This is a genomic window from Lysinibacillus sp. FSL R5-0849, assembly GCF_038595075.1.
GTDB lineage: Bacteria > Bacillota > Bacilli > Bacillales_A > Planococcaceae > Lysinibacillus > Lysinibacillus fusiformis.
The window spans coordinates 4,262,437-4,669,071 of sequence record NZ_CP152004.1 but is presented as its reverse complement, the minus strand read 5'-3'; the positions used below and the strand labels follow the sequence as shown (position 1 = coordinate 4,669,071).

At 37.6% G+C, this 406,635-nt stretch carries 409 protein-coding genes, 6 tRNA genes, 3 rRNA genes, 4 pseudogenes, 2 riboswitches and 4 other annotated features (1 of these 428 only partly in view); of the genes and pseudogenes, 316 read left to right on the top strand and 106 right to left on the bottom strand.

Features of this window, described 5'->3' with window-relative positions; genetic code table 11:
* Positions 1-606 precede the first annotated feature (606 nt).
* From rpmH to MKY80_RS23145, 11 genes are all read left to right on the top strand, one after another.
* A complete protein-coding gene (gene rpmH, locus MKY80_RS23195; RefSeq protein ID WP_004233310.1) occupies positions 607-741 on the top strand; it encodes a 50S ribosomal protein L34 in 135 nt (44 codons plus the stop codon).
* A gap of 100 nt (positions 742-841) precedes the next feature.
* Positions 842-1,186, top strand: coding sequence for a ribonuclease P protein component (rnpA, locus tag MKY80_RS23190; RefSeq protein WP_043990425.1), 345 nt, complete (start codon positions 842-844; stop codon positions 1,184-1,186).
* 354 nt (positions 1,187-1,540) lie between these two features.
* Positions 1,541-2,311, top strand: coding sequence for a membrane protein insertase YidC (gene yidC / locus MKY80_RS23185; RefSeq protein WP_008177983.1), 771 nt, complete (start codon positions 1,541-1,543; stop codon positions 2,309-2,311).
* Positions 2,308-3,111, top strand: coding sequence for an RNA-binding cell elongation regulator Jag/EloR (jag, locus tag MKY80_RS23180; protein ID WP_008177981.1), 804 nt, complete (start codon positions 2,308-2,310; stop codon positions 3,109-3,111). Before yidC ends, jag begins: the two co-directional genes overlap by 4 nt.
* Before the next feature lie 251 nt (positions 3,112-3,362).
* Positions 3,363-4,748 (top strand): tRNA uridine-5-carboxymethylaminomethyl(34) synthesis GTPase MnmE, encoded by a 1,386-nt coding sequence (gene mnmE, locus MKY80_RS23175; RefSeq protein ID WP_008177979.1) that lies wholly within the window; start codon positions 3,363-3,365, stop codon positions 4,746-4,748.
* A 27-nt stretch (positions 4,749-4,775) separates the two neighbouring features.
* Positions 4,776-6,668: a tRNA uridine-5-carboxymethylaminomethyl(34) synthesis enzyme MnmG gene (gene mnmG / locus MKY80_RS23170; protein ID WP_342531395.1), complete on the top strand. Its 1,893-nt coding sequence runs from the start codon at positions 4,776-4,778 to the stop codon at positions 6,666-6,668.
* A 115-nt stretch (positions 6,669-6,783) separates the two neighbouring features.
* Positions 6,784-7,500 carry a 16S rRNA (guanine(527)-N(7))-methyltransferase RsmG gene (gene rsmG / locus MKY80_RS23165; protein ID WP_008177975.1) on the top strand — a complete coding sequence of 239 codons (717 nt, stop codon included), beginning with the start codon at positions 6,784-6,786 and terminating at the stop codon, positions 7,498-7,500.
* Between the two features lie 180 nt (positions 7,501-7,680).
* The gene (noc, locus tag MKY80_RS23160) at positions 7,681-8,580 is read left to right on the top strand and encodes a nucleoid occlusion protein (RefSeq protein ID WP_008177973.1); all 900 of its coding nucleotides are present in this window, start codon (positions 7,681-7,683) and stop codon (positions 8,578-8,580) included.
* A 225-nt stretch (positions 8,581-8,805) separates the two neighbouring features.
* Complete coding sequence (locus MKY80_RS23155) at positions 8,806-9,567, top strand: AAA family ATPase (RefSeq protein WP_008177971.1); 762 nt, start codon at positions 8,806-8,808, stop codon at positions 9,565-9,567.
* The gene (locus MKY80_RS23150; RefSeq protein ID WP_008177969.1) at positions 9,560-10,408 is read left to right on the top strand and encodes a ParB/RepB/Spo0J family partition protein; all 849 of its coding nucleotides are present in this window, start codon (positions 9,560-9,562) and stop codon (positions 10,406-10,408) included. Before MKY80_RS23155 ends, MKY80_RS23150 begins: the two co-directional genes overlap by 8 nt.
* 77 nt (positions 10,409-10,485) lie before the next feature.
* Positions 10,486-11,199, top strand: a complete 714-nt coding sequence (locus MKY80_RS23145; RefSeq protein WP_342531391.1) for a DUF554 domain-containing protein — start codon at positions 10,486-10,488, stop codon at positions 11,197-11,199.
* On the opposite strand, the gene yyaC is transcribed toward MKY80_RS23145, so the two are convergent.
* Positions 11,119-11,751: a spore protease YyaC gene (gene yyaC, locus MKY80_RS23140; RefSeq protein ID WP_036121907.1), complete on the bottom strand. Its 633-nt coding sequence runs from the start codon at positions 11,749-11,751 to the stop codon at positions 11,119-11,121. The genes MKY80_RS23145 and yyaC overlap by 81 nt on opposite strands.
* 91 nt (positions 11,752-11,842) lie before the next feature.
* On the opposite strand from yyaC, the gene MKY80_RS23135 reads away from it, so the two are divergent.
* The 4 genes from MKY80_RS23135 to MKY80_RS23120 all read left to right on the top strand — a co-directional run bounded on the left by MKY80_RS23135 (position 11,843) and on the right by MKY80_RS23120 (position 15,238).
* Positions 11,843-12,715 carry a mechanosensitive ion channel family protein gene (locus tag MKY80_RS23135; RefSeq protein WP_342531388.1) on the top strand — a complete coding sequence of 291 codons (873 nt, stop codon included), beginning with the start codon at positions 11,843-11,845 and terminating at the stop codon, positions 12,713-12,715.
* Between the two features lies 1 nt (position 12,716).
* Positions 12,717-12,917, top strand: a complete 201-nt coding sequence (locus tag MKY80_RS23130) for a DUF951 domain-containing protein (RefSeq protein WP_008177961.1) — start codon at positions 12,717-12,719, stop codon at positions 12,915-12,917.
* Positions 12,918-13,014: 97 nt separating this feature from the next.
* Positions 13,015-14,115 carry a redox-regulated ATPase YchF gene (gene ychF / locus MKY80_RS23125; protein ID WP_008177960.1) on the top strand — a complete coding sequence of 367 codons (1,101 nt, stop codon included), beginning with the start codon at positions 13,015-13,017 and terminating at the stop codon, positions 14,113-14,115.
* Positions 14,116-14,197: 82 nt separating this feature from the next.
* Positions 14,198-15,238, top strand: coding sequence for an acyl-CoA dehydrogenase (locus tag MKY80_RS23120; RefSeq protein WP_089986461.1), 1,041 nt, complete (start codon positions 14,198-14,200; stop codon positions 15,236-15,238).
* Between the two features lie 41 nt (positions 15,239-15,279).
* Here MKY80_RS23120 and MKY80_RS23115 read toward each other — a convergent pair whose 3' ends face one another.
* The gene (locus tag MKY80_RS23115; protein ID WP_008177957.1) at positions 15,280-15,864 is read right to left on the bottom strand and encodes a DUF3267 domain-containing protein; all 585 of its coding nucleotides are present in this window, start codon (positions 15,862-15,864) and stop codon (positions 15,280-15,282) included.
* Between the two features lie 178 nt (positions 15,865-16,042).
* On the opposite strand from MKY80_RS23115, the gene rpsF reads away from it, so the two are divergent.
* From rpsF to MKY80_RS23075, 8 genes are all read left to right on the top strand, one after another.
* Positions 16,043-16,330: a 30S ribosomal protein S6 gene (gene rpsF / locus MKY80_RS23110; protein WP_008177955.1), complete on the top strand. Its 288-nt coding sequence runs from the start codon at positions 16,043-16,045 to the stop codon at positions 16,328-16,330.
* A 47-nt stretch (positions 16,331-16,377) separates the two neighbouring features.
* Complete coding sequence (gene ssb / locus MKY80_RS23105; RefSeq protein ID WP_008177953.1) at positions 16,378-16,947, top strand: single-stranded DNA-binding protein; 570 nt, start codon at positions 16,378-16,380, stop codon at positions 16,945-16,947.
* Positions 16,948-16,985: 38 nt separating this feature from the next.
* Complete coding sequence (gene rpsR / locus MKY80_RS23100; RefSeq protein WP_004233359.1) at positions 16,986-17,222, top strand: 30S ribosomal protein S18; 237 nt, start codon at positions 16,986-16,988, stop codon at positions 17,220-17,222.
* 222 nt (positions 17,223-17,444) lie between these two features.
* Complete coding sequence (locus MKY80_RS23095; protein ID WP_089986460.1) at positions 17,445-18,386, top strand: YybS family protein; 942 nt, start codon at positions 17,445-17,447, stop codon at positions 18,384-18,386.
* A 13-nt stretch (positions 18,387-18,399) separates the two neighbouring features.
* The gene (locus MKY80_RS23090) at positions 18,400-20,370 is read left to right on the top strand and encodes a DHH family phosphoesterase (RefSeq protein ID WP_008177945.1); all 1,971 of its coding nucleotides are present in this window, start codon (positions 18,400-18,402) and stop codon (positions 20,368-20,370) included.
* Complete coding sequence (gene rplI, locus MKY80_RS23085) at positions 20,370-20,816, top strand: 50S ribosomal protein L9 (protein ID WP_008177943.1); 447 nt, start codon at positions 20,370-20,372, stop codon at positions 20,814-20,816. Before MKY80_RS23090 ends, rplI begins: the two co-directional genes overlap by 1 nt.
* A 13-nt stretch (positions 20,817-20,829) precedes the next feature.
* Positions 20,830-22,191 carry a replicative DNA helicase gene (dnaB, locus tag MKY80_RS23080; RefSeq protein WP_008177941.1) on the top strand — a complete coding sequence of 454 codons (1,362 nt, stop codon included), beginning with the start codon at positions 20,830-20,832 and terminating at the stop codon, positions 22,189-22,191.
* Between the two features lie 233 nt (positions 22,192-22,424).
* Positions 22,425-23,714, top strand: a complete 1,290-nt coding sequence (locus MKY80_RS23075) for an adenylosuccinate synthase (protein ID WP_008177939.1) — start codon at positions 22,425-22,427, stop codon at positions 23,712-23,714.
* A 49-nt stretch (positions 23,715-23,763) separates the two neighbouring features.
* Here the strand turns inward: MKY80_RS23075 and MKY80_RS23070 are convergent, their stop codons facing one another.
* Positions 23,764-24,639, bottom strand: coding sequence for a YitT family protein (locus tag MKY80_RS23070; RefSeq protein WP_089986467.1), 876 nt, complete (start codon positions 24,637-24,639; stop codon positions 23,764-23,766).
* A 386-nt stretch (positions 24,640-25,025) separates the two neighbouring features.
* Between MKY80_RS23070 and MKY80_RS23065 the strand changes: the two genes are divergently transcribed.
* The 9 genes from MKY80_RS23065 to rlmH all read left to right on the top strand — a co-directional run bounded on the left by MKY80_RS23065 (position 25,026) and on the right by rlmH (position 34,648).
* The gene (locus tag MKY80_RS23065; protein ID WP_342531386.1) at positions 25,026-26,489 is read left to right on the top strand and encodes a peptidoglycan DD-metalloendopeptidase family protein; all 1,464 of its coding nucleotides are present in this window, start codon (positions 25,026-25,028) and stop codon (positions 26,487-26,489) included.
* 213 nt (positions 26,490-26,702) lie between these two features.
* Entirely contained in the window at positions 26,703-27,416 is a 714-nt protein-coding gene (yycF, locus tag MKY80_RS23060) for a response regulator YycF (RefSeq protein WP_008177934.1), read from the top strand.
* 5 nt (positions 27,417-27,421) lie between these two features.
* On the top strand, positions 27,422-29,287 hold the full coding sequence (walK, locus tag MKY80_RS23055) for a cell wall metabolism sensor histidine kinase WalK (RefSeq protein ID WP_008177932.1): 1,866 nt from the start codon (positions 27,422-27,424) through the stop codon (positions 29,285-29,287).
* Complete coding sequence (gene yycH / locus MKY80_RS23050) at positions 29,284-30,609, top strand: two-component system activity regulator YycH (RefSeq protein ID WP_008177930.1); 1,326 nt, start codon at positions 29,284-29,286, stop codon at positions 30,607-30,609. The genes walK and yycH overlap by 4 nt, the downstream gene beginning before the upstream one ends.
* Complete coding sequence (gene yycI / locus MKY80_RS23045; protein ID WP_008177929.1) at positions 30,596-31,420, top strand: two-component system regulatory protein YycI; 825 nt, start codon at positions 30,596-30,598, stop codon at positions 31,418-31,420. The genes yycH and yycI overlap by 14 nt, the downstream gene beginning before the upstream one ends.
* Complete coding sequence (locus MKY80_RS23040; protein ID WP_008177927.1) at positions 31,420-32,208, top strand: MBL fold metallo-hydrolase; 789 nt, start codon at positions 31,420-31,422, stop codon at positions 32,206-32,208. The genes yycI and MKY80_RS23040 overlap by 1 nt, the downstream gene beginning before the upstream one ends.
* A 165-nt stretch (positions 32,209-32,373) precedes the next feature.
* Positions 32,374-33,672, top strand: a complete 1,299-nt coding sequence (locus MKY80_RS23035; protein WP_008177925.1) for a trypsin-like peptidase domain-containing protein — start codon at positions 32,374-32,376, stop codon at positions 33,670-33,672.
* A gap of 241 nt (positions 33,673-33,913) precedes the next feature.
* Positions 33,914-34,078: a CxxH/CxxC protein gene (locus MKY80_RS23030; protein ID WP_008177923.1), complete on the top strand. Its 165-nt coding sequence runs from the start codon at positions 33,914-33,916 to the stop codon at positions 34,076-34,078.
* Between the two features lie 90 nt (positions 34,079-34,168).
* Positions 34,169-34,648, top strand: coding sequence for a 23S rRNA (pseudouridine(1915)-N(3))-methyltransferase RlmH (rlmH, locus tag MKY80_RS23025; RefSeq protein ID WP_008177921.1), 480 nt, complete (start codon positions 34,169-34,171; stop codon positions 34,646-34,648).
* 193 nt (positions 34,649-34,841) lie between these two features.
* Here rlmH and MKY80_RS23020 read toward each other — a convergent pair whose 3' ends face one another.
* Both MKY80_RS23020 and MKY80_RS23015 read right to left on the bottom strand, forming a co-directional pair.
* The gene (locus tag MKY80_RS23020; RefSeq protein WP_090002669.1) at positions 34,842-35,300 is read right to left on the bottom strand and encodes a staygreen family protein; all 459 of its coding nucleotides are present in this window, start codon (positions 35,298-35,300) and stop codon (positions 34,842-34,844) included.
* 359 nt (positions 35,301-35,659) lie between these two features.
* Positions 35,660-36,580 (bottom strand): 3D domain-containing protein, encoded by a 921-nt coding sequence (locus tag MKY80_RS23015; RefSeq protein WP_107922858.1) that lies wholly within the window; start codon positions 36,578-36,580, stop codon positions 35,660-35,662.
* A 154-nt stretch (positions 36,581-36,734) separates the two neighbouring features.
* On the opposite strand from MKY80_RS23015, the gene MKY80_RS23010 reads away from it, so the two are divergent.
* Positions 36,735-37,439, top strand: a complete 705-nt coding sequence (locus MKY80_RS23010) for a hypothetical protein (RefSeq protein ID WP_342531376.1) — start codon at positions 36,735-36,737, stop codon at positions 37,437-37,439.
* A gap of 272 nt (positions 37,440-37,711) precedes the next feature.
* Here the strand turns inward: MKY80_RS23010 and MKY80_RS23005 are convergent, their stop codons facing one another.
* Positions 37,712-41,653: a S8 family serine peptidase gene (locus MKY80_RS23005; RefSeq protein WP_342531374.1), complete on the bottom strand. Its 3,942-nt coding sequence runs from the start codon at positions 41,651-41,653 to the stop codon at positions 37,712-37,714.
* Positions 41,654-42,066: 413 nt separating this feature from the next.
* Positions 42,067-43,251 (bottom strand): MFS transporter, encoded by a 1,185-nt coding sequence (locus MKY80_RS23000; protein ID WP_342533100.1) that lies wholly within the window; start codon positions 43,249-43,251, stop codon positions 42,067-42,069.
* Between the two features lie 302 nt (positions 43,252-43,553).
* Between MKY80_RS23000 and MKY80_RS22995 the strand changes: the two genes are divergently transcribed.
* On the top strand, positions 43,554-44,366 hold the full coding sequence (locus MKY80_RS22995) for an MBL fold metallo-hydrolase (protein WP_090002678.1): 813 nt from the start codon (positions 43,554-43,556) through the stop codon (positions 44,364-44,366).
* Positions 44,367-44,450: 84 nt separating this feature from the next.
* Here the strand turns inward: MKY80_RS22995 and MKY80_RS22990 are convergent, their stop codons facing one another.
* Positions 44,451-45,428, bottom strand: a complete 978-nt coding sequence (locus MKY80_RS22990; RefSeq protein ID WP_342531372.1) for a tRNA-dihydrouridine synthase — start codon at positions 45,426-45,428, stop codon at positions 44,451-44,453.
* 263 nt (positions 45,429-45,691) lie between these two features.
* On the opposite strand from MKY80_RS22990, the gene MKY80_RS22985 reads away from it, so the two are divergent.
* Both MKY80_RS22985 and MKY80_RS22980 read left to right on the top strand, forming a co-directional pair.
* The gene (locus tag MKY80_RS22985; RefSeq protein WP_342531370.1) at positions 45,692-47,566 is read left to right on the top strand and encodes a leucine-rich repeat domain-containing protein; all 1,875 of its coding nucleotides are present in this window, start codon (positions 45,692-45,694) and stop codon (positions 47,564-47,566) included.
* A 91-nt stretch (positions 47,567-47,657) separates the two neighbouring features.
* Positions 47,658-48,248 carry a hypothetical protein gene (locus tag MKY80_RS22980; protein WP_342531368.1) on the top strand — a complete coding sequence of 197 codons (591 nt, stop codon included), beginning with the start codon at positions 47,658-47,660 and terminating at the stop codon, positions 48,246-48,248.
* 67 nt (positions 48,249-48,315) lie between these two features.
* Here the strand turns inward: MKY80_RS22980 and MKY80_RS22975 are convergent, their stop codons facing one another.
* Both MKY80_RS22975 and MKY80_RS22970 read right to left on the bottom strand, forming a co-directional pair.
* A complete protein-coding gene (locus MKY80_RS22975; protein WP_342533097.1) occupies positions 48,316-49,956 on the bottom strand; it encodes a thiamine pyrophosphate-binding protein in 1,641 nt (546 codons plus the stop codon).
* 33 nt (positions 49,957-49,989) lie between these two features.
* Entirely contained in the window at positions 49,990-52,767 is a 2,778-nt protein-coding gene (locus MKY80_RS22970) for an EAL domain-containing protein (RefSeq protein ID WP_342531366.1), read from the bottom strand.
* Positions 52,768-53,477: 710 nt separating this feature from the next.
* Between MKY80_RS22970 and MKY80_RS22965 the strand changes: the two genes are divergently transcribed.
* Complete coding sequence (locus MKY80_RS22965) at positions 53,478-54,146, top strand: peptidylprolyl isomerase (protein WP_342531364.1); 669 nt, start codon at positions 53,478-53,480, stop codon at positions 54,144-54,146.
* Positions 54,147-54,212: 66 nt separating this feature from the next.
* Here the strand turns inward: MKY80_RS22965 and MKY80_RS22960 are convergent, their stop codons facing one another.
* The gene (locus MKY80_RS22960) at positions 54,213-54,542 is read right to left on the bottom strand and encodes a BRCT domain-containing protein (RefSeq protein ID WP_342531362.1); all 330 of its coding nucleotides are present in this window, start codon (positions 54,540-54,542) and stop codon (positions 54,213-54,215) included.
* Between the two features lie 111 nt (positions 54,543-54,653).
* Between MKY80_RS22960 and MKY80_RS22955 the strand changes: the two genes are divergently transcribed.
* The gene (locus tag MKY80_RS22955) at positions 54,654-56,225 is read left to right on the top strand and encodes a diguanylate cyclase (protein ID WP_090002661.1); all 1,572 of its coding nucleotides are present in this window, start codon (positions 54,654-54,656) and stop codon (positions 56,223-56,225) included.
* A gap of 27 nt (positions 56,226-56,252) precedes the next feature.
* Here MKY80_RS22955 and gnd read toward each other — a convergent pair whose 3' ends face one another.
* The 4 genes from gnd to MKY80_RS22935 are packed head-to-tail and all read right to left on the bottom strand — an operon-like array spanning position 56,253 to position 61,308.
* A complete protein-coding gene (gnd, locus tag MKY80_RS22950) occupies positions 56,253-57,653 on the bottom strand; it encodes a decarboxylating NADP(+)-dependent phosphogluconate dehydrogenase (RefSeq protein WP_089986436.1) in 1,401 nt (466 codons plus the stop codon).
* Between the two features lie 27 nt (positions 57,654-57,680).
* Complete coding sequence (locus tag MKY80_RS22945; RefSeq protein ID WP_089986435.1) at positions 57,681-59,027, bottom strand: GntP family permease; 1,347 nt, start codon at positions 59,025-59,027, stop codon at positions 57,681-57,683.
* A gap of 15 nt (positions 59,028-59,042) precedes the next feature.
* On the bottom strand, positions 59,043-60,584 hold the full coding sequence (gene gntK / locus MKY80_RS22940) for a gluconokinase (protein ID WP_008177888.1): 1,542 nt from the start codon (positions 60,582-60,584) through the stop codon (positions 59,043-59,045).
* On the bottom strand, positions 60,577-61,308 hold the full coding sequence (locus tag MKY80_RS22935; RefSeq protein WP_008177887.1) for a GntR family transcriptional regulator: 732 nt from the start codon (positions 61,306-61,308) through the stop codon (positions 60,577-60,579). Before MKY80_RS22935 ends, gntK begins: the two co-directional genes overlap by 8 nt.
* Positions 61,309-61,552: 244 nt before the next feature.
* On the opposite strand from MKY80_RS22935, the gene MKY80_RS22930 reads away from it, so the two are divergent.
* Complete coding sequence (locus MKY80_RS22930) at positions 61,553-61,762, top strand: hypothetical protein (protein ID WP_036196607.1); 210 nt, start codon at positions 61,553-61,555, stop codon at positions 61,760-61,762.
* Positions 61,763-61,938: 176 nt separating this feature from the next.
* Complete coding sequence (locus MKY80_RS22925; protein WP_089986434.1) at positions 61,939-62,217, top strand: hypothetical protein; 279 nt, start codon at positions 61,939-61,941, stop codon at positions 62,215-62,217.
* Positions 62,218-62,271: 54 nt separating this feature from the next.
* On the opposite strand, the gene MKY80_RS22920 is transcribed toward MKY80_RS22925, so the two are convergent.
* On the bottom strand, positions 62,272-62,763 hold the full coding sequence (locus tag MKY80_RS22920; protein WP_008177884.1) for a hypothetical protein: 492 nt from the start codon (positions 62,761-62,763) through the stop codon (positions 62,272-62,274).
* Between the two features lie 151 nt (positions 62,764-62,914).
* On the opposite strand from MKY80_RS22920, the gene MKY80_RS22915 reads away from it, so the two are divergent.
* The 4 genes from MKY80_RS22915 (at position 62,915) to MKY80_RS22900 (ending at position 67,142) form a co-directional block, all read left to right on the top strand.
* Positions 62,915-63,064 (top strand): hypothetical protein, encoded by a 150-nt coding sequence (locus tag MKY80_RS22915; protein WP_237068916.1) that lies wholly within the window; start codon positions 62,915-62,917, stop codon positions 63,062-63,064.
* 155 nt (positions 63,065-63,219) lie between these two features.
* Positions 63,220-63,993: a nucleotidyltransferase domain-containing protein gene (locus MKY80_RS22910; protein ID WP_342531354.1), complete on the top strand. Its 774-nt coding sequence runs from the start codon at positions 63,220-63,222 to the stop codon at positions 63,991-63,993.
* A 377-nt stretch (positions 63,994-64,370) separates the two neighbouring features.
* Positions 64,371-65,852, top strand: a complete 1,482-nt coding sequence (mqo, locus tag MKY80_RS22905) for a malate dehydrogenase (quinone) (RefSeq protein ID WP_342531353.1) — start codon at positions 64,371-64,373, stop codon at positions 65,850-65,852.
* Positions 65,853-66,065: 213 nt separating this feature from the next.
* Entirely contained in the window at positions 66,066-67,142 is a 1,077-nt protein-coding gene (locus MKY80_RS22900) for an ankyrin repeat domain-containing protein (protein ID WP_342531351.1), read from the top strand.
* Positions 67,143-67,252: 110 nt separating this feature from the next.
* Here the strand turns inward: MKY80_RS22900 and MKY80_RS22895 are convergent, their stop codons facing one another.
* The 8 genes from MKY80_RS22895 to MKY80_RS22860 form a co-directional block, all read right to left on the bottom strand.
* Positions 67,253-67,534, bottom strand: a complete 282-nt coding sequence (locus MKY80_RS22895) for a hypothetical protein (RefSeq protein WP_342531349.1) — start codon at positions 67,532-67,534, stop codon at positions 67,253-67,255.
* A complete protein-coding gene (locus MKY80_RS22890; RefSeq protein WP_089986430.1) occupies positions 67,531-68,190 on the bottom strand; it encodes a hypothetical protein in 660 nt (219 codons plus the stop codon). Before MKY80_RS22890 ends, MKY80_RS22895 begins: the two co-directional genes overlap by 4 nt.
* A gap of 130 nt (positions 68,191-68,320) precedes the next feature.
* Complete coding sequence (locus MKY80_RS22885) at positions 68,321-68,728, bottom strand: MarR family transcriptional regulator (protein ID WP_008177873.1); 408 nt, start codon at positions 68,726-68,728, stop codon at positions 68,321-68,323.
* A gap of 92 nt (positions 68,729-68,820) precedes the next feature.
* Positions 68,821-69,852, bottom strand: coding sequence for an alpha/beta hydrolase (locus MKY80_RS22880; RefSeq protein WP_089986429.1), 1,032 nt, complete (start codon positions 69,850-69,852; stop codon positions 68,821-68,823).
* Positions 69,853-69,872: 20 nt separating this feature from the next.
* The gene (locus MKY80_RS22875) at positions 69,873-70,529 is read right to left on the bottom strand and encodes a hypothetical protein (RefSeq protein WP_008177871.1); all 657 of its coding nucleotides are present in this window, start codon (positions 70,527-70,529) and stop codon (positions 69,873-69,875) included.
* Between the two features lie 2 nt (positions 70,530-70,531).
* On the bottom strand, positions 70,532-70,939 hold the full coding sequence (locus MKY80_RS22870) for a permease prefix domain 1-containing protein (RefSeq protein ID WP_008177870.1): 408 nt from the start codon (positions 70,937-70,939) through the stop codon (positions 70,532-70,534).
* Positions 70,936-71,265 (bottom strand): PadR family transcriptional regulator, encoded by a 330-nt coding sequence (locus MKY80_RS22865; protein ID WP_008177869.1) that lies wholly within the window; start codon positions 71,263-71,265, stop codon positions 70,936-70,938. The genes MKY80_RS22870 and MKY80_RS22865 overlap by 4 nt, the downstream gene beginning before the upstream one ends.
* 150 nt (positions 71,266-71,415) lie before the next feature.
* Positions 71,416-72,606, bottom strand: a complete 1,191-nt coding sequence (locus tag MKY80_RS22860) for a M14 family zinc carboxypeptidase (protein WP_342531344.1) — start codon at positions 72,604-72,606, stop codon at positions 71,416-71,418.
* A 170-nt stretch (positions 72,607-72,776) separates the two neighbouring features.
* Between MKY80_RS22860 and MKY80_RS22855 the strand changes: the two genes are divergently transcribed.
* Positions 72,777-75,524, top strand: a complete 2,748-nt coding sequence (locus MKY80_RS22855; protein WP_107922765.1) for an ATP-binding protein — start codon at positions 72,777-72,779, stop codon at positions 75,522-75,524.
* A gap of 2 nt (positions 75,525-75,526) precedes the next feature.
* Positions 75,527-76,381: a protein-glutamate O-methyltransferase CheR gene (locus tag MKY80_RS22850; protein ID WP_089986426.1), complete on the top strand. Its 855-nt coding sequence runs from the start codon at positions 75,527-75,529 to the stop codon at positions 76,379-76,381.
* 45 nt (positions 76,382-76,426) lie between these two features.
* On the opposite strand, the gene MKY80_RS22845 is transcribed toward MKY80_RS22850, so the two are convergent.
* Together MKY80_RS22845 and MKY80_RS22840 are read right to left on the bottom strand one after the other, a co-directional pair.
* Positions 76,427-77,572 (bottom strand): fused response regulator/phosphatase, encoded by a 1,146-nt coding sequence (locus MKY80_RS22845; RefSeq protein ID WP_008177860.1) that lies wholly within the window; start codon positions 77,570-77,572, stop codon positions 76,427-76,429.
* 126 nt (positions 77,573-77,698) lie between these two features.
* On the bottom strand, positions 77,699-78,742 hold the full coding sequence (locus tag MKY80_RS22840) for a hypothetical protein (protein WP_008177858.1): 1,044 nt from the start codon (positions 78,740-78,742) through the stop codon (positions 77,699-77,701).
* An 80-nt stretch (positions 78,743-78,822) separates the two neighbouring features.
* Here MKY80_RS22840 and MKY80_RS22835 point away from each other — a divergent pair, with 80 nt between their 5' ends.
* Positions 78,823-80,118 carry a GNAT family N-acetyltransferase gene (locus tag MKY80_RS22835; protein WP_237068903.1) on the top strand — a complete coding sequence of 432 codons (1,296 nt, stop codon included), beginning with the start codon at positions 78,823-78,825 and terminating at the stop codon, positions 80,116-80,118.
* A gap of 15 nt (positions 80,119-80,133) precedes the next feature.
* On the opposite strand, the gene psiE is transcribed toward MKY80_RS22835, so the two are convergent.
* Positions 80,134-80,589, bottom strand: coding sequence for a phosphate-starvation-inducible protein PsiE (psiE, locus tag MKY80_RS22830; RefSeq protein WP_008177855.1), 456 nt, complete (start codon positions 80,587-80,589; stop codon positions 80,134-80,136).
* 216 nt (positions 80,590-80,805) lie between these two features.
* Between psiE and MKY80_RS22825 the strand changes: the two genes are divergently transcribed.
* A complete protein-coding gene (locus MKY80_RS22825) occupies positions 80,806-81,030 on the top strand; it encodes a hypothetical protein (RefSeq protein WP_008177853.1) in 225 nt (74 codons plus the stop codon).
* A 57-nt stretch (positions 81,031-81,087) separates the two neighbouring features.
* Here the strand turns inward: MKY80_RS22825 and MKY80_RS22820 are convergent, their stop codons facing one another.
* Together MKY80_RS22820 and guaC are read right to left on the bottom strand one after the other, a co-directional pair.
* Positions 81,088-82,821: a methyl-accepting chemotaxis protein gene (locus MKY80_RS22820; protein WP_008177849.1), complete on the bottom strand. Its 1,734-nt coding sequence runs from the start codon at positions 82,819-82,821 to the stop codon at positions 81,088-81,090.
* 203 nt (positions 82,822-83,024) lie between these two features.
* Entirely contained in the window at positions 83,025-84,008 is a 984-nt protein-coding gene (gene guaC / locus MKY80_RS22815; RefSeq protein ID WP_008177848.1) for a GMP reductase, read from the bottom strand.
* Positions 84,009-84,244: 236 nt separating this feature from the next.
* Between guaC and MKY80_RS22810 the strand changes: the two genes are divergently transcribed.
* Positions 84,245-84,664 carry a VOC family protein gene (locus MKY80_RS22810; RefSeq protein ID WP_025116510.1) on the top strand — a complete coding sequence of 140 codons (420 nt, stop codon included), beginning with the start codon at positions 84,245-84,247 and terminating at the stop codon, positions 84,662-84,664.
* A gap of 44 nt (positions 84,665-84,708) precedes the next feature.
* On the opposite strand, the gene MKY80_RS22805 is transcribed toward MKY80_RS22810, so the two are convergent.
* Both MKY80_RS22805 and MKY80_RS22800 read right to left on the bottom strand, forming a co-directional pair.
* Complete coding sequence (locus MKY80_RS22805) at positions 84,709-86,658, bottom strand: methyl-accepting chemotaxis protein (protein WP_089986425.1); 1,950 nt, start codon at positions 86,656-86,658, stop codon at positions 84,709-84,711.
* Between the two features lie 267 nt (positions 86,659-86,925).
* Positions 86,926-88,875 (bottom strand): methyl-accepting chemotaxis protein, encoded by a 1,950-nt coding sequence (locus MKY80_RS22800; RefSeq protein WP_089986424.1) that lies wholly within the window; start codon positions 88,873-88,875, stop codon positions 86,926-86,928.
* 206 nt (positions 88,876-89,081) lie between these two features.
* Here MKY80_RS22800 and MKY80_RS22795 point away from each other — a divergent pair, with 206 nt between their 5' ends.
* The gene (locus MKY80_RS22795) at positions 89,082-89,456 is read left to right on the top strand and encodes a VOC family protein (RefSeq protein WP_008180639.1); all 375 of its coding nucleotides are present in this window, start codon (positions 89,082-89,084) and stop codon (positions 89,454-89,456) included.
* A gap of 96 nt (positions 89,457-89,552) precedes the next feature.
* Here MKY80_RS22795 and MKY80_RS22790 read toward each other — a convergent pair whose 3' ends face one another.
* On the bottom strand, positions 89,553-90,299 hold the full coding sequence (locus MKY80_RS22790; RefSeq protein ID WP_008180638.1) for a hypothetical protein: 747 nt from the start codon (positions 90,297-90,299) through the stop codon (positions 89,553-89,555).
* A gap of 269 nt (positions 90,300-90,568) precedes the next feature.
* Between MKY80_RS22790 and MKY80_RS22785 the strand changes: the two genes are divergently transcribed.
* The 5 genes from MKY80_RS22785 (at position 90,569) to MKY80_RS22765 (ending at position 94,905) form a co-directional block, all read left to right on the top strand.
* Entirely contained in the window at positions 90,569-91,738 is a 1,170-nt protein-coding gene (locus MKY80_RS22785) for an acyl-CoA dehydrogenase family protein (RefSeq protein ID WP_008180637.1), read from the top strand.
* 28 nt (positions 91,739-91,766) lie between these two features.
* Complete coding sequence (locus MKY80_RS22780; protein ID WP_043990745.1) at positions 91,767-92,630, top strand: transporter substrate-binding domain-containing protein; 864 nt, start codon at positions 91,767-91,769, stop codon at positions 92,628-92,630.
* A gap of 84 nt (positions 92,631-92,714) precedes the next feature.
* Positions 92,715-93,422 carry an amino acid ABC transporter permease gene (locus MKY80_RS22775; protein ID WP_025116503.1) on the top strand — a complete coding sequence of 236 codons (708 nt, stop codon included), beginning with the start codon at positions 92,715-92,717 and terminating at the stop codon, positions 93,420-93,422.
* 12 nt (positions 93,423-93,434) lie between these two features.
* A complete protein-coding gene (locus tag MKY80_RS22770) occupies positions 93,435-94,136 on the top strand; it encodes an amino acid ABC transporter permease (RefSeq protein WP_090002654.1) in 702 nt (233 codons plus the stop codon).
* Positions 94,137-94,149: 13 nt separating this feature from the next.
* Positions 94,150-94,905, top strand: coding sequence for an amino acid ABC transporter ATP-binding protein (locus tag MKY80_RS22765; protein WP_008180632.1), 756 nt, complete (start codon positions 94,150-94,152; stop codon positions 94,903-94,905).
* Between the two features lie 104 nt (positions 94,906-95,009).
* Here the strand turns inward: MKY80_RS22765 and helD are convergent, their stop codons facing one another.
* Positions 95,010-97,313 carry an RNA polymerase recycling motor HelD gene (gene helD / locus MKY80_RS22760; protein WP_089986422.1) on the bottom strand — a complete coding sequence of 768 codons (2,304 nt, stop codon included), beginning with the start codon at positions 97,311-97,313 and terminating at the stop codon, positions 95,010-95,012.
* Between the two features lie 576 nt (positions 97,314-97,889).
* Here helD and MKY80_RS22755 point away from each other — a divergent pair.
* From MKY80_RS22755 to MKY80_RS22740, 4 genes are all read left to right on the top strand, one after another.
* A complete protein-coding gene (locus tag MKY80_RS22755; protein WP_089986421.1) occupies positions 97,890-99,302 on the top strand; it encodes an AbgT family transporter in 1,413 nt (470 codons plus the stop codon).
* 31 nt (positions 99,303-99,333) lie between these two features.
* Entirely contained in the window at positions 99,334-100,503 is a 1,170-nt protein-coding gene (locus MKY80_RS22750) for an amidohydrolase (RefSeq protein ID WP_237068902.1), read from the top strand.
* A gap of 154 nt (positions 100,504-100,657) precedes the next feature.
* Positions 100,658-101,614, top strand: a complete 957-nt coding sequence (locus tag MKY80_RS22745; RefSeq protein WP_089986419.1) for an AAA family ATPase — start codon at positions 100,658-100,660, stop codon at positions 101,612-101,614.
* A 24-nt stretch (positions 101,615-101,638) separates the two neighbouring features.
* A complete protein-coding gene (locus tag MKY80_RS22740; protein ID WP_089986418.1) occupies positions 101,639-102,274 on the top strand; it encodes an RNA ligase family protein in 636 nt (211 codons plus the stop codon).
* A gap of 186 nt (positions 102,275-102,460) precedes the next feature.
* Here MKY80_RS22740 and MKY80_RS22735 read toward each other — a convergent pair whose 3' ends face one another.
* A complete protein-coding gene (locus MKY80_RS22735; protein ID WP_008180626.1) occupies positions 102,461-103,651 on the bottom strand; it encodes a coenzyme F420-0:L-glutamate ligase in 1,191 nt (396 codons plus the stop codon).
* 121 nt (positions 103,652-103,772) lie between these two features.
* On the opposite strand from MKY80_RS22735, the gene MKY80_RS22730 reads away from it, so the two are divergent.
* On the top strand, positions 103,773-104,690 hold the full coding sequence (locus MKY80_RS22730) for a LysR family transcriptional regulator (RefSeq protein WP_008180625.1): 918 nt from the start codon (positions 103,773-103,775) through the stop codon (positions 104,688-104,690).
* Between the two features lie 16 nt (positions 104,691-104,706).
* Here MKY80_RS22730 and MKY80_RS22725 read toward each other — a convergent pair whose 3' ends face one another.
* Positions 104,707-105,588: a LysR family transcriptional regulator gene (locus MKY80_RS22725; protein ID WP_089986417.1), complete on the bottom strand. Its 882-nt coding sequence runs from the start codon at positions 105,586-105,588 to the stop codon at positions 104,707-104,709.
* Between the two features lie 113 nt (positions 105,589-105,701).
* Here MKY80_RS22725 and MKY80_RS22720 point away from each other — a divergent pair, with 113 nt between their 5' ends.
* Positions 105,702-106,724: a YeiH family protein gene (locus MKY80_RS22720; protein WP_107922760.1), complete on the top strand. Its 1,023-nt coding sequence runs from the start codon at positions 105,702-105,704 to the stop codon at positions 106,722-106,724.
* Between the two features lie 145 nt (positions 106,725-106,869).
* Here the strand turns inward: MKY80_RS22720 and MKY80_RS22715 are convergent, their stop codons facing one another.
* Positions 106,870-107,205 carry a heme oxygenase gene (locus MKY80_RS22715; protein ID WP_036121712.1) on the bottom strand — a complete coding sequence of 112 codons (336 nt, stop codon included), beginning with the start codon at positions 107,203-107,205 and terminating at the stop codon, positions 106,870-106,872.
* Positions 107,206-107,421: 216 nt separating this feature from the next.
* Here MKY80_RS22715 and MKY80_RS22710 point away from each other — a divergent pair, with 216 nt between their 5' ends.
* The 12 genes from MKY80_RS22710 to MKY80_RS22655 all read left to right on the top strand — a co-directional run bounded on the left by MKY80_RS22710 (position 107,422) and on the right by MKY80_RS22655 (position 119,290).
* On the top strand, positions 107,422-108,108 hold the full coding sequence (locus tag MKY80_RS22710; RefSeq protein ID WP_090002649.1) for a response regulator transcription factor: 687 nt from the start codon (positions 107,422-107,424) through the stop codon (positions 108,106-108,108).
* Positions 108,092-109,510: a HAMP domain-containing sensor histidine kinase gene (locus tag MKY80_RS22705; protein ID WP_090002648.1), complete on the top strand. Its 1,419-nt coding sequence runs from the start codon at positions 108,092-108,094 to the stop codon at positions 109,508-109,510. Before MKY80_RS22710 ends, MKY80_RS22705 begins: the two co-directional genes overlap by 17 nt.
* A 214-nt stretch (positions 109,511-109,724) precedes the next feature.
* On the top strand, positions 109,725-110,426 hold the full coding sequence (locus MKY80_RS22700; protein WP_089986413.1) for a polyphosphate polymerase domain-containing protein: 702 nt from the start codon (positions 109,725-109,727) through the stop codon (positions 110,424-110,426).
* Between the two features lie 17 nt (positions 110,427-110,443).
* The gene (locus MKY80_RS22695) at positions 110,444-111,127 is read left to right on the top strand and encodes a DUF4956 domain-containing protein (protein WP_031416746.1); all 684 of its coding nucleotides are present in this window, start codon (positions 110,444-110,446) and stop codon (positions 111,125-111,127) included.
* A gap of 72 nt (positions 111,128-111,199) precedes the next feature.
* A complete protein-coding gene (locus MKY80_RS22690; protein ID WP_342531317.1) occupies positions 111,200-112,954 on the top strand; it encodes a CotH kinase family protein in 1,755 nt (584 codons plus the stop codon).
* A gap of 87 nt (positions 112,955-113,041) precedes the next feature.
* Positions 113,042-113,644, top strand: a complete 603-nt coding sequence (locus MKY80_RS22685) for a methyltransferase (protein WP_107922756.1) — start codon at positions 113,042-113,044, stop codon at positions 113,642-113,644.
* Between the two features lie 354 nt (positions 113,645-113,998).
* Positions 113,999-115,219 (top strand): ABC transporter substrate-binding protein, encoded by a 1,221-nt coding sequence (locus tag MKY80_RS22680; protein ID WP_089986410.1) that lies wholly within the window; start codon positions 113,999-114,001, stop codon positions 115,217-115,219.
* 147 nt (positions 115,220-115,366) lie between these two features.
* The gene (locus MKY80_RS22675; RefSeq protein ID WP_012296114.1) at positions 115,367-116,242 is read left to right on the top strand and encodes a branched-chain amino acid ABC transporter permease; all 876 of its coding nucleotides are present in this window, start codon (positions 115,367-115,369) and stop codon (positions 116,240-116,242) included.
* 12 nt (positions 116,243-116,254) lie between these two features.
* The gene (locus MKY80_RS22670; RefSeq protein WP_089986409.1) at positions 116,255-117,190 is read left to right on the top strand and encodes a branched-chain amino acid ABC transporter permease; all 936 of its coding nucleotides are present in this window, start codon (positions 116,255-116,257) and stop codon (positions 117,188-117,190) included.
* Positions 117,190-117,969 (top strand): ABC transporter ATP-binding protein, encoded by a 780-nt coding sequence (locus MKY80_RS22665; protein ID WP_171365832.1) that lies wholly within the window; start codon positions 117,190-117,192, stop codon positions 117,967-117,969. Before MKY80_RS22670 ends, MKY80_RS22665 begins: the two co-directional genes overlap by 1 nt.
* Positions 117,969-118,676, top strand: a complete 708-nt coding sequence (locus tag MKY80_RS22660; protein ID WP_025116481.1) for an ABC transporter ATP-binding protein — start codon at positions 117,969-117,971, stop codon at positions 118,674-118,676. The genes MKY80_RS22665 and MKY80_RS22660 overlap by 1 nt, the downstream gene beginning before the upstream one ends.
* A gap of 116 nt (positions 118,677-118,792) precedes the next feature.
* A complete protein-coding gene (locus MKY80_RS22655; RefSeq protein ID WP_089986408.1) occupies positions 118,793-119,290 on the top strand; it encodes a cupin domain-containing protein in 498 nt (165 codons plus the stop codon).
* A 41-nt stretch (positions 119,291-119,331) separates the two neighbouring features.
* Here MKY80_RS22655 and MKY80_RS22650 read toward each other — a convergent pair whose 3' ends face one another.
* Both MKY80_RS22650 and rluF read right to left on the bottom strand, forming a co-directional pair.
* The gene (locus tag MKY80_RS22650; protein WP_096365621.1) at positions 119,332-120,051 is read right to left on the bottom strand and encodes a hypothetical protein; all 720 of its coding nucleotides are present in this window, start codon (positions 120,049-120,051) and stop codon (positions 119,332-119,334) included.
* 22 nt (positions 120,052-120,073) lie between these two features.
* Positions 120,074-120,775: a 23S rRNA pseudouridine(2604) synthase RluF gene (gene rluF, locus MKY80_RS22645; RefSeq protein WP_036121681.1), complete on the bottom strand. Its 702-nt coding sequence runs from the start codon at positions 120,773-120,775 to the stop codon at positions 120,074-120,076.
* A gap of 238 nt (positions 120,776-121,013) precedes the next feature.
* On the opposite strand from rluF, the gene adh reads away from it, so the two are divergent.
* The 5 genes from adh (at position 121,014) to MKY80_RS22620 (ending at position 126,233) form a co-directional block, all read left to right on the top strand.
* The gene (gene adh / locus MKY80_RS22640) at positions 121,014-122,534 is read left to right on the top strand and encodes an aldehyde dehydrogenase (RefSeq protein ID WP_069483192.1); all 1,521 of its coding nucleotides are present in this window, start codon (positions 121,014-121,016) and stop codon (positions 122,532-122,534) included.
* Positions 122,535-122,555: 21 nt separating this feature from the next.
* On the top strand, positions 122,556-122,915 hold the full coding sequence (locus tag MKY80_RS22635; protein ID WP_036121675.1) for a DUF779 domain-containing protein: 360 nt from the start codon (positions 122,556-122,558) through the stop codon (positions 122,913-122,915).
* Between the two features lie 333 nt (positions 122,916-123,248).
* On the top strand, positions 123,249-124,217 hold the full coding sequence (locus tag MKY80_RS22630) for a DUF4003 family protein (protein ID WP_089986406.1): 969 nt from the start codon (positions 123,249-123,251) through the stop codon (positions 124,215-124,217).
* Positions 124,218-124,257: 40 nt separating this feature from the next.
* Positions 124,258-125,685 carry an aldehyde dehydrogenase family protein gene (locus MKY80_RS22625; RefSeq protein WP_036147902.1) on the top strand — a complete coding sequence of 476 codons (1,428 nt, stop codon included), beginning with the start codon at positions 124,258-124,260 and terminating at the stop codon, positions 125,683-125,685.
* A 68-nt stretch (positions 125,686-125,753) separates the two neighbouring features.
* Positions 125,754-126,233: an acyl-CoA thioesterase gene (locus MKY80_RS22620; RefSeq protein WP_089986405.1), complete on the top strand. Its 480-nt coding sequence runs from the start codon at positions 125,754-125,756 to the stop codon at positions 126,231-126,233.
* A gap of 46 nt (positions 126,234-126,279) precedes the next feature.
* Here MKY80_RS22620 and MKY80_RS22615 read toward each other — a convergent pair whose 3' ends face one another.
* The gene (locus MKY80_RS22615; protein ID WP_090002642.1) at positions 126,280-127,590 is read right to left on the bottom strand and encodes a globin-coupled sensor protein; all 1,311 of its coding nucleotides are present in this window, start codon (positions 127,588-127,590) and stop codon (positions 126,280-126,282) included.
* 281 nt (positions 127,591-127,871) lie between these two features.
* Between MKY80_RS22615 and MKY80_RS22610 the strand changes: the two genes are divergently transcribed.
* Positions 127,872-128,081, top strand: a complete 210-nt coding sequence (locus MKY80_RS22610) for a hypothetical protein (protein WP_008180623.1) — start codon at positions 127,872-127,874, stop codon at positions 128,079-128,081.
* 55 nt (positions 128,082-128,136) lie between these two features.
* Here MKY80_RS22610 and corA read toward each other — a convergent pair whose 3' ends face one another.
* The gene (gene corA, locus MKY80_RS22605) at positions 128,137-129,099 is read right to left on the bottom strand and encodes a magnesium/cobalt transporter CorA (protein WP_025116470.1); all 963 of its coding nucleotides are present in this window, start codon (positions 129,097-129,099) and stop codon (positions 128,137-128,139) included.
* Between the two features lie 35 nt (positions 129,100-129,134).
* Complete coding sequence (locus tag MKY80_RS22600; protein ID WP_089986403.1) at positions 129,135-129,818, bottom strand: class I SAM-dependent methyltransferase; 684 nt, start codon at positions 129,816-129,818, stop codon at positions 129,135-129,137.
* A 125-nt stretch (positions 129,819-129,943) separates the two neighbouring features.
* Between MKY80_RS22600 and MKY80_RS22595 the strand changes: the two genes are divergently transcribed.
* The 72 genes and pseudogenes from MKY80_RS22595 to rpsI all read left to right on the top strand — a co-directional run bounded on the left by MKY80_RS22595 (position 129,944) and on the right by rpsI (position 188,775).
* Positions 129,944-130,249, top strand: coding sequence for a DUF4870 domain-containing protein (locus MKY80_RS22595; RefSeq protein ID WP_008180618.1), 306 nt, complete (start codon positions 129,944-129,946; stop codon positions 130,247-130,249).
* A 263-nt stretch (positions 130,250-130,512) separates the two neighbouring features.
* The gene (locus MKY80_RS22590; protein WP_025116468.1) at positions 130,513-130,983 is read left to right on the top strand and encodes a CtsR family transcriptional regulator; all 471 of its coding nucleotides are present in this window, start codon (positions 130,513-130,515) and stop codon (positions 130,981-130,983) included.
* Positions 130,984-130,996: 13 nt separating this feature from the next.
* Positions 130,997-131,539 (top strand): UvrB/UvrC motif-containing protein, encoded by a 543-nt coding sequence (locus tag MKY80_RS22585; RefSeq protein ID WP_025116467.1) that lies wholly within the window; start codon positions 130,997-130,999, stop codon positions 131,537-131,539.
* The gene (locus tag MKY80_RS22580; protein ID WP_089986402.1) at positions 131,536-132,645 is read left to right on the top strand and encodes a protein arginine kinase; all 1,110 of its coding nucleotides are present in this window, start codon (positions 131,536-131,538) and stop codon (positions 132,643-132,645) included. The genes MKY80_RS22585 and MKY80_RS22580 overlap by 4 nt, the downstream gene beginning before the upstream one ends.
* Positions 132,635-135,079: an ATP-dependent Clp protease ATP-binding subunit gene (locus MKY80_RS22575; protein ID WP_008180611.1), complete on the top strand. Its 2,445-nt coding sequence runs from the start codon at positions 132,635-132,637 to the stop codon at positions 135,077-135,079. The genes MKY80_RS22580 and MKY80_RS22575 overlap by 11 nt, the downstream gene beginning before the upstream one ends.
* A gap of 91 nt (positions 135,080-135,170) precedes the next feature.
* Entirely contained in the window at positions 135,171-136,547 is a 1,377-nt protein-coding gene (gene radA, locus MKY80_RS22570) for a DNA repair protein RadA (RefSeq protein WP_008180607.1), read from the top strand.
* Positions 136,548-136,764: 217 nt separating this feature from the next.
* A complete protein-coding gene (locus tag MKY80_RS22565) occupies positions 136,765-137,850 on the top strand; it encodes a PIN/TRAM domain-containing protein (RefSeq protein WP_008180605.1) in 1,086 nt (361 codons plus the stop codon).
* Positions 137,851-137,861: 11 nt separating this feature from the next.
* The gene (gene ispD, locus MKY80_RS22560) at positions 137,862-138,557 is read left to right on the top strand and encodes a 2-C-methyl-D-erythritol 4-phosphate cytidylyltransferase (protein ID WP_171365827.1); all 696 of its coding nucleotides are present in this window, start codon (positions 137,862-137,864) and stop codon (positions 138,555-138,557) included.
* A gap of 386 nt (positions 138,558-138,943) precedes the next feature.
* On the top strand, positions 138,944-139,420 hold the full coding sequence (ispF, locus tag MKY80_RS22555; protein WP_008180601.1) for a 2-C-methyl-D-erythritol 2,4-cyclodiphosphate synthase: 477 nt from the start codon (positions 138,944-138,946) through the stop codon (positions 139,418-139,420).
* Between the two features lie 88 nt (positions 139,421-139,508).
* Positions 139,509-140,969 (top strand): glutamate--tRNA ligase, encoded by a 1,461-nt coding sequence (gltX, locus tag MKY80_RS22550; protein WP_342531293.1) that lies wholly within the window; start codon positions 139,509-139,511, stop codon positions 140,967-140,969.
* A 50-nt stretch (positions 140,970-141,019) separates the two neighbouring features.
* Positions 141,020-141,239 (top strand) — a binding site (T-box leader).
* Between the two features lie 189 nt (positions 141,240-141,428).
* On the top strand, positions 141,429-142,079 hold the full coding sequence (gene epsC / locus MKY80_RS22545; protein WP_036121638.1) for a serine O-acetyltransferase EpsC: 651 nt from the start codon (positions 141,429-141,431) through the stop codon (positions 142,077-142,079).
* On the top strand, positions 142,076-143,476 hold the full coding sequence (gene cysS / locus MKY80_RS22540) for a cysteine--tRNA ligase (protein ID WP_008181852.1): 1,401 nt from the start codon (positions 142,076-142,078) through the stop codon (positions 143,474-143,476). The genes epsC and cysS overlap by 4 nt, the downstream gene beginning before the upstream one ends.
* A 5-nt stretch (positions 143,477-143,481) precedes the next feature.
* Positions 143,482-143,895, top strand: coding sequence for a Mini-ribonuclease 3 (locus MKY80_RS22535; protein WP_012296087.1), 414 nt, complete (start codon positions 143,482-143,484; stop codon positions 143,893-143,895).
* Between the two features lie 7 nt (positions 143,896-143,902).
* Positions 143,903-144,655, top strand: coding sequence for a 23S rRNA (guanosine(2251)-2'-O)-methyltransferase RlmB (gene rlmB, locus MKY80_RS22530; protein WP_008181856.1), 753 nt, complete (start codon positions 143,903-143,905; stop codon positions 144,653-144,655).
* 2 nt (positions 144,656-144,657) lie between these two features.
* The gene (locus MKY80_RS22525) at positions 144,658-145,170 is read left to right on the top strand and encodes an NYN domain-containing protein (RefSeq protein ID WP_008181857.1); all 513 of its coding nucleotides are present in this window, start codon (positions 144,658-144,660) and stop codon (positions 145,168-145,170) included.
* Positions 145,171-145,238: 68 nt separating this feature from the next.
* The gene (gene sigH, locus MKY80_RS22520; RefSeq protein WP_054610143.1) at positions 145,239-145,886 is read left to right on the top strand and encodes an RNA polymerase sporulation sigma factor SigH; all 648 of its coding nucleotides are present in this window, start codon (positions 145,239-145,241) and stop codon (positions 145,884-145,886) included.
* A gap of 76 nt (positions 145,887-145,962) precedes the next feature.
* The gene (gene rpmG / locus MKY80_RS22515) at positions 145,963-146,109 is read left to right on the top strand and encodes a 50S ribosomal protein L33 (RefSeq protein ID WP_075807303.1); all 147 of its coding nucleotides are present in this window, start codon (positions 145,963-145,965) and stop codon (positions 146,107-146,109) included.
* A gap of 47 nt (positions 146,110-146,156) precedes the next feature.
* Entirely contained in the window at positions 146,157-146,342 is a 186-nt protein-coding gene (gene secE / locus MKY80_RS22510; RefSeq protein ID WP_089986398.1) for a preprotein translocase subunit SecE, read from the top strand.
* A gap of 335 nt (positions 146,343-146,677) precedes the next feature.
* Complete coding sequence (gene nusG / locus MKY80_RS22505; protein ID WP_036121629.1) at positions 146,678-147,211, top strand: transcription termination/antitermination protein NusG; 534 nt, start codon at positions 146,678-146,680, stop codon at positions 147,209-147,211.
* A 230-nt stretch (positions 147,212-147,441) separates the two neighbouring features.
* The gene (rplK, locus tag MKY80_RS22500; RefSeq protein ID WP_004233593.1) at positions 147,442-147,867 is read left to right on the top strand and encodes a 50S ribosomal protein L11; all 426 of its coding nucleotides are present in this window, start codon (positions 147,442-147,444) and stop codon (positions 147,865-147,867) included.
* Between the two features lie 116 nt (positions 147,868-147,983).
* Positions 147,984-148,682, top strand: a complete 699-nt coding sequence (rplA, locus tag MKY80_RS22495) for a 50S ribosomal protein L1 (protein ID WP_089986396.1) — start codon at positions 147,984-147,986, stop codon at positions 148,680-148,682.
* Between the two features lie 56 nt (positions 148,683-148,738).
* Positions 148,739-148,884: a sequence feature (ribosomal protein L10 leader region), on the top strand.
* A gap of 32 nt (positions 148,885-148,916) precedes the next feature.
* Complete coding sequence (rplJ, locus tag MKY80_RS22490; protein WP_036121626.1) at positions 148,917-149,417, top strand: 50S ribosomal protein L10; 501 nt, start codon at positions 148,917-148,919, stop codon at positions 149,415-149,417.
* Between the two features lie 73 nt (positions 149,418-149,490).
* Positions 149,491-149,850 carry a 50S ribosomal protein L7/L12 gene (gene rplL, locus MKY80_RS22485; RefSeq protein WP_008181586.1) on the top strand — a complete coding sequence of 120 codons (360 nt, stop codon included), beginning with the start codon at positions 149,491-149,493 and terminating at the stop codon, positions 149,848-149,850.
* Positions 149,851-149,926: 76 nt separating this feature from the next.
* Positions 149,927-150,529 (top strand): methyltransferase, encoded by a 603-nt coding sequence (locus tag MKY80_RS22480; protein ID WP_025116452.1) that lies wholly within the window; start codon positions 149,927-149,929, stop codon positions 150,527-150,529.
* 242 nt (positions 150,530-150,771) lie between these two features.
* Positions 150,772-154,347 (top strand): DNA-directed RNA polymerase subunit beta, encoded by a 3,576-nt coding sequence (gene rpoB, locus MKY80_RS22475; RefSeq protein WP_008181590.1) that lies wholly within the window; start codon positions 150,772-150,774, stop codon positions 154,345-154,347.
* Positions 154,348-154,549: 202 nt separating this feature from the next.
* Positions 154,550-158,233, top strand: coding sequence for a DNA-directed RNA polymerase subunit beta' (gene rpoC / locus MKY80_RS22470; RefSeq protein WP_008181592.1), 3,684 nt, complete (start codon positions 154,550-154,552; stop codon positions 158,231-158,233).
* Between the two features lie 138 nt (positions 158,234-158,371).
* Positions 158,372-158,620 carry a ribosomal L7Ae/L30e/S12e/Gadd45 family protein gene (locus MKY80_RS22465; protein WP_025116449.1) on the top strand — a complete coding sequence of 83 codons (249 nt, stop codon included), beginning with the start codon at positions 158,372-158,374 and terminating at the stop codon, positions 158,618-158,620.
* A gap of 98 nt (positions 158,621-158,718) precedes the next feature.
* Positions 158,719-159,138, top strand: coding sequence for a 30S ribosomal protein S12 (gene rpsL, locus MKY80_RS22460; protein WP_008181595.1), 420 nt, complete (start codon positions 158,719-158,721; stop codon positions 159,136-159,138).
* Positions 159,139-159,286: 148 nt separating this feature from the next.
* A complete protein-coding gene (gene rpsG, locus MKY80_RS22455; RefSeq protein WP_025116448.1) occupies positions 159,287-159,757 on the top strand; it encodes a 30S ribosomal protein S7 in 471 nt (156 codons plus the stop codon).
* 80 nt (positions 159,758-159,837) lie between these two features.
* The gene (gene fusA / locus MKY80_RS22450) at positions 159,838-161,916 is read left to right on the top strand and encodes an elongation factor G (RefSeq protein ID WP_025116447.1); all 2,079 of its coding nucleotides are present in this window, start codon (positions 159,838-159,840) and stop codon (positions 161,914-161,916) included.
* A gap of 136 nt (positions 161,917-162,052) precedes the next feature.
* The gene (gene tuf, locus MKY80_RS22445; RefSeq protein ID WP_008181778.1) at positions 162,053-163,240 is read left to right on the top strand and encodes an elongation factor Tu; all 1,188 of its coding nucleotides are present in this window, start codon (positions 162,053-162,055) and stop codon (positions 163,238-163,240) included.
* Between the two features lie 157 nt (positions 163,241-163,397).
* A complete protein-coding gene (locus MKY80_RS22440; protein ID WP_008181776.1) occupies positions 163,398-164,087 on the top strand; it encodes a response regulator transcription factor in 690 nt (229 codons plus the stop codon).
* 6 nt (positions 164,088-164,093) lie between these two features.
* On the top strand, positions 164,094-165,110 hold the full coding sequence (locus MKY80_RS22435; RefSeq protein ID WP_089986394.1) for a sensor histidine kinase: 1,017 nt from the start codon (positions 164,094-164,096) through the stop codon (positions 165,108-165,110).
* A gap of 97 nt (positions 165,111-165,207) precedes the next feature.
* Positions 165,208-165,969: an ABC transporter ATP-binding protein gene (locus MKY80_RS22430; protein ID WP_089986393.1), complete on the top strand. Its 762-nt coding sequence runs from the start codon at positions 165,208-165,210 to the stop codon at positions 165,967-165,969.
* Positions 165,959-167,938, top strand: coding sequence for an ABC transporter permease (locus MKY80_RS22425; RefSeq protein ID WP_342531270.1), 1,980 nt, complete (start codon positions 165,959-165,961; stop codon positions 167,936-167,938). Before MKY80_RS22430 ends, MKY80_RS22425 begins: the two co-directional genes overlap by 11 nt.
* A 153-nt stretch (positions 167,939-168,091) precedes the next feature.
* On the top strand, positions 168,092-169,402 hold the full coding sequence (locus MKY80_RS22420; protein WP_036147910.1) for a Na+/H+ antiporter NhaC family protein: 1,311 nt from the start codon (positions 168,092-168,094) through the stop codon (positions 169,400-169,402).
* A gap of 355 nt (positions 169,403-169,757) precedes the next feature.
* Positions 169,758-170,066, top strand: a complete 309-nt coding sequence (rpsJ, locus tag MKY80_RS22415) for a 30S ribosomal protein S10 (RefSeq protein ID WP_004233624.1) — start codon at positions 169,758-169,760, stop codon at positions 170,064-170,066.
* 46 nt (positions 170,067-170,112) lie between these two features.
* Complete coding sequence (gene rplC, locus MKY80_RS22410; RefSeq protein WP_025116441.1) at positions 170,113-170,742, top strand: 50S ribosomal protein L3; 630 nt, start codon at positions 170,113-170,115, stop codon at positions 170,740-170,742.
* A 26-nt stretch (positions 170,743-170,768) separates the two neighbouring features.
* A complete protein-coding gene (gene rplD / locus MKY80_RS22405; RefSeq protein WP_012296062.1) occupies positions 170,769-171,392 on the top strand; it encodes a 50S ribosomal protein L4 in 624 nt (207 codons plus the stop codon).
* Positions 171,392-171,676, top strand: a complete 285-nt coding sequence (rplW, locus tag MKY80_RS22400; protein WP_008181914.1) for a 50S ribosomal protein L23 — start codon at positions 171,392-171,394, stop codon at positions 171,674-171,676. Before rplD ends, rplW begins: the two co-directional genes overlap by 1 nt.
* Positions 171,677-171,724: 48 nt before the next feature.
* The gene (rplB, locus tag MKY80_RS22395; protein ID WP_008181913.1) at positions 171,725-172,555 is read left to right on the top strand and encodes a 50S ribosomal protein L2; all 831 of its coding nucleotides are present in this window, start codon (positions 171,725-171,727) and stop codon (positions 172,553-172,555) included.
* A gap of 60 nt (positions 172,556-172,615) precedes the next feature.
* Entirely contained in the window at positions 172,616-172,894 is a 279-nt protein-coding gene (gene rpsS / locus MKY80_RS22390) for a 30S ribosomal protein S19 (RefSeq protein ID WP_089986390.1), read from the top strand.
* 22 nt (positions 172,895-172,916) lie between these two features.
* Complete coding sequence (gene rplV, locus MKY80_RS22385; RefSeq protein ID WP_004233639.1) at positions 172,917-173,261, top strand: 50S ribosomal protein L22; 345 nt, start codon at positions 172,917-172,919, stop codon at positions 173,259-173,261.
* A 3-nt stretch (positions 173,262-173,264) separates the two neighbouring features.
* A complete protein-coding gene (gene rpsC / locus MKY80_RS22380) occupies positions 173,265-173,918 on the top strand; it encodes a 30S ribosomal protein S3 (protein WP_025116438.1) in 654 nt (217 codons plus the stop codon).
* 1 nt (position 173,919) lies between these two features.
* Complete coding sequence (gene rplP / locus MKY80_RS22375) at positions 173,920-174,354, top strand: 50S ribosomal protein L16 (protein ID WP_025116437.1); 435 nt, start codon at positions 173,920-173,922, stop codon at positions 174,352-174,354.
* Entirely contained in the window at positions 174,344-174,544 is a 201-nt protein-coding gene (gene rpmC / locus MKY80_RS22370; RefSeq protein ID WP_004233646.1) for a 50S ribosomal protein L29, read from the top strand. The genes rplP and rpmC overlap by 11 nt, the downstream gene beginning before the upstream one ends.
* 18 nt (positions 174,545-174,562) lie before the next feature.
* Positions 174,563-174,826, top strand: a complete 264-nt coding sequence (rpsQ, locus tag MKY80_RS22365) for a 30S ribosomal protein S17 (RefSeq protein WP_008181723.1) — start codon at positions 174,563-174,565, stop codon at positions 174,824-174,826.
* Between the two features lie 42 nt (positions 174,827-174,868).
* On the top strand, positions 174,869-175,237 hold the full coding sequence (gene rplN / locus MKY80_RS22360; RefSeq protein WP_004233650.1) for a 50S ribosomal protein L14: 369 nt from the start codon (positions 174,869-174,871) through the stop codon (positions 175,235-175,237).
* 35 nt (positions 175,238-175,272) lie between these two features.
* Positions 175,273-175,581 (top strand): 50S ribosomal protein L24, encoded by a 309-nt coding sequence (rplX, locus tag MKY80_RS22355; RefSeq protein ID WP_004233652.1) that lies wholly within the window; start codon positions 175,273-175,275, stop codon positions 175,579-175,581.
* A 29-nt stretch (positions 175,582-175,610) separates the two neighbouring features.
* Positions 175,611-176,150, top strand: coding sequence for a 50S ribosomal protein L5 (rplE, locus tag MKY80_RS22350; RefSeq protein ID WP_008181719.1), 540 nt, complete (start codon positions 175,611-175,613; stop codon positions 176,148-176,150).
* 21 nt (positions 176,151-176,171) lie between these two features.
* Complete coding sequence (locus MKY80_RS22345; RefSeq protein WP_004233656.1) at positions 176,172-176,357, top strand: type Z 30S ribosomal protein S14; 186 nt, start codon at positions 176,172-176,174, stop codon at positions 176,355-176,357.
* 29 nt (positions 176,358-176,386) lie between these two features.
* A complete protein-coding gene (gene rpsH / locus MKY80_RS22340) occupies positions 176,387-176,785 on the top strand; it encodes a 30S ribosomal protein S8 (protein ID WP_008181717.1) in 399 nt (132 codons plus the stop codon).
* A gap of 30 nt (positions 176,786-176,815) precedes the next feature.
* Positions 176,816-177,355 (top strand): 50S ribosomal protein L6, encoded by a 540-nt coding sequence (gene rplF, locus MKY80_RS22335; RefSeq protein WP_008181715.1) that lies wholly within the window; start codon positions 176,816-176,818, stop codon positions 177,353-177,355.
* Between the two features lie 32 nt (positions 177,356-177,387).
* Positions 177,388-177,747 carry a 50S ribosomal protein L18 gene (gene rplR / locus MKY80_RS22330; RefSeq protein ID WP_008181713.1) on the top strand — a complete coding sequence of 120 codons (360 nt, stop codon included), beginning with the start codon at positions 177,388-177,390 and terminating at the stop codon, positions 177,745-177,747.
* Positions 177,748-177,768: 21 nt separating this feature from the next.
* Complete coding sequence (gene rpsE, locus MKY80_RS22325) at positions 177,769-178,272, top strand: 30S ribosomal protein S5 (protein WP_008181711.1); 504 nt, start codon at positions 177,769-177,771, stop codon at positions 178,270-178,272.
* A 15-nt stretch (positions 178,273-178,287) separates the two neighbouring features.
* A complete protein-coding gene (rpmD, locus tag MKY80_RS22320) occupies positions 178,288-178,470 on the top strand; it encodes a 50S ribosomal protein L30 (RefSeq protein ID WP_004233668.1) in 183 nt (60 codons plus the stop codon).
* Between the two features lie 34 nt (positions 178,471-178,504).
* Positions 178,505-178,945 (top strand): 50S ribosomal protein L15, encoded by a 441-nt coding sequence (gene rplO, locus MKY80_RS22315; protein WP_008181708.1) that lies wholly within the window; start codon positions 178,505-178,507, stop codon positions 178,943-178,945.
* Positions 178,945-180,240 (top strand): preprotein translocase subunit SecY, encoded by a 1,296-nt coding sequence (secY, locus tag MKY80_RS22310; RefSeq protein WP_008181706.1) that lies wholly within the window; start codon positions 178,945-178,947, stop codon positions 180,238-180,240. The genes rplO and secY overlap by 1 nt, the downstream gene beginning before the upstream one ends.
* A gap of 70 nt (positions 180,241-180,310) precedes the next feature.
* Entirely contained in the window at positions 180,311-180,964 is a 654-nt protein-coding gene (locus tag MKY80_RS22305; RefSeq protein WP_008181705.1) for an adenylate kinase, read from the top strand.
* A gap of 249 nt (positions 180,965-181,213) precedes the next feature.
* Positions 181,214-181,291 (top strand): annotated as a pseudogene (locus tag MKY80_RS22300) (type I methionyl aminopeptidase); the annotation flags it as partial.
* Positions 181,292-181,377: 86 nt separating this feature from the next.
* Complete coding sequence (gene infA / locus MKY80_RS22295) at positions 181,378-181,596, top strand: translation initiation factor IF-1 (protein WP_004233690.1); 219 nt, start codon at positions 181,378-181,380, stop codon at positions 181,594-181,596.
* A gap of 37 nt (positions 181,597-181,633) precedes the next feature.
* A complete protein-coding gene (gene rpmJ / locus MKY80_RS22290; protein ID WP_000868344.1) occupies positions 181,634-181,747 on the top strand; it encodes a 50S ribosomal protein L36 in 114 nt (37 codons plus the stop codon).
* 24 nt (positions 181,748-181,771) lie between these two features.
* Positions 181,772-182,137, top strand: coding sequence for a 30S ribosomal protein S13 (gene rpsM / locus MKY80_RS22285; RefSeq protein ID WP_004233729.1), 366 nt, complete (start codon positions 181,772-181,774; stop codon positions 182,135-182,137).
* Positions 182,138-182,162: 25 nt separating this feature from the next.
* On the top strand, positions 182,163-182,552 hold the full coding sequence (gene rpsK, locus MKY80_RS22280; RefSeq protein WP_004233731.1) for a 30S ribosomal protein S11: 390 nt from the start codon (positions 182,163-182,165) through the stop codon (positions 182,550-182,552).
* A gap of 139 nt (positions 182,553-182,691) precedes the next feature.
* Complete coding sequence (locus tag MKY80_RS22275; protein WP_004233733.1) at positions 182,692-183,636, top strand: DNA-directed RNA polymerase subunit alpha; 945 nt, start codon at positions 182,692-182,694, stop codon at positions 183,634-183,636.
* Positions 183,637-183,693: 57 nt separating this feature from the next.
* Positions 183,694-184,074 carry a 50S ribosomal protein L17 gene (gene rplQ, locus MKY80_RS22270; protein ID WP_008181938.1) on the top strand — a complete coding sequence of 127 codons (381 nt, stop codon included), beginning with the start codon at positions 183,694-183,696 and terminating at the stop codon, positions 184,072-184,074.
* A 424-nt stretch (positions 184,075-184,498) separates the two neighbouring features.
* The gene (locus tag MKY80_RS22265; protein WP_089986389.1) at positions 184,499-185,344 is read left to right on the top strand and encodes an energy-coupling factor ABC transporter ATP-binding protein; all 846 of its coding nucleotides are present in this window, start codon (positions 184,499-184,501) and stop codon (positions 185,342-185,344) included.
* The gene (locus MKY80_RS22260; protein ID WP_008181920.1) at positions 185,320-186,192 is read left to right on the top strand and encodes an energy-coupling factor ABC transporter ATP-binding protein; all 873 of its coding nucleotides are present in this window, start codon (positions 185,320-185,322) and stop codon (positions 186,190-186,192) included. The genes MKY80_RS22265 and MKY80_RS22260 overlap by 25 nt, the downstream gene beginning before the upstream one ends.
* On the top strand, positions 186,189-186,986 hold the full coding sequence (locus MKY80_RS22255; protein ID WP_008181921.1) for an energy-coupling factor transporter transmembrane protein EcfT: 798 nt from the start codon (positions 186,189-186,191) through the stop codon (positions 186,984-186,986). Before MKY80_RS22260 ends, MKY80_RS22255 begins: the two co-directional genes overlap by 4 nt.
* Before the next feature lie 13 nt (positions 186,987-186,999).
* Complete coding sequence (gene truA / locus MKY80_RS22250) at positions 187,000-187,740, top strand: tRNA pseudouridine(38-40) synthase TruA (RefSeq protein ID WP_090002638.1); 741 nt, start codon at positions 187,000-187,002, stop codon at positions 187,738-187,740.
* A gap of 179 nt (positions 187,741-187,919) precedes the next feature.
* Positions 187,920-188,357, top strand: coding sequence for a 50S ribosomal protein L13 (rplM, locus tag MKY80_RS22245; RefSeq protein ID WP_004233742.1), 438 nt, complete (start codon positions 187,920-187,922; stop codon positions 188,355-188,357).
* 25 nt (positions 188,358-188,382) lie between these two features.
* Positions 188,383-188,775, top strand: coding sequence for a 30S ribosomal protein S9 (gene rpsI, locus MKY80_RS22240; RefSeq protein WP_004233744.1), 393 nt, complete (start codon positions 188,383-188,385; stop codon positions 188,773-188,775).
* 127 nt (positions 188,776-188,902) lie between these two features.
* Here rpsI and MKY80_RS22235 read toward each other — a convergent pair.
* A pseudogene (locus MKY80_RS22235) lies at positions 188,903-189,288 on the bottom strand (nucleoside deaminase); the annotation flags it as partial.
* A gap of 23 nt (positions 189,289-189,311) precedes the next feature.
* A complete protein-coding gene (locus MKY80_RS22230; RefSeq protein ID WP_089986387.1) occupies positions 189,312-189,902 on the bottom strand; it encodes an ankyrin repeat domain-containing protein in 591 nt (196 codons plus the stop codon).
* A 377-nt stretch (positions 189,903-190,279) separates the two neighbouring features.
* Here MKY80_RS22230 and MKY80_RS22225 point away from each other — a divergent pair, with 377 nt between their 5' ends.
* From MKY80_RS22225 to MKY80_RS22215, 3 genes are all read left to right on the top strand, one after another.
* A complete protein-coding gene (locus MKY80_RS22225; RefSeq protein ID WP_342533094.1) occupies positions 190,280-191,227 on the top strand; it encodes a DUF4822 domain-containing protein in 948 nt (315 codons plus the stop codon).
* A 131-nt stretch (positions 191,228-191,358) separates the two neighbouring features.
* Entirely contained in the window at positions 191,359-192,072 is a 714-nt protein-coding gene (locus MKY80_RS22220; protein ID WP_008175554.1) for an N-acetylmuramoyl-L-alanine amidase, read from the top strand.
* 72 nt (positions 192,073-192,144) lie between these two features.
* On the top strand, positions 192,145-193,200 hold the full coding sequence (locus tag MKY80_RS22215; protein WP_043989963.1) for a P-loop NTPase: 1,056 nt from the start codon (positions 192,145-192,147) through the stop codon (positions 193,198-193,200).
* Between the two features lie 52 nt (positions 193,201-193,252).
* Here MKY80_RS22215 and gerD read toward each other — a convergent pair whose 3' ends face one another.
* Positions 193,253-193,861 carry a spore germination lipoprotein GerD gene (gene gerD, locus MKY80_RS22210; RefSeq protein WP_043989959.1) on the bottom strand — a complete coding sequence of 203 codons (609 nt, stop codon included), beginning with the start codon at positions 193,859-193,861 and terminating at the stop codon, positions 193,253-193,255.
* A 151-nt stretch (positions 193,862-194,012) separates the two neighbouring features.
* On the opposite strand from gerD, the gene MKY80_RS22205 reads away from it, so the two are divergent.
* Complete coding sequence (locus MKY80_RS22205) at positions 194,013-194,687, top strand: KinB-signaling pathway activation protein (RefSeq protein WP_090002636.1); 675 nt, start codon at positions 194,013-194,015, stop codon at positions 194,685-194,687.
* Between the two features lie 42 nt (positions 194,688-194,729).
* Here the strand turns inward: MKY80_RS22205 and MKY80_RS22200 are convergent, their stop codons facing one another.
* On the bottom strand, positions 194,730-195,386 hold the full coding sequence (locus MKY80_RS22200; protein ID WP_090002635.1) for a hypothetical protein: 657 nt from the start codon (positions 195,384-195,386) through the stop codon (positions 194,730-194,732).
* Positions 195,387-195,653: 267 nt separating this feature from the next.
* On the opposite strand from MKY80_RS22200, the gene MKY80_RS22195 reads away from it, so the two are divergent.
* The 3 genes from MKY80_RS22195 to rrf all read left to right on the top strand — a co-directional run bounded on the left by MKY80_RS22195 (position 195,654) and on the right by rrf (position 200,670).
* A 16S ribosomal RNA gene (locus MKY80_RS22195) occupies positions 195,654-197,205 on the top strand.
* A gap of 234 nt (positions 197,206-197,439) precedes the next feature.
* A 23S ribosomal RNA gene (locus MKY80_RS22190) occupies positions 197,440-200,367 on the top strand.
* A gap of 187 nt (positions 200,368-200,554) precedes the next feature.
* Positions 200,555-200,670: ribosomal RNA gene (rrf, locus tag MKY80_RS22185) — 5S ribosomal RNA — on the top strand.
* Together the 16S, 23S and 5S rRNA genes form the textbook arrangement of a ribosomal RNA operon.
* A 110-nt stretch (positions 200,671-200,780) precedes the next feature.
* Here rrf and MKY80_RS22180 read toward each other — a convergent pair.
* Positions 200,781-202,358, bottom strand: a complete 1,578-nt coding sequence (locus tag MKY80_RS22180; protein WP_089987407.1) for an acyl--CoA ligase — start codon at positions 202,356-202,358, stop codon at positions 200,781-200,783.
* Positions 202,359-202,624: 266 nt separating this feature from the next.
* Between MKY80_RS22180 and MKY80_RS22175 the strand changes: the two genes are divergently transcribed.
* From MKY80_RS22175 to MKY80_RS22115, 13 genes are all read left to right on the top strand, one after another.
* Positions 202,625-202,701 (top strand) — tRNA-Asn (locus tag MKY80_RS22175).
* Positions 202,702-202,812: 111 nt separating this feature from the next.
* Positions 202,813-202,887, top strand: a tRNA-Glu gene (locus tag MKY80_RS22170).
* Between the two features lie 72 nt (positions 202,888-202,959).
* A tRNA-Val gene (locus MKY80_RS22165) sits at positions 202,960-203,035 on the top strand.
* Between the two features lie 18 nt (positions 203,036-203,053).
* Positions 203,054-203,137: transfer RNA gene (locus MKY80_RS22160), tRNA-Tyr, on the top strand.
* 14 nt (positions 203,138-203,151) lie between these two features.
* Positions 203,152-203,226 (top strand) — tRNA-Gln (locus MKY80_RS22155).
* Between the two features lie 12 nt (positions 203,227-203,238).
* A tRNA-Lys gene (locus MKY80_RS22150) sits at positions 203,239-203,311 on the top strand.
* Positions 203,312-203,496: 185 nt separating this feature from the next.
* Positions 203,497-204,402, top strand: coding sequence for an arginase (rocF, locus tag MKY80_RS22145; RefSeq protein ID WP_008175543.1), 906 nt, complete (start codon positions 203,497-203,499; stop codon positions 204,400-204,402).
* A 133-nt stretch (positions 204,403-204,535) separates the two neighbouring features.
* Complete coding sequence (sigW, locus tag MKY80_RS22140) at positions 204,536-205,099, top strand: RNA polymerase sigma factor SigW (RefSeq protein ID WP_004225410.1); 564 nt, start codon at positions 204,536-204,538, stop codon at positions 205,097-205,099.
* 13 nt (positions 205,100-205,112) lie between these two features.
* Positions 205,113-205,739: an anti-sigma factor gene (locus MKY80_RS22135; RefSeq protein WP_008175536.1), complete on the top strand. Its 627-nt coding sequence runs from the start codon at positions 205,113-205,115 to the stop codon at positions 205,737-205,739.
* Positions 205,740-205,888: 149 nt separating this feature from the next.
* The gene (cdaA, locus tag MKY80_RS22130; protein ID WP_012296035.1) at positions 205,889-206,725 is read left to right on the top strand and encodes a diadenylate cyclase CdaA; all 837 of its coding nucleotides are present in this window, start codon (positions 205,889-205,891) and stop codon (positions 206,723-206,725) included.
* On the top strand, positions 206,718-207,794 hold the full coding sequence (locus MKY80_RS22125) for a CdaR family protein (protein WP_008175531.1): 1,077 nt from the start codon (positions 206,718-206,720) through the stop codon (positions 207,792-207,794). The genes cdaA and MKY80_RS22125 overlap by 8 nt, the downstream gene beginning before the upstream one ends.
* Before the next feature lie 218 nt (positions 207,795-208,012).
* On the top strand, positions 208,013-209,365 hold the full coding sequence (glmM, locus tag MKY80_RS22120; protein WP_090002165.1) for a phosphoglucosamine mutase: 1,353 nt from the start codon (positions 208,013-208,015) through the stop codon (positions 209,363-209,365).
* Between the two features lie 130 nt (positions 209,366-209,495).
* Positions 209,496-210,011, top strand: a complete 516-nt coding sequence (locus MKY80_RS22115; protein ID WP_089987410.1) for a type 1 glutamine amidotransferase domain-containing protein — start codon at positions 209,496-209,498, stop codon at positions 210,009-210,011.
* On the opposite strand, the gene MKY80_RS22110 is transcribed toward MKY80_RS22115, so the two are convergent.
* Positions 209,997-210,218 (bottom strand): hypothetical protein, encoded by a 222-nt coding sequence (locus MKY80_RS22110; protein WP_090002161.1) that lies wholly within the window; start codon positions 210,216-210,218, stop codon positions 209,997-209,999. The genes MKY80_RS22115 and MKY80_RS22110 overlap by 15 nt on opposite strands.
* 565 nt (positions 210,219-210,783) lie before the next feature.
* On the opposite strand from MKY80_RS22110, the gene glmS reads away from it, so the two are divergent.
* Positions 210,784-212,586 (top strand): glutamine--fructose-6-phosphate transaminase (isomerizing), encoded by a 1,803-nt coding sequence (glmS, locus tag MKY80_RS22105; protein ID WP_090002159.1) that lies wholly within the window; start codon positions 210,784-210,786, stop codon positions 212,584-212,586.
* Positions 212,587-213,017: 431 nt separating this feature from the next.
* On the opposite strand, the gene MKY80_RS22100 is transcribed toward glmS, so the two are convergent.
* From MKY80_RS22100 to MKY80_RS22075, 6 genes are all read right to left on the bottom strand, one after another.
* Positions 213,018-214,064 (bottom strand): NAD(P)/FAD-dependent oxidoreductase, encoded by a 1,047-nt coding sequence (locus MKY80_RS22100; RefSeq protein WP_171365955.1) that lies wholly within the window; start codon positions 214,062-214,064, stop codon positions 213,018-213,020.
* A complete protein-coding gene (locus MKY80_RS22095) occupies positions 214,065-215,042 on the bottom strand; it encodes an ABC transporter substrate-binding protein (protein ID WP_239355451.1) in 978 nt (325 codons plus the stop codon).
* 108 nt (positions 215,043-215,150) lie between these two features.
* The gene (locus MKY80_RS22090; RefSeq protein ID WP_342531257.1) at positions 215,151-216,746 is read right to left on the bottom strand and encodes a helix-turn-helix domain-containing protein; all 1,596 of its coding nucleotides are present in this window, start codon (positions 216,744-216,746) and stop codon (positions 215,151-215,153) included.
* 142 nt (positions 216,747-216,888) lie between these two features.
* Entirely contained in the window at positions 216,889-217,545 is a 657-nt protein-coding gene (locus MKY80_RS22085) for a DJ-1/PfpI family protein (protein ID WP_089985896.1), read from the bottom strand.
* Between the two features lie 127 nt (positions 217,546-217,672).
* Positions 217,673-218,278: a TetR/AcrR family transcriptional regulator gene (locus MKY80_RS22080; protein WP_139150944.1), complete on the bottom strand. Its 606-nt coding sequence runs from the start codon at positions 218,276-218,278 to the stop codon at positions 217,673-217,675.
* Positions 218,279-218,329: 51 nt separating this feature from the next.
* Positions 218,330-218,668, bottom strand: a complete 339-nt coding sequence (locus MKY80_RS22075) for a helix-turn-helix domain-containing protein (RefSeq protein ID WP_008175508.1) — start codon at positions 218,666-218,668, stop codon at positions 218,330-218,332.
* A gap of 325 nt (positions 218,669-218,993) precedes the next feature.
* Here MKY80_RS22075 and MKY80_RS22070 point away from each other — a divergent pair, with 325 nt between their 5' ends.
* The 11 genes and pseudogenes from MKY80_RS22070 to MKY80_RS22020 all read left to right on the top strand — a co-directional run bounded on the left by MKY80_RS22070 (position 218,994) and on the right by MKY80_RS22020 (position 229,189).
* A complete protein-coding gene (locus MKY80_RS22070; RefSeq protein ID WP_008175505.1) occupies positions 218,994-219,707 on the top strand; it encodes an SDR family oxidoreductase in 714 nt (237 codons plus the stop codon).
* Positions 219,708-220,033: 326 nt separating this feature from the next.
* The gene (locus MKY80_RS22065) at positions 220,034-220,726 is read left to right on the top strand and encodes a stalk domain-containing protein (RefSeq protein WP_008175503.1); all 693 of its coding nucleotides are present in this window, start codon (positions 220,034-220,036) and stop codon (positions 220,724-220,726) included.
* Between the two features lie 193 nt (positions 220,727-220,919).
* A complete protein-coding gene (locus MKY80_RS22060; protein ID WP_008175502.1) occupies positions 220,920-222,281 on the top strand; it encodes a TraB/GumN family protein in 1,362 nt (453 codons plus the stop codon).
* Positions 222,282-222,635: 354 nt separating this feature from the next.
* Positions 222,636-223,169, top strand: coding sequence for an RNA polymerase sigma factor (locus MKY80_RS22055; RefSeq protein ID WP_096365653.1), 534 nt, complete (start codon positions 222,636-222,638; stop codon positions 223,167-223,169).
* Entirely contained in the window at positions 223,156-224,793 is a 1,638-nt protein-coding gene (locus MKY80_RS22050; protein ID WP_096365655.1) for a DUF4179 domain-containing protein, read from the top strand. The genes MKY80_RS22055 and MKY80_RS22050 overlap by 14 nt, the downstream gene beginning before the upstream one ends.
* A gap of 164 nt (positions 224,794-224,957) precedes the next feature.
* Positions 224,958-225,239 (top strand): transporter suffix domain-containing protein, encoded by a 282-nt coding sequence (locus MKY80_RS22045; protein ID WP_008175495.1) that lies wholly within the window; start codon positions 224,958-224,960, stop codon positions 225,237-225,239.
* Complete coding sequence (locus MKY80_RS22040) at positions 225,229-225,654, top strand: MarR family transcriptional regulator (RefSeq protein ID WP_008175493.1); 426 nt, start codon at positions 225,229-225,231, stop codon at positions 225,652-225,654. Before MKY80_RS22045 ends, MKY80_RS22040 begins: the two co-directional genes overlap by 11 nt.
* Before the next feature lie 254 nt (positions 225,655-225,908).
* Positions 225,909-227,192 (top strand): annotated as a pseudogene (locus MKY80_RS22035) (histidine--tRNA ligase).
* A 142-nt stretch (positions 227,193-227,334) separates the two neighbouring features.
* Positions 227,335-227,712 (top strand): GntR family transcriptional regulator, encoded by a 378-nt coding sequence (locus MKY80_RS22030; RefSeq protein WP_008175490.1) that lies wholly within the window; start codon positions 227,335-227,337, stop codon positions 227,710-227,712.
* Positions 227,713-228,570: an ABC transporter ATP-binding protein gene (locus MKY80_RS22025; protein ID WP_089985888.1), complete on the top strand. Its 858-nt coding sequence runs from the start codon at positions 227,713-227,715 to the stop codon at positions 228,568-228,570.
* A 4-nt stretch (positions 228,571-228,574) separates the two neighbouring features.
* Positions 228,575-229,189: an ABC-2 transporter permease gene (locus MKY80_RS22020; RefSeq protein ID WP_107922349.1), complete on the top strand. Its 615-nt coding sequence runs from the start codon at positions 228,575-228,577 to the stop codon at positions 229,187-229,189.
* A 46-nt stretch (positions 229,190-229,235) separates the two neighbouring features.
* On the opposite strand, the gene MKY80_RS22015 is transcribed toward MKY80_RS22020, so the two are convergent.
* Entirely contained in the window at positions 229,236-230,849 is a 1,614-nt protein-coding gene (locus tag MKY80_RS22015) for a hypothetical protein (protein WP_096365659.1), read from the bottom strand.
* Positions 230,846-231,628: an ABC transporter ATP-binding protein gene (locus MKY80_RS22010; RefSeq protein WP_008175483.1), complete on the bottom strand. Its 783-nt coding sequence runs from the start codon at positions 231,626-231,628 to the stop codon at positions 230,846-230,848. Before MKY80_RS22010 ends, MKY80_RS22015 begins: the two co-directional genes overlap by 4 nt.
* A 221-nt stretch (positions 231,629-231,849) precedes the next feature.
* Between MKY80_RS22010 and MKY80_RS22005 the strand changes: the two genes are divergently transcribed.
* The 3 genes from MKY80_RS22005 to MKY80_RS21995 all read left to right on the top strand — a co-directional run bounded on the left by MKY80_RS22005 (position 231,850) and on the right by MKY80_RS21995 (position 234,255).
* A complete protein-coding gene (locus tag MKY80_RS22005) occupies positions 231,850-232,434 on the top strand; it encodes an RNA polymerase sigma factor (protein WP_342531242.1) in 585 nt (194 codons plus the stop codon).
* Positions 232,406-233,518 (top strand): DUF4179 domain-containing protein, encoded by a 1,113-nt coding sequence (locus tag MKY80_RS22000; protein ID WP_342531240.1) that lies wholly within the window; start codon positions 232,406-232,408, stop codon positions 233,516-233,518. The genes MKY80_RS22005 and MKY80_RS22000 overlap by 29 nt, the downstream gene beginning before the upstream one ends.
* Positions 233,519-233,646: 128 nt before the next feature.
* Positions 233,647-234,255 (top strand): class I SAM-dependent methyltransferase, encoded by a 609-nt coding sequence (locus MKY80_RS21995; protein WP_342531238.1) that lies wholly within the window; start codon positions 233,647-233,649, stop codon positions 234,253-234,255.
* A gap of 142 nt (positions 234,256-234,397) precedes the next feature.
* Here MKY80_RS21995 and MKY80_RS21990 read toward each other — a convergent pair whose 3' ends face one another.
* The gene (locus MKY80_RS21990) at positions 234,398-235,609 is read right to left on the bottom strand and encodes a Zn-dependent hydrolase (RefSeq protein WP_342531237.1); all 1,212 of its coding nucleotides are present in this window, start codon (positions 235,607-235,609) and stop codon (positions 234,398-234,400) included.
* A gap of 399 nt (positions 235,610-236,008) precedes the next feature.
* On the opposite strand from MKY80_RS21990, the gene MKY80_RS21985 reads away from it, so the two are divergent.
* Together MKY80_RS21985 and MKY80_RS21980 are read left to right on the top strand one after the other, a co-directional pair.
* Positions 236,009-237,478, top strand: a complete 1,470-nt coding sequence (locus MKY80_RS21985) for a PLP-dependent aminotransferase family protein (RefSeq protein WP_175445533.1) — start codon at positions 236,009-236,011, stop codon at positions 237,476-237,478.
* A 4-nt stretch (positions 237,479-237,482) separates the two neighbouring features.
* The gene (locus MKY80_RS21980; protein WP_090002171.1) at positions 237,483-238,388 is read left to right on the top strand and encodes a D-alanine--D-alanine ligase; all 906 of its coding nucleotides are present in this window, start codon (positions 237,483-237,485) and stop codon (positions 238,386-238,388) included.
* Positions 238,389-238,435: 47 nt separating this feature from the next.
* On the opposite strand, the gene MKY80_RS21975 is transcribed toward MKY80_RS21980, so the two are convergent.
* On the bottom strand, positions 238,436-239,275 hold the full coding sequence (locus tag MKY80_RS21975; protein WP_008175465.1) for a YitT family protein: 840 nt from the start codon (positions 239,273-239,275) through the stop codon (positions 238,436-238,438).
* A 545-nt stretch (positions 239,276-239,820) separates the two neighbouring features.
* On the opposite strand from MKY80_RS21975, the pseudogene MKY80_RS21970 reads away from it, so the two are divergent.
* From MKY80_RS21970 to MKY80_RS21940, 7 genes and pseudogenes are all read left to right on the top strand, one after another.
* Positions 239,821-241,269 (top strand): annotated as a pseudogene (locus MKY80_RS21970) (Msr family ABC-F type ribosomal protection protein).
* Between the two features lie 162 nt (positions 241,270-241,431).
* Entirely contained in the window at positions 241,432-241,752 is a 321-nt protein-coding gene (locus MKY80_RS21965) for a hypothetical protein (RefSeq protein ID WP_342531233.1), read from the top strand.
* Between the two features lie 198 nt (positions 241,753-241,950).
* Positions 241,951-242,643, top strand: coding sequence for a response regulator transcription factor (locus MKY80_RS21960; protein WP_342531232.1), 693 nt, complete (start codon positions 241,951-241,953; stop codon positions 242,641-242,643).
* On the top strand, positions 242,636-243,784 hold the full coding sequence (locus MKY80_RS21955; protein ID WP_342531230.1) for an ATP-binding protein: 1,149 nt from the start codon (positions 242,636-242,638) through the stop codon (positions 243,782-243,784). Before MKY80_RS21960 ends, MKY80_RS21955 begins: the two co-directional genes overlap by 8 nt.
* 120 nt (positions 243,785-243,904) lie before the next feature.
* Positions 243,905-244,348 carry an SRPBCC family protein gene (locus tag MKY80_RS21950; protein WP_342531228.1) on the top strand — a complete coding sequence of 148 codons (444 nt, stop codon included), beginning with the start codon at positions 243,905-243,907 and terminating at the stop codon, positions 244,346-244,348.
* 37 nt (positions 244,349-244,385) lie between these two features.
* Positions 244,386-244,598, top strand: a complete 213-nt coding sequence (locus tag MKY80_RS21945) for a hypothetical protein (protein WP_090259212.1) — start codon at positions 244,386-244,388, stop codon at positions 244,596-244,598.
* Positions 244,599-244,806: 208 nt separating this feature from the next.
* A complete protein-coding gene (locus MKY80_RS21940; protein ID WP_090002124.1) occupies positions 244,807-245,925 on the top strand; it encodes a serine hydrolase in 1,119 nt (372 codons plus the stop codon).
* Positions 245,926-245,935: 10 nt separating this feature from the next.
* Here MKY80_RS21940 and MKY80_RS21935 read toward each other — a convergent pair whose 3' ends face one another.
* Complete coding sequence (locus MKY80_RS21935; protein ID WP_089985875.1) at positions 245,936-246,400, bottom strand: SMI1/KNR4 family protein; 465 nt, start codon at positions 246,398-246,400, stop codon at positions 245,936-245,938.
* Positions 246,401-246,526: 126 nt separating this feature from the next.
* On the opposite strand from MKY80_RS21935, the gene MKY80_RS21930 reads away from it, so the two are divergent.
* Complete coding sequence (locus tag MKY80_RS21930; RefSeq protein ID WP_089985874.1) at positions 246,527-247,051, top strand: cupin domain-containing protein; 525 nt, start codon at positions 246,527-246,529, stop codon at positions 247,049-247,051.
* A 106-nt stretch (positions 247,052-247,157) separates the two neighbouring features.
* Positions 247,158-247,580 (top strand): Rrf2 family transcriptional regulator, encoded by a 423-nt coding sequence (locus MKY80_RS21925; protein WP_239355106.1) that lies wholly within the window; start codon positions 247,158-247,160, stop codon positions 247,578-247,580.
* A gap of 54 nt (positions 247,581-247,634) precedes the next feature.
* On the opposite strand, the gene MKY80_RS21920 is transcribed toward MKY80_RS21925, so the two are convergent.
* On the bottom strand, positions 247,635-248,039 hold the full coding sequence (locus tag MKY80_RS21920) for a carboxymuconolactone decarboxylase family protein (protein WP_107922342.1): 405 nt from the start codon (positions 248,037-248,039) through the stop codon (positions 247,635-247,637).
* A gap of 106 nt (positions 248,040-248,145) precedes the next feature.
* Here MKY80_RS21920 and MKY80_RS21915 point away from each other — a divergent pair, with 106 nt between their 5' ends.
* The 5 genes from MKY80_RS21915 to MKY80_RS21895 all read left to right on the top strand — a co-directional run bounded on the left by MKY80_RS21915 (position 248,146) and on the right by MKY80_RS21895 (position 251,205).
* Entirely contained in the window at positions 248,146-248,565 is a 420-nt protein-coding gene (locus MKY80_RS21915; RefSeq protein ID WP_107922341.1) for an Lrp/AsnC family transcriptional regulator, read from the top strand.
* A 14-nt stretch (positions 248,566-248,579) separates the two neighbouring features.
* The gene (locus MKY80_RS21910; RefSeq protein WP_089985870.1) at positions 248,580-249,104 is read left to right on the top strand and encodes a GNAT family protein; all 525 of its coding nucleotides are present in this window, start codon (positions 248,580-248,582) and stop codon (positions 249,102-249,104) included.
* A gap of 10 nt (positions 249,105-249,114) precedes the next feature.
* Positions 249,115-249,459, top strand: a complete 345-nt coding sequence (locus MKY80_RS21905; RefSeq protein ID WP_096365686.1) for a hypothetical protein — start codon at positions 249,115-249,117, stop codon at positions 249,457-249,459.
* Between the two features lie 139 nt (positions 249,460-249,598).
* Positions 249,599-250,192 carry an NADPH-dependent FMN reductase gene (locus MKY80_RS21900; RefSeq protein ID WP_089985868.1) on the top strand — a complete coding sequence of 198 codons (594 nt, stop codon included), beginning with the start codon at positions 249,599-249,601 and terminating at the stop codon, positions 250,190-250,192.
* A 74-nt stretch (positions 250,193-250,266) separates the two neighbouring features.
* Entirely contained in the window at positions 250,267-251,205 is a 939-nt protein-coding gene (locus MKY80_RS21895; protein ID WP_239355107.1) for a ring-cleaving dioxygenase, read from the top strand.
* 75 nt (positions 251,206-251,280) lie between these two features.
* On the opposite strand, the gene MKY80_RS21890 is transcribed toward MKY80_RS21895, so the two are convergent.
* From MKY80_RS21890 to MKY80_RS21880, 3 genes are read right to left on the bottom strand one after another with little or no spacing between them, the layout of a single operon-like run.
* The gene (locus MKY80_RS21890; RefSeq protein WP_107922339.1) at positions 251,281-252,225 is read right to left on the bottom strand and encodes an alpha/beta hydrolase; all 945 of its coding nucleotides are present in this window, start codon (positions 252,223-252,225) and stop codon (positions 251,281-251,283) included.
* 29 nt (positions 252,226-252,254) lie between these two features.
* Entirely contained in the window at positions 252,255-253,328 is a 1,074-nt protein-coding gene (locus MKY80_RS21885) for an LLM class flavin-dependent oxidoreductase (protein ID WP_342531216.1), read from the bottom strand.
* A 20-nt stretch (positions 253,329-253,348) separates the two neighbouring features.
* Positions 253,349-254,566 (bottom strand): MFS transporter, encoded by a 1,218-nt coding sequence (locus MKY80_RS21880; RefSeq protein WP_342531214.1) that lies wholly within the window; start codon positions 254,564-254,566, stop codon positions 253,349-253,351.
* 248 nt (positions 254,567-254,814) lie between these two features.
* Here MKY80_RS21880 and MKY80_RS21875 point away from each other — a divergent pair, with 248 nt between their 5' ends.
* Positions 254,815-255,396, top strand: a complete 582-nt coding sequence (locus MKY80_RS21875; protein WP_008175424.1) for a TetR/AcrR family transcriptional regulator — start codon at positions 254,815-254,817, stop codon at positions 255,394-255,396.
* Between the two features lie 261 nt (positions 255,397-255,657).
* Here the strand turns inward: MKY80_RS21875 and MKY80_RS21870 are convergent, their stop codons facing one another.
* Positions 255,658-256,047 (bottom strand): RidA family protein, encoded by a 390-nt coding sequence (locus MKY80_RS21870; RefSeq protein WP_008175420.1) that lies wholly within the window; start codon positions 256,045-256,047, stop codon positions 255,658-255,660.
* A gap of 435 nt (positions 256,048-256,482) precedes the next feature.
* Between MKY80_RS21870 and MKY80_RS21865 the strand changes: the two genes are divergently transcribed.
* The 3 genes from MKY80_RS21865 (at position 256,483) to MKY80_RS21855 (ending at position 258,843) form a co-directional block, all read left to right on the top strand.
* Complete coding sequence (locus MKY80_RS21865) at positions 256,483-257,535, top strand: AI-2E family transporter (RefSeq protein WP_008175417.1); 1,053 nt, start codon at positions 256,483-256,485, stop codon at positions 257,533-257,535.
* 100 nt (positions 257,536-257,635) lie between these two features.
* Positions 257,636-258,169, top strand: coding sequence for a GNAT family protein (locus MKY80_RS21860; protein ID WP_043989967.1), 534 nt, complete (start codon positions 257,636-257,638; stop codon positions 258,167-258,169).
* A 218-nt stretch (positions 258,170-258,387) separates the two neighbouring features.
* On the top strand, positions 258,388-258,843 hold the full coding sequence (locus tag MKY80_RS21855; RefSeq protein ID WP_090002118.1) for a GNAT family N-acetyltransferase: 456 nt from the start codon (positions 258,388-258,390) through the stop codon (positions 258,841-258,843).
* A 43-nt stretch (positions 258,844-258,886) separates the two neighbouring features.
* On the opposite strand, the gene MKY80_RS21850 is transcribed toward MKY80_RS21855, so the two are convergent.
* Both MKY80_RS21850 and MKY80_RS21845 read right to left on the bottom strand, forming a co-directional pair.
* A complete protein-coding gene (locus MKY80_RS21850) occupies positions 258,887-260,230 on the bottom strand; it encodes an MATE family efflux transporter (protein WP_342531209.1) in 1,344 nt (447 codons plus the stop codon).
* The gene (locus tag MKY80_RS21845; RefSeq protein ID WP_036121436.1) at positions 260,217-260,684 is read right to left on the bottom strand and encodes a GNAT family N-acetyltransferase; all 468 of its coding nucleotides are present in this window, start codon (positions 260,682-260,684) and stop codon (positions 260,217-260,219) included. Before MKY80_RS21845 ends, MKY80_RS21850 begins: the two co-directional genes overlap by 14 nt.
* Before the next feature lie 86 nt (positions 260,685-260,770).
* Between MKY80_RS21845 and MKY80_RS21840 the strand changes: the two genes are divergently transcribed.
* Positions 260,771-261,601 (top strand): MerR family transcriptional regulator, encoded by an 831-nt coding sequence (locus MKY80_RS21840; protein WP_090002114.1) that lies wholly within the window; start codon positions 260,771-260,773, stop codon positions 261,599-261,601.
* Between the two features lie 33 nt (positions 261,602-261,634).
* Here MKY80_RS21840 and MKY80_RS21835 read toward each other — a convergent pair whose 3' ends face one another.
* Both MKY80_RS21835 and MKY80_RS21830 read right to left on the bottom strand, forming a co-directional pair.
* Positions 261,635-263,044 carry a carboxylic ester hydrolase gene (locus MKY80_RS21835; protein ID WP_115648602.1) on the bottom strand — a complete coding sequence of 470 codons (1,410 nt, stop codon included), beginning with the start codon at positions 263,042-263,044 and terminating at the stop codon, positions 261,635-261,637.
* A gap of 113 nt (positions 263,045-263,157) precedes the next feature.
* A complete protein-coding gene (locus MKY80_RS21830) occupies positions 263,158-263,799 on the bottom strand; it encodes a TetR/AcrR family transcriptional regulator (RefSeq protein ID WP_239355110.1) in 642 nt (213 codons plus the stop codon).
* 373 nt (positions 263,800-264,172) lie between these two features.
* On the opposite strand from MKY80_RS21830, the gene MKY80_RS21825 reads away from it, so the two are divergent.
* Together MKY80_RS21825 and MKY80_RS21820 are read left to right on the top strand one after the other, a co-directional pair.
* A complete protein-coding gene (locus tag MKY80_RS21825; protein WP_342531205.1) occupies positions 264,173-265,363 on the top strand; it encodes an SMI1/KNR4 family protein in 1,191 nt (396 codons plus the stop codon).
* 29 nt (positions 265,364-265,392) lie between these two features.
* A complete protein-coding gene (locus MKY80_RS21820) occupies positions 265,393-266,568 on the top strand; it encodes a DUF4272 domain-containing protein (protein WP_089985858.1) in 1,176 nt (391 codons plus the stop codon).
* 43 nt (positions 266,569-266,611) lie between these two features.
* On the opposite strand, the gene MKY80_RS21815 is transcribed toward MKY80_RS21820, so the two are convergent.
* The 3 genes from MKY80_RS21815 to MKY80_RS21805 all read right to left on the bottom strand — a co-directional run bounded on the left by MKY80_RS21815 (position 266,612) and on the right by MKY80_RS21805 (position 269,224).
* Positions 266,612-268,021, bottom strand: coding sequence for an erythromycin esterase family protein (locus MKY80_RS21815; RefSeq protein ID WP_239355112.1), 1,410 nt, complete (start codon positions 268,019-268,021; stop codon positions 266,612-266,614).
* Between the two features lie 143 nt (positions 268,022-268,164).
* The gene (locus tag MKY80_RS21810; RefSeq protein WP_012295965.1) at positions 268,165-268,518 is read right to left on the bottom strand and encodes a hypothetical protein; all 354 of its coding nucleotides are present in this window, start codon (positions 268,516-268,518) and stop codon (positions 268,165-268,167) included.
* Between the two features lie 22 nt (positions 268,519-268,540).
* Complete coding sequence (locus MKY80_RS21805; protein ID WP_036121430.1) at positions 268,541-269,224, bottom strand: DUF2225 domain-containing protein; 684 nt, start codon at positions 269,222-269,224, stop codon at positions 268,541-268,543.
* A gap of 325 nt (positions 269,225-269,549) precedes the next feature.
* On the opposite strand from MKY80_RS21805, the gene MKY80_RS21800 reads away from it, so the two are divergent.
* Both MKY80_RS21800 and MKY80_RS21795 read left to right on the top strand, forming a co-directional pair.
* The gene (locus tag MKY80_RS21800; RefSeq protein ID WP_089985856.1) at positions 269,550-270,323 is read left to right on the top strand and encodes a Cof-type HAD-IIB family hydrolase; all 774 of its coding nucleotides are present in this window, start codon (positions 269,550-269,552) and stop codon (positions 270,321-270,323) included.
* A 73-nt stretch (positions 270,324-270,396) separates the two neighbouring features.
* Positions 270,397-270,993, top strand: coding sequence for a DedA family protein (locus MKY80_RS21795; protein WP_089985855.1), 597 nt, complete (start codon positions 270,397-270,399; stop codon positions 270,991-270,993).
* 29 nt (positions 270,994-271,022) lie between these two features.
* On the opposite strand, the gene MKY80_RS21790 is transcribed toward MKY80_RS21795, so the two are convergent.
* The 5 genes from MKY80_RS21790 to MKY80_RS21770 form a co-directional block, all read right to left on the bottom strand.
* Positions 271,023-271,760, bottom strand: coding sequence for a cyclase family protein (locus MKY80_RS21790; protein WP_089985854.1), 738 nt, complete (start codon positions 271,758-271,760; stop codon positions 271,023-271,025).
* Between the two features lie 88 nt (positions 271,761-271,848).
* Positions 271,849-271,955: riboswitch (SAM riboswitch) on the bottom strand.
* Between the two features lie 98 nt (positions 271,956-272,053).
* On the bottom strand, positions 272,054-272,455 hold the full coding sequence (locus MKY80_RS21785) for a hypothetical protein (protein WP_089985853.1): 402 nt from the start codon (positions 272,453-272,455) through the stop codon (positions 272,054-272,056).
* Positions 272,456-272,604: 149 nt separating this feature from the next.
* Positions 272,605-274,176: a helix-turn-helix domain-containing protein gene (locus tag MKY80_RS21780; protein WP_089985852.1), complete on the bottom strand. Its 1,572-nt coding sequence runs from the start codon at positions 274,174-274,176 to the stop codon at positions 272,605-272,607.
* A 78-nt stretch (positions 274,177-274,254) separates the two neighbouring features.
* Positions 274,255-275,205 carry an ABC transporter substrate-binding protein gene (locus MKY80_RS21775; protein ID WP_089985851.1) on the bottom strand — a complete coding sequence of 317 codons (951 nt, stop codon included), beginning with the start codon at positions 275,203-275,205 and terminating at the stop codon, positions 274,255-274,257.
* 159 nt (positions 275,206-275,364) lie between these two features.
* Positions 275,365-276,549 (bottom strand): MFS transporter, encoded by a 1,185-nt coding sequence (locus MKY80_RS21770; protein ID WP_107922332.1) that lies wholly within the window; start codon positions 276,547-276,549, stop codon positions 275,365-275,367.
* A gap of 110 nt (positions 276,550-276,659) precedes the next feature.
* Here MKY80_RS21770 and MKY80_RS21765 point away from each other — a divergent pair, with 110 nt between their 5' ends.
* On the top strand, positions 276,660-277,043 hold the full coding sequence (locus MKY80_RS21765; protein WP_008175386.1) for a helix-turn-helix domain-containing protein: 384 nt from the start codon (positions 276,660-276,662) through the stop codon (positions 277,041-277,043).
* 55 nt (positions 277,044-277,098) lie between these two features.
* Here the strand turns inward: MKY80_RS21765 and MKY80_RS21760 are convergent, their stop codons facing one another.
* Positions 277,099-277,944, bottom strand: a complete 846-nt coding sequence (locus MKY80_RS21760; RefSeq protein ID WP_089985849.1) for an aldo/keto reductase — start codon at positions 277,942-277,944, stop codon at positions 277,099-277,101.
* A gap of 296 nt (positions 277,945-278,240) precedes the next feature.
* Between MKY80_RS21760 and MKY80_RS21755 the strand changes: the two genes are divergently transcribed.
* The gene (locus MKY80_RS21755) at positions 278,241-278,681 is read left to right on the top strand and encodes a VOC family protein (RefSeq protein WP_008175383.1); all 441 of its coding nucleotides are present in this window, start codon (positions 278,241-278,243) and stop codon (positions 278,679-278,681) included.
* Positions 278,682-278,890: 209 nt separating this feature from the next.
* On the opposite strand, the gene MKY80_RS21750 is transcribed toward MKY80_RS21755, so the two are convergent.
* A complete protein-coding gene (locus MKY80_RS21750; RefSeq protein ID WP_008175380.1) occupies positions 278,891-279,769 on the bottom strand; it encodes a LysR family transcriptional regulator in 879 nt (292 codons plus the stop codon).
* A gap of 156 nt (positions 279,770-279,925) precedes the next feature.
* Between MKY80_RS21750 and MKY80_RS21745 the strand changes: the two genes are divergently transcribed.
* From MKY80_RS21745 to MKY80_RS21705, 9 genes are all read left to right on the top strand, one after another.
* Positions 279,926-280,345, top strand: a complete 420-nt coding sequence (locus MKY80_RS21745; protein ID WP_089985848.1) for an MFS transporter — start codon at positions 279,926-279,928, stop codon at positions 280,343-280,345.
* The gene (locus MKY80_RS21740) at positions 280,332-281,054 is read left to right on the top strand and encodes an ankyrin repeat domain-containing protein (RefSeq protein WP_342531195.1); all 723 of its coding nucleotides are present in this window, start codon (positions 280,332-280,334) and stop codon (positions 281,052-281,054) included. Before MKY80_RS21745 ends, MKY80_RS21740 begins: the two co-directional genes overlap by 14 nt.
* Before the next feature lie 247 nt (positions 281,055-281,301).
* Positions 281,302-281,970: a response regulator transcription factor gene (locus MKY80_RS21735; RefSeq protein WP_089985846.1), complete on the top strand. Its 669-nt coding sequence runs from the start codon at positions 281,302-281,304 to the stop codon at positions 281,968-281,970.
* Positions 281,967-283,349, top strand: a complete 1,383-nt coding sequence (locus MKY80_RS21730; protein WP_342531192.1) for a HAMP domain-containing sensor histidine kinase — start codon at positions 281,967-281,969, stop codon at positions 283,347-283,349. The genes MKY80_RS21735 and MKY80_RS21730 overlap by 4 nt, the downstream gene beginning before the upstream one ends.
* 109 nt (positions 283,350-283,458) lie before the next feature.
* Positions 283,459-284,370 carry an ABC transporter ATP-binding protein gene (locus MKY80_RS21725; RefSeq protein ID WP_008175369.1) on the top strand — a complete coding sequence of 304 codons (912 nt, stop codon included), beginning with the start codon at positions 283,459-283,461 and terminating at the stop codon, positions 284,368-284,370.
* Positions 284,367-285,077 carry an ABC transporter permease gene (locus MKY80_RS21720; RefSeq protein ID WP_107922327.1) on the top strand — a complete coding sequence of 237 codons (711 nt, stop codon included), beginning with the start codon at positions 284,367-284,369 and terminating at the stop codon, positions 285,075-285,077. Before MKY80_RS21725 ends, MKY80_RS21720 begins: the two co-directional genes overlap by 4 nt.
* The gene (locus tag MKY80_RS21715) at positions 285,078-285,815 is read left to right on the top strand and encodes an ABC transporter permease (protein WP_342531189.1); all 738 of its coding nucleotides are present in this window, start codon (positions 285,078-285,080) and stop codon (positions 285,813-285,815) included.
* An 18-nt stretch (positions 285,816-285,833) separates the two neighbouring features.
* Positions 285,834-287,093, top strand: coding sequence for an erythromycin esterase family protein (locus MKY80_RS21710; protein WP_008175364.1), 1,260 nt, complete (start codon positions 285,834-285,836; stop codon positions 287,091-287,093).
* A 131-nt stretch (positions 287,094-287,224) separates the two neighbouring features.
* On the top strand, positions 287,225-287,383 hold the full coding sequence (locus MKY80_RS21705; protein WP_004231699.1) for a DUF1540 domain-containing protein: 159 nt from the start codon (positions 287,225-287,227) through the stop codon (positions 287,381-287,383).
* A gap of 50 nt (positions 287,384-287,433) precedes the next feature.
* Here MKY80_RS21705 and MKY80_RS21700 read toward each other — a convergent pair whose 3' ends face one another.
* Positions 287,434-287,676 (bottom strand): group-specific protein, encoded by a 243-nt coding sequence (locus MKY80_RS21700; protein WP_342531186.1) that lies wholly within the window; start codon positions 287,674-287,676, stop codon positions 287,434-287,436.
* 71 nt (positions 287,677-287,747) lie between these two features.
* Positions 287,748-289,088 carry a PLP-dependent aminotransferase family protein gene (locus MKY80_RS21695; protein WP_342531184.1) on the bottom strand — a complete coding sequence of 447 codons (1,341 nt, stop codon included), beginning with the start codon at positions 289,086-289,088 and terminating at the stop codon, positions 287,748-287,750.
* 118 nt (positions 289,089-289,206) lie between these two features.
* Between MKY80_RS21695 and MKY80_RS21690 the strand changes: the two genes are divergently transcribed.
* Entirely contained in the window at positions 289,207-290,130 is a 924-nt protein-coding gene (locus tag MKY80_RS21690) for a DMT family transporter (protein ID WP_089985841.1), read from the top strand.
* Positions 290,131-290,223: 93 nt separating this feature from the next.
* On the opposite strand, the gene MKY80_RS21685 is transcribed toward MKY80_RS21690, so the two are convergent.
* The 4 genes from MKY80_RS21685 to MKY80_RS21670 form a co-directional block, all read right to left on the bottom strand.
* A complete protein-coding gene (locus tag MKY80_RS21685) occupies positions 290,224-290,868 on the bottom strand; it encodes an SIMPL domain-containing protein (protein ID WP_008175347.1) in 645 nt (214 codons plus the stop codon).
* Positions 290,869-290,921: 53 nt separating this feature from the next.
* Positions 290,922-291,548, bottom strand: a complete 627-nt coding sequence (locus tag MKY80_RS21680; RefSeq protein ID WP_043989941.1) for a DUF2238 domain-containing protein — start codon at positions 291,546-291,548, stop codon at positions 290,922-290,924.
* A gap of 124 nt (positions 291,549-291,672) precedes the next feature.
* Entirely contained in the window at positions 291,673-291,975 is a 303-nt protein-coding gene (locus MKY80_RS21675; protein ID WP_008175342.1) for a DUF1805 domain-containing protein, read from the bottom strand.
* A 150-nt stretch (positions 291,976-292,125) separates the two neighbouring features.
* Positions 292,126-292,248 (bottom strand): hypothetical protein, encoded by a 123-nt coding sequence (locus MKY80_RS21670; protein WP_255250388.1) that lies wholly within the window; start codon positions 292,246-292,248, stop codon positions 292,126-292,128.
* A 259-nt stretch (positions 292,249-292,507) separates the two neighbouring features.
* Between MKY80_RS21670 and MKY80_RS21665 the strand changes: the two genes are divergently transcribed.
* Entirely contained in the window at positions 292,508-293,245 is a 738-nt protein-coding gene (locus MKY80_RS21665) for a polysaccharide deacetylase family protein (protein WP_239355124.1), read from the top strand.
* A 58-nt stretch (positions 293,246-293,303) separates the two neighbouring features.
* Here the strand turns inward: MKY80_RS21665 and MKY80_RS21660 are convergent, their stop codons facing one another.
* Complete coding sequence (locus tag MKY80_RS21660) at positions 293,304-293,555, bottom strand: hypothetical protein (RefSeq protein WP_008175336.1); 252 nt, start codon at positions 293,553-293,555, stop codon at positions 293,304-293,306.
* Positions 293,556-293,660: 105 nt separating this feature from the next.
* On the opposite strand from MKY80_RS21660, the gene MKY80_RS21655 reads away from it, so the two are divergent.
* From MKY80_RS21655 to MKY80_RS21635, 5 genes are all read left to right on the top strand, one after another.
* Complete coding sequence (locus tag MKY80_RS21655; RefSeq protein ID WP_090002086.1) at positions 293,661-294,455, top strand: DUF2268 domain-containing putative Zn-dependent protease; 795 nt, start codon at positions 293,661-293,663, stop codon at positions 294,453-294,455.
* A gap of 20 nt (positions 294,456-294,475) precedes the next feature.
* Positions 294,476-294,988: a DNA-deoxyinosine glycosylase gene (locus MKY80_RS21650; RefSeq protein ID WP_090002084.1), complete on the top strand. Its 513-nt coding sequence runs from the start codon at positions 294,476-294,478 to the stop codon at positions 294,986-294,988.
* 204 nt (positions 294,989-295,192) lie between these two features.
* Entirely contained in the window at positions 295,193-295,555 is a 363-nt protein-coding gene (locus MKY80_RS21645; protein WP_090002083.1) for a hypothetical protein, read from the top strand.
* Positions 295,556-295,916: 361 nt separating this feature from the next.
* A complete protein-coding gene (gene abc-f / locus MKY80_RS21640; RefSeq protein ID WP_342533091.1) occupies positions 295,917-297,545 on the top strand; it encodes an ABC-F type ribosomal protection protein in 1,629 nt (542 codons plus the stop codon).
* A 72-nt stretch (positions 297,546-297,617) separates the two neighbouring features.
* The gene (locus MKY80_RS21635; RefSeq protein ID WP_342531173.1) at positions 297,618-298,379 is read left to right on the top strand and encodes a hypothetical protein; all 762 of its coding nucleotides are present in this window, start codon (positions 297,618-297,620) and stop codon (positions 298,377-298,379) included.
* A gap of 97 nt (positions 298,380-298,476) precedes the next feature.
* Here MKY80_RS21635 and MKY80_RS21630 read toward each other — a convergent pair whose 3' ends face one another.
* The gene (locus MKY80_RS21630) at positions 298,477-298,962 is read right to left on the bottom strand and encodes an SRPBCC family protein (RefSeq protein WP_342531171.1); all 486 of its coding nucleotides are present in this window, start codon (positions 298,960-298,962) and stop codon (positions 298,477-298,479) included.
* A gap of 138 nt (positions 298,963-299,100) precedes the next feature.
* Between MKY80_RS21630 and MKY80_RS21625 the strand changes: the two genes are divergently transcribed.
* On the top strand, positions 299,101-299,469 hold the full coding sequence (locus tag MKY80_RS21625) for a nuclear transport factor 2 family protein (RefSeq protein ID WP_342531169.1): 369 nt from the start codon (positions 299,101-299,103) through the stop codon (positions 299,467-299,469).
* On the opposite strand, the gene MKY80_RS21620 is transcribed toward MKY80_RS21625, so the two are convergent.
* Positions 299,462-300,256: a sulfite exporter TauE/SafE family protein gene (locus tag MKY80_RS21620; protein ID WP_342531167.1), complete on the bottom strand. Its 795-nt coding sequence runs from the start codon at positions 300,254-300,256 to the stop codon at positions 299,462-299,464. The two genes, MKY80_RS21625 and MKY80_RS21620, sit on opposite strands and share 8 nt — an antisense overlap.
* 109 nt (positions 300,257-300,365) lie before the next feature.
* On the opposite strand from MKY80_RS21620, the gene MKY80_RS21615 reads away from it, so the two are divergent.
* The 11 genes from MKY80_RS21615 to MKY80_RS21565 all read left to right on the top strand — a co-directional run bounded on the left by MKY80_RS21615 (position 300,366) and on the right by MKY80_RS21565 (position 309,883).
* A complete protein-coding gene (locus tag MKY80_RS21615) occupies positions 300,366-300,935 on the top strand; it encodes a nucleotidyltransferase family protein (RefSeq protein ID WP_342531166.1) in 570 nt (189 codons plus the stop codon).
* Positions 300,936-300,951: 16 nt separating this feature from the next.
* The gene (locus tag MKY80_RS21610; RefSeq protein WP_342531164.1) at positions 300,952-301,416 is read left to right on the top strand and encodes a DinB family protein; all 465 of its coding nucleotides are present in this window, start codon (positions 300,952-300,954) and stop codon (positions 301,414-301,416) included.
* A 10-nt stretch (positions 301,417-301,426) separates the two neighbouring features.
* The gene (locus tag MKY80_RS21605; RefSeq protein WP_342531162.1) at positions 301,427-302,257 is read left to right on the top strand and encodes an AraC family transcriptional regulator; all 831 of its coding nucleotides are present in this window, start codon (positions 301,427-301,429) and stop codon (positions 302,255-302,257) included.
* A gap of 204 nt (positions 302,258-302,461) precedes the next feature.
* Entirely contained in the window at positions 302,462-303,442 is a 981-nt protein-coding gene (locus MKY80_RS21600) for an ABC transporter substrate-binding protein (protein ID WP_089985831.1), read from the top strand.
* Between the two features lie 104 nt (positions 303,443-303,546).
* Positions 303,547-304,554 carry an iron ABC transporter permease gene (locus tag MKY80_RS21595; protein WP_342531158.1) on the top strand — a complete coding sequence of 336 codons (1,008 nt, stop codon included), beginning with the start codon at positions 303,547-303,549 and terminating at the stop codon, positions 304,552-304,554.
* Between the two features lie 28 nt (positions 304,555-304,582).
* Positions 304,583-305,578, top strand: a complete 996-nt coding sequence (locus tag MKY80_RS21590; protein ID WP_089985914.1) for an iron ABC transporter permease — start codon at positions 304,583-304,585, stop codon at positions 305,576-305,578.
* A 29-nt stretch (positions 305,579-305,607) separates the two neighbouring features.
* Entirely contained in the window at positions 305,608-306,390 is a 783-nt protein-coding gene (locus MKY80_RS21585) for an ABC transporter ATP-binding protein (protein ID WP_115648604.1), read from the top strand.
* A complete protein-coding gene (locus tag MKY80_RS21580; protein WP_089985828.1) occupies positions 306,387-307,157 on the top strand; it encodes an alpha/beta hydrolase-fold protein in 771 nt (256 codons plus the stop codon). Before MKY80_RS21585 ends, MKY80_RS21580 begins: the two co-directional genes overlap by 4 nt.
* A 128-nt stretch (positions 307,158-307,285) precedes the next feature.
* Entirely contained in the window at positions 307,286-308,854 is a 1,569-nt protein-coding gene (locus tag MKY80_RS21575; RefSeq protein WP_089985827.1) for a BCCT family transporter, read from the top strand.
* A gap of 142 nt (positions 308,855-308,996) precedes the next feature.
* On the top strand, positions 308,997-309,125 hold the full coding sequence (locus tag MKY80_RS21570; protein WP_258870082.1) for a hypothetical protein: 129 nt from the start codon (positions 308,997-308,999) through the stop codon (positions 309,123-309,125).
* A 224-nt stretch (positions 309,126-309,349) separates the two neighbouring features.
* Positions 309,350-309,883 (top strand): YfiT family bacillithiol transferase, encoded by a 534-nt coding sequence (locus MKY80_RS21565; RefSeq protein ID WP_342531153.1) that lies wholly within the window; start codon positions 309,350-309,352, stop codon positions 309,881-309,883.
* A 122-nt stretch (positions 309,884-310,005) separates the two neighbouring features.
* Here MKY80_RS21565 and MKY80_RS21560 read toward each other — a convergent pair whose 3' ends face one another.
* Both MKY80_RS21560 and MKY80_RS21555 read right to left on the bottom strand, forming a co-directional pair.
* A complete protein-coding gene (locus MKY80_RS21560; protein ID WP_089985825.1) occupies positions 310,006-310,620 on the bottom strand; it encodes an exosporium glycoprotein BclB-related protein in 615 nt (204 codons plus the stop codon).
* A gap of 170 nt (positions 310,621-310,790) precedes the next feature.
* Entirely contained in the window at positions 310,791-311,975 is a 1,185-nt protein-coding gene (locus MKY80_RS21555) for a hypothetical protein (protein WP_089985824.1), read from the bottom strand.
* 232 nt (positions 311,976-312,207) lie between these two features.
* On the opposite strand from MKY80_RS21555, the gene MKY80_RS21550 reads away from it, so the two are divergent.
* The 4 genes from MKY80_RS21550 to MKY80_RS21535 all read left to right on the top strand — a co-directional run bounded on the left by MKY80_RS21550 (position 312,208) and on the right by MKY80_RS21535 (position 314,513).
* On the top strand, positions 312,208-312,846 hold the full coding sequence (locus MKY80_RS21550) for a hypothetical protein (RefSeq protein ID WP_089985823.1): 639 nt from the start codon (positions 312,208-312,210) through the stop codon (positions 312,844-312,846).
* Positions 312,847-312,932: 86 nt separating this feature from the next.
* Positions 312,933-313,511, top strand: coding sequence for a hypothetical protein (locus tag MKY80_RS21545; protein WP_089985822.1), 579 nt, complete (start codon positions 312,933-312,935; stop codon positions 313,509-313,511).
* Positions 313,498-313,782, top strand: coding sequence for a hypothetical protein (locus MKY80_RS21540; RefSeq protein ID WP_089985821.1), 285 nt, complete (start codon positions 313,498-313,500; stop codon positions 313,780-313,782). The genes MKY80_RS21545 and MKY80_RS21540 overlap by 14 nt, the downstream gene beginning before the upstream one ends.
* A gap of 11 nt (positions 313,783-313,793) precedes the next feature.
* Positions 313,794-314,513, top strand: coding sequence for a hypothetical protein (locus MKY80_RS21535; protein ID WP_089985820.1), 720 nt, complete (start codon positions 313,794-313,796; stop codon positions 314,511-314,513).
* A 116-nt stretch (positions 314,514-314,629) separates the two neighbouring features.
* Here the strand turns inward: MKY80_RS21535 and rpmG (MKY80_RS21530) are convergent, their stop codons facing one another.
* Positions 314,630-314,779 (bottom strand): 50S ribosomal protein L33, encoded by a 150-nt coding sequence (gene rpmG / locus MKY80_RS21530; RefSeq protein ID WP_008175287.1) that lies wholly within the window; start codon positions 314,777-314,779, stop codon positions 314,630-314,632.
* 172 nt (positions 314,780-314,951) lie between these two features.
* Here rpmG (MKY80_RS21530) and MKY80_RS21525 point away from each other — a divergent pair, with 172 nt between their 5' ends.
* Positions 314,952-316,145: a GTP-binding protein gene (locus tag MKY80_RS21525; protein ID WP_342533088.1), complete on the top strand. Its 1,194-nt coding sequence runs from the start codon at positions 314,952-314,954 to the stop codon at positions 316,143-316,145.
* 18 nt (positions 316,146-316,163) lie between these two features.
* On the opposite strand, the gene MKY80_RS21520 is transcribed toward MKY80_RS21525, so the two are convergent.
* Both MKY80_RS21520 and MKY80_RS21515 read right to left on the bottom strand, forming a co-directional pair.
* Complete coding sequence (locus MKY80_RS21520; protein WP_089985818.1) at positions 316,164-316,706, bottom strand: isoprenylcysteine carboxyl methyltransferase family protein; 543 nt, start codon at positions 316,704-316,706, stop codon at positions 316,164-316,166.
* 1 nt (position 316,707) lies between these two features.
* Positions 316,708-317,790, bottom strand: a complete 1,083-nt coding sequence (locus tag MKY80_RS21515; RefSeq protein ID WP_090002067.1) for a 3-oxoacyl-[acyl-carrier-protein] synthase III C-terminal domain-containing protein — start codon at positions 317,788-317,790, stop codon at positions 316,708-316,710.
* Between the two features lie 397 nt (positions 317,791-318,187).
* Here MKY80_RS21515 and rsgA point away from each other — a divergent pair, with 397 nt between their 5' ends.
* The 4 genes from rsgA (at position 318,188) to metG (ending at position 322,431) form a co-directional block, all read left to right on the top strand.
* On the top strand, positions 318,188-319,258 hold the full coding sequence (gene rsgA / locus MKY80_RS21510; RefSeq protein WP_008175282.1) for a ribosome small subunit-dependent GTPase A: 1,071 nt from the start codon (positions 318,188-318,190) through the stop codon (positions 319,256-319,258).
* Between the two features lie 20 nt (positions 319,259-319,278).
* Positions 319,279-319,704: a FosM family fosfomycin resistance protein gene (fosM, locus tag MKY80_RS21505; protein ID WP_089985816.1), complete on the top strand. Its 426-nt coding sequence runs from the start codon at positions 319,279-319,281 to the stop codon at positions 319,702-319,704.
* 15 nt (positions 319,705-319,719) lie between these two features.
* Entirely contained in the window at positions 319,720-320,367 is a 648-nt protein-coding gene (locus MKY80_RS21500; protein ID WP_090002065.1) for an HAD hydrolase-like protein, read from the top strand.
* 111 nt (positions 320,368-320,478) lie between these two features.
* Positions 320,479-320,739: a binding site (T-box leader), on the top strand.
* A 57-nt stretch (positions 320,740-320,796) separates the two neighbouring features.
* Positions 320,797-322,431, top strand: coding sequence for a methionine--tRNA ligase (gene metG, locus MKY80_RS21495; protein ID WP_342531143.1), 1,635 nt, complete (start codon positions 320,797-320,799; stop codon positions 322,429-322,431).
* A gap of 46 nt (positions 322,432-322,477) precedes the next feature.
* Here metG and MKY80_RS21490 read toward each other — a convergent pair whose 3' ends face one another.
* Positions 322,478-324,049 (bottom strand): 2-isopropylmalate synthase, encoded by a 1,572-nt coding sequence (locus tag MKY80_RS21490; protein WP_089985813.1) that lies wholly within the window; start codon positions 324,047-324,049, stop codon positions 322,478-322,480.
* A 92-nt stretch (positions 324,050-324,141) separates the two neighbouring features.
* Positions 324,142-324,380, bottom strand: a binding site (T-box leader).
* Positions 324,381-324,577: 197 nt separating this feature from the next.
* Here MKY80_RS21490 and MKY80_RS21485 point away from each other — a divergent pair.
* The gene (locus MKY80_RS21485) at positions 324,578-325,327 is read left to right on the top strand and encodes an HAD-IIB family hydrolase (protein ID WP_164908746.1); all 750 of its coding nucleotides are present in this window, start codon (positions 324,578-324,580) and stop codon (positions 325,325-325,327) included.
* A 65-nt stretch (positions 325,328-325,392) separates the two neighbouring features.
* Here the strand turns inward: MKY80_RS21485 and MKY80_RS21480 are convergent, their stop codons facing one another.
* Complete coding sequence (locus MKY80_RS21480; RefSeq protein WP_089985811.1) at positions 325,393-327,087, bottom strand: methyl-accepting chemotaxis protein; 1,695 nt, start codon at positions 327,085-327,087, stop codon at positions 325,393-325,395.
* A 311-nt stretch (positions 327,088-327,398) separates the two neighbouring features.
* Here MKY80_RS21480 and MKY80_RS21475 point away from each other — a divergent pair, with 311 nt between their 5' ends.
* The 5 genes from MKY80_RS21475 (at position 327,399) to MKY80_RS21455 (ending at position 330,564) form a co-directional block, all read left to right on the top strand.
* Positions 327,399-327,893, top strand: coding sequence for a DUF1648 domain-containing protein (locus tag MKY80_RS21475; protein WP_008175259.1), 495 nt, complete (start codon positions 327,399-327,401; stop codon positions 327,891-327,893).
* 146 nt (positions 327,894-328,039) lie between these two features.
* The gene (locus MKY80_RS21470; protein ID WP_090002062.1) at positions 328,040-328,510 is read left to right on the top strand and encodes a hypothetical protein; all 471 of its coding nucleotides are present in this window, start codon (positions 328,040-328,042) and stop codon (positions 328,508-328,510) included.
* Between the two features lie 216 nt (positions 328,511-328,726).
* Positions 328,727-329,164 (top strand): DUF1801 domain-containing protein, encoded by a 438-nt coding sequence (locus tag MKY80_RS21465; RefSeq protein WP_342531137.1) that lies wholly within the window; start codon positions 328,727-328,729, stop codon positions 329,162-329,164.
* Positions 329,161-329,538 (top strand): VOC family protein, encoded by a 378-nt coding sequence (locus tag MKY80_RS21460; RefSeq protein ID WP_008175253.1) that lies wholly within the window; start codon positions 329,161-329,163, stop codon positions 329,536-329,538. Before MKY80_RS21465 ends, MKY80_RS21460 begins: the two co-directional genes overlap by 4 nt.
* Positions 329,539-329,583: 45 nt before the next feature.
* Complete coding sequence (locus MKY80_RS21455) at positions 329,584-330,564, top strand: GNAT family N-acetyltransferase (RefSeq protein ID WP_008175251.1); 981 nt, start codon at positions 329,584-329,586, stop codon at positions 330,562-330,564.
* A gap of 50 nt (positions 330,565-330,614) precedes the next feature.
* On the opposite strand, the gene MKY80_RS21450 is transcribed toward MKY80_RS21455, so the two are convergent.
* A complete protein-coding gene (locus tag MKY80_RS21450; RefSeq protein ID WP_008175250.1) occupies positions 330,615-331,052 on the bottom strand; it encodes an Rrf2 family transcriptional regulator in 438 nt (145 codons plus the stop codon).
* Between the two features lie 190 nt (positions 331,053-331,242).
* Between MKY80_RS21450 and hmpA the strand changes: the two genes are divergently transcribed.
* The 11 genes from hmpA (at position 331,243) to MKY80_RS21395 (ending at position 338,898) form a co-directional block, all read left to right on the top strand.
* Positions 331,243-332,409, top strand: coding sequence for an NO-inducible flavohemoprotein (gene hmpA / locus MKY80_RS21445; protein WP_089985807.1), 1,167 nt, complete (start codon positions 331,243-331,245; stop codon positions 332,407-332,409).
* A 182-nt stretch (positions 332,410-332,591) separates the two neighbouring features.
* On the top strand, positions 332,592-332,852 hold the full coding sequence (locus tag MKY80_RS21440; RefSeq protein ID WP_008175248.1) for a metal-sensitive transcriptional regulator: 261 nt from the start codon (positions 332,592-332,594) through the stop codon (positions 332,850-332,852).
* A gap of 42 nt (positions 332,853-332,894) precedes the next feature.
* Positions 332,895-333,236, top strand: a complete 342-nt coding sequence (locus MKY80_RS21435) for a rhodanese-like domain-containing protein (protein ID WP_089985806.1) — start codon at positions 332,895-332,897, stop codon at positions 333,234-333,236.
* A gap of 11 nt (positions 333,237-333,247) precedes the next feature.
* Entirely contained in the window at positions 333,248-333,544 is a 297-nt protein-coding gene (locus MKY80_RS21430; protein WP_008175246.1) for a rhodanese-like domain-containing protein, read from the top strand.
* Between the two features lie 66 nt (positions 333,545-333,610).
* Positions 333,611-334,159, top strand: coding sequence for a sulfurtransferase TusA family protein (locus tag MKY80_RS21425; protein WP_083796477.1), 549 nt, complete (start codon positions 333,611-333,613; stop codon positions 334,157-334,159).
* Positions 334,160-334,174: 15 nt separating this feature from the next.
* Positions 334,175-334,570 carry a DsrE/DsrF/DrsH-like family protein gene (locus tag MKY80_RS21420; protein ID WP_008175244.1) on the top strand — a complete coding sequence of 132 codons (396 nt, stop codon included), beginning with the start codon at positions 334,175-334,177 and terminating at the stop codon, positions 334,568-334,570.
* Positions 334,571-334,654: 84 nt separating this feature from the next.
* A complete protein-coding gene (locus tag MKY80_RS21415; RefSeq protein WP_342531131.1) occupies positions 334,655-335,782 on the top strand; it encodes an MBL fold metallo-hydrolase in 1,128 nt (375 codons plus the stop codon).
* A gap of 145 nt (positions 335,783-335,927) precedes the next feature.
* On the top strand, positions 335,928-336,155 hold the full coding sequence (locus MKY80_RS21410) for a sulfurtransferase TusA family protein (protein ID WP_239355134.1): 228 nt from the start codon (positions 335,928-335,930) through the stop codon (positions 336,153-336,155).
* 68 nt (positions 336,156-336,223) lie between these two features.
* On the top strand, positions 336,224-337,009 hold the full coding sequence (locus MKY80_RS21405; RefSeq protein WP_089985802.1) for a sulfite exporter TauE/SafE family protein: 786 nt from the start codon (positions 336,224-336,226) through the stop codon (positions 337,007-337,009).
* 2 nt (positions 337,010-337,011) lie between these two features.
* A complete protein-coding gene (locus MKY80_RS21400) occupies positions 337,012-337,716 on the top strand; it encodes a DsbA family oxidoreductase (RefSeq protein ID WP_342531129.1) in 705 nt (234 codons plus the stop codon).
* Positions 337,717-337,947: 231 nt separating this feature from the next.
* A complete protein-coding gene (locus MKY80_RS21395; protein ID WP_008175239.1) occupies positions 337,948-338,898 on the top strand; it encodes a c-type cytochrome in 951 nt (316 codons plus the stop codon).
* A 36-nt stretch (positions 338,899-338,934) separates the two neighbouring features.
* Here the strand turns inward: MKY80_RS21395 and MKY80_RS21390 are convergent, their stop codons facing one another.
* Entirely contained in the window at positions 338,935-340,629 is a 1,695-nt protein-coding gene (locus MKY80_RS21390; RefSeq protein WP_342531126.1) for an FAD-dependent oxidoreductase, read from the bottom strand.
* A 248-nt stretch (positions 340,630-340,877) separates the two neighbouring features.
* Here MKY80_RS21390 and MKY80_RS21385 point away from each other — a divergent pair, with 248 nt between their 5' ends.
* On the top strand, positions 340,878-342,866 hold the full coding sequence (locus MKY80_RS21385) for an AarF/UbiB family protein (RefSeq protein WP_090002057.1): 1,989 nt from the start codon (positions 340,878-340,880) through the stop codon (positions 342,864-342,866).
* 349 nt (positions 342,867-343,215) lie between these two features.
* On the top strand, positions 343,216-344,358 hold the full coding sequence (locus MKY80_RS21380; RefSeq protein WP_239355137.1) for a C40 family peptidase: 1,143 nt from the start codon (positions 343,216-343,218) through the stop codon (positions 344,356-344,358).
* 84 nt (positions 344,359-344,442) lie between these two features.
* Here the strand turns inward: MKY80_RS21380 and ytvI are convergent, their stop codons facing one another.
* On the bottom strand, positions 344,443-345,501 hold the full coding sequence (ytvI, locus tag MKY80_RS21375) for a sporulation integral membrane protein YtvI (RefSeq protein WP_089985798.1): 1,059 nt from the start codon (positions 345,499-345,501) through the stop codon (positions 344,443-344,445).
* Between the two features lie 89 nt (positions 345,502-345,590).
* Between ytvI and MKY80_RS21370 the strand changes: the two genes are divergently transcribed.
* The 19 genes from MKY80_RS21370 to MKY80_RS21280 all read left to right on the top strand — a co-directional run bounded on the left by MKY80_RS21370 (position 345,591) and on the right by MKY80_RS21280 (position 365,049).
* On the top strand, positions 345,591-346,142 hold the full coding sequence (locus MKY80_RS21370; RefSeq protein WP_008175231.1) for a hypothetical protein: 552 nt from the start codon (positions 345,591-345,593) through the stop codon (positions 346,140-346,142).
* A gap of 88 nt (positions 346,143-346,230) precedes the next feature.
* Complete coding sequence (locus MKY80_RS21365) at positions 346,231-346,776, top strand: glutathione peroxidase (protein WP_089985797.1); 546 nt, start codon at positions 346,231-346,233, stop codon at positions 346,774-346,776.
* Between the two features lie 102 nt (positions 346,777-346,878).
* Positions 346,879-347,078, top strand: a riboswitch (cobalamin riboswitch).
* Positions 347,079-347,238: 160 nt separating this feature from the next.
* Positions 347,239-347,796, top strand: a complete 558-nt coding sequence (locus tag MKY80_RS21360) for a hypothetical protein (RefSeq protein WP_008175227.1) — start codon at positions 347,239-347,241, stop codon at positions 347,794-347,796.
* Positions 347,780-348,730, top strand: coding sequence for an ABC transporter substrate-binding protein (locus MKY80_RS21355; protein WP_089985795.1), 951 nt, complete (start codon positions 347,780-347,782; stop codon positions 348,728-348,730). The genes MKY80_RS21360 and MKY80_RS21355 overlap by 17 nt, the downstream gene beginning before the upstream one ends.
* A 135-nt stretch (positions 348,731-348,865) precedes the next feature.
* Positions 348,866-349,630, top strand: a complete 765-nt coding sequence (locus tag MKY80_RS21350; RefSeq protein WP_089985794.1) for a tyrosine-protein phosphatase — start codon at positions 348,866-348,868, stop codon at positions 349,628-349,630.
* A 135-nt stretch (positions 349,631-349,765) separates the two neighbouring features.
* On the top strand, positions 349,766-351,133 hold the full coding sequence (locus MKY80_RS21345; protein ID WP_043989914.1) for an MATE family efflux transporter: 1,368 nt from the start codon (positions 349,766-349,768) through the stop codon (positions 351,131-351,133).
* Between the two features lie 2 nt (positions 351,134-351,135).
* Positions 351,136-351,969, top strand: coding sequence for a putative RNA methyltransferase (locus MKY80_RS21340; RefSeq protein WP_089985793.1), 834 nt, complete (start codon positions 351,136-351,138; stop codon positions 351,967-351,969).
* Positions 351,970-352,048: 79 nt separating this feature from the next.
* Entirely contained in the window at positions 352,049-352,651 is a 603-nt protein-coding gene (locus tag MKY80_RS21335) for a 1-acyl-sn-glycerol-3-phosphate acyltransferase (protein ID WP_036121211.1), read from the top strand.
* Positions 352,652-352,712: 61 nt separating this feature from the next.
* On the top strand, positions 352,713-353,174 hold the full coding sequence (locus tag MKY80_RS21330; RefSeq protein WP_008175216.1) for a low molecular weight protein-tyrosine-phosphatase: 462 nt from the start codon (positions 352,713-352,715) through the stop codon (positions 353,172-353,174).
* A gap of 203 nt (positions 353,175-353,377) precedes the next feature.
* Positions 353,378-354,097 carry a YebC/PmpR family DNA-binding transcriptional regulator gene (locus tag MKY80_RS21325; RefSeq protein ID WP_008175214.1) on the top strand — a complete coding sequence of 240 codons (720 nt, stop codon included), beginning with the start codon at positions 353,378-353,380 and terminating at the stop codon, positions 354,095-354,097.
* A 70-nt stretch (positions 354,098-354,167) separates the two neighbouring features.
* A complete protein-coding gene (locus MKY80_RS21320) occupies positions 354,168-355,463 on the top strand; it encodes an arsenic transporter (RefSeq protein ID WP_008175213.1) in 1,296 nt (431 codons plus the stop codon).
* A gap of 76 nt (positions 355,464-355,539) precedes the next feature.
* On the top strand, positions 355,540-357,288 hold the full coding sequence (locus tag MKY80_RS21315) for a methyl-accepting chemotaxis protein (protein ID WP_089985792.1): 1,749 nt from the start codon (positions 355,540-355,542) through the stop codon (positions 357,286-357,288).
* Positions 357,289-357,502: 214 nt separating this feature from the next.
* On the top strand, positions 357,503-359,245 hold the full coding sequence (locus MKY80_RS21310) for a cache domain-containing protein (RefSeq protein WP_342531112.1): 1,743 nt from the start codon (positions 357,503-357,505) through the stop codon (positions 359,243-359,245).
* 77 nt (positions 359,246-359,322) lie between these two features.
* Complete coding sequence (locus tag MKY80_RS21305) at positions 359,323-359,898, top strand: YdcF family protein (protein WP_174804737.1); 576 nt, start codon at positions 359,323-359,325, stop codon at positions 359,896-359,898.
* Positions 359,899-359,975: 77 nt separating this feature from the next.
* The gene (locus tag MKY80_RS21300) at positions 359,976-361,673 is read left to right on the top strand and encodes a M3 family oligoendopeptidase (RefSeq protein ID WP_008175207.1); all 1,698 of its coding nucleotides are present in this window, start codon (positions 359,976-359,978) and stop codon (positions 361,671-361,673) included.
* A 209-nt stretch (positions 361,674-361,882) separates the two neighbouring features.
* A complete protein-coding gene (locus MKY80_RS21295) occupies positions 361,883-362,980 on the top strand; it encodes an AI-2E family transporter (RefSeq protein WP_008175205.1) in 1,098 nt (365 codons plus the stop codon).
* Positions 362,981-362,991: 11 nt separating this feature from the next.
* Complete coding sequence (locus MKY80_RS21290) at positions 362,992-363,615, top strand: NUDIX domain-containing protein (RefSeq protein WP_008175203.1); 624 nt, start codon at positions 362,992-362,994, stop codon at positions 363,613-363,615.
* 130 nt (positions 363,616-363,745) lie between these two features.
* Positions 363,746-364,207: a hypothetical protein gene (locus MKY80_RS21285; RefSeq protein WP_069482882.1), complete on the top strand. Its 462-nt coding sequence runs from the start codon at positions 363,746-363,748 to the stop codon at positions 364,205-364,207.
* A 233-nt stretch (positions 364,208-364,440) separates the two neighbouring features.
* Positions 364,441-365,049, top strand: a complete 609-nt coding sequence (locus tag MKY80_RS21280; RefSeq protein ID WP_008175196.1) for an alpha/beta hydrolase — start codon at positions 364,441-364,443, stop codon at positions 365,047-365,049.
* A 41-nt stretch (positions 365,050-365,090) separates the two neighbouring features.
* On the opposite strand, the gene MKY80_RS21275 is transcribed toward MKY80_RS21280, so the two are convergent.
* The 3 genes from MKY80_RS21275 to MKY80_RS21265 form a co-directional block, all read right to left on the bottom strand.
* Complete coding sequence (locus MKY80_RS21275) at positions 365,091-367,202, bottom strand: MMPL family transporter (RefSeq protein ID WP_342531106.1); 2,112 nt, start codon at positions 367,200-367,202, stop codon at positions 365,091-365,093.
* A gap of 105 nt (positions 367,203-367,307) precedes the next feature.
* Positions 367,308-368,324 (bottom strand): inorganic phosphate transporter, encoded by a 1,017-nt coding sequence (locus tag MKY80_RS21270; protein WP_008175192.1) that lies wholly within the window; start codon positions 368,322-368,324, stop codon positions 367,308-367,310.
* Between the two features lie 21 nt (positions 368,325-368,345).
* Positions 368,346-368,966: a DUF47 domain-containing protein gene (locus MKY80_RS21265; RefSeq protein WP_008175190.1), complete on the bottom strand. Its 621-nt coding sequence runs from the start codon at positions 368,964-368,966 to the stop codon at positions 368,346-368,348.
* A gap of 422 nt (positions 368,967-369,388) precedes the next feature.
* On the opposite strand from MKY80_RS21265, the gene MKY80_RS21260 reads away from it, so the two are divergent.
* Positions 369,389-370,075, top strand: coding sequence for an ABC transporter ATP-binding protein (locus tag MKY80_RS21260; RefSeq protein WP_008175188.1), 687 nt, complete (start codon positions 369,389-369,391; stop codon positions 370,073-370,075).
* 1 nt (position 370,076) lies between these two features.
* The gene (locus MKY80_RS21255) at positions 370,077-371,396 is read left to right on the top strand and encodes an FtsX-like permease family protein (protein ID WP_107922313.1); all 1,320 of its coding nucleotides are present in this window, start codon (positions 370,077-370,079) and stop codon (positions 371,394-371,396) included.
* A 248-nt stretch (positions 371,397-371,644) separates the two neighbouring features.
* Here MKY80_RS21255 and MKY80_RS21250 read toward each other — a convergent pair whose 3' ends face one another.
* A complete protein-coding gene (locus tag MKY80_RS21250; protein WP_342531101.1) occupies positions 371,645-372,805 on the bottom strand; it encodes an SAM-dependent methyltransferase in 1,161 nt (386 codons plus the stop codon).
* Positions 372,806-372,996: 191 nt separating this feature from the next.
* Here MKY80_RS21250 and putP point away from each other — a divergent pair, with 191 nt between their 5' ends.
* From putP to MKY80_RS21190, 12 genes are all read left to right on the top strand, one after another.
* Positions 372,997-374,484 (top strand): sodium/proline symporter PutP, encoded by a 1,488-nt coding sequence (gene putP / locus MKY80_RS21245; protein ID WP_008175184.1) that lies wholly within the window; start codon positions 372,997-372,999, stop codon positions 374,482-374,484.
* Positions 374,485-374,621: 137 nt separating this feature from the next.
* Positions 374,622-375,908, top strand: coding sequence for a GTPase HflX (gene hflX, locus MKY80_RS21240; RefSeq protein WP_342531099.1), 1,287 nt, complete (start codon positions 374,622-374,624; stop codon positions 375,906-375,908).
* Between the two features lie 418 nt (positions 375,909-376,326).
* The gene (locus MKY80_RS21235) at positions 376,327-377,814 is read left to right on the top strand and encodes a peptide MFS transporter (RefSeq protein ID WP_008175182.1); all 1,488 of its coding nucleotides are present in this window, start codon (positions 376,327-376,329) and stop codon (positions 377,812-377,814) included.
* Positions 377,815-378,021: 207 nt separating this feature from the next.
* A complete protein-coding gene (locus tag MKY80_RS21230) occupies positions 378,022-379,167 on the top strand; it encodes a M20 peptidase aminoacylase family protein (RefSeq protein ID WP_036121158.1) in 1,146 nt (381 codons plus the stop codon).
* Positions 379,167-379,991 (top strand): GNAT family N-acetyltransferase, encoded by an 825-nt coding sequence (locus MKY80_RS21225; RefSeq protein WP_008175180.1) that lies wholly within the window; start codon positions 379,167-379,169, stop codon positions 379,989-379,991. Before MKY80_RS21230 ends, MKY80_RS21225 begins: the two co-directional genes overlap by 1 nt.
* Positions 379,992-380,012: 21 nt before the next feature.
* A complete protein-coding gene (gene menC, locus MKY80_RS21220) occupies positions 380,013-381,119 on the top strand; it encodes an o-succinylbenzoate synthase (protein ID WP_043989909.1) in 1,107 nt (368 codons plus the stop codon).
* A 40-nt stretch (positions 381,120-381,159) separates the two neighbouring features.
* Positions 381,160-382,212 carry a hypothetical protein gene (locus MKY80_RS21215; protein ID WP_008175178.1) on the top strand — a complete coding sequence of 351 codons (1,053 nt, stop codon included), beginning with the start codon at positions 381,160-381,162 and terminating at the stop codon, positions 382,210-382,212.
* Positions 382,213-382,497: 285 nt separating this feature from the next.
* Positions 382,498-383,448 (top strand): ABC transporter permease, encoded by a 951-nt coding sequence (locus tag MKY80_RS21210; RefSeq protein ID WP_089985785.1) that lies wholly within the window; start codon positions 382,498-382,500, stop codon positions 383,446-383,448.
* Positions 383,441-384,394 carry an iron chelate uptake ABC transporter family permease subunit gene (locus MKY80_RS21205; protein WP_008175176.1) on the top strand — a complete coding sequence of 318 codons (954 nt, stop codon included), beginning with the start codon at positions 383,441-383,443 and terminating at the stop codon, positions 384,392-384,394. Before MKY80_RS21210 ends, MKY80_RS21205 begins: the two co-directional genes overlap by 8 nt.
* Positions 384,391-385,152, top strand: a complete 762-nt coding sequence (locus MKY80_RS21200) for an ABC transporter ATP-binding protein (protein WP_008175175.1) — start codon at positions 384,391-384,393, stop codon at positions 385,150-385,152. Before MKY80_RS21205 ends, MKY80_RS21200 begins: the two co-directional genes overlap by 4 nt.
* Positions 385,153-385,217: 65 nt before the next feature.
* The gene (locus MKY80_RS21195; RefSeq protein WP_089985784.1) at positions 385,218-386,237 is read left to right on the top strand and encodes a siderophore ABC transporter substrate-binding protein; all 1,020 of its coding nucleotides are present in this window, start codon (positions 385,218-385,220) and stop codon (positions 386,235-386,237) included.
* A 1-nt stretch (position 386,238) separates the two neighbouring features.
* Positions 386,239-386,553: an antibiotic biosynthesis monooxygenase gene (locus tag MKY80_RS21190; protein ID WP_008175171.1), complete on the top strand. Its 315-nt coding sequence runs from the start codon at positions 386,239-386,241 to the stop codon at positions 386,551-386,553.
* 104 nt (positions 386,554-386,657) lie between these two features.
* Here the strand turns inward: MKY80_RS21190 and MKY80_RS21185 are convergent, their stop codons facing one another.
* Positions 386,658-387,197 (bottom strand): hypothetical protein, encoded by a 540-nt coding sequence (locus tag MKY80_RS21185; RefSeq protein ID WP_342531091.1) that lies wholly within the window; start codon positions 387,195-387,197, stop codon positions 386,658-386,660.
* A 338-nt stretch (positions 387,198-387,535) separates the two neighbouring features.
* Here MKY80_RS21185 and MKY80_RS21180 point away from each other — a divergent pair, with 338 nt between their 5' ends.
* From MKY80_RS21180 to zupT, 8 genes are all read left to right on the top strand, one after another.
* Entirely contained in the window at positions 387,536-388,438 is a 903-nt protein-coding gene (locus MKY80_RS21180; RefSeq protein ID WP_089985782.1) for a polyprenyl synthetase family protein, read from the top strand.
* 14 nt (positions 388,439-388,452) lie between these two features.
* A complete protein-coding gene (gene comX, locus MKY80_RS21175) occupies positions 388,453-388,611 on the top strand; it encodes a competence pheromone ComX (protein WP_008175167.1) in 159 nt (52 codons plus the stop codon).
* Between the two features lie 71 nt (positions 388,612-388,682).
* Positions 388,683-390,905 carry an ATP-binding protein gene (locus MKY80_RS21170; protein ID WP_342531089.1) on the top strand — a complete coding sequence of 741 codons (2,223 nt, stop codon included), beginning with the start codon at positions 388,683-388,685 and terminating at the stop codon, positions 390,903-390,905.
* Positions 390,889-391,500 carry a response regulator transcription factor gene (locus MKY80_RS21165; RefSeq protein WP_258955260.1) on the top strand — a complete coding sequence of 204 codons (612 nt, stop codon included), beginning with the start codon at positions 390,889-390,891 and terminating at the stop codon, positions 391,498-391,500. Before MKY80_RS21170 ends, MKY80_RS21165 begins: the two co-directional genes overlap by 17 nt.
* A 413-nt stretch (positions 391,501-391,913) precedes the next feature.
* Positions 391,914-392,813: a hypothetical protein gene (locus MKY80_RS21160; protein WP_008175163.1), complete on the top strand. Its 900-nt coding sequence runs from the start codon at positions 391,914-391,916 to the stop codon at positions 392,811-392,813.
* 26 nt (positions 392,814-392,839) lie between these two features.
* A complete protein-coding gene (locus MKY80_RS21155; RefSeq protein WP_255319030.1) occupies positions 392,840-392,968 on the top strand; it encodes a hypothetical protein in 129 nt (42 codons plus the stop codon).
* A gap of 83 nt (positions 392,969-393,051) precedes the next feature.
* Entirely contained in the window at positions 393,052-393,660 is a 609-nt protein-coding gene (locus MKY80_RS21150) for a phosphatase PAP2 family protein (RefSeq protein ID WP_089985781.1), read from the top strand.
* A gap of 164 nt (positions 393,661-393,824) precedes the next feature.
* Complete coding sequence (gene zupT / locus MKY80_RS21145) at positions 393,825-394,634, top strand: zinc transporter ZupT (protein WP_090002044.1); 810 nt, start codon at positions 393,825-393,827, stop codon at positions 394,632-394,634.
* A 53-nt stretch (positions 394,635-394,687) separates the two neighbouring features.
* Here zupT and MKY80_RS21140 read toward each other — a convergent pair whose 3' ends face one another.
* The 3 genes from MKY80_RS21140 to thrC form a co-directional block, all read right to left on the bottom strand.
* Complete coding sequence (locus MKY80_RS21140; RefSeq protein ID WP_008175158.1) at positions 394,688-395,374, bottom strand: MtnX-like HAD-IB family phosphatase; 687 nt, start codon at positions 395,372-395,374, stop codon at positions 394,688-394,690.
* A gap of 121 nt (positions 395,375-395,495) precedes the next feature.
* Positions 395,496-396,410 carry a homoserine kinase gene (gene thrB / locus MKY80_RS21135; protein WP_008175157.1) on the bottom strand — a complete coding sequence of 305 codons (915 nt, stop codon included), beginning with the start codon at positions 396,408-396,410 and terminating at the stop codon, positions 395,496-395,498.
* Positions 396,407-397,459 (bottom strand): threonine synthase, encoded by a 1,053-nt coding sequence (gene thrC, locus MKY80_RS21130; RefSeq protein ID WP_008175156.1) that lies wholly within the window; start codon positions 397,457-397,459, stop codon positions 396,407-396,409. The genes thrB and thrC overlap by 4 nt, the downstream gene beginning before the upstream one ends.
* 204 nt (positions 397,460-397,663) lie before the next feature.
* On the opposite strand from thrC, the gene MKY80_RS21125 reads away from it, so the two are divergent.
* Together MKY80_RS21125 and MKY80_RS21120 are read left to right on the top strand one after the other, a co-directional pair.
* Positions 397,664-398,893: an MFS transporter gene (locus MKY80_RS21125; protein WP_342531085.1), complete on the top strand. Its 1,230-nt coding sequence runs from the start codon at positions 397,664-397,666 to the stop codon at positions 398,891-398,893.
* Positions 398,894-399,180: 287 nt separating this feature from the next.
* Positions 399,181-400,068, top strand: coding sequence for a MurR/RpiR family transcriptional regulator (locus tag MKY80_RS21120; RefSeq protein WP_258955929.1), 888 nt, complete (start codon positions 399,181-399,183; stop codon positions 400,066-400,068).
* Between the two features lie 103 nt (positions 400,069-400,171).
* Here the strand turns inward: MKY80_RS21120 and MKY80_RS21115 are convergent, their stop codons facing one another.
* Complete coding sequence (locus MKY80_RS21115; protein ID WP_237068839.1) at positions 400,172-400,978, bottom strand: GNAT family N-acetyltransferase; 807 nt, start codon at positions 400,976-400,978, stop codon at positions 400,172-400,174.
* Between the two features lie 396 nt (positions 400,979-401,374).
* On the opposite strand from MKY80_RS21115, the gene MKY80_RS21110 reads away from it, so the two are divergent.
* Positions 401,375-402,301 (top strand): manganese-dependent inorganic pyrophosphatase, encoded by a 927-nt coding sequence (locus MKY80_RS21110; RefSeq protein WP_008177150.1) that lies wholly within the window; start codon positions 401,375-401,377, stop codon positions 402,299-402,301.
* Positions 402,302-402,677: 376 nt separating this feature from the next.
* On the opposite strand, the gene MKY80_RS21105 is transcribed toward MKY80_RS21110, so the two are convergent.
* Positions 402,678-404,057, bottom strand: coding sequence for an FAD-dependent oxidoreductase (locus tag MKY80_RS21105; RefSeq protein WP_239355145.1), 1,380 nt, complete (start codon positions 404,055-404,057; stop codon positions 402,678-402,680).
* Between the two features lie 125 nt (positions 404,058-404,182).
* Here MKY80_RS21105 and MKY80_RS21100 point away from each other — a divergent pair, with 125 nt between their 5' ends.
* From MKY80_RS21100 to MKY80_RS21090, 3 genes are all read left to right on the top strand, one after another.
* The gene (locus tag MKY80_RS21100) at positions 404,183-404,890 is read left to right on the top strand and encodes a DsbA family oxidoreductase (RefSeq protein ID WP_089985777.1); all 708 of its coding nucleotides are present in this window, start codon (positions 404,183-404,185) and stop codon (positions 404,888-404,890) included.
* Between the two features lie 195 nt (positions 404,891-405,085).
* Positions 405,086-405,712: an FMN-dependent NADH-azoreductase gene (locus MKY80_RS21095; protein WP_012295821.1), complete on the top strand. Its 627-nt coding sequence runs from the start codon at positions 405,086-405,088 to the stop codon at positions 405,710-405,712.
* A gap of 304 nt (positions 405,713-406,016) precedes the next feature.
* On the top strand, positions 406,017-406,635 hold the 5' portion of the coding sequence (locus MKY80_RS21090) for a bifunctional 2',3'-cyclic-nucleotide 2'-phosphodiesterase/3'-nucleotidase (protein WP_342531077.1). It continues 1,742 nt past the right edge of the window; the window shows 619 of its 2,361 coding nt (coding positions 1-619); its start codon is at positions 406,017-406,019; the stop codon falls past the right edge of the window.

Sequence of the window (406,635 nt, the reverse complement as noted above, 5' to 3'; positions counted from 1 at the left end):
GCTACTAATCTCCTTTACAGTGTTCAATACATAAAAAAAATTGCATTTATAGAAATGGCAAATACGTTCATTTTACAACTCGTCCACATAATCACAAGTTGTGGATAAAAGTTAACCAAAGGCTGTGATAAAAATTATCCACAGCATATTAACAGTTGTGGATAATTAAAATGTTCATTTCAGTTTTCAACAAAGTGAAGCACAGTAATCGTATCAGAAAAACAAAGCTATTTCAATAGTTTATGAAACTTATCCACATAGCTTGTAGTTATGCACTTTAGAGTTGTCCACAAGCACTGCGTATGTGAAAAAACTGTAGATAAATGTTGTGGATAAAAAAATATGCAAAAAACACTATACACAACTCTGTGCAAAAAAAACAAGTATTCTGTGGATAAATATTTTAAAAAAAAGTTAGTAATATTGTTTTTTTCGGAGTATTGGAATGGTCATTGGGGGAAGATGAAGTAGATTCATTAAGATACATAGAATGACTACCTAAAAGAAATTTGTGAAATACATTGACAAAATAACTAGTTACTTTATATAATATTCGAGTCTGTATGTTGAAAAATTCAACTCATATATCAGGAGGTGTCTATATAAATGAAACGTACTTACCAACCAAAGAAACGTAAACACAGTAAAGTTCACGGTTTCCGCGCACGTATGAGCACGAAAAACGGTCGCAAAGTTCTTGCTGCTCGTCGTCGTAAAGGAAGAAAAGTTTTATCAGCATAAAATAAGTCCACTGAGCCACATCAGTGGTCTTTTTTTTCTTTATTTTTGGTAAACCTAGAAATGAGGATCAAAAGATATTATCTATTAGCAGGTGAAAGAAATGAAAAAACGCCAAAGAGTGAAGAAGAATGATGATTTTCAAAAGGTGTTTAAAAAAGGTAAATCTTTCGCTAATCGTCAGTTTGTTGTTTACTTTTTATCAAAAGAGGAACAAACAGAATTTCGTGTAGGTTTATCGGTTAGTAAAAAGCTTGGGAATGCGGTAAAACGCAACCAAATAAAACGCTATATTCGACATAGTATTCTTGACTTAAAGGATGATCTAAAGACGAATATGGATTATGTTATTATCGCCAGACAACCGGCGGCCACTATGGATTTTCATGAAGTGAAACAAAGTTTGCAACATGTACTAAAAATCGCAAAGGTATTGAAGAAAGTGTAATGTATGCAACCGAGTGGTAAAATGCGCCTGTATTATTAGCTTTAAGAATGAGAGTGAGATTGCATACCATAACCTAGGGAAGTATACGTATAGGGGTATTTTTAACGTTAGATTTCACTTAAAAATATGTTAAATTCGCCACAAAACTCAGGAATAAGTGTATATTGTGAGAATATTTAGTAGAGTGAAACGTTATAGGCATGATAAAATAGCTGATAACTTTATCTTTGTTTAAGCTGAGATAAAGCTGCTGTCAGATGTCACAGATTTTAGGGCAGGAAACTGTCAGTCAGTGAATAAAGAAGATGCATATAGATTTAGAAAAAGTGAATAGTAATTGTAGGGGGAAGAAGGTTGAAAAAACAACATTGGGTAATTTTGTCACTAGTATCAGTAGCTCTACTACTATCTGGTTGTACAGAATTCAATGAACCAATTTCCAAAGACAGCACTGGCTTCTGGAATGAATTCATTGTTTGGCCGTTGGTATCAGCGATAAAATACTTTGCTGAGCTACTTGGCACGTACGCATGGGGGATCATTGCCGTAACGATTATTATTCGTTTAGCAATTTTGCCACTAATGATTAAACAAACAAAGAGTTCTAAAAAGATGCAAGAAATTCAGCCAAAATTGAAGGAACTGCAAAAGAAGTATGCTTCTAAGGATGCTCAGACACAACAACAATATCAGCAAGAAATGATGAAGCTGATGAGTGAATCAGGTGTAAACCCACTTGCAGGGTGTTTACCAGTAATCATTCAAATGCCAATTTTAATTGGTTTCTATCATGCAATTAGCCGTATGAATGCTACATCTACATTTGATTTAGGGAATTTCTTTATCTTCCCTCTAGCGGATCCTGCACCTGCATTAGCAATTACAGCAGGTTTAATGCAATTTATCGTATTACGTACAGGACCAGCAATGGATAATCCTCAAATGAAAATTATGATGTATATTATGCCATTCATGATCATTGCTTTTGGTATGGCCTTACCAGCTGCATTATCACTATATTGGGTAATCGGGAACATTATTTCGATTTTCCAAAACCTGTATATTTATAAGCCTTGGAATAAAGATAAAACACAACCTGCTCAAAATGGAGGGGCTAAAAAGTGAAACAACTTACGCAAATAGGCGCAACAACAAAAGAAGCGATCTCATTGGCGTTACAGAAACTTGGCAAAACCCGTGAACAAGTAGATGTTGAAGTTTTACAAGAAGGTAAAAAAGGATTTTTAGGTTTTGGTGCACGTTCCGCAGAAGTTCGTGTAACTGTAAAGGAAGTTCAGATTCCGGTAATTGAAAGTGAAGAAGCCGAATCGCAAATAACGACTCAATTAGACAAACAATTAGCAGTAGATGATGTTGAAACAATCAGTTCACAAGTTTCTGATCAACCAAATGAAATCGAAGCTGTTCAAAAAGTTGTAAACGAACAAAATGAGGAAGAAGATTCAGCAAACCCAATTGAGGAGGCAAAAGCTTATTTAGTAACGATTGCTGAGCAATTGGATATTGATGATCTTGAAATAACTACGACACGTGAAGGGAAATACGTTTATTTTCAGCTGAAAAGTGAGAAAGCTGCTCTACTTATCGGGAAACGTGGTCAAACATTAAATTCCTTACAGCAATTAACGCAGCTAGTGCTCAATAAAAGCGCTAAGCAGTTCTTAATGGTGAAATTAGATGTGGAAAACTATCGCGAACGTCGACAAGTAGCTTTAGAGTTACTTGCTGATCGAATGGCGGATAAAGCATTACGTTCAAATCAACGTGTGGCATTTGAACCAATGCCGTCATACGAAAGAAAAATAATTCATAATCAATTAGCTAATCGTCTTGATCTTGAGACGTATTCAGAAGGCTCAGAACCTAATCGTTATTTAGTCATTGAGCCTGTCAAAAACAATTAGATTATTTTCAAAAACATACAGACACTATAGTTTTAAAGGTCATTTTATCCCTCGCGATAAAGTGACCTTTTTTTATGAGACAAAGAATAAGTATTTTTGTCGAAATTCAGTCCTATAAAAAAATGGTTGTTATCCACATTTGGAAATGATCCTTACTTTAGATTTTGTTGAAAATATGTTAGTCTAAGGTGTTAGTAAGTATTGGTCGGTTTCGATTATCCACATGTGGATAACGTTAAGGAGGTCATTAAATGGAGTTTGATACAATTGCTGCGATATCCACACCTATGGGTGAAGGTGCCATAGCCATCGTTCGTTTAAGTGGGGACGAAGCAGTGGCGATTGCAGATAAAATATTTAAATCACCAGGTGGAAAAAGTTTAACGACAAAGGATTCGCACACTATTCATTATGGTCATTTAGTGGATCCTAAAACAAAAGAGGTAGTAGAGGAAGTAATGCTATCATTAATGCGTGGTCCAAAAACTTTCACACGCGAGGACGTAGTTGAAATAAATTGTCACGGTGGATTAGTTTCAGTTAATCGTGTTTTACAACTAGCATTAACGAATGGAGCAAGACTAGCAGAGCCAGGTGAATTTACTAAACGTGCGTTTTTAAATGGGCGTATTGATTTATCTCAGGCTGAAGCAGTAATGGATTTGATAAGAGCCAAAACAGACCGAGCAATGAATGTTGCCTTAGGTCAGATGGATGGAAAATTATCAAGACTTATTGGTGACTTGCGCCAAGCTTTACTAGAGACATTAGCGCAAGTAGAGGTTAATATAGATTATCCAGAGTATGATGATGTAGAAGAGATGACTGTACCTGTTTTAGTAGAAAAATGTACATGGGTACGAGATGAAATTATTAAACTTCTTCAAACATCTTCTCAAGGGAAAATATTACGAGAGGGTTTATCGACTGTTATTTTGGGGCGTCCAAATGTAGGGAAATCTTCTCTTTTAAATAGCTTGGTACAGGAAAATAAGGCCATAGTGACAGATATTGCTGGTACTACTCGTGATATTATAGAAGAGTACGTCAATGTACGCGGTGTTCCACTTCGTTTAGTGGATACAGCGGGTATTCGTGAGACAGAAGACATTGTTGAACGAATTGGCGTAGAACGTTCGAGAGAAGCGCTTCGAGGTGCAGACTTAATATTATTTGTATTAAACTATGCAGATGAGTTAACTGCTGAGGACGAGCGTTTATTCGAAACTATTGAGGCGATGGACTACATCGTTATTATCAATAAAACAGATCTACCGCAAAAAATTAATTTAGCGCGTGTCAAAGAGCTAGCAGGTAAACATCGCATTGTAACAACTTCTCTCTTACAGGAGGAGGGTGTTACAGAGCTAGAAGAAGCGATAGCTGCATTGTTCTTTGAAGGGCAACTTGAAGCGGGCGATTTAACATATGTTTCAAATGCAAGACATATTGCACTATTGCATCAAGCACAGGCAACAGTTGAGGATGCAATAGCGGCTGCTCAAGCTGGAGTTCCAGTTGATATGGTACAAATTGATGTCACAAGAACTTGGGAATTACTTGGTGAGATTATAGGTGACACTGTGCAAGAAAGCCTAATCAACCAGCTATTTTCTCAGTTTTGTTTAGGAAAATAACTTTAAGAAAGAAAGGAAGATACGAGCATGCCAACAAAATATGAGGCAGGCACGTTTGATGTGATCGTCATTGGCGCAGGTCATGCAGGTTCAGAAGCTGCACATGCTGCGGCTAAAATGGGTGCTAACACACTGATGTTAACGATCAACTTAGATATGATTGCATTTATGCCATGTAATCCATCCATTGGTGGTCCTGCCAAAGGAATCGTCGTACGTGAAATAGACGCTTTAGGTGGCGTCATGGGGAAAGTTATAGATAAAACACATATTCAAATGCGAATGTTAAATACAGGAAAAGGCCCAGCTGTACGTGCATTACGTGCGCAAGCTGACAAAGTTTTGTATCAACAAGAGATGAAACGCATATTAGAGGAAACCGAAAACTTAACAATCCATCAAGGAATGGTAGAAGAACTTATCATTGAGGATGGAGAAGTAACAGGGGTTATTACACAAATCGGTGCTATTTATCGTGCCAAAACAGTAGTTGTCACAACAGGTACCTTCCTACGCGGTGAAATTATTATTGGGGATATAAAATATTCAAGTGGTCCTAATAACCAACAACCGTCAATTCGCTTAGCTGATAATTTAAAAGAGCTTGGTTTTGACCTTGTTCGATTTAAAACAGGTACACCACCACGTGTTAATAATCGTACAATTGATTATGATAAAACTGAAATTCAACCAGGAGATGAAATTCCTCGTGCATTTAGTTTTGAAACAACGGAATTCATTATGGACCAACTACCTTGCTGGTTAACGTATACAAGCCCTGAAACACATGAAATAATTGAGGCGAATTTACATCTTTCACCGATGTATTCTGGGATGATTAAAGGGACAGGTCCACGCTACTGCCCTTCAATTGAAGATAAAGTAGTACGCTTCAACGATAAGCCGAGACATCAAATTTTCTTAGAGCCAGAAGGACGTAATACACGTGAGGTTTATGTTCAAGGTTTATCAACAAGCCTACCAGAGCATGTTCAAACACGTTTACTAAAATCAATCCCAGGCTTAGAGAACGCAGAAATGATGCGTGCTGGCTATGCCATTGAATATGATTCAATTGTACCTACACAATTGTGGCCAACACTAGAAACAAAGCGCATTAAAGGCTTATATACAGCTGGCCAAATTAATGGTACATCGGGCTATGAGGAAGCGGCTGCCCAAGGATTAATGGCAGGAATGAATGCTGCAGCTAATGTACTTGGTAAAGAGGAATTAATCCTTAGTCGTTCGGATGCCTATATTGGGGTACTCATCGATGATCTTGTGACAAAAGGAACAAACGAGCCTTATCGTTTACTAACATCTCGTGCAGAGTATCGCTTATTGTTACGTCATGATAACGCTGATTTACGATTATTAGAGTTAGCCTATAAAATCGGCATGGTTCCACAAGAACGATATGAAAAATTCGTTGAGAAAAAAGCATTGATTGACAATGAAATTGCACGTCTTCGTGAAATAATTATTAAACCGAATGAAGCTACACAAGCTGTTATTCGTTCTGCTGGAGGTAGTGAATTAAAAGATGGAATTCGGGGCGCTGATTTACTAAAACGCCCAGAAATGCATTATGAGATGATTTCCTCATTAATCCCGGCAGATATTGAATTTACAGAAGAAATAAAAGAGCAAATTGAAATTCAGCTTAAATATGAAGGCTATATCGAAAAGGCATTGCTACAAGTAGAGAAGCTGCATAAAATGGAAAATAAAAAAATCCCTGAAAACATTGATTATGATGCGATTTCTGGTTTAGCGACAGAAGCGCGTCAAAAATTAAAACAAGTTACACCGCTTTCCATTGCACAAGCCTCTCGTATTTCTGGTGTGAACCCAGCAGATATTTCTATTCTGCTTGTTTACATTGAACAAGGTAAAATCGCGAAAATAAGCGGTTAATAAGAACAGTAAAGTGAATAAGGGGCGGGCATACCATTGTGCCCGCTTCCTATTTTTAAAGCAATACTATTGTTAAGATGTACTAGTATGGCTAGATTAATAAAGGAGACTTTACATGAACGAACAACAATTTATTGAGGCACTTAAAAAAAAGGGCATCGAGCTTTCCGAAAAGCAAATTGCTCAATTTAAAAAATACTTTGAATTACTAGTCGAGTGGAATGAAAAGATGAACCTGACTGCTATTACAGATTTAGAAGGTGTTTATTTAAAACATTTCTTTGACTCAATCAGTGCCTCATTTTATTTTGATTTTTCAAAAGTAATAACTGTTTGTGATGTAGGAGCAGGTGCTGGTTTCCCCAGTATCCCAATAAAAATCTGTTTCCCACATTTACATGTCACAATTGTCGACTCCTTAAATAAAAGAATTACATTTTTAAACCATTTAAGTGATGAGTTACAATTAGAAAATATGAATTTTGTGCATGCCCGCGCAGAAGAGTTTGGTCAAAATTTAAAATATCGTGAACAATATGATGTGGTGACAGCACGTGCAGTAGCTCGTTTATCTGTTTTATCGGAGCTATGTGTGCCATTAGCAAAACAAGATGGCTATTTTGTTGCCTTAAAAGCAGCTGCAGGTGCAGAAGAATTAAAAGATGCTAAAAAAGCATTAACAACACTAGGTGTTAAACTGAAAGAAGAATATTCTTTCAAGCTACCTGTGGAAGAAAGTGACCGCACTTTATATATATTTGATAAAATAAAAGGAACACCGAAAAAATACCCGCGTAAGCCAGGTGTACCAAATAAAACACCAATTCAATAATTAGTGTTTCATGTGAAACTTTCTCAAAGTAGAATATATTTTTTCTATTTTGAGCATACATACTAGTTATGGATGGTTCACGCAAAAGTCATCTATGAACTATATACATTTGAGGAAATATAATAAATAATAATAGAATGAGACAGAGCAAGATAGTTACTTAAAGGTGGTGCCACTTGGATGAAAAGTCCTTTTTCACGTTTTTTTGGAGGCGGAAGTAAAACAGAGCCTATTGTGAAAAATGAAGTAGAACAAGCAGAGGCGGTTCAAACAGCAGAAGAAGTCATAAAATTGCCTATTGATGAAATTGTACCTAACCGTTTTCAGCCACGTACTATTTTTGATGATGAAAAAATTGAAGAATTATCAAGAACCATTCATACGCATGGTGTGATTCAGCCAATTGTTGTACGTAAAACATCAGAAAATCAATATGAAATCATTGCCGGTGAGCGTCGTTATCGAGCTATGAAAAAGCTACAATGGACAGAGGTTCCTGCTATTGTACGTAATTTAACCGATAAGGAGACAGCTTCTATTGCGTTAATAGAGAACTTACAGCGTGAGGAATTAACTGCAATTGAAGAAGCGGTAGCCTATCAAAAATTGTTGGAGCTACATGAGCTCACACAAGAAGCTCTTGCCCAAAGACTTGGAAAAGGACAATCCACTGTAGCCAATAAATTACGTTTATTAAGGCTTCCAGATGAAGTGCAACAAGCCATATTACAGCGCAAGATCTCTGAGCGACATGCACGTGCATTAATTGCTATTAAAGATCAACCATTACAACTAGAAATTTTACAACAAACAGTTGATAATGATTGGAATGTTCGCCAGTTAGAGGAACAGATTCAGGTCATCTTGCATCCGGTAACAGACGAGCAGGAGGAGTCGGTACCAAAGAAAGCAAGGCCGAAGCGCAAAGCCATTAGTAAAGATGTCCGTATAGCCTTAAATACTATTAAGCAATCATTAACGATGGTAACGAAAAGTGGTATTACGGTAAATACGGAAGAAGAAGATACAGAAGAATATTATCAAATTACGGTGAAGATACCTAAAAAGAAAAAGGTGTAATAAATTATCTCGGAATAATTTATTAGTAACTTTTCTCTCACTGTAAAAAGGAGATATCTCAGAAAGTTGAATGAGGTGTCTCCTTTTTTGTATATATTCTTAATATTTTATACAACTTCTAACTGTTTTTTTGATAGAATGAAAGTTAGATAGCGGGTTAAATACATTGATTTTACAAATGATTTGTCAAAGTAAACGTTGATAAATGAAAGCAGGTGCTTTTAAATGGGTAGAATTATAGCAATCGCCAATCAAAAGGGTGGCGTAGGAAAAACAACAACTTCAGTCAATTTGAGCGCTTGCCTAGCCTATTTAGGTAAGAAAGTGCTACTTATTGATACTGATCCGCAAGGGAATACAACAAGTGGCCTTGGTATTAATAAAGGAGACATTCAAAGTTGTATTTATGATGTGCTCATTGATGATGAAGATGTTGAAAATGTCATTCAAAAAACAAATGTAGATAATTTATCAATTGTACCAGCCACAATTTCGCTTGCAGGCGCTGAAATTGAATTGGTGTCGACTATTTCAAGGGAAGTACGTTTGAAACATGCATTACAAAATGTAAAAGAAGATTTCGATTATATAATTATTGACTGTCCACCATCTTTAGGACTTTTAACAATTAATGCTTTAACAGCTTCAGATGCATTGATTATTCCAGTACAATGCGAATATTACGCATTGGAAGGTCTAAGCCAATTGCTATCTACTGTTCGTCTTGTACAAAAGCATTTGAACCAACAGTTATATATTGATGGTGTTTTACTAACAATGCTAGATGCAAGAACAAACCTTGGCTTACAAGTTATAGATGAAGTGAAAAAATATTTCCAAGATAAAGTATATAAAACAATAATTCCTCGTAACGTGCGTTTAAGTGAAGCACCTAGTCATGGGCAACCAATCATCACTTATGACGCAAGATCTAGAGGTGCAGAAGTTTATTTGGAGATGGCGAGGGAAGTGATTAAAAATGGCTAAAGGTTTAGGAAAGGGCATTGGTGCACTATTTCCAGGAGAGTCATTAGAACAAAGTGGGCTAGTGGAAGAAATTCAATTAGATTTAATTGTTGCGAACCCATTTCAGCCTCGTAAAATTTTTGATGAAGAAGCTTTACAAGAATTAGCAGATTCGATTAATGAGCATGGCATTTTGCAACCAATTGCTGTACGGAAAAAGGGGCGTAAATTTGAAATCGTTGCAGGGGAACGTCGTTATCGAGCGTGTTTACTAGCAGGTTTAGATGTTATTCCTGTAATCATTAAAGAATTATCAGACGCACAAATGATGGAACTAGCTATTCTAGAGAACCTTCAGCGTGAGGATCTAACAGTCATTGAAGAAGCAGAGGCCTACCAAAGCTTAATGGAAAACTTACATTTAACACAGGAAGAGCTATCAAAGCGTTTAGGAAAAAGTAGACCACATATAGCTAACCATGTTCGTCTCCTTGCTTTACCAGAAGATGTCCGAAATTTTATGAATGATGGGACACTATCTATGGGACAAGGCAGGGCATTACTCGGCTTAAAAAATAAAAGACGAATCTCTGAAGTAGCTATGAAGGTAATGAAGCAAGGTTTAAATGTTCGCCAAGTTGAAATGTTAGTACAATCCTTAAATGAGGAAGTTTCACGTGAAACAATTCCGCCCAAGAAAAAAGATATATTTGTGGCGGCGAAAGAATCTCAATTAAGAGATTATTTTGGAACAAATGTTCAAATTAGAAAGAATAATAATAAAGGGAAAATTGAAATAGAATTTTACTCTGAAGATGATTTAGAGCGCATCTTAGAAATCCTAAATGTACAAGAAGAATAAATGATATTTATATAATTTAATCAGAGCGCCAAGCAAACAGGCGCTCTCTATTTTTTAGAGAGAAGGAAGGCAAAAGGGTGGTAATACTAGGGGCATTGATTAATGCTGTGCTAATTATAGCAGGTGCATTAGTGGGGCGGATTTTCAAAAATATTCCTGAATCTATGAAGTCTACTGTCCTATCCATAATTGGTTTAGCAGTCGCACTATTAGGGATAAAAATGGGATTTGAAAGTGATAATTTTATTATCTTAATCGTAAGTTTAGTGGTGGGTACTGTAGTAGGTGAGTGGTTAGATTTAGATAAGCAAATGAATCGCCTTGGCAAATGGGTAGAGTCATTATTTCGTACAAAACGAAATGATCAAAATCAAATTAGCATTGCAGAAGGGTTTGTCACAGCTTCATTAATCTTTGTTGTTGGCTCCATGGCTGTTATTGGTGCACTTGATAGCGGTCTTCGTAATGATCATAATGTATTGATTACTAAAGGATTAATTGATGGTTTTACATCCATTATTCTAGCATCCACATTAGGTATAGGTGTATTGCTTTCGGCGATACCTGTTTTTATTTATCAAGGATTAATTGCAGTTTTTGCAGGGGTCATTAGTTCTTTTATACCTGATGCTGCGCTACAAATGTATATTACCGAAATGACAGCCGTTGGCGGCGTTATGATTATGGCAATAGGGTTAAATATAGCTGGTTTAACTAAGATCAAGGCTGCTAACTTGCTGCCAGGTATCGTCATTGTTGGTATTATGGTTGCTTTCTTCTACATTTTTTAATGAATAACGGTGGGCGGCCAGTAATAATGCTCTTGAAAGCTTTTCAGCCATAGCATAAGAAATATGAAGCCTTGTATTTTGTAAAACAAGCATTTCCATAAAACCTCCAATATTGACGATTCCTTTAATGGAAATGTCACCGATTGGGGGTAATTCTTTTTTTACAGCCTTCCCAGGAAAAATAGGACCGCTTTGAACGGAAATATGACCGACATTTTGTTCACTACCAAGACAGGCATCAATCGCAATAATGAATGGTTTTGTAGTATGATTGTGTAGCTGTTGAATAGTAGAATCTAGATTTAGAGCATGTAGCGGATCTTCTAAAGAACCGACAATTTCATAGGGGAAGCTAACTGACTTATTTAAAAAGCTACCCGTTAACGGTCCAAGCGTATCACCTGTACAACGGTCGCTGCCAATGCAGCAAAAAATTAGTCGTTCATGATGAAACGGTATATATTCTAAAAATAATGTACTTAATTGCCAAACAGCATTTTTACTTTCGTGATGAAGGGAATAAGGTAGTAACAAATTTGGTATAGTATTCATAAAAAAACTCACTTTCTTTTTATTTTTAGAAGTGCTCAATTTTTATGCAGTATACGCAAATTTTTAGCAAGTTATTCAAGAGGTGGAAACGATGGAATGGAATAAGAAATTAATGGAGAGATACTGGGAAAAGCTCACATCTGACAAACTTTGGGAAGGTGTCATAGATTCTTCTATTGAGATTATGCTAATTTTACTAGTATCCTGGATAGCTGTAAGAATGGGTAAAAAATTGATTAAAAAATTATTTTTAATCCGTATGCGATCCCCATTAAATCATTCAGAGCGACGTCAACGTACGATTTCGAGATTATTACAAAGTGTGATTTCCTATGTTGTTTATTTCTCTGCAATCATTGGCATTCTATCTTCTTTAAATATAAAGGTAGTGGGTCTTTTAGCAGGGGCAGGGATTGTAGGATTAGCTGTCGGTTTTGGTGCCCAAAGTTTAGTGAAGGATGTTATCACGGGCTTCTTTATTATTTTTGAAGATCAGTTTGGTGTAGGGGATTATATAAAAATTAATGGAGCAGAAGGTACAGTTGTAGAAATTGGTTTACGTACTACGAAAATTAATGGGGGGACTGGAGAGCAATTTATCATTCCTAATGGTGCAATTGGTGAGGTCGTCAATTACTCTGTTAACAACTCCAAAATTTTTATAGATTTACAAATGACCGCGGATGCTGACTTTGAAAAAGCTGAGATGGTTATTAATCAATATCTAGAATCATTACCAGAAAAACATAAAGAATTAATAGCGGCACCGGTGTTTTTAGGTGTACAAAATGTCAAAGGTACAGAGGTAACGATCCGTATTGCTGCTGAAACATTACCACAGCAACAATATGGAGTGGCTCGTAGTATACGCCGAGATGTGACAAAGCTTTTTGAGGAGCATCGTATACCAATGGCCCATCCAAAAATGATGTTCTATGACAAAGGTGAGGGGAGAAGTGAGTAAGGTGGAAGAAAAGAAATATGGTTTAAATGATATTGTTGAAATGAAAAAGCAACATCCTTGTGGTACGAATAAATGGAAGATTATTCGTATGGGTGCCGATGTTCGAATTAAATGTGAAGGTTGCCAACATAGCGTAATGATTCCACGTCGAGAATTTGAGAAAAAAATGAAAAAGGTTTTACTTTCTGCTAGTGAGGCATAACTTCAGGCATATTAGACTTTTTGTAAGTGAATCAATATAATAGAAAAGGTTATATGAGAGAAAATTTGAACTGATTATAGAAAGGTTGTGTCCATTCATGGCATTAACAGCTGGAATCGTTGGTTTACCTAACGTTGGAAAATCAACATTATTTAACGCAATTACAAAAGCGGGCGCATTGGCTGCAAACTATCCATTCGCAACGATTGATCCAAATGTCGGTATCGTTGAAGTACCAGACGCACGTTTAGATAAATTAACAGAATTAGTTGTACCTAAAAAAACAGTACCAACAGCATTTGAATTTACAGATATCGCAGGGATTGTAAAAGGTGCTTCCAAAGGTGAAGGTCTAGGGAATAAATTTTTAGCGCATATCCGTGAAGTAGATGCCATTTGCCAAGTTGTACGTTGTTTTGTAGACGAAAATATTACACACGTATCGGGTGCAGTGGATCCAATTGATGATATCGAGGTTATTAACCTAGAGCTAGCACTAGCCGATTTAGAATCAGTAGATAAACGTATCCAACGTGTTAGCAAAATGGCCAAACAAAAAGACAAAGAAGCCATGATTGAAGAGCCAGTACTTTTAAAAATTAAAGAGCAGTTAGAGAACGGTAAACCAGCGCGTGCTGCCGAGCTTTCAGATGATGAACTAAAGGTAATTAAAGGTCTTCATTTGCTAACAATTAAACCAATGCTGTATGTTGCCAATGTTTCAGAAGATGAAGTGGCGGATGCTGACAATAATGAATATGTCAAAAAGGTACGTGAATATGCATCAGCTGAAGGTGCTCAAGTCATTACAATTTGTGCAAAAATCGAGGAAGAAATCTCAGAGCTAGACGATGAGGAAAAGGCTATGTTCTTAGAAGAATTAGGAATTAAAGAGTCTGGTTTAGATCAGCTAATCCGTACTTCTTATGACTTATTAGGCTTAGCTACGTATTTCACTGCTGGTGTACAAGAAGTTCGTGCATGGACGTTCCGTAAAGGGATGAAGGCACCGCAATGTGCAGGGATCATCCATACAGACTTTGAACGAGGCTTCATTCGTGCTGAAACAGTTGCTTATGATGATCTATTAGAGGCAGGTTCTCAAGCAGCGGCTAAGGAAGCTGGTAAGGTACGTCTTGAAGGTAAAGAGTATGAAGTTCAAGATGGCGATATTATGTTATTCCGCTTTAATGTATAAGACGAACAGAGGGCAATCTTAGTGATTGCCTTTTTTCAATTATTGTTTTATCTGAATTTTTAGTGTATGGGAGCGACATCAAATGAACGTAATGGAAATAAAAGAGCGCGGTCTAGAGTTTGAGCAGCTAGAAAGTTTACCCCATGATGTCTTAGAGTTTATGTATGAACAGAAATTGTTCAAATTGTTCACTGCAAATGAACTAGGAGGTCAGAATCTAGATTTAGTAGAGGGAATAAAAGTGTTTCAACAAATAGCTGCCCTCGATGGGAATGTTGGTTGGCTTGTGACAATCGGGACTGGAGGTAATGCATTTATTCCAGCATTTAGCCAAGAAATGTGCGAAAAAATCTTTACCCCTAAAAATGCAGTTATCGCAGGTAGTGGTTATCCAACGGGTGTAGCTGTAAAAGTAGAAGATGGTTATGTAGTAACAGGGCAATGGAAATATTGTAGTGGATCGGACTATGCTACAACCTTTACAATGAATTGTTTGATAGAGCAAGATGGCGTGAAAACAGAAAAAATCATTAGTTGTTGCTTAGACCGTCAAGATGTTGAAGTTTTAAATGATTGGCGCGCAATGGGCTTGAAGGCGACGGCAAGCCATACTATTCGCGTAAACAACGTATGGGTACCTCAGGAGGCTACTTTCCAAATAGGTAAGATCAGAAATAGCTATGGGAATGCTGTACATACCTTTCCATTTACAACCTTTGCAGAGGCTTCCTTTTTAAGCGTTTGTCTAGGGATAACTGAAAATTTTTTAGAAGAAGCATTTATTTTAATCAAGCAACGCAATCATGATGCCCATCGAGCTGAGCGTATGGGAGCATTACAATTTTTACTCATGCAGCAACAAAAGCATTTTAAACAATTTGAAAAGCAGTTCTATACAACCTTGTCGGTATATTGGCAAAAGCATCAGCGAGATGAATCATTGACAGAGGAAGAACTAACACAATTTACACAAATGAGTAAAGAGATTGCTGCTGCTTGTATAGAGATTGCCAATAAATTAATACGTAATCTTGGCATGGATGCTATTACAGAGACTGCCCCAATAAACCGCATTTGGAGAAATTTATATACAGCTGCACAGCATGGCTTTTTAACTCCTTAAGAGTTATGACTAGGCTCTGTTATTTTTACGAATGACAGAGTCTAATTTTCGTATGTATCTTGCCTTGGTGAACGGTCATTTTCTATATAAACATAAAGCTTCGGTAATTTAGGGTCATCTTGCACTAAGGCGTTATTAGGATATTTTCGTAATTCCTTATACATAGCAAAGTCACCTACTGCACCTGCTATTAAAAAGGCTCCTACCAGTATTAAAATGGTATTATTAAAATAAAACCCTGCAATAGTAGGAAGAACGCCAGTCGTCCAAAATGGCAGCAATAATGCCCGTTTCATGGCGTGATTATATAGAGGCTTTGTAGTAGTTGCATAGGCAACACCTAGCTCTAAGTTTATGCCATATTGTAAAGACTTCAAAGGTACTTTGCCAAAGAGCATAAAGCCAAGTAAATGAAAAGCTTCATGCAAAATAATAAAAATTACATACAGAATTACAAACAGTACTGTACCACCAATGATAGCCCAAAAAGAAAAGTGAAAATCTTTAAAGCAAATATATTGAATGGCTATAAATAATATGACAAGACCAACTGTGATCACAATATTGTCGATCATTAATTTTTTTATATTTAATTCAATAACAATAGGTTCTTTATTCGGTAGCACAAAAGTTCTCCTTTCAAGAATTAAACAGGTTACGTTCATTATATAAAATGAATTGTAAGTTTGCGACTTGAAAGAAAAGTACCTATATGTTACAATTCATTGATGTGAGTAATAATTTATTACTTGCTCCTTGCTCCCTTAATATAGGAGAGCCTAGTCCATAAGGAGGTGTAAACAGATGAGAAAATACGAATTAATGTACATCGTACGTCCGAACATTGAAGACGAAGCGAAGAAAGCTCTAGTTGAACGTTTCAACGAAGCTTTAACTTCTAACGGTGCAGAAGTCATCGAATCAAAAGAGTGGGGCAAACGCCGCTTAGCTTATGAAATTCAAGACTTCCGCGAAGGTTACTACCAAATCGTAAAAGTAAACGCTACTTCAGATGCAATCAACGAGTATACACGTCTAGCTAACATCAGCGAAGACATCATTCGTCACATTGCAGTTCGCCAAGAAGCTTAATATTGAATAATTTTTTAACAAAACGCTGAAAAGGAGGTTGCATTCTGATGATAAACCGTGTCGTATTAGTTGGAAGACTAACAAAAGATCCTGAGCTACGTTATACACCAAATGGAATTGCGTCTACAAGATTTACAGTTGCTGTGAATCGTGCATTCTCAAATCAACAAGGTGAACGTGAAGCTGATTTCATTAACTGTGTTGCATGGCGAAAACAGGCTGAAAACCTAGCGAACTTCATGCGAAAAGGAAGTTTAATTGGGGTAGAAGGTCGTATCCAAACAGGCAGTTATGAAGGACAAGACGGTAAGCGAGTATATACAACAGACGTTGTGGCGGATAGCGTACAGTTTTTAGAACCACGTAATGGTAGCGGTGCTCCTGCTCCTCAATACGGTGGTGGACAAACTTACGGTAATAACCAACCGTCATATGGCGGCGGTCAACCACAACAGCAGTTTGGTGGCGCTATGCCAGGACAGGGTTCCTATGGCGGCGATGCTTATCAGCAAAATCAACCACCTATGAATCAGCCAAACTATACACGTGTAGATGAGGATCCATTTGCTAATAGCAAAGGACCGATAGAAGTATCTGAGGATGATCTTCCATTCTAATGCTTCTACAATAAAAAAAGATAAGGAGGAGACACACTATGGCACCACGTCGCGGAGGCCGCAAACGCCGTAAAGTTTGCTACTTCACTTCAAACAATATTACGCACATCGACTACAAAGATGTAGATTTATTAAAAAAATTCATCTCTGAGCGCGGTAAAATTTTACCACGTCGCGTAACTGGCACAAGTGCAAAGTACCAACGTAAATTAACTTCAGCTATTAAAGTATCTCGTATCATGGGATTACTTCCATTCGTAGCAGAAGACAAATAAGATTGATCGTTAAGGAATTGACCTTACATCAATTTTGAATACCAGCATATTACGATATTCGTATCGGGTATGCTGGTTTTTTTTATCGAAAATTGAAGTAGACGTTTTTTAGATAAAATTCATAATAAAGCATATAGTGATCTAAGCGATTTTTGTTCAATACTATGAAAAAATGGTACAATAAAGGGTAGTAAGTTTGACTGAAAAAAAGGAAGGTTTTCAATGCCGAATAATCAAACAAAAGCGCTTGTCCAAGGCTCAATGGTGGTTGCAATTTTTACAGTATTAATGCTGATTTCCGCATATGTACCATTTGTTTTTATAGTAGCTTTAATATTCGCTCCACTACCGATTGCTTGGTATAGTGCAAATTACAAACGTTCCTCATCAATACTCGTAGCAATAGTAGGCTGTATTTTAACTAGTATAGCGAGTGGACTATCGATGCTACCATTTGCCTTTGTTTTGGGGTTACTGGGTGTCGTAATGGGTAACGCTATTTATCAGAAGAAGAGTAAGCTTTATTTATTTATGTCAACGGGGATTGCCAATCTAATCTCGATGGCGCTTGTTTATGTCGCCTATGTAAGATTTGCAGGAATTGACTTCATCAGCATGAGCTTAGAGTTGGCTCGCAAAAATTATGAGCAATCAAATGAATTTGCGAAAAACGTTACAGGGCAAGTGGCGATAAAGCCGGAACAGCTAGAGGCTATGTTTAACACGATCGAGCTGACAATGCCTGCCACAATAACAATATCAGCATTTTTTGCTGCATTTATTATCATAGCGCTAAATTTGCCAGCTTTAAAACGACTTGGCGTGGATGTTCCAAAGTTTGCACCATTCCAAAATATGCGCTTACCACGATCTATTTTATGGTACTACATGATCGTTTTATGCATTAATTTATTTATGCGTCCAGAGGCTGGTTCTACACTAGATATAATCGTATTGAATGTTTCTTATATTTTATGGGTGCTACTCATTCTACAAGGGATATCATTTATCCATTATTTCATTTCTAGAAAAGGGATGCCAAATGGGGTTAAATGGGTTGCTACCGTGTTAGCTATTCCATTATCATCCTTCATGATCTTACTAGGTATCGTTGATTTAGGTTTTGACGTACGTTCACTTGTAAAGGGGAAGACTAAAGAATAAGGGGCTGATTGTAATGGGGACTTTTAGAAAACGACCAATTCGCTATCCGCTTTTTGTTCTTTCCATTTTTGGAATTGTGACGTTCGTACTTCTATGTATTTGGAATATCGGGATAGGTATCGGTTATGGAATAGGTTTTGCTTTACTGATGGTCTACACATGGAAGGTGGAAAAGATTGCTTTTGAAGAAACTGAAAAGCATATAGAATCCATTTCATTCCGTATGAAAAAAGTAGGGGAAGAAGCATTGCTTGAAATGCCAATTGGGATACTGTTGGTGAACGAGCAATATGAAATAGAATGGTCGAATCCATATATGCAAGGAATCTTAAATATGGAATCATTAGTCGGAGAAGGAATTGTTAATATTTCTGATGACATCTACGTACTAATGAAGACTGAAGAAACAAATGAGGCTACAATTACATTACGTGATCGTAAATATCGTGTTTATTATAAAAAAGAGGAACGATTACTATACTTCTTTGATATTACTGAGCAGATTGCTATTGAGAAGCAATACTTTGCAGATCGTACAGTTATCGCTATTTTATTTGTTGATAATTACGATGAAATCACACAGGCCATGGATGACCAACCACGTAGTTTAACAAATACAATGGTTACTTCAATCGTCAATGAATGGGCTGCTGAGCATGGTGTATTTGTAAAAAGAATATCATCAGATCGTTTTTTAGCAGTATTAAATGAATCAATTTTAACAGAGCTTGAAAAGAAAAAATTTGCTATTTTAGATGTTATCCGAGAAAAAACAGCGCAAAAGAATTTATCTTTAACATTAAGTATTGGTGTAGGAGCGGGTTCATCCTCCCTAGTGGAGCTTGGTGAATTGGCACAATCAAGTCTGGATCTCGTATTAGGACGTGGTGGTGACCAAGTTGCCATTAAGCAACCTACAGGAAAGCTAAAATTCTATGGCGGGAAAACTAATCCAGTTGAAAAACGCACACGTGTTAGAGCTCGTGTCATCTCACATGCATTACGTGATTTAATTCAAGATAGTGATCAAGTATTTGTTATGGGACATAAAAGCCCTGATATGGACTCGATTGGTGCATCTGTCGGTGTTCGGAAAATGGCACAAATGAATGATGTGAAGGGCTATGTCATCATAAATTTTGATGAGTTAAATGGTAGCGTTACACGTTTAATGAATGAAATAGAGAGTAAATCAGATTTCTATGAAAACTTCCTAACACCAGAGGAAGCAGCAGGGAAAATGACTGAAAAATCCTTGCTTGTTATTGTGGATACACATAAACCCAATTTAGTTATTGATGCACACCTATTAAAGCTAGCTGAAAAGGTTGTTGTAATCGACCATCATCGACGAAGTGAGGATTTTATTGAAAATCCAACACTTGTTTATATGGAACCGTATGCCTCATCAACTGCTGAGCTGGTAACTGAGTTATTAGAATATCAGCCGAAGCGAGCAAAGATTAATATGCTAGAGGCTACTGCACTACTAGCGGGTATTATTGTCGATACGAAGAGCTTTACACTTCGAACGGGAGCACGTACGTTTGAAGCTGCCTCGTATCTACGGACGAATGGTGCCGATACAGTATTAGTGCAACGTCTTTTAAAAGAAGATGTAGACACCTATATTGAACGATCAAAAATAGTGCAAACGGTTAAATTCGTAAAGCCAGGAATTGCTGTAGCTGTAGGTGAGGAATCGAAAGTGTATGACTCTGTCTTAATTGCACAAACAGCAGATATTTTACTAACTATGAAGGATGTTGGTGCATCCTTTGTTATTGCACATCGGGCAGATGGAAAAATAGGAATTAGTGCCCGATCACTAGGCGAAGTCAATGTCCAGCTTATTATGGAAAGACTTGGCGGTGGTGGTCATTTAACGAACGCCGCCTGCCAAGTAGAAGCCAAAACCATTGATAACGTGAAAACACAATTAGAAGAGGCCATAGAAGAGGTCTTTGAAGGGAGTTCTGACTAATGAAAGTAGTATTTTTAAAAGACGTTAAAGGAAAAGGAAAAAAAGGTGAAATTAAAAACGTAGCAGATGGTTACGCACAAAATTTCTTAATTAAAAATGGCTATGCAGCAGAAGCAAACGCTCAAGCACTTAGTCAATTAGATGGTCAGAAAAAATTAGAAGCAAAAAATGCTGCAGCTGAACTAGCAGAAGCACAAGCGTTAAAGGAAAAAGTAGAAACATTAACAGTTGAGCTAAAAGCAAAGTCTGGTGAAGGCGGTCGTCTATTTGGTTCAGTGTCTACCAAGCAAATTGCTGATGCCCTACAAAAAGTGCATGGCATTAAAATTGATAAACGTAAAATGACTTTAAATGATGGAATTCGTGCACTAGGCTTTACAAATGTTCCTGTAAAACTACATCATGAAGTAACAGCTACATTAAAAGTACATGTAACGGAAGAATAAGGAGCGACGATCCATGAACGAACCGATGATGGACCGCGTTCCACCGCATAACCGGGAGGCGGAGCAATCGGTTATCGGTGCAATTTTCCTTGAGCCACAATCTTTAATCACAGCATCGGAAATTTTATTGGCAGATGATTTTTATTTAAACGCCCACAAGAAGATTTTTGAAACAATGCTGCGGTTAAGCGATCAAGGAAAAGCGATAGATGTTGTTACAGTTACAGAAGAATTATCAGCTAAAAAAGAGATTGAAGACGTTGGCGGGCTATCCTATTTACTAGAGCTCGCCAATGCTGTCCCTACAGCTGCCAACGTCGCTCACTATGCTAAGATCGTTGAGGAAAAGGCACTATTACGTCGCTTAATTCGTGTTGCTACTAAAATTGTTGAGGATGGCTACACACGAGAAGACGAAGTAGAGGCATTACTAGGCGAAGCAGAGAAAAAAATGATGGAGGTTGCCAATAGGAAGAATGCGGGGGACTTTAAGCATGTGAAAGACGTGCTAGTGGAAACCTTCGATAACATTGAGCAGCTTCAATCACAAAAGGGAGATGTAACGGGGATACCGACAGGCTTCCGTGATTTGGATAACATTACTGCTGGCTTCCAACGCAATGATTTAATTATTGTAGCTGCCCGTCCATCCGTAGGGAAAACTGCCTTTGCCTTGAATGTTGCGCAAAGTGTTGCCGTACAGGCACGAGAGAATGTTGCAATCTTCTCTTTAGAGATGGGTGCAGAGCAACTTGTCATGCGTATGCTATGTGCAGAAGGAAATATTGATGCACAAGTTTTACGTACAGGTGCTTTAACTACGGAAGATTGGGGTAAACTAACTATGGCAATGGGGAGTTTATCGAATTCAGGGATCTTTATTGATGATACACCGGGTGTACGTATTAATGAGATTCGTGCAAAATGTCGACGTTTAGCTCAAGAAAATGGGCTTGGAATGATCCTGATTGATTATTTACAGCTTATTCAAGGTAGTGGGAAGCCAGGCGAGAACCGTCAACAAGAGGTATCGGAGATTTCACGATCGCTAAAAGGACTAGCACGTGAATTAAAGGTGCCTGTTATTGCCTTATCGCAGCTATCTCGTGGAGTGGAGCAAAGACAAGATAAACGTCCGATGATGAGTGACTTACGTGAATCGGGAAGTATTGAGCAAGATGCTGATATTGTAGCCTTTTTATACCGTGATGACTATTACGATAAAGAGTCTGAAAGTAAAAATATGATCGAAATTATTATTGCAAAGCAACGTAATGGTCCGACGGGGACAGTTACACTTGCCTTTAAAAAAGAGTTCAATAAATTCATTAATGTGGATTGGTCACAAATGCCACCGCCACCGTCACGTGATTAATCATGTGCGTCATTCAGATAAATTGCCTCTACAAATTAACCTTAGACTGAATTAATCTGAATGTTCGATAATATTCATACCATTCTGTTATTAAACACGAACGTTGAATCAGATTTTTTGATTTTATGTTCGTGTTTTTTACACTTTTTTTATTGACGAGGTGTTTCTATCATTGTTACAATGATTGAGGCTAAAAAATTGAGATACACAGGTATCTAACGGAGGTGCTGATTATGACATCAGTAGTAGTTGTAGGAACACAGTGGGGAGACGAAGGAAAAGGTAAAATTACGGATTTCCTTTCGCAAAAAGCCGATGCAATCGCTCGTTTTGCAGGTGGAGATAATGCAGGACATACCATTAAAATAGATGGTGAAACATATAAACTACATTTAATTCCATCAGGTATCTTCTATAAAGAAAAAACTTCAGTTATTGGCAATGGATTAGTTGTCAATCCAAAATCAATAGTAACAGAACTAAAAGGCTTACAAGAGCGTGGCATTAATACAGATAATTTACGTATTTCTAATCGTGCACATGTTATTCTGCCGTATCATATAAAGCAAGATATTGCGGATGAAGAAAGCCGCGGAGATAATAAAATTGGGACAACTTGTAAAGGGATTGGACCATGCTATCAAGATAAAGTAGCTCGTATTGGTATCCGTATGGCTGATTTACTTGATAAGGATATTTTTGAAGAAAAACTACGTCATAATTTAGCCATTAAAAATAAATTATTCGAGAAATTCTATGAAGTCGAAGGTGTTACTTTCGAAGAGATTTTTGAGGAATACTATGGTTATGGCCAAGAAATCGCAAAATATGTGACAGATACATCTAAAATTTTGAATGATGTACTTGATGAAGGCGGTAAAGTATTATTTGAAGGCGCTCAAGGTATTTTGCTTGATGTCGATCAAGGTACGTATCCATATGTTACATCTTCAAATCCTGTTGCAGGCGGTGTAGCAATTGGTGCTGGTGTTGGTCCTTCACTTGTAACAAGCGTTATTGGAGTATCTAAAGCTTATACATCTCGTGTAGGTGATGGTCCATTCCCTACAGAATTATTTGATGAAGTAGGTCAGCAAATTCGTGAAGTTGGTCGTGAATATGGTACAACAACAGGCCGTCCACGTCGTGTAGGTTGGTTCGATACGGTAGTTGTTCGTCACTCACGTCGCGTAAGTGGTATTACGCATCTAGCACTTAACTCAATTGATGTTTTATCTGGTTTAGAGACAGTAAAAATCTGTACAGCCTATAACTATAAAGGTGAAACAATTACAGAATACCCAGCAAATCTTCATATTATTGAACAATGTGAACCAATCTATGAAGAGCTTCCAGGCTGGTCTGAGGACGTTACAGCATGCCGTACTTTAGAAGAGCTACCTGAAAATGCACGACGCTATGTAGAGCGTGTTAGTGAATTAACAGGTATTCAAATTGCTACTTTCTCAGTTGGTCCTGCTCGTGAGCAAACAAACGTATTAGTAGATGTTTGGGAAGCCTAATAAAATAAATACAATAAAAAGGGCGTGCCATAGATGGTACGCCCTTTTCTTAGTGAATATCCTTCTTCTTGAAACGACCACCTTTTACCTCTGCTATATTACCAATGGCTAAAAATGCATTGTCATCGATATCCGCAACAATGGTTTTCAGCTTCGATTCTTCCAAGCGAGTAATGACAGTAAAGATGACCTTTTTATCATTTCCTGTATAAGCCCCTTCACCATGAAGGAAAGTGACACCACGACCAAGTCGATCCATAATGGTTTGTCCAATTTCATCAATAGCATCACTTATGATATAAACTGATTTTGATTCTTCCAACCCTTGAATTACAATATCAATCATTTTATAAGCAATATAATATGCAATGATGGAGTACATAGCTTGTTCCCAGTTAAATACAAATCCTGCTACTGCAAAAATAATAATGTTGAAGAACATAATTATTTCTCCAACTGAAAAAGGAGTTTTACTATTAAATAAAATTGCCAATATTTCAGTTCCGTCTAAAGAACCGCCATAACGAATGACAATACCGACACCAACTCCTAAAATCATCCCACCAAAAACTGTGGCCAATAATGTATCTTCCGTAAATGGATGTAGGTTATGTAAAGCAAGAGTTGCAGTAGAGAGTACAGTAATACCTAGCCCTGTGGACAGCGCGAAGGTTTTACCAATTTGTTTGTAGCCTAAAAAAATAAAAGGTAAGTTTAAAATGAAGATGAAGATACCAAGGGGTAAATTTAATAAATGAGATGTAATAATGGAAACACCTACGATGCCTCCATCCATAATGTGGTTGGGTACTAAAAATAACTCTAAGCCCAAAGCCATAATGATTGCACCTAACGGCACCATAATAATCCTTAGAAATGTTTTACGCATGTTACTTTTCTGATGCCGCAACATTTTTGCTGCCATATCAGAGGTCTGTGAATCACTCAATTTAATCGCTCCAATCCATAATGTGCCTTCCTTTATATTTTATCGGAATATTAAAAAAGTAAAAAGTATTATGCCTAAATTCACTTGAAAAAAATAATAGAATACTATACCAATGGCTAAGTATATGGTTTTTAATACGGTAAATAACGTTGTTCCATACCCATTTTATGAATAAAAATACAGTATTTATCAACTATATAAAATATATTCTATGTAACAATTAGTAGATAAATAATACATTTACATTACAAAAGAGTGAAATCATTCAAACGCTATTTTCTTTATGATACATTATAAGGGTGCAAAAATTCCTTGTGGGTAAATCATCCTATTACAAGGGAAAGTTGGAAGGGGCTTTATTGATGAATTCGTTTTGGAATAAAAAAGAAGAAAACAATAGATTCACCTACAATTTTTCTTCTTTTAAAAAGGTTTCGATCATGGCAGTTTTAATGACGAGCCTAACGATAAATATGGGTTTTGCTAAAGAACATACGAAAGAAAATTTAAATAAAATATACCATGTCTATGTGGGAAATGATTATATTGGTGCAGTATCTGACGAAAAAGCTATTCAAGAAGTTATTACATCAAAAGAAAAAGAAGCAAGTCAGCAATTCAAAGAGTTATCTATGGATGCTAGCTCATCTGTTAAAATAATCCCAGAACAAGTTTTTACGAATGAAACAAAAGATGCAGAAACATTATCCAAACTTAAGCAATCTTTAGTAGCGAAATCGGATGCTTTTACATTACTAGTAAATCATAAGCCAGTCGTATCATTAAAAAATACGGAAGCCTATGAAAAAACGGTTCAACTGTTGAAGCTACAATATATTTCTCAGCCAGAGTTAGATAAATTAGCGAAAAACCAACAATCTACAATTAATTTACCAGAATTACAAGCAGGCGAATTACGACTTTTAGATATTTCATTTAAACAGGATGTTTCAGGAATATCTCAAAAAGTTACACCAACTCAAATCTTAACACCTGAGCAAGCCGTAAACTATTTAATGACAGGCTACCTTGAACAAGATAGCTATAAAATTCAATCAGGTGATGTATTAGGTTCTGTCGCAAAAAAACATAATTTAACAACGAGTGAGCTGCTAGATTTAAACCCTGATGTAACAGTTGATACTGTTTTACAAGTTGGACAGGAATTGAATGTAACGGTGGCAAAGCCATTTGTAAATCTTGAGGTTAAAAAGAAAAAGAAAGTAGCAGATGTGATTCCATTCAAAAAAGTAGTGGAAGAAGATCCTACTATGTATAAAGGTGAAAAGGTCATCAAGCAAGAAGGCGCTAATGGTAAAAAAGAAACAACATACGCCCTAACGTCTGAAAATGGTAAACAAACAGCAAAAGTTGCATTAGAAGAAAAAGTTACCCAAGAACCAGTGGAACAAATTGAAGTAGTTGGGACAAAGGTAATCTCTTCACGTGGCACAGGTGAATTTTCATGGCCAGCTGTAGGAGGCTATATCTCAAGCGGTATGGGCGAACGTTGGGGCGCCTTCCACCGTGGAATCGACATTGCTCGTCCAAGTAATTATAATATTTTGGCGGCCGATAATGGTGTAGTTAGTGCAGCTGGTACGTCTGGTACTTATGGTAATCGCATTGTAATTAATCACAATAATGGTTATACAACGCTTTATGGACATCTATCTTCTATTAATGTTGAAGTAGGACAAGTAGTGGAAAAGGGCTCTGTTATCGGTATTATGGGTTCTACTGGAAATTCGACAGGCACACATTTACACTTTGAAGTTGAAAAGAACGGTTCATTAGTTAATCCGTTATCATATGTAGGCCGATAAACATTTTGAATAGTAGACAGTCCAAATAGTGGGCTGTCTTTTCTATTATTTCCCGAGAAATACTTGTTGAAATATAGCCCATTTTGTCAAAGTATTTAAAGTGATTGATGAACGATTAATGCAAGGAAACTGAAAGCATGATAGAGTTAAGAGTAGTGAACTTACAAATACAACATGTTTAAGAATAGATAAAAAACGAAAGGGAGAGAATGAATGAACAAAACAATTTTAGTTGTTGATGATGAAAAACCAATCGCAGATATTCTGCAATTTAATTTAATAAAAGAAGGATATAAAGTGATATGTGCGTATGATGGTGATGAGGCACTAAAGAAGGTTGAGGAAGAGCAACCAGATTTAATGCTACTAGATATCATGCTACCAAAGCGCGATGGTATGGAAGTATGTAGAGAGATACGGAAAAAATATGATTTCCCTATTATAATGCTGACGGCTAAAGGCTCTGAGATTGATAAAGTATTAGGCTTAGAAATGGGCGCAGATGATTATGTCACTAAGCCATTCAGTACACGAGAGCTTATTGCTCGTGTAAAGGCAAATATGCGACGTTTACAGGTTGCTGCACCTGCAGCAGAAGAAGCAGAAGAGGAATCAAACGAAATTGTTGTAGGTTCCCTTGTTATCCAGCCAGATGCTTATTTAGTAATGAAGCGTGATGAGGCTATTGAGCTTACTCATCGAGAATTTGAGCTACTACATTATTTAGGTAAACATATTGGACAAGTAATGACACGTGAACATCTTTTACAAACGGTATGGGGCTATGACTACTTTGGAGATGTTCGTACTGTTGACGTAACAATTCGTCGTTTACGTGAAAAAATCGAGGATAATCCTAGTCACCCTGCTTGGATTGTCACAAGACGTGGTGTAGGTTATTATTTACGAAATCCTGAACAGGAGTAATAGGAATGCAGAAAGTGAGCTTCTTTAAATCCATTCATGTCAAACTAGTGCTGATTTATATTTTATTAATATTGCTTGCTTTACAAATTATCGGTATTTATTTTGCCCGCCAGTTAGAACAAAATTTGAAGAGCAACTTCCAAGATTCTATTTTTCAGCGAGTTGACCTGATGCAATATAGTCTTCGTGAGGAAATTTTAAAGGAACGTGACGAAAGCATGCCTAAACTAGAGGAAAGCTTGAAGTCAATCGTTACGGAGTTTTCAACTGGTTTAAGAGACGTTTCCAATGGTGATATTTTAGAAATTCGTGTCATTGATGATAGACAAAGAATACTTGCGACATCTGAGCTCGAGAATCAAAATTTAATAGGACAACGCTCTAACACAGACCTTGTGCGTCGTGCGATATCTGCTGAAACGCTCTTTGATATTATAAAACTCGATAACAAAACGAGGAATCGAGTATGGGTATTAGCGAACCCGATTCGAGCTGGTGCAGGGCCGGATGATGAAATTATAGGCGTTCTATATATTGAAGCGAATATTGAGTCCGTTTTTGAACAAATGAACGAAATTAACCGTATTTTCCTTGGCGGCACAGCTATGTCGTTAGTCTTTACTATCTTTTTAGGTATTCTCGTTGCTCGAACAATTACACAACCAATTGCTGATATGCGAAAGCAAGCTCAAGCGATGGCAAAGGGCAACTATTCTCGCAAAGTAAGGGTATACGGTACAGATGAAATAGGTCAGCTTGCCGTTACCTTTAATCATTTAACCAATCGTTTGCAAGAGGCACAATCCACTACTGATGCGGAGCGGCGAAAGCTAGATTCAGTCCTTAGTAATATGACAGATGGCGTTATTGCGACAGATCGTAAGGGACGTATTATATTAATTAATGACCCTGCGTTGGAGTTACTGCATATTTCAAGGGATATTACACTAGGTCGTCCCATTGCCTCGGTATTGGGGATTGATCAGGAATATAGCTTTGAAGATTTAATTCATATGAGTGATGCTATTAATTTAAATTTCAGTACATCAGATGCACCTTATATATTACGTGCCAATTTCTCGGTTATTCAAAAAGAGACAGGCTTTATTAATGGTCTTATTACTGTATTACACGATATAACAGAGCAGGAAAAGATAGAAATGGATCGTCGCGAGTTTGTATCGAATGTATCCCATGAATTAAGAACGCCATTAACAACTATGCGTAGTTATTTAGAGGCACTAGCGGATGGGGCATGGAAGGATGAAAATATTGCTCCTACATTTTTAAACGTAACGCAAACTGAAACAGAACGTATGATTCGACTAGTCAATGATTTATTGCAATTATCACGAATGGATAGTTCAGACTATGAGTTAAACAAAGATATTGTCTTATTTAATTCATTCTTTAACCGAATTATCGATCGATTTGAAATGTCTAAGTCTGATAAAGTACAGTTTGCACGATTATTCCCTGAAACCTCCTTTTATGTAGAAATTGATACGGATAAGGTGACACAGGTCATTGATAATATCATTTCGAATGCCATCAAATATTCTCCAGATGGCGGAAATATTCGCTTTGGCTTCACAGGGCAAGGTGACATGCTAAAAGTCATGATTTCAGATGATGGCATGGGGATTCCTAAAGAAAATGTAGGCCGCATTTTTGATCGCTTCTATCGTGTCGATCGGGCCCGTGCTCGTTCCATGGGAGGAACAGGCTTGGGGCTTGCTATTGCGCGGGAAATGATTGAAGCGCATGGCGGAAAGATTTGGGCAGAGAGTGAGGAAGGGCAAGGCACGACAATTTTCTTCACATTACCATATGATGCAGATGAATTTGGTGAGGCAGGTGAGTGGGAATGAAATATATAGAGCCAGTTAAATCTGTTGTTTTATTTCTACTTGTCATGCTAAGTGTGATTCTAACTTTTTTGATTTGGACTTACACACCAGATTATAAATATATTGAAAATACGGAGCGGAAGGAAATTTTAATTAAGCCGCAAAAGGAAATGGAGGATATTATTCGTCCATACAAGGCTATTTTCCGTTTTGATGAGGGTTTTACAGGCACAGTATCTAATAATGCCATGAAGAGTTTGATGAAAACATTTAAAGGCTGGAACGTTCTAGATTTAGAGCCTGTTAACAACAATCTTTCGCCAAACTATGTAAATCAAATTATTGGCGCAGACCATCGAATGACGATTTTTTTCACTGGTGAGGTTCCATTTTCATCCTTTAACACCATTTTTCAATTTGCTGATAAAGAGTTACCAGAAACAACCTTCAATCGTATGATTATTGACTGGAGTAATTCAAGCACCAAAGAGTTAATGGTTTATTACATTAGTAGTAATAATCAATCATTATTCCGCTCACATGTAAGCGTGCCAAACATGAACCAATTTATACAGGAAGTCATAGAGCCTGCAAAAAAATATGGCACGTTTAAAGAAATTGAGCGAGAAAATCAGACATCGCTTTATGTAGATAACAATAAAATGGAATCTGTAAAATTTACGTACTATATTGAAGAAATCACACCAGAATTATTTAAAAATGTGTTATTTACAGATCCAAATATAGTGCGACGCAATGTTGAAAGTGCATCTTCTGAAAAATATACAGATGGTATGTCATTAATGACATTAGATACAAATCTAAAATCATTAAACTATGTTTATCCAGCTGCAGAAAGCAGTATTAGAATTGAGCCTTCAAAATTGCTAAAAGATAGCTTTGAATTTATCAACGAGCATGGTGGATATACTGCCGATTTCCGTTATGCTTCAACGAATACAAATAAAAATCAAATGGATTATCAATTATATTTGCAAGGTTTACCTGTCTATAGCAATCATGTCATTACCCGAATGACGACAATTTGGGGAGATAGCCGGATTTTCCATTATAAGCGTCCATACTTCTCATTAGATATGGATATTGAAGCAGAAAAGGAAATCAAAGAATTATCATCGGGAGCAGATATTGCTGAGAGATTAAAAGTTGGGAATAATATTGCCCTAGCAGATATCGATGAAATTGTTTTAGGTTATTATTTAACACAAAATCAAGAACTAAATATATTTACATTTGAACCTTGTTGGTTTGTCATCCGTAATGGATCTTGGATTAAACTAACTCCTGAAGTTTTAGGAGGTGTTAAAAATGGATTGGAATAGAACGAAATCTATTTTTATATTCGTTTTTTTAATTCTAAACATCTTCTTATATTCCCTTTATGTAAATCGCTATAATGAGGCGAAAGATATTGAGGTTCCGGGTGAAAAAACAATTGAAGCTCGTTTAAAAGATGATAATATAACGTATGGCTCCTTACCAAATAATATTGAGTTTGCTTCGTATATGACAGCTCAAGTGCATAAATTCACCACAGATGAATTTAGTAATAGTAACCAACAAATTACATTTAGGGATAATACGAATACTAAAGTTCGTGCTATTTTCTTAAAGCCTGTTAAATTACGGAATGTGAGTGATGATGCAAGCTTTACGGATTTTGCTGTTGCAAACGTAAATGAAGGAGCATCGTATGCCTTATGGAAAGTAGATCGCGAAGAACGAATCGCAATTTTTTTCCAGAAGACTAATAACCGGATGTTCTATTACAATGGTTCATTAAAAATTAAATGGAATACCAATAATGAAGTAACTATGTATGAGCAAACAATGATTGATAATATTGAAGAAATGGAACAACAGGAAACTGTCATTCCTCCCCTTCAAATTATTCAAACTTTATATGCAAAAGGACCGCTCAAGCCAGACTCACGTATTACGCAAATGAAGTTAGGTTACTCAACACTTGTTAAATTGACTCGTACTCAGGTATTAGTGCCAACATGGGAAGTACGAGTGAAATTATCGGATGGAGAAACAGAAGAGTATTTTGTCAATGCAGTAGAAGGCAAAGTCATTGAAATCCAGGAGGACAAGCAAGAGGGCGAAGAAGAAGACTGGGGAGTTGAATAATGCGATTTAGTGTTTTAGCAAGTGGCAGTACAGGGAATTCGATTTATGTAGAGAATGACGATTATGCCTTTATCGTTGATGCTGGTCTTAGTGGGAAAAAGATGGAGCAGCTATTTACAAAAATCGATCGTAATATGAAGAAGCTTAGTGGAATTTTCGTCACACACGAGCATAGTGATCATATAAAAGGGATAGGTGTACTGGCACGAAAATATAATGTACCGATTTATGCGAACGCCAAAACATGGCAGGCAATGGACGGGCTAGTTGGTGATATTCCTGTGGAGCAACGTTTTGAATTTGACATGGATACAGTGAAGCATTTTGGCTCTTTAGCCGTTGAATCTTTTGCTGTTTCACATGATGCAGCAGATCCAATGTTCTACACATTCCATGAGGGTAGTCGCAAGCTTGTTATTATTACAGATACAGGGTATGTCAGTGATCGTATGAAGGGTATTATACGTGGAGCAGATTCTTTCGTTTTTGAAAGTAATCATGATGTTAATATGCTTCAAATGGGACGTTATCCCTGGTCCATTAAACGCCGTATTTTAAGCGATGTAGGACATGTGTCCAATGAGGATGCAGCGATTGCAATGAGTGAGGTTGTATTTGATAAGACGACCAATATCTATCTTTCGCATTTAAGTAAGGATAATAATATGAAAGAGCTGGCGCGCATGAGCGTGTCACAAACCTTACAGTCCTGTGGCATTATGGTTGGTGAGCATGTTCATCTTTTTGATACCGATGCAGAGGAGCCAACAAAATTAGTAACGGTTTAACGACTCGTTATTTAGGTAAAACTTAAAGCTGTTCGACGCATTTTAATAAATGCGTTGGGCAGCTATTTTTATGTCCATTTTATTTGTTTTTCATCTGATTTTAATGTTTGAATCGTAAGATTAGGGTAACAATTAACAAAAGCAGTAAAGGAAAGGATGAGGAACATGAGTTACTTTCAAGATGATGATAAAAACAGTGATTTCCTAAAAAATGATGAAATACCGAAATCACCTCTTCAAGAAAGACTAGAGCGCGAGGAGCAAGAAATGCAGGCCAAGCGTCATAAAAAGAAAGGTGGAGGCGGAGGAAAAGGTGGCTATTTCTTTAGTGGCTTGGTCGGCGTCATTATTGGTGCCTTACTTGTTTGGCTGATGTTGCCTGGTCTGGTTAATCAAATGCCTGGTACAACATCAAGTAATACAGGGAAAAATGATACGACCATTGATCAAGTTGCCACGGAGGTAACGACGGATGTTACAAAAGCAGTTGATAAAGCTTCTCCAGCCGTTGTAGGTATTACTAACATTCAGGAAGTAACAAGCGGAGGATTTTGGAGTCAGCAATCAACAACAACAAAAGAAGCGGGAAGCGGTTCAGGTGTTGTATATAAAATTGAAGGTGACAAAGCCTTTATCGTAACAAATAATCACGTTATTGAAGGGGCTAAACAATTAGAGGTCACAATGCCTGATGGAACAAAAGAGCAAGCCGAACTAGTGGGCCATGATGTTTGGACAGATCTTGCCGTTATTTCAATTAGCTCAAAAAATGTCAAAACAGTAGCGACATTTGGTAACTCCGATGTGTTAAAACAAGGTGAAACAGTTATAGCAATAGGTAATCCACTTGGCTTAGATTTCTATGGCTCTGTGACAACAGGCGTTGTTTCAGGTAAGGATCGTTCTGTACCCGTAGACTTAAACGGTGATGGAACAGAAGACTGGCAGCAAGAAGTATTACAAACGGATGCAGCCATTAATCCAGGGAATAGCGGAGGGGCACTTGTCAATTTAGCTGGAGAGTTAATAGGGATTAACTCCATGAAAATTGCAGAATCCTCAGTGGAAGGTTTAGGATTCTCTATTCCAATTAATTCAGCCATTCCAATTATTGAGGAGCTAGAGAAAAATGGTGAAATGAAACGTCCAACAATGGGAATTTCATTAGCTGACTTAACAGATGTTCCAGCCTTCTACCAACAACAAACATTAAAATTACCAGCTGAGGTGACAACAGGAGTTGTGATTACAGATGTAATGAATAACTCACCAGCATCAAAAGCAGGAGTCCAACAATATGATGTTATTGTGGAAATGGATGGTCAAAAAATAGAAACAGCCATTGATTTACGTAAACATCTATATAATGAGAAAAAAATCGGTGATCAATTAACATTAAAAGTTTATCGCCAAGGTAAATTGGTAGAACTTACACTTACATTAACAAACGGTAATTCATTGTAAAAAGAGTGAATAGCAGTGGGGATTGTAAAATCTCCGCTGCTTTTTTGTGGAGATGGAGAGTCCTTTAATAAAATATTGTGGATAACTAGAAAATTATGAATACTGACTTTATACAATAAACAGTGAGGAAAAGGTACTTCTTCCATACATGCTATTCCTTTGATACAATAGGTTGTGGATAACATACACCGAAATGTGAATAAGTTTGTGGAAATTTCGGAAAATAAGGAGACATCAAAAAATGGAAAAATACAGCTGTGAAAGCCATATAGAACACGCTTTAGACATGTTTGTAGCTGAGCAAAAAGTGTTCCCAATTATGGATAAAATCGAAGAGGAAAAAAAGTTATCCACAAAGTGTAGCTACTGTGAACAGCCAGCAGAATATATTGTATCAAGTAAATAACTTTACACAATATATAGCAATGACGTGTGGATATGTTGATAACTTTTGTGGATAACTTGTTTGTAAATGAATTGTAAAGGTGGATAACGTGTGAATATAACGATTGTATCAGTCGGCAAGTTAAAAGAAAAGTACTTAAAAATGGGGATTGATGAGTACGTAAAACGACTAGGCGGCTATGCAAAAATGGATTTGATTGAGGTACCTGACGAAAAAGCACCCGAACAACTTAGTGATGCTGAAATGGATATTGTGAAGAAAAAAGAGGGAGAACGGATACTAGCCAAAATTAGTGCAGACACGTATGTAATTGCCCTCGCTATCAATGGAAAAATGAAAACCTCTGAACAAATGGCTGCTGATCTTGAATCTCTCATGACCTACGGCAAAAGCAAAATTGCCTTCGTCATCGGCGGCTCCCTAGGCCTACACGAAGACGTCCTAAAAAGAGCCGACGAGCAACAATCCTTCGGCAAAATGACCTTACCGCACCAGCTCATGAAGCTCGTACTCGTAGAGCAGGTTTATCGAAGCTTTAGAATTATGAAGGGTGAACCGTATCATAAGTAAGTGCGGTTTCGAAAAGACCACCTAGAGAGTTGGGATGTCAGCATTTTAGGTGGTTTAATTTTATTTATCATTGTTTTTTGCATTTATGTCCTTTTTCTTGTGTTGGTGGAAGTGGATCTCCTTATCAGTTTCATAATACGAGGTTTAGATACTTTTCCACCTGACATGTTGAAATCAATATAGCAAATTTTCTTCAATGATTGCTATAACTACTGAATGAACCCCAATTCTCTTGCCTAGCAAATTGAGGATAAGTAGATAGAAAGTTAACGATAATATTAGCCCGATCAAGTTTAGGGTATTGATCAAATAATGATCTATCGCCATATCGAATGGCTGTTAGTGCAAGTGGTAACTCACGCCTAAATATTTCATTGCGTTTTGCAGATGCATTTTGATTGTATTCTCCTTGTTCTATATATAAATATAAATAGAAATAAAAGCATTCCCCATTAGTAATCCATTCACCTAAGACCTCATCTCTCATCTTAGTATTCACTTTATCCCAAGCGAACTCATTTCCTATCGTTAAAAATAGATCGCCAGTATCATCTGAGTGAGTAAGTGTGTAACGTCTTGGAATGACAGGTTTCATTGTAGTCATACCATTCCTGAATTGAACGAATAGTTTTTCTGGGTAGAACTTTCCCAAGCTATCAACTCCATTCGTTTTTTTAACAATATGCAGATATAAACCTATTAAATAGTTAAAAGTCATATGTATTAAGTTTTTATAGAGAGGCTTATGTTTTAAGGGAAATGTATTAAACATTTTTTATTTGATGTAATGTATAAAATGAACGAAATATAGACCCTGTAGAACAATACTTCAGGGTCCATTTCTCTAGTGGTTTAATGTTTCAATTAGTTAATTCCATATTTTTACGATTAATCTGTAAGTTAATGGATAACTTATACCCATCTTTCTCATCTTCTGACAATTTAACATTCACTGTGACTTGTGACCCGGTAGCCATATTAATTACACCGTCGTTTATTAGGATGGTTAAGTTAGTCTAATATTGTGACCTTTAATTGTTTTACTCCAAAATTAATGGCATCTTGTTGAGAAGGGAAAAAAACATCAATTCGTTTTCCTTTAATGGCACCACCGGTATCCCCTGCAATTGCTTCACCATAGCCTTCCACATAAACTTTACTACCCAATGGAATTACAGCTGGGTCAACTGAGATGACCTTCGCATTTGGGTTGGCTTTAAGGTTCATTCCAGTAGCGGAAATACCGGAACATCCCTCACATGAAGCCGTATAGGCTGAAGCTTCCACTATAATTTCCTTTGAGGCAGTTTTATTGGCTTCAGGTGCATTCTCCTTTGAAGCGGTAGTACTTGTTGATGAAGCATTTGCTTCAGGTGCACTATCCTTTGAAGCAGTAGTACTTGTTGATGGAGCGGTCGCTTCAGGTGCACTATCCTTTGGAGCTGTATTACTTGTTGATGAAACAGTTTCTTCAGGTTTACTTTCTACTGCAGTTGTATTATTTGTTATTGAAGTTGTTGTTTCCTTTGCTGCATTAGCTGCAGGCTTTATTGGTTTGTCAGTTACAGCCTTACTCGTTTTCGTACCATCGATAATGGATAGATGTAAACCGGGATGAATAAGGTCCGTCTGTAATTGGTTCCATTCTTTAATTTGTGAAACAGAGACTTGATGATCTAGGGCTATGTCCCATAGTGTATCTCCTTGCTTAACGGTATATTGTTGTGCAATGGTAAGGACATCACCAGGGTGAATAAGGTTAGTAGTCATATGATTCAATGTTTTAATATTTTCTACAGAAGTATGGTGTGTACGAGATAAATCCCAAAGAGTATCACCTTTTTGTACGTTAATTGTTGCAGCTTGAGCATTAGCACCTAAAGTTGCCGAAAGCATTGCAACTGGTACAATTGAAATTATTTTTTTAAGCATGTATTAATCCTCCGTGTGCGTTCTTAGTTGTTAATGTAGAATCATCGTAACATAGATTTTTTTGAGAAAAAGAACAAGGAGATGTTAATTTGATTTCGTCCATGGCATTTATATTGCAATAATATTTCTACTATTAAATGAGACGATTTCCGTAATGAAGATAGCTGATTTGTTAAGAGCTAAATGTGATAATGTTTCTACATTAAATAAATTTCGTAAGTGGGGGATAATCATGTCAGTTGTGGATCTGTTAGCTTCTCAACTAGGTCGAAACGATGAAGAGCCAAATATAGAGCTGGCACATAAATTGATTCATGAAGAAAATGATGCGGGTATAGAAGAAATAATTGAAAATTTAACGTGCCAAGATAAAAAAATTCAATACGATTGTATGAAAGTAGCGTACGAAATTGGGCAAGTTAAACCAGAACTAATCAGTAAGTATGTCCTGACTTTTATAGAGTTGCTAAAAAGCCCTAATAATCGTTTGGTCTGGGGCGGGATGATGGCATTGGCAACGATTGCCGAGGTAGCATCAGAAACCATTATGGCTCATCTAGCTATATTAAAAAGTGCGATGAAAGTGGGTTCAGTTATTACAATTGATAAAGGTGTCCTCACTCTTGCGAAGCTAGCAGCTGTCAGTAAAGAAAACAATGATGTGATTTTTCCAATATTACTTCATCACCTTGAGAATTGCAGACCAAAGGAAATTCCTCAGCACTCGGAAAGTACGCTGTTAGCCGTAACAGATGAAAATAAAAATGAATTATTGAAAGTGTTACGAAAAAGAGAAAGATACCTAACAGCACCACAATTAAAAAGAGTCAAAAAGATTTATAAATCATTAGAAGCTTAATAAAAGTAAAAATTTTTCTTTATGTGCCGTACCTTTAATATAAATTTTAGCATCAGTGATGTTATTAGGTATTATTGAGTAATGTTCATAAATAAAAGCCACACTTGGCAGCGTTACGAAGATCCTCATCATATGTAAATGATGTTATTTATGATAGATAAAGAGGTACAGATTTTTTATCAAAAATGGCGAGAATATCAATGACCTTATAACAACAGCCAAAAAGAGAAATTGCACAGAGCAATTTCTCTTTTTGCTTGAATTGAGGTAAATTATGCCTTAAGCATGATAACTTCAGTATTATTTTTATTACCATTACCATTACCATTACCATTGCCGTTACCATTACCATTGCCGTTACCATTACCATTGCCGTTACCATTACCATTGCCATTGCCATTGCCATTGCCATTGCCATTACCATTACCATTGCCGTTACCGTTACCGTTACCGTTGCCATTACCGTTACCGTTGCCATTACCGTTACCATTACCGTTGCCATTACCATTACCATTGCCGTTACCATTACCATTGCCATTGCCATTGCCATTGCCATTGCCATTGCCATTGCCATTGCCATTGCCGTTACCACTGCCATTGTCATTACCTGGCTTTTCAACTAACACATCAAATGTTAGTGTGTGGTTACCATACGTTACCGTAATCGTCGTAGTACCTTGACCTTTTCCTTTTACAACGCCTGCATTGACAGTAGCTATTTTAGTATTTGCTACTTCATAGGTTGCAAGCTTAGTAACATCTTTTTCTGTTGTTTGACCATTAACAGTAGTTACTTCAGTAATCTTCACGGTAACTTCTTTACCGATTCTTGTTTCAACCTGTGCTTGGTCAATTTCTAGTGTTACTTTTGGTTCTACAACAGGTGCTTTAACTGTAACATTTACCGAAACAGTATTTTTACCGTATGAACTAGTAATGGTAGTCGTACCTTCACCTACTGCAGTGACTAATCCATTTACTACTGTTGCAACATTTTCATCTCCAACAGCATACGTAGCTTTTGATGTTACGTCTTCCTCTGTTGCATCACCTTCTGCAGGTGTTGATGTTTCCGTTACCTTAAGCTGTGCAGTTTCCCCAGCTGTAAGGTCTAGCTCAGTTGGATTTACAGAAAGTGTTACTACTGGTTCAACTATTTCTTTTTCATATATTTTTGCTTCCCCAACATTCCCGGCAGCATCCGTAATGACTACAGATACAGCATTAGTTTCCGCTGTTACTGGGAATGTGAAGCTACCATCTTGATTTAATTCAAAAGCAACAGGTGCTTTTACTTGGCCATTTACCGTCGAAATATAGGAAGCTTTTAATTTATCATTTAAATTGTAATGTAAATCATATAAAGCTAATTCTTCATTGTAGTCGATATATTTATCTGTTACTTGTCCTGTAGCGATGCCATCAGCTACTGAACCCGAAATTTCTGGTTTAGTCGTTTTCACAATAATTGGTCCAACATAGTCGGAAATTGCACCTGATGCTGCAAGACCTGTAAAGTCAATTGTATAGAGACCATCTGGAATCGTTGTGGCAGGTTCTGTTCCCCATGGTTTGTACTGCCCACCAATATTCAGTGTGTAAGAGCCTTTACCTAGCGCTGTACCTGCATGGAGATAACCAATGTAGCCGTCTCCGTATTCGCCACCTTCAGGATTCATAATATCCCACAGCTCGATATAGTTAGTTGTTACATCTCCAGTTAATGTGAATGAAAGGACTGCTGAATCTTTCACGCCATCTCCGTTAAAGGATAGGTCTGTTTCTGTAATCTTGTAATCTTTAATTTCCGTTACTGCCTCGCCGCCAAGGTCAGCTGCGAATGGTAATGAAATTTCTGTATCTCCTCCATTGATATAAATATAGCCTAGTATTTCAGAGCCGTTTGGTGCTGTAGCCTGTGAAGCAGTTAATGTAATATTTAACACTTGCTCACCGTTTAAATTAAATGTCGGCTGATCGACTGTAACCGTTGCATCACCAAATGTTTTGGTCACATCAACTGAAACGCTATAATTACCACCGTTTCCTTTCATGTCTTTTACTAGAACTTGTTTCGTTACAGAAATATCCTGGTCCTTCAGTGATTGTGGACCGAAAGTAACTGTACCTTTCAAGTTTTCAGTAATGGCACCCGTTCCATCTAAAATTGCGGTATCAAGTGCATAAGCAAGAATTTCTGGGTGCGCTGCAGCGTACGGATTTACACGCCCCGCACCTTGAGAAAACACATCGTATGTTGTTTTATCTAAAACCTTGGCCGTATTAGAAAGCGCCACTTTTACATCAAACGCATTCCAATTAGGATTGGCTTGTTTAACTAATGCCACAATACCTGCAATATGCGGTGTTGCCATAGAAGTTCCTGTTTTACGGCCATAAGCTTCTGCATAATCCGCATCAGGGAAATCTTTTTTATACATTGGAATTGTTGACATAATATTTGTTCCAGGTGCACTTACATCTGGTTTAATATCAAAGTTTGGAGTAGATGGTCCACGTGAACTTGAAGAGTTTACATCATCCCCCAGTGTCTTTGTGGAAGCAAATTTACTGAAGCTTATTTTGCCTTTTCCGCCTGCTAATGCAGCGCGCATGGCATTGCCATCCGTTTGAGACATATCAAATGTTGGTAGATATTCGAATGCATCACCAAGGAATGTGCCTGAAATGTCCGGTGCATTTGATCCACCTGCAAAGTTATGAATAATGGTTGCGACAGCTCCATTTGCCTTTGCATTCGCAATTTTATCAACGAAGGCGATACTGCCACGAGAAATCAATGCCACTTTACCGTCTACATCAATTCCTTCAAAGTCTTTTACTTCTCCATTTCCTGGAACAGCAACTACATCAAATTCTCCTTGAAGCTGTGTAGCTACATTTTTTCCGAAAGTAGTTCCCATTAATGGAAGCTGTTTAGTTAAATTGTAGTTGCCAATTGTCACTTTCACTTCCCCGTTGTACATGATTTCAGGATTTGTTGTGTTACCAACAGCAATTCCTAGACGAGCGGTTGCAGGCGTCCCCATTGTTCCGCGATTCGGACCAGAGTTCCCTGTTGCAACTACTCCGATTGTTCCAGCTATCATCGCATTATTTATAGCAAATGAACCAGCATCTGTTTCAGTGTTAGCTCCCCCGCCAAGTGAAAGGTTGATAATGTCCATTTTTTCAATGACAGCTGTTTCAATTGCTTTAACAATACCTGAGGTAGCACCACTTCCATATGCCCCAAGAACACGGTAAGCATAAAGGTCTACTTTTGGAGCGATCCCTTTAATGCCGTATTCGTTAGCGCCGATTGCCGCAATTGTTCCAGCAACATGTGTACCGTGAGATGTATAGAACGCGCTTCCTTTTTCATTAAATTCAGGTGTCCCAGCTGGACGCTCTGAAGGCGATGTTTCCGAGGCATCATTATCAGCCCGAGGCTTCGTGTAAGTCGAAGAGTTTGGAATAAAGTTCTTTCCGCCTTTATAAATTCCAGCGAATTCAGGGTGATCTGTATCAATACCCGTATCTAATACAGCTACTTTTATTCCTTGTCCTTCAAGCCCTTCCTTCCAAAGCTCTTCGATGCCAAGAAAAGAATTACTTGTATTCATTTGAGCTTCTAATTGATCTTCCTTTATAAGTTCTGATGATTTCGTCGAATCATCTTCTGATGCGTGAACAATGACATCAGGTTCTATTAATGTAATTCCTTCTACTGTAAGCAGTTTCGGGAGATCGTTTGCTTTCACAGTTGCCGCAAAACCGTTTAAAACAGTATCAAATGTATATCCTTGAGTCATTTGAACCTTTTTAGTAGCTAACTCTTTTTTAACTTGTGCTTGCTGTACTTTTACATTGGAGCGAACTACTTTTGCTTGGGCATTAGAGAATTTTTGGCCTTTGATTTCGCTTATACCTTGCTCTAGTGCAACAGGCTTTTCAGATAAATGAACAATGACTGCAACCTGTTGATTGCCTGATACATTTTGCAAGCTTTCGTGGAGAGTTGGACCATCTTTAGACAAGCTTAGCTGTTCAGCAATAGCCGCCTTTAGTTGGATAATACTTTCACTTTGACTATCCTGCTTGAATGGTTTCGATTCTTCAGCACTAGCACTCGACAATGGAACCAATAAAGAGAGCACCATAACGAAAACTAGAATACTACTTAAAAACTTCATAAACTTAAAATTTTTCAAATCTCATTTCCTCCCCTACCTTTAATTATCACACTTTTCAGTTTAGTGTGATATTTCCAATTTATCACAATTGAACTAATTCGAGAATCGGAATATTTAAATATTCTGAAATATTGATAATTAGTATCATTTTATGAAATATAGATTAAATCTATCTTCCTAGTAATGGAATAAAAAAGGGGAACTTTCGAATGAGAAATACCTATCGGAATTTCCTTAATTAATCCTATCCAAACAGATAAAGTAGGTATAGATGGCTGTAGTAGCTTATAGAAAAAGAGGGAGGCCAATAGGAGGAGTGATTGGGCGGATTATTTTATAGCTTAAAAATAAAAATAACTGGTGATTTTTTTACAAATCGCCAGCTAAAAGTATGTGGTAAACTACTTCATCAGTAAATGTCATTTGATTTTTTATGCAGATTGTTTTTGGTCTAAGTGATGACTAAAAAATGTTAATAGGCTTGCACAGATTGCAACGAGCCCACCTACCCATGTTACATTCATTAAATTCCCTTGATGATAAACAATTCCGCCTAATGCAGATCCAAAGGCAATACCTACGTTACTCGCAACTGGCATAAGAGAAGCGGCCAATCCTTTAGCGCTTGGTTGGAAAATTTCAGCAAGATCAATTAAATATAGCTGAGTAGATGTTGTTAACAGGATTGCCATTAACGACATTAATCCGATGTTGACTAGTCCTAAAATAAAATGATTGGTGGTCCAAAATAAACAAATTAGCACAATTGCCTGCACGAGAAAAACAAAACGAAGGCGACCGATAGCATTGTGATTGGCAATTTTACCAGCGAGAATATTGCTGAATATCGAAATAAACCCATATCCAAAAAGGATAAGACTAATAGAATTATTTGGAGCTCCCATTGCGTTCAAAATAGGAACAAGGTACGTAAAGACCGCGTAAGTTGCACCAAATCCTAGAGCAGGAATGAAAAAGGCCATTAAAATACGTGGCTTGATTATGAGAGAAAACTGATCCCGTATGGAGCTACGTACTTGTCTGAGCCCTTTTGGCAAGACGAAGAAGGATGCCAAAAAAGCAACCCCTCCTAGTAAAGTGGTTAACATGAAAGTGGCATTCCATCCATACGAGTTGGAAATTACAATACCAATTGGTACTCCCACGACATTTGCCAGTGTGAAACCGCCGAAAACGAATGAAATGGCAAGTCCACGTTTGTTACTCGGCATGGTTTCGCTTGCCACAATCATGGCTAGAGAAATTAAAACGCCTGTTACAACCGCTGTCATAATACGAAGTAGCAGCAGCATAATGTAGTTCGTAGAAATGATACACAAAGCATTAAAGACGATGAAAGCTGCTATTAAAAACAACATCCATTTACGCTTTGGAAAGTGACTTGTTGCGGACATCACGAGTGGTGTAGCAACGGCAAATGTAATGGCAAATGCAGAAACGAGTGTGCCTGCTTTTGCATTTGTCATTTGTAGACTTGAAGAAATATCAGTTAAGATTCCGACTATGACAAACTCACTTGTCCCCAACACGAATGTTAATGAAGTAAGTGTGAAAATAAGTAACCAATGTCGCTTGGATAATTGAGTGTGGTGCATAAATACCTCTTTCTTAGATGAATATAAATGTGTCACAGAGTAGATAAACAACCTAAACATCATATCATAAAATATTTTTACAAGAAAAATCTTTCTAGATTGCATGGAATTATTGGATTTCCACTTTCGATAAGGCTACTAATTTTAATAGCTACACCAACTATAGTTAAACATTAATCCTGCTTCCTTACATTTTTATTAAAGGAGGAATTTACTAAGTTTGGTCGAAATTTAACATGAAGAAAGCTTGTTCAAATTCTGCCGTACTAACAACCTTTAAAAAAGGAAAGGGAAGATTCCTGATGATTCAATTCCAAAACCATACTATTACAGTTTTTCAAAGTGCATTATATATGACTACCTCGGCAATCATTCAAACGAATGAAGCAATCATTATGACAGATCCTAATTGGTTGCCTAGCGAAATTCAAGAAATTCAAGATTTTATAAATAACATTCAGGGTGACAAACAACTTTATATTATTTATACCCATAGTGATTTTGACCATATAATTGGTTCAGGAGCGTTTCCAGAGGCCAAGGTAATTGCCTCTAAACGATTTGATGACAATTCGAATAAAGCAGAAAGCATTCAAAAAGTTCATCAATTTGATCAGAAATATTATTTACATAGGAGTTATTCCCCTGTATATCCTACAGTTGATATTGTCGTTTCAGAGGATGGATATACAGTAGAGTTAGATTCGATTACGATGACCTTTTATCAAGCCCCTGGCCATACAGATGATGGTTTATTTACAGTGATAGAGCCATACGGTTTATTCCTTTCGGGCGATTACTTGTCCGATGTTGAATTTCCGTTCATCTTTAGCAGCTATAAGGATTATGTGAATACGATGAATAAGGCTGAAAAAATTTTACATAATCATGCCATAACAACCCATATACCCGGTCACGGAATGACGACCCAAAATCAACAAGAAATTCAAAAAAGAATTGATAGCTCAAGATATTACTTAACTCAGCTTCCACAAGATAAAGGAGAGTTAGAGAATTATTTAAGGAGCGAGTATTCATTTTTTGAGGGAATGAAAAGCATTCATACTGACAATAAAGAGATGATCTGTAAAGAAAGTTTAGAAGAGCATTTGTAGTCTTCTAGAATGCATCGAAATGTATGACAATGCAACCAAAAAGGAGATTGGCTTGCAATAGCCAGTCTCCTTTATTATGAAAGCTTACTTTGTTAATTGGTTTCCAGTAAACGCTGCAAGTAGTTCACGTACTTCATCGGTTGAATGGGCATTTATTAATTGAATTCGTAATTGATTAGCTCCCTTGAAGCCACGCACATATATTTTAAAGAATCGTTGTAATGCTTTAAATGAACGAGTTTCAAATTCCTTAGAATACTGATCATGAAGCTGAAGGTGAAGGGATAGCAAGCTCAGGTATTCCTCTGCACTATGCTCCTTCGGCTCTTGCTCAAAGGCATATGGGTTTGAAAACACGCCTCTCCCAATCATTACTCCATCAATACTGTATTGCTCAGCTAATTTTAAACCTGTTACTCGGTCAGGAATATCTCCGTTGATCGTTAGCAATGTATCAGGAGCTATTTCATCCCGTAGTTTTTTTATATCTGCAATCAATTCCCAATGTGCGGGGACCTTACTCATTTCTTCTCTTGTACGTAGATGAATAGAAAGGTTAGCGATGTTTTGTTTTAAAATATGAGTGAGCCACTCACGCCACTCAGCTACATCTGTAAAGCCAAGTCTTGTTTTTACGCTTACAGGTAAGCCACCAGTTTTAGCGGCTTGGATAATCTCTGATGCTAGTTCAGGATGAAGAATTAAGCCGGCTCCTTTACCACGTTCAGCTACATTATCGACTGGGCAACCCATATTAATATCGATCCCTTTAAAGCCCAGCTCTTTCATGCCGATACTCATTTGACGGAAATGTTCAGGGTTGTCTCCCCAAATATGGGCAACAATCGGCTGTTCATCTTCTGTGAAAGCTAAGCGGTTACGCACGCTATCCATACCGTCTGGATGACAATAGCTTGTCGTATTGGTGAATTCCGTGAAAAATACGTCGGGACGACCTGCCTCACTAATGACATGACGAAATACAACATCTGTCACATCCTCCATAGGTGCTAAAATGAAAAATGGTCGTGGTAAATCAAGCCAGAAATTATTTTGATTCATTGATGAATATCCTCTCTTTCCAAAATACTACCTTGCAAAAAGATAACATATTTCGTTTATTTCTTCACAACTAATTGGCTTAGGCACCTATAAGAAAGTTCGAAGTTGTTCCTCTTTACATTAATGGGGAATGATTATAGGTCTTCACAGCATTTTTATTGTTAATCTAAAGGAGGGATACCATTAGTATTTCTTAGAAATATTGACATTTATTTTTCAGACCACTAAGCTTAATTGGAAATAGACAGGGAGGGGAATTGCCAGTGGAATTTGTTACATTGAAATGTCCTAATTGTAATGGAAACATTGAATTTAAAGAGGGGCATTCATTCAAATGTCCATTTTGTGATACTGAAATAATGTTAAAAGAAAATAAAGTCTACTATGTAGATCAAACGATTAATAATTATTATGGTACAACTGCTCCTCAAACAGCGACACGTCCAAAATCGAATTTAAAAGTACTACTTCTTATTCCGATTGTCTTTCTATGTGTATTTTTTGGATATTTGCTGTTAAGCAACCATCAAAAAGAAGAAGGAAATTATGGAGGGATAGCTGTACGAACAATACCAGAAAGCGAGGTTTTACTACTCTTTTTAAAAGACGTTTTTGAAAAGGGAGATGTAATGCCAAGTGAAGAAGAGATTGCAAGCATCCGTTATTTGGCTGCCTATTTTTCTGAGGATCAATGGCATTTTGATTACAGTCTGGATGATACGTTTACAAATAAGGAAGCAGAAATTGTGACCTATACTATGAAGGATAAGTTATTAAACACACAAAAAATTGAACAAAAGGACTTCGAAGCATTTACTGGATTGACTGTATTGAAGCTGATGAATGATTATGAAATATCGCAAAGTGAAAAAGTAAGCTTTCGACATTTGAAAAACTTGAAAAGCTATACAGGGAGCTTTAATGAATCTTTTAGTAAAATTGCGGAATACTTTAGCGATAAATCTACGGTTTCAGAACTCTCTATCCAAATTCGAAGTAATAATGAGCTTGCTTTATTAGTAGAGTTTCCCAATCTCCAATCACTAGAAATATCTTATTTGACGGAAGAGGTCACAGATTTTCAGCTTCTAAATAAATTGCCGCTAAAATCACTGTCTTTAAAATTTACCAATGATTTTAAATGGCTATCTACTTTAACAAATTTAGAATCATTAACAATCGATAATAGTGATGCGACAGATTTTAGCTCTTTTTATTCATTGAATCAATTACAGGAATTGAAGCTTACTTCGGTAAGAAATTTAAAAGCTCTTGATTTCATACAAAACATGCCTAATCTCCAATCACTTGATCTTGAAAATATGAACATTGCTAATTTAGAAAAATTAAGAAATAAGTCGTCTTTAACAAAGCTACGCTTATCTTCTCCAGGTCAATTGGAATTACTTGATATTGTGAACAGCCTAACGTCACTCACAGAGTTAACGCTAACAGGTTACTATGGCGACATTTCACCGATAGTAGCGCCCCATTTGAAAAAGGCGGAAATAACAGGCTCTTTTATACCGAAGCTAGAGGCACCTAGTTTAAAAGATTTGATTGTGGACATAAGTGGAGCGGATTCGACATTAAATGGTGCACAATTACGGAAATACCCAAAGCTCGAACAACTCACAGCGAAGGAGTATGGAATTTTTACAGAGATTAGTTCTTTAAATGACCTACCCAATTTGCAAACACTACATTTTGACGAGACAGTTTTTGAAGAGGGAACGAGGGAGCTATTCAATCTAAAACATGTAAAAACATTAAAATGTTCTAAATGTAATTTTCAATTTATTAATGAACATCCTTTAACGAACAATGTGCTGTTGCATTTAACTTTAAATGATGTATCGATGCGAGTAGGGAATGGTGATTGGGTGCATGAGGTTGATAAGGTGATGCCTTTCTTTGCTGGTTTTTCAGCTCTACGTTCATTTACTTTACAAGATAGTTCATTACAATCGTTAAGTTTTTTGGAGAATTGGCAACAAATTGAGGTGCTTCACTTGGAAAACAACGCTATTTCAAATATAGAGCCTTTAGTGAATCTACCGAATTTGAAAAAGCTTTATATTTTAGGAAATCCGGTACAAAATCAATCTGCTCTAAACAAGGAAATTATAGTTTATTAAGGTCATGCGTAATTTAAAACATTAGAAATGTGGATTTTTAGGTTATTACAATATGAGAGGCGATAAAATAGCTTTATGGGAGGGCCGAAAGATGAAGAAGGCAGAAATGATGGATCAGCATTTAGAGACGTATGAAGAAAAGATTAGTAGCATGGAGATTTGGCATACTGTAGATTTAATTTATAAAATTAACTTGGATGAGGCTCCTATTGTTAAAAAAGAGATGGAAGGAATGTCTTCATTATCAGGAAGAGAGGCCATAGATTCCTTTCTACAACAATATGAGGGAACTATAACAGGGGCAAAGGCTCGAAGTATTCTAAATGAAATGTTTGGTGTTAATTTGGATGCCATTTCCTCACTAGAGGGAGCAAGGCTAGCTTTATATTCAAAGGGTCAATGGATTGTTCAACATGAAAAGGATTTATTTGTCGTACATACAGGAGCAGGAGATATAGACGTGAAGGTCTATCCTACAAATTATTTCTTAGAACAAACTGGGCTTAAACAATTACCAACTAATTTACAGCAGGAGCTAGCAAGTATCGGATATTACTTCGATGATACAAAGGATAGCTATTATTACTCAAATCCGACGGGTGAAGCTGTTTCAGATGCTTTTAAAGGAAAAACAATAGGTGCGATACTCGGGGTTATTCAACAATCATTTGCACATTTATAAATTAAAAAGGTCATATAGAGGGGTTATTCATCCTATCTATATGACTTTTCATTATTAGTGATAAAATTTACTTTCCAAAAGAGGATAAAAATTTAACTCGATCTCCCATAGGAGGTGTATTATTGTCGGTTAACACTACTTCCAATACAGCCGGACCATTTAAATTCATCAAGTTATGAAGCATATCTTGGTTAAGTTCTTGCAACTCTGTTACTTGGAAGCTTGGTATATCCATCGCTGAAGCCATAGCACTAATATTAATTGGATGTTGTTCAAAGGATGGATGCGTACGCTTAAACTGTAAAGCATGTCCATGGTATACCATCCCTAAACGAGCATTATTCATGACAATAAATAAAATGGGTAGATTATATTCTTTTGCTGTTAAAATCTCCATCCCATGCATGAAAAAGCAACCATCTCCTGTAATACATGCAACAGGACGTTCAGGTTCAGCTAACTTTGAACCAATGGCAGATCCAATTCCACTTCCCATAGCTCCAAAATGGACATTTATATTAAATGTATCATAATCTACTACTTTCATATGATGAATGACATAGGACATAAATTCACCAATATCAATAGCATATCTTGTAGAGGCAGGTAAATATTTTTGAATAGTTAACAATACATTTTTCGTGTTATATTCCCCTGTGTTTGCTTCATAAATCCCTTTATTTTGTGTAACCTCAAACGAAGTTCTTGCTAGACCTTTAGCTCTTAGTTCTTCAATAAGCAATAATAAACTACTATGGATGTCACCTAGAACGGGTAGATCGATTTCATATTTACGGTTGAACACGGATTGATCAAAGTCCAGCTGTATTGAAAAACGATTTTTCGTAAGATTTAAGTTGTAGTTATTCGTAGCTGTCTCACCTAAACTTGAACCGACAATGAATAAAACTTGTCCATCGCCATCAGCTATTAATTGCGAGGCAGCCTCGTGGCCAGCAAAACCGAACACACCAACTAGGAGAGGATGATCCTCTGGAATATACCCTTTAGCTTGTGGTGTTGTGATAATTGGCCAATTTAAAATTTCTGCTAACTCTAATAGTTGTTCAACAGAGTTTCTTACCCCTTGTCCTACCAAAATATAGCCACTTCTTCTTGCTAATAGCTCTTCAGCTACACTTTTAATGGTATCTAATTCAGGAACAATAGCTGTTCCCTTTGGTGGAGCTGGTATTTCTACGTTTGGAACGGTTTCATGTTGAACATCTATTGGTATAGCGATATGTACAGGACCTGGCACGCCAGATAGAGCAATTTCTGATGCTTTTACTATTTCTGTTAGTAAATCCTTCGATTCTTTCACCGTTACGCTATATTTGGTAACTGGTCGGAAGATAGGTTCAGCATCTAACTCTTGAGAGGCATTTAAACCGATCGTGTTAACAGGAACAGCACCGGTTAAAAATAAAACCGGTAAATGCTCCCGCATAGCATTTGCGGCACCTGTTATTAGGTTTGTTCCACCAGGTCCACTACAACCAATACAAACACTTAGATGGTTGGTGTATTTTGCGTAAGCCGCAGCCATATAGGATGCTGCTCCCTCATGTTTTGTGACAATAGGTGTTAATTCACTCATATCATTGAGTTCATCAAAAAATGCATTGACGGAGCCTGCTGGAATACCAAAAATATATTGCACACCACTATTTTTTAAATACTCTAAGACTGTGCGAGCTGCTTTCATCATCATTTCTCCTTTGCATATTTATTTAATAGGCTAACAGAAATATTTTTTCATAATTTCCCCAGCTTTCATAGGCTTACTGAAAAAATATCCTTGCATTAAATGACAATTTTGTTCCAATAAATAGTCTGCTTGCTCCTTTGTTTCGACCCCTTCAGCAATAACCTCCAGTTTCAAATTTTGAGCTAGGGTAATGATTGTATTAGTAATAGCTGCTGCATCATCCGTTAACATTTCTTGTACAAAGGATTTATCAATTTTTAATGTGGAAATCGGTAAATTTTTCAAATAGCCTAAAGATGAATAACCGGTACCGAAATCATCAATAGCTAAATTGACCCCAAGACCATTCAATTGTGTCATTGTCTTTAATGTTACCTCTGTATTTTTTACAATTAGATTTTCTGTGAGCTCTAGCTGTAAATATTCAGGAGACAAATCTGTTTCATATAAGACATTTTCAATAATAGAAAATAAATTATTCTGTTCGAACTGATGGACAGATAAATTCACAGACATACTAATTAAAGGATATCCTTGATTATGCCACTCTTTTAATTGCTTGCATGCTTCCTTAAGAACCCACTCACCGATTGGAACGATTAACCCTGTTTCTTCAGCAAGTGGAATAAACCTATCGGGCGTTATCATGCCATGTTCTCGATGATTCCACCTTAATAAAGCTTCCACACCTTTAATTTTATTTGTTTTATAATTGATTTGTGGCTGATAGAAGATAATCAATTCATCTCGCTCTAAAGCCTTATATAAATCATTTTCAAGTTTGATACTCTCAAAAGTTCTTGTATCCATTCCTTCACTAAAGAAATGGTAGCTAGTGCCGGGCGTCTCCTTTGATTTATACATGGCAGTGTCGGCATTTTTGATTAACGTTTCTGTAGTATCACCGTTTTCAGGAAATAAACTGATACCAATACTTGTTTTAATATATATTTCATTGTCTATTAAATTAAAAGGTTGCGAGAAAGAAGCATTGATACAATTAATAACTTTTAAAATGTCATTCTCACACTTAATATTAGGTAAATAGATTGTAAACTCGTCTCCACCTTGCCTTGATACAGTTGCATCTTCTGGGACGCAAGCACTTAAACGTTTGGCAACACTTTGAAGCAATAAATCACCATAACTATGACCTAGCGAATCATTTACTAACTTGAAACGATCTAAATCCAAGTAAAGCACAGCTAATTTTTCACCATTTACTTTCGCATACTTTAGTCCTTGCGTTAGTCTGTCTATTAAAAGAACTCTATTGGGCAAATCCGTTAAACTATCGAAGTAGGCGTGGTATTTAATTTTCTCTTCTAATTGCTTTCTTTGCGTTATATCTTTAAATGTAATAACTTCGCCTACGACTTTATCCCCTTCTTTTATTAAAGAAGTGACGTATTCAACAGGGAAGTTGGAATGATCTTTTCTGAAAAATACTTCATAGCTGTTAAAATTTGCATTTAAAAAGGGTGAAACAGTCATGTTGTCCTCTGCTTCACAACCACTCATAATAATTTCAACTGATTGTCCAATCAATTCTCTATCTGTTTCATACCCCAGCATGAGCGCACCTGCTGGATTGCAAAATGTAATGTTACGGTCAAGATCCAATCCAAAAATCCCTTCACCTGCCGAGTTGAGAATTAACTCTTTTTCACGGCTAAGCTGTTGTAACTCCGCGACTACTCGTTCAAGCTCTTTATTTTTGTCTCTTACTTCTGATGTTCTCTCCTCAATAATAATCTCTTGTTTTTCCATATATAACTGGTTGGATAAGGCAGATGCAGTAGTATCAACAATGGATTGAGCTAACTGTAATTGAGTCTCAGAATAGAAAAAAGGTTTATTTTCAAGATTCACAATCGAAATTTGTCCTAAAATTTCACCCATTGAAATCAAAGGAAACATAACTAAACCATTTATACCGAAATTACGACAAACTTCATGATTTGGCCTGTCATCCTCAAATACATTTGGAATAAGAATCGCTTTTTTTGTTTTAAAAACCTCTTGCATGACAGGATCATTGCTCTCATCAATTTTTATTTTGTTATGCGTTTTAAGCCAATTTTCTTCGGTCCAATCGCTATCCTTACTCAACTTAGCCGGTTTAATACTTTTTTCTGCTAAAGGATCTAATAAATGAACACCTATATTTTTATTATCTAAAACCTTTTCTAAGTAGAAAAAGCATTTATCAAGGCTTTCCTGTAGCGAAGAGCACATGGATAAGTCGCGTGTAACATCGAGCAGTAACTGCTTTTCATTTATAAGATGCTCTTTATAAGTTAAGTTGTTTGCGTTTTGAATGGCCACCGCAGCCATATTTACATAGGCCTCAACCGTTTGAATTTCTTCCTCTGTTAAGTTCATTGGAATTCCATAATCAAATAAAAAAACAAGTCCAAATAACTCTTGTTCAAACGAAATAGGAAGTACTAATAAAGATTTAATATGAAATCCTTCAACGGCTCTAGGGTCAGGGCGATTGTCTCTTGAAGTATCAGGAATATAGATTGTTTTCTTTGTTTCAATCACTTCCTTCGCAAGTAAATCTATTTCAGTCTCAATGACATGCATATTCAATGTCCAGCCGTTAATCACTTCTGGTTTTCCTACATATCCTCTGAATGTTCCATCTTCTTGTGGTAAATAAATTCCCACTGAATCACAGTTGACGATTTCTTCAGATATTGCGATTGTTACCTGCTCCAATACTTCACGTAAATCTAGCTTCATGTTTATCATTTTCGTTATATTGGCCAGTCGAGAATATCTCGTTTGTTCTATAGACATGTAAATGAACCCCCAATTTTTTGTCATTGTCCTGTAGAAAAAATGTTAAATTTTTGCTTTATTCGTATCGAATGTCTTATTATTTTATTTTACAGTAGTAATAATCAGGTAGGTAAAAAAATGTAGAAATTAGTTAAAATTTCTTAAGAGTATTTCTCGGTTTTAGCCATTACCATTTTTATATAGGACTAGAATCCTTTGTATAAAATTAAATACATTCTACAGTGGCGATAATGATCTATTAGGTTTTTACTAGGAATGAAAAGTAAATGTTCATCAAAAAAAATGCAACAATCTTGTATGGCTCTTTGTAGCATTTTCACGGGAAAATTATGTGCCAGTTCAAAAATGGGTTTGCTCAACTTTAATGGAAGAATATTGAAATATTATGATGTTCTATTTGACCGCTAACTATCTAAATAATCTTCAGCCCCTTTTCCAAAGGTCTAAAGTTAAAATGACAAACATGGAATTATATTCAATTTAAGAGAGCTTCCTAATTTTATTCTACAGTGCAATAAAAATTCCTCTCTCTAAACATGCATTCACCTCCTAAATAATGAAATATTCTGATTATTAAATTGTTATATATCCAAAACATATTCTAATTTAGGGTACAAGAAATCACCTCGACATGATGGGTGAATGATTGTGGTCAAGCATGGGATAGTTTTATAATGAATAGATGGAAAATAAGAGGAGTTGAAAAGATGTTCACACGTAACAAAGGTTTTTATGTAGTGTTATCGTTGCTAGCAATCATTTTTGTACTTGCGGGCTGTGGTACAGCTAAGGACAATAAGAAAACAGAGGGAAGTACAACGAAGGAATCAGAAGAAAATTACGCATCAAAGGTGAAAGAAAATCCCATTGTAACAATTACGATGAGCAATGATGAAAAAATTGTCATTGAATTAGAGCCTACTATAGCACCCAATACTGTAGCGAACTTTATTTCATTAGTGAAAGAAGGATTTTATGATGGTCTTATATTCCATCGTGTCATTCCTGATTTTATGATTCAAGGTGGAGACCCTTCAGGTAATGGGACAGGTGGACCTGACTATTCAATTGATGGCGAGTTTTCCTCAAACGGTTGGGACAATAGCCTGAAACATGAACGTGGTGTCATTTCAATGGCACGCTCGCAAGATCCAAACTCTGCAGGATCACAATTTTTCATTATGGTAAAAGAATCGACGAATCTAGATGGAGACTACGCTGCTTTTGGGAAAGTTCTTGAAGGTATGGAAACGGTAGATGCTATAGTTGCGGCTGAGCGAGATGCTACCGATAAACCATTAGAAGATCAGCAAATGAAAAAAGTAGAGGTGGACACGAAGGGCTTTGATTACCCGACACCTAAAGTAAATAAGTAGACATTAAAAAGGCTAAATCAATTAGGATTTAGCCTTTTATATGTGCCGATAACCTCGTATATACCCTTATCCTCCAACTTCCTTTGGTATCGAAATAAGCCATAAAAAATCGGCCTCTATAAGTATTTGAATATCCTCACCATAGTTTATTAGTTGCTCAGCTTTGCGTTGTTTAGTACTGATGCCACGACGTTTGTCTCCAAGGATGACAAAATCCGTTTGTTGTGTAACGGTACCTTGTAAAAATCCACCACAAGCCTTTACTTGTTTGGCTGCTTCTGAACGAGTCATCGTGGAAAGAGCGCCTGTAAACACAATTTGCTTATGATAGAAGGGGTGGGGAAGGCTTTCGATTGGATCTGAAAAGATGATGTCTAGGCTGTCTTGATTAGTCATATTGCCCTCCTGAAACTCCTTCGATTTTTGCCTGCTCGTTGTGATAAATACATCCACAAAGTTTTGCATGTATGCTACATTAAAAATAAAAATTTAAAGAGGTACATAGACATGAATTCGCAATTGACCGCTTTTATTACTCTTTGCTGTACATCAGGTGTACTAAATTTGTATTTATGTTTATATGTCTTTCTACAACGTTTTAATTATACAAAAATTGCTCAATTGTTTATTGGTTATACAGCTTTAATAACGGTGTACTGTTTTGCTTCTGCGTTTTGCATAATAGCTACATCACTTGAGGCTATAAAGATTTGGACAACTATTTTATATATCGGCATGGCAACTTCAGCACCCTTAGGCTTATTGTTTATCATGCAGTATTTGGGCTTTCAATTATCAAAGAAAAAACTCATTGGAATTCTTGTTATTCCTGCTATTAGTATAGTGTTGGTTGCTACGAATGATATCCATCATTTACATTATCGAGTATTTGAAATTGACCCTGTTTTGGGGGCTCCTTATATTCATCAGGAAATTGGTTTATGGTATATCCTTCACGGCATCTTCACATTTTCCAGCATGCTGGTAGCATTTTTATTAGTGCTGACCCATTGGAAGGAAACAGCTAAGTCTTATCGACCACAATTAATTGCGTTAATGTGTGGGCAGTTGATTCCCATTATAACAGCATTTGTCTATTTGCTGGGCTTAACACCACAAGGAATTGATCCAGTTCCAATGGTTTTATGGGCTTCCTCCCTGTTATATTTATGGTCTATTCATTCCTCGCGCTTGTTTAGAGTAATGCCGGTCGCTAAAGATGCTATCTTTCATAGTATCAATGATGGCGTTATCGTATTAGATGAAAGTTATCGATTAATAGAATTTAATCAAGCTTGTAATAAGATGATCCCATCTTTAACGAGATCGATGTTCGGCATGGACTTTGCGAAGGTATGGCTTGAGGTAACGGGGCAGTCGATTCCCTTTACAGGGGAGAGAGTGGTGAAGACACAGGAATTTGAGCTAGATCTTACTAATCGTACATATCAAGTGCGTATTTCAGCACTACAGCATGTGAATCATGGTAGTGGACTATTACTAATTTTCACCGATATGACGGAGGTAAAAAATCTCCAAAGAATGTTAGAAAAACAGGCCTATTATGATGAGCTTACACAAATTTATAATCGCCGTGCATTTTTTCAACAATGTAATCAAGCATACGTTGAGGCGAAAGGGATGTCATCCTCATTTACCGTGGTGCTAATGGATATTGATCATTTTAAACATGTCAACGATACGTATGGTCATGCAGTGGGTGATCAAGTACTTGTTCATGTCGTTAAGGCTTGTCAGGATGAATTAAAACGTGGTGAACTTTTTGCAAGATATGGCGGTGAAGAATTTGTTCTTGCGTTACGAGGATGCACATTAGTAGAGGGAGAGGCTTTAGCAAATAAGCTTTGTCAGAGTATAGAGCTACAACCGCTTAAGACTACAGAGGGCATCATTACGACTACGATTAGCTGTGGGGTAGCTGAAGGGACAAATGGGGAAGAGACCTTATATCAACTCTTGAACAAAGCAGATAAAGCACTGTACTCAGCAAAACAAGCAGGACGTAATCGAGTACATGTGTATAGAGATAATGAAAAAGCTAAAATATACAATCATTGAACAATGATGTATATTTTAGCTTTTTACTTACCAATCTGTGTGAAAAAAACCTGCTAAATCAGTTCGCTCATATGTATGAGCACCAAAATAATCGCGCTGTGCCTGTAGCAGATTAGCATTAGATGAACCAGTTCGATAGCTATCATAATATGTGAGCGATGCACTTAAGCATGGGAATGCATTACCTGCCTGTATACCTTCACACACAATTTTTCTCAATCCACTTTGATAATCCTTTGTTTTTTCTGCAAAGTAAGGATCGATTAATAGGTTAGCGAGTGTAGGTTGTTTCTCATAAGCATCGCTTATAACATTTAAAAACTCTGCACGTATAATGCAGCCACTACGGAAAATGAGCGCAATATCCTTTAATGGTAAGTTCCAATTATAGAGCTCTGAAGTCATTTTATATTGCGTAAAGCCTTGTGCATAGGCACAGATTTTCCCCATATAGAGGGCTTGTCTGACATATTCTACCCACATATCTTTATCGAGATTTGGCTGAGTACTGCTGGGACCTGCTAATACTACTTCTGCACGAACTCGTTCTTCTTTTAATGATGAAATATAGCGAGCGAATAAAGCCTCTGTAATAATTGAAGTAGGAATACCATTATCGATGGATTGCATACTCGTCCATTTGCCAGTTCCTTTTTGACCAGCTTTATCAAGAATCATATCGATCAGAGGTAAGCCTGTGACATCATCTTTTTTTCGTAAAATTTCAGCTGTAATTTCAATTAAATAGCTTTTTAATTCACCTTCATTCCATGTTTCAAAGATTTCAGCGATCTCCTCAACAGACAATCCAACATTATTTCTTAAAAATGTATAGGCCTCGGCAATAAGCTGCATATCAGCGTACTCGATACCATTGTGGACCATTTTGACAAAATGGCCTGCCCCTTTAGGCCCCATATACGTGCAGCATGAAGTGCCCTTAAATTGCGCTGCTATTTTCGTAAGAATAGGAGCCGCTTTTTCGTAGACCTCACGATCGCCACCAGGCATGATAGAAGGACCTGTCAAAGCTCCAACCTCACCACCTGAAATGCCAATGCCTAAATAGCCGATACCTCGAGCCATCAGTTCATCATGTCTACGCTCGGTATCTTGATAGTGAGAGTTACCGCCGTCCATAATAACATCGCCTGTTTCAAGGAAAGGCACTAAGGAATCAATGACTGAATCAATGGCTTTACCAGCAGTCACCATTAAAAAGATCTTTCTTGGCTTTTCTAAAGATTGCACAAAATCTTCTATTTCATAGTAAGGAGTAAGCGCTTGTCCTTCGACCTTTTGTAGAAGTTTGTCCGTTAGATCGCGTGTATAGTTATAAACAGCTACTTGCTCGCCCTTATTAGCCATGTTTAAGGCGATATTACTGCCCATAACACCTAAACCAATAACGCCTATTGTATTTAACATTTATGCTCGCTCCTTCTTGTCTATTTTTTAAACAAATAAACTAAGTAATAAAATAAATCCTAAACCAGCTACAGATACAATGGTTTCTAGCAACGTCCATGTAGCAAACGTTTCTTTCATACTTAATCCGAAATATTCTTTAAACATCCAAAATCCAGCATCATTAACATGTGAAGCAATTAAGCTTCCCGCACCTGTCGCAAGAACCACCAATGCAAGGTTCACATCATGTTGGCCTAACATAGGGATTACTAGCCCAGCTGTTGTTAAAGCGGCAACCGTAGCTGATCCCAATGAAATACGTAAAATAGCAGCAATGATCCATGCTAATAGAATGGGTGATAAGGTAGTTCCATGGAATAGCTCAGCTACATAATCACCGACGCCCCCATCGATTAATACTTGTTTGAAGGCACCGCCACCACCAATAATCAACAGCATCATGCCAATATGTGAGATTGCTGTTGTACAGGATTCCATTACTTGCTTAATTGGAATTTTTCTTGCTATACCCATCGTATAAACGGCTACTAATAAGGAAATTAACATGGCGGTACCAGCCTCTCCGATGAAGCGGATTCCGGCTAATAAGCTGTTATCCTCGAAGCCTATTGTTTTTTGTAGCAGTGTAATTATAGTAGCGATGGACATTAAAATAACGGGTAACAATGCAGTGAAAACACTGATGCCAAAGCTAGGAGTATCCTCCAACTCAAAGGTTTTTTGCTCTCCTAAAGAGGCAATATTCCCAGTTTTATTGAATGATTCAGGCACTAATCTTTTAGCTACCTTTGTAAATAATGGCCCAGCTATAATTACAGTTGGAATGGCGATAATAAAACCATAAAGCAATACTTCCCCAATGTTTGCCCCATATTCACCTGCAATCACTGTAGGGCCTGGATGTGGGGGTAAAAATCCATGTGTAACCGATAAAGCGGCTGTCATCGGAATACCTAGATACAAAATAGATACCTTCAATTGTCTTGAAATAGCGAAAACAATAGGTATTAATAGTACTAGTCCTACCTCAAAGAAAAGGGCAATTCCGATAATAAAGGATGCCGCTACCACGGCCCACTGAATATTTTTTTCTCCAAATTTGTTCACAAGGGTCATAGCAATGCGCTGTGCGCCCCCTGAATCGGCTATTAATTTACCTAGCATTGCGCCAAGTCCAAATATTAATGCCAAGTGACCTAGTGTACCACCTAATCCTGCTTCAATCGTTTTCACAATACTATCTACAGGTATTCCAAGAACTAAAGCCACACCAAATGAAACAATGATTAAAGAGATAAACGTATTTAATTTAAAGACCATTATTAAAATTAACAGTGCAATAATACCAATACCTACAATAACTAAAGGCATATATTTTCCTCCTTTTTAGTCGGGCTTTATTAAGCTCCTCTGATATTGAGCAATAGATGCATAATCGTCTGCTAATACCCTTGATAAACGAATGAAAATAGGAAGTAGCTGTCTATATTCTTTAGCTGCCTCTTCTAAAGGGGTATGTTTATAAGTGTCACCAATCATATCCGCAACCACTTCAAAGGAATCAATTTTGCCGATTGCATATAAGCCTAAAATACAAGCACCAAGACAGGAACTTTCATAGCTTTCAGGTACTACTACCTCTGATTCAAAAATATCAGCCATCATTTGTCGCCAAATCTCTGATCGTGAAAAACCACCTGTTGCTTGAATACGTGTAACGGGACTTTCCATACATTCAAGTAAGGCTAGGTATACGGTATATAAATTGTAGATAACCCCTTCAAGAGCAGCTCGTATCATATGCTCTTTTTTATGGGACATGGTTAAACCAAAAAATGAACCACGTACATCTGGATTCCATAAAGGAGCGCGCTCCCCTGATAAATAGGGATGGAAGAGTAATCCATCAGCACCGGGTCTTACACGCTCGGCAATTTTCGTTAACACGTCGTACGGATCAATGCCTAATCTTTTAGCGGTTTCAATCTCAGAAGAGGCAAACTCATCACGAATCCAACGAAGAACCATGCCTCCATTGTTTACGGGGCCCCCAATAACCCAATGGTTTTCTGTTAATGCATAACAAAAAATTCTTCCTTTTACATCTGTTTTGGGTTTATTAATAATCGTACGAATGGCACCACTTGTCCCAATTGTAACGGCAATTTCGCCTTCCTTAATGGCGTTAACTCCTAAATTTGAAAGCACACCATCACTTGCACCGATCACAAAAGGTGTTTGAGGATCAATGCCGATTTGCTCAGCTAAAATTGGGTGACAGTCGGTGAAATATTTAGTTGTTGGTACGAGTGTTGATAATTGTGCACTTGTAATTCCAGCCACCGTTAAGGCCTCTTCATCCCATTCTAAAGTGTGAAGATTCATCATCCCCATAGAGGAGGCTAATGAATAATCCACGACATATTCATTGAAGAACTTTTTAAAAATATATTCTTTAATGCCGATATATTTTTTTGTTTTACTAGCTAGTTCAGGGTGTTCCTTTACAAGCCATGTAATTTTACTTAGCGGGGACATGGGATGAATTGGGGTCCCCGTTCTTTTATAAATCTCATGCCCGTTCCATTCGTCTTTAATTTTATGTGCCCATGCTTCACTACGATTGTCCGCCCAAGTAATGACAGGAGTTAACGGTCGGTCATTTTCGTCTATCGCAATTACACTATGCATGGCACTACTAAAGGATACAAATAATAATGGTTTGCCCGAATGGACTTTCATAATATTTGACATTGCTTGCAGTACTGCCTGAAAAATCTCTTCTGGATTTTGCTCCGCTGTCGAAATATCAGGTGTATATAGTGGATACCCAATATTTTCTTGTTGAATAACTTTGCCTTGCTCGCTGAATAATACAGCTTTTGTGCTAGTAGTCCCTATATCTACACCTAACATATAGTTAGTCATCCTGTGACTCAACCCCTTTAGATAGCATTTGCTGAGACCTCCATAGGTCCTCCACAGTCCCTTGAACATCGTCAAAATTGTCATGTAAAGATTTAATCATGAGCTTTCGATCTTTAGCTCGGATAGCATCTATATATAGCTCGTGATTGTTTACAATACGAGTGAAATCATCGTATTTTTCAATAAAGCGCATGCGCATGGATAGTAGTATTAATCCTTCCATTACTGGTTTTAAATTATTCCAGATCATACCGATATAGGAATGTCCAATGGAGCGAATAATAGCTTCATGGAACATAACATCCTGATAAGAAAATTCATCTGCATCATTATATTTTATGGCAACCTTCATCATTTCTAATGTTTTGCTAAGTTCTAGCGCTAGGTTAGTTGTATCCATTTTAATGAGGCGCTCAAACACAAATGTCTCAATCAGTAAACGAACATCATATATTTCTTCTATTTCCTTCTCTGACAAACCAATGACAACAGCGCCCATTTTCTCAAGTCTAATGATGTTCTCAGATGCCAATGTCCTTAATGCTTCACGAATGGGTGAACGACTTACTTCAAAATCGGCTGCTAATTTGTTTTCAGAAAGAATGGTACCGCTTTCAATTAATCCTGAAATAATACGCATTCTAAGCTCATAAGCTACACGATCGCCAGTTGAAGCCTTAGAAAGCCATTTTTGAGGATATAAATAATCATTAGATTCGCTCATAATATCACCTTTTTTAATTTCAGTATACTTGTATACAAATATTATAGTCAGAAAGAAAATAAGATTGCAAGCGACATAAAAGGAATAACAATGAGACGTCGAGGAAAGAGCCTTCACGATAATCTTCGTAAAAATAAAAAATTTATTGTACATGCATTCTTTTTACATGGACAAACTTTACAGTGAGAAGTTTTAAAACGCATGAATGTTTAAAAGCTTCTCAAATAATTAGTGGAGGATGGTTATGTCAAATATGAATACAAATCGTAAAGATGCTAAAGCAAATGAAACGAGAAGTGCAAGCATAACAAACCAACCTCGACAAAAGCTCCAGGAAGAGTTTGGTTCTGAATTTGAACTTGATACATCTTCAGCACAGGTTAATAATTTTGCTGAAACTAAAGGAAAAACAGGTATCAAACAACCAGTCAGTGAGCGTACTGCGTGGCACTAGTTTATATTTGACAACTATTCAACACATCGAGAAGAACTAGGGTAGATACCTTAGTTCTTCACTTATAGCCTGGGAAATATTGTGTTATCTAATATACTTTCCATACATATTTTCTGAGCATTTCATAATACTACATTTGAACAATGAAAACTTTTTAAAGAAGGGAAGAGAGTAGATTGGCAAAACACTCAGATACAAGTTGGAAGCAGGATCATCCAAGTACATTATTTAGTAACTCGGTGCAAAAGGCGGATCGTATGTTAAAGCATGCGAAATCACACCCTGAGGAAATGGCTATCGAGCATGCCTTTGATCAAATCAAACATGCAGAAAATGCACGTCTCAATGCAGAGCAATATGGCGAGCATTTGGATACAGTGCAGCAAAATAAAGAATATCTAGAGCAAATCAAGCAGCAGCTACATGAAATGAAAGAAAATATGTCTGGACAGTAGCAAACAAAAACGGCTTAAGTTCAAGTGGATGGACTTAAGCCGTCAAACTTTTTCTTAACACCAAACGATAATCTCATATGGGGTAGTTTGGGCAGGTATACTTCTAGTAGTAGGACCATACATAACAATCAGGTTTCGATTAGCAGGGCTTTTGGTAAAAGGTTGCCCATTTTTAAGTGACATAACGATTGAAGGGGACAGGTTTAATTGTAATTGCCCATCGCTACTCACCAATTGTTGATTAAAAAAATCTACCTTTACGTTTTGGAAGTTATTTTCTTTTACTACAATTAATGCACGATATTGTGGTGGATAAATCATAGGTACAGGTGCATCCCCATCATAATACCCAGTGACCCATTCACCAGCCGTAACTACTTCTTGATTCACAAAATAAGTAGAAGGAGAAATGACAAAGTTGACAACTCCGCCTACACCATCTTCCACACTCATCATTTTATAACAACCATCCCTGTCCCCATTTTGCCCCACTGGAAAATCACTAATTTGTGTAATGACACCACGAAAAGATTTAAAATTTACCATAGCCATTCCCTTCTAAAATCATTCTTGTTCCTTCATTTAATTTATGTCGCATTGCAGACTGAGGTGACACACATAAATAGGGATTACTATTTTGTATGATCCTCATCTATACTTAAATATGTTTACTATAAAGTTAGAGGAGTGGAATCTATTGAAGTGGATTTCTAAAAATAAGAAAGTCTTTTTAGCAGTAGCAGTTGTTGTAATGATCATTGCGGGCATACTCGATATCAAATATGAAGGATTATTCTATCAATTTTTGCCAACATCCATGCAAAGTTTTTTATCTGATCTATTTTAATAGTGGCTCCATATCAAAATCCTTCAAGAAATACACTCTCGAAGGATTTTATTGAATACATTCGTTATTTATAGGAAGTTGCAGCAATCATTCAAAAGCAATTGTCGGGGGATTGCTAGGTTTTGAAGGAAATACATAATAAAGAGGGGAAATGGATGACGTTGGCAAATTGGAGAAAAGCACTCGAAACATTTTTGAACGATTGGCAGGGCAGAGATGAAGTAGTTGGCGCGTTAGTATGTGGGAGTTATGTTACAGGACATCCTTCCGAACGATCTGATATAGATGTACATATTATTTTATCAAATGAAGTGAAATGGCGAGAAAGAGGTAATCAAATAGTTGATGGCTTTTTGATTGAATACTTTGCTAATCCACCAGGTCAAATTCGGCGATATTTCCAAGATGATTTTAATAAACATAGGACCATGTCGATGGTACAATTTCAAACAGGGCAAATTTTATTTGATTATACTGGAATAATAAATGAATTAAAATTAGAGGCATATGCATGGCAAGAGAAAAATTATGAAACAATTAATAAAACGGTTCTAGAATTAAAAAAATATGGATTATGGGATATGTTGGATAATACAAAAGACTGTTATGAGCAAAAGAGAGGAGACTTTATCTTTGTTTATCATCATGCATTAGCGACTTTGTTTATGGAGTATGGACAGTTTTTAAATGTGGATACGATTCCTACTTATCAAATCCATGCCTATCTTGTAGATCCTATCTACCTGCAAAAGTATATGAAGTCAGCCTTTCCTGATGAGCACTTTAAACAAATGTTTCTGCATGCTCTGAAAGAGAGCAATACTGAACAGATGTTGGAATCATTGGAGGCATTGGTTAGTTATGTGTTAAAACAAATGGGTGGTTTTTGTATAGATGGCTGGCATGTAAAAAGCCCAATAGAAGGTTAATCTGCCTCATTCTGATATGAGACGCGTGTCAGTTTTTATGTTACTATACAGATATAATAATAAAAGAGAATATATTTTTTATGAAAATGTCAACCATTTTTAGGTCCGTTATTCCATAAAACTTAAAATATCCTAGTTTTGTGTCTAATAAAAAATGAGTTTTTTGCTTGAATTATGATGATAAAGGCTCGAAAAAAGCTGATAACTCTCATATAAATAGTTGATATTTTATTCTTGAACTAATTGTGATAAACTGCAATAAGGTAATAATTGATACAGAAATGGTGTGCTCCGAGGTTGCTCCATGGCTTACAGTACTTCTAAAGCAGGAGTGCTTACATCCTTTCTGCAAATCTTAACATATAAGGAAGGTAAAAATGAGTAACAGACAAATAAAATCAGATGTTATCTTAATTGGTGCCGGAATCATGAGTGCAACTTTGGGAACAATACTCAAAGAATTAGCACCAGATTGGAAAATTACAGTGTTTGAAAAGCTTGAGAAAGCAGGAGAAGAAAGTTCTCACGAATTGAACAATGCGGGGACTGGACATGCTGCACTATGTGAGCTGAACTACACTTCAGAGAAAAAAGACGGATCAATCGATATCAAAAAAGCGATTAATGTTAATGAACAGTTCCAGGTTTCAAGACAATTTTGGTCTTATCTTGTAAACAATAAGCTGATCAATAATCCACAAGACTTCATTATGCCTTTACCACATATGAGTTTAGTGCAAGGGAAAGAAAATGTTGAGTTTCTTAAAAAACGTCATGAGACAATGATCCAAAATCCTTTATTTGAAGGAATGGAATTTTCAAATGACCCTGAAACACTAAAAAAATGGATTCCACTTATTATGGAAGATCGTCCTGATGGTGAAGACATTGCTGCAACAAAAATTGACACGGGTACAGATGTTAACTTTGGTGCTTTAACACGTATGTTAATTGACCACTTAAAAGCAAATGACGTGGATGTTAACTACAATCATAGTGTTGAAAGTTTAAAACAAGCTAGTGATGGTTCATGGGAAGTGCATGTGCATGATTTAGACGGCTGTAAAATGGAATATCATTCAGCAAAATTTGTCTTCCTTGGAGCTGGTGGAGGAAGCCTAGAATTACTACAAAAATCAGGTATTCCTGAAGGTAAACATATTGGTGGATTCCCAATTAGCGGTTTATTCCTAGCATGTAATAACCAAGAAGTATCTGAACAGCATCATGCAAAAGTATACGGAAAAGCAAAAGTGGGTGCTCCACCAATGTCAGTTCCGCATCTAGATACACGTTATATTGATAATAAGAAGTCGTTACTATTTGGACCATTTGCAGGTTTCTCACCGAAATTCTTAAAAACAGGTTCAAACATGGATTTATTTGCCTCTGTAAAACCGCATAATATTACAACTTTATTAGCGGCAGGCGTTAAAGAAATGGGATTAACAAAATATCTAATCCAACAACTTATGCTTTCAAAAGAGCAACGTATGGAAGAATTACGTGAATTCATTCCAAATGCAAAGAGTGATGATTGGGATATTATCGTAGCGGGTCAACGTGTACAAGTTATTAAAGACACTGAAGCAGGCGGTAAAGGAACACTTCAATTTGGTACAGAGGTTGTAAGTGCAGCCGATGGATCAATTGCAGCTTTACTTGGAGCTTCACCAGGTGCTTCTACAGCTGTACATGTAATGCTAGAAGTTATTAATAAATGTTTCCCTCAACATATTAAAGAGTGGGAAGCAAAAATTAAAGAAATGATTCCTTCTTACGGTTTATCATTAGCAGAACACCCAGAGCTTCTGAAAGAAATTAATGCAACAACAGATGAAGCACTACGTTTGAAATAAAAATCAATTATATAGATGTTTAAAAAGCTCTTAATCCATTTGCGATTAGGAGCTTTTTTATGGTCATCTTTTCCTGGGAAATTTTCAATAAAAAGCTCCCTTTTTAATATAAATTTTATTGTTTGGTATTCATTGTAAGTATTATGCCCCGTTGTTTAATAGGATGTTATTTTCTATACTTTTTATAAGCATAGGAAGGGAGCCGAGCATTAGATGATTAAATTAAAAGATATTGGAACATTTCAGGAAATGCCCGAAATTGCCATGCATATTTATACTGGTAATATAGCTGCATTACAAGTTGCAAAAGTAAATGGCTGGGATATTGAAGAAGATATTATTTTAAGTAAGCACATATCATTAAGTCCCTTAGATCTAGCATTGATCGCTCAAAAGTTGGATGTTGTAAAGCTATTAATCGACTATCATGTTAATTTGAATGTTGATCAAAATCCTTCTTTTTTAAGAGCTGTTCGATATTGTAAGGAGAATATAATCCGCTATATCGTTTCACATGGGGCAAAATTAGATGGAAATAATCGCGTTGGATCTGGTGCCTACTCGCAGGCCTACTATGGTAATAAGAAAAATATCCCGCTCATTCATGAACTTGGGCTTGATATAAAACAATATAGTGGGGCAGTATTACGTCAGGCTGTATCAAATTATGACAAAAATATGGTTACCTATTTACTTGATCAAGGGGTAGATATTAATTATCAAAAGCCTGATATGGTTTATCCGTATGAGCCTACACCATTAACGATTGCGACACGTATGGGTCATATAGCTATGGTGAGGTATTTAGTTGAGAGGGGGGCTGATATTTCATTAACAGAGAAGGATGGGGAAAGAGCGTACAACATTGCAGTAAGTATAAAAAATATAGAGATAGCTCAATATTTGAAGGCGTTAGAACCTGCTGAGCTTCATCATATAGAAAATAAAAAATATGAATTAAAAAAATATAAATTACCGAGTGAGCTGCTCAATTTTCTGACAGATGATCAATTACAACTTAAGCTTGCAGTCAATAATTATAATATTCAATACATCGATTTTTTCAAACTGACGGAAACAATTGAGATGAAAGTTGGCGGTCAAAAACTGCTCCGTATTTCAGCTACTATCGATCAGTACTCTGATTTGCAATTAGTATGGAACCCAAAGGGACAGGTAGGTTGTTACGATTTGGAGCATGAGGTATATGCAGATTTAAGTAGTTTTACAGATTTCCGTGCTAGGCCAGAAATGTATCTCATTCAATTTCTTGAAGGGGAACTCTCATAATACAGTAAAATTTACTTCGTGCGTTCCCTATTTCATGAGAAGCGGTCAAGTCATACAAAATAAGCTAGTAGAAGAGCGTTAAAGTGCTATTCCTTTAACGCTCTTCCATATTAATTTCTGATTTTCGAGAAGCAAAAAGCTATAGAACGTTTGACATACCTTGCACAAAAGAATAGCAGTATGGCTACTAGCAATGCTAGAGGAATGCTTAATATAACGGGTAATTCTACACCATACCAAACGTTCATCTTAATATGATGAAATCCAAATGTTCTTAAAAAGCCAGCTAATAGGGAAAGAATGCCACTTAACAATAAGCCAGCGTACAATACGGACAATACAACTAGTGCTAATGAGCCAAAAAAAGCTTGTAGCCATTTTAGCAATATCACTCTTTTTCCCTCCGTATAATGTGCTGCACCTTTGCGTTAGAAGCAATAGTATAGTCATCTGAATAGTACAGTGTTTCAATATGACAATTTTCTCCAACTGTAACAAAATCACCTTCCACAATTTTTGCTTTGGTATAGGCTAGTTTCAAGTGTTTGCCGCTAATAGTATGGCAACTTAATTTTTTCTTCAAAAATGAAAGTAGTGTGACCCTATCCTTTTCCACAAAAATATTTTCAGCGGATAACAGGTGAATTTCACTCTCTCCTGACAATTTTAAGTGAAAATGCTCAGCCGTTATTTCTGCAGCTTTTACAATTCCAATAGCATCGAGCTTCTCGCACTGTAATTTCTCTTCAGCTACCAATTTTCCAGAGCTATTAATCTTTTGAATATGACCACTACGTATTTTTATGTTACCCGCATTCATTAGCTCCTCCATTTCGCAATAATCCTTTAAAGTACAAGAACCTGTACTAGTAAAGGATTGGACGATAACAGGGAAATAAAAGGAACTATGGCCATGAGTAGATACCTTTTTTAGACGTACTTCTTGTTGGATTGCTACAGCTCCTCGGATATTTAATTGCTCGTAATCAGCATCTAGATTTTTAATACGACCATTTGTTAGGGTAAGGGTACGAAGGTTTTGAAACATAAAAAGTCACCTCATTATAATTTAATTAATATATATTTTAATTATTAAAATATATATTAATTAAATTATATGCGACTTCCATTTGTCAAGAACTAACCAATAAAAAAAGGATTTCAAGTTTATTGAAATCCTAAAAGATTTTATTCATTAGCTTGTTTACTTCGCTTAAAATAGTGGCCATGTCTATAAGTTTATCTTGGGGAAATTTTAAAAAGATTTCTTGGACCTTTTCATCACCAGTACTTGTTAAAACCATTTTGACCACACGACGATCATTATTTTCTCTTATCCGTTGTATGAGCGCTAGTTTTTCCAGTTTATCGCACATAGAGGTTACAGCTCCAGGTGTCACACTAAAAAAATCTGCAATTTCTGTCGCTTTCATACCGTTATTTATTTTAAGTTGTAGAAGTAGGATTAGCTGGTTTTGCGATAACGCTTCTCCTTCAGATAAAAGGTCTACAAACATTTTCGATTTTTGTTGTATTTCTAGCATTTCTTTCATAATGATTTCTACATTAAGTAGACTGTCAGCCATATAATCACGTCCGTTAAAATATTTAATAATTGAATTATATAGCAAGTGAATATATCTTTCCAAGAATACTATACCTCTAAAGAAATAAGCATTTATTGTTTAAAAGTTGCGTGCATCCATTCAAAGAATTTTTCCTTTTCTTCGAATTGTGGATAGTGTGCAGATTGCTCGTAAGCTATAAATTCTTTTTTCTCTGCGCTAATTTGGTCGAAGTAATTTTTGGCTGCTTGTGAGGATGTTTGATAATCATAGTTGCCCATTAAAAAATAGAAGGGTAAATCAAGCTTTTGGACCTTTGCTGGTAGGGGGTGCTGCATGACCTCTTTTAATAAAGCTTCTTGAGACAAGGATAAGCCATAGTTGTAACGGATAATATCTAATAAATTATATTCTTTGCTGAATAGCATCCCTAGCATATTTCCATCAGGATTATCAATTAATCTAGTAGCACCACCATATTTATTGACATAATTTCGAGGCGTAAACATTGTACCAGCCTTAATTTCATTAGCTAACTGTTGTAAATGTACAACATCTTCCTTGTTACCTTGCAGTTGGGCCTGATGGATAGTGAAATTTAAACTATCGATCTCACTTTCGATTGTATTGCTCATTTGTCCTACCCCAATATAAGCTTCATATTTTTCAGGGGCGTTAGCGGCTGCTTGTGTAGCAATATATGTGCCATAGGAATGACCAATTAAGATGACTTTTTCTTTGTCTAGTCGTTTCGCTATATAATCAGTCAGTGCCAATAAATCCTCCACAAGCAAATCTGAAGAGAGATTAGAATAGTCCTCGAAAAAATGATAGGACTTCCCACTAGCTCGCTGATCATAATGGACCACAGTAAACTCAGTTTCTAGTAAATGTTGGTATTTTTCTGCATAGGGTATTTCAGAGCAACCAGGTCCGCCATGAACAAAAATAATAACAGGGTTTTCTTTGTCATAACCACGGATCATCATTTCATGACCAGTGCCATTAATTTCGACTTGCTCTAAAACGCTAATGCTGTTAGAGCCTTTTATGGAGGAGGTCCACGTTGGGAAGAGAAGCATCAATACGAGTAAAAGTACAATGACTATAACAAAATATTTAATAAAATGAATATATGTCTTCATCGTATTCCTTCCTTCCTTCCTTACATGCGTTTCGCGAATGTTCCTTGATACATTCTTCTTTTATACACATAGAAATACATACTCAGAGGCCACCAAAGCGTAACAAAAATAGGGTAGATTGCCCATATAACTCCTGGGGAAGAAACAATATTGACGATGATAAAAAAGATACTTATTAATAATGTAGCAGTGACGGAGAAAGCCACAAATGTTTTTCGTTGAGCATGGTATAAAGCTAGGGGCCACCACATAACTAAAAATGCAGGATAGATTGCCCAAGGGTATTGAGGTGATAAAATGATGTTTACTAAAGCATAATAAATAATAGTAGAAGCACAGCCGATCAGTGCGACTTTTAGCGTTTTTGCTTTTTCATCTAAGTACATCAGAATTGGCCACCAGAGAATAGGGTAAATGGCGTAAATGAACCATAGATGATCTGGTGTGTAAATATAGTTTTCTATAATAAGAAACACGATAATCACCGTACTACAAATAATTGAATATTGTTTATACATTCTTTTATACATACAGATGATCGTAATTGGCCAAAGCAATAGCAGTAGGCAAGGATAGATAAACCACATTGTTTGGGACGATGTCGTGAAATTGACGATACCTAAAAAAATCATTGTCATGATGCTCCCAGCTAGTGAGAAGTTAATAAAATTCTTCATGTTTATTCACCCCATCTCTTACGAGACCATACAAAGTACATAGACAATGGCCACCAAAGGATGGCGAAGATTGGATAGATTGCCCAAATTGTTTGTGGTGTGTAATAAAGATTAATAAATATAAAGAATGCAATAATTAAGCCACTACCCCAAAGAGAGAATTCTAAATTTAATTTAGCCATATTTTTCTTAGCAGGCACCTTAACGCCCAGTTCTTTTTTTAAATCTTCTATGTCTCCAAACTCTACAATTGCTTTATTGATGGCATCCTCTTGTTCCTTTCCTTGGTCCATCAAATAAAATACTTTCTCTTCAAGGTTTTCAATAATTTCTTGTTTAACCATTTCCGTTTCATTGTTGTGAGGAATATCCTTAAACAGCTCATCAATATGGTTTTTTATTCTCTTCATTCGACGCCCTCCATAAATAAATCAATAATTTCTTTTACTTCCGACCATTCTTTCACTAACTCATTTAAATAGGCCTTTCCTAATGAGGTAATGCGGTAATACTTTCTTTTGCCACCATGTGAAACATCTCCATAATAGGCTTCAATAATTTCTTTTTTCTCAAGACGTTGAAAAACAGCATACAAAGTTGCTTCTTTAATCTGAAATCGATTATTTGTACGGAGACTTATTTCCTGAGAAATTTCATAGCCATAGCGGTCTTTTTCTGAAATGAGCCGTAAAATAATCGAATCCAAGTGTCCTCGGATAATATCACTGCGAACCATAAGTCACCTACTTCATTTTATTGCTCTATCTGTCAGAGTAATATTAGCAAACATTACTCTGCCTGTCAAAGTAATTTATTTTCTTTTTTTAGAGCTCGAAAAAAGAACTCCATTCGCTGTATAGCGAGTGGAGTTATCGATCATATTGTTCTACATATATAATCCTGCAAGAAAGATTCCCTTAGCTTCCTCATAAATATCATCAAATTGACTTATCGGTAGAGGGTTTGTGCCACTTCCTAATTCAACGGTAAAACCTGGCCTACGCCAATCTTGGATAAACCAATCTTTATAGCCTGCATAGCTCCCAGCAGATTGTATGGGTTCATAGCCACTCACTCGACTAAACTCATTCACAAGCACCTCTGATTCAGGTGGTTCAAGATTTTCAAAGCCCCAATAAATAACGCGGCCCTGTGTATGAAAGGCTAGTACTCTAGCAAAATCACGCTGCTTGGTCAAATCTGCCATTGCAATGGCCTCAGGCTCAGACAAAGGTTTTTCTCCGCCATAATCTCTAGGCCCAGGAGTTTTCGGGTTACGGGCGCTTTCTAATTCCCATTCAGCAGGAAACTGGTCATTTAAATCAACACCATGGATGTTTGCTTTCCAGCCAGAAAAATCAGAGCTACCATTATTCCATGAGATAAGTTGATTTTTTAATGATTCATCATTTGGGGGGCCTTGTATGACTAAATTGACGCCATCAGGATTCACCATTGGTACTACGGATAGGGTCGTTTGCTGATAAAGAGGGAATAAAGAAAGTCCATTCATATTATTTTGGTTCGTGAGAGCGAGCAAATAGTCATTTAAAAATGTTAGAATAATAGGTGTGGTAATCCATTCATTTGCATGGAAGGAGCCATTATAGTGAACACGTTTAGCTCCATTACCAATTAATAGCTCGGGTAATTCCTTACCTAACACAGAGCTACCAATGATAGAATTGCGAAGAAATGGATAGGCGTTAACGAGCCTTTGAATATCATTCATCATGATGTTGTACGTATAATTTTGCTTACCGTCAATTAAGGGCCATGTTATGCGTTGAGGTATGTGAATCATCTGGCCAATTTGTAATTGACTTGGATTAACACCTGGGTTTACGAGTAATAAGGCAACAAGTGTGAGATTATATCTTTGTGCAATTTGCCAAAGAGAATCCCCTTGTTTTACTTGATAGTCAATGGTCACAAATCCAGGAATACGAACGCGTTGCCCGACTCTTAAAAATTGAGGATTTATATTGGGATTGGAATCTAAAATGAGTGGAAGAGGTATTTTAAACACTTCACTGAAATGCCAAAGGGAATCTCCTGGCCTTACGAATATGTCCACATGCATTCTCTCCTTAATTAAAAATGGTTCAATATAAAATGTATATGTGAGAAACTAAGACTTATTAATGCGCAGGCTGCAAAATTTCTTTATAGGAGAGTTTAAGTTAATATTCTAGTCACATTTATAACAAAAATAGAGTACAAGAAAGGTAAAGGTAGGAAAACCAAATGTTAAATAAATTTAAATTGGGTATACGCTCCAAGATTACATTAGGTTATATCATCATTATACTTTGCTTACTTGCATCAGTGATCATCCTAAATAATCAAATTACTTCTTTGCAAAAGGAAAGAAATTTTATTATTAAGTACGACTCTAATGTGAAAACTTTAACCAATGATATTGAAAAATATATATTGGATATGGAATCAAGTCAGCGAGCGTTTATTATTACGGGTGAACCTAGTTATCTGGAGCCGTATGATAATGGAGCGGAAAACTGGAAAATAGATTTTAATGATCTTTATCAGCAAATGAAAGATAAACCAACCCAGCAGGAAAAATTAAAAGAGATTGAGGAAACGATCGAGCATTGGATTGAAACAACGGGTGGACCAACTATTCAATATAAAAAGGACGGGAATACAAAAGCATTAACGGAATTTTTTAAAGTGGATAATGGACGCCAAGATATGGAGAAGATGCGCAAATTATTCGATGCATTCCGTGCAACTGAAAATACTTACACACAAGCAAAGGCTGCTCAGTTAGACAAACAAAATAGTCAATTAACTAGTGGTCTATTTGGGATTTTAATTTTTGTTTCTGTAATTGCTATTGTCATAGCAAGTGGAATTTCTCGTTCCATTGTAAAAACTATAACAGAGGTCACACAAACGATTCAGGAAATGGCTGCTACGAAGGGCGATTTTAAAAGAAGGATACATGTTAATACAAATGATGAAATTAATGAGCTCGCCGATGCGACCAATCTATTATTGGAATCGGTCGAGAAGAGAGAATGGTTACAAACGAATATTGCTGATATCGTAACAAAATATCAAGGTATTTCAGCTATTACGAAATTGGCTGAAACTTTCCTATCAGAAATGGCACAGAAAACTGAGGCATCTCTTGGAGCATTCTATGTTCGGGAAGAGGCAGAGGAACAAGTACTATTTATGAAAAAGGCTGCTTTTGCTGACGGAGAAGATGGTGTCGGTAGGGAGAGCTTTAAGGTAGGACAAGGTTTAATTGGTCAATGTGCATTAGAAAAAAGAGTGTTATTTTATGATAATATTCCGCAAGATTATCGTTTAATTAGAACAGGGCTAGGTGAAATAAGACCACAACATATTTTATTGATTCCTGTTATTTTTGAAAATGAAGTCATTGCCGTTGTTGAGTTAGCTACAATGACAAAATTTAATGCATTACAGCAGGAGCTAATGAAGCAGGTTACTGAAACCTTTGGCTTAACCGTCAACGGTGTATTAGGGCGGATGGAAATTGTTCGATTATTGAATGAATCAAGAGCGATGACCGAGGAGTTACAAGTTCAATCAGAAGAACTTCAAACACAATCTGAGGAATTACAAATGCAGACAGAAGAGCTGACGATGATTAACGAGCAGCTTGAAGAGCGAACGAAAGAGGCAGAGACCAAATCACGCGAGCTAGAGAAGGCGAAGCAGGAATTAGAGGAAAGTGCAGAACAGCTTATACTTAATTCTAATTATAAATCGGAGTTTTTAGCGAATATGTCACATGAACTTAGAACGCCTTTAAATAGCATATTAATTTTGTCAGAGATGCTCGCAGAAAATAACCAAGACCACTTAACAGATGAGGAAGCTGAATTTGCGAAGGTAATCCATTCATCAGGTGAGGATTTGCTTGCGTTGATTAATGATATTTTAGATTTATCAAAAGTGGAGGCAGGGAAGCTAGATATCATTTTTAATGAAGTAAATGTGAGCGAAGTACCTGTTCAAATTGAGCATACTTTTGCACCTGTCGCAATGAAGAAAAATATAGATTTCCATATTTCAAAGGCAGATAATGTTGTCGATGTATTCTATACAGATGAAAAGAGATTCCAGCAAATAGTAAAGAACTTATTATCAAATGCCTTTAAGTTTACGGAACATGGATCTGTAACTTTAGCCATTAACCAGCTTGCACAGAGCCAGCTTACAAGCAATATGCAAGATATTAGCGCTGATTGGCTAGAAATTACTGTTTCAGATACCGGTATAGGAATTCCAAAAGACAAGCATCAATTGATCTTTGAGTCATTCCAGCAAGCAGATGGGGCTACTGTTCGAAAATATGGTGGAACAGGACTGGGTCTTTCAATTTGTAAGGAGTTTGCGAAACTACTCGGTGGTTGGATTACACTGCAAAGTGAAGAGGGACAAGGTAGTATCTTTACGTTAACGATTCCAAGCTTACCAAATGGAGTTGAAGAAGATCATTGCGATAAGCTTGCTGCTTTAAATGAGGTAGCTGTGACAATGGAGGAAGAGGCACCTAGAGAAGAGCCGGCGCAGGATAATAGGGAAGCTTTAAAACATGAGGTAGAGGTTTTCCAAGGGAAAAATATTTTAATCGTCGACGATGATAACCGTAATATTTATGCCTTGAAAACGGCACTTGAAACAAGAGGTATGAACATTTTAGTGGCTAAAGATGGACTGGAATGTTTAGAGGTTTTGCAAGCTCATCATGAGATTGATTTAGTGCTTATGGATATTATGATGCCGAATATGGATGGTTATGAAGCAATGACTATTATTCGCCAACAAATGAAGCGGACAGATCTACCGATTATCGCTCTGACGGCGAAGGCTATGAAGAATGATCGTGATAAATCATTGCAAGCTGGTGCATCTGATTATATTAGTAAACCATTAAATTTAGATCAATTAATATCCGTTTTAAGAGTATGGTTAGTTTCTAAAGGGAGTTTATAAAGATGGAACATTTTGAGCCATTGGAGCAAAATATACAATTGAATAAGCAAACAAATTTAGAAATTGATTTGTTATTAGAGGCTATTTATCGTTTATCAGGTTATGATTTTCGGCAATATAACCGTTCTTCCATTTCACGTCGAATTTTTAATAGGATGAGAATAAATAGCATTCCAACCATTTCTCGTGTTCAGGAAAAGGTTATTCATGAGCAGGAATTTTTAGAGCAGCTGTTAAATGATTTTTCAATCAATGTCACGGAAATGTTCCGCAACCCTAGTTTTTTTAAGGCATTTCGTGAAAAAGTGATCCCCGCCTTACGAGAATACCAAGAAATCCGGATTTGGCATGCTGGCTGCGCAACTGGTGAGGAAGTTTATTCTATGGCCATCTTGCTTCAAGAGGAAGGGCTTATAGACAAGGCTGTAATTTATGCAACAGATATGAATGAGCAAGTATTAGAAAAGGCGAAGAAGGGTGTCTTTCCAATTCATAAAATGCAGGCATATACGAAAAACTATATGCTTGCAGGAGGAGCCCATGCTTTTTCGGAATACTATAAGACAGATTATCAATATGCTTATTTCCATCCAACATTATTGAAGAATATTATTTTTGCCCAGCATAACCTAGTGACAGATCAATCATTTAATGAATTTCATGTTGTTTTATGTAGAAATGTCCTTATTTATTTTTCACCTCAGCTGCAAAGTCAGGTCCATCATTTGTTTTATGAAAGCCTAAGTGACAAGGGGTTTTTATGTTTAGGCGATAAGGAAACATTGCGCTTTGAAGAGGTTATTTCGAATTATAGGGAAGTTGTTGGGAATGAAAGGATTTATCAAAAAATAGATTAAAGAGAAAGAGGCTACCTAGGATGGAGGTAGCCTCTTTCTTTTTATTTAATCAGCAGCACGGGCTTGGATCATTAAGACACACATATCATCCGGTTGATTGTTTTGTTTGTCCTTAGGTAATAGGTTGTCGATGAGGGGTTGAGCATAGTCCCATTTAGAGGATGTTAGCGTTTGCAAATGCTTTTCTGATTCTATTTCACAAGGTCCCATTGCCTCTAAGACACCATCTGTAAACATAACAATTTGTACATTTTTTTCGTATTGTATATATTGTTTTTTGACATTAATTTCATCGAAAAAGCCGACTGCACAGCTACCTTGATTTAATGGAACACAAGTTTCCTCATCAATTAATGCGTACCCCGCAGGATGACCAGCATTTATGTATTCGATTGTTTTTTGTTTCGTATCAATCACTAAATAAATCGCTGTGAAATAATAAAGATTTTCATCCTTGCCATCTTGCAACAGGGTCATATAACGATTCAGTTCTTTAATAACAAGTTCAGGGTCGTTTAATTGTTTAACAGCCTCTCTTAAAACCGAGGAGATAAACATACAAACTAGCGCTGCAGATATACCATGGCCCATCATGTCCAATAAAATAATGGCATAACGATGATCATCTATTTTATGCCAATAGTACATATCACCTGCCAAGTTAGAGGATGGTAGGTAAGAGACTTCTAGACGAATATCCTTTTCATTTAACGGTGGACTAAGCAGGCTTCTTTGCACATGAGTAGCTAAATCCAATTCGTATTGTATTTTTTTTTCATGTTGAGTGTGCCAATCTAATTCAGCTTTTAAACGTAGGGCAACTCGTATTCTAGCAAGCAATTCCGTTTTATTAATCGGTTTTGTAATATAATCTACGCCCCCGATATCTAATGCTTCTGCGAGTTTGTTTTTATCTTCGAGCGCTGTAACAAAGATAATTTGAATATCTCTCAATCTTTCAATTTGTTTAATACGTTTGCAGGCCTCTATACCATCTACTTCAGGCATCATAATATCCAATAAAATTAAATCAACTGAGCTTCCTGTTGGATTTGGTTCATTTAATTGTAAATAATCAAATAGCTCATTAGCAGATGAAAGAGAAACACAGTGCTCATAACCTGCATTTTTCAGTATTTTTTCAATGACAAATAAATTGACTTGATTGTCATCTACTAGAAGAATGGTCATAGTTATTTCCCCTTACTCTAATTGAATTGTGCAGATTATTATTCGTGTATATAAATTACTTCCAACTTTATTATTATACAAAACATTAGAGGAGAAAGGTATTTTCGCGATTTGAAAGAAGAGCTTTCAATCATAAATTTTCAATTTATCACTTTTAGAGGCTGGTATTTTAGCTTTTCTAAATCCTTGATATATATCAAATGCATTGGCTAAAACAGCAATGCACATACTGGCAAGTAGGATCTTATCTATAATAGAGGAGACCTTTGCTGTGTTGCTTTCTACGATTGCGGCAATGTACGGAATGGAGGCACTATGGATAAAATCTTGATGAACAGCGATGACAATAAATACAATAGTTCCCGCACTTTGAAGCAATGCATTGATGATAGCAATCGTCATGGTCCATTGCCCCGTACGCCATTTTAAAAATGTTAAAGTAAGACTAAGAATGACACAGAGCATAAAGAAAAGAGCATAGGATTGTAAAATATTTTGATTAAAGATTGGCATAACAAACTTTAAGCTACCATTCCCATTTGTTGTATATATACCTAAAAGACGATTGGCATTCCAATAAACAAAGGTAAAAATAATAATCCCTACAAAGCTAAAAATTATATCACTTAAAGTGATGAGTTTGTCTTTAGGAATGTTTTTAATGTTTAAACTTTCAGGTGTCCACTCCTTAGGGTCATTCAGGAAAGGCAATATTTGAATTTTATCCGTATTAGAGCGTTCGATGACGATGAAAAAAATGGTGATCCAAAACAAAACATGAAATGATACAGAAATAATGGCCACAATCGTCATGGAGAATGCTGAAATGATAGTGGAGAGCAAGGCTTCTTCTCCTGAATAGAGGAAAATTCTCTGAATTACTTGAACAATGATCGTTATAAAAATTGCCCAAGGAAATACGAGTTTAATGGTTCTAGTGTATAGATCAAACACGTTTGGACCAATTAAATAACGTGGCGTATCTTGATAGCTTGCTGCCACTTTTGCAGGGCTACCAAGCTTTTTTAGCACTTCCATTATATCTGCTTCTGAATATGGCTCTGGCAACATATCTTCAATAGTAGCTTTTAGCTCAAGCTTTATGTTTTCACGTTTATTTTTATGTAGTTTTTTAGATACTTCATCGATATACGCATCAATTAAAGTCATTTCTTTATTCCTCCTTTAATCATGTTCATTGTTCATTTATATGACGTGGTAATATATGTTATTATGGGTGGAAAATGAATATGAACGTCATATCATACTTTGAAAATGGAGGGGAAACAATGAGAGTGGTAGAGAGATTAGTAAAAGAGCAAGATTTTTTAACTTTTGCGAGTATCGTTGTAGGAGCCTACCCTGGAAGAATGAACGGAGCTCAGACAACAAAAGAGCAGTTAAAAAATCTTTTTATGGATAATCAGAATCATGATGAATCCCTAAATTATTTTGGACTTTGGGATGATGACAAACTAATTGGCGGCATGCGATTACATGATTTTCAAATGAACCTTTTCTCTAAAATGATACCGATTGGCGGAGTAGGGCTTGTTGCAGTTGATTTACTACATAAAAAGGAAAAAGTTGCGAAGGAGTTAATCCATCAATTCTTTCACTTTTTTTTAGCAAAGGATATTCACTTTGTCGCTTTGTATCCGTTTAGGCCAGATTTTTATAAAAAAATGGGGTTTGGATATGGACCGAGAATGTATCAATATTTAGTAGAGCCCTTAAGCTTTCCTAAAGGCCCAACGAAGAAGCACCTTTCATATTTAACAGTGCAAGATCAACAGCAGCTAACAGATTGTTATAACAGGGTAGCGTCTCAAAAGCATGGAATGTTTCTCAAAACAAAATCAGAGCTTTCCTTTATTTTTAAAAACGACGAAAACTATGTGATTGCGATGAAAGAGGATGATACCGTACAAGGCTATATCGTTTTTTCATTTGAAAAGCAAGGTGAGAGTAATTTTATGTTGAATAATTTAGTCATTAAAGAATGGATATATGAGACACCGCAGGCATTGTTAGAGCTGAGTACATTTTTAAACAGTCAGGCAGATCAAGTAAACCGCATTGAGTGGAATACACAAGAAGACAATGTTCATTTCTTTTTAGGCGATGTCAGAAATGGTACAAATCATTTAATTCCTAGTGTTTACCATGAAAATGCCGTGTCAGGGGTTGGACTGATGTACCGCATTATTAATGTAAAAGGTTTTTTTGAAGAGTTAACGGCACACCATTTTAATGGTGTAACACTGACATTTAAATTAACAGTTTCGGACTCATTACTTGCTGAAAATAATCAGCAACTCATTATCGAGGTGGTTGAAGGCACGATGAACATTATTGAAAGTGGTCACTATGATGTGGAAGTAGTTGTAGATGTGGCTGAGCTTTCCTCACTGGTAATGGGAGTCATAACGGTCCAAGAACTGTATATGCTGCAGCAAATAAAAATCAGTCAGGAGCAATATCTACAGGCTTTACAGCAATTTTTCTTTGTATTTGAAAAACCAAAATGTACGACGGCGTTTTAGAATAGTTGTGCTGGGCTAATGTTCCTTTTTCATAAATAGAGATGATCGTGTCGGTCTTTCAAGTGGTGTAATATTAATAATAAAGTAACTAATGATGAGTATGAGAATAATAACTGAATAAATTAACGTATTAAGAGGATGATCGTGCTCAACGATAATTAATCGAATCATAGCTGTGATACCTATATATATAAAGTATCGAAGCGGAAAATGATAATCCTCTTTAAAATATTTAATAATCATCGTAATGAACTCAAAGTACAAGAAAAATATAAGGATGTTGGCAAGGAATAGCTTGTAATCGCCACCTTCCTTAGAGAAAAGCAATATTTTAAGAAATTCTATTAGCTCCTTAAAGAGTAAAAACGCTAGTATGAGTGCTAAGAGGACTAGGCAAACATTCAGAAAAAGTTGCAAAGACTTTGGTACAGCTTTAATGAGCTGTATATAGGTTGAATTTTTTTGATTCATATAACTCCTCCAATCGTATTTGTATAGTGAGCCTAAACATATTTATCATATGGCAAAATACGAGTGTATTATGATATGAATATAACAAATTGTCGTAAATCTTTCTTTTAGTAATTGTAAAGTTTTGGTATTTTTGCGAAAGAAAGTTTTTAAAATAATTTAGTGGTATGCTAAAATAGATGTGCATGAATATAAAATTTAAAAGGGGTTTTTGAAATGGCAAAATCAGCAAAAACAGATGCGAAAATTACACCAGAGCGTTTAGAAGAAGCGTTAGTTGTTCGTGATCGTCTTATTATCGAACTACTTGTTCAAGTACTTGATGAGAAGCTAGTAATTGAACGCCCAGTATTACGTGAGCGTGTAGGAAACCTTGTTGATCTTTCTAGCTATGATGCAGAACTAAAGGAAACAATCCACGCAGTTATTAACAAACTATAATGAAAAGAAGAATGCTACGACCAATTCGTAGCATTCTTTTTTATAGGATGTCACATGTCATGTAAAGCGTTCTACTAATTCATACATGCGCTCGGCCTCTGTATGGAGCTCCTGTGAGGAGTGCATGATAGACGTAACGGCTGACTTTTGTTCATCAATGGATGCATTAATTTGTTCTGTTGCAGCAGCAGATTCTGTGGCCACGCTTGCTATTTCGTTAATAGCATGAATGACCACTACACGGTTTTCTGCCATTTCACTCATACCCTCATTAAGAGAAACAAGGTGCTCGGTTATGTCCTGAATAGAATCGGCTAGGAAAGTAAAAGCTCCTTTTACTTCTGTAATCGACATTGCCTGACTTTGTGAAAGCTGAAGAGTGTGTATCATTTTTGTATCTGAATTGACCGTATCAATCTCAATGCGCTGTAATAGATTTTTGACACGATTAGTAGCTTCATTTGTATCCTCTGATAAATTTCGTACTTCTTCTGCTACTACAGCAAATCCTTTACCGTGTTCACCTGCACGAGCTGCTTCGATACTTGCATTTAGCGCTAATAAATTTGTTTGCTCTGAAATGGAAGTTATTGTTTGTACTACTTGATGAATTTCTTTCATCTGGCTTGTTAAACTTGAAAAATTAGTTCTTAACTCTTCGATTACTTGCGTGAATTCATGAGAATTTTGCAGTAATAGATCTACTTTTTGTCTACCATTTTCTTGTGATTGATTAATAGTATTCATATTTTCGGTAATGTCATTATATTTACTTGTAGCATTGGAAATCAGAGATGATAGTGTTTCCACTTTACTACTAGCCATTTCTGCCTCCTCTGCTTGCACAACAGCCCCTTTAGAAATGTCGTTGATAGCTTGATGGATTTCATCAGCTGAGGCGGTCGTTTCCTCTGTAATCGCACTAAGCATTTCTGAAGAAACTCTCATTTGGGAGGCACTGTCCTTTGTATTGTTGACCATCTCATGCAAGCTTTGCTTCATATTATTGACATTCTTCGCTAGTGTGCCAAGTTCATCCTTTGTCGTAACGGGAATGTCCTCTCCTGTGAGCTTACCTTGCGCAATATCCGATGTGATCACCATAATTTTTCGTATGTAGGCGGTCATCTGTCCAGAGAAGAACCAAAAAAGCATGACACCAATTATAGTAGCTAGGATGGTTGTACCAAATGTGTAATATAAAACATTTTTAGTGCCTGCATTAAAATCCATTTCATATGTACCAGCCGCGATGATCCATCCCCAATGCTTGTCCATTTCAACATAAGTAATTTTTGGAGCAATAATATCTGGATTGGAGGGTAGTGCCCAGTCATACCGCACATATCCGCCACCTGCTTGTGCCGTTTCAATCATTTCCTTTACAAAATAGCGTCCATCACTCGTTTGTAAGTCGGATATATTTTGACCTTCAAGAGAGGGGTGTGTTTCAACCATACCATTATCCTTAAAGGCATAGAAATAAAAATTATCACCGTATTTTACAGGGTTATCGATAGATCGCTTTTGATCTTCAATTTTATTACCAACAATCTGTGTTCTGGCACTTTCCTGTGCTTCTTCTAATGTTAATTTTCCATTTTGAACCTGTCCATCTAATTGTGCAATTAATTCAAGTATGCCTAGTGTGCCATTCTTAAGACTTTGTCTACCTACCTGATCCATCTCGCCTTTTGCTACAAAATAATTCACTGTTCCAACCAGCACTGTAGATATGAGAATAACAATAATGGCTAAAGCGACCAACTTATTACGCACTGATTTAATCATAGAAAAGACCTCCGTTCCTCTAAAGTAATACAGTATAGTTATAGTATAATATAAAATTATCTAATAAAATAGAAAATTCTGATAATAAATAGAGTATTTTGTTTTGTATTGTAGGCACGGTGTTTATAAAGAAATGGGGATAATGAAATGATCTAAAAAAACCCACTTCAGATTGTTCTGTCCTGAAGTGGGGTTGTAACGTATTAGTACACTTTATCGCCATTGAAGATAGAGTTTTTCACGATTACATAATCAACATTTCGAATAGCTTCTAACTTTGTGCCACCTGCATAAGAAATAGAAGATTGTAAGTCTTGCTGCATTTCAATTAATGTATCTTTAATGCTTCCTTTATGCTCAACATACATTTTCTTTCCTTCGACGTTTTTACGTTCGCCTTTTTGGAATTCTGAAGCAGAGCCGAAGTATTCTTTTACCTTTTTACCCTCGACTTCGATTGTTTGACCAGGTGACTCTTCGTGACCCGCGAATAAAGAACCGATCATCACCATTGAAGCGCCAAAACGTACAGACTTAGCAATATCACCGTGTGTACGAATACCACCATCAGCAATAATTGGCTTTGTAGCAGCTTTTGCACACCAGCGAAGTGCAGCTAACTGCCAGCCACCTGTACCAAAGCCTGTTTTAATTTTAGTAATACAAACTTTACCTGGTCCAATTCCTACTTTTGTCGCATCTGCCCCAGCGTTTTCAAGCTCACGTACAGCTTCTGGTGTTCCCACGTTACCAGCAATAACAAAGCTATTTGGTAAGTGTTTTTTAATATGCTGAATCATACGAATAACAGCATTAGAATGGCCATGTGCAATATCAATTGTAATGAAATCAGGTACTACATTTGTAGCTGCTAATTCTTCAATAAACGCATATTCTTCTTCTTTTACACCAACGCTAATAGAAGCAATTAGACCACTGCCATGCATATCTTGAATAAAGTTGATACGTGCTTCTGGTTGGAAGCGGTGCATGATATAAAAGTAACCGTTTTCAGCCAGCTTCTTAGCAAGAGTTTCATCAATAATTGTTTGCATATTAGCAGGTACTACAGGAAGTTTAAAAGTATGCCCTCCTAAAGTAACGGAAGTATCACATTCTGAACGGCTTTCTACGATGCATTTTGCGGGAATTAGTTGAATATCTTCATAGTCAAATACGTTATCCATTATATACACTCCTAAAATACGAATATTTTTAAAGATTTATTTTAAATTGTTCGCCATTTGGTAATTTACATGATTTTTGAGGAAATGTCAAAGCTTTTGCTAAAATAAATAAAAAATTTGAAGATAAGGCTATATTTCTTATGATATAGATGAATTATTTATCTTTTAGTTTGTGTTATGATTTATAATCCATGTACAATATAATTGTTTCAAAAAATGTCAAGGGAGTGTTGGAAATGGCGGTAGAGGTATATTTAATTTTTAACGGGAATTGTCGAGAAGCTGTAGCGTTTTACGAAGATGCTTTTAGTACGGACAAGGCTGAAATTATGACGTTTGGGGATTCACCACAAAACCCTGATTATCCATTACCAGAGGAAGCAAAAGATCTTGTAATGCATACACGACTTTCCGTATTCGGTAGTAGAATTATGTTCTCAGATACATTTCCAGGCTCACCATATGCGGTTGGAAACAATGTTACATTAGCAGTTGTTTCTGATGATGAAGAGCAGATGCGAAAAGCATTTGATAAGCTTAAAGATGGTGGGAAAGTTGTTATGGAGCTTCAAGAAACTTTTTGGAGCAAATGTTACGGCTCCCTTACAGATAAATTTGGTGTAGAGTGGCAGTTTAGCCATGAGGTAAATGAATAATTAATACAATTCAAAGCACGGTGATCATTCACCGTGCTTTATTTTTAGTAATGAAAACGATTGACATAGCCCTGTAATTCATCCGCCATATCGAGTAATGCTTTAGAAGATGATGCGATTTCCTGCATCGAGGACAATGTTTGTTCAGTTGAAGCGGCTACTTCTTCAGATGCTGCTGCATTGAGTTTAGCATGATCCGACAGTTCAATGGCCGTTGCCGAAACCTCTTCCACTACAGCAGACATTTCCTGAGCAGAAGCAGATATATCCTCCATTTTAGGAGCAATGTTTCGTAAGCTCTCAATAATACTTATAAATTTCTTCTTTGTGTCCTCAGACAGCTGTAAGCCCTCTTGGACATCTGCAGAAGCCTTCATCATGGTTTGAACAGATTTAGCCGTATCTTGTTGAATGCCTGTAATTAGCAAGGCAATTTGCTCTGCTGACTGATGAGATTGTTCTGCCAATTTACGTACTTCATCTGCCACAACTGCAAAGCCTTTGCCATTTTCGCCAGCTCGTGCTGCTTCAATCGCTGCATTCAAAGCAAGAAGATTTGTTTGGTCTGAAATGTTACTAATAATTTCGATGATGGAGCCTATTTCTTTTGTACGATCGAATAGTGATTTAATCATGCTATCAGACTGTGCTACAGATTCATGGATGGATACCATTTGATTCACCGATTGTTCGACAGATTGTCCACCCTCCACTGCTAAATGGATAGCCTGACTGGATAAATCAGAGACTTGTAGTGCACTATCTGCTACCTCTACAACTCCTTTTGCAATTTCCTCTATGGAAATAGCATTTTGATCGATTCCTGTTGTTTGTTTTTCTGTACTAATAGCTACTTGCTGCATTGCCTCTGTCACTTGTTCAGAAGCAGCGATATTCTGCTCAGCATTTGCTGAAAGACCTTGTGCAGCAGTTTGAACATGCTGAGAGCTTTGATCAACATTGCGAATGAGCTTTTTTAAGTTTACTTTCATGGAGACAAATGCCTCACCAAGCTGTCCAATTTCATCCTTCGTATGAATATCAATATATTCCGTTAAATCCCCATCACTTATTTTAAGTGCGCTCTGCTGTAATCGCTTAATAGGGCTAACAATGGATTTAATCATAGCAAGCATAAAAATAATGCCAACAATGATGGAAACTGCAATGATTAGTAAGGTGATATTAAAGGTTGCGGAGGCAGCATCTGTAGCCTCTACGGTAAACATTGTTCCGATAACCTTCCATCCTGTCAGTTCGTTTGTCTCAAAGCGTAAATGACGGCTTTTTTCAATAATGATGCCTTCCTGTTGTTCATAAACCTTGGATATATATTTTTCTGTAGCTTCGGTTCCGCTTTCTTTATCCCTTTGTGCTACATATAGCTGATTACTGTCCAGTATGGCCGCAAAGCCAGTTTTCCCAATACGTGTATCATCTGTTAGTGCACTTAGAACAGAGATATTTAAATCTAAGGCAATAACACCTGAATCATCAGGGAGAGCTTGCATAACGGTCACTACGATATTATTTGTAGATTTTGATAGATAAGGAGAAGTAATCGATGCATGTCCCTTGTTTTCAATCGCTTCCGTATACCAAGGTCGAACACGCGGATCATAATCACTAGCATACTCATGGACAGGTGCATCAATCATGCCACCATCTGCAGTACCTATATATAGCAATTCTACCTCCGGATGTGTATGAACATATTCTTGGAAAAGATTATTCAATTCCTGACGATTCTCTGGCTGTAAATGAGATAGATTTAACTTTTTTGCAAAATATTCAATATCATGTACTTTAGGCGCAATCATATTTGTAATATTGGTATTAAGCATTCTGACACTTTCCATAGCACTTGCTTGTTGCTCATTTAAAATTTGACTTTTAGTACTTTTAAAGGAGGTATAGCCGATCATAAGTGCAGGAACGAGAAGGATGACTAAAAATGCAAAGATGAGTTTCTTTCTTAAGCTAAGTTGTTTCATAGGGTATTCCTCCTTAATAAGTCATGATTAGTTTGTAGATCATGGGACAACGAAGGCTAATGATGGTTGTACATGGAATTAGTCTTTCATGTTGTAATCTGATTCTAAGAGGAAAATGGAGAATAATCAACATAATTTTCTGAAAAATCTGGAAAATAAAGTTATGTTTTGGGGATATTTAAAGAAAAATGTCCTATTTTGTAGTATTAGACAAAAGAAAAATCTGGGCTCACGAAGTGCTGAACCCAGATTTTTAAATGAGGTACCTTAATAGTGAAAACGATTTACATGACCCTGTAATTCATCAGCCATATCAAGTAACGTTTTAGCAGCAGAAGCTATGTCCTGCATCGAGGATAAAGTTTGTTCAGTTGAAGCTGCAACTTCCTCTGTAGCTGCTGCATTTAATTTAGCATGGTCTGATAGTTCAATGGCTGTAGCAGAGACTTCCTCCACAACTGCTGACATTTCTTGAGCGGAAGCCGAAATATCCTCCATTTTTGGTGCGATGTTTCGAAGGCTTGCAATAATATTCGCAAATTTTTTATTCGTTTCCTCCGTTAGTTGTAAGCCTTCTTGGACATCTGAAGATGCTTTTACCATTGTTTGTACAGATTTAGCGGTATCTTGTTGAATAGTTGTAATGAGTGCAGAAATTTGTTCTGCTGAGTGATGTGATTGCTCTGCTAACTTTCGAACTTCGTCAGCCACTACGGCAAAGCCTTTTCCATGCTCTCCTGCTCTTGCTGCCTCTATAGCAGCATTCAGGGCAAGTAAATTTGTTTGGTCTGAAATCGCACTAATCAATTCCAAAATGGAGCCAATTTCTTTTGTGCGATCATAAAGTGTCTTAATCATTGTATCTGATTGTGTAACAGACTCATGAATCGAATTCATCTGCCTAACGGTTTGTTCGACAGCTTGACCGCCTTCCTCTGCCAATTGGATAGCGTGGCTAGAAAGATCAGATACCTGCATAGAACTATCTGCAACTTCCACAACCCCTTTAGCAATTTCCTCCACGGAAATCGCATTTTGGTCAATAGCAGTAGTTTGTTTCTCTGTACTGATAGCCATCTGTTGTACGGCGTCAGCAACCTGCTCAGAGGCAGCAATATTTTGCTCAGCATTTGCAGATAAATCTTGAGCAGATGTTTGTACATGCTGCGAGCTTTGGTCCACGTTGCGAATCAGTTTTTTTAAGCTCACCTTCATAGAGATAAAGGCTTCACCAAGTTGTCCAATTTCATCCTTAGAATGAATATCTATAAACTCAGTTAAATCGCCTTCACTAATTTTTAAGGCGCTATGTTTCAGCTTATTGATTGGATTAACAACAGATTTAATCATAAAGAGCATGAAAATCACACCAACTACAATTGAGACAACAATGATTATTAAGTTGATATTTAATGTGGAGGCAGCTGCTTTTGCTGCTTCTGCGGTAAACATTGTACCAATAACCTTCCAACCTGTAAGCTCATTAGTAACAAACTGTAAATGACGATCTCTTTCAATAATCGTCCCGCTTTCTTGTTCATAAACTTTCGCGATATAGTTTTCTGTTGCCTCAGTACCACTTTCCGTATCAGGCTGAGCAATATAGATTTTATTGTTATCTAAAAGAGAGGCATAGCCTGTTTCGCCGATGCGTATTTCATTCGTAATGTCGCTTAATGTAGAGATATTTAAATCTATTCCTATTACACCTGAACCATCTGGTAGAGCTTGAGTGATGGTAATGACAATATCGTCTGTAGATTTTGAAACATAAGGTGCGGTAATTGAGACTTGGCCATTATTTTCTAAAGCCTGCTTATACCAAGGTCTTGTACGAGGGTCAAAGTCATCCGCATACACTTGAACAGGTTCATCCAGTAGTTTCCCGTCAGCAGTACCAATATAAATAAGGTCAACTTCAGGGTGCATATTCACATATTCCTGTAGAAGGGATTTAAGCTCAGGAATTTTATTTTCCTGCAAATAAGATTGATTAAACTTTTTTGAGAAATATTCCACATCTTTCAATTTTGGTTCAATCGTGTTCGTAATATTTGTATTGAGTATGCGCACGCTTTCAGTTGCACTAGCTTGCTGTTCTTCTGAAATTTGCTTTTCAGCGCTTTGGTACGACACTATTCCAATTAACAGTGTTGGAATGAGAAGCATTGCTAAAAACGAAAAAATAAGCTTTTTTCTGACACTTAGTTGTTTCACTTGTATTATCCTCACATAACATTTTTTATTCTATACTTTTCCCTATAAGGTAAATAATTCTCATTCTAACAGAAATAAAGTAAAAGGTAAGCCCTAATAGATATTATTATCAATTTTTAGAAATTTCGCTAAACAGATTTGTTAGAAGCTATATAATGCTTTGATTTGTTGTATACTAAATTCATAAAAGAGGAGGGGATAGAGTCATGATTCATCAAATTGGACAAGTCATGTTATATGTTAACGACCAAGATGCTGCAGTGAAATTTTGGACAGAAAAAGTAGGGTTTATTATTAAAAACGAGCAGGAAGAGGCGGGAATGCGTTGGATTGAAATTGCACCGTCGAAGGAAGCTCAAACATCCTTTGTGCTACACAATAAAGAAATCATTGCTAAAATGCAGCCAGAATTAAATTTAGGAACACCCTCTATTATGTTTTACGCTGACCAAATTGAAGAAATGTATCAGGATTTTCAGGCAAAGGGCATTAAAGTGGGCGATTTAGTCATGATGCCAATGGGTAGAGTTTTTAATTTTGCTGATCCAGAAAGCAACTACTTTGCATTAGTTGAAAAATAATAATAAATGAATGAATCTGCTTATTTTTGTCGTGAATTAGGCAAAAATAAGCAGATTCCTGTTTAATATCTTCTTATATAAATATGAGTTAGTTCTCTATGATAAATCTTCTCCGAAAATACTAACCGTTTGTCGATCTACTACAAATTCGTGGCCATTCCATTTTAATATATTTTCCACATATCCTAAGCCATCAGCATGGTACCTACCTGCAATCTCTTGATACGCTAAAATTTCATAGGTCCCATCCCGATCATAATCAACAGGATATAATCCGCTAATTGGGTCAACCCAGCCTTCAATCGGTTGCTTTAATGTCCCATCTGGATGATAGATTTCTGCTAAATATTCCGGGCCTTTATATTGTAAATCAAGTATATATTTTTTTGCAGGAGCCTTACTTTGAACAACTGCCTTATAGTTGTTGGCATAATTGACAGTATATTGGAGCTTAGTATTAAATGATTCTGTGTCAAAAATGGAATGCACCTGATTATTCGTAGAGGAGAATATTTCCCCGTTAATAATTCCTCCGCTACCTCCTGTATCAGAAATAACCATGATATCCTCAATATGATTACCAGTAAAATCTCCTAGAAAAATGGTTGGGTGATAGCCCACATTTTCTTTTAGTGGGATTTGTTCGATTCGCCCTGTTTGCCCATAAAAAATGGTTAAGGTTATGTTTTCCCATAAAGGGCTACCAGGCTTTTGAGTCCCCATTAAAAAAATAGTTTCAAAGAAGCCATCCCCATTAATATCTCCAAATTTAGTTTGAATAACCTGTGGTGCTAAATGGGATGCGATGCCCGCACCTTGCGGAGAATTTATGTTATTAGTCATATATACACCTCTCTCATAGTCTTAGCATATGTTGTAAACAAAGCTTGGTGCATAAAAATTCGAATAGATCTAAACCATATTAAACAGACAAAAAAACTTGAATTTCACCCATTGACATTTTTAAAGGTGATAAGTAATATAAATGTCAACGAATCAGAAAATTCAGTACCACATGTTATCTCACTACAAATTTGTAGCGCGGGATTTTTTTTATCATTAATCCTTAGTAAATATATAAGATTTATATATATTGGGAAGAAGGAGATTTTTTGAAGAATTTATTTGTTAAAACGGAGCAACAGCGATTTTGGTTAGATAAGTTAGAAGCCATCTCAAATCCTATAAAGGCCGAGGCAGCTGAGGTAGATGAACAATCTCGTTTCCCGTTTGAAGCACATCGACTACTCCAGCAAATTGGTTATCCGCAACTTACTTTACCGAAACAATATGGAGGAGAGGGTCTATCAGTCTATGACATGGTGCTTATACAAGAAACATTAGCAAGCTATGACGAGAATGCCTCGCTCTCCCTCGGATGGACATTAGGCGTTGTGGGCGAAATATATGCCACAAAATTATGGACGGAGGATTTATTAACGGCATTTGCAGAGGAAATAAAGAAAGGTGCCATGATTAATAGGGCTGTAAGTGAAGCAGCAACTGGGAGCCCAACACGTGGGGGGAGACCAGGAACAAATGCTGTTTCTATAAAAGACGGATGGCGCATAAATGGACGCAAAATCTTTACTACAGCTTCCCCAGTATTAGATTATTTCCTCACTTCGGCTTGGATTGAAGAGAAGCAACAAATTGGGTTCTTCCTCATCCATAAAGATTCAATAGGATTATCCATTGAGGAAAACTGGGAAATGTCTGCCATGCGAGGTACTAGCAGCCATGATCTCGTATTAAATGATGTCGTTGTGGCTAAAGATCACTTAGTCGAATTACCAAACCATCCTAGTGGCGGTAAAATAAATGGCTGGATTCTCCATATCCCGGCCACATACCTAGGAATTGCACAAGCTGCCCGTGACTATGCGGTACATTTCGCTAATCATCATCAACCTAATAGCTTGAATGCCCCGATCAGTACATTACCAAATGTTCAACAGCTTTTAGGAGACATCGAGTTAAAGCTTCATCAAGCACGCTTTGTCTTATATGGGGTAGCTGAGGCATACGATAATCCAGCAAGACGCGCCATTTTAACAAATGAGATGGCTGTTGCTAAACATACCGTAACGAATATCGCAATTGACATTGTTGATAAGGCGATGCGTGTAGTCGGGGCGAAAAGCTTACAATTGTCAAATCCGCTACAGCGCTATTATCGAAACGTACGTGCGGGGCTTCATAACCCACCAATGGATGATATGACCATAATTAAATTAGCTACGGCTGCTATCGAACAGCAGAAATTAAATGACCATCAATAATAATGTGGATAATAAGGAGAAATGTTACATGAAGAAGAATAAGATATTTCAATTAGCTGCGATTGGATTGGCTTCTGTCGCACTTTTAGCGGGCTGTAATCCTGGAGAGTCAGCTGATAAGAATTCAGATGATGGTGGCGAAGTTCGTACAATCAAAGTTGCCTATGATCAGGCCTCAAAGCCTATTAGTTATATAGATGATAATGGAAATCCAACAGGTTATGACGTAGAGGTAATGAAATTAGTAGATGAATTATTACCAGACTATCAATTTGAATATGTAGGAACGACAAGTGATGATTTATTAATTGGTGTAGAGCAAGGGAAATATCAGGTTGGGGTGAAAAACGCATTCTTTACACAGGAACGGACAGAGAAATTTATTTTCCCAAAGGAATTTTTAGGATTAAGTAGTGCAGGCCTAGTATTACGTAAAGAAGATGAAGGGATAAAGACATTAGCTGATTTTGCGAAAAAGGGCTATTCGTTGGCACCTATTGCAGCTAATAATGCGCAATACACAATTATTGATGAATATAATACGGCCAACCCTGACAATAAAGTAAAGCTTCAAGCGGGTGACGCATTTACAGTTGACGTTGTGCAGTGGGTAAATGAAGGGCGCGTCGATGGTGGCGTTATGATTGAAGGACCATTTAAACAGCAAGTACTTGCAGAAGATGGACCCTATAATAACTTAAAAGATGAAGTAGTCTATAATGAATTTTCTGTGATTAAAACATGGCCTCTTTTCAATAAAAAAGAACAAGAATTTGCGGATGCTTACGATAAAGCCATCGCTAAAATTAAAGAACAGAAGAAAACAAACGAATTGAGCACGAAATTCTATGGCCGTGATTTATTTGAAGTGTTAGAAACTGTTAATCGTTAATTTAAAGCATATTGACCATTATTAGGACTGTTGAGGCTGGCACGCTCAGCAGTCTTTATTCATAAAACAAAAGTTGGTGAGGAAATGGATAAATATTTTGACGCGACCTATATTTGGAGCGCGATCCCCGTCTTATTACCGTTTTTAAAAATCACGTTTTTAGTTGCAGGGTCCTCTATCGTCTTAGGCACAATATTTGGCTTATTACTAGCGGCAGCTAAGCTCTCTTCTGTCAAGCTATTACGAAAATTAGCGAACCTGTATACGACGATTATGCGATGTACACCATCTATTGTTTTATTATTTCTTGTCTATTATGGTGTACCCGCATTAGCTGAAAACTTTGGTCTCAATCTCCATTCCATTGAAACGGCTATTTTCGTGGTAGTAACATTCACATTACAATTTGCAGCAATTATGTCAGAGGTGATGCGATCGGCTTATTTAGCCATTCCGAAAGGGCAGTTTGAAGCGGCTGTTAGTGTAGGGTTAACGCCCATACAAGCCTACAGAAGAATTATTTTCCCCCAGGCACTTGTCGTTGCATTACCCAACTTTGGAAATGGCATGATTGCTTTATTACAGGAAGGTGCCTTGGCCTATACGATCGGATTAATTGATATTGTAGGGAAGGCCAATTTAATTATAGCTAGTAATATTAATGCTCATGCCTTAGAGATTTATATCGCCTTGGCTATTATTTATTGGGTATTATCTATTATTATTGAAAAGATATTTACTATATTAGAAAAGATATTTGGTAGGGGTAAAAAGACCTTAGAAACAACGTAAGGAGGCGTAACCATGAATTATCAATTTTTACTTGAAACATTTTTCGTTGCACTATCAGGTGTTCCCATCGCACTCCTTGTCACAGTTGTTGCTCTGTTCATTGCGCTGCCACTAGGATTTTTACTGGCGTTAACGAGGATTAACAAAATTCCAGTTGTACATCATTTAGCAAAGATCTACGTATCCTTTGTGCGAGGAACACCAATTATTATACAAATTTTCATTATTTATAGTAGTATTCCGCTTATGTTAAAAATTATTTTTGAAAAATATCAAATTCCATATGATATATATAAAATCAATCCAATATGGTATGCATTTATTGTGTTTGCATTCAGTTCAACAGCTATATTAATAGAGGTATTTCGTTCGGCGTTAAGTACCATTGAAAAGGGACAATTGGAGGCAGCATACTCAGTAGGTTTGACAACATTCCAAGCGTATACCCGAATCATTATTCCACAAGCATTAGTTGTTGCGCTACCGAATATTTGTACAGCGACAGTCAATTTGATTAAAGCAACTTCCTTAGGGTACGCAATGTCTCTACCTGAAATTACATTGAAGGCAAAGGTAGCTGCAAATGTCGGCTACAATTATGTGGAAGCCTATCTTGATATCTTTATTGTGTATTTAATTTTATGTAGCACAGTCGAATACTTGTTCAAGCGTTATGAAAAATATTTAAGCAAATACAAAGCGGCCAATGCCTAAGGGGTGAATGAGCATGTTAGAAATTAAAAATATTCATAAATCATTTGGTGAAAATGAAATTTTAAAGGGTGTAGATTTAGCTATCGATCAAGGTGATGTAGTCGTTATTCTAGGTCCTAGTGGCTCAGGAAAAACAACATTATTACGCTGTATCAATTTTTTAGAAAAAGCGGATCAAGGACATGCGACATTTGGAGATATTGAAGTGGATTTTCAACATGTAAAGAAAAAAGACGTACATGCAATTCGCCAGCGTGTGGCATTTGTCTTCCAAAACTATAATCTTTTCACGAATAAAACGGCATTAGAAAATGTCACAGAAGGGCTAATTATTGGACGAAAAGTTCCTAAGACAGAGGCAGTAGAAATTGGCAAAAGGGCTCTTGATAAAGTAGGCTTATCTGAAAAATATGACGCATATCCAAGTCAGTTATCGGGAGGTCAGCAACAACGGGTAGGGATTGCAAGGGCGGTAGCGTTGAATCCAGATATTATTTTATTCGATGAGCCAACGTCTGCACTTGACCCCGAACTAGTAGGCGAGGTACTACAGGTCATGAAAAATATTGCAGCTGAGGGGACAACAATGCTTGTGGTGACGCATGAAATGGGTTTTGCAAAAGACGTAGCAAACCGTGTTATCTTCATGGATGGAGGAGTTGTCGTAGAGGAAGGTAGCCCTCATGATATTTTTGTTAGCCCGAAAGAGGAACGGACGAAGAAATTTTTAAAACGTGTCATTCCAGAAGACTATACGTTCTATATTTAACGAGGATCATTTCCATTCGGACTAAGCTCCAATGTATACAGGGGTGTCGACTGGAGCTTTGTAGCCCTGAATGGAGATCACTTCGTACATTCAACACTTCCCTATCATTGAAGGAAGTACGTTAATTTGTTGATGGAATAAATGTGTAACTCGTGCATAGCTCTTGTACAGGCTGTATAGAAATAGTTACGTTCTGTTTCTCGTGAATAGTTGGCGGCTGATGCATTATAGATCAGGACCGCGTCAAATTCGATCCCCTTTGCCATATAGGCGGGGAGTAATAATATACCCTTTTTAAATTGCTTAGTGTTGTGTGTAATAAGTTGAATATCACCGTGATTGCTTAATTGTTCAAACACTGCTGAGCATTCCGCTGCAGTTTTACAAATAACAGCGATCGTTTCAAATTTATGAGATAGGGTGTTGATGCTCTGGATAATTTGTTTATTTAACTCCAACTCATTTGGCAAAATTGTAATCGAAGGTTCTAGACCATCTCGGTTAAACGCCTCTACTTCACTACCATCATTTAAAATTTTAGCAGTGAGCTGAATGATTTGCTTTGTCGAACGATAGCTTTTCGTTAAAATCATCTTTTCAGCATGCTCACCATATAATTGAGGGTCGAGCAGTGAAGGATTATCAAAGGTATGCGGATGTATAGTTTGATGGCCATCGCCTAAGATTGTCATACGCGCTTTAGGAAATAATTGCTGTAAGACGGTTAGTTGGAATGGAGAATAATCTTGTGCTTCATCAATTAATACATGGCGAATTGTCGTATTTGTTTGCTGACCTTCAATTTTATCCTGTAAATATAAAAACGGAGCTGCATCTTCATAAGCAATTAATCGTTTTGCTAAATTAGGAAGGGTGTTTTGGCAAATGTCCTCCCAATTGTCTGGGACAAGCTGCTGAAATTCTTGATAGAGAGAATTAGATATATCAAAGAGTTGACGATAGGTACCTAATATATGAACGAATCTTAATTGATTGACAGAGTTTCGTAAAGGTTTAAAATGTTTTTTTACAATTTGGCGCGCTAATTTTTTGCGTTCATGATCAAAATCATCAAATGAGTTTTCTGTATAGCGTCCCTCATATAAGAGCTCACTGTAAGACTTGGAGTAGTCTTCCTTGTCTAATAGCTCAGTCGCTTCTTCTACCCAATCCTTCGTACGTTCAGCTCTTTCAATTTTCGTTAATTGCTGTAATAACCATTCCTTCACTAATTGTAGGCGATTTGGTATCGACATGGAGGATGGGAAAGAATAAAAGAATTCAGTAATTTCCTGTGCAGTAATAATTCGTTCTCCACGAAAAACAATATTTTTAAATAATAAGCCTTTATTCGACAAATAGCTTACATATTGGTCGATCAATTGTTTGTAAGTAAGGCTTGCTTTAAATGAAATGCTATTTAATTTTGTTACATATTGAGCTTCATCTTTTTCTGTTAATAGATCTTCAAGCTGCTCATAAGGGTATTCTAATTGGAACTGACGACCTAAACGTTTTTCAGCATATTCAATAAACGTTAGTTGTTGCATATTGTCTTCACCTAAGTCAGGTAGGACGGTATGGACATATTGATTAAAAAGTTGATTAGGCGTAATTAGTAAAATTTGATCTGCTGTCATTTCATTACGATATCGGTATAATAAATAAGCCACTCGTTGGAGTGCGACGGCCGTTTTACCACTACCCGCAACACCTTCTACTATGAGGTAACGTGAGTGGATATGGCGAATAATTTTGTTTTGTTCCGCTTGAATGGTTGCAACGATACTGCGAATATGTTCGTTTGCATTTTGTGCAAGGATATCGAGCAATAAGTCATCACCAATGGTTAGGCCTGTATTAAACATGGATTGTAGCTGACCATTTTTAATAATAAATTGCCGTTTAAGCAGCATCTCACCGTGAATATCCTCCGTTGTAGTTTCGTAGGAAGCTTCACCAGGAGTGCAATCATAATACATACTGGAAATGGGTGCACGCCAGTCATAAATGATGATGTTTTCATCTTGCTCATCTAAAAGTGTGGCAACACCTATATAAATTTTTAGAGGTTCAGAATGCTCACTTTGTAAAAAATCGATTCGTGCAAAATAGGGTGACTGCTGTAAACGTTCATAAACCTTTACATTTCGAATGGCCCTTTGCTGTGCAAGTTCTGAATCTGAAAGTAGCTCTACTTGTTGTTTAATAGCAAAGAATGTTTCATCAACATCCTCAGCAGTATCTAAATTGACTCTGACATCGTTCCAGAAAGTTTTCTTAATGGCGACAGCATTTTCTTTAAAGCCCTTTTCTTGAAGCAGTAATTCCTTCATTTTGGCATCAATGATATTTAAACAATGCTCAAGGTGCTGCTTTTCTTCCATCCACTCATGTTGATTTTCCAATGTCTACTCACATTCCTCTCCATAGTTATTATCTTCGCTCGGCATGAACCCTTACCTATATAGATGGTGGGATGTAGGTAATTGTGATTCCTTTTCAATGGCTGAACACTGATCCTTTGAATAACTCGAAAGTCTTCAAACGTAATTATCTCAAGGAGATTTAGTATGGTGATTGAATCAGGAAATTTATCATACATCTACTTCGGTAAGAAGTATAGTCTAGTAATTTTTGTAAATTTATGATACAATAATGGTATAAGGTAATAAAATATTGATATGCATAGACTGCTCTACGAAAAGGTGGAGCAGTCTTTTTTATATGTAGAAAAGTCCGGAATTATTCCTGTTTTTAAAGAAATGATTATTAATTACATGACCTTTTAGTAGAAATATATTTATTTGAATTATCAAAATATATTGACATTTCATATTCTATTTTTTATTCTTGTGTATAAAGTTTCCGTTAATCGGAACGGTTTTCCGTGTAACGGAAAATATGGTGTGTAATCACTTGCCTAATTGCTACGTTGTCTATGTCTCGGTTTAAAGAATAATAAATAGTAGGGGGAGACGGTTATGGTAAACCTGCATCAAGAAAAAAAAGAAGCTGAACCACGTATACAGGGAATTAATGCATTTGTATTAATGTTTATTATTATTTTAGTGATGTCGCTATTAACGTATATTTTACCAGCGGGACAGTATGAAAGAGTTGAGAGTAATGGGAGAATGGTTGTTGATCCGGAATCCTTTCAATACATAAGCTCAAATCCTGTTGGCTTCCTAGAAATATTTAATAGTGTGCATTTGGGGATGCTTGAGGGTGCTCCCATCATTTTATTTGTCTTTCTATTTGGTGGAGCTTTAGGAATCATGCAAAAAACGGGTGCCATTGATTCGTTTATTAAAGTGATGGCCTCTAAGTTTGGGAAAAAGGAGTACGTATTAATCCCTATTCTCGTATTAATATTTGCTAGTTTAGGAACATTAATTGGCTCTGCAGAGGATACGCTAGTATATATAGCCATCATTATCCCTTTAACAATGGCACTCGGTATGGATGCAATGACAGGCTTTGCTATCGTTATGCTCGGTACATTAGCAACGGGCTTTACATCGGGCATTACAAACCCTTTTAACATTGGTGTCGCTCAAACAATTGCCGAGCTTCCGATGTATTCAGGGATGTCATATCGAATAGTCGTGTTTGCCGCTTTTTATATTTTGACAGTCCTTTTTATATATAGACATGCTAAAAAAATAAAGAGCGACCCATCGAAAGGGATTTATGGAAAGTTTAATCCGGAGGAAAGTATAAAGATTGATCTGGACTTTAAAATAAGTACACGACATTTACTAGCATTATTTGTACTATTGGGTAATTTTGTTGCATTAATTGTGGGGGTAATAAAATTCCAATGGTATATAAGTGAAATTGGCGGAATCTTTTTATTAAGCAGTATTATTATGTCTATTATATGTAAGATTGGACCGAATAAAATGGCTGAAGGTTTTATTACGGGAGCTCGAGATATGGTAGAAGGGGCTCTAATCATTGGATTTGCCCAAACCATTTTAGTGATTACGACGAATGGAGGATTAATTGATACTATTCTGCATTTTGTTTCTAATGCCGTAAGTGTTCTACCAGCTTCAATAAATGCAGTAGGGATGTTTTTACTTCAGCTCTGCTTAAATTTCTTAGTACCATCTGGAAGTGGACAAGCAGCGTTAACAATGCCGATTATGACACCTTTAGCAGATTTAATTGGTGTAACTAGGCAAACAGCTGTACTGGCTTTCCAATTTGGTGATGGTATTTCAAATATGGTTATTCCAACGAGTGGGGTTTTATTAGCAGGATTAGCAATTGCAGGTATCCCATTTTCAAAATGGGTTAGATGGGTATTTCCTTATTTCCTTATACAGACATGCTTAGCAATTGTCTTATTAGTCATTGCACATCTCATAAACTATGGACCATTTTAATAATATAAATCATATAGTAGGAGTGATTAGATTGGTAGAAACAATTGATTTAAAACAACAGGTAATTAAATGGCGTCGGCATTTGCATATGTATCCAGAATTATCACATCAGGAGCATGAGACAGCCCGATATATTTATAATCAACTAGTAACGTTTCCACATTTAGAGGTGAAGCGTTTAACAGAGACGAGTGTATGTGCATTTTTAAAGGGGACGAAAACAGAAAATAAGGGGCATACCATTTTACTGCGAGCTGATATTGATGCATTGCCGATTGAAGAAGAAACGGATTTACTTTTTAAATCAACCAATCCCGGAGTCATGCATGCGTGTGGTCATGATGCCCATCCAGCGATGCTACTTGGTGCAGCAAAAGCATTGGCTGAGCGTGGGACTGATTTTTGTGGAGAAATTCGTTTTGTTTTTCAGCATGCTGAAGAGGTGACTCCTGGAGGAGCTGCTCAACTAGTAGCCCTAGGAATTGTAGAAAATGTCGATTATGCCTTTGCTCTACATGTGAGCCCTGATTATGAGGTAGGACAATTTGCTATGAAAGACGGTAAATTTACTGCAGCGGCAGATGATTTTGAAATTAAAATCTACGGTAGGGGCGGCCATGCGTCTACACCAGAGGTCGCTATAGATCCATTACTTATTGGTTCTGAAATAGTTGTAGCTCTGCAAACAATTGTGTCACGTAAAGTACCGAGTACACATGCGCCTGTTTTAACGGTGGCAAAATTTCATTGTGGAACGGCCTTAAATATTATTGCTGATACAGCAGAGCTTGGTGGAACGATTCGTTCACTAGATTCTACGATTCGTGTAGATGCGCGTAAACATTTAGAAAAGATAGCTACAAGTATTGCTTCCATGCACGGTGCAAAGGTAGAAATTAAATGGGAGCTAGGATGTCCCTCTGTTACAAATGATAAAGAATTAACAGCGTTATCCCGCCGTATAGCTGGAGAGATTGTGGGAGATACAGGTGTGAAGGAGTTACCTGGACCAATGTTTGGTACAGAGGATTTCGCAGATTTTTCAGAAGTTGTTCCTTCATCGATGCAATTTATAGGGGTACATAACGAAGAGTTTGGAGAAGCGTACCCATTACACCATCCTCGTTTTAAAATTGATGAAGAAGCTCTAATTTATGGTGTTCGTTACTTTGAAAATATTGCACGAACACTATGTCCATAAGGGTGAAGTAAGCTAAAAATAATTCATATAGAAGGCATGAGTGCGATTTAGTACATGACTCATGCCTTTTAAATTGCTTGTAAGGATATATTGAAAAGCACTAAAGGATTGTTTATCTTATACGATATAGAAACTGGAAGGGAGGTGAGAAGAGATGAAGGTAATTTTCACAGTTGGATTACCTGGAAGTGGAAAAAGTACATTTGTGAAGCAGCTTGCGAAAAGAGAAAATGCCGTTGTTCTTTCTAGTGACGCTATACGTCAAGAGTTATTTGGTGACGCAACAAAACAGAAATCACGTCAGGTCTTTCGTACATTATATGAGCGTCTTAATGACCTTGTGGCAAAGGGTTATACGGTCATTGTAGATGCTACCAATATTGAACGGGAGCGGAGGATATTTGCACTACGTAAATTGCCAAGCTCGGTTAGGAAGGAATGCTATTATTTTGACACGCCCTATTCCATATGTGTAGCTAGAAACCAACAACGGAAGAGAAATGTACCGTTAGTGGTAATGGAAAAAATGAGTAAGCATTTAGAATTTCCGACGGCGGGAGAAGGATTTGATGAAGTGCATATCGTACATGAATCTAGCCCCTATGCAATTTCCAAACAACAATTTATTTCGCTTATTCAACGTGAGCCCAATTATGAGGAGCTTTTTCAAACACTTCGAGCAATCCCACTTTTTAAAGAGATTTATCATTTCAATCAAGAAAATCCACATCACCAATTCCTATTATGTCAACATACTTATTTTGTCTTTGCCTATATCAATGAATACTATTCGGAAAGTGATAAGCTGGCATTACAAATAGCAGCATTATTCCATGATGTGGGTAAGCCATTTTGTAAGAAGTATAAACCGTTGCAACAACGATTTGGCTATTTTGGCCATGAAAATGTATCGGCACAGAGGGCTTGTCATTTTTTATTGGAATTGGGTTTTGAAGAGGATTTTGTATTAAAGGTCGTCTATTTAGTACAATTCCATATGCTAATCCAGTATGGTGGCGATCAAGGGGGAAGTGAAATTTATCATTTATTAGATGGGGATTTATTAACTAGGCTTTACTTTTTCCGTGAGGCCGACCAATTTGCTAAATAAACAGTAAAGAAAGGAAGTGTAAATATGACGAAATTAATGAAATACCCAAGAAGCTACCATTTACCATGGAGCAGAAGCTATACTCATGATGACAAGGTTGCTAAAAATGTGAATCATTTTATTGGGAAAGAGGTTGTTGTCACTGAAAAGTTAGATGGAGAAGGAACAACGCTGTACAAGGACTATATGCATGCTAGAAGCATCCATTCAGCTAACCATCCTTCTAGACATTGGGTCAAAACATTCCATGCTAGTTTTTCTTATCAGATCCCAGGTAGTTGGCGATTATGTGGGGAAAATATGTACGCGAAGCATTCTATATATTATCAGGCATTAACAAGTTATTTTTATTTATTTAGTATTTGGAATGAAGATAATATTTGTTTGAGTTGGGATGAGACGGTTGCCTTTGCGGAAAAATTAGGTGTTGAAACGGTGCCTGTTTTATACAGAGGGATTTTTGATGAGCGTAAAATAAAACGAATGTTTACTGGGAAATCAATGTTTGATGGTGAGCAAGAGGGTTATGTCATTCGAAATGCCGCATCCTTTCATTATGATGACTTCCAATATAATTTGGGCAAATTTGTGAGACCTCACCATGTTCAAACAAGTGAGCATTGGCTACAAGAAAAAGTAATACCTAACCGTTTAAAATAAACGTAATTACATTCATTTATGAAAAGGACTGAGAAAAATGTAATACTTTATAGAATAAATCAACCATAGTATATATGAGGAAGTTGCTAGGCTGCATATCCCTTTCATCTAGGGATTACAGGTTCGATTCCTGTCATCCTCCATCCAAAAAAGAACTCCCGTCACTAGTACGAGAGTTCTTTTATATTATTTAGTGTAATTATCGAAATATCCTTGAATATAAATCATAGGAGTTCCTTTGTCCCCTGAACCTGATGTTAAATCAGATAGAGAGCCGATAAGGTCAGTTAAGCGGCGCGGTGTTGTTCCTTGTGCAGCCATTTGACCTGTTAAATCTTCATCTTTATTTTGAATGTATTCAGAAATAGCAGCTTTTAACTCTTCTCCTCGAAGATCAGCAAAGTCATTGTCTGCTAAATATTTTAATTTAACCTCGTTAGGAGTTCCGTTTAATCCGGCTGTGAATGCTGGAGAAACAACAGGATCTGCTAACTCCCAAATCTTACCCACAGGATCTTTGAATGCACCATCTCCGTAAATCATAACTTCTACAGTTTTTCCTGTAGCTTCTTTGATTTTAGCTTGGATACCGTCAACAATTGGCTGGCAAGTATGTGGGAACAACTTAATACTATCTTCTGTAGCTTTGTTAGAGCCAAGTAGTCCATATTCAGCATTGAAACCAGATCCATTGATGGATTCAGCTAAAATATTATCAAGGCTGTAAACTTTTTCAGCACCGTTTGCTGTTAAAATGCGCTTTGTGCGGAAACGTGAGTGAATATCACATGCTAGAACACTCTTTGTATAATCTAAAATTGTTTTTGGGTTATTGGAGAAGATGACCTCACATGTAGCCCCTTCTGCTTCAATTAATTCTTTATAGTATTCAATATAATCTACACCAGTAAATGTATGCTTTTTATAGCCGAAATGCTCGCGAAATTCCACTTCATTTAATGTATCTGTCCAAGGATTAATGCCTTTTACATCTAACTCATCGATATCGACAAGATGATTACCAACTTCATCAGATGGGTAGCTTAGCATTAAGACAACCTTTTTAACGCCCTTAGCAATACCACGTAAACAGTTAGCAAAACGATTTCGACTTAAAATAGGGAAAATAACTCCTACAGTATCATTGCCAAATTTCGCGGCCACATCCACAGCGATATCATCAATTGTTGCGTAGTTCCCTTGTGCACGTGCTACGACTGACTCAGTTACGGTCACAATATCTCGATCCTCAATAGCGTAACCTTCTACTTTCGCAGCATTTAACACCGTATCTAAAACGATTTGTTCAATATGATCGCCTTCGTTAATAATAGGACCACGAAGACCTCTTACAACTGTACCGATTACACGTTCCAACTTAATCTCTCCTCATTTAACTTTCGTAAAGTGATGTAAAATCCATATGGTTTTACTATACGCCTCACTCATGATATAAGTAAAATTAATAGTTCATATACTAGCTATAAGAGGTGCTTATATGATAGGGAAATTAGATTTATACCGTGTTTTTAGTGTTGTAGCTAAAAATAATAGCTTTTCAAGAGCCGCCAAGGATTTATATATGACTCAACCTGCTGTTAGTCAAGCGATGATGCAACTGGAAAAGGAGCTGGGTACACGTCTTTTTAATCGGACGCCTAAGGGGGTCACTTTGACAACAGAGGGCAGTCTGCTATTTGAATATACAAATTCGGCTTTAGGACTGTTAGATGCGGGTGAAGAAAAGTTATTAGAATTTAAAAATTTAACAACTGGGCAACTAAAGATTGGCGTAGGAGATACGATTTCACGTTTTTTCCTTATGCCTTATTTAGAGGCATTTCATACGATGTATCCGAATATTAAGTTGGAAATGCTAAATGGTACTACCTCAGAAATTTGTAATTTTATTAAATCAGGTGAGGTGGATATCGGTTTTTGTAATTTTCCTATAGAGGATTCGACATTACAGTTAACGGTATGTACGGATATTCAAGATATTTTTGTCTGTGGGGAGAAATATAAGACACTGGCTTCTAAAAGTTTAAGCTATGAGGACCTGTTAAAATTCCCGCTTATTTTCCTGGAGAAAAAATCCAATTCCCGCAAATACGTAGAGGATTTCTTATTATCCAATGGGGTCCATATTGAACCTGAGTTTGAGTTAGGTTCACATGATCTTGTATTAGAATTTGCCCGTAGTAATTTAGGAATCGCATGTGTTACAAAGGAGTTTTCAAAGGATTATCTCCACCGAGGACTTCTATACGAATTATCTTTAAATGGGAAAATTCCGCCAAGGAGTATAGGTATGTGCTTTTTAAAGACCGTACCCCTTTCTCGAGCGGCGACCAAATTTGTCGAAATCATTGAACATAAACGTTTTAATACTAGAAGAACCATCAAAAAAGCTTAGCGACGGGAAAAGTCAGCTAAGCTTTTTTTGATAATGCTTCAATTAAAATATCGACATTCCGCTTATTTTTCATAGTTGGCGAACAAAGATAAGAAAATGTCCGCATAAAATGCTGTCCTTCAAGGGAGAGAATCGCCATATCACCATTTTTCAACTCACGCTCAATGACACACGCAGACAGTAGGGAAAGCCCAAGTCCTTGCATAACGCTTTCTTTAACGCCCTGATTACTGCTAATGGTTAACAGTGATTGGACCAGTAAACCATTAGCTCTAAATAAATGATCTAAATAATAACGTGTGCCGGAGCCTTCCTCACGCGCAACCCAGCTTTGCTGTTGAAGCTTGTCCGCAGTAATAGGCAATTGCTTTGTCAATGGATGATTACTTGCACTGACAATAAATAACTCATCCTGCATAAATGGCTTAATCAAAAGTTCATTGTCGTGGGCTTGTCCTTCTATCAGGCCAATATCAACTTGCAATAATTTTGTATATTGAATGATTTCTTTCGTATTACCAATAATAATTTGAAGCTCAAGTTGTGGGAAGCGTTGTTGCAAGCTAGCGATAATGGGAGGCAATATATATTCTCCAATGGTAAAACTAGCACCTATGACAAGTGTCCCTTGTACTTCTTGATGATAGGCTGCAATGTCATCCTTAGCTGCCTCAGTTATCGCCATAATCTGCTTAGCCCGTTTATAGAGAATTTCACCAGTTGGTGTAATTTGTACAGATTTTGGCGAACGAATAAATAAAGTAGTTTGTAATTCCTGCTCAAGGTTCTTAATGTGTAGGCTGACACTCGGCTGTGAAATATGAAGTATTTCTGAGGCCTTTGTAAAATTATTGACCTCTACCAGTGTGATGAACGTTTTTAAAGCCTCATATTGCATATTTACACCCCTGTAATTAGAAATATTAATAATAACAATTATATATATGTATTTTACTAATCATGAGCTTTTTTATAAAGTAGTAATCAACAAAGGAGAAAGAAGTGAACATCATGGTTAATGGACAGAACAAAGGAAAATACGCACTTCATCCAAACTTTCTAAAGGGAATATTACTAACACTCTTGATAGCCTTAGTTGCAAAATATATTGCTACTTTTCCTTTCTTTTCAATATTAGGGCAATTGGTCATTGCTATTATATTAGGGATGGCTTGGCGCGCAGCATTTAAAGTGCAGGATTCCTGGCAAGTGGGAATTTCATTTTCCAGTAAGAAGCTATTACGATTCGGTATTATTTTATTGGGGATGCGTTTAAATTTAGCTGATATTTATCACGCTGGCGCTAATGTTTTTTTGATTGCCGTCATTAATTTATTATTTGCATTAATTGTAGTATATGGTCTAACAAAAATTTTCCACGTAGATCAAAAGCTAGGGATACTAACGGCTTGTGGAACCGCCATTTGTGGAGCTGCAGCTGTCGTGGCAATTGCACCTCAAATTAAAGCAAATGAAAAGGAAACTGCTGTGGGGGCAGCCATTGTTGCATTATTAGGTACAGTATTTACACTTGTTTATACAGTACTTTATGCTGTAATGAACTTAACACCAACAGAGTATGGCATTTTCGCAGGTGGTACCTTACATGAAATTGCTCATGTTATTGCCGCGGCATCCGCAGGTGGAGATGAAGCCATTGATATAGCGGTCATTGTAAAGTTAACGCGTGTCGCACTGCTTGTTCCAGTAGCCCTTATAATCGGTATTTTCTATCGAAAAACGGCTAAAGGGGAAGAGAAAAAAGCATTTTCATTGTCAATCATACCGTGGTTTATAGTAGGGTTCTTAGCAATGAGTGCGATTAATTCATTAGGTATTATACCGGCTAATGTGGCGCAAGCCCTTGTAAATATTGCTTACATTTTAATTGCTATGGCGATGGCAGGTCTTGGATTAAATGTTGAGATTAAAACGTTTAAGGAGCTTGGAGTAAAGGCGTTTGTTGCTGGTTTAATTGGTTCAGTTTGTCTATCCGTGTTAGGCTATTTTCTTGTTATTTTTTTAGCACGATGATGAAAAATATTTCCCTGTATTAGGACTAATCATTTATAAAAAGATGTTGTACAAACTACCTTAATGAAAAAGACCCTGCATTGTATGCCAACATGCAGGGCTTTTTAGATAGAATCAGAAGATCATGTATAAATATTTAGTGTGTTTATGAACGTAAAGCTTCGATGGAAGTTGCTAATTCAGCAACTACTATTTTGCTACCGATAATTGGGCTATCCGTTTTTTCCCCTTCAGAGCCTGAACTTGGACGGTGATGGGCTGCAGCAAATGCATCGCTATTACGCCATGCTTGGAAATGCTCCTTGGATTCCCAATACATATTAACACTCATTTCGTCATAAGTAGGATCATCCGTTGAAATTAATACCTCTACTTTATGGAAGCCTTCAAATTGTTGTAGAGGACCTGGTTTTGTAAAGTTTGGAGCCATTCTTGCTGCAAAACCTGGCTTCACTTGAATACGATTTGTAACAATGATCATGCTTTTCCCCCCTTATTTTCATTTACTAGGTTTTTGAATGAATTATCACTGATTATCATTCGCAATCAATGATAAGTGGCTTAAGAAGACATTGTCAATAGAAGTCCTCAATATATTCTCATCGTAAGTATACTTCTGCTTATACGCTGACATTTAACTGACATAATCCAGTGCTATAATAAACATAAGAGCTAGTTAGTCGCGAGGTGAACAAAAATGGCGCAAATATTAGTAATAGAAGACGAATATGCAATTAGCCAGGTGTTAAACGTTTATTTGAAAAAGGTCGGCTATGATGTAACACAATGCTTTAGTGGTGGTGAGGCTTTAGATAAATTTATTGAGACCCAACCAGATTTAGTGTTACTAGATATTATGCTGCCTGAGAAAAATGGCTGGATTATTTTAAAGGAAATTAGAGAATTCAGTGCTTGTCCCATTATAATGTTGACCGCTTTAGGTGAGGTGAATTACCGTTTAGAAGGATTTGACCAAGGGGCAGACGATTATATTGCAAAGCCCTTTATTGCAGATGAAGTTGTTGCGAGAGTGAAGGCCGTTTTAAGACGGGCTGAAGGAAGCACCGATTCATCCTCTTTAAAGCGTTACGGTTCTCTCGAAATTGATAGGAAGGCACATAGAGTGTTTCTAGGAGGGAAGGAAATACTATTAACGCCTAGAGATTTATCGGTGTTTTTATTTTTAGCTGACCATCCGAACCAAACATTTACGCGTGATCAGCTCATTGATCATGTTTGGGGCTGGGAGTATGACGGAAGTGATCGAGCGGTAGACTTAGCAGTGAAACGGCTTCGTAAAGCATTGATGGATTGGGATGAAGCAGAGGGCGAAATAAAGACACTACGTGGATTGGGGTATCAGCTGAGTGTTCAAAAGAAATAAAAGAATATCTTTACTTCAATATTGGACAAGCCGTTACTTACTTACACTATTTATAGGTTTAGCTATAATTTCCTTGATTTCGGCAGCTTGGATTCGCCATACGACGTTTGAAAATCGACTAGAGATGATGGAGTTTTTAGCGGATGAGACGGTCTATCGTTTAACCGATAATTCGGGACTCAGTAATGGGCCGTTTAACGGTATTCCTGGTTTCATTAGGGATCGGGAACGTTTTACTATGAGAGAAATTGATCCTATCCTGTATGTAGTCGATACAAAGGGCAATATCATAACAAGTAACCGCCCTGTACCACCAGGTAGTGCTAAAAATGTAGTGAGTATGTTAGATGGTGAAGAAGGTACAAAGGAATTAACGATAGGATTAGAGCCCGTTCAATATGTGGTCAAAAGAAAAATAGAAAATAGTCAGGAGCTAATTGGCTGGGTGTTAGTAGTGGAGAAGAAAGAAAATTTAACAAGAGTGAATCAAGCCTATGGTCAGCTTGCCATTTTGATTGGGGCGTTGGCTTTATTAGGCTGGGTTGCTATCTATTTTTTATCCAAACGTTTAGCACGTCCCATCAAACAAGTAGCAGCAGCAGCAAAACAAGTGCAGGAGGGTAGCTATTCAGTCGATTTACCTCAGGATAGTAAGGAAAAAGAGGTATATGAGCTTGTAACTTCCTTTGAAAATATGGCTCAAAAACTTGAACAACTGGAGAAAACCAGAACAGAATTATTGGCAGGCGTCACCCATGAACTGAAAACACCCGTCACTTCTATAAGTGGGCTATTACAAGCTGTAAAGGATGGCGTTGTAACAGGACAAGATGCAATGGAATTTATTGATATGGCTGTGGTCGAAACGACAAAAATGAAAACAATGGTTGGTGATTTACTTGCTTTTAACCACTTTGCAGTAGATGCGATTCCGGTGAAGCTTGAGCCTGTAAACGTCAATCAGCTTCTGCGGGAGGCGGTCGCACAGTGGGAAGTAATGCAGGAAGATGACAGTGTTCATGTAAACTTGCACTTAGTTGATCCTGCCATCCATGTACATGTTGATATTGTCCGTATTCAGCAAATTATGACCAACTTATTAACCAATGCGAAACAGTCGATGGATATAGGATCTGTAACGCTAACACTTAAAGAGCAAGGGGATACGGTCTCAATTATTGTAACGGATACAGGGCGAGGTATTCCTGTAGAGGATCAGGCATTTGTATTTGAGCGTTTTTATAGAGGAGAGAATAAAAAATATGCCATTCGAGGGTTAGGTCTTGGATTACCTCTTAGTAAAATGATGGCACAATCTATTGGTGGTGACTTAAAATTAATCGAAAGTCACGCCACAGGAACTTCTTTTGAATTACTATTGCAAAAAGCTACTACGTCGTAAAGGCGTGGTAGCTTTTTTAATGGGCTTCATGGAAACAACAGGCCAGAAATGATTTGTAAAATATCAGTGAAGAAAATGGAAAGTTGACATCTGCCTGACACAAACGCTCTTTATAGTAAACAGTGTAGACGAGAAACGAGCAAAAAGATGCTTTTGCTATCGTTGGGCTTCAGCCGCTATACGACAATGAAATTTAGTAGGGAGTGTGATGTAAATGCCTATAGTAACCTCATTTAATCCAAATGGTCGTCAAGAAATTAAACAGGCGATTTCCTATCCAGACTATGCGTTATTAAAAGCAAAGCTACAGTATATTATGCAGCTGGACATGCATGCGGGGGCGGAGGGGAAATATTTAATTCGGAGTACGTACTTCGACAATTTTGCGAATAAAGTGCTCAATGAGAAAAAGGAAGGCTATATTAATCGAGATAAATACCGCGTACGAATATACGGTAAATCTAGTGCCATTATCAATCTTGAGCGTAAGAGTAAACGGAATAATTTAACCTTTAAAACGAAGTGTGCAATATCTCAAGCTGAATATGAAAAAATGCGCCTTGGAGATATTTCATGGATGGAGGTGGATGAGCGAGGACTGATTAGGGACTTATATCAAGAGATGAGTTACAGCCAGCTTAGACCAACAACAGTAGTAGATTATGAGCGAGAGGCGTATATTTACCCATTTGGTAATGTGCGAGTAACTTTTGATAGTAAGGTGCAATCCAGCTTACGCAATACAGATATGTTTAATCCAAGCTTACCCATGGTGGATGTACTAGAGCAAAACCTAGTGATTTTAGAGGTGAAATACGATGACTATTTACCGGACATCATCAAATATTTACTTCAGTCTGTAGATACACGTGCCGAGGCATATTCAAAATATCAACTTAGTCGTATGTATGGCTAATAAAAGGAGAACGAACGATGGATACAATTAAATTTAGTGATATTTTTAAATCTAATTTTTTAGAAAAAACAACATCTTTTTCATTAATCGATTCAATTATTGGTTTGGTCGTAGCATTTTTCATTGGACTTTTCATTTACGCAGTTTATAAGAAAACCTTTAATGGAGTGATTTACTCTCATTCATTCAATATTGCATTGCTCATTATGACAATGGCGACAGCACTCGTGATTATGGGGATCAGTTCGAATGTTCTTCTATCTCTTGGTATGGTTGGTGCATTATCCATTGTGCGTTTCCGAACGCCTATTAAGGATCCTATGGATTTAGTTTACATTTTCTGGGCCATTGTTTCAGGTATTTTATGTGGGGCAGGGTTTATTCCTTTAGTCATTATTGGAGCTGTGTTAATTGGTCTTGTGCTGTTAGTATTTGTCAATAAAATCACAGTAGAAAATCCTTATTTATTAATTGTAAAGTTTGAGGAAGAGCTAGCATCTCAAGAGGTGGAGCGAATTATAGCTGCACAAACAAAAAAATTCGCCCTCAAATCGAAGTCGATTATGAACAATGAGGAGATGGAAACTACGTATGAAATTCGCGTCAAACAAAACGATGCTAAACTAATGGATCTGCTTACAAAAGTGCCGGGTGTAAAATCTGCCATTATGCTAAGCTATGACGGGAACTTTACAGCATAATGACTGCGTTCACAAAAAGGATTCCAAAGCGAGGTGTCAGTGATGATTAAAACCCGAATTGTCTACCTGTGCATGGCAATTCTTCTCCTTCTCTTTGTCGTGATATATGCTGTACTTCCGAATGTAGGCATTGAAACTAAGAATACCAATTTCTCTTATGAGAATATAGTTTTTAATAAAAACAAAGTTACTACAGTGGATATTGAGATAGCCGAGGAAGATTGGGCTGACATGCTGGAAAATGCGGCAGATGAAGAGTTAAAACAGGCGGATATTACAGTAAACGGCAAGAAAATTGAGAATGTGGCTATACGCACTAAAGGAAACTTAACGTTACGATCCGTCATCAACAGTGACTCAGATCGTTATAGCTTAAAAATTGATTTTGATTATTATGATGATACTCAAAGCTTATATGGCTTGAAAAAGTTAAATTTAAATAATAATTATAGTGACTCTACATTAATGCGAGAGTATATATCCTATGAATTAATGGAGCAAATGGGCTTACCAACGCCAGCACATTCCTATATGTATGTCACAGTAAATGGTGAGGAGCGGGGTTTGTTTTTAGGCGTAGAAGCAGTGGATGAAACGTTCCTAGCTAATAACTATGGCTCCAATAATGGCTTTTTATTTAAGCCAGATGGGACAGGCAGTGATTTAAAATATATAAGTGACGATATGACGGATTATACAGGTATTGGATTAAAAACAAATAAAGATAATATTAATCAATCCAAATTTGTGGAAATGCTGGATGCAATTAATAATGGTGGAGACATTGAAAAATATTTGGATGTCGATGAAATGCTACGTTATTTCGCCGTCAATACGGCACTTGTAAATTTAGATAGTTATCAAGGGAATATGAAGCATAACTATTATTTATACGAACAGAATGGCAATTTTTCAATTATCCCTTGGGATTACAATATGTCCTTTGGTGGCTTTGGAGCAGGTGGCGGTAGAATGGGAATGGGTAGAGAAGATCGTCAAAAGCCAGTGGATGCTTCTAATTCAAAAAGTTCACCAATGGAGAACAATGGACAAACGGATCAAGCGGGTGTCGATAGGCAACAACAGAATGGCCAGTTTAACATGGATATGGGCATGTCAGGAAACCTAATGGCCGAAAGTGCTATTAATTTTAGTGTGACTACTCCTGTCTCTGGTACAACTTTGGAGGAACGGCCACTACTAAAAGCCTTACTTACTAATGAGAAATATCGCGCTCAATATGAAGGTTATTTAGAAGAGTTAACTACGAATTATTTAACAGAGGATTATGTACAATCCAGGACAAAAAAATTAGCGGTGCTTTTAACAACCTATGTCGAAGCGGATCCAACTAAATTTTCTACGACGGAACAGTTTTTAGAGGCAGTTGAAGGTGAGAATAGTTTACCTGAGTTTGCAAAGCAGCGCTCTGAATCTATTTTAAAACAGCTCTCTGGGGAGCTTGTTGTGGAGGCATCGATAACTGCTCAAGATAATACGATGCCGGTTCCAAATGAAGATGGAGAAATGAAAGGGATGCCTGATAATAGTGATCCGAGTCAGCTACCAGAGGATTTTGATCCATCACAAGGTCCTACGTTTAACAAAGAAGGCAATGGACCAATGGGGGGAGAAGGTCAAAATGGTGGGCCTATGCAGCGCCCGGATGAAAACGGAGCGCCAATGGGTATGCCTGGTGCTAATAATGAAATCGCCGATCCAGCCGCTACAATTGATAAGACTACAGTGATTACTATCATTGCATCCTTCGTGTTATTACTTCTTTCACTTCTCTTTGTTTATAGATTTAAGCGTAGAGGCCGATAAAAAAATGACCATATCCAAACTTTTGGGTATGGTTTTTGCTTTTTCTCGTGCTAAAATAAAGCATTCTGTTCTTAGGAGTCCTTTCATATGAATGAACAACAGTTTGATAAATATTTGCATATTAAGACCGTGGGAGAACAATATGGTTTCCCAAAGCTTGCCCACTATCACCGTTATGAACCAACCCCTTATAATGGGCTTGAACAATTATTTGCTATCTATGAGATGCCTAACGACCCTGTGTTTATTGATATGGGCTGTGGAAAGGGAAGGGTACCCATTTATGTTCATCATCAATTTCATATTCCAACGATCGGAATAGAGATGGATGCTGGATTTTATGCTGAGGCAGAAGAAAATAAACGAAGCTATCTTCAAAAAAAGCGTTCACATGCACCTATTACATTTATTCATACGATAGCAGAGGCATATGAAATAAAGCCGCGTGATAATGTGTTTTTCTTTTTTAATCCCTTTTCCATTCATATTTTCCGCACAGTTATTCAGAACATTTGGCAATCCTATGAGCAAAACATGCGAGATATTCATATAATTTTATACTATCCTCCCTATGATTATTTACAGTTTTTACATCAGGGGACACCATTTGAATTGCTCCATGAAGTGCATTTAGAAAATGAAACTAATATGAATGAACGCCTTTGTGTGTTCGAATTAAAGAAAGCATAGGGGCAATCGTCTCCATGCTTTTTTCTCTTTTCTACACTTATTTTCAGGGAAATAATTTAATAAAAATGAAGGACAGCCAAAACCTTATCTTAAAAAAATAATTGCATATGATAGTTTTGTACTACACTATAAAAGAATTGAAAGATAATTCTTAAATAACTAATTATACTGAAAAATCACTCTAGACTAAATATAAAGAATGTTTTACAATGTAAAAGTCATAAATGAATAATATTGTTCTGTCGTTTTTAGGTAGTTATAAATAATTATTTTTGCTATTGAGGAAATGAATTTATTTGTTTATAATTATCAGAAATATCTAATATTTTAGAAATCTTCAGGGGGAATCTAATTATGAAAGAGAGTAAAAAGCTTAAGAAGTTCGGTTCACTATTAGTAGCATCTTCTTTACTTGCTGGTGTACTTGCTGGTTGTGGTAACGGAGACGATTCAAGTTCAGGTGGTGGCCCATCATCAGGCGGTGGTTCATCTGATGGCGATACAATTAAAATTGGTGCAAACCTAGAGCTTTCAGGGAATGTAGCATCTTATGGTTCTTCAATCGGTCTGGGCGCAGAATTGGCTGTAAAAGAGATAAATGATGCTGGTGGTATTGATGGTAAGAAGATTGAACTGATTAAAGTAGATAATAAATCCGAAAACTCTGAGGCTACAGCTGCAGCTATTAAACTAGCAACGCAAGATAAAGTAGTAGCAATGCTAGCTCCTGCAACTTCAGGAAATACAGTAGCAACGGTTCAAATTGCCAATCAAAATAAAATCCCGATTGTTACTGGTTCTGGGACTGCCCCAAATATTACGGTAAATGAGGATGGCAGCGTTAACGAGTATGCATTCCGTACATGCTTTATTGACCCATTCCAAGGGATTGTGGCAGCTAACTTCGCTTCAGGTGAGCTAAGTGCAAAAAACGTAGCTATTTTTGCTGACAACGCATCTGATTATGCAAAAGGTTTAGCAAAGTCCTTTAAAGAAACGATTACTAAAAGTGGTGGAAAAATTGTGAAGGAAGAAGCTTATGTAGCCAAGGATACAGACTTCCGTACACAATTAACAAATATTAAAGCATCGAATCCAGACTTTATCTTTATCCCTGGATACTATGAAGAGGTTGGTTTAATTGTTAAACAAGCCCGTGAAATGGGTATTGATGTACCTTTAATGGGGGCTGATGGTTGGGATTCACCAACTTTAGTGGATCTAGCGGGCAAGGATGCATTAAATAATACGTATATTACTAACCACTATTCTGCAGAAGATCCAGACCCAAAAATTCAAGACTTTGTAAAGGCATTTAAAGCGGCAAATGGTGATAAGGCACCTGATGCGTTCAACGCACTTGGATATGACTCTATTTACTACATTGCTGATGCCATTAAACGTGCAGGTTCTACAGATGGGGAAGCTATTAAAAATGAATTAGCTGCAACAAAAGATCTTTCTTTAGTAACAGGTACTTTCTCAGTTGACGAAAACCATAACCCAATTAAAACAGCAACAGTTCTTGAATTTAAAGACGGTAAACAAGTGTTCAACTCTAAAGTTAATCCTTAATGTTTTGTAAGCAAGGGGGAGGCGGGTAAACACGCCTTCCTTTTTTCTGTTTTAGATAACTAGAATAGCAGCATAAAACATAACTTTTTAGTATCGATGCATGTACAAATTTCTCATTTTTCAGAAAATTCAAAGGAGTGAATGCGTATGGAATGGATACAGCAACTTGTGAATGGTATTTCACTAGGAAGTATCTACGCGTTAATAGCGCTAGGGTATACGATGGTATACGGTATTATCAAGCTGATTAACTTTGCCCATGGTGACGTTTTCATGATTGGTTCATTTATCGGCTTTTACGCAATTGCTAAATGGGAGCTTGGCTTTTTCCCAGCATTATTATTGGCGATGCTCATTTGCGCAATTTTTGGTGTTTTAATTGAACGGATCGCCTATAAACGATTACGAAATGCAACACGTATTGCGGCATTAATTACAGCGATCGGCGTATCGTTATTAATTGAATATACAACGATTTTCTTCAGAGGGGCTCAACCGGCAGCGTATCCTGAAGTGTTCAAAAATAAGTCTTTTGATATTTTAGGCGTACAAATTAGTAGTACCTCTATTTTAATTTTATCAGTCGCTGTTGTACTGATGATTCTTTTACAATTCATCGTACATAAAACAAAAATCGGGAAAGCCATGCGTGCCGTTTCTCATGATGCGGATGCAGCACGTTTAATGGGGATTAACGTTGATAATACAATCTCTGCAACATTTGCAATTGGTTCGGCTTTAGCTGGTGCAGCCGGTGTTATCTTCGGTGTGTATTATACGAAAATTGACCCGTTAATGGGTGTTATACCAGGAGTTAAAGCGTTTATCGCAGCTGTTCTTGGTGGGATTGGGATTATTCCTGGCGCTATGGTCGGTGGTATGTTACTAGGCGTTGTAGAATCTTTAGTAAGTGCTCTTGGCTTCTCTTTATGGAGAGATGCAGCGGCATTCGTTATTTTAATTTTGATTTTAATATTCAGACCATCGGGTATCTTTGGTAAAAATGCCCGTGAGAAAGTGTAGGTGAGCGGTTATATGAAAAAGTCTAAAGTTTTCTGGGGCTATGCCGTATTAGCGCTAGTCATCTATGCAGTTGTGCAATTATTGATTACGACCGAAGTCATTGATATGTACTATAAAAATATGCTGATTACGATGTGTATTAACATTATGCTAGCTGTTAGTTTGCATATTGTAATTGGGGTTACAGGTCAATTTTCGATTGGGCATGCCGGGTTCCTAGCTGTTGGAGCCTATGTGTCAGCGATTATTACGACGAAGCTCATGTTACCATTCCCATTGGCGATTTTATTAGGAGCAGCGGCAGCAGCTATCGCAGGTCTAATTGTAGGTATTCCGACACTTCGTTTAAAAGGGGACTATCTCGCAATTGCGACTTTAGGATTTGCGGAGATCATTCGTATTATTTTCTTAAATACGGATTATGTTGGCGGTGCTGCAGGGATGCAGGTTAAATATTTATCTAACTGGACGTATGCATTCTTTGGTGTCGTATTAACGATTCTTGTCATCTCAAACTTTACAAATTCGCGTCATGGTCGCGCATGTATTTCTATTCGCGAAGATGAGATTGCAGCAGATGCGATGGGAATTAATACAACTTACTATAAGGTTGTCGCGTTCGCGATTGGATCTTTCTTTGCTGGGCTAGCAGGTGCAATTTTTGCCCATAACTTTTACATTATTCAGCCGACAACTTTCGGTTTCTTAAAATCATTTGATATTTTAATTTACGTTGTACTTGGTGGCTTAGGAAGTCTTTCAGGTTCCGTGATCGCTGCGGTTTTCTTAACGATCGTATCGACGTATCTAGCAAACTTCCCAGAGACTCGTATGATTATTTACAGTTTAGTACTAATTATCGTAATGCTTTATCGCCCAACAGGATTAATGGGAACAAAAGAAATTACGGATTTATTTAAGTTTGGTAAAAAAGGAGGTACAAAATAATGACTGGAAACCTTCTTATTAATGTTGAAAACATGGGGATTCAATTCGGTGGTTTAAAGGCAGTACAGGGTGTTAATATGTATCTCAATCAAGGTGAATTAGTGGGTTTAATCGGTCCCAATGGTGCTGGAAAAACGACTAGCTTTAATATGCTGACAGGGGTATATACACCAACAGAGGGGACCATCACATTTGGCGGACAGAAATTAAACGGGCTTGCACCTTACCAAGTAACACAAAAGGGAATAAGCCGTACATTCCAAAATATTCGTCTATTTAAAGAGCTATCTGTTCTAGACAATGTTAAAGTAGCCAACCATTCGCTTGCTAAGCATTCGATGTGGTCATCGATTTTTCGCTTACCCACGCATTTCATGGGTGAGGCCGAAATGGAGCTTCAATCCATAGAGTTTTTAAAAATCTTTGGTTTAGATGTCTATATGAACGAGTTAGCTAAAAATTTACCATATGGAATGCAGAGACGATTAGAGATTGCCCGTGCATTAGCGGCAAATCCAAAGCTATTATTATTGGATGAACCAGCTGCCGGGATGAATCCGCAGGAAACGCATGATTTAATGGAATTAATTGCATTTATACGTAAGGAGTTTGGTTTAACGATATTACTGATTGAGCATGATATGAGCTTAGTAATGGGTATTTGTGAGCGTATTTATGTACTCGATCATGGACAATTAATTGCTGACGGGACACCAGAAGAAATTCGCAACAATCCAAAGGTAATTGAAGCGTACCTTGGTGAGGAGGTTATCGGCTAATGCTAAAAGTACAAAATATAGATGTTTATTATGGTAACATTCAAGCATTGAAGGGCCTCTCTTTAGAAGTAAATGAGGGTGAAATTGTCACATTAATCGGTGCAAACGGAGCTGGGAAAAGTACATTGTTAAAAACATTGTCAGGCTTATTAAAACCAAAAGGTGGCATTATTGAATACGAAGGCTTCTCTATTGCGGGGAAAGCAGCCCAAACTATTGTTAAATCGGGGATTTCCCACGTTCCAGAAGGACGTCGTGTTTTTGCCAATATGTCCGTAGAAGAAAATTTAGAGCTTGGTGCCTATTTGCGTAATGACAAAGCAGGAATTAAAAAAGATATGGACCATGTTTTTGAGTTATTCCCTAGACTATTGGAGCGTCGTAAACAGCTATCAGGAACATTGTCTGGTGGGGAACAGCAAATGCTTGCGATGGGTCGTGCCTTAATGGCAAAGCCCAAATTGCTATTAATGGATGAGCCTTCAATGGGGCTCGCGCCGCTTATGGTTAAAAATATTTTCAATATTATTGAACAGGTGAATAAAGAGGGGACAACAGTATTGCTTGTTGAGCAAAATGCCAATATGGCACTGTCTGTCGCTAACCGTGCATACGTGCTCGAAACAGGGCGTATTGTTTTATCTGGTTCAGCTAAAGAGCTTCAAGAAAGTGAAGAAGTAAAAGCAGCTTATTTGGGTGGTTTATAATGGAGAAGGGCGTCTCAACAAGGAGAGGCCCTTTTTCGTTGTTCTTCCTACTGAATAATCGAAGGTAGCATTTTACTATTCATTTTTGGTAAGGTGGAAAAAAGGAGTGATGTTTTTTGAACTATTCAGCACAATATTTTATTCAACAACTAAATTTAGCCGAACATCCTGAAGGAGGCTATTATATTTCTTCATTTCGGGCTGCAGAAGATATTGCAGTAAGAGATGTTCAGAGACCTATTTATACGAGTATTTATTTCTTACTTCGCTCACAGGACATTTCACATCTACATCGTTTGCAGTCAGATGAGCTATGGTATTACCATGCCGGTAGTCCGCTTACAGTCCATATGATTTTTCCAGATGGAACATATGAAGCGAAGAAGCTTGGCTTGAACGTAGAAGCGGGGGAGATACCACAAATTGTGGTCCCTAAAAATACGATATTTGGATCATCGGTGGAGGAAGCAGATACGTTTAGTTTAGTGGGATGTATGGTTGCCCCAGGCTTTGACTTTGAGGATTTCGAATTGTTTACACAGGACGAGCTTTTAGCAGATTACCCTCAGCATGAGGCTGTAATTCGTAAAATGGCTTACCAAACGATTAAATAATAAATAAGCCGTCTCATTCATTGTGAGACGGCGTTGTTTGTTTACCATAAAATTTCTTCCGGATAGCTAAGCTGCATTTGGATGGCGTGTAAAGGTTGTTTCGTGGCAATCGCGGCTTCCATTAGGAGTGATTTAAGTGCTACATATTCATGATCCTCTACAAGTAAGCGTAATGCAAATGCAGCTAGCTGAGCTTTACGTTCTTCTTTATTTAATTGGATATATTCTAAATTCAGAACATCCACATACTGTGTGGCGAAAAGGAAGGTTAAAGGGCTTTTTGCCTGTAGCATTGTTAAAAAGACTCCATAATCCTCTTCTTTCACTTCCTGTTCTAAACAATCTGCAATAGCAGCTTGAAATTTACGAATCGTCGCTATCTCATGATTCCAAATAGATGCATTGTTTATTGTCAGGTGTAGATCGATGAAATCGTTTAAAGCGATAGCGCTAAAGATAATTTCAGGCCAAAGAATATCTGTAGCGAAATAGATGTTTTTATTGGGGAAAATAAGTTCATGTTGTGTGAGGGTGTTCTTGTTAACACCGTTACTCACAAACTCTAGTTGGTGTTCCCCAAGCATAGCATGTCTCAGTTTATAGCAAACGCTTAAAATACGGAGTCGAGGACCTTGATAATCATAGTATTTATTGGCATCACCAGTTACTTTGTAAATAGCGTTGATTAGCTCATCTAAATCCCAAAAATCTCCGCAAATTTGTACACCTGTTAACTGTTCTGTGCTTTGAATGGAAATCATCGTCCTCGCCCTCCTCTTATACTTATTTTGGTGTGTAATTCAGTAGTTTGAATAGCTCTGCCTGCTCTTTATCAGTTAGGTCCCGCCATTGGCCTACTTTTAAATTTCCAAGCTTAATATTCATAATACGAATACGCTGTAGACGCTTTACCGAGTAGCCAAGAGCTGAACACATCCGGCGTATTTGACGATTTAAGCCTTGCTCCAAAATGATTTTAAAAACTTTGTCTGAGATCTTTTCAACATAACAAGGTAAGGTCGTTGTATCTAGAATATCTACACCTGCGCCCATCTTGTTAATAAATTGCTCTGTTATAGGTTTATCTACTTGAACAATATATTCTTTTTCATGATGGTTTTCAGCGCGAAGAATTTTATTGACGATATCGCCATCATTAGTTAATAACAATAGCCCCTCCGATTCCTTATCGAGACGCCCAATATGAAAAATTCGTAAAGGATGATTTACAAAATCAACGACATTGCCTTTTATATGGCGTTCCGTTGTGCTTGTTATGCCGACCGGCTTGTTTAAAGCTATATAGACAAGCTTTTGTTCTTTCTTTACCTCTTTTCCATCAACGCAAACAATGTCGCCATTCTCAACCTGACTTCCAACTGTCGCAGGTTCGCCGTTAATTGTAACTTTTCCTTCGGCTATCCACTTATCAGCGCCACGACGTGATATAATGCCTGTTTCACTTAAATATTTATTAATACGCATATTGTTCTCCTAAATCTAATATTATTTTTAAGTATACCTTAACGTTATACAAACCGTGAATTCTATATACTTTTCTAGTAAAAATAAATTGTTTGAAAAATTTTTAAAAAGTTGAAATTATTATTTGTTTCTGACAATATATTAGATGAGAGGATTTCTATGAAAATATGGTTATTTCGCTATAAAATAATGTTTTTTGTAGATAGTCTCATTAAATTGTGTAAAGGGGAGAAGTAAAATGGTTTATGCATTTCCAAACACTGAAGGATCGGTCGTTCAATTCAAACAGAAATATGATAATTATATTGGTGGCGAATGGACACCTCCAGTGAAGGGTCAATACTTTGATAATGTCACTCCTGTTACTGGACAAGTTTTTACACAAGTAGCACGTTCCACAGCTGAGGATATTGAACTGGCACTTGATGCAGCACATGCTGCTAAAGATGCGTGGGGAAAAACATCACCGACAGAACGTGCAAACATTTTACTTAAAATTGCGGACCGTATCGAGCAAAATTTAGAAAAGCTAGCCGTTGCCGAAACATGGGATAACGGTAAGGCGGTACGTGAAACTTTAAATGCAGATATCCCTCTTGCCATTGATCATTTCCGTTATTTTGCTGGAGCTTTACGTGCTCAAGAAGGCTCTGTAAGCCAAATCGATAACGATACAGTTGCTTATCATTTCCATGAGCCAATAGGGGTAGTGGGTCAAATTATACCTTGGAACTTCCCGTTATTAATGGCTGTATGGAAGCTTGCGCCAGCACTAGCTGCTGGAAACTGTGTCGTATTAAAACCTGCAGAACAAACACCAGCATCCATTATGGTGCTTGTGGAACTAATAGAAGATTTATTACCATCAGGTGTCATTAATATTGTGAATGGTTTTGGTTTAGAGGCTGGGAAACCGCTTGCATCTAATCCACGTATCGGTAAGATTGCTTTCACTGGTGAGACGACAACTGGTCGTTTGATTATGCAATACGCGTCTCAAAACCTGATCCCAGTTACATTAGAGCTTGGTGGTAAATCACCTAATATCTTCTTTGAGGATATTATGGATAAGGACGACGAATTTTTAGATAAAGCAGTCGAAGGTTTCGTATTATTTGCTCTGAACCAAGGGGAAGTATGTACATGCCCTTCACGTGCAATTATTCAAGAATCTATTTATGATAAATTTATGGAACGTGTACTACAACGAGTAGAAGCTATTAAAGTTGGTAATCCGCTTGATCCAAACACAATGATGGGAGCGCAGGCTTCAAGCGAGCAACTGGAAAAAATCCTTTCTTATTTAGATATCGGTAAGCAAGAAGGTGCAGAATGTCTAATCGGTGGGGAGAAAAATAATGTAGGGGAAGGCTTTGAAAATGGCTACTACGTTAAACCAACTGTCTTTAAAGGACATAATAAAATGCGTATTTTCCAGGAGGAAATTTTTGGTCCTGTTGTAGCTGTTACTACGTTTAAAACGAAAGAAGAGGCATTAGAAATTGCGAATGATACACTGTATGGCTTAGGTTCAGGTGTTTGGACAAGAGATATTAATACAGCCTATCGCTTCGGTCGTGAAATAGAGGCAGGTCGTGTTTGGACAAACTGCTACCATGCTTATCCTGCACATGCTGCATTCGGTGGCTACAAAATGTCAGGCGTTGGTCGTGAAAATCATAAAATGATGCTATCTCATTACCAACAAACGAAAAATTTATTAGTTAGCTATAGCGAAAATAAACTTGGTTTCTTCTAATCCATAGGGAGGTGCATGAGCGTGATTGAACGTGTATTAGCCACGGCAGAAGCGCTGGCACTCATCGAGCTATTAAAAGAGAAGCATGGGCCTGTTATGTTTCATCAATCAGGCGGATGCTGTGATGGTTCTTCCCCTATGTGTTATCCAGACGGAGACTTGCTATTAGGTGATCAGGATATATGTTTGGGCGAAATAGGTGGAGCTCCATTTTATATGCATAAAAATCAATATGATTATTGGAAACATACTCAAATCATACTGGATGTAGTGGAAGGTAGAGGTGGGATGTTTTCATTAGAGGGCGTTGAAGGAAAACGTTTTTTAACAAGATCGAGAGCCTTCACATCAGAGGAGTTACAGGAGCTAGGATTAATATAACGAGTCATTTGTACAGCGGCAAAAAACTTTGCCGCTGTCTTTTTGCATTAATTTTTAGAAAAAAGGGTATGTAAAGCTATATTGTTAGACGAATTTCGTAAAAATAAAAATAGCTGTAAACGTTCTTTTAAGGTCACGGTAAATATTAACTTCCGAGTGGTTTTTGCGATCAACAGTAGTTCCTCCTTTCGTATTTGTTTAATATTTCCTATTAAATCAAAAAAATGGGGTAACATATATTAAATTAAGTTTACTTTTTATGTTAATTGTTACAAATGGGATGAATCTTTCTCGCATTATGTAACGTAAAATGGGAAAAGGAGCGTGCTAAATATGGATTACGTGATGATAGAAAATCAATTTACAAATACCGTAGAAGATGTTTCGAAGGCTGCGGGATGGACAGTGGATCGTAAAATTGTTTTAGCTATAGCTAGTACGTTTGTTGCGTCAGGGAAAACATTTGATGCGGTCCAATACAAACATATTTTACAGGAAATGAAGAAGCAATCCTCGTGGATGTCTCCCTTAAGAACTACGGTAGGCTATAGCATAGCTGCTAATTTAATGGAGCATGCGGATGCTGAAAAAGCAGTAATGAATTTATTAACGAATGTGAATGCATTAAAGGAAGCGAAATTTAGAAGCGGTAACTTTAGTTATATTGCTGCTCAGTTTTTGACAGAGGACGAAAAGGATAAAAACGCGCATGCATATGCAGCTAGAGCTTTATTTGATGCCATTCGTAAACATCATCCATTTTTAACATCCTATGAAGATATTCCATACGCTGTGTTACTAAGTAGTCCATCTGATGATGTGGAAATACGTGCAGAAACGATGAATCGCTATTATAAAGAATTACGAACATATAATTTTAATGCAGGAAATGAGCTGCAATGGTTGTCACAAGTATTAACCTTCTTATCTCCACAATTTGATCGTCAACTAGTGCCCAATGTCGTGACCATTCGAGATGTGCTTAAAAATCAAGATGTCAAAGTAAAGGCCATGCATTATCCCTTACTTGGATTTTTAGCCTTACTAGATCTTACTCATCACCAATTGCAAGAAGTTATACATTTATATCATGAATTAAAGGATTTAAAATTATTAAAATGGCATCGTGAATTTGTTCTCTTTATGGCTGTACAAATCGCCATTTATGATATGGCGAAAGTACAAAAATCACTGTCTATGACGATTATGTCATCTATTGAATTATTAATTCAAGCTCAGCATGCTGCAATGATAGCGGCAGTTAGTGCAGCCGCTATTGCATCGAGTTCGAGCTCTTCGTGATAGAATGAGGGAGAACAATTATTGGAGGTGCATTTGAAGGATGAAGGAAACAAAACTGTGGATTAACGGTCAATGGCAAGATGCAAAGGAAAGCTATGAGCTAAAATCACCATATAGTGGTGAGGTGATTGCTCAAGTGGCAAAGGCATCTATACAAGATGTGGAGAGAGCAATCGATGGTGCACAGCAAGCATTCCTTTCGTTTAAAAAGACGACAGCCTACGAGCGTGCCGAAATTTTATATAAAGTTGTCGATTTAATGCGACAACGAAAAGAAGAATTTGCAGAGATTTTAGCGTTAGAGGCAGGAAAGCCTTTGACGGCAGGGTTAGCGGAAATTGATCGTACCATTGCCACTTATCAATTTGCAGCAGAGGGTGCCAAACAACCAAAAGGCGAAACTGTACCGATGGATGCGGCACCTGGAGCAGGAGATCGTATAGGCTGGACAAAGAGAGAGCCATTGGGGGTAATTTCTGCTATTACACCGTTTAATTTTCCGTTTAATTTAGTGGCCCATAAATTAGGGCCGGCATTTGCAGTAGGTAATACAGTTGTTTTAAAGCCAGCAACTCAAACACCATTAAGTTCTCTCGTTATGGCAGAGATTTTCCGTGAAGCAGGTTTGCCAGATGGAGCGTTGCAAATTGTGACAGGAAGTGGTGGTGAGCTTAGCGATACTTTGGTTACACATCCTCACGTCAAAAAGGTGACGTTTACAGGCAGTGGTAAAGTTGGATTAGGCATTAAAGAAAAAGTTGGTTTACGTAAAGTAACTTTAGAGCTTGGTTCTAATGCAGCTGTCATTGTCGAACCATCGACGCCTTTTACTAAAATTATAAGTCGGTGTGTGAGCGGTGCCTTTAACTTTGCTGGACAAGTATGTATTTCGTTACAACGCATTTATGTACATTCTTCTATTATTGATGAATTTACGGAGGCATTTGTTGCGGAAACTAAAAAGCTTGTAGTAGGAGATCCTTTAGATAAAAACACAGATGTAAGTGCTATGATCAACCCGAATGAGGTTGGACGAATTAAAGAGTGGATTGAAGAAGCACAGGCACAAGGAGCAGTTATTGCAACTGGAGGAGTATTTACAGAACGGACGTTAACGCCGACTGTTATGACGAATGTGACGGCTGATATGAAAATTGTTTGTCAGGAAACTTTCGCGCCAATCGTCTCAATTGTTTCATATGAAACATTAGATGACGCAATTCGACTTGTCAATGAGTCGGACCTTGGCTTAAATGCAGGTATTTACACGAATGTATTACCAGATGCCTTATATGCAGCCGATGAATTACAGGCAGGTGCTGTCATTATAAATGATGTTCCGACATTCCGTGTAGACAATATGCCATATGGTGGTGTGAAGATGAGTGGCTATGGGCGAGAGGGAATTAAATGGGCCATTGAGGAAATGACAGACATGAAATTTATTACGATGAAAAAATCGTTCTAAATTTGCATAAGCTCTTTTTCTACGATACGATGACGAAAGAACATACATGAAGGGAAGTTACAAGAAATATGACAAACAATGCTGTACCCATGAGCCAATCACGTACGGTTCAATCACGTCTCGTATTACCTCCAGACACAAACAATCACAATTCCATTTTCGGTGGAAGAGTGTTAGCTTATATTGATGAAATTGCTGCTATTACAGCGATGAAACATGCGAAGGGACTTGTAGTCACAGCTTCAATAGACTCAGTTGATTTTTTATCGGCTGCCCATGTAGGAGATATTCTTGAAATTGAAAGTATAGTTTCCTCTACAGGACGTTCTTCAATGGAGGTTTATGTTCGCGTTATTTCTCGCAATATAGAGACTGGTGAGGAAAAATTAACGACAGAATCCTTTGTAACAATGGTTGCAGTAAATGAAGAAGGAAAACCGGTACCTGTACCTGCCATTTATCCTGAAACAGATGAGGAAAAACGTTTATTTGAAACAGGGCCTGCAAGACGAGAGCATCGTAAACAAAAGCGTGCATTGCCACATTAAGGTTAAAGGGAGCTCCACCGCTTTAGGTGAAGCTCCCTTTGTTATATTACATATTCAATTCATTAACTACATTAATAAGTGAATCAGAAGAAGAGGAAACAAGTGTAGCCCCTTGTGATAGCTCAGTAATTAAATTAGAAATGGCTGAAATATCTCTAGATGTATGAACATACTGTTGTTGAATGCCGGATACGGCATCAGCTATATCATTAAATGATTTAGATAGGTTTTCTTGCGTATTGACGCTATGTTGAATTTTTTGATCAACATTAATAACTGAATTTGCCATTGTTGTAATATTACTTTCAGTTTCTTTAATGAGATGTGACACATTTTGCACGGCATTTTTCGTTTCTTCAGCAAGCTTCCGTACTTCCTCTGCTACTACCGCGAAGCCTTTTCCATGTTCCCCTGCTCGAGCTGCCTCAATAGACGCATTTAAAGCTAATAAATTTGTTTGATCAGCAATGCCCGTGACAAGTCCTACAATCTCAGAAATTTTTTGAGAGGAGGTACGTAACTGATTCATAGTTATCTCAAGGCTGTTGACACTTTGTAAAATAACTTGGATTAAATCATTTTGCTCTTTCAGCTGATGTTGCCCACGTCTTGATTTCTCCTGTGTATCTGCAACGAAGCTTAATCCCTGCTTGGTTGCCTCTGCAATATCATCCGTTTGCGAGGAAATGACTAACAACGATGCAGCTGTCTCTTCACTAATGGCGTTAAGCTCCTCAGCTGTACTTTGAATTGTCGTAACAAGGGCGTTTTTCGTTTGATCAGCGGCTGTTCGAATACGATCTTCCTCTTTTTCGTATGCCTCGATCACAAGCTGTTGCTCAAAATTAATGATTTTGCAAAACGCGTTAATTGCACGAATGGCATCATGCTTTGAGATATCCACTTCATTCACAAAATTTGTGAACGTAGAAGTAAGGGATTGGAAGGATGCTATATACCATTTGGATTGTAAGCCAATTCGAACATGGGTTTCAGCAATGGCTTTTCTTTCAGCGATATAGGCGTCATTAATATGACTTTCAAAAATATCGCTTAAATGCTTATGTAACGTAACTTTTAAACGATCTATATGCGAGGTTCTATTAATAATGTCTACTAAATCTTGGCTCAAGCTAATGGCTGCATAAAATTGCTCCACCATTGCAGGAATTAGATCCTTAGCTAACGGTTGTAGTTGCTTAATAATGGCTAAATCCTCAATTGTTAAATTTAAAAGCTGTAATTGCTTTTGAAGGTTTGGATGACTTAAAACATCTAATTGTACATGGCCCTTAAAATTTTCAGGTGTTAATGTAATTGAGTAGCTGGAACTGCTGTTTTTTGAAAACCAACTCATTATTGTTTGCTCCATTCTTAATATCCATAATAATTGTGAGTAAAATGCACTTCTGAATTTGTTAGGTCTGTAAATTTGATAAATAATTGGTATTAAATCTATTTTACTATTATTTGCTGAATATTTGGTTAAAAATTTGGTTATTTCTTTATTTTTTTACTTTATTGGCAGTCCGATTAGTGAGGCGAAGTAAATTTGAATTTAAATTGGGAAACCTGTAAAATACGAACTGTTTAAGGTGAGAAAAATTGAACGTGAAAGATTATAGGAGGAGGTACTATATGGAGAAAAAACGCTTTAAATTCGTTATTCCAGTCATGGTCATTGTTGCAATAGGTTCCGTTTACATGCTACGAAACTACTATGCGGAAGTACCACATATTGAACAGCTATTAATTACAATTTGCGCCGCTCTAGGGTCAGGGGTTTTAGCATACTTTTTATTCCCACAGCAGGGTGACAATAAAATTGACGACCGAGGTCCTTACTAATAGTAATAAATGAAGCTGCTCGTTTGATTGTTAAACGAGCAGCTTTTTGTGGGAATTAAGGCTTAAATAATTTAAACCAGCCTTTATGTTTAAAGATAGTAAGCATAGCGATTACAACAATAATCATAATACCGAGGACAATAAAATAGCTGTATCGTCCATGCAGCTCGGGCATATTATCAAAGTTCATCCCATAAACACCAGCAATAAAGGTTAGTGGAATGAAGATCGTTGAGACGATTGTTAGAGTCATCATTATGCCGTTCATGCGGCTTGAGCTCATAGCCATATAGCTATCTCGCATATCTGCTGTCAGCTCTCGATTTGATTCAACCATTTCTGTCAGTTTAAGAAGATGGTCGTATATATCTCCAAAATAAGCTCTTTCAGATTTGTTTAATGAAAAGCGGTAAGAATTAAGTACTCGATATAAAAGGTCACGCATTGGTAAAATGGCACGCCGCAAATCGAGCAAATCACTACGAAACTCGAAGACAATCTTCATGGCATTTACATTGCTTTGGTATGTAAGCTCGCCTTCAAGTGCATTTAAATGATCTTCAATTTTATAAACAAGTGGAAAATAACTATCAACGATTTTATCAATGGTTTGATACGTTAAGTAGACTGTGCCACGTTCCCAGTTTTTTGGCTGGCTTTCTAACATCTTTTGTACCTTTTCAATTTCGGGAACTGGGTTCTTATGGAATGTCACAATATACTTATTTGAGGCAAAAATATTAACCTCTTCTGCAGCTAAGGTCAGCTCGTTTAATCGATGAATGACGAAAAAATGGAAATCGTCATAAAAATCGAGTTTGGGTCGTTGTAATCGCATTAAGCAATCTTCAATAGCTAGTGGGTGAAAATGAAAAAATGAATCTAGCAAAGATTCTTCCTCTGCAGTAGGGCAATTAAAATCGACCCAGTACCATTCGAATTCTTGTTGATGTATGGATTCCAAAGGGAAATCTTTTAGTAATTGTTGTTTTTTTGTAATGCCAATGGTGCTTATCACAGCTTTCACCTCAAAGTTTTTACTACAAAATATATTTAATGTTCTTCTTTAAAGCATACCCATCCACCAAACAAAGTAGTGGCAAAAAATCGAGAAGGTTTTATAAAACCTGCTTCTTGTAATAATGTTAAAATCGCTTCCTCGGGCATAAATGACAGGGCCCGGATGGATTTTTCCATTTCTGCAACATCAGCTACGGAAAGCTTTGTATGTTGGAGCCAATAGGAACGCCATAAATCGAATTGCAGTTCCGTTTCAATAGTACCGGGTTGACCGTATTTCGAAACTAGGACAAACGGTGCGCCAGGTTGTAAATGGTTCCAAATTTCTTTTAAGGTCGATAGCTTATCTTCATAGCTTTGAATAAAATGAAGGACGAGTACACAACTAGCTGCATCAAATTTTATAGCAGGTAGATGGGTATCCAGCAAGGTTCCTTGATAGAATGACAGATCATTCGGTAAAGATTGGAGACGCTCCTTTGCTATATCAAGCATGGATTCTGACGGATCAATACCTGTAAATGACCAACTTGGTCTTCCATCTGCTAGCTGTAAAATTTCATTGCCACTACCTGCACCAACAACCAATATATCCGCATGCTCATGTAATGTGGAACGATAAAAAGTTTGTATTAAACGAAGCATTGCATCATAGCTTGGTAGAGTACGGCGAATCCCCTTTTCATATTCATTTGCTAATGTGTGGTTGAATTCCATTTCTCATCACGACCTTTCAAAAATTTTTAAAAAAACTCACTTTAAATTGAAACTATTACGGGTATAGTTCCGTAAATAGTAGTACATAAAACGATAGATAACGTATAAAGAAAGGGTTGATATATATGGAGAGTAAATGGTCTAAAGTAATCATACACGCAAGTTCGTTTTTTGCGCCATGGTTAGTTCCCATTATCTTCTTTTTAGTTAGTTCGGATGAGGAAGTGAAGGCAATTTCTATTCAAGCTATTCTTTTCCAACTTGTCATGGCAATTTTACTTGCTGTTTCTGGATTCTTAAGCATTTTCATTATTGGCATTCCATTTTTAATTGTTTTCGGTATTATGCTATTTGTAGTACCAATTATCGGTATCGTCAAAGCATTAACTGATGAGCCTTGGCGTTATCCAATTGTAGGTCGTTGGGTATAATTTTTATAGACGCAAGTATATGCTAGTTGCATATTCTTGCGTTTTTTCTATGGATAAAAAGGGTACATTAGGTGTAGGAAGCAAAAAGATATGCTCGATAACGACTAATTAGTGCTATTTTCTACGCTTGAATATAGTTTTTTAGCCTTTTCATTTTTCTCTAGGCGAAATCATTGCAATTATTTTCAAGCGTTTTGTATAATATACTCAAAGAAAGTCAAAGATAGTCAAAGTCAGTGAAGCAAGCGAGGTGTATTCCTAAAATGCGTAATATATCAGACATCATAGAAGGTTACTTAAAGCAAGTACTTGAATTAGGTGGAGAAGGGCATATTGAAATAAAACGTAGTGAAATTGCAGACAAATTTCAATGTGTACCATCACAAATAAATTATGTCATTAATACAAGATTTACCGCCGAGCGAGGTTACCTTGTGGAGAGCAAGCGAGGTGGTGGTGGATACATTCGAATTTTACGTGTCCGCGCGAATTCACAGATTGATTTAATCGACGATGTTCTCCAGCATATTGAAGGTGGAGCATCGCAAACAATGGCAGAAGATTTAGTATATCGACTTATCGATGAGCAGGTAATTTCAAAGCGAGAAGCGAAATTAATGTTAGCAGCAATTGATCGCTCAACAATCGATTTACATCTCCCTCTAAGAGATATAATTCGTGCAAAAATATTACGGGCGATGCTGACAACTATAAAATATGAGCAACAGAAATAGTGAGGTGATGGAAATGATATGTGAACATTGTAAACAACGTAATGCGACAGTTACTGTAACACAAGTTCAAAATGGGCAAAAGGTGGAGCACCATTATTGTGACGTCTGCGCCTCACAGTTCCATCCATTTCATGCAGAGTTTAAACAAGAGCCAGTTTCCATACAACAGTTATTATCAAACTGGTTTGGCTCACCTACATGGCAAAAGGTAGGAGAAAAACAACAAACACAGCCACAACAGCAAACATGCCCACAATGTGAATTTACGTATAAGCAATTTTTAAAAGAAGGTAAGTTTGGTTGCCCAAGCTGTTATGACACTTTTAGTGAGCATTTACCTAAGCTCTTTAACCGCATACAGGCGGGCCCCCAACATATTGGGAAAATGCCTGGTGCCCATAGCAATGTGTATGTCATTAAAAAGCAAATAGAGGATATCCGTAAACGTATGAAGTTCGCTGTAGATGAAGAGCAATTCGAAGAGGCAGCAAAGCTTCGAGATGAAGTCAAAGAGCTTGAGAAGCAGCTACAATTTGAAGGTGGTGATGTGTCTTGATAATTGAATCATTTTTAGAGCGTGCGACACCTACTTGGATGGGTATCGAAGACGATTATTCTGATATTGTCATTAGTACACGAATTCGCCTTGCTCGAAATTTAGATGGCTATCGTTTTCCACTATCGTTTTCAGAGAACGAGGCTTTACAGGTGGAACAGGCAGTTACACATGCAGTAAGCGATAGTCCAACCCTTCAAAATGATTATGCATATTTTGCTATCAATGATCTAACACCTTTACAACGTCAAATTCTTGTAGAAAAGCATTTGATTAGTCCGCAGCTTGCCAAAAAAGAGCAGGTGGGCTCCGTGCTTCTGTCACAAGATGAATCCGTGAGTATTATGGTGAATGAAGAGGATCATTTACGCATTCAATGTATGACAGCGAGTTTCCAGCTTCAAAATGCCTATGAACAAGCGAATAGAATTGACCGTATTCTAGAGAAGGTATTACCTTATGCTTTTCGAGATACGTTTGGCTATTTAACAAGCTGTCCTACGAATATTGGTACTGGGCTACGAGCATCTGTGATGATGCATTTACCTGCTCTTACGTTAACGGGACAGATGAATCAAATTATAAATGCGATGACACGCCTAGGTATGACCGTAAGAGGTATATATGGTGAAGGAAGCGAAAATTTAGGTAATGTTTATCAAGTGTCCAACCAAATTACACTTGGAAAGACAGAAGAAGATATTTTAGCAGATATACAAAGTGTTGCTGAAAAAATTATCCAAAAAGAACGGCACGCGAGAGGTAGATTGATGGAAAAGGCCGAGCTGGCTTTAGAAGATCGAGTTTATCGAGCTTTAGGTACCCTTACGTATGCAAGAATTTTAACGAGTGAGGAAGCGGCTACCTGTCTTTCGAATGTTCGTTTAGGAGTCGACCTACAGTTGATTGACGGTATACTCGCAACAACTTTAAATGAGTGTGTCGTCAGTATGCAACCAGGTTTTTTACAGCATTATGCAGGTGAGGCATTACCGCCTGCTGAACGTGATCGTGTACGAGCTGAAATGCTTCGTGAGGCATTATTTCAAACACACACGAATAAGCCTAATAATGGGGAAAAAGGAGAGGATTTATATGATGTTTAATCGTTTTACACAACGCGCGCAAAAAGTATTACAGCTTGCTCAGGAAGAGGCTATTCGTTGGAAGCACGAATCCATTGGTACAGAGCACATTTTATTAGGGCTTATACGTGAAGGCGGCGGTATTGCTGCAAAAGCGTTAGAAGCTATTGATATTAGTCCTCAAATGATTGAAGCTGGTATTGAAGAATTAGTCGGTAAAGGGAAAGAAGATGTTGGTCCAATAGTTCACTATACGCCACGAGCGAAAAAAGTAATTGAACTATCGGTTGACGAATCACGTAAATTAGGTCATTCGTATATCGGTACTGAGCATTTACTGTTAGCACTTATACGTGAAGGTGAAGGTGTAGCAGCTCGCGTCTTAAATAATGCAGGTGTAGGCTTAAATAAAGCACGTCAGCAAGTTTTATTATTATTAGGAAATAATGATAACGCGCAGTCTGGTCAACAAGCGGCACAAGCGGCGAATACCCCAACATTAGATAGTTTAGCCCGTGATTTAACGCAAATTGCCCGTGAAGGTACGTTAGATCCTGTTATTGGTCGAAGCAAGGAAATTACACGTGTTATCGAGGTATTATCGCGTCGTACAAAAAATAACCCTGTCCTAATTGGTGAGCCAGGTGTTGGTAAAACAGCAATTGCTGAAGGGTTAGCACAGCAAATTATTAATAATGAAGTACCAGAAATTCTTCGAGACAAACGAGTGATGACGCTTGATATGGGAACTGTCGTTGCTGGTACAAAATATCGTGGTGAATTTGAGGACCGTTTGAAAAAGGTAATGGATGAAATTCGCCAAGCCGGCAATATCATTTTATTTATTGATGAATTGCATACTTTAATCGGTGCAGGTGGTGCAGAAGGTGCGATTGACGCATCAAATATTTTAAAACCGTCCTTAGCCCGTGGTGAGCTTCAATGTATCGGTGCGACAACGCTTGATGAATATCGTAAATATATTGAAAAAGATGCAGCATTAGAGCGTCGTTTCCAACCGATCCAAGTGGATGAACCAACGGTGGAAGAAGCTATTCTCATTATTCAAGGTTTACGTGACCGCTATGAAGCACATCACCGAGTGAAAATTACAGATGAAGCAATTGAAGCAGCGGCAAAAATGGGTGATCGATATATTTCAGATCGCTTCTTACCGGATAAAGCAATCGACCTTATCGATGAAGCGGGTTCAAAGGTTCGCTTACGTTCATTTGCGGTGCCACCAAACTTAAAGGCACTTGAAGATAAGCTTGAAAATGTTCGCTCGGAAAAGAATGCTGCTGTATCAGGTCAAGAGTTTGAAAAGGCTGCAGCACTTAGAGATACTGAGCAAAAGCTTAAAGATGAGATTGAAGCTACACGCAAGAATTGGAAAGAAGAGCAAGGCAAGGCCGAGTCCAAAGTGACTGTAGATGATGTTGCAGCAGTTGTATCGATGTGGACAGGAATTCCTGTAGCTAAAATCGCTTCTGAAGAATCTTCGAAATTATTACAACTTGAAGAAGAGCTACACAAACGCGTTGTAGGGCAAGGCGAAGCGGTAGAAGCTATTTCACGTGCGATCCGTCGTGCAAGAGCGGGCCTTAAAGATCCAAAACGACCAATCGGTTCATTTATTTTCTTAGGTCCTACAGGTGTTGGTAAAACAGAGCTTGCAAGAGCACTTGCTGAAGTGATGTTTGGTGACGAAGATGCTATGATTCGTGTCGATATGTCTGAGTACATGGAGAAACATTCGACTTCTCGTTTAGTAGGTTCGCCTCCAGGCTATGTAGGCTTTGACGATGGTGGTCAATTGACTGAAAAAGTCCGTCGTAAACCATATTCTGTTGTCTTACTAGATGAAATTGAAAAAGCACACCCTGATGTTTTCAATATTCTACTGCAAGTTCTTGAAGATGGACGATTAACGGACTCTAAGGGTCGTGTAGTAGACTTCCGCAATACAGTAGTCATTATGACTTCAAATGTTGGCGCGGATGCACTTAAATATCAAAAAAGTCTTGGTTTTAATGTTGGTGGCGCAGATTCTAAACATAACGATATGAAGAGTACGATGCTTGAAGAATTGAAAAAAGCATTCCGCCCAGAATTCTTAAACCGTATCGATGAAATGATTGTCTTCCATTCATTAGAAAAAGAGCATTTAAAAGAAATCATTGCGATGATGGGGAATGCTCTAACAAAACGTTTGAAAGAACAAGATATTTCACTAGAATTAACCGATGCAGCGCTTGAAAAAATCGCACAGGAGGGCTATGACCCTCAATACGGTGCACGTCCACTACGTCGAGCACTACAAAAACAAGTGGAAGACCGATTATCAGAAGAATTACTAAAAGGTAATGTGGAGAAGGGTAATCATGTTGTCATTGATTATGTAAACGATGAATTTATTGTGAAGAAAAAAGAGGGAGTTTCTATCTCTAAATAATTTCGAACGAAAGACAGTGAGGCATTAAGTGCCAAGCTGTCTTTTTTTTTGTACAATTAATATAAGAACAAATATTCGAGGTGAAAGAAAGTTGGCAAAGAAAAAAACGAAATTTGTATGTTCAGGCTGTGGCTATGAATCAGCAAAATGGATGGGAAGATGTCCAGGGTGTGGGGAATGGAATAAGATGGTGGAGGAAGTAGAAGTGATTGCGAAAGGACCACGTGGGGCTTTCCAGCATTCTGCTACTGTTACTCAAAAGGCAATCCCTATCATTCAGGTGGAGGCTAGTGAAGAGTCCCGTGTAGCGACAGAAATGGGCGAGCTGAACCGTGTATTAGGCGGCGGTATTGTGCCTGGCTCTCTAGTATTAATAGGTGGTGATCCAGGGATTGGGAAATCCACTTTATTACTACAAGTTTCAGCCTTGCTCTCTAATAAAGGTCATCGTGTGCTGTATATTTCTGGTGAGGAATCTATCCGTCAAACGAAGCTACGTGCGGAGCGTTTGGGGGTAATTTCACAAGAGCTGTATATTTATTCTGAAACAAATCTTGAGTTTTTGAATCAAACGATTGAGGAAGTACAGCCGAAATTTGTCATTGTTGATTCCATACAAACCGTCTTTCATCCAGAGGTAACAAGTGCGCCAGGTAGTGTCTCACAGGTCCGTGAGTGTACAGCTGAGCTTATGCGAATTGCTAAGACAAAAGGAATTGCGATCTTCTTAGTTGGGCATGTTACGAAAGAGGGGCAAATAGCAGGGCCTCGTATTTTAGAGCATATGGTGGATACAGTCCTGTATTTTGAAGGGGAAAGGCATCATAATCATCGTATTTTACGAAGTCAAAAGAACCGCTTCGGCTCTACAAATGAAATTGCTATATTCGAAATGCTACAGGGTGGGCTAAAAGAGGTTTTGAACCCATCTGAGCTGTTTTTACAGGAGCGTTCACAAGGAGCTGCGGGCTCCACGATTGTTGCCTCAATGGAGGGAACAAGGCCAATTCTCGTTGAAATTCAGTCGCTCGTAACGCCTACCAGCTTTAATTACCCTAAGCGGATGGCAACAGGGGTTGATCAAAATAGAGTGCAATTACTGATGGCCGTACTTGAAAAGCGTATGGGTCTCATGCTACAAGCGCAGGATGCATATATTAAAGTTGCTGGTGGTGTGAAATTGGACGAACCCGCCATCGATTTAGCTGTTCTGACAAGCATCGTTTCTAGCTTTAAGGATCAGGCTGTGCGAGCAACGGATTGCTTTGTTGGTGAGGTAGGTCTGACAGGAGAGGTGCGCCGAGTATCCCGTATTGAGCAACGTGTCATTGAAGCAGCGAAGCTTGGTTTTAAAAGAGTATTCATTCCTACATCCAATATAGGTGGATGGGATTTTCCACAAGGGATTGAAATTATCGGGGTAGAAACGATAAAGGATGCATTAAATGCCTGCTTTAGAGAGTTATAGGAAAAACCATGCATGTTAGATATTATTCTGACATGCATTTTCCTTCATTTTTGAAGGAAAAAGAGGAAACTCAAGTAAAGGGATAGGCGTCCTAGTTAATGCATGGTGAAGGTGAGATGGAAAATAGAGATTAAATAATGATAATTTGATGGGCTGATGAAGGATTTTCTACAGTAAACTATGTATAATCTTAACTAACAATAGGAGGTGACAGCTTGTGAAAAAATTTGTTCAAATTGCTTTTTTACTGATTGGAGGAGCGTTGGGCCTTGTTTTCTTACCGCCATTATACGAATTGCTTCATTTATCATCTAATCCTTGGCTTGATAATCCTTACGTATCAGTAGCATTAGGAGCGCTTTTACTGTTTACATTGTCATTTGCGTTTTCCGATTATTTTGTGAAGCTCATTAGCTGGATGGAAGAGGTCCTGTTTAAGGTCCCTGTCGGAGATTTATTATTCGGTACGCTTGGCCTAATAATAGGGCTAATTGTAGCGTATTTCTTAGGCTTTGCTATTAATAGTGTGCAGTTCCCCGTTGTTACAGAGGTGCTCCCTATTATCCTGTCATTTGTATTAGGATATTTAGGCTTCCGTCTAGGTTTTAGAAAAAGGGATGAATTAATACAGCTTTTTACTTTACGTAGTAATCATACGAAGAAAAAAGCTGCTGAGGGTGCTGAAATTCCAGAAGTGCGAGGAAGTTACAAATTGTTAGATACAAGTGTCATTATTGATGGTCGTATCGCAGATATTTCTGAAACAGGATTCATCGAAGGGGTTCTAGTGGTGCCTCAGTTTGTCCTTACAGAACTTCAGCATATTGCCGATTCTTCAGATACATTAAAGCGTACAAGAGGTCGTCGAGGTTTAGATATATTAAAAAAGTTACAGGATGAACGTAAGACAAATGTAGAGATTACAGATGAGGATTTTGAGGATGTGCAAGAGGTAGATTTAAAACTTGTACGACTGGCAAAAAAAATGGGTAACGATACTCAGATTGTCACAAATGATTTTAACCTTAATAAAGTCTGTGAGCTACATCATGTGAAAGTATTAAATATAAATGACTTAGCGAATGCCGTAAAACCTGTCGTGATTCCAGGTGAAGATATGCAGGTGGTAGTTATTAAGGATGGGAAAGAGCATAATCAAGGGGTCGCTTATTTAGACGATGGTACGATGATTGTTGTGGAAGGCGGTCGTAGCTATATAGGACAGGCCATAACAGTAACAGTAACGAGTGTATTGCAGACGTCAGCAGGTCGTATGATATTTGCGAAGCCGAAGGACGATTAGGATGTGAAAAAATGCAGTATGAAGTAGTTTTACCTGCCGCAGGAAGCGGTAAACGTATGGGGGCAGGACAAAATAAATTATTTTTAAAACTTTTAAAGAAGCCTATACTGATACACACGTTAGAGGTCTTTCAACAAGATCCCTTTTGCACAGGTATTTGGCTAGCGGTAAAACCGGAGGAGCGTATCTATATTCAAGAATTACTCGATGAATATCGCATTACGAAAGTCAAAGGTTTACCTGATGGTGGGGCTGAACGACAGCATTCTGTACATTCATGTATGAAGGAAATGCAACAGGTAGACATTGTGCTTGTTCATGATGCGGCACGGCCTTTTATTACACATGATATTATTGCAAATCTTGTTCAAAGTGCCCACGACTTTGGTGCAGCTATTGCAGGTGTCCGAGCCAAAGATACAATGAAAAAAGTTCGAAATGGTGTCATTGAGGAAACGGTAGATCGCGACAGCCTATGGATGATTCAAACGCCGCAAGCCTTTCGGTTTGATTTAATTGTTGAGGCAGAGGATGTTGCTGAAAAAGTAGGTTTTCTTGGTACCGATGAAGCGATGCTAGTCGAGCGTCTTGGTCACACGGTGCATATTGTAGAAAGCAGCTACGAAAATGTAAAAATGACGACACAAGAGGATTTACTATTCGGAGAAGCTATTTTACGAAAACGCGCATTGCAAATAAACGAATAGTTATTAGTTTAAACATCTCATTAGTGATAGTTGCTAATGAGATTTTATATTGATGTAGCAAGAAATGACGAAGAGGATATGCTTGTTTTTTAGCTGTCGTTCAAATCCCTGTTGTAATAATGGACCGCGACATCAATGCGAATAATGATGTGTTAGCTTGAAAAAACTAGAAGCAATCACACCTAGTGGTAAGGTGTAATGGATCTAACGGTACAAGAAAATGCTCACTAATTGCTATCAGCTCAATTTCCTAGGAAATATGTTAAAATGTGAGGGTATAGTAGTGAGTAAATAGATAACAGTGAAGGAAGGTGAATGAGACTGCATTATAGGCAATCTAGGAGTAATAAAATCCACATGTATTGCTAACGTAGTCTCTCTATCATATGTTTCGAATTGGACAAGGTTTTGATGTACATGCATTTGAAGAAGGGCGTCCATTAATTATCGGTGGTATTACTATTCCACATGAAAAAGGATTAGTTGGACATTCAGATGCAGATGTTTTATTACACACAGTGACAGATGCAGCGCTAGGAGCAATTGGAGAAGGAGATATTGGACGTCATTTTCCAGATACGGATCCAGCTTTTAAGGACGCGGATTCAGCTAAATTATTAGAATACATTTGGAAAATTGTTGAGGATAAAGGATATATTCTAGGCAATGTCGATTGTACAATTATGGCTCAACGACCGAAAATGGCACCATATATTGAGCAAATGCAAAATCGTATTGCAGAATTGTTACATGCTGAGCCGTCACAGGTAAATGTCAAAGCGACTACAACTGAACGTCTAGGTTTTACCGGTCGTGAGGAAGGTATAGCAGCGATGGCAACGATTCTTTTGATGAAGAAATAAATGTGAGTGAACTCCGCTTTTATTTCCAGTTACAGAGTGGTAAAATGAACAAAGTCAATTTTGATCGAAAATTTAGGAGGCTTTTAATATGACGAAAGAAGTTCGCGTTCGTTACGCGCCATCTCCAACAGGTTTTTTACATATCGGTGGGGCGCGTACAGCATTATTCAATTATTTATATGCAAAACATCATAACGGTAAATTCATTGTACGTATTGAAGATACGGATATTGAACGTAATGTAGAGGGTGGAGAAGCATCTCAGCTAGATAACCTAAAATGGTTAGGTATTGAATATGATGAGTCCATTGATATAGGTGGACCTTATGCGCCTTATCGTCAAATGGAGCGTCTTGATATTTATAAAGAGCACGCTGAAAAGCTATTAGAGCAAGGTGCAGCCTATAAATGCTTCTGTTCTTCAGAAAAACTGGAAGCATCTCGTGAGGAACAAAAAGCGAGAGGTGTAGCAGCTCCTACTTATGATGGTACATGCCGTCATCTATCTGCTGAGGAAGTTGCTGCTAAAGAAGCAGCAGGTGAGCCATACACAATTCGTATGCGCGTACCAGAAAATGTAACGTATGATTTTGAAGATTTAGTCCGTGGACAAGTTACATTTGAATCTAAAGACATTGGTGACTGGGTAATTGTAAAAGCAAACGGAATTCCAACGTATAACTATGCTGTAGTTCTAGATGATCACTTCATGGAGGTTTCTCATGTTTTCCGTGGTGAAGAGCATTTATCTAATACGCCAAAACAAATGATGATTTTTGATGCATTTGGTTGGGAGTATCCACGCTTCGGTCATATGACATTAATTATTAATGAAAACCGTAAAAAGCTATCAAAACGTGATGAATCCATTATTCAATTTGTCACTCAGTATAAGGATTTAGGGTATCTTCCAGAAGCAATGTTCAACTTCTTTGCTTTACTTGGCTGGTCTCCAGAAGGGGAAGAGGAAATTTTCTCTAAAGAAGAATTTATTAAAATCTTTGATGAAAAGCGTCTTTCTAAATCACCATCTATGTTCGATAAACAAAAGTTGACATGGATGAATAATCAATATATTAAAAAACTATCTTTAGAAGAAGTGGTTGCTTTATCTTTACCACATTTACAAAAAGCTGGACTCTTACCAGAGGAACTTACAGCGGAGCAACATGCATGGGCAACGGATTTAATTGGGCTTTACCATGACCAAATGAGCTTTGGTTCAGAGATTGTTGAATTATCTAGCCTATTCTTTAAAGACCATATTGAATATGATGAAGAAGCTAAAGCTGTTTTAGCAGGAGAACAAGTACCTGAGGTAATGGCTGCATTCAAGACGCAACTTGAAGAATTAGAAGAATTTACGCCAGATGCAGTAAAAGCAGCTATAAAAGCTGTGCAGAAAACAACAGGTCATAAAGGTAAAAATTTATTTATGCCAATCCGTGTTGTCACAACGGGTGAAACACATGGACCTGAGCTCCCAAATGCTATTTGCTTAATTGGTAAAGAGAAAGCAATTGATCGTGTAGAAAAATTTGCGCAATAAATAGAAATTCATTGACAATTGATTCGTTCGTTGTAAAATGTATTTACATTGGTAAAGCGTTGATAAGGAGAAGTAAGTGGCGCATGCTCTAAAGAGAGGACCATCACCGGCTGAAAGTGGTCTGAGTCTAGGCAAAACTGAAATGCACCTTTGAGCATAAAGCTGAACTATAGTAGGCTTTATCGATTCGTTCTCGTTAAAGAACGTCCAGAGTGGGAGGCTTTTTGCCTTCAATCAGAGTGGAACCACGCAAATTCAAGCGTCTCTGTCATTCCTTTTAGGGATGATAGGGGCGTTTTTTATTTTATCTTCATTCATTGATGAAGAGGGAGGCATTTCAAACAAACATGCCACATCATCTTAGGCAGAGAATTCTACAGAAAATTGACTACAGTGACAGCTCTGTGTGAAGGATTTCTAGGAATTTGAGCAAGACCAACATAAAAAGGGGGAGTTTTTGTGTTTAAAAGGATGAAAGAAGATGTGGAAACCATTTTTGAAAATGATCCAGCAGCGCGTAGTGTTTTTGAAGTGATATTAACATATTCCGGTTTGCATGCCACATGGGCACATCGAGTGGCTCATTGGTTCTTTAAGAAACGTTTTTATTTCATGGCTCGTGCCATTTCACAAATAAGCCGCTTTTTTACTGGTATTGAAATTCATCCTGGCGCGAAAATTGGCCGCCGCTTTTTTATCGACCATGGAATGGGTGTTGTCATTGGTGAGACATGTGAAATTGGTGATAACGTTACATTATATCAAGGTGTAACTCTAGGGGGTACAGGGAAAGAAAAGGGGAAACGCCACCCTACATTAGAGGATAATGTCCTTGTAGCAACAGGGGCTAAAGTATTAGGTTCTATTACAGTTGGCGAGAATAGTAAAATTGGTGCGGGGTCAGTTGTTTTAAAAGAGGTGCCGCCAAATGCCACCGTGGTCGGTATACCTGGTAAAATAGTGATTAAGGATGGAGTTCGTCTAGAGAAAAAGCTAGATCATCAAAATATACCTGATCCTGTGGAAGATCGCTGTCAAGCTTTTGAGAAGCAGATCATTGAATTAAAGCAAGAAATTGAACGCTTACAAAAGGAGAGAGAGACACAATGAGTATTCAAATTTTCAACTCATTATCACGACAAAAAGAAACCTTCGTGCCGCTAGAAGAAGGCAAAGTGAAAATGTATGTCTGCGGTCCTACCGTTTATAACTATATCCATATCGGGAATTCACGTCCTGTTATAGTTTATGACACAGTACGTCGCTATTTCCAATATAAAGGCTATGATGTAAAGTTTGTATCCAACTTTACGGATGTAGACGATAAAATTATTAAGGCTGCCAATGAGCTTGGTGAAGAAGTGCATGAGTTAACAGAGCGCTTTATTGCTGCGTACTTTGAAGATGTTACTGCATTAGGATGCAAAAAGGCAGATGTTCATCCACGCGTTACGGAGCATATGACTGATATCATTCAGTTTATCCAAATCTTAATTGAAAAAGGCTATGCTTATGAGTCAGCAGGTGATGTATATTACCGCACGCGCAAGTTTAATGGCTATGGTAAATTATCACATCAATCAGTGGATGATTTAAAAATTGGTGCACGTATTGAAGCTGGCGAGAAAAAAGATGATGCATTGGATTTTGCTTTATGGAAGGCAGCGAAGCCAGGAGAAATTTTCTGGGAAAGTCCTTGGGGCAATGGCCGTCCTGGGTGGCATATTGAATGTTCTGTAATGGCTCGTGAGCATTTAGGAGATACTATTGATATTCACGCTGGTGGACAGGATTTAACTTTCCCACACCACGAAAATGAAATTGCACAATCAGAAGCTCATAATGATAAAACATTTGCACGTTATTGGATGCATAATGGTTATATTAATATTGATAATGAAAAGATGTCTAAATCTCTTGGGAATTTTATTCTGGTGAATGATATTCGTAAACAAATTGATCCACAAGTACTACGGTTCTTTATGTTATCGGTACATTATCGCCATCCCATTAATTTTGCGAAGGATTTAGTAGAGGCAGCTGCAGCTGGCTTAGAGCGCATTCGTACAGCCTACAACAATGTGAAGCATCGCCTTACGACTACGGTAAGCTTAGGCGATCACTCAGATGAGTGGCTTAATAAAATTACTGAACAAAAAGCGCAATTTGAAGAGGCAATGGATGATGATTTTAATACTGCTAACGGAATTTCGGTATTATTTGAGTTAGCTCGTATTGCTAATATTTATTTAAACGAAACGAATACTTGCAAGAAAGTGCTAGAAACTTTTATTGAAACTTTTGAAGTACTAGGTGACGTCTTAGGTATTAAATTTGCAAAAGAAGAGGAATTATTAGACGAAGAAATTGATGCATTACTACAAGAACGTGTAGAGGCACGTAAAAATCGTGATTTTGCTCGTTCTGATGAGATTCGTGACCATTTGCAAGCCCAAGGTATCATTTTAGAAGATACGCGACAAGGAACTAGATGGAAACGAGGGTAATTAAGTTGGATAAACTTCGCAATGAAGATGTTAAGCAATTAAATGCGTTGGCGTTAGCCTATATGGGTGACGCCGTATTGGAGCAAAAGATACGAGAACACTTACTACGTTCAGGTCGAGTTAAACCGAATACACTTCATCGAGAGGCAACACGTTACGTTTCGGCAAAAGCACAATCTATGATTGTTCATCGTATGATGGATGAAAATTATTTAACAGAGGAGGAGTTGGCAGTGTTCCGCCGTGGACGTAATGCCAAGTCCGGCTCTGTACCAAAAAATACAGATGTTCAAACTTATCGAAATAGCTCAGGCTTTGAGGCGGTACTTGGTAGTTTATATTTATTAAATGAACTTGAACGCGTCTATGAAATCATTGCATATGCTATTCAAATCATCGAGGAATCGAAAGGAGTGTAGAATTATAATGACAGAACAAAATGGAGAAATTATTGCAGGTAAAAACCCAGTGTTAGAAGCACTTCGTTCAGGACGCGATATGAATAAAGTATGGATTGCAGAGGGTGTAAAAAAATCGGGTGTCAACGAACTGCTAGATTTAGCTAGAGAACGCGGAGTGATCGTTCAGTTTGTTCCGAAAAAGAAAGTCGATCAATTATCAAGTGCAAATCATCAAGGGATTGTTGCTTCTGTTGCAGCTTATCAGTATGCTGAACTAGAGGATTTATTTGCTGCAGCCGCAAAAAAACAAGAGGATCCTTTTTTCTTAATCTTAGATGAGCTTGAAGATCCACATAATCTAGGTTCTATTATGAGAACAGCTGATGCAATAGGAGCACACGGTATTATTATTCCTAAGCGCCGTTCAGTGAGTTTAACAGCTGTCGTGGCGAAAGCATCAACAGGCGCTATTGAACACGTTCCTGTAGTCCGTGTAAACAATTTAGCTCAAACAGTAGATGAACTAAAAGAACGAGGTGTATGGATTGCTGGTACAGATGCAAAGGGCTCTGTAGACTATCGAAAAATGGATGCAACATTACCATTGGCTATCATTATCGGTAGTGAAGGTAAGGGAATGGGGCGTTTATTAAAAGAGAAATGTGACTTCTTGTATCATTTACCGATGGTGGGACATGTGACATCATTGAACGCCTCAGTAGCTGCAGCGCTATTAATGTACGAAGTGTATCGTAAACGTCAAGAAGCGATTGAGTAACAATGAAAAACATTTTGCTAGTAGATGGCTATAATATGATTGGGTCCTGGAAAGAGCTTCGACCATTGCGGGATACAAATTTTGAGGATGCTCGCAAAAGGTTGATAGAACTTATGGCTGAATATAAAGCAGCTATGGGTTGGCGCGTAATTATTGTTTTTGACGCACATCTAGTTCCAGGCGTAGAGCAATCTTATTTAGAAAGTGATGTTGAAGTCATTTATACTCGGAAAAATGAAACGGCAGATGAACGTATTGAAAAAATGACGCATGAACTTAAGGCTAGAAATGTACAAATACACGTAGCAACTTCCGATATGGCAGAGCAAAGTGTTATTTTTGGTAATGGAGCCTTGAGAAAATCAGCTAGAGAACTAGAAATAGATACAAGCATTATCCAGCATAAAATATCGCACGATGTGAAAAGGAAACAAGAAAGTAGACCACCTTCACGTATAGAATTAAAGCCAGATGTGGCGATAGCATTCGAAAAATGGAGACGTGGATTGAAATGATTGATTGACGCATATTTTCCAATTCCGTTATACTGTTCCTAATTATCTGTTGTGGCTGAGGTGATACCATGTTTAAAAATAGCATTGTACAAGTGACACAAGATTTTGAACGATTCAATGATGAAGAACTTATTGAAATGGTGCATCAAGGTAATACAGATGCGTTGGATTATTTAATTACGAAATACCGTTTGTTAGTTAGAGCGAAGGCAAGATCCTATTTCTTAATTGGTGCTGATAAGGAAGATATCGTGCAAGAGGGCATGATCGGTTTGTATAAAGCGATTCGTGATTTTAAAGGGGATAAGCTTGCTTCTTTCCGAGCTTTTGCTGAGTTATGTATTACAAGGCAAATTATTACTGCTATTAAAACGGCTACTAGGCAAAAGCATATACCTCTTAACTCTTATATTTCTTTGGACAAGCCCATTTTTGATGAAGAATCAGACCGAACGCTCATGGATGTTTTAACAGGCGCTATCATGGATGATCCAGAAGAATTAATAATTCATAGAGAAGAGTTTGGTTATTTAGAAGAGAAAATGAGTGAGATTTTAAGTGAACTAGAGTTACAGGTTTTAGCCCTATATCTAGATGGCCAATCGTATCATGAAATTTCTGCAAAATTAAATCGTCATGTGAAATCGATTGATAATGCTTTGCAGCGAGTGAAGCGTAAATTAGAGCGACATTTAGTCCTTGAGGAAATGTCTTAGAGGGCAGAGGCATTATTGACATTGACAAATATAGGTGTTAGTCTTAAAAAGACAAAGTGCCGAAAAAGGTGAGTATATGGCAAAAAAAGTCGTGCTAAATTGCGAGAAATGTGGATCGAGAAATTACACGTTCCCGGCTAAAGAAGGCTCCACTGTACGCCTCGAATTAAAAAAATTTTGCTCGCATTGCAATGAACATACAGTGCATAAACAAACGCTATAAAATGATATGTAAATAGACAGATTGATTGATTCGGAGGTTAAGCTAGAATGGGCAAGATCAAAGGCTTTTTCAGTGATGTAATGTCAGAAATGCGCAAAACAAGCTGGCCAAAAGGTAAAGAGTTGACTAAATATACAGTCGTTGTTATTTCAACTGTTGTCGTTATGGCTTTATTTTTTGTGTTAGTTGACTTAGGTATTTCATCATTATTCCGCTGGTACTTAGATTTATAATTTAGTAAATAGCATGTTAATACTTATGAAATAGCCCGTCCAATGCAATAACGGGTTTTTTCGTTTGTTTTACCTTCATTCAGCAGACAATTCCATCTTTATGGGCGAGTGATATGGGTGAAGTGAATGGCAGTAAGATAATCTCATTATGATAAGTATGATAGTAGCAATAGATGACTATGCTAGTTTCGATACATATCATCAGGCTTTCTTAATAGGGAAGGGCTATGTCTACATGAGATGTTTGTGAAAAGAGTAAGAAATGCATCTAGCATATCGCGATTCATTTTCACTTTTATTTGTAAGGGAGGGACGGACGAGGAGTCCTAGTAGTTATGGAGAAAAATTGGTATGTTGTTCATACGTATTCAGGGTATGAGAACCGAGTAAAAGCAAACCTAGAGAAACGTGTAGAAACAATGGGAATGCAAGATAAAATCTTCCGAGTGATTGTTCCTGAACACGAGGAAACAGAAATGAAGGATGGGAAAAAGCGTACAATGATGCGTAAAGTTTTCCCAGGTTATGTATTAGTAGAGCTTATTATGACAGATGATTCTTGGTATGTAGTGCGTAATACGCCGGGTGTAACAGGATTTATCGGGTCATCTGGTGGAGGAGCAAAACCAACACCTTTACTACCAGAAGAGGCGGATCGTCTACTACAGCAAATGGGCATGACTGATAAAGTTGTCGAAGTAGATATCTCTATTGGTGAAGCGGTTGAAGTATTAGAAGGGCCATTCGCTCATTTCCAAGGACGTGTTGAAGAAATTGACACAGAAAAAGGAAAAGTGAAAGTGTCTGTTGATATGTTTGGTCGCGAAACAATTATGGAGCTAGACTTCGAACAAATTCAAAAATTATAGTACAATTACTAGAACTGTGACATGCCAATTGGTAGATGTTTCGCAGATTTTGTTAATTACCACTTGCTTAAAAAAATTAAAAGTGGTATCATTTCATAGGTCAGACTGTCATACTTTTGTTTGACGTCTGTAATGATAATTTTAATGTTATCGGCACTTAGCTGACAGACAGATATTGAGTGGGAGGGGCAACCCAATTACCACATCACGGACTTAAGGAGGTGTGTCTCGTGGCTAAAAAAGTTATTAAAGTTGTAAAACTTCAAATCCCTGCTGGTAAAGCTAACCCAGCTCCACCGGTTGGTCCTGCATTAGGTCAAGCGGGTGTGAACATCATGGGATTCTGTAAAGAATTCAACGCGCGTACTGCTGATCAAGCTGGTCTTATTATTCCAGTTGAAATTTCAGTATTCGAGGACCGTTCTTTCACTTTCATTACAAAAACTCCACCTGCAGCGGTTCTACTTAAAGTAGCAGCTGGTATCCAATCTGGATCTGGTGAACCAAATCGTAAAAAAGTGGCAACGGTTAAACGTGATAAAGTTCGCGAAATCGCTGAAACTAAAATGCCAGACCTTAACGCTGCTTCAGTAGAAGCTGCTATGTTAATGGTAGAAGGTACTGCACGAAGCATGGGTATTGTTATCGAAGACTAATCCCAGTTACTTGATGTTTTGTTTTTTGGAAGGTTGCGAAGTTTCTTTGTGAACACGCAACCTTTATTCGTGGGAGGTAAAATCCGCTATAACCACAATCAAGGAGGAAATATATAATGGCTAAAAAAGGTAAAAAACTGCAAGATGCAGCTAAATTAATTGATCGTAACTCACTATACAATGCACAAGAAGCAATCGAACTTGCTCAAAAAACTAGCACAGTAAACTTCGACGCTACTGTAGAAGTTGCTTTTCGCTTAGGTATTGATACTCGTAAAAACGACCAACAAATCCGTGGTGCAGTAGTGCTACCAAACGGTACTGGTAAAACTCAACGCGTATTAGTATTCGCAAAAGGTGAAAAACTTAAAGAAGCAGAAGCTGCTGGTGCTGACTATGTAGGTGATGCAGAGTACATCCAAAAAATCCAACAAGGTTGGTTTGATTTCGATGTAATCGTAGCAACTCCTGACATGATGGGTGAAGTTGGTAAACTTGGTCGTGTATTAGGACCTAAAGGCTTAATGCCAAACCCTAAAACTGGTACAGTTACTTTCGATGTAACAAAAGCTATCGAAGAAATCAAAGCTGGTAAAGTAGAATACCGTGCTGATAAAGCTGGTATCATCCACGCTCCTATCGGTAAAGTTTCTTTCTCTGCAGAAAAATTAGTAGAAAACTTCTTAGCTGTATTTGATGTAGTTCAAAAAGCAAAACCTGCTGCAGCTAAAGGTACTTACATGAAATCTGTAAATATTACAACTACAATGGGCCCAGCTGTTAAAATTGACGCTGCTAACGTAGTAGTGAAATAATTTAAATATATATATATTGACAATGGCAATGGTTACATGATATAATCATTGCTGTTGTGAATTATCCATTTGTACCGTAGACAGTAGGAGTGACTTGTCACTTAATGTTCCTACCGAGGACATCGGAATTCAGATTCTTATTTAAAGATGATGACTTTCAGCCTCTGTGTCTATTTGACGTAGAGGCTTTTCTTTTGTCGGTATAAATGACCCATTCTAATAGGAGGTGTCATCATGAGCAAAGCAATCGAAAACAAACAAGTACAAGTTCAAGAGATTACTGAGAAATTCCAAAGCGCTTCTTCTGTAGTAGTAGTGGATTACCGTGGTCTTAATGTTGCACAAGTAACAGAGCTTCGTAAACAACTTCGTGAAGCTGGCGTTGAGTTCAAAGTATACAAAAACACTTTAACTCGTCGTGCTGCTGAAGCTGCTGGTCTTGCGGGAATCAACGACGTATTAGTTGGTCCTAACGCAATTGCGTTCTCAAATGAAGATGTTGTAGCGCCTGCTAAAATCATCAACGAGTTCGCTAAGAAAAACGAAGCTTTAGAAATTAAAGCTGGTATTATCGAAGGTACAATCTCTTCTGTTGAAGATGTTAAAGCACTTGCAGAACTTCCATCACGCGAAGGTCTACTTTCTATGCTTTTATCTGTACTTCAAGCTCCAGTGCGTAACTTCGCACTTGCAACAAAAGCTGTTGCAGAACAAAAAGAAGAACAAGGCGCGTAATTTAATACGTCCAAAAACTTCCGCGGCCTGACCGCAAAAAAATAAAACATTATCCAATTAGGAGGAAATTATAATGAACAAAGAGCAAATCTTAGAAGCTATCAAAGCTATGACAGTTCTTGAATTAAACGATTTAGTAAAAGCTATCGAAGAAGAATTCGGTGTAACAGCTGCTGCTCCTGTAGCAGTAGTTGCTGGCGGTGCTGCTGCAGCTGAAGAGAAAACAGAATTCGACGTAGTATTAGCATCTGCTGGTGCAGAAAAAATTAAAGTAATCAAAGTGGTTCGCGAAATCACTGGTTTAGGTCTTAAAGAAGCTAAAGAAGTAGTAGATAACGCTCCTAAAGCTCTTAAAGAAGGCGTTTCTAAAGATGAAGCTGAACAAATCAAAACTAAACTTGAAGAAGTTGGCGCATCTGTAGAAGTTAAGTAATCTCGCGTTACTTTTAAACAAAAGGAAAGCTCGTCATATTGGCGAGCTTTTTTCTTCATTCTGAGGAGGCGTGAAAATGTCAGATCACTATTATACAAGTAATCCTCAAACTGAGAGTAAACCTCGTCACTGGACATTCAAATTACTAGGGCATACGTTTTCATTTGAAACGGATGCAGGTGTATTTAGTAAAAGCGAAGTAGATTTTGGATCCCGTGTTTTAATAGACGCTTTTCAAATGCCTAATATTGATGGTGCGATTTTTGATATAGGTTGTGGTTATGGGCCGATAGGATTATCCATAGCCAAAGCAAATCCAGACCGTACCGTCTGTATGATGGATATAAATGAACGTGCAGTTGCGCTTTCGCAAAAAAATGCGCAAGTGAACGGTGTTCAAAATGTGCGAATATTTGTGAGTGACGGCCTATCGATGGTTGATAAAGATATAGAAGCAGCAGCTATCTTAACGAATCCACCAATTCGTGCAGGGAAGGAAACGATTTTCCGCTTTTACGATGGAGCTTATGATAGACTAGTGTCATCTGGAGAGCTTTGGGTAGTGATTCAGAAGAAACAAGGAGCGCCATCGACAGTAAGTTACCTAGAAGGTAAATTTTCCGAAGTCGATGTTGTAGAGAAGAAAAAAGGATACTGGATAGTACGTGCAAAAAAATAAATGAAATATGTATAATTTATTGACTTGACAAATCGGCTATGATAATATGATAAAATGCAAAAATATTATTTTGAGGTCGTATGCCCTTTTTGTATAGAATTGTTTTAATATGGGTATACTTGCCAAGATAAGTTTAGTTAACCGAAAATGAGATCTTTTTGAAGACTCGTTTTCTTTTTGTCTTTCGAAATCATACACTATTTGTATGATTTTGCAAAGACCTAATATCGCTTTATTGAGGGGTGAATGAGTTGACAGGTCAACTAGTTCAGTACGGACAACACCGCCAGCGTAGAAGCTTTGCGCGTATTAAAGAGGTGCTTGAGCTTCCAAATCTGATTGAGATTCAAACGGCGTCTTACGAGTGGTTCCTTGAAGAAGGTTTACGTGAAATGTTCCGTGACATTTCGCCGATCGAGGACTTTACAGGTAATCTTTCATTAGAATTCATCGATTATTCATTAGGTGATCCTAAATATGATGTTGATGAGTGTAAAGAGCGAGATGTTACTTACGCAGCTCCATTACGCGTGAAAGTACGTCTTTACAACAAAGAAACAGACGAAGTGAAAGAACAAGATGTCTTTATGGGTGACTTCCCATTAATGACTGAAACAGGTACGTTCATTATCAATGGTGCTGAACGTGTTATCGTTTCACAATTAGTTCGTTCACCAAGTGTGTATTTCCATGATAAAACGGATAAGAACGGTAAAAAAGGTTTTGGAGCTACAGTGATTCCAAACCGTGGTGCATGGTTAGAGTATGAAACGGATGCAAAAGATGTAGTTTATGTACGTATCGATCGTACTCGTAAGTTACCAGTAACCGTATTACTTCGTGCATTAGGTTTTGGCTCAGACCAAGAAATTATCGATATTATCGGTGATAACGAGTATTTACGTAATACGTTAGAAAAAGATAACTCTGAAAGTACTGAAAAAGCACTTTTAGAAATCTACGAGCGTTTACGTCCAGGTGAGCCACCAACAGTTGAAAGTGCGAAAAGTTTATTATACTCTCGTTTCTTCGACGCAAAACGTTATGATTTAGCGAATGTTGGACGCTACAAAATGAATAAAAAGCTTCATATTAAAAATCGTTTATTCAACCAAACGATTGCTGAAACGCTTGTAGATCCAGAAACAGGCGAAATTTTAGTAGAGAAAGGTACAGTGCTTGATCGCCGTACTTTAGATAAAATCCTACCTTACCTAGAAGATTCTTCGAAAGGTATTGGTTTCCGTACTTTATCACAAGTTGGTGGAGTACTTGAGGATGATGTAACAATCCAATCTATTAAAATTTATGCACCCAAAGATGAAGCACAAAAAGAAATTAATATCATTAGTAATGCCTATATCGATGAAGAAGTGAAGAATATTACACCTGCTGACGTACTGTCTTCAGTAAGCTATTTCTTCAACCTGCTTTATCAAGTAGGAGCAACAGATGATATTGACCATTTAGGTAACCGTCGTCTACGTTCTGTAGGTGAGTTACTGCAAAACCAATTCCGTATCGGTTTGTCTCGTATGGAACGTGTAGTACGTGAGCGTATGTCTATTAACGACACAGCGGCTATCGTACCACAACAATTAATTAATATCCGTCCAGTAATTGCGTCAATTAAAGAGTTCTTCGGAAGCTCTCAATTATCACAATTCATGGACCAAACAAACCCATTAGCAGAATTAACGCATAAGCGTCGATTATCTGCATTAGGGCCTGGTGGTTTAACACGTGAGCGTGCTGGTTTCGAAGTACGTGACGTTCACTACTCTCACTATGGTCGTATGTGTCCAATCGAGACACCAGAGGGTCCAAACATTGGTTTAATCAACTCATTATCTTCTTTCGCTAAAGTAAATAAATTTGGTTTCATCGAAACGCCTTACCGTCGTATTGATCACGAAACAGGTCAAGTAACGGAACAAATTGATTACCTAACAGCTGATGAAGAAGATAACTACTACGTAGCACAAGCAAACTCACTATTAAATCCAGATGGCAGTTTTGCAAAGGACGAAGTAGTAGGTCGTTTCCGTGGTGATAACACAGTATTCAATAAAGCTCAAATGGACTACATGGACGTATCTCCTAAACAAGTAGTTTCTGCAGCGACTGCGTGTATCCCATTCTTAGAAAACGATGACTCTAACCGTGCACTTATGGGTGCAAACATGCAACGTCAAGCAGTTCCACTTCTTAACCCAGAAGCACCATTCGTTGGTACGGGTATGGAACATGTGGATGCACGTGATTCTGGTGCAGCTGTAGTAGCGAAGTATGATGGTATTGTTGAGCACGTTGAGGCTCGCTCTATCCATGTTCGCCGCATTGAAGTTGTAGATGGCAAAGAGGTTAAAGGCGATTTAACAAAATATAAATTACAAAAATTCATTCGTTCAAACCAAGGTACTTCATATAACCAACGTCCACTTGTAAAAGTTGGCGAACGCGTGAAGCCTCGCGATATTTTAGCAGATGGTCCATCAATGGAAAAAGGCGAATTAGCTCTTGGACGTAACGTACTTGTTGCATTCATGACTTGGAACGGCTTTAACTATGAGGATGCTGTTATTATGAGTGAGCGCCTTGTAAAAGATGATGTTTATACATCTGTTCATATTGAAGAATATGAGTCAGAGTCTCGTGATACAAAGCTTGGACCTGAAGAAATCACTCGTGATATTCCAAATGTCGGTGAAGATGCACTTCGTAACCTAGACGAACGTGGTATTATCCGTATCGGTGCGGAAGTACGCGATGGTGATATTCTTGTAGGGAAAGTAACACCTAAAGGAGTTACAGAATTAACGGCTGAAGAGCGTTTATTACATGCTATTTTCGGTGAAAAGGCTCGTGAGGTTCGTGATACATCATTACGTGTACCACACGGTGCTGGCGGTATCATTCTGGATGTTAAAGTATTTAACCGCGAAGATGGCGATGAATTACCACCAGGTGTTAACCAATTAGTTCGTGCTTATATTGTTCAAAAACGTAAAATTCGCGTTGGGGACAAAATGGCCGGACGTCACGGTAACAAAGGGGTTATCTCTCGTATCTTGCCAGAAGAAGATATGCCATTCATGCCAGATGGCACGCCTGTAGATATCATGTTAAATCCACTTGGTGTACCTTCTCGTATGAATATCGGACAAGTTTTAGAATTACACTTAGGTATGGCTTCTCGCTATCTAGGCGTCCACATGGCAACACCAGTATTTGATGGTGCAAATGAAGAAGACGTTTGGGAAACGATGGAAGAAGCAGGGATGAACCGTGACGGTAAAACAATCCTGTATGATGGCCGTTCTGGTGAACCATTTGATAACCGTGTATCTGTTGGGATCATGTATATGATCAAACTTGCTCACATGGTTGACGATAAACTTCACGCGCGTTCAACAGGTCCTTACTCACTTGTTACGCAGCAACCACTTGGTGGTAAAGCGCAATTTGGTGGACAACGTTTTGGTGAGATGGAAGTATGGGCACTTGAAGCATACGGTGCCGCTTATACCCTTCAAGAAATCTTAACTGTTAAATCCGATGACGTTGTTGGTCGTGTAAAAACATATGAAGCCATCGTTAAGGGTGAAAGTGTACCAGAGCCAGGCGTTCCTGAGTCATTCAAAGTATTGATTAAAGAACTTCAATCTCTTGGTATGGACGTTAAGATGCTAACAGTTAATGATGAAGAAGTAGAGCTTCGTGATTTAGACGAAGAAGAAGATCTTCAACCAGCTGATGCACTTAACATCGCACCACAGCCAGATACTCAAGAAGAGCCAGTAGAGTCTTTTGAATAATGGAAACCAACATTCACAATTGTGAATAAGGTCAAACTTATTTTTCAAATTAGCCGGGCAGGATTTAACGCCCTGCCTGGCTTTTTCTTTTAATAAATCATTCTATTTCTAATCCTTTGTCAAAGAGGAAATTCTTTGCAAACGATTATCGAGCTGCGTAAAGAGTCTTTATAAAGACCTATACTAGAGGGAGGTAGGCTCCTTGATAGACGTTAATGAATTTGAATATATGAAAATTGGTTTAGCATCCCCTGACAAGATTCGCTCTTGGTCATATGGTGAGGTTAAAAAACCTGAAACAATTAACTACCGTACGTTAAAACCAGAAAAAGATGGTTTATTCTGTGAGCGTATTTTTGGGCCAACTAAGGATTGGGAATGTCATTGTGGTAAATATAAACGTGTTCGCTATAAAGGTGTAGTTTGTGACCGCTGTGGTGTTGAAGTAACGCGTGCTAAAGTTCGTCGTGAACGTATGGGTCATATCGAATTAGCTGCACCAGTTTCTCATATCTGGTACTTCAAAGGTATTCCTAGCCGTATGGGTCTAATTTTAGATATGTCACCGCGTGCACTTGAAGAAGTTATTTATTTTGCTTCATACGTTGTGATTGAGGCTGGTGCGACGAATTTAGAAAGCAAACAGTTACTTTCAGAAAAAGAGTACCGTGCATACCGCGAAAAATTCGGAAATACATTCGAAGCTGCAATGGGTGCAGAAGCAATTAAAAAATTATTAGGCAAAATTGACCTAGAGGATGAGACGCATTCTTTAAAAGAAGAGTTAAAATCTGCACAAGGTCAAAGACGTACTCGTGCTATCAAACGTTTAGAGGTTGTTGAATCATTCCGTAACTCAGGTAACTCACCTGAATGGATGATTTTAGATGTACTTCCTGTAATTCCACCTGAGCTTCGTCCAATGGTGCAATTAGATGGTGGACGTTTTGCAACTTCAGATTTAAACGATTTATACCGTCGTGTTATCAACCGTAATAACCGTTTAAAACGTTTATTAGATTTAGGTGCTCCAAGCATCATCGTACAAAACGAAAAACGTATGTTACAAGAAGCTGTTGACGCGTTAATTGATAATGGTCGTCGCGGACGTCCTGTAACAGGTCCTGGTAACCGTCCACTAAAATCACTTTCACATATGTTGAAAGGTAAACAAGGTCGTTTCCGTCAAAATCTACTTGGTAAGCGTGTTGACTATTCTGGTCGTTCCGTTATCGTAGTAGGTCCAAACTTAAAAATGTACCAATGTGGTCTACCTAAAGAAATGGCTATTGAATTATTCAAGCCGTTCGTTATGAAGGAACTAGTAGAACGTGGTCTTGCTCATAACATTAAATCTGCTAAGCGAAAAATCGAACGTTTGAACAACGACGTTTGGGATGTATTAGAAGATGTTATCCGTGAGCATCCAGTATTACTTAACCGTGCACCAACGCTACACCGTCTTGGTATTCAAGCATTTGAACCAACACTAGTAGAAGGTCGTGCTATTCGTCTTCACCCATTAGTATGTACAGCATATAACGCTGACTTCGATGGTGACCAAATGGCGGTTCACGTACCATTGTCTGCTGAAGCTCAAGCTGAGGCTCGTCTTCTAATGCTTGCTGCGCAAAACATCCTGAATCCAAAAGACGGTAAACCAGTAGTAACACCTTCGCAAGATATGGTATTAGGAAACTACTACTTAACGCTTGAACGTGAAAATGCACGTGGAGAAGGTACTATTTTCTACGGTCCAAACGAAGTTTTAATCGCATATGATACAGGTCATGTGCATTTGCATACACGTATTGCTATTAAAGCTAGTTCGTTAAATAACCCAACATTCACAGAGGAACAAAATAATATGTTCCTATTAACGACTGTCGGTAAAGTAATCTTTAACGAAATCTTGCCTGAATCATTCCCTTATATCAATGAGCCGACTGATTTTAACTTAGAGCAAGTGACACCAGAAAAATACTTTGCGAAATTAACAATTGACGAAGACACACTAAAAGAGCTTGAATCAGATAGTGCTTATAATAGCCTTGATGAAAAAGGGAAAATTGACGCACAACGTACAGCTGTATTGCGCAAGCATTTTGAATCTGTACCAGTTGTAAATCCATTCCGTAAAAAGTTCTTAGGAAATATCATTGCTGAAGTATTTAAACGTTTCCACATTACTGAAACATCTAAAATGCTTGACCGCATGAAAAACCTTGGATTCAAGTATTCAACACGTGCTGGTATTACTGTAGGTGTATCTGATATCGTCGTATTACCTGACAAAGGTGAAATTTTAGCAGTAGCTCAAGAAAAAGTAGATAAAGTTCAAGCGCAATTCCGCCGTGGTTTCATCACAGAGGATGAGCGTTATGACCGTGTTATCTCAAGCTGGAGTGCTGCCAAAGATGAAATCCAAGCGAAACTGATGAAGTCTCTTGAGAAAACAAACCCAATCTTCATGATGTCTGACTCAGGTGCCCGTGGTAACGCATCTAACTTTACACAGTTAGCAGGTATGCGTGGTCTGATGGCCAACCCGGCTGGTCGTATCATCGAACTACCAATTAAATCTTCATTCCGTGAAGGTTTAACAGTATTAGAGTACTTCATCTCAACTCACGGTGCTCGTAAAGGTCTTGCCGATACAGCCCTAAAAACTGCCGATTCAGGTTACTTAACACGTCGTCTTGTTGACGTTGCACAGGATGTAATTGTGCGCGAAGATGACTGTGGTACTGACCGTGGTTTAACAATTGGTGCATTAATGGAAGGCACAGAGCTAATCGAGGCTCTAGATGAGCGTATTGTTGGTCGTCATACGAAGAAAACAATCTTACACCCTGAAACTGGTGAAGTGATTCTAAACAAAGATGGTTTAATCGATCAAGATGTGGCTCGAGCAATTATCGAAGCTGGTATTGAAGAAGTGACTATCCGTTCAGCATTTACATGTAATACAAAACATGGCGTATGTAAAAAATGTTACGGCATGAACTTAGCAACAGGTGAAAAGGTTGAGGTAGGAGAGGCAGTTGGTATTATTGCTGCTCAATCAATCGGTGAACCGGGTACACAGTTAACAATGCGTACATTCCATACAGGTGGGGTTGCCGGGGACGATATTACACAAGGTCTTCCACGTATCCAAGAGATCTTTGAAGCACGTAATCCAAAAGGTCAATCTGTTATTTCAGAGATCGCAGGTACTGTTTCAGATATCACAGAAATCCGTGAGGGCTTAAAAGAAATCACTGTTCAAGGTGACGTAGAAACTCGTAAGTATCAAGCGCCTTATAATGCACGTCTAAAAGTTATCGAAGGTGATAATGTAGAGCGTGGTCAGGTTCTAACAGAGGGTTCTATCGATCCAAAACAATTGTTAAAAGTCAAAGACGTTTCAACTGTTCAAGAATATTTATTAAAAGAAGTTCAAAAAGTATACCGTATGCAAGGGGTAGAAATTGGAGATAAACATATCGAAGTAATGGTTCGCCAAATGCTTCGTAAAGTACGTGTAATTGAAGCTGGAGATACAGATTTATTACCAGGTTCATTACTAGATATCCACCAATTTGCAGAGGCTAACGCAGATGCTGTTATGAATGGCAAAAACCCAGCTACTTGTCGTCCTGTAATCCTAGGTATTACAAAAGCTTCTCTTGAAACAGAATCATTCTTATCTGCAGCATCGTTCCAAGAAACAACACGTGTGTTAACAGATGCAGCAATTAAGGGTAAACGTGACGAGCTTCTTGGATTAAAAGAGAACGTAATTATCGGTAAACTTGTTCCTGCAGGTACTGGTATGCAACGTTACCGTCAAATCCGCATCGAAAAAGATGAGCTTGACACAGAAGTCGTTTCTGCTGAATAAACATTAAAAATAGTGCCGAAGAGATGGAATTACGCCATCTCTTCGGACTTTTTAAAGATATTAGTTGACAGTATAAAATGGTAATGATAATATATTGAAGGTTGATAGTTAACTGTCTATACTTCGGAGGATATGAAAATGTCTTATGATAAAGTAAGGACTAGTCAAACAATCATAGGTACAAAGCAAGCAGTAAAAGCAATGCGAGCCGGTTCAGTGAAAGAACTCCTTGTGGCACTTGACGCAGACAATTGGGTAACCGATTTGGCCATATCTTTCGCGAGAGAAATCGGTATACCAGTTATTCTTGTTGAGTCCAAAAAGGAACTGGGCAAGGCCTGTGGAATCCACGTTGGAGCTGCGGTAGTTGCAATTACTGGAGAGTAGTTTTTGTGTATTAAACACAAAGACTTTGTTTTTACCCAAAAAATGAACCACCTGGATGTGTGGTATTAACAAGGAATAAATGAAGGGAGGAAAAATCGATGCCTACAATTAACCAATTAGTACGTAAGCCTCGTCAATCTAAAAGCACGAAATCAAAATCACCAGCGTTAAACAAAGGATATAACTCATTTAAAAAATCTTTAACTGATGTTAAATCTCCTCAAAAACGTGGTGTTTGTACTCGTGTTGGTACAATGACACCTCGTAAACCAAACTCAGCGTTACGTAAATACGCTCGTGTACGTTTAACTAACCAAATTGAGGTTACAGCTTATATCCCAGGTGAAGGCCACAACTTACAAGAGCACAGTGTTGTTCTTATCCGTGGCGGACGCGTAAAAGACTTAGCGGGTGTTCGTTACCATATCGTACGTGGAGCTCTTGATACAGCTGGTGTAAACGGTCGTTTACAATCACGTTCTAAATACGGAACAAAACGCCCTAAAGAAAAAAAATAATTTAACGTTCAATAACGTTATTTAAAACTGAGCCTTATACTAATTGTCACAAATATCGAATCTTGCTAGCAGATTTGATATTTGATTGACGAATATAAAAAGGCTAACTTATAAAATAATCGATATTTATTCGAAAGGAGGAAAACACATGCCTCGTAAAGGTCCTGTTTCCAAACGTGACGTGTTACCAGATCCAATTTATAGTTCAAAACTAGTAACTCGTTTAATCAATAAAATGATGGTTGATGGTAAAAGAGGTACTTCTCAAAAGATTTTATACGGTGCGTTCGAAATTGTTAAAGAACGTTCTGGTGAAAATCCAATTGAAGTATTCGAAGCTGCTCTAAATAACGTAATGCCAGTTCTTGAAGTACGCGCTCGCCGTGTTGGTGGTTCTAACTACCAAGTACCGGTTGAAGTTCGTCCAGAACGTCGTACAACTTTAGGTCTTCGTTACCTAGTTAACTATGCTCGTCTTCGTGGTGAAAAAACTATGGAAGAGCGTTTAGCTAACGAAATTCTTGATGCTTCTAACAACACTGGTGCATCAGTTAAGAAACGTGAAGATATGCACAAAATGGCAGAAGCGAACAAAGCATTCGCTCACTACCGCTGGTAATATAACCTATGTGTTAACGGATTGGTTAGCACAAGGTCTCTTATACAGTCTTTACCCCAATATGGAAGGAGAAATTTCCTATGAAACGCGAATTCTCACTTGAGAATACTCGTAATATTGGGATCATGGCTCACATTGATGCTGGTAAAACAACAACAACTGAGCGTATCCTTTATTACACTGGTAAGATTCACAAAATCGGTGAAACTCATGAAGGCGCTTCTCAAATGGACTGGATGGAGCAAGAGCAAGAACGTGGTATTACAATCACTTCTGCAGCAACAACAGCCCAATGGGCAGGCCATCGTGTAAACATCATCGATACGCCTGGACACGTAGACTTCACTGTAGAAGTAGAACGTTCATTACGCGTACTTGACGGTGCTGTTACAGTACTAGATGCTCAATCTGGTGTTGAGCCTCAAACTGAAACTGTATGGCGTCAAGCTACAACTTATGGTGTTCCACGTATTGTATTCATTAACAAAATGGATAAAACAGGAGCAGACTTCTTATATTCTGTAGGAACTCTACATGATCGTTTACAAGCAAACGCTCACCCTATTCAATTACCAATCGGAGCTGAAGATCAGTTCTCTGCAATCATTGACTTGGTTGAAATGAAAGCTACTTTCTATGGTGACGAAAAAGGTACAGCAGTAACTGAGGGAGAAATTCCTGAAGAATACCGCGCACAAGCTGAAGAATACCGTGAAAAATTAATCGATGCTGTTGCAAGTGTTGATGAAGATATCATGGAAAAATATTTAGAAGGCGAAGAAATTTCTGTTGCGGAACTTAAAGCGGCAATCCGTCGTGCTACAATCGCAGTAGAATTCTACCCAGTAATCTGTGGTACAGCGTTCAAACACAAAGGTGTACGCCCAATGTTAAATGCTGTTATCGATTACTTACCATCTCCAGTAGATGTACCAGCAATCAAAGGTACTTCTGTTGATGGTGACGAAGAGTTAGAACGTAAATCTTCTGATGAAGAGCCATTCTCAGCTCTTGCATTCAAAGTTATGACTGACCCATTCGTAGGTAAATTAACGTTCTTCCGTGTGTACTCTGGAACATTAGATTCAGGTTCATACGTACAAAACTCTTCTAAAGGTAAACGTGAGCGTGTAGGTCGTATCCTACAAATGCACGCTAACTCTCGTGAAGAGATTTCTAAAGTATTCGCTGGGGACATCGCAGCAGCAGTAGGTCTTAAAGATACTACTACTGGTGATACTCTTTGTGACGAGAAAAACCTAGTTATTCTTGAATCAATGGAATTCCCTGAGCCAGTAATTTCTCTTTCTGTAGAACCAAAATCAAAAGCTGACCAAGATAAAATGGGTCAAGCTTTACAAAAACTTCAAGAAGAGGATCCAACTTTCCGTGCTCACACTGACACAGAAACTGGACAAACAATCATCTCAGGTATGGGTGAACTTCACCTTGATATCTTAGTTGACCGTATGCGCCGTGAATTTAAAGTAGAAGCTAACGTAGGTGCTCCAATGGTATCTTACCGTGAAACATTCCGTGGCTCTGCAAAAGTTCAAGGTAAATTCACTCGCCAATCTGGTGGTCGTGGACAATATGGTGACGTAACGATTGAGTTCTCTCCAAATGAAGAAGGTAAAGGCTTTGAATTCGAAAACGCTATCGTTGGTGGTGTAATTCCTCGTGAATACATTCCTGCAGTTGAAGCTGGTCTTCGTGACTCTCTTGACCGCGGTGTAGTAGCTGGTTACCCTCTAATCGATATTAAAGCGAAATTAGTATTCGGTTCTTACCATGACGTTGACTCGAATGAGATGGCGTTCAAAATTGCTGCATCTATGGCTCTTAAAGAAGCATCTAAACAATGTGATGCTGTTATCTTAGAACCAATGATGAAAGTAGAAGTTGTAATTCCAGAAGAATACCTTGGTGATATCATGGGTAACATTACTTCTCGTCGCGGACGCGTTGAGGGTATGGATGCTCGCGGTAACTCACAAGTTGTTCGTGCTATGGTTCCTTTAGCAGAAATGTTTGGTTATGCAACGACTCTTCGTTCTGCAACGCAAGGTCGTGGTGTATTCTCAATGACATTCGATCATTATGAAGAAGTACCAAAATCAATTGCTGCTGAAATCATCAAAAAAAATAAAGGTGAATAATTGAATTTTCATCTTGCATAAAGTATAACTAATTTGTAAGCTATGATTGCAGGATAGGGGATGGGCCCGTTCTCTATCAGCATTCATTCTATAAATTTCAAAAATAAAACATATAATTTTGAGGAGGCAATCTCTAATGGCTAAAGAAAAATTTGACCGTTCTAAAACGCATGCTAACATTGGTACAATCGGACACGTTGACCATGGTAAAACTACTTTAACTGCTGCAATCGCTACAGTTCTTTCTAAAAAAATGGGTGGTACAGCTAAATCATACGCTGACATCGATAACGCTCCTGAAGAAAAAGAGCGTGGTATCACAATCAATACTTCTCACGTAGAATACGAAACAGAAACTCGTCACTATGCACACGTTGACTGCCCAGGACACGCTGACTATGTTAAAAACATGATCACTGGTGCTGCACAAATGGACGGCGGTATCTTAGTAGTATCTGCTGCTGATGGCCCAATGCCACAAACTCGTGAACACATCCTTTTATCTCGTCAAGTAGGTGTTCCATACTTAGTAGTATTCATGAACAAATGTGATATGGTTGATGACGAAGAATTATTAGAATTAGTAGAAATGGAAATCCGTGACCTACTATCTGAATATGACTTCCCAGGTGATGATATTCCTGTAATCAAAGGTTCTGCTCTTAAAGCTCTTGAAGGCGAAGCAGAATGGGAAGAAAAAATCGTTGAATTAATGGACGCTGTAGATTCTTACATCCCAACTCCAGAACGTCAAACTGACAAACCATTCATGATGCCAGTAGAGGACGTATTCTCTATCACTGGTCGTGGTACAGTTGCAACTGGCCGTGTTGAACGTGGTCAAGTTAAAGTTGGTGACGTAATTGAAATCATCGGTATCGCTGAAGAAGCTAAATCTACTACTGTAACAGGTGTAGAAATGTTCCGTAAATTATTAGACTATGCTGAAGCTGGTGACAACATCGGTGCTTTACTTCGTGGTGTTGCTCGTGAAGAAATCCAACGTGGTCAAGTATTAGCTAAACCAGGTTCAATTACTCCACACACTAACTTCAAAGCTGAAGTTTATGTTTTATCAAAAGAAGAGGGTGGCCGTCATACTCCATTCTTCTCTAACTACCGTCCTCAGTTCTACTTCCGTACAACTGACGTAACAGGTATCTGTAACTTACCAGAAGGCGTTGAAATGGTAATGCCTGGTGATAACATCGAAATGACAGTTGAACTTATCGCTCCAATCGCTCTTGAAGAAGGTACTAAATTCTCTATCCGTGAGGGTGGCCGTACTGTAGGCGCTGGCGTAGTTGCTTCTATCCAAAAATAATTTTAGCTTTCGCTAATAGTCAAACCAATCTGTAGGGACGCTTACAGATTGGTTTTTTATGTTAAAATAAAAGTAATTAAGGTTTTAATTAGTGTATGAATACATAACAGCCAGCATGTCATCTAGGTTAAATAATTAAGCAGAAAGGGATTTGAATATGGAGATGAAAATTTTACTGATAGAAGATGATCCGTCGATATTTAGTATGATTGAAGAACGTTTTGCACAATGGTCATTACAAGTTGTTGGACCTAAAAATTTTCAAAAGGTGATGGATGATTTTATAGAAGTGAAGCCACATCTTGTGCTAATTGATATTCAGTTGCCTGCCTATGATGGCTTTCATTGGTGTCGAGAAATTCGTCATCTCTCCAATGTGCCAATCCTTTTTCTATCCTCGCGAGATCATCCAATGGATATGGTGATGGCCATGCAAATGGGAGCAGATGATTTTATACAAAAACCCTTTCATATGGAAGTATTACTCGCTAAAGCACAGGCTATTTTACGAAGAACATATGACTATGTTGAAGCAAAGATGGATGTTACACGCTTTAACGAAGCCGTTATTGATTATGCAAGGAGTGAAATTATGTGTGATGGAGCTATAGCTTCCTTAACAAAAAATGAACTCTTTATATTGCGCATTTTAGTGGAACAGGCTAATCATATCGTCTCAAGAGATGAATTAATGCGAAAACTGTGGGATGATGAACGTTTTGTAAACGATAATACTTTATCGGTGAATGTTAACCGTTTACGTGCAAAGCTAGAGGATATTGGCCTACATGAAGTGATTCTAACCAAAAAGGGACTTGGCTATATAGCAGTAACCCAAGGGACGTGAACTAATTTGTTACTATTATTTATAAAAGAGCGCTTTGCATGGATCGGTTTTTTTGCATTTATAATGGTACTATTAAACGTGCTATTTTCTTTAGATGTTGGTTTAAATAGTGTGTCTATTTGGTATGTAAATGTTAGTTTGCTTGTTAGTTTCGCACTCTTTTTCGTATGGCGCTTTATCGCTGAAGTTGGGAAATTAAATGATTTCCTGGGAAATATGGATAGTCATCTTGATGAAGCCCATAAAAGTAGCTTATCATTATCACCTTTTCAAGAAGTGGGCTTTCGAAAAATGGAGGATGTCTTTCATGAAAAGAATATGGAATTGAATCAGGCCAAAGTGCAGCTCCAAGAGTATTCAGATGAGTTGCTGGCATGGGTTCATGAAGTAAAAGGACCTTTAACAACTATTAATCTAATGTTAGACCATGTGGAGGATTTATCCACACGTCGAAAATTAGAAAATGAATGGTTAAGACTACATCTGTTAGTCGATCAACAGCTGCACCAAACTAGACTTACTTCTATAGAAAAGGACAATTATTTAACTGAAATTGAGTTGAAACCAATTGTTTATAAAGAGATTCGAGCTATGCAAGCCTGGTGTATAGAAAAGGGAATTGGTTTTGAAATAGATGAACTGACTGAAAAGGTGATGACAGATGGTAAATGGCTAGCATTTATTGTACGTCAAATTCTCTCGAACGCCATAAAATATAGTTCAGCCAATTCAGAGGTAACGATTTTTACTGAACTTGACCCAGCAGGTGCGACTTTATTACATATTAAAGATATGGGTATTGGCATACCTTCGGAGGATTTACCTAGAATTTTTCAAAAGTCATATACAGGTAACGTAGGGAGAGAATCTACTCAGTCTACTGGTATGGGTCTTTACTTATCATATAATGTGGCGCAAAAAATAGGTATCCGTATAAATGTTCAATCGAATGTAGGTGAGGGTTCATTATTTACGCTACGGTTCCCATTACAAAATGAATATGTCAAACTAACAGGTAGATGACGAAAATGTCACCTACCTTTTTATATTGTCATGTAAAACGCACGAATGAATAGGTGCAACAGGGTACACTTGGAATATAGAGAGGGGGCGTTTATCAGTGACAGTGTTAATTGGTCGTAAAATAAAAAAAGTTTATGGAAAGAAATCAACGGCTCAGGAAGTGTTAAAGGGTATTGATTTGGAAGTAAGTAAAGGTGAATTTGTAGGTATTATGGGACCTTCTGGATCAGGAAAAACAACACTTTTAAATGTCTTATGTTCAATCGACTTTGCAACAGAAGGAGTCATTGAAATAAACGGTCATAATTTACGGGGAATGAAGGAAAAGGCTTTGGCCAACTTCCGTAGAGAGCAATTAGGTTTCATATTTCAAGATTATAATTTATTAGATACATTAACTGTAAAGGAAAATATTCTTCTCCCCTTAGCAATCAGTAAATTGCCTAGAGCAGTTGCTGAAAGCCGTGTAAAGGAGTTAACATCCTTACTAGGCATAACAGAAATTTTAAATAAATATCCCAATGAAATATCCGGAGGGCAAAAACAGCGTACTTCCGCTGCGCGTGCACTTATTACAAATCCATCATTGGTATTTGCAGATGAGCCTACTGGTGCATTAGATTCCAAATCAGCAACAGCCTTGCTTCAAAATCTACAAAATATTAATGAGACAAAAGAAGCGACAATCATGATGGTTACGCATGATGCAGTAGCTGCAAGCTTCTGTACACGTGTTTTATTTTTAAAGGATGGTCTTATTTATAGTGAGCTTTATAAAGGGGATAAATCAAGACAGGCTTTTTTCCAGGAAATCATGCATACGCAAAGTGTGCTAGGCGGTGATGGTTATGAGTCTTAGTAAGCTAGTGTTAAGAAGCATGAAGAAAAATATGAAGCACTACTATTTATATTTCTTTGCGCTTATTTTTAGCGTTACTTTATATTTTTCCTTTGTAACATTACAAAATAATTCTGCAGTATGGGATGCTGTTCAAATGAGTGGAACGGCGACAGCTGGATTTAAAGCAGCAACTTATATTTTATATTTTATCGTCTTGTTCTTCGTCTTGTACGCCAATCATTTATTTATGAAGCGTCGTAGTAAGGAAATAGGCTTGTACCAATTGATTGGCATGACCAAGGGATTGATTGTACGCCTATTAGCAATCGAAAATATTCTACTATTTGTAGGAGCTGTAATTTTAGGTATGCTGGCCGGTTTCTTTAGTTCACGTGTGTTTGCAATGATTTTATTGCGTGTACTTGAGAAAGAAGCTCTTGTAACCATGACATTTAGTACGCAGGCATTACAGCAATCCATGATTGTATTTACTATACTTTTGTTGATTGTCCTTATACAAATGGCCTGGATGATCCATCGCGTTTCTTTACTATCACTATTTACCGCAGCTAAACAAGCAGATGAACGTGTAAGACGTTTTAGTGCATTACAAATGGCCATAGGCTTTATGGGGCTAGTTTTAATTGTTTATGGCTACTATGCTTCAACAAAGCTGTTTGATATTGAATCAGCCGGTAACCTATTTATTAATATGATTATTATTCTAGCTACTACAATTGGTGGAACATTTCTGGTCTTTCGATTCTCTGTAGCGTTTATTATGAACACAATTCGCTTAAAGAAAAAAGGGCATCTTTCCATTCAGGATGTATTGGCATTAACGCCTATTATGCATCGTATGAAGAGCAATGCTAAGTCATTAACGCTTATAACCGTATTAACAGGTGTATCTCTAGGTGTGACGACATTATCCTATATCTCCTACTATTCCTCAGAAACATCAGCATATAGCCAAGTACCAGGTGATTTTATCTTGCTAGAAGAGCAGGGGATGTCTTTCTTACATGCGTTAGAGGAAAATAACATAGTCTACGATAAGATAGATTATCGTTTGCAGGGAGTAACAGCTTCCGTAGGACAATTAATGTCTAAAAAGCAGCAGGATAATCCTTTATATGATATGGAAGGAACAATTTATACGATTCCACTTTCTGATTACAAGAAGAGTGTTCCTGAAGCCTTGCTATCAGGAAATGAAGTGATTTTAACAAACTATGGCGGGTATATGGCTGAGATGTTCCCATTAGAGAAAGATCGTGATGTAGTAGTTTCTGCAGGGGAGCTTGAAGAAACTTTTCATGTTGTAGATGTACACGATAAAAGTATTATTAGTGGTATTGTTACAGCTGGAGGTGGCGGGCCCATCTTTGTTATAACAGATGACATGTTTAAAAGTCTAACTACGCAATCAGAGCATTACCCTTGGCATCAACAATCATCTATTACTATTAATTCAAAAGAAGACTTAGTAATGGCAGAAAAATTATATGTACAGACAAATGCCGGGGTGATTATAACTAAAGATCATGAAGGTAAAACACAGCAATATACTCAATCTTCATATGAAGAGAAGCGTAAAGATAATATTGAATCATTAGGTCTCACTATTTTTACAACTGCCTTTTTAGGATTAGCCTTCTTAATGACAACTGGTAGCATTCTGTACTTCAAACAAATGTCTGAGGCAGAGGAAGAGCGTGGTTCCTATACAATCCTCAGAAAAATTGGCTTTGCAGAAAAAGATATTATGAGAGGCATATATATGAAACAAGCCTTTAATTTTGGAGTCCCTTTAATAATTGGACTATTGCATAGTTATTTTGCTGTTAAATCAGGATGGTTTTTATTTGGTACAGAGTTAACGGCACCCTTGTGGATTGCAATGTGCTGTTATATAGCGTTGTATACGATTTTTGCCATTCTGTCGGTAGGCTATTATAAAAAAGTCGTTCGAGAATCATTGTAACAATTAAATAAGTAAAACTTAGAAACAGTGTGATGCTAAATAGATCATACTGTTTTTTTTATTGCTTCGAACGATGAAAAACCTTGACTTTCAATTATCAGAATAATAATCTTTAACATGTTAGTAATTTAGTGTATGAAAGTGAGTGTAACAATGAATGCAGTAATAGTGGCGGTAGCCGTTATGTTAATATTAAGCCTACTTCGCATCAATGTCGTTCTTTCTTTAGTGCTAGGAGCGTTTGTAGGCGGCCTTACAAGCGGAATGAGCATTGAGGCAACAGTAGAATCATTTACAGAAGGGTTAGGGGCAGGTGCAACGATAGCATTAAGCTATGGCTTACTTGGCGCCTTTGCCATCGCCATTGCCAAAACAGGGATACCTGAATTGATGATTACAGGGATGCTAAAGATTTTAAATAGTGAAAGCAATCGCAAAGGTTTAGTAAAGGTCTTAATTTTTTTCCTTATTTTCTTGATGTCCATTTTATCTCAAAATGTCATACCTATTCATATCGCCTTTATTCCACTATTGATTCCTCCTGTTTTAAAAATTTTAAATATGCTAGAGGTCGATCGACGTCTAGTGGCAACCTTAATTGCAGTGGGCTTAATCGGTACTTATAGCTTTGTACCAGCTGGCTTTGGAGCGATCTTTCAAGATATCGTTGCTACACAGGTGTCTGAGGCTGGGATGGTAGTATCCTCACGTGATGTTCCTGTGGCAATGGCGATTCCAGTGCTAGGTATGTTGGTTGGATTATTTACAGCCTTTATTGTATATCGTAAGCCAAGGCATTATAAAAATAATGAAATAGAGGCTGATTCTCTTCATGTTAATGTAAGCAAATTTGTGATGTTTTCCACAGCCTTTGCATTAGTCGTATCATTATGTGCTCAAGTGTTAACAGATTCTATGATTGTTGGTTCCTTTGCAGGTATTATGGTTATGTATTTTACAGGGGCGCTGAAATGGAAAGAGGCAGATGACATTCTATCTGAAGGAATGAAGATGATGGCCTTTATAGGATTTGTTATGATTGCCGCAAATGGCTTTGCTGCGGTCATTAATGCTACTGGACATGTGGATAGCTTAATTACAAGCTCTATAACTATTTTAAAAGGAAATAGAAGTTTAGCGGTATTTATTATGTTAGTCATAGGATTAGTTGTGACAATGGGGATTGGTTCTTCCTTTGCAACAGTGCCAATTATCGCGACACTATTTGTTCCTCTTGCACAAGGGTTAGGAATGAGCCCATTAGCGATCCTCTGTTTAATAGGTACAGCAGGAGCTTTAGGCGACGCAGGCTCTCCAGCATCAGATTCTACATTAGGTCCAACAGCAGGATTAAATGTAGATGGACAACATCATCATATTTGGGACACCTGTGTTCCTACTTTTATATTCATTAACATTCCACTAATTCTATTTGGTTGGATTGCATGTGTGTTCTTTCTATAGAAGTAAGAAGGGGTACTAAAGGGGTACTACTATTTAAAAAGACTTCATAGTTATTTGAAATGTTCGACATTGTTGCTTGATAACCTTAGGTGTTGCAATATGTAGTGAAATTTTATATACTAATAAACGGCTTAACAAAGCGAAGTAATAGTAGTACTAAGAATATCTGCAACATTTAAAAGAATTTAGCGAAAAGACTTGCTTATTCTTTTTTTATTGTATATAATGTTGAATGTTGGTCTTTGACTGCGATGAAGCGAGAGGTTGCCGACACACCCGGCCGCTTTGCCATGGCGGTGTGTGGGAAAATTTTCGTGGAGAATGTCTAGAAAATAGGCGAGAAGGAGGGAAAATAATGGCAAAACAAAAGATTCGTATTCGTTTAAAAGCGTATGATCACCGTATTTTAGATCAATCTGCTGAGAAAATTGTGGAAACTGCAAAACGTTCAGGTGCAAGTGTATCAGGTCCGATTCCACTTCCAACTGAGAAGTCTGTGTACACAATTCTTCGTGCTGTTCACAAGTACAAAGATTCTCGTGAACAATTCGAAATGCGTACGCATAAACGTCTGATCGATATCGTTAACCCAACACCACAAACTGTTGATGCGTTAATGAAACTTGATTTACCATCTGGCGTTGATATCGAAATCAAACTTTAATGGTAAAAACAATATAACTTTTTAAAACTTACAGGAGGTGTGACAAATGGCTAAAGGAATCTTAGGTAGAAAAATTGGTATGACACAAGTTTTCGCTGAAAACGGCGATTTAATCCCGGTAACAGTTATCGAAGCTACTCCAAACGTAGTACTTCAAAAGAAAACTGTTGAAACAGACGGCTACGAAGCAATTCAAGTTGGTTTCGAAGATAAGCGCGTTAAGCTTTCTAACAAACCACAACAAGGTCACGTAGCAAAAGCGAACACTGCTCCTAAGCGCTTCATTCGTGAATTCCGCAACGTGAACGTGGAAGAGTACGAAGTTGGTCAAGAAGTCAAAGTAGAAATTTTCGCAGAAGGCGATGTAATCGATGTAACAGGTGTTACTAAGGGTAAAGGTTTCCAAGGTGTAATTAAACGCCACGGACAATCTCGTGGTCCTATGGCCCACGGTTCTCGTTACCACCGTCGTCCTGGTTCAATGGGTCCAGTTGCTCCGAACCGCGTATTTAAACAAAAGAAATTACCTGGTCAAATGGGTGGCAATGTAGTTACAATCCAAAACTTAGAAGTCGTGAAAGTTGATACAGATCGTAACTTACTACTTGTTAAAGGTAATGTTCCTGGTTCTAAAAAAGCTCTAGTTACAGTAAAAACTGCAATTAAAGCTAAGTAATCACTTAAGGAAAGGAGGAAACAGGAATGACAAAAGTATCTGTACTTAGTCAAACAGGTGCTTCAGTTGGTGAAATCGAATTAAACGATGCGATCTTCGGAATCGAGCCAAATGAAGCAGTATTATTCGACGCAGTAGTAGCTCAACGCGCTTCTCTACGTCAAGGTAATCACAAGGTTAAAAACCGTTCTGAAGTTGCTGGTGGTGGTCGTAAGCCATGGCGTCAAAAAGGAACTGGTCGTGCTCGACAAGGTTCTATCCGTTCTCCACAATGGCGCGGCGGTGGTATCGTATTCGGTCCTACTCCACGTAGCTATTCTTATAAATTACCTAAAAAAGTTCGTCGCTTAGCTCTTAAATCTGCTTTATCAGCTAAAGTAGTAGAACAAAACTTCTTAGTTCTTGATGCTCTAACTCTAGCAGCACCAAAAACAAAAGAATTCACAAAAATCCTTAAAGATCTTTCTTTAGAGAAAAAATCTTTATTCGTAACTGCTGACCTAGATGAAAACGTAGCATTATCTGCTCGTAACATCCCTGGTGTAACAGTTTTAACTGCAAATGGAATCAACGTTCTTGATCTTTTAGGTCACGAAAAAGTTGTATTCACTAAATCTGCAGTAGAAAAAGTTGAGGAGGTGCTTGGATAATGGAAGCACGTGATATTTTAAAACGTCCGGTCATTACTGAGCGTTCTTCAGAACTTATGGCAGAGAAAAAGTATACTTTCGAAGTAGACACTCGCGCTAATAAAACTCAAGTAAAAGACGCTGTAGAAGAAATCTTTGGTGTAAATGTTGAGAAAGTAAACGTTCTTAACTACAAAGGTAAATTCAAACGCGTTGGCCGTTACGGTGGTTACACTAACAAACGTCGTAAAGCGATTGTTAAATTAACTGCTGATAGCAAAGAAATCGAATTATTCGAAATGTAATCCCTAGTGGATTTATGATTTGAACACTCAAGAAGGAGGGAAAACACAATGGCGATTAAAAAGTATAAACCTACCTCTAATGGTCGTCGTAACATGACGTCATTAGACTTTGCGGAAATTACAACTAACAAGCCTGAGAAATCATTGCTTGAACCAACTAAACGCAAAGCTGGTCGTAACAACCAAGGTAAAATCACTGTTCGTCATCATGGTGGTGGTCATAAGAAGCAATACCGTGTTATCGATTTCAAACGTGTTAAAGATAGCATTCCGGCAAAAGTTGCTACTATTGAATATGATCCAAACCGTTCTGCGAATATCGCATTAATCAATTACGCTGATGGAGCAAAAGCTTATATCTTAGCACCTAAAGGTCTAGAGGTTGGTCAAACAATCGTTTCTGGTCCGGATGCTGATATTAAAGTAGGTAACGCTTTACCATTAGCAAACATTCCAATGGGTACTACAATCCATAACATCGAGTTAAAACCTGGTAAAGGTGGACAATTAGTACGTTCTGCTGGTACTTCTGCTCAAGTACTTGGTCGTGAAGGAAAGTACGTAATCGTTCGTCTTCAATCTGGTGAAGTACGTTTAGTGTTAGCTACTTGCCGCGCTACAATCGGTCAAGTTGGTAATGAACAACACGAACTTGTACACATCGGTAAAGCAGGTCGTAGCCGTTGGTTAGGTAAACGCCCAGAAGTTCGTGGTTCTGTAATGAACCCTAACGATCACCCACACGGTGGTGGTGAAGGACGTTCTCCAATCGGACGTAAATCACCAATGACTCCTTGGGGTAAACCAGCACTTGGTTACAAAACTCGCAAGAAGAAAAACAAATCGGATAAATTTATCATCCGTGGTCGTAAAAAATAAAGTGGTTAAACTACGGTTCTATGTGAGAGCCGTGGTGGAATCACAGAGGGAGGTTCCTACATGGGTCGCAGCTTGAAAAAAGGACCTTTTGTCGATGACCACTTAATAAAAAAAGTGGAAGTACAAGAGGCTTCTGAGAAAAAACAAGTTATCAAAACTTGGTCACGCCGTTCTACAATCTTTCCGAACTTTATCGGTTTAACGATTGCTGTATATGATGGACGTAAACATGTTCCTGTATACGTAACAGAAGATATGGTAGGCCATAAACTTGGTGAGTTCGCACCGACACGTACTTACAAAGGTCACGGTGCAGACGACAAGAAAACAAGACGCTAATTTTGAGAGGAGGTAAATCCTAATGACACAAGCTAAAGCTATCGCTCGTACAGTACGCATTGCTCCTCGCAAAGTACGTCTAGTTGTAGACTTAATCCGAGGCAAGCAAGTTGGTGAGGCAGTTGCAATTTTACGTCATACTCCAAAAGCGGCGTCTCCAGTCGTTGAGAAAGTATTAAAATCTGCAGTTGCTAATGCTGAGCACAACTACGATCTTGACATCAACTCTTTAGTAGTTTCTGAAGTGTTCGTTGATGAAGGTCCAACTTTAAAACGTTTCCGTCCACGTGCGCAAGGACGTGCAAGCGCAATTAACAAACGCACAAGCCACATCACTCTAGTGGTATCTGAGAAGAAGGAGGGTTAATCCGTGGGTCAAAAAGTACATCCAATAGGACTACGCGTTGGTATTATTCGTGACTGGGAGTCAAAATGGTACGCTGAAAAAGACTATGCAACTCTACTTCACGAAGACATCAAAGTGCGTAAATATATTGAAACGGCTCTTAAAGACGCTTCTGTTTCTAAAGTGGAAATCGAACGTGCTGCAAACCGTGTAAACATTACAATTCACACTGCGAAACCAGGTATGGTAATCGGTAAAGGTGGTACTGAAGTTGAAAATCTTCGTAAATACCTTAGCGAGTTAACTGGTAAACGTGTACACATCAACATCATTGAAATTAAACGTGCAGATCTTGACGCTCGTCTAGTAGCTGAAAACATCGCTCGTCAATTAGAAAACCGTGTATCATTCCGTCGTGCGCAAAAGCAAGCGATCCAACGCACAATCCGTGCTGGTGCAAAAGGAATTAAAACACAAGTATCTGGTCGTTTAGGTGGCGCTGATATCGCGCGTGCTGAACACTATAGTGAAGGAACTGTTCCACTTCATACTCTACGTGCTGACATTGATTATGCACACGCAGAAGCTGACACTACTTACGGTAAATTAGGCGTTAAAGTATGGATCTACCGTGGTGAAGTTCTTCCTACGAAGAAATCTGTGGAAGGAGGCAAATAATATGTTATTGCCTAAACGCGTAAAATACCGTCGTGAACACCGCGGAAACATGCGTGGCGAAGCGAAAGGCGGCAAGGAAGTATCTTTCGGCGAATGGGGCTTACAAGCTCAAACAGCTAGCTGGATTACTAACCGTCAAATCGAATCTGCACGTATCGCGATGACTCGTTACATGAAACGTGGCGGTAAAGTTTGGATTAAAATCTTCCCACATAAACCTTACACTAAAAAACCTCTAGAAGTCCGCATGGGTTCTGGTAAAGGTTCTCCTGAAGGTTGGGTAGCAGTAGTAAAACCAGGAAAAATTATGTTCGAAATTGCTGGTGTATCTGAAGAGATCGCACGCGAAGCACTTCGTTTAGCATCACATAAGCTTCCTGTTAAATGTAAGATCGTAAAACGTCAAGAAACTGGTGGTGAATCTAATGAAAGCTAATGAAATCCGTGACCTTGCCACTTCTGAAATTGAATTAAAAGTGAAATCACTGAAAGAAGAGCTTTTCAACCTTCGCTTCCAATTGGCGACTGGTCAATTAGAAAACACAGCTCGTATTCGTGAAGTGCGTAAAGCAATCGCGCGTATGAAAACTGTTATTCGTGAAAGAGAAATCAGTGCAAATAACTGATAAAGGAGGTTTTCAAGTATGACTGAGCGTAACCAACGCAAAGTTTACACGGGCCGCGTTGTTTCAGATAAAATGGACAAAACTGTTACTGTTTTAGTTGAAACTCACAAAAAGCACAAGCTTTACGGTAAACGTGTAAAATACTCTAAAAAGTTTAAAGCTCATGATGAGCAAAACCAAGCGAAAATCGGTGATATCGTACGTATCATGGAGACTCGCCCGCTATCAGCTACTAAACGTTTCCGTCTAGTTGAAGTTGTAGAAAAAGCGGTTATTATTTAATAACTATTTCGGAACAACCATTTCCGAAGGGAGGTAACCTAAGTGATCCAACAAGAAAGTCGTATGAAAGTTGCTGACAACTCAGGTGCACGTGAAGTTCTTACAATTAAAGTGCTTGGTGGCTCTGGCCGTAAAACTGCTAACATCGGTGATATCGTTGTTTGTACAGTTAAGAAAGCAACACCAGGTGGCGTTGTCAAGAAGGGTGACGTTGTTAAAGCTGTTATCGTTCGTACTAAATCAGGCGTTCGTCGTAAAGACGGTACGTACATCAAATTTGATGAAAATGCTTGTGTAATTATTCGTGATGATAAATCACCACGCGGAACTCGTATTTTCGGACCTGTTGCACGTGAATTACGTGACAGCAACTTCATGAAAATCGTTTCTCTAGCTCCAGAAGTTCTTTAATTTCATGATAGTGCCAATCAAGGAGGTGCGACAGCATGCATGTAAAAAAAGGTGACAAGGTTAAGGTTATCACTGGTAAGGACAAAGGCAAAGAAGGAGTAATCCTAGCTGCTTTCCCTAAACAAGATCGCGTTCTTGTTGAAGGTGTTAATATCGTGAAAAAACACGTTAAACCTAACCAATTGAATCCACAAGGTGGGATTGTAAGCCAAGAGGCTGCAATTCACGTTTCGAACGTAATGCTAATCGATCCTAAATCTGGCGAGCCGACTCGTGTAGGTTATAAAATCGAAAACGGTAAAAAAGTTCGTGTTGCAAAAAAATCAGGTGCAGTAATCGACTAATTAGTAAATAAAAGAAGGGAGGTACACACATGAGCCGCCTAAAAGAAAAGTATTTAAACGAAGTTTCTCCTGCTCTTATGAGCAAATTTGGATATAAATCAGTTATGCAATTGCCGAAAGTTGACAAAATCGTTATCAACATGGGTGTTGGTGATGCTGTTCAAAACTCTAAAGCATTAGATGCAGCTGTAGAAGAATTAACAATTATCACTGGTCAAAAACCAGTAGTAACTAAAGCGAAAAAATCGATCGCTGGTTTCCGTTTACGTGAAGGTATGCCTATCGGTGCTAAAGTTACATTACGCGGTGAGCGTATGTATGAATTCTTGGACAAATTAATCTCAATTTCACTTCCTCGTGTACGTGACTTCCGTGGTGTTTCTAAAAAAGCATTCGATGGTCGCGGTAACTACACTCTAGGTGTTAAAGAGCAATTAATTTTCCCAGAAATCGATTACGATAAAGTTTCAAAAGTACGCGGTATGGACATCGTGATCGTAACGACAGCGAACTCTGACGAAGAAGCTCGCGAGTTATTGACACAATTCGGTATGCCGTTCCAAAAGTAATCAAACAAGGAGGGCGAAAACGTGGCTAAAAAATCTATGATCGTTAAACAACAACGTAAGCAAAAGTTTAAAGTGCAAGAATATACACGTTGTGAACGCTGTGGCCGTCCACACTCTGTATATCGCAAATTCAAACTTTGCCGTATTTGTTTCCGAGAACTTGCATATAAGGGACAAATTCCTGGCGTGAAAAAAGCCAGCTGGTAATCCCCTAATTTGGGAAGGAGGTAAATGTAATGACAATGACTGATCCGATTGCAGATATGCTTACTCGCATTCGTAATGCGAACATGGTTCGTCACGAGAAGTTAGAAGTACCAGCTTCCAACGTGAAAAAAGAAATCGCTGAAATTTTAAAGCGTGAAGGTTTCGTACGTGACGTAGAATACGTGGAAGACAACAAGCAAGGTATTATCCGTATCTTCTTAAAATATGGTAAAGATAACGAGCGTGTTATCACTGGCTTAAAACGTATTTCTAAACCTGGTCTACGCGTATACGCAAAAACAAATGAAGTTCCTAAAGTACTGAACGGTCTTGGTATCGCTTTAGTGTCAACTTCACAAGGTTTATTAACAGATAAAGAAGCTCGCGCTAAACAAGTTGGCGGCGAAGTTCTAGCATACGTTTGGTAATTAGCAATAAATGAATGGAGGTGCAACTAAATGTCTCGTGTAGGTAAAAAAATTATCGAGGTACCAGCTAACGTAACTGTTACTGTTGCAGCTGACAACACTGTTACTGTTAAAGGTCCTAAAGGCGAACTTGTTCGTTCTTTCCACCAAGATATGAAAATTGAGCAAGAAGGTAACGTAATCTCAGTATCACGTCCTTCTGAATCAAAAGAACACCGCACAAACCACGGTACTACTCGTGCGCTTCTAGCGAACATGGTTACTGGAGTTTCTGCAGGTTTCGAAAAAGCTTTAGAACTTATCGGTGTTGGTTACCGTGCGCAATTACAAGGCAAAAAACTTGTACTTAACGTAGGTTACTCTCACCCAGTAGAGTTCACACCTGAAGATGGTCTTGAAATTGAAGTTCCTTCTAACACTAAAATCATCATTAAAGGTATTAGCAAAGAGCGCGTTGGTGCTCTAGCATCTAACATCCGTGACGTTCGTCCACCAGAGCCATATAAAGGTAAAGGTATCCGTTACGAAGGCGAATACGTTCGTCGTAAAGAAGGTAAAACAGGTAAATAATGCTGCTTAAGCATTAGAAAGGAGTGACCCTTGTGATTACGAAACAGGATAAAAATCAAGTTCGTAAAAAACGTCATGCGCGAGTACGTTCTAAAATTTCGGGTACTGCTGAGCGTCCACGCTTAAACGTATTCCGTTCTAACAAGAACATCTACGCTCAACTTATCGATGACGTAGCAGGCGTAACAATTGTTAGCGCATCTTCTCAAGAAAAAGGTTTTGAAGGTGCTGGTAGCAATGTTGAAACTGCATCAAAAATCGGTGAAACAATCGCGAAACGCGCTGCGGAAAAAAATATTACTGCTGTAGTTTTTGACCGTGGTGGTTACTTATATCATGGACGCGTGAAAGCTTTAGCTGAAGCTGCACGTGAGAATGGTTTAGAATTTTAATAAGAAGGAGGGACACATTTCATGAGTCGAATTGACGCAAACAAACTTGGAGAACTTGAAGAACGCGTAGTTACTATTAACCGTGTTGCTAAAGTTGTTAAAGGTGGACGTCGCTTCCGCTTCACAGCACTTGTTGTTGTTGGCGATAGAAACGGTCATGTAGGTTTCGGTACTGGTAAAGCTCAAGAGGTTCCAGATGCTATCCGTAAAGCTGTTGAAGATGCGAAGAAAAACTTAGTAGAAGTGCCACGTGTTGGTGGAACAACTCCACACCTAGTGCTTGGTCGCTTCGGTGCAGGAGAAATCCTAATTAAACCTGCTGCTCCTGGTACAGGGGTTATCGCTGGTGGTCCAGTACGTGCAGTACTAGAACTTGCTGGTATTACTGATATTCTTTCAAAATCTCTTGGATCTAACACACCAATCAACATGGTGCGTGCAACTGTTCAAGGTTTAACTGAATTAAAACGCGTAGAGGACGTAGCAAAATTACGTGGTAAATCAGTGGAAGAAATATTAGGATAAGGGGGGAAAGATAATATGGCTAACAAATTAGAAATCACCCTTACTAAATCTGTGATTGGTACTAAACCTGCTCAACGCAAAACTGTTGAAGCTCTAGGTTTACGTAAATTACACCAAACTGTAGAGAAAGCTGATAACGCAGCTACTCGCGGTATGCTTGATAAAGTAGCTCACTTAGTTACTGTAAAAGAAATTTAATTTCTAATTAATGAACAAGGAGGTGCCACCCACTATGAAACTGCATGAGTTAAAACCAGCAGAAGGTTCTCGTAAGCAACGCAACCGCGTTGGTCGTGGTATCGGTTCTGGTAACGGTAAAACAGCAGGTAAAGGTCATAAAGGTCAAAACGCTCGTTCTGGTGGCGGTGTACGCCCAGGCTTTGAAGGCGGTCAAAACCCATTATTCCGTCGTTTACCAAAACGTGGCTTTACGAACATTAACCGTAAAGAATACGCGATCGTTAACCTTGATGCTTTAAACCGTTTCGAAGACGGTGCAGAGGTAACAACTGCATTATTACTTGAAACTGGTCTTGTGAGTAATGAAAAAGCTGGAATTAAAGTTCTTGGCAACGGAACTCTTAACAAAAAGCTTACTGTAAAAGCTCATAAATTCTCAGCTTCAGCTAAAGAAGCAATCGAGAATGCCGGCGGAACTACTGAGGTGATTTAATGTTTCAGACAATCTCTAACTTTATGCGTGTTCGAGATATAAGAAATAAAATCATTTTCACACTTTTAATGTTAATCGTTTTCCGTATTGGAACATTCATTCCAGTGCCTAACGTTGACGCAAATGTATTAAAGGCAACTGATGAGTTTAACCTCGTTGGTTTCCTGAATACTTTTGGCGGTGGTGCTTTAAAGAACTTCTCTATCTTCGCGATGGGAATTATGCCTTACATCACAGCCTCAATTATTGTTCAGTTATTGCAAATGGACGTAGTACCGAAGTTTGCTGAATGGGCAAAGCAAGGTGAAGTCGGAAGACGTAAACTTGCACAATTCACTCGCTACTTTACTATTATTCTTGCTTTCATCCAATCATTCGCAATGTCATTCGGTTTTAATAGAATGTATGGCGGATCATTGATTAAAGAAGAAGGGATTCTAACATATGTTACAATCGCCATTGTATTGACAGCGGGGACAGCTTTCCTTGTATGGCTTGCAGAGCAAATTACTGCACATGGTGTTGGTAATGGTATATCTGTTGTAATCTTCGCAGGTATCGTCGCAGCATTGCCTACAGGAATGAACCAAATCTTTGCACAGCAAATCGAGGGTGCTGGTGATAAATTATTTATCAATATTGTAGTCCTTGCATTGCTTGTATTGGTTTTACTCGCAGTTGTAGTTGGAGTTATATACGTGCAACAAGCACTTCGTAAAATTCCAATTCAATATGCAAAACGAGTTACTGGACGTAATCAACAAACTGGTGGTCAACAAACACATTTACCTTTAAAAGTAAATGCTGCAGGGGTTATTCCGGTAATCTTTTCAGTAGCGTTTATTGTTACACCACGTACGTTAGCTACGTTCTTTGGTCAAAATGACGTAACAACTTTCATTGAAAACACGTTTGATTATACGAAACCTGTTGGAATGATTATTTACGTTGCATTGATCGTCGCGTTCACATATTTCTATGCATTCGTACAAGTGAATCCTGAAAATGTGGCAGACAACTTGAAAAAACAAGGTGCTTATATTCCGGGTATTCGTCCTGGTGAAAACACTCAAGCGTATTTAACAAGCGTGTTATATCGTCTAACATTTGTTGGTGCGATATTCTTAACTGTTATTGCTGTAATGCCGATTTTATTCATTAACTTTATGAATTTACCTGCCTCAGTGCAAATCGGTGGTACTAGTATTATTATCGTAGTCGGCGTAGCGCTGGAAACGATGAAACAGCTAGAATCTCAACTTGTTAAACGTCACTACAAAGGCTTTATGAAATAATGTTGGTTTTTAGGGAACGTTCCATCGTTTCCTTAAATCAGCAAACCTTTGGTGGGAGGAATATTTCCTAATGAATATCGTTTTAATGGGTCTGCCAGGTGCTGGTAAAGGTACTCAGGCAGATAAAATTGTTGAGAAGTACGCGATTCCTCATATTTCTACAGGCGATATGTTCCGTGCTGCTATTAAAGAAGGTACAGAACTTGGCTTACAAGCTAAGTCGTTTATGGATCAAGGTGCTCTAGTACCGGATGAAGTAACGATTGGTATTGTTCGTGAGCGACTTGCTAAACCTGATTGTGAAAAGGGCTTCCTATTAGATGGTTTCCCACGTACTGTTCCTCAAGCTGAAGCTTTAGATAGCATTCTTGCTGATCTTGGTAAGGCAATAGAACATACTTTAAACATTCAAGTTGAAAAGGATGAGTTAATTGCTCGTCTTTCAGGTCGACGCATTTGTAAAACTTGTGGCGCATCCTATCATTTAGTTTTCAATCCTCCAGCTGAGGAAGGAAAATGTGATAAAGATGGTGGCGAGCTTTACACACGTGCCGATGATAATCCTGAAACGGTTGCGAACCGTCTGGAAGTTAATATGAAACAAGCACAACCTTTACTTGATTTCTATCAATTAAAAGGTGTGTTAACTAATATAGATGGACAGCAAGATATAAACAAAGTGTTTGCTGATCTTGATGCTCTTTTACAGGGCAGCCGCAGCTGATACCCGGCTCCGGGCGCAGAATACTGCTTCCGCGGGAGGCATGCGGGAGCAACAACGAAACATAATTTTTTTGAGAGTTGCAAAAGCATATTGTGCCCGGTATATATTTCTTCTAAAAAGTGCAACATATCTTTTGGAGGAGTATAATGGGTTTCGTGGAAGCATCTGTGTAACGGGTATGAATATCTCATCAAAGACATTCCGGTATTCGTGTAAACATGGGAGTTACAGTGCCCTTATAGGTTCTGGATATTCCGTGGATTGTGTGAAGCGAAACCAGACGAGCGTCTTTCAAACATCTCTCATACAATCCAAACATATGTTGAAACGAGGTTGCTTCTATAGTTGCAGCAGATATCCGTTTGATGTAACGATGAGAACTTTAATTTGCATATAGAGAGGAGACAGAGTAGATGGCGAAAGATGATGTAATTGAAGTCGAAGGGACAGTTGTTGAGACTTTGCCAAACGCGATGTTTAAGGTAGAATTAGAAAATGGACATGTGATTCTAGCACACGTATCTGGTAAGATTCGTATGCACTTTATCCGTATTCTACCTGGAGATAAGGTTACTATCGAGTTATCTCCTTATGATTTAACTCGCGGTCGTATCACATACCGTTTTAAATAATCTTTTGCGCTCCGGACTACTAAGGAGGTTAGGTTAGATGAAAGTGAGACCATCTGTGAAACCGATCTGCGAAAAATGTAAAGTAATTCGCCGACGCGGTAAAGTAATGGTAATCTGTGAAAATCCTAAACATAAACAAAAACAAGGTTAATTCTAAAGGAGGTGCACAACGTACATGGCACGTATTGCTGGTGTTGATATTCCTCGCGACAAACGCGTGGTAATTTCATTAACGTACATTTTCGGTATTGGTAAAACTACAGCTCAGAAAGTACTAGCTGACGCAGGTATTTCAGAAGATACACGCGTACGCGACTTAACTGAAGATGAGTTAAACAAAATCCGTGAACAATTAGATTCTTACAAACTTGAAGGTGACTTACGTCGCGAAACTTCATTAAATATTAAACGTCTGATGGAAATCGGTTCATTCCGTGGTATCCGTCACCGTCGTGGCTTACCTGTTCGTGGCCAAAATACGAAGAACAATGCGCGTACGCGTAAAGGTCCTCGTAAAACTGTAGCGAACAAGAAAAAATAATTGGTAAAGGAGGTTCCTTCTTAACATGGCTCGTAAACAACAAACTCGTAAACGTCGTGTGAAAAAGAATATCGAATCTGGTATCGCACACATTCGTTCTACATTTAACAATACAATCGTAACGATTACAGATATGCAAGGTAACGCTGTATCTTGGTCAAGTGCTGGTGCTCTTGGTTTCCGTGGTTCACGTAAATCTACACCATTCGCTGCTCAAATGGCTGCAGAAACTGCTGCTAAAACATCCCTTGAACATGGTCTGAAAACGTTGGAAGTAACTGTTAAAGGTCCTGGTGCTGGTCGTGAAGCTGCAATCCGTGCACTTCAAGCTGCTGGTTTAGAAGTAACTGCTATTAAAGACGTTACTCCAGTTCCTCATAATGGTTGCCGTCCGCCAAAACGTCGTCGCGTGTAATGGGTGCGTCTCATATTGTATGAGAACATCATTTTTTGTACAGACTGTCTTGTGCAGATAATAAACGATACGTCATTGACGATCGAATCTATGATGGAAAGAACCTATACATTCGATGTTTTGAAGGAGGGTAAATAAAATGATCGAAATTGAAAAACCAAAGATTGAAACGGTGGAGATCAGCGAAGATTCCAAGTATGGAAAGTTTGTTGTAGAACCGCTTGAACGCGGATATGGAAACACTTTGGGTAATTCTTTACGTCGTATCCTTCTGTCTTCATTACCAGGAGCTGCTGTCACGTCCATTCAAATTGATGGCGTTCTTCACGAATTCTCAACTGTAGAAGGCGTAGTAGAAGATGTAGCTTCAATCATTTTGAACGTGAAAAAACTAGCTCTTAAAATCTACTCTGACGAAGAAAAAGTTATTGAGATTGATGTAAAAGGCGATGGTACAGTTACGGCTGCTGACATTACACATGACAGTGATGTAGAAATTTTAAACCCTGATCTATATATTGCAACAATCGCTAAAAACGGTCATTTACGTATGCGTATGTACGCACAACGCGGCCGTGGTTACACTCCTGCTGATCAAAACAAACGTGAGGATCTTCCTATCGGCGTGATCCCGATCGACTCTATTTACACTCCAGTATCACGCGTCAATTTCCAAGTGGAAAATACTCGTGTAGGTCAGTCTTCTGACTACGATAAACTTTCTCTTGATGTGTGGACAGATGGCAGCATCGGTCCGAAAGAGGCGATTTCGCTCGGAGCAAAAATTTTAACCGAGCATCTTAACATCTTCGTTGGCATGACAGATGAGGCACAAACTGCTGAAATCATGGTTGAAAAAGAAGAAGATCAAAAAGAAAAAGTTTTAGAGATGACTATCGAAGAACTTGACCTTTCTGTTCGTTCTTATAACTGCTTAAAACGCGCTGGTATTAACACAGTACTAGAACTTGCGAATAAGTCAGAAGATGACATGATGAAAGTTCGTAACCTTGGACGTAAGTCACTAGAAGAAGTAAAAGCGAAGTTAGAAGAGCTTGGTTTAGGATTACGCAAAGAAGACTAAGCGATTTAAACAAAACTAACAAGGTCAGATTTTTTTCTATAAAGGAGGGAAACATCCATGGGTTACAGAAAACTTGGTCGTACAAGTTCTCAACGTAAAGCGATGTTACGTGACTTAGCTACTGATTTAATCATCAACGAGCGTATCGAAACTACTGAGGCTCGCGCTAAAGAAGTACGTAAAGCTGTTGAAAAAATGATTACTTTAGGTAAGCGCGGAGATTTACATGCACGCCGTCAAGCTGCTGCATTCATCCGTCGTGAACTAGTAACAACGACTGATGCAGAAGGTAACGAATCAACATCATTTGCACTTCAAAAGTTATTTGATGATGTTGCACCACGTTATGCGGAGCGTCAAGGTGGTTACACTCGTATTCTTAAAGTAGGTCCTCGTCGTGGTGACGGTGCACCTGTAGTTGTGATTGAACTAGTTTAATCATAAGAGAAAACTTGTGGTGAAGAGGGTGGGAATCACCACCCTCTTTCTTTATAAATGATTTATACGACAAATAATTAAGCTGAGCGTTATGATGAGCGGACACTAAGGTGTGGCGTCTCGTTTAGCTCTCCGCACCTCATTCAGGAGAGATAAGGGCTTGAGCACCCTTATTTCTTGAAAATGTAACGACTAGCGCATTTCTATTGAATGAGGTGCGCGCTTTTTTATTACTAAGGATAGCGCCAATTTGTGGTGCTTTTTTTAATATATGGGTTTCGTGTTTTCCCCAATCACAGCATGACGAGATCGTTTCATTATTTTAGTATTTTACTTTTATCGACATAAGGATTGTAGTAGAATTCATACATAAAAAAGTGTAAGTTAGTTAGTAGAGCTGAGCATGTAGAGAGGAGTTCTAGAAATGCCTGAAATTTTATCTTTAAATAATGTGACTTTTTCATATACACCAGAAGAACCAACTAGTCGTAATGCTGTCGAAAATGTTAGCTTCGCCGTTGAAGAGGGAGAATGGATTGCTATAGTAGGACATAATGGTTCTGGAAAATCGACCATAGCAAAGTTGATGAATGGTTTGCTATTTCCTCAAAAAGGAGATGTCCGCATTTTACGAAAACCATTAAGTGAAGAAAACCTTTGGGAGTCCCGTTCTCTCATGGGTATGGTTTTTCAAAACCCAGACAATCAATTCGTCGGTGCAACCGTACAGGATGATGTTGCGTTTGCATTGGAAAACAACGGCGTGCCTTTTGAAGAAATGGTACAGCGTGTTCATGCGGCACTGGAACAAGTAAAAATGAGCCACTTTTTAGATCATGAGCCACACCATTTATCGGGAGGGCAAAAGCAACGTGTCGCGATTGCAGGAGCACTTGCGTTAAAGCCGAAGCTTCTTATATTAGATGAAGCTACTTCTATGCTAGATCCGCAGGGACGTGGAGAGGTATTACAAACTGTTCAAACTTTACGTGCTGAAACAGGACTTACTGTCCTATCCATCACCCATGATTTAGAAGAGGCGATGCTAGCAGATCGTGTACTCTTTATGAATGATGGGAAGAAGTTTGCAGAAGGTATCCCTGCTGAAATATTTGCTCTTGGGGACAAGCTAGTGGAATTTGGACTAGACTTGCCATTTGCACTAAAGTTATCAAAGCTATTGCAAAAGGAAGGTGTTCCATTAATGGGACAACATATGACAGAAGAAGAGTTGGTGAATGATTTATGGACATCAAACTTCAACAAGTAAGCTATGCTTATGCACAAGGGACGCCTTTTGAAAAACGGGCACTATTCGATGTAAAATTCGATATCCCATCACACACCTATCAAGCAATTATTGGTCATACGGGTTCCGGTAAATCAACTATTCTCCAGCATTTTAATGCGCTTCTAAAACCTACTTCAGGAGAAGTACATATCGGGGATCGTGTAGTTGTAGCCGGAAAAAAAGCAAAGGATTTAAAAGCTGTACGACAAAAGGTCGGCATCGTCTTTCAATTCCCTGAGCATCAATTATTCGAAGAAACGGTGTTAAAGGATATTATGTTTGGTCCCATGAACTTTGGCGTACCAGAAAAGGAAGCCGAAGATCGGGCACGAGAACTTGTCAGCTTAGTGGGGTTACCAGAAGACGTTCTAGATAAATCTCCGTTTGATTTATCGGGAGGTCAAATGCGTCGAGTAGCGATAGCAGGTGTTTTAGCGATGGAGCCTGAAGTAATTGTGTTGGATGAACCTACCGCAGGCTTAGATCCACGTGGTCAGAAAGAAATTATGGATATGTTTTATCAGCTTCATCAGGAACGTCACCTGACAACAATTCTAGTGACGCATAGCATGGAAGATGCTGCTCGATATGCTGATAATATTGTGATTATGCATGAAGGTAAAAATGTTTTAAGTGGAACACCGCGAGATATATTTAAGGATGTTGATACATTAAAGAGCTTCCGCTTAGAGCCACCACGCATTGTACGCTTTCAACAAAAGATAGAGCAAATGATGGGGAAACCCTTATCAAAAGTTTGCTTAACCGAAGAAGAACTTGCAGCTGAAATTGCTCAAGTGCTAGGAGAGGAGCGTGCGGAATCATGATGGAAAAAATGATTTTTGGACGCTACTTACCTGGAGATTCTCCCGTTCATAAACTGGATCCACGCTCTAAGCTAATCTTTGTTTTTGCTTTTATTATTATAGTATTTTTGGCCAATAATACAGTGACGTATGCTATGCTCTTGGCATTCACGCTTCTTGTTGTATTAATATCACGAATTCGCTTGTATTTTTTGATAAATGGTCTTAAACCGGTTCTCTTTTTAATGGCCTTTACCTTCTTGCTTCATATTTTTATGACGAAGGAAGGCGTTCCCGTTTTTGACTCGAAGTATATTACCATATACGATGAGGGGATTAGACGGGGGATTTATATTTCAGTACGTTTTCTAGTATTAGTATTTATAACATCTATCTTAACTTTAACAACGTCACCGATTTCCATTACAGACGGTATTGAAGTCCTTTTAAATCCTCTGAAGGTATTGAAAGTACCTGTCCATGAATTAGCTTTAATGATGTCGATTTCTTTACGCTTCATTCCAACTTTAATGGATGAAACAGATAAGATTATGAAAGCACAAATGGCACGAGGCTCTGATCTATCCTCAGGCCCAATAAAAGACCGTATTAAAGCTGTAGTGCCATTACTAGTACCTCTTTTTGTCAGTGCATTTAAACGGGCTGAAGATTTAGCCACAGCGATGGAAGTAAGAGGCTATCGCGGAGGGGAAGGGCGTACTAGATATCGTAGGCTAAAATGGGATATGGGTGATACATTTGCGCTTGTATTATTAGTAGCAATAGGTGTATTGCTATTCTTCTATAGAAGCTAAAGGAGTATGCTTTATGCGACGATTAAAAGTAATTATTAGCTATGACGGCACACTTTTCTCAGGCTATCAAGTACAGCCTGGGGAACGCACCGTGCAGGCAGAAATAGAACGTGTATTAGCCATTATGCATAAAGAGGAAAAGGTGAAGGTAACCGCAAGTGGACGTACAGATGCTAGGGTTCATGCAACAGGGCAAACATTGCATTTTGATACACCACTAGCCATTCCAGCTGACAAGTATCGCAAAGCTTTGAATGTGCAGCTCCCTAGAGATATTCGCGTAATGTCTGTAGAAGAAGTAGAACATGATTTTCATGCACGCTATAGTGTAACTGGGAAGCGATACCGTTATATTTGGTCCTGTGAGCCTATTCAAAATCCATTTAGGAGACATTATACAGTTGAGACAAACGGGGTCAAACCGGATGTAGTTGCCATGCAGAAGGCTGCTCAAGCTATCATTGGGACACATGACTTTTCATGCTTCTGCGCATCCAATACAAGTGTTCAGGATAAAGTAAGGACAGTAACCTCACTACAATTTGAGTGGCATGGGGAAGAGCTTCATATGGTTATTGAAGGCAGTGGCTTCTTATATAATATGGTGCGAATTATTGCAGGTACATTGTGGGAAGTTGGTATTGATCGCCGGACGATTGAAAATATAGCACTGGTAGTTGCTTCAGAAGATCGGGATAAAGCTGGAAAAACCGCGCCACCACAAGGTTTGTACTTAGAAAAAGTGTTCTATTAGTGTCACTTTCAACCTCGAAACAACTTTACCAGGTGTTTAATGAAATTGCTTGACTTTAAAAGTCATTCATTATATGATAACAGATGGTATTTTCATTACCACCACAAATAAGCCCCGAAAACTTATAGTGTAGTTTAATGAAAAATAACGGTAATCGAATCGATTAGGAGGATATATACATGCGTACAACATTCATGGCTAAAGGTCACGAAGTAGACCGTAAATGGTTAGTAGTTGATGCAGAAGGCCAAACTCTTGGACGTTTAGCTTCTGAAGTAGCTGCAATCTTACGTGGTAAACATAAACCAACATTCACACCAAACGTTGACACAGGTGATCACGTAATCATCATCAACGCTGACAAAATCCATTTAACTGGTAACAAATTAGAAGGTAAACTTTACCGTCACCACACTCAATTCGCAGGTGGTTTAAAAACTCGTACTGCTGGTGAAATGCTAGACAAGTACCCAACAAGAATGATCGAATTAGCAGTTAAAGGAATGCTTCCTAAAAACTCTTTAGGTCGTAAAATGTTCACTAAACTTAATGTTTACACTGGAACAGAGCATCCACATGCTGCACAAAAACCAGAAGCATACGAGCTTCGCGGATAATATAAATTAAGAGGAGGATATTACTTTGGCACAAGTTCAATACATCGGCACTGGTCGCCGTAAAAGCTCTGTAGCTCGCGTACGTTTAGTACCAGGTACAGGTAAAATTGTTATCAACAAACGTGAAATCGAAGAATACGTACCATTCGCTGCATTACGTGAAGTAATTAAACAACCATTAGTAGCTACTGAAACTACAGGAAGCTATGATATCCACGTAAACGTTAACGGTGGTGGATACACTGGTCAAGCTGGTGCTGTTCGTCACGGTATCGCTCGTGCTCTACTTCAAGTAGACCCAGATTTCCGTGCTGCATTAAAATCAGCTGGATTACTTACTCGTGATTCACGCATGAAAGAACGTAAAAAACCAGGTCTACGCGGCGCTCGTCGTGCACCTCAGTTCTCAAAACGTTAATTACAAATTTTTCTATCAAAGACTCTTTCTACTTTTGTGGAAAGGGTCTTTTTATATGAAAAGAGTAGCCATTATAAAAAGCAATCTTTGGAGTTGTTGTCCGAAGATTGCTCAATATTATTTCTTATTATTTCTGATGAAATTGTCGATGGAACTGATGTACCCGTTCAGCTAGTTCAGGAGCTGGACCATCAATAGGTGTATCTCGAATCACTTCTTGAATAGATAAATGACGAACACGTGAGGCAGTAGTGATGCCCATATCTTTCAACCATTGTGCAAGTTGTTTGGACGAGCTAGCATAAACAATTCTCCCTAAAACAACCCAACCCAACCATGTGCCGCTGCACACATAGGGCAATGCTCACCGGAAGTATAAACCGTTGTGATACTTCTTTCCTTAGCGGACATATGTTTAGCTTCCCAACGTGCTAATGCAAACTCAGGATGTTGCGTATGGTCGCCACCAGACACATGATTTCGATCTTCGGCTAACACCTCCCCATTCGCAGCTTATATTAACTCTTCCTAGAACTTTATGACTCAGCCTCTTTTAAAATTAACTCTATTTTATGAAAACCTAATTGTTTTGCATGCTGTAACGGTGTGACTCCATCTCTATCAGTAATATTCAAATTTGCCCCATAATCCACTAATAGTTGAACGATTTCTTGATGTCTCTCACCGCCATTCCCTAAAATGACGGCCTCCATTAAAGCTGTCCAATGTAAATTGTTAATATGATTGACATCAATATCTGAATGGTTCAAAAGGACACGAACTACTTCTACATGACCCCGTTCTGCAGCGGGGATAATGGCCACTCCTCCGAAGCGATTCGTCAATTTCGTATTGGCACCAGCAGCGATGGCTAGTTTCACGATTTCTAGAAAACCTGATGCCCCTGCATGAAGGAGTACATTTTCTAGATGATTATCTTGAATATTTATGTCCGCATCATGCTGAATAAGAGCCCTTACTGTTTCCACCTGATTATAATAAGTGGCTGCTAATACCGCTGTTCTGCCTAATTGATCGGTGGCATTGATATCGGCCCCTTCTTGTAGAAGTGTTAGGACTTTATCAGTTTCTCCATTCGCAGCGGCAATAACCAAATGATCGCTCATCTCTATCACCTTCTCTTTCCATATTATAAAAATATGGTAACACGTAACATCTTGCCCGAATAATATGAAAAAAATATACTACGCTTAGCTTTTACATATAGTAGAACACGTTCTTTAGTATATTTATAAAACGTTTAAATAGTCTTCTTAGCATAATAATTGTTAATTCTGCACAGATTTAAAATTATTAAAAATATTTTCGGATAAGTTTATGCTTTTTTAAGAAATTATTTAGAGGGAGTTTAACAATTCATTTTAATATAAATTATGAAAGCTACAGCAAGCCTTTCAAGAGATAGGCTGGTGTAACTAAAAAAATAAAGCAAAAATGGAGGTAAGTAGGTATGAAAAAATTATTGATTATATCTGTTGCAGCAATGGCACTACTTGCAGCATGTCAAGATAAGGAGCCTGCGAAAGGCAACACTACAAATAGTGAGGAAACAAAAACGGAAAGTGCAGCTACAGATAATACAACGAAAGAACAAGCACAGGAGGAACTAACAAAGGGTCAAGAAATGGCTACTATTCTTAGTGCTACAAACTGGCAAGGTACAAAAGTATACGATAAAGATAACAATGATTTAACTGAGGAAAACTCAAACTTTATTGGCTTGGCTAAATATGATGTGAAGACAGGTCATTACGAATTCTTTGATGCTACTACTGGTGAAAGTCGTGATGATAAGGGAACATTTTTCATTACAAATGATGGAAAACAAAGAATCTTAATTTCTGAGTCCAAAAATTATCAAGCGCTTGTAGAGATCACAGAATTAAACAAAGATATTTTCACTTATAAACGAATGGGCAAAGATGCTGCTGGAAACGATGTAGAAGTCTTTGTAGAGCATATCCCTTATCAGGAAAAAGAGCTTACATTTACAGATCCAGACAAAACTCTTAATGCGACTACAGGCGGTATCGTAACTGATGTAGATGGTGATGAAATTTTAGCGAATACATTGTGGCAGGGCACAGTTGCTTTAGATGAAGATGGTAATGATGTAACCGAATTTAATTCAAATTTCATTAGTATTGCAAAATACGATGCAGAAACGAATAAATATGAATTCTTTAACCCTGAAACAGGCGAGAGTCGCGGCGACTATGGCTACTTTGACGTCATTCATGACAATAAAATCAGAGCTCACGTTTCACTTGGTGATAATAAATATGGTGTGGCTCTAGAAATTACTGAAATGAATGAGAAGAAGTTTACGTATAAACGAACAGGTAAAGATAAAGATGGAAATGAGATAACTGTGTTCGTTGAGCATGAACCATATGAAGGGGAATTTAAACCAGAATTTACACTGCAATAAAATTGTTTATCCTCCCTCTATATAAAATAAATTAAAAACTCTCAAGTTGAGTACTTGTGAGTTTTTTTTTCTTTCTGGCATAGTTTATCCACTAACTTCGTACACTAAATGTAAAAGGGTGGTGGATATGGGTGAAGCGCTGGCTGGCACTAGGAGTAATTATGCTTATGAGTATAGTGTTCGTGGCATATGAAACAAATGCTTCGGACCGTAACTTCTTTTTACCAGACCCACTTGGTGGCATAAAAATTGTCATTGATGCAGGGCATGGTGGAGAGGATGGAGGAGCTTCAAAGGGCGAAGTCATTGAAAAGGATATTACACTTGCAATTTCTCAGCATGTGGAGAAGAAATTGAAGAAGAAAGGCGCAACAGTCATCATGACAAGAACAAAAAGTGGTGATGTTATTGATGAACACGCGCCATCAGAAAAATATGGAACGTTAAGAGAGCGTAAAAAACAAGATATCTTTTTAAGAAAGGATATTGTAGAGAAAGAAAAACCAGATGTGTTTATTACCATTCATGCCAATGCTATTCCGGAAACAAAATGGCGTGGCGCACAGGTGTTTTATCATAAGGAAGGACATGCTGACGGTGAGATACTTGCAAAAAGTATTCAAGAGTCAATTCGTACTAATTTAAAAAATACAGACCGAGAAGCATTGTCTATTAAGCAGATTTATTTACTGAAAAAAGCAGAAGTACCTGCGGCATTAGTAGAGACAGGATTTATTAGTAATGATGAAGAGCGAGCATTATTAACAGATAAGAACTACCAAGAAAAAATGGCAGATGCAATTGTTGAAGGTATAGAAGAGTATCTATTAGCCAAAGTTGAGTAGAGCAACATCACAACGTAAATTAAATCATTTATGATATACTAACATGGAGACAATATAAGGGGAGTGTTCGTCGTGATTACTGAACAACAAGTACGAGAAATACTAGGACAACTACAAGATCCATTTTTACATAAATCGCTTGCAGAAACAGATGGAATTACAAACGTAGCAATAAAAGAAGAAAAAAATCATGTCAGTGTAAAAGTTGCGATTGCTAAATTGAATACACCTGAACAATTACAACTACAAATGAAGATTGTTGAGTTGTTAAAAGAAGCGGGTGTAAATACGGTTGGTATTCGTTTTGAAGAGCTATCAGCAGAAAAGCTTCAAAGCTTCCGTGGCACAGCAACAGAATCTGAAGCACAGGATATTTTATCACCGCTTAGCACAGTTCAAGTTATTTCAATTGCTTCGGGTAAAGGTGGAGTAGGTAAATCTACAGTTTCGGTTAACTTAGCTGTTGCCCTAGCTCGTCTAGGCAAAAAAGTGGGCTTAATCGATGCAGATATTTACGGTTTTAGTGTGCCCGATATGATGGGTGTAACGGATATGCCTAAAGTAGTCGATAATCGTATTTTCCCAGTAGATCGCTTTGGTGTAAAAATGATTTCAATGGGCTTCTTTGTAGAAAATAATGCTCCTATTGTATGGCGTGGCCCGATGCTAGGTAAAGTATTAGATCAATTCTTCCGTGATGTAGAGTGGGGAGAGCTTGACTACCTATTATTAGATTTACCACCTGGCACAGGTGATGTTGCATTAGATATTCATCAAATGTTACCTTCATCAAAAGAGATTGTAGTCACAACGCCTCACCCAACAGCAGCATTTGTTGCAGCCCGTGCAGGTGCCATGGCTCTACAAACGGACCATGAAATTTTAGGTGTTATTGAAAACATGGCTTGGTTCCAATCGAAATCAGGTGAAAAAGAGTTTGTCTTTGGGCAAGGCGGAGGTCCTAAACTAGCAGAAGAGCTTCGTACGGAACTACTTGGCCAAATTCCACTTGGTCAACCAGATTGGACTGATGCTGATTTTGCACCATCTGTATATGCTGAAAACCATACTACCGGACAAATTTATTTAGACATCGCGACGACAATCATTGAAAAGTTAAATAAATAATAAAAAACGGATTTCCATCCTTTTGGAGGAAATCCGTTTTTTTAATCCACAGTTATTCAGTGCCTTTTTGCTCCTTATCAGTGCTGCCACCGCTTCCACCACTTGCTTCTTTCTTATCGCCACTTCCAGATGAAGTTGTTTCGCCACTCTTTTTAATTAACTCTTGCCATTTTGATTGCATTAATGGGCTTTCGATCGTTTCCTTCACTACTTCCTCCATTTGCTTTCGCATATTGGATGATTTAAGGATAGTCTCTAGCTGTTTCTGCATATCAGGCTGTCCAAAAAAGGCTTCCATATCCTTTTGGAAAGTTGGATCTTTTATTAAATCCTTCATAATATCCTGTTGCTGTTTTTGCATACTTTTTGCAACGGTTTCCTTAAACTTTGGATCTTCAAAGGTTTTCTTCCAAAAGTCTTCAGCTTCCTTGGAAAGTAATGTTTCCTCAGTAGCTTTTTTCACTTCATCATGCTCTAAAATCAACAGCTCACGGAAACTTGGCTCTTCTAAAAGCTGTCGCAATGCCTTTTTACCGTCCTCTGTTTGTAAAGAGTCAATCATAATTTTTTTTATTTCATCATAGGACATAGTAGAGGATTTATCTTGTGAACAGGCAGAAAGAAATAGCATTAGAATCAGTAATAAGGTGAATTTTCGCATCAATAATCAGTCCTTTCTATAGATAGACTCTTTCAATTATTGTTCACATTTCTGATGACTTTATGTATTGGGAAAGATGAGAAATAGCTTTTTTAACAATGCATTGATAAAATAAGGACAGATATATTGAGAAATTGGGGGACTTTTAGTTGTGACGATACGAAATTGGGCAAAGTTTTTCTTCTTTGCAATGCTCGTTGGTGGGGTAGTCAACGGAGTTTTTAGTTTATTTATTCGCTGGGATTTCTTCCAACCATACATAGCAAACGGTCATTGGGGAGAATTTTTCGCTGGACTGTTATGGATGGTCTTCTTAGGATTTACAATGAGTGTTATTGCACAGGCTGGCTTTTTCGCTTATTTAACACTCCATCAAGTAGGTGTAAATATCTTTAGAACACTTACATTGTGGAATTGGGTGCAGCTTTTACTCATTGCAATTACTATTTTTGATATTATTTTCTTCCGTTTTGTACCTGGTGTAAAGGATGGACAAAGCTGGTTGTTTTATGTTGGATTATTAATCGTCCTCATTTTTGGAGCCATAGCTACGGCCGTTCAAAAAGTAAAGTTAACAGGGAAAAAACATGTATTCATTTCTGCTCTGTTCTTCATGATTGTCATTACAACTCTGGAATGGACAATTGCATTAATGGGTCGTGATGAAAATATCAATGAATACGTCGCGTTATTATTATTCCCGTTATTGGCGGTTAATGCATATCAATTACTAGTATTGCCAAAATATAATGCAAAATCCGATGAGGATCGTCAAAATTTAGAAGCACGTCGCAAAGCGCGCCAAGAACAAGCAAAAAATGCTTAAATGCAAAAAAAATTGCCTCCTACAAAATAGAGGCAATTTTTTTTATGGAGATTTTTTAGTTTGTACTTTATAGCCAAATATATTTTCCTCAATTGACATAAACTTATGTTGCTGTATTAAAGTATTAAGTTCTTTAAAAGTAATTGAGCTATCTTGGTGTAATGGAACAAAGACAAAGTCCCCTTTTTGGAGTTTTGGTGTTTTCTCACCCTGCCAAATAAGGGATGGAGATAGCAAATTCATTTGTTGCTGAAACAGAGATTTTTGTAAGTCTTGTGAATACTGGTGATTCCGAGTAGCAAACCAAAGTGGCTTTTCCTTGAAATATTGTTCATAAATATCTATATCCTTTTGTACAAGCTTAATGTTAATAGGTTCTTCTATTGAATCCTCTGGTCCAAGTAGTCCTGTAGGTAATTTCCGTTCTTGAATAATTTTTATATGGTCTGGGGAACGCTTGATCCAATCTGTATCTAGAAGAAGAAGCGGATAAGGCTCTTTTACCGTTTTAAGCCAATCCATTAGAGACTCATCAGAGAATGAAACCTCGACAATAAGAGATGTGCCGTAATGACCTTTTGTAACGACAACTGGTGCGTTCGCAATATTAAATACAGAAATCATTGTAGAATTTATAGGCTTTAGAAAAACAAAGAGAATTCCGATTAGAAGCAGTGAAATCAACGTTTTACGGATCATAATAATAACCTCATTTCTATTATTTTAAATAAAAAATAAGTCTCTTTAAAAAAACTTATGATTTAGTGTTGACTTTCATGAATAATCGATGTTATTATGTATAAGTCGCCAAGAGGTGACAGTGAAACAAACAACATGAACCTTGAAAACTGAACAAGCAAAACGTAATCAATAAAGTTTTTAGTAGCCAGCCTAGCTAGTGAACGAAACAAAATTTTGGACATCAAAATTGATGCCAGCAAAACAATTTGAGCTAATCAAATTTCTTTTATGGAGAGTTTGATCCTGGCTCAGGACGAACGCTGGCGGCGTGCCTAATACATGCAAGTCGAGCGAACAGAGAAGGAGCTTGCTCCTTCGACGTTAGCGGCGGACGGGTGAGTAACACGTGGGCAACCTACCTTATAGTTTGGGATAACTCCGGGAAACCGGGGCTAATACCGAATAATCTGTTTCACCTCATGGTGAAACACTGAAAGACGGTTTCGGCTGTCGCTATAGGATGGGCCCGCGGCGCATTAGCTAGTTGGTGAGGTAACGGCTCACCAAGGCGACGATGCGTAGCCGACCTGAGAGGGTGATCGGCCACACTGGGACTGAGACACGGCCCAGACTCCTACGGGAGGCAGCAGTAGGGAATCTTCCACAATGGGCGAAAGCCTGATGGAGCAACGCCGCGTGAGTGAAGAAGGATTTCGGTTCGTAAAACTCTGTTGTAAGGGAAGAACAAGTACAGTAGTAACTGGCTGTACCTTGACGGTACCTTATTAGAAAGCCACGGCTAACTACGTGCCAGCAGCCGCGGTAATACGTAGGTGGCAAGCGTTGTCCGGAATTATTGGGCGTAAAGCGCGCGCAGGTGGTTTCTTAAGTCTGATGTGAAAGCCCACGGCTCAACCGTGGAGGGTCATTGGAAACTGGGAGACTTGAGTGCAGAAGAGGATAGTGGAATTCCAAGTGTAGCGGTGAAATGCGTAGAGATTTGGAGGAACACCAGTGGCGAAGGCGACTATCTGGTCTGTAACTGACACTGAGGCGCGAAAGCGTGGGGAGCAAACAGGATTAGATACCCTGGTAGTCCACGCCGTAAACGATGAGTGCTAAGTGTTAGGGGGTTTCCGCCCCTTAGTGCTGCAGCTAACGCATTAAGCACTCCGCCTGGGGAGTACGGTCGCAAGACTGAAACTCAAAGGAATTGACGGGGGCCCGCACAAGCGGTGGAGCATGTGGTTTAATTCGAAGCAACGCGAAGAACCTTACCAGGTCTTGACATCCCGTTGACCACTGTAGAGATATAGTTTCCCCTTCGGGGGCAACGGTGACAGGTGGTGCATGGTTGTCGTCAGCTCGTGTCGTGAGATGTTGGGTTAAGTCCCGCAACGAGCGCAACCCTTGATCTTAGTTGCCATCATTTAGTTGGGCACTCTAAGGTGACTGCCGGTGACAAACCGGAGGAAGGTGGGGATGACGTCAAATCATCATGCCCCTTATGACCTGGGCTACACACGTGCTACAATGGACGATACAAACGGTTGCCAACTCGCGAGAGGGAGCTAATCCGATAAAGTCGTTCTCAGTTCGGATTGTAGGCTGCAACTCGCCTACATGAAGCCGGAATCGCTAGTAATCGCGGATCAGCATGCCGCGGTGAATACGTTCCCGGGCCTTGTACACACCGCCCGTCACACCACGAGAGTTTGTAACACCCGAAGTCGGTGAGGTAACCTTTTGGAGCCAGCCGCCGAAGGTGGGATAGATGATTGGGGTGAAGTCGTAACAAGGTAGCCGTATCGGAAGGTGCGGCTGGATCACCTCCTTTCTAAGGATATTTTCGGAATACAAACCTTGGGTTTGTAAGATTACGTTTTGCGTTCAGTTTTGAAGGTTCATTCTTCTGAATGAAATACTTCAAAACTTGTTCTTTGAAAACTGGATAAAACGACATTGAAATAGTAACAAACACATTTATTTTTTTAAGTTTTTTATAGGCTTAATAACATTAAAAGGTTTCAAGACACGAGCAGTTAAATGCGATGTGTATTGAAAGCTGATAGGTTAAGTTATTAAGGGCGCACGGCGAATGCCTTGGCACTAGGAGCCGAAGAAGGACGGCACTAACACCGATATGCTTCGGGGAGCTGTAAGTGAGCTTTGATCCGGAGATTTCCGAATGGGGGAACCCACTACGTTTAATCGCGTAGTATCTTGACGTGAATACATAGCGTCTTGAAGGCAGACCCAGGGAACTGAAACATCTAAGTACCTGGAGGAAGAGAAAGAAAAATCGATTCCCTGAGTAGCGGCGAGCGAAACGGGAAGAGCCCAAACCAAGAGGCTTGCCTCTTGGGGTTGTAGGACACTCAATACGGAGTTACAAAAGAGCGAGTTAGATGAAGCGACTTGGAAAGGTCCGCCAGAGCAGGTAAAAGCCCTGTAGTCGAAAGTTCGTTCCCTCCTGAGTGGATCCTGAGTACGGCGGAACACGTGAAATTCCGTCGGAATCCGGGAGGACCATCTCCCAAGGCTAAATACTACCTAGTGACCGATAGTGAACCAGTACCGTGAGGGAAAGGTGAAAAGCACCCCGGAAGGGGAGTGAAAGAGATCCTGAAACCGTGTGCCTACAAGTAGTTAGAGCCCGTTAATGGGTGATAGCGTGCCTTTTGTAGAATGAACCGGCGAGTTACGATTACGTGCGAGGTTAAGCTTTAGAAGGCGGAGCCGCAGCGAAAGCGAGTCTGAATAGGGCGAAATAGTACGTGGTCGTAGACCCGAAACCAGGTGATCTACCCATGTCCAGGGTGAAGGTAAGGTAACACTTACTGGAGGCCCGAACCCACGCACGTTGAAAAGTGCGGGGATGAGGTGTGGGTAGCGGAGAAATTCCAATCGAACTTGGAGATAGCTGGTTCTCTCCGAAATAGCTTTAGGGCTAGCCTCGTGATGAGAATACTGGAGGTAGAGCACTGTTTGGACTAGGGGGCCATCCCGGTTTACCGAATTCAGACAAACTCCGAATGCCAGATATTTATACACGGGAGTCAGACTGCGAGTGATAAGATCCGTAGTCAAAAGGGAAACAGCCCAGACCACCAGCTAAGGTCCCAAAGTAATCGTTAAGTGGAAAAGGATGTGGCGTTGCACAGACAACCAGGATGTTGGCTTAGAAGCAGCCATCATTTAAAGAGTGCGTAATAGCTCACTGGTCGAGTGACGCTGCGCCGAAAATGTATCGGGGCTAAACGATTCACCGAAGCTGTGGATTGACATCTACGATGTCAGTGGTAGGAGAGCGTTCTAAGTGCGTTGAAGTCAGACCGGAAGGACTGGTGGAGCGCTTAGAAGTGAGAATGCCGGTATGAGTAGCGAAAGACGGGTGAGAATCCCGTCCACCGTATGACTAAGGTTTCCTGAGGAAGGCTCGTCCGCTCAGGGTTAGTCGGGACCTAAGCCGAGGCCGATAGGCGTAGGCGATGGACAACAGGTTGATATTCCTGTACCACCTCCTCACCGTTTGAGAAATGGGGGGACGCAGTAGGATAGGGTAAGCGCGCTGTTGGTTATGCGCGTCCAAGCAGTAAGGCGTGTGTGTAGGCAAATCCGCACACTGTAACGTTGAGCTGTGATGGCGAGTCCGTATGGACGAAGTTCCTGATTTCACACTGCCAAGAAAAGCCTCTATCGAGGTGAGAGGTGCCCGTACCGCAAACCGACACAGGTAGTCGAGGAGAGAATCCTAAGGTGTGCGAGAGAACTCTCGTTAAGGAACTCGGCAAAATGACCCCGTAACTTCGGGAGAAGGGGTGCTCTTGAGCGTGCAAGCGCATGAGAGCCGCAGTGAATAGGCCCAGGCGACTGTTTAGCAAAAACACAGGTCTCTGCAAAACCGTAAGGTGACGTATAGGGGCTGACGCCTGCCCGGTGCTGGAAGGTTAAGAGGAGTGGTTAGCGCAAGCGAAGCTGCGAATTGAAGCCCCAGTAAACGGCGGCCGTAACTATAACGGTCCTAAGGTAGCGAAATTCCTTGTCGGGTAAGTTCCGACCCGCACGAAAGGCGTAACGATCTGGGCACTGTCTCAACGAGAGACTCGGTGAAATTATAGTACCTGTGAAGATGCAGGTTACCCGCGACAGGACGGAAAGACCCCGTGGAGCTTTACTGTAGCCTGATATTGAATTTTGGTACAACTTGTACAGGATAGGTAGGAGCCAGAGATCTCGGAGCGCCAGCTTCGAAGGAGGCGTCGGTGGGATACTACCCTGGTTGTATTGAAATTCTAACCCATGCCCCTTAGCGGGGCAGGAGACAGTGTCAGGCGGACAGTTTGACTGGGGCGGTCGCCTCCTAAAAGGTAACGGAGGCGCCCAAAGGTTCCCTCAGAATGGTTGGAAATCATTCGTAGAGTGTAAAGGCACAAGGGAGCTTGACTGCGAGACCTACAAGTCGAGCAGGGTCGAAAGACGGGCTTAGTGATCCGGTGGTTCCGCATGGAAGGGCCATCGCTCAACGGATAAAAGCTACCCCGGGGATAACAGGCTTATCTCCCCCAAGAGTCCACATCGACGGGGAGGTTTGGCACCTCGATGTCGGCTCATCGCATCCTGGGGCTGTAGTCGGTCCCAAGGGTTGGGCTGTTCGCCCATTAAAGCGGTACGCGAGCTGGGTTCAGAACGTCGTGAGACAGTTCGGTCCCTATCCGTCGTGGGCGTAGGAAATTTGAGAGGAGCTGTCCTTAGTACGAGAGGACCGGGATGGACACACCGCTGGTGTACCAGTTGTCTTGCCAAAGGCATCGCTGGGTAGCTATGTGTGGACGGGATAAGTGCTGAAAGCATCTAAGCATGAAGCCCCCCTCAAGATGAGATTTCCCATTACGCAAGTAAGTAAGATCCCTCAAAGACGATGAGGTAGATAGGTTCGAGGTGGAAGTGTGGTGACACATGGAGCTGACGAATACTAATCGATCGAGGACTTAACCAAAAAAGTTTGAAACATTCAATGAACCGTTTATCCAGTTTTGAAAGAATAATTTCTTTTATGAAGGGTTTCAAGATACGAGTAGTTCGAGGAAGCAATAGAGAGAGGGAAGGAGCGTACTCAAGTACGTGACTGACTGAACGACAGAAGCTGACGAAGAAATGCTATGTATATTGAAAGCCGAAAATAGTCTAGTGATGATGGCAAAGAGGTCACACCCGTTCCCATACCGAACACGGAAGTTAAGCTCTTTAGCGCCGATGGTAGTTGGGGGCTTCCCCCTGTGAGAGTAGGACATCGCTAGGCGCAAAAAGTCGCTACTGATACACTCAGTAGTGGCTTTTTTTCTGTCTAAAATTCTAAAAAGTAGATAAAGTAAGGAGGCATTTCTTTGAATGAAATGCCTCCTTACTATTTTAGACAGTTGCTGCTCGTAGTTCGATACGACGAATTTTCCCAGATGTTGTTTTTGGTAACTCATCGATAAAGACAATACTACGAGGATATTTATAAGGAGCCGTCAGTGCTTTTACATGCTCCTGTAGCTCCTTGATTAGTTCTTCTTCATTGTGTCCCTTATAGCCATCTCGTAAGATTACGTAGGCTTTGACAATATGCCCCCTAATTTCATCTGGAGCAGCTACCACAGCACACTCTTGTACAGCATCATGTTTGTTTAAGGCATCTTCCACTTCAAATGGACCAATCGTATAACCAGATGAAATAATAATATCATCGCCCCGACCTTCAAACCAGAAGTAACCATCTTCATCACATTTTGCTTGATCACCTGTAATGTACCATTCACCGCGGAATGCCGCTTGTGTGCGCTCAGGCTCACGATAATACTCTTTAAACAAGGCTGGCGATGATTTGTGTATCGCAATATCGCCAACCTCGCCAACAGGTGCCTCATTGCCTTCATTGTCGATAATACGTACAATATTACCTGGAGTTGGGACACCCATGGAACCAGGTCGTAGCTCCGTGTTTTCCAAAGTACCAATGAGTAATGTATTTTCAGTTTGACCATAACCATCGCGGACTTTTAAACCAAAGTGATTCTTAAATGTTTCAATGACTGGTCGATTTAATGGCTCACCAGCAGAGACAGCACTACGAAGAGAAGATAGATTATAGTCTTTTAAATTCTCAAGTTTCGCCATGATACGATACTCAGTTGGGGTGCAGCAAAGAACATTAACCTTTTCATCCTGCAACAGTTGAAGATATGTTTTTGCATCAAATCCACCATGATAAACAAAGGCAGTAGCTCCCAACATAATAGTAGATAGGAACGGGCTCCAAATCCATTTTTGCCAGCCTGGAGCTGCAGTTGCCCATACTAAGTCTCCTTCACGTACACAAAGCCACTGTGCAGCCGCTGTTCGAATATGTGCATAGCCCCAGCCATGAGAATGGACGACGCCTTTAGGCTTACCTGTTGTTCCAGAAGTATAAGAAAGGAAGGCCATGTCATCGCGTTTAGTAGCAACAGCCGTAAATGTATTTGGCTGAGAGCTAGCCAATTCATCTAAAGAAGTCCAATCTCCTGTAGCTGTTCCGATGACCATTTTGTTTTTTAAAGCATCGACAGAAGACGAAATTTTGTCTACTTCACTAGTAAATACTTCATAGGCGATAACGGCACTGGCAGAAGAATGCTCCATACGATACTCTAAATCACTTGCGCGCAACATCTCTGAACAGGAAATAGGAACAATACCCGCTTTTAAACAGCCTAGGAAAACAAAATAGGCCTCAGGTAGGCGAGGAATAATAACTAATACACGATCTCCTTTTTGAAGCCCCTTCTTCGTAAAGGCATTCGCGTATTGATTCATTTTTTGAACAAGTTCTACGTAAGTAACGGTTTGTCTCTCTTGTTGTGTATTTAACCAACGTATAGCTTGGCGTTCACTATCTTGCGAAAACTTTTCTAATTCCTCTGTGATGTTATAAACATCCGGTGCAATTAAATCCTCTATTACCATTTGAACATTCCTCCCCCTAAAATGATAGAAAATTCATAAAACTATTTTTATTTTAACAATTGCAATAATATACAGCAAGAATATTTAATACACAAAATAGAAATTTTAGATTTAATAGAGAACTATTATACTTTCTAAGTACTATTTAAGAAATTCTCGACAAAAAAATATAATATTTTACACAAATATGTTGCATTATTTAGAATGCTTGCTATAATAATAAATGTACTTAAGAGGTTGTCTAAGACCGATTTGAATAGTATTGTTCCGAAGTAGCTCAGTTGGTAGTAGCACCTGACTGTTAATCAGGTTGTCGCAGGTTCGAGTCCTGCCTTCGGAGCCATTTTTTTGCTCATTTTTAAGATGGCTTTATACATAAAAAAATGTAGAAAAGTGTTGCAAGAATGTAGAAATAATGTTATCATAATTCTTGTCTTGTTTGAGACATAAGTTTGGCCCCTTGGTCAAGTGGTTAAGACACCGCCCTTTCACGGCGGTAACACGGGTTCGAATCCCGTAGGGGTCACCATTTAAAATACATCATCATGATGTACAGGCTTTAAAATGAAAATAAACTGTGATATAACACACCTGTTTCTATGGAGGATTAGCTCAGCTGGGAGAGCATCTGCCTTACAAGCAGAGGGTCGGCGGTTCGAGCCCGTCATCCTCCACCATTATTCTTGTGTTATTTCGGAGGGGTAGCGAAGTGGCTAAACGCGGCGGACTGTAAATCCGCTCCTTAGGGTTCGGCGGTTCGAATCCGTCCCCCTCCACCAGTTTTATAAATGATTGGGGTATAGCCAAGCGGTAAGGCAACGGATTTTGATTCCGTCATGCCTAGGTTCGAATCCTAGTACCCCAGCCATTTTTCTTTTATGAGCCATTAGCTCAGTTGGTAGAGCATCTGACTTTTAATCAGAGGGTCGAAGGTTCGAGTCCTTCATGGCTCACTTTTATAGAATAAAATATATTCAAAAGTGATATAATAAATACAGATAACTAATCTCTTACTGAAAACAGTAGGAGATTTTTTTATGTTATTTGAAAATGAATAAATATGCGTATTTATGTTGGGTTGAGCCAAGTGGTAAGTAGGCTTTACAATAGTCTTATAACTTTTAGGGGGTATAAAAACATGAATAAACTTAATATTTCTATTATTGGAGTACCAACAGATTACGGACAAACACGCCGAGGCGTAGATATGGGACCAAGTGCTATTCGTTATGCAGGCGTTGTTGAACGTTTAGCAAGTATTGGACACGAGGTACAAGATCAAGGGGATATTCGTGTTAGTCAAAAGCATGCAAACGCGACAGTAGATGAAAAGTTATTGAATTTAGAGGAAGTAGTAGAAGTTAGTACGGCTTTAGCTAATAGCGTACATGAAGTAGTCGAACAAAAAAAATTCCCACTTGTATTTGGTGGTGACCATAGTATTGCTATTGGGACACTTGCAGGATTAGCGGAACATTATAAAAATCTAGGTGTTATTTGGTATGATGCACATGCAGATTTAAATACACCTGAAACTACACCTTCCGGCAACATACATGGAATGCCTTTAGCAGTTAGTATTGGGCTTGGGCATGAACGTTTAGTTCAAATTCGTAATAATGTGCCAAAAATTAAGCCAGAAAACGTTATTATTATAGGAGCTCGTTCTGTAGATCCTGGTGAGCGTGATTTGATTCGTGAACAAGGGATTAAAGTATACACTATGCATGAAATTGACCGACTTGGCATGACGCGTGTTATGGAAGATGCACTTGCCTATTTAAAAGAGCGAGATGTTGATGGATTACACCTATCGCTGGATTTAGATGGACTTGACCCTCTTTATACACCAGGTGTTGGAACACCAGTGCCAGGTGGAATTACGTATCGAGAAAGTCATTTAGCGATGGAAATGTTACAAGAGTCTGGAATGTTAACTTCAGCAGAGTTTGTAGAAGTTAATCCGATATTAGACGAGAAAAATACAACAGCAAATGTAGCTGTTGCTTTAATGGGATCTTTATTTGGAGAAACTTTAGTTTAAAGAAAATTTTTCAAAAAATTTCCTGTTGCCACATTGCATAAAAATCTTTTGCTATAATTGAAATAAAACGAAACTTTTCTTATTGATGGGTCGTATAGTATAAGACAGTTGTAAAGGTGGAGAAGTCAACACAATGGATGCGTTAGTAAATAAGAGAATAAAACAAGTGCTTAAAGGCGATCAAAACGCATTTGCCGATATTGTGAGTCTCTATCAGCACAAACTGTACCAAGTATGCTATCGAATGTTAGGTAACAAACAAGAATCTGAAGATATTGCTCAGGAAGCTTTTGTTCGGGCATATATGAATTTGCATACTTTTGATCAGAAAAGAAAGTTTTCCACGTGGCTTTATCGCATAGCGACAAACCTCTGTATAGATCGGATTCGGAAAAAGAAACCGGATTATTATTTAGATGCAGAAGTAGCTGGTACAGAAGGGCTTGATATGTATTCACAAATCGCAGCAGACGACCAGCTACCAGAGGAGCAGTTAGAGCAAATGGAGCTGCAAGATCGCATTCAATACGAAATTGGACGTTTACCGGATAAATACCGTTCGGTTATAGTATTGAAATATATAGAAGAGTTATCGTTGCAAGAGATTAGCGAGATTTTAGATATGCCGCTTGGAACGGTGAAAACGAGAATTCACCGCGGACGTGAGGCATTACGTAAGCAGTTAAACAATCTGTAGGAGGGGGAGCGTCATGAATACTTGTCCAGAGCATATTATTGATTATATGCATGATTATTTAGACGGTGACATTAGTCGTGAGCATGAGCAAGAGTTAAAGCAACACTTGCATACATGTAATGATTGTAAACAGTTGATGCATGAATTGAGTGAAACAATCGCCTTTGTGAAGAGTGCTTCCCATATTACAGCGCCTCCGGATTTTGAAGCAGCAGTAATGGCTCGTTTACCAAAACCAAAAAGTCGAGTAGGCATACAAAAATGGATACGTCGACATCCACTTTTTGTGGCAGCAGCAGTATTTTGTTTATTTATGAGTGCTACCTTGCTCGGTAGCTTTATGGATGACCAGCATTTCTCTGTGACCAAGCAGCCCAATTTAGTTGTGGATGGTCAAACGGTTATCGTACCTGAAGGAGAAGTTGTAAAGGGCGATATTGTTGTGAAAAATGGCGATTTGGTTGTTGAAGGAGAAGTTGATGGTAACGTCACAGTCATAAACGGGCAATACATGGCATCTTCAGCGGTAGTTTCAGGGAGAATTGAAGAAATTGACGAAGTATTTGAATGGTTATGGTATACAATTAAAAACTCTGTAAAATCAGCCATGACATTTGATGAAAAGGAAGAAACTAAATAACACTCTATACGTCCTAAAAAATAGTGCACGTGAGAGGCTGAAAGGTCTACTCTTCTGAGTAGACTTTTTATTTGAAAAAAGTTACATTTGATAAGAATGTGCTATACTTGAATGTGTATGGATTCGTAATGAAAAGTGGGGGATGCCACGTGCAAATTATTGAACATTTCACAGATTTAACGCCTGTGAATATTGTTATTAACTTCATCGATGTACTGCTCGTTTGGTACGTTGTTTATAAGGTCTTAACCCTCATTAAAGGTACGAAGGCTGTCCAATTACTTAAGGGAATTTTCGTCATTATTATTGCACGAATTGCAACAGACCTTTTAGGGTTACAAACATTAGGCTGGATGTTACAGCAGGTCATTGAATTTGGTTTCTTAGCGATTATTATCATCTTCCAACCTGAAATCAGACGAGGCTTAGAACAAATTGGTAGAGGTAAACTTTTCCAACGATCATCTAGTCAAGAAGACGAGGAGCAAACAAGGCTTATAGAGGCTATGAAAAAATCTGTAAGTTATATGGCTAAACGTCGAATAGGTGCGTTAATTTCAATTGAAAAAGAAACAGGTCTTAACGAATATATTGAAACAGGTATAGGTCTAAATGCTGAAATTTCTTCAGAATTGCTAATTAATATCTTTATACCGAATACGCCACTACATGATGGGGCGGTTATTATGCAAAGAGATAAAGTTACAGCGGCAGCTTGTTATTTACCTCTATCTGAAAGTCCATTTATTTCAAAGGAGTTAGGGACACGCCATCGTGCTGCGCTTGGGTTAAGTGAAGTTACGGATGCAATTACAATCGTTGTCTCAGAGGAAACAGGCGCCATTAGTATTACGTTGAATGGTAATCTCCATCGTAATCTTTCTCTAGAGGAGTTCGAGACACTATTGCGAAAAATGTGGTTCGGATCAGCACAAGAGTCAAATGCAGCCTCTAAGTTAACTTGGAGGGGGAAAAAGAATGGATAAAATGATGGATAGCCCTTGGGTATTAAGAATCATCGCGCTATTTTTAGCATTTTTGCTTTTTTTCTCAGTTCGTACCGAGCTATCTCCAATCAATACAACAACCACCACTGAACAGACTGATATTATTCGTGATGTGCCAGTAGATGTTTATTATGATAATGAGAATCTGATTGTAACAGGTTTACCTGAAACAGTAGATGTGAAGATAAAAGGGCCAATGCCTGTTGTTATAAAAACAAGAGCAACAAAGGATTTCTCAGTATTTGTTGATTTAAGTAATCTATTGATTGGCGAGCATGATGTAAAGCTACAATACGAAAATATTTCTGATAAGTTAAAGGTTACATTAGACCCTGCAACTATTCATGTAAATATTGAGGAAAAGGTCACGAAAGAGTTCCGAGTGGACCCTGAAATGAATACTCGACTAATAGAAGAAGGGTATATTTTAAAGGATATGGTAGCTGATCCACCGACTGTTTACGTGACAGGTGCAAAAAGTGCTATTGAAAGCATCAGCTATGTAAAAGCAACTGTTGCTGGAGAGCCAGGCTTGAAGCAATCCTTCACTCAGGACGCGGCAGTAAAAGTATTAGATCGAGACTTAAATAAACTTGATGTGACAATTGAACCTGATACTGTTAATGTTCAAGTAGATATTGGGGAATATAGTCGAGAACTCCCGGTTGTTTTGAGGGAAACAGGGCAAGCATTGGATGATATAACGATCAATTCTTTAACATTTACGCAAAAAATGATTAAAGTATATGGCAGAAAATCGATTATTGATGGTTTAACAGAAATTCCAATAACAGTAGACCTGTCAAAAATTACAGAGTCAAAAACTTATGAAATTGATGTAAAATTACCAGATGGTGTGACAAAAATATCTGATAAGAAAATAAAAGTGAAGGCAGATATTACAAAAGTAGAGAAGGAAGAAGAGCAGAAAACACCAGCTTCTACAGAGGAAGCGCCACCTCCAACTGAAGAAACTGATGTGAAGGATGATAGTACTACTACTGATAAAAATACGCCAACCGATGAAACGGAAGATATTGATTCTTAAACAATATCTGACTATAATTTTATTTTGATTCTAAATCAAAAATCTAACCGGGGTTTGTTTTGGTGGGTAGACCGCAATATATTCACCAAACAAACTAACTGAGTGGACTATTAAAAATTACCAATGAATAAACAAAAGCAGACTTTTCCAAAAGTAAGCGGACAAGTGTCTATGGATGAATATGACACAGTCTTGCATTGAAGGAGAGAATAAGTAGAATGGGTAAATATTTTGGAACAGATGGCGTCCGTGGCGTCGCCAATAGTGAACTAACACCGGAATTTGCATTTAAACTTGGCCGTATAGGTGGCTATGTGTTAACGAAGGATGCAACTGACCGTCCTAAGGTTTTAATTGGTCGTGACACACGTATTTCAGGCGAGATGCTGGAAGGTGCACTTGTTGCTGGGCTCCTATCAATTGGGGTAGAAGTAATGCGACTCGGAATTATTTCAACTCCAGGTGTGGCATACCTTACTCGTATTATGAGCGCAGATGCAGGCGTCATGATTTCAGCTTCGCATAACCCAGTAGCGGACAATGGCATCAAATTCTTTGGTCCAGATGGCTTTAAACTAACAGATGCACAAGAAGAGGAAATTGAAATTTTACTTGATGCTCAAGAGGATACATTACCACGTCCAATAGGGGCTGATTTAGGATCTGTAAGTGACTATTTCGAGGGTGGACAAAAGTATATTCAATACTTAAAGCAAACAGTGGATGAAGAATTTGATGGTATCCATGTAGCATTAGACTGTGCACATGGTGCTACCTCATCATTAGCGACGCATCTTTTTGCGGATCTAGAGGCTGACATTTCTACAATGGGTGCTTCTCCAACTGGTCTAAATATTAATGATGGTGTAGGTTCAACGCATCCTGAGGGACTAGCTAAGTTTGTATTGGAAAAGAATGCAGATGTTGGTCTAGCATTTGATGGGGACGGTGACCGTTTAATTGCTGTAGATGAAAACGGTAAAATTGTTGACGGTGATCAAATTATGTTTATTATTGGAAAGTATTTAAATGCAGTTGGTCGTTTAAAGAAGCAAACAATTGTCTCAACTGTTATGAGCAATATGGGCTTCTATAAGGCTGTCGAAGATAACGGTATGCGAAGTATACAAACGGCAGTAGGAGATCGTTATGTTGTAGAGGAAATGCGTGCTAATGATTACAATTTAGGTGGCGAACAATCAGGGCATATTGTTTTCTTAGATTTTAATACAACAGGCGATGGTCTACTAACAGGTATTCAGCTTGTCGACATTATGAAAGCAACAGGTAAGAAGCTGTCGGAGCTTGCTGCTGAAATGAAAATCTATCCTCAGCGTCTTGTCAATGTTCGCGTAACAGACAAGCATGCAGTGACTGAAAATACGAAAGTGGCCGCTGTGATTGCAGAGGTAGAAGCGGAAATGGCAGGGAATGGTCGTGTCTTAGTACGTCCTTCAGGTACTGAGCCACTTGTTCGTGTAATGGTGGAAGCTGCTACAGAAACAGATTGTGAGCGTTTTGTTGAGCGTATTGCCGATGTTGTACGTGCAGAAATGGGCTTAACAGAATAGTAAATGAAGAATATGAACTCGATTTCCGTTTTTAGGAAATCGAGTTTTTCTTGTTTGAAATGGATGTTTGAAATAGAAAAGATGGGGAACAGTAAAAGGGAGTCACAATAACAAGGAGTGTTTGATAGATATGGCTAAAATTGCTACAGTTATTACCGATATGTTCGAGGATAGTGAATTTACAAGTCCTAAAGAAGCTTTAGAAGCGGCTGGACATCAGCTAGTAACAATTGATACAGAGGCAGGAAAAGAAGTAAAAGGAAAACATGGGGAAACAGTAAAAATTGATAAAGGCATTGATGAAGTAAAGGCCAATGATTTTGATGCACTGTTTATACCTGGTGGTTTTTCTCCTGATATCTTACGCGCCGATGGTCGAGTAGTGGCGTTTGTAAAATCCTTTATGGATGATATGAAGCCTACCTTTGCCATTTGTCATGGACCGCAGCTACTAATTACGGCAAAAACACTAAATGGTCGTGACGCCACGGGTTATAAATCCATTCAAGTAGATTTAGAAAATGCAGGGGCAAAATTCCACGATGAAGAAGTATTCGTCTGTCAAAAGCAACTAGTAACAAGTAGAACACCAGATGACCTACCTGCCTTTAATAGAGAAATAGTAAATTTATTAGCTAGTAAATAATAAAAAGGGCACAAGCTGTTTTGGCTTGTGTCTTTCGTTATCTTTTGGATAATGTGATGAGCGCATTTGTGATTGTACCAAGATCAATATGCCTTCTGCTATACCCTCAAAGTCCATAATCGTACGTTGTTTGACAATTTTATACCCATAAATTGTGCAACGATTAATGATTTCGAATACGATCCCCTTTAAACCTTCTTTGAGCATTTCGCTCAGATTCTCTACAAATTCGCCTCCACTAACAATTGTTTGTCTACATATTTGTCACGAAAAAGCAAGAGCACTAGGTATTTTTTATAACGAAAGTTTGACGGATAGCATATGATTGAGTATGATGGAGAAGTTGAAGACGAGGTCCGACCTTGTTCTTTAACGAACGCAAAAGGAGGAAAGAGAGCGTAAAATCGGAAAACAATTATAGCGCCTGAGCTGAAGAAATTGGACGAAATGGATCTTCAGCAGACGAGGTGGAGGTTTATCGAAAATTCGGCGGATACCTCCCGATCGACATACCCGATTGTCATTTTTCATTTTGAAAGCATTTGAGCGATTGAATGTACAGGAAATGGAGAAGGTATTGTAAAGCAATAGATGAATAGTAGAAAACTTCACATATCGAATGCTCCATTCAGATGGCTGAATGATTTGATTGCATGTACGGGGGTGTTTTATTTTATATAAAAATAAAGCATGCCTGTCCATTCTAAAAATTCGATAGATGAGGTCTACTTTGTCATTGCGTTAAATTGACAATATCGGAGGACGAGAATTTATGTGTGGAATTGTAGGATATATTGGTGAATCAGATGCAAAGGAAATTTTATTAAAAGGCTTAGAGAAACTAGAATACCGTGGTTATGATTCAGCAGGTATTGCAGTACGTAATGAAGAAGGCGTAACTGTTTTTAAAGAAAAAGGACGTATCGCAGACTTAAGAGGAGCAGTAGATGAAGATGTTGCTGCTAAAATTGGTATTGGTCATACACGTTGGGCAACACATGGTGTACCAAATCGCTTAAATGCTCACCCTCATCAAAGTGCATCAGGGCGTTTTACGCTTGTGCACAATGGGGTAATTGAAAACTATCATCTATTACAAAAAACGTATTTAAAAGGCATTCCGATGAAATCTGATACAGATACAGAGGTTATCGTGCAATTAGTAGAATTGTTTGTAAAGGAAGGTTTATGCACAGCAGATGCTTTCCGTAAAACATTATCTTTACTACATGGTTCATATGCGCTTGCATTATTAGATGCAGAAGCTGCAGATACAATCTTTGTAGCGAAAAATAAATCCCCACTTTTAGTTGGAATTGGTGAAGGCTTCAATGTTGTTGCTTCGGATGCAATGGCTATGCTGCAAGTGACAGATCAATATGTAGAGCTTCACGACAAAGAGGTTGTCATTGTACACAAGGCTAGCGTTGAAATTACAAAACTAGATGGTTCTGTAGTTGAACGTGCACCATATACAGCAGAGCTTGATATGAGCGACATTGAAAAGGGGACATATCCTCATTATATGTTAAAAGAAATGGATGAGCAGCCTACAGTCATTCGCAAAATTATTCAAGCGTATGAGGGTGACAATGGCGATCTAACAATAGATACAGAAATCTTAGAAGCATTGCGAACTGCAGATCGTTTATATATTATTGCGGCGGGCACAAGCTATCATGCAGGCCTTATTGGTAAACAATATTTCGAAAAAATGGCTGGTATTCCAGTAGAAGTTCATATTTCTAGTGAATTTGGCTATAATATGCCATTACTTTCAGAAAGACCTTTATTTATCTTTATTACACAATCAGGTGAAACAGCAGATAGCCGTCAGGTACTAGTAAAAATTAAAGAGCTTGGCTACCCAACATTAACGATTACAAATGTTCCTGGCTCAACTCTATCACGAGAAGCTGACCACACATTGTTATTACATGCAGGTCCAGAAATTGCGGTAGCTTCTACAAAAGCATATGTGGCGCAAGTTGCTGTCCTTGCTTTAGCAGCATACGTAACAGCAAAAGCAAATGGCACAGGCTTAGAATTTGATTTAAAACAAGAGCTTGCGATTGCCGCAAACGGTATCCAAACAATGATTGACTCAAAAGATGTATTAGAAGACATCGCAGAAGACTACTTAAAAATCGCGCGTAATGCATTCTTTATTGGTCGTAATATGGACTTCTACGTGAGCCTTGAAGGGGCCTTAAAGCTAAAGGAAATCTCTTATATCCAAGCAGAAGGCTTTGCTGGCGGTGAGCTTAAACACGGAACAATTGCTTTAATTGAAGAAGGAACACCAGTGTTTGCACTTGTTACACAAGCATCAGTTGGGCTAAACATCCGTGGTAATGTGAAAGAAGTTGCTGCGCGTGGTGCATATCCATGTATTATTGCGATGGCTGGTATCGATGAGGATGGAGACCGCTTAGTCATTCCACATGTTCACGAATACCTAACGCCACTTGTATCGGTAGTGCCATTACAGTTAATCAGCTACTATGCTGCACTCCACCGTCGTTGTGATGTGGATAAACCACGTAACTTAGCTAAATCGGTGACGGTTGAGTAATTATTCATTCGGGACAAAAAAATTCAGTTTATGACACTCAAAGGCTGTATAAGCTGAAATAAAATATCGAAATTAAAACTCGATCCATTAACCATGGGTCGAGTTTTTTACAATTATTGTAAATTAAATTTTAAAGAGTTTTGTAAATATTTTCTAAAAATATTGTAGTCAGTTTCATGAATATAGTTGTTAATTACTTTATATTTGGTTTGTTCTAACAGACAAGATATTAGGACAGCTGAAGGAAACCAGCTCATACCGTAAAAATCATCGCTGTATCAAAGATTTTTTAAAATAATTCGTAAGTATAGAAGCAAGGGGACCCAGCTATTTTTATAGAATTTGACAGCCGTATAGTGGACTGTAATTCCATAGATATCTTCAATAAAAATCCCCATTAGATTATACCTAACAGGGAAGATAGTAACTGATCACCTATGTGTAGTTACAGCTTTATTCTTTTGTTGTAGCGCTTCATTTTTTTCAGCGAAGCGGTCGTTGTGGGAAGAAACGCCCGCCATTTTTGCTTCTGTAGGGTCAATGTATAATTTGGCGCTATTTACAGCGAGGACCGCGTCATTAAATGCGCCTGCAATCAGTCTTATTTTCCCTTCGTTCGTTACAATATCGCCTGCGCCAAAGATGCCGGGGATACTAGTACACATTTTTGGTGTAACGGAAATGCCCCATTCTTCAGAAGCTAAGCCCCAATCCATAATGGCGCCACCAAAGTTTCGGTCAAACCCGTGATTGACAAGTACTTCGTCTACTTCAATGTTTGTTGTATCATCTGAATGAACATGCTGTAATGTGACATGCTCGATTTTATTACCATTACCATGTAAACGAGAAACCGTATAGGGAACAAAGGTAGTGACGATAGACTTCATGCGCGTTACAGAAGATTCAAAGGCACTAAAGTCATCACGTCTATGCACGACATACACTTCTTTGGCGATAGGAGCCATTTCAATAGCCCAATCTACAGCTGAGTCGCCTCCACCAGAGATGAGTACACGTTTATCTTTAAATCTATTTATGTTCGTTACTGTATAATGAAGGTTGTTTAGTTCATAGCGGTCAGCGCCTTCTACCGTTAATTTCTGAATGCGTGTAATGCCTCGTCCTGTAGCTAGAATAATCGTTTTTGTATAATGTTTCTCGCCTGTTTTTGCTGTTAAGACAAAAATGCCATCATCGCGTTTTTCCATGCCAACAATTTCTTGACCAAAGACGATTGTTGGATTAAATGTCGTCGCTTGCTTGATTAAGGAATGAATGATTTCTTCACATCGAACAGGCTCAATACCCCCGACATCCCAAACTAATTTCTCGGGATAGGTACGCATAAATCCACCTAGTTCATGCTTTACTTCGATAATTTTTGTTTTCATTTCACGCATGCCACTGTAAAAGGCAGCATACATGCCTGCTGGGCCTCCACCGATAATAATTACATCATAAATTTCTTGTTGCATTTAACGCACCAACCTTTCAACTAAATAATCAAGGAATAATGGAGAGCCAACTAAACCTTCACCTACAACGTAATCAGCTGTTTTTAATGGGTAAACATTGCCTGCCTTCACGGCATCCATTCCTTGCCACATTGGGCTATTCTCTAAATCCTTCATGGATTGTTCACTACTATAATTTTGCATTTGACGTTGTTCAACAAAAATATGGTCTGCGTCAATCTCAGGTAAAACTTCTAAGGAAATAGGCGTGAACCAATCATGATGATCCTTCAGCTTAGTTGGAATACTTAATCCCAGCTGTGTATATAACATGTCACTACCAGGACTACCCTTTTCAGTGCCTAACACACGATATTGATTTTGTTCTACACGCAATACAAGAATTTTTTCGTCACCTATAGCCTGATGTAGTTTCTCTTTCGTATCTGCTATTTTGTCTCTATACTTCTGTAGAGCAAGCTCTGCTTCTTTTTCTTTATTGAACAGTTCACCAAGCACAGGTACATATTCATCTATTGCAACACCGGCTTCAACAGCTACCGTAGGGGCAATTTTACTTAATGCTTCATATTTTTTAGCATCAATAGCTGCGCCTTGAGCAATAATGACATCTGGTGCTGCTTGAAGAATAACTTCTAAATTGTCTTCATATTGCACAGTTGGAATAATTTTAACATGGTTGTCATCGAATAAGTTAAAGCGATATTCAGGTTCAATTTCTTCAACAACTGTCACCATTTGAGGCGTTACACCGATTTCAATTAGGTTTTCAGCATAGTTAGAACTAAGAACTAATATATTTTTAGGCTCGGTAGGGATAGTGACATCACCGTAGGCATCTTTTACAACACGTGTTGTTGGCTCGCTTTTTTCTTTTGGATCCTTTTCTTCATTTCCGCTTTCTTTGTTAGTACTTGAGCAAGCAACTAAAGCTAAAGCAACAAGTATAAGAAGTATATAGGGCGTCATTTTTTTCATGGATTATTGCTCCTTTTTATTTGATAATGATTATCACTATCAAATAATAACAGGTAATGTTAAACCCTACTATGGCGTAAAGTGCCTTAAAAATTGGATTATTGTGTTCTAGAAGCAAACACTCCCTAAAATCGCTTGTTCAATCTGTTGCATAATCTCCCTTTTGCCAAATACACTACAATTGTTAATCCATAAACCAGTATCTACAGAAAAAACACGGTTATTTTTCACCGCATCTAAATTTGCCCACTGCTCACTATTTTGTAAAGTAGCTAGGCTTAAGTCGGCGGTATAATAGTCCATTATGCGTTTTTCAATAAATAAATATGTAGGATTGGCAGCCACTAATTGTTGTAAGGAACATATGTTGAAACTGTTTGCATTTGCGCGCAATCCTTCAGGCATTTGCAAGCCCAGCTCCTGATATAAGAGGATAGCCGAGCCACTAGAAGATTCACCGAGATAGCGGTAACCTAGCTCCTCCACACGTAAGTATAGGACAGTAGCATCTTTTATTATATGATGTTGTATTTTATTTTTTAGAACCTCTACATATGTAGTAAGTTCGCGAATGATTTGTGCAGCTTCCTTCTCTTTATTAAACAATTTACCAAAATAACGGATGAGTGAATGTAGATCATAGGTTAGTCCAGTGATAACAGGGGCGATAGTTTGGAACTGCTGTTTTGTCTCCTCTGTTAAGTCGACACCGATAATTAAATCGGGTTGTTGTTGTACAATTATGTCCTGCTGAATCACATATTGAGGCATTTCTAAAATGGTTGTACCAACTTCATGAAAAAGAAGTTGTTGATACTTTGGAGTCAGGGAGTTAGTTACAGTAACACAATTAGGTACAACTCCTAATGCTATCGCAATTTCTGCATGTGCAGGTGAGAGATAGCAAACACGATATTCACTAACGGTTTTTTTGTATTGCTTAGGTGGGCGACCAACAATACGTTTAAACTGTCGGCTAAAGTTTTGCACATCATCAAAGCCAACTTTTTTTGCGATATTTTGTGATAAATCATCTGTTGTTAATAGCATTTCCTGTGCGCGGAAAATACGATAACTAATTAAATAAGCTATCGGTGTCTTATCATATAACTCAATGAATTTTCTTGAATAATACCATGGACTATATCCAGCGATAGCTGCCAATTCATCTCTCGTCATCATTTGATTATATTTCTTTTGCATATAAATAACGGTATGTTTCATTCTTTGTTCCAGGGTGTATTCATCTATTGGTCTCTCTTGTTGTAATTCTTTCAACAAGCTGTATAAAATAAATTGTTTAATAGTAATATGGAGATGATCTGTGTTTATAGCAAGCGATATACGAATATCTGCGATGACCGTTTCAGGCACTCGTTGAATATAGTAACCATTTGTTGTATCGATAGACCAATTACAGGTTGATTTGATTTCTGTATCATATAGCTCAAAGCTAATTAAATAGCCTGAAAAATCAAGTCGATTTGTATGTGTAAGTTGGATAACGGCATCATTTTCAAGGGCGATTAAATGCCCAAATACAATATGCTCATTATGACCATTAATAGATAGAGTGGTTTGGCCATCCGTAATCAATAAGAGAGCCGCACGATCAAGATGTATCGTCGATTTATGAAATAATGATTTGGCTAAATCTTTTATTTCTGTGCAATGTGCCAGCCAATTAGGATTAGAATCAAGCATTTATGTACTCCTTTAGTTTGTTGTGATAAAAGTATACTACGGAATGTCACAACAAACGTTATAAAACGGTAAGAGCAAAATGAATACCGTAAAAATCATGACGAAAACACCTCTGTGTTAAGGAGGTGTATAAAAGGTGAGTTTACAGATCAGGCTCTTTCTCTGAAAATGCCTGAAGCATTTTTTTTATATCTTCGACTAAAGGCTTAGGTGCTTTTTGTACAGAGCCTGTATCAAATGGGGGCTGTGGATCATATTCCAGTATTAACTGAACTCCCATACTAAGGTCGTCACCAAATTCCCATGCAACTAGTTGTAGAGCCATATCAATACCAGAAGAGACGCCAGCTGCTGTGACCATTTTATTTTGGCGCACAACTCTTTCATCTGTTGGAATAGTTCCAAGGGATTGTAGGATATCAAAGGAACCCCAGTGACTAGTTGCCTTCATTCCTTTTAATAGACCAGCTGCACTTAAAATAAGAGAGCCATTGCACACGGATGTTGTCCATTTGGTTGTTTGATGTATGTTACGAATCCAATTGAGCGTTGTTTCATCATTCATTGGATTTTTGAAGTTAGGTGGACTACAGCCAGGAACAATAAGAATATCGGCAGAAGTTATGTCAGAAAAGCTATAGTCTGCATGCAAAAAGCCCATTTTTGAATCTAGTTTAATCAGTCCTTTATCTTTAGCAACAAATTTCACATGACATTGCTGTGTAGCTGCAAATACCTCGTATGGACCAATTGCGTCCAAAGCTGTAATCCCATCGTAAAGTAAAATTGCTATTTCCAAAACTATCTCTCCTTTAAAATAGATTAGGACCGAACCGTCCGGTCCGCAAGATAATCTTAAACGCAAATGCATTTTTTTTCAACAATATAATTATTACATTTCAGTGAAAACCAAGAGGTATTGTATTTTAAACCTCTTGGTTCTTTGGTGCGTACTGTTGTAAAAGGTATGTGATCTGTTCAATACTATGATTCATATGATCGTTATTTAAAGCTAAACGACTAGACATGACAGCACCCTCTAAAGTAGAGAATAAAAAAGATGCTAGGGAATAAGCATTTACATGCTGGCTAAATTCTTTGGCATGTATTCCTTCTTCAATGATTGATTGTAAAAAAAGTAGGGTTTCTTTATGTGCATTAGCAGCTAACTCATGTAGTTCTGGGAATCCATCATCACTTTCAATGGCTGTATTCAGTAGCGGACATCCACCATCAACTGGTGGGGTATGAACCGCATCTTGATAAACTTCAAACATAGCAATTATTTTATCTGTCGCTGTTATTTTAGACTTTATTGCTTCAAAATAATGATCCCAAATAATCTTCATAGAATAGGTGAAGGAAGCAATGGCTATGTCATTTTTATTTTCAAAACGTCTATAAATGGCACCCTTAGGTAATGCCGTGGCAGTCATAATATCTTGAATAGAAGTTTGGTTGTAACCTTTTTTATTAAATAAACTTAGAGAAGTTTGGATAATAAGATCACGTATTTGATCTTCTTTATTCATTGAATTTCCTCCATTTTGCACAATGATAGCTTACATTTAAAGGTTTATTTTTTATAAATTTAGTCCAAATCTTTTTAGTTCAATAAAAATACCTTCCAATCCCTTTCCTTTTTCTGTTAGCGTATATTCCACGCGAGGGGGAACCTCAGGGAATACCTTTCTTTCTAAAATACCTTGATCCTCCAACACTTTAAGGCGGAGGGAAAGTGTTTTCGGGCTAATTCCATCCATTGATTTCAATAGGTCACTAAAGCGCATCGTTCCTTCTATAAGCAGATCACGAATTATCAAAAATGTCCATTTTGTTCCAATTATATCCAGTGTTTTAGCGATGGGACAAGTCTCACCTGGAGTTCCTTTGGTCAACACGACTGGCTCAATCACACTCATCAGAAACAGCCTCCTAAAATTTTTTTGTCTAATTCACCTTATATTATCACAATAGTATACTTCTAGAAACTTTGTAAAATAAATATCACTACTTCCGAAAATAAAGTAACTATATATATAATATCGTTGGCTTTGTTAATCCATTACTAGATTAAGGGGGTAATGAAATTTAGTGAGATTTCAACAAAATATCAACTATCCTTAAGCGTAGATCTTATAATAAGTACCTTTACTATCAGTACCCATTATGAATGAAAGCGTGATATACAAATGCCAGAGAAATTGAATTTTTAATTTACTATTTGGAAATATAGGAGGTAAAAACATGTTAAAAGATAAAAAGGTTGTCATTATTGGTGGGAGCTCTGGGATTGGCTTGGAATCAGCGAAACAACTATTAGCCCAAGGTGCTGAAGTAATCATTGCAAGTCGATCTGAAGATAAATTACGGAAAGCAAAAGAGCAATTGGGGGTGAAGGCTATAGCTTACACACTAGATACAACACAAGAACAGCAAGTTGTGTCTTTCTTTGAAAAAGTCGGTCCGTTCGATCATCTTGTAGTAAGCGCAGCAGAAACATCAGGGGGCTCATTCATCCAAACAAGTACAGTCCAGGCTCGACAGTTATTTGAAAACAAATTTTGGGGACAATATTATGCAGCAAAATACGGTGCGTTGAAAATTTTACCAAACGGTTCCATTACTTTATTTTCTGGGGTTGTGGCCTATAAATCTATGGTTGGTTCAGCAACTCTAGGTGCAGTCAATGCAGCTGTTTCTAATCTAGGCCAAACTTTGGCATTAGAACTTGCTCCAATCCGAGTGAATATTGTTTCACCTGGTATCATTGATACACCTTCTCGTAATAAAATGCCAGAAGAAATACGGAATAATTTTTATGCTTCTGTTGAAAATAAACTTCCAGTTAAACGTATAGGGAGGGTCGAAGATGTTGCACAAAGCATATTATACTTGCTACAAAATAGTTTTGTGACTGGAACCATTCTTCATGTAGAAGGAGGTCACATACTAGCATAATCAGTAACTAAAAGAAAAATGGAGTTAAACATTCATTTTTTAATAGATAAGAATAATCCATACGGATTTAAGTAATATTCAGATACTAATAATCATATTAAAAGTGGAAAGCTTCAATTTCATAAACAAAAGTCTGTGAGATTAAACAAGTATAGCCTAGTGACCTTAAGCCTCGTTTAAAAGCCAAATATGATTATGTAGAATAAGGATTGCTTCATGAATAAAGAAGTGATAAGCAGGTTTTTTTCTATTTTGAACAATATGTTGAAATATTTATATGTAATTTTTGGTATAATTACATATAAATATATTAAGGAGTGTGCTCAATGAAAAAACTACTTATTATTACGAGTTATTTAGGCTTTTTTATATTAGGAGGTTTAACCTTCACCTACCTTTCAACGACAGAGGCAGCAAGCAGTTTGAAAAAGATCAATGTTTCTCAAGATACGATTCATTACTATGTAGATAAGGTTGAGAAAAAGCCAAAAGAGGGTCAATCTGGCTTTATTTATGAAGGAACTACTTATGTGCCTATGCGTTTTATTGCTGAGTCTTTAGGGAAAAATGTGACATGGGATGGTAAATCAAAATCCATTTATATTGGTGATGCTCCAACCTTCATCTCTTTAAAAGATGTAAAGCCTATTGGGAGTGATGAAGATCACTTCTTCCATAACCCAAGCTCTATCGTTATTAGTACTGGAGAAAAGTTTGAACAATCCTATCAACTAGGTGGCTATCACGGCGGTGGGGCTGTACAAGATCATACAGTTGAATACATGGCTAATGGAAAATATAAATCATTTGAAACGTACCTAGCGCCTGTTAAAAAGCTAGCGGCAGGTTCTTTCGGAATAGGCTATATGAAAATTTACGCAGATAATAAATTGATTTATGATAGCGGGTCGATAAAAGATAAGGTAAAGGTTAATGTTAATTTAGAAGGTGCTTCAAAAGTGAAGTTTGAAATTGAAGGCAGTGGTTTAGGTATATTGGATCCTAAATTTACTCAATAAGCTTAAAATAAAAGGCGATGACAAGAACGAGTGTCATCGTCTTATTTAATGGGATGTAATAACTATTTCGACATAATTAAAGTCAATACATTTTTGTAAAAATTTTCACATTTACTTATAAAATAGTTGGTCTATTTATGGTATAATTTCAAACGTTGTAGGTAAGGAAGTAGAAAAAGGGAGAGAAAATCTTATGATGAAAAAGATAATGAAACGTACAAGCGCTATTTTGCTTGGGGCTTCATTGATGCTGACAACGGTTGTACCTGTGATCCATGCGGAGGAGCAGTCACTACCTTTAACACCATCAATTAGTGAGTGGGCAATAGAAACATTAAATGAGGGTGAAAAATACGGAATCTTTCCAATGGAATGGTATTTCGATGGTTTCCTTCAAGAAATTTCGGTAGATAAAGTAAATGAATTATTAGCTTTAACAGAAAAGAAAATTGCTTCTCTAGGTTTAGATGAAAACAAACAATATAAACCAGTGAGTGTGAAGAATGATAACACACGTGGGGATATTGTAAAACGTTTATATAATATTGTAGCGCGTTATGATTTACCGGTTGGTAAAGATCCTATTCAATTTATGAAAGAGCATCATATATTACAAGGCTCTGCTAATGGATTACAGCTGGAGAGCAAGGCAACGACTCAACAGGCTGTAATATTGGCTGTGCGTTTCATTCAGAGTACATATGGGCTAGCAGAGCAAGGATCGAACGGGGTAGCTTGGGTTGTTCAGGATGAGGATACACTTGTATACTTACTAGGTTCCATTCATCTAGGAACACCCGATTTATATCCATTCAATAACAAACTAGTAAAGGCATTCAATGAATCGGATGCGCTATTAGTAGAGGCGAATATCCTGGATGCGGAAGCACTCGAATACTATGCAGAAAAAGCAATGTATACAGATGGCAAAACACTAAAAGATACTGTTGCACCAGAAACATATGCGAAGTTAGAACAAGTCGCAAAGCTTTACAATCTTCCAATGGAGGAACTAACAGTACAAAAGCCATGGATGCTTTCTAGTGCATTATCAATGCTGGCAATGGACGATTCCTTTGGAATGACACCACAAGAAATGACAATGCACGGGATTGATATATACTTTTTATTGAACGCACAGTTGCAACAAAAGCCAGTGATTGAATTAGAAGGTACAAGAGCGCAGGTAGATATGTTTGATGCATTGTCACCAGAGGCACAGGAACAGTCATTAGTCGCTGTGCTGGATAATATCCTCAATCCATCTGAAGAAAATCAATCCGAAATTCTTCAAGAATGGTTTACAAGCTGGCAGCAAGGGAATGTGGAAGAATTCGCAAAAAGCTTCCAAGCAATGGAGGGACAATCATCTGAGTTCAATGAAATGCTTTTCGGCTTACGTGATGAGCAAATGGCCAAGAAAATCATGAATGTTCTTGAAGAGAAAAAAGGAAAGTACTTTGTTGTTGTGGGATCAGGACATTTCCTAGTAGATAAAAATATTCGCTATCATTTGGAGCAAAACGGATACGATGTAAAGCCGTTTTATCAATAAAATTATAAAGGCAACCCAAAGCTATGAACGTAGCTAGGGTTGTCATTTTTAGTTGCACCGATATTCATCGATAGCTATGATTATCTTAAGATATACTTTTTTGTAAAATGCCACCATAATAAGTGAAAATATGAAGGAACAAAAATTTCTAGACCCAATGATGTCACTACTTATTGCTGTCTACAAGCTAAAAACAGATGGTTTAGACGTCCTATAATGGACCACTCTAATGCCATCTGTTTTTATTGTGAGGTTTTTAATTGAATTACATAACAAGGAAGTTCTAAAAAAGATGAACCTTTTCTAGTAGTCATTTGTTTATAAAGTAGAACAGTCAGAAAGGAGTGACTCAGATTGACAGAACGAGAATTATTTGATTCATACAATAAGGATGTATACCGTACCTGTTATTACATGCTAAGAAATGCACAAGATGCGGAAGATCTCTGCCATGATGTATTTGTCACCGTGTTCCGTCAGGATTGGAAAAGCATTGAGCATACACGTGCTTGGATTATGCGCATTGCGATGAACCAATGCTTAAACTTGTTAAAAAGAAAGCAAGCTCAATTGAAAAAACAAGGTCAGGTTCAACTTCTACATGAGCAGAATACGGCATTGGTTAAGTCTGTAGACACTATTGTAATGGAGAAGGTAGCTGGGGAGGAATGGGAGGAATTGCTCAAGCAGTTGCCAGAAAAGCTTATGGCCGTTGTTACTCTTCGTTTTATCGGTGAATTGTCGTTAGTAGAAATCGCAGAAACGTTAAAAATTCCTGTAGGTACAGTAAAGTCGAGGCTGCATAAAGCATTAAAAATAATGCGCAAAAAAATGGAACAAAATCAACATCTATGGTTGAAGGGAGAGAATCAATTTGGAACGCATTGAACAGAAGCTGAAAAAAGGTATGAAGGCAGATCATAATATGGTGTATCCTGATTTCGAACAAATGTGGAGCTCTATTGAACAAGATGAGTTAAAGATTACCGAAGGTGAAACGATTGAAAAACGGCCCCGCAGAAGAAAGAAATTCGCTTTGGTGGCTGGACTAGCTGTCGCGCTAATGGCCACGCCAGTTTATGCAGCCCTGAATTATGATTGGTCAAACATTCTTTCATATAGAGCTGGTATTCAATCGGCATTAGCGCAAGGCTTAGGCCAAACGATTGAGCAATCCATTACGAAGGACGGATTTACGTTAACGGTACACACAGCGTTTATTGATGATAATAGAACTTTCCTGTTATATAGTTTGAAACCTGAAGCATCTTGGGATGGGGAGGAAATAGGCTTTGAATTTACCGGACTTAAAGATGCGAAGGGTAATTTTATTGAAGGGAATTATACACATTCTTGGAATGAAGAGCTTGGTGTCTTCCAGGGATATTTTGAAACGGATTGGGTTGTAGAAGGCCAGATGGCAGATGTGGAGTTTACAATGGAGAATATGCAGTTCATCAGCAATGAGAAACATTCTATCAGCTATAATCCAAATGACTTGACTACGCAAGTGTTCCTAATTCAAAAAGGTGGGATTGACACCGTGACTATCCAATCTTTTGAACAAGATGAGGGTAAAGTATTGCTTAAATCAGCAGTTACGCTTACAGATTCAAAAGTACGGAATACAGGGATATTTATTGAGGCGATTAATGATAGAAAAAATTCTATTGAAAATGGGAAAAGATCTTTCTTAGGAAATCAAGGAGCAAAAGGAGAATATTTTAGTCAGCAACTGTTCGAGTCTGATGCCTTACACCAAGAAGGTACTAAATTCCAAATTTCTTATAATCGAGTACTAGAAACAAAAGAGAGTGATTGGAGTATAAAACTAAATCTAACTAAAAAACAATTGGAAAATGCGTCATTTAAGCAAGTACTAAATATCCCAATTGACAATGTGCCTGGTGGAACTAAAATCCATGAAATGACGGTTACACCGACCCAAGTTCGATTGATTCTTACTCAAGAAAAATACGAGACTTTTCCATATAGGGATTATCAACTGGATGTGGGCGGAACTTTACTGACTGGGTATATGTCTGGTAAAGGTGGAAATCCTAATGAAACAGAGCTTCGCTTTGAAATGAATGGACTAAATGCAGCTTCTTTAGAAAATCAATCTGTAACTTTCGTTGCTAAGCACCGTGTTGAAGGTTTATACGGCGACGACAATTCAACCCGTTTAACGAACATATCAGCAAACCCTCAAAGTGTAACATCTAATATTGCAGGGTATCCAATCTCATGGACTTATTACATGAAGGACAATAACCTTTATGTGGAATCATTAAGCTCAGATCCAGGATTTGCTGGAGTCAATCAAACCTATTATTTAGAAGGTAAAGAAGAGATCTATGGAACGCCTGAATTTATGGGTATGCTTGAAAATAATAAAAGAATGGATGTTTATGAGAATTTTGACAAGAAGGAGCTAGAAATTCTCGTTTATAATTATCTAATTAACAAGCCAAATGATGAGTCACGTATGCCACTTACATCTGGAAAATAATAAACACAAAAAACAAATACATCCCATCTATTGTATTCATCAATTTTCAAATAGATGGGGTTTTTGTTTTTCTCGTAACAATTAAAACATAGCTTTACATACTAAAGAAGTCTATAATTTAGTTTAGTTAACTTAAATAAATTATTATATAGGAGAATGGTTCCATGAACCCTAACGAAAAAACACATAAGCCCTTTGCTTATAAACTTGGAGTAGGCATTATTATTTTTTCTCTGTCACTATGGTTAATCCCAGTCATTACACCATTCACACCTATTCCTACGAAAGTAAAAGCAGGTATTATTCCAGGCAGCATCATTGTAGCTGAAATCTTATTTTGGTTGGGCGCTTTACTTGTCGGGAAAGAAGTAGCTAACAAATTTAAAAGCTATCTTAATCCTAAAAAATGGCGTGAAAAAGGTGATACTCAAAAAAATGAAGACTAACAATGTAGCAGAGCAAATTAATCATACAATTGAAGATATTTGGATTGTTCTTGAGAAAATGGAAAGAGACTATACTAAGTTCAATTTAAATAATCAGCAAGCGGTCCTTTTGGCATTAGTGATTCGTCATCCTTCCATTTCACCATCAGAAATAGCTGAAAAAATGACGATTACCAAAAGTGCCGTGAGCCAGCAGATAGCAAAGCTTGAAAAGGATGGCTATATTATAAAAAGGCAGCATGTCGATGATAAGCGTGGCTATTCGATTGAATTAGGTGAGAAAGGTTTGCTGTATAAACAGGAAGGTGAAGCGTTTAATCAAGAAATCACTAAAAAATATCAAGCACAGCTATCGGATGAGGAGTTGGTGAATGTGATAGAGGTACTAGAAAAATTAAAAAGTGTACTTTTATAAAATTTTCTAAATAATTTGACATTTATTTCGTTTTGTCTTATAGTATCCCTTAACATAAAAGGGGGAATACATATGACAATCACCTTTGTCCAATCGTACACAACAAAACATCATCATAGTCAGTAGTCTTGCTATCTTTATTAATTAATATTGAATAGGAAGACTATTTCTCATGTAATCGTATAAATAAAGCTAATTGAGAGCTTTATCGTATACGGTTTTTTTATTTGTCAAAAAATGAGGAGGCAAAAGTGATGAAAAAAATGGATTACCAAAATGTACGTGGCACACAAGATTATTTACCTGAGCAGGAGGTTGCCCGTCGTGCTATTCGGCGCACTTTAGAAGACACGTTTATGGCTTATGGCTGTAAGCCGATTGAGACACCAATTCTTAATTATACGAAGTTGATGGTTTCTAAATATGCTGGTGGTGCTGAAATTGTACAGGAAATGTATACACTAACGGATAGAGGTGAGCGTGATTTAGCGTTACGCTATGACTTAACAATTCCATTTGCAAAGGTAGTAGCGACGAATCCCTCTATTACTATGCCATTTAAACGTTATGAAATTGGTAAAGTGTTTCGAGATGGGCCCATTAAGGCTGGACGTTTTCGTGAATTTACACAATGTGATGTAGATATTGTTGGGGTGACGTCACAAGCTGCTGAAGCGGAACTAATGATGATGGCGATAGATGCATTTGATAAGCTTAATCTCCAGATTAACATCCAATATAACAATCGCAAAATTTTAGTTGGTTTACTGCAATTATTTGAAGTAGAGCAGTAACAAATGAATCAGGTTATTTTAATATTAGATAAAATCGAGAAAATAGACCAAAAAACAATGCTATCTGAATTGAGGGAATTGGGAATTTCTGAAAACAGCATGACTAAAATAAAGCAATTTTTAGAGGGGCAACCTCAAATAAATATGGCCTATTTTAATGAGTTCGCTAATCAAAACATCATTTTGCAGCAAGGTATACAGGAATTAGTGGAGCTAACAGCTTATTTAAATGCACTTGGATTAAATGAGAAATGTACGTTCAATCCATTTTTAGCACGAGGGCTTGAAATTTATACAGGAACAATTTATGAAATCTTCTTAGCAGATGGAACCATTCGTTCGAGTATTGGGAGTGGGGGACGTTATGATCAGGCGATTGGTGGCCTTTTGGGGTCTGAGGAGCAATCGTATGCCACTGTGGGAATTTCTTTTGGATTAGACGTCATTTATACAGCCTTGGAGGTTATAGGAAGAATCGAGAAAAACTTTCCTATTGTGGATATTTATATTATTCCCCTTGGAACAGAAAAGTCGGCGCTGAAGTTGGCAGCAGCATTGCGGCAACATGAATATAAGGTAGAAGTTGAGCTTAGTGGGAAAAAAGTAAAAAAAGCAATGGAGAAAGCGAATCGGGAAAATACACCAAAGGTTATAGTCCTAGGAGAAGATGAGGTCACGCAAAATATGTATAAAATAAAAAGTATGCAAAGCGGTAAGGAAGAAGTAATTGCATTTAAATTTTAAATTGAAAAGGCATGTAGTCATTTATTTGGCTATATGCTTTTATTTTTATTTCACAAAAAGGAAAATTTTACTTGCATATTTGTATCTATGTGTATATATTGTATATAAAGTATATATACAATATTTTAAAAGAGGTATTTGCATGCAAATTATTATTTCGAACAGTTCTAAAGAGCCTATTTATGAGCAGATATATGCACAAATTAAAAAGCTAATTTTAACAGGGCAATTACAAGAGGGGCAGCCATTGCCTTCCATGCGCCAACTTGCCAAAGATTTAGAGATTAGTGTCATTACAACGAAAAGGGCATATGAAGAGCTTGAAAAAAATGGATTTATTTATTCTATTGTTGGGAAAGGATCATTTATCTCTGAACAAAATTCAGAAATGATGAAGGAAAGAAAAATGAAGGCCATTGAGGAAAAATTGTTGGTGGCAATTCAAAATGCGAAGGAAATGGATATTAGTTTAGCAGAGTTAAAGGCTATGCTTACTTTATTGTATACGGAGGATGAATAAATGGAAAATGTTATTGAATTACAGCATATACAAAAGTCCTTTAATGGTTTTCAAATAAAGGATTTTTCAATCCATGTTAAAAAAGGGTTTGTCACAGGGTTTATTGGCGGAAATGGTGCAGGAAAATCAACGACCATTAAAATGATTATGAATTTATTGCAGCAGGATAGTGGGACTATTTCTATTTTTGGTAAAAGTTATAAGAAACATGAAAAAGAAATAAAAGAACGTATCGGTTTTGTTTATGATGAGAATATCTTTTATGAAAATATCACACTCAAGGATATGAAAAAGATCATTAAACCTGCCTATAGAAAATGGGATGACAAGGCATTTCAGCATTATGTGGAACAGTTTGAGCTACCCTTGAACAAAAATATGAAGACCTTTTCGAAAGGGATGAAGATGAAAGCATCCTTAGCCATCGCGTTAGCACATCACGCTGAATTAATCATCATGGATGAACCAACGTCGGGGCTCGACCCTATTTTTCGCAGAGAATTACTCAATATTTTACATGAGTTAATGCAAGATGGAGACAAAACTATATTTTTCTCCACACATATTACGACAGATTTAGATCGCATAGCAGATTATATAACGTTTATTCATAATGGTGAGCATATTTTCACAAAGGAGTTTTATAAAATTCAAGAGGAATACGCTATTGTTAAAGGAACCTTGGATTTATTAGATCGTGAAACGGAGCAGGAATTCGTCGCCCTTCGTAAAACAAACAGAGGCTTTGAAGCATTAACAGCCAATAAACATCGAGCAGCTACTATATTTGGTGATACAGTGGTGGTTGAAAAGCCTACGCTTGAAGACATTATGTATTATACAAAGAAAGGGTGGTAAGGATATGTTGAACCTTATTTTAAAAGATATATTAATTCAAAAAAACATTTTAATCATCTACATAGCAACAATTATTCTTTATTTAATGGTCAATGTTCCATCAGTATATATAGTATTTATATATAGTATCGTATTTGTTTTAAGTGCTTTTTCGAATGATGAAAAAGATAATGCAAATATTTTACTTAATTCATTACCGTATACAAGAAAAGAAATTGTTAGTTCAAAATATATAGGAGCTTTAATTTTTACAGGGTTCTTTATGTTCCTTACGTATTTGTTCGACTTTATTTTAAATGGGAATCAGGTAGCTGTATTGTGGAAAGAAGTATTACTGATTATGGGCCTCGTTATGATTGTCATTTCGTTTATTTTACCGATTTCCTATAAATTCAAAACAAAGTATTTAACTATTGCTATCATGGGGTTATTTGGAGTTTATATGGTGATCATCAATTATTTTGTCCCTAACATAAATAAACAAATAAGAACCGTTGTACAAAATTTCATGACTGTACAGGAACTACAACTATACCTTATTGTCTCATTACTAATCGTTGTACTATATATAGGCTCATGGATGCTCTCGGTAAGGATATATAAGCGCAAGGCGTTTTAAAAGAAAACGGCCGGTCCCATATAAGGTGGGACTCGAGCCGTTTTTGTCATTTGAAAGCTAACTTCCATACAAGCATGTTGATGAAAAAAAGCACTATGAAATAAATAGTAGGTCCGAATGCCATTTGACTGGCAATTAAATAGTGTAGACCTGCCAAAATAGCTAAAGGGATAAACAATAAAACAGTTTTCCAGCCTTGAGCATCTCCAACCTCATCATATGGTTTGGTAAAAGGTATTTTATTGCTCATCGTTACGAAACAAAACAGTGTATATATCCAGCTTGTCACTAAAACTACTAGTAGGTCTGGGATAATTCGAATACCGTAAATATAGCTAAAGACCAAACTTAGTACCAAAAATAATGGGACATACAATTTGATTAAAAATGCCTTTAAACTGCCTTTTTGTAAATTCGTATAATCTTTTAATGGAAGTATTTTGTAAATCCAAGCCGCTTTAAATTTAGCCGAATGACCAAGTAAAAGTACAGCAGCCGGAATAATCATCATACTAAAATAAATATTTAAGTAGCTCATACTAGTAGCGTAATCAATTTTTTCGGATCCGCTAAAGGTGAATATAAAAATAAATGGGATAATAAATGAAAAACCTAAAGAAGGGTAAACTTTGAGCTTAAACTCGCGTTCTTGCTTCATCATAAGAGAGGCGAAACGAAAAAATGCTCTTTCTTCATGTGTTCTACATAGCAGCGTTAATAAAAGTACCTTCAGTCGATTGTTCTTCTCTTTTTTTGATTTACTTGTACTTAATAGTTTTTGAAGGTTACGTTCAAAGGTTGGGATGAGTTTAATATATAACCCAATCGAAAGTATCGGTATGATTACAGCAAAGATGCTGTATAGTACTGTTAATAACGAAGTATCGCCATTTAGTAATAAGTTAAAAGGTGCAGCGAACCACATCGGTATTAGGAAGAGACTCCACCAATGAAATGACACCGTCATATCCAAATTAACGAATTCAAAGGACCGAATCAGAACCTGGTAGCCGATCATGAGCATTAACGACAAGGCAATTTGTACATAGTTGATCATATCCTTCAGCTTTTCACCATCAAAGTAGCGTAAAATGGCAATATATAAAATGGCAGTGATCGCTACAATAAATAAATTAATTAATATAATCTCTAGAACGGTTAAAACGAAAAATACAATTCCTTGCGTAAAAAGGCTGACGAGTAAAGGGATGCCTGTTAAGGCAATTGTTAAATAGAATAAGTAAATGAAAATATGCATAAATTTTGCTGCGTTAATGGTTCTAGCGGAAATAGGCTTAGTTGATAGTATGCTTTTGTCTCGTACATCTAAGAGTACTGAGGAAAAGTCAGAAATCAATGAAGTCATAATTAAAAAAATGATCATGGCAAACGCAATACTCATTTGAAATAAAAAGTTTTGACCAAATCCCATGAGTGGGATTAGTATAAGGCCGAATAAAACATAAATCCATAGCGATTTAATATAGCCATATTTTTGATCGTTCTTCTTTTTGTTCTGATTAAATAGTGTGGGTACTTTACGTTCATCCATTGTTAATTTGATATGAAGGATTTTTCTCATTAGGTCATAATCAATACCCATTTTTACAAAGAGCCAGCGGAATAAATCAAGCAATTGGAGTGTTTTAAAATCTGTCATGATTGTACTCCTCGAACGATGGATACAAATTTCTCACCAATTTCCTGATGCTCATGAAATCCTGTTAACTGATTAAAGATCCTTTCTAGCGTTCCTTCAGTGTTACCAGCTTGTAATTGGGCAAAGGTTCCATCCGCTGCTATGTTGCCGTCATATAGCAGGATGATGCGACTACTGATCTTTTCAACGACATCCATAATATGAGAAGAGTAAAATATTGTTTTTCCATTGGCTGCGAGCTGCGTTAAAATCTCTTTAAAAATCATTACACTGTTTGCATCTAAGCCATTGATCGGCTCATCTAAAAATAATAGGTCTGGGTTATGTATAAGACTAGCAATGATTAATAGTTTTTGTCGCATGCCCTTTGAGTACGAGGAAATTCTAGAATGGTACGCCTCACCCACTCCAAACAACTCCATGAGCGATTTCGATTTGTCAGCTGCCTCCTCTAGCTCTAGCCCATATAACTGACCGATAAAGGTTAAATATTCATAACCTGTTAGGTTGTCATACACATCAGCGATTTCTGGAACGTAACCAATTCTCCGCTTATAGTCTATTTGATCTTGCCCAATGCTTTCACCAAAGAGCTTAATTTCACCACCATAATCACCTTCAAGCCCTAAAATAATTTTAACAGTCGTGCTTTTACCAGCACCATTAGGACCAATATATCCGATAATTTCTCCTCTAGTTGCATGGAGGTTTATTCCTTTTAATATTTCCTTGTTTCCATAACTTTTCGTTAAATTTGTAATCGTTAAAATGTCTTCCATTTCAGTGCACCTCCATAATTATAGAAAAAATATCCATTAATACACTATAGCATATAAAAAGAAAATATATTCCTTTTGGTAAAATGAAACCAGTTCAATTCCATGTGGTTGAAGAGGGGTTATTAAATTAAGAAATTATATATTTTAATGCCAATTTTTATTCTTTTGCTGTCACAAAACGGTAGTGAATTTAGTTATACAGATAGAGAGGAGGGAAGCTTGTGAGTATATCAAATAAAACAGAGGAAACGGTAGTAATAAAAGAGGTAGTTAAACAAGTTCAGGCAGGGGATACTTATGCCTACACGGAAATCATACGGTGCTTCCAAAAACAAATCTATCTATACTGTTACTACCTATTAGGAAACAAAGAAGAAGCTGAGGATGCCTCGCAGGATGTTTTTATAAAAGGTTTAGAGAATATTCGCCAATTCACTTACTCAGTGTCTTTTTCAGCGTGGCTCTATAAAATTGCTCATCATCATTGTATCGACCTACTGAAAAAGAAAAATAAGGGCTTTAGATTTTGGACAGGTTTTAAAAAGGAGCAAATGGTCGAGCAGTCATATGAATCCTATCATTACGAGGATTCGATTCATCAGTTATTAGAGAAATTAAATGCGGATGAAAAAAGAATTTTATTGCTTCGATCCATTGAAGAGTATAGCTTTGATGAAATTGCCTCCATCATGGATTTGAAACCAGCTACTGTACGCAAAAAATATGAACGATTACGAAAAAAATTGTTGAAAGAAAAAAAGCAAGGGAGGGGATATTATGAGCGTTCGATCAAAACTGAAGGATGATGAATTGAACCAGCTAAAGAAGTGCATCCGAGAAACACCCGTAGAAATTGATCTAGTTGACCGTGTTATGTATAAATATGACCATGATTCTAAAGAATTGATTACTCATAAAAAGAAGCCTCATAATGTGTTGATAGTGAAGGCTATGGCTACCGTAATCGTATGCTTGCTACTAATCACGCCCTTCATTTCACCTACAATGGCAGCAACCATAAAACAAGTTCCTGTATTATCCTCTATTTTCAGTCTAGCTGGTGATCTTGGTCTGAAAACGGCTGATGAAAAGGGGCTTTCAACAAAACCTAATGCAAGTGTCAGTCACGACGGATTTACATTAAGTGTATCGGAGGTAGCATATGATGGTTCACGTGTCTCGATTGGGGTAGAGCGACCTCGAATAGCTAATGAACCGGAGACATTAATGGAGCGCCTCAGCAAAATTGAATTGTTTATTAATGGAGCACCTATCGATGATTTTGCTCCTAGTGAGTCGAATCATATTGGGATCTTTCTACACCCAGGAAAAAATAAGGATTCTATAATAATTGAGTTTTCGGATAAGAGCAATCAGGGAGGACGACCTTTCCCTGAGCAATTCGATTTAACAGTATATGCTACTATTACGGGCATACAGGCTCCTTTAAAGATTGATATTCCTGTGAAGAATAAAATTGCAGACTATGTGACTTTACAGCCAAATGCAAATCGACATTATAATAATATTCATTTTACAGTTGAACAGATCAAGATTACCCCTATTACAACCAATATAACGACGAGAACCATATTGACAGACAACTCCACTTTTATTGAGCCATGGTTAACAATGGGGATAGATATTTTTGATGAGCAAGGGCGTAAACTTGCACTAATTAATGGGAATGGTTGGCATGAGACCAATGGAAGTGAAAAAATTATGGATCATCGCTTTACTCCTTTTGAATCTGTACCAGCATCCATAACGATCAAGCCTTATATTCATCTTTTTATGGAGCATCCAAAAGGAAGCTTTCAAATGGATGAGAATAATGAACCGATCATTCAATATATTACTGAGCTAGAAGTGACAATACCAGTAAAGTAATAAAAAATTATAAAGTAATGATAAGCGCTTTTTTGAATAAATGGTGTATATTGGTTATTTCGAAACTGGCTGAATATGTATCCGCTCCTATATAATGAAGCTGTAATAAGAATAAATCGAGGTGTGGAATGCTAATTAAATCCAATGAAGATTTGCTTATTTTACTAGATCATTTACTACGGGAGCCCCAACATTTTTGGAATAATTTTTATGATGATACATTTCGAAAGATTCCTTTCTTTGTTAATAAGCCTGATGAAAATCTAGTACAATATTTTGAAAAGGAAATGATTATTCCGAGTAAAGTTTTAGAATTAGGGTGTGGTGCAGGGCGCAATGCTATCTATTTAGCTAAAAAGGGATGTTCAGTGGTTGGAGTGGATCTATCAGAAAATGCACTGGAATGGGCAAAAAAGAGAATATCTGAAGAAGATGTGAATGTAGAATTAGTATGTGCTAATATTTTTGATTTAGATTTTCAACAGGAAAGCTTTGATTTTATTTATGATTCGGGATGCTTTCATCATATAGCACCACATCGTCGTGTTAGTTATATAGAGATCATTAATAGGTTATTAAAACAGGATGGGTACTTTGCTTTATGTTCATTTGAGGAGAATGGTACATACGGTGGCTCTGCCCTGACAGATGAGGAAGTATATTTAAAGCGCAGTTTAGAGGGTGGGCTTGGTTATACCCAAAGTCAACTACAGGAAATTTTTAATTTTTTGGAATAAATTGAAATACGTAAAATGTTACCAATGACTACAGCAGATCCGCATTTTGGATTAGATGGTTTTATAGTAGGGTTATTCAAAAAATGATATTAAAAAGCCATTCTGAAAAAAACTAGAGAATGGCTACTTCTATTACAGTGAATTATTTAGAGAGCTCGACGACAGCATCATAAAAAATAGTAGTGGCTATAATGATATCCTCATCGGAGCTATATTCTAAGGGATTGTGGCTAATGCCGTCTTTTGAGCGGACAAACAACATCCCGATTGGAGCGATTTCAGCCATATTCATGGCATCGTGTCCTGCACCACTTATAAGAGAATATGGACGTATCCCTTGCTTTTCAATACTTATGGCAAGTTGTTGCTGTAGCTTCTCATCCGCTTTTGCAGGTTTAATGCGCTGTAATATTTTTGAAGCCATTTTAACATTTCTTCGGTCTGCGATTTGTTGTAGTTGCTGCAAAATCATAGTCTCTAGTGATCTCACTTTTTGTTCGTCTATATCTCGTAGATCAATTGAGAAAGTAACTTTGCCTGGGATCACATTTGTTCCATTCGGGGACACAGTAAGCTTGCCGACCGTTGCAACGGCATCTGTAGTGTCATTTAATAGCCGTTCAATCGCTAAAATCATCTCGCTCGCCGCAGTTAGAGCATCCTGCCGAATGGGCATAGGTGTTGCACCAGCATGTTCACTGACGCCAGTGACAGTAATTTCTAACCATACAGGAGCGGCTATACCTGTTACAACACCGACAGGTAAACCTTCATTTTCTAGCACCTTGCCTTGCTCAATATGCATTTCTAAATAAGCTTTAATGTCATTTCGTTGAGCATTAACTAAAGGATATGGCGACAATTGGAATTCCTTCATAGCTTCTTCAATGGAAATGCCAGCCTCATCTGTGTGCTGTAATTGTTCTTCCGTTAAAAGCCCGGCCATCGCACTACTACCAAGTAGCCCAAAGCCAAATCTCGTTCCCTCCTCATCCTTAAAAGCGACAACTTGTATCTTTTTAGAGGGTAGTATTTGTTGCTCATACAACCTATTTACGACTTCAATAGCTGCCAATACCCCTAATGCTCCATCGTATTTGCCGCCTTCTGGTACTGTATCAATGTGTGAGCCTAGCATAATGGTTTCATCGCCTTCACCATAAGTACCAATGAGATTTCCAACAGCGTCAACCGTTACTTTCATGCCAGCCTGTTCCATATAAATGGTCACTAGCTCAATAGCCTGTTTTTCTACTGGTGTAAAGGAGAAGCGATTAATCCCACCTGTAGCTTCATTGCAGCCGATTTGGCTTAAGTCTTGAAGATGTTGTAAGAGTCTACCTCCATTAATCATGACAATCACTCTTTCATCTGGAATTGGAAGTGGCTGACCTTCTTATAAGACAAATTGGTCATGAACCACCTCTAAATTATTATTGTACCCTTTGGCAATAGTGGGGTCGATTACTTTGTAATGAAAATACCGTATTTACCCGTTTCATCATCTGCCCATTGTTGACCTGATGGACAATAAATAAATGTTTGTTGAACCTCGATTTCCTTATAAAAAGTTCGAGCTTAAATAAATTATTACGACCCTTATCATAGTGTGGCAAATAGTTAATATTGTGAACGATCTTCATCACGTTTGATACGTATAATAATTTTGAAATAAGATAGAAAGAAGAACAACCACTACAATAGGAAATTACATACTGAGTGGACCTTTTGAGTTCACTCTCGTTATGCAAGAATGAAGCAAGGGGGTCAGGGATTGTTTAATGATTTTAAGATGGTGGATGATCGTCCTGTTTATGTGCAATTGAAGGATTATGTTCAAGATATGATTGTCAAAGGGCATCTGTTAGAACATCAAAAGCTTCCATCTACGCGTGAACTTAGTAAGCTATTAGCAGTTAGCAGAAATACAGTGCTGAATGCATATGCTGAGCTAGAGCAGGACGGCATCATTTATGCAGTGAAAGGAAAAGGGAACTTTGTAGGAAAGGTTACTACGTTGAAAACGTCCCCTATTGAACTTGACTGGAAAAATAGGCTGAATACAGCAACTTTGTTAGCGGATGAAATCGATTTAGTCCGACAAGATATTCAGTGGCAAAAAGGGATGATCTCCTTTACTAGTATTGCTCCAGAAGAAAAGCTTTTTGATGTTGAAAATTTTAAACGGGCTTTTCTTACACGTATGTCCCTTGAAGGCGATATTGTCTTGAATTATGGCTATGCAAAAGGGTATAAACCTTTAATTGATTATCTCCTTCGCTATATGGAAGTGAAGGGTGTAGATATTTCTAATAAAGATATTTTAATTACTAACGGCTTTACGGAGGGGCTCGATATTTTATTATCCTCAATAGCTAAAAAATCTGGGCGTGTTCTATGTGAAAATCCTACACATCATGCAGCATTGAAGCTTTTTCGTTTACATGGGCTAGAAATTCATGGCGTTGATATGAGCGATGATGGCATTGATATGGGGCAGGTAGAAAAAACATTAGCCAAAATGGATTTTGATTTTGCCTATCTCATCCCGTCCTATCATAATCCAACTGGAATTGTCACCTCCTCTGAGAAGAGGAATGCTATTTTTCAGCTTTTTTCCAACTATCAAATACCTATCGTAGAAGATGGCTTTAATGAGGAATTAAGGTATTCAAGCTCTCATTTGGCACCACTAGTCGCATTTAGTGGTTCCGGTAATAACATTGTCTATATTGGCAGCTTTTCTAAAATCCTTTTCCCAGGCTTACGTGTTGGCTGGATTTTAGCAGATAAGGAGCTAATTGCTAGCCTAGAAAGCATGAAAAGAGCGCGAACAATTCATACATCGACACTGGATCAGGCAGTGTTATATCAATATTTACAGGATGGTTATTTTGAAAAATATTTAAAGAAAGCAAGAGCTGTTTATAAGAAAAAGTATGAGCTTGCTCGTCAAGCCTGTATGCAGTACATTCCATTTTGCAAAATCAGAGGGGATGGAGGACTTCATCTCTTTATTGAACTAGAAGAGGGCAAAGATGCTCGCAGATTATTAGAAAAATGTTATGACGAAGGTGTGGTGTTCTATCCAGGAGATGTATTTTATACAAATGGTCTTGGTAAAAACACATTTCGCCTAGGGTTTTCCCGTTTATCAGAAGAAGATATTGTCCGGGGTATTCAAATTATTGGGGATACATTAAGAAATGATAGAAGGGGTTGAAAAGATGAAGGTTGGCGTAATTATGGGCGGTACCTCCTCTGAAAAGCAGGTTTCGATTATGACAGGGAAGGAAATGGTTGCTCATTTAAATAAACAAAAATACGATGTTGCTGAAATAGTATTGGAAGACCATCAAGAGGTAATAGAAAAAGTGCAAGGTATCGATGTAGCTTTATTAGCACTGCACGGTAAGTTTGGAGAGGATGGCACGATTCAGGGTGTATTAGAAACATTGAGTATTCCTTATACAGGAAGTGGTCTTCTAGCAAGTAGTTTGTGCATGGATAAAAATATGGCCAAGAAAATACTTCGCTATGAAGGAATCGCCACACCTGATTGGATGCATCTTGTAAAGGGTGAGGAGCTGCCATTACAGGACATAGAGCTGATGGGTTATCCGCTGGTCGTTAAACCAAATGCTGGTGGCTCTAGTGTAGGTGTTCAAATTGTCCATGATCGAACTGCCTTATTGACGGCTGTTACAGAGGTATTGAAGTGGGATAACGAAATCATTGTTGAGCAGTACATGATTGGTGACGAAATTACATGCCCAATTCTCAATGATAAACTATTGCCAGTCCTTTCAATCAAACATACGGCAGTATTTTTTGACTACCAGGCGAAATATGATGATGCTTCTACAATAGAGGAGCCTGTGGAACTCCCACTTGCGATTCATGACCGTGTGGCAAAGGCTGCTATGACCAGCTATAAGTCTTTAAAATGTAGTGTGTATGCTAGAGTAGATATGTTAATTAAGGAGGGCGTTCCTTATGTGTTGGAGGTTAATACATTACCTGGCATGACCCAAAATAGCCTGCTACCTAAAAGCGCCCTTGCTGCAGGAATTAGCTATTCTGCCCTATTAGATAGCATTATTGATAGCTCCTTACAGATTGATAATAGGTAAATAGAAAAAACACCTTTTGTTTTCCTACAAAAGGTGTTTTAACTATCTTAAGATTTAGCTAATTCAATAAAGCCTTCTCCAAAAACATCCCTTACATCATGAATGGCAATAAAGGCATCCTTGTCGACTTCTTTGACAATTTTTTTGAGCTTTACAACTTCTTGCTTACTAATGACGATATACAAAATTTCTTTTTGTTCCTTTGTATAATAGCCATGACCGGAAAGTACCGTAACCCCGCGGTTCATATAAGCAGTTACCTGTCCAGCAATGTCTTCTGGTTTTTTAGAGATGATCGTAACTGCTTTTTTAGGATTAACCCCTTCGATAACGAACTCCATCACCTTAGTACCAACATATAGCATAATTATCGTTAACATTAATGCCTCTGCTCCGATGATAAAATAAGATGAAAAAGCAACGATTAAATCAAAGAATAAAAGTCCATAGCTAATACTCCAGCCAAGGTACTTGTTAGTGATTCTAGCTAAAATCGTAGAACCTGCAGTTGTACCACCGACTCTAATAATCAAACCAATACCGACCCCAGCAAATACTCCACCAAAAATCGTATTTACGATAATTTCATTTGAGGAAATCGACCAAGATTCTGTTAAATGTAAAAATAAAGAATGGAATGAGACCGCAATGATCGTATAAATGGTTGTTTGTCTATTTAGAAATTTATAGCCAACTAGTAGTAAAGCCGCATTCATCATAAAGCTGACAATACTCGGAGACCATCCGAAAAGATAATAGGCTATAATCGTTAAGCCCGTTACGCCACCTTCACCCAAATCATTTGGAATAACAAATAAGTTAACTGCCAGGGCAAAAAGCAGTGATCCAAGCATAATCATTAAAATATCTATTACGTATTTTTTCATTCACATAACACCACCATATCAAATTAGATTTTTTCTTAAATCCATACTATATCAGGTTTTCACCAAATGATATACTTTTTTTGTAATATTCATTTAGGATATATCGACCTTTTCTTGGATGTCTTTAGACTAGAAGACCTTGACTAATTAGAATAAATATTTATAATAATCATAATACTTTTAAGGAGGATTATTAAAAAATGACATATTCTTGAGACTATGTTGCACCGCTTTGAGCCAATAACTGAATAGGGTCAAAAACTCTGTTTGTGAAGTCAGAGCTTACGGGATAGTCTGTCCTTTTTTAATCATCTTCAATTGCACAAGAAAGAGAACAGCTCACGCCTTTATTTAAAGAGGCTTATTCTCTAATATATCCTAGTTACTTGGATCACAGGCAAATTGTCTGTGATTTTTTGTTTTATCCAATAAGGAGGAATAGATCATGCATATGCTATTATTCTTCTGATACGAGCTTTAACTAGAGGCTCGTATCGGTACCATTGCTATCGATACGAAATGAGTTAATTTCGGGAGGTAGTCATATGGAAAAAGTTTGCTTTGAATTAGACAACGTAGTTGTAAATTATTTAGATAAAGAGATTTTAAACATTGAAAAATTAGCCATTCATCAATTCGATCGAATCGGTATCGTTGGGAAAAATGGCGCTGGAAAAAGTACATTAATGAAGTTACTTGCTAGCAAGGTTCAGCCGACAAGTGGGAAGGTAAATAGTCATGTACATTTCGGCTATTTTGAACAAATGGAAGCACCAACGCCTGTAGGGGCAGAGGCACAGTTATTAGGGAAATTAGCTATTCCAGTAAATTCTGAAGGACTAAGTGGTGGGGAACAAACGAGATTAAAGTTAGCTCATTTATTTTCTTTCTATGAGGAGGCGCTGCTCATTGATGAACCAACAACACATTTAGATCAAGAGGGTATTTCATTTCTAGTGGATGAATTGCGTTATTACTATGGTTCCCTCGTACTAATTAGCCATGATCGTGCGGTTCTGGATCAATTGGTCACAACAATTTGGGAGATTGATGGGGGCACAGTAAACATTTATTCCGGAAATTATAGTAATTATGCTTGTTAAAAGCAGTTGGAGCAAGATCAACAACGTCAGGCGCATGACTTATATTTGAAAGAAAGAAGTCGTCTTGAACAAGCTGCCGAAGATAAAATGAAAAAGGCTGAAAAAATTACCCAAGCAGGTAACATGTCAAAAAGAGAAGCTCATGCAAAGCCGAATCGCATGTTTATGACAAAGTCCAAAGGGACAAGTCAAAAAAACGTACAACGTGCAGCCAAGGCAATAGAACAGCGAATAGAGAAGCTTCAGAAAGTAGATGCGGTGCAGGTAGACAGAAATATAGTTTTCCGACAATCGAAGGCATTGGAACTACACAATAAATTTCCGATTATGGCAGATCAATTCACTTTACACATTCCAGGAAAAGTCCTATTGGATGTCGTAAGCTTTCAAATACCATTGGGTAAAAAAATTGCTTTGACAGGTAGTAACGGTTGTGGAAAAAGTACCTTACTACAACATATTGCAAACTATGGGGAAGGGTTAACCATTTCCCCTAAGGCCAAAATAGGCTATTTCCATCAAATGGGCTACCAATTTAAAAGTGAGGAAACGGTCCTCCAATTTTTAAAAAATCGCTCTGATTACGATGAAGGCTTTTTACGAAGCGTTCTAGGTTCCATGCAGTTTGTAGGAACTGATATACAAAAGGGTGTGAACTCATTAAGCGGTGGTGAAGCGATACGCCTCCAGCTGTGTTATCTGTTTTTAGGAAGCTATAATATACTGTTATTAGATGAGCCAACCAACTTCTTAGATATTCAAGCATTAGAGGCGTTAGAGCAATTTATAACGGCTTATGAGGGAACCATAATCTTCGTGACACATGATAAAAACTTTATTGAAAATGTAGCAGACATACAATTCACAATAAAAAATAATAAGATATTTTAACTGTAAAGATGCGATTCTACCATTAGGAGGAATCGCATTTTTTTGAATGTAGGTAGTTAAAAGAAATTATTCTTTCAACTAAAATCTAACCTCCATCTAACCTAACAATCGATATACTCAGTGTGTAACTATTGTTACAAAACATTTTTGGAGGGATATTTTATGAAATTAAGAGTATTAGGGATAGGAACATTAGCATTAGGATTATTAACAGGTGGCTATTCATTTTCTTCATTAGCTTCTTCAAATGATGAGAACGAAAAGGGAGAACAATTAATTAAGGCTGAAGTGAAGGTGCTTAAGCCTGGGGAGAAAGAGGATATTTCTAAAGGCAAATTGGAAATGAACAAAAAGGTGATTGATGAAGAAGGAAAAGTAAAGTCAAACGTAAAAACCTTTGAGCCTGGAGAGATGCCGGAAGTTCCTGAAGGTGCAGTGATGATGAAAAAGACAGTGACTGATAGCGAAAAAGAAGAAAAGTAACCAAAAGAAGCTTGTTTTGAAAAAGTCAAAACAAGCTTCTTACGTTGCGACGGTAAAAGAGACAAGAGGTGACTGGAATGATTTTAAAACAATTTCAAGTAGGCTATTCTAGGACAAAGGGTTAGGACTTGTTTAACCAAAATTGATAAAACTAACGGTTTGTTAAAAATATTTGATGTTAAAAGGTGGATAGAACGAATGAAACTTTTATTGGTAGAAGATGAGGCTGTTTTATCAAAAATTCTCTCTAAAGGTTTAAAGAAATCCGGCTATGCCGTCGATACAGCTTTTGATGGTGAGGAAGCATTAGAATTATTCGAAATCAATGAATATGACCTTATTATATTAGATTTAAACTTACCTAAGATGGATGGAATAGAGGTGCTAGAGCAGATTCGAGTTCAGAGCGAGGATGTGAAAATACTGATCCTTTCGGCACGATCAGCTATTCATGATAAAATAGCTGGTCTTGATAGAGGAGCGAATGATTATTTAATAAAGCCATTTGACTTTCAAGAATTGGATGCACGTATACGCAACTTATTAAGGCGAACTTTTAGTCAAAAGAGTACCATTATGTCTTTGGAAAAAATAACATTGGATAGCTCGAGGAAAATAGTTTTAGTGAATGGTGAGATGATACCTGTTACCAAGAAAGAATATGCCATTTTAGAATACCTCATGCTACAACAAAATAAGGTCATCAGCTCAGAGGAATTGATAGAGCATGTTTGGGATAGTGAAGCGGATTTATTTTCTAATTCACTCAAGTTCCATATCCATTCATTACGAAAAAAAATAGCAGATGTTTTGGGGGAAAAAGAAGTAATTCATACAGTACGAGGACAAGGTTATATGATTATAGAAAGTGAAAAAGGTGCCCATGAATAACTTAACATTAAGAGTGAGACTAACACTTTTAACTGGCTGTATTTTTGTAGTGGTTACCATTTTACTAACACTATTATCGATTTATAGTGCCGAAGAAAAAATTGTTCAGCCTATTACGTCATCGTTACTCAATCAAGAAAATAGTCTTCACAAGGAAATCATGGATGAGGCGACAGTAGAAACCAAGTTGGATCATGGCATCAGCTCTTATATAGAGGTTACAGATGTGAGAAAAGCGAAAGAGAAGTTTATTAATCAGAGTCTTATTTGGATGGTAATTATCATTGTAGCAGGTATTATTATCATTTACGTAGTGGCAGGTAAGGCTTTAAAGCCAGTTAATGATCTTAGTCGAAAAATCGGAAATATAAGCGAGCATAATTTATCGCAACGTATAGAACATATTTCTACTAAAGATGAAATGGGGGATCTTACAGCTTCATTCAATCACATGCTAGATCGATTGGAAGAATCGTTTCTGTACCAAAAAAGCTTTGCTGCAAATGCAGCACATGAATTGAGAACACCACTAACAACAATGATGGCAGGTATTCAGGTTTTAAAACTAGAAAAATCTCCGACAGTAGAAGATTATAAGGAAACCCTAGAGGTGACAGAGGAAAGTACACAAAGGCTCATTCAAGTTGTCAATGACCTTTTAGCATTAGCTTATGAGCAAACGGAACATTTTACAGATGAAATTGAGCTTAGAACAATGATTGATACGATTACACAGGACTTAAAGCCTTTATGTTTAGAGAAAAACTTAACTATTTCTGTCGATATCGATGTTGAAACGATAAAGGGAAATCAAACGTTACTCTATAGAGTTTTTTATAATTTGATTGAAAATGCAATTAAGTACAATCACGAAAATGGAATTATTGAAGTTCAAGGATATGTTAAGAATAGCGCTACTCATATTTCAATTGCGGATTCAGGAATAGGGATACCAAAAGATCAGCTCCACTGTATTTTTGAGCCGTTTTACCGTGTCGATCATTCCAGAGCCCGTGAGTTGGGTGGTTCGGGATTAGGTTTATCTATTGTAAGAACAATCGTTGAAAAACATCAAGGGAAAATAAATGTTAGCAGTACATTGAATGTCGGCACAATATTTGAGGTCATTTTACCAATGTAAAGATGCGATTCTACCATTAGGGGGAATCGCATTTTTTTATTAAAGTTTTAATCAAAGAGAGGGAAGAGGGAAAATTTGGCGAATGTGATAGATAGACACTATGAAAAAGGATGATGATCGATGTTGAATACGAATGTGACGACTAAATTAAAAATCAAGCAGCCCGCTCATAAAGTTTTTGAAGCCATTATTTCTCCTACTGAAATCGGACATTATTGGTTTTCTAGTAGCTCTGAAAGATGGGCAGAGGGGAAGCGGATTACATTGAGATACGAGGAGTATAGCGCAGAAGGAATTATCTCTGTACTTGAAATAGTAACTAACAAAAAAATTGTATTTTCTTGGGGGGAGGAGCATGGCGAAGTGACGATTGTTACTATGACTCTTGAGGAATATCAAGGTGAGACAATCATGGAGGTAGTGGAATCAGGACTGAACGCACATGATCCGGAAATTGTGATGAAAATGATGGGTCAAAAAGAAGGCTGGATTTATACATTAACCTGTCTCAAAGGATACTTAGAAAATGGCATAAATACATTAAGAGCTTCAATAATTCATTAGAGTAGTGTGATTTGATGACCTAATTTGAGGTGATTTTTTGGATAAACGAATTTTTTCATTTTGCATCATTTTGATCGCTGTTATTTCGTTATTTAGTCCGACGATTATTTCTAATTTTATGATTCAACAAAGTACAATAATGGATACTCATTATTACATTCAATATATGGCTAATTTATCGAGTGTTTATCTAAGTTTATTCTTTTTGGCTTTATTAGCATTCGTTTTATTTCTCAAGAAAAATCGATGACTAAATTCATCAATGCTTTGCTGAACATTCTTTTCTTACCTTCGGGGGCGAAGGATGGGGGAGAAATGACATTACGGCTACAATTTGCTTCGAACCAATTTAGGAATTTCGTTTGCCTAGTTGTGGAAGTCATGCCGCCAGAAGCTATAAATAGAGCAATAGCGCTCCGATTAAATTCATTCATCTACAACATAAAGGAGGGATCGTTATGAAAAAATGGGTTTGGCTAACTGGTGGACTTATAGTTTGTGCAGGGTTTGTCATAGGCATTGTATTTTGGAAATTCCAAAAGGAAGTCAAGAAAGACGACCCTGAATATATTGTGCAATTTATGAAAGAAAACAAGGGCAATAAAAATGTTTCAGTAGCGATACAATATAATCGCCAGAGCTGGGTAGAGCAGCATACAAAGGAACCATTGCCTTTAGCCAGTACAGTTAAAATCATCGTAGCGATCGCATATGCGCAACAAGCCGCAGATGGACATATCAATCCTCAGCAACAAGTTCGCTTAAGGGAATTAGAGACATTTTATATCCCAAAAACAGATGGTGGCGCACATGAAGCGTGGCTAGCACAGTTAAACCTCAATGGGAAGGAAAGTGTGCCGCTGAGCGAGGTTGCAAAGGGAATGATTACTTATAGTTCTAATGCAAATACAGATTATTTAATGCATGTACTAGGGCTTCAAACTATTAATGAGGTTCTCACTCAACTAGATGTAAAAGGTCATGAACCCCTCTATCCAATCGCAAGTGCTCTTTATATCCCCATTCAATTGCGAGATGAAAAGAGTCTAACGAAAAAAGAAACACTAGCGGCTTTAAAAGATATGGGGATGGCTGAATATCGAGAACGGGCATTGACTATTCATGAGAATTGGCTAGAAAAACCTTTAACAAAAGAGGAGAAAGCTCAAGCAATAAAAATGCTCAATTTGGATGTTCAAAGGGTTTGGTCTGATCGTTTAATAAGGGCTTCTACTAGTGACTACATTTCTATTTTAGAAAAGTTGAATAGTAAAAATTACTTTACCGAAGATGTACATAAATACTTAGATCCTGTGATGGAACATTTGATGCAAAACCCTAGAAATCAAGAATGGCTTACACATGCAGGTCAAAAAGGAGGGTCAACAGCCTTTGTATTGACACTAGCCGCCTATGCGGAAGATAAAGAAGGGAATCAGACGGAGATAGCTTTTTTTGCCAACGACTTAAATACAATGGAACAAATTAAATTATCTAGTAGTATGAATAGCTTTCAATTAAAATTTCTTACAGATGAAAAATTTAGGATGCGTCTTCAAAGGGAATTATCTATGTAGTGAATGACCTTTAAAATGATCTATGTTCATCAAGTAATCTTTCAAGAAAAACTGAGAATGTAGCTGCGTACTCATAAATCATGTCATTCATTAGGTCATAACACATGACGGGAAACTCCCCATCTTCATCTTTTGCGGATAAATCAAAGAAATAAAGCTCATCTGCGTCTGGTACAAATAAGTCCAATCTATTTGGATATTTTTTGTACCAATCTTCATCGTCCAAGTTCAGACGGTGAATATAGAGAATGTCGCTATCGTCGATATCTCTGTATTCAGGTTGACTGACCGTCAGAATGTTTCCTCCATTTAGTCGAGCATTGCCATAATTTATTAACCACCAGCAATAAGAGGGCGGTAATTGAAATCCTAGCTCTATTTCTGCATCGGTTATCCAGCTATCTTTTACATTACATCTAGGATGCCACTTAATCGATGTGGTATGAGCTAGCTTTTTTACTAAATTCTCATACATCAAAAAACCTCACTTTTTCATCATGATATCCAAAGAGTGCCCTTGTAGTTGAGGTAGCTAGAATTCGTACATTCTTTCAACCATCTGCATACTATATATTTATAATATGTGAGAGGACTGAGACCAATGCATTACCCTTATTATCATAATTACCCCGTGTATTACGGCTATCACCCTGTTTATTGGGCTTATCCAACACAGCTAGAACAGGGGACCAGAAGTAATATGCGGAGAGATTATGGACCAGAGCCATTCGTTGTGGACATAGAGGACGTTACAAAGCAAAATAAAAATTACCGCACAGCACTGTGGACAGGGTCAAACTTACAAGTAACTGTGATGAGCATCGATGTAGGAGATGATATTGGCTTAGAAGTGCATCCGCATGTTGATCAATTCATTTGTATTGAAGAGGGTAAGGGAGTTGCCCAAATGGGACCGACTAAGGATTATTTAAACTTTCAAAGAAATGTTTCTGAAGATACGGCCGTCATGGTACCCGCAGGGACATGGCATAATATTACAAATGTAGGAGATGAACCATTAAAGCTCTACACGATTTATGCGCCACCTAATCATCCATCTGGGACTATTCATGTGACGAAGGCAGATGCAAAGGCTGAAGAAGCGGGTTATAGTCAAGCAAATTAAAAAATAAAAAGCGTGTTTTATTAAACATGCTTTTTTCTCGATATATGGTAGAATGTTTTTTAATTACAGATAATAAAGGTCCTTAATTAATGAAAGAAGGTAATGAATGATGAAATATTCAAAAGCAACAAACTATGCGTTACATACAATGGTGTTTTTGACGAATACACCTAAAGGAAAATCAATGAATGTTGAGACACTAGCAGACATGCAGAAACTATCTCCAACCTATCTTTCGAAAATTTTAACAAAGCTTGTAAAGGCGGGTTTAATCGAATCGAATCCAGGTGTCAATGGAGGTTATCGCATTTCGAAGCGCCCTCAAGAAGTTTCCTTTTTAGATGTGATTTACGCAATCGAGGGACAAACCTCATTATTCAGCTGTTCCTCTAACCACGAGGATTCCTTTCATAATGAAGGTTGTCTCATTGAGCAAGTAATGGTGGATGCTGAGAACAATATGAAAGAAGAGCTAAGTAAGAAATTGATTATTGATATTGCTCATGAAATCGATAAAAAAATGAAGTAGTCGGATAGAATGAAGAAATGGACGAATAAGAACTAGGGGACTCTAGCTCTATTGTTATTTCAATTGCATAAGAGCCCCAAAGTATTGCTGTGCGGTTGTGAAACAAATAAATGCCAGTAGTTCACTGATTTCAGCCTCTGTTAAATATTCTTTTAAGACAGCGGTGACATAGTGTGAGGTATGACCTTTAGTGACTAAGAATGCCTCAGCAAAACCTGTACAAACGGCTGTTTTTTCATCGTAATGTTGAGGGGCAGGTATACCTTTCGCCTGACAATATTGGCAACCATTTTTTTGTGCTAATGTTTTTCGGACCTCTTCTTTTAAATGTGCAGATAAATGACCGTCCTTTTCGACCGTTTTCCCTAATTGTAACCAATGCGACTGTATTTCCTCATTATAGCCTAGTAGTTGTTGAAATGGCGTTAAGCCCTTGTCATGTAAATGAATGAGTGTCATTAATCTTCCCTCCTATAATTAGTGTAAAATATGAATGGTGTTGTTAACATACCAATTCGAAGGGAAATATTTTCTTTCTCTTTTAAAATGAAGGGAATTTTCTACAATGGATTTCATTAATGAAACAATACTAAAAGAATTGAAAAAAGATAGCCGAATTTCTATGAGCGAGTTAGGTAGGAGAGTACATTTATCGGCCCCTGCAGTTCGTGAAAGGGTACGACATTTAGAGGAACAGCAAGTCATAAGGAAATATACATTAGACATTAATTCAAAGGCGCTAGGCTTTCCCATTGAAGCTATAATGGAGGCAACAATTAAAAATAATCGCTATGCAGATTTTAAAGAACATATCCTGACATTTACAAACGTAGATTTTTGCTATCGAATATCAGGAGAAACTTGTTTCTTATTAAAGGCTCATTTTCAATCTTTTTCTGATGTAGAGCAATTTATTGATGATTTACAGCTATATGCACATACAAAAACCAATTTTATCTTTTCTGATATATGTGAGGACTTATAAAAAAGGGGATCTTTATGGAAATCAAATTATTTACGGGTGAAATAGATGACTTAGTCCATTTACTAACTCAAAATAAATGGATTTACCACACCAATCAGCACGTTAAAGAAGAGAGCGTTCGAGCAGCGTTCGCAGAGGGATATTATGAGAATGATCGTGAAACCTATTGGATACTGGAAAATGGAGATAGAGTAGGAATTATCTTTATTCATGATATCAGTGACACCATCCCACTGTTTGATATCCGCTTACATGCAAATTGTAGGGGGAAAGGATATGGCGTAATGGCACTTCGATGGTTACAAGAATATCTATTTGAGGTAAAGGGTAAGATTCGTATTGAAGGCTATACAAGAGTTGATAATATAGGGATGCGGAAATGTTTTAGCAAAGCTGGTTTTGTGAAGGAAGGCTATTTACGAAATGCCTGGGAAAATGAAGATGGCACAGTGACCGATAGTATTGTCTATGGTGCTATTAAAGAAGATTGGGTTCTAGGAAATCCAACGTCTATTAAAATAGATGACGTTCCATTTTAAGGAGACAAGCATGAAGAGAAACGTATTAAATGCTTTAAGGCAATCTTGGTCGACTCAATCAAGTTCTAAATGGAGCGTTGAAAATCCTGCAAAAGGACAATGTGGTGTTACTTCTCTAGTTGTGCAAGATATACTTGGCGGGGAAATTAGGAAAACAAGTTTGGATGAAGGCTGGCACTTTTATAATGTAATAAATGGAGAAAGAATGGATTTTACGGAAGAGCAGTTTTCATCTAAAATTGATTATCAAGACATTGATTCGAATAGGGCAGAGGCTTATCAGGATACAAATAATGCTCAATATAGCTGTTTAAAGTCACAAGTTAATAGACATTTAGCAAGAGCAGAGGGATAGATTCCTCTGCTTTTTTAAATTAGTAAAACAAAGGTGTTGACGTTTAAGAAAGAGGCGTGTTATTATTATCTCGAATTCAAGATAACTAAATTCAAGATAAACGAATTCAAACCTTTAGCTTTCGTAAGGAGGTACAATAATGGGTTTTTGGAATAAATTATTTTCTTCAAAAAAAGAGGAGGAACAAGTAATGGCAGAATTAAATATCGGTATTATTATTGGATCAACACGTGAGGGACGTGTAAGTCCTCAGGTAGCACAATGGGTAAAGGAAATTGCAGATCAACGAGGAGATGCAAACTACACAGTGATTGATATCGCTGATTATAAATTGCCATTATTAGGAGAGTCAGGGCAAGATGCTTCAGGTGCACAGGCTTGGTCAGAAGTTATTGCTAAACAAGATGGATTTGTGTTCATCGTACAAGAATACAATCACTCTATTACAGGTGCTCTAAAAAATGCACTAGATTATTTACGTGTTGAGTGGAATAACAAAGCAGCAGGCATCGTTTCATATGGTTCTGTAGGTGGTGCTCGTGCAGCAGAACATTTACGTGGCATCATGGGTGAGCTTTTAATCGCAGATGTACGTGTTCACCCTGCATTATCATTATTCACAGATTTTGAAAATGGTTCCGACTTTAAACCACAAGCTATACAAACTGATTCAGTCAATCAAATGTTAGATCAAGTAATCCCATGGTCAAAAGCTTTATACACTATTCGTTAAGCCTACGCGTTTGGGGTAGGACGAAATTGGATAAAGTGTGGGAGAGAAAATTAGTCAGGAAAGGGCATGTTACCATGAAAAAACATACAGCAGGTATTCACCATATCACAGCTATTGTAGGCCACCCACAAGAGAATATTGATTTTTATGCAGGTGTATTAGGCTTGCGTTTAGTGAAACAAACAGTAAACTTCGATGATCCTGGCACATATCATTTATATTTCGGTGATGCAGGTGGGAAACCTGGAACAATCATTACATTCTTCCCTTGGGCCAATGCATATCAAGGACGAATTGGTGACGGTCAAGTTGGTGTCACAACGTATGTTGTACCAGAGGGGGCACTACCATTTTGGATTAATCGTTTAGCCAAATTTTCGATTCCTTTCCAAAAAGCTGAACGCTTTGGTGAGCAAGTCATTCAGTTCGATGACCCGCATGGTCTGCATATCGAACTCGTTGCACGTGCTGCAGGCGAATTAAATAACTGGACATTTGGAGAAGTAACGCCAGAGGTTGCCATTAAAGGATTTGGTGGAGCCACTTTATATTCCAGCCACCCTGAAGAGACTGCAAAAGTTTTAACAGAAGTAATGGGTCTTGAAAGAGTAGCGACAGAGGGTGACTACACTCGTTTTAAATCTAATGCGGAGATTGGCAACACAGTTGATTTAAAATTGGTTGTAGGACAACGTGGACAAATGGGTGTAGGAACGGTTCACCATATTGCGTGGAGAGCTCAAGATAATACGGATCATTTAGAATGGCAAGAGTATGTTATGAATCATGGTCAACATGTAACGGAAGTCAAAGATCGTAATTATTTTAATGCGATTTATTTCCGTGAACCTGGTGAAATTTTATTTGAAATTGCTACAGATCCTCCGGGATTTGCTCATGACGAAACAATGGAGACGATGGGAAGCCAATTAATGCTACCATCTCAATATGAGCAACAACGAGAGCAATTAGAAAGTATACTAATTCCGATTAAAGTACGTGAGCTTGACTAAGATATAGAATCTACTTAAATGAATGCGAAATGTTGAGAACTCAACATTTTCGCATTTTTTTGATCCGGCGAAATCTCATCTGCCGTTGAGCGCACGGGCCATGGCATCTAAATAATTCTGACTAGCGCGCAGACTAATTTCAGCATCCGGCACAAAGACTTCAAAGCAATGAAAGCTACCAGGATAGAGATTCATCTCAACATCTACTCCTGCTTGAGCAAGTCGTGTTACATAATCGAGTGTTTCATCTCTGAATAAATCAAGTTGACCTATACACGTGTAGGTAGGCGGTAGTCCTGCTAAGTTATCTGCTCTTGAAGGAACCGCATATGGAGAAAGTTCATGGGTGTCCTGTTCCTCTCCTAAGTACATACGCCAAGCGGTCAAATTATTTGTTCTACTCCATGTTGCGTGACTGTCAGTAATCTCGTAGCTAGAAGTCGTTTCATTTCGGTTATCAAGCATTGGATACAGTGGCATCTGGAATATAATTGAGGGCCCTCCTTTATCGCGGGCCATTAATGCTAGAGCTGCTGTTAGACCTCCACCTCCACTTGCACCGGCAATTGCCACTCGTTTACTATCAATGCCAAGAGTAGGAGCTTCAGTTGTCATCCATACTAACCCTGCATAGCAATCTTCAATCGCAGCTGGATAGGGATGCTCGGGGGCAAGTCGATAATCAACTGAGACGACAACACAGTTAGCGGTCTGAACAAAACGTTCACATAGAAGATCATCCATATCAGGGTGTCCCATCACGAAACCACCCCCATGAATCCAAAGCATAGCTGGAAGTTTATCGTGGTTCCGTTTAACGGGTTCATATATTTTAACTAGCATTTCACCCCCATCACCTCTGGGAATCGTACGATTAGTTATAACTACAAGCTCTGATTCCTCTAATGGAGATTGGACTAAGAGACGACGACTCCACTCTAAATCTTCGTCTAGTCGAAAGCCTGGAAATTGGGAGTAAGCCTGCCTTAATTCGGGTAAGATTCGGTCATTGATTGTCATATAAATTCCCCCTGTAAAGTAATGAATTTTTAAATAAATGGATGTCCTTGTACTGCCATTTTAGCCTCCCATTGGGCAACTTCTTCGCGCACACGAGGAGCCACTTCGGTTCCTAGAAGTTCTATAGCTTGCATGACTTGATCATGTGGCATTGTACTTAAAGGTACGTATAACATAAATCGTGTGATCCCTACATGTTTACGAAGATGAATGATTTTCTGAGCAACTGTCTCTGAATCACCGACATATAATGCCCCTTCAAAACTACGTGCAGTATCATAGCTAGAACGATCATAATAGGACCAACCCCGTTCTTTGCCCAGTTTATTCATGCCCGCCTGTGTAGATGGGAAAAATGTATCTGCTGCCCACTCGTTATTCGGACCAACGAAACCTATCGAATGGGAGCCTACCTGAAGCTTAGATAAATCATGACCTGCATGAGCAGCAGCTTTTTTATAAAGTTGTACGATTGGAGCAAACTGCATAGGACTGCCACCAATGATTGCTAGCATAAGTGGTAATCCTAAAAGACCTGCCCGAATGGCTGATTGTTGATTTCCTCCACTACCAACCCAAATGGGTAAGGATTTTTGAACAGGTCTTGGATACACACCTAAATTATTGATCGCCGGTCGGTGCTTCCCTTCCCACACTACTTTTTCTTCCTCACGAATTTTAAGTAATAAATCTAAATGCTCTTCAAATAGTTCATCATAGTCATTTAAATCGTATCCAAATAAAGGGAAAGATTCGATGAACGACCCACGACCTGCCATAATTTCCGCACGCCCATTTGAAAGTCCGTCCAAAGTAGAAAAATCTTGATAGACGCGAACCGGGTCGGCTGAAGAAAGGACAGTCACCGCACTTGTAAGTCGTATTTTTTCCGTTTGTGAAGCAGCGGCGGACAACACCATTGCAGGGGAAGATGCAGCATAGTCTTCTCGATGATGCTCGCCAACCCCAAATACATCCAGTCCTACTTGATCGGCAAGAATGATTTCTTCAACCACTTCACGTAAGCGTTGGGCATGACTAATCACTTCCCCACTATGAACATCTGGTTTTGTTTCTACAAAAGAGGTAATTCCTATTTCCATTTGTCATTCTCCTTGTCAATTTAATGTTTTGTAAATCGTAAAGTCGTTGCCCAAAATAGAATTGCTATAGCACTAATTGAAGCTCCGAGGAAAGAGACCCCTTCCCAGCCAAAGTGTGCATATATTTGTGTAGAAGCAATGGAGCCACTTGCACTGCCGATGGAATAAAAAATCATATATCCAGCAGTAAGTCGACTTCGTGCCTCTGTACGTAATGGAAGAATTAGCGCCTGATTCGTAACATGTACGGCCTGTACAGCTAAATCAAGCAATACGATCCCTACAATTAACGCAAATAACGATTGTTCTAGATAGCTAATAAACAACCAAGAAATTAGTAATAGTGCTAATGCTATACCTGTTGTTCTTTGTGCGTATCCTCGATCAGCCAATTTCCCTGCCCGTGCCGCAGCCAACGCGCCGGCCACTCCAACAAGACCAAAAGCACCAATTACGCTATGTGAAAGTGCCAACGGTGGTGCACTAAGTGGAAGAACAAGTGATGTCCACAAAATACTGAAATCAGCAAAAATTAGCATGGCTAGAAATGCACGGATACGTAGTGTTCGTTCTTGTTTTAATAAAGTGAACACAGATCTAATGAGTTGATGGTAGGGGAGTGATTTTACTTCTCGCTCCACTGTAGGTAACACCTTTACAAACAAACAGACCATGATGAGCATGAAGGCAGCAGAGACTAAATAGACAGTACGCCATCCTGCAAGGTCAGTTAATAGTCCTGCGAAGGTACGGGCGAGCAGGATGCCAATGACGATTCCACTCGTGACAATCCCAACGACTCGACCACGCTCTGCTGGGGAAGCGATGGTTGCTGCAAATGCTACAAGCGTTTGTGTCACAACTGCAAGTAAACCTACTAAAGCCATGCCTGTGAAAAGAACTATGCTATAAGAAGCGGTACCGACTATAACTAGAGCCGTTGTGGATAATAGCATCTGTCCGATAATCAAACGTCGTTGGTTAAGTAAGTCCCCAAGTGGCACTAGAAGTAATAGGCCTAACCCGTAAAAGATTTGCGTGATTGTAATGACAACACCAATAATCGACGGATCAATATTAAACGCAATAGACAGCTGATCAAGCAGCGGCTGTGCAAAATAAATATTGGCGACTGACATTCCACAGGCTGCTGCGAATAAAAATGTGACAGCACGTGGCATGGACGACTGTAGATTCATCGAAGGTGCATCCCATGTCTGTCTAAGATCTTCGTCCATCTTATATCCTCCAGTCCATATAGAATTTCATTATAACGTACCGTTTGGTACAATATAATTGTTGGTAAATATATCTTAACCTTATGGAAGGTGTCAAGCGTTTATTTAGTATTTATTTTTATATCCTCACAGTGAATAGTGTAAAATTGACAATGGAACCAGCTGATTATACAATGATTACATACTGTTTGGTATTTTAATTTTTATATAGTTTAAATGGCGAAATCTACTACAGTGGAGGTGATTTTATGGCAAGAACCCGTGAATTTGATGAAGGAAAAGTTTTAGAGGCTGCCATGCAGTTATTTTGGGAGAAGGGATATGAAGCTACTTCTCTAAGTGATCTTACTTCAAGAATGGGCATTCAACGTCCAAGTATTTACTCAACCTTTGGTGATAAAAAAGAGCTATTCGAAGCAGCACTGCGTAGATATACGACATCTAGAGCAGCTGATATACGGACTAGACTTCAAAGTCATGTTTCTGTAAAGCAGGCATTTGCTACTTTTTTTGAAGAAGTGATTCAAGCTGAGTATACGAAAGATCTTAGTAACGGTTGTTTTTGTATTAATACAATGGTTGAACTCGCTCCTCATGACGAAAGATTTGAGATTTTAACGAGGGAGCATCAACTTTATTTAGCAGTTATTTTTCAGGAGACCATTGAGCGAGGGGTCCGAGCAGGTGAGCTTGAGGCTGACACGGATGCAAAATCACTTGCGCAGGCACTCATTGTATCGTTAATTGGATTAACCGTTATGATGAAATCACAGCCACAGCGTTCATTCGTTGATAATGCAATAGCTGCGACTCTGACATTACTTAAATAAAATTTTAAACTAGTAAAAGAATAAAATATAAACGTCCATAAAACCTATGTGGCAGCAATTTTAACAGGAATTGTACCGTTCTCTGATTTAGATGTTCCAAACCCTACAGTAGCTGATTTTGCGAATATCGGAGGCTTAACGGCATTTACCTTATATGAAAAACAATAATGGAAGATTTCATCCCCCTTTAGAGTCTCTAAAGGGGAATTTTCTAAGAATAAATTCAAATCACATTTCTATAAAGCTCTACATAAAATAAATTTATACTTCTTTACAAGCCCAAGCATCAATCTCGACCTTTATGGCCGGAGCAGCCAGTGCCACTACGTACAGTAAGGTTGTACATGGAAGATGTCCTTGTAAAAAATCATTCATTATTTCTTTTCGTTGTTGAGCCTCCATATCGCCTACCAAGTAAAACACGAGCTTTGTAATATCTTGAATCTCCATATTGGCATGATCAAGATTTTTCCGAATATTATCTAGTGCTATCTTCAATTGGGCAACCGGATCCTCAGGTATTGACCCATCTATCTCCATGCCAATTTGCCCGGATAATGTTAACCATCTGTTTGGTCCTGTTACTTCGATCTGATGTACATAAGGGGCTACAGGTGGATGAATGTTTTCAGGATTTCTACTAATTTTCATTGAACCCATCTCCTTTTCTATTATTCATTTTCATCTCTCCATTAAAATAGCATAGAGTAATCATATAAAAGTAGTACAAATACCATTATAAATGAACTTACAAATTGGATATGTCGATTCAAAGGGTTATAATAGATTCATAAAATATAGGCTTATACGCTGATAAAGCATTCAAAATAGATAAAAGTATTAACTTTTTAATTTGACTAGACATACAATTCACTTCACGCCCTTAGGTTTTATACAGATACTTCTAAAGAAACATGAATTTCGTCTTAATTTGAAGGTGGATGGCTATACTCATTAAATAGAGGGAAATTTTTACATAAGAATGATGCGTATTGATGTAAATTAATGTTTACTACTGATGTTTAGTTACTAGTGCAACCTTAGGTGGCAAAGGCAGCGAGGCCGTTTTGTAGAAGGAGTGAATAAATGAATAATTTCTTTCGGAGTAATGGATTTAAACGTTTTATCATTCTAGTTGGAATTGCTGTTGCATTGTATTTAATGCGAAGTATGATCAACTTAATTTTGCTTACGTTTATTATTACCTATTTGATGAATCAGCTTACTACGAAGACAACGAAAAAAATAAGAAAATACACACCGATGAATGAAAAGGCTGTTACTGTAACATTATATTTGTTACTGGTCGCTGGTATTGTTGCTGTGATTTACAAATACTTGCCCATTGTCACGCAGCAAGTCACACAGCTTTTTGATCTTATTGCTAGCTTTAACCTAGATCCAGATGACAATGAGATTGCGAGATATTTGGCTCCAACCTTTGAGAAGATTGAGCTTGGTAAGTATTTAGAACAGGGTGTGGATATAACTCTTAAAAATATTACGAATATTGGTAAAATCATTATGCAAATTTTGATTTCCCTAATATTGAGTTTGTTCATCTTGTTGGAAAAGAAACGAATCATTGAATTTACAGCAAAGTTTAAGGATAGTAAAATTGGACCTCTTTACGATGAACTGCATTATTTTTCAAGAATTTTCATCCGTTCATTTGGTAAAGTAATTGAAGCACAGTTCATTATTGCTGCTGTTAACTGTGTATTATCAGTGATTGCCCTTTCGATTATGGGCTTCCCGCATCTAATTGCTCTTGGGATTATGCTGTTTATTCTTGGCTTAGTGCCAGTTGCAGGTGTTATTATTTCATTAATCCCACTCAGTATTATCGCCTATAGTATTGGTGGCTTAATGTACATTGTCTACATTTTAGTAATTGTTATGGTCTTACATGCGATTGAAGCGTATTTCTTAAATCCAAAGCTTATGTCAGCTAAGACAGATTTACCGATTTTCTACACATTTATGGTCATCCTTTTCTCAGAGCATTTCCTTGGTGTATGGGGATTAATCATCGGTATCCCATTGTTCATGTTCTTACTTGATATTCTAGGGGTTACTTCCTCAGAAGAATCTAAACAGAAAATGGACGACGTTGAGGACAAAAAATTAATGGAATAAAAATAACTTTACAAAAGGGATCATCTTGTATGTAGAGATGATTCTTTTTTTATTTACATCGTATCTCATTTAAGATAAGTAGGGGGTGTTTTTGACAATGATGGTAAAGGGACAGAAGGTATATTTAAGAGAAATCTCTGTTAATGATAGCGAAAGTATTGAAAAATGCTTTCAAAATGAGGAAATCATGTATATGACAGGAACTCGTAACTTGCTAACAAAAGAACAAATTAAAGAGGCGATCTACCGCTTTAAAGAAGATTCTACTCGCTATGATTTTGCTATTTGTTTAGTAGATAATGATCAAGTAATTGGTGACTTAGCTATTATGGAAGTGGATTTAGATAATAAGAAGGCTATGTTTCGTATAGCCCTGCATGGATTAGAGGATTGTGGCAGAGGACTTGGATCAGAAGCAGTTCAACTTGCTCAAAAATTTACGTTTGAGGAGCTATGTCTGAATCGTTTGGAACTACAAGTTTACTCTCATAATATTAGAGGGATCAAATCCTATGAAAAGGTTGGCTTCAAAAAAGAAGGTGTGTTGAGGCAGGCATTATTTATGAACAATGCTTTCTCAGACGAAATCATTATGAGTATTCTGCTGGAAGAGTATATGAAAAAATTGCAATAGAAATTGAGCTAGCACAGAGTATATGTGCTGGCTTTAATTTCGTTAAATAGAAAATAATATTAATAATGTATAAAAAGGTATGTTATTCTACATAAGAATCTTTGTTACAGGGGGCGGTCATGATGACAAATACATTTATTTTTATCGTTCAATACAGGGGGGAAACGCCTTATTAACAAAGTGTTTAGTGTTTCCCTAAATTTGGAAGGGGACCATATATGTCTAGCAATACTGTAAGAATCGAAGAGGTAAGTAAAAATAATTGGTATGATTGCTGCCTGTTAGAAACATCAGCAGAGCAAAGGGATTATGTTGAATCCAACGCTATTTCTATTGCACAATCAAAGTTCGAACCAACTTTAAAGCCATATGCCATTTACTATGAAGACAAAATTGTTGGATTTTTAATGTTCAATGCAGTAAAGGAAGAGCTTGGCGGGTACTGGATCTATCGCATAATGATTGATCAGCACTTTCAAGGTAAAGGTATTGGCAAAGAAGCCACAAAGCAAATAATAAACGAAATAGCTAAGTTACCGGATGCTACAAAGGTTATAGTAGGCTATCATCCAAAAAATAAAGTCGCGCATCATTTGTATGCAAGTTTAGGCTTTGTCGATAATGGCGATCGTTTCGGTAAAGAAATGGCTGTTATTCAATATTTAACTGAATAAATAGAAGGAAAGGGACCTGTATAAGTACAAGGTCCCTTTCCATTTAAGCATCGCCAGAAGAGGCAATTATTCGTGGGTTTTTTTTGATATACCCGTAAATAAGTAAGGCTGTAATACCCTCTGCCACTGGGAAGGTCCACCAAATTGCTTGAGAGCCAAACACTTTAGGCAGGAGAATAAGTGTTGGGATAAATAAAATAATACTCCGTAGTAACATAATAGTTGTGGCAATACGAATTTTTTCGATAGATTGAAAGAATTCGGCGAGCACCATATTGATACCTAAAAATACATAGCCTATAGCAAAATGAACAAAGCCTTGAGTTGCCATATGCCGAATTTCGAATGAGCTATCTCCGAATAAAGCCATAAGCTGTGAAGGAAAAAGCATAGCTATAAGTGCTGTTGTTAATCCTAAAATAAAAGCCGTAGCTAATCCGATTTTAAGTAATGCTGTTAACCTCTCAAGTAATCTTGCCCCATGATGATAGCTAACTAATGGCTGTAGAGCCATGCCAATACCTAAGAAAATCGTTAACAGGACTGTATGGATATAGTTGACCATTGCATAGGCGGTCACACCGTTTGCCCCTAAATAGTGTAAAAAGGTCACATTATATAAAATAATAATAACCGCTACAGAAGCCTCGACAATAAAACTAGGTAATCCGATAGCGAAAATTTTTCTTAAATCTGTCTTATTGAAGAATGAAGAGACAAACTTTAATTCAGACTGTGGGCGGAAAAAATGAAGACATAGGACAGCAGTACCTATAATAGTAGCTATTGCTGTTGCTAATGCACAGCCTGTTACACCATAATCTAGAACGAAGATAAAAATATAATTTAAGATAATATTCAATACAGATGTTGTAATTAAACCCAGCATAGCTAGCTTTGGATTACCATCATTGCGAATAAAAATACTTAAAAGATTTTCAATTGTATAAAACACTCCAAATAACAAAATAACGTGTAAATACTCTTGCACATATGGATACGTATCATCACTTGCCCCGAATATATATGAAATATCTTTTAAATTAAGCGCAAGGAACCCGATAATTGTTAACACGACCACAAGCATTGTAGTAAACGCCAGCGTAAAGAGCTGATGGGCTCGTTGCTTATTGCCTTCCCCAAGAGAAATGGAATAGAGTGTAGCTCCACCCATCCCTATCCAAAGCGAAATAGACAGCAGAATAGAGAAAATCGGAACAGCAATATTAACGCCTGCTAACGCTGTAGGACCCACGCCGTGACTAACGAAAATGCCATCCACTAAAATATTAACGGACATGAGAAGCATGCCAATCATAGCTGGAAATAAATAGGATAAAAACAATGGTTTGAGCGGCCGTGTTTCAATTGGATTAATGGTTGTCATATCCATGCACCTCCAAGACCATTACTTTTTCCCCTTTATCATCTAGTTCACCATTAAACATAAAGCCAAACTGTTTATATAGCTGAATAGCTACTGCATTATTGTCATAAACACTTAAATATATTTTGTGACAGCTGAATTTTTCTGTTAAGTAATGTATAAGCTGCTGTAAAAAATGTTTACCTAAACCTTGTCCCTGATAGCGTTCATCAATTAAATAACGATCAAGCCAAACTCGTTGACTATGATCCTCATGAGGAAATACGCCATACATAGCGAAGCCTATTACGGTGCTGTCCTTATATAAGCCTAAAGGTGTAAAGCGCCGATCCATCTCCGCCTCTGCTAAGCATTGGTCTGTACTTTCAATAAAATTTTGCTGATTGTCAGCAATGCGTAATGCTAAAATTTCTTGTTTGTTAAAAGCTGTAATGTCACGAATCTCCGTGAACATAATGTCAAAACCTTTCTATTTTTATTGTGAATAGGTACAATCTAAAGTATATAGTTACTATATAGTCAAGAGAGGATACTCAAAAAATGCTTAATAAAAATGTAAAGTATTTTACAACTGGTGAATTTGCTAAAATATGTAAGGTTAATAAACAAACTTTAATTTATTACGATCAAATTGGCTTGCTATCTCCTGTTATGAAGGATAGTAAAGAGTATCGATATTATTCACTCGCTCAATATGATTTTTTTAGCGTCATTGAGTTATTAAAGGCTGTTGGCATGTCTTTGAAAGATATACAGCAGTATATGGCGGAGAAATCACCTGAAAATTTTTTAGAATTGATGCATCTACAAAAGGAAATTGTCGCAAAAAAGCGGCGAGAACTGGAGATGATTGAAGGCATTATTGATGTCAAAATTGATTTAACGAAGGAGTCACTACAACTTGATTTTGATAGCATTACAATTGAGCATTTTCCAGAGGCAACCTTGTATTTAAGTCGAAATATTGAGGACTCAACGGAAGAACAATTTGTTAAGTCTGTCTCTGATTTTATAGATGAATTGGATCGCTCTCGCTTAGACACAGGTTATCCCATTGGTGGAATTACCAAAAGGGAGCAGGTATTAGCCGGTAACTATGATAATTATAGGTACTTATATATTGAGCAGCCGCATCCGCAGGAAGGTCATCCTTATTTTAAAGCAATTGAAGGAAAGTTTATTGTTGGATACCATGTAGGAACGTCTATAACTCTGGGAGAGACCTACAAGCGATTATTTCAGGTCATGAGAGAAAAAGGCTATGAGCTGGGGCAATATGTTTATGAGGAATATATTTATGATGCGGTTATTAAAAATCGTGAAGAGGAATATGTAACAAAGATTATGGTGGAAATAAAAGAAGGTTGTTGATGCATCTCTGCCTATCAACAACCCCAAATAAACTTAATGCAATGTTAAGTTTATTTCCGGATGTGCCTTTTGTATTTTATTTAATTTATTGTCTTGGATTCCTTTTAAATTTTTATCGAAAAAGCCAAGTGATAATTCATTAATCAATTTATAAATTGCATTTACATCTGCCCCAGATTCATTAATAATCGGCGAAACGGCTGCTAAATCTGTAAAACTTCCGTGATTTGTTTTTGGAATAATAGCTGTGTAGACACCAGGCTTTTCAATTGTTTTATTTCGTAGATAAGCTTCTGCAAACAATTCATCACGATTACCAGGCTGCTGGTTATATGCTTCTTTCATAAAGTTAATGGATGCCTCAGCATTCATCAGCATAAAAGGCTTTTCAGGACCATTTTTTGGCATTAAATCGCCATATAACCCACCATCCATATCAATGGCTGCTTTAATACGATTATCCTTTACTAGCATTTGAGCTGAAGTAGCACCGCCAAAAGAATGACCTAGCATACCAATGTTATCATAGTCAATTAGTGAGGCTATTGCACGAAAGTTCTTATCAAAATCGCCTTTAATGACTTCATCTAAAACAAATGATGCATCCTGCTCCCAAAGATGGATTCGATTATTCAAGAATGTAATGGTGTTTTCAATTGGTGTAAAATCAACCCGATCACCATCGGGGAATATTGTTGTTGCCGCATCACCTGTAAAGTTAAGAGCAACGACAATATAGCCATGACTCACTAATTCTTCTAGTTGGAAGGTATTTTGTCGACTATATAAACTCATACCATGTGCAAATAATAAAAGTGGAAATTTTTCTTTAGACTTTATAGCTGTCGCATCTTGATAAGAACGGGTTTTCGTCAGTCCTAAATGCGTTGTCGCGATATTGGGAAAACCCTGTGTCGTTGCTAACTGTTGTGTTAACGCATCTATATCTTTAAAGTAGGGTGAAGGTTGTCCTGTCTCTTTTTCAGCAGGATAATAAACTTGAATCATCAGTTCGCGATTCACCTGATGATTAGGTACAACAAATTCTTTGCGATTCTTATCGGTCAGGTGAAATGTCTGTGTTCCTACTGTGTATTTTCCTGTTAGTTCAGGAAAATACATGATTGGAAATAACGTTGGTAATGTGAACATTGTAATAGTGGCCACAACAATACCTGAAGTTTTAATTATTTTCATCCTTAACTTTTTTGAAACAATTGTACTTTTTGGCTTCACAAAAACTTGTAATGTTAATAACATCAAAACAAAATAAGCAGGGATCATGCGCCAGTTAGCACCAATTGTCATAATTGTTCCTATTAACAAAACATAATTGGTAGCTATCATAATAAGATTTATTGTAGTTACCCCACGTTGTCTAAAAGTTAGTGAGATACTCGATAGTATTAAAATAAGTGTAAATAGTACTTCTAAGGTTTTCATCATTTATCTCCTTTTACATACGAATGTATGTAATTAATTAAAAATATTTTTAAGTATATATACATACGAATGTATGTATAAGATTAAAATAATAAACTACATATAGTAGTTTATTATTCCTGCACTTTATCAAATAATGCTAAAAAAACATCTTTCAATTCATCATTCATAAGTGGTATGCCAATTCCTTTGAACATCAAATTTATATGTTCAATTTTATGAATAAATTCGGCTCGGCTTACACGAAATATTTCAGGATTCATCCAAATGTCAAAAAGCATTGTAAAAGTTTCAGCTGCTTGCTTAGGGAAAGCAACTTGCAGTGAGCCGTCTTGATTGCCCTCATCAATAATTTTTTGAATTCCTGGTGCAACAACCTGAATTCCTTCTGTGATGCGGCTATAAACAAACTCGGCAGAATTCATTTTCAAATGAATCGAGGATAAGTTTTCTTCCTTTCCACTTTGAGAAATTGAGAAAGAAATGCCTTGTCTTAAACGCTCTAAAGCATTTAAGTTTTCCAAATCTGAGATGTCATTAAAATAATTATTTGCTGTTAGCATTTCCTTTGTGATGGCATCAATAACATCAGCACGCGTTTTAAAATGATGATAAAATGCTCCCCTAGTAATATCCCCTACATCATCGACAATTTCTTGAATCGTTACATTATCCCAACCGTTTAAAGTAAATAATTTAACAGCTGATTCAATGATTCTTTTTCTCGTAACTTCTGGATATTTATTTCTGGCCATAAAATATCTCCTTATAGATACATTCGAATGTATCTATAATAATAGGCGTATCCTTCCAAATTGTCAACATGATACGATTTATGAGAATTGCTGAAGAAAACTAGAAAAGAACTAGAAAAGGTAAGTAATTTAGCATATATTTTGAATTTAAATAGAAGTATAATCCGAGTGTTTTTAGGCAAAGTAAAACCAAACTCTAATACATAATTGACTTCCTGACGATACATTAGTAGAGAAAAAAGTAGAGCATTATCCGAAATATTTTTCTAAGCATGGAGGAATAGATATGCAAATATGGATTGATCGATGGACGTAATTATTAAAACAGCTTGAACAGCAAGGTGCTTGGATTCATCCACTGGAGATAAAGCCTATGGCTACTGTGCATGAATTATCAATGGTAGAGATGCGGCTCGGCGTTCCGATTCCTTCTGAGTTCCGTGATGTATTAATTCATTGTTCTCGACAAGTGGGGGTATATTGGTCTTTACCTGACGAGGCACTAATTCCTATTGAGCTGGAAGACACACCTTCAGGTGATTTTGGCTGGAGCTTGGAAGAACTCGAATTCCCTGATTTTGGCGGAGACAGTGATAATGCAAAAGAACAACTATACCTACAATTTCATACGACTGGCAATGGTGATGCACTTCTTATTAAGATTGAGGATGGTTCCGTTTGGTATTGGAATCATGAGGGGGGTGAGTATGACCTTCTTGCCTTGAATTTTAAAGATTATGTAGAGAGAGCTACAACTTTAGGATGCATAGGGGCAGATTGTGGACAGTATCTACAGTTTTGTAGTGAAGGTGGACTAGATTTAAGTCTGACCACTTCTCAAATCTGGCTAAAGTGGTTTGAACAATATTTAACTTCAACGTGGGAGAACGTTATGTATCAACTGGATACTTTACTCATATATGTGTCGATGCATGGTATGAAGGATACTAGGGTTCGAGAAGCATTTACACGGTTAAATACTGGGAAAGTGTTTGCCGCACTTCAAAATCAAATTGAACAATCACGGCGTTTAGTAGATAAAGAAGTATGGTGCAAAGTGCTAGTAGAGGTTTGTGCAACAGAGGCAAGTCATTGGGTGATGACACTTTGGGAAGATCAAAATGATTTGCCTAATAGTATTAGAGATTACTTAACCGCCTACTGTCTACCAGAAGAAGTGGGGTTATCACTTGTTCTTCAAGATATTGAAAAAAGGAGAATTGAATCTTATACAGCTTTACATCGACTACGTCATTTTCATAACCCAAGAACAATAGCATGGATGAAACGTTATGTTTCTTTTCCGATAGAGGGGTGGGATACGCTTTTAGTAGAATCACAGCCGAGTGCAGAAACTTTATTTGAGTGGTTGAATGGTAGGGAAGTAGAGCGTCAAATAGCAATACGAGCTGTATGCCAAATGTTGCAGCAAGGAATTAAACCGACAACTTCAGTGGATATGGAGAAATGGCTGTCATTGCTTACGTTTTGGAAGGACAATGAAGTACTACGAAAACATAAACAATTTTTTAGCCAAGCTCTAGAGGGCATTCAACTTTGGTGAAATCTAATAATTGTAAGGAGGAGTAATAAATGAACAATTTCACTATATTCGCTTCTATGAATAATACAAAAGAAATCGAATGTAAGATTTTCGATGTTTTTAGTAAAGGTTTTGCTATTGAAAAAAATGAAGATAACTATCTTATAAAATCCAAAGCACTATTTAACAAATATAAATTGATGGTTAGGGTGATGTCTGAAGATACAAACTCAGAATACTTTGTGAATAATATCCCTGGAATGATGAGCTATTACAACAGTATTCCATTTGAAGATAACCATTTAAAAGAATTAGTTTTAACGCAAATTTCTGTGTTAAATACAGTAATTGCGATCGAATGTGAAAAAGAAATAAAGGGTGAACAAATGCAGTTATGTTTGAGCCTGCTATTAACCATTGGAGGAATTGGATTTTTACCAAATGGTACCTTGTTAGACAAAGAAGGTGCAGTCATTGTTTATCCTGATGGGCAATCAGGGCCATCCAACTTTAGGCCTTATGCTTGTACACAGAAGGTGAGGGGACAAGAGGCGACATCGGAAGAAGGTCATCAAAGAAAGAATAAAACGATAGCGTATTTAAAAGAAAACGGTATTCCATACACAGATTCACTCCCGCAACTTCCGCCAATTGGAGCTTGTCAGCTTAAAGCCAAAGAGGATATTGCTAGGAGAGCTGTAGCTTTACTAATTGTTATTCAATTTGCTTGTGATGTGGCACAAGGAGAAAATGTTGAAGAATCAAGAGATTTCTTCATCAATATGTTGCATAAATATGAAGTGGAGGCAAATCTAACGGACAATGAAAGGGCCTTTTTATATGACCAACAACCAAATGCACAAGAAGCCATTAATATTTCATGGCAATATGAAGCTTATTGGATACTGATTTGGGTACTGGGATTTGTTAAAGAGCTTGATTTTCCTGATGAAGTATGTGATTGTGAGTACGCTATTCAAGTTATTTCTAACTGCGAAACGTTTGAGCAATTTTATCTTCAAATTATGATGCGTAGTCAGAAAGAAATAATGGATGAAGCCGACAAGATATTCAGATTACACTGGGCGTGCGTAGATAGTCGTATACAAGAACGACCGGCTCCTGTTGGAATGAATGAAAGTATTGTTATGGAAAGACGTAGAGCCTTATTCTGGTTGATCGGTCATCAAAATGAAGAGTGGGAAACGATATCAATGGATACTTAGAAAGTAATAGCAAACTAGGATACTAGTTTGCTATATTTAAAGGTTATTTTACATAGGTTGGTTTATTCACCTTATCAATTAAAAGAATACCATCGTATTGATCGCGTGGAACAAGGCTTTCTTGTATTACTCCCCAGCTATAGGATAGGCGAGGTTCAAACATCCATGAGTTACCACGTTCATTTTGACGATTACGTAAATCAATGAATGTGTAAGGTTTGTTGGCTGAGGATACAATATCTTCGATAGATCCTTTTATTGGTGGTAAAACGGGCATCGTCTCGCCCATATTATTGGCAGTTTCTCCGCTAGTCATATATAGACCTAATACATAGCTATATTTTTTGTAGATGTCTGGTAAACGTTCACCCATTAATTTAACTGGATATGGGGAGCCCATTACATCTGATTGAGCCTTACGAATATGGTCATTATGCGCCCAAACAATAAACTTTTCTGTTGGATACACTTCTTCAGCTAGCCAAAGTAAGTTCTCCATCATCGCCTGATCACGCCACTCCATTGTTGTTAAAAACGATTCATATTTATTTTGCTCCATCTCGATATTGGATTGAATTGTTAGCTCTACATATTCGTCTGCCAAACGGATACGATCTGCTAAAGTGCGCTCCATCAGCTTTACTATTTGAAGTTCATTCGGATAAGCTTTTTGAAGCTCCTTTTCTTTCGTCTGAACTTGTGCTTTTACTTGTTTATAAACGTTAATAATAGCCGTTTTTTCTTTCTGGTAGCCTTTTACATCTTTGCTAGAGCTCCATTCTGCGAGTTGCTTTTCCGCGTCACTGAATTGCTGAGCCAATTGAGGATTTTGCAACCAATTCCCATTCGTAAATGCCCCTTGCTGTTGAATATCAAAGCCTGCTAGAACAAGAGGTTTTTCTGTAGCTTGAGTTGTTTTTGCGTATTCAAAAAGAGGCAATGTTTCTTTTGTCCACCATACTCCAAAAATAGCATCCTTCATCGTTTGTAGTGCAGCTTGTTTATCAATTTTTCCTTGGGCATTCATGACATCGCCCAGACCACTTTCGAAGGCTAAAACATTGTAACCCATTTCTTGATGTAAAAATTGTATTAAACGAGTTTTAGCGAGATTAAACTGTGCGACCCCATGAGAGCTTTCACCTAAAAAGACAATTCGTTTATCATGTAATAATGGCTTTAGCATTGCTAGGTCCTCAAATTTATTAGAAGGGATTTTCTGAGAACTAGCTGGTTCCGGCTGAATGGAAGTCAAGCTGTAAGCATGATCATTCACCCATTTTTTCCAATCCTCTAATGTTTCAGTAGTAGTCCTAGCCTGTTGAACCGCTCCGTATTTTTCCTGCTCTTTTATCGCAGGGTCAGCTGCTGAAGCACTAGTTATGCCACTGAATACGATTAAACTTGTCAGTGCTGTACTTAATAAAGCTTTCCGTTTTCTATAATGTTTCATTGAAAATCAGCCCTTTTCTTTATGTTGATCCTAAGTATAAGGGGCAAAGTTTAAAGCATAGGAGGAGTTTGTTTAAATTTTGTTTAAATTTGAATTGATTGTTAAAAAAGAAAGCATCTCCATTTAAATGGAGATGCCAATAGCTATTTATAATGATACGTACTAGCTCTAACGTGATTTCGTTGAATTTGGTTAAACCATGCCCGATCCTTTTCCTCTTGATTTAAGGTACCAATAATAGAGGAGGAGCAGCTCACGCAAATTTTCGCTTGAGTAATTTGTCCACATCTTTCACAAGGTGCGCCTAAATTTGGGAAAATCGAATTTTTTAACTTTCCGGCTTTAACCCATTTATACAGCAGCTCAGACGAGACACCTGTCAACGTCACAACCTCTTCATTTGTTAAATAACGATTATTTTTTCTTAATAAAAAATGATGCAGTTCTGAAAAAATATCCTCTTCTCTCACATCTATCTTTTTTTGAAATAGCAACATAACTAGTCCTCTCCTCGTCACATCAATTCATACTTTCTTTAACGGTTATAGGTTGTTCATCATATTTATAATTTTCCCAACGATTGCGTGCTAGCTTTCGATATTTTGGCGAGACATTCTTATCGGCAATTAATCTAGAAAATCCTTTTTTAGCTTCTGTCATATCACCAAGTCGGAGGCTTAGCTCGGCATGTAAAAATTGAATTCGCTCTCCACCTTCCTGGTTAGATGCAAATGATTTACTGTAAAAATCTCTAGCGGCAAAAAGGTAGCGTTTTTCAGATTCTTCGTCGTTTTTCAAACGATATAACCAGGCAATTTTTAATGCGAAATTTGCCATCAAAAGCGATTCTTCCATTGATGCGCGAGATACTAGATAGGCCAGCTTAAAGCTTATAATGGCATCATCGATTGTACGTTCCTGACAGATATTCATAGGTTTCTGTAGCTCTTTAATGTATAGTTCATCTATGAGCTGCATGAAAGGTCCGTATGTCCGCGTCATGGATTTATGGAAAGCAAAGCCACAATGTGGGCACACAGCAACTTCATACAGCAAAGGGTTTAGGCCATCATAGACGGGCATGAAATCTGTTTGTTCCTCGATAATTTTATATCGATTTGGGCGTACTTTATACGTTGTAAAATGCTTTTTGCAAAATTTACAATCTACGCTACTTTCATAGTAGTAGATGTTAAATGCCATAAGAATCAACTCCTTTGCATGCTCTAGAATTAGTATTTCTTTTGTTCTATTTAAACGCAATCGATAATCGTTCAATGTATTTAATTCATTATCTATCATTTTAACAATTCTGTGTTCTTTGGTATACTCCTTTAGAATTATTAAATTAAAAATAATTCTTACATTTTTAGTTAAATATCATTAGAAATAAGCTTGTAATAGTATTTATCGGTGTACTTAAAGTAAGTTATATAGTTCGAGCGAATTTTGTCGAATTATATACAATTTATTTCATAGACAATTTGAATTGTATAGTTCAAAAGTTATGTGCGAGAGGATGAAGTAAATGACATTTAAAATAGTGTTTTTTGATGTGGATGGTACTCTGGTCAATTATGAGGATGGCGCTGTGGAAGAAAGTACAAGGCAGGCCATTCACCTACTACAGGATAAAGGGATTCATCTAGTGGCTGCGACAGGAAGGCCATTGTCCATGTGTGAAGAGCTGAAAAGTTTGGGAATTGAAACCTTTATTACGGCAAATGGAGCATATGTGAAGCACAAGGATGTTGTCATACATAAAATTCCGATTGATAAGGGCATTGTTCAAAATGTTCAAGCTTTTGCACAGCAACAACAGCATTCCTTAACATTTTTTACAGAACAACTTACGATGAATGCTATTCAAAATCCGTTAGCCTTAAGCGCGATGCAAGAGACATTGTCTTTACGTGATTTTCCCGTTAGAAATGACAGCATTATAGAAGAAGAGGTTTTTCTTATGTGTCTTTATGCAGATGAGCAGGCTGAAAAAAGATTAGCTTGTCAATTTTCGAATATATTACGGCAACGATGGCATCCTTATATTGTGAATGTCTTACAGCAGGATGTGTCCAAGTCGATAGCTGTGAAGGCTGTACTGGATTATTTTGAGATTAATTCTAAGGATGCAATAGCTTTTGGAGATGGAGAGAATGATATAGATATGCTAGAGCAGGTTGGCCTCGGGGTTGCCATGGGAAATGGGAGCCAAGCTCTAAAAAATGCTGCAGATTTTGTTACAAAGAAATCCATTGAAGGTGGCATAGATTTTGCTTTACGTCAGCTTCACATTATTTAACGACATATTTGCTTGAGCAATTTTTTAGGGATACGGTTATGACTGTATAGAAAAGGTGTTAGGTGGTCGGAAAATGGCGCAGCATGTGCAATCTCTAATTGAACATTACGGGTATTTTGGCATCATTGTAATCCTAATTGGAGGCATTGTTGGGTTGCCACTTCCTGATGAAGTATTTTTAACTTATGTAGGCTATAGTGTTTATCGAGAAAGTCTTGAACATATCCCAGCGTTAGTAAGCGCCCTGATTGGCGCCATGGGAGGTATTACTTTAAGCTACTATATCGGCCACCGATTTGGCTTACCGCTCTTGCAGAAATATGGGCCAAAATTTCATATAACTGAGCAAAAAATTGATTTTACTAAAAAAATGTTTACGAAAGTAGGTCCTTTTTTATTAATAGTGGGCTATTTTATTCCAGGTGTACGCCATCTGACAGCTTATATTGCGGCTATTAATAATTATCCCTATAAGAAATTCGCATTCTTTGCTTATACAGGAGCATTTATTTGGACGTTCACATTTATAACATTAGGAAAAGTATTAGGGGAGAAGTGGCGATTCGTCGGTTACTATTTGTCCCATTACAGTATTTATGTCATCTTACTGTTTGTCCTTGTCATGTTAATCGTTTATTATTTATTGAAAAAAAGAAACGTACAAAAGTAAAAGTCGGTATGATTCGTACCGACTTTTTATTATGGCAAAATGGCAAATGATCGAACAGGGAATCCAGATGCTTTTTCAGGCTTAGGTACAATATTAAAAATAATAGCCCCTTTTGGAGGAAGCTTGTCCAAATTAGTCATAAGCTCAATTTGATAGGTGTCTTGATCAAGGACAAAATATTCTCCATCCAATTTGCCGCTTTGACGAAAATCAGTAGCAGAATCGGTATCAAAAGTTTCATGACCGATTGCACTTACTTTACGTTCCTTGAATAAAAATTGTAATGCCTCCAAGCCCCAGCCTGGAAGATGATTATGGCCATCCACATCTTTATTATTGAATGCTTCTTTATCGGGCCAACGCTTACTCCAATCTGTTCGCAGTGCCACAAAAGTACCTTCTTCTATTTGTCCATGTTGTGCCTCGAATTCTAGAATATCTTGGACACTGAGCGTAAAGTCATGATTACTAGTAGCCTCTTGTGATTTATCAATAACGATAAGCGGGAGAACGAGCTCCTTTAGCTCTAGTTCATCTAGAAAACGAGTATCTCTTACAAAGTGAATAGGTGGGTCAATATGTGTTCCATATTGTCCGGGAAAAGTAAACTGCTGTGCGAAAAAACCGTCATCATGCGAGAATAATGTTTCAAATTTAGCATCTTCAAACATAAAAAAATGAGGTGAATGTGGGCCGAAGGTATGTGTCAAATCGACCCATTGTTTTGATTTTAGTAAGTGCAATGCTTCTAAAAGTTCGTTAGACATTTAATTTCCTGCTTTCTAAAAGTAATGGTAAATAAAAAAGAGTCCTCTATAGAAGAGGACTCCCTGAATCATACGTGGGTAGTTCGTCTTCTCATCTTTCAGGCTTAGATTTTGCCAAAAGGAATTAGCACCATACTGATTGAGCTGGTTGCTGAGACTTCATCGGGCCGATCCCTCCGTCTCTCTTGATAAGAAATAGAATATAAGAATTTTCAGAAATAATAGTACAAATACTTTAGCATATATTTTTATAGTTTACAACTTTTATAGGATTACAGGGTTAAGATTTTTATTTACCAATTCAAAATTAACGTTACTCTACAGCAACCACTATCCATAAGCTGTATTCTAAAATTATCTGGTGTATAGTTGGTTTCGAATTTTGTAGTGATGCCTGTGGATGTAATCAATTTTTCGACATCTGTTTTATTTGAAAGTTGTGCAGCATTTTTTAAATCATGGGCAAATTGTTGAGAGCTATCAATTTTATCCGTAAGTAATTGTGCTTGCTGCATAATCGCCTTTATCCGCGTAGCTGAAGATATTAATTTTTGTGTATCAACAGGGGGAAAGGCACTATTACTGGTCGGCATTGCTAAATGTTGAGAAAAGGGTCTAGCTGCAAGGTGATGGGCTGTCGATGGTATTGGGTAATGGTAGGGGTGAACAAAATACGGATAAGGATTATAATACAATTCAATTCCTCCTATCCAAAAGCTGATATCTTATCTTATGTATCATGATCTTTTTAGGTGTTTGGATAAAGATAGTCCTGTACAGGAGTGTAAAACATAATATGCTACATAAACAAAAAAGGAAGCCATGGCAGCTTCCTTTACGTTCTTTAGCCAAGAACATTTAATACATCATCTATTTTTTTGCTATGTGATAGGATTCCATAATTCATCCACGTTAAAAAATCCACCTCATAAACACAGCTGCTCTTAACTGCTCTTAGGTTTTTCCACATAGAAGATTTTAAAATAGTACGCTCTTCATGCTCATAAATGGAGTGTTGCTTGTCGAAGGTGATAAACAAATGATCAGCGTCTAGCTGTAGCAGTTGATCTGATGTCAGATGAGCTTTACGCTGGTTAAGCGGTATTTTCCATACTAATGGATGAGGCGTTAAGCCCAAGTCACGATATAGGATTGGCCCTGTATAGCCGCATTCAGGGCCAGCATACAGTGTAATGCCAATGGACGAAATGCGAAGAAATGCAACACTTTGCCCATAAACGGATTTACCGAGAATTCGTCGAGCCTTCTGTACCTTATCCTCATATTCCATGATAATGTCTTGCATCATAGAGGTTTTCCCTGTTAAATCAGCAATTTTAAAGAGAGTCGATTGCCAGTCCTCCCCAGGGTGGTTGAGGTGACAGATTGGGGCCAGCTTATTTAAATGAAGACAAGTTTCCCAACGCTCTATACCAGCATCTAACATAATTAAAGTTGGTTTATAGTGAAAGAGACGATCCACTTCTCCAAACTGTACATCGATATCGGGAACATCCTGCAAACCTAAATAGTCTTGTTTTCCCCATTTGGAATGACTGAATTGAGCAATGGGTGTAATCCCTAAAGCTACAAAGAAGTCCTCTAAGAACGGTGCAAATACACGTACATTATTGCTCTGACTTCGTCGATATTGCCCTGGGGAAATACCTACATGCTCTTTAAAACGACGATTAAAATAATATTCGTTATTAAAGCCAATGGACTGACTAATTTCAAAGACACGATCATTAGTTGTCATTAATAACTGTTTGGCCTTTTCAATACGTATACTATTTAAATAATGAAGAGGAATCTGCCCCGTAATATCTTTAAAAATACGAGAGTAACTCCATCTTGGAACTTCTGCTAGTTCTGCTAACTGTTCAACAGTCCAATCCCTTCCAAAGTATTTGTGCAAATATTGAATAGATTGCTCTACAGATTGACGATCATTTTGTAGTATAGGCTTCGGTTGGTTTTGTTCAAAAATAAATAGCATCAATTCTTGAAAACGAACATGCTGCTCAAAAATAGTGTGTTCATCCTTTGCTTGACGACACCGATAAATAGCTTCTAATAGTTTATTGCATTGAGAGAAAGGAAGGAGACGTAGTTCTCTAACACTTGTAAAGAGACTAGTAGGAGCATGGGATTCACTAAGATAGATCGTGTTAAATGTCAATTGGTACAGGCAGAGAGGCTCATCGGCAGTGTGAATTTCGACATGGCTATTAGGTGGAATAATCACACATTTTTCTTTCATAAGGTGGATAGTTTCATGATTTGTCTTAAGTGTTCCGTTTCCACTAATAAGGATGAAAAGCGAAAAGTATGTATGGCTATATGACTGCATATTCACTGACAGAATAGTATATGAAATAGTTTGTAAATGATAGATTTGTGTTAAATTACCCATTGTCCACGCACTCCTAAGTAAAGTTTAAATTTGGAAAACAACAGAAAGAAAGCCCCCTAAAGAGCTTTCTTTTGTAAATTATTTCACGAACCATTTCTCAAGATCATCATATTTTCGTAGGTTTGCAGTAATGGCACCAGACTGCCAATAAGTTCGATCGGCAATATAAACTTGTCCATTTTTTACAGCAGGAACTGCTTTCCAAAGTGTACTATCTAACCATTTAATCGCCTCTTGATTTTCTTCAGTTTCCCAAGTGCCATTTGAAGGGAAGAGTATAATATGATCAGCATCTAATTCTGGAATAGCTTCTTCAGACAAGACCTCTTGGAACTCTGTCATATCACGAGCTAATGGATGTGGAGTTAAACCAGCTTCCGTATAAATGTAGCCTGTGTAACGATTCTTCATTCCGAATAATGCCAATGTTTTATCGGCAACATTTAAACGAACAACGGCAACAGTTTCGTCACCAACTGATTCATCTAACTTAGCTTTTAAATTAGTAACACGTTCCTCATATTTATCAACGATTTCATTTGCTTTCTCAGGGATATTTAAAACATCAGCTATCGTTTTCACAATCTCACGTGGATCTTGTAGTATTTCTTCTTTTAAGCGATAAGTAGGCGCAATCTTAGAATATTCTTCATACTTTGCCTTATCTGCCGCACCATCTACAATGATTAAATCTGGCTTAGCTTGAAGTAACGTTTCCATACTACCTGTAACGTCAAACTCAGGTACGTCTAAACCTAAATAATCTTGTTTACCCCAGGATGGGTGATACCATTGCACAACGGGTTTGACATCCAAGGCAGTTAAATAATCTTCCATATAGATGGCTGCTACTCGCTGTGGATTTGTTGGAATTGTTACTTCACCAAACCCATCCTCTACAACTCGTGTATCTTCTTTTGTTGGATTCTCACTCTCGGAATTTGTTTGTGCTTCATTTGAACCACAGGCACTTAAAACGAACATCAGTACAAGGAAAAGTACAAATGTAAAATATCGACTGATACGCATGGCAATTCACTCCTATAAATTTACTAAAACAGATTGAATGTTATCTTAATTTAGAATGATAATCATTCTCGTTTGATTCAAATAAATTATAGGATACAACATAAAAACAAACAATACATATTTTCTACATCTTTTTTATACAAAATGAAGTTTAGAGCACTATTGTTTCTTTTTATCAAAAAGTAGCCATAAGAGTGTAACGACCGCTGCAAGCATAACCATAAAGAATCCATAAACAGGCGTGTGTGCTAATGATTGATGACGAATAATTACGCCTCCAATATAGGAACCTAAAAAGATGCCTACGTTAAAAGCAGAAATATTTAATGCTGAAGCCATCGAAATGGCAGATGGCACATATTTTTCGGACAGGAGAACTGCATATAATTGCAATCCTGGGACATTCATGAACATAAATAACCCCATTGTCAGTACCATGATTAGCCCTATAATCGGTGACTCAAGAGTGAAACCAATGCCAAGTAACGCCAAGGCAAGTCCCACAAAAATAATAAAGATGGATCGTAATGGATGTTGGTTAGCAAAATGGCCGCCTAGTGTATTACCAATAGCAACGCAAATACCATAGACAACTAGAATAATGATTACGGCATGTGGCGAGTAACCCATATATTGTTCTAAAATGGGTGAAACATAGGTGTAGACAACAAAAGCCCCACCATAGCCGATTGCAGTAATGAAAAGTATTAATAACATGCGGATATTGCCTAATACTTTGCCAATATCGTGTAAAGAAATGGGATTACCTTTAGATAATTGATGAGGTACTAACAAAGCATTACTTATTAAACCGATAATTCCTATCATGACAATAAAAATGAACGACATACGCCAGTCTGTTATTTGTCCAATAAATGTACCAAGTGGGACACCTGTCACAGTAGCTAATGTTAATCCCGTAAACATAAAGGCAATAGCACTTGCTCGCTTATTAGGTTCAACTACATCAGCAGCTATAACAGAAGCGATCGACATAAACACACCATGTGCTAATGCAGAAATAATACGACCTATAATCAATATGGAGAAAATAGGTGCGATAGCTGCAGTTAAATTACCGATTATAAAAATGGTCATAACAAGCAATAATACAGTTTTTCGACTAAGGCGAGATGTGAAGGCTGTTAATAATGGAGCTCCAATAGTAACGCCCAGTGCGTATATAGAAACAGTTAATCCAGCTGTACTTAAAGATATACCGAAGTCATCCGTAATTAATGGTAGAAGCCCAACACTGATAAATTCAGTGGACCCTATACCAAATGCACTGATTGCAAGTGCTAATAAAGTTAATGTAGCATTTGGCTTTTTTGATTGTGACATACTAAAACAATCTCCTTTGATTTTTTTTATCGAGTGTAGTACTATTCATACATACCAAAAAGGCACGTAGAGTACTTTTAGTTACTTTTGAATATTACAGGGGGTTTACGATGCAAAAAGTTTATAATATTGGTGTTGAAGCTACACTTGAAGTTATTGGTGGTAAATGGAAACCAATTATTCTTTGTCATTTAAACCACCATGGTAAAATTCGTACAAATGAATTTCGGCGATTGATTCCGGGGATTTCACAAAAAATGCTCACAAATCAATTGAGAGAATTGGAGCAGGCTGGATTAATCCATCGAAAAGTATTCAATCAAGTACCACCAAAAGTTGAATATTCCTTAACGTCTTATGGACACGGTATGGAACCTATTTTGAACATGCTTTGCACTTGGGGCGAAAAGCATGTTGAATTATTACAGGATAAAGGTGAAGATGTACTGTTAAAACAACGTGATGAAGATATCGCCATGCAGCAAACATCGTAATGAGGGGAGAAAGAGACTGTCATATTGAAGACAGTCTCCTTTCCTTTTACACAGCTTATAAAGCAAAGTCGAATTCATTTGGATTAGGTCCGACACGTTGTTCAAGATTCATCGCATTGATGATAGCCATTTCCTCATCTGTTAGCTGAAAGTTGAAAATATCAGCGTTTTGCATCATACGTTCTCGACGTACAGATTTAGGAATAGTGATAATGCCATTTTGTACATCCCAGCGTAAAATAACTTGGGTATTTGATTTACTATATTTTTCTGCTATTTTTGAAATGGTTGCATCTTCAAGAAGTCCACCTTGCATTAATGGTGCCCAAGCCTCAAGTTGAATTTCGTGCTTGTCGCAGAATGAACGAAGCTCAGCTTGCTGTAAACGTGGATGGAATTCCACTTGATTCACAACCGGCTTCATACGTGCAAATGATAGTAAGTTTTCCAAATGGGCAACAGTAAAGTTACAAACACCAATTGCTTTGATTTTACCTTGATCATATAGGTCCTCTAGCGCTTTCCAAGATTCAGCATACTTATCTTTCCCAGGCCAATGAATCAGGTAAAGATCTAAATAATCCAGCCCTAGTTTTTCTAGGCTTTCCTCATAGGCAGTAACAGTTTCCTCATAGCTTAATCCATCGTTCCAAACTTTTGATGTTATAAATAAATCTTCACGTTGCAGGTTAGTTGATGTTAGCGCCTGTTTAATACCTTCCCCGACACCAGCTTCATTGCCATAAATTGCGGCAGTATCGATGCTGCGATAGCCAACCTCTATAGCATTTTTAACCATCTCAGCTGTAGCATCATTCTCTACTTGAAAAACACCTAACCCCATTCCAGGCATTTGTAGCCCATTGTTTAATGTGATTTTATCTTGTAAATGAGTAATCATTTTAAGTCCTCCATGTTTTGTGATTGCTTGATTGCTTTTTCATTATGCTGCTAACATGCCTTCAAAAAAAGTACGCACTTTTTTGTGTCATAGAAACGTAGAGGTAACTTTTGTGAGCTAACAATGGCTAGAGGGATAAAAATATTTTCATTAAATTAGTAAGCCTCTTTAATTGACCACATCTACTAGTCGGTGTGCCAAGATAATTGCCATGCATGGCTGTATTTCAGTAATAAAAGGAAATGTTTGTTCGATGGAGAATATATGTAGTAATACTATAAAAAGGGGTTTGGCAGATGAATCGTTTAAATTTAATTACATTAGGTGTTAAAGATATGGTAGAGTCTCTCGCTTTTTACCGAGAAGGGTTAGGTTTTGAGGTTGTAGTTTACGGAGAGGAAACAAATCCTGATGTTATGTTCTTTAATAATGGAGGGACAAAAATATCACTTTTTCCAATTGAAAGATTGGCTAAAGATATTAATGAAGCAAACCCACCTGAAATTGGTCATGGCTTTGGTGGAATCACTCTTGCTTATAATGGTAAATCAAAAGAAGAGGTGGACAGTATTTTTGCATTAGTCAAAAAGGCTGGGGCAAAAATTGTTAAAGAGCCCGAAACTGTATTTTGGGGTGGTTATAGTGGCTACTTCCAAGATCCGAATGGCTTCTATTGGGAAGTTGCTTACGGCGATATGTGGCAGTTCGATGAGAACGATATGCTAATTATTCAATAAAAGTAATAGGTATCTCACATAATAAGAGCAGCTATTTGGAATAGGTGGGGGATTCCTGTAGAGTAACAACTCCCGCGAAAAGCGACGATATTACGATACATCATTGTAAAGAGAAGACTGTAGACAAGCTCAATATTTTTAAGAGTTTGTCTACAGCTTGAAAATAGCAAGTGTACTACTTTTTGTTATTGAGCGATATAGTGATACATTTAACAGTAATTTCTTCTCATTAAATCCACAAAGTTTTGCGCGGCTTTTGATAGGTAATGATTTTTCAGCCATACGAGTCCTACAGAGGTGGATAATTCTTCTGACGGTATTTTGTATGCATGAAGTGGTAAATCACCATATTGCTTTAGAATAGTTTCAGGTACGATAGAGGAGCTAAATCCCGTAGCAATTAAATTCATTAAAAGTGCGGTATCTGAACATTCACCCACGATATGGGATTGTAATTGGAAGCGTGAAAAGGCTTCTAATATTGAATAGTGAACGCCTAACCCTTCAGTACTTGGTAAAAGGAGTGGCCAATTTTGAATTTCTGCCAGTGTCACGTCATGTTCTAGTCGATCATTTTTGTCGGATTGAATAAAGTAAAATGGCTCTGTATACATATGAAGAACAGAGAAATCATCTAATTCTAAAGGTAATCGAATGATAGCCAATTCTACTATACGGTCTCTAACAAGCTTACATAGATAAGAGGATTCATTTTGCTGGATCTTATAAGTTACCTTAGGATAGTGTTGTTGAAATTGATGTAATAATGAAGGGAGCTCAACTACTGAAAACGTATTAATGCCTAATGTTAATCGTCCATGAATGCCCAATCCTACATCTTTAACTTCCGCATCAGCTTCCTCCATTAATTGAGCTACCTGTAGTGCGTATTTATATAAGGTTTTTCCAGCCTCAGTGACTTTGAAATATTTTCCACTTCTCTCCACTAGTTTTGAGCCTAGTTCTTCCTCCATCGCTTTTAAATGCTGGCTTAATGGAGGCTGAGAAATATGTAGCCTTTCGGCCGCAGCAGAAATCTTTTTTTCCTCTACAATCGCAATGAAATATCGTAGTTGTCGAATATCCAATTAAAAGTACACCTCCTTATTATTCGGAAAACCTAAGTAAAACATATTTTTTTAATATTTTTCATATAGTTAGTGCCATGTTAGCATATTTGTATAAAAGAAAAAAGGAGATATGTCTCCATTTTCTCGCACATATGTGTGAAAGGGACAACTACTATGCCAACTAAAACCGTATTTCCACTTCTATTAGTTTATATGTTTCTCGCTATGCTTGGTGCAGGTCTTGTCATACCGATTCTCCCACAGCTGCTGATTGAGTTCGGTGCAAGTGGTAAAGCAGCAGGATATTTAGTATCTGCTTTCGGATTAACACAATTTTTATTTTCACCTATAGCTGGGAGGTTTTCTGATAAGTATGGCCGAAAGCCAATGATCATTGGTGGTCTAATTTTGTTTGCGTTATCCAATTTAGTTGGAGCTTTAGCAAGTAATTTCACCGTTTTTCATATTTCACGTTTTATTGGGGGGATTGGATCAGCAGCATTGGCTCCTTCTATAATGGCTTACATCGTAGATATTACCACCGAAAACGGTGAAGGTTTTACTAGCTCATGGTGCGGATATGAGTATGGCTGATTTAGATGGTGTGACGCCATTGCAGCATGCCCAGGAAAAGGGATTTAAAGAAATCGCCAATATCCTTGCTTATGAAAGCTTTAATAAATTAACTGAGTCGGATAAAACCCAACTAAAAAAGGATTTCTTTCAAGCTGCAACTCAGGGGGAAGCTACACAAGTTACGGACATTTTAAATAAAGGAATCGATAGTAATGTTGCTGATGAGCAGGGAAGAACGGCTGCTATGATTGCAACCTATGGAAATTTCCCCGATGTTGTAAAAGTTTTGATTGAGCATGGTGCTGACATTAATAGAAGAGATCACATGGAAAATAACCCTTTCCTTTATGCAGGCGCCGAAGGTTACTTAAAAATTTTGAGGCTAACGATTGAGGCAGGAGCAGACCCTACCATCTTCAATAGATTTGGAGGGACTGCATTAATTCCAGCAGCAGAGCATGGTTATGTAGAGAATGTTCAAGAAATTCTTGAGCATACAAATGTCGATGTAAACCATATGAATAAACCAGGCTGGACGGCATTGTTAGAAGCAATCGTCTATGGGGATGGTGGCCCAAAATATCAGGAAACTATTCATGTATTGATTGAACATGGAGTGGATGTTCATTTGACAGATGCAAAGGGAATCTCTCCCCTTCAGCATGCACAATCTCTAGGATTTCAGGAAATTAGCAACCTTCTTATTCAAGCAGGGGCAAAACTATAAATAGGTTTACGGAGTGGAATGTTCGATTCGAGCTACAACATTCTGTAAACAGAAAACGCAACTTTTTCAAGCAATAAAAAGTTGTGTTTTTTCACGCCCTCATAAAAGAATAAGAAGAAAATAAGTAGAGGATTACCATATAATGACCATGTATGGAATTTATCTTGTACTTCATTTTAAGATAAATGTATAATGCAAAATATGGTATTTTAGTATATCTTTCAAATAGACAAAGGAGGGTGAAACATTGATTCGTATATTATACATAGAGGATGAAAAGGAAATAGGACATTGGGTTAGTAAAGAGTTAACTGAAAGGGGCTATGAAGTAACATGGCTAGAGTCTGGAGATGGTATTGAGCAACATATTGCCTTAAATGATATTGCCATACTGGATGTGATGTTACCTGGGTTAGACGGATTTTCCATCGGTAAAAGAATTAAACGGGAAAATAAAGAACTGCCGATTTTAATGCTATCGGCGAGAACGGCAGTCGAAGATAAAATAGAAGGCTTGAATTTCGCAGATGATTATTTAACAAAGCCTTTCCATCCAGATGAATTAGTAGCAAGGCTTGAAGTATTACTGAGAAGATACCAAAAAAATGATGATGTGCTAGAACTACAGCATCTTAAAATGTATACAAAAGATATGAGAATTATTAATACATTGACTGAAGAAGAAATTCTCTTGACGGGTAAACAGTTTTATCTTTTACAGTATTTTATTCGCCACCTCAATCAAATTTTAACGAAAGAGCAACTCTATGAGGGCGTTTGGGGTGAAAGCTATATCGAAGGTGATAAAACATTGATGGTACATATTCGATATTTAAGAGAAAAGATAGAAATAAATCCCGCAAAGCCAATGATTATCGAAACGATTCGAGGGATTGGGTATAGGGTGAAACTATGAAATTCTTCCGATCGCTACTAGCTAAATATATGTTGATCATTATATTAGCCTTATCGATTGTTCAAATTTCTTATATGGGGACAGCTATGTTTGTATTAGGAATTACGAAGACAGGGGTAGGCGAGTTTTCTAGTGAGGTCCTTTTGGAAAGTGAAATTGAGGAGCAATGGCACGCTCAGTCTAAAAATATAAACAATGTATCAAATGATGCCATTACCCAACTTTTTCAAAAGTGGCAAGAGCAATTACCCACGGCTTCTATGTTCTGGGTAAGTGAATACGGGACATTATTGACTACGGTAAATGTGCAGGAGGAGCTTCCAGCAAAGTGGACACCTGCATTTACTACTAAATTTATAAAACAGCGATATGGAGGAGACCCATTTACAGTTATTGCTTTCTTAGGTGATGATGTATCTAATGGCTTTATTGTGTTAGAAGTTCCAAGGAACGTATTTAATCCACCACTTATCAATATTTATGAAAACTACGGTAACCTCTTATTTTTTGGTGTGATTGCGATTATTCTATTTTTCATTGTCGTATCATTGTTATTTTTCAAAGGAATCCGAAAGAGACTTTTACATCTTCAAGATGCCATGGAAATACGGGATGTAGATGGTTTACCTATTGAAATCCATGTGAAAAAAAAGGACGAAATTGGGCAACTGGAGCATAGTTTCAACAGAATGGTTTGTGAGCTGAGAGATAGCAAACAGCGTCAGCAAAAAGAAGAGCAACTAAGAAGAGAGCTAATTGCGAATCTTTCACATGATTTGCGGACACCTTTAACAAAGGTAAGAGCTCAATCTTACTCCATTAGCAAAGAAACATTGTCAGAGGAAGGTAAGCAGGCGTTACGGGCGATGGAAACATCTATCGTGAATATTGATGCTTTAATTGAAAATCTAATGTCCTACACATTGCTCATGGCAAGTAAATATAAATTTGAACCGAAAGAAATCAATGCTATTCGTTTTGTTCGAGAGCACCTGACGACATGGTACCCAGTTTTTGAGCGTGAGGGATTTACCATAGATATTGAGCTACAAGCATTTGAACATCATGAATGGTGTGTAGACCCCATCTGGTTAGGGCGTATATTAGATAATCTCTTCCAAAATGTACTGCGACACGCCAATAGCGGGAAATATATAGGTGTGAAAACAGAGTCGACAGCGAGTTATACGGCATTTATTATTGAGGATCATGGAAATGGTATGAAAAATGAATCGAATGCAAAAGGTGCAGGGATTGGCCTATCCATTGTAGATGTTATGGTAAAGGGCATGCATTTAGAGTGGGATATTTGTTCAGATCCATCGGGTACAAAAATTATAATAAAACATGCAAATCCATCTGCGAAGCTTGATCAGTAAAAGCTCGCAGATTTTTTTATGGAAAAAATGCATTTTTAAACAAAATTTAAACTTAGCCCTTACCTGTTTTTAAACTTCCATTCTTATGATAGTTAATGAGGTGAGGATATTGGAATATATCGTACAAACACAAAATTTATCAAAATACTTTGGAAAAGAACAAGCTGTATCAAATATAAATTTGCAAATACGCAAAGGTGAAATTTACGGATTTTTAGGACCTAATGGAGCGGGGAAAACAACAACGATTCGCATGCTTCTTGGTCTAATGAAACCATCCTCAGGGACAATTAAAATTTTTCAAAAGGACATTGCGAAGGACCGTACACAAATTTTAGCGAACGTAGGCTCATTAGTTGAAAATCCATCTTATTATCCACATTTGACAGCCTATGAGAACTTGGAGGCACTACGAAAAATACTAGGTGTGCCAAAAACTAGAATCGATGAAGTTCTGCAAATTGTCCGTTTGAAGGAAGTTGCTAACAAGAAAGTAAAGGGCTTTTCACTAGGAATGAAACAACGTCTTGGGATTGCGGCTGCTTTATTGCACAACCCAGAGTTACTCATTTTAGATGAGCCAACGAATGGTCTCGATCCTTCAGGTATTATTGAAATTCGCAATTTAATTAAAAGACTACCGAAGGAATACGGCATGACCATTATTATTTCCAGCCATTTATTATCAGAAATCGATCAAATGGCTACACAGGTAGGCATTGTTTCTAAGGGAACATTGATTTTTCAAGATTCCATTGAGGAAATGCGTAAATTTGCACAACCAAAGGTTATATTTAAAGTTAGCAATAGCGAAAAAGGATGGCGTTCTCTTTTAGCAAATGGCATTAAGGCAGACTATCAGGATGGTGTCATTTTCTTAGAGGAATGCTCTGACGAAAAAGTAGCCCATATTGTTCAGGTACTTGTTCAGGAGGGCATTTCGGTATTTCGAGTAGAGGAAGAGAAACGCTCATTGGAGGATATTTTCCTGCAAATGACGGCGGGAGAGCTAGTGCTATGATGGGTAAATTATTAACTGCTGATTTTTTTAAAATTAAACGCAAAGGTTTATGGTTTTTAACACTTTTAGGTCCCGTTGGTGTAGTTGCTCTGCAAATGGTCAATTACGGTGTGAGGAAAGACTATCTTTTACAGCAGAGCGAGGATGATTGGGGTTATTTTTTACAAAACATTCATTCCTTTACACCGCTAGCCATTGTACTAGGTATTGCTATCCTAACATCATTCATGGCGAGTATTGAAAACGAGACAAATGCGTGGAAACAGCTCATCGCCTTACCTGTTTCTAAATTATCCGTCTATTTATCTAAATTTACAGTATTGGCGATTCTGTTATTTTTGTCTTCAACACTGTTGATGCTTTTCACACTGAGTTACGGACTATTTTTAAGCTTAGGTGAACCGATACCTTACTTAGAGCTCGCCAAGTATAGTTACTTCCCAGCTCTAGCAGCATTGCCAATTCTAGCTCTCCAGCTGTGGATTGCAAGTGTTTGCCGTAATCAAGGGATTCCTATTACTGTAGGTATTTTCGGAGTGATTTTTGCCTATTCTTCCTATGTTTTACCAGATTGGATGATATGGAAATGGCCGTCGTTGATGAATCAATGGGATGAGCCGATCATCAATGTCATGTTAGGAGTAGGAATAGGTATTTTCCTCTATATGGTTGGCATGATTGATTTTGCAAGAAGGGACGTGAAGTAAATGACGGCTATACTGCGAGCTGAATGGTTTAAGTTACGTAAATCAAAGATGGTACCAATCATTTTAGCAGGACCCATTATTGGCCTATTTATCGGATTATCAGCCAATTTAGAGGATAATATGTCAGGAGTACCAATCAATGAATGGTATATTGCTTTGTTCTCCATGAATTTAACATATGCTTTATTATTTTTACCACTTATTACGGGGGTCTTTGCTAGTCTCATCTGTAGGTATGAACATCAATCTGGTGGCTGGAAGCAGCTATTAGCATTACCTGTAACGAGGGGGAAAGTATTTGTCGCTAAATATGTGTTAATTGTACTGCTTGTTATGGCGATGCAGATATTGTATTTATGTTCAGTTTTTACAGTTGGGATGATCAAGGGCTATACGGATCCTTTTCCAATGGAGATTGTGTGGAAAAGTATTGTGGGAGGATGGGTAGCGACATTGCCTTTAGTAGCCCTTCAATTATGGATGTCGATTATGTTTAAAAGTTTTGCCGCTCCTTTTGCAGTCAATGTGATATTTACATTACCCTCTATTTTTGCTATTAATTCTGAACGTATTGGACCTTACTATCCTTGGGCACAGCCCTTTTCGATGATGTATATTGGTGGCAGCACAGACGATGTATTTTTTGTACCATGGGAGCAATTGTTAACAGTTGTCGGTGGTGGCTTCATCCTATTTTTCCTTGGTGGGTATTACTACTTCCAACGAAAAGCCATTTAACCTTAAGGGAGAATTGACATGAAAATGAAACGAAGTTTGAGAATATTAACTACATGTATACTACTAGCAGTTTTAGCTGGCTGTGGACAGGGGGCGGCTGTCAAAGATATCTCACAATATAGTAGTGAAATAAAAGATATTACTATACCTGATGATGTAAAAATTATTGGATTTGGAGAGGCAACACACGGAAATGTGGAATTCCAAGCCTTAAAAAAGGATCTATTTGAAGCAATGATGAAGAATGAAAATGTTCGAGTCTTTGTTTTAGAGGGGGATTTTGGAGGAGCCCAACAAATAAATCAATTTATTGTCAATAGTGTTGGCACGGCGCAAGATGCTATTAAAGCACTGGATTACGGCATTTATCAAACTGAACAAATGGTGGACTTTGTCCAATGGATGCATGACTATAACTTAACAGCCAAGGAGGAAGATAAAATTTATTTTTATGGTAATGATATGCAACGATATGATGATAGCAAAAAGGGCTTACTTGATTATTATGCGGATGTCGATGCAGAAACGGCTAAGCAGTATACGGCTCAGCTAGAACATGTGTCCAACAAAACAATGAGAGATTTATCGAATAGCCAGTTAGTAGAGCTTGATAAAACAATCGATGCCATCATCAAAGATTTACAATCAAACAAGGAAGCCTATGAGAAAAAGTCATCAAAGGATGCCTTCTCTTTTGCGGCGCAATATGCACAAATTTTAAAGCAACGTACGCAATTGTTTTTAAACGATGGTAATTACATGAATTTACGTGATGAATACTTAGCTAAAAATTTACAATGGATTGTTGATCTCGAAGCGACGAAGGGCCATGATAAAGTATTGATGTCTGGTCATAATGGCCATATAGATAAAACGTCTGCTACAATGGCAGGTTATAAGTCGATGGGACAATATTTAAATGAGCACTATAAAGATCAATACTTTGCCATTGGCACGGATTTTGTGACAAATACATTCCAAGCACCGAATGGGTCTGGTGAACGTAAGGAGTATACGATAGAACATCATAACGCTCTAGTGGATGCTTTTAGTGATATCCATGACAACATCTTTTATGTGGATTTTGAAAATGCTAGTCAATCAGAAGAGCTATCAAATATCCTTACAAAGGAGCAAAGAATGGGCAATATAGGCGATGATTTTCGTCCTTGGTATAAGCTTACAAAAATGCTTTATACCATTAAAATGACACCTGCAGATGCATATGACGGTCTGATAATTGTACAGGAAGCAACGCCAACAAAAGTAACGGATTAGTCAAATATAGTAATTTGGCATGGAGTATAGAGGATACGCGGCACTCATGTGTGAACCGAGGGCTGACTTTACTTACTAACGTATTGTTTACCTCTAATTTGTTAAAGCTAACAAAGAGGAGGTGTGAAACGATGGCACAAGAAATTCTATGTGAAGTCAATAACTGCACATTTTGGGATTCTGGAAACAAATGCACAGCAGAAAAAATTTATGTTGTCAGCCAGAAGGGACAACATGCTTCCAACAGTGAGGAAACTGACTGTAAAACATTCGAACCTGAAACGCATTAATGAAAAAAAGGGGTAGCCACTTATATGGTTACCCTTTTTCCCTGTCTTTATTAATAAGCATCGACCTTTTCTTTATTAAATAAAAGTTCATGTGCAGTTTTTACTTTTTCCTCTACATAATCCAATGAGAACTTACCCACCGAATCTGTTAAATCTCCAATTGCCCGCGACAAGTTATCAATGATCGGGATTAATTTATGCATTTCCGTGCGGTCTTTTTCTTTGTGCATCTCATCCATAATTTCATATGCAAGACGCTGAATTTTCCTTAGTCGCAATTTCTCAGAGTGCATGGAATCCTCCTTATTGAACCAATTTATGATGTCTAAATATATGAAGAACAAGAAGGTTTCATGAATGACTTTTAATAAAAGTAATTGTTAGGATCGTTAAGAGATAAGGAAATTTCCTTTATACCCATATCAATTTTCGACTCTTCCACATTGGATACATTTAATTTCAATATTCGTTCATGATAAAATTCCTCTAAATAATTGCGGTTAATCGAATCTAAAAGTATATGGCTTTGTTTCAAATGCTGGATCAGTTTATCGGTATTAACCTGTCTTGGTAAAATAATGTGGCTATGCATACAGATTTCCTTAGAAGCCTTATACTTTGCCAAATGGGTTGTTACCGATTGTTGAAGTATGTTAGCTCGTATGGCATAAGACTCGCTGACCTTCTTTTGATAACGTTCAAACATGCCACTTTTTAGGTATAGTTCTAAAGCTGCCTGGGAAATCATCGAGCTATCAATATCAGTGGTATTTTTATATTGCTGAAATGTCTGGATGAAGTTGTCTGGTAAAACGGCTAGCCCAATACGTAAACCAGGAAACATGATTTTAGAAAAACTTTTTAAATAGATGACATACTGCTGTGTATCATCTGTAACAATGGGATCTATTTTCGAATTTTGCTCGAAATCCGCTAAATAATCATCTTCAACAATGTATACTTGATATTGATAGGCAAGTTTACGGATCCTATCTTTTTCCTGCTTGCTATATGAAGTCCCTAGAGGATTGTGCAAGCGAGGCATCGTGTAAAAAAACTTAATGTCGTGATGACAAAAAATGCGCTCTAATTCATCTAGATCAATACCATCTGTTGTTCTTTTAATGCCGATAGCGGGAATTCCATAGGTTTTCAAATAATCCATATACAAATGATAACTAGGCTGCTCTACTAAAATGGTTGAGCGACCATTTGGGAATGGCATAATACTTAGCAAAGACAGAGATTGTTGGACACCAGAGGTGATAAATATATTTTCCTCTTTTGTGAACACTTGATAATTAGTTAATAATTTTTTGGCTTCTTTTATGAGAGATGGTAAGCCTTTCGGTGTCCCGTATCTAAATAGGTCTGCTTGGTATGTATCGATTGCCTTGTTGATGCAATGTTGAAAATCTTGGTACGGGAAAGCATGCCAGCTAGGTGAGGAGGTAGCGAAATCTATATGGTCTTGAACCTGTGGCTGAAAGGGTACTTGATGGTCAACAACATAGTAACCGCTTTTCGGTAATGCATAGATAAGATGCTGCTCCTCAAGTTTTTTTAAAGAAGTTAAAATAGTACTTTTACTGCAGGAGTATTGCTGTGATAACTGGCGGATTGAAGGTAGCTTTGCACCTGATGGAAGAGTGCCTGCCTGTATTTGAGTCATAAGCTGTGAATAAATCCATTCATATTTAAGCATATATAACCTCCAACGCATCTGTATCGGTACAGATGTGTTTTTTTCATATCGTCAAATGGTGCTCTTTTTTATACGATAACCATACCGGCCGGAATTGATGGAGAAGGAGCATTATCGTATGTCCAAAAAAAGAAAAGCCTATATAGCAGCGATTTCGTATGCATTGATCATTGGGCTTTCATTCCTATTTGTGAAAGTTACATTAACAGTGGCGAGCCCTGTGGATACATTAGCTCATCGTTTTACCGTTGCTTTCATCGGCATTGTTATTTTACTAGTATTCACGAAAAATAAGCTAACAATAAAAAAACAGGATCTATTAAAAATTTTACCTTTAGCCATATTGTATCCCATAGCTTTTTTCACGTTTCAAGTGCTTGGACTTGCTAGAATTTCCTCATCAGAGGCGGGAATTATTCAAGCAACGATTCCTATTTTTACATTAGCACTAGCAGGTTTATTGTTAAAGGAAAAAGCAACTCGTGGACAGTTTGTTGCCATTTCTTTTTCTGTACTTGGTGTGATGTATATGCTAATGATGAACGGGGCAAATGCAACTTCTGGAAATGTTATTGGCAGTGGATTTATTTTACTTTCAGCAATTGCGGCATCTATTTATAACGTCTTTGCAAGAAGGCTTACAAAGCAATATTCTTTACTGACATTAACATATGTCATGACATTATGTGGATTTGTCATTTTTAATGGGATAGCTGTTGGAGATCATATGTTGAAGGGCACTATCCATGATTTTTTTCAGCCATTTCTACATGTTGATTTTATTATCGCCATTTTATATTTAGGCCTGTTATCCTCGCTCGGCACGTCTTATTTATCAAATTATGCTCTATCTATATTAGAGGCCTCTAAAATGAGTGTTTTTAGTAATTTGGCTACGCTTATTACTATATTTGCGGGTGTTTTATTTTTACACGAAACCTTCCAGACGTACCATTTAATCGGGGGAGTAATGATCGTTATGGGTGTTATAGGAACAAATTATTTCGGCATGAAGAGGGTAGAAAAAAATGAAGAAATATAGCCTTTTATTATTGATGAGTTGTAATAGAACGGGTATGGAATTCACAGTAAGAAAGCCTTCCGCTGTTGTTTCGCTGAAGGCTCAAGTCATTATTCAATATTGAAAGTTCACACGGACAGAGGCATTTATGTCGATTTGCCCTTGTTCTATAGGTGTCATATCGGAGGAGACTGCCATTGAGCGATATAGAATAGGTGTATTAACTTGTTCTTCTACAATTTCAGTGGGGAGGAGCTGCAAAGGTAAATGCATAGTTTCTGCAATGGTTTTTGCCTTTGCTTGAGCATTATGCAGAGCTAAACTCAATGCTTGCTGATAGTAAGCATCTGCATGGTCAACTTTGAATTGAATGTTGCTGATACGATTTGCCCCGTTTTCTACAGCTGTATCAATGATGAAGCCAACACGTTCAGAATCTGATACATTGACGGTAATGGCATTCGTTACTTCATAACCAGTGAAAATTTGTTGGCCGTCTTCAAAATGATAAAGTGGGGTAATTGTATAGGCGGCTGTTTGAATTTGTTCGTTTGGAATTCCAAGGGCTGTAATGGATTGAATGACTTGTTTCATAGTAACCGCATTCTTCTGCTGTGGCTCTTGTACATTTTGGCCTTGTGTTTGAACCTCTATTTGTAGTTGCATGGAGCTTGGCTTCGCCTTTACCTGCCCATTGCCCGTTACAGTTATAACACGTAGGGGAATGGATGCCTGATGATGGAGCTGAGCATAGTACATACACTACCACCTTTCATAAGATTTTTATTCATCATAGTATGCAAAAAATGGTTTTATTTGTTTAATCTCTTTAAATATTTATCATGGAGCTTTGTCAATAAAAGCAAGGTAATAATGGAACCTAGCAACGCTAAAGACATGTCCCATTGAGCGTCCCAACGATCTCCCTGCATCCCTAAAAAGTCTTTGGCCCCTTTACTGCCCTTCGAGATTCTTGTGCTTAACCATTCAATGATTTCATAAAATGCAGCAATCGCAAGCAAAATACTAATGGAGATACCTGTTAGCCAGGCCCCTTTTGTAAGAGGGGTTTTTCGAATTAAAATTTCTCTTATAACAATGGTCAGCAATCCTTTTAAAAAATGACCAAAGCGATCGTAATTATTACGATGCAAATCAAATTCTTCTTTTATCCAATTAAATAGTGGCACCTCTGAATACGTATAATGCCCACCTATAAATGTTAGAATTGATAATAGGGTAATGATCAAGTATGAAATGGTTGTGAATCGGAATTTAGGATAAATACAAACTACAATAATTATTGCAACAATTCCTGGGCTAACTTCAGCGAGCCAATCTAAGTAGGAGGATGGTTTAATAACAGACCATATAAAAACGATTAAAGCAATAGCAAGGAAAGTTACATGTATTTTAAAATGCTTATTATTATTATTCATGACAACACGCTCCCTTTGTCCCACAGTATGGGGAAGAGAGAGTTTGCTTATTCAACCAGTGTAGGGGTTCAAAAAAAGGAAAAGCGTCTAGTCATTCGTTCTAAAACTGACGCTTTTTTATACCTTAAATCATTTTTAAAAGTGCCTCGACGCCACTCATTCCTTCGGTAATGCCAAGTTGTTCGGCTTCATAAGTTACAGATTCTAACGGAGCCGTTAATAACTCATCAATCGTTTTTACACCAACTGCCCGACCAGCAATAATTTTTCGATCAACTAAGCGACTATTTAACAGACCTACATCTAATGCGCCGCACATAATGTAGCCAGTATTATTGGAAATGGTCAGTAGTGTTGTTTTAGGTAATTGAACAACTACTGCAGTGAAGAAATGCCCCTTAATCATGATAGGTTCAATTGTCACCATTGAAATCACTCCTTTTCTCTATATACATATGGCGATAACTATCAAGGTGTTCGACATTTCTAATAAAAAACTCTTGGTACTAAAGAAAAAGGTCCAATATCAAAATAATAAAAAGGAATCTACTCTTGGCGAATAGATTCCTTTTAGTATTTAATTTGTATAAGATAATAGGGCTGTTTGTTTACATTTATTTAATGCAATGATTGCTTCACTTTTAGAAGTATATTCAAACATCCGATACGTGTGTTCTTCAAATACAGTAATTATCCACATTTATATTATCCCCTTTATTGTGTTACATAACATGTATTGAATTTAATTATTTGTTATATATCAGTGATGATTTCATTTTACATGAATAAAGAAGAAAAGAAAGGAATATGAATGATGTTTCACATTTCGTTCAAATATATAAATTTTTTTGAAATAATTAAAACAGGGAAACAGACGGTCCCTCACAAGTATAATTCACAGTAATTCGCAAATAGTAAGTTGACGGAGTTCTGTGAATGTGGACTTGGGAGGTGATGCTATGACACGTAAATATGTATGGGTTTTAACGGTTTTCGTTTTAATCATCTCGGGATTTTTTGTAGGGTTCAAAGCTCATGCTAATAAAGGACGTCCGTATTATGAGGAGACAGGAAAAGTTGTGTGGGATATTAACACGGAGGATAAAATAGTGGCACTTACCTTTGATGATGGCCCACATCCCAAATACACAGCGGCGGTGCTTGATTTATTAGCCAAATATGATGCCAAAGCTACTTTTTTTATTATTGGAAAAAACGCTGACAAATATCCAGAGCTTGTTTTACGTACTTATACAGAAGGGCATGAATTAGCGAATCATACGTATACACATCCGTTTAAAGTTTCCATCAATAAATTGCAAGAAGAGCTTCGACAGACGAATGACACGATTTATGGTATTACTGGTTTTTCCCCAGTTTTATTCCGTCCTGTTGGTGGAAATTACACAGATGCCATGATAAATGCCGCTGTTAAGGATGGCTACAAGGTCGTGATGTGGTCTTGGCATCAGGATACTCAAGATTGGAAAGAGCCCGGCGTAAAGAAAATTGTACAAAAAGTTATGAAGGGCACAAAACCTGGTGATGTCATATTATTTCATGATGGTGGTGGTAACCGTACACAAACCATTCAAGCATTAGAGAAGATAATACCGGCATTAAAAAAGCAGGGCTACACATTTGTTACAATATCCGAGTTGATTGAAAGTAAACAGCAGCAAGAGCAAGTTCAATAATGAAAAATGAGCCATCTCAACAATGTTTGAAATGGCTCGTTTTTCACATCAATATAATCTAGAAGAAAATAATTGGAGCAAGTGCAATACCTAGAACAGTTCCTAGTGCAATGCCAACGCCAAATCCGCCTCCACCAAATCCCCAAAAGCCAAGACCATAACCACCATATCTTCTATCAGGTAGAATCCATACCTGTCTTCTGTCTACCCTCGTGATTTCCCCAACATGTACTCTACCAGATGTATCCGAAATTCTAACTCGTTTACCGTGATATTTACAACAAATATTGTAAGCATCAGTTGGATTCACAAATATCCCTCCTTTCTACTTCATTACAAGCTAATATATGCTAATTAATGCATTTATCTTTAGCCGATTGTCTATTCATCACATATACTATCAAGAGGTGATGACATGGCAGTTGAGTCTACAGATAAATGGCTTGAGGAGTATGAATTAGCCAGAAAATCTAAGAGCAGTGGTGAGCTATATAGCTTGCAGTGTTCGATTCTATGTGATCGTTTGGTCAAACTATTTCAAGAGGGATATACAGAGGAAATACACTTCGAATTACAGCAGCAGGGTCTTTTTTTACCAGAGGAAGAGATTCATCTAGAGAGACTGAAACAGAGGAATGTGTGGGGCTGTGTGGAGCAGGAGTTTATGTACTTACAGCAGAAGTGGGATGGTCCAACTATACCTATTTATTTATTTCCAATTACCCGACAACAAAATATCACTAACAAAAATGGTGTGGCGTATCCTCATTCGCTTTTTTTATTTGTGGGAGAAGTAGAAAAACAGGAGCTTCAAGCATTACTCGCCCATGAATATAACCATGTTTGCCGTTTACACTATCTTAAAAAGTCTTTAGCTGAAACAACTTTATTGGATTCTCTTATATTAGAGGGGTTAGCAGAATGTGCAGTGAAAGAACTTTACGGAGATAAATGGCTAGCACCATGGTTAACTAACTATACATTCGAGAAGGTTATAAAACTATGGAGATCTCAGTTTTTGCCAAACCTACAACTTCAGGGATTGGAAAAGCATCGACCATTTTTATATGGTGGAGAGCTTCCACCGTGGATAGGCTATTGTATAGGCTATGAAATTGTTCGATCGTATGTGAGGAATCATTCATCCCAGCTTCCTTTATTAATACCAAGCCAAGATATACTTGCCGGATCTGATTTTCCGCTACAATAGAGAAAAGGAGAGTGATTGTTGTGTCTAGTGAAGTAAAAAATGTATTATTACCCGTTGTAGATTCATCCACAAAGGTGCTAATTGTTGGCTCCATGCCGGGAAAACAGTCATTAGAAAAACAGCAGTACTATGGTAATCCACGCAATCACTTTTGGCCCATCATTGGCGAGCTATTACAGATTGAAGTTCCTGACGATTATAGTGAGAGAATGGCTTTATTAAGAAAGAATGCAATCGGTCTTTGGGACACAATTGAAGCATGTGAGAGAAAAGGGAGCCTAGATGCGGCCATTCGTAATGAAAAGCCAAATGATTTTCAAACCCTTTTTGAAAGCTACCCGAACATCGAGTTAGTACTCTTTAATGGGGCGAAGGCATTCGATGTTTTTAAAAAGCATATTGGATTAGAGCTTTTAGCTGGACGAGCCTATAAAAAAATGCCGTCAACGAGTCCAATACCAGGGAAAAATATTAAATCCTTTGACGAAAAAGTAGAGGATTGGCGAATTATGCAGTCATATTTATCTCAATAGTTTGCCGGTCATTCCACCATTGTTTTGTACATAATATGAGCCATACTCTTACGATGAGATGCATAACTATACTTTACTAAGATGTGCTGCCAGAGGTTATAGCATGAGGGAAAATAATCTGTTATTATCTTCACCTAGGTAGGCAATGGCTCAACGGTTAAATGCCCGATTACATATATTGAATTATGTAAAAGGAGGGCTTGTGTGTATAATAATCCATTTAGAGAAGATAATTTTAGAAGACCTGGTTGGGGTGGCAATGATAATTTTGAAACACCGCCATTTGTTCCACCTAATTTTGGTCCGCCTCCAGCAGGACAAATGCCAATGAGTGCACCACCAGGCTTTTCGCCACCAGTGCCTGCACGGCGAGAAGGATCAAGTGGTATTCGCTCCTGTTTATTTAGAAACACCTTTATTTGGTTGAATACAGGTAGGAGCTTTTGGTTTTTCCCAACGGTTATAGGAAGAGAATTCATTGCAGGCTTTCGTTGGAGTAGTCGGTATGGCTGGTATTTCCGTACGATAACGAGAAATCAAATTCGTTCATTTGAATGTTTCAGATAATATCACACACAGAAAGTTTCATTTTCAAAAAAATGGTGTTACAATGACGGTAATAAAAGATGAAGGGACGATGGGTGGCTAATGAATAACTAATCTTATTTTTTTACAGATGAAATTTATATTTCACGAACCATAAAAATAGGATTAGTCTGCCCATTTTCCATATTTAACGCTTGTATTGGTCTTAATAGGCCAATATAACGCTATTCCGCAAGCTTATTTTACTATGTCTAAAATAAGTAATGGAGTAACAAATATAGCTGTTTCAACAGTTAATTTTGTGTATATGTAGAGATGACTAATCCTTCCAAAATACTTGGAGGGATTTTTTTGATTCCTCCAACTGGAGAGGATGGATGTTATGAAGGAACTTTTAAAATTACAGGATATTAGCTATGAAATAAAGGATACATTCTTATTTGAACATGTGACTGCTACCGTAAAGCAAGGTGAGGTAATCGGCATTATTGGTAGAAATGGTGCTGGAAAATCCACATTGCTTCAATTCATACGCGGAATGCTAGTACCCACAGCAGGAGAAATAAAAGGGCTACAAACTGTGAAAATGGCAATTGTAGAGCAGGAACTAGCTCATTTTAATAGGATGGAAATAACGACTAGAGAGGCAGATTTGCTATCTAAATGGAAGGTGCCCAATGTGCCATTTGCAGCATTAAGTGGTGGGGAAAAACTGAAAATGCGCCTGGCAGAAGGTTTTTCGCAGGGTGCTCAAATTCTGATGCTGGATGAACCAACCAATCATTTGGACGAACAGAGTACCACATTTTTGATTAAACAAGTACAAAACTATAAGGGAACGATTATTGTTGTCTCACATGATCGTTACTTTTTAGATAGCGTAGCGACCAAAATCTGGTCGATTGAGGACAAGAGACTTATTGAACATAACGGCAATTATTCAAACTATGTGGCTGAAAGAGAGCATCGAAGATTAACACAACAACGTGCATACGACAAGCAGCAAAAAAATATTGAGCGTATTGAGGCTCAGATGCAGGAACTAACAGCATGGTCTCAAAAGGGTCATGCTCAGTCTACCAAGCTAGAAGGTTTTAAGGAATATCACCGTGTGAAAGCAAAGCGTCTTGATTCCCAGGTGAAATCTAAGAAAAAGCGATTAGAAGCAGAGCTTGAGAAGGCCAAGGTCGAAGCTGTGAAGCCTGAATCAGAAATACGCTTTTCTTTAGGAACCAACCAACGTGTCGGTAAACGGTTTTTAGAGACCAAAAATGTCTCCTTACTCTTCGACGACAGATTGTTGTTTAATGATGTGAACATCACTGCGCAATTTGGAGATAAAATTGCCGTCACGGGAACAAATGGTAGTGGAAAAACAAGTTTTTTAAAAGTCATCTTAGGTCAATTAAAGGCTGAGGGCGAGGTATGGGTATCTCCGGCAGCTAACATTGGTTATTTAACACAGGAAGTTTTTGACCTACCGCTTGATCAGACACCAGAGCAGTATTTTTATCAAGAAACGTTTGAAGAGCGAGGGAAAGTTCGTAATCTCATGAAAAATCTAGGCTTTACTTCTACACATTGGACATCTTCGATTGGGGAGATGAGCATGGGTGAGCGGGTAAAATGTAAACTGATGGCATATATAGTAGCAGACAAGAACGTTCTTATTTTAGATGAGCCAACGAATCACCTTGACCTGCCTTCTCGTGAGCAGTTAGAGCAAACGCTTGCCCAATACAATGGAACATTACTTGTCGTCTCACACGATCGCTACTTTCTGGATAAGGTAACGAATAGTGTCTGGGAGGTTCATGGTCAACAGATAGAGAAAAAATGGAGAAAAGAGGTTAAGCAGGACGAGGATGTAATGACACTTCGTTTAAAGCTAGAAACGGAACGGCAAGAAATATTAGGTAAACTAAGCTTTCTCACAGCTAAGGATAAGGATTACGCCAAGCTGGATGAAAAATTTAATGAACTGACGAAGCGAATTAACGAGCTAAAATAGATAACGTTTAAGTTGGTTTTTACTAGGGAAAAATACTGAGAGAAGGAAATTAATAGATGGAGGTTCACACGAATGAAAAGAATGCTATTTGTCCTTTTTTTGAGTATTTGCTTTATAAGTGCCTGTGCTAATCGTGAAGAAAATCACCAAGCACATGAAAGTGAGACCCAGATACCTGTAGAACAAGCTAATCATCATAAAAACGGAGCCGTTATGGAACAAACAGCGGTCCTGCAACAAATCAAGGATCAAATACCTGCTGATTTCACCGTAAAAATGCCAACAACTTTACCTATTCCAGAGGGTGCTTTTTTATCAGCTACTACAAGAACTGAAGGGAATCAGGTGGAAATTATCTTTTATGAAAGTAAAGAGAATATACCTATTAATGATATTCGATTAAAGAAATCAGCAACCGTCATAGGGCGATTGTTCGTTAAGCAATACAATAATGCAGAAGGTGCCAGCACTCAAATAGCGTTTGATAATTTTAATCAAAATGGTGGGCGAAAAGTGGATCTTGGTTACAATATTAAAGGTTACCAAGATGCGGGAGCCGGTTCCTTATGGACTGGATGGAATGAAGGACGTTGGGCAATTGCTACACATACCCGAACAGAAAATCCAGATGCAGGTGTCAAGCTTGCAAAGCAGGTAGTAGACTATTTAGAAAGTCATATGCTCCCTATTCCAAAGCAATATGGAATGGCTCAATTGGACGTTTATCAGACAGGCAATTTAGTCGTTTGGCAGGATGAAAAGCTTGTGTATACACTCGATTCCATAAAGGATCCTCTAAAGGCCATAGAAATAGCTACAGCGTTTTACCAATAATAAAAACCCTAGAGTCATTGTGACGTGACCCCAATTATTAGACGCATCTAACAATTGGAGGTGCACGTCAATTGCACTCTAGGATTTTTTTAGTCGTTTATTTTACGGAATCTACAAGGTCCTTGTAGTCGTGGAATCGCTGTTGCCAACTCTCCATTGGGAATGTTAGCGGTTCCTGACCATCTAGCAGATCAGCCAGCAAGTCCAGACATATATGCCACCCTGCTAAATCCTTTGGCGTATGCTCCGTTAAAGCTTGAAGTGTCTCCACTAATAGTAGTAATGTGCCCTCGTCAGTAGAAGAAAGTTCGAATCGTACAGTATCCGTACCCCAATCAAATTCTAGAGTTTTATTCTCTGCATAATCAGTAATGCCTATTGTTTCATAGGCATCTGTTCCATCGTTCATATTAAAATGCATCTTACCATTGTTACGAAGTTCAATGATTTCTAAATTACTCATCCACTTTTGCAGCTTGTCATTATTAGTAATTGCTGCCCAAACAACCTCTATCGCATGAGGGAGCGGGCGTTTAAATGTAGCAACATGGTGATTGGATTGTTCTTCAATAGTAGCTAGCATAGTATCCTCCGTTTTTTTATGTGGTTTTGTCCTTATTATAGGTGTTCTTTATGAACTGTTCAAAGGAGAACATCACATAAATACATTATTTATAAGAAGTGAGATATGGGATAATATTGTTAAAAAGGAGGTGAGAATATGACACATAAACAAGCATTAGAACGTTATATCCAAGCAACAAATACGCATGATTTTAATGAGGTAAAAGTAATTTTGCATCCACAGGCCGTATATTGGTTTTCGGATAAAACATGTACGACTACAGAGGAAATTGGTGCTTACTTCAATCACGCATGGAGTGTAATTCAAGAAGAGGTCTATTCAGCGGCTGATATAGCATGGTTAACCGTTGATGAAAAGACAGCTACCTGTCTTTATACATATCACTATGAAGGCTATCATAATGGAAAATTTGTATCAGGTAGCGGTAGAGCGACAAATATTTTTACGTTGATGAATGGTGAATGGAAGTTAATTCATGAACATTTGAGTGGCAATATTAAATGATTTTCCATAGCATCTGAATAATCAACAATGAAATAATGACAGGTAGGAGTAGTTTGGCTATTTTTATTGGAATATGTGGCAGCACTAGGAGGCCTAATTGAGAGCCTAGGATAGAGCCTAATGCCATGGCAATTGCATAGTGCCATTGAATAAAACCAGTTTGATAAAAAACAATAAAAGCTCCTGTACAACTCCCAAAAAGCAGTGCACGAGTGAGTTGTACGGCTTTTATGTAAGTGTGCTGGCAACGCAAATAATATAACATACTAAAAGTTGAAGAACCAGGGCCAAAGCCACCATCATACATAGCAATAAAAAAGGGCTGCCAAAGGGAGGACGTTGTATGCTCTGTATGATTCACAGTGTTAGTCCAAGCCTTATTTTTTAAAGTGACGATTAATGCAAAGATCAGTAGGATACAGGCTGTAAAATTCATAGTTTTTTCAGATAGTGACACGGCCAGAAGTGCACCACCAACCCCTCCTATACCTGCAATAGCGATGTATTTTAAAATAGCTTTCAAGTGCAGCTCCTTATGGTACAGTAAATAAAAAATGCTAGATAAAGCCGATATACCAGTTGAAAATTTATTTGTCGCAATACTAGTCTGAATGGGAATGCCGACCAGCATCATTGCAGGAAGTGTGATCAGTCCTCCACCTCCCGCAAGTGTACCGATAAAGGCAGCTATAATACCAATACATACGAGGGTCAAAGAAATTTTTGCATAGTAATGCCCCATCAAACTAAGGAGTACAAAGAACGATACCAGTAAAATTTTTTTCATAAGCGACTCTCCTCACTTGAATAGCTTTAGGGTAAAGGGTTTTAATATATAAATCTAATATATTATTTTTGAGTATTTATAAATTTATTTTATCTTTTGGAGGGCTAAGATGAGATTGCTACAAACTGAGAAAGATTTAATAAGTCTAATAGCAGCAGACGATTGGATGATGAATGTTTTAGAAGCTGTTGAAAAAGTACATCTCCCTGATTGTTGGGTATGTGCAGGATTCATCCGTTCAAAAGTATGGGATTATATTTATGAGAAAGAAGATCGAACACCAGTAGCTGATATTGATGTGATCTATTATGATTCATCCAATTTAACAGAGGAAAAAGAGAAGCATTATGAGCAGGAGCTGTTGAAGATTTGTAAAGACGAGCCTTGGTCGGTCAAAAATCAGGCAAGGATGCACGTCATAAATGGGAGTAATCCATATCACTCTTTCTTAGATGGAATCTCTCATTTTCCTGAAATCGCAACTGCTATCGGTATTAAATTAACGAATGGTCGGCTACAAGTAGCTGCACCATATGGTATTCACCAGTTAAGTGCTGGCATAATAGAACCGACGCCGTTTTTCCTTGAAAATAAAGAAAGATATGTGATATATCGCCAAAGAATTACTTCTAAACAGTGGCATTTAAGATGGCCGAAATTAGAAATTAATCTACAGTAATTGGAGGGCAAATCCAATGCTGCGAGACAAAAAGTCGATTATTAAACACTATGAACAATCTCTTATTTGGGTAAAGGAGTTGAGAAATTTATCTGAGGACCAATGGCGTATGCCAATTGAATTTGGAAAATGGTCGGTTTCAGAAGTGATAGGGCATCTTACACCTTGGGATACATTTGTGTTAGAACATCGAATACCCTATTTATTTATAAATACATCTTTACCAAAAGGGCCAGATATCGCACATATGAACACAAAGGCAGCTGAAAAAAGTCGTGAACAGCATTTAGAAAAAACGATTACTGAATTTGTTTTGGCAAGGCGTCAATTGCTACAGACCATTCAGCAATTTACAGATGAGCAATGGCAACAGTCGTTCAGTATTGGGCAGTCTAACATAACGATTGAGGATTATTTTGGCGGATTAATTGACCATGATTTACATCATTTTTCACAAATTCAGAACGTTTTAGATGTATAGGAGCTAGCACATGGATATCAAATATTTAATAGATTACTTTGCCCAAGCATCTGTAAAATTTACCGATGTCTTTACGAAAAAAATGGAGCCGGGAGAAGCTGATTTAGGGAGAACTACTGCACCAGGAAAGTGTGGAATTATTGTGCCGCTTGCAGGCAGTGCTATTTTTAGCCTGAATGGAACGCCTTATGTGATGGAACCAGGAGTAATAGTGCATGCCGGTTCTCAAATGCCAATTGAAGTGAACGTAACGAGCCAGAAGGTTTGGGAATATGCTGTAGTTCATTATAATCTACCTATGGATGAGGCGGCACTTTATCCACTAGCTCAGCAACACTTTCTTATTAAAACTGGCCATAATACGCAAATTATTACCCAAGTTCAGCAATTGGTAGAAAGCTATTCCTTTCCAGGGAGTATGGCGGTATTTAAGTCTAAGACATTATTCATGAATTTGCTGGAACACATTCTTATAGCGGCAAAAGTGAAGGTTCTGGATAATGCCAATGAAATGATGGAGCAGGCTTTACAGTATATACATGAGCACTACGCGGAGCAGCTTTCGGTATCAAATATTGCTAGTGAATTTGAAATTGAACGACGTCGATTTGCCTATTTATTTGAGCAGCATACAGGCATGAATCCAAGCACATATATAACGGAATACCGTATAAGACGAGCAAAGGACTTGCTAGAATATGGTGGAATCCCTGTAGCTGAAATTGCAGAATGTGTTGGCTATATAGACTGTTTTTATTTTAGTAGGGTATTTAAAAAGTGTACAGGTTTATCGCCTTCAGCCTATCGAAGATTAAAAATAGAGGAAGCCAAATACGTATAAATGACTGTTTCTTAAAAAAAAGAAACAGTTTTTTTATTGATTTAATCGGCAAAAATCCATGTCATTTTCGAAATCGTCCATTCACAATCTATTTTCACTTTGTTAGGATAGTATCCGTAAATGATAATGAGTATCAATTATATATTGACATACATATGAAAACGATTATCATTATCAATATGAGCTCGTTAGGAGAGAATATCTATGAATAAATATTTTAAAATGTGTGCGCCAGCACTTTTAGCACTATCATTAGCTGCATGTGGAACAGATAAGGCGGAGGAGTCTACATCAACAAATAATACGGCTGAAACAAGTGCAACAGAATCACAGACAGAGCTAGCTAAGACCCAGACAATTACTTACTTAGGTGAGAAATATGAGCTTCCAGCAGAAGTGAAAAATATTGTCGCTGCAAGTCTTGAATCTATGGAAGACGCTGCGATGCTAGGAATTAAGCCAGTAGGTGTACTTGAAGTTGGTGGCAAAGTGCCAGCATATCTAGCATCTGATTTTGAAGGTGCTACACTTGTAGGAAATAAAATGGAGCCGAATGCAGAGGCCATTCTTAATTTGGATCCAGATGTCATTGTGGGTACTTCAAAATTCCCTGAAGAAACGGCTGAAAAATTGAAAAAAATTCAAACAATGATTCCTTACTCGCATATTTCAACAAACTGGAAGGAAAATTTGACAGTGCTTGCACAGCTAGCTGGTAAAGAAGATGATGCTAAAAAAATCATCTCTGACTATGAGGCAAAAGTTGCTGATGCACAGGTGAAATCGAAAGAGCAATTAGCTGATAAACAAGTGTTAATCATCCGTGTTCGCGGTGGCGTTATGTACATTTATCCGGCTGGCGTTTATTTAAATCCTGTTTTATATGAGGATTTAGGTGCGCCAGTTCCAGAGGTAGTTACGACAGCTAAAGCGCAAGCAGAATTATCGCTGGAAACACTAGCTCAAGTAAATCCAGATGCTATTTTCCTTCAATTTGAGGAATCAGAAAATAAGGATACTCCAAAGGCATTAGAGGAGCTACAAAAAAATCCAATTTTCACTAGCTTAAAGGCATCACAAAATAAAGAAATTTATGTCAATACAATTGACCCATTAGCACAAGGTGGTACGGCTTGGTCTAAGGTTAAATTCTTAGATGCAGCAGCTGAAAAATTACTTAAATAGTATACACAGGCTGGTAGTAGATTTGGTGATATCACCGGGCTATTACCGGCCTTTTGTTCAATAGAAGTTTGGATAAGAAAATGGTATAGAAAAAGGTGTGAAAGTTGAAAAAAACAAACATAGTGTCATTTTCAATATTAGCGGTATCTCCTTTCCTTATTGCCCTTGTGGCACTTGTTTCTGTTATGTATGGAACAAAGGATATTAGTGTAATCACTGTGTGGCAGGCAATATCAGCATTTGATCCTTCCAATGTTGATCACCAAATTATACGAACAGGACGTATTCCTAGAATAGCCGCAGTACTGTTAATTGGAGCATTTTTGGCAGTTGCGGGTGCAGTTATGCAGGGAATTACACGAAACTATTTAGCCTCTCCGTCATTGATGGGTGTCAACGATGGCTCTGCATTTGTTATAACATTAGCTATTGTCTTTTTCCCAGGACTGCCTAATTATCAGATGATTTTATTGTCAATGCTAGGTTCTGCACTGGGTGCGGGCATTGTTTTTGGCTTTGGCTCATTAATTCGAAATGGTTTATCACCAGTAAGGCTGGCTATTATTGGAACGGTTATTGGGACATTTTTAAGCAGTATAGCTACAGCGATCGCGATGTATTTCCAAGTATCACAAACAGTCAGTGCTTGGTATAACACTAAGGTACATATGGTAGATATGGATATGCTGATGCTCTCAATTCCATTTGGATTAACTGGTTTATTTTTGGCCTTATTATGTGCGAGGGCCATTACGATTACCTCGCTAGGTGAGGATATTGCAATGGGACTAGGTCAAAAAACTAAGGCCGTACGGATTATTAGTATGTTAGCTGTCGTATGCTTGACAGGGACAGCAGTTGCTCTCGTTGGAAAAATAGCCTTTGTAGGGTTAGTTATTCCGCATATTACTCGTTTCCTTGTTGGGGTGGATTATCGCTATATCATCCCTTGTGCAGCGGTTATTGGTGCCTTTTTCTTGGCGCTTTGTGATGTCCTGAGCCGTTTTGTCAATTATCCGTTTGAAACGCCAATTGGAGTCTTAACAGCATTGGTTGGTGTACCATTCTTCTTATATTTAGTTCGTAAGCACGGAGGTGAAAAACGTGCGTAAAAATACCTCAAGTGTATTCTTTTTGACTATGTCGATGCTTTTACTTTTGATTTTAGTTGCAAGTTATCTACATATTACAAATGGTGTTTTTGATATGTCAGTGATGGATGTCATAAAAACATTATTGCGTATTGAATCTAATCCAAAATTTGATCTTGTTATTTTTGAATTCCGCTTACCACGAATTGTCATAGCTGGTCTCGTTGGTATTGGTTTAGGAATGGCTGGGGTTGTTTTACAAGGTATTACGCGCAATGGGCTCGCAGATCCAGGGATATTAGGAATTAATGCAGGAGCTGGTGCCGCGGTCGTAATTTTTATGTTTTTCTTTCAATTAAAATTAGTGAGCGCAGATATGAATAGCTGGCTATCCATTTTAATGATGCCATTGTTCGGTTTTATCGGTGGAACAATTGCGGCTATATTGATTTTTACATTTGCTTTAAAAAACGGTCATCTCGATATGCAGCGATTAATATTAACTGGGATTGCCATTAACAGTGGATTTGGCGCTTTATCATTGTTCCTATCTTTAAAAATGAGTGCGCAGGATTTTGAATCTGCAGCCATTTGGATGGCAGGTTCCATTTACAATGCGAATTGGATTTTTGCTCTTACTATGTTACCTTGGCTTTTAATTTTAGGAATTTATGTGCATAGAAAATCGTATTTACTTGATTATTTTCAGCTGGAAGAGGATAGCATCACAAGTTTAGGCATTGCTGTTGAAAAAGAGAAAATGAAGCTGTTATTAGCCAGTGTGGGACTAGTTAGTGCCTGCGTATCCGTATCAGGAAGTATTGGTTTTATTGGCTTAATGGCGCCACATATTGCTAAGCAGCTTGTTGGTATTCAGCACCGTTATGTCATGCCAGTAAGTGCATTGATTGGTGCAGGCTTGTTAATCCTAGCTGATTTTATTGGCAAAACAGTATTCGCACCGTCAGAGCTGGCTGTTGGAATAGTAGTGTCGATTATAGGAATTCCATATTTCTTGTATTTACTTGTAAAATCTAAGGCATAGGAGGAAACGGTGTGCAAACTGCATTTAGAATGGAAAATTTGGCTTCGGGTTATGAGCAGGTTCGAGTGTTTGAAGGATTAAATTTAACGATTGAAGAGGGCAAGGTCACAACGATTATCGGACCGAATGGCTGTGGTAAATCAACGCTCCTCAAAACGATAGGACGAATTTTAAAAAAGCAACAGGGCACGGTATACTTGCAGGAGCAAAATATGCAAAATTTATCGACAAAGGATATTGCACAGAAGCTAGCAATATTATCACAGACACCCATCGCACCGGGGCAATTAAAAGTCGAGGAGTTAATTGCTTATGGGCGATATCCACATCGCAACAATGTCAATCGTTTAACAAATCAGGATGAAAAAATGATTGAGTGGGCGTTAACGGTCACAAATACAATGGAATATCGAAATCGAGAGCTAGCACAGCTTTCTGGAGGACAGCGTCAGCGTGTATGGCTCGCTATGGCATTGGCACAGGAAACAAGTATATTGTTGCTTGATGAGCCGACTACTTATTTAGATATGGCCCACCAGTTGGAAGTACTTGATATCGTGAAAAATTTAAATGAACAGCATCAATGTACAATCGTCATGGTTCTTCATGATATTAATCATGCCGCTAGGTATTCAGATCATCTTATCGCCATGCGAAAGGGTGTTATCATGCAAACCGGAACACCACAGGAAATTTTGAGCGCAGAAGTGATGCGTCAAGTCTTTAACATTGATGCACGTATTATGGAAGATCCGGCAACGAATACACCTGTATGCTATGGTTATGACGTTTTAAAGGAGGAAAACAAATGAATCGAACAGAAATAGATTACTCAACACAGCAAATGACTTCAAAATTGGCAGACTATACGTATGGGATTAACGTATATATACCCAATGAGGAAGCTCCAACAGAAGGTTTTCCTGTCATCTATGTATTGGATGGTTCTTCTTATTTTCCTCTAGTTAAAGAAGCAGTCCGATTGCAAAGCCGTAATGCGCCAAAAACAGGTATTTTACCATCCATTGTAGTTGGTATTGGGCATGGTGAAGATATACGTGAACGACGATTTTATGATTTTACGGCACCAGCAGAGACGTATATTTATCCCGCAAGATTTAAAGGTAAAGGGCATGAAAAGCTTGGTGGGGCAGTAAACTTTAGTCGATTCCTAGAAGAAGAACTAAAGCCAATGATTGAAGCTAACTATCCAGTAAATAAAGCACAGCAATCGATATTTGGTCACTCGTTAGCGGGTTATTTTACGCTTTGGCAATTATTTCACCATCAAACAAGCTTTCAACATTACCTGGCTATCAGTCCCTCCATCTGGTGGAATGAGCATGAATTAGTCCCATGTGCCTCAGTATTTTTAAATGAGCATCAGGCTATGAAGGAAACATTGTTTATTAGTGCTGGTGAACTGGAAACCTTTATGGTGGATGATGCACGACAAATGGCAACAATGCTTGAAAAAATAATGAAGGTTGATTTTTATGAAGCTTTAAACGAAAATCATGCATCTGTTGTGCCTACTGTTATGAGTAGAGCCATACGTTTTGCTTTTAAAAATGAATAAATAATAGCCGCATTATCTATGGGTAATGCGGTTTTTTATTTTCAGGAAGTTTTGATTTATAAAATACTTGAATGAAACTCATAATAAAGGAAATTTGGTAAAACGTCTGGGATTAATGGAGGCGCTGTATGCAAAAAAATAAAAATTTAATCAACCCAGTATTTATTATTTCTAGTGGAGCCATTTTACTTTTAGTAATTATTGGGGCAATAATACCGGAAAAGTTTAAGAATGTAGCGAACAGTGTCTTTCATATGACGACGGATTTTTTTGGTTGGTTTTACTTAATGGCGGTCTTTATAATCGTGGTTTTTCTATTTGGCTTGGCGATTAGTAAATATGGCACTATTCGATTAGGAGCAGAAGATGGTCGCCCAGAATTTAGCTTTCTCACATGGATTTCTATGCTCTTTTCTGCAGGACTTGGGGTTGGACTAGTCTTTTGGGGAGTAGCTGAACCAATGAGTCATTATTTTTCACCACCTTTTAGTGACACAAAACCTCTTACGACAGATTCAGCCCGACTGGCAATGGGCTATTCATTCTTTCATTGGGGAATCAGCCAATGGTCAGTTTATGCCATATTGGGGCTCGTTATGGCGTATGTGCAATTTAACAAAAAAAGAAATATGCTCATCTCAACCGCCTTAGAGCCTGTAACGGGGAAAAATCGAGTCGTGAAGGGCACGATTGATATTTTAGCGGTTATTGCAACAGTTATGGGGGTAGCTACTTCTATTGGCTTGGGCGTGCTCCAAACAAATGGAGGTTTAAGCTTTGTCTTTGGTTTACCTAATACATTTCTCTTCCAAGTAGTCATTATTCTTATCATGTTTATTGGCTATATGTTATCTGCCACTACAGGCCTTCAAAAGGGAATGAAAATCTTAAGTAATGTCAATATGATGCTAGCGATTGTGTTACTGCTATTTGTTTTTATAACAGGTCCGACGGTATTTATAATGGAAACCTTTACACTAGCAATAGGCGATTATATTTCAAACTTTATTCAATATAGTTTAAGGATGCAACCGTATGTCGGGGGGACGTGGGTAAAGGATTGGACTATCTTTTATTGGGCGTGGGCGATAGCTTGGTCACCCTTTGTTGGTTCTTTTATTGCTCGTGTATCAAAAGGTAGGACCATTCGAGAATTCATTGTTGGCGTATTAATCATTCCTCCTCTTATTGCTTGTTTTTGGATTGCTGTTTTTGGAGGTACTGCCTTGTGGTTCGATTTGCATCAAGAAGCTCAAATTGCACAAACCGTTCATAACGATGTAACAGTGGCGTTGTTTCAAATGTTAGAGCATTTGCCACTTTCAACGATAGCCTCTTTTATTGGGATCTTGCTCATTATTATCTTCTTAATTACGTCAGCCGATTCTGCTACTTTCATTATGGCCAGTATGACGACAAGGGGATCCTTAAACCCTACAGTACTGTCGAAGTTAGTTTGGGGTATATTAATGGCCTCTATTTCAGGTGTTTTATTGTATACGGGTGGGCTAGATGCATTACAAACGGCGTCGTTAATTGCCGCTTTACCATTTACGGTAATATTACTGTTGTTAATGATTTCTTATATTAAAATGATGAAGGATGAGATTATTCCGCTGAAGAAAAAAGACATTCAACGATTGAAGATAGCCAAAAAGCATCTTGAGAAAGAAGCAAAAGCTAAAGAAAAAAAATGAGGTCATAAGCTGTATTATTCTTTCATGAGTAATACAGTTTTTTTTGTGTTTATATACATTAAAATGTATTAAAAATCATTCGTGGAGGTTAACTGAGCTAGTATTAGCAGAAATAAAAGATGCACCCATTATACATGAGGTGATGATTCAGGCATTTCAAGAGTATGCAGCGGCACCACCACCATCTAGTGCATTGAGTGAAACGGTAGAATCCATTGAACAGGGTATGCAGGCTGGTGAACAGGCTTTTAACAGTAGTAGGCTACCATAGAGATACTAAAACTATTCAGCCAATTTTAGTGGATGGATGGAGCATAGGCCTTGGCGGGCCCGCAAATGGAGAGATGCTCATAGACCTTCAAGCGTAAAAATTCCTAGTCCTGGAGAATGGGCAATTTTACTGTATACAAATGGTAAATACTTTGATACGTTGATTTATGATATTCAGGAATAATAGTGACCTAAAACACTTTGGAAAAGTAAAAGGATATAGAAATGGAGGAGAGTAATTTGATCGATTTTGATTTACGATATCCAATTGGGGAGTTTCAATGTCCAACAGAAGTGACATCACAGCAAGTAAAAGAATGGTTGGAAGATATTCGTTTATTACCACAGCAGCTTGAAGAAGCATTAAGTGGAGCAAGTGAGCAGGAATTGGCAAAATCCTATCGTGAAAATGGCTGGACTGTAACACAGCTAGTCCATCATATTGCTGATAGTCATATGAACAGCTATATCCGCTTTAAGCTAGGTTTAACAGAGGACGAGCCAACTATTAAGCCATACAATGAAGCTGAGTGGGCACTGCTACCAGATTCAGAAATGCCAATAGCGACTTCTCTTAAACTAATCGAATGTTTACATGGACGTTGGGTTTACTTATTAACAAGCTTAACAGATGAACAATTACAACGAGCGTTTAATCATCCTGATTCAGGTCTGACAATATTGGAACAGGCAATTGGGTTATATGCATGGCATGGCAAACATCATTTGGCGCATATTCGGAATGCTTTGACGAAATAGTAAAAATGCGAAATAGGCGATTTCTTGAAAAAGAAATCGCCTATTATTTTTTAGTACAATGCTATCAATTTTTTCATACATGAAGGATATTTAAATTACTTTCTAGGTGATTGTATCGAGGCTTAAGCAATCGTAATACCTGCACTTGCAGTTCCTGTTAGAACTTGTGCAACAGCAACACCGGCAGTTGTAATAGAGTAAACCATTAATAAACGGTCTCCTGTTACGACTGGAACTGGTGCTACGTTCGCAGAAGCGAATGAAGTTTGGCCTAATGCTATGGCACCAGTAAATGCTGGAGCTAAGTTGACAGTTGCTGTTGTTGCAGTGAACACAGTGCTACCTGCAGGAGCGCGGTAAACTGTTGCAGTTACGGTTGTTGTTCCAATTAAAGCAATAGCTATTGTTGCAGAGAATGATGCAGAAATAGCCGTGATATTACCTGGACGAGGAACTGAGAATGCCTCTGTTACAACCCCAGATAAATCAATGGTATTTCCTAAAATTGTAACACCAGGTACTGCTGTACCAAATCCGATTAGACTCGGTGTTGCAATTAATCCAGTAACTAATGATGCTAAAACAACAGGTGTGACACCAGAAGAGAAAGGAATGATTGAGCCAGTTGCTTGAGGCGTAGTAATACATGCCGCATCAATCGCTACAAAAGGTCCTAATGCAGTACATTCACCATTGCCATTTTTTGAGCAACCACACATAGAATTATTTAAACACATTTTTACACCCCCTTTCTTCATTATTCTATTCATTTCAGATTAGGGGTTAAGGGCAAATATCTACTTCACCTATAAATTCAATGATTTCTTAAAGCCAGCTTTATTTGAAACATAAAGACATCCACTATGTATATTTACATACATAATGGATGTTTTATAAAATGATAAATTTAACTCCACCTTTTAAAAAAATCGAAAAATGAGTTTTTTCCCTTCTTATTTTCTTCAATTGGTGTGTTTACAGGATCAGGTTGCTTATTCTCTTTTTCAAGGGACGAATGAACCTCATAGACTTCTTCAGAATTATACACTTCAACATACTCTTCGGTTTCTAATGAAGGAGAATGATGTGTGTCAGCAGGTTCTGTTACTGATTCTGAAACAACTTGGTTTAGAGGCTCGTTAGCTATTGCCGAATTGTCTTGACTAACTGGCTCGCTAAGCATCCCCGAATGAACCTGTTCCAACGATTCTGTAGATACTTCAGAAATCTCATGATTGTTACGTTCATTTTTCGAATGCACAACCTCTATAGGATCATCTGTTTTTTCGGTTCCAGTACTCGATTCATGAACAATAGTTGATGGTAAATGATCTTTCTCGATGTCTTCTTCACTTAAAGTGAGCTGTACAGCAGATGGATCATAAACACTTACTGGAACTTCTTTTGCATCCGTGGCATTTTTAAAATGGAAGGTGGATTCAACTGTCGTGTTTCTGAATAAGCCATTGTATATATGGCTTGGATGCGTATTAATGGATTGAAAATACTGCTGATTAAAATGCCGCTCTTCAGGTTTAGTTGTCTGTCGATCATTATGAGGAGAGGAAGCGCCATTATTATTTACATTTTGTTGGTGGTTTGTGGCTTTTCCTGCCAAATTTTGTAATAATCTATAAGATGGCTGTGCTGATGTTATCGTAGTTTTATCTGCTGTCTGTATCATTCTAGGTTGTCTAGGTATGTGAGTAGCGGAAGTTTGAGAAGGCATTTTATTGGAGGGAGAAATGGTTGTAGTATCATTTCCTTCAACAGTTACTAATTTGTTTAAAACAGCTAAAATTTCTTGATTCATTTCTTCCATGGTTTGATTCAGAGACTCAATCTGAATGGACAGAAGCCTTATTTGATCATCATACCCTTTTATATATGAATTTTGTTTAGTATCCAATGTCTCTGTAATCCCCTCTAAATGTGCCATCTGCGTTTTTAGTCCATCAAACTCCTGCTTCATATAAAGAAAATCTTCAATTGACGATCCCATTTTTAATGAAGATAACGATTCTCTATAGGTTTCAATTTTTTGCCTTAAATTTTCAATTTCTTGAGTGGTATACAATTTTGACTCTTCCATTGTAGTTCACCCCTTTTCCATTATTAGTTTATTAAAAATATTGACTTTCTGTTACAAATATACCGGTTCATTCAACATTTTAGTTCTTATTATAAAGAAAGCACTGTAAGTAAAAATGTTTGCCGTTGATTTTTATAAATATCCAATGTAACTATTTATTAGCCCATGCACTTATAGCTGAAAAACATATGCTACAAACGAAAGATAAAAAACTTATGGAGGTGTCAAAAGGATGCAAGAACATATGCCATCCCAGGCGCAGGAACTGATTTGTATAAATGTTGATAAGGTATATGATTGGATTGTAAAGGAAATGTCATTTGATATTTCACCAACTGGAGCAATTACATTCCCAGGCGTAACACCAGCTACTGACTTAACTGGTGCTATTGTTACATGTCGTGTAATTCCAGCAGCTACAAATCCAATTGTGATCCTAAACCGTGAGAATCGCCAATTCTCTATCGATGGATCAACTGTTTGTCTTCAACATTTAAATATTCAAAAGAATTTCATTCTTACGATCATAGTTACATTACCAAATGGAACAATGTTCACAAGCGCTGAAATTCCTGTTTCACGCTGTGAGCAAGTGACATTATGTGCACCTAAGGGTACAGATGTAGAAATTCTATATACAGATTTAGATTGCTTCGTATGTACGACTGGTACACTAACGCCTGCAGCAGGTGCGATTACGTTTTCTGCGTTAACAATTACTGTTGCTGTTTGCCAAAGCATTCAATCAACATTCCCAGTTACTGTGGAATTCTTAGCAACTTTCTGCGAACCAAGAGCAGATTTACCATTCACATGTCCAACTGCGGTTCGTCCACAACAATGCCCAGTTATTTTCCCAACTGTTGGTTAATAGTGCTAACAAATAGAGGAAAGTCATATCATGAAGAGAGGGTTATCCTCTCTTTTTTTTTATGAACCATAGTAAGGGGGCATTAAGTGATAACACGGATAGAAGACAAGATACAAGCGGTGAAAGAACAGACAAACACATATGTACAGGAAATTAAAAAGCTGGTAGAAGAGCTAGCAGTGCCAAATAAGGTTAATCTTATTAGTTATTTTACATCCTCGTTCAATATATCCTATGATTCTGAGCAAGAAAGTCTATGTTTAGGATCCTATCATATTCGTAATATTGGGCATACACCCGTCACCAATCCATATTTATGCATTAAATTACCGAAAGATTCTCCGTTTTATTTCTCAGGAAGGTATGTCCACGAAAATTTTACACCTACTTTAAAGACGCAGGGGCAAAGTAATTGGGAGCGTTTTAATGACAAATCGAGCAAAGAGGAATACTGGCTGAGACCAATAGGGAAGTCCACCATCGAACCAAATGAAACGATTTCATTTACCAATTTTCAAATTAAATGGTCCCATAATTTATCTTATTCTGGCACTATTATGGGTTTTACATATTGTGATCAGCTAACTGATGGTGTGCTTGTGTTAAACCCAATTAATCTCAATGGCATTAGTCCAACACAGGAGGAAAACAATGGGGGATCATGAAAAACAAGAACTTAATAGCGTAATCCAACAATTGCTGAAGGACCAGCTTAACCGCCGTAATGTACAAGATAATAGTTTTGCCTTTCTTGAAAAAAATACATTACAACAATTAATTGCTTATCTTGTCTCTGGGGAAAAAAGTGAAAAATTTGAACAACATGATCATCCAGAACTACAAAAAAAGTGGTTAAAACAACTAGATGAAATGTTAGAAGACAGTAAAGCACAGTTTGAAGAAGTCATTGAAATTCTAAAAAGTTTTTCAGGCTAGGAGGTGCAAGGATGGACAACGATATTGTCAAAAACAATGATCCTCTACAGCTCCAACAAATGATTATTTTTTTAAGGGCCGAATTAGCCAAATATAAAAATGAAGTGAAAAGGCTTAGGGATAGTGATTATTATGCATTAGTGCTACGTCTTGAACGGGAGAATATACAATTAACAAGGCTCAGAAAAGATCTTTCGATGGAACTATTAAAGTTGAAGAGAGATTTTGATAAGGAATTGGAAGCATATGATGAAGAGTTACAAAAGCGAGAGCTCCAAAGAAAAAAACAAATTGCTTCGATAGAGTCTTTATTAAAGGAACTAAGCGAGCTGCGAGCAGAAAATAAGTTATTAAAGGAAAACATTGATGTATCTATCGAAGAAACAAACTATAAGTCAATGATGGAGGCGTTAGATAAAAGATTAAATGACTTTACTATCGTTACAGGTGGACAAATGGAACGTATTTTAGAGACGATAGAACAATCATATAGAAACAAAGTAGAGACGGATAGCCTTTATGAACAATTAGTAAAAGAATTAGAAACGAAAAATCTAGAAATAGAAAAACTTACTAATGAGATAAAGGGCTATAAAAATCAATCTGATGATAGTAGAGTAAAAATGAATGAGTCTATAAATATAGACGAGCAGATTGATTTTCGATTACGAATGCTTGATGAACTCGATCAAAAATTGAACGAGCTCGCATTCGAAATAAATAGAGAATAGATGGTATACAAATACTGTTTCAAAAGAGAGTAAGCCTTCCTCTTTTGAAACAGTTATTTTTTAGGGCAAGGTTGCTTGGTCCAAAAAACATTCAAATTAATTAACTACTGCCTAAGTTACTTTGTTTCACGATGTAAAGTAACTCGTTTTAAGCGAGGGGAATACTTTTTAAGCTCCAATCTCTCTGGATTAGTACGTTTATTTTTCGTCGTGATATAGTTTTTATCACCAGTTTCCGTGCAGGCTAGTGTTATTTGTACGCGCATAAATATGCCTCCTTGTAAATAGTAATTATTACGATTTAAACAATATATTTTAGGGTGTAAATTGTCAAGTTTATTTTTTCATGTGATTAAAAGCTTTGCATTTTGAAAATATATATGTTTTAATTACAAATTGTAAATAGTAATGATTACGATTTAAGGAGTTGGAGAGAGAATAATGAAAATACCTGTAACTGTATTAAGTGGATATTTAGGTTCTGGTAAGACCACGATGATGAATCATGTATTGCAAAACGAAAAGGATTTACGTGTTGCTGTTATTGTGAATGATATGAGTGAAATTAATATTGATGCTGAGCTTATTGCAAATGGCAGCGGGATCTCACGAACAGAAGAGAAATTTGTGGAGTTATCCAATGGCTGTATTTGTTGTACATTGCGAGAAGATTTATTACAGGAGGTGGAACGTCTTGCGAAGCTTGGCAATATTGATTATATATTGATTGAATCGACAGGTATTAGTGAGCCGATTCCAGTTGCACAAACATTTAGCTATTTAGATGAAGAGCTGGGCATAGATTTAACGAGATTTTGTCAATTGGATACGATGGTAACAGTTGTAGATGCGCATCGCTTTTGGCATGATTTTCAATCGGGAGAGAGTTTATTAGAGCGTAAGGAAGCAATTGGTGAGTTAGATGGAAGGGATGTTGCAGACCTTCTTATTGATCAAATAGAATTTTGTGATGTCCTTGTATTAAATAAGTGTGACTTAGTTTCAATAGAAGAAGTAGAACGGTTAGAGCGTATACTACGCGCATTACAGCCCGAGGCAAAAATAATCCGAACGGTTAGTGGTGAAATTGATCCTGCTGAAATTTTAAATACAGGTCGTTTTGACTTCGAACGTGTCTCAGAATCAGCTGGCTGGTTAAAAGAATTAGAGCTTGGTCATGAAAACCATATGCCGGAGACGGAGGAGTTCGGCATATCTTCATTTACCTATACAAGTAGAAAACCATTCCATCCAATGCGCTTTGTCGAGTGGTGTGACCAAATGCCACCATCAATTGTGCGAGCAAAGGGAATTGTTTGGAGTGCAAAGCATCAAGACGTAGCATTATTGCTATCACAGGCTGGTTCATCTGCAAAAATTGAACCTGTTTCTTATTGGGTAGCGGCACTACCAAAAGCTCAGCAGGAAGATGTCTTCCTACAAAGTCCGGAGGTGTTGGAAGATTGGGATAGCGAGTTTGGAGATCGCATGACCCAACTTGTTCTTATCGGTATAGACTTAGATAGAGAGCGTATTATCAAACAGTTGGACAGCTGTTTATTAACAGATGAAGAGTTTCGTAATCCTTGGGAACGACTACAAGATCCGTTTAACTGGGAATGGCATTCATAAAAAGAAAGAAGATTTCGGCTACGATTCCGAAATCTTCTTTTCAAACACACGATTATAATTAGTAGCATCTCGTAATGCCTTTTCTTCTATCGGAATTCGTACAGAAAGCATTGTAATATTTAATAGTGTAAAACAAAACGCCGTGAAATATGCCTGAAACATAAGAGGTAGAAGGAGAATTTCCAAACAAACGACAGCATAGTTAGGATGGCGCATAATTTCATAGGGACCTTTACGCACGACTTGTGCATGAGGTAGAATGAGAATTTTTGTATTCCAAAACGTTCCTAAAGAACGGATACACCATATACGCAATGCCTGAACGGCTACAAATAAAATAAAAAATAATGGGAATAAGGGCGATATACCATTGTGATTGGTTACTACTTCAACAATTAGAAACAAGAAGAAACTAATATGCATAGTGACCATATAAGGGTAGTGGGAGTTACCAACCTCATAGGCTCCCTGAGCAATCATCCATTTCTCATTTCGTTTAGCAATAACAACCTCTGTCAATCTTTGTAGAATGACAAGCGTTACAATTAGATAGAAGATCATGCTACTCCCTCCAGTTTAGTAATACAGCTTCTGCACAAAAACCAGGGCCAAGAGCGACGAGTAAACCTGTATCCTCCACTTGTCCTTCATGTAACATAAATTGTTCTAACACATATAACACGGTTGGCGATGACATATTACCATGCTGACGTAATATTTCCCGAGAAATGTCGGTTTTTTGAGAAGAAAGATAAAGCGTGTCCTCATAGGCTTTTAATACTTTTTTTCCTCCAGGATGTGCAATAAAATGAGTAAGCTGTTCACTGTAAATTCCCTGTTCCAGTAAAAATTGTTCAATATATGGTCCAAGCCAACTAGTAATAATAGCCGGAATGCTTTTTTGGAAAATGACATGAAGCCCATTATTTTTAACGTCCCATCCCATTACATTTTCTGAATCAGGCATCCATTTAGAGCCTGCCGCCAAAATAGATGGTGATGGTTTTTTTGTATCAATCATGATTTCATCGCCACATACGAGAATACAGGCGGCACCGTCAGCAAAAAGTGAAGCACCGATTAAATTACTTTTAGAAAAATCATTTGGCTGAAAAGTGAGGCTACATAGTTCAACACAAACAACAAGCACTTTTGCATTAGGGTGTGCTTTACAAAAATCATAGGCTCTGCTAACACCTGCTGCTCCTCCTGCACAGCCTAATCCCCATAGCGGAATACGTTTCAATTGATCGGAAAAAGGAAGCTTGTTCATCACACGAGCGTCAATGCTAGGTGTTGAGATCCCCGTACTGCTTACAAATATGATGGCATCGATTTCTTTAGGAGAAATGGGTGAATGTAAGAAGGCTTCATTTTGTAAGCATGCCTGAATGACGCTTACACTGTATTGTGTGGCTAGTTCAATATATAAACCATTACGCTCCTCAAAGGAGTGATTTGTACGATGCCACTCAGGTGGTACACAAAAATGACGTGTTTCAATTCCGCCATTATCGAAAACCTTTAAATAGCGCTCTAGTTTTGGGATTTTTTCATAGAAAAGCTCCTTTGTAAGCTCCTCTGCATTTGATTGCTGTAATGTGTAAGGTGGTTGATGTGTGCTAATAGAAATGATTTTAGGCAATTCAACATCTCCTCGCATTTATTGGTCTTGTACATTCTATGCGTGAAGGAAGGAGATACATGCTAATAATATTTTATTTGACAATTCCCTAAATTTTATATATATTGGAAACAACTAAATGGAAAGTAGGTGATGTGACATGATGAATAAATCTATTTTTAGCGAACTGCAATTCGGTTTGTTTCATTTCACACGCCTAAAATATACAAAGCGACGTCGTGCATAGCTCGAGGTATTTGTATATCCTTTAAACGTGCGTGTGAAACCTTGTAACTGCCGAATTGCGCAGATACAAGGTTTTTTTATCGTGGTTCAAATTTTCTGAATCAAGATAATTGCTTCTGGCGGAAGTCTGCACAGAAGCGTCATGGAAACGTACCTTTAGGAGGAAATTAATTTGAATTTAACAACATTAGGTTTTACAAAATATTTTGAAGAGCAAATGTTAGAAATGAAGAAACAGTCTAAGTTTAAAAATTGTGTGCCTGCGAGGGTTACTTTAGAGCATAAGCATTCCTATCGAGTGTTAGCTCAGGAAGGGGAATGGCTTGCGACCATCGCTGGCCATTATGCCTATACATCTTTAGCTCGTGAAGACTATCCCGCAGTGGGCGATTGGGTGCTAGTAGAGAAAATGCCTGGTGAGGAACGAGCAATTATTCATCAATTATTCCAACGAAAATCAGTCTTTTCTCGAAAAGTTGCTGGTCTGGAAATCCAGGAACAGATTGTTGCATCGAATGTGGATATTGTGTTACTTGTCATGAGCTTGAATGCTGATTTTAATATTCGCCGTTTGGAACGATATTTAGTAGCTGCCTGGGATTCAGGTGCAAAGCCCATTATTGTTCTAACAAAGGCGGATTTATGCGACGATGCATCAAGCTTAGTGAAGGAAGTTGATTCAGTAGCATTTGGAGTAGATGTTTTCGTAACGAGTGCCATTTCTGGAGAAGGCTTAACGGAAATTCAGGCCTTATTTACAGAAGGAGTTACTGGGGCATTACTGGGCTCCTCTGGTGCAGGGAAATCTACATTAACGAATGCTCTGTGTGGCGAAATGCTGATGAAGGTATCAGACATACGTGAAGACGATGCTAAAGGACGTCATACAACGACTCACAGAGAGTTAGTGATGTTACCTTCTGGCGGCTGTTTAATTGATACGCCGGGAATGCGTGAGCTACAATTATGGAATCAAGGTGATAGTTTATCATCTAGCTTTCAAGATGTTGAGGAATTAGCAAAAGCTTGCCGTTATCGTGATTGTACCCATCAAAAAGAGCCGTATTGTGCAGTACAGCAAGCTATTGCAGATGGTGAACTTGATCAAAATCGTTTACAAAGCTATTTTAAGCTACAAAGAGAATTGGCTTATATGGAACGCAAAACAAATGTGCAGGCAAAGCTCGAGGAGCAACGTAAATGGAAGCAAATTTCTAAAGGCGTTAAAAAGGGAAAAAAATAAAGAGGAGCACACAAACACATATGACCATACAAAGCATAAATCATCTACTATTTTCAGTGTCTGATCTAGAGCAATCTATTGCATTTTATGAAAATGTTTTCGATGCCAAGTTACTTGTAAAGGGAAACAGCACAGCCTATTTTGATGTAAATGGGCTGTGGCTTGCCCTCAATGTTGAAAAAGATATACCGCGCAATGACATTCAATATTCCTATACACATATCGCTTTCACGATCTCTGAGGATGAGTTCGATAAAATGTATGATAAATTGGTACAATTGAAGGTTCATATTTTAGATGGCCGACAAAGAGATGAAAGAGATAAAAAATCAATTTATTTTACCGATCCTGATGGACATAAGTTTGAATTCCATACGGGGACTTTACAAGATCGTTTGGATTATTATAAGAAGGAAAAGTTACATATGGAGTTTTTTAATCATTAATCAAGGAGTGATTTTGTGACGAAAGCTTTTATTTTTGATATGGATGGCACTTTATTTCAAACAAATCTTATTTTAGAACCTGCGCTGGATGCCACATTTGATGTGTTGCGTACAAAGGGCTTATGGCAGGGAGAAACACCTATTGAAAAATACCGTGAAATTATGGGCGTTCCTTTACCGGTTGTATGGGAGACTTTATGTCCAATGCATTCAGTAGACATACGTGAGGAGAGCAATGTGCTATTTCATGTAGAGTTGACCGACCAAATCCGTAGTCGTAAAGGTGCGCTTTATCCACATGCTGAGCAAACCCTTGCTACATTGTCGAAAAGCTATCCGTTATACATAGCGAGTAATGGACAGGTTGACTATTTACAGGCAATTGTTGAAACCTATCAATTAGAGCAATTTATAAAGGGGACTTACAGCATTCAATCCATTGCAAGCGGACATAAATCAGATTTAGTTAAAAAAGTAATGCAAGACAATGGGATTCAGGACGGGGCGGTAGTTGGAGATCGTTCATCCGATATTCAAGCTGCCCACGATAATGAGCTACTCTCAATAGGTGTTCGTTTTGACTTTGCTCAGGATCATGAATTGCAACAGGCACATATTGTAATAGATGATTTAACGGAGTTATTAAACATAGAAATAGGCTAATCATGATAAACACATTAACATATGAGTGAGCGTTTTGAAAAAATGGAAGCGACCTTAACGACAATTATTGCATTTCATCGCAATAAAGCGTAGAATAGTGCCAATCCTATAGATAATGCATTGAAAAGGAAAAGTAAATAGGAACAGCATTTTGTAGAGAGCCTCTGTTGGTGGAAATGAGGTAAATGAATCCTTTTGAAAATGACCTTTGAGCTTCGTACCGAAAGCTTTTTAGCAAGTAGATTACGACGAGATGGGCACTCGTTACAACGGCGGCAGTATCTCATATTTAAAAAAAGACGTACTGAATGAGGCAAATAGTGTGAGCTATTTGTAAATATAGGTGGTAACACGGGTAGACTCGTCCTAATCAGATTTGATTAGGGCGATTTTTTTTACCATTTTTTTATGTGAGGGGAGCAATTTAGAATGAGTATTGTTATTGGAGGCGCTTGGCCGTATGCAAATGGCTCTTTGCATTTAGGACATGTAGCCGCACTATTACCAGGTGATATTTTGGCTAGATATTACCGTCAAAAAGGTGAGCAAGTATTATACGTATCGGGTAGTGACTGTAATGGTACACCAATTTCTATACGTGCAGCACAGGAAAACACAACAACCGAGGCGATTGCTAATCATTATCATGAAGAATTTACAAAATGTTTTAATGAGCTAGGATTTACTTATGATTTATACACAAGAACAGACGCAGAGCACCATCATGAATCCGTTAAAGGCTTATTTTTACAGCTACTTGCCAACAATTTTTTATATAAAAAGAAAATTGAACAGGCTTACTGTGAGGCAGATCAGCAATTTTTGCCGGATCGATTTGTAGAGGGCATATGCCCAAATTGTGGTGCAAAGGCGAGAGGAGACCAATGTGATAACTGCTCGGAAATTTTAGACCCATTGGATTTAATCGATAAGAGCTGTAAAATATGTGGGAATGAGCCAGTCATTCGAGAGACAGAACATTTTTATTTTACCTTTAGTCAATTTCAAGGGAGATTAGAGACCTTTTTATCCGAGGCAAAGGCAGAGAAACGTTGGAGGGACAATGCATTGGGATTGACAGAGCGCTACTTAGCAGAGGGCGTTCCTGACCGAGCAGTAACGAGAGATTTGCCAAATGGAATAGATGTTCCAGTTCCTGGCTTTGAGGGTAAGAAAATATATGTGTGGATTGAAGCAGTTGCAGGTTATTTAACGGCTAGCCTAGAATGGGCGAAGCAACATCATATAGCGATTGAAGATTTATGGAATGAAGAAACCATTTCATACTATGTCCATGGAAAGGATAATATCCCATTCCACACAGTTATTTGGCCAGCTATTTTAATGGGACTAGGTGCGAAAGCTTTGCCGACACATATCGTATCTAATGAATATTTAACTTTAGAAAAACGCAAATTATCGACGAGTCAAAACTGGGCTGTATGGGTTCCGTATATTTTAAGTCGTTATGATGCTGACTCTATTCGCTATTTTTTAACGACTAATGCACCAGAAAATCGAGATACTGATTTTTCATGGCGAGAATTTATTTACAGCCATAATGGTGAATTACTTGGTGCATATGGTAATTTTGTGAACCGAACATTGAAATTTATAGAGAAATCCTTTGCTAATCAAGTACCTCAGGCTGAAGTGGATTGTACTATTCGCAAACAAACTATTCAGCTATTTAATGAAGTGGGTATTCTTATTGAGGGTGGCCATTTCAAGCAAGCATTAGAGTCCATTTTTGAGTATATTCGTGGCGCTAATCGTTACTTCGATGAACAGCAGCCATGGTTACAAGTAAAAGAACATGTGGAGGCGGGCAATTGCACACTTGCAACCTGCGTCTATATCATTGCCAATCTCGGACAATTACTACATCCATTCCTACCGTTTTCAGCAGAGAAAGTAAGAAATATGCTAGGTATAGATGAAATGATGTGGCATGAACAAGTAGAGTTACCTAAAACCATTCAAGGCGTAACACCTTTGTTTGAACGACTGGATATCGAACTAATAGAAGAAGAATATCAAAAGTTAGTAAGAGATAGTCGCTAGCATTGAAAAAGCAGTATGGCTAATGGACCATACTGCTTCTTTTGTTTTAATTCATGACAGGTGTCAATTTGGCAACCACAATGCTATTGATGGCATTAATATAGGCTAGAGCACTTGCTTTTAGTATGTCAGTATCTGCAGCTTTAGCCATATACTTTTCACCTTCATGCTCAATCGTGATTTTTACTTTTCCTAGCGCCTCTTTGCCACGCGAAACACTATTGATATTATATTCCACTAGTTTTACATCCATGCTTGTAATTTCGGCAATGGCAGAATAGAGAGCATCAATTGGGCCTGAGCCAACTGCGCTAGCCTTCAATACTTCATTACCTTTCCGCACTTTAACGCTCGCAGAAGGGAAGCTTGTATTGCTGACGACTTGTAGATCTTCGATATCAAAGAATTGATCACTATAATGTGTGGCATTCTTGTGAGAAGCATCATGTTTCTCATAATAGCTTTCAACGATCACGTATAAATCATGATCGTATACTTCTTTTTTGGCATCCGCTAGCTTTAAGAAGCCTTCGAAGATTCCCTCGAATTCATCTGTAGAAAGATTCGAAAACCCTAATTTTTCAAGAGCATTTTTCACGGCATGTCGGCCAGAACGTGCTGTCAGTACTAGCTCCATATCATCAAGACCTACGTCTTCTGGATGCACAATTTCATAGGCATCACGGGATTTTAGTAATCCGTCCTGATGGATACCCGATGAATGGGCAAAAGCATTATCTCCAGTAATAGCCTTATTAACTTGAACATCTAAGCCCATAAAACTAGATACAAGTCGTGATGTATTCATAATTTCTTTTGTGTTAATACGTGTATCAGCATTGTAGATAGTGCTACGCGTTTTTAGCGCCATAACGACTTCTTCTAATGCCGCATTTCCTGCGCGTTCACCGATACCATTAATTGTACATTCTACTTTATCGGCACCATTTTTTATCGCGGCAAGCGTATTAGCTGTTGCCATTCCAAGGTCATTGTGGCAATGAACACTAAGAAGAACGCTATCATCTAAGTTTTTCATACGGTTGTTTAATTTAAAGATCATCTCACCGAACTCTTCTGGTTCTGCAAAACCGACTGTATCAGGAACGTTAATCATAGTTGCACCAGCTCGCATAACAGCTTCAATCGTTTTCCAAAGATACTCAAAGTCTGAACGAGACGCATCCTCAGTAGAATATTGAACCTGTGGCAATAGAGTTTTCGCATACTTTACAGCATCTACACCAATTTGCAGAATTTGATCTTTGGATTTACTGAATTTTTTCTCCACATGTATATCGGATGTCCCAAGAACCATGTGAATCATTGGATTTTCAGCGTATTTCACAGCATTATAGACGGCATCAATATCTGCCTTTACTGCACGTGCTAATGCTGTAATCATAATATCGCTAGTGGTACCGACCTTCTCAGCTACAGCTTTGACAGCATCAAAATCCCCCTGTGATGAAGCGGGGAATCCGGCTTCGATAATATCCACACCTAATTTTTTCAGTTGCTGTGCTATTTCTACTTTTTCATATAAATTTAGCTTGGCTCCTGGCACCTGTTCACCATCACGTAATGTTGTATCAAATACCCAAATTTTTCTTCCCATTTTTTAACACTCCTCTTGTAGTTATCTGTATTTAAAATCTACACGTAGGCCAATGATTCATTAAAAAATAAAAAAACCCATCTCTATTTAAAAATAGAGACGAGTTTATGCTCGCGGTACCACTCTAATTGACCTTCTCTGTACAGAAAAAGTCCCCTTATCGACAGCTATCACTGTCTATCCTGTTAACGGAGGAAACCGACATCCCTTACTAGACTATTCAGGGAGTAGCTCATGGACGAGTTCAAAATGTGTGTCTACCGATTTTCACCAACCATCGGCTCTCTACAAGTACATCACCATTTTTACTATTTCCAATCTTGGCCTGCAATGTGTTGTTGAAAGCAATATTACGTGGATATTAATAGCCTGTCAATAATTTTCTAAATTTTTTTTTAATTCTGTCTAAAGTATTGTTTGTTCTGTTAAATATTTGATAGTTGTGAAATAAATAAACGTCCACTAAAAATAGTCATTTCTGTGAGATAATAAAAATTGTGAATGAACGTAGGAGAGGTAGGAAGAACTATGAAATTTGTCTTTGATTTAGACGGTACAATTTGCTTTAAAGGGAAGCCTTTGAGTGGGGGTATTATCAATGCGTTAGAGGCATGTAGACAAAGTGGGCATGAAGTTATTTTTGCTTCTGCTAGACCAATACGTGATCTATTACCTGTATTGCCTGAGAAGATGCGAGAATTTCCGATGGTAGGTGGAAATGGAGCATTCGTCGCCTGTAATGGAGTAACGAAGGAGGTTGCAGCATTTGAGACGGAGATAGTAGGGGCGCTTCGACAGATCATTACAGCATTTCAATTACCCTACCTAGTAGATAGTCAGTGGGATTATGCGTATACAGGCAGTGAAGCGCATCCCATTTATCAAAATCTAGATCCTCTAAAAATAGCTAAAAAAGTAGCGTTGCAAGATCTTCATGATATTGTAAAAGTTGTTTTATTTCCGGGGGAGAATAGAGATGCAGTGTTATTTGAGCTACAACAGCTTGCTGTTACTCTTTATGAACATGCATCAGAAAATATTATAGATATAAGCCCTAATGGTATTGATAAGTGGAATGGCCTAACTAAATTAGGTGTCATCGAGGGGGAGTATATTGCTTTTGGAAATGATGCAAACGATGTCTCGATGTTCTTGAAGGCAAAGGAAAGTGTTTGTGTAGGGAATCATCAGGTTGGTGATTGGGCTACGTTGCAAGTACCTAGTGAGGAAGCAGCCATTATAGAAATGCTCAGTCATTTAAGCGATAAATATAAGTGAGTAAAGGCCTATACATATATAGAAAAAACTGCTCGTTTCCTAGAGGGAATCCGAGCAGTTTTCATTTATTCTAATTTAAAGCGAGAGACTTCTGTTTGAAGCTCCTCTGCCATATTTGAAAGTGTTGCTGCTGAAGCAGCGACTTCTTCGATAGTTGCTAACTGTTCCTCAGAGGCAGAAGCGACATTTTGTAAATTACTAGAAGACATTTGCGCGATTGTTGCTATTTCATCGAAGGAAGCATAAATTTGTTCTGCACTGGATGACATTTCTTCCGAAACTGTTGTAGCTTCTTGGATTTGCATGGACACTTGTTCAATAAGCTCCATAATTTTAGAGAAGCCTTCTTCAGCTACCTGTACCACTTGCATCCCAATTTGTACTTCTTGTGTACCAGTATCCATCACCGTCACAGCACGGTTTGTATCTTGTTGAATTTCTGCAATCAACGTAGCAATTTGCTCTGCAGATTTTTTGGATTGCTCTGCTAACTTTTTCACCTCGTCTGCCACGACAGCAAAGCCCCGCCCATGATCGCCTGCACGAGCTGCCTCGATAGCGGCATTGAGCGCTAGTAAATTTGTCTGCTCTGCAATATCTGTAATAATGCCAATAATGTTACCAATTTCTATAGAATGCCCGTCTAAATTTTTCACAACGCTTGCTGATTCTAATACAGCAGTGTTAATGGTAGTCATTTGTGAAATCACTCGATGTAATGATTCATTGCCTTTTTGAGCCTCTGAATTCGTTTCCAATGCCAGTTCAGAAACCGCCGCCGTAGTAGATGCTAATTGCTGTATGCCCTTTGTCATATTCTTCATCGCTTCGGAGCTTTCTGTAGCATTTTTACCTTGAGCTTCAGAGCCACTAGCCACTTCTTGAATCGAAGAAGTGATCTGCTCAGTCGCTTGAATGGTTTGGTCAGCACTTGCTGTTAACTCAGCGGCAGAGCCACTAACTTGTACAGTGTTATGGCGTACATTTGTAATTAAATCTTTCAAATTAACGGCCATTTGATTGAATGCTTGGGCTAAATCACCCACTTCATCACGATTTTTGATACGAATCTGTTCAGCCGTTAAGTCACCCTCAGCTATTTTTTTAGCAGCTTTAGCCATGCCGTTAATTGGACGAGACATTAGACTACCAACAACCATTGCAATTATCAGACTTATGACAACAGCAAAGACTCCAAGAATTAACATTTGGAACTTAATAGCTTGAATTTGTTTCGATGTAGCAGCAATTTTTCCTTCAATATACTCATTTTGATAATCGGAAAGGTTTTCAACGCGTTCATCAAATTGTTTAATAATTAGACGCCCCTGTGTACTATCAAGCTTTTCATACTTTTCCGTTTCACCTGAAGCCTTTAACTCAAACATGCGGTCCGCAAACTGTTGAACATTTTGCTCGCTTTTATTAATAGCTTCTAGAAATTTAATGGATTTTTCGGTCGTCAAAGATGACATTAGCTCTTCAGATTTTTGTTTAAATTCTGTTCGAGAGTCTTGATTGCTTTGAAGATTCTGTTTATCTCCAAGCAGTAAATAGCCACGCAAACTAACAATCTCTTGTTTGGCAATAACGCGTAATTCCTGAATAGCGATAGATTTAGTTGTTTGCTCCTCCAATAATGTACGATAAGTTTTGTTCACTGAATCAAGCTGCTTTATATTTAAGCCGATAGTAGCAACTAGAACTAAAATAACTATAAAAAAACCGAGTAATAATTTCTTGTAGATAGTAAATCGCATAGATGAAATTTCCTTTCTCAGTATTTAGTAGAAATGTTACAAATTAATGAAATATGTATATATATCATTTATATCAGAAAATATGAATTTTACAAAGTATTATGAGTATTTTTACTGTAATAATTAGTTTAAAGGTGACAGAAACTCGTGATAGAAGTAATAAAAAAAAGACATTTACCGCTAAAATATGCTAGAAATAAAGCGAAAGTTAATTCTTTGTACTGAATATTAAGCCAATATTCATAAATTTTGAAACTTATAGAGTAGGCAAAACGTAAATTACGTATGAAGATGAACTGAGGTGGTGCGAAGTGTATAGACCTATTTTAAAAATCCCTAAAACAAGGTCTGAAAAGGTCTGGGATTATATTGGAGTTATCATATTCCTATTATCTATCTTTTATATTGCAGTAATGTGGGGGAAATTGCCTGAAGAAATTCCTGTTCATTTTAATGGTAAGGGAGAGATTGATCGGTGGGGTTCAAAAATTGAGCTCATTATTCTTCCGTTTATAGGTGTGTTTCTATGGATAATCATGAGTCTTTTAGAGAAAGTCCCACATATGTATAACTTTCCAGCTCGTTTGAATGAACAAAATGTAGAAGCATTTTATTTAAATAGCAGAAAAATGTTAAACGAAGTAAAAAACTTCTGTCTTATTTTATTCGCAGTTATATCATTCCAAATGATTCGCATTGCTCTTGGAGAGACTACTTCCATAGGATGGTGGTTCTTGCCAATTGTCGTAATTGGAATCTTTATACCGATTATTAAAGGCATAATAGTTACTCGCAAAATAAAATAAAGCCGAACCGTAAACGCTTGAGATATTTTCGAGCGTTTATTTTTTGTTCCCAAGCTCTCATTTATTCAGTATACTATCAAAACTAAGCTCCAAATGTATGAGCTGTTTTTTAGTAGCTAAAAATGAGTGGGAGAAGAGGTGTTTAAATGATGCAAAAGAAATTTAAACTAAAGGATGATGTATCCATTGCCATCCATAATCAGCCGCTTGATTCGATATTAGATGGAGTGTTTCATTCTGGAGAGGCACCTTATGACCGTATTATTTCTTTTGCGTTTTCCATAGATGCCATGGTAACTTATTTACAAAAAGTGTTAAAAGATAATAGTCTAGTGGAGCTGGGCTATTTATTTTTTGTTTATCCTAAAAAGGGTAATAAAAAATATGAACAGTTTATTCACCGAGATGAGATTTTTCCGGCGATCCATGTGGACGAGGAAAAGTATATGGATGGTAGTGATTTAAAATTTTCTAGCCTGATGTCATTAGATGAAACATTTTCAATCTTAAGTATTAAGAGAGATGGTAAAGGAAGAGGCAAGAAAATAACAGCCATTAGTCAATGTGTGAGTGACTATGAGAGTATGATCCCTCCATTGCGGGACTTACTTTCCTAAAATCAGGATGACTTAGCCTTTTATGATGGACTCACTCCGGGATATCAAAGGGATTGGGCACGTTATATTTATAGTGCAAAAAAGTTAGAAACACAAGAAGCTCGCTTACAGGAGATGCGTCAAATTATTCCACTAGGCTATAAAGCAAAGGAATTGTATCACAAGGCACAAATAAATGAGTGAAGTAGGGAAAATAACGACGAAGTGAGGCAAGGTATGAAGAGCATATATATGGAGCAAGTAGAGGGAAAATGGCGTGATGCCTTTAGTAAGCTTGTAGATGTTTTAGAAGCCAATTTGCCAGAGGGTTTTGAACAAACTATGCAATATGACATGGTTAGCTATGTTGTGCCATTAGAAACGTATCCAAGTGGCTATCATGTGACGCCAAATACGCCATTACCTTTTATTAGTCTTGCAGCTCAAAAACGTCATATTGCGCTCTACCACATGGGTATATATGCAGACCAAGCATTACTTTCTTGGTTTCAGGAGGAATATGCGAGGCGAGTACCAACAAAATTAAATATGGGGAAAAGTTGTATTCGTTTTACAAGCACGAAGCATATTCCCTTTGATTTAATTAGTGAGCTTGTTGCAAAAATGACACCAGCAGAGTGGATTTCACATTATGAGGGAGCGAAAAATAGATGAAAAGCGCGACAACTTTTTTAATGTTTCAAGGACAAGCGCATGAAGCGATTGAACAATATCAGCAATGGTTTACAGATTTAGAAGTTATACAGATAGAATATATGGAAAATTCTCAGCAGGTAGCGATGGCCACCCTACAATTAAAGGGGTTAAAATTAATGGTGAATGATAGTGTTATTCAACATAACTTTTCGTTTACGCCATCAACGTCTATCTTTCTAGAGTGTGAATCTGAGGAAGAAATAAAGAATTTAGTAAATCAAATAGAGGAAAGTGGGCAGGCGTTAATGCCACTTGATCATTATGGGTTTTCAAAGAAATTTGCGTGGATTCAGGATCGCTTTGGCGTCTCCTGGCAACTAACGTATAGTTGAGAATAGAATACGACAATAGAATGTTAGTAAAAGGGGAATTAGAAGATGACGGTAACTTTAGTGAAACATGATATCAAATATGCCGAGGCCATGCATGAGTTGTCTTCTATGCCACAGGTTCGAGATGCACTAGGGCTACCTGTTGGTAAAGTAGAAGATACTATTCATTTTATCAAACGTGAATGCATCGATGAAGAAGAAGGGAAGACCGTTCCTCGTGTTGTTTTAAATGAGGAGGGACAGTTAATCGGTGTGACCGCATTGATGTTTATAGACCAACATAAAAACAGTTGTCATATCGGTTCGTGGCTCGGGCATCCATTTTGGGGGAAAGGTTATAATCTTGAGGCTAAAACAGCTATTTTAGATATCGCCTTTTTTGAGCTTGGACTAAAGCGAGTTTTTGCGGGAGCTAGGAAGGTGAATATCCGTTCACAAAAGGCACAGGAAAAGCTGAGCTTTATTCGATTAGGGGTGGAAGGAGATTATCCAGAAGAACATTCATGGTTAGAAGCGAAAGAGAAACAACCATGTGTTTTAAATGTTTTTGAACGTGAGGATTTTGTACAATTTCGAACAGCTCTAAAAAAAGTAAATGGGAGTAGAGAGTCCTTTTTACCACAGCTTTTACTTGCTGATGAGAGTGAAGAGGCTATCCGAAAATACTTGGATGAGGGTACCTTATTTGAAGTGAAGTGTGGAGAACAGCTTGCGGGAGTGGCATTATTAACCCCTCAATCTCAAACAACCATTGAGTTGAAAAATATTGCGATTGTGCCAAAATTCCAAGGGAAAGGGCTAGGTAAAGAGGTATTGCGACAGCTTACGGCATTTTGTGAGAAGGAAGGCTATCAAACGCTTTTAGTTGGAACAGCAAATTCAAGTATTGATAATATAGCTTTTTATCAAAAGGCAGGTTTTCGCATGGAGACCATTGAAAAGGATTTCTTTCTCGACTATCCAGAGCCAATATATGAAAACGGCATTCGTGCATTAGATATGATCTTCTTTACTAAGCAATTGTAGATGTTTTTCATAAAAGAAATACCCGTCCAACAAACGTTGAGCGGGTATTTTTATTTACCTAGCAAGAGGGCCATTAATTTTTCCTTTGAATGTAAGAAGTCATCTAATGTGTAGCGATCTAGTACTGTTAGGTAGGCCTGTAAAGCTTCATATAGGACACCTTTTAGCTGACATTCCGGAGCTATTTTACATAAATTATTCTCTTTATCGAAACATTCTACTAAATGAAAATCCTCTTCTGTATGACGAACAATTTCACCAATGGTGATAGTTTTTGGATCGATGGCTAAGCGAATACCGCCACCTCTTCCGCGAATTGTTTCTATATAGCCTAACAATCCAAGTTGGTGCGTCACTTTCATTAAATGGTTTTTCGATATATTATAAGCATCTGAAATCTCTTGAATAGTTGATAATTGGCCATCTTCTTTTGCACCTAAGTAAATAAGTGTACGAAGAGAATAGTCTGTGTATAAAGTTAAGCGCATAAGAACACCCTACTTTCTATAATTCAAAGTAATTATAGCATTTTTACAATGAAGTATAATATTTTGAAACCACTTTTAAAGATGTATTTAAAATACATTAATTATGTCCATTTTGTTAAAGATGTATTTTACATATTGCTTTAAGAAAATGAAAGCGTTATATTGTAATCACGAAAGGATGGTAAGCGATATGTTAAAACAAGAAACTATTCAAATTATTAAGGCAACAGTCCCTGTATTAGAAGTTCATGGTGTAGAGATTACAAAAACGTTTTACAAAAATATGTTTCAAGCTCATCCAGAATTATTAAATATTTTTAACCACACTAACCAAGAAAAAGGTCGTCAGCAAACAGCCTTAGCAAACACAGTTTATGCTGCGGCAGTTCATATTGAAAATTTAGAAGCTATTTTACCAGCAGTCATGCTTATTGCGCACAAACACCGTAGTTTAGGTATTTTACCTGAGCATTATCCAATTGTTGGTGAAAACTTATTAAAAGCGATTAAGGAAGTACTTGGCGACGCGGCGACTGACGATATTATTAATGCATGGGCTGAGGCATATGGCGTTATTGCAGATATTTTCATTCAAGTAGAAGAAGAGTTATACCAAAAAGCTGAAAATAATGGTGGATGGCGTCTATTTAGACCATTAAAAGTGGCGAAAAAAGTGGTAGAAAGCGACTTAGTTACATCTGTTTATTTTGTTAATGAAGATGGCTCATCATTACCATCTTACGAGCCAGGACAATATATTAGTATCCGCGTGAAAGTTCCTGGTGAAGAGTATTTAATGAATCGTCAATACACACTTTCACAAGCAAGCGCAGAAGATGGTTACCGCATTTCAGTGAAACGTGAAAGTGATCATACGCCAAACGGTAAAGTGTCAAACTTTATTCATGATGACTTACAAGTTGGAGATTTAGTAGATGTAAGTGTGCCAGCAGGATTATTCGTTTTAGAAGAAACAACTGCTCCTATTACATTTGTGAGTGGTGGTATAGGTGTAACACCATTAAACAGTATGCTACAATCTCTAAAAGAAGATTCAACGAATAAAGTTAACTTTATTCAGTGCGCACGCAATGAAAAAGTTGTAGCGTTTAGCGATGATATTCAAGGAAAAGTAAATGCGTTACCTAATGCATCGTATACGGCTCTATATTCTGATGAAGACAAGCAAATTACAAAAGAATTATTAGCAGAAAGAGTAGCTGATAACGCTGATGTTTATGTATGTGGACCTGTAGGCTTTATGGAAGCAGTTATTAAAAATTTACAAGAAATTGGCGTGAAAGACGAGAAAATTCATTATGAATTCTTCGGACCAGCCATGCAATTAGCTAAATAAAATCGTAGAAATCCCTGTTATGAGTTACAGCTCATAGCAGGGTTTTTTTGTATAAGTCAATACAGATAAAGACTTTCAAGAAAAAGAGTTGAAGCTTTCATGTTGACAATATACCTATTGGGGTATAATATGAATCACGTAAGCAAGTTGAATCTATCGTTTTGAAAGGGGGCTGGAACAGAATGGCTTATGACTCTAAAACAGCTAATCGAGTGAAGCGGATGGAAGGTCAATTACGCGGGATTTTACGCATGATGGAGGAAGGTCAAAACTGTAAGGATGTGATTACACAGCTATCTGCCGTGCGTTCAGCAGTTGATCGGACGATAGGAGTTATTGTTAGTGAAAATTTATTAGATTGTGTCACTACTGCTGAAGGTAATGCGGAAAAAATGAATTCAGCCATCCGAGAAGCAATGGATTTAGTAGTGAAAAGCAGATAGTTTTTATATACCCTTTATCGTATAAAAAGGAGCGGTGATAACTTGGAAATGTGGATCATTATTGCGATTATCGCAGCATTTTTCATTTGGCGAATGAAACCAACAAAGGGCGTTCAATCGATTTCTACTGCCCAATTAAAAAATATGCTGAATGATAAGGATAAGATATTTATCGATGTACGCACGCCAGCCGAATTTAAAGGGCGCCATATCTCGCAGTTTAAAAATATGCCTCTCGGGTCAAGCTTTGACAAACTACCGAAGGATAAAGAAGTGGTAGTGATTTGCCAAAGTGGTATGCGTAGTAGTCAGGCATGTAAGCAATTGAAAAAGCAAGGCTTTGAGCGTATTACAAATGTTCGTGGTGGAATGAGTGCCTATTAGGAGGAAAGAAAATGAAGGAAATTACAGCAAAAGAAGTAGAACAAGCAATCATGCAGGGCGAAACGCCGAATTTGATTGATGTAAGGGAGGTAGATGAAGTAGCGACTGGTCATATTCCGGGTATTATTCATATTCCACTTGGTTTATTAGAGTTCCGCGTACAGGATCTGAATAAGGATGAACCATATATTATCGTTTGCCGATCAGGTGCTCGTAGTGGCCGTGCTACCGAGATATTAGAAGGTAAAGGCTTTAATGTTTCGAATATGGTTGGTGGAATGTTGTCATGGGAGGGCGAAGTACAATAGTAGCTTATAGCTATATTTTTTTGCTAAAAATAATACCCTTATAGGTATATGGAGGTTGTAATGAGGATGAAGGCAGATTTTCAGCTAGATGCCAAGGGTCTTTCTTGCCCGTTGCCCATAGTGAAAACGAAAAAAGCAATGGCCGACCTGGAAGATGGTCAAATTTTAGAAGTGTCTGCGACAGATAAAGGATCAAAAGCTGATATTGCAGCATGGGCAGAAACGGTAGGACACCAATATATTGGCACTTTAGATAATGAAGGAGTGCTCAAGCATTACATTCGCAAATGTACAAACGATCAAATAGAAGAAATTTCGTTTGACCCAACGATTGATCTAGAGCAAATTAACAATCGTCATGGATTAATTCTTGATGTACGTGAGGAAGCGGAGTTTGCCTTTGGGCATATTGAGGGCGCTAAATCTATCCCGATGGGGGAATTGGAAGCACGACTCTTGGAGCTCGACAAAGAGCAAGAGATTTATGTTATTTGTCGTACTGGAAAGCGTAGTGATATGGCTGCGCAGAAGCTAGCTTCACATGGTTTTATAAAGGTCTTTAATGTTTTACCAGGAATGACATCTTGGAAAGGTACATTAACAAAAAACATTTAATAGGAGGAATTTTTTATGTCAAACAAGGTAGCAATTATTGCAAGTAACGGTGGTTTATTTGATGCATATAAGGTGTTTAATATCGCAACAGCAGCTGCAGCTTCTGAGAAGGAGGTAGCAATCTTCTTCACATTTGAAGGATTGAATCTCATTCATAAGCAAGGGATGCATGCATTACCAATGCCTGCAGGGGCAGAGCATTATGCAGAAGGGTTTGCGAAAGCGAATGTTCCTGCTATTCCTCAACTAGTGGACATATCCCAAGAATTAGGTGTTAAATTTATTGCTTGTCAAATGACGATGGATGTAATGGGTTTATCGACAGATGATTTTATTGATGGTATTGAAGTGGGTGGAGCTGTTACTTTCCTTGAATTTGCAAAAGATGCAGCACCATCACTAACTTTCTAAAGAGTTTTTGTGCAAGGAAGGCGGAGGGGCTAAAGGCTCTCCGCTTTAAAAAACTTCGAAATTATACCTATGGGGGTTATATATATGCCAATGCAGAAATGGAACGCTTCACAAATTGCTAAAAAGGTCATTAACAATGAAGAGTTGTTTATTTTAGATGTTCGTAATGCAGATGCGTTTGAAGACTGGAAAATTGATGGTCACCGATTTGAGTATTTAAATGTACCATATTTTGAACTGTTAGATGGTGTTGAGGAGATCCTGCCGAACATCCCCTCCAATAAAGAAATTCTAGTTGTTTGTGCTAAGGAAGGATCCTCATTGATGGTTGCTGAAATGTTGTCAGAAGCTGGTCGAGATGTTGCCTATTTAGCGGGCGGTATGAAATCTTGGAGCGAATATTTAGAGCCTATTAAAATTGGTGAATTAACGGGTGGAGGAGAGCTTTATCAATTTGTCCGTTTAGGGAAAGGCTGTCTTTCTTATATGGTGATATCTGAAGGAGAGGCAGCTATCATTGATGCTGTTCGCTTTACAGATGTATTTATCAATTTCGCCGAACAGAAGAATGTGAAGATTACACATGTTTTTGATACACATTTACATGCCGATCATATTTCAGGTGGACGCCATATAGCTGAGTTAACTGGTGCGGTCTATTACTTGCCAACGAAAGATGCAGAAGAGGTTGTCTTTTCATATAGACCGTTAGTGGATGGGGTGACTGTTCAAATTGGATCATCAAAAATAAATGTAGGAGCTATCTACTCACCAGGTCATACAATTGGCTCTACATCATTTGTTGTCGATAGCCAATATTTGTTAACAGGGGATATTTTATTTGTCGATTCTATTGGACGTCCTGATTTAGCAGGCCTTGCTGAGGACTGGGTTGGAGATTTACGAGATACACTTTATAAGCGTTATCGAGAATTGTCCAGAGAGCTTATCGTGTTGCCAGCTCACTTTATGATCATTGATGAACTTAATGAAGATGGGACGGTAGCGAAACAACTAGGGGATTTATTTTTACAAAATCATGGTTTGAATATTCATGATGAAGTAGAATTTAAACGTGTCGTGACAGATCAATTGCCACCACAACCTAATGCCTATCAAGAAATTCGTCAGGTAAATATGGGGAAAATAACGCCTTCGCCAGATGAACAAACGGAAATGGAAATCGGCCCAAATCGCTGTGCTGTTCGATGAAATTTATTAAAAGTACAATGGATACGTCTGTGTATTAAAAATGTGGATCGTCCAGAAATTGAAGGCGCTCATCCCTCATGAATCTAAAATAATAAGAAGAACAGGCAAATCGCTTACAATCTTTGCCGTGTTGAAGGGGATCAATATGAAATCAAATTTACAATTAGATGCAACAGGTCTTTCGTGTCCAATGCCTATTGTGAAAACAAAAAAGGCGATGGACACATTAAATATAGGAGAAATTTTAGAAGTTCAGGTGACAGATAAAGGGGCTTTAGCGGATATTCCTGCTTGGGCAAAAGCTGGGGGTCATCATATCGTAGATCAATCCGAAAAAGCTGGTGTCATCACGTTTTTAATTCAGAAAGCTTAAGGCTAATGGAGGGTTGTCTATTAAATAGAACAACCCTTCTTTCACTTTTCGGAAAGGAGGAAGAATGCATGGATATTACATGGATATTAACGATCTTTTTAATTGGTTTTCTCGGTTCGTTTGTATCAGGGATGTTAGGTATCGGTGGTGCCATTATTAATTACCCAATGCTACTGTATATTCCACCATTATTAGGATTTATGGCCTTTTCGGCTCATGAGGTATCCGGAATTATTGCCATACAAGTATTTTTTGCATCCATTGCGGGTGTATGGGTATATCGCAAGGGTGGATTTTTAAATAAATCACTTATTATCTATATGGGGGGTGCTATATTAACAGGAAGTTTTGTTGGTAGTTTTGGTTCCAAATTTTTTTCCGAGTCAGGCATCAATATAGTTTATGGTGTGCTAGCCTTAATAGCGGCAGTCATGATGTTTATTCCAAAAAAACAAATTGATGATCAACCGATGCAGGATATAACATTTAATAAGACATTGGCAATTTTATTGGCCGTAGTTGTTGGTATTGGATCAGGTATTGTGGGGGCAGGTGGTGGGTTCTTATTAGTCCCTATTATGTTAGTGGTTTTAGGGATCCCTACGCGTATGACCATTGCTACTAGTTTAGCAATTACATTTATCTCCTCCATAGGGGGAATGGTTGGGAAATTAATGACCGGACAAGTTGAATATTTCCCCGCGCTCATTATGATCATTACTAGTCTTATAGCAGCCCCACTTGGTGCGAGAGCTGGAAAAAAATTAAATACCAAAAGCTTGCAAGGCATTTTGGCAATGCTTATATTGGCGACTGCCATTAAAATTTGGGTAGATATTATTGGAGGGGTCTAACCATGAAAATTGAAGTTTTCACGGATTTTACTTGTCCGTTTTGTTATATTGCCAAGCGAGAATTGGAACGTGCGATTGAGACAAGCGGCTATACGGGACAAGTAGAAATTGAATACAAGGCTTTTCAAATAGGTCCAGAAACGCCTAAAGTAAATGCACCAACCTTTTTAGACACTTTGGCTATGAAGTATAACGCAACGCGTGAAGAAGTACATGACATGACAGAGAATATGGCATCAAGAGCTGCAGAAGTTGGGTTGAATTATAATTTTGAATTGATGACAACAGCTCACACAGAAAAAGCTCATCGATTAGCAAAATGGACACAGCAATTTGGCCAAGCATCGGCATATACGGAAGCGCTAATGGCTGGTTATTTTATGGCTGGTGAAGATGTGAATGATGATTCCTTTTTATTAAGGGTGATTGCAAAATTAGGTTTAGATATAGAGGGGGCGCAGGACATTCTAGCTACTAATGTCTTTCTTGAGGCTTTAGATCAGGATCGATATGATGCACAGCAACTTGGTATACAAAGCGTGCCATTCTTTGTATTTGAAAATCGTTATGGCATTAAAGGGGCAGAGCCAAATGAAGTCTTTGTGCGAACATTACATCAAACAGCAAAAATAGTGGGGATTCAGCAAACGATTCAATTAATGGGAAATGGTGAGGATACGTGTACGGATGGTGCATGTAACCTGTAAACCGATGGATAAGTGTCGAGTACTTAAAGTACTCGGCACTTTTTTGATTCACCCACATACTACAAGAGGTATTAAGTCGTGATTTCGGTGTTGTAGTACAACAATTAGTGGATAATTTATCCATTTTTATCATCTGAATGGTTCTATTTTACAGTAGTGTGAGAAAAATCACATCCAATAAAATGTTATGTTGCTAAAATATAAGTGAGTATACAAAGGGGGGTATTATAGATGAAACCTATAGTAGCAGGAGTAGCAGGGACAGTACTGTTAGTAGGCACAATTTTTGTAGCAACCATTATTAGTGACAAAATTACAGTTGATTCGATTGTGGAGGAGAACGAAACGACAGTGCAGACGCAATTACCAACGACAGCAGCTGCTCAGTCAGTTGTCTATGCTCCACCAAGTATTGATGAAGTGCCAGATGGACCAATGAAGGATGCAATTTTAAACGGCTATGAGCTTGTTAATAACACACATGTTGCGGCGGACGAATATGTAGGGAACCAATTATCATGCACAAGCTGCCATGCTGGTGCTGGCTATGACGAGCAAGCATCATCATTAGTAGGAGTAATGGCTAATTATCCACAATATATTGGACGCTCTGGTGGTGTAGTTACAATAGAAGAGCGTATTAACGGTTGTATGGTTCGTAGTATGAATGGTAAAAAATTCGAAATGAATAGTGATGAGCTAGAGGCTATGGTCGCTTATTTTGCATATATTTCTGAAGGTGTTCCAATTGGAGCAAAACGTGAATGGGCAGGTACTAGTGATATGAAGAATGTACCGACTCCAAATGTTGACAATGGTGAGGAGCTTTATGGTCAGTCCTGTATAGCTTGTCATGCAGCTGATGGCTCTGGGACTGGTGCCAATACTGGTCCAGCATTATGGGGTGATAATTCCTTTAATGATGGAGCAGGTATGGCGCGTATGTCAAAAATGGCTGGCTATATTCAAAATAATATGCCAGTAGGTGCAACAGGGACTTTAACAGATCAAGAAGCGGCTGATTTAGCAGCGTTTATTTTATCCCAAGATCGACCTGAATGGCCAAATCATGATAAAGATTGGCCAAAAGGCGGAAAACCAAATGATATTATGACTAAAGAAAAACGTGAACAAGTTAAAAATGGTACGATTGATTGGGAAAAGGTGCTATCTACAAACTAACGAAAAGGGATGCTGTTTATGGGCATCCCTTTTCTATTATTGAAAATTATAAGCAGTGACAATTTTATCTCTGTTTGTTGTGAAATCAGTAAAATATTCATATAGGCTAATACCGAGGAATGACCCACTTACGTTAAAGATGTTAGAAAATCCGCTATTTTGAAGGGCCATAACAGCATTATAGCTACGCTGACCGGATCGGCAATGTACATACACTGGTTGATCATTAGGTACCTCATGCATTCTTTCTCGAAGTTCACTTAAAGGAATATTGTGTGCATGAAGGAGATGACCAGATTCAAATTCATTCTTTTCGCGTACGTCTAAGAAGTAGGCTTCATTTTCAATGAGTGTTCGCACTTCATCAACTTTTATTTGTTTGTAGTGTCCATGTAGTTGATTTTGAGCTACAAGAGCTGCTAAATTGACAATATCGCGGGCAGTGCTAAACATTGGAGAGTAGGATAGCTCCAGCTCCTTCAAATCTTCTAAAGTACCACCCATTGTGATGAGGGTAGCTATTACATCAATTCGTTTATCTGCATTGCCTTTACCTATAGCTTGGGCTCCAAGGATTTTACCTGTTGGTGTTTCATAAACGAGCTTAAAGTGAAGTGGATTACTATTCGGCATTAAGCCTACTTTATCAGGAGCTATCAGATAAACGCTTTTCGCCTGAAAGCCATTTGATAGAGCTGTTTTTTCGTTCAAACCCGTTGAAGCACAGGCAAGGTCGAAAATTTGTACACTTGAAGATCCGATAACCCCTTTATTGTGATGAGGGATGTTATACATATGATTAGCTGCAGCACGAGCTTGTCGCTGAGCGGGGCCGGCTAAAGCAAGTCGTGTCTGTTTATGGGTAAGCTGATGGAATACTTCAATCGCATCGCCCACAGCATATATGGAAGGATCGGATGTCACGTAATTAGCATCAACCTGAATGCCTCCGAGTGCACCGATAGTTAGCCCGGCTTCTTTGGCTAAGTGGATGTCAGGACGAACGCCAATCGCTAATACGACGGCTTGTGCTTTCAATTGTTTGCCAGAATTTAACGTCACATCACTTGGAGTAACCCTTGCGAGACCGTCATTGACAATAACATGAACCCCCTTATCGGTCATTTCCTTGTGCAATATTTGAACCATATCATAATCAAAGGGGGCCATAATTTGTTGGCCGAATTCAATTAAAGAGACATTATAGCCCGCTAGCTTCAAATTTTCCGCTACCTCTACACCAATGAAGCCTCCACCGATCACAGCAATATCCTGTACATGATCCGTTTGTAGGTATTGATTTAAACGGTTAATATCTACCACGTTTCTAATGGTAAAGACATGGTTTGAACGAATACCCTCTAGGTCAGGGACGATGGGACTTGCTCCTGGTGATAGAACTAATGTATCGAAACTTTCCTCATAATCTCTACCCGTTATTAAATTCTTAATGGTAATGGTTTTTTGTTCTCGGTTAATGCGTACAACCTCTTGCTGTACACGAGCCTCTATAGTGTATTTTGTTTGAAAGGCTTGAGGTGTCATTAAGATCAATTTGTCACTATTTTCAACAATCCCGCTTAAATGGAAGGGGAGAGAACAGTTGGAGAATGAAACATTTGGTCCTTTTTCAAACATAATAATTTCTGCCTTTTCATCGAGACGACGAATGCGGGCAGCAGTGGATGCTCCACCTGCAACGCCACCAACAATTAAAAATTTTTTACTCAATGGTCAACACTCCTTTTGATTAATACATATAAGGGTATATAAAAGCTTTTAAATATATGTTTTGCTATTGAAATCAATAAATAATGTAGTATAAGTACTACAAACTAAATAATATACCCTGATGGGTATATTTTCAAGATGAAAGACTTAATTAATTTTCTAAGGTGTTCCTTGTGAAAGAAAGTTAATGTATAAATTTGCTATACTAGCAGTAGTAGGAAATGGAAATGACATTGGAGGTGACATTGTTGATTTTTTTGAAATTTTTGATGCAAATCATTATAGTATCGGGTTTGATTTATATTGTGAGTGGACGATTAATAGGCTCTAATATTAATTTTGTACGAAGAGTGCTTTCAGTCGTCATTAGTGTGACATTAACCTCTTTTGTTTACTGGTACTCTTATTTACGTCATACAGATTTTTTGTCAGAAACCATGATGCAAACTGTGACAGAGGTCAGCACATTAATTTGGATTGGGAGTATGCTACTCATTTCTATGTTGCTGTATTTGGTTTTTGAGCTCTTTGATCCAAGTGGTATTACAACTGGAGATCGTCGAAATGGTCAAAAATCTTTGCTCTTACGGCTGCGGAGCTATTGGCGACAGCAGAAACGATTGCGACAAGTTTTAAAAATTGCAGTTACAAATGGTGTCGTCCAAACGATTAAATATGCAAGGCAACGTGAAAACGAAAAAGAGCTGGCGATTGCATTGCGCGCAACATTAGAGCAATGTGGTGGGATTTTTATTAAATTTGGACAAGTATTGTCTACACGTAAAGAATTATTTTCACCCATCTTTATTGATGAGCTAGAGAGGCTACAACATCGTGTGAAGCCTTTACCAGCAGAGCAAGTGACAAGTATTTTGGAGCGCTCACTTCCTCAATCAATGGATGAAGTATTTAGCCAATTTCAAATGGAGCCTATTGCAGCAGCCTCTATCGGTCAGGTGCACAAAGCACGGCTTAAAAATTATGAAGATGTTGTCGTCAAGCTTCTCCGTCCAGAAGTAAAAGGGATTATGCGCGATGATCTTGAAATTTTAGAGGAATTTGCAAATTGGCTTTCATCCAAATCTACATGGGCAGAGTCACTAGGCTTTCGTGAGCTAGCTGGTGGATTCGCAGATGGACTACGTGAAGAGATTCATCTAGATATTGAGGTACGTAATACGTTACAGGTAAAGAACGCATTATCCAAAAGTGATTATAAGGTCCGCATTCCTAAAATTTATACAGCTTACAGTAATGAAAATATTATAGTGATGGAATATATTCGTGGACATAGTGTGGCGGATGGGGGGGCAGAATTCAATCGTCTGTCCATTGATCGCAGACAATTTGCTAGAACAATATTATATTCTTTTTTTGAACAGATGCTTTTTTCAGGTATTTTTCATGCTGATCCTCATCCGGGAAATATTCACATTGATGAGAAGGATGGTACACCCGTATTGCTCGATTTTGGAGCAGTTGGAAGATTAGGTGCCACACAACAAGAGGGCTTAAAGCTATTTTTAATGGGTATTCAGCTCAATGACTCCAGTGTCTTGTACGATGGCTTAACACTATTAGTGGAAAATGCCGATCATGCGGAACGTGCAAGAATGGAACAAGCAATCGATCAAATTTTACTAAAAATCTCGTATGTTGACCGCATACCAACAGAAGAATTAATACATGCTTTATTTACAGTGGTGCGGGATTTTGGGCTAGCCTTTTACCCAGCGGTAGGTTTAGCACTCCGCTCGTTGGTGACATTAGATGGAACATTAAGGGTAATTGATTCACGTTTTGATATTTTTACGGAAGCTAAGGATTTCTCTGCTACATATATGCGTGCTTCCTTCCTAAAACCATTTAAAGAACCAATGGCTACAAAAGAACGGCTGCAAGAGGAATTATCTATGCTGATACCAACTTTGCGTAAAATGCCAAGAAGAGTGGATCAACTAATTCAGCGTGTAGAGAGCGGAAAAATTATTTTACATCACGATATATTCTCTGATGAGCATAATGCCCGCTTCATTACCAACTTGTTTTCCCGATTTGTATTGCTTTTAGTAGGGATTACATTTGGAATTATTTCTGTTGCCCTTTTAGCAATCTCACAATTTATCCACGATTCTTATGCAGTGTATTTAAACACAGCTGCTTATTTAGGTTTATTTTTATGTGCAATTTTGTTAGTAAGGTTATCGATACAGGCATTGCGTTCCATGAAGCAGTAGGTAGGGATTATTCCTCTACCTCTTTTTTTTTGAAACATTTCCAAGTAATATTACAAAAACATTACAAAGTAGGTCATGTGACTATTGTCGAATTAGCTAATAACAGACTTGTGTAGAATATATAAGGACATTGTAGAATAATTGGAATTTTACGCGAATGTTACAGGAATGTTTCGAGTTTTACTAATGTATTAAATAGATAGGAAATAGTATAAAAGTTATGCTGAAAATGCTAAACTTTAAAAGGCTAAAACAAATATATAAGAACAATTGATTAAATATAGGATCGTTCAACAGATTACATAGAGTATTCAGAGCGAAATTGATAAATGAAGGGAATTGAAGGTACGTGGGTAAGCGCAATAAATGGCGTAAGTCGATGGTGCTCGCTTTAGCACTAGCAGGCGGCTTATTATTTAATACAATTCAACCAACAGAAGTACATGCTGAAGAAACTTCTCAACAAATGATTGAGAAAAAGGCTGAAATAGATGCACAGGTTAAAAAATTACAAGAAGAACTAACGAATTTACAAAAAGAGATCGACGAAAAAGTAAAAGTTTTTAAACAAGTACAAGCGGAAATTAAAGAAGTGGATGCTAGTATTGTTGAAACAAAAAAACGTATTGAGCAACGTTCTAAAATCTTAAGTGAACGTATGGCTGCATACCAAGCACAAGACAATACAGTGGGTGTTTATTTAAATGTAGTTCTTGAAGCAAAAAGCTTTGCTGATTTAATGGACCGTGTCGTAGCGGTTAAAACATTAATGGATGCTGACCAAGAATTAGTGGATCAACAAGAAGCTGACAAAGCGAGCTTAGAGCAACAAAAAGCCATTCTAGATGAAAAACAGAAAGAGCTTCAAAAGCAATTCCAAGAGCTTCAACAAAAGGAAAGCGAAATGGAAGTGAAAAAGGCTGAAAATGAAGCAAAATCATTAGCCCTAAAAGCTCAAATTGCAACAAAACAGGAAGAAGAACGTTTAGAAGCTGAACGTAAGGCAGCTGAAGAAGAAGCGGCTCGTTTACGTGCTCTTCAAGCAGCAACGCCAGTAGTACAAGCTACTCAAAATAACAGTGATGGTGATGGTCAACAACCACAAAAAATTATCGTTGGTTCAGGCGCTGGTACTGCCTCTTCAGGTGATGCTATTTCTACAGCAAAACAATTCCTTGGTCGTCCATATGTTTGGGGTGGTAGTAACCCAACTTCAGGGTTTGACTGCTCAGGTCTTGTACAATGGTCTTATAAACAAGCAGGCGTTTCTTTACCACGTACTGCATCTCAACAATATTTAGCAACACAACGTATTTCTGCTGGGGAAGCACGCGTTGGTGACTTAGTATTCTTTAGCTATGGCTCAGGTGTAGCGCACGTAGGTATCTACTTAGGTAATAACACAATGATTGATGCTCAAAATAATGGTGTTGTCATTGAATCACTTGATTGGTGGAATCAATATTTAGTAGGCTTTGGTCGAATTCAATAAGCCTCTATATTATATAGACGATTAACATGATAAAAAGGTCATCTTTGTAAGGGAAAAATACAAAGATGACCTTTTTTATTGGTATCAAATTTTGAAATTTACTTTTATGATGCCTGTTTCCTTTAAGGCGATAAAGAAAATAATGACAAATGGCCCGACAAGTAAACCGATAATACCAAATAACTGTAGACCAATAAACATGGCAATTAATGTTGGTAAAGTTGATAACCCAATATGCTCACCCATTAGTTTAGGCTCGACTACACGACGAATAATGAGTAAAATAGCAGCTAAGATGAATAATTTTACAGCAATAGATGTGTTTCCCATTAAAAGGTGATAAAGCCCCCATGGTGCTAAAATAATGATGGAGCCTAAAAAAGGGACAATATCTATTAGCCAAATAATAATGGTCATGGTTATGGCATATTTAGGCTGGATTAATAAAAGTCCAATAAGTGTAACGCCTCCAATAATGAAGCTTACAAATAAATGTGCTTTCATATAGCCGAATGTTGCATCCTTTAAACGGTTTAAAATAATTTTTATTTTCTTTGCTGTGTTTGGCTTTAAATACTTATAAGTAATGCGCTTCAATTTCGGCAGATCTAGCATAAATAGGAATAGGGCAATCATATAGACGAGAAGACTGATAAATAGACTTGGAATCTCTGAAAAGAAGGCTGAAACTTTGCTATAATTAAAGAAGCTTAAAAACGTTTCTTCAATTTTCTTTATGAAATCCATTGTGGTTTTTTGAAGCGAAGTACTTACTTCGGGTGGAAAGTCTTCCGTGTATTTAGAAATATTTTCTTGCATATGAAGCCACATATCTGATAGCTTGGAAATATAATAGGGAGCTTGCTTAGACAATAAAATTATTTGCGTCATGATCTGCGTAATTGAAATATAGCAAATGATGGAAATTATAATGACACTCACTATGTATATAAAGGCAACTGCAATTTTTCGAGACATTTTCCAGCGCCTTTTAAAGAACATGACGATTGGTTCAAGGAAAAATGCGCTGATAGCTGCTAATATTAACGGCATAGATACCGGAATAATAAAATAAGCGGCTATAATTAGGGACAGAATCACTAGCAATCGAAAAATCAATTTCCTAGCATTAAATTTATTCATAAACTCACCTTCTTTGCGAAAAAATTAAGTTAAGTGTAACATAAATCAAGTTTTATGACGTTCTGAAACAATAAAGGTAGGGATAAATTATGGAAAAAGAGATTTTGCAACTTTTTAGTAATCTAACAGAGCGTGATCGAGATATTCAATATGAATCTTACGAGGAACTGATGAAAATTATGCAGGAGCCCGTAGATTGGACATATGCAGTGTGGGAACAGCTTGTACAAGCGCTTACATATAAAAATGGGCATGCACGTGCACTTGCCGCACAAATTTTATGTGCTTTAGCTGCAAAAAGTGATCCCGAAGAAAGAGTATTAGAAGATTTTTTAAAGATTTGGGCTGTGACTTATGATGAAAAGCCCGTCACGGCAAGGCATACATTACAGGCTATTTGGAAAATTGGTTTAGCAGGTCAAGTACAAAGCGATTTAGTCGTATCTTATTTAGCCAAGAGATTTCAAACCTGTTTAGATGAAAAGCATCCTACTCTCATTCGCTATGATATTATTGTATCTTTAAAAAAATTATATGATCAAACGAGTGATCCTAAATTATTAGACATAGCCCATCGCTTAATTAATGAAGAGCAAAATGTTAAATATAAAAAGAAATATAAGTCAGCCATCCGTTCTTAGTAACGAGATGGTGTTTTTTGTGCAAACTCTTTGGTTATTAGGAGATTAGTCAACTATAATATATGAAAAAGACAAAAGGGGTTAGGGAATGAGCATTTATAATTATTTAGTACGAAAGCCGAATGGTGAAATTTTATCAATGGAAACTTTTCGAGGGAAAACGATGCTAATTGTTAATACGGCCAATCAATGCCGATTTACATATCAATTTGAAGACTTACAAAAAATGTACGATAAATATGGCAAAAATAATTTTGTCGTTCTAGGATTTCCTTGTGATCAGTTTGGCCATCAAAATCCTGAAGATGGAGAGGAAACTGCGCATCTTTGTAAGGTCAACTATGGAGTTTCGTTTCCCATTTTTGAACTAGTCCAAGTAAATGGTGAGACGACACATCCTTTATTTAATTATTTAAAACATGAAGTTGATTTTCGTGAATTCGGAAAAGCAAGCATGCAGGAGAAAATGCTTGCTGAGGCAATTGTTCAACTTGCTCCAAGCTTTTTAGATGGTCGTAATATTCGCTGGAATTTTACTAAATTCCTAGTAGATGCAAGCGGAAAAACCATAGCTCGCTTTGAGCCTACAGACTCACAGCTTGATATTGAGCAAGCAATTGAAAAAGTATTATAGTAGAGTGATTTTATGGAAATGAAAATTCTTCTAAAACGACTATCATTTTTGTACGCAACTATTTTTTCCTATCAAACTATGATAAACTGCTTTACAAGTGAATTATTCTTGCAGAATAAAGGTGCTAGCTAGCATAATCGGGAATTCGGTATAAGCCGAAGCTGTTTCCGCAACTGTAAGTACAACTATTATAAAGATGAACCACTGTTTCATAGGAAATGGGAAGGTTCTTTATAGCTCTTATTTAATTATATAGGAGCGTTGTACAAGCCAGGAGACCGACCTTTATTTGAACGTATAACAACTCTTCGGAAGCTAGGAGGATATACGGCAAATACATAGGCAGTGTCGTGTTTCTATGACAATCATTATGTTATTTTAGTCGTTCCTTTGCGTGAGGAGCGACGTTTTTTTATGTTCTAAAAAAGTAAGGATTTTCATTATGAAAAGGGGGACAGCAGGTTGAAAAAAGATGCACGTTATTCTTGTTATCCTTTTATGCGAGAGAAGGCTTCAACTGTCGATTTTGAGATTCGCACAGATAGTTTAACAACGCATTTAGGGGCTGCACTAGCTATAGTGAAGAAAGAGGATGTCCAGGTTGTTGCAGATGATTTAACACAGATTTTACCTATGGCTTATCATGTGAATGGCTCGGTTCGTGGGAAGCTAGCAGTTACAGATGAGGATCTATCCTGGTTAAGTGAGCGCTATGATTTTTATGTAAGTCATGTGAAGGAAGAGATTCAAAATTTTGTTTTACCTCAAGGAACAGAGGCTGCTGCTGCTTTACATCTTTGTCGTAGTGAGGCGAAAAAATCATATCGAACTTTACACAAGGTTTCGGAAGAACGAGAGGTACCGACTATTCTCTTCGATTATTTAGGCTTATTAGCCAATGTATGTTTTGTAATGGCTGTCTATACGAATCAACAAGCTGGAATCGCTGAAATTCCGTTTATGAGTAAATCATATCCAATGAAAAAGAAAAAGGTGAATAATAATGAAGAAACTATTTAATTTACAATGGCTATCGGTTTTATTGCTAGCGCTCGTTTTAGCAGGTTGTGGAACTGCGGAAGATACAAAAAATAAAAATGTTACCCAAGATGAACAAAAAATTGAGCAAACAAGTTACAAAGTAACCGATGATCGTGGTGTAGAAATAGAGTTTAAGGAAGTACCAAAAACAGTTGTGTCCTTACAACCAAGTAACACAGAAATTCTATTTGCATTAGGGGTTGGCGATAAAATTGTAGGTGCCACTGAATATGATACATATCCAGAAGCTGCCCAAAAAATCGAACGTGTTTCTGATACTGTGAATTATAACAGTGAGCGAATTTTAGCGTTAAAGCCAGATGTTGTTATTGCGTATACGATTGGTGAGAAGGATGCACTTAAGCCACTCGAGGATGCAGGAATTAAAGTATTTGTTATTCAATCAGCGGCTACATTTGATGATGTATATGGAGATATCGAACAAATTGCAGCTGTTATGGATGTTAAGGATAAAGGAAAGGCATTAAACGAGGAAATTAAAGCAAAAATCGCTGATGTGCAAACAAAGATTAAGGAAGTAAAAACACCAAAAAATGTTTATTTAGAAATTAGTCCAAAGCCAGAAATATATACAGCAGGCTCTGGCACTTTCCAACAAGAAATATTAAATGCGGCAAATGTAAAGAATGTGTTTGCAGATTTAGATGGCTGGAAGCAAATATCTGAGGAAGATGTAATTGCGAGAAATCCAGACGTCATTTTAACAACAGTCAACTATACAGAAAATCCAATTGGAGAAATCCTTGCTCGTGATGGGTGGAATACGGTAACAGCTATTCAGAACAAGGCAGTTCAGTCCCTTGACACAGATATCTCAAATCGTCCAGGTCCACGTATCGGTGAAGCAGTTGAGCTTGTTGCTAAAGCTGTGTATCCAGAGTTATATAAATAAGATCGTAGAAAATGCTAGTTGTTTATTACAGCTAGCATTTTTTATTTTATTACCTAGTGTGAAAATTGGTATTAATGTAGTTTGTTCGATAGAATAAAGGTAAGAACGCTTATTAATATAGGGAGGTGTAGTTCAGTGAAGCAAATACAAAAAAATATTCCGTTTGAGGCCGTTTATAATTTCCGAGATATGGGGGGATATCAAACGAGGGATGGGCGTGTTATAAGAAATGGCTTATTTTATCGCTCTGCCGCACTTGGTAAAATGACATCGACAGATAAAGAATTATTTGAAACATTAGGTATTAAAACAATTTTTGATTATCGTGACACGAATGAAGTACAACATAATCCTAATCCTGTGTTTCCACAAACTCGATATATTCAAATCCCTGCGAAGGGAAAGCATGCTTTTGAAATGCCAACTAATACAGGTGGTAGAGAGTTTTATAAAGTAGTTAACGCTGATATGTTCAAGGACTTTTATGCACAAATGCCTTTTCATAATCCCTCTTTTAAAGAATTAATGATGACTATACAAAACCCTGATAATTTAGGGCTAGTCCATCATTGCGCAGTTGGAAAAGACCGAACAGGAATTGGCGGAGCTCTTATTTTATTGGCTTTAGACGTACCTGAAGAGACCATTATGGAAGATTATTTAGATACGAATATTCATTTGCGTCCCATGGTAGAAAGAATGGCTCAAACGATCCAGCACCAGTATAATGAACAAGAATTACAGCAATTTTATGCTTTAATGTCCGCTCGTGAGGATTATTTACAGGCAGCGTTAGATGCTATGGATCATCGTTATGGCTCAAAGACAGCTTTTTTGGAGCAGGAGTTTGGTCTAACGGCTGATAAGCGTGAGCAATTACAGTCATATTGCTTAATCTAAATAAAATCCCTTTCACAATTAGTGAGAGGGATTTTTTATGTGGAAGCGCTGTCTTCCTATAAATCTCTTTACAGTCTGAAAATTTATGATAAGATACAATAGATTTTTAAGAAAAGTATAGGAGAAGTGAAGGTATTGGCAGACACAATAAAAGAAACAACTAAGTTAAGTCTATTCCATTTAACATGGCCTATCTTTTTAGAAGTGTTTTTATTTATGTTGATGGGACTAGCCGATACTTTTATGCTTAGTGCTCTATCAGATAATGCTGTGTCAGGAGTAGGTGCAGCCAATCAATATATTCATATCGCTATTTTAATTCTTGAGGTAGTCGGCAACGGTGCGTCCATCGTTGTATCACAATATTTAGGTTCGAAACGGTTTTTTGAAGCGGCTAAAATATCGGCTCTAGCAGTCACAATGAATTTGGCAGTTGGCCTTATAATGAGTGTTCTATTTTTCTTCTTTGCTAGTCATTTAATGTCGATGATGAACTTGCAAGGTGAGGTCCTTCATTATGCTCAAAGTTATTTAGTGATTATAGGGAGTTTTATTTTCCTTCAAGCAATTATTAATGCCCTTGCTGCAATTATTCGTGTTCATGGTTGGACGAAACAGACGATGTATGTATCACTTGGCATGAATGTACTGCATGTTATCCTTAATTACGGCCTGATCTTTGGGAATTTTGGTTTACCAGAGCTTGGTGTAAAAGGTGCAGCCATCTCTTCAGTGATTAGTAGAGGATTAGCGATGATCGTGTTTTTCTGGTTGCTTTATCAAGTAATGGAAGTACGAGTAAAGCTACACTACTACTTTGAGTATTCCAAGGAATATGTAAGAAAAATTTTAAACATTGGTTTACCGTCTGCCTTTGAGCAGGTTCTTTACCAGTTTTGCCAGATTATATTTTTATATTATGCCACATATTTAGGGGCAGAAACTTTGGCAGCCAGACAATATGCTATGAACATATCAATGTTTACCTATTTATTCGCTATTGCGATTGGGACAGGAACGGCCATCATTATCGGTAGGCATGTAGGTGCTGGAGAAAAGGATGAGGCTTATCATCAGCTGTGGACAAGTGTCCGAGCAGCATTTATTTTCACCATTATTATGGTTGGTGTAGTGACCATTTTCCGCAAGCAGCTTATGCATGTTTTTACAGATAACCCCGAGGTGATGGCTATCGGAGCATCTGTCTTGGCATTAAGTATAGTGCTAGAAACTGGTCGGACGATGAATATAGTCGTCATTAACTCTTTACGTGCCTCAGGAGACGCAAGGTTCCCTGTTAAAATCGGTTTTCTGTCGATGGTTTGTATGAGCCTCCCATTAGGTTACTTTTTTGTATTTGTCCTCGATTGGGGTTTAGTAGGTATTTGGTTAGCTATCTCAGCAGATGAATGGGTACGGGCAATTATCGTATACTTTAGATGGAAAAGCCGAAAGTGGGAGCGTTTTGCCCTCGTTTCACCCAATGAACAGAAGGAGGAATAGCAATGGGAGCACTATCTAAACGTGCAGTAGGTGCAGCATTGATCGATCAACATATAGCGCTTTTTGCATGTCCGTTATGTCAGCAATCTATGCACGTCTATGAGCAAGGGAGACTCGTTTGTTCTGCCAATCACTCTTTTGATATTGCCAAGCAGGGCTATGTCAATATGCTGACACATGGCTCTACTTCTAAATATAGTAAAGATCTTTTTGAATCTCGCAAAGCTGTTATTGATAGTGGGATTTATGATGTTGTAGAAGCAAAGATTGGGGAGCTTATTTACTCTGCGAATACAGTGCTCGATACGGGCTGTGGAGAGGGATCGCATTTAGCCCGTATTATGAATGAGAAAAAGAATGGGGTAGGCATCGGTATTGATATAGCTAAAGAGGGTATTTTGGCTGCGGCTCGACATTATCCACAGCAAATTTGGTGTGTTGGCGATTTAGCTAAGAGTCCTTTTGCACAAGGTAGCTTTGACGCTATTTTAAATATTTTATCACCGGCAAATTATGAAGAATTTAAAAGGCTTCTTGCGCCTAATGGCTGTATGGTGAAGGTTGTGCCACAAAGCGGCTATTTACAGGAGCTGCGTGCTCAATTATATGCCGATTCGAGTAAGGAAACATATTCTAATGAACAAATTGTTGCTCGTTTCCAAGATAGTTTTGGCGAAGTGAATATAGAACGAGTCACTTATACATTGCCACTTGCTCAGGAGCTTGTCCCTGCTTTATTGGAGATGACACCGATGGGCTGGCATAAAAAAGATGAGACAGACATTGTATTAAGTGAAATTACGATTGATGTAGATCTATTGGTTGGAAAGATGTAAGATGGTCACCTACAATTGCAGTATACTAGTCTTTTCGATTACAATGGGAATAACTATTGAATAAGGTAGGAATGTGACAGTGTATAAATTAGTAGCAAATATTGTTAAAGTAATATTAAAACTTATGGGTTCGAAGGCTCGTGTGTATGGTGAGGAAAACTTGCCAAAAGAAGGTGGATATATTATAGCTTGTACGCATACAGGCTATGTAGATATTTTAAACCTCGGCGTTGCCATGTACCCTCAAGAAATTCACTTTATGGCGAAGAAGCAATTATTTGAAATGAAGGGTCTTGGCTGGCTTATTGAACATTTAAACGCCTTCCCAGTGGACCGTGATAATCCTGGTCCGAGCGTTATTAAAATTCCCTCACAGTTATTGAAAGAAGGAAAAGTAGTGGGGATATTCCCATCTGGAACACGTAATTCAGAAGGAACGGACTTAAAGCAAGGAGCCATTACAATCGCTCAATTGGCAAAGGCGCAAATTGTTCCAGCAGCCTACGTTGGTGCACGTAATGCTGGAGATGTCATGAAGCGCGGTAAAGGCTATTTAATTTATGGCGAGCCGTTTTATGTAACGGGTAAAGGAAAAGAAGGTCGGGAGCAATTTACTCAACACCTTGAACGTGAACTAGTCGCTTTAACAGAAGAATTGGAAAATCGTATTGCAGTAAAATAAAATGAAGTGGCACTCAGAATCGTATTGATTTTGGGTGCTTTGTTGTAGGAGGATTATCGTAATGATTCAAGTACTTTTTGTTTGCTTAGGCAATATTTGTCGCTCGCCAATGGCGGAGGCGGTTATGCGAGAGCTGGTGAGAAAAGAGGGTTTAGACGATAAAATTGCTGTGGATTCTGCCGCAACAAGCTCATGGCATATCGATGAACCTCCTCACCGAGGCACACAGGATAAGCTTAGAGAATATGGTATTTCTACAATAGGAATGGTAGGTCGACAGCTACAAAAGGCTGATGTAGAAAGATTCACATACATTATTGGTATGGATGAGAGCAATATTCGCAATATCAGAACGATCTTAGGAAATCCTACTTCACCAAAGATTTTTCGTTTTTTAGATTTAACAGAACATCGTAAAGACGTTCCTGATCCTTATTACACAGGGGATTTTCAAGAAACCTATGATTTAGTGCTAGAAGGCTGTACGGCATTACTAGATAAAATTAAAGAGGAATGGTTATAGAAGGATGCTAAATAGCGTAAATTTTTACAGCTATTGCTACAGAAAAAACAAGCATAAACATTGGTATATCTAGCTTTGTAAGCATCATTATGTTATTATTTGCAGAGTAAAGATACGATAAGTATTTAATTACCATTTTAAGATGTGCAACTGCATATCTATTATTTTTTTATAAATCTATCCTTTGAAAGAGAGTGGAAACAATGGGTCGTAAGTGGAATAACATTAAAGAAAAGAAAGCGTCTAAAGATCAAAGCACTAGTCGTATCAATGCTAAATTTGGGCGAGAAATTTATGTGGCAGCTAAATCAGGCGAACCAGATCCAGAGTCAAACCGTGCACTTAAAGTGGTGCTTGAACGTGCAAAAACATATAGTGTTCCTAAGCATATTATAGAAAAAGCCATCGATAAAGCAAAAGGTGGCGGTGACGAAAACTTTGATGAATTACGTTATGAAGGTTTTGGTCCAGCCGGCACAATGATTATCGTAGATGCTTTAACAAACAATGTAAATCGTACAGCATCTGATGTGCGCGCAGCATTTGGTAAGAATAACGGAAATATGGGTGTTAGTGGATCTGTTGCGTATATGTTCGATTCTACTGCAGTTATCGGTTTAGAAGGTAAAACAGCTGATGAAGTACTAGAAATTTTAATGGAAGCAGATGTAGATGCTCGTGATATTCTGGAAGAAGAGGAAGCGGTTATTATTTATGCAGAACCGGATCAATTCTTTGCTACACAAGAGGCATTAAAGGCTGCTGGCATACAAGAATTCACAGTAGCTGAGCTTTCTATGCTACCGCAGACTGAAGTAACATTAACTGGCGACGATGTTGCAAAGTTCGAAAAATTAATCGATGCATTAGAAGATTTAGAAGATGTTCAAAATGTCTTCCACAATGCTGATTTAGGTGAATAATCCAATATATTATTGATTGAGTAAACCAGTAGCACATAAAGCTACTGGTTTTTAATTAGGGAGGAAAATCATGCAGACTGCATTAGCGATTATTTTGTTTTTAGTGACTTTATTTTTTGTTATTGTACAGCCACGTAAATTATCGATTGGTTGGTCAGCCTGTATAGGAGCCGCCATCGCACTCATAATTGGAGTAGTTACATGGCAGGATGTGCTGGAAGTAACAGGAATCGTTTGGAATGCTACTTTATCGTTTATTGGTATTATTTTAATTTCCCTAATTTTAGATGAAATTGGCTTTTTTGAATGGGCTGCCCTGCATATGGCACGACTTGCTAAAGGAAGTGGTATACGTTTATTTGTTTATATTGCTTGCTTAGGAGCGATAGTATCAGCGCTATTCGCTAACGATGGGGCGGCGTTAATATTAACGCCAATTGTTTTAGCAATGGTTAGAAAACTGAATATGACGGAAAAAATGATTTTCCCATTTATTATTGCTAGTGGCTTTATAGCAGATACAACATCCTTACCCTTTGTTATTAGTAATTTAACAAATATTGTATCAGCAGATTTTTTTGAGATTGGCTTTATGGATTATGCGATTCATATGGTTGTACCGAACTTCTTTTCTTTAATTGCAAGTATAGCTGTACTGTATGTGGTTTTTCGTCGTTCCATACCACAGTGCTATTCTCTCGATGCAGTTGAACAACCTAAGCAGGCGATTAGAGACCCGAAGTTATTTGCGATATCTTGGTATGTAATAGTAATTTTACTAGTGGGATTTGTAATCGGCGAAATGTTCCACGTTCCAGTGTCATTTATTTTATGTAGTGTAGCCGCTATTTTCTTATGGCTGGCAAATCGTAGTTCTTTTGTAGATACAAAGAGAGTTGTCAAAGGGGCACCATGGAATATAGTGTTCTTTTCCATTGGTATGTATGTGGTTGTTTACGGCCTGAAAAATGTAGGGATGACAGGTATACTAGCTAGTTTACTAGAACATGCTGTGCAGCAAGGATTCGTTGTAGCGACCATGACTATGGGATTTGTAGCTGCCGTTTTATCAGCAGTCATGAACAATCTACCAACAGTCATGATTGATGCATTAGCAATCTCTGAAACAAGCGCAACAGGCATGATGAAAGAGGGACTCATTTATGCCAACATAATTGGTACTAATCTTGGCCCAAAGATGACTCCAATCGGTTCACTTGCGACATTAATATGGCTTCATATTTTAGCTCAAAAAGGGATTAAAATTAGCTGGGGGCAATATTTTAAGTTCGGCATAATTCTTACAGTTCCGACATTATTCGCTACTTTAATTGCTTTAGTTATTTGGATATCGTTATTAGCATAGTTTTATTGTCGAAATAGTGCAAATAATAGTACAATAGTTAATAGATTAACTTAGTAGTATGTTAAAGGAGGTAAGCATGCGAGTACCAGGTAAATTAAGTAATAGAATCGTGTTGATGTCATTTGTTATGTTAGTAGCTTTGTTAGCATTTTTTATTGTCACAATGATCTACACAGCGAAATCATCCGTTAATAAAACAATGGGTGCACAGGCTGTCGCGGTAGCAGAAAACATTGCGAAACAATTAAACCCAGAGGACTATGAACAACTATCAAAGGACCCAAGGGAATCAAATTTATATTGGCAGCTAAGAGAAGAACTGAATGAATTGCGTGAAATAAATGGGGTCCTGTATGCCTATACTTTTGCCGTTCCACAGGAAGATCAAAAAGTTCGATTTTTAGTGGATGGTATGCCAGCAGATGACCAAGAAAATGCAGGTGTTATAGGAGAGGAGTCTTCTTCTACATTATATAAAGATATTGAAAAAGTAATGGATACAGGAAGTTATTACTCTAATATTTTACATAGCGGTTTTGGGGATTATTTGTCTGGTACAGTACCATTAAAGGATGCATCAGGAAATATTGTGGCGTTTATAGGGGTAGATATAGAGGCTAACGAGGTAAGCGGTGTAACGAATGCTGTATTGATAGCCATTTTGCCAGCATTAATTATAGTAATGTTAGTTTTAACAGGAATTGTTATGTTTATAATGTACCGTTACATAAATCAAGCACTAAAGCCATTGGCAAATTTAGGGGACGCGGTGTCAAGTTTTGCACAAGGGGATATCGCGAAGGCAACAATGGAGGTTGAAAAAATCCAGCTAAGAGGGAAAAATGAAATTTCTATGTTTGCACGAGCCTTTCAGGAGTCCTTACAAAAATTAAAAGAAACATTCCAAACCATTCAGCAACAAACATTCGCCTTACAAAGCGTTGTGAAAAAGATTGATGAAACTACACAACATGTTGAAACATCAAATGCTCAAATTGCTGATCGTATAGTTGAAATCGCTGCTGGTAGTGAGCAGCAACAGCAAAACAATCAAGAAGTTGTCTTAACGATGAATGAAATGTCGATAGGTATTCAACGACTGGCTGATACAACTTCTGAGATTGCTGAATCATCCTCAACGATGACGGGCCTAGTGGAAACTAGCGTGAATCATTCTCAAGAGGTCGTATCTCAAATTCAAAACGTGGAATCCTCCGTTTTACGAACGGCTAAACATGTTGAGGAAATGGGAGATCGATTCGGCTCTATTGAAGAGATGGTAACAATTATTACGAGCATTGCTGACCAAACCAACTTACTGGCATTAAATGCGGCGATAGAGGCGGCGAGGGCGGGGGAAGCTGGTAAGGGGTTTGCAGTCGTTGCAGATGAAGTAAGGAAGCTTGCTGAACTGTCTAAAGCATCAGCGGATGAAATACATACACATCTGAAAAGCTTTAAGACCATTACAGAACGAGCATTACATGAAATGTCTGGTAGTGCGGTAGATGTACAAGCAGGTAATAGGGCTGTACAACGTATTGGTGAAAGCCTAGAACAAATATTAGAATCAGTTGTTGAGGTAAACAATAAGATTCAGGATGATTCAGCTGTCATTGAAGAAATGTCAGCGGGCTCTGAAGAAATATTAGCTACTACAGAACAGATGAATGATATTGCTCAGCATAATGTGCAAGGAACAAAAGAAGTAGCAATGGCTTCTGACTTACAAGTAACAAGGGTTTCAGAATTAAATGAAGTTGTAGCGTTGTTAGATCAAACATCTAAAGAGGTAACTGAAACAATCAATACGTTCAAATTATGATCATTGTAAACTATTTTTCTATGAGAAGAAGTCTTGTAGAAAAATAGTTTTTTTACGCTAGTTGGAGAAAAATAAAAATATAATGATATGTATTTATCGAAATAAACCGAATAGGGGAATTAATTTGCGTTTTATCCATTGCGGAAACTTCCAAATCATAACATAATATAAGTTAATATACTCTTTGAACGAGAAGAATAAGGGGGGCTAAAGTATGAGGTTTTTACGTTCGATACAGGGGAAACTAGTCGTTATTTCATTGGCACTACTAATTATTCCAAGTTTAATAATTGGCGTGGTTAGTTATAGTAAGGCCAAGAATGGTATGGAGGATATAGGAGAGCAAGTAATTTATAATAGTGTTCAATCTGCTTTGCAAATAATTGAACTTGCCAATGAAAGTGTTGAAAAGGGAGATATACCTTTAGATGTAGCGCAGGAACGGGTACGCAAGGCTTTCTTGGGACCTAAGGATAGTGAAGGGAAGCGGCCGATTAATTATCCAGGTGACTTGGGGGAATACGGCTATATCTATGTATTAGATGATAAGGGAACATTAACAACACACCCTACTCGAGAAGGTGACAATCTTTGGAACGATCAAGATAGTAGTGGAAATTACTTTATTCGGGAAGTAACTGACCGAGCATTGGATGGGGGTGGTTTTACTAAATACGAATTTGAGCTACCAGGCCAGAATGTATTGGCGGATAAAATTATTTATTCAGCAAAAGATCCACATTGGGGATGGATTATTGCATCAGGTACATATATGCAGGATTTTAATGCAGAGGCAAACTCGTTACTATTAGTCATTGGTTTGACGTTAGCGGGTGCTATTATCATAGGTGTTATGGTTGTTATTTTAGTATCTAGGCATTTGGCATTACCAGTCAAAAAATTATCCCAACGCGTACGTGAAGTAGCAAAGGGTAATTTAACTGTAGATATTGAGCATTTACAGCGTACAGATGAAATTGGCCAGTTAAATGAGGGCTTCAATGAAATGGTTGATCAATTAAAAACACTAATTTCAGATGTAGAAGAAGCAATTGTAGAAATTCAATCGACATCGTCAAATTTAACCGCGGTTGCTGAAGAAACAAATGCTTATGGCGATGAAATCGTTAAAGCTATTAATGAAGTATCGAATGGCGCCGTAAAACAAGCAGCAGAGGCGGAAGATACAAATCGAACAGCTACTGAGTTTGCTCAACAAATTGAAGGATTGCACGATAAAAATGAATTAATGCTAGATGCATCACAAGATATGCAAAAATCAAATGAAGAGGGTATCGTTAATATCGCTAGTTTAAAGGATAAGTCGCAGGAATCTTCAATGCTTATTCAGAATATTCAGTCCGTTTTTGGGAGTTTAATTGTGAAGGTACGTGAAATAGAAGGCATTGTAGGGACAATTACAGAGATCTCTGATCAAACCAATCTCCTGGCTCTAAATGCATCTATTGAGGCTGCACGAGCAGGTGAACAAGGCAAAGGATTTGCTGTGGTCGCAGAGGAAGTACGAAAGCTAGCTGATCAAACATCCGTAGCAACTGAGCTAGTTCGCACTACCTTAAAGGGGATTGAGAGTGAAACAAATTTAGTCAATGATGAAATGCAGAAAACTCACGTCATTGTAAGTCAACAAAATGATTCTGTCATGGTAACAGAGTCTTCCTTCAAAGAAATCAAAATGGCTGTGGAAAAGATCATTTTAAATATTGGTGATATGACCGATGGCGTAAAATATGTAAATAGCGCTAAGAATGATATGATGAAATCCATTGAAAGTATTGCAATGATCAGTGAAAAAAATGCCGCTGCTTCTGAAGAGGTGACAGCATCGGTAGATGAGCAACAACTAGCGATTCAGCTTATTAGTGAATCTTCCAATGATTTAACAGATGAGATTACAGCGTTACAGGAATCCATTAAACGCTTTATTTTAAGATAAAATTATTGAGGGTGCTTGGTAATCAAGCATCCTTTTTTCTGTAGTCACGTTAATAAAAGGTAAGGGAGGGTTGATTTGTGAAAAAATGGTTGATTAGAGTAGGTGTTGTTCTAATTGTTATAGCAATTGTCCTCTATATTTGGTTGGGGAAAGAAATTGAACGTGGGGTGGAAGCAAATGCAGATGGCTCGGCTAATTATATGATCATACTGGGAGCGAAAGTAAAACCAGGAGGTGTACCATCACTTTCTTTAAAAAGTAGATTAGAGGAGGCCGTTCCATATTTAGTAAAGTATCCCCAAGTAAAGGTCATTGTGTCAGGGGGACAAGGACCCGATGAAGATCGAACGGAGTCATCCGTGATGAGAGATTATCTCGAGCAAAATGGTATTGATGCTACGAGAATTATCGAGGAGGATCAGTCCACCTCCACGTATGAGAATTTAGTATTTTCTAAAGAACTTATACCAAAGGAAACAAAGAAAATTACGATTGTTTCAAATGACTTCCATCTAAAACGTGCGAAATATTTAGCCGAGTCTTTAGATTTTGAAGTAGATGTAGTGTCAGCTAAAACGCCAAAGTCAGTAGAAGCTAAACTAAAAATAAGAGAGCGAGCGGCATTACTAAAAACATATATAGTAGGTTATTAAAAAATTGTTTCTTAATAGCTAAGATTTGACATATAATAGAAATATCACGGGGTATATGACAGAAAGAGGGGACTTCAATGAAAACGTTTAAAGACTATGAGTACAACCGTCCACATGTTGCGGGGATGAAAGAGCAACAATTAGCGCTCGTCGACCAATTTAAAAAAGCGCAATCGATGGACGAACAAAGTAGCATCATTGAAAAATTAAATGCAATCAGTAATGACTTTGCTACAATGGCTAACTTAGTGTATATTCGCGCATCGATTGATACAAACGATGAATTTTATCAAGCAGAGCGCGACTATTTCGATGAAGTTAGTCCTGAGCTAGAAGAAGTAACAACGGAGTATTATAAAGCATTGATTGCCTCACCTTTCCGTGAGCAACTAGAAGAAAAATGGGGTCAACAATTATTCGATCTCGCTAACTATCAAATTAAAGGGTTCTCACCAGACGTCATTGATTTGATGCAAAAAGAAAATAAGCTAGCTTCTGAGTATAATAAGCTTGTAGCATCTGCACAAATCGAATTTAATGGTGAGACTTTAACACTTGCTCAGCTTGGACCGTTTGCAGAGTCTACAGATAGAGCTACGCGTAAAGAAGCAACAAATGCACGCTTTGGTTTCTTTGCGGAGCATGACGATGAATTTGATCGCTTATACGATGAACTTGTAAAAGTACGCCATGAAATTGCAGTTAAACTTGGCTATAACAACTATGTTGAGCTTGGTTATATTCGAATGAATCGTATTGATTATAACGCAGAGATGGTGAAGAAATTCCGTGATCAAGTTCGCGACTTAATTGTTCCTGTAGCGACAAAGCTGTATGAGCGTCAGGCGAAGCGTATTGGGATTGACGATTTAAAATTCTATGATGAAGCACTGAACTTTTTATCAGGCAATGCGACGCCAAAGGGTGATCCAGAATGGATTGTGGCGAATGGTAAAAAGATGTATGAGGAGCTATCACCTGAAACGGGAGAGTTTTTCAATTTCATGATTGATCATGACCTTATGGACCTAGTGGCCAAGAAAGGAAAAGAGAGTGGCGGGTATTGTACATTTATCGAAAACTATCATTCTCCGTACATTTTCTCGAACTTTAACGGTACTTCAGGTGACATCGATGTGTTAACACATGAAGCCGGACATGCCTTCCAAGTTTATTCAAGCCGTAACATCGGCATTCCTGAATACTTATGGCCAACTTACGAATCTTGTGAAATCCACTCGATGAGTATGGAGTTTTTCACATGGCCATGGATGGAGCTATTCTTTAAAGAAGATACAGAAAAATATAAATTTACACATTTAAGTAGTGGTCTTTTATTCTTACCATATGGTGTTGCAGTTGATGAATTCCAACATATTATTTATGAAAATCCTACAATGACACCAGCTGAGCGTAAGGCAGCATGGAAGAAAATTGAGGAAACATATTTGCCACATCGTGACTATGATCACAATAGCTACCTCGAAGCAGGTGGAATTTGGCAACGTCAGGGTCATATTTATGCTAGTCCGTTCTACTATATTGATTACACGCTAGCACAAATTTGTGCCTTCCAATTCTGGAAGCGTTCACGTGAAGACTTTGAGGCGGCTTGGAAAGACTATATTCATCTATGTGGTTTAGGTGGCTCCATGTCATTTACAAAGCTTGTAAAAGAGGCAGGCTTAATTTCACCATTTGAAGATGGCTGTGTCGAATCAGTTATTGGTGAAATTGAGGCATACCTAAATTCTGTAGACGATTCTTCGCTATAACAAATACTGAAATTCGCTACACTTCCACGACTAGTATAGTGGAAGTGAGCGAATTTTTTAGTTTGTTGGAAGGGAGCTTTTTAAGTAAACGCGAAAATCTAGTAGTAAATTCGCACAGAAAAAATTGATTGAGTCAAAACATACTAGGATACTTGCGAAATGGTTAATATATCAGTAGTATCTTGAGTAACGGCGATAAAAGGAAGTGAATGAAAGTGACGAGGAAGGTTTGGTTTCAAGTAGGTGTAGGGATATTACTTACACTATTAATTATTAAATATTTTATAGAAATTCATTGGATTTTTTCACCACTAGTTATCATATTAAAAGCCATTTTTATCCCTTTACTACTTGGGGGTGTCTTTTATTATGTGACTGAACCAATTCAGAGATTTTTAGAAAAGCGTAAATTTCCTAGATGGGCAAGCATATTGACGATTGTGTTCGGCCTCATAGGAATTGCAGGGGTTTTTGGCTGGATTATTGGGAACCCGATTGCCGAGCAGGTCAATAAATTAGTGAAGAATGCCCCTATGATTAGTTCAAGTATTAGTACGAGTATTCAGCAATTAACAGACTATGTACTGCTCAATAAAGATAACTTCCCACAGCAGGTAAATGATGTAATTGAAAAAATGGCGAACTCTGTGCAAGATGTTGCAATGGTGGCGAGTAAAGGGTTTATTTCCTTTTTACAATCCATAGTGTCTGTATCATTACTAGCTGTTTTAATTCCATTCTTCTTTATTTTTATGTTGAAGGATCATGAGAAATTTGCACCATCTATTTATAAATATTTCAGTGGCGAACGTCAGCAATGGGTAAAGAAAACATTAAGTGAAATTGATGATGTTTTACGTAGTTATATTCAGGGCCAACTGCAAATTAGTTTTTTATTAGCGCTTATTATGTATGTGGGTTACTTAATTATTGGATTAGAATATTCGTTACTATTAGTAATATTTGCATTCTTTATGAATATGATTCCATTTATTGGGCCTTGGATTGCATTTACGCCAGCCCTAATCGTAGCGGTTATTCAGGATCCTATTTTAGTTGTTTGGGTATCCGTTGTGACGCTTGTTGCTCAACAAATTGATAGCAACTTTATTACACCTAACGTGATGGGGAAATCGCTCGATATCCATCCACTAACTGTTATTACAATTATTCTCGCAGCAGGTAATATTGCAGGCTTTATAGGAATTATTATCGCTGTACCATTTTATGCAGTATTGAAAGTTATCGTATCCAATATTTATGATCAACGTAATGCAATCAAGAAAAAAGCGACGAAATCAGTATAGGAGTCGAAACAATGGAACAAGAAATTGTAAAGGTATTTAATGAACAGCATGAGGAAATTGGGACAGCTACACGGTCGGAAGTACATGAAAAAGGGCTTTGGCATGAGACATTTCATTGCTGGCTTGTCAATGAGGACTATATTTATTTTCAAGTACGAAGCTCACAGAAAAAGGATTATCCAGGTTTACTCGATATTACAGCAGCTGGCCATCTTTTAGCTGTTGAAACAGTGGAATCAGGTATACGAGAAGTAAAAGAAGAATTAGGGCTCCAAATAGATGTCCAAGATGTTGTCAAAATGGGCATGACCTCTTGTAGTATCGTTTCTGAAAATATGATTGATAATGAATTTTGCCATGTCTACATATATCCTTTCGAGCATGATTGGAATTCCTTTGCTTTACAATATGAGGAAGTATCAGGTGTAGTAAGAGCAAGACTGAATGAGGCCGAAGCTTTCTTCTTGGGAGAAACGACAACTCTGAATATTGAAGGATACGAATACTTCCCTGATGGTCAACGTGTGAAAATTGTCAGACCAGTTGGAACGGCACAATTTGTTCCTTATCGTGAATTGTATGTTGCACATGTGATCAAATTTGCGCGTGAGAAAATATTTAATCAAACATCCTAATTTGGGTAGGATAAGCTAGAAAATAGCTTATCCTATTTTCTTTGTAAAAATGATGAGAATGTACACAATATAACAGGAAAAAATAAGTTATACTGTTAGATAGATTGTAAAGAAAAGGAGCATTTTTTATATGCTAACATTTGAACAAAAACAAGCAATTATTGAATCATTTTCTGAACTAACGAAAAAGGAAATATCATTAAAACGCTTAAATTATCACTTTATGGACAGTCTTTATGAAAAGACAATTGTAGTTGAAAAGCTACATCCGAATGGCAATGGCTTTATCTTTGTTGGAGATTTATTGCGCTATGAGCAAGAGGCTAATAAAGGATTAGTAAATATCCGTGATTATGATGAGCAACAACTTCGTGAGATTATTGCGGATGCTATTCAATATCTATCTGAAGAGGTAGAGACGGAAGAACCGATTATCGAGATTTGGCATAGTCGAGAGGGTGATCAATTACAGCTAGTATTTGAACAACGTTCTTGGAATGTCTACCATGGGGAAAATCTTGAAGAGGCGTTTGGTACGTATGATGCAGCAAAAGAATATTTGCTAGAAGAAGGCTTTCGTAAAAAGAAATAATAAATACGGGGGATTATCATAAAATGAACGGGAAAAAACTAGTGGGAATTGTTATTGTTGTTGTGATTGTGGCTTGTTTACTATCAGTTTTTACTATAACTAATTTTTATAAAAACCATGAGGAACAACCAAATCGTGAAAATCGCGAAATGAATAAGTCAAAGAGCTTGAATTTAATTTTGCCACAGGCTACAATTATCTCGAATTCAAGATAATCGAGAGGTGGACTGTCAATGAAACATATTTTTTATAAAGGTACAGACGAAACAAAACCAACTCTATTGTTGTTACATGGCACGGGTGGTAATGAAGAAAGCTTAATTGGACTTGCCAAGGAAATTGATGATACAGCCAATATATTAAGTGTACGAGGCAATGTACTAGAACATGGAATGCCAAGGTTTTTCCGTCGACTAGCGGAAGGTGTCTTTGATATAGAGGATTTAATCATTCGTACAAAGGAACTGAATGAATTTTTGAACGAGGCGTCACAGCAATATGGCTTTGATCGTCAACGAATTGTAGCCGTCGGTTATTCAAATGGCGCTAATATTGCGGCTAGCTTATTATTCCACTACGAGGACGTTTTAGCAGGGGCTATATTACATCATCCAATGGTGCCGAGACGAGGGATAGAGCTACCTAAGCTATCTGCTACCCCTGTTTTTATAGGTGCAGGTACCAATGATCCAATGTGTACAGCACAAGAATCAGAGGATTTAGAGGCTCTTTTAAGTTCAGCGGGTGCGACTGTGACGACGAACTGGTTTGATTTTGGACATCAGCTAACGATTCCTGAAGTTCACGCAGCAAAAGAGTGGTATAACAGTATTTATGCATAGAGAAAAAATCCGCTTCCTTGAACAAGGAGGCGGATTTTTTATTATTTATTTTTCTTTGCGAAAGGAAGCCACCAGTTCCAATCACCAAATAGTTTCATGAGACTTGGTACTAGCATAAGACGAATGATTGTGGCATCAATAGCAACAGCAATGGCTATACCAACACCAATTTGTTTCACAGGCATGACATCTGTGAAGGCAAACGCTCCTGTAATAACAATCATAATGAGCGCTGCTGAAGTAATAATCCGACTTGTGGATGTCAGTCCCTCTATTGTAGCGTGTGTATTGTTGGCGCCTTTTAAATATTCCTCTTGGATACGAGAAATTAAAAAGACTTCGTAGTCCATACTTAAGCCAAAAACAAGACAGAAAACAATAACTGGGATAATCAATACAATTGATCCTGCCTCAATGCCAAAATGTCCGTATTGGAAAATATAGACGAGTATTCCGAAGGCAGAGGAAAGCCCAATAATGTTCATAATAATGGCCTTTAATGGAATTAATACTGAACGGAATGCCAGCATTAAAATAAAGAAAGTGGACACGATGATTATGGCTATCGCTAAAACAATTTTATTAGCGATCTCATCAAATATCTCTTGGTTAAATTTTGCAGGTCCTCCAAGCGCAAAGTGTACACCTAAATCTTTATCCATCCAAGTTCGTGCAAATTTTTGGGCAGTAGTGGAAGAGCCAGCTGCATCAATGGTAATTGGGATGAATAGCTTTGTATCTTTTGAAAAGGTTTGAATAACCGGTTTTAATTGCTCCGCCACCTGTGGGATTGCTAAAGAAGCAGAGAGTTCCTTAGGTGTTGGAATGTTTGTTGCTGTATAGATAGTTGAAACATTGGTAACGAGTGGATCTTTTAATAACTTTTCTTGAATAGTATAAATCAGCTCTCTAGCTTCAGCATCCTCCCAGCCTTCTTTACGTTCAGCTAACAAATATAAAGTAGATGTTTCACCGAGTCTAAACGTTTCATCTAATTTATCGTACGCTACACGTGCATCATATTTTGTCGGTAGGGAATCTACCTGAGGAATTGTTAATTGGATGTCCTTTAATGGAAGCATTCCGATACCAAGTATTAATAATGCAGCGATTACGATAGCTACTGGATGTTTCATGACAAAGCCTGCAAAGCTCCGCCAACGATTTGCGCCACCTGGTTTAACACGTAGTAGACGCCATTTATTGAGTCGGTCGCCCAAAAGCATCATCGTTGCAGGGAGTAAGGTTAAGCCGGAAAGAACAGCTAATAGAACTACTATGGTGCCTCCTAGAGCGATATTATGGAATATTTCAACATCAATGACGATCATGGCACCTAAACCAATCATGACACATACTGCAGAAAAGATGATGGAGCGTCCTGCTGTCTGGGTGGCAGTTTGAATAGCTTGTGCAATGGATGTGTGAGCACGCTCTTCACGGTAACGATTAATGAACAATAGTGCGAAATCAATACTTAAAGCAAGACCAAGCATTGGAACAATATTTAAAACGAAAATGGATAGATTCATGCTACCGCTAAGTAATGTCATAATACCAAAGGCGGTTACAACTGTAACAACCCCAATGATAATTGGCAAAATAGAAGCAATAACCGTACCAAAAGCCAATAATAGGACGATAATGGCGATAGGTAAACCAATGGCCTCAGCAGATGCTAAATCCTTTTGGCTGGCTGTATTAATGTCAGCAGAAATAACTGGTCCACCCGTAATATGAACTCCGTCTTCTTCAATTAATGAACGGATATCCTCAACGATTTCAGAAAGGTTTTCAGCATCGTTTTTTAAATGGACCATAGCATAGGCAATCCCATCTTTACGTAAAGAAGCGTCCTCTAAAGGTGACTGGATGGAATGTATTTCTTTTATGTGATCGAGTTTATTTAAAGTTTCTTCAATTTTCTTATCCTGAGCTGGATCGAACACAACCAAGATTGTATTGGTTGGTATATCGAATGTTTTTGCTAGCTCTTTTGTGACATAGTTATGATCCGCTTCAACAAAAAAGCCATCCCCTTGAAGTTTACCGGGAAGCTGTAAAGCAAAATAAGCCATTGCTAGGAAAATAATAATCCACAGGGCTACGATTGCTTTTGCATGTGTGGTAATAAAAGTTGAAAAAGTTTTCATAGTTGTTTATGTATCCCCCTTTTCCATTAGTTTAAAGGATGTGTCACATTTTGTCGTGTGACAAAGTAAAGACTCCTGTCCATTTATTAGACAGGAGCCTTGTTATTAAAAGAATAATGATAGGACGAAATAAATAATGGATGCCATTACGGCTGAAATAGGCATTGTAATAACCCAAGTAGTAACAATCTTGCGGGCCATTCCCCAGTTAACGCCACGTACACGCTGTGCAGAACCAACACCCATAATCGATGAAGAAATAACATGTGTTGTAGATACAGGTAGATGGATTAATGTCGCACCAAAAATAACTGTTGCTGACGCTAAGTCTGCCGCTACCCCATTAACAGGGCGAATTTTCATAATTTTACCGCCAACGGTTTTAATAATTTTATAACCACCAATAGATGTACCTAGACCCATAGCTGTGGCAGCAGCAGCACGTACCCAGAAAGGTATTTCATCACCGCTATGCAATCCTCCAGCGATTAAAGCCATTGTCATAATCCCCATTGCTTTTTGCGCATCGTTCGTACCGTGTGTGAACGATTGAATGGCTGCGGTGAAGATTTGCATCGTACGGAAACCTTTATTAGTTCGATATAAGTTAAGGTTTTTAAACCATAATTTAAATAGTGTCATCATAATAAAACCAGCACAAATAGCCAGTATTGGAGAAAACACTAAGGCCATAAGGATTTTAGTAAAGCCGCCATAGTTTAATACATCGAAGCCAGCAGATGCGACAGCAGCACCTGCGATAGAGCCAATCAATGTGTGGGAAGAACTTGATGGAATACCGAAATACCATGTAAGTAAATTCCAAATAATAGCTGAAATTAGTGCGGCCAAAATAACGACTGAGCCGGTTGTGTCTCCTTCAAAGGCATTTAAAGAAAACGGATCTACAATGTCTTTTGTTAAAGCTTTAGCAACCCCTACAAAAGTGATAGCGCCGATAAAGTTCATGGTTGCGGCCATGATGATCGCTACACGAGGTGGCAATGCTCGAGTGGAAACCGAAGTTGCAATAGCATTTGCAGTATCGTGGAAGCCGTTGATAAAGTCAAATGTTAGGGCAAAGATGACGACCAGTACGGTTAGTATAATGATTGTATTCATTGTAAAGTGCCCATCTCCTAATTATGCGTTACGCATGATAATTGTTTCCATAGTATTAGCTACGTTTTGACAATGATCAGCGATATCTTCAAGTTGTTCATATATATCTTTAAATTTAATGAGGCGAATCGGATCTTTTTCGTTTAAAAACAGTTGTTTAATGGAAGAACGTTGTACTTCATCACATTCACGTTCATAGTCTTTAATTAGAATAGCGTGAGGACGCATACCAATTAGATTCTTTTTCTTTAACTCTTCAGTTGCTTTGACAATTTCATCCACACTTTTAGAAATATAGCCTAGGAAAGTGCGCATGGATTCATCAATTTCTGTGAGTGAAAACATTTCAAAATGGGCAATACAATGTTCTGTACCATCTAAAATATCATCCATACGAATGGCAAACTCTAAAATATCTTCACGCTCAATAGGTGTCATAAATGATTTGTTTAGCATTACGATCAGTTCGTGAATGAGCTTATCGCCAGCAGTTTCGTAATTTTTCATTGTAATGCTAATCTCTTTTAGGTCAGCTACACTGTTAATACGAAAATCATTTGCGTAATGCACAGCCTCTCTCATATTTTCAGCAATTTTATGCAATGCAATAAAGAAAGGGTCTTGTTTTTTTGAGTTAAGCATGTAAATCGAATCCTCCTGGATATAAATAAATTAATCGACCTCTAAACTTTACTATCATAACAAAATCTTTAATTTATCTACATAAAAATTTTATATTCGACATAAAAATTTACATTGCTGTAATATACAATTCGTTCACAAAATAAAGGGGGATTAAACTGTAATTGTTATTAATAGTACAGATAAATCCTTTGTTATTAGGTTTTTTACTGACATTCACACGTGTTTAGCACAGAATTATGTGTGATTTACAATGAAAATCAGTGAAAATAATACTTGAATTGTAAAGGGAATGTAAACTCAATTTGTTTTAGAAGGAGTCTCTCCTTATTCTTAAGAATATCTTCATTTTTATCCTTCCTCTTTATTAAGAATTGTTTTCTACAATGGGAAATGAGTGAGAAAGGAGTGTTTATTAACAAATGATTCAAGTTGAAAACTTACAACATACATTTTTAATTGGAAAAAAGGGGAAAGAAAAGCAGGTTCCCGTTTTAAAAGGCGTGAACTTTGAGGTCAATAAAGGAGAGATTGTAGCAATTGTCGGAAAAAGTGGCTCTGGAAAGTCAACTTTATTACAAGTTTTAGCTGGATTTATGAAGGTTGAGCAGGGTTCTATTAAAGTGAATGGTAAAGAAACAGCACAGCTAAATGAAACAGAAAGCGCCGCATTTCGCTTGAGACAATTCGGTTTTATCTTTCAAAACTTTCAACTAATGCCTGGCTTGACGGCATTCGAAAATATTGAGTTACCCTTGAAGCTACAAGGATTGCGCAAAGCAATGAGAAAAGAAAAAGTGAAAAAAATAATGGACAAGGTTGGTCTAACAGAAGTCGCCGATCATTATCCAAATGAATTATCAGGTGGGCAGCAACAGCGTGTCAGTATTGCAAGAGCGCTCATTACGAATCCTCCTGTGTTGCTGGCAGATGAGCCAACAGGAAGTTTGGATTCAGAAACAGAGCAAGATATTTTGATGCTTATTCAAAGTTTAAACCAAGAGTTTGGGTTAACCTTTGTCATTATTACTCATGATGAAGAAGTAGCGACAATCGCACATAGACGCTTCCGTATGTATGATGGCGAATTGGTAAAGGAGGAAGCTTAATATGTTATTTAAAGACCAAATAGATTTTGTCACGCAGCATATCAAGAAAAATAAATTACGTGTTTTTATGACGGTTCTAGCTGCAACGATGGGCTGTGCTTTCCTTATCGTACTAGCATCCGTCGGTTTTGGATTACAGGAATCTCTACGTAATGAAATCCTTTCAAATGAAACAGTTACGAAAATTCAAGTGTATGGGGATAAGCAATTTACAGAAGATCAGGTCCAAGAAATTAAAAGGATAGATCATGTGGAAACAGTACTTGAAACGGTGGGCATGAATGCCTCTGTACATTCCTTCTTAAGTGATCGTGATTCAACTTCTAGTTTAATTTTGAACGATATGAAGGATTTTGAGCAGGTGAATGGCAAGCTTGCAGAAGGTGTATATCCATCAAAGCCAAATGAAATAGTGGTCGGCTATCATTTTGCACAAACATTATTGAATGAGGCCGATCGCAATGTGATTAAAGAAAAAAGCAAAAAGGCTGAGGCAGATGGTACCTATTATAATGGAAGTGATGAAGGCTATAAAAAATCATTAATTGGACAGAACATTAACATATCACTATTGCCTAACACTGGTAACAATGAGGAAACAGAAAAAATGACCTATACAATTGTTGGTGTCATGGAGCAACCTTCGTATGATTGGATGATTGATAATACTATTCATATGGACATAGCACAAAAGCCAGCATTAGTTGAGAATTTTTCCGCTCTTGGAGATACAACCGAGGAGGAATTGTTTTACTCAGAATTCAATATTTTTGCTGATACTTTGGAAAACGTGAAGCCAATTTTAGAAAAACTAAAAGATAATGGCTACAGTGTCTATTCAGTGACGGAGCAATTAGATCAAATGAATGTATTTTTCTTAGTATTAAAAATCGGTTTGATTTTTGTTGGTACGATTGCGGTGCTCATTGCTTCCATCGGTATTTTCAATACGATGACAATGGCGGTGACAGAGCGAACTCGTGAAATAGGTGTATTAAAAGCGATCGGTGCGAGTCCAAAACTGATCCAACGTTTATTTTTAATGGAAAGTACGTTTATTGGGCTTTTAGGAACCTTCATTGCGGTTATCATTTCATACGCCATTAGTTTTGCGGCAAATGCAGTGCTGCCGTTGATTCTAAAAGCAGCCACAGGAGAAGATGCATTTGCTACAAATGATATTACATTCTCTCTTATTCCATGGCAGCTAGTCGTTATTGCAGCAGGTATTAGTATTGGAGTAGCAATGATCTCAGGTTATCGTCCTGCTCGTAAGGCGACGAAAATTGATGTCATCCATGCTTTACGACAAGAGCTATAATAAGGTTGGCTTGCCTTAGACTGTAGACAAAACCATCGAGAAGTTTTCATTCTCGATGGTTTTTGTTCTTTATTGGTGAATAACTACACCAGATAGGCTAGTAGCTGTTCAAAAGTAAACATGAAGAGAGTGGATATTTTCTCTCGACTATCCATCATGAAAAGCATCAGCTTCGTAAAACAAAAAAGACTATAGCCACACTCAAAATTTTCGAGCTTGTCTATAGTCGGATGACCCTTTTTGGTATGTTATAAATACTCTTTTAACTCCTTTTGTAAAAATGGTGTTGCATGTAATAAATTTAAGAAAGCATCATAGTTGGCACGTTGCTCTATACTTGCTTTTTTTCCTGTTCGGTATGCTCGGATTAAAATATTTTTAGGCGTATTTTCCATATCAATAAATTCAAGAAGCTGTGCTTCATAGCCTACAAGGGACAAGATTTCGGCCCGAATGGAATCGGTAGCAAGGGCGGCGAAACGCTCTCGGATAAGACCGTGTTGTAACATAATGTCCAATGAAGGGGTATTTAGTTGACGATTCAATTCATGTTGGCAACAAGGAACACTTAATATAACGCTTGCGTCCCATTTCACGGCACGGGCTAAAGCCATATCTGTGGCAACATCGCACGCATGCAGTGTTACGACCATGTCTACAGCGGATTCCTCATTATAATCATTAATATCTCCTACAAGAAATTCAAGCTGGTCATAGCCTAGGTCTTGTGCTATTCTTGAACACTCTTCAATAACTTCCTTTTTTAGATCTAGGCCTGTTACACGTATATCTAGACCTTTTTCGATTTTTAAATAATGATACAAAGCAAACGTTAAATACGATTTGCCTGATCCGAAATCTAAAATACGAACTTGCCGATTTTTTGGTAAGTAGGATAAAGCATCGTCAATAAATTCAATAAAGCGATTAATTTGCTTAAATTTATCGTATTTTTGTTTTTTAACTTTTCCATCCTCTGTTTGCACGCCAAGCCGGATTAAAAACGGATAAGGTTGATCATCCGAAAGTAAGTAATTCTTTTTACGATTATGTGCCAAATTAACTTGCTTAGGTGTACCGGATTGATCGGATTTCCAAAGTACTTTATTCTTTTTGGATAATTGGACTTGTACTTTTTCATCAATAAAATCAACATGGGCTTGGCGATAATCTTCGAATATAGTCTCCAGCTTAGCGGGAAATTCGGTCAATTGAATATTTTCATGTTTTAAAATTCGTTCATATTGGTATTCAATTTGTATATGATAACTGTTCTTTAACATTAAAGGCTTCAACTTCATGCGTTTAACTTCATTAGATTTCATGCGAGGTTGACTTATTGTCGCAGTAACTAGCTGTTGCTGTAAAATTCTTTCTATGAGATGAGCTTTCATTTCTTCAAATGTCATACATTTTCGCCTACTTTATTGTGTAATAGATGGCACTAGTTTAACACATTTTATAACGAACAATGTTTTTGAAAAAAATTTCACAAAAATTCTGTGTAATTATAGGTAGAATTGTATGTTCATGGTATCTTTATGTGTATAGTATTTCTTTATGAATTGGTGATACTAAAGACTGAATAGGAGGAAAAAGTATGTCAGATAATATGTATCAATTATTAGCAATTATTATTTATATGGTCGCCATGCTAGCGATAGGTTGGTATGCATTCGTTAAAACATCCAATTTAACAGACTATATGCTTGGTGGTCGTTCCTTAGGTCCGGCTGTAACGGCTCTAAGTGCAGGTGCGGCGGACATGTCTGGCTGGCTTTTAATGGGCTTACCTGGTGCTATTTTTTTATCAGGTCTTGTTGAGGCTTGGATTGCCATTGGGTTAACTGTAGGTGCTTATTTAAACTGGTTATTAGTAGCACCACGGCTACGCGTTTATACACAGGTTACCAATGATTCCATTACAATACCGAGTTATTTGGACAATCGATTACGCGATCATACGAAGTTAATAAGAATTGCTTCAGGTATCATTATTTTATTATTTTTCACATTTTATGTTTCTTCCGGGATGGTAGCAGGGGGCAAATTTTTCGATAGCTCATTTGGTTATGACTATCATACAGGTTTGTTAATTGTTTCGGCAGTAGTAGTAGCCTATACATTGTTCGGTGGATTTTTAGCAGTAAGTTATACCGATTTTTTACAAGGACTTATCATGTTTATAGCACTTATTGCTGTACCGCTATTCGGTCTTTTTGTAACAGGTGGGATAGGGGATACAATTACTTCTATTAAAGCAGTTAGCCCAGATTTGCTAAACATGTTACCTGCCACTGCAACAGCAGCCGGTATTATTTCCTCACTTGCCTGGGGATTAGGCTATTTTGGGCAGCCACATATTATTGTACGCTTTATGGCCATCAGCTCTGTAAAGGAAACAAAGCAGGCTCGTCGTATTGGTATTGGCTGGATGATGTTAAGTTTATTTGGCGCCATTGGGACAGCGTTAGTAGGGGTAGCTTATTATGAACAAAATGCAGGTGAGCTAAAAGACGCTGAAACAGTATTTATTGTACTTGGACAAATTTTATTCCATCCATTTATAGCTGGAATTATGCTAGCGGCCATTTTAGCTGCTGTTATGAGTACCATTTCATCGCAATTAATCGTTACCTCTTCGGCACTTGTAGAGGATATTTATAAAGCACTGTTTAACAAAACAGCAACCGATAAGCATTATGTTTTTGTAGGGCGTATGGCTGTATTAGTTGTTGCGATTATTGCAGCAATTTTAGCCTGGAATCCAGATAGCTCGATCTTAAGTTTAGTTGGTTTTGCATGGGCAGGATTCGGTGCAGCATTTGGGCCAGTCATTTTACTTTCTTTATATTGGAGAAAGTTAACGAATTACGGAGCTTTAAGTGGAATGGTAACGGGTGCTGCAACAGCATTTATTTGGGGGAAAGTTGAATCATTATCAAGTGCCCTATATGAAATTGTGCCAGGCTTCTTTGTATGTTTAATCGTTGCGGTTATTGTTAGTCTATTGACGTATAGACATAATGAAGAAATTGAAGAAGAGTTTAACCGTTCGGAAGTATTATTAAAAGAAGAAAGAAAATAAGTGAAATGCGCCTTTTCTAAGAGGCGCATTTTTTGAAACGTTTTTCATAACGTTCCGAACATACGGACAGGTGTAATTTATGGTAAGATGGAGAAAATTTGTCGTAGGGTCACCAAGGCTTTGGTGGGAGGTTTCTAATGGATAGAATTAAGGAAGTTGATGTATTAATTGAAAAGGCCATTCTCGTTGGCGTAAATTTACGGAATGATGCGCACTTTGAGTATTCAATGGAAGAGCTTCGAAATTTAACAGAGGCTCTCAATGTGGAGATTGTAGGGGTAGTTACGCAAAATTTAGAGCGCGTGACACCTTCCCATTATGTTGGTACAGGTAAAATAGAAGAAATCAAAAATTTCTATGAAGAAGCACAAGCAAATCTCGTTATTTTTAATGATGAGCTATCACCGTCGCAAATTCGTAATTTAGAGCGTGATCTAGCAACAAAAGTTATTGATCGAACAATGCTTATTTTAGATATTTTTGGCCGACGTGCGAAAACACGGGAGGCACAAATGCAGGTAGAACTAGCACAGCTTCAATATATGCTCCCACGCTTAGTGGGCTTACATGCCTCTTTAAGCCGTCAGGGTGGAGGTACAGGTGGTGGCTTTAAAAACCGAGGTGCTGGGGAAACAAAGCTAGAATTGGATCGTCGAAAAATTGAAGATCAAATAGCGAAAATCAAAAAGGATCTAGAGCAGGTCAAAGATCAACGAGAAACGCAGCGGAAACAGCGTCGAAAAAATGCCCTTCCGGTAGTATCTATTGTCGGCTATACGAATGCTGGTAAGTCAACGATTATGAATCAGTTGCTGGCAGAGATAGGACAAGAAGAGCATAAACAAGTCTTTGAGAAGGATATGCTTTTTGCTACGCTTGAAACCTCAGTTCGTCAGATAGAGCTACCTGATAAAAAGACATTTTTATTAACGGACACAGTTGGATTTGTAAGCAAGTTGCCTCACCATCTAGTAAAAGCGTTCCGCTCCACATTAGAAGAGGCAAGAGATGCAGATCTTTTATTACATGTCGTAGATGTTTCTAATTCAGAGCATGGTTTTATGATGGACGTTACAAATGAAACATTAAAAGCGGTAGGAGTTGAAGGTATCCCAACCATCTATGTTTACAATAAAGCTGATCTTGCCCAAGTGCCTTACCCTGTTGTAAGTGGGGATAATATTTGGGTTTCAGCAAAACAAGGGGTAGGGTTAGAAGAATTAATTCAATTAGTTCGTCAACACATTTTCTCTGATTATGTGACATGTGAAATGCTCATACCTTATGACCAAGGGAATATTGTTTCTTATTTAAATGAACATGCCTCTGTTTCTAATACAGCATACGAAGAAGGCGGTACTTTATTATCGCTTGAAGTTAAAGAAGCAGATTATGCAAAATATCAGCAATACGTTGTAAATTAATAAAATGAAAAAATAATAAAAAGCATGCCAAAAAGATTTTGGCATGCTTTTTGTTATTAAGGGGAATATAGAATCTAGAACAACAGCATGTACGTATTTTAATAATTTTTAGAAAAAATAGTTTAAATTTGGATAAAAAGTTATAAATCTGAATTTTAAATATTTTAGAATAATTTAATGTTCAGAAAACAAGTTTGTGCTACGGAAGTGTGAGAAAACTTAGATATATCAAAGGATTTAATAATTATCAAAATGAACAATCAGAATTTAAAGAAAAATAATAAATTTTCAACATTTTTTAAAACTCTTGCTAAAGTTAAAAAAACACTTTAGTATGATGAAACACAGTTTTTTAATCCTTATTTTAGGGTAATAATGTTTTTTTAAGAGAATATTTTTAATTGGGAGAGGGTATTGTATGTCTAGTAAAGATGAAGTTGTAAAATCTGTCCCTCAAAATGGCTTTGTTGGACACCCTAAAGGGCTCTTTACTTTGTTTTTCACAGAATTTTGGGAACGTTTCTCGTATTACGGTATGCGAGCAATTCTCATCTTCTTTATGTATTACGAATTGAATCAGGGTGGATTAGGTCTAGACCGCGGTACAGCGAACTCTATTATGGCCATTTATGGTTCCCTTGTTTATATGTCAGGTATTATAGGTGGATGGATTGCCGACCGAGTATTAGGAACACGTAGAACTATTTTTTATGGTGGCGTGTTAATTATGATTGGTCACTTATTGCTAGCACTGCCTGGCGGTGTAACGATGCTATTTGCTTCAATGGCATTTATCGTAATGGGGACTGGGTTATTAAAACCAAACGTTTCAAGTATTGTTGGGGATATTTACGCTGAAACAGATAGCCGTCGTGATGCAGGCTTCTCTATTTTCTATATGGGTATTAATATGGGGGCATTCATTGCACCATTTATTGTCGGAACAATTGGACAAAAGTATAGCTTCCACTTAGGCTTTGGTTTAGCCGGTTTAGGGATGTTCATTGGGCTAATTGTTTATAAATTAACAGAGAAAAAATACTTAGGCTTAGCGGGTTTACAAGTTAATAACCCATTAAAGCCTGAAGAACGTAAAAAAGTCTTTGCGCAATTTGGTATTGTTGCTTTACTTATTATTATTCTTGGTGCTATTGGTATTAAAACGGGTACTTTAACAATGAATGTATTCAGTTTAATCATTACAGCTCTAGGTGTATTAATTCCAACAGTCTTCTTTATTTATATGTATCGTAGTGAAAAGACAACAAAAGATGAAAAATCTCGACTTCTTGCCTATATTCCATTATTCTTGTCAGCCGTTATGTTTTGGGCGATTCAAGAACAAGGGGCAACAATTCTGGCTACGTATGCAGACGAACGTACACAACTAAGTATTGGTAGCATTCAGCTTCAATCTTCGTGGTTCCAGTCATTAAACCCGCTATTTGTTATAACAATGGCACCATTATTTGCGATGTTATGGCTTAAATGGGGAGACAAGCAGCCAACTACGCCACGTAAGTTTTCATACGCCTTATTCTTTGCAGGTTTATCATTCCTTGTCATGATGATTCCAGCACATTTATCTGGTGGAGAAACATTAGTTAGTCCTTGGTGGTTAGTACTGTCATTCTTCTTAGTAGTTGTAGGTGAATTATTATTATCACCAGTTGGTTTATCTGCTACGACGAAATTGGCACCACAAGCATTTGCTGCACAAACAATGTCTTTATGGTTTTTAACAAGTGCGGCAGCACAAGCAATTAATGCGCAGTTAGTAAAGGTTTATGAAGTTGTAAGCGAATTCACATACTTTGGCTTCTTAGGATCGCTTTCAATTGTCATTGGTATATTATTGTTAGTTTTATCGCCGATTATTTCAAAGGCAATGAAAGGTATTAACTAAATTAAAGATGTAAATACAGTCCGGATAATGGGCTGTATTTACATCTTTTTTTGTTATCTAAATTAATGTCTATTTATGAAGTCTAGCGCGAAATATATTATCTTAAGTAGTAATTTTATTGAGTATGGGTATAAGTTTCTATGTAGAAGATCATTATTTTCGCTATAATAATCATAATTATAAGAAAATTTTAAGGGGTTGGATGTTATGAAAGAAGAATTGGACCGTTTGAGGTCAAGATTAATGGAGATTTTTACGTATTTACACGCCAATCCGGAAATTAGCTGGCATGAGGTAGAAACAACCAATTATATAGTAGATTTATTAACTGAAGAAGGATTTTCGCCAATTCGTTTTAAAAATTCTACAGGTCTTTATGTGGATGTGGGTCATGGTAGTCCTAAAGTAGGTTTACGCACAGATATAGACGCATTATGGCAGGAGGTTGATGGCCATTTCCGTGCCAACCATTCCTGTGGGCATGATGGACATATGACAATGGCTATTGGTGCACTCTTATTATTAAAAGAACAACAGCCATCATTTAATGGTACAATCCGTGTCATTTTCCAACCGGCTGAAGAAAAAGGGACAGGAGCATTAGCGGTCTTAGAAGAAGGGGTAATTGATGAGCTCGACTATTTATTTGGAGTTCATGTAAGACCAGTCCATGAGCTAGAGGATGGTACATACTGTGCTGCCTTGTATCATGGTGCCTCTCGTTTACTTGAAGGGGAGATTATTGGGGAAGATGCACATGCTGCAAGGCCACACCTTGGCATTAATGCAATCGAAGTAGGGGCTACCATCATTGAGGATTTACGAACCATTCATACCGATCCAATGGTACCTGTTTCGGTGAAGATGACAAAGTTTCATGCAGGGGGAGAATCAGGAAATATTATACCTGGAAATGCCTCATTTACGATTGATATTCGAGCCCAACAAAATAATGTTATGGACGATTTAGCGCAAGGGGTCAAACGTGTTATTGATTCGTCTAAGTTATTGCATAAGGTGCAGATTGAATTACGTACTGTTGCCAATATTGTAGCAGCAGAAGTTGATACGAGTGCACAATATATTATGGAACAAGCAATTATACAAGCTGCTGGATTATCAAATTTAAGAAAGCCGGTACACACACCTGGTGGAGAGGATTTTCATCATTATGCGGTAAAACGACCACACTTAAAAACAACAATGTTGGGTTTAGGGTGTGGGTTATCACCAGGGTTACACCATCCGAAAATGAAGTTTAAACAAGCAAGACTTGTTACTGGCGTGGAGATTCTTACGAGAGCAGTCTTGTTAGCATTGGAATCAACGGATACAAAGGAGGCGTCAGCATAATGTTAGAGCAAGTGCATATTCGCAAAGTAATGACACCTATAGAAATTGGAGAGGTCCAAAAGTTGAATGCTGAAATATGGGGAAGCCAAGCAATTCCCTCTCACCAATTACTAGCAGTTGTACAAAATGGCGGATTAGTTTTAGGTGCTTATTTAGAAGAAAAGCTAATTGGCTTCAACTATTGCTTTGTAGGTTCTCATGATAGAGAAATATACTTACATTCACACATGATTGGTGTAAAAAAAGCATATCGTGAACAAGGTGTAGGTGAGTTATTAAAGCATGCTCAGCAAGAATACGCAAAAGAAAATGGATTTCAGCTGGTTCGTTGGTTATTTGAGCCTCTGGAGGTGAGTTTAGCAAATTTAGCATTTTTAAAGCTAAATGCTATGAGTTATCAATACGAAAATGATTATTACGGCGCTCTTCAAGATGACTTTAATGAAGGATTGCCATCAGATAGGCTGGTTGTAGAGTGGTGGATAGAGCGTGAACAAATGGCGGATAGCCTTGACGAACTAGAAGAGATCGCAGATGAAATCGTACCGTGGACACTAACTGTCGATGGCTTGCCTGTCCTAGACATAGATAATACATTTCAAATGGAGGAATCCTTTCATCAGGATGCCTATCTATTACCGATTCCTCAATATTTGCAGAAAGTGAAAGTTGAAAGTCCTAAACTAGCTGAGGACTGGCGCTATAAAATTAGAAAGATCTTAACAACATTATTCAATCAAGACTATGCCATTGTACGCGTCAAGAAGCACCCAGAATATGTCCATAGCTATCTGTTAGTCAGACGCTCCTTATTAGCCTTATAATTATAATAGGGAGTGAAGTTTGTGAAAATAGAAAAGATGACGTTAAGACATATTAAAATGCCGATGAAAGCACCATTTACAACAAGCTTTGGCACAATCGATGAAAAGGAACTGTTATTAATAGAAGCACAAGATGAATCTGGGATTACTGGATGGGGAGAAACGGTAGCTTTTGTAGCGCCTTGGTATACAGAGGAGACTTTAAAGACGACATGGCATATGCTGAAAGATTTTCTAATACCTCTCTTGCTACATAAAGAGGTTGGGCATCCAGATGAGGTGACTACATTGTTTGCTCCTATTCGCAGAAATTGCATGGCGAAAGCTTCGATAGAAGGTACGATATGGGATATTTATTCCCAGCAAACAAAGCAATCACTCGCAAGGGCTTTAGGAGGGCAAAAACAACGAATTGAAGTTGGGGTCAGCGTAGGTATTCAAGCTTCAACAGCTCAATTAATAGAAGTAATAAAAAGCCATATGGAAAAGGGCTACAAAAGGGTGAAAGTGAAAATTAAGCCTGGCTATGATGTAGAAGTGGTGCGTGCAATCCGTGCAGAGCTACCGGATCTACCTTTAATGGTCGATGCGAACTCAGCTTATACGTTGGATGATATCGCCATATTACAGCAGCTTGATGATTACAACTTATTAATGATCGAACAGCCACTAGCTACTGATGATATTGTGGATCATGCAACCCTACAGAAAAACATAAAAACACCAATATGTTTAGATGAAAGTATCACATCGTTTGAAGATGCTCGTAAAGCAATTGAGCTAGGGAGCTGTGGTGTAATAAATATTAAAATTGGACGAGTTGGCGGTTTAACAGAGGCGAAACGAATTCATGACCTCTGCAAGGAGAATCAAATTCCCGTTTGGTGTGGAGGAATGTTAGAGGCAGGAATCGGACGAGCACATAATATTGCCTTAACTTCTCTTAGCCATTTTATGTTGCCTGGAGATACTGCTGGCTCTAGTCATTATTGGTATGAGGATATTATTAATCCAGAAGTCATCGTCAAAAATGGATACATTGATGTACCTCAAGAAATCGGCATTGGCTATACAATTAATAGGGCTGTTATTGATAAGCTAACGATTAGCAAAGAGGTCTATCAATAAAAATCATTTACGATAAAGGAAAAAACGAGGAGAGAACTGATTGAAAAAAAGCTTGCAAATCGGCGGTGCCTATGTAGGAATTATCGTTGGTGCAGGATTTGCATCTGGACAGGAAATTGTCCTCTATTTTACAAGCTATGGCTTTAAAGGGGTTTATGGTGCCCTATTAGCGATGGTTGGTTTCTCTATTGTTGGTATGTGTGTAGCCCAGGTTAGTTCAAGACTACGCACTGCATCTCATAAGGATTTAATTTATCAGATTTCTGGTAATGCTGTTGGTCTTGTATTGGATTATTTATTATCACTGTTTTTATTTGGCGTGGCTGTTATTATGTTTGCTGGTGCGGGTGCAACATTGCAGCAAATGTTTGGACTACCTATTTGGCTAGGGAGTATATGTATGATACTGCTAACAGTAGCCACCGTGATGATGGATGTTAAAAGTATCATTAATATTATTGCACTAGCAACTCCGTACTTATTAGTGATTGTTTCTATTATTGCTATCTATGCCATTGCAACGATGGATCTTACCTTTGTCGAACAAGCGGTAATTGCCCAGCAGGCGCAAATAAGCTCGAAAAGCTGGTGGTTGACTGCTTTGTTATATATGTCATTTAATATTGGAGTAAGTTTCTCATTATTAACGGTGATGTGCGGCTCGGTGCGCAATGATAAAATAGCTGGAATGGGGGGCATTATTGGCGGAATTCTATTAGGCGCTTTAATTCTGCTTATTAATTTTTCTCTTCTTGCAAAAATGAACGTTGTTATAGGACTAGATATTCCTATGCTAGCATTAGCAAATGAAATTCATCCATTAGTTGGGCTATTAATGACTTTCTCTCTATTAGGGATGATTTACAATACTGCAGTAGGGATGCTCTATTCATTTATGGTAAGATTCTTTAAGCCTAATAGACCTAGCTTTAAAGTAGCAGTTATTTTTATAGGGGTTTTAGGCTTTTTAGCAAGTCTAGCAGGATTTACGACGCTTGTAGCTAAGCTCTATGCAGTAATGGGATATGTAGGTTTGGTATTAATTATATTCATTATTTCAGCATGGTTAAGAAAAGTGAGACGAATCATATAGCGAATAAAAATGGTAATTGAGACGCGGGGGTGTTCTCAATTACCATTTTGTTTGGATAAAGAAATTGTAGAAATAGTGAATTATTTAAGGTGTGAAATTTGCCGAAAATACTAATATTTCATTAATTAGACACGTTTTCTAGTTCCTTTAAAATAAACCGAGAATAATTCTCATTTGCATGTTGACTGAGAATGAAAACATGACTATAATGGAAATCGTGAGTAATGATAATCATTTTCACTACACATTCATTACACACAAAATTGAAATCTACCGGGGATTACTATGAAAATAAGATATCTTTTAACAGCAACTGTTGTGTTGTCTATAGTATCGCTATTTATCGGAGTAGTAGATATTAAACCATTTGATCTATTAGACTTCCAATCAGAAGAAACTAGACTATTTTTAATTAGTCGTGTACCTAGACTTGTTGCTATTTTGCTAGCAGGTGCAGGTATGAGTATTGCTGGTTTAATTATGCAAAGCTTAAGTAGGAATAAGTTCGTATCACCAACGACAGCAGGTACTTTAGATGCCACTCGACTGGGTATATTGATTTCCATGATGTTTTTCACAAATGTCACGTATTTCCAGAAAATTTCCTTCGCTTTCATATTTGCTTTAGCCGGCACATTATTATTTATGCAAATATTAAATCGAATTAAGTTTAAAGATGCGATTTTTATACCGCTTATTGGCTTAATGTATGGTAATATCCTGTCTTCCGTAACAACGTTCTTTGCTTATAAGGCAAATATTATCCAAAACATTTCTGCATGGTTACAAGGAGATTTCTCATTAATCATGAAAGGCCGTTATGAACTGTTATACATAAGTGTACCAGTACTTATTTTAGCTTATATTTATGCCAATCGTTTTACAGTAGCCGGTATGGGTGAGGATTTTGCTAAAAATCTTGGTCTATCCTATAAGTTTGTGGTGAATTTAGGCTTAGTATTGGTGGCTCTTATCTCCACAACAGTGGTGCTAACAGTCGGTGTCATTCCATTCCTTGGCTTGATCATACCGAATATTATTTCACTGTTTAAAGGTGACAATTTGGCAAAAACATTGCCGCATACAGCATTACTTGGTATGTCATTCTTATTATTCTGCGATATTTTAGGACGCGTACTGATTTTCCCTTATGAGATACCAATTAGTATGACTGTTGGTGTAATTGGAAGTGCCATCTTCCTAGTCATGTTGTTTAGGGGGAGAGCATATGCGTAATCGTACAAGAATGTTCATTTTGCTGGGTCTTGCCGTGATAGCTATCTTATTGTATCTATTTTGGGAGTTGAATGGGAATTATCACTATGCTTTTCCGAGACGTGTCATAAAAGTTATAGCGATGGGGCTAACGGGTATAGCTATTGCCTATTCAACAGTGGTTTTCCAAACCATTACCCATAATCGGATTTTAACGCCAAGTGTTATGGGATTAGATGCTTTGTATATGTTGATTCAAACATGCATCTACTTTTTCTTTGGCTCTACATCTATTTTAGTTATCAATATTTACTATAATTTTACCCTTGCTATTGTATCAATGATTGTTTTCGCTTTAATTTTTTATCGAGTTTTGTTTAAAGAAGGAAAGCGACCAATATATTTCTTACTACTTGTTGGTATGATTGTCGGTACGTTCTTAGGAAGTATCACAACATTCTTCCAAGTATTGATCGATCCTAATGAATTTTTAGGCTTACAAAGTAAAATGTTTGCAAGTTTTAACAATGTTAATTCAGATTTAGTTTGGCTTGCTGGTGTAATCATTTTACTAACGTTTATATATGGTTGGCGTCATATGAATCAATTAGATGTCATGTCTTTAGGACGAGATACAGCAATTAATTTAGGTGTACCATACGATAAGCTGGTACAACGCATGTTAATTTTAGCTTCTATCTTGATTTCTGTTTCGACAGCGCTAGTTGGGCCAATTACATTCTTTGGATTAATCGTTGCGAATTTATCGTATCAGTATTTTAAAACATACAAGCACTCCGTCTTAATTGCTGGTTCTTGTGTAATGAGTATTATTGCTTTAATCGGTGGGCAGTGGATGGTTGAACGAGTATTCACTTTCAGTACTACACTAAGCGTCATTATTAATTTTGTGGGTGGAGTATACTTCATCTACTTATTATTAAGAGAAAGTAGGTCAGCAGGATGATACAAGTCAAAGAAATTACGAAGTTTTTCGGGAAAAAACCTGTCGTTCAAGATGTAAGTGTTGACATTGTTTCAGGGAAAATAACGTCTTTTATTGGACCCAATGGTGCAGGAAAGTCCACGCTACTTTCAATGGTGAGCCGTTTGCTGAATGCAGATACTGGTGAAGTACTACTCGACAAAGCAGATGTAAGACGCTGGAAATCAGATGATTTCGCCAAGCGTGTATCCATATTAAAGCAGTCTAACTTTATGAATGTCCGCTTAACGATTCGTGAGCTTGTATCCTTTGGTCGTTTCCCTTATTCAAAAGGAAATTTAAAACCCGAAGATGAAGAAAAAGTGGATGAAGCTATTCAATATATGAATTTAGAAGATATTCAACATAATTACTTAGATGAATTATCAGGCGGTCAACGTCAGCGGGCTTTTATTGCAATGGTTATTGCTCAGGATACAGAATACATCTTACTGGACGAGCCATTAAATAATTTAGATATGAAACATTCTGTTCAGATTATGAAGATTTTACGTAAGCTAGTGGATGAGTTAGGGAAAACAGTTGTAATTGTACTCCATGACATTAATTTTGCATCAGTATACTCAGATAATATTGTTGCATTAAAAGATGGCCGTGTTGTGAAAAACGGTTCTACCAACGATATTATTAACTCGGACGCGCTGAAGGAAATCTATGATATGGATATCCCTGTTCAAGAGCAGGATGGCTGCCGAATTTGTGTTTATTTTAATTCTTAGAAATAGTAACAGATGGTTTAACCATCCATTAACTATAAAATAAATTTTAAAGGAGAATTTTTAAAATGAAAAAATGGAAATTACTAACAGTATTAATGGCGATGATGCTATTAGTTTTAGCTGCTTGCGGTTCAAAAGACGAAGCAAAAGAAGAAGATAAAGGTACGTCAACTGACAAACCGGCAGAAGAACAAAACGAGGCGTCTTCAGCATATCCACTAACTATTCCAGGTAGCACAATTGAAGGTCGCGATGGTAATACTACGTTTGAAGAAGTAAAGCTTGATAAGATCCCAGAAAAAGTTGTTGTTTTTGATAATGGTTTCCTAGATACTCTAGATGCACTAGGTGTTAATCCTACTGCAGTAGTACAAGATTCATTACCATCTTACTTAAGCAAGTATAAAGATAGCACTTATGTAAACGCTGGTACTTTATTCGAGCCTGATTATGAAAAATTATCTGAAATCAACCCAGATATTATTTTCATCTCTGGTCGTGCGTCAGCAGCATATGCTGAGTTATCTAAAATTGCACCGACAGTTTACATTGGTGTAGATAACAAAAACTTCCTAGAATCATTCAAAGCTAATACAGAATTAGCTGGTAAAATCTTTGGTAAAGAAAAAGCAGCAGCAGATGCAATCTCTGCATATGAAGCAAAAGTTGAAGAAGTAAAAGGCAAAGCAACTGCATCAGAAGAGAAAGCTTTAATCGTATTAGGTAGTGAAGGCGCATTATCAGCATATGGTTCTGGTTCACGTTTCGGTGTTATTCATGATGTATTTGGTGTGAAAGCTGCTGATGAGAAAGTTAAAGTTGGCACACATGGTGATAATGTAAGTTTTGAATATGTTCGTGAAACAAACCCTGATATTCTATTTGTAGTTGACCGTGACGCTGTTGTAAATGAAAACGGTGAATCAGGTACAAAAGCTGCAATTGAAAACGAAATCGTAAGTGCAACAAACGCTGTGAAAAACGGTAAAGTATTCTACCTAGATCCAGAAGTTTGGTACCTTTCAGGTGGTGGTTTACAATCTGAAACGTTAAAAGTTGAAGATGTATTAAAGGCGTTTAACTAATATGTTTGTACAAATTAAACGTATCGTTGTGACGGAAGGGAATTCGGATAAAGTGGTGGAACGTTTTGGTGCTAATCCAAACGGACCATCATTACTTGAACAACAACCTGGTTTCATTGATAAACAGGTACTTGTTAAGAAAGTTCGCCGTGGTGATGAGGAAGTGCTAGTGATGGTTCGTTGGGAATCAGAAGAAGCATGGAAGAATTGGGAGAAGAGCCCTGAGCATATTGCTGGTCATAAGGCAAGCGCAGGTAAGCCAAAGCCTGATCATATTATTGAAAGCGGACAAGAAGTATATTATGTAAAAGGTTAATAGCCTAGAGGTGTCTCAAGCGATTGAGGCACCTTTTTGTTGTACATAAAAAAGCAGATAACAATGGAACGAAAAGGGATGCCATTGCTATCAGCTTATTCAAACTAATGGGTAATCGGTGTTTTTATTGACCTACAAAATGTAGCATCCATATTAAAGGAAATAGTGCTTTCATTAATGGAAAGCCCTGAGATGCTAGTATTTTCATATAGCTTATGAGTTATAGATGATTCTGTCACCGCTGCCAGTCCTCTAGCATTAATAATTGTGTAGTTTGCTGTCATGTAAGCGGTAGATGACGCTATATTTAATCCAAAGGTTAATGGATTGACGGATGGCATACTAGATAGGTTGTCATTCGAAATTTTAATAATGCCATATTGCTGAATATAGTAATCTCTTTTTTGCTGAAATGTATCTTCAAATCCAGGAACATCACTAATAAAGTTTGAAAAGGTTGAAAGCTTTTTATAGACCTTTAAGGTTTCTTGATAAGCTTTTAACTCAGATTGAATAATAATCTGTTCAATTCGTAGTTGCTCCTCTGTAGGCTTTTTAAGTGTAATTTCTTCAGCTGAGACAGAGATATTACATGAAAAAGTAGCCGTAAGTATGAAAACAGTTTCGTTAAATCCATTTTTCATTTTAAAACACTCCCAGTACAAAAAAATTCATGTTCATCAATCTATCAGGACAATGCGAAAATCAATTTATATTAATATAAGCGTAACATCTGTCATAACGCCATTTCAATGGTGAGTTTACGCCAATTTTATGGCGGTACATAGTTCTCTACCGCCATATTATAACTATTATTTAACAAAATAATGGCGTGGTTTGTATAATTAACGCCAATTTTTGGCGGGATACTTCTTTATATAAGAAACTATGGGATTATATGCATTAAATATTGACACTGCTAGTATTAATTCCCACAAATATATATAATATTTATTAATATATCGGGAGGGAGAGAGGACTATTGAACGGGTTGGATGAGTGTATTAATAAATCATTAGACATTCTTATTGAAAATGAAACATTTCTTGATCATGAGCTAAAATTGCTGTTTAAAAGCTTTAAAGAAGAAAAAATAGAAGTAGGTTTTTCTTTTGGTAAATTATGCTATTGGCACTATGAGTCGTTTTCAGATAGTGTAAATGACGACATTTACAAAATTGCTGCAGCGGTTGAACTTTTAATACTGTCTTTTGATATTATTGATGATCTTCAAGATAAGGATTCAGATAATAGTTGGAGCAGGACGCCAGAACTTTCTTTAAACGTTGCTCTAGCTATGTTGATTATGGCTTCAAAAACAATTGACGAAACTTCCTTTGAACATAAAAGAGCGGCTATAACAATACTTGAAGAATGCGCATTAAAAAGTATTAGTGGTCAGCAATTGGACTTATTAAATAACTGCCGGGATGAAGATTCTTATATACACATGATTACACTTAAATCTGGTTCCTTAACAGCGATGAGTTGCTTAATAGGAGAGGTTCTTGCCAAAGGTGAAGTATCCAAAGAAGTAGAGGCTTATGGAAAGTACATAGGCATTATCCAACAAATTAAAAATGATATCCAAAGTTTGAAAACATGGGGACCTAAAAATGACCTACTAAATAAAAGATTCTCCTTGCCGATTATTTATCTTTTATCACTGAAAAATGATGTTTCAAAATCTGTAGCTGACTATTATAATGATGATATAGTTACAATTTTGGATCATAAAGAAGCAGAAAATGAGTTGACAAATGGCGGAGCAATACGCTATGCAATTACTGTGAAAAATGTCTATAAATTGAAGGCGATAAATGATCTTGAAAATATAGAATTAAATGATTTAGCTAAAGACTACCTACAAAAATTAATAAAGTGATGAGGAGCGATTGGATGATTAATGTAATTCAGTACTTAGAAAAAAACCCAAGCCTAGTTGCATTATTAAAAGAACAAAGAGCCTCATTAATTGGAATTTCATCTATAGAACAAATGGCAATTTTAGAAGCATTTATTGATGAAATGAATATAGAAAGTGAAATTTGGAACTAAAAACTTTGCGTAGCAAGTTTTTTTGGCCCGCTATAGTTCTTTATTTAGTGTTAGGTTTATACTTAAATTTTGTGAATTATAGCGCGCCATATATTGAAATTGGGGTAGAAGAAAAAGATGGTAAATGGCTAGTATCTCAACTATATTATAAAGATTGGGCTAAGGGGCAGAATATATCCATTGGCGATGCTGTTTTAAACGTAGATGATGGCCCGATTGCCGAACTAAATCAATTGAAATATAAATCAAAAATACTATCTGCGAATGACCTTACAATTATGAAGCCAGATGGGCAAATAATAAATATACATATTAAACATTTAGATATTCCTCAGCAGTTTTTTTATGTATTAATAGTTCCAGCTTGCTATTATTTATTAACGTTATTTGTTGCTTTTTATTTATATTTCAAGCAAAGAAATACTAGGTTAACAGATTTACTAATTCTTTTTATATTAGCTGTCTCGCTAGCTTATGTAAGTAGTGGAGTTTCGGGTAGGTTAGATGGGATAGGGATTATTGTAAATCGTACTACTATGTTATTATGTTTAGTAATTTTATTACATTTTTTAAGAAATTATTTTGCATTTATGAAAACAAAATGGATGTTTACGAATAATATCCGGTTCTTTTATTTAATGCCTTTGATTGGTTTTATATTGGCTTGTATTGGAACTGTTTTCCCTGCTTCTAATGATATACTTTCGAATATTGTATTATTTATGTTCCTTATTTTGCTTATTATTATCTTAGGTATTTTATTAATAAGTTATTTCAAATATAGCTCACCTCAGTTGAAAATTTTATTAAGTAGTATAATGATTCCGTTCTTACCATTTCTATTTTTATATGTACTTCCAAAAATCCTTTTTCATACGTATATCCTTTCATCTGAGATTAGCTCCTTATTTTTATTACTGATACCTTTTAGCTTTATATTTACACAATTAGCAGAACGATTATTTGATATCGAGTATCATATTACTAGATTGCGCTACTATGTTATTTTTTCTTTACTATTTACCTTATGGTTCACAGTTGGCTTGTATTTCATTGCCGGTCAACATTTAAGAATCACTGTCATGTCAGGCGTGTCCTTCTTTACATTTTCTTCGTTAGTAATACTCTTTTATGTAAAAGAAAAAGTTGACTATCGCAAGCGGAAAATATTATTTTCAACAAAAGGTGATTACATTCATCAGCTGTACACGGCTGTCGATAAAATAGGGAAAACTATTAAAATGGATGAGCTTTTAGAGAAATTCGCATATGAGGTTTCTGTTCATTTGGAGCTAGAGGATGTTTTTGTTTTAACATATAACTATGATACGAATGAATTCCTTACAAATAGTGGGGAAAGAATTTTGATACATCCTGACACAATGGATGATATAAGATTAGGAGAAATACGCAAGATTGATAAAATTTATTTAGCATTTCTCCATCAGGATGTACATTATAAACGAGCATTAGTGCTGGGGCATAACAATACAATTCATTTAAAAGATGAGGAGCTACTATGGCTCGAATTGCTCCTATTGTATGTAAATAATTTTATTGAAAATACAAAGATGGTGGAAGAACTATTAGAGGAATTGAAGCATATGAAGCAAGCTGATGACGGCCAATTGCCGTGGCTTAATAAGCTGTTATGGTTGAGATTCGAAGAAGAAAAGTACCAGTTAGCTCAAGAGCTACACGACACCAATTTGCAGGAACAACTTCATATTGCAAGAGAGGTGGATGTCCTTGTTAATGCAAAGGATACAACAGACATTCAGGAGAAGCTTGCAAAAATTCATAAGCAAATGGTTGACTCTCTACATGAATTACGATCATATTGTGAGAATTTAAAGCCTCCATTACTGGATACATTAGGTTTAAATGCTGCGTTAGAAAAGTTAATTCGAAAGGTTCAAGAAAGAGCTAATTTTGTTCTAATTTATTCAATAGATCGTCTGTATTTAGAAGATGAGCGTATGAATTTAATGATTTATCGATTATTCCAAGAAGTACTGAATAACGCCTTAAAACATTCTTATGCAACAACTGTTGAAATCCATCTAAAGGAAATGAATGATGGTTTTGAAATCATTTATAGTGACGATGGTGTTGGGTGTCATGTAGAGGATATTATCGTAGCAGAGTCAATGGGCATCCGAGGTATGCAAGAACGTGTAAAAGCCTTTAATGGTCATTTTTATATTGACTCACAACTAAACCAAGGGATGTCAATTAGAATAGCAGTTAAAGAAGGGAGTGAAACACATGATTACCATGCTCATAGTGGATGATCACCCTATAGTTTTAGAGGGAACTAAAAATTTATTTCACGAAAATGAAGATATTATAATTGATACTGAAAGTGATGCCACATGTGTTATACAAAGAATAAAAAATAAACCATATGCTATTTACCTGATTGATATTAACATGCCATTGGAAAATGGTATTAATTTAGCCCGTCATATTAAATCTATTCAGTCGGATGCTTCCGTTATCCTTTATACAGGAGACGATATAACGGATTATTATCCCCTTATTTTAGAGAGAAAAATAGAAGGCATTTTAGCGAAAACGGCCTCTAAGGAGCAAATCATACGGACAGTCAGAGCGATTGCAAATGGTGAATTTGTTCTACCGAAAAATTTCTTAGATTTTCTGGATGATAAATTTAAATTGCAAAGTGCTAAAGATATTCATTTAAATGAAAAAGAAAAGAAAATTTTAAGACTGATTGCAGAAGGTCATACAAATAAAGCCATTGCTATTGAGTTGAATATTCCTCAGCGAACTACTGAGAGATATTTAACACAGCTCTTTTCTTTGCTAAATGTAGATTCAAGAACAGAGGCTGTCAATCTTGCTGAAAGAATGAATTTACTCTAAAGAAATTCCATGCTATACTGTTGGTGTATTTTTCTATCAAAAGGTACTTTATGACAAAAATTCTTCTCATATAATTTTATGGAAAAAAGCACCTTATTATTATGCTTGATTTACTATAAAATTTTCAAACACCGCCAAAAAAGTGGCGGTGTATTTTTATGTCCGCCAAATCACGCCATATTTTCGTATGAATCACGCCAAAAAATTGGCGTAAACCCGAAGTTGAAATATCGGTATAAGTACTGGTACGCTTAAATTACCGTGGTTAAGTAGATTTGCTATAGTGAGTAATAATACAAATGATTTTCTTCAAAATAAAGGAACCTGACTATCTATGTAAAAGGTAGATTATAGAATGGTAACTAGCAGTCAATATACTTCACCATAAAACTTTATAAAGGTAGGCGTGTATTGTGAAAGTAGAACTCGAAAATTTGTTTTCTATAGATGAATCTAGTCAAGATCAAGTGATTAACGTTTATAATCGTCATGGTATTGCTATTGGTGCGCCTGAAATTAGAAAGAGAAATTTAAAAACAAAATTTAATCCTATTTTTACATTAAATGAAGATGTAACATATGAGAAAGTAGCTGCCGTATACGAGTCATTAGAACGTGAATTTGGCATTGTCTCAATAGGAGAGCGTTTCTACTTTGAGTTTTCTGATTTGGAATATGAATGGGCACCATTGTTTACTTTAAATTCAACAGGAAATTCACCCGAGATGTTTCTAGAGGACAAAGGGACCTTATTTTCTTTAAGTACTCATTGTAAAAATTGCGGACTTATGGATAAAGAGCAATTATCTCCTATAGTTATTGATACTTCACACATGAAAGGACGTCATTTAGTTCATGTAAGTGGATATTGGGTAGCTTCAGAGGAACTGGTAGCATTATTGAAAAATGAAAAACTAGAAGGCTTTGAATTTTTAGAGGTAATCCATCAGGGACCTGAGCAAGGAAAACAGCCAGCTTATCAAATTATTCCTACACAAATTCTACCGTCTAGTAGTCAGGATAGAGTGAAATTATACTTTGCAACTGAACAACCTCCATGTAGCTGTGGTTTAAATGGTGTTATTAAGGGGCCAGATATTTATCATCAGGAAGATTTAGCTGCTTTAAAAGGCGATGTCTTTTACTCAGCTGAATGGAGTCATGATGGAAGATATCTTTATAAAAAAACTTTATTTAGTAAAAGGTTTAGAGAAGTGATTATAAAACATGGAATCTCTCGTGAAGTAAGAGGAGAAAAAGATCGAAACTTTGGTCCAAAGGATTGGCTGTTTGATCCAGTACTCATCAAATAATATAGATGTGGAACAGAGGTGTGTTGATGATATTTAGAAAAATTCTACCTATCGTGGCCATTTTATTCATTGTTGCATTGGTCGTCTCTAATTATTTTAACAAGCCTAATGAACAGGCCATGATTGTCACTGAAGAATGTAAACTGTATTTATAAAAATTAATGCTTCTCTCCCTCTAGTTCGGACATAATTATGTTATGATATGAAGATCATAGCAGTATGTTTTTGAGGTGAACGTATGAAAAAATGGGCCTATCCTTTGGCAATTATCACACTAATTATTTTTATTTTTTTAAAATTTACTTTTCAAAGTGATTGGATGAATAAATTTGATGTGAAAATGGCAGATGTCTTTTTTGGCAATCAATTTATTGAAGTCTTTCATTATATAGGAGAACCGATATTTGTTGTCATTGTAGCGGTACTTTTGATTGTGTATTTAGCGTGGAAGACAAAAAATTATCGAGGCATGCTATTTGTTGTTTTAACATTTGCAGCAGGGAATGTGTTAAATCAAGTATTAAAAAAGTGGATCCAACGAGCACGACCTGAAATTGAAGATCAATTAACATCGTATAGTTTTCCATCTGGCCATGCTATGACGGGTATTCTGTATTTATTTGCAACTGCTTATATATTAGCTGAAAATAACAGTAAAAGTCGTAAAATCCTATTGTGGGTTGGGGCTACAATCCTAATGGTGCTTATAGGATTAGCTCGTATAGCTGGTGCTAGACACTTTGCTACGGATGTACTTGCAGGCTGGAGTATGGGCTATACTTGGTTTATCATTTGTGTCATCTGGTATGAACGTCGCAAAAAAACATTCCAATCGAATCATAAATAGGTTGTGAGAGCAGTATCAAATTCATAGGATTTGATACTGCTTTTTTCTGTGCAAAAGGATAAAGGAAGGACAAGGGCGATATTTACCTTGTAAAAAAGAATTGCTCTTAGGAAACTTCTGCGTTAAGATGAGTACAATAAAAAAAAGGGAAAAGGAAGAAGGGTATGGACGGAAACGTTTTACTAGCATTTGGACTGACTCTATTTGCAGGGCTCGCAACTGGGGTAGGTAGTTTAATAGCGTTTTTTACATCACGAACAAATACAAAATTTTTATCGCTAGCATTGGGTTTTTCTGCAGGCGTTATGATTTATGTCTCACTTGTTGAGATTTTTGTTAAGGCTAAAGATGCTTTAACGAATGCATTAGGTACTACAAATGGTTATTGGATGACAATCGCCGGATTCTTCGGTGGCATGTTATTCATTGCTTTAATCGATAAATTCATTCCAAAATCAACAAATCCTCATGAAGTAAAGCTAGTAGAAGATGTGAATGCAATAAAGCCACAGGTCAATGAAGATCATTTGATGAAGATGGGTATTTTTACAGCTCTAGCTATTGGAATTCATAACTTTCCAGAGGGGATAGCTACATTTATGTCAGCTATTAATGACCCAAATGTAGGAATTGCCATTGCCATAGCAGTAGCGATTCACAATATTCCAGAGGGGATAGCAGTATCTGTCCCGATTTTCTTTGCCACGGGTAATCGTCGAAAGGCTTTTAAATTATCATTTTTATCGGGGTTAGCAGAGCCCGTCGGTGCAATAGTAGCATTTTTGCTCCTTATGCCATTTTTAACAGACGTTATGTTTGGCATCATTTTTGCTGGAGTGGCAGGCATAATGGTCTTTATTTCATTGGATGAATTATTACCAGCAGCGCAGAGGTATGATGAAACTCATTTATCTATGTATGGTTTGGTAGCTGGAATGGCTGTCATGGCCATCAGCCTCGTGTTATTAGTATAAGTCTATAAAAAAGGGAGCCATTCATGTGGTTCCCTTTTTTTTATAGTCGTGCATTAAGTTGCTGGTATAGTATGTTTGGTTTCTATAAGTTCTTGTACAATTTTTAAACAGTCGTGGAATGTGATAAATGGTTTATATGGAACTTGAAGCTCTTCACAGCGTTGAATGAGATGATCTCTAGCCAGAACAATATCAGCTTGTTTAGCAGCTTCAAAATCTGAAAGAGAATCACCGATAACGATTTTAAAATGATCTTCTTTTGCCACTTTCCGCATAACGCTAGGTTTGCAGCAACCACACCCTTGTATGCTATATTTTGCGCATTCCTCATCACAGCTATTTGAATAAATCAGTTTAATTTGCTCACCAGAAAAGTCAGCTGTATTGCAGTAAATACCTGAGAAAGGACCGTATTTTTCTACTAAAGGCTCAATAAAAAAATCGACCCCTCCACTTACAATGTAAAATGGTATGCCATGATCTTGAGCATATCGAACAAAATCTCCAAAGCCATCACGAATGATAGCTGTATCCATAAGATATTGAATGACTTCATCTTTCTGTTGAGTAGAAAGTAAATGAAACATGGCAGAGAGCCCATCTTTAAACGAAATGGTTTGCTCCATCATAGCTTTTGCAATTTTCTCAGATTCTTGTGGAACAAATTCCGTCATCAGAGAAAAGATATTATCAGTTTCTGTTATTGTGCCATCGAAATCACAGAATATAATTGGCTTCAAGATAGTTCCTCCTTAGAAAAGCGCACATCCTAGTTGTTAATAATAGGTGTTTCAAGGTAAATCCTATACTTCTATAATATTAGTTTTATCCACACTTGCTTTCAAGAAAAAACGCCTACTATTATAGTAGACGTTTCATATATTCACGTACTTGTATACCTTGTTCATCAGCTTTTGTTAAAATCACTTGATGTTCAGGAAATTGATTTTTCATAGTTTGAACAAAGTCATATGCAATGGTAGAAGGAATGATAGAAATCAATGTAGGGCCAGCTCCACTTAAAGCTGTACCATACGCACCATTCATCTTTGCTGCTGTACGAATTTCTGTATACTCGGGTATTAGCTTTGCACGAAACGGTTCATGGAATAGATCGTCTTCCATATAACGCCCAGCACGCTGGAAATCACGTGCCATTAGTGAAGCTGCTAACATATTAGCATTTGCCGAAGCATGAACTGCATAGGCTCTGTCAAATTGGTCTGGCAATACAGATCGAGACTCGCTCGTTTTTAATTCGACATTTGGTACATATACCACAAAGGAAGCATCAATTTCATTGATATGAAAAGTATCAACATTACCTTTTTCATCCATAGAAGAAATGGTTAAGCCTCCTAAAACAGAAGCGGTTGCGTTATCTGGGTGTCCCTCAATTTGGGATGATAAGTTAAGTTTATCTTGTATTGTTAAGTTAAGCCCACATACTTGATTGGCTAGTTCAATACCTGCAACTATCACAGCAGCACTGCTTCCAAGCCCACGTGCTAATGGTAGCTCGCTAGCCATCTCGACACGGCATGCAGGTAATTGTTGACCATATTGATCAGCAACTTTTTTTGCAATGACGTATAGTAAATGTTCGTCAAGCTCAAACTTTTTAGGACCGTTATCATCAAGATGGATAATATCCCATGTATCTTGTAAAGTAACTGTTAATTGTAAGTATAGAGACAAGCCGAGTCCTATGGAATCAAAGCCAGGCCCTAGATTGGCTGTACTTCCTGGAACTGAGATTTGCCATGCTTTACTCATAGTACTCCCTCGATATATTCTCGAATTTCATTCTCGTCATTTTTAAGGGATATTACTTCGACTGTGGATACATCCATAGCTGTATCGGGATCTTTTAGTCCATTACCTGTGAAGATTGTAACTACTTTTGAACCCTTTGGAATTTTTCCGTTCTCCACTGATTTAATAACACCTGCTAATGATGCGGCAGAGCCGGGTTCAACGAAAATACCTTCTGTATTGGCGATTAATTGATAAGCAGCAATAATTTCTTGATCTGTTACGGAATCAATAATACCTCCAGATTCATCTCGAGCTGCTTCTGCCAATTTCCAGCTAGCTGGGTTACCAATTCGAATAGCAGTGGCAACTGTCTCCGGATTTGTAATAGGCTCTCCTTTAACGATTGCTGCTGCACCTTCTGCTTCAAAGCCATACATCTTTGGTAGACCAGAATCTTTAGAAGCATGATATTCTTTAAAGCCTTTCCAGTAAGCAGTAATATTCCCTGCATTACCAACCGGGATGCATAGATAATCAGGAGCTGAGCCTAAGGCATCTACAATTTCAAATGATGCAGTTTTTTGACCTTCAATGCGGTATGGATTAACGGAGTTTACAAGTGCGACAGGAGTTGTTTCACTTACTTGGCGAACAATACTTAAAGCATCATCAAAATTACCATCAATCTCAATGATTTTTGCACCATACATAGTTGCTTGTGCAAGCTTACCAAGGGCAACTTTTCCTTTAGGAATTACAACGATGGATTGAATACCAGCTCTTGTAGCATATGCAGCTGCAGCAGCGGATGTATTTCCTGTAGAGGCACAAATCACACACTTACTACCATCTTCAATAGCTTTAGCTACTGCAAACACCATACCACGGTCTTTAAATGAGCCAGTTGGGTTTGCACCCTCAATTTTACCGTAAAGCTCAATGCCTAATTTCTTAGATAAATTCACTAAATGTATAAGAGGCGTATTGCCTTCGTTTAAAGTTAATGCGGGTGTATTTTCTGTTACAGGTAAAAATTGTTTATATTCTTCAATAAGGCCTTTCCACATAAAGATACGATCTCCTTTTGTTCTTATAGAAAGAACAGTTGTATTTGTATAAAAGACATTTTAACGCAAATCACACTATTATTTCAATAGCATTTCATAAATTGTCGAAACAATTCGGTAATTAGAATTTTGCTTGTCACTTTCTTGAAACAACTGTATAGTAATCTTGTAATGTAAAGTCAAGTGTAAAGACAGGTGGTTGAAATGGCGACAAATACTGTAGGAACAAATAAATCTCAGCAAACTATTTCTAGAAATAGACTATTGGGCGTTGCAGGGATTGGATGGCTTTTCGATGCAATGGATGTTGGAATATTATCGTTTGTCATTGCAGCATTGGCAGCAGATTGGGGACTGACACCAAGTCAAGCTGGCTGGATTGGTAGTATTAACTCAATTGGAATGGCTGTTGGAGCCCTTGTATTCGGTGTTTTTGCCGATAAAATAGGGAGAAAACAAATTTTTATGTGGACACTTGTCCTATTTTCCCTTGCAAGTGGTCTATCCGCTTTTACGACTACATTAACGGCATTTTTAATGCTACGTTTTTTAGTAGGAATGGGTCTGGGCGGTGAACTACCTGTAGCATCAACGTTAGTATCTGAAAGCGTAGCAGCAAAAGAAAGAGGACGCGTAGTTGTTTTACTGGAAAGCTTTTGGGCAGCTGGATGGCTAATTGCCGCATTGATATCCTATTTCGTTATTCCAACGTGGGGATGGCGAGTAGCGCTCATCTTAACAGCACTCCCTGCATTTTATGCTATTTATCTTAGATGGCATCTCCCAGATTCACCACAGTTTACGGTGAAGCAAGAGGCCAAATCACGTAGTATCCTTCAAAATATAAAAGAAGTATGGTCAAAAGAATATGCACGTTCCACATTGATGCTTTGGGTGCTTTGGTTTACAGTTGTATTTTCGTATTACGGTATGTTCTTATGGCTTCCAAGTGTCATGGTTGGTAAGGGCTTTGATATGATTACGAGCTTTAAGTATGTTCTCATTATGACATTAGCTCAATTGCCAGGTTATTTTACTGCAGCCTGGTTTATTGAAAAGTTTGGACGGAAATTTGTGCTTGTTTCCTATCTAATTGGTACTGCAGTGAGTGCTTTCATTTTTGGGAATGCTGAAACACTTGTAGTACTGTTATTGTCAGGCATGTTTTTATCTTTCTTTAACTTAGGAGCATGGGGGGCCCTATATGCTTATACACCTGAGCAATACCCTTCCATTATTCGTGGTACTGGTGCAGGGATGGCAGCAGCTGCTGGACGAATTGGTGGTATTTTCGGACCGCTACTAGTTGGTTCTTTATTAACAGCTGGTTATGATATAGGCTTCATTTTTGCCATTTTCTGTGGAGCCATTATTATAGGTGTTATTGGTGTCATTTTCCTTGGGAAGGAAACCAAGCAGCTAGAATTAGAATAATAACTAAACAATGTCCTGGATAAGAGTAATCAATCCAGGACATTTTTGTCTTTATTCGCTAGTGTATTACATAAAAATTAGGAATTATTGAATTTTATTCATCGGTACCAATAAATTTGGTAAAATAACAAATCAACATAGAAAAGTACAAAAAGTCGACATATTAGCAGGTTAATGCGCTGAAGATTTTTCAGAAAAGTCATTGTATTCAAATTGCAATCATGATACTGTATTTTTAATCGAATTTTGAGTAAGTAGGAAACAATCTCCCATTCGTGATAAGGTCATTGAAAGAAAGGTTGTTAGGAATGTGCATTCATGAGGATATAAAGAAAAGGTTTGTAAGACTGTCAAAGGGGCAGCGTAAAGTAGCACAATTTGTAATGGATAATCCCAATACAGTGATTGCTAATGGAGCGGCAGAAGTAGGCAGACTGGCTAATGTAAGTGAATCAACGGTTATTCGCTTTTGCTATGCCATGGATTTATCGGGATATGTGGAACTGCAAGAAGAAATAAGAGGCTATGTCATGTCCCAAGATGTAGGAACAAATCTACAATCTACCTATACGGGTAAAAAGCAAACTAATTCTCGTTTTGGCAAGGTAATGCAGCAAGATAGCCAAAACATTCAGGAAACAATTCAATTAATTAGCGATCAACAGATTCAAAAAGGTTCAAAATGGATGCATGAAGCAGATAATATCTATATTCTAGGTACTCGTCAGGCAGCATCTGTAGCAAATTGGTTATCCAACACATTAAAAACACTACGTTCTAATATTAAGCAGCTTCGTATAGATTCCGATGAAATAATGAATCAAATTAATAGCATGGGAGAGCGTACAACATTAATTGTTTTATCATTTGATAAACAGTTAAAGGATATTCAAACGATTGTTGAAATTGCAAGGATGAAGAAAGTAAAAATTATTGCTATTACTGGAACTGCATTTTCACCCGTTCGTGAATATGCTAATATTTTGTTTGCGCTTGGAACAAACAAGTATTCCTCGCTAGATATAGTGCCCGTTTTATTTTCTTTCTTACATGCTTTATTGGAGGAAATGATTAGCCAAGATAAGCGGCAGTATGAAAAATATCAAAAATCCTATGAGCAAGTAGATAGTAATATATTATTCCTGGATGCTGCTAGAGAGAAACAGGTATTTTAATGTTATGCATGGAAAAGTGTTATATTGCTTTTCTATGCATTTTTTATAGTCTAACTATATAAAAAGATGTCCAAATATGCTTTAGACATCTAGGCAAAGTGATTTATAAAATTTTACTTAAGTTATACTCGTTAATGAAAGTATCATTTAATTTAATAGCATTTTGTCGAATGCCTTCTTGTTTAAATCCTATTTTCGTAAAAAGATGTAAAGCAACATTATTATGTTCCATAACTGATAATTCTAATCTGGATATATCACGCTGTTTTGACCAACCTTCCACAGCCTTCATTAGCGCAGAGCCAATGCCTTTTTGTTGGTACTCTTCCTTCACAGCTAAGCGAACAGAGGCAACATGTTTAGCTTTCGTTTGTTTATACCCATGTACAACTGCATAGCCTGCAAAAATACCATTTAATACGCAAAGTAATATAGTGCGATTTTTTAGTTGTTTCCAATAGGTTAAATTTTTACGAAGTTGTTGGACAGTTAGATCTACTTCATTTTGAACATTATACATGAAGTCGGTTTGTTGAAAAATTTCTTCCTGTAAAAGAATAAACGATCTAGCATCCGATGCTTCAATCCCTCGAATTATGTATGCAGATGGGTTCTCTTCTTCATTTTTAGAAAGATTGTTTACAGTTGCCTTAGTTTGCGTGCATGAGAAAGTTATACTAGTACCTAGTCTAACATCAATGACATGATAGCCTGCATTTGTCCATGACAAATAGTGTGATAGAGGGGGCTTTGTTTTTTTCCACCAGCTCTTATTTAAGTAGGCGGCATTCGGTAAGGCTTGTCCCATAATGTTTTCTAATTCACTAAAGGATAAAGTGATTTCTTGTTGTAAAGCTACTTCAAAATAATTTGCTAAAGGAATGTACTTTTTTTCCATCTTCTTTGTCATCGTAATCCCCATTTCCTGAATATCCAAAAATATAGACTATCTGATAATAGCATAAAATTACGCTTACATAAATATGAAAATCCAACTAAATATCTATGTAAAATAATTAATACTAGAAAAATATGCGCTTTTGCTATTGAATGTTAAAAATAGGATGGTAAAAAAAGATAATGCAAACAAAGGGGATGGGTGCACAAAATATATGTATGTGACAGTTTGAAGGTCCATTATACTTTATTCATATTTGTATAGTTGGTTATTGGGAGTGGGGAATTATTATTGTATATTAAATGAATGAGCATAGTTTACTTAATGTTTCAATTTATCATTTGTTAGTCCATAAGATATGATAAAATAAAAGATAAATGTAAGGTCATTTTAGGAGGAATAAATTCAATGAGTAAAGTATTAGTTTTTGGACATAAAAACCCAGATACAGACACGATCACGTCTGCAATTGTATATGCTTATTTAAAACAACAAATTGGAGAAGAAGCCGAGGCTGTACGTCTTGGAGATGTTAATAATGAAACCCGGTTTGCTTTAGATAAATTTGGCTTTGAAGCGCCACGTTTAATCTCATCTGTAGTTGGAGAAGCGGACAAAGTTATTCTAGTAGACCACAATGAATTCCAGCAATCGGCTGATGGTATTGAGGAAGTGCAAATTGCCGAGGTAATTGATCACCACCGCATCGCTAACTTCCAAACAGCTGATCCGCTATATTATCGTGCAGAACCAGTAGGCTGTACGGCTACAATTCTAAAGAAAATTTTTAACGAAAACGGTTTAGATATTCCAGCGAACATTGCTGGTTTAATGCTATCAGCAATCGTTTCAGATACATTATTATTCAAATCACCAACTTGCACAGAGCAAGATGTAAAAGCTGGCGAAGAACTAGCGAAAATTGCTAATGTGGATGTTGCAGAATATGGTTTAGCTATGCTAAAAGCCGGTGCAGACCTATCTGATAAATCTTTAGAAGATCTACTATCATTAGATGCTAAGGAGTTCCAATTCGGTGAGTACAAATCTGTAGTTGCACAGGTGAATGCTGTGGATATTGATGATGTGCTTAATCGACAAGAGGAATTAGAGATTTTATTAAATAAAAATGTTGCTGAGAATGGTTTAGATTTATTCTTCTTCGTTGTGACAGATATCCTAAATAACGATTCTACAGCTGTAGCAATTGGACAAGTCGCACAAGCTGCAGCAAAAGGATTCGGTGCTGAGCTTATCAACAACCGTGTTGTGTTACCAGGCGTTGTTTCTCGTAAAAAGCAAATTGTGCCAGTATTAACAGAAGCGCTAAAGTAATTTACACAAGAAGACAGCTACTTAGGCTGTAGATAATAGCCATCGAAAAGTTCACACTTTCGATGGCTTTTGTCATGTTTCTTGCATGTATCATATTGGGTAATTACTGTCGAATCTAACATGCTCAAGTAAGCATCGACTGTATGGTCAGTTTTTTTATGACCTCTACAGGTTGTCCATCATACACCATGCTTTTTCTTTGCGCTTTGCATAGATTTTTTACTTTTTTCAACATATGAAAAGGGAGTCTCTTATATAGAAAATTGATAGGAACGAAGTGCGCCCATAGTGGACATCAACGGCTTTACTTTATTTCATCGTAAAAAAGACTGTAGCAAACTCATAATTTATGGAGAGTTTGTCTACAGCCTCTTTTTTAATCTAATTTCAAAGGTTGTACTGCTGGTCCTTCCAGTACTTCTCCTTGAGCATTGAAGCGGGAGCCATGGCAAGGACAATCCCATGTTTCATCAGCCTCATTCCATTTCGTCTTACAGCCCAAGTGAGTACATGTTGGAGCACTGGCATTTCTCATATACCCAGTAATAAATTCTTTTGCGACAAAGCCGCCAACTTTAAGCATTTGCATAAACTGGGCACCGAATTTTGTACGTGATGGTGAATAGAGTGCGATGGCACCATCCTCACTTCTTGATCCCGTGATTAGGCTGGATAAAATGTCACCAGCAACAAAGGAATTAGAAATGCCCCACTTTCTATAGCCAGTAGCAATGAATACGTTTGGCAATGAGTTTGTAATTCTTCCTACGTAAGGAACGATGTCAGGAGTTTCGATATCCTGAGCAGACCATCGATAAATGGGCTCTTGCTCAAAATGTTCTTTCATTTCATTTGCAATGGCATCATAGTACGGCTCTGTATTGACTGTTTCCCCAGCGATGTGATTCGCTCCACCAAGTACTAAATAATGCTCGTTGTTAATTGTAGCTGTACGAATGGAACGAGAAGGGAAATCAACGGATAGATATTGCCCCTGCATCGTTTCAGCAATTTTACTAGCCACCATGTAAGAACGACTATTTGACAGTTTAAATAACTTTAGCCCCTTGAAAGCTTCAATTGGATAATGTGAGCACAAAATAAGTTTTTTATATTGAACCGATATATTCTTTTCGGTATGTAAGTTATTTTGAGCTATGTTTAATTGCTGAACTCGGGTATTTGTATAAAGCTTGGCACCCATCGCTTGTGCTTCTTTAGCAAGAAAATTACTTACCTCTACAGGATTTATTTGAGCTTGCTGGGACATGCATAAAGCCTTTGTAATGGGGAAGGGAAGCTCTGTTTCTGTGGTGATTTTTGATTGGATATTTAACACCTTATAAGCATTCCATTCTTTTAACAATTGCGCATACCCATCTTTTGTTTGAGCATACAATAGTGAATCTACTTGCTTTACACTGCCTTTTGGGAATAATTGTGTTACCTTTTCAATGGCTTGTTGATTGAGTTGGTAATAGAGCTGTGCCTCATCAACGGATAGTTTTTCTAAAAGGTTAGCATAAACGATACTATGCTGGGCAGTTAGTTTACCCGTGGAATGGCCTGTAGTACCGTGACCAAAATGGGCATTCGCCTCAAGTAAAAGTACATCAACACCTGCTTTTGCCAAGACATAGGCTGTATAAAGACCAGTTAAGCCTCCTCCGACTATACATACATCACAAGTTGTAGATGAAGAAAGTGAAGATAGTGAGACTGATTCGGAAGTAGCGAGCCAAAGAGATTGAGTCATAGATAAACCTCACAATGTTTTTATGTTCAGTATGTAGATGTACTGGAGAATTTATGCGATGAAGCATAAAAATTGCCTTGCGATTTAATCTATCGCTACAATGTAGCAAAAGGAGAGTGTGAGTAATGAAAATTGAAATATGGTCTGACTACGTATGTCCATTTTGTTATATTGGTAAAAAACAATTAGAGCAAGCGATTGAAGATACTGGCTTTGGTGGGCAAGTGGAGCTTGTTTATAAAAGCTATCAACTTGATCCTAATACCCCAGTAGATTCGAACATTACTGTTTATGAATCGTTAGCGAAGAAATATGGTATGACTTTAGAAAAAGCCAAAGAAATGACATTAGGTGTTACAGAGCGTGCGAAAGAAGTGGGCTTAAACTATGACTTTAGCAATCTAATGGAAGAGAATACGTTAAAGGCACATCGACTTGTTAAATGGGCTGAGCAGCAGGGAGATGTTACAGCATTAGTTGAAGCTCTACTGCACAGTCATTTTATTGAAGGAAAACGTATTGGACAAGAGGATGTATTATTAGATATAGCCGAACAAGTAGGATTGCAACGCGAGGAAGTGGCAAAAGTTCTTGCTGTGGATGAATTTAAAAATGAGGTAGAAGCAGATATTCAAGAAGGATTGCAGCTTGGAGTTCGTGGGGTCCCATTCTTTGTCTTAAACCGTAAATATGGTATTTCTGGTGCCCAGCCACAAGAAGTATTCGAAGATACACTACGTAAAGTGGCTGAGGAAGAGGGCTTACAACCTGGTCTAAAAATGGCTGGCACGGGTGACGCTGGTGTTTGTACAGATGATAACTGTAAATTATAGTGCTAAAATTACTCTAACTACGGAGGGGCTTGACATAACAAGCCTCTTTTATTCGTTTTAGTGAAAATTTTATCTAATATTTCAGTCAAAAGTCTGAGGAAAGTATCGTTGACTTTTTAGAAGAATTTTTTTAAGATAAGTTTATATCTTGAATTCGAGATAATAGACTATGAGATATAAGGGAGATTTTATATAATGAACGTTTTAGTAGTAAAAGCAAACAACCGTCCAGATGGTATTTCAACAAAAATGTACGATACTTTTATGGAAAACGTACAAGGTGTAAACGTTACAACTTTTGACGTATTTGCAGAAGATATGCCATACTTTGGGCAAGATCTTTTCAATGCATTTGGTAAAGTACAAAATGGTGGGGAGTTAACAGACATCGAATCACGTCTTTTAGCTGCTAAACAAAAAGCGATGGATGCATTAACAGCAGCTGATTTAGTAGTATTTGCTTTCCCACTTTGGAACTTAACTATTCCAGCACCTTTACAAACATTTATTGACTATGTGTACCAAGCAGGCTTCACATTCAAATATGGTGAAGATGGCCAAATGGTTAGCTTAATGACGGATAAAAAAGCGATTATTTTAAATGCTCGTGGTGGCTACTACTCACTACCAGAAACACAGCCGATGGAAATGTCAGTAAACTACATTAAAAATGTAGCAGGCGGCGTGTTCGGTATGGAAATTATCGAAGAAGTAATTATTGAAGGTCACAATGCATCACCTGATAAAGCACAAGAAATTATTGCAAATGGCCTAGAAGAAGTGAAAAAAGTAGCTCAATCACTTCAAGCAGTAAACGCGTAAAAAATATTTTTTAATAAAAGTCCTCTCAAATTTGAGAGGTCTTTTTTTATTTTGCGAACAGAGGTATGGTGTGGTATAGAAGTCGGATATATTGGTATTAACTATTTATTCGGAATTTACATTTCCTAACATTCTATTGGTGGTATAAAAATAAAAATGATAGAAAAATGTGATTTTATAGGAAAGTAATAACCCATTCTTTTAAAAATACATATAATTAGGACTAATTATTCAGTAAAAAATAGAGTTAGTTTAATATAATAGTATCTGTAGGAAAATACTAGATGAATAAGGAGGTTGTTGTATGAACAAGAAATTAATAACTAAATTTTTAGCCATGCTACTAGTTTTATTCGCGTTGATACCATTTGGATTCACTGCTAATGCTGCTTCCAATGAAGTTACACGCGCTGATTATGTAAAAGAATTAGTAGAAAGCTTAGATGTCAAAATAGGTGATGGTTCTTCCCTTACTTTTACGGATGTCTCCAAGGATTTAGCACCATATGTAGAAAAGGCTGTACAGTTAAAACTTATAAAAGGAAAAACAGCAACTACATTTGGTCCAAACGATAAATTAACACGTCAACAAGCATTTGTTATATCTGCTCGTGGACTTGTTAGTGAAAACGCTTCCCTTGCGGTCTTAGACCAATTTAAGGATGCTGATCAAATTGCTAAAGCTTATAAACAAGATTTAGCTAATGCTGTTGCAGCAGATATTCTTCAAGCGTATGAGGATAATACGATCCGTCCTCTTGAATATGTAACACATGAGCAAATGGAAAGTATTGTAGAGCGCTTTGTAGCAGAATACAAGGCACCATCTAATGGAGTGTCAGTAGATCTTCAAATTTTAGGAACTACAGATATTCATACAAATTTAGCAAATTATAATTACTATTTAGATGCTCCATCATCTG

Excerpts from the sequence above, each read along its gene's own strand:
- rpmH (WP_004233310.1), top strand. The coding sequence starts at position 607 with ATGAAACGTACTTACCAACCAAAGAAACGTAAACACAGTAAAGTTCAC.
- rnpA (WP_043990425.1), top strand. The coding sequence starts at position 842 with ATGAAAAAACGCCAAAGAGTGAAGAAGAATGATGATTTTCAAAAGGTG.
- mnmE (WP_008177979.1), top strand. The coding sequence starts at position 3,363 with ATGGAGTTTGATACAATTGCTGCGATATCCACACCTATGGGTGAAGGT.
- mnmG (WP_342531395.1), top strand. The coding sequence starts at position 4,776 with ATGCCAACAAAATATGAGGCAGGCACGTTTGATGTGATCGTCATTGGC.
- rsmG (WP_008177975.1), top strand. The coding sequence starts at position 6,784 with ATGAACGAACAACAATTTATTGAGGCACTTAAAAAAAAGGGCATCGAG.
- noc (WP_008177973.1), top strand. The coding sequence starts at position 7,681 with ATGAAAAGTCCTTTTTCACGTTTTTTTGGAGGCGGAAGTAAAACAGAG.
- MKY80_RS23155 (WP_008177971.1), top strand. The coding sequence starts at position 8,806 with ATGGGTAGAATTATAGCAATCGCCAATCAAAAGGGTGGCGTAGGAAAA.
- MKY80_RS23150 (WP_008177969.1), top strand. The coding sequence starts at position 9,560 with ATGGCTAAAGGTTTAGGAAAGGGCATTGGTGCACTATTTCCAGGAGAG.
- yyaC (WP_036121907.1), bottom strand. The coding sequence starts at position 11,751 with ATGAATACTATACCAAATTTGTTACTACCTTATTCCCTTCATCACGAA.
- MKY80_RS23135 (WP_342531388.1), top strand. The coding sequence starts at position 11,843 with ATGGAATGGAATAAGAAATTAATGGAGAGATACTGGGAAAAGCTCACA.
- ychF (WP_008177960.1), top strand. The coding sequence starts at position 13,015 with ATGGCATTAACAGCTGGAATCGTTGGTTTACCTAACGTTGGAAAATCA.
- MKY80_RS23120 (WP_089986461.1), top strand. The coding sequence starts at position 14,198 with ATGAACGTAATGGAAATAAAAGAGCGCGGTCTAGAGTTTGAGCAGCTA.
- rpsF (WP_008177955.1), top strand. The coding sequence starts at position 16,043 with ATGAGAAAATACGAATTAATGTACATCGTACGTCCGAACATTGAAGAC.
- ssb (WP_008177953.1), top strand. The coding sequence starts at position 16,378 with ATGATAAACCGTGTCGTATTAGTTGGAAGACTAACAAAAGATCCTGAG.
- rpsR (WP_004233359.1), top strand. The coding sequence starts at position 16,986 with ATGGCACCACGTCGCGGAGGCCGCAAACGCCGTAAAGTTTGCTACTTC.
- MKY80_RS23095 (WP_089986460.1), top strand. The coding sequence starts at position 17,445 with ATGCCGAATAATCAAACAAAAGCGCTTGTCCAAGGCTCAATGGTGGTT.
- MKY80_RS23090 (WP_008177945.1), top strand. The coding sequence starts at position 18,400 with ATGGGGACTTTTAGAAAACGACCAATTCGCTATCCGCTTTTTGTTCTT.
- rplI (WP_008177943.1), top strand. The coding sequence starts at position 20,370 with ATGAAAGTAGTATTTTTAAAAGACGTTAAAGGAAAAGGAAAAAAAGGT.
- dnaB (WP_008177941.1), top strand. The coding sequence starts at position 20,830 with ATGAACGAACCGATGATGGACCGCGTTCCACCGCATAACCGGGAGGCG.
- MKY80_RS23075 (WP_008177939.1), top strand. The coding sequence starts at position 22,425 with ATGACATCAGTAGTAGTTGTAGGAACACAGTGGGGAGACGAAGGAAAA.
- MKY80_RS23070 (WP_089986467.1), bottom strand. The coding sequence starts at position 24,639 with ATGGCAGCAAAAATGTTGCGGCATCAGAAAAGTAACATGCGTAAAACA.
- MKY80_RS23065 (WP_342531386.1), top strand. The coding sequence starts at position 25,026 with ATGAATTCGTTTTGGAATAAAAAAGAAGAAAACAATAGATTCACCTAC.
- yycF (WP_008177934.1), top strand. The coding sequence starts at position 26,703 with ATGAACAAAACAATTTTAGTTGTTGATGATGAAAAACCAATCGCAGAT.
- walK (WP_008177932.1), top strand. The coding sequence starts at position 27,422 with ATGCAGAAAGTGAGCTTCTTTAAATCCATTCATGTCAAACTAGTGCTG.
- yycH (WP_008177930.1), top strand. The coding sequence starts at position 29,284 with ATGAAATATATAGAGCCAGTTAAATCTGTTGTTTTATTTCTACTTGTC.
- yycI (WP_008177929.1), top strand. The coding sequence starts at position 30,596 with ATGGATTGGAATAGAACGAAATCTATTTTTATATTCGTTTTTTTAATT.
- MKY80_RS23040 (WP_008177927.1), top strand. The coding sequence starts at position 31,420 with ATGCGATTTAGTGTTTTAGCAAGTGGCAGTACAGGGAATTCGATTTAT.
- MKY80_RS23035 (WP_008177925.1), top strand. The coding sequence starts at position 32,374 with ATGAGTTACTTTCAAGATGATGATAAAAACAGTGATTTCCTAAAAAAT.
- MKY80_RS23030 (WP_008177923.1), top strand. The coding sequence starts at position 33,914 with ATGGAAAAATACAGCTGTGAAAGCCATATAGAACACGCTTTAGACATG.
- MKY80_RS23015 (WP_107922858.1), bottom strand. The coding sequence starts at position 36,580 with ATGCTTAAAAAAATAATTTCAATTGTACCAGTTGCAATGCTTTCGGCA.
- MKY80_RS23010 (WP_342531376.1), top strand. The coding sequence starts at position 36,735 with ATGAAGATAGCTGATTTGTTAAGAGCTAAATGTGATAATGTTTCTACA.
- MKY80_RS23000 (WP_342533100.1), bottom strand. The coding sequence starts at position 43,251 with ATGCACCACACTCAATTATCCAAGCGACATTGGTTACTTATTTTCACA.
- MKY80_RS22995 (WP_090002678.1), top strand. The coding sequence starts at position 43,554 with ATGATTCAATTCCAAAACCATACTATTACAGTTTTTCAAAGTGCATTA.
- MKY80_RS22990 (WP_342531372.1), bottom strand. The coding sequence starts at position 45,428 with ATGAATCAAAATAATTTCTGGCTTGATTTACCACGACCATTTTTCATT.
- MKY80_RS22980 (WP_342531368.1), top strand. The coding sequence starts at position 47,658 with ATGAAGAAGGCAGAAATGATGGATCAGCATTTAGAGACGTATGAAGAA.
- MKY80_RS22975 (WP_342533097.1), bottom strand. The coding sequence starts at position 49,956 with ATGAAAGCAGCTCGCACAGTCTTAGAGTATTTAAAAAATAGTGGTGTG.
- MKY80_RS22970 (WP_342531366.1), bottom strand. The coding sequence starts at position 52,767 with ATGTCTATAGAACAAACGAGATATTCTCGACTGGCCAATATAACGAAA.
- MKY80_RS22965 (WP_342531364.1), top strand. The coding sequence starts at position 53,478 with ATGTTCACACGTAACAAAGGTTTTTATGTAGTGTTATCGTTGCTAGCA.
- MKY80_RS22960 (WP_342531362.1), bottom strand. The coding sequence starts at position 54,542 with ATGACTAATCAAGACAGCCTAGACATCATCTTTTCAGATCCAATCGAA.
- MKY80_RS22955 (WP_090002661.1), top strand. The coding sequence starts at position 54,654 with ATGAATTCGCAATTGACCGCTTTTATTACTCTTTGCTGTACATCAGGT.
- gnd (WP_089986436.1), bottom strand. The coding sequence starts at position 57,653 with ATGTTAAATACAATAGGCGTTATTGGTTTAGGTGTTATGGGCAGTAAT.
- MKY80_RS22945 (WP_089986435.1), bottom strand. The coding sequence starts at position 59,027 with ATGCCTTTAGTTATTGTAGGTATTGGTATTATTGCACTGTTAATTTTA.
- gntK (WP_008177888.1), bottom strand. The coding sequence starts at position 60,584 with ATGACTAACTATATGTTAGGTGTAGATATAGGGACTACTAGCACAAAA.
- MKY80_RS22935 (WP_008177887.1), bottom strand. The coding sequence starts at position 61,308 with ATGAGCGAATCTAATGATTATTTATATCCTCAAAAATGGCTTTCTAAG.
- MKY80_RS22930 (WP_036196607.1), top strand. The coding sequence starts at position 61,553 with ATGTCAAATATGAATACAAATCGTAAAGATGCTAAAGCAAATGAAACG.
- MKY80_RS22920 (WP_008177884.1), bottom strand. The coding sequence starts at position 62,763 with ATGGTAAATTTTAAATCTTTTCGTGGTGTCATTACACAAATTAGTGAT.
- MKY80_RS22910 (WP_342531354.1), top strand. The coding sequence starts at position 63,220 with ATGACGTTGGCAAATTGGAGAAAAGCACTCGAAACATTTTTGAACGAT.
- mqo (WP_342531353.1), top strand. The coding sequence starts at position 64,371 with ATGAGTAACAGACAAATAAAATCAGATGTTATCTTAATTGGTGCCGGA.
- MKY80_RS22900 (WP_342531351.1), top strand. The coding sequence starts at position 66,066 with ATGATTAAATTAAAAGATATTGGAACATTTCAGGAAATGCCCGAAATT.
- MKY80_RS22890 (WP_089986430.1), bottom strand. The coding sequence starts at position 68,190 with ATGTTTCAAAACCTTCGTACCCTTACCCTAACAAATGGTCGTATTAAA.
- MKY80_RS22885 (WP_008177873.1), bottom strand. The coding sequence starts at position 68,728 with ATGGCTGACAGTCTACTTAATGTAGAAATCATTATGAAAGAAATGCTA.
- MKY80_RS22880 (WP_089986429.1), bottom strand. The coding sequence starts at position 69,852 with ATGAAGACATATATTCATTTTATTAAATATTTTGTTATAGTCATTGTA.
- MKY80_RS22875 (WP_008177871.1), bottom strand. The coding sequence starts at position 70,529 with ATGAAGAATTTTATTAACTTCTCACTAGCTGGGAGCATCATGACAATG.
- MKY80_RS22870 (WP_008177870.1), bottom strand. The coding sequence starts at position 70,939 with ATGAAGAGAATAAAAAACCATATTGATGAGCTGTTTAAGGATATTCCT.
- MKY80_RS22865 (WP_008177869.1), bottom strand. The coding sequence starts at position 71,265 with ATGGTTCGCAGTGATATTATCCGAGGACACTTGGATTCGATTATTTTA.
- MKY80_RS22855 (WP_107922765.1), top strand. The coding sequence starts at position 72,777 with ATGTTAAATAAATTTAAATTGGGTATACGCTCCAAGATTACATTAGGT.
- MKY80_RS22850 (WP_089986426.1), top strand. The coding sequence starts at position 75,527 with ATGGAACATTTTGAGCCATTGGAGCAAAATATACAATTGAATAAGCAA.
- MKY80_RS22845 (WP_008177860.1), bottom strand. The coding sequence starts at position 77,572 with ATGACCATTCTTCTAGTAGATGACAATCAAGTCAATTTATTTGTCATT.
- MKY80_RS22840 (WP_008177858.1), bottom strand. The coding sequence starts at position 78,742 with ATGACTTTAATTGATGCGTATATCGATGAAGTATCTAAAAAACTACAT.
- MKY80_RS22835 (WP_237068903.1), top strand. The coding sequence starts at position 78,823 with ATGAACGTCATATCATACTTTGAAAATGGAGGGGAAACAATGAGAGTG.
- psiE (WP_008177855.1), bottom strand. The coding sequence starts at position 80,589 with ATGAATCAAAAAAATTCAACCTATATACAGCTCATTAAAGCTGTACCA.
- MKY80_RS22825 (WP_008177853.1), top strand. The coding sequence starts at position 80,806 with ATGGCAAAATCAGCAAAAACAGATGCGAAAATTACACCAGAGCGTTTA.
- MKY80_RS22820 (WP_008177849.1), bottom strand. The coding sequence starts at position 82,821 with ATGATTAAATCAGTGCGTAATAAGTTGGTCGCTTTAGCCATTATTGTT.
- guaC (WP_008177848.1), bottom strand. The coding sequence starts at position 84,008 with ATGGATAACGTATTTGACTATGAAGATATTCAACTAATTCCCGCAAAA.
- MKY80_RS22810 (WP_025116510.1), top strand. The coding sequence starts at position 84,245 with ATGGCGGTAGAGGTATATTTAATTTTTAACGGGAATTGTCGAGAAGCT.
- MKY80_RS22805 (WP_089986425.1), bottom strand. The coding sequence starts at position 86,658 with ATGAAACAACTTAGCTTAAGAAAGAAACTCATCTTTGCATTTTTAGTC.
- MKY80_RS22795 (WP_008180639.1), top strand. The coding sequence starts at position 89,082 with ATGATTCATCAAATTGGACAAGTCATGTTATATGTTAACGACCAAGAT.
- MKY80_RS22790 (WP_008180638.1), bottom strand. The coding sequence starts at position 90,299 with ATGACTAATAACATAAATTCTCCGCAAGGTGCGGGCATCGCATCCCAT.
- MKY80_RS22780 (WP_043990745.1), top strand. The coding sequence starts at position 91,767 with ATGAAGAAGAATAAGATATTTCAATTAGCTGCGATTGGATTGGCTTCT.
- MKY80_RS22775 (WP_025116503.1), top strand. The coding sequence starts at position 92,715 with ATGGATAAATATTTTGACGCGACCTATATTTGGAGCGCGATCCCCGTC.
- MKY80_RS22770 (WP_090002654.1), top strand. The coding sequence starts at position 93,435 with ATGAATTATCAATTTTTACTTGAAACATTTTTCGTTGCACTATCAGGT.
- MKY80_RS22765 (WP_008180632.1), top strand. The coding sequence starts at position 94,150 with ATGTTAGAAATTAAAAATATTCATAAATCATTTGGTGAAAATGAAATT.
- MKY80_RS22755 (WP_089986421.1), top strand. The coding sequence starts at position 97,890 with ATGGTAAACCTGCATCAAGAAAAAAAAGAAGCTGAACCACGTATACAG.
- MKY80_RS22745 (WP_089986419.1), top strand. The coding sequence starts at position 100,658 with ATGAAGGTAATTTTCACAGTTGGATTACCTGGAAGTGGAAAAAGTACA.
- MKY80_RS22740 (WP_089986418.1), top strand. The coding sequence starts at position 101,639 with ATGACGAAATTAATGAAATACCCAAGAAGCTACCATTTACCATGGAGC.
- MKY80_RS22730 (WP_008180625.1), top strand. The coding sequence starts at position 103,773 with ATGATAGGGAAATTAGATTTATACCGTGTTTTTAGTGTTGTAGCTAAA.
- MKY80_RS22725 (WP_089986417.1), bottom strand. The coding sequence starts at position 105,588 with ATGCAATATGAGGCTTTAAAAACGTTCATCACACTGGTAGAGGTCAAT.
- MKY80_RS22720 (WP_107922760.1), top strand. The coding sequence starts at position 105,702 with ATGGTTAATGGACAGAACAAAGGAAAATACGCACTTCATCCAAACTTT.
- MKY80_RS22715 (WP_036121712.1), bottom strand. The coding sequence starts at position 107,205 with ATGATCATTGTTACAAATCGTATTCAAGTGAAGCCAGGTTTTGCAGCA.
- MKY80_RS22710 (WP_090002649.1), top strand. The coding sequence starts at position 107,422 with ATGGCGCAAATATTAGTAATAGAAGACGAATATGCAATTAGCCAGGTG.
- MKY80_RS22700 (WP_089986413.1), top strand. The coding sequence starts at position 109,725 with ATGCCTATAGTAACCTCATTTAATCCAAATGGTCGTCAAGAAATTAAA.
- MKY80_RS22695 (WP_031416746.1), top strand. The coding sequence starts at position 110,444 with ATGGATACAATTAAATTTAGTGATATTTTTAAATCTAATTTTTTAGAA.
- MKY80_RS22690 (WP_342531317.1), top strand. The coding sequence starts at position 111,200 with ATGGCAATTCTTCTCCTTCTCTTTGTCGTGATATATGCTGTACTTCCG.
- MKY80_RS22685 (WP_107922756.1), top strand. The coding sequence starts at position 113,042 with ATGAATGAACAACAGTTTGATAAATATTTGCATATTAAGACCGTGGGA.
- MKY80_RS22680 (WP_089986410.1), top strand. The coding sequence starts at position 113,999 with ATGAAAGAGAGTAAAAAGCTTAAGAAGTTCGGTTCACTATTAGTAGCA.
- MKY80_RS22675 (WP_012296114.1), top strand. The coding sequence starts at position 115,367 with ATGGAATGGATACAGCAACTTGTGAATGGTATTTCACTAGGAAGTATC.
- MKY80_RS22670 (WP_089986409.1), top strand. The coding sequence starts at position 116,255 with ATGAAAAAGTCTAAAGTTTTCTGGGGCTATGCCGTATTAGCGCTAGTC.
- MKY80_RS22665 (WP_171365832.1), top strand. The coding sequence starts at position 117,190 with ATGACTGGAAACCTTCTTATTAATGTTGAAAACATGGGGATTCAATTC.
- MKY80_RS22660 (WP_025116481.1), top strand. The coding sequence starts at position 117,969 with ATGCTAAAAGTACAAAATATAGATGTTTATTATGGTAACATTCAAGCA.
- MKY80_RS22650 (WP_096365621.1), bottom strand. The coding sequence starts at position 120,051 with ATGATTTCCATTCAAAGCACAGAACAGTTAACAGGTGTACAAATTTGC.
- rluF (WP_036121681.1), bottom strand. The coding sequence starts at position 120,775 with ATGCGTATTAATAAATATTTAAGTGAAACAGGCATTATATCACGTCGT.
- adh (WP_069483192.1), top strand. The coding sequence starts at position 121,014 with ATGGTTTATGCATTTCCAAACACTGAAGGATCGGTCGTTCAATTCAAA.
- MKY80_RS22630 (WP_089986406.1), top strand. The coding sequence starts at position 123,249 with ATGGATTACGTGATGATAGAAAATCAATTTACAAATACCGTAGAAGAT.
- MKY80_RS22625 (WP_036147902.1), top strand. The coding sequence starts at position 124,258 with ATGAAGGAAACAAAACTGTGGATTAACGGTCAATGGCAAGATGCAAAG.
- MKY80_RS22620 (WP_089986405.1), top strand. The coding sequence starts at position 125,754 with ATGACAAACAATGCTGTACCCATGAGCCAATCACGTACGGTTCAATCA.
- MKY80_RS22615 (WP_090002642.1), bottom strand. The coding sequence starts at position 127,590 with ATGAGTTGGTTTTCAAAAAACAGCAGTTCCAGCTACTCAATTACATTA.
- MKY80_RS22610 (WP_008180623.1), top strand. The coding sequence starts at position 127,872 with ATGGAGAAAAAACGCTTTAAATTCGTTATTCCAGTCATGGTCATTGTT.
- MKY80_RS22600 (WP_089986403.1), bottom strand. The coding sequence starts at position 129,818 with ATGGAATTCAACCACACATTAGCAAATGAATATGAAAAGGGGATTCGC.
- MKY80_RS22595 (WP_008180618.1), top strand. The coding sequence starts at position 129,944 with ATGGAGAGTAAATGGTCTAAAGTAATCATACACGCAAGTTCGTTTTTT.
- MKY80_RS22590 (WP_025116468.1), top strand. The coding sequence starts at position 130,513 with ATGCGTAATATATCAGACATCATAGAAGGTTACTTAAAGCAAGTACTT.
- MKY80_RS22585 (WP_025116467.1), top strand. The coding sequence starts at position 130,997 with ATGATATGTGAACATTGTAAACAACGTAATGCGACAGTTACTGTAACA.
- MKY80_RS22575 (WP_008180611.1), top strand. The coding sequence starts at position 132,635 with ATGATGTTTAATCGTTTTACACAACGCGCGCAAAAAGTATTACAGCTT.
- ispD (WP_171365827.1), top strand. The coding sequence starts at position 137,862 with ATGCAGTATGAAGTAGTTTTACCTGCCGCAGGAAGCGGTAAACGTATG.
- ispF (WP_008180601.1), top strand. The coding sequence starts at position 138,944 with ATGTTTCGAATTGGACAAGGTTTTGATGTACATGCATTTGAAGAAGGG.
- gltX (WP_342531293.1), top strand. The coding sequence starts at position 139,509 with ATGACGAAAGAAGTTCGCGTTCGTTACGCGCCATCTCCAACAGGTTTT.
- cysS (WP_008181852.1), top strand. The coding sequence starts at position 142,076 with ATGAGTATTCAAATTTTCAACTCATTATCACGACAAAAAGAAACCTTC.
- rlmB (WP_008181856.1), top strand. The coding sequence starts at position 143,903 with ATGACAGAACAAAATGGAGAAATTATTGCAGGTAAAAACCCAGTGTTA.
- MKY80_RS22525 (WP_008181857.1), top strand. The coding sequence starts at position 144,658 with ATGAAAAACATTTTGCTAGTAGATGGCTATAATATGATTGGGTCCTGG.
- sigH (WP_054610143.1), top strand. The coding sequence starts at position 145,239 with ATGTTTAAAAATAGCATTGTACAAGTGACACAAGATTTTGAACGATTC.
- rpmG (WP_075807303.1), top strand. The coding sequence starts at position 145,963 with ATGGCAAAAAAAGTCGTGCTAAATTGCGAGAAATGTGGATCGAGAAAT.
- secE (WP_089986398.1), top strand. The coding sequence starts at position 146,157 with ATGGGCAAGATCAAAGGCTTTTTCAGTGATGTAATGTCAGAAATGCGC.
- nusG (WP_036121629.1), top strand. The coding sequence starts at position 146,678 with ATGGAGAAAAATTGGTATGTTGTTCATACGTATTCAGGGTATGAGAAC.
- rplA (WP_089986396.1), top strand. The coding sequence starts at position 147,984 with ATGGCTAAAAAAGGTAAAAAACTGCAAGATGCAGCTAAATTAATTGAT.
- rplJ (WP_036121626.1), top strand. The coding sequence starts at position 148,917 with ATGAGCAAAGCAATCGAAAACAAACAAGTACAAGTTCAAGAGATTACT.
- rplL (WP_008181586.1), top strand. The coding sequence starts at position 149,491 with ATGAACAAAGAGCAAATCTTAGAAGCTATCAAAGCTATGACAGTTCTT.
- MKY80_RS22480 (WP_025116452.1), top strand. The coding sequence starts at position 149,927 with ATGTCAGATCACTATTATACAAGTAATCCTCAAACTGAGAGTAAACCT.
- MKY80_RS22465 (WP_025116449.1), top strand. The coding sequence starts at position 158,372 with ATGTCTTATGATAAAGTAAGGACTAGTCAAACAATCATAGGTACAAAG.
- rpsL (WP_008181595.1), top strand. The coding sequence starts at position 158,719 with ATGCCTACAATTAACCAATTAGTACGTAAGCCTCGTCAATCTAAAAGC.
- rpsG (WP_025116448.1), top strand. The coding sequence starts at position 159,287 with ATGCCTCGTAAAGGTCCTGTTTCCAAACGTGACGTGTTACCAGATCCA.
- fusA (WP_025116447.1), top strand. The coding sequence starts at position 159,838 with ATGAAACGCGAATTCTCACTTGAGAATACTCGTAATATTGGGATCATG.
- tuf (WP_008181778.1), top strand. The coding sequence starts at position 162,053 with ATGGCTAAAGAAAAATTTGACCGTTCTAAAACGCATGCTAACATTGGT.
- MKY80_RS22440 (WP_008181776.1), top strand. The coding sequence starts at position 163,398 with ATGGAGATGAAAATTTTACTGATAGAAGATGATCCGTCGATATTTAGT.
- MKY80_RS22425 (WP_342531270.1), top strand. The coding sequence starts at position 165,959 with ATGAGTCTTAGTAAGCTAGTGTTAAGAAGCATGAAGAAAAATATGAAG.
- MKY80_RS22420 (WP_036147910.1), top strand. The coding sequence starts at position 168,092 with ATGAATGCAGTAATAGTGGCGGTAGCCGTTATGTTAATATTAAGCCTA.
- rpsJ (WP_004233624.1), top strand. The coding sequence starts at position 169,758 with ATGGCAAAACAAAAGATTCGTATTCGTTTAAAAGCGTATGATCACCGT.
- rplC (WP_025116441.1), top strand. The coding sequence starts at position 170,113 with ATGGCTAAAGGAATCTTAGGTAGAAAAATTGGTATGACACAAGTTTTC.
- rplD (WP_012296062.1), top strand. The coding sequence starts at position 170,769 with ATGACAAAAGTATCTGTACTTAGTCAAACAGGTGCTTCAGTTGGTGAA.
- rplW (WP_008181914.1), top strand. The coding sequence starts at position 171,392 with ATGGAAGCACGTGATATTTTAAAACGTCCGGTCATTACTGAGCGTTCT.
- rplB (WP_008181913.1), top strand. The coding sequence starts at position 171,725 with ATGGCGATTAAAAAGTATAAACCTACCTCTAATGGTCGTCGTAACATG.
- rpsS (WP_089986390.1), top strand. The coding sequence starts at position 172,616 with ATGGGTCGCAGCTTGAAAAAAGGACCTTTTGTCGATGACCACTTAATA.
- rplV (WP_004233639.1), top strand. The coding sequence starts at position 172,917 with ATGACACAAGCTAAAGCTATCGCTCGTACAGTACGCATTGCTCCTCGC.
- rplP (WP_025116437.1), top strand. The coding sequence starts at position 173,920 with ATGTTATTGCCTAAACGCGTAAAATACCGTCGTGAACACCGCGGAAAC.
- rpmC (WP_004233646.1), top strand. The coding sequence starts at position 174,344 with ATGAAAGCTAATGAAATCCGTGACCTTGCCACTTCTGAAATTGAATTA.
- rpsQ (WP_008181723.1), top strand. The coding sequence starts at position 174,563 with ATGACTGAGCGTAACCAACGCAAAGTTTACACGGGCCGCGTTGTTTCA.
- rplX (WP_004233652.1), top strand. The coding sequence starts at position 175,273 with ATGCATGTAAAAAAAGGTGACAAGGTTAAGGTTATCACTGGTAAGGAC.
- rplE (WP_008181719.1), top strand. The coding sequence starts at position 175,611 with ATGAGCCGCCTAAAAGAAAAGTATTTAAACGAAGTTTCTCCTGCTCTT.
- rpsH (WP_008181717.1), top strand. The coding sequence starts at position 176,387 with ATGACAATGACTGATCCGATTGCAGATATGCTTACTCGCATTCGTAAT.
- rplF (WP_008181715.1), top strand. The coding sequence starts at position 176,816 with ATGTCTCGTGTAGGTAAAAAAATTATCGAGGTACCAGCTAACGTAACT.
- rpsE (WP_008181711.1), top strand. The coding sequence starts at position 177,769 with ATGAGTCGAATTGACGCAAACAAACTTGGAGAACTTGAAGAACGCGTA.
- rpmD (WP_004233668.1), top strand. The coding sequence starts at position 178,288 with ATGGCTAACAAATTAGAAATCACCCTTACTAAATCTGTGATTGGTACT.
- rplO (WP_008181708.1), top strand. The coding sequence starts at position 178,505 with ATGAAACTGCATGAGTTAAAACCAGCAGAAGGTTCTCGTAAGCAACGC.
- secY (WP_008181706.1), top strand. The coding sequence starts at position 178,945 with ATGTTTCAGACAATCTCTAACTTTATGCGTGTTCGAGATATAAGAAAT.
- MKY80_RS22305 (WP_008181705.1), top strand. The coding sequence starts at position 180,311 with ATGAATATCGTTTTAATGGGTCTGCCAGGTGCTGGTAAAGGTACTCAG.
- infA (WP_004233690.1), top strand. The coding sequence starts at position 181,378 with ATGGCGAAAGATGATGTAATTGAAGTCGAAGGGACAGTTGTTGAGACT.
- rpmJ (WP_000868344.1), top strand. The coding sequence starts at position 181,634 with ATGAAAGTGAGACCATCTGTGAAACCGATCTGCGAAAAATGTAAAGTA.
- rpsM (WP_004233729.1), top strand. The coding sequence starts at position 181,772 with ATGGCACGTATTGCTGGTGTTGATATTCCTCGCGACAAACGCGTGGTA.
- rpsK (WP_004233731.1), top strand. The coding sequence starts at position 182,163 with ATGGCTCGTAAACAACAAACTCGTAAACGTCGTGTGAAAAAGAATATC.
- MKY80_RS22275 (WP_004233733.1), top strand. The coding sequence starts at position 182,692 with ATGATCGAAATTGAAAAACCAAAGATTGAAACGGTGGAGATCAGCGAA.
- rplQ (WP_008181938.1), top strand. The coding sequence starts at position 183,694 with ATGGGTTACAGAAAACTTGGTCGTACAAGTTCTCAACGTAAAGCGATG.
- MKY80_RS22265 (WP_089986389.1), top strand. The coding sequence starts at position 184,499 with ATGCCTGAAATTTTATCTTTAAATAATGTGACTTTTTCATATACACCA.
- MKY80_RS22260 (WP_008181920.1), top strand. The coding sequence starts at position 185,320 with ATGGACATCAAACTTCAACAAGTAAGCTATGCTTATGCACAAGGGACG.
- MKY80_RS22255 (WP_008181921.1), top strand. The coding sequence starts at position 186,189 with ATGATGGAAAAAATGATTTTTGGACGCTACTTACCTGGAGATTCTCCC.
- truA (WP_090002638.1), top strand. The coding sequence starts at position 187,000 with ATGCGACGATTAAAAGTAATTATTAGCTATGACGGCACACTTTTCTCA.
- rplM (WP_004233742.1), top strand. The coding sequence starts at position 187,920 with ATGCGTACAACATTCATGGCTAAAGGTCACGAAGTAGACCGTAAATGG.
- MKY80_RS22230 (WP_089986387.1), bottom strand. The coding sequence starts at position 189,902 with ATGAGCGATCATTTGGTTATTGCCGCTGCGAATGGAGAAACTGATAAA.
- MKY80_RS22225 (WP_342533094.1), top strand. The coding sequence starts at position 190,280 with ATGGCACTACTTGCAGCATGTCAAGATAAGGAGCCTGCGAAAGGCAAC.
- gerD (WP_043989959.1), bottom strand. The coding sequence starts at position 193,861 with ATGCGAAAATTCACCTTATTACTGATTCTAATGCTATTTCTTTCTGCC.
- MKY80_RS22200 (WP_090002635.1), bottom strand. The coding sequence starts at position 195,386 with ATGATCCGTAAAACGTTGATTTCACTGCTTCTAATCGGAATTCTCTTT.
- MKY80_RS22180 (WP_089987407.1), bottom strand. The coding sequence starts at position 202,358 with ATGGTAATAGAGGATTTAATTGCACCGGATGTTTATAACATCACAGAG.
- rocF (WP_008175543.1), top strand. The coding sequence starts at position 203,497 with ATGAATAAACTTAATATTTCTATTATTGGAGTACCAACAGATTACGGA.
- sigW (WP_004225410.1), top strand. The coding sequence starts at position 204,536 with ATGGATGCGTTAGTAAATAAGAGAATAAAACAAGTGCTTAAAGGCGAT.
- MKY80_RS22135 (WP_008175536.1), top strand. The coding sequence starts at position 205,113 with ATGAATACTTGTCCAGAGCATATTATTGATTATATGCATGATTATTTA.
- MKY80_RS22125 (WP_008175531.1), top strand. The coding sequence starts at position 206,718 with ATGGATAAAATGATGGATAGCCCTTGGGTATTAAGAATCATCGCGCTA.
- glmM (WP_090002165.1), top strand. The coding sequence starts at position 208,013 with ATGGGTAAATATTTTGGAACAGATGGCGTCCGTGGCGTCGCCAATAGT.
- MKY80_RS22115 (WP_089987410.1), top strand. The coding sequence starts at position 209,496 with ATGGCTAAAATTGCTACAGTTATTACCGATATGTTCGAGGATAGTGAA.
- MKY80_RS22110 (WP_090002161.1), bottom strand. The coding sequence starts at position 210,218 with ATGCTCAAAGAAGGTTTAAAGGGGATCGTATTCGAAATCATTAATCGT.
- glmS (WP_090002159.1), top strand. The coding sequence starts at position 210,784 with ATGTGTGGAATTGTAGGATATATTGGTGAATCAGATGCAAAGGAAATT.
- MKY80_RS22100 (WP_171365955.1), bottom strand. The coding sequence starts at position 214,064 with ATGCAACAAGAAATTTATGATGTAATTATTATCGGTGGAGGCCCAGCA.
- MKY80_RS22095 (WP_239355451.1), bottom strand. The coding sequence starts at position 215,042 with ATGAAAAAAATGACGCCCTATATACTTCTTATACTTGTTGCTTTAGCT.
- MKY80_RS22090 (WP_342531257.1), bottom strand. The coding sequence starts at position 216,746 with ATGCTTGATTCTAATCCTAATTGGCTGGCACATTGCACAGAAATAAAA.
- MKY80_RS22080 (WP_139150944.1), bottom strand. The coding sequence starts at position 218,278 with ATGAATAAAGAAGATCAAATACGTGATCTTATTATCCAAACTTCTCTA.
- MKY80_RS22075 (WP_008175508.1), bottom strand. The coding sequence starts at position 218,668 with ATGAGTGTGATTGAGCCAGTCGTGTTGACCAAAGGAACTCCAGGTGAG.
- MKY80_RS22070 (WP_008175505.1), top strand. The coding sequence starts at position 218,994 with ATGTTAAAAGATAAAAAGGTTGTCATTATTGGTGGGAGCTCTGGGATT.
- MKY80_RS22065 (WP_008175503.1), top strand. The coding sequence starts at position 220,034 with ATGAAAAAACTACTTATTATTACGAGTTATTTAGGCTTTTTTATATTA.
- MKY80_RS22060 (WP_008175502.1), top strand. The coding sequence starts at position 220,920 with ATGATGAAAAAGATAATGAAACGTACAAGCGCTATTTTGCTTGGGGCT.
- MKY80_RS22045 (WP_008175495.1), top strand. The coding sequence starts at position 224,958 with ATGAACCCTAACGAAAAAACACATAAGCCCTTTGCTTATAAACTTGGA.
- MKY80_RS22040 (WP_008175493.1), top strand. The coding sequence starts at position 225,229 with ATGAAGACTAACAATGTAGCAGAGCAAATTAATCATACAATTGAAGAT.
- MKY80_RS22030 (WP_008175490.1), top strand. The coding sequence starts at position 227,335 with ATGCAAATTATTATTTCGAACAGTTCTAAAGAGCCTATTTATGAGCAG.
- MKY80_RS22025 (WP_089985888.1), top strand. The coding sequence starts at position 227,713 with ATGGAAAATGTTATTGAATTACAGCATATACAAAAGTCCTTTAATGGT.
- MKY80_RS22020 (WP_107922349.1), top strand. The coding sequence starts at position 228,575 with ATGTTGAACCTTATTTTAAAAGATATATTAATTCAAAAAAACATTTTA.
- MKY80_RS22015 (WP_096365659.1), bottom strand. The coding sequence starts at position 230,849 with ATGACAGATTTTAAAACACTCCAATTGCTTGATTTATTCCGCTGGCTC.
- MKY80_RS22010 (WP_008175483.1), bottom strand. The coding sequence starts at position 231,628 with ATGGAAGACATTTTAACGATTACAAATTTAACGAAAAGTTATGGAAAC.
- MKY80_RS22000 (WP_342531240.1), top strand. The coding sequence starts at position 232,406 with ATGAGCGTTCGATCAAAACTGAAGGATGATGAATTGAACCAGCTAAAG.
- MKY80_RS21995 (WP_342531238.1), top strand. The coding sequence starts at position 233,647 with ATGCTAATTAAATCCAATGAAGATTTGCTTATTTTACTAGATCATTTA.
- MKY80_RS21990 (WP_342531237.1), bottom strand. The coding sequence starts at position 235,609 with ATGATTAATGGAGGTAGACTCTTACAACATCTTCAAGACTTAAGCCAA.
- MKY80_RS21985 (WP_175445533.1), top strand. The coding sequence starts at position 236,009 with ATGAAGCAAGGGGGTCAGGGATTGTTTAATGATTTTAAGATGGTGGAT.
- MKY80_RS21980 (WP_090002171.1), top strand. The coding sequence starts at position 237,483 with ATGAAGGTTGGCGTAATTATGGGCGGTACCTCCTCTGAAAAGCAGGTT.
- MKY80_RS21975 (WP_008175465.1), bottom strand. The coding sequence starts at position 239,275 with ATGAAAAAATACGTAATAGATATTTTAATGATTATGCTTGGATCACTG.
- MKY80_RS21965 (WP_342531233.1), top strand. The coding sequence starts at position 241,432 with ATGAAATTAAGAGTATTAGGGATAGGAACATTAGCATTAGGATTATTA.
- MKY80_RS21960 (WP_342531232.1), top strand. The coding sequence starts at position 241,951 with ATGAAACTTTTATTGGTAGAAGATGAGGCTGTTTTATCAAAAATTCTC.
- MKY80_RS21955 (WP_342531230.1), top strand. The coding sequence starts at position 242,636 with ATGAATAACTTAACATTAAGAGTGAGACTAACACTTTTAACTGGCTGT.
- MKY80_RS21950 (WP_342531228.1), top strand. The coding sequence starts at position 243,905 with ATGTTGAATACGAATGTGACGACTAAATTAAAAATCAAGCAGCCCGCT.
- MKY80_RS21940 (WP_090002124.1), top strand. The coding sequence starts at position 244,807 with ATGAAAAAATGGGTTTGGCTAACTGGTGGACTTATAGTTTGTGCAGGG.
- MKY80_RS21935 (WP_089985875.1), bottom strand. The coding sequence starts at position 246,400 with ATGTATGAGAATTTAGTAAAAAAGCTAGCTCATACCACATCGATTAAG.
- MKY80_RS21930 (WP_089985874.1), top strand. The coding sequence starts at position 246,527 with ATGCATTACCCTTATTATCATAATTACCCCGTGTATTACGGCTATCAC.
- MKY80_RS21925 (WP_239355106.1), top strand. The coding sequence starts at position 247,158 with ATGATGAAATATTCAAAAGCAACAAACTATGCGTTACATACAATGGTG.
- MKY80_RS21920 (WP_107922342.1), bottom strand. The coding sequence starts at position 248,039 with ATGACACTCATTCATTTACATGACAAGGGCTTAACGCCATTTCAACAA.
- MKY80_RS21915 (WP_107922341.1), top strand. The coding sequence starts at position 248,146 with ATGGATTTCATTAATGAAACAATACTAAAAGAATTGAAAAAAGATAGC.
- MKY80_RS21910 (WP_089985870.1), top strand. The coding sequence starts at position 248,580 with ATGGAAATCAAATTATTTACGGGTGAAATAGATGACTTAGTCCATTTA.
- MKY80_RS21905 (WP_096365686.1), top strand. The coding sequence starts at position 249,115 with ATGAAGAGAAACGTATTAAATGCTTTAAGGCAATCTTGGTCGACTCAA.
- MKY80_RS21900 (WP_089985868.1), top strand. The coding sequence starts at position 249,599 with ATGGGTTTTTGGAATAAATTATTTTCTTCAAAAAAAGAGGAGGAACAA.
- MKY80_RS21895 (WP_239355107.1), top strand. The coding sequence starts at position 250,267 with ATGAAAAAACATACAGCAGGTATTCACCATATCACAGCTATTGTAGGC.
- MKY80_RS21890 (WP_107922339.1), bottom strand. The coding sequence starts at position 252,225 with ATGACAATCAATGACCGAATCTTACCCGAATTAAGGCAGGCTTACTCC.
- MKY80_RS21885 (WP_342531216.1), bottom strand. The coding sequence starts at position 253,328 with ATGGAAATAGGAATTACCTCTTTTGTAGAAACAAAACCAGATGTTCAT.
- MKY80_RS21880 (WP_342531214.1), bottom strand. The coding sequence starts at position 254,566 with ATGGACGAAGATCTTAGACAGACATGGGATGCACCTTCGATGAATCTA.
- MKY80_RS21875 (WP_008175424.1), top strand. The coding sequence starts at position 254,815 with ATGGCAAGAACCCGTGAATTTGATGAAGGAAAAGTTTTAGAGGCTGCC.
- MKY80_RS21870 (WP_008175420.1), bottom strand. The coding sequence starts at position 256,047 with ATGAAAATTAGTAGAAATCCTGAAAACATTCATCCACCTGTAGCCCCT.
- MKY80_RS21865 (WP_008175417.1), top strand. The coding sequence starts at position 256,483 with ATGAATAATTTCTTTCGGAGTAATGGATTTAAACGTTTTATCATTCTA.
- MKY80_RS21860 (WP_043989967.1), top strand. The coding sequence starts at position 257,636 with ATGGTAAAGGGACAGAAGGTATATTTAAGAGAAATCTCTGTTAATGAT.
- MKY80_RS21855 (WP_090002118.1), top strand. The coding sequence starts at position 258,388 with ATGTCTAGCAATACTGTAAGAATCGAAGAGGTAAGTAAAAATAATTGG.
- MKY80_RS21850 (WP_342531209.1), bottom strand. The coding sequence starts at position 260,230 with ATGACAACCATTAATCCAATTGAAACACGGCCGCTCAAACCATTGTTT.
- MKY80_RS21845 (WP_036121436.1), bottom strand. The coding sequence starts at position 260,684 with ATGTTCACGGAGATTCGTGACATTACAGCTTTTAACAAACAAGAAATT.
- MKY80_RS21840 (WP_090002114.1), top strand. The coding sequence starts at position 260,771 with ATGCTTAATAAAAATGTAAAGTATTTTACAACTGGTGAATTTGCTAAA.
- MKY80_RS21835 (WP_115648602.1), bottom strand. The coding sequence starts at position 263,044 with ATGAAAACCTTAGAAGTACTATTTACACTTATTTTAATACTATCGAGT.
- MKY80_RS21830 (WP_239355110.1), bottom strand. The coding sequence starts at position 263,799 with ATGGCCAGAAATAAATATCCAGAAGTTACGAGAAAAAGAATCATTGAA.
- MKY80_RS21825 (WP_342531205.1), top strand. The coding sequence starts at position 264,173 with ATGGCTACTGTGCATGAATTATCAATGGTAGAGATGCGGCTCGGCGTT.
- MKY80_RS21820 (WP_089985858.1), top strand. The coding sequence starts at position 265,393 with ATGAACAATTTCACTATATTCGCTTCTATGAATAATACAAAAGAAATC.
- MKY80_RS21815 (WP_239355112.1), bottom strand. The coding sequence starts at position 268,021 with ATGAAACATTATAGAAAACGGAAAGCTTTATTAAGTACAGCACTGACA.
- MKY80_RS21810 (WP_012295965.1), bottom strand. The coding sequence starts at position 268,518 with ATGTTGCTATTTCAAAAAAAGATAGATGTGAGAGAAGAGGATATTTTT.
- MKY80_RS21805 (WP_036121430.1), bottom strand. The coding sequence starts at position 269,224 with ATGGCATTTAACATCTACTACTATGAAAGTAGCGTAGATTGTAAATTT.
- MKY80_RS21800 (WP_089985856.1), top strand. The coding sequence starts at position 269,550 with ATGACATTTAAAATAGTGTTTTTTGATGTGGATGGTACTCTGGTCAAT.
- MKY80_RS21795 (WP_089985855.1), top strand. The coding sequence starts at position 270,397 with ATGGCGCAGCATGTGCAATCTCTAATTGAACATTACGGGTATTTTGGC.
- MKY80_RS21790 (WP_089985854.1), bottom strand. The coding sequence starts at position 271,760 with ATGTCTAACGAACTTTTAGAAGCATTGCACTTACTAAAATCAAAACAA.
- MKY80_RS21780 (WP_089985852.1), bottom strand. The coding sequence starts at position 274,176 with ATGGGTAATTTAACACAAATCTATCATTTACAAACTATTTCATATACT.
- MKY80_RS21775 (WP_089985851.1), bottom strand. The coding sequence starts at position 275,205 with ATGCGTATCAGTCGATATTTTACATTTGTACTTTTCCTTGTACTGATG.
- MKY80_RS21770 (WP_107922332.1), bottom strand. The coding sequence starts at position 276,549 with ATGTCACAATCAAAAAAGCCAAATGCTACATTAACTTTATTAGCACTT.
- MKY80_RS21765 (WP_008175386.1), top strand. The coding sequence starts at position 276,660 with ATGCAAAAAGTTTATAATATTGGTGTTGAAGCTACACTTGAAGTTATT.
- MKY80_RS21760 (WP_089985849.1), bottom strand. The coding sequence starts at position 277,944 with ATGATTACTCATTTACAAGATAAAATCACATTAAACAATGGGCTACAA.
- MKY80_RS21755 (WP_008175383.1), top strand. The coding sequence starts at position 278,241 with ATGAATCGTTTAAATTTAATTACATTAGGTGTTAAAGATATGGTAGAG.
- MKY80_RS21745 (WP_089985848.1), top strand. The coding sequence starts at position 279,926 with ATGCCAACTAAAACCGTATTTCCACTTCTATTAGTTTATATGTTTCTC.
- MKY80_RS21740 (WP_342531195.1), top strand. The coding sequence starts at position 280,332 with ATGAGTATGGCTGATTTAGATGGTGTGACGCCATTGCAGCATGCCCAG.
- MKY80_RS21730 (WP_342531192.1), top strand. The coding sequence starts at position 281,967 with ATGAAATTCTTCCGATCGCTACTAGCTAAATATATGTTGATCATTATA.
- MKY80_RS21720 (WP_107922327.1), top strand. The coding sequence starts at position 284,367 with ATGATGGGTAAATTATTAACTGCTGATTTTTTTAAAATTAAACGCAAA.
- MKY80_RS21715 (WP_342531189.1), top strand. The coding sequence starts at position 285,078 with ATGACGGCTATACTGCGAGCTGAATGGTTTAAGTTACGTAAATCAAAG.
- MKY80_RS21710 (WP_008175364.1), top strand. The coding sequence starts at position 285,834 with ATGAAAATGAAACGAAGTTTGAGAATATTAACTACATGTATACTACTA.
- MKY80_RS21705 (WP_004231699.1), top strand. The coding sequence starts at position 287,225 with ATGGCACAAGAAATTCTATGTGAAGTCAATAACTGCACATTTTGGGAT.
- MKY80_RS21700 (WP_342531186.1), bottom strand. The coding sequence starts at position 287,676 with ATGCACTCTGAGAAATTGCGACTAAGGAAAATTCAGCGTCTTGCATAT.
- MKY80_RS21695 (WP_342531184.1), bottom strand. The coding sequence starts at position 289,088 with ATGCTTAAATATGAATGGATTTATTCACAGCTTATGACTCAAATACAG.
- MKY80_RS21690 (WP_089985841.1), top strand. The coding sequence starts at position 289,207 with ATGTCCAAAAAAAGAAAAGCCTATATAGCAGCGATTTCGTATGCATTG.
- MKY80_RS21685 (WP_008175347.1), bottom strand. The coding sequence starts at position 290,868 with ATGTACTATGCTCAGCTCCATCATCAGGCATCCATTCCCCTACGTGTT.
- MKY80_RS21680 (WP_043989941.1), bottom strand. The coding sequence starts at position 291,548 with ATGAATAATAATAATAAGCATTTTAAAATACATGTAACTTTCCTTGCT.
- MKY80_RS21675 (WP_008175342.1), bottom strand. The coding sequence starts at position 291,975 with ATGGTGACAATTGAACCTATCATGATTAAGGGGCATTTCTTCACTGCA.
- MKY80_RS21670 (WP_255250388.1), bottom strand. The coding sequence starts at position 292,248 with ATGTGGATAATTACTGTATTTGAAGAACACACGTATCGGATGTTTGAA.
- MKY80_RS21665 (WP_239355124.1), top strand. The coding sequence starts at position 292,508 with ATGACACGTAAATATGTATGGGTTTTAACGGTTTTCGTTTTAATCATC.
- MKY80_RS21655 (WP_090002086.1), top strand. The coding sequence starts at position 293,661 with ATGGCAGTTGAGTCTACAGATAAATGGCTTGAGGAGTATGAATTAGCC.
- abc-f (WP_342533091.1), top strand. The coding sequence starts at position 295,917 with ATGAAGGAACTTTTAAAATTACAGGATATTAGCTATGAAATAAAGGAT.
- MKY80_RS21635 (WP_342531173.1), top strand. The coding sequence starts at position 297,618 with ATGAAAAGAATGCTATTTGTCCTTTTTTTGAGTATTTGCTTTATAAGT.
- MKY80_RS21630 (WP_342531171.1), bottom strand. The coding sequence starts at position 298,962 with ATGCTAGCTACTATTGAAGAACAATCCAATCACCATGTTGCTACATTT.
- MKY80_RS21625 (WP_342531169.1), top strand. The coding sequence starts at position 299,101 with ATGACACATAAACAAGCATTAGAACGTTATATCCAAGCAACAAATACG.
- MKY80_RS21620 (WP_342531167.1), bottom strand. The coding sequence starts at position 300,256 with ATGAAAAAAATTTTACTGGTATCGTTCTTTGTACTCCTTAGTTTGATG.
- MKY80_RS21615 (WP_342531166.1), top strand. The coding sequence starts at position 300,366 with ATGAGATTGCTACAAACTGAGAAAGATTTAATAAGTCTAATAGCAGCA.
- MKY80_RS21610 (WP_342531164.1), top strand. The coding sequence starts at position 300,952 with ATGCTGCGAGACAAAAAGTCGATTATTAAACACTATGAACAATCTCTT.
- MKY80_RS21605 (WP_342531162.1), top strand. The coding sequence starts at position 301,427 with ATGGATATCAAATATTTAATAGATTACTTTGCCCAAGCATCTGTAAAA.
- MKY80_RS21600 (WP_089985831.1), top strand. The coding sequence starts at position 302,462 with ATGAATAAATATTTTAAAATGTGTGCGCCAGCACTTTTAGCACTATCA.
- MKY80_RS21590 (WP_089985914.1), top strand. The coding sequence starts at position 304,583 with ATGTCGATGCTTTTACTTTTGATTTTAGTTGCAAGTTATCTACATATT.
- MKY80_RS21585 (WP_115648604.1), top strand. The coding sequence starts at position 305,608 with ATGGAAAATTTGGCTTCGGGTTATGAGCAGGTTCGAGTGTTTGAAGGA.
- MKY80_RS21580 (WP_089985828.1), top strand. The coding sequence starts at position 306,387 with ATGAATCGAACAGAAATAGATTACTCAACACAGCAAATGACTTCAAAA.
- MKY80_RS21575 (WP_089985827.1), top strand. The coding sequence starts at position 307,286 with ATGCAAAAAAATAAAAATTTAATCAACCCAGTATTTATTATTTCTAGT.
- MKY80_RS21570 (WP_258870082.1), top strand. The coding sequence starts at position 308,997 with ATGATTCAGGCATTTCAAGAGTATGCAGCGGCACCACCACCATCTAGT.
- MKY80_RS21565 (WP_342531153.1), top strand. The coding sequence starts at position 309,350 with ATGGAGGAGAGTAATTTGATCGATTTTGATTTACGATATCCAATTGGG.
- MKY80_RS21560 (WP_089985825.1), bottom strand. The coding sequence starts at position 310,620 with ATGTGTTTAAATAATTCTATGTGTGGTTGCTCAAAAAATGGCAATGGT.
- MKY80_RS21555 (WP_089985824.1), bottom strand. The coding sequence starts at position 311,975 with ATGGAAGAGTCAAAATTGTATACCACTCAAGAAATTGAAAATTTAAGG.
- MKY80_RS21550 (WP_089985823.1), top strand. The coding sequence starts at position 312,208 with ATGCAAGAACATATGCCATCCCAGGCGCAGGAACTGATTTGTATAAAT.
- MKY80_RS21540 (WP_089985821.1), top strand. The coding sequence starts at position 313,498 with ATGGGGGATCATGAAAAACAAGAACTTAATAGCGTAATCCAACAATTG.
- MKY80_RS21535 (WP_089985820.1), top strand. The coding sequence starts at position 313,794 with ATGGACAACGATATTGTCAAAAACAATGATCCTCTACAGCTCCAACAA.
- rpmG (WP_008175287.1), bottom strand. The coding sequence starts at position 314,779 with ATGCGCGTACAAATAACACTAGCCTGCACGGAAACTGGTGATAAAAAC.
- MKY80_RS21520 (WP_089985818.1), bottom strand. The coding sequence starts at position 316,706 with ATGATCTTCTATCTAATTGTAACGCTTGTCATTCTACAAAGATTGACA.
- fosM (WP_089985816.1), top strand. The coding sequence starts at position 319,279 with ATGACCATACAAAGCATAAATCATCTACTATTTTCAGTGTCTGATCTA.
- metG (WP_342531143.1), top strand. The coding sequence starts at position 320,797 with ATGAGTATTGTTATTGGAGGCGCTTGGCCGTATGCAAATGGCTCTTTG.
- MKY80_RS21490 (WP_089985813.1), bottom strand. The coding sequence starts at position 324,049 with ATGGGAAGAAAAATTTGGGTATTTGATACAACATTACGTGATGGTGAA.
- MKY80_RS21485 (WP_164908746.1), top strand. The coding sequence starts at position 324,578 with ATGAAATTTGTCTTTGATTTAGACGGTACAATTTGCTTTAAAGGGAAG.
- MKY80_RS21480 (WP_089985811.1), bottom strand. The coding sequence starts at position 327,087 with ATGCGATTTACTATCTACAAGAAATTATTACTCGGTTTTTTTATAGTT.
- MKY80_RS21470 (WP_090002062.1), top strand. The coding sequence starts at position 328,040 with ATGATGCAAAAGAAATTTAAACTAAAGGATGATGTATCCATTGCCATC.
- MKY80_RS21465 (WP_342531137.1), top strand. The coding sequence starts at position 328,727 with ATGAAGAGCATATATATGGAGCAAGTAGAGGGAAAATGGCGTGATGCC.
- MKY80_RS21460 (WP_008175253.1), top strand. The coding sequence starts at position 329,161 with ATGAAAAGCGCGACAACTTTTTTAATGTTTCAAGGACAAGCGCATGAA.
- MKY80_RS21455 (WP_008175251.1), top strand. The coding sequence starts at position 329,584 with ATGACGGTAACTTTAGTGAAACATGATATCAAATATGCCGAGGCCATG.
- MKY80_RS21450 (WP_008175250.1), bottom strand. The coding sequence starts at position 331,052 with ATGCGCTTAACTTTATACACAGACTATTCTCTTCGTACACTTATTTAC.
- hmpA (WP_089985807.1), top strand. The coding sequence starts at position 331,243 with ATGTTAAAACAAGAAACTATTCAAATTATTAAGGCAACAGTCCCTGTA.
- MKY80_RS21440 (WP_008175248.1), top strand. The coding sequence starts at position 332,592 with ATGGCTTATGACTCTAAAACAGCTAATCGAGTGAAGCGGATGGAAGGT.
- MKY80_RS21430 (WP_008175246.1), top strand. The coding sequence starts at position 333,248 with ATGAAGGAAATTACAGCAAAAGAAGTAGAACAAGCAATCATGCAGGGC.
- MKY80_RS21425 (WP_083796477.1), top strand. The coding sequence starts at position 333,611 with ATGAAGGCAGATTTTCAGCTAGATGCCAAGGGTCTTTCTTGCCCGTTG.
- MKY80_RS21420 (WP_008175244.1), top strand. The coding sequence starts at position 334,175 with ATGTCAAACAAGGTAGCAATTATTGCAAGTAACGGTGGTTTATTTGAT.
- MKY80_RS21415 (WP_342531131.1), top strand. The coding sequence starts at position 334,655 with ATGCCAATGCAGAAATGGAACGCTTCACAAATTGCTAAAAAGGTCATT.
- MKY80_RS21410 (WP_239355134.1), top strand. The coding sequence starts at position 335,928 with ATGAAATCAAATTTACAATTAGATGCAACAGGTCTTTCGTGTCCAATG.
- MKY80_RS21405 (WP_089985802.1), top strand. The coding sequence starts at position 336,224 with ATGGATATTACATGGATATTAACGATCTTTTTAATTGGTTTTCTCGGT.
- MKY80_RS21400 (WP_342531129.1), top strand. The coding sequence starts at position 337,012 with ATGAAAATTGAAGTTTTCACGGATTTTACTTGTCCGTTTTGTTATATT.
- MKY80_RS21395 (WP_008175239.1), top strand. The coding sequence starts at position 337,948 with ATGAAACCTATAGTAGCAGGAGTAGCAGGGACAGTACTGTTAGTAGGC.
- ytvI (WP_089985798.1), bottom strand. The coding sequence starts at position 345,501 with ATGAATAAATTTAATGCTAGGAAATTGATTTTTCGATTGCTAGTGATT.
- MKY80_RS21370 (WP_008175231.1), top strand. The coding sequence starts at position 345,591 with ATGGAAAAAGAGATTTTGCAACTTTTTAGTAATCTAACAGAGCGTGAT.
- MKY80_RS21365 (WP_089985797.1), top strand. The coding sequence starts at position 346,231 with ATGAGCATTTATAATTATTTAGTACGAAAGCCGAATGGTGAAATTTTA.
- MKY80_RS21355 (WP_089985795.1), top strand. The coding sequence starts at position 347,780 with ATGAAGAAACTATTTAATTTACAATGGCTATCGGTTTTATTGCTAGCG.
- MKY80_RS21340 (WP_089985793.1), top strand. The coding sequence starts at position 351,136 with ATGGGAGCACTATCTAAACGTGCAGTAGGTGCAGCATTGATCGATCAA.
- MKY80_RS21330 (WP_008175216.1), top strand. The coding sequence starts at position 352,713 with ATGATTCAAGTACTTTTTGTTTGCTTAGGCAATATTTGTCGCTCGCCA.
- MKY80_RS21325 (WP_008175214.1), top strand. The coding sequence starts at position 353,378 with ATGGGTCGTAAGTGGAATAACATTAAAGAAAAGAAAGCGTCTAAAGAT.
- MKY80_RS21320 (WP_008175213.1), top strand. The coding sequence starts at position 354,168 with ATGCAGACTGCATTAGCGATTATTTTGTTTTTAGTGACTTTATTTTTT.
- MKY80_RS21315 (WP_089985792.1), top strand. The coding sequence starts at position 355,540 with ATGCGAGTACCAGGTAAATTAAGTAATAGAATCGTGTTGATGTCATTT.
- MKY80_RS21310 (WP_342531112.1), top strand. The coding sequence starts at position 357,503 with ATGAGGTTTTTACGTTCGATACAGGGGAAACTAGTCGTTATTTCATTG.
- MKY80_RS21300 (WP_008175207.1), top strand. The coding sequence starts at position 359,976 with ATGAAAACGTTTAAAGACTATGAGTACAACCGTCCACATGTTGCGGGG.
- MKY80_RS21295 (WP_008175205.1), top strand. The coding sequence starts at position 361,883 with ATGAAAGTGACGAGGAAGGTTTGGTTTCAAGTAGGTGTAGGGATATTA.
- MKY80_RS21290 (WP_008175203.1), top strand. The coding sequence starts at position 362,992 with ATGGAACAAGAAATTGTAAAGGTATTTAATGAACAGCATGAGGAAATT.
- MKY80_RS21285 (WP_069482882.1), top strand. The coding sequence starts at position 363,746 with ATGCTAACATTTGAACAAAAACAAGCAATTATTGAATCATTTTCTGAA.
- MKY80_RS21280 (WP_008175196.1), top strand. The coding sequence starts at position 364,441 with ATGAAACATATTTTTTATAAAGGTACAGACGAAACAAAACCAACTCTA.
- MKY80_RS21275 (WP_342531106.1), bottom strand. The coding sequence starts at position 367,202 with ATGAAAACTTTTTCAACTTTTATTACCACACATGCAAAAGCAATCGTA.
- MKY80_RS21270 (WP_008175192.1), bottom strand. The coding sequence starts at position 368,324 with ATGAATACAATCATTATACTAACCGTACTGGTCGTCATCTTTGCCCTA.
- MKY80_RS21265 (WP_008175190.1), bottom strand. The coding sequence starts at position 368,966 with ATGCTTAACTCAAAAAAACAAGACCCTTTCTTTATTGCATTGCATAAA.
- MKY80_RS21260 (WP_008175188.1), top strand. The coding sequence starts at position 369,389 with ATGATTCAAGTTGAAAACTTACAACATACATTTTTAATTGGAAAAAAG.
- MKY80_RS21255 (WP_107922313.1), top strand. The coding sequence starts at position 370,077 with ATGTTATTTAAAGACCAAATAGATTTTGTCACGCAGCATATCAAGAAA.
- MKY80_RS21250 (WP_342531101.1), bottom strand. The coding sequence starts at position 372,805 with ATGACATTTGAAGAAATGAAAGCTCATCTCATAGAAAGAATTTTACAG.
- putP (WP_008175184.1), top strand. The coding sequence starts at position 372,997 with ATGTCAGATAATATGTATCAATTATTAGCAATTATTATTTATATGGTC.
- hflX (WP_342531099.1), top strand. The coding sequence starts at position 374,622 with ATGGATAGAATTAAGGAAGTTGATGTATTAATTGAAAAGGCCATTCTC.
- MKY80_RS21235 (WP_008175182.1), top strand. The coding sequence starts at position 376,327 with ATGTCTAGTAAAGATGAAGTTGTAAAATCTGTCCCTCAAAATGGCTTT.
- MKY80_RS21230 (WP_036121158.1), top strand. The coding sequence starts at position 378,022 with ATGAAAGAAGAATTGGACCGTTTGAGGTCAAGATTAATGGAGATTTTT.
- MKY80_RS21225 (WP_008175180.1), top strand. The coding sequence starts at position 379,167 with ATGTTAGAGCAAGTGCATATTCGCAAAGTAATGACACCTATAGAAATT.
- MKY80_RS21210 (WP_089985785.1), top strand. The coding sequence starts at position 382,498 with ATGAAAATAAGATATCTTTTAACAGCAACTGTTGTGTTGTCTATAGTA.
- MKY80_RS21205 (WP_008175176.1), top strand. The coding sequence starts at position 383,441 with ATGCGTAATCGTACAAGAATGTTCATTTTGCTGGGTCTTGCCGTGATA.
- MKY80_RS21200 (WP_008175175.1), top strand. The coding sequence starts at position 384,391 with ATGATACAAGTCAAAGAAATTACGAAGTTTTTCGGGAAAAAACCTGTC.
- MKY80_RS21195 (WP_089985784.1), top strand. The coding sequence starts at position 385,218 with ATGAAAAAATGGAAATTACTAACAGTATTAATGGCGATGATGCTATTA.
- MKY80_RS21190 (WP_008175171.1), top strand. The coding sequence starts at position 386,239 with ATGTTTGTACAAATTAAACGTATCGTTGTGACGGAAGGGAATTCGGAT.
- MKY80_RS21185 (WP_342531091.1), bottom strand. The coding sequence starts at position 387,197 with ATGAAAAATGGATTTAACGAAACTGTTTTCATACTTACGGCTACTTTT.
- comX (WP_008175167.1), top strand. The coding sequence starts at position 388,453 with ATGATTAATGTAATTCAGTACTTAGAAAAAAACCCAAGCCTAGTTGCA.
- MKY80_RS21165 (WP_258955260.1), top strand. The coding sequence starts at position 390,889 with ATGCTCATAGTGGATGATCACCCTATAGTTTTAGAGGGAACTAAAAAT.
- MKY80_RS21155 (WP_255319030.1), top strand. The coding sequence starts at position 392,840 with ATGATATTTAGAAAAATTCTACCTATCGTGGCCATTTTATTCATTGTT.
- MKY80_RS21150 (WP_089985781.1), top strand. The coding sequence starts at position 393,052 with ATGAAAAAATGGGCCTATCCTTTGGCAATTATCACACTAATTATTTTT.
- zupT (WP_090002044.1), top strand. The coding sequence starts at position 393,825 with ATGGACGGAAACGTTTTACTAGCATTTGGACTGACTCTATTTGCAGGG.
- thrB (WP_008175157.1), bottom strand. The coding sequence starts at position 396,410 with ATGAGTAAAGCATGGCAAATCTCAGTTCCAGGAAGTACAGCCAATCTA.
- thrC (WP_008175156.1), bottom strand. The coding sequence starts at position 397,459 with ATGTGGAAAGGCCTTATTGAAGAATATAAACAATTTTTACCTGTAACA.
- MKY80_RS21125 (WP_342531085.1), top strand. The coding sequence starts at position 397,664 with ATGGCGACAAATACTGTAGGAACAAATAAATCTCAGCAAACTATTTCT.
- MKY80_RS21115 (WP_237068839.1), bottom strand. The coding sequence starts at position 400,978 with ATGACAAAGAAGATGGAAAAAAAGTACATTCCTTTAGCAAATTATTTT.
- MKY80_RS21110 (WP_008177150.1), top strand. The coding sequence starts at position 401,375 with ATGAGTAAAGTATTAGTTTTTGGACATAAAAACCCAGATACAGACACG.
- MKY80_RS21105 (WP_239355145.1), bottom strand. The coding sequence starts at position 404,057 with ATGACTCAATCTCTTTGGCTCGCTACTTCCGAATCAGTCTCACTATCT.
- MKY80_RS21100 (WP_089985777.1), top strand. The coding sequence starts at position 404,183 with ATGAAAATTGAAATATGGTCTGACTACGTATGTCCATTTTGTTATATT.
- MKY80_RS21095 (WP_012295821.1), top strand. The coding sequence starts at position 405,086 with ATGAACGTTTTAGTAGTAAAAGCAAACAACCGTCCAGATGGTATTTCA.